Raw genomic sequence first — 461373 nt, forward strand, 5'->3', positions numbered from 1 at the left:
ATCAGCGCCATCGCGGCCAATAGCTGGTTTGCGATACCGAAGAGAGGGAAGAGCATGTTAATGCCACCGAGCGGATCAGTGACACCCATGACCAAAATGGAACCCCAGCCCAAGCAGACGATGGCAGACGTAGAGATATTGCCTGGAGTCCACGATGCATCGCGGAACTTCTGCATGCCAGGGATATTGCCGATTGCGTCGGACAGCATGAAGCGGGCAACACGGGTGCCAGCGTCGATGGTGGTGAGGATGAACAGTGCCTCAAACATGATGGCGAAGTGGTACCAGAAAGCCTGCATGGTTGTGCCGCCGAAAACGCCAGCCAAGATTTGAGACATACCGAACGCCATCGTCGGTGCGCCACCGGTACGCGAGACAATGGACTGCTCGCCGACATTTTGTGCGGCGGTGTTCAGTAGTGCCGCATCAATGTCAGGGCTTGAGAGTCCGAGGCTATTGACGTAGGCCGCTGCTGATTCCGCAGTTCCACCAGTCAGGGCAGCGGAGGCGTTCATCGCGAAGTACAAGTGCTGATCAATGATGACGGCAGCACACATTGCCATCACAGCTACAAACGATTCCATGATCATGCCGCCGTAGCCGATCATGCGCATCTGGGATTCCTTCTCCACCAACTTCGGAGTAGTGCCGGAAGAAACCAAGGCATGGAAACCAGACAACGCACCACAAGCAATGGTGATGAACAGGAATGGGAAGAGCTGGCCAGCGAAAGCCGGACCTGTGCCATCAAGAGCGAAGTGCGTCACGGCTGGCATTTCAATGGTTGGACGGACAATCACGATGCCCACTGCCAGCAACCCGACGACGCCGATTTTCATGAACGTCGACAAGTAGTCGCGAGGAGCAAGCAGCAACCAGACCGGCAGCACAGACGCGAGGAAACCGTAGCCGATCAGGCACCAAGCAAGTGTGGTCTTATCCCATAGGAAGACGTCGTGCCAGAACGGATCAGAGTTGACCCAGCCACCTGCCACAATGGACAGAAGCAACAGGACGACGCCAATTAACGACACTTCCGAGACCCGACCCGGGCGCAAGTAGCGCAGGTAGAGGCCCATGAAAATGGCAATCGGAATGGTCATCGCGATGGAGAAAACACCCCATGGGGACTCAGCGAGGGCATTGATAATCACGACGCCCAAGACAGCAATGAGGATGGTCATGATGATGAGAATGCCGATGATGCCAAAGACACCACCAACCTTGCCCATTTCGTCTTGAATCATCTGGCCGAGTGAACGGCCACGGCGACGCGTGGAAATTGCGAGCACCATGTAATCCTGCACCGCGCCGGCAAAAACAGCGCCGAAGACGATCCAGATTGTGCCCGGCAAGTAGCCCATCTGAGCTGCCATAATCGGTCCGACCAGCGGGCCTGCACCTGCAATAGCTGCAAAGTGGTGGCCGAACAATACGCGCCGGTCAGTTGGCATGAAATTCTTACCGTCGTTGTACAACTCAGCTGGGGTCGCGCGGTCATCTTTGGGCCGGATGACCTTGTATTCAATCAAGCGACCGTAGAAGCGGTAGCCGATGATGTACGTGCCAATCGCGGCGAGAACTAGCCAAATGGCGTTGATGTTCTCACCACGTGCAAGGGCGATCATTGCCCAGCCAACAGTTGCGACAATAGCGATGAGCGCGAAGATAATTCGCTGCGCGACTGGCATTGGTCGGCGATCGATGTAGCCGACCGGGGGCAAGTCATTGTGGGGCTGGAGTAGTTCCACGCCTTCAGGTGCCTTCATGGCATCTCCCCTTTAAGAAAATGGTGCGTTCAATTCTGATGTGCCCAGTGGGTAGCAGTGGTGACTGCAGGACCGTCGCAAAGCTGAGAGCACTATTAACGGTCTGTGTGCAGCAAATCACATTTTGTATACGAAAGGGGTAAAAGTAGACAAAATGCTTTTCGACGACGCCGGCTGTGGTGGCATCGCACATGCAGGTAGTGAGTTGGTTTGCTCACATCTGAAGCGACAACGTGAGCAATGTTAATGAACGCGCGGGAGACTAAGAAATTGTCAGCTAGTTCCTGAATCCGTGCACTGGTGCTGGGATAAAACCGCCCCGATGAATAAACGTGGCATTGTCGACCGTTGATACTGGAATTACGGGAGCGTAGCCGAGGAGACCGCCGAAATTGACCTCGTCGCCGGGGCCAGTCCCGGGGACTGGGATGACGCGAACTGCCGTGGTCTTGTGATTCATCACCCCGATTGCTGCTTCATCGGCGATCATTCCGGAAATCAACTCCGCTGAAGTGTCGCCTGGAATGGCAATCATGTCGAGGCCTACAGAACAAATGGCGGTCATTGCTTCCAGCTTGTCAATCGTGATGTGTCCCGCTCGCACCGAATCGATCATGCCCTTATCTTCGGAAACCGGAATGAACGAACCGGACAAGCCGCCGACGCGAGAACAGGCCATCAGGCCGCCCTTCTTGACCGCGTCGTTAAGCAAAGCCAAGGCAGCGGTCGTGCCGTGGGTGCCGACTTGCTCAAGGCCCATGTGTTCAAGGATGTGTGCGACCGAATCGCCCTTTTCTGCAGTAGGGGCGAGGGAGAGATCCACGATGCCGAACGGTACGCCAATGCGCTCGGCCGCCATGGATCCGACGAGCTGTCCGGCGCGAGTGATCTTGAAAGCCGCCTGTTTGATAGCTTCGGCGACTTGATTGAGTGAGCGGCCGTCGAGATTGCCCAGCGCGTTGTTCACGACACCGGGGCCGGAAACACCGACGCTGACCACGCAATCTGCCTCTTCAATACCGTGGAAAGCGCCGGCCATAAAAGGATTGTCACCAACCGCATTTGCGAACACGACAAGCTTTGCGCAGGCAATCGCGTTGCGGTCCTTGGTCAGCTCAGCCGCCTCCTTGACGACGCGGCCAATTTCCTTCACCGCATCCATGTTAATTCCCGTCCGCGAGGAACCAATGTTGATGGAGGAACACACGATATCGGTATTCGTCAGGGCTTCCGGAATGGAATTGATGAGGCGACGATCGCCGTCAGTCATGCCCTTTTCTACGAGAGCTGAATAGCCACCAATGAAATTGACGCCAACCTGTTTTGCCGCGCGATCGAGTGCATGAGCAAGCTCGACAGGATTGCCCTGCACAGCTTGCGCGAGCAGTGCGATTGGTGTGACTGAAATGCGCTTGTTCACAATCGGAATGCCAAGTTCACGTTCGATCGCCTCGCATTCGGGAACGAGCCTCGCCGCTTTCGTCGTGATCTTCTGTTCAATCGCCACGCACGTCTCGCTCATGGTTCCGCGGATGCAATCGAGCAAATTGATGCCCATCGTTACGGTACGAATATCGAGACGGTACTTCTCGATCATGTCGATAGTTTCAAGAATGCTTGCCGACGAAAACTGGTTGGTCATGATCTGCCTTTGTGGGGGAGCTGAAGACGGTGGTTGATTTAGTTGAGTGGAGAAAGGCCGCGGATGCAGCTGCAATGGCAGAGCGTATCGCAGTGGCGAAGGGCGCCGCGGTGGCGAACGGTGCCGCAGTGGTGAAGCGTTTAGATTGAGTTCATAGCATCGAAGATGGCTTGCGACTGAATACGAATGACAAGCTTTTCTTGTTCTTCGATCTCGTGCATCTTGTTCTGGAACGTATCGATGTCGAGTGTTGATTCGTCAAAGGCGACTTGCAGAATCATGGTGAAGTACTGATCCATCAGTGTCTGAGAAACATTGTGAATATTGACTCCGAGCTCTGCGCAGCCAGTTGCAACTGCGGCAATAATGCCGGGGTGGTCTGTTCCGGTAACAGTCATAATTGCGAACATAAATTCAGTTTATGTCGAGCCTTCAAGAGTGTCGCGATCGTCCCCGTTAGCCGAACTAGTGGCGACAGTTGGGGGTAGTTGCCCGCCGAATACGCATGTCTATACCCAGGGGCTGCCGACTATTGGGGGTGAGCCCCTTAACTACGATTTACTTTCTAAGGATTCTCTTAGAACAATTGTTGATGTCGCGCGTTCCCAGGTGGCGCAGCCCGTCGGTGCCTCGTGGAAACGAAATATGTAAACAACATGATTCTTGGGTTCCCCGTTAGGCCTCAGCACCTACCCGGAGCAATCGTGGTCAACGAAAGAGCCCAAGACTCGACCATTGAATTGAGGAGCTCATGGCAGAGATTGACCACAAGTCTTTTGCAGTAGCTGCTAGTACGGGTCCGAAGATTGCAGAGCCGAAGAAGCCTCGCAAGGATCGCACCCACTGGCTATACATTGGCGTCATCATTGCGGTGATCGCCGGTATCGGTTTCGGTCTGGTAGCCCCGAGTGCTGCTGCAACGTTGGAACCACTCGGCAAGACCTTCATTAATCTCATTAAAATGCTCATCGCTCCGGTGATTTTCTGCACCATTGTGTTGGGCATTGGTTCGGTGCGTGCAGCGGCATCCGTCGGTAAAGCCGGTGGTATCGCACTTGCGTACTTCGTCACTATGTCCACCTTTGCCTTGGCGGTGGGCTTGTTCGTAGGCAATCTGATCGATCCAGGTGAAGGCCTCAACCTGCAGGCAGCCGCTGAGAAGTCGCAGGAGGTCGCTCAGAAGGCGGAGGAGTCATCCGAAGGCGGTCTGACTGCCTTCGTTCAGTCGATCGTTCCGGAAACGTTCTTCTCCGCATTTACGTCCGGCTCCGTACTTCAGGTCTTGTTTATCGCTTTGCTTGTCGGTTTTGCCGTGCAATCGATGGGAAAGAACGGCGAGCCAATCTTGGCTTTCGTCGCTTCCTTACAGCGCCTCGTTTTCAAGCTGCTGTCGTGGGTGTTGTGGCTCGCGCCGATCGGTGCGTTTGGCGCAATCGCTGCTGTCGTCGGTAAGACAGGCCTGGATGCTGTCATCCAGCTCGCCATTTTGATGGGCGCGTTCTACGCAACGTGTGTCATTTTCATCTTCGGCATTTTGGGTACTGTGCTGAAAGTCTTCACCGGCTTCAATGTATTCAAGCTTTTTAAGTACTTGGGGCGCGAATTCCTGCTCATCTTTGCGACGTCGTCGTCCGAGTCCGCACTCCCAAATTTGATGCGGAAGATGGAGCACATTGGTGTCGACAAGTCGACCGTCGGCATCGTCGTACCAACTGGCTACTCGTTCAACCTCGATGGCACAGCAATTTACTTGACGATGTCCGCCATCTTTATCTCTGATGCCATGAACATGCCGATGGATCTCGGCCAGCAGATCAGCCTGCTGGTATTCATGATCATCGCGTCGAAGGGCGCAGCAGGCGTGTCCGGCGCGGGTATTGCAACCCTAGCTGCCGGCCTTCAGTCGCACCGACCAGAGCTGCTCGATGGTGTGGGCATTATCGTTGGTATTGACCGTTTTATGTCCGAGGCTCGTGCGCTGACTAACTTCGCAGGCAATTCGATTGCGACACTGCTTGTTGGTACGTGGACGAAAACCATCGACAAGGATCAGGTTCACCGTGTTCTTGACGGCCAGGATCCGTATATTCCTGCTGACGACGATCACGATGTTGATCTCCGCAATCCTGAGGTAACGAACCCAGCAACGAATGACTTGCAGCCGACTCCTCAGGTGGATCTGGATGCCTACCAGAAGAGTTAGCCTGTGAGACGAACGAATGCTGCAAGCGACAACTGCTAACGAACATGCCTGACTATAACGAGTCGGGACAGACGCAACTCCGCAGTTTGGAACTGAATTGGAGATCAGTCCGAATTGCGGAGTTCTTTGCATTACCGGATCGTCAGCACCTACAAGGCATCTGCACTTTCAGGGAGAATCTGGCCACCGTCGACCACAATGCCGTGGCCATTGATGTACTTGGCTTCCTTCGATGCAAGGAAGACCACTGCGTTACCGATATCTGCAGGTTCGCCCAGCTTCCCGCCCGGCACCGCTGCACTCATAGTGTCGAGGTACTCTTGGCTGAGTCCTTCCAGGCCACCGGTAACAATATTGCCTGGCAAAACTGCGTTTACGGTGATTCCGTACTTCGCCAGTTCGATGGCGGCAGTGCGGACATAGCCCATTTGAGCTGCCTTGGTCGCGCCGTAATGAGCCCAACCCGGGTAGCCGGTAAACGGACCCGTAATGGAACTGGTGGCAATCACGCGCCCTGCCTCAGATTTCTTTAACTCTGGGAGCGCCACCGAAACAATGTTGGCCATTCCACCAACATTGAGTTCCGTCAGCTTGCCGATTACTTCCGAATCAATCTCCTCAATAGCCTTCTGTGGGAACGCTCCCGCGTTCGCTACCACAATATCGACAGAACCAAACTTCTCGACGGCCTTCGTCACTACTTCTTTACAGTCAGCCAGTGACGTCACATCGCAGGCAAGCACGAGGGCGTTGGGGAGGGCGGATGCTGCTGCAGCGAGGTTGTCGTCGTCAAGCGCGGCGATAACCACGTTGGCACCCGCCTCCGAGAGCTGAGTGGCGATGCCGAGACCAATGCCAGCAGAGCCACCGGTGACAATTGCGGTGCGGTTGTTGAGTGAAAACATTCCGTGAACTCCTCAGATGAGTCGAACTGCGAAGGAAAGTGGTACGTCACCTTCCAGGCTACGTAAACGACCGCGGGAGTTCAGCGGGGTAGTTTAGCTGGGCGTTATGGACGGGCGGGGTTGTTAGCGAGTTGCCTTTGCGAACTCGTCGATGATTGCGGAGTTGAAAGCGGGGAGGTCATCCGGGGTTCGCGAAGAAATGAGTCCGGAATCGACAACGACATCCTCGTCAATCCATCGTGCACCGGCGTTGACCAGATCCGTCTTGATTGAGCGGAAAGACGTTACGGTTCGGTCGCGCACGACATCGGCGTCGGTCAGAATCCAGCCACCGTGGCAGATAACTCCGATGGGCTTGGCTGCCTCGGCGATGTCCTTGACGAATGACACTGCATCCTCATCCAATCGAATCGTGTCGGCGTTGCCGGTGCCCCCGGGGAGAATCAGGGCATCGTAGTCACGGGCTTTTGCCTCAGAAGTAAGCTTGTCGACGTCCACCGTCGTGCCGTTCTTTCCTTCGATCGTGCCGTCATCCGTCGAAAGGACATGCACGATTGCGCCGGCAGCAGTGACAGCTTCGATCGGGCTCGTCAGCTCGGAATCCTCGAAACCGTTCGTTGCAAGAACTGCAATCTTGCGACCCTTAAGGCGTTCATTTAATGCGTTCATGAGTGATTCCTTTCCCTACGATCTTTGTGAACTATGTTGAGTGCCCGACCATAGCGAAGAACACGTCTGCTCGCCAGGATTTCCCGGTACTCTTGGAATTGCAGTTCAGCAACAATCCGCAGGTCAACGGGAACCGGAGAACCTACTTATGGCAACGCCTTTCGAGACCATTCCAGGTGTGAGTGCGCCATTGCGCAGGGCTCTTGAAGACGCGGGTTTCCCAGATCTGGAGTCTCTCGACGGCGTTGATTATGCGTCATTGATTTCTTTGCACGGTGTGGGCAAGCGAGGTCTGGAACGTCTCAATGAAGCGTTGAAAGACAAGGGAATGTCGCTCAGTGGTGATATTCCGTTGTTGCCGGCTCGTACCTTAACCATGACAAATAAACACACCGGCGTTACGTCAGATGACATCAAGACCCGGCCTACTGAGATTTCTCCCGCTGAATACATTGAACAACTTGAAGCGCCGCGTCGAGTCACTCATGGGCGTCTCCTGCTCGACATGTTCGATCGGGTCACGGGTGCAAAGCCGGTGATGTGGGGGCCATCGATGATTGGCTACGGCGAAACTCACTTTATATACGACAATGGTCGCGAAGGGGATTGGTTCCGAGTCGGATTCAGTCCTCGGAAGGCCAAGCTTTCGTTGTACGGACTTTTCGACGGCGACGGTGCCGAGGAATTACTGACAAAACTTGGCACGTTCTCGCGGGGTAGAGGTTGCCTGTACGTCAATAAGCCCGAAGACATTGACCTCGGTGTGCTTGAAGAACTGATCCGTCGCGCGTGGATCAAGGGAAATGACTAACGGGGTGGTCGGCTAGAAACCGAAGCCCCCATTGGTGGCATCACAGCTAGCACCATTGCACAGTAAGGCATCGTCTCCGCCGAGAATGCCAGCCTCGGGTGCTGCTTCGGGTGCGTCAATTGTGGAGCTCGGAGCTGGCGCTGAAGGCGTTTCCTGTGGTGCTTCGCCCGAAGTTGGTGCCGTCGTGTTATCCGTTGCGCAGCCGGACAGTACGAGTGCGGAGCATGCGATAGTCGCGGATACGAACGAAAGTCGTCGATTCGTAGGCACAGCTAAGAGACTCCTTTTTGGCAGTACCTGCCGGTTAGTGGTGTCGGCATGTAGGTCTTATCTTAGGTACCCTCCCGGGTATGTCTAATTCTGAGTTCTGGAACCAGCGTTTCGAAGCCGATGCAGAACGACATCCTGATGGTAACCCTGACGGACATGGCGTCTTCGCAGGTGAGCCGAACCCGATTCTCCGCGAGCTTATTGATCCGCTCACCCCGAAGGCACCGAAAAATCGCGCCATCGACGTCGGTTCAGGTCGTGGACGGCATGTGGTCTGGCTCGCGCGCAATGGCTGGGACACAACTGCATTCGACTTCTCTGATGTGGGGCTGGCTCATACTCGACAAGCGTTGGACGCTGAAGGGCTCGCGGCGACACTTCAACATGGCGACATCACTACGTGGAATCCCGAACAGGACTCCTACGATCTCATCGTTTGCGCCTACATCCATTTACTGCCGGAAGAACGCGCTCGACTCTGGTCAGTAGTCCGCACGGCCATCGCGCCCGGTGGACACGTGGCCATCATTGCTCATCACCACGACAACAAAGGGCACGGTCCGGGAAATCCGAAAGTCCTCTACGATGCTGGCGAAGTAGCGTCTGCGCTTGGCGACGGATTCGTCGTCAAGCAAAAACAGCGGCTAGAGCGTGGTGCGGGAGCGGTCGATGCCGTGGTCTTCGCGGAGCGCGTCGAGTAGCTGTAGGCAGGCAGGGCGTCTAAGGGTGAATAATCATCTCGGTTCGGCATTGCCAGTTGGGCAGGAACATGTTGTGGACATGGGATTCGAGCCGAGCGACTGCCCATGCAATCTTTCCCAATCTGATTTCTGCAGGGGTTGTTCCTGATTCGAGGTAGGGCGGAAGAAGCACCTCTTTCAGGAATGAAGTCGGATGGCAATTGAGATTGCCTCGCCGCAGGAACAACCATGCCACCAGTTGAGCTTCGAACTCCTGAATCTCGACATCTGTGAACGAGTCTGCGTCGTCGTGATTATTCCAGTTTGCATCGGACTTGCAGGGCCCGAGGTGTCCTAGCAAGATGCGTGCGTAATCAACCGCAATCTGAGCGAGCTGTGGACGGCCGGTCAACGATTCGTCAACAAGCAGGCCAAAGTGTTGCGGAAAGCTATACGAGTGCCACACCTCGGGGGACGTGCACACGCGGAATTGCTTGTGCACTGGAGGAAGCTCATGGCGGAATGCTCCGATGATGCTGCCGTATGGTCCACCGACAGCTTCATTGCGCGGGAGATCCTGCTTCTTGATGTCATCTTCGCTGCAGAACGAAATGCCATCGAGGAAGGAGCTAGAGCGAAGTTGCTCGATGACAAAGCTGGATGACGGTGTGACGTGCGGGTCAGGTGGTTGGTCGACATTTTCGTTTTCTAACTGTTCGACATCGACCATGTCGTACACAAAATGCTTGTTTCCGAGTTGATCACGGGCGAAGAGCGGTGAGGTGCCGGGCTTTACATAAAGGCCGGATCTACGCCAAATGTCAGCTGTATGAACTTCATTTGTTGTAGGACTCTGAACAGCAATTGCAATGGCATCTTCGGCATTCATATTTGAATGGCGTGAAATGAAATCTGCAATAGCAATCAGTTTGTCTATAGAGGCATTTGACTGTTCGGCTTCGAGGTCAAGTAGGTGAGTGTCTAAGGGGTCGATGCAGGCCGCAGGGTCGGGCTGCAGTGGAACCGGTGGGATGACACCCGGGATGTCGTCGTTCTCGCGATGAGAATCGAAATCAATAATCATGCTCTACCTGTATTGCGTGAAATCGTACTATGTGAAGCGGATTAACAATTGTCGGCTATTTGATTTATTAGAATACCGTGAAGGCCTGTCAGGGGTGTCGAGAGTCTAAATGGAAAAGGAACTTGGTCGCCCGTTGGTCGGGTGGGGCTGCCTGCGGGCGGTCGGGGGGAGCGTGCCTGTCGCCCGTTAACGCTGTTAGGCGGTTGTGTTTGGGGTTGGGTCAAAGTGTGTTCGGGGGTAGAAAAACCGTCGTTTGCGGACTGTTTCACAAATAAAGCAAATCTGTGATGCGCGTCATATATAGTGAGTCGCAGCAGTGATTAACCAGGATTAACAAACGGTGTCACGCAGGGGAAATGAAGCCCTGAAGGACCGATGTAATCCACTGCCCAATCTGAACGCTAGACCTCACACTCCCTCTATTGCTTAGGAGCTCTGACGCCTTCAATGAGCCAGAACAACTCGTCCAACACGTCCAATGGTCTCCCAGTAGTTCCGCACATTATTGGCGGCAAGGAAGTTTTCGGTGGCGGAGGTGAAATGGATGTCATCGTGCCAGCTACAGGTGTCGTACGTGCAAAGGTTGGTTTGGCCGATGCTCAGCTGGTTGATGATGCGGTGCAGAATGCCGCAGAGGCTCAGGTGGGGTGGGCTAAGTACAGCCCACTGAAGCGCACCCGAGTTCTGAACGAGTGGGTTCGCTTGATTCGTCGTGATGCAGACAAGATTGCTCGTGAGCTGTCACTTGAACACGGAAAGACTTTCACCGACGCTCATGGTGACCTTCAGCGTGGACTCGAAGTTGTCGAGTTCTCTCTCGGTGCACCACACCTTTTGAAGGGCGAGTTCAGCGAGGGCGTCGGCACCGGCGTTGACGTTCACTCCGTTCGCCAGCCACTCGGTGTTGTCGCGGGTATTACGCCATTCAACTTCCCAGCAATGATTCCATTGTGGAAGGCTGGCCCAGCACTCGCAGCGGGTAACGCTTTCATCATGAAGCCATCCGAGCAGGACCCAACTGTTCCTGTCATGCTGGCAAAGCTGTTCCTCGAGGCCGGTGGCCCAGCAGGCGTCCTGAACGTTGTCCACGGTGCACACGACGCTGTGAATGGCATCCTGGCACACGAGGATATCAAGGCAGTGGGCTTCGTTGGTTCGACCCCAGTTGCGCAGCACGTCTACATCGAATCGGCTCGTACCGGCAAGCGCGCACAGTGCTTCGGTGGTGCGAAGAACCACATGATCATCATGCCGGACGCAGACCTCGACCGCGTGGTTGACGCACTCATCGGTGCGGCATACGGCTCCGCTGGTGAGCGTTGCATGGCCATCTCCGTTGCGGTTCCAGTGGGCGACGAAGTTGCAGACGCATTGCGTGACCGTCTGAAGGAAGCAATCGCAGACCTGAAGGTTGGCCACTCCCTCGACCCAGAAGCGGACTACGGCCCACTGATCACCGAGGCAGCACGCGACCGCGTGGTACGTCTGATCGGTGAAGGTGAAGAAGCAGGCGCTGACCTCGTTGTTGACGGTCGTGGCCGTGGCGCTGACGATGATTCCTTCGAAGGTGAGTCCCTCGAGGGTGGCTTCTTCGTTGGACCTACCTTGTTCGACAACGTCACCACTGACATGTCCATCTACAAGGAAGAAATCTTCGGACCAGTGCTGTGCATCGTCCGCGCAAAGGACTACGAAGAGGCGCTGTCCCTGCCAAACGATCACGAGTACGGCAACGGCGTTGCTATCTTCACCCGTGACGGCGACACTGCCCGTGACTTCTCCTCTCGTGTTGAAGTCGGCATGATCGGCGTTAATGTCCCAATCCCAGTCCCAGTTGCATTCCACACCTTCGGTGGTTGGAAGCGCTCCGGCTTCGGTGACCTGAACCAGCACGGTCCAGATTCATTCCGTTTCTACACCCGCACCAAGACCATCACGCAGACCTGGCCAAAGGGCCCACGCGAGGGCGCATCTTTCTCGATGCCAATTCTCGGCGAGTAATCGCTCCGACCGTCAACACCACTGACACACATTCCTAGAACGAAGGGAACACCGAGCACATGAGCTGGATCACCGAAGATCAGAAGCCATTGGTTGAAGTTATCGACAGCTACGTCGATAAGCACATCGCCCCCAATGCGATGGAGTGGGACGAAAAAGGCATCTTCCCAGTTGCCGAAATGAAAGGCCTCGCCGACATCGGAGTAGGTGCCCTGTACTGCTCCGAGGATCACGGTGGTACCGGCTTGACCCGTGCAGATGGTGTCGTGGTGTTCAACCGCATCGCGCGTGGCTGCCCAGTCACCGCCGCATACTTGTCCATCCACAACATGGTGACGTGGATGATCGACGAGTTCGGTACTGAAGAGCAGCGTGCAGAGTTCATCCCTCAGCTCGCGGCGATGGACAAGATCGGCAGCTACTGCTTGACCGAACCTGACGCAGGCTCAGACGCCGCAAACTTGACGACGCGCGCGGTACGCGACGGCGACGAGTGGGTGCTGAACGGCGTCAAGCAGTTCATTTCCGGTGCTGGCGTATCTGACGTTTACCTGGTGATGGCACGCACTGGTGACAGTGGCGCGAAGGGCATTTCGGCGTTCATCGTCGACAAGGACACCGAGGGCCTTAGCTTCGGTGCCAATGAGAAGAAGATGGGTTGGAAGAACCAGCCAACAGCGCAGGTCATCATGGATAACGTTCGCGTGCCGGCTGGCCGTCTCGTTGGCGGCGAGCAGGGTCTGGGTATGGGCTTCACCATGGCGATGCGCGGTCTGAATGGTGGCCGCATCAATATTGCTGCGTGTGCGCTGGGCGGAGCAGAGGTTGCTCACGAAGCAGCTGCTGCGCACCTGCGTGACCGAAATGCATTCGGGCAGAAGCTCATTGACAACGATGCACTGCGCCAGCGTCTTGCAGACATGGCAACCGACTTGATGAGCTCCCGACTGATGCTTCGTTACGCTGCGGATTCTCTTGATTCTAAGGCTCCAGGCTACGTCGAAGCGTGTGCAATGGCGAAGCTGCACGTCACTGAGCGCTGCTACCACGTCGCAGATGAAGCACTGCAGTTGCACGGTGGTTACGGCTACCTGCAGGACTACGCAGTAGAACGCATCGTGCGTGACCTCCGAGTTATGCGCATTCTCGAAGGCACCAACGAAATCATGCGCTTGATGATTGGTCGTGCCGTCGGCAAGGGCTCACTCGAGTTCTAAGAACCACACAGAACAAGCAGGGACGTTCGCAGGAATTCAGGAAAGGGACATAAGAACTATGAGTGAGAACAACGCAGGAACTATTGCTTTTATCGGACTTGGCAACATGGGTGGCCCAATGGCCGCAAACCTTGCCAAGGCTGGCTACACCGTTCAGGGTTCCGACCCATCACCAGAGGCGCGCGCAGCTGCGGAGTCCGCAGGCATCAAAGCTTTCGAAAACGCTAAGGACGCAGCTCAGGGGGCAGAGACTGTTATCACGATGCTTCCGAATGGTGGCATCGTAGGTGCGGTCTACGCAGACATTCTTCCTGTTGTTGCAGACAATGCGCTGTTCCTCGATTCTTCGACGATTGCCGTGGCCGAGGCTCGCGAGCTCAACGAGAAGGTCATTGCTGCTGGCCACCAGCACCTCGATGCACCGGTTTCCGGTGGCGTCGGTGGCGCTACCGCTGGCACGCTGGCATTCATGGTCGGCGGCGAGCAGGATGCATTCGATCGAGCAAAGGACGTGCTGGATGTCATGGGTCGTTCCGTGACCTTGTGTGGCGCATCTGGAGCCGGTCAGGCAGCAAAGGTTTGTAACAACATGCTGTTGGCTGTTCAGCAGATCGCAGTTGGCGAGGCAATGGTTCTGGGCGAGCGTCTGGGACTTACCCCGCAGGCATTCTTCGATGTTGTCTCGAACTCGACCGGTGCATGCTGGGCTCTCACCGCCAACTGCCCAGTGCCGGGTCCAGTAGAGTCCGCTCCGTCGAACCGCGACTACCAGCCTGGTTTCGCTGCTGCTTTGATGGACAAAGATTTGGGACTCGCAGAGCGCGCACTTGCCGATACCGGCACGAACGCAACTCTCGGCTCCAGCGCACGAGCACAGTACCGTCGCTTCTGCGAAGAGGGTAACCAGGGTCTCGACTTCTCCGCGATCATCCGCCAAATTGTGGCAGACAGCGAAGAAGCGAAGTAAGCAGTACAAGTAAGAAGTACACGTACAAACGAGTAGCAATCACTCACCGTGAGTTTGAACCACCAGTGACAATGGGATGGCAGAAGCCATTTCGTTGCTGGTGGTTTAAACGATGAAAGGACATTGACACACCATGACCGACGCTCCAAAGAACTACGAGACCATTCTGACCTCCACTGAAGGTCGAGTCGCAACCATCACGCTGAACCGTCCAAAGGCACTGAATGCTTTGAACTCGACTGTTATGAACGAGCTTGTCGACGCCTGCCAGACCTTCGAGCGTGACCGTGGTATCGGTGCGATCGTCATTATCGGCTCTGAAAAGGCATTTGCCGCTGGCGCAGACATCAAGGAGATGAAGGATCTCGGCTACCCAGATGTGTTCCTCGACGAGCTTTTTGAGGGTTGGGACAAGCTGCAGAAGATTCGTACGCCGATCATTACTGCCGTTTCCGGCTATGCACTGGGTGGTGGCTGCGAGCTTGCCATGATGGGTGACATCATTCTTGCTGCAGAAAACGCAAAGTTCGGTCAGCCTGAGATCACCCTTGGTGTCATTCCTGGTATGGGTGGTTCCCAGCGTCTGACCCGTGCGGTTGGCAAGTCGAAGGCTATGGACTTGGTTCTTACCGGCCGCATGATGGACGCTGAGGAAGCAGAGCGATCTGGTCTTGTTGCACGCATTCTGCCTCTCGAAGGCTTTGCCGACGAGGTTGCAAAGGTTGCGCAGAAGGTCGCTGAGATGCCACTGACCGCATCGTACGTTGCTACCGAAGCTGTTGATCGCGCCTTCGAAACGACCTTGGCGGAAGGCATCCACTACGAGCGTCGCGTATTCCACGCGCTGTTCGGTACTGCTGACAAGGCAGAGGGCATGGCTGCATTCGCTGAGAAGCGTAAGCCTGAGTGGGAACGCTAAACGCCACAATTCCCGAAGTTGAATGCCAGGGAATAGTTCCCTAGTACACGAAAGCCCCGGTCCATCGAAGGTGATGGGCCGGGGCTTTGCTGTGCACTGGAGCGTTGGCACCCCTATGCATCTCTCCAAACACTTATTGCCCGCTTCTGCACCTATTGGCTCGGGCGCATGAACCAACAAGTGAGAAAGCGGGCAATAAGTCGAGAATTAGCTGGAGTAATAGCAACAAGCGGGCCAGAGCTACCCGCGGGTCAGCACAACCAACGGGCTAAAAAGGTTAGTCCTTTTCCCAGTACTCGTTCGGGCGGCGCTTCGACAGTGGCGCGTCGACTGCCGTCTCGTCCTCTGGGCGGGCAAGTTCCTCATTGCGCAGTTCAACGCGGCGGATCTTTCCGGACGCGGTCTTTGGCAGCGTATCGCTGAACTCTAGACGACGAACACGCTTGAAGCCTGCCAGTTCCTGTGCCGTGTGCGCCATGATGGATTTTGCGGTTTCCAGGGTTGGTTCGTGTCCCTTCGCAAGCGTCACGACGCCCTTTGGAACCGCAAGGCGCATTGCATCTGGAGATGGAATAACAGCTGCTTCTGCCACTGCTGGGTGCTCCAGGAGAACGCTTTCCAACTCGAATGGAGAGATGCGGTAGTCAGATGCCTTGAATACATCGTCGATACGTCCTTCGAAGGTGATGTAGCCATCTTCGTCGATCGAACCACGGTCACCAGTGTGGTAGTAACCGTCGTACATGACCGCGCCAGTCTTGTCTGCCTGCTCGTGGTAGCCAGGAGTCAAGAACGTTGGGTGGCCGTCCATGACGACGCAGATCTCGCCGTTGTCGGTGAGTTCACCAGTTTCAGGATCCCGCAGGACGATGTCGACGCCAGGGCATGGGCGACCCATCGAGCCAGCCTTGACCTTCTGGCCAGGAGAGTTACAAACGAGCGCAGTCGTTTCGGTCTGACCGTAACCATCTCGAATAGTGACACCCCAGTCGCGTTCGACCTGCGAAATGACCTCAGGGTTCAGTGGCTCGCCAGCACCAAGTGCTTCGCGTGGAATGTTGGTCATCTGAGTCATGTCAGCCTGGATGAGCATGCGCCATACTGTTGGCGGTGCACAGAAGGTATCGACGCCACAACGGTCGAGCTGACGCATGAGGCTGGACGCGTCGAAACGATCGGTGTTGTAAATGAAGATGCATGCTTCAGCGCTCCACGGTGCGAAGACCTGTGACCACGAGTGCTTTGCCCAACCCGGCTGGGAGATGGACATGTGGGTATCGCCTGGCATGACACCGAGCCAGTACATCGTGGTCAGCGTGCCTACTGGGTAGCTTGCGTGGGTATGTGCAACGAGCTTCGGCTTCGACGTGGTGCCAGAGGTGAAGTAGAGCAGAAGCAGGTCATCGCGGTGCGTGACGCCGTCTGGTTCGAAAGTATCTGGCTCGATGAAGGCATCGTGGAAGTTCAGAATAGGCACCTGAGGTTCGCGACCGTCGCCGTAGTACGGTGTCTCGTCCTCATCTGCTGCGATGAGCTTCACATCGCTGGTGACATCAGCGAATCGGTCGAGGTATCGACGGGACGTCACGACATGGCTGATACGTGCACGCTCGATGCGTTCTGGAGTTTCCGAAGCAGGCAGCTGGATCGACGCAGGGCTGACGACGGCGCCGAGCTTCATTGCCGCCAGGAGGGTATCCCACAGTTCAACCTGGTTATCCAGCATCAGCATGATGCGGTCACCACGGCCGACGCCCTGCTTGCGCAGGTAGTTTGCGACGCGGTTGGAACGTCGACGCATGGCATCGAAGGAGTAGATGTGCTCACTGCCATCTGGTTCGACGATCCACAGTGCGCGCTCGTGGTTGTCATACGCAATCGCATCGAACCAGTTCAGAGCCCAGTTGAAGTTCTCGAATGTTGGCCATTCAAACTCTTTGCGAGCGTCTTCCCAGTTGTTGCGGTTGTTAAGCAGGGTGTTGCGCGCGCGGAGAAACTCTTCGCTGGCATCCACGTGTCCGGGCGTGCGGTCGGCCTTCGGAATCGTCATGGGGGAGACCTCGTCTCATCAGTAGTGGTGGCTTAATACATGTCACCCTGAAGGTTGAGGTCTGCGCCCAACCTATAAACCGGTGATGCGCATCACATTATCGTTCTGTAGTTTGCACGGGGAATGTTTGTGGAAATTAACTGAAGCGTATTTCGTAGTTGTCATAACTACGCCCGGAAATGGCGTTGACCTGCATTATTTCCCTACCCCCGGAAGTGTGTGAATGATGAATAACTAATCGCGAATCGAGGGTTAACGCTCGCTCAATTCTGGATCGTTATTCGCTCCACGCATGTAAATAACCGACCGAGTTCGGTCCAGTGCTGCTTGCAGTCGCGCCGTGTCCGCGCCAGGGCGCGCCATGAGATCGGAAATCGGCGCAGTCTTTACTGGCGATACTCCAGGGGGAGTCACGATGGTTGGAATCACTGTGAGGGAGTCGACTTTCCACGCGCCGTTCGTCGTAAAGTTTGGGCTTTCCGACGGATTGATTGGTGCGAACTCGAAGTTGACGGAGATGCCCTCGTAAGCGGTCGTATCGTTGGAAACCTGGTTGGCAATGTGATTGCCCAGCCCGTATACGACCCACTTGCCGTTGACCTTTTCGATCGGCTGTACGGCGTGGATGTGGTGGCCGTACACGACATCGATGTCAGGGGATTGGGTCAAGATGTTGGCAAGTTCGACTTGTTGTTGAGTGGGCTCGGCAACGTTTTCTTCGCCGGCGTGCATGGCTACCATTACGATGTCGGCTCCGGCTGACCGGGCAGCAGCTGCGCGCGCCAGCAGAGTGTCGGGGTTGAGGTCGTTGACCATCCACGGTTGCTCAACTGGGATGCCATTCGTGCCGTATGTGCCGGTTACGACGGCGACGCTGACGCCATTCTCAGCAGTAAAAATGCGGGGTTGCTCGGCTTCTTCAGGAGAGCGCGCGGATCCGCTATGGACAAGTCCGGCCGCGTCCAACGCGTCTAACGTGCGGAAAAGCCCCTCAGGTCCGAAGTCGACCGAGTGGTTGGAAACTGCGGTGCACATATCCCAGCCGGTTGCCTTGATATACGGCGCAATTTGGGGAGGTGCTTGGAACGCGGGGTAGCCAGAAAATGGCCCCTCTGGCGCTGCGAAAGGAACTTCTTCGTGGCAAATTGCGACGTCAGCGGACTCAATCGTTGGCTTGATGTCCTCGAATACTTCGGTGTAATCAAACGAGCCGTCTGGGCGCATACCGCTTTCGTACACGACTGGGTGCCAGAGCAGGTCGCCAGTCACGTTGACGGTGAATGTGTCTTTGCCCGCCGAAGCGTCATCCGACATGTCCCTGCCCGAATTACGTGAATTCTCCCGATTGCCCGCGCTACTCGGGTCATCGGAATTCCTGGATTCGTTGCTATCGGCAGCGAAGCGAGTGTCGAATGTGTCGGTCAGCGTGCCGACACCAATCAGGAGGCCGCAGCCAATGGCGAGTCCAGTAAGCAGGGCGGGGATGTGTAGGCGAGTGCGCATCAGGGCTCCGAAGTGTGATTTTCCATAAGCATGCTGGGGGAGTTCGTCGTAAAGCAAATTATGGGTGAATAGGTAAATTCACCCGCTTTTCATATAGTGGGAAATGTAGTCCAAAAATGGGGCACGGTTGCGCGTGTGCGCGGGCAATCGCGGAGGATGCATAGGAGATAACGTGTCGAAGGTTTCGTTTTACCGTGGTCAGCAATTGCCGCTGGAGATGCACAAGGTTCGCATTATTCAGAAATTGACGTTGTTGCCGATCGAAGAGCGTCAAAAGGCAATGGCGGAAGCCGGGTATAACACCTTCTTGTTGCAGAACAATGATGTCTTCCTGGACATGTTGACGGACTCGGGCGTGAACGCAATGAGTCAGGATCAGCAGGCTGCAATGTTCACCGCAGACGATGCTTACGCAGGCTCGGCGACGTACACCCGCCTGCACGACAAGCTCGTCGAGATCTTTGGCATGGAGTACTTCCTGCCAGCTCACCAGGGCCGCGCTGCTGAGAACATCCTGGCGCAGGTGCTCGTACGCGAGAACACTGTCGTCCCTATGAACTACCACTTCACGACGACGAAGCAGCACATCACCGTCCATGGTGGCGAAGTCGTCGAGTTGATTCGTCCAGAAGGACTCGAAGTCAACAACACGCATCCGTTCAAGGGCAACATGGACATCGAGGCTCTCGATGCGCTGTTGCAGGACAAGGGTGCCGAAGGTACGTCGTTTGTTCGTATGGAAGCTGGCACGAACCTCATTGGTGGCCAGCCATTCTCCTTGGAGAACCTTCGCGAAGTGTCTGCGCTGTGTAAGAAGGCCGGCGTTCCACTTGTGCTTGATGCGTCGCTGTTGGCTGACAACCTGTACTTCATGAAGGTCCGTGAAGAACAGTGCAAGGACATGAGCATTCGTGAAATTACTCGTGAGATTGCTGATGCCGTAGACATTCTGTACTTCTCGGCACGCAAGCTCGGTTTCGGCCGTGGTGGCGGAATCTGCATCCGTGACGAAGAAATGTTCAAGCAGATGCGTGGCTTTGTCCCGATGTTCGAAGGCTTCCTCACCTACGGCGGTATGTCGGTGCGCGAGATGGAAGCTATCACCGTCGGTCTGGAAGAGACCATGGATGAGGACATGATCAACCAAGGTCCTCAATTCATCGAGTACATGGTGACGGAACTGGATCGTCGTAATATTCCGGTCATTACTCCAGCCGGTGGCTTGGGTGCACACATTGATGCCATGCGATTCGTTGACCATATTCCACAGCATGAGTACCCAGCTGGTGCTCTCGCTGCGGCTCTGTATATCGCTTCGGGTGTCCGTGGTATGGAACGAGGCACCATGTCCGAGCAGCGTGATGCTGACGGAAACGAGCCATTGGCCGATATGGAGCTCGTCCGCTTGGCTATGCCTCGACGCGTGTTCACACTGTCGCAGGTCAATTACGCCATTGACCGTATCGATTGGCTGTACCAGAATCGTCGCATGATCGGTGGCATGGAGTGGGTTGAAGAGCCAGAGATCCTGCGCTTCTTCTACGGTCGACTCGCCCCGAAGACGACGTGGGCAGACGACCTCGTTGCTCAGTTCCGTAAGGACTTCGGAGACAGCCTCTAGGTCGTACGCAGCAACCTTTCACTCGATACCCTGGTCAGTATTTTCAGGCCCGCGGTCATTTGTCAAAAATGACTACCCTGGAACACATGGTCGAGGTACGCATTCATGGACGAGGCGGACAAGGTGTAGTTACCGCGTCCGATCTGGTCGCGATGGCGGCTTTCGCTGAAGGTCGCCACGCCCAAGCATTTCCATCCTTCGGATCGGAGCGCACAGGCGCCCCGGTCGTTGCATATTGCCGCATCAGCGAAACTCCAATTCGCACCCGCGAGCCGGTCCTAGAACCAGATTTGGTCATCGTGCAGGACCCAACTTTGCTCCCGATTATTGATGTCTTTTCGGGCTTGACGACGACGGGGTATGCACTCATCAACTCCTCAAAGCGCAGTGCTGAACTGGGGCTATCTGAGCTTCAAGCGAAGCAGCCGGAAGGACATTTTATGACCATTCCGGCAACTGACATCGCACGTGAACACACGGGGCGAACTGTGCCGAATGCTGTGCTGCTAGGCGCAGTAGCTGCACTGACCGGGCTGTATCGAATGGATTCGGTGAGCGCCGCAATTATGCAGCGATTCCCAGGAAAAGTGGGCGAAATGAATGTCGCCGCTGCCGAAGCGGCATACGCCCTTGTGCAGGAAAAGAAGAATGCAGCGAAGGGTGCGGCACATGCTTAAGCAAATTGAAGGTTCGCAAGCGGTTGCGCAGGCAGTACAGGCATGTCGCCCTGAAGTTGTGTGCGCGTATCCCATTTCGCCACAAACGCACATCGTTGAAGCATTGTCGGCGATGGCCAAGCGGGGCGAGCTGCCAAACTGCGAATACGTCAATGTGGAGTCCGAGTTCGCGGCGATGTCGACGGCAATTGGCGCATCAGCAGCTGGTGCACGGTCGTACACGGCGACGGCGTCGCAAGGATTGTTGTACATGGTCGAGGCTGTGTACAACGCATCTGGCTTGGGCTTGCCGATTGTGATGACGGTGGCGAACCGCGCAATTGGCTCTCCAATCAACATTTGGAACGACCATTCTGACTCGATGAGTCAGCGCGACTCGGGCTGGTTGCAGCTCTATGCGGTTGATAACCAAGAAGCTGCAGATCTGCATGTGCAGGCATACAAGATCGCCGAGGAACTCTCGCTACCTGTGATGGTGTGCATGGACGGTTTCATCCTGACCCATGCGATGGAACAGGTCGATGTGCCGGAGCGCGAGGACGTCGACAAGTTCTTGCCTCCGTATGAGCCACGCCAAGTTCTCGATCCAGCAGACCCCATTTCGATCGGTGCCATGGTGGGGCCGGAGGCATTCACCGAGGTGCGGTACTTGGCCCACCACAAGCAGTTGGAAGCTCTGGACATCATTCCACGGGTTCAGAAAGAGTTCGAAGAAGTCTTTGGCCGTGCGTCTGGTGGGTTGCTCCACGAGTACAAGACGGACGATGCCGAGACGATCATCGTGTGCCTCGGTTCGGTGACGGGTACGGTGCGCGATGTCGTGGATGCGCGCCGGGCAGCGGGAGAGAAGATTGGCGTGTTGTCGCTGGTGTCCTTCCGCCCATTCCCAACCGACGCGGTGCGCGCTGCGCTGAGTAATTGCACACGATTCATCGTGTTGGAAAAGGCATTCTCGGTCGGAATCGGTGGCATTGTGTCATCGCATTGTCGTGCAGCAATGCGAGGCAAGACATTTATTTGTCACGAGCTCATTGCCGGTTTGGGCGGTCGTGATATTACGAAGGCCTCGTTGAATGCGTATCTTGATCGCGCCGTTGTTGATGACGTCGAAGATACGACGTTCCTGGACTTGGACACGGAGTTGGTGAACCGCGAGTTGCGTCGTGAAGAATCACAGCGACGTTCGGGCGCGATCCCTGAGAACATGTTGCGCGATTTTTCGCATCGCGCCATGACTGGTTCCTTCGAGGAGGAGAAGTCGAATGACTAACGCTGATGCAGTTCATGACGATCGGTTGAGTCGTTACATCCGGCCGAACCGCACGCCGTTGCCAATGCCAACCATCCCGGGCACCGAGATTCCGGCTCGGGAGGAAGCCAAGTTCTACCAGGTTGGGTCTTTTGCCATTGGCAACCGGTTGCTCGATGACAAGCTTCGATCCGTCCAATCTGACACCGACCGCGTGAATTCATTGACCTCGGGTCACCGCGCATGCCAGGGCTGTGGTGAAGCACTCGGTGCGCGATATGCGCTGGACGCTGCGATGGCCGCAACAGACAACAAGGTCATCGCGGTCAATGCGACGGGCTGCCTCGAAGTCTTTTCCACTCCGTACCCAGAGACTTCCTGGAACTTGCCGTGGATTCACTCTTTGTTCGGGAACGCTCCGGCCGTCGCAACCGGTGTGCAAGCCGCGCTGAAAGCTAAGGGTCGTACCGATGTTCGCGTTGTTGCGCAGGGTGGTGACGGCGGCACAGTGGACATCGGCTTCGGCGCGCTCTCTGGCATGTTCGAGCGTAACGACGACGTCCTGTACATCTGCTACGACAACGAGGCGTACATGAATACTGGTGTGCAGCGTTCCGGCGCGACGCCACCAACGGCTCGGACGGCAACGACACAGCCAGTCGGCGACGAGCCAGGTAATACGTTTGGCCAGGGCAAGAACTTGCCGCGTATTGCGATGGCACATGATATCCCATACGTCGCTACGGCCACTGTCGCTGATTTGCGTGACCTTGAATACAAGGTCAACAAGGCCATGGAGTTCCGCGGTGCGCGCTACATCCATGTGCTCGTGCCATGCCCGTTGGGCTGGGGCACCGTATCAAACCAAACCATCAAGATCGCTCGCTTGGCGACGCAGTCGGGTGTCTTCCCAGTCTTTGAAGCCGAATATGGCGAGGTGACATCTGTGACAAAGCTTCGTCGACCTGTTCCGGTGGAGGAGTACCTGCGACCGCAGCGTCGTTACGCTCACTTGTTTAAGGGTGGCGGAGATTCGGAAACTATCGCTCTGCTGCAGAAGTTGGCTGATCGGAATATTCGTCGCTATAACCTCATCGATGAGGACAGCCTTGACGAATTTGAGAAGTATGAGGGGGAGAACTCGTAATGGCTGGAACTCCAGGAACCGCAGGCTCGAACCCAGTGCCATTGCCGTTTGCAATTTCATTGGGCGTGGGCTCATCGCTGTCGAACCAGACAGGTTCGTGGCGTACCGAGCGTCCGGTGTACGTCAATCTATTGCCACCGTGTAACAAGGCATGCCCTGCTGGAGAAAACGTGCAGCAGTGGCTCTATCACGCAGAAGAGGGCAACTATGAAGCTGCGTGGCGTGAAATTATGCTGAATAATCCGCTACCCGCAGTGATGGGTCGCGTGTGTTATCACACCTGCCAAACAGCGTGTAACCGTGCAGAAGTAGACGAAGCAGTTGGTATTAATGCCATTGAGCGCTTCCTCGGCGACAAAGCGATTGCAGAGAATTGGCAGGTCACTACTGATGTCCCAGCGTCAGGAAAGAAAGTGCTCGTCGTTGGCTCAGGGCCGTCTGGTCTATCGGCTGCGTACCATTTGGCGCGGCTCGGACATACGGTGACTGTGCGCGATTTGGGTGACAAGCCGGGTGGCATGATGCGCTATGGCATCCCCGCTTACCGGCTGCCCAGGAAAATCCTTGATGCAGAAATTGCACGCATTGCAGCCCTTGGTGTGACATTCGAGCAGGGAGTACGCGTCGACGATATTGACGCGGTGCTTGACGAGTTCGACGCTGTCTTCACCGCAGTCGGTGCACAGATTGGCAAGAATATCGGCGTTCCTGCCGGTGAAGCGGCCAACATTATGGATGCCGTGGATGTGCTTCGTGATGTGGAAGCTCGAGGTGACTCAACGGGCGACGATAAACCTTTGTTGGGCCGAACCGTCGTTGTGTACGGCGGTGGCAACACTGCCGTTGACGCTGCGCGTACGGCAAAGCGGCTAGGAGCTACAGACTCGGTCATTGTCTATCGGCGTACCCGCGACCGCATGCCAGCTCACGACTCTGAAGTTGTGGAAGCGGAAGAAGAGGGCATCGCTATGCGCTGGCTGTCCACGGTCAAGCACGTGGACGGTGGCACTATCAAGATTGAGAAGATGGCGCTCGACGAGAACGGTTTTCCACAGCCGACTGGCGAATATGAAGAGTTGGCAGCCGACTCGTTGATTATGGCACTTGGTCAAGAATCGGACTTGTCGCTCTTGGAAAACGTCGACGGGGTGACTATAGATCGCGGTGTAGTTGCAGTGAACGAGCACATGATGACAGGTCGTGCCGGTGTCTTTGCTGGCGGAGACATGGTGCCAAGTGAAAAGAATGTCACTGTTGCCATCGGCCATGGCAAGAAGGCCGCGCGGCATATTGATGCGTGGCTTCGAGGTTCAATCTACGACCCTGGTGAAAAGCCTGGAGATGCAACTCTCGACCGCATGGAGACCTGGTACTACTCGGATGCTCCGCACAAAGTTCGCGAACGTCTGGAGGGTCCACGTCGCGCTTCCACGTTCGACGAAGTTGTTCAGGGCCTCGATGAAGAATCCGCTGTGTTCGAAGCTCGTCGTTGCATGAGCTGCGGCAATTGCTTTGGCTGTGACAACTGTTTCGGCGTGTGTCCAGACAACGCGGTATTGAAGATTCAATCGGGCGAGTACGAGTTCAAATACGACTACTGCAAGGGCTGTGGTGTCTGTGCTGAAGAGTGCCCATGCGGCGCGATCTCGATGGTCCCCGAAGAGATCTAGCGTGACGACGGTTCGTCGTCACGCACCAACTTCCGAAGCATAGGAAATGCAAAACCGGCCTTCCCCGAGGTAGTGGGAAAGGCCGGTTACTTGCGATGTGACGCTTTGGTTCGTGTGCGCCTAAGCGCCAAGCTAATAGGCGCGGTCAGGATTTTAGTTATGCGGTCGCTGGACCGTCAGCGTCGATTTCGTCGGAGTGGTTCGAACGAATCAGGGAGACTGCGATCGACGAGGTGATACCGAAGCCAGCCAGCATGAGGCCAACACCGAAGCCGCCGTAGGTTTCTGCGATGGCTGCAGCCAACAGTGGCGGAATTGCGCCACCGAGGATTGCTGCGATGTTGTAGGCAAGGCCTGCACCGGTGTAGCGGAGGTCAACGCGGAACAGCTCTGGGAGCATTGCACCAGCTGGGCCGTATGCGATGCCGAAGATCATCAGGGTGCCGTAGAGGCCTGCGGTGAAGCTCCACAGCGTACCCATGTCAAGGATGTAGAACAGGAATGGGCTCCAGATAACAGCGCCGATGGTCGAGATCAGGATGACCTTGTTGCGGCCGATGCGGTCAGAGTACAGCGCCGACAGGGCGGTGGAGATACCGAAGACAATTGCTGCGCCCATACCGATTGCCAGAACTGCCTGGCGGGAGTGGCCCAAGGTGCCGGTTGCGTAGCTGGTCAGGAACGAGGTGCCCATGTAGAACAAGGTGAATAGGGAAGCAAGTGCGACGCCACCGAGGACAGCTTCCTTCCACTGGTAGCGGAGGGTATCCATGAACGGGAAGGTCTTCTTTTCGGCTACTTCGCCCTTTTCGCGACGCTCGAGCTCCTTAGCGAACGATGGAGTCTCGTCGATGACAACTCGAACGTACATGCCGATTGCGACCATTACGACCGAGAGGACGAATGGGATACGCCAGCCCCAGTTGATGAAGGCATCCGAGGTCTCACCGAGGAGAACGCTGATCAAGAGGAAGGTGCCGGAGGAGAGGAAGAATGCGATAGCCGGGCCGATCTGCGGGAAGATTGCGTACAGTCCGCGCTTTCCTGGTGGTGCGTACTCGGCAGTCAGCAGGGTTGCACCTGCCCACTCACCGCCCACAGCCAAGCCCTGTGCGAAACGCATGGCTACCAGCAGGATTGGACCCCAAATGCCAATGCCGTTCTCGAACAATCCCCAGGCGCCAGATTGGTAGCCAGGTAGAAGGCCAATGAACAGGGTTGCGAAGCCCATCAACAGTAGCGTCCATACCAGGGTGCGCTTGCGGCCAAGCTGGTCACCGAAGTGACCGAAGACGATGGAGCCGAGTGGGCGAGCAAGGAATGCCACGCCGAAGGTTGCGAACGACGCGATGGTGGACATCAGTGGCGTCATATTCGGGAAGAAGATCGTCGGGAAGACGAGAGCGGCAGCGGTGCCATAAATGAAGAAGTCGTAGAACTCGATGGTCGTACCGATCATCGAAGCGGTTGCGACACGTCCAAGAGTCGCTTCCTTCTTGTCCTTCTTTGGCGTGTGTGCTGCACCGGTTGCTACAGCCGGAGCGTTGTGCTCCTGGGCAGTCGATGCAGTGGTCGTGGCAACCGGGGCATGATTTGGCAGCGGAGGAGTAGCTGCCACATTGGTCCCCGTAGGCGAGGTGGTCTGATTAGTCACTAGTTGAACTCCAGCGTCGGGGTCTTGTCGGCTACACCGTCGCGGCACTCGGTGTGCGCGGCTTGGTGAACGGTGTAGTTAAGACCGATTAGCAAGGTAAGACCAAAGCTACGTAGATGTGTTCTGGGTCACATATACCCGAAAGGGTATATTGTGTAAATATAACTAAAAAACGGACAGGGAAAGTCTTCGGAACGCCGTTAAAAATGCCGTTGTACTGCACAAACAAAAAATCGCACCATGGTCAGGTGCGAGTAAATAATTTCTAAGAGAAAGCAAAAAGAAGTTTTACGGCAGCAGGCCGAGGGTACGAGCACGGCTTACCGTCGCGTGCCGGCCCGACGTTCCGAGCTTTGTAGCAGCGTTTCGTAAATAAGCTTTCACTGTTTCTCCGGACAGTCCCAATCGCACTCCGGTCTCTGCATTTGTGCAGCCGAGTGCAACGTGAGCAAGTACGTCCAACTCTCGTGCGGTGAGACGGGGGAGATCCTCCCGAGGGGCATCAAGTCCGGAAATTCCCGCTAGGCCCTGGGATGCGGACATGAGGCGAGCTTTCAGGTCACTGTCCTCAGTGGAAGCGGCAATCGAGCGCAAATCAGCGTGGATTTCCCGGAGCTTTTCCCGATCGGCAGAGCTCACCCCTTCGCCAATAATTGGCACATGGGCTGCCTCTGCCATAGCAAGACGACGATCGACCTCATCGCGAATGCGCAGCTCATCGGCAGTCTGCCGGGCAATCTGCAAGCCTGTATTGCGTACCCGATCACCAATAGCGCCGGTGCGCCGATAGGCACCGTAGAGGACCATGCGTACTTGGTCGGAGACAACCACCGGAATGGCCATCACCGAGCCCAGCTCTTCCACATTGACTTCACTACGGTAGCTGTCGGTGATGATTTTTGCTGAAGCATAATCTGTCACCGCAGCTGGCCTGCGGTCCCGCAAACTCAATCCGCCAAGACCTTCGCCGGAGTGGACAGTCAGGCCGCGCAAAGAATCAGTTAGAAGACCAACGCCTTCAGTGATGACAACCTGGTTTGAGTTGCCCATCCCAGCGAAAACCACAGGTAGCTCTGCATTGCGACGCAAAGAACGCACCATCTGGCGGAGTAGCTCCCGGTCTTCCGGGCGGGATTGGGCAGACATGCACATAGTTTACCCATGGAAACTTCAAGGAATTTGCAGTTTCCAGGATTTCTCTGCCTCGGGTTGGCGCAGAAGGTGGAGGGGTGATCGTCGTGAAGTAAACGACGTAGAGGAGCAAAGATGTAGGTACTTCACTACGCAAGACTAATGGCGATGTAGTGTTGCTATTGCTACTTCATCCACGGGAGCGCCAACCGAATCTCCGGCGCTGAGAGGACACCAGGTATCGGGTGTCGACCGATTGAACCTGAGCCGGGTAATTCCGGCGTAGGAAAGGACAGTGCAGAACTATGGTTTCTCGCGCGCTCAAATCAGCCCCTCCACAAGAGGGCGAAGTTACAACCGGGCCTATCTATCGCAGTCACAAGCACTATGACAATGTGGACTTTGCAAACGAATTTGGTTCAGCTACGTTGCGCATCCCGGCGCGACGCATTGAGCTGACAGATGGTGGCCACTTTGATGTGTACGACACTTCGGGCGTGTATACCGAAGAGAATCCACAACTGGATTTGAAGGCTGGCCTGGCAAAGATTCGTGAGCAGTGGTCGATGGCTCCGGCAGTCGCTGCGGATCCGACAAAAGATGATTCGCCACAGGTAAAGACACAGCTGGCATGGGCTCGAGCTGGCATCATTACGCCGGAAATGGCGTTCGCTGCTGCTCGTGAGGGCGTCGATCCGGAGATTGTGCGTGAAGAAGTAGCCGCTGGGCGCGCAGTCATTCCGGCGAATCACAAGCACCCTGAAATCGAGCCAATGGTCATTGGTAAGCGTTTCGCTACCAAGGTCAACGCAAATATTGGCAACTCTGCTGTGACCTCCTCCATCTCGGAAGAGGTAGAGAAGATGGTGTGGGCAACTCGGTGGGGTGCCGACACGATCATGGATCTGTCTACGGGCAGCGACATTCACGAAACTCGGGAATGGATCTTGCGGAATTCTCCAGTACCAGTCGGTACTGTGCCCATCTACCAAGCACTGGAGAAGGTCAACGGCGAGCCGTCGAAGCTCACGTGGGAGCTGTACCGCGACACCATCATTGAGCAGTGCGAGCAAGGTGTCGACTACATGACTGTCCATGCTGGCGTGTTGCTGCGCTACGTCCCGCTGGCTGCAAATCGTGTCACTGGCATCGTTTCGCGCGGTGGTTCGATCATGGCGGCCTGGTGTTTGGCTCACCACACTGAGAGCTTCTTGTACACCCGCTTTGCGGAGCTCTGCGACATTTTGGCGCAGTACGACGTGACGTTCTCACTTGGCGACGGGTTGCGTCCAGGCTCTATCGCTGACGCTAATGACGAGGCCCAGCTCTCCGAGCTGAAGACACTCGGCGAATTGACCAAGATCGCTAAGTCCCGTGGCTGCCAGGTCATGATCGAAGGTCCGGGACACGTGCCCATGCACAAGATTCCAGTCAACGTCGAATGGGAAGAGGAGTGGTGCGAGGAAGCACCGTTCTACACCCTGGGCCCACTGGCTACTGATATTGCTCCAGGCTATGACCACATCACGTCAGCGATTGGTGCGGCAATTATCGCGCAGTCAGGCACTGCGATGCTGTGTTACGTCACCCCGAAGGAACATCTTGGTCTTCCAAATCGCGACGACGTAAAGGTCGGTGTGATTACATACAAGATCTCCGCTCATGCAGCTGACTTGGCAAAAGGGCTGCCACGTGCACAGGAGCGTGACGACGAACTGTCGAAGGCACGCTTCGAGTTCCGTTGGCATGATCAGTTTGCGCTGGCTCTTGATCCGGATACTGCACTCGACTATCACGATGAAACCCTCCCAGCAGAGCCAGCCAAGACAGCTCACTTCTGCTCGATGTGTGGACCTAAGTTCTGTTCCATGCGCATTTCGCAGGATGTCCGCGATTATGCAGCTGAAAAGGGGTTGGAGACTGTCGAGGCTATCGAAGCTGGTATGGCCGAGATGTCGGATCAGTTCGCAGAGTCAGGTGGAAAGGTGTACTTGCCAATCGCGGGGCAGTAGCCTTCATTCCATGTCGTGACACTTCACTCAATTGTGAAACGCTGAGATGAATACTGAAATGCCCAACCAGATATGTTTAAGTATCTTAGCTGGGCAAAGTATTAGACGTTAACCACAAGGGGTGCATGGCCATTTCTACAGGGCTGACAGAACCGCGACGACCGGCGGAAAGCACACGGTCGTCGCGGACACCACAGAAGCCAACGTCTCTACTAAGGCGTAGAAATAGTCAGCCGAAACGACCTGCTTCGGAAGCCGGAGTAATGTCTTGGCAGCTCGGAATTCTGGCCATTGTCATGGGCGTAGCCAACGCGTGGGCCTGGTTCGAACGCCAGCAGCCGGATGACTGGGCATCGCTGTGGATTGCCGGCATGCTTGTAGATCGAGGTCAGGTTGACCACCTGTACGACCGTGACCCAAACGAGTTTTCACTTATCGCTGGTGACGAATGGCTGTCTGCCGCTGCTGAGCTGCCAACGCCTTTTCCGCATCCTTTCGTCCACAATCCATTCGTGGCCTATCTAATGGCGCCACTGACGAATTGGATGGAATTTGAAACGTCCGTCGTGTGGCTATCTGCATTGACCGGTGCTGCCATGGTTGTACTGGTCGCCTCGGTATATCGCCTTTGGCACTCAACTACCATGCCGTGGGGATATGCAGCGGCGGCGACCATCGCGCTTGCAGCGATGCCGGCGACTCAGACTGTCACGTGGATCGGGCAGACGACCATGCTTGTTACTGCTGGTGGGGCATATGCCCTGGCGACATCGTCGAGAAGTCCGTACTTTGCAGGCATCGTGTTGGGCATGGTGGCCGCAGTGAAGATCACACCCATTGTGCTCATTCCGGTGCTGTTGTTTGCACGCCGGCGTTGGATTGCCGGTGCAGTAGCAATCGGTGTGATGTCCTTGCCGTTCTTGGTTACAGCGTTGACTCTGAACAAGTCCCTGCTGGACAAATGGTGGAGCAGTCTGAAGGACATCAACGATGGCGTGTTGGTTGGCGAAGTGAATCAGTCTTTGTCATCAGCCATGTTGAAACATGAAATTCCCGCTGAGGCAGGGGTCATTCTCGTACAGGATTACCCAGGCAGCGTCCGTACTTTGCCGATAATTCTTGCTGTCGCAATGGTCATAATCACCATTGCTGTTGCCTGGGTGAATCGCTACTACCGCTTCCAAATTCTCGCCTCAATGGCTTGGGGAATTGGTGTCGCCTTTTCGACGATCGTTTGGGAGCATTACCTCGTTCTTGTCGTGATGTTTGCTGCGGGAATTCTTGCGATGTCGAATACATCGTGGACCAAGCACATTGCCTGGAGTGGAGTGGCGGCAGTTGGTTTTATGCTGGTATTCCCGATGGCCATGCCGACTGGTGCCATTGCCCTTGTTGAAGGCACGCCGTACACAGGTATAACAGCACTGATCACTGCAATGGTGTTGTTGTTGATCACTGCAGGTATACATGCGGCTCACGGCGACGGTCGCGATGTCGGCGACTCTATGCTGGGATTTGATGAACTCGAACATCTTGTGCGGGCACACCAGCAGTACGGCAAGCACAGTGCCGGTCACCACCGCGCACATTAACTCCGCGTGCAGCAACTAAATGCTATCTGCTCCTAAGCTTGCAAGAATTCCAACCACCTCGGTAGTTCGCGCTGTGCTTGCTCATAACCCAATCTGTACGCTTCAAGCACCTTGTCCAGGTTGCGCTCACGATTATTAATCCGCATATCAGTAGGGAAGAACTGCAGCGCTTTGCCTTGGCGTTCGTATTCTTCAAGCTTCTCAGCGGTCGCGTTGTAGCGCGTCGGGCGTGCGAGAATCGCTTCAGCCAGGATTGGTTCCTTACGGAACACCCTACGAACAAGTCCAGGTCGGGTCGATTCTTCACGACGAAAACCCTCCGGTCGGGTACGAATCACCAGAAACTTGTCAAAACCATCGGCTTCAGCTGCGTCGAGCGGGATGCCACCAGATGGCCCAAGCGCTCCGTCGACGTATTTTTCGCCATCGATAATGGTGGGGCTCATCAAGCCAGGGAGTGAAGACGAAGCCCGAACGCGAGTCATCATGGAATCGACATCGGTCATGTCTTCGCGACCCCAGTAGACCATTTCGTCGGAAGCCAGTTTTAGTGCACCAATGCGGAAAGGGATCTGACTCTGCATCACATTGTCAAAGCGGAAAGGCCCAAAATTCTCGAACGTAGTGATCGGCGCTGTGTGATAGATGTACTCCGAATCGAAGTAGCCACGACCTCGAAAGAAACTGCCCCACCCGCCGTATTTCGGATCGACGGCGATTGTCGTCATCGAACCAATATTCCGTTGAATATCGCCTGCCAAGTAGTTCGATGTCAGGGAAGAGCCAGCGGAGATTCCACCAACCCAACCGACATCGATGCGTTCTTCGAGGAGCGTCGTCACGCAGCCTGCGGTGTAGGCGTTTCGCATGCCTCCGCCTTCAAAAATCAGAGCGACTTTTGGGGCCTTAGTGCGTGGCAACGAGTCATCGGCAGGAGCGTTCATGAATGGCAATTCTAACGTGATGCGGATTAATCAGTAATGATGGGTATATGAGCACGGATTATTCGGAATCAAGTTCGGTGGTAGCGGACTCACCAGCGCATAAGCACTGTGAAGATCTGATTGACTTCGTGGTGGCGTCACCAAGTTCGTACCACGCAGCAGGTGAAGTGGTTCGGCGCATGGTCGCAGCCGGAGCCACGTACGTTACTGAAGCAGACCCGTGGCCTGCTGCAGCGGGCACTTACGTGATGCAACGCGGTGGTGCTGCTGTTGCCTGGATCGTTCCGCCAGAGCTTGCCGACGATCCCGCCACGTGGGGCTTTTCTATTGTCGGGTCGCATACTGACTCGCCGGGGTTCCGGTTGAAGCCGAATCCTGTAGTCACCTCAGCAGGATATGCCCAGGCTGCCTGTGAGGTTTACGGTGGTGCATTGCTGGGGGCGTGGACCGACCGCGAGATTGAGTTTGCAGGTCGAGTCGTTGATGTCGACGGTGCCGAGCACCTCGTGCGTACCGGCCCAATTGCGCGTATCCCACAGTTGGCAATTCACCTCAATCGAGCGGTCAATGAGGAAGGGTTGAAGTTGCACCGGCAGCGCCACACAGTGCCCATTATCGGGCTGCTGCCAGAATCCGGGTCGGCTGCTAAAACCAGTATTCATCAGGCTATTGCTGCTGCAGCGGGGATGGAGGTGGAGCGCATCGTCGCATGGGATCTTATTTCGTGTGATACCCAGCGCCCACGAACCTTCGGTCTGAACAACGAGTTCCTCGCGTGCGGGCGCCTCGATAACCTCCTCAGCGTGCATGCATCTCTCGTTGCTTTCGAGAACATGCTGGCTACCGGCACACCTCCGGCCACCAACACCATTCCAGTTCTCGTTGCTTTCGACCACGAAGAAGTGGGATCTGCCTCTACCACTGGTGCTGCGGGGCCACTGCTTGCCGACGTGCTGACACGAATCGCCACCGCCGCCGGAGCAACGGGGGACATGACTCAGCGCATGTATCGACGCTCCGTCTGCTTGTCCGTCGATGGTGGACACGCAGTTCACCCGAACTATGTGGAAGAGCATGAGCCCGGGCATCATCCGCAGCTCGACGGCGGACCTGTCCTAAAGATCAACGCTAACCAGCGCTATGCCACCAATGCAGTGGGACAAGCATTGGTGGAGCGCGTCGCAAAGCAAGCATCGGAACGGATCGGCGAGACTATTCCGGTGCAATATTTCGTGTCGGCGAACCATAAGCCGTGTGGATCAACCATTGGGCCGATTACGGCAACACGGCTTGGTATCGAGACGATCGATCTTGGCGCAGCGATGTTGTCAATGCATTCACCACGAGAACTCTGCGGAGTGAAGGATCCGTGGTGGATGATGGAACTCATCACTTCGTTCTGGACCACGACGACCATGGGGAGCCACACGTGACCGAGGAGACTGCGACTACAACGACCGATGTTCGCGCGGGAAGTACCACGTCCTTTACGGTGCCAATGGAAGAGGTAGTGGAGTGGCGTCGCCATTTGCACGCCCACCCAGAGCTCAGCTTCCGCGAATTTGAGACTGCAGACTTCATTGAAGAGCTGCTGCGGGAATGGGGGATCACGACCGTTCGACTGACCCCTACGAGCGTAATTGGCACCATTGCCGGTACTGCAGGCGACCCTGAAACTGGGCGCGTAGTAGGCTTCCGCGCTGATATTGATGCACTACCTGTCCAAGAAGAAACAGGTTTGGAGTTCGCTTCCCGCAACCCGGGCGTTATGCATGCCTGTGGACACGATGTGCACACGGCCATGCTGCTCGGCACCGCCAAGATTCTACAGAGCATGCGTGACCAGTTGCATGGCAAGGTGGTGTGCATTTTCCAGCACGCCGAAGAATCCCTCCCTGGTGGCGCTCGCGAATTGGTGGCAGCGGGCGCTGCAGACGAGCTCGATGAGGTCTACGCTTTCCATGTCGCACCACATCCAGTGGGGCACGTCGGTATTTGCCGAGGTCGCGTGTCCACGATGTCGGGGATCGTGTCCATCGGCATTCGCGGTCGTGGTGGACACTCCTCGAATCCGCAGCTGAGCGTCGACCCTGTTCTTGTCGCCAGTGAAGCGACGATGCTGCTGAACACTATTGTCAGTCGAAACCTCGATCCGAGGCACATGAACATTGTCAACGTGGGTGCGTTGCATTCCGGCGAAGTCGGAAACGTCATTCCAGATACCGCGAGGCTGGAAGTATCCATTCGCTCTGTTGACGAAAGTGACTGGGAGTCAATCTGTCATCGGATCGAAACGTTGGTCAACGGCGTTTGTGCAGCTCATGGTGCTCAGGCGAATTTCGAGTGGCAAATTCCTTACCCAATGGTGGTCAATGCAGACAGAGCTTCGGATCGTGCTTGGCACGCTGCGGTCAAGGCCATTGGCGAACATCGAGTGTTTGCGGCTGAACCATGGTCGCCGTCGGATGACTTTTCCTATTTCTCCCGTGAAGTCCCTGGCTGCTATATGTTCCTCGGTGGCGGCGGTCCGGAAGTGGGCATGCCATTTTTCCTCCACAACTCTCGGTTCGATGTCGTTGAGCGTGCCATGAATGCCGGAGTTCGGGTGGAAGTGCAGATTGCTCTTGATGCACTCGCCCCTGGATTCCCAGCTGCACCGGAAATGCCACAAGACTGCGAGAATCGCATGGAGCCTGCAGGAATACTGCCGCCACGACCTGTGAAACCAGGATTCGGCACTCCACAATCTAAGGCTGCAGAAGTGGTAAAGAGGAAACTATGAGTAATAACACTGTCCGACCTTCTTCGGAGCGCGTGCCAAGCCCAGCATGGGTGGAGCATGCAATTGGCTGGCACGTGTATCCGCTGGGTTTTGTCGGTGCACCAATCCACGAACACGAAATTGCTGTGCAGTCCGCTCCTGGCGCTCCAGTTGAGCATGAACCGCGTTTGAATCGTATGTTGCCGTGGCTCAACTACATCCAGGGAATGGGCTTGAATGTCCTGCAGCTGGGGCCCGTTTTCGAATCGACGAGTCATGGTTACGACACGCTCGATTACTTCCGTATCGATCCCCGGCTTGGTACTGAGGACGACATGGTGCGATTGATCGCGCATGCTCATGATCGAGGAATCAAGGTACTTTTCGACGGCGTGTTCAACCACATCGGCTCCCAAGCTCCGATGTTCCGTACTGCACTGGAGGATCCTGATTCGTCGGAAGCCGAATTGTTCGACATCGATCGTTCGGTTAATCCACCGTCCGCACCGTGCTTTGAAGGCAACTTCGATCTGATCGAGTTCAACCACAAGTCGACAGCGACGAAGGAGTTTGTTGCCTCGGTCATGGATTACTGGTTGGCACGGGGTGTCGACGGCTGGCGTCTAGACGCTGCTTACGCGGTAGATCCGAAGTTCTGGGCCGAAATTCTTCCTGGTTTGCGTGAGAAGTATCCGCATGCCTATTTCTACGGTGAAGTCATTCATGGCGACTACCCGAATATTGTCCGAACCTCGACTTTCGATGCCGTCACAGAGTACGAGCTGTGGAAGTCAATTTGGTCTTCGCTGAAGGAGAAGAATTTCTTTGAGCTTGAGTGGACTCTCAAGCGCCACAATGAATTTCTCAAAACCTTTGTGCCGTTGACATTCGTTGGAAACCATGATGTCACGCGCATTGCGTCCAAGGTAGGGCAGGACAAGGCTGTTCTGGCATTGACTGTTCTTATGACCGTTGGTGGCTTGCCAGTGGTCTATTACGGCGATGAACAGGGCTATACCGGGGTGAAGGAGGATCGTGCTGGTGGTGATGATCAGGTTCGCCCATTGATGCCACCTTCTCCAGACGAATTGTCGCCTATCGGAGAGTGGATCCTGCGGGCACATCAGCAGCTGATTGCTTTGCGACGTCGTCATCCTTGGTTGCACACCGCCATCACGGAGATCACCGAGGTGGCTAACGAGAAGTTGTCCTACGTCACCAAGGCAACGGATGGTAGCAACAGTCAGCTGACTGTGACGCTGAGCATCGACGGTTCACCAACCGCAACCGTCGCAGTAGGGGATTCCGTCGATTTCCGTTTCCCGGCATCCTAATTCATAGCCACAAAAACTAATACGGAACACGACAAAACCCGCTCGACTCGGTCAATGGACCGTCGCAGCGAGCGGGTTTTTGGTGAGATTTTGTCTAAGCGGAGCTTTACTGAGCAGCTGGCTCAGCAGCGCCTTCTGCAGGAGCTTCAGATTCTGCAGCAGCTTCCGACTCGGAAGCGGACTCAGATTCAGCGCCCGACTTCTTGGTGTCTTCCTTCTTGGAATCCTTCGAGCCGGTGCCCAAAGGCTTTTCAGCCTTCTCCTGGTCGGTGACCTTAATATCCGAAGGCTGCTCATTCGGTGGCGAGCAAGCAACCAGGGCTGCAGCGGCAATAGCGGTAGCGGCGATGGCGCCAACAAAGCGGTTACGCATGAAATGGACTCCTCTTAGAAAGCTGAAAAAGCTGTGCACGTTGTACCTGTGGCTATTAGTTCACGAGTACATGCGTCTTCACGAATGAGATTCTTACAGACATTCTAGTAGATTCTCAGGGATTAGCGGGAACCAGCGGGCCAATCGCCCCCGCGCCGACGCACAAAACAGCATGTGGATCCGCCTTCTCAATATTCACACGGAAGGTGTTTCCGCCACCAGAAACGGCGACCCAACGCCTGGACAACTCGGTCCCGACATGGACCGCAGTGGATCCATTGCGTGTTTGCTCGTCGTTCTCAAATGGATTGGGCAGGCTTAGCCGCACATCCATTGGGGATGATGCGGTTGCGTTGAACTCAGCCACCCAATCGCCAAGCTTGATGATGTCCGACATCGGGATATCCACCTGCGCCGTACCCGAAGCATTCGCCTTAACTTCGGTTCCACATTCTGAAACATCTCCTTGGGCGATGCGCGTCACCGGTGTTACCGCGGCGTCAACAACGGAACCGTCGTTGGAGAACATTCGTGGCTTGTCTGTGACACGTGCAAATGCCGGACGCTTATCCTCGCTAACATCTGCGAAAATTCGCGAGTAGGTATTCGCTGGTGCCGCGACTGGCAGGAGTACTTCAAATGGCACTGACTGATCCAAAATGGTCGGACTGTCAGCACGTGCCTTTTCCAACGAAGAGTTCGCGGTCTCGAGCCATTGCTCGGTTGTGTCTTCACGCCACGCGTTGCGGAACGTGACGACGGAGACCGCTGACGACAACCCCAACGCAATGACCAACACCAAAATCAGCTCACGAGTGCGTTGCGGAAGTGGCGGAGCTGAATGTTCAAAGTTGATCCCCATGAACGACGCTGCGATAGCAAAACCGAGCGCAAGTGCGACATCAGCGTAGTAGTGCAGGGTATGGGCGAGAACATCAGAAGTGTGAACTCCGGAACGAACAACCGTCATCACCAACAACACGGTGGTTGCGTATACCAGCCAGCCGAGCCATGGTGCCCACGCGCGACTGTCCCGACCGACACTGACTGCAGACGTCAGAAGAATGAGCATGCCACCGATAGCAATGAGTCCAGTTGGTGCCGCTGCGAATGGCTGCCCTGGTGCCCAGCGATCCCATAGCCAGGGTCCGCCTGCGAGCCCAGCGAGGAGCTGACCGAATCCGTTGAAGAACAGCTCCATGCGAGGTGTCCCTGCTGTCTCACGCGCTGTGTTCAGTGATGTCACCGCATACAGCACCGCCCAGAGCACCGTCAGCACACCGGTGACGAGCCACAAAGTGCGGCCACGGTGCAACACCTTTCCAATCCGCTCCCGGCGCATGTACGCCACAAAAATCGTGACCATGAGAGCCACCGGCATCACAGCGAGGGACTTTTCAAAGAAACCACACGCGAGCATGACCCCAACTGCAGCAATGACCAAACTGGTGCCACTCAATCGACCGGGCTGTGTGGAAGGTACGTTCTTGCTTTGCGACGAATCGTCGTCAAGCGAAGATTCCGCGATCGGGGCAAAAGAGATACGGATGGCCAATGCGGTGAGTCCCGCCATCGCAATGTGCATGGGAAGCGCGTTGATACCGGCGGACCACCACGTCGACCCTGGCAGGGTGAGTGGTGTCAGCATGGAGATCGCCAATGCGCCGAGTGCGACCCAGGTACGGCCAGCAATGCGGCGTAGGGCTGTGGCCATCAAAATTGTGGCGAGGGCTTGTCCCACCAGCATTAACGTGGCGGGCAGCCACCATTGCCATGGTGCGATCTGGTTGACCAACCCTTGCACGAGGAATGACAGGGGTGCGAGATGGCCATCGTGTTCTTGAAGCAAAAAATCAGTGGACCACGGCGAAGTATGTGCGCCACGGCCCACGATGATGAAGTCGTCCCAGTAAAAAGTGCGACCAGTTAACACCCAGACACGACCGAGAAGCTGCGCCACCACAATGAGGGCAACCCCCACCATCCATTGCTTCGGCGTCAAAGTCTGAAGCTTAGAAAGGCTGCGAGGATGCTCAAGTGCTGTTGCGTCACGCTGTGCGGTCATAAAACTAAACATAAGGGAGGTATGCCCTAGGTGGTAGCATTCAACGCGAAATCCACGCGGGAGTTCTAGCAGCTTTCTTGTCCAACGCGGCAACAAGGCACGAAGAACTGAGAGGAAAACACGGCTCAGGCTGTTTTTGACCGCTAGAACCTGTCCGGGTCATGCCGGCGAAGGAAGCTGGGAGGCTTTTTCCATGAGCAATGTGAGCAACGACAAAGCGTCGACATCGACACCAGTGGCTGGAAAGTCAGCGCAAACATCGCGATTGTCGTGGCGAGTGATTGATATTGTCACCGCGGCTGTTCTCGGCGTTGCTGTTGGTTTGGTGTTCCTGGTGTGGAACATCGTTGGCGGGACATGGTTTGAAGCGCTGGATGCAGTGACCCCTGGCTTGGGCGGACTCGCCGTAGGTGTGTGGCTGTTGGGTGGTCCGCTGGGCATGTTGATTATCCGCAAGCCAGGCGCTGCCATCTTCGTCGAGCTCATTGCTGCATCTGCATCCGCAGCGTTGGGCAGCCAGTGGGGAATCTCCACGCTGTACTCGGGTCTGGCACAGGGACTGGGCGCGGAATTGATCTTCCTTCTGTTGATGTACCGCAAGTTCGGCCTCGGAGTATCGATGTTGTCCGGTGCTCTCGCGGGATTGGGAGCTTTCGCCCTCGAGCTGTTCACCTCTGGCAACCTTGCTAAAGCACTTGAGTTCAAGATGATCTACGCTTCGACTCTGTTCATCTCGGGTGCAATCCTGGCTGGCCTGGTTGCGTGGTTGCTGACTCGTGCGTTAGCCAAGACTGGAGCACTGGACCGATTCGCTGCCGGCCGCGAGGTGCGTGGCGAAGTCTAGTTCACCATGACCGTCGTTGTTTCTGCCCGAGGGTTCGGGTGGCGTCATGCAGGACGTCGTAAAGCTGCCCTCTACGATGTCACTTTCGATATTCACGCGGGCGAGAAAGTGCTATTGCTCGGCGCATCGGGCGCTGGAAAGTCGACCCTGCTTGCGGGGATCGCAGGTGTACTTGGAGACGACACCGACGGCGAGCGCATCGGCACTCTCACCGTGCACGGACACCCCGCTGAAAGCATGCGTGGCGTGGTGGGCTTGGTGCTGCAGGATCCGGATTCGCAAGTGATTTCGGCTCGCGTTGGCGACGATATTGCCTTCGGTGCTGAAAACCTTGGCGTGCCTCGCGACAAGATTTGGCAGCGGGTGCGTCGGGCAGCTGAGATCGTTGGGCTGGATGTGCCACTCGATCACCCGACGGAACAGCTATCTGGTGGACAAAAACAGCGACTCGCTATTGCCGGGGTATTGGCGATGGGCGCAAAAGTGATGTGCCTCGACGAGCCCACTGCAAATATCGACCCTGCTGGTGTCACAGAGCTTCGTGACGCCGCTTTGCATGCAGCACACACCACTGGTGCTGCGCTGGTCATTGTGGAGCATCGAGTCGATACCTGGATTGACCATGTCGACCGTGTGCTTGTTGTCGGTGACCAAGGCACGATCATTGCAGACGGCGCGCCGACAGACATTATTGCTACTTACGGAGAATCCCTCAGGGCAGCGGGTGTGTGGCTCCCGGGTCCTGCACCAGAGGTTTCCAGAGCACGCACCGTGGCAGATACTGCCGAGTGGGCATTGCGGACGGATCACCTCACCATTGGTTACTCCGCGCCGGTGCGTAGCGACCTCAACATCGAGATACCTGCTCATGCCAGTACGTGTCTGGTGGGGCCGAACGGCAGTGGAAAATCGACACTGGCGTTAACCCTCGGTGGCCTCTTGGCTCCGTTGGCAGGGACGGTGGAGGCATCGGAACAGCTGCGTCGTAAAGCAAAACCAGAGCCAATTCGGTGGAAATCCAAGCAGTTGGCAACTCGCATTGGGAATGTCTTTCAAGCTCCAGAGCATCAGTTTGTGGCGGCGACCGTGCGGGAAGAACTGGAGCTTGGGCCGCGTTTGGTGAAAGATCCGGACGGTTTGGAGCGAGTGGATGCGCTACTGGAACGACTTCGACTGTCGCACCTCGCAAATGCGAACCCCTTCACCTTGTCAGGTGGAGAGAAGCGCCGACTGTCAGTGGCGACGATGCTTGCTACTGCGCCGGCAGCTGTCATTCTTGACGAGCCGACGTTTGGGCAAGATCGGCTGACATTTGTGGAGTTGCTGAAGTATTTGCGTGAGTTGGTCGACAAGGGAGTCACCGTAGTCTCGGTAACGCACGATCCGTTGGTGGTCGCGGCGATGGGCGATCGAGTTATTGATGTGGGTCGGCCGAGCGGCGGTGGCCATGACACATCAGGACGTGACAAACCGAAACGTGGCGAAGGCGAGGTGACCCCATGAATCTCCTTGCTGGAACGAATCCAGTCGCCAGAATCATCGGCCTGATGCTCATGACCACCCCGCTGCTCATCTCCATCGACTGGGTCTCTGCGGCGGTGGCGCTGGCTTTCACCATCGTGCTGTCGCCTCTGTGTGGCTTGGGACTAGGTGCACTGGCGCGCCGGGCGTGGCCAATTCTGCTGGCAGCGCCGATCTCCGGCATTTCGATGCTGTTGTACGGCGAACCCGGCGGCAGAATTTACTTCGAGTTTTGGCTTGCCACGATCTCGGATAATTCCATTTCCTTGGCATTCGCCATCATGATGCGCGTGCTTGCTGTTGGTTTGCCGGTCATGGTGTTGACCGCCAATACTGACCCCACGGATCTTGGCGACGGCCTCGCGCAAGTCCTCAAGCTCCCTGCGAAGTTCGTCATTGCTGCGGTGGCGGGCGTTCGTCTGATGACGTTGTTCGTCAACGATTGGCACGCTCTCACCCGCGCCCGGCGCGCACGAGGCCTCGGCGATGACGGCAAGATTCGTCGCCTGTTTAGTCAGGTTTTCGCATTGTTGGTATTCGCGTTGCGTCGTAGCGCGAAGCTGTCGACGGCGATGGAAGCACGCGGTTTCGGCTCGTCAGTGGAACGGACGTGGGCTCGCGAGTCGTCGTTTAGCACTCGTGATTGGGCTGTCATTGCAGCCTGCGTCGGGATTGCCATCCTGGCAATCGCGGTCGCAGTGTGGACCGGGCAGTTCCGTTTCCTCGGGGTTTCATAGGACGCATATGATTTTGCTTGTCGACGGTCGCAGTGGTTCGGGGAAGACGACTTTTGCCTGCCATCTGCAGGGCGTTCTGGGGTGGCCAGTACTACACGTGGAGGATATGTATCCCGGCTGGTCTGGGTTGGCGGAGGCATCTGACCTCATTGCAGAGTCAGTTTTGAATCCAGCGTTACCGGCCGAGCGTCGGGGTTTTCACCGCTGGGATTGGTACGCCTACGATTTTGCGGAGTGGGTGCGAACGCCGTCGTCGGCAAGCGGTTCGCTCATTGTCGAAGGCTGCGGGGCGCTGACCAAGGCCAATGTGGCTGCAGCCCGCGGGATTGGCGACGGGGAAGCGTGGGGTGTGTGGTTGGATCTCGACCGTGAGGCACGTCGTGCGCGTGCGCTCCGCCGCGATCCGGAGTTTGCCACGCATTGGGAGATGTGGGCGGAGCAAGAGAATGCTCATTACTCAGCCCATGTTCCGTGGGAGTTGGCTGACTGGATTGTGCGACGCTAGTGGAGTTGAAAGGCCTAGCTGCGCGATGATGCGAACTGGGACAGGAGTTCTTTCCACATTGCTTTTGCACTGTCTCGAGCTTCAGCACTGTCGAGTTTGTTGTGATTCACGGCGAGCCCGGCCTTGGCAACACCATCTTTGCCCGGCTTCTTGTCCTGAATGACAACATCCACCCGTGTGCCGTCGGCCATGGAACAACGCCAGTACCGCCACTTCTCGGTATCGGATATTGAAGGTTTGCCTTCGATGTCAAGCGCTCCAGATTCAATGACCTGATTCATGAAAGCATTGAACTCATCGCGCACCGTGGTCATATCGCCGGGCAGAGTTTTTGATGCCGATGCCGACCAGTCACCAGTACAACGCTGGCCAACTTCCCGGCGACCAATTGCTTGCTCGTAAAACACTGTCACGCCTTGTGCCCACCACGGGGCATTGGTCTGGACAGCTGGAGCGCTCGCGTGGTGATACGCCTCAATCTCCGGCAGCACGAGGTAGACGATGTCCGTGTGAGAGGAGTTTGAGGCTGATTTCTCATTGAGCCACTCAACCCACTCTGAGCCAGACTTGCCAGTCGGAATGAGAAAACGATCCCGGTTAGTTGAGTTCATGTCAGTTGAGTTCACGTCAGCAATTTTATGGTGTCGCCACAGGTTTCGGGTAGAGCCAACCTAGACTTAGGGCTATGTTTGCGCATTCACCTCTCGGCAGCCACGTGCTACGTAGTGTTGCCGTGCGCAACACCCTTGCCGTCGGTACCAGTGCATTCTCGGCACTCCTTCTGAATTCCGGAATTCGCACGCACCTCGATCCACTCATGCGTCCGCCACGGTTGCCGAATCGTCGACCGACTTCATGGCAGCTCACAGCAATGGGCGCAGTCCTGGGAATTGGGATGGCTGTTGCGTTACCGATCCGTCGTCACGCCGTTGCCAACGCAACGGCTATCGCTTATCTCGGTGCAAGTGCTACGCCGGGATTTGGCCTCCCCGTTTTCGAGTTCATTCGCCGAGGTTGGTCATGCCGGAGTAGGGGAGAGGCATCCACAATTGTGGTTCTCGGTTGCGCTTTACGTAACGACGAACCGTCAGAGCTATTGCGCCGTCGACTGGAAAAGGCCGTCGCCGTAGCTCGCAGGCAAGATGATCCCGACTCAGTGCTGTTCATCTGCAGTGGTGGAGTGGGTTCGGATACCGATACGAATTCCACCAAATCGGAAGCGGATGTCATGGCAACGTGGTTACGGGATCGTGGCTGGGTGCGAGTGGTGAAAGAGGAGCAATCAGCGAATACGGTGGAAAACCTTCGCAACTCTGCAGCGCTCGGTGTTGTCGGTCGTGTCATTGTGGTGACAAGTGACTTCCATGTGTTGCGCGTGACTAAGAATGTGCGCGAAGCTGGTCTGGCCTCTGCGGGGCAATTGTGGCAGGTAGAAGGTGCTCCGACACCATCACGGTTCTGGGCAACGTCCATTCTGCGAGAGTTTTTGGCCCAGCCGGTCATGGTGGCGCAGTGGGCGCAGCAGCGGGGCCAGAAGTGGGCACGGCAGTGGGCGCAGCAATCACATTCGGGTGAAAAGTAGTCGTTTCTCCCGAAAAACTCCCGGCTCCGAAAAAGTCGAACTACCATCGGGTGAGGACTTACGCATTGCGCCTTCATGAGCGTGCAAAACGTACATAAGACTACGGAGGATTATCCATGGCACTGACCCCAGGCTTCGACCTTTTTGAGCTTCCAGAAGAGCATCAGGAACTGCGCGCAGTTATCCGTGATCTCGCCGAAAAGCAGATCGCTCCACACGCAGCTGAGGTTGACGAGAAGGAGCGTTTCCCAGAGGAAGCTCTGAAGGCGTTGAACGAGTCGGGCTTCAATGCAATCCACGTACCAGAGGCATACGGTGGCCAGGGTGGCGACTCCGTTGCGGCTTGTATTGTCATTGAAGAAATTGCTCGTGTCTGTGGTTCTTCCTCTCTGATTCCTGCAGTGAACAAGCTGGGCACCATGGGCCTGATCTTGAAGGGCTCCGAAGAGCTGAAGCAGGAAGTTCTGCAGGACATCGCAAACGGCGACATGGCTTCTTACGCGCTGACCGAGCGTGAAGCTGGTTCAGACGCAGGCGCAATGAAGACCCGCGCTGTCCGCGATGGCGACGAGTGGGTTTTGAACGGCTCCAAGTGCTTCATCACCAACGGTGGCATTTCGAAGTGGTACACCGTCATGGCAGTCACCGACCCAGAAAAGGGTGCAAACGGCATCTCTTCCTTCATGGTTCGTGCTGATGACCCAGGTTTCCGTGTCGGTGGCCTGGAGAAGAAGATGGGCATCAAGGGTTCCCCCACCGCAGAACTCTACTTTGAGGACTGCCGAATCCCAGCCCACCGCATGGTTGGCGAAGAGGGCACCGGTTTCAAGACTGCTCTGGAAACCCTCGACCACACCCGCCCAACCATTGGCGCACAGGCACTGGGTATCGCCCAGGGTGCATACGATTACGCCGTGGGTTACGTGCTGGAGCGCGAGCAGTTCGGCAAGCCAATTGCAGCTTTCCAGAACACCCAGTTCATGCTCGCTGACATGCGCACCAAGATCGAAGCTGCCCGCCTTATGGTTTACACTGCAGCATCCAACGCTGAGCGTGGTCACGCAGAAGGCGGTGCAAAGCTCGGCCTCATGGCTGCAGCTGCTAAGGCATACGCATCTGACGTGGCTATGGAAGTCACCACCGATGCTGTCCAGCTGCTTGGTGGCTACGGCTTCACCCGTGACTTCCCAGTTGAGCGCATGATGCGTGACGCGAAGATCACTCAGATCTACGAGGGAACCAACCAGGTCTGCCGCATGGTCGCTGGTCGCCAGGTTCTCAACGAGGCAAAGAACCGCCACTAATCACGTCATCTGATGAAGGCCCGTGAACTTACTGTTCGCGGGCCTTTTTCACGACGTCGACAAGCGCAGGAAGCCCCACCGCAGCCGTGGTTTGCCAGAAGTGCGTTGCGTGCGGAGTGAAATCAGTTTCTTCCGGAGAAATCTCGACGACCGGAATACCAGCCTCGACCGCAGTCAGTGGTAATCCCGCAGCAGGGAAGACGACACCCGATGTGCCCGTCACGATCATGAGTTCAGCCTTCTGGCTGTACATTTCGGCTTCCATCCACGCAGCTTGTGGGAGTGACTCGCCAAACCACACCACTCCTGGACGGATAAGACCTGCCACGCAGCGTTCGCAAAACGGTGGCATGAGCTTCTCGACGGGCTCGCGAGGAGGATCAGGCTGCTCAGCTGGGGCACCACAGTGGTCACAGCGGAAAGCAAATAGGCTGCCATGAAGATGCGCTACATGATCGCTTCCTGCCCGTTCATGCAGGTTGTCGATGTTCTGAGTGGTGACGTGGCCCCAGCCGGGGCCGTCGGAAAGCAGCTCTGTCCACTTTGCGATAGCTATGTGACCAGCGTTTGGCGTGGCGTTTTGGACTTTGCTCATGCGCCACAAGTACCAGGGCCAGATGCGGGATGGATCACGTCGCCATGCATCGAAATTGGCCATGGCAATCGGGTCAACTTTGGACCACAAGCCAGTTTGCTTATCTCGAAAGGTTTCGAGACCTGATTCGGCGGACATTCCGGCCCCGGTGAAGAACTCAACGGTGTTCGCAGCGGTAGCGAGTTTGGCAATCGAGCCAGGCACAGCCGGGTGAGTCTGAGGAGAGGTAGTCATACCGTCAACGGTACGTGCAGTACTCACGAACTGCGGATATATTCATGAAATCGCGAATTCTAAATTGCAGCCACGTCAACTAATGTGGAGAAGAAATTAAACCCGCGCAGTAATGCTTGTTCAATAAAGTAGTACCGTGAGGGGTATTAGGCAGTATTATTCTTGAAATGCAGGAGAACACCAGCGTGGCCAACGTGATTAGCACTGACATGGGTAGCTTGTCATCGTCAGACGGCTCCGAAGAAAACCCATCCGCAGGAAATAGCATCGATCCGACGTTCGATGGAGAAGCGCAGCGCCGTGCCATTATTAATCGGTTGAAGCGCGCAAATGGCCAGCTCGCGGGCGTTATTGCGATGCTGGAAGACGACCGCGATTGCCGGGAAATTGTCACTCAGCTCAGTGCTGTGTCCAAAGCGATTGACCGAGCAGGCTTTAAGGTCGTCTCGTCATCTATGCGTGGTTGCCTCAATGGCACCGACAATGGGCATCTGACCCCGGATGAGATCGAGGATCTCTTCTTGCGTCTGACGTAAGTCACTCTTACACGACGCTGACACGGTGCGGATCAGCGAAAACCGTACCGTGACTTTCCCATGTTTGTCGCAGCTCCGGCACTCCCTTCGCTCGGGCGAGCGCAAACTCGTTTGCCGTCGCCGGAACCGCTTGCAACATGGTGACAGTTTCCCCACCCGGCGCAGTTACGTCCGGAACGTCTGCATGAATGAGCACGAACCCGGTGAACCGCGACCCCGCCCACAATGGGCTGTTGAAGTCGAGCAGTGCGTCTTCCTGCAGAACGAGTCCTTCAATGCTTGGCGACGCCGCCAGCATCGCTAACGGCCTAATAATCTCGTCGAGGCCGTTGTTCATTTCGACGATAATCTCCGCACGAGGACCCGTCGTAAAGTCTGGGGTCATGTCGTTCGGATCCGCCATCGGTTCCGCCGAGCAGCCGAGTGACGCGTACGTCACCACACCTTCGGAGTCAGGACCAAAACGCAGCAGCGTCATCGGAGTCGCACCCAAAAACGTGAGCTGTGCCTCCGCCGGATCGCTATCCTCGTAGAATCCGCATAATTGCTCGCGAACTGCGGTAACGATGGCGTTCATGTGGTGTGAGACTCCTCTAGCTGGTGGTATGTGGCAGGGGCGCTGAAAAACGGTACTTTACGACGACCCCATGGCCGGCATCAACGACACATCAGTTGCCCAAGCGATGGGGTATCCCAACGATCGTAACCACCCATCAATGTCGTTGTTATGGTGCGCAATACCTGCGACCGCTGAGAATGCTGCATCCATGGCGCGAGTGGCTTGAGCTTCGGTAATGAAACCATGGACAAGAGCTTTGCTGAGCTCGTCTGTGTCTTCAACTACGACGGTGCCATCTGAGCGTTGCACGATGTCAAGGTACAGATCAGTTGTACGCCACATGCCTGGTCGGTCTGATGTTGCAGCATCAGGGTGGTCAATATCGACGATGTCCAGGTACCGAACGTGCTCTGTTTCAACTTCAGGGCGGAAGTGAAAAATGCTGGCCCTGAGGCCGTGTGCCGGCAGGAGGTAGGACTCGAGGTAGCCAAACTTGGGATGGTCCATCCCTCGGCGCATGTAGAGGCAGCGGGGAGCGACTAGCTCGTAACGATCGACGAAACGCACGAACTCCTTGGGATCGGTGTTCGTGCGCTGTGTGGTGTCGAAAACCTCGTGTTTAGGCGGATGAGCGCTGGGCATGCACTCAACGATAGTGAGGTTTTTAGCCATATAGGTGAAGAATCTGAAATTATGCGAAACGAGCGTTAGTTCTTATCCGAAAATTCCGAATAGCGGACGCTTGCTTACTTGTGGCTGATTTTCTGGGCAGGTGCATCGATTCTGTTCAGGGACCATCGCCATGACCTGATCGATGTGGGAGCCACAGCCGCCCCAGGTGGTTTTGTGGCATTTTGGGCATTCAACTGGATAACACATAGGGGGAATAGTACCCACAGGGGTATAAGGTGGTCTAGTTTTCGCCCGGGAAAATTGGCCGACAAAAAGTGGTCTTCCTCACATGAATTGCGCGGGGTGTGAGACGGGAAAGCCCGCCGTGTCACTCAATTCTTCACCGTGAAATTCGGGAGAGTGACAGGGCGGGCTTAAGTAGCTCGGGGAGCGGTTGCGAAGCTGTGAAATCTAGAAGCCGAACTCTGGCAGCGCTGGAACCTGTGGCAGTGCTGGAGATTCAGGCATTGCTGGCATCGCTGGCATTGCAGGAGACTCAGGCAGTGCTGGGAACTGTGGGCTCGCTGGGGCTGGGGTTGCTGGGAGCTGGCCCATGCCAACTGGGATAGCGGCTGCAGTTGGAGTGTAGTTGCAATCTGCTGGTCCGCTGGACTCGTTTGCGGTGATGCCACCTTCAAGGAATGCAATGACAAGGCCATTGCCCGTGTTCGCAGTGCCATTGACGGTGGATGGGCCGCTTTCAGCGTTGATGCCGTTGTTGGTTAGCTCCGTGGTGCCGTAGTTGCCGTTAGCTGCGTTGATCCAATGGACGCGCATGCTGGTGTTCTGGTGTGGAGCCAGTTCCTTAGTGCCAAGTCCGGTGAAGATGAAGCCGGTCTGACCTTCGCCAACGCCTGGCAATGGGAGTGGTGCTGGGCCTGGCACAGCAGTAGCGAGGCCGATCGACCGGGACTGGCCGTCAATGCAATTCTCGGCGGCAGTGGGGATAGCGAACTGGACGGTAGCTGGGCCGTTCTCTGGAACCTCGAAGCCAGGCTCTCCGCCACCTTCGCCGGTGAGGAAGTCGATTGCCTTGTTGATGCCGTCACGAATCTCGGCTGGGACACCAGGCTGGTTCACCATGTCACGGACTGTGCCGTACACATTTGGAGATGCAGCCTGTGCGAAGTCGAGGGATGGGGAAGCGCCTGCAGATGGGACAGCGCCCGCGAACAGAAGTGCCGATGCGCCAAGTGCGACAGCGGTGCGACGAATAAGTGTGCGTCGATGGGAGACCACGGTGAAGACCTCTCGGTAGTCGGGAGTGTGAAGAATCGAGAGCCATCATAAGACGGAAAGTGAAAGTGAGTGAAATATTTGCAGGAAAAAGGTTTAGAAAAATCTCAAGAAGTTATCAGTGAGTAGTGGCGTGTCGAAAGTGAATCAATGTGACTGAAGTGATAATGGGTAACTGTTGAGATTTACGTAAAACTGCGATCTGGCACCATTTCCCAGTGGGGACTTTAGGAAAGTCAAGCCTGGCGCTATCGCTGTGAACTTTGTTCAAGCCTGTCATTGTGGAGCCGTCGGGTCGCTATGGGGTGTGGGAATACGCAAAACCCCGCACTTTCCCGGATTAATCAGTTTGGGGGTAGTGCGGGGTGATCGTGGGGTGAAATCACATCACGGTAGTTTTGCGTGAAGTTTAAGCGCGCTGCTCGCTGCCAATCTTGCTGTTGCGGGACAACTGGTTTCGGAACAGGGTGACCATTGCCCAGATGGTGATGGCTGCGACGGTCGCAATCAGGGTGATGGCGATGTAGTACGGAGCGGAGAACTTTTCAATGAGATTGTTCTGGACGATGCCAACGTGGAGTAGGAACATCGACAGGACGCTCAATGCTACACCTGGGCAGATCAGGGTAAATGCTGCTGGAGACGCCGTCTCGTTGCTGAGAACGAACTGCTTGTAGAAGCCATTTTCGCGCATGACCATGTGGCCGAGACCAAGGAAAGTTAGCTGGACCATGACTGCGGCAGCCAGTACAACCAAAACGAAAATTGTGGTCTTGGGGTGCTCAACAGGGCCCTTCGGGCCAAGGTCGGCCAAAGTATTCATGCCGTGACGAAGGCGGAGGAATGTAATGCCCAGCAGTGTGGTGACTGGAACGGTCAGCCAAAGGGTGGCTGAGTTCTGCAACGATAGCCCGTAGCGCATCATGCTTGCAGCGCCGATTGGCATGAACGCAAGGAAAAGCAAGACGGTGATCGCGGCAAAGAATAGCGAGCCGAAGATTGCGATCATGACTACCCATTTGTTGGTGCCCATTGCTGCTGGTGCTGCGAAACCGACGGCGATCATCGACATTGCGAAGACTGCGAGCAGCTGGTTCAGGCCGCCGTTTGCCTTAAAGTCAAAGCCTGCATTGATGACGCGCTTCAAATAGATGGTCATGTAGTAGATGGCAAGAGCGCCAACCGCTCCGTACATGATCAGAGCAAACGGCATGAAGGACTGGATAATGTCCCAGAGGCCTGGCACATAAGCCATCATGGCGACGAAAATGCCGTTGACGGACATGCCCAGAGTCAGTGGCACGGCCATCAGGGTGACCTCAGCGTTTGATGAGCGCAACTGGGTGTATGCCGAAGTCTTACGGAACGCGAAGAATTCGCGCAAGTTCCAAATGAGTAGGAAGAAGTGCATGAAAAGGAAGATCGTCATGCCGACATATCCCACCCACACGGACGCCTTCAGGAACGCGTTGCCGTCGTTATATGCCGACCAAATGCTTTCGAACGTTGGCATAGGGGTATCTGGATGTGGCGTGACATGCATGAACAGCATGAAGAAGAACACGGACATGCCGCCGAAGCCGAGAGCGGCCAAGAAGTACAAAGGCGAATACTTTTCGCCGAGATTGCGGATCATTAACGTTGGTCCTCACTATCGGTGAATTCTCCACAATGCTGGAGGGGATGATTCTCTAATACCCCACGGGGTATAGCGGCCAACCATAATGATGTTGGCGAGCCCACGCCAAAAAGGGGTGAAAATATACCCCCGCGGGTGTTTTGTCGTAAGTGTGGGGCGAGCGTAGGGGGCTGATCACATTTAAACAAGTCGCTAGATACTCGGAACTAGGAGTAACGTGTATGACGCTCTAAAGCTGCAGGGCATTGCGCCCGTGGCTTATGCACGTCCATCTTTTCAATAATTAATAAGGAGCTATCCGCCTGTGAGCGATACTGAGTTCCGCAATGTTGCCATCGTTGCCCACGTTGACCATGGCAAGACCACCCTCGTTAACGCCATGCTGGAGCAGTCCGGCGTGTTCGATGACCATGGGGAAGTCGCTGACCGCGTGATGGACTCTGGTGACCTGGAACGTGAAAAGGGCATCACCATCTTGGCGAAGAACACTGCAATCCGTCGTAAGGGTGCAGGCAAGAATGGTGAAGACCTGATCATCAACGTCATCGACACTCCTGGTCACGCGGACTTTGGTGGTGAAGTGGAACGTGCTCTGTCCATGGTTGATGGTGTCGTGCTATTGATCGATGCGTCTGAAGGTCCGTTGCCACAGACCCGCTTCGTGTTGGGTAAGGCTTTGGCTGCGTCGATGCCGGTCATTATTTTGGTGAACAAGACCGACCGTGCGGATGCCCGTATCGACGAAGTCGTCGAGGAAGCTCAGGATCTACTTCTGGAACTTGCTTCCACTGTTGAGGACCCAGAGGCTGCCGAAGCCGCTGAGCGCAACCTGGAACTGCCGGTGCTGTACGCATCAGGCCGTGCTGGCAAGGCGTCCACTGTCAATCCTGGCAATGGCAATCTGCCAAATTCCGACGATTTACAGCCACTGTTTGACGTCATCACGGAAGTTCTGCCGGAGCCTTCCGCTGATGTTGATGCTCCGCTGCAGGCTCAGGTCACCAACCTGGACTCCAGCTCCTTCCTTGGCCGTATCGGTCTGATCCGTATTCACAAGGGTCGCATCAAGAAGGGTCAGCAGATCTCGTGGATTCACTATGACTCTGAGGGCCAGGAGCATATCAAGACAGCAAAGATCGCCGAGTTGCTTCGCACCGTTGGCGTTACCCGCGTGCCAACCCAGGAAGCAGTCGCAGGTGACATTGCGGCAATCTCGGGTATCGACGAAGTCATGATTGGTGACACCCTGTGTGCGGTCGATAATCCGCAGCCATTGCCACGAATCACTGTTGATGAGCCTGCTATTTCGATGACGATTGGTGTCAACACCTCGCCACTGGCTGGTAAGGGCGGCGGTGATAAGTTGACGGCTCGCGTCGTCAAGGCTCGCCTTGAGCAGGAACTCATCGGTAACGTGTCGCTGAAGGTTTTGCCAACCGAGCGCCCAGACACGTGGGAAGTTCAGGGTCGTGGCGAGATGGCTCTGTCCGTGTTGGTGGAGACAATGCGTCGTGAAGGCTTTGAGCTCACCGTTGGTAAGCCACAGGTAGTGACCAAGATGGTCGATGGTAAGGTGCATGAACCATACGAGCACCTCACCATTGATGTTCCTGAAGAGCATCTTGGTGCGGTCACTCAGCTCATGGCGGCACGTAAGGGCCGTATGGAGCAGATGGGTAACCAGGGTTCCGGTTGGGTTCGCATGGAGTTTGTTGTTCCGTCGCGCGGCTTGATTGGTTTCCGTACGACGTTCATGACGGAAACCAAGGGCACTGGTATCGCTAACCACTTCTCGGCTGGTTATGACGCATGGGCTGGCGAGATCAAGGATCGTGCATCAGGCTCACTAGTGGCTGACCGTTCGGGTCAGATCACGGCCTACGCACTGCTGCAATTGTCGGATCGTGGCACGTTCTTCGTTGAACCGGGCGATGAGGCATACGAAGGCATGGTCGTTGGTGCCAACCCTCGCGATGAGGATATGGACATCAACATCACTAAGGAAAAGAAGCTCACCAATATGCGTGCAGCATCTGCTGATACCACCGTGACCTTGGATAAGGCTCGCTCGTTGACCTTGGATGAAGCCATGGAGTTCTGTGGTGGCGACGAGTGTGTTGAGGTCACCCCTGACGGAATTCGTGTTCGTAAGCTGATCCTGAACGCAACCGAGCGCGGTCGTGCTCGTTCGCGTGAAAAGGCACGCAACAAGAACGCCTAGCTCAATTCTGCTGCCAAACGCAGTAATCTGGACTCCATGAGTATTCGCCGTCGTCGCTTCCGCCCTGCACTATTAGCGGGGCTGGTGTCGACGGCGTTCTTGGCTTCTTGCATGGCTAATCCAGGGGAAGCCCCAACGGTGGCAGAGGACCCAAAACCGCAAGATCAGGCCAAATCTAAGGAAGATCGCGAAAAGCAGCTACGCACCATCAATATCGGCGTCGATGAGTTTGGCGAAGGCTTCAATCCGCATCTGATTTCCGATCAGTCGCCGCTTACTGATCTGATCGCGAGCTTGACACTGCCAAGTGCATTCATTCCTGATCCAGCTGACCCAACCACGTTGGTGCAGGACAAGGACGTACTCGACGACGTCACCGTGGATACAGTCACAACGAATGGCACGAAGAACACTCATATTCGATATGACATTCGTGAAGGTGCTCAGTGGTCGGATGGAACTCCTATCTCGGGAGAAGATTTTCGCTACTTGCACCGAAAGATCGTGGAAACCCCAGGGGTAGCGCATTCCGCGGGATACGAGCAGATCGATCACATCGAAGTTTCCGGTGGAGGCCGCCGAGTTGATGTCTATTTTGATGGCGAGATCGTCGGCTATCAGGAGTTATTCCGCCATTTGTTGCCTAGCCACCTGCTAAGAGCGTCGACAAGCGGTTTTGAGAGTTTGCTGGCCACCAGCGTTCCTGCATCGGGTGGCAGGTATTCGGTGCTGCACATTGATGTGGGCCGTAACGAAGTGCGTTTGGCGCGCAACGATCGTTTCTGGGGTGACAATCCGGCGACAACCGAGAACGTGGTGCTTCGCCTCGCAGGTAAGGATGTTGCGGGTGCCCAGCAAATGCGCTCGAACCAATTGCAGGCAGCATACGTACGCCCAGCGGAAACGACTGTGCTGACATACGGTCTAGTACCGGACGCGGTCACCGAAGAGTTCGATGCGCCCCGCACACTGTCCGCATCACTGAACATGGCATCGGTCAGGCTTGACGACGTCGCGGTTCGTCGCGAATTGCTCGACAGTATTAATGTTGACGAAATTGCCTCGGTTGCCACTGGGCGTCGTGCAATTGAGAACCCTGACCAGGTCGAGGAATCTTCGACACCTGCGACGGAGACGGCATCTGACGAGGCTCCAGAGGGGGCACCGGAGATGACAGCATTCACAGAGGAACAGCCACTGCGGCTAGGGGCAATGGGAGAGGATCCGCAGGTTCAAGCGGCGGCTTTCGCGATCGCTGATCAACTTACTGCTGCGGGAATTCCGGCGGAGGTGACCACCTCTTCGGCTATTGATCTCACTCGCTCGTTGCTTCCATGGGGAGAAGTGGACATGGTTGTTTCGTGGGGCGAATCGGTGAACACTCGCTTGCAGGCTCGTGATCGTTACTCGTGCCCAGAAACCACCAGGCCTTCGCTGAAACCGAAGAACACCGCCACTACGAAGGGCTCTACGTCTGTACCGTCGTCGACAAGCGAGAGCTCGTCGGGAGCATCGAACGCTGAGTTTGCTGCGCCAGCGGCAACAGCGCGGGCGGGCAATCTGTCAGGAATTTGCGACCCTGAAATCGATGAATTATTGCAGGATCCCGGCACCGAGGTTCCGCCGGAGCTGTCTTCGCTTATCGACGAGCGTGCCGTAGAAATGCCAATCGCCACCGACCATATGCTGACCGTGGTGGGGCCGGGGGCTATTGTTCCACGTAACCCAGAACAAAAAGAGTGGCCATCGAGTCCGTGGACTGGTCGACTAATGACAATCCCGCTGTGGGAACGAGTCGTAATGGAAGAAGCAAAGAACTCTGCCGATGAATAGCGTTGTTTTTGTCCACGCCCACCCTGATGATGAGGCTATTTGGACAGGTGGCACCATCGCTGCGTTGGTTCGCCGAGGTGTTCAGGTCACTGTTATTACCTGCACAATGGGCGAACTTGGCGAGGTAATTGGAGAGCCATATCAAGGTCTCGTTGCGGGTCGAGCTGATCAGCTCGGTGGATTTCGCGTGCGTGAGTTAACCGAAGCGCTGACAGTTCTTGGTGCAAACGGCCCCTCACATCAGCCGATCTTCTTGGGGGGTGCGGGGTACTGGCGCGATTCTGGAATGCTCGGTGATCCAGGCAATGACGACCCGCGAGCTTTCATCAATTCTGGGGATCGTGCAGTAGCGCAATTGCGAGTTTTGCTTGATGATCTCCAGCCGGATCTAGTCATTACCTACGATGCTGACGGTGGTTATGGACACCCGGATCACATTCGCGCTCATGACATCACCGTTGCTGCCTGCGGGGACAATATCCCGACTGCATGGGCAGTGACGGATCACGACACTCTCGCTGCCGGACTTGCTGCCATCACGGTGGTGCCTGAACAATGGCATTCCGCGACAATTGATGACTTCGCATCAGTCACCGGCGAATACGGTGTCGTGCTTGACGACGCCGCCCTGTCGGCAAAAATTCGTGCATTGGAAGCTCACGCTACTCAGGCCTGGGTGGGCAACGGTTCGATGAGCCATACGAACCCACATGCCGCGTGGGGCAGCGTCGATGATTCGGGTCGTGCCCGAGGTGTGTGGGCATTATCTAATCTGCTGTGCCAGCCTTTAGTGCCGATGGAGCATTATCGACGAGGTACTGCTGAAAATTTAGCAATTCTGGGGGATGAGTAGTGATGACGGAAGCCGTCGAAAAGCACTGGGGTGACCCGGAGCGTTCCCAGAATCGTGAGGTCTTTGACAAAGGCGAAGCTGGGACAGCGATTGTGTGGCTGTGCGTTGCAGCGTTGGTCACTTTGCTGTTGGAAGTTGTCTATCTGGGGCAGTGGTGGACAATCAATGGCGTAGCCATTCCTGTGCCGTGGACGATTCCAGTGGCATACGTGATGAATTTGATTCTGACCAATACAGCGCTGTTGTGGACTTCTAAGCGCACTCTGGCTGCTGCTCCCGTGTGGTGTTGGGTTGCCGGTTACCTCATCATTACGGCATGGACTAGCCTCCCATTCGGAGGGGATGCGGCATACGGCCCATGGCTTCGTGCCATAGCTCTGCTTGCTGCCGGAGTAGCTGGTGGAGCATGGCCATTGCGTCATTCCCGATAAACTAGACTGACCTGTACAATTTACTTACACCCATTTCCCATGAAAGGTCGAGAACTCCAGCCATGACCTACGTAATCGCCCAGCCTTGTGTCGATGTAATGGACCGCGCGTGCGTTGAAGAATGCCCGGTTGACTGCATTTACGAAGGTAAGCGCATGCTGTACATCCACCCAGACGAATGCGTTGACTGTGGTGCATGCGAACCGGTGTGCCCGGTAGAGGCAATCTTCTACGAAGATGACGTTCCGGACGAATGGATCGAATACACCGATGCCAACGTCGACTGGTTCGACGATTTGGGCTCTCCAGGTGGTGCAGCAAAGCTGGGGCCACAGGACTTTGACGTGGACTTCATTTCTAAGCTGCCTCCACAGGCAGAGGAGTAAGACTCAATCCAGCCGGAGGTTTCTTGTGGCAGTTGATGCCGTGTGGGCACAGGCGTTAGCTCAGTGCGGAGTGTCTGCAGGCAGCTCTGTTGTCATCCCTGAACTAGTTGAGCCAGGTCTTGTCCAACCGGTGGCAGATTTCGGCGTGCGACTCGTCCGTGCTGACTCGCTGATGCAGTTGGGGCCTGCCCGTCCAGCAGCGATGATCATTCACTCCGGCGGCAGCCCGCGTGGCCGTATCTTGGGACACGACCATCTGCGGAAAGTAGTGATGTGGGCACACGAACGCAGCGTTCCACTCATCTCCGATGAACGCGAACTGCCTTACTCTTGGGTGCTTGACGCGCCGTCCATCTTGTCGGACGCAGTATGCGACGGTAACCAGGACGGGCTGATTGTCATTGGATCAGAAGCTACAGGGGCGGATCACAATAGCGACGGCACCAGCCTCGATCGACACCGTGCACGACTGCAACGGCGACGCGCACTTCTCATTCCGGAGCTTCACGCAGCCGGATTCCACGTCGAGGATTCAACAGGTGGCAAACACCTATGGTGCACCAAGGGCGAGCTGGACACTGACACTATTGCTTGGTTAGCGGCGCACGACATTCCAGCAGAACTGGGAAGCACATTCGGTCCTCGCGGAGCACGGCATATTCGGCTGAGCCTGGACGAGCCGACCGAGTTTATTGAGGCCATTGCAGGGCAATTACGCCAAGCACGTGAGGCACACGAGTAATTCATGGGACGAGCAGCAGGTAACCGCGATTCATGGTGGGGAAAAGACCGCGAGCGTACGACGGCCCAACTGAGCGATGTCGATTCGCTACTGCACGCGGAGCCGTCCATTCCGTTTCACCCCGACGTTCTTTACGAGGATGACGAACTCATTGTTGTCGACAAGCCACCTTTCTTGCCATCCACCCCAAATGGGCGATTGCAAGCCAACACTGTGCAGCAGCGTTTGCGACAGCGTTACGACGAGCCGGACATTGTCGCTCTCCATCGATTAGATCGATTGACTGCGGGGGTGTTGCTGCTGTCGAGGAATCCACAGACACGTGGTGCGTATCAGCGGTTGTTCCAGGTAGGGGACGTCGCCAAGAAGTATGAGTGTTTGACAGCGATGCCCGATAACTGGGATTCGGGGGAAAGCCGAGCAGCGGATCTCTGGTTGTTGAACACGCCAGGGCAGCGCGGGGTGTCAGTCGTTCCCGAGGGCATAACCGGTGCGAAGCAGGCATCGACGCAGGTGACCTTTGTCGGTCCGGTAGCTGCTGATATCGGGGATGTCCTTGGAGATTCCCACGGGAGCGCGTGTTCTTGTGGGAGTTGTGGCCAGGTGATGACCGTCGCAAAGTGGTTGTTGGAGCCGGCGACCGGGCGGACTCACCAATTGCGGGCGACGATGAACCACCTGGACTATCCGATTCTGGGTGATGACACCTATCCGAACGACGCGGGCCGTGATATTGCGGATTTCAGCGTGACGCTGCGACTTTTGGCGACGAGCGTGGCTTTTACCGACCCGCTGTCGGGTCGTGTTCGAAATTTCGAGACTGCTCGGGAAGTGGGAATCCGAAGATAAATATAATATGCATTCATGATTAGTAAGAAGGTGTGTGAGACACCAGCCGGAGAACCCGCAGAAAAGACGACGGCGAAGAAGACGACACCCCGGGGGCGGATGGCAACGAGGTTGGTGTCGACCCTCGTGGCAGGAGTGGCGGTAGTAAGTAGTGCCCTGCCCGCAGCCGCTTCACCAAAGCTGCCGGTGTTACCAGAGACATCGGGAACGGCGGAGTCACCTAGCGCACAGCGAGTGCAATTCCCTAGCGACGAGCTCCCTGGCCTCGACCATCACATTGCGGGTACATCGAGCCCAATTATTCCGCGTCCCCTGTTGGAGCCCGCAGAGCGTGCACTAGGTACTGTCACCGGGTCACCAATGGGCCTCGATGCCTTCGCGGAGGGGGAGTGCACCCCATTGACGGTGCTCATGGTGCCGGGCACGATGGACACGAATAGGGTTCGCTCGCCTGAGCATCCGATTGGCACATTCCTGGGAGAGATGGGCTCCACATTCCAGGACCGTTTTGGCGACAACGCTCGCGTAGCGTGGATTCCGTACACCTCTGATGCGGTGGCGACTGCAAGCTATGGTCAGTCCCGGATCGATGGTGCGGCTGCTGTCGAGCAATCCATTGACTACTTTGCGACGGCGTGCCCAAGCACCTCTTTTGCTTTCGTGGGATATTCGCAGGGAGCGGACATCGTCAATGTCGTTGCCTCGAATATCGTTGCAGGCCAGTCGCGTATCGAGGCTTCCCAGGTCAATTCAATCGTGGCACTGGCGAACCCGCGCCGGAGCCTGGTCAGCAATAGTGACGGCAGCTCGGTAGCGAATGCCACCTATGGCACGGCAGCAGCGGACACCCAGGGCATGTTCGGGCCGGTTGATGGCGGCTGGGGTGAGTTGTCGGATCGCGTCATCGAGATCTGCAACGAAGGCGATCAATGGTGTTCTGCAGATTCCAGGATTGCGCCCCTATCGGGCCTGTTTGAGGAGCTGTCGTTGGATCCGGCAGACACCAAAAAGACCGCGCGCGCAGTCAGAGAGGTTTTGCAGGACGAAGAATCGTATTGTCCTGAGACTCGTGAAGGCTTAGCGGTCTTTCTGAAATTCCTACTTAGTGGCACGGAAGTCCACTTGGCATACGACACCAGTGTGGACGGCATGCGTCCGGGAACTGACATCGCAACCGAGTGGGTACTTCAGCGGGCGGAAGCCGCGGGTGTGACACTGAGTGGCGCCACGACTACTGACTCGACTACCACTGACTCGTCGAGCGACGTTCCAGCTGCTGGCGGTACTGCTTCGTCGTTGTAGGAAGCAATTCTCCAGTTGCCCAGTCGAGAATGACTCCGTAATGGCGAACGAGATCGAGCTGGTCAAGTTCACCAGCTCGGTATCGAGCCGCGACGCTTTCGGCGTCTTCGGTGATCTTGGCCTGACGTTCGTCGCGAAGAGTTGCGCGCAGTGTGGTTGTTGCGGCGTCATCTAGTCGGTAGTCGTCGATTTCCGCATCGACGACGGTGATGACGACACCGTAGTCCTTCGCAGCGCGCTCGACGGACACATATTCGTCGATGACATCTTCGAGCACTGCCTCCGGGTCACGCTCTAGGGGATCTCCGAAACCACCGCCACCAGCTGATGGGCGTTCAAAGGAGTCGCCAGGGGACACCTTCTCATTAGAGAAGATTGCGCCCAAGTAGCGCTCGTTTTCGGAGCCACGGTTCAGCCACACTCCGTGCGGAATCGATGGCAAGCCACCGTTGATACCCCAGGTCACAGAGCGGGATCGGTCACAGCAGTAACTCATCACGGTGGAACGGCAGTCGGTGAGCATGCCTCCCTTGGAGACACCCAGGCCGCCTCGGTACTTGCCCGGTCCGCCAGAGTCGGTGATGAGGCGATGATGGCTAGTCAGAACAGGGGACAAGCGCTCCTGGCCTTCGACGGGCTGCACAGCCAAACCAGGTCCGAACACTGGTGCGGTCGCAGATGAACCATCACGGTCCGTTCGGCCACCCCAGCCGCCAGCCATCCAGTCGTACCACATGAAGAAGGCGCCCTTGTCGGTCTCTTCCTTGATATCGCGGGTGTCTTCGCCACCAATCAGCAGGTACTCCAGGTTGAAGGAGCACGCCAGCGCACGGTCTTCCATGAGATTGGACCACAGCTCGAAAACGGCATTCATGATCTTCTCGTACGGACCCGAACAGAAGCCAGTCACGGCGTGTGGCAGCCCAGCATTGACGACGGTTCCCTCTGGCCCCAAATCCACATCCATGGCGCGGTAGAGGCCCGAGTTCAACGGCACATCTGGGAAAAACGTCTTGGTGCCTGCGACAACGCCCGAGAACGCGGAGCCGTAGCCGGCGTTCAAGAAGCTGGCGACCGCAGGAGCGGAGCCATCCAATGAGTAGGACAGCCGTCCACCCTTGATCCGCATGGTTACCTTGATGGGGATGAGCTGCTCGTCCTTGGCCGGATCCAAATCGAGGTAGTCGACCGTCGACCACTCACCATCCGGGAACTGCGAGACTCGCGCACTCACGATGTCTTCAACGTAATCCTGGACTTCTTGAAGAGCGGTTTTAACAACGTCGAAGCCATACTTTTCGACGAGTCGCAGAATTTCACGTTCGCATACCGCAGTTGCTTCTGCCTGTGCACGCAAGTCACCCATGATGATTTCTGGGCTACGGGTATTGGCGGCGAGCATCTTGGCGATGTCTTCCAGCAAGCGCCCCTGTTGCCAGATGCGAATCGGTGTAATACGAAGACCTTCGGAGAAGTAGTCCGTCGCAGAGACGTCGAAAGAGCCAGGTACCGAACCACCGGCATCTGCCCAGTGGCCCTTGTTCTGTGCGAAGGCAAGGAGCTTACCTTCGGCGAAGATAGGGCGCAAGAACGATACGTCATTCATGTGTGTGCCACCGGCGTAAGGGTCGTTGACACAGAAAACATCGCCTGGATGAATATCATCGCCGAACTCGTCGAGAACGGCTTGGCACTGGAAGTGCAACGTGCCCACGTGGACCGCGATATCCTGGTCACCTTGCATGACGGTGTTGCCCTGGGCGTCGCACAGTGCGGATGAGAAGTCGCGGGAGTAGATCACGAATGAGTAGCAGGTTCGGAGGATCTGCTCGCTCATGAGATTGACGGAGGTTGCGAAGGCATTCTTCAGAACCTCAAACGTCACGGGATCAAGTGTGCGTCGATTGGTGTTGACAGAAGTCATGATTTTCTCCTCGGAATGCCTTAGTTTTGTGCCTGCTCGGCCTGGCCGATATGGATGCGGATATTGGCCCACTCGTCGATCTCTGCGACATCTCCAGGTGGAATGACCGTAGTGGCATCGAACTGATCGATGATGGCTGGGCCGCTGACACGGGTACCTGGATTGAGCTTGTCGCGGTCGTAGATTGGAGTTTCTACCCAGCCTCCAGCGGACAGGAAGTGAACATCACGGGTTCGCGGTGCCTGCGGAGCTTCTTGCTCCTTGACCTCAAAGTGCGCGAATGGAGGGCTATCAAGCTGGCCGATAGCGGTGACGCCGATCTGGTACAGCTCTACCGGTGCATCAGGCTTGGAGAATGAGTATTCACGCTCATGTTCTTCGTGGAAGAGAGCGATGGCATCGTCTAGTGGGCTGTCTGAGTCGGGAAGCGTGATCGTGAGGGAACGCCACTGGCCGCGGTATCGCATGGATGCCGTGGTCTCGAACTTCATTCGATCTTCTGGGATTCCTTCGTGGTGAAGGCGGGTGCGACCTTCCTTCAGCAACTCGCGATAGCTCGCTCTCAAGTCTGCCGAGTCGACATCCTCAATTGCCGACTGGTACATCTGCGAAATGTCGTGGCTAATGTCGACCAACAAACAGCCCTGTGCAGAGGTAACACCTGGATGCGGAGGCACAACAACTGTAGGAATCGACAGCTCTCGAGCTACTTCCGCACCATGCAAAGCTCCCGCGCCACCACCAACAACAAGGACGAAATCACGCGGGTCGTAGCCACGGCGAATCGATAGCAGGCGTACCGCATCCGCCATATTCGCATTGGCAACCTGAATGACATTCTCTGCAGCCACTTCGCGGTCAAGATTCAATGGCTTTGCGACTGTCGTCGTGATGGCATCGCGCGCTGCACCGATGTCCAGCTTCAAGGCGCCACCGATCAGGTCGGTACCGAGGCGGCCAAGCGTGACATTCGCATCAGTGTTGGTGGCTTCTGTGCCACCGCGCTGGTAGCAGACCGGGCCTGGGTCGGCACCTGCAGACTGAGGGCCATTGCGCAACGAACCTGCATCGTCGATCCAAGCGAGGGAGCCACCGCCTGCGCCAATGGTCAGAACTTCGATGGACGGGAAGGTAATGGGGAAGCCGTATTCAATCTGCCATTGCTTGGTGACACGAATATCGCCCTGATACACCAATGAAATATCGGTCGACGTGCCACCCATTTCCAGACCAATCGCATTCTCGTACCCACAGCGAGTTGCGATGTCTTGGACTGCAATCGCACCAGCAGCAATACCCGACGCAGCTAGTCGCACTGGGTACTTGGACACCATCTGCGGAGTCATCGAACCGCCACCGGAGTGCAGAAGCAGGAGGTCGCCTTCATAACCACCGTCGGCAAGCTGGTCTGACAAGCGGTTAACGTAGCCGGATACCAGGGGCGCGATAACGGCATTGGACACTGCTGTGGAGAAGCGCTCGTACTCGAAGATTTCAGGCAGGATTTCGCAGGACGTGGACACTGCGACATCCGGAAGTTCTTCGCGCAGGATCTCGGCCATGCGCTGCTCATGAATGCTATTTGCATGGGAGTTGAGGAAACAAATAGCGACTGTTTCGACGTTCTTGCGACGCAGTGTCGTCGCCAATGAACGCGCCTGCTCTTCGTCGAGAGACTTGATGACGGTGCCGTCGTAGTCGATACGCTCACTGACTTCGTAGCGGTCTCGGCGTCGAATGTACGGATCGGACACGTCCTCGTAGGCGTCCCAAAGCTCGTCCTTCGTGCCATCACGAATCTCAAGAACGTCCCGGAACCCTTCGGTGGTGACGAGGGCCGCCCGCGGGAAGTTACGGGTAATCAGGGCATTCGTTGCGACGGTCGTGCCATGGCTCAGCACTTCGACTTCAGGCAAGCTGACATTCGCCTGGCCGATGCCGTTCATGACGGCACGCATCGGATCATCCGGAGTCGATGGAACTTTAGCGACGGACAGCTCCTTCGTCTCTGTATTCACGATGGCGACGTCGGTGAAAGTGCCTCCGACATCAACAGCTACGCGGTATCGCTTGTCTGAACTGGCCATAGAAATGGCACCTCTTCCTTGTTCGTGGATCAATATCTCGGGGGAACTGCTCGCTCGTGGCGGAAGTTGTGCTCAACTATCGGACGGGGTCAGAAAAGTGACAATGGAAGTTCGTCCAAAGATTCCATGAAAAGTTGGGCATTCGTCCAAAAGTCGACAATGAAGGGCATAAAGTTTTGAGGTGAAATTATGATGCGGATCACAAAAAGTATTTGCGAACCGAAAGGATGACGTGTTCACACTCGGCGATTTAATGCTTGCGCACACCGAATTGCGTCTTGTCACGGAGACAAACACCAATCGTTCGATGACCGCGATGTGTCGCCTCGGTGATGGCGAGGTCGCCGACTGGTTTGTGATTGTTGACGGGGCGCAACGCGCGCGTGGAGCAGCAGCCATTCATCAGCTGACAACAGCTGGCGCGGTGTTGTGGCACGGCGATTCAGTTCCGCCAGAAGTGGTTTCAGCAGCTGGGGGACATGGCATTCCTTTGGTGCAGCTGCCGGAGAGCACGCCACTCACCGAGATCTATGCTGCGGTCGCAGCTCTAGGGCAGCGGGTCCGAGATACTTCTTCGTGGCGGAAGCTCACGGCAATCGACAGGCTTAGTTCGGCGCTGATGTCACGGCAGCCCGAGGCGGAACTCATTTCCGAATACACACGCCTGACCAACAACACGGCGCTGCTGACCAATATCGACGGCGACGTGGTCGCCAGTACTGGCCAGCTACCAGCACGTACCTTGGCTCGAGTGCTGCGAGGTCGTCGTCCGACTACGCACTCCGCCCGCATTGGCCGCTGGGCGGTCACTGCGATTCCCATTACTGCTGGGGACGGAGCCTGGGCAGTGGGGGACGGCAAATGGTTTGTCATCGGTGTGCGCGCTGCTGATCCGCCTTTGGCACACGATCCAGTAGCCTTGGCTGCCCAGAAACTCCTGCTCGTCGCCACAGAATCCAGACGGCAGCTATCTCAGGCCGAGACGATGCGTGCAACGAGCGTCGTCGCATCGTTGATCTACGGCGATGGTGATATCGATGAACTTGTGAATGCCCTTGTCAGTCGAGGATTCTCACGAGATGCCGAGTATCGAATTATTGCTGCAGGAAACCGTCGCAAAGCTGCAGAACCCGGTGTGGGAGTAGCCGCAGCAGAAGCCGCAGCGCGTTCATCTGCGCCGTTGCTACTTGCGCCGGTGGAGGGAAGACTCGTGGCAGTTGTCGAATCAGGATTAGCCGACGACGCCATTGCAGCCGCCTTGCCGGAACCCGTGGGGATGTCGCAGCCATTCGGTCGAGTGCGCACAGCTCAACAAGCGTGGAGACAGGCAAAAGTCGCACAGCTTTCAGAAACTCCCCACGAGACAGTTCGTTCCTTCGATGATTGCGCAGCATTCGCCCAAGCCGCCGCGTTGTTGGATGCTGCAGCGTTGGCACAATGCGTCCGAAAGACTGACACCGCCCTGGATTCGCTTGGCGACGGCTACCAGTTGGCGAATGCGCTCATGGAAGAAAACTTCGTCGTGAAGGCGACAGCGAAGAGAATGGGCGTCCATATGAATACTGTTCGCAACAGGCTCGACGTGTTGTATGACGAGCGGGGGATTACCCGGGAGGACATCGTCATGTGGCACTTGTGGCGTCAACTAGACGGCTCGTGATGCCGTTGGGGAAGCCGAAAAAACCGGCAGACACCCGTGGTGAAACGGAATGTCTGCCGGTACGTGTTTAAAAAAGCTTCGCCGAAATCAGAGTGACTGACTAGTGGTGAACAGCACCTTCAGCGGCGGGAGTCTGAGCGGCCCGAGCCTTCGAACGTGGCCCCTTCGTCACTGCTGCGATGATTCCGAGGAACGCACAGACCGCGAGGACAGCGATGACCTGCTGGCGGGCACCTTCGTCGAAAAGCATCATGATGCCAAGACCGACGATGAGTAGAACGGCAACCCACGACAGGACAGGGAAAGCCCACATGCGTACAGAGAGCTCGCCCTTTGCTTCCATCTGTGGGCGCAATTTGATTTCCGACAGTGCGATGACGAGCCAAATTACCAAGAGGCAGCCACCCACGGCATTGAGCAAGAAGACGAGTACTGAGGAACCATCGAACGCGACCTGAATGCCGAGCGATAGGAATGCGAAGACCATGGACATGATGACAGCGCGGCTAGGCACTGCGGAATCGTTGGTCTGGGCGAAGAAGGTAGGAGCTTCGCCACGGTTAGCCATGGAGTAGACAAGACGTGATGTTGCGTAGATCTGTGCGTTGAACGCGGAGAGCAAGGCCAACACGATAATTACTTCCATGAAGCCCACAACACCCGGCAGGTTTGCCTGCTGTAGGACCAAGGTGAATGGCGACTCTGCAGCGCTGTCGGCACCCTGAATCTGTGCGTATGGCAGCAAGAAAATAATGACCAGAACACAGCCCAGGTAAAACACCGAGATACGGAAGATTACAGAACGAACTGCGGCAGCAATGGAGCGCTTTGGATCGTCAGATTCCGCAGCTGCAATCGTCACAATCTCAATGCCGCCGAAAGCAAACGCAACGGCGAGGAGGCCTGCCGCAATGCCGGCTGGGCCGTTCGGTAAGAAGCCAGATTCGGCAATGTGCGTGGTGCCGACGAAAGTGGTGCCTGGCAGCAGCCCGAAGAAGAGCAGCACGCCGACGATCAAGAACGCAACAATGACGGCGACCTTAATGAATGCGAACCAGAACTCGAACTCGCCGAAGCCCTTGACCTGAGCCAAGTTCACAACAGCGAAGAAAACAACGCAGACGAGACCCGGAATCCATCCAGGAATTCCCCACCAGGCACCCATGATGGCACCAGCGCCGGTGATCTCTGCACCCAGCACCATGATCAACATGAACCAGTACAACCAGCCCAAGATGAAGCCGGCAGATGGGCCGAAGGCCATTTCTGCGTAGGTCGAGAAAGATCCTGATGCTGGTCGGGCTGCCGACATCTCGCCAAGCATCTGCATCACGAGAACAACGACGAAACCAGCAACAAGGTAGGAAATAAGAACGCCAGGGCCAGCAGCTTGAATGCCAACACCCGTTCCAAGGAATAGACCAGCGCCAATGGCTGAACCCAGACCCATCATGGTGAGATGTCGGACCTGTAGGCCCTTTCCGAGTTCAGTTTCACCCCCGCTAGCAGGAGTTTGTGAAGTAGAAGTCATGGTTTTCACACTACTAGCCGGGTTAATGGCACATAAACGTAACTCTCAGCTACCCCTCAGGGTTACCCCCATTTTCGAAGCGCATGCAAATAGCGGCGTGATCGGGATCTTGGAAGAAATGCATATTGTTTCGACCAGCGAGTTCCCATGCAGTGACGCGACGATTCTCGTCCAGAATCTCAATTGGAGTTGTGGAGTCGATGAGAATGTTCTTTTCGATCACACAGTCATTGCCCAGATCGACGCCAATGACGCCCGCAGATACGCCAATCTTGCATCGCTCACCGATATGTAGCGGAATACGGCGACCGCGTTTTTCTTGCCGCGCGATCGCAGTACCTGCCAGACCCAGGTGGGTGCCACTGCCAAGTACCACACCGGATGAGAGGCGTCCCTCGATCTTGCATGGACCGAGTGAACCGGAGTTGAATGACACGAAACCTTCGCGAAGTACCGTTGTTCCCGGCGCCAAGTACGCGCCCAGCCGAACACGTTCGGCTTCACCGATTCGTACTCCCGACGGCAACACGTAGTCCACCATTCGTGGCATACGGTCGATGGAATACACGTGAATCAAACCGCGTTGGCGCAGATTCGTACGCATCGACTCGAAATTGTCGGGCAAGGCCGGACCCTTATTCGTCCACGCAACGATATTCAACGAGTCAAAGACATCATCCATATTGATGGTGTGTGGCTCGATAATGCGGTGCGACAGCAAGTGCAGACGCAAGTACGCATCGTGGGGATCGATTGGTGGCTTCGACAAATCAGCGATGGTAGTTCGAACCGCTACTTGCTCGACCCGACGATCCTCGTCGAGAAGAACCTGACGAAGCATCTGTGGAGAAAGATCATGAGCACCGAGGCGTCGCGTGCCACTTTCCCGAACTTTGTCGTCCAAAGCAGGGGATGGGTACCAGGTATCGAGCACCGTCCCATCCATCGCGATATTGGCAATTCCCGTAGCCGAAGCACCAATGGTCATCATGCTTTCGATACTATCTGGTCTGGACTTTTGCTTCGATTTATGTCCCGTCCGTACCCCTTACAGGAGAACCGTCGTATGTCTGGTACCGCGCTGCAGCGAGCACAAATCATCCTTGCCATAGGTGTCGGCGTTGGCCTGCTGCTCGGTGTAGCTGGCGCCGTGCTCAATATGGTGTGGCTCACCCATGCTGCATTGTGGTTCCTCGCCGCAATTGGGTTTTTCTTAATGTTCGCCATTGGATTCACAATCCGGCCAGGACAAGCCCCATGGACCATTGTTGGCGCGATTGCGGTCGCGGTGCTGCTTCTCTTTGGCATTTTCGGCGTAGGCTCGCGGCTTCTCATGCTTGCCGGGGCATTAGCGCTGGCCTCGGGAATGATTTATCGAATGCTGTGGCAACGCAAGCTTCAGCTTCGCGACGATCGAATCAATGCACTACCGAACTGGGAACGTGACGAACTTGGTGAGCGTCTCGCTGCGCAGCTGGATGCGTCGTTTACTCGCCGACCGCAGCCGGCGTTCGATGTGACTGGCGAAGTTGATCCCTCGGAGGTCCGCGGAGCAGAGGCACGACTGTTGCTGGCGCTGTGCCGTCCGCTACCCGGAGCAACAGTGATTGAACGACTTCCGTACCGAGATGACGAGGTTTCAATCTCTGCTGGTGATGGTGGTGGATACGCGAGTGTGGCTCTCTACGGAAGCCGCGTTGCTGTTGTACATACGCAGTGGCCCGCAGGCGTTGTCGTCGACAAGCAGGAGCTACCTGCAGGGGTGACAGTGCGCGAGTTCTTGCTGCGCTCCGGTGATGAGTTGGACGATGCTCCTGAGGATGCGCCGACAATCGTCACGCCTACAGAACCGCATGAGCTGGCGATGTTTGTGGCCGGTGGTGCACCGGCGAACGGCGATGCACTGCATGGGAAGGCTGCAGACTTGCACGATCGCGTGTTGAGCAGACTGTTGCGCTAGTTAACGGGTGGGGCAGTATGACATCTATTCTGCGGAGAAACTGCGCAGCGATTATGTTCGACACTTATGACACCTTCGCGCACTCCATCTCCAGAAAAGCAGCGCCGTCTTCGTGGACCACTAATGGTTCGAGAGTCCGGGCCGCAGTCGTCGACGACTGACCACCGGCTGCTGTCGCCTCAGAAAGACACTGATTGGCTACACACCGACACGTGGCGGGTGCTTCGTATTCAGTCTGAGTTCGTCGATGGTTTCGGTGCGCTGGCAGAGATTCCCAAGGCGATCACCGTTTTTGGATCGGCGCGAGTGAAAGAAGATCATCCGTATTACCACCAGGCATACGAGCTGGGAAAGGCTATTGCGGATGCCGGATATGCGTGCATTACCGGTGGTGGTCCAGGCCTTATGGAGGCACCGAACCGTGGCGCCTATGACGTGGATGGTTTGTCCATCGGTCTTGGCATCGAATTGCCCCACGAACAGTCTCTGAACGAGTGGGTCGATTTGGGCATGAACTTTCGGTACTTCTTCGTACGCAAGACCATGTTCTTGAAGTACTCGCAGGCATTCGTATGCATGCCAGGTGGATTCGGTACTCTCGACGAACTTTTCGAAGCGCTGTGCATGGTACAAACCGGCAAAGTCGTGAAGTTCCCAATCATTCTCATGGGCACCGAGTTCTGGTCGGGTTTGGTCGAGTGGATCGAGGAGCGACTTGTATCGGAAGGCATGATCGCCCCGGAGGACACTCAGTTGATGCTGGTGACCGACTCCATCGACGAAGCGATGGCGCACATTATCGAAGCGCACTCCCACGGCGACGACACGCCAGATCACGCATAATCCGAATGGTCAGAAGTGCTTTTCAGTCGTCGCCACGTCCTGCGGTGATGGCTATTGTGAATCGAACTCCCGACTCCTTCTACGATCGTGGCGCAACGGCTGCAGAGAAAGCTGCGTTAGAGCGTATCGACGACGTCGTAAAGCAAGGCGCTGACGTAATTGATATTGGCGGGGTTAAAGCAGGTATCGGCGACTACGTGTCTGTTGCGGAGGAAATCGACAGGGTAGTGCCAACGATCGCTGCAGCGCGAGAAAAGTATCCCGACGTGTACATCAGCGTGGACACGTGGAGATCAGAGGTCGCAGCCGCCGCTATCGCAGCTGGGGCGAATCTGGTCAACGACACCTGGTCTGGACACGATCCCGAGCTCGTTGAAGTCGCTGGTCAGCATCGAGTGGGGTACGTATGCTCGCACACCGGAGGGGCGAAGCCGCGTACGAACCCTTATCGCGTGCATTACGACGATGTCGTGGCTGATGTCATCGCCGAGACGACGGCACTCGCGGAGCGGGCGGTCGCTGCCGGCGTGCCCGAATCGCAGGTACTGATTGATCCAACCCACGATTTTGGCAAGAACACTCATCACAGCTTGGAACTGCTCCGCCGTGTTGATGACCTCGTTGCTACCGGGTGGCCAGTACTGATGGCGTTGTCTAATAAGGACTTTGTCGGGGAAACCGTCGGGCGTGCAGTAGACCAACGCGTTCCGGGAACTTTCGCAGCAACAGCTTGGGCTGCGCAGCGAGGTGTTGCCATGTTTCGAGCACACCAAGTAGCGGGCACGGTCGATGTTTGTCGCATGATCAGCGCCATCGCTGGCAAGGAGATGCCTATGCGAGTGTCCCGCGGGCTCTTGTAGCCTGAGCGTATGAGCATTGCCGTCGCCGCTGCGTATTTCCTGCTTATCCCACTATTCGCTCTATTGTGCTGGGTCGTGTTCAAAGCGATACCCAACAATGGCATACCGGACACCCAATCTGGAAAAAGGGATATTATGGAAAGCACAGCCGTGGGACATGATGTCCCACGGCATCTAAACAGTAGTGAAGAGGAAGTGCCCACATGGCAGCTATGAAGCCCCGTACAGGCGATGGCCCGCTGGAAGCGGTTAAAGAAGGCAAGAAGATTGTCATGCGCGTTCCTGCCGATGGTGGCGGACGCCTCGTGGTCGAAATGACCCCAGAAGAAGCAGCAGAGCTCGGAGCAGCGCTGTCCAAGGTAGGGATCTAGCCAAAGAGGTTGATCCTCGCTAGACCTAGGGCTCGTCGAAAAGAGTAAGGGCACAAATTGGTTGTCCGCCACAGGGCGGTACACTGATGTGCCATGCGGTGTGCGTGCATACCGCGATTCTTTTACGACGGCCCTATTTTGTTTTAGGAGTGATGAGGGTGCTCGCCGACATCATTGACGTGCTTGCAGATCCAATTGACGGCTCAGATCTGGAGCGTGGGGATGCCGACTGGGCAACGCTGAAGTCCACCTCAGGGCATAGCTACGATGTCGCAAAACAGGGTTATGTCACGCTCGCTGGAGGCGCTGGACTGCGCTACTCCGGTGACGATGCCAAGATGATTGAGGCTCGCGAGCAATTCCTGTCGGGAGGTCACTACGCACCTTTCGTTGAGGCAGTGACCGGCAACGTCCAAGATGTTCTTGACGACGCGAACGTGTGCGACGACGACAGCCCTGTCATCCTCGAAATCGGAGCAGGAACCGGCTACTACTTGGCCCACACCCTCGACGGAGTGGAGAATTCTCGAGGTGTTGGCATCGACGTGTCGGTGCCCGCGGCAAAGCACCTCGCCAAATGCCATCCGCGAGTTGGTGCCGTAGTCGCCGACGCATGGGCACGCTTGCCTATCCGCGACAACTCCATCGATGCCATCACCGTCATTTTCGCGCCACGCAATGCAGAAGAGTTTGCGCGAGTACTGAAACCAGGCGGTCAGGTCGTCGTTCTGACCGCCGCGCCGGGCCACCTCAGCGAGCTCCGTGCGCCACTTGGCATCATCGATGTGGAACGGGGCAAGGTTGAGCGGATGATTGCACAGGCAGAAGGTCACCTCGTGCCAGTCGGTGAGCCGGAACTGGTCGAATACGAGATGATCTTGGATCAGGAAGCCATTACTACGCAGATAGGGATGAGCCCTTCTGCGCGTCATATCCACCCTGATGTACTTGCCGAGCGCATCGCAGCCCTACCAACGCAAATGACTATCACGGCCCGCGCCCACATCACGCGCCTGGGCTTGGCGCAGAGCTAGTCTTTCACTTCGGTCGCGTGGATCTGTTCGTCCAGATCTTCTGGTGCCAGATCCGCGTCCGAGAACTCCACCGTCAGTGGCAAACGTAGTTGCAGATCCGTTCCCGGGCACAGCTCAATGGTTCCCTCGCGCAGCTTGAAATCCAGGACGTGGCCGCCTGCAGTGTGGTCGTCGTCAAGAAAATGCACGTGGCACCCCGGAACCGAGATTCCCTTCTCGTAGACCGGCGTGCGGAATCCCGCGATAGTGCCACGCACATTTGTGAAGTCGACGGAAGCATCAGATTCCGTTGCCTCGACCATTTTTGGGTAAGGCTTCTGCTGCTTTACGACGGTGCGAGTCTTCACCCATTCAAACTCACCCGTAATTCGCAGTGCGTACATAAAGTTCTGGCTAGGCACCATGCGATCGATGATCGGCGTGATGTCTTTACGCACGATGTTCTGTGGTGCTTGACGGACAATGTGCGGAACAAAGTTGGTGACAACGGTGTAGGGGCTGCGTTGATCCATCGTCGCGCGAGATGCCGAGCCGTCGCCGCGAAGCTGCCAGCACACGCCGTCGAGAATGACCATTTCGCCGTCTAGGCCGTCGAAGGTGCCGATGCCGAAATTGCCGTGCCCCAGAATTTCACCGATAGTCATTTCGCCGTCGTAGATGCCGTCGAGAAGAGCGGACATCAGTGAGTTCTGGAAGAACGTATGTCGAACTGTTGGAAGATCATCTGGGGTAGTCACGGTTCCCACGTTAGTTGAATGCAAAAGGCGAGGTTCCTGGTTGGGAACCTCGCCATATGCGGAAATATTACGGAACTACATCAACGACTTGTAAACGTCGACGGTCTGCTCAGCAATGGTTGCCCAGCTGAAGACGTCAACTGCGCGCTTTTTTCCAGCTTCGCCGTACTGCTTGGCAGCGTCGCGGTCGGACACCATCTTGTTCACGGCTTCAGCGATGTCACGCTCGAAGCCCTCTGGATCGCTTTCGTTGTAGTGAACCAGGGTGCCGGTCTCGCCATCAACGACAACCTCAGGAATACCGCCTACGTCGGAGGCAACAACTGCAGTGCCACAGGCCATGGCTTCCAGGTTTACGATGCCCAGTGGCTCGTAAATGGAAGGACACACGAAGGAATCAGCAGCGGTGAGGATCTCCTGGATCTTCTCCTTTGGCAGCATGTCCTTTACCCAGAAGATTCCGTCGCGCTTCTGCTGCAGGTCGTTGACCAGCTGCTCAGTTTCAGCAGCGATCTCTGGAGTGTCAGGTGCGCCAGCGCAGAGGACCATCTGTACGTCCTCATCGAACATGGAGGCAGCCTTGATGAGGTGAGCGACACCCTTCTGGCGGGTAATGCGACCTACGAAAGCGACCATTGGACGCTTCGGGTCCACGCCCAGCTCGTCCAAAACGGACCAGCCATTGGCTTCCTTCGACTCTTCCCAGGTTGGGCGTGGGTACCACAACTCGGTGTCGATGCCATTGAGCACAACGTGTACGTTATCTGGTTCAATGCGTGGGTACGCATCGAGAATTGCATCCTTCATACGTGCAGACACAGCAATCACGGCATCTGCGTACTCCATGGTGTTCTTCTCAGACCAGCTTGATACGTCGTAGCCGCCACCCAGCTGCTCGCGCTTCCATGGGCGGTGCGGCTCAAGGGAGTGCGCCGTAGCGACATGTGGAATGCCCTTCAGCTTGCCGGTGAGGTGGCCACCGAGGCCGGAGTACCAGGTATGGGAGTGTACAACCTGGATGTCAGTTTCAGCCGCAGCATGAGCCATGCGCAAGCCGGTGGATAGGGTCTTGATTGCGCTGTTAGCGTCAGCCAATTCGGGGTCAACGCCGTGGACATAACAGTCCTTTTCGTCTCGCGGACCGCCCATGCAATGGACATCAACACTGACTCCGTCAACCTCGCGCATGAAGCGGGTCAACTCCGTCACGTGCACGCCAGCGCCGCCGTAAATCTCTGGTGGATACTCTCGGGTCATCATCGCAACTCGCATACATCCCAGAGTATCGCCAAATTACGAATCAGGGTGGGGAGTGGTTTCGGGGGTAACAGCTTTTCCAGCACGAGATCGAAAACACATATAGGTTGGAAGACGTGAGGAGTCAACCACATGTTCTGTCCATCGTTCTCGCCGGCGGCGAGGGCAAGCGCCTTTTCCCACTGACGGAGGATCGCGCAAAGCCCGCCGTTCCTTTCGGAGGAAGCTACCGGCTCATCGACTTTGTGCTGTCGAATCTGGTTAACGCAGGTTATGTGAAAATCTGTGTGCTGACCCAGTACAAGTCCCATTCGCTCGACCGCCACATTTCTCAGGCATGGCAGCTGTCCGGCATCACCGGCCAGTACGTCACCCCTGTGCCGGCGCAGCAGCGACTGGGCAAGCGCTGGTTCACCGGATCGGCAGACGCAATTCTGCAGTCCCTTAACCTTGTCTACGACGAGGATCCTGAGTACGTCATCGTTTTCGGTGCTGACCATGTGTACCGCATGGACCCAGAGCAGATGGTCCAGGCACACATCGAGTCTGGCGCAGGTGTGACTGTCGCAGGTATTCGCGTGCCACGCAAGGAAGCTCACGCATTCGGTTGCATCGATGCTGATGACAACAATCGAATCACCAGCTTCCTGGAGAAGCCAGCGGATCCTCCGGGCACCCCGGATGACCCAGACGCTACTTTCGCCTCGATGGGTAACTACGTGTTCACCACGTCCGCACTCATTGACGCTATTAAGCGTGACTCCGAAAACGAAGAGTCTGACCATGACATGGGTGGAGATATCATCCCAATGTTGGTCGATGAAGGTGAAGCTTACGTCTACGACTTCAAGGACAACTTCGTTCCAGGCGAGACGGAGCGAGACAAGGGCTACTGGCGTGACGTCGGTACCATCGACGCTTTCTACGAAGCGAACATGGATCTGATCTCGGTTCTGCCTGTGTTCAACCTGTACAACAAGAAGTGGCCAATCCACACTTTCTCTGAGGAGAACCTGCCACCAGCCAAGTTCGTCCAGGGCGGCATCGCCCAGGCTTCGATGGTTGGTGCCGGAACCATTGTCTCCGGTGGCACTGTCCGCAATTCAGTTCTGAGCACGAACGTCATCGTCGAAGATGGCGCAACTGTCGAAGGCTCAGTTCTGTTCCCGGGTGTCCGCGTCGGCCGTGGTGCAGTTGTTCGCCACGCAATTCTGGACAAGAACGTTGTCGTCTCCGATGGTGCAATCATTGGCGTCGATCCAGAAGCAGATGCTGAACGCTTCAAGGTTTCCGCTGGCGGAGTCGTCGCCGTTGGCAAGGGTGAAGTTATTTAATAGCTTCCACATCAACAAAATGAGGCTGACCGGAATCATTTCCGGTCAGCCTCATTTTTTGTCTAGCAATGGTGCTGAACTAACGCACCACAGTCGGCAGCGCGTTCTCTAGTTCTTCACCAACACGACAGTGCCAGCACCGATAGGCAGGCGCGCGATGGTGGCATCCTCAATAGCGAGAAGATGCTTCTCTGCCTCACGCGCTGCCACGGTATCGCGGTCAGTACGAGTATCGTCGGCCACCGTGCCGTCGAGAAGTACTCCCGTAAAAACAAGCACACCGCCGGAACGCAGCAGAGGCCACGCCAACTCCTGAATTGCAATGACATCGGTTGGTTCCGCATTGATATAGACCAAGTCGTAGGCATCAAGAGCCAGGCGACCGAGGACTTCTCGTGGATGCGATGGCAGGAAGCGGTGACGAGACGCCACAGCGCCCGCCCGCTTGAATGCGTCACGAGCCAACTTCTGGTGCTCGATCTCTGGGTCGATGCACGTCAGCTGGCCACCGTTTGGCATTCCGGCGATCAAGTGTAGGCCCACAACACCAGCAGCAGGAGTTGCTGCAACAGCGGCTGCGTTGGTGGTCCGACGAGCGGTTGCCAACGTCATGAGCATGGTGAGCACGGAGCCACTTACATCGTCAGGGGTGCTGAGGCCGAATTCGGCGGCATCATCACGAGCAGCAACTAGCGCCTCGTCGGCAACAGTTGTGGAATTGATGTGGTTGCGAATTGCGTCCAGTGCGGAAAATGGGGCATTCGAGGAAGTGGATTCAGTCACAATCTTGAAGCATAGAAGAAAAAGCACCTGTCCAGGCATGGCACGCCCGAAAACGCTGCAGGTTGGGGCCAGTGTTACCAAATGTATTTTGTACTCTCAACGGTTTATCAGGATAAGGTCAATCAGAGCCCAGACTGATAAGGAACAATGTTCTTCATGACAATTCACGGAACCGCACCTGAAACGGCAGACGTAGCCCTTAGTGGCACGGCTGCGTTCGATGCTGGCGTGGGTGATATGCCAACGTGGTCCGAATTGGTCGAGCAGCATGCAGGCAGTGTGTATTCGTTGGCATACCGGCTCAGTGGCAATCCGCATGATGCAGAAGATCTAACGCAGGAAACGTTTATTCGAGTGTTCCGTTCGTTGAAGCGGTACCAGCCAGGAACGTTTGAGGGCTGGTTGCATCGAATTACCACTAACTTGTTTTTGGACATGGTGCGGCACCGGCAGACGATCCGTATGGAGGCACTGCCGGAGAACTACGAGCGAGTTCCAGGCAATGAGCCAACTCCAGAGCAGGTATTCGTTGATTCGAATCTCGATGCAGATCTCGAGTTCGCTTTGAACGAGCTACAGCCGGACTACCGCGCAGTCGTTGTGCTGTGTGATGTCGTGGGTTTGTCCTATGAAGAAATTGCGGACACACTCGGCATCAAGATGGGGACGGTACGTTCCCGTATTCACCGAGCCCGTACTCAGTTGCGCGCATCGTTGGAGAAGGCAGAGAAGAACAAGCGTTCCGTCGCTCCTGCATACTGATTCCCTCTGGGACTATGGTGGGCACAAGGAGGTATGGGTTTGTCTGATTACCGCTCATCGGAGCAGTTCGCGTCCACAGATCATCTGTGCACGGAGGCAGTCGCCGCGTTCGTCGACGGTGAATTGATGCCGGCTGCTCATAAGCGCGCTATGCAGCATCTACTGGCTTGCCCTGAGTGTCGCAGGGAAGTAGCTCGGCAACGCCAGGCAGCTCAGCGTCTCCGCGACTCGGGCGAGTTCCACATACCATCCGATCTACGCGCACGGCTGGCATCTCTGTCTGAATCGACAGTTCCTTCGGATGTTCCTGATGCCCGCAACCTTGCTCATCGACGTCCAGAGTCCCTAGTCGCAGCAGTCGAATCTGTGCTGCGCAATCTACGTAAAGCGAGAACCGGGCAGTGAACCGATTCGCCCCTCAACCAGGCGAAGCTGGTGGCCTTCAACGCCCACCCATCCCTGAATCACAGCTCACGCGTGACGACGAATCGTCGACAAACACATACTCCCCGTGGCACGACGATTCCACGCAGATGATCAGCGGTGCACCGGCGAAGCAGGCCGGGGCGCGTGAGGAAGATCCGGTGCGACCGATCCCGAAAGTTGATATACGGGAAGCTCTTTTTGGCCGTATCGTGCCGTGGCGATCCGTAGCGCTTGCTTCGGCAGTGGTTCTTGCTATCGGCGGTGTTGGCGGTTTTATCGGTGGCTGGGCAGGGAAGACGACGCGCGCGAGCTACGAGGCTGTTGAGCTTCGGCAGGTCGATGGTCGTGCTGGTGGTACAGATCTGACGGCGATTGGTGAGGTTGCCGAGACTATCCGGCCCGCTGTGGTGTCGATTTCTGTGGGTGCCGGCGAAATGTCGGGCGTGGGATCGGGTGTGGTCATCGACGGTGCCGGATACATCCTGACAAACAATCACGTGGTTTCAATTGCTGCCGACAAAACTGACGCAGAGATCAAGGTTCAGTTCAGTGAGGGTGGCGAAGCGCGCCAGGTGGATGCGACGCTCGTCGGCCGAGACACCATGACGGATCTGGCTGTCGTGAAAGTAGAAAACGTAACCGGGTTGAAAGTCGCCCAGCTCGCCGATTCTGATGCAGTGAAAGTTGGTGACGGCGTTGTAGCCATGGGATCACCGCAAGGGTTGCAGGGCACAGTTACCCAGGGCATCGTCTCGGCGCTCCAGCGCCCGGTGAAGTTGTCCGGCGAAGGCACCGACACCGACGGTGTCGCCGATGCAATCCAAACTGACGCTTCCATTAACCCAGGAAACTCGGGTGGTCCGTTAGTGGATATGCGAGGTGCGGTGATTGGTATTAACACCGTCATTTTCTCGGTATCCGGCGGTTCGCAGGGATTGGGTTTTGCTATCCCGATGAATACGGCAAAGAGCATCGCAGAGCAGCTCATTGCAGGGGAGCAGCCACACCACCCCTCAATTGGCGTGACGACGCGCACCGCCATCAACGGCACTCTTGCCGGCGCTGAAATCGCTACCGTCGCTGCCGGAGGGCCTGCCGAGCAAGCCGGAATCATGGAGGGCGATGTCGTGACCGCCGTCGGAGATCGCGCTGTTGAGTCTGCCGATGAGCTGACAGTGGCAATTTGGTCTGCTGCATTGGCGAAGCCAGGGGAAGCTTTGCCCGTCACGGTTGTTCGTGAAGGGCAGCGTGTCGAGTTGACGGTGACTCCGTCGTAAAGCAAGTGTTTGATTGGGCGCACGCCGTGTCGTACCTATCTGTGCGAGACGATGTGCCGTTGACTAAGGTTGATACACGTGTTCACCAATGTTGGCTGGGGAGAAATCCTCGTACTTTTCATCGTCGGCCTAGTTCTGATTGGGCCTGAGCGACTGCCGAAGCTCATCGCGGATGTGCGTGCGATGATTCTCGCTGCTCGCACCGCTATTGACGATGCCAAACAGAGCCTCGCTGGTGAATTTGGTGAGGACTTTGATGAGCTCCGCAAGCCCCTCGAGGACATCGGTCAGCTGCGTAGTCTGAATCCACGCACCGCAATTACGCGCACGCTTTTCGACGGCGACGATACGTATCTTGACTTGCTCTCCGGCAAACCAGCCGCTGGTGGAGATGCCAGTGAAGCCAGGGGAGCCGGTGCGGCCGGACAGACAGGGGCGACCTCGGCTGGTCAAGCGCCCGCCGTCTCTCCCGCTGCGGTGGCACGACCAGCGCAGACCGCCCCTGAAGTGCAACATCCTGCGCCAGCAAGCTCAAGGAATCCGAGTGACGCAGCTCCTGCGGAGCAACCACAGCAGACCAGCTGGGTCGACGACGACGTCCTTTAAAGCAGCGTTGAACCCCACGTCAGCTTGAGCGCGGTGTTCAGTGAGCTTTCGATGCCAACCAGCGAACAAGGACTCCTGCAGGGAGTTCCTGGCAGTTGACAAATCCAGTCCCGGCCCACAAATTGAGGGCTTCGGGGCTGTTGTTTTCCGCAGAGGCAGTGCGAATTGGTGAGGTCAAATAGTGCACCTGTGGGTATACCGCGGGTGCGACAGCAGTGAATTCCTTCGTGAATTGATTGACCAATGACCTGGCGAGCCGACCCGAAAAAGCACGAGTGAGAACAGTGTCCTCGAATTCACCAGACAGCAACGCTGCCTTGTGTACGGGTTTGGTGCCCGCCTCGTCCGTCGTCAAGAACAGCGTGCCAACCTGAACAATGTCGGCACCTGCAGCAATGAGCTCATCGACATCATGTGGACCCGCAACACCACCCGCTGCGATGACAGTAACCTCAGTGTCGGGCTTCGCAGCGTTCGACAGCACCGGGCGCAATTTATCGAGTAGCTCTCGAATGGAATGCGTAGGAGCAGGCTCAGCCGTTGTAAACGTGGACTGGTGTCCTCCTGCCTCGATGCCCTGAGCAATAAGCACATCGACACCCAATTCCAGGGCAGCCTGCGCATCGGCAACGTTGGTTACCGTCACGCCTACAGTAGTACCGCGTTCTTGCAGCTGCTTTACGACGCCGAGGCGAGGCAACCCGAACGTGAATGACACAAATGGGACGTGTAGGTCCGTGGTGAGGAGGCGGAGCTTGGCTTGCCAATCGTCGTCAGACCAGCGAGGTTCGCAGGGGAGTCCGACATCTGGAAAATCTCGGTGGAGGAGGTTTCGATAAACTTCCCACGCTTCGTGGTCAGCGGGATCCCGCGGATCGGACTCTGTCTCGGGAACGAAGAGGTTGATGCCAAAAGGCAGGGCGGTGTCAGAGTCGACGGCACTCAACAGCTGCTGAGTAGCGGTGATCTGGGCTGCCATGGCATCAGCCGTCAGATAGCCTGCAGCAAGCATGCCGAGGCCACCTGCGGTGGAAACTGCGGCTGCAAGCTCAGGGGTTGATGGACCTCCAGCCATAGGCGCTACAGCGATGGGAGCGGTTACGGGCAGGAGGGTCATGATTGATGCCTTACTAATGGACTAGTTTTTAGGGGTAACGCCAAGTCCCAGGGACTTGCCAGCAAGCGACTCGCGACGAACTACAAGCTTCTCAGCGATATCGTTCAACGCCTTACCAGCGCCGGACTCTGGCAACGACAGGGCAATAGGGGTGCCTTCGTCGCCGCCCTCACGCAGGCGGGTATCCAATGGAATCTGGCCCAACAACGGCACGTTTGCGCCCGTCAGCTGGGTGAGTCGAGTAGCTACAGTCTGGCCACCACCAGAGCCGAAAACATCCATCTTCGAACCGTCTGGCATTTCCATCCAGCTCATGTTCTCAATGACACCGGCGATACGCTGGCGAGTCTGGAGAGAAATCGTGCCGGCACGCTCGGCAACTTCAGCTGCAGCCATTTGCGGGGTGGTGACGATGAGAAGCTCAGCGTTCGGTACCAACTGCGACACGGAAATAGCAATGTCGCCCGTTCCTGGTGGCAAGTCGAAGAGCAATACGTCTAAGTCGCCCCAGAACACGTCAGCAAGGAACTGCTGAATCGCGCGGTGCAGCATCGGACCACGCCACACAACAGGAGCGTTGTCATCGACAAAGTGTCCGATAGAGATCAGAGATACGCCATGAGCCTGTGGAGGCATAATCATGTCATCGACCTGATGCGGCTTGTCAGTCGAACCCATCATGTGGGGGACAGAGTGACCATAAACATCGGCGTCGAGAACACCGACAGCAAGACCCTTCGCTGCCAAGGCAGCAGCCAGGTTCACCGTCACAGACGACTTGCCAACGCCACCCTTACCGGAAGCAACAGCGTATACGCGCGTACGTGAATCAGGCTGGGCAAATGGAATAACAGGCTCAGATGTCGAACCACGCACGGCATTGCGGAACTCGCGCCGCTGTTCGTCGTTCATGACGTCCGTCGTAACGCTGACGGTACCGACACCGTCAATGCCCTTAACCGCTTCTTCTGTACGTTCAACGATGACGTTGCGCATCGGGCAAGCAGCGATAGTCAAATAAATTTCGACGGCTACGTCATTGCTATCGGAAATATCAATGGACTTCACCATGCCAATCTCGGTGATTGGGCGACGAACTTCGGGGTCCTCAACCTGCGCCAACGCGGTGCGGACTTGTGCTTCAGTAATTTGTGTACTCATCAATTGTCGATTCTACGTTTCCGCCTGAGTACCGTTGCCCTCAGGCCGGTGATGTGGGCTATGGGGTAGGTCATGATGGGATTCTGGATGCGGCTGCGATTGGTACAACTTGGCCTCAATGCGTTCCAAAGCGTTCGTGACATCCTCCAGCTCTCGGCGTAGATAGTCACGAGTAACTGCGTCGCCGACTACTGCGCGCACGCCGGCAATTTCCCGTGCCAAGAACTCGGTGTCAGCCTTGGTTTCTTCCGATCGACGACGGTCTTCCGCGATAGCAGCACGGTCGCGATCCTCCTGGCGATTCTGGGCCAACAGAATAAGCGGAGCGGCGTAAGCAGCCTGGGTTGAGAATGCAAGGTTGAGCAGAATGAATGGATAAGGATCCCAGTTCCACTTCATGCCTCCGATATTCAGCAATACCCAGATGATGACGAAAATCGTCTGATATGCCAGATACTTACCCGTTCCCAAGAAACGAGCAATACTCTCAGCGACTTCGCCAACGCGGTCACCATCGAAGTTGACGATATTGCGCCGACGCTCGGTAACTGGGGTGACCAACTCATTTCGGCGGTCACTGCGATCACGATCAATCGACCTCACGACACACCTCCGTTGGTACGTGGATTTCTCGACTGTGGATTGGTCGACTGCGTGCTTTCAGACGGTGGAGTTCCTTCGGGACGAATGCCATGCTCACGCCAATCTTCGGGCAGCAAATGATCAAGCAAGTCATCGACAGCGAGTGCGCCCAGCAAATGGCCTTCGCTGTCAACGACTGGACCACACACCAGGTTATAGGTAGCAAAGTAGCGTGCAGCAGTCTCGTCGCTGTCCTCAGCGAACAAGCGTGGCAGATCTGGATCCAAGATGCCACCGATCTGCGTGGATGGCGGTTCGCGCAAGAGTTTCTGCAAGTGGACACAGCCTAGGTACTTGCCAGTCGGAATTGCCGTGGGTGGGCGGACCACAAACACCATCGAAGCCAATGACGTCGGCAGCTCGGGATCACGCGCTCGGGCCAGCGCCTCAGCAACTGTTGAGTTGGGCTGCAGAATTAGTGGATCGGATGTCATCAAACCGCCGACAGTATCTGGTTCGAACACCATCAAGCGGCGTAGCGCCTGAGACTCTTCAGGAGCCATCAAATCAAGCAACACGTCGGCGCGGTTTTCATCGAGCTCGCCGAGTAAGTCGGCAGCATCGTCTGGATCCATTTCCTCCAGAATGTCGGCTGCACGCTCAAGATTCATGTCTTCGAGCACTTCTGTCTGATCTTCGTCTGGAAGCTCCTGAATAATGTCGGCGAGCAGTTCGTCGGCAAGAGCTTCGGCGATACGACGGCGCCTCTCCGTCGGCATCGATGAGATCGCATGCGCGACGTCGGCCGGACGCATTTCATGGAATTCGGCGATAATCTCGGCATCTGAATCCAGCGGGGAGGTGCTGACCCCCAATCCATGCACGTGATTCCATGGCGCAACGTTTACTTCACGACGGCCACTCCAGCCACGCTTCGGCCCCAATACAGCAACACGTGTCAACACCCAGTCTCGGGTGCGGTTCCGCTCCAATTCGATATCCGTTACCTCTTGTGGAACACCGTGGAGCTTCTCCAGATCCGGATCATCGATCTGCACTTTCGTTCCGACGATATCGCCAATGATGGTGGACTCACCCGGGCGCGTTTTGAACTGGCGCATGGAGATCTGACCGGAAACCATGAGGATTTCCCGTGGCTCGACGACACACCGCCCCATAGGAATGAACAGGCGTCGCTTATCGGTGATCTCAACGACGAGGCCCAATGCCAACGACGATGCACCAGAAGGCCGCAAGCGAACGACGATGTCACGAACACGACCAATGGAATCACCATCGGGGTTTCGGACCTGCATGCCCACCAAACGACCCGCATACACGCGCTGAATTCCACTCATAATAGATAAGAATACAAATGAGGGAACAAGACTGTGAGTCAATGCGTTGAACAGGTAAGACGCAGCTGAAATGAGAAAGAGAGACTCTTCGATGACACGACCAGGTCAGCCTCCACAATCACATAGTGGCCGAGAGCCCTCGGTTCCTGAAGGATGGCCAGTCGGCAGTTTTAGCACGTACAGCCAGGCGCAGGCAGCGGTCGACGAGCTGAGTGATCGTGACGAGTTCCCAGTGTCAGACCTCACCATCGTCGGTGTAGACCTGATGCAAGTCGAGCGTGTGGTGGGTCGCCTCACATGGCCGAAAGTTCTGGGTGGTGGGGCAATGTATGGCGTGTGGATGGGCGTGTTCTTCGGCCTGCTGCTCGGCCTTTTCCAGGAAGACTGGATCCCGCCGCTGCTCACAGGTGTAGTCGTCGGTGCTGTGTTTGGCATCGTGCTTGCCGCGGTGCCGTACGCGATGCAAAAGGGGAAGCGAGATTTTGCATCAACAACGGAAATCGTTGCCGGGCGTTACGACGTGCTCTGCCATCCACGCAACGCTGAGAAAGCAAGGGATGTCCTTGCCCAGCGTCGCCTAGGCGGACGTTAAAGCCACTTGTTGCGTTTGAGCACCCAAACGAGGACAAGAACGATCGCCAACATAATGCCGATGACTACGAAATAGCCGTACTCCATATGTAGCTCGGGCATATTATCGAAGTTCATTCCATAAATGCCGGCTAGTGCCGTTGGTACGGCAAGAATTGCGGCGTATGCCGAGATCGTACGCATATCACGGTTTTGTTGGAGTTGGATCTTCACGGCAGCGGCGTCGATAAGTGCAGATAGTCGTTCATCGAATCCCTGGACCATGTCGGCGGCAACAAGCTGGTGATCAAGGACGTCAGACAAGTAGCGTCGAATCGCTTTGGGCATAAGTTTGCCACGCATATTGACCAGTGTGTTTAGCGCTGGGGTGAGCGGTTCGATGGCATGGCGCATCTCTAGGATTTCTCGTTTGAGGATGTACACTTCCTCGATATCCGAATCTTGCTGAGGCTCGAATACGGAGTTCTCCATGTCCTCAACGCGATCTTCCAGCTGGTGAACAATGCGCAGGTAGTTGTCAACCAACAAGTCGGTCAGCGCCCACAGCACACCAGCGGGACCCTGCTGTAACACTTCCGGGTCAGATTCGACTCGCTGGGTCATCCACTTCATATCATCGCGTGGCATGCCCATACGGATAGTGATGATGTAATCGTTGCCAACGACCATGAGCAGCTGGCCGGAATGAATGAACTCGTTCTCATCGTCGGCCAGGCCATCTGGCGAATAATGGATTGAACGGAGAACGAACACCATGTGGTCGTCGTGCATTTCGACTTTAGGGCGTTGACGTTGAGTCAGCGCATCTTCAACCGTGAGCTCATGCAAGCCGAAAACTTCGGCGATTGAGTCCATTTGTGTTTCGTTAGGCCGTGACAATGACAACCAGGTGAAGCCCTCGCCGAAACGGTTGACCTCTGCGCGACCTGAACGGTGATCGTACTTGCCAGGAAGGCGTTTACCACCTACGAACACTGCGCAATCTCTAATCGCTCCGTTGACAGTGTTATTCCCAGAGCCACTGGACGAAGACATAGCCACGCGACGGGTCGCCCGCTGATTGTCGCCCATAACAAAGCTCCTTTAACCTAGGACTGATGAAGAACCACTCAAGCATAAAGCCTACTGTCGCAGTGCTCGTAGCCGGAGCTGCACTGCTGACGTCGTGTGCTTCCAATGAGCCTACGATGAGTCGTCCCGCTGTACAGGACAGCCAGGTAACTGTGGGGGCCTATGGCACTGATCCACAGCAGTTGGTTCTGGCTGAAGTTTATGCTGGTTCTTTTCAGCGCTCCGGCCGTGAGGGCGTGACGCTCACAGGATTGGCGTCGGGGGAGCGAATCTCCGCAGTCCGTTCCGGTGAAGCGACCATGGCATTTGGCTGCACAGGCGAACTTTTAGGTTTGCTGGATCCAGCTCGTGCCCGGGAGCTTGCGGAAGAATATGCACGTGACGACGATCCTGATAAGGAACTATCGCCCGAATGGCGTGACACAACGTACGCGGCATTTTCAGAGTCTCTACCGGGGTCAATGATGGCAACAGACCCGTCGAACGCCCAAGGGTGCGATGACGTGAACAAGGCCAATCCTGGTGCATCATTGCCTCAGCATGTTGTGCCGTTCTATTCGGTGCCAGCACTGACCCGGCGTGATCGCGTTGACGCGTTGAACCGAGTTGCAGGTTCTCTAACTACAAAAGAAGTAGCGCAGATGACGAAGGATGTTGTTAACGGCGGTGAGCCAGCGGCCATCGCTGAAGAGTGGCTTGCGACCTCCAAGTTTGCAACAGGTTAGATACCTGTGGATATGTGCAGGTAGGGGGCATATCTAGGTGGTAGTGTGCCAACTATGCACGATGATCACGACGACCTGCTCCTTGCAGAGCACACTTCCCTCGATCTTGATTCGCCGTATATCGACGTAGCAGTGGAAGTGTTTTCCATGCTTGCCGATACGACGCGACTGAAAATCGTTTTGGCTTTGCGCGACGGCGAATTGCCTGTTGGGGAAATTGCCGAGAAGGTAGAAAAGACCCCAACCAGCGTTTCCCAGCATTTAGCAAAACTACGCCTGGCTCGCATGGTGACTACACGTCAGGAAGGTACTCGTGTCTATTACTCTATGCAGGACGAGCACGCTTTAAACTTGGTGTCTCAGGCTATCTATCAGGCTGAACACGCGATTGACGGGGATTGGCCACCGCATCAGCGTCATCGCTAGTTGGCTGTGCCAACGAGGTCGGCCTAATTACTTGGTCGATGCTTCGCGAGCCGCGCGGTTACCCAGAACCGCCGAATAGGTAATCAGGGCGACGGCAATTGTTGCACCCACCAAGATGGTGATGATCACTCCAAGCATGTACTGCTGGAACAATGCACCCAGGCCACTGAGCATCATGATTGCGCCCGCAACCATCGTGATGGTCTTGGTGCGTTGATGGGCACGGAGCCAAGCTTCATCACTGGCGATTGTTGCAGAAGTACGAATCCCGGCGATGGCGTTTCGCTTAAGTTTCCCCGATGCCGCCGCGGAAGCGACCCACATGATGACCGCTCCGCCAACTACCATCACGACGAACAAGATAATCCGCATTACTATGTCGCTGTCCATGCTTCCATGGTATCAAAATGCCTGTTCATGGGGCTTTTCGACGTTTCGATGAGTTAACCCGGTCGAATGTGCCCAAAAGCGAAAAGGGTGGGAGTTTCCGTGGAAACTCCCACCCTTCATTGGCTAGTGAACTAAGTTGACCAGCCAATATCGCTTAGAAAGCTAAGGCTCTCGGCAATCCCGGGATTAGCGGAACGCCTCTTCCAGGAGCGCCTTTTCTTCCATTGCGTGAACCTTTGCAACACCGGTTGCAGTCGAGGACTGTGCGCGGCGAGAGACACGCTTCAGCTTTGGCATGTCTGGCAGCAACTCTGGAAGCTGCAGTGCCAGGAATGGCCATGGGCCCTGGTTCGCTGGTTCATCCTGAACGAAGCGAACTTCGGTGGCGTTCGGGTAAGACTCGAAGGTCTCGCGCAGACGGTTGAACGGCACTGGGTGCAGCATTTCCAGTCGGACAATAGCGGTGTCCTCGTGGCCTTCCTTCTGACGCTTCTTCTCGAGCTCCCAGTAGATCTTGCCGGAGCACAGCAAGATCTTAGTGACCTTGCTCTTGTCCTTGCCTGCGAAGTTCTGATCGTCGATGACGGACTGGAACTTCTTGACATCGGTGAACTCTTCGGGGCCAGACACTGCCATCTTGTTGCGCAGCATCGACTTCGGAGTGAAGACAACCAATGGTCGGTGCAGATCCGAGAGAACGTGACGACGCAGCAAGTGGAAGTAGTTCGCAGGAGTCGAAGGCTGTGCGACCGTGTAGGAACCTTCTGCACACAGCTGCAGGAAGCGCTCGATGCGAGCGGAGGAGTGGTCAGGTCCCTGACCCTCGTAGCCGTGTGGCAGCAGCAGGATCAGCTTGGAGGTCTGACCCCACTTGGCTTCACCGGATGCGACGTACTGGTCGATCATGGTCTGAGCGCCGTTAGCGAAGTCACCGAACTGTGCTTCCCAAGCGACGACTGCATCTGGGTTACCCAAGGTGTAGCCGTACTCGAAGCCCATGCCTGCGTACTCGGTCAGAGCGGAGTTGTAGACCATGAAGCGGCCACCGTTGCCCTGTGCCTGACCGTAGGCGTCCATTGCGTTGTACTCGTCGCCCGTGTTCGGGTCGACGAATACTGCGTGACGCTGGGTGAAAGTACCGCGACGGACATCCTCACCAGCGAGGCGAACGGTGCGACCAGCACCAGTGAAGGAACCGAAAGCGAGGAGCTCTGCGGTACCCCAGTCGATGCCACCCTCCTGTGTCATCTGTGCGCGCTTCTTTGCGACAGGGCGAACGCGAGGGTGAATGGTGAAGCCTTCTGGCGTGTTGATGAATGCCTGGCCCATAGCCTGCAGCTCGACCTTGTCGATGCTGGTGTCCAGACCGTGTGGCAATGGCTGGGAGCCAGCAATACCAGTCTGGTCACCTGGCTTGCCACCCTTGTTAGAGGAGCGGACTTCGTTGAAGACTGCTTCCATCTGATCGTGGAAGTCCTGGCGAACTGCTTCGTACTCTTCCTGGGACAGGTCACCGCGACCAATGAGGTCTTCGGTGTACTGAGCGCGAACGCCTTCCTTGTTGTCGATGACGCCGTACATTGCTGGCTGGGTCATCGATGGATCGTCGGCCTCGTTGTGGCCACGCTTGCGGTAGCAAACGAGGTCGATGAAGACATCCTTGCCGAAGCGGTTACGGTAATCGACTGCGAGCTTACCGACCCAAGCAACTGCCTCCGGGTCATCACCGTTGACGTGGAAGACTGGGCAACCGTAGGTCTTAGCAATGTCGGTGCAGTAGTAGGAGGAGCGACCGCTATCTGGCGACGTCGTAAAGCCGATCTGGTTGTTCACGATGATGTGAACGGTGCCGCCGACCTTGTATCCGCGCAGAGCCATCAGGTTCAGGGTTTCCTGAACGATGCCAAGGCCTGCGAATGCTGCGTCACCGTGGAGCAGCATTGGCATAACGGTGTAGCCCTCGTCGCCGAGATTGAGCATGTCCTGCTTAGCGCGGGCGAGACCCTCAACAACAGGGTTGACAGCTTCGAGGTGCGATGGGTTAGCAGTCAGCGTGACGTCGATTTCGCCTTCGCCGAACATCTGGATATGGCGACCCTGGGTACCGAGGTGGTACTTCACGTCACCAGAGCCACCAGCCTGAGCTGGGTCCATGTTGCCTTCGAACTCAGTGAAAATTTGGCTAAAAGGCTTGCCGACGATGTTCGCCAGAACATTGAGGCGACCACGGTGAGGCATACCGATGACAACCTCGTCGAGGCCAGCGCCAGCAGCGGTGTCGATTGCCGAGTCCATCAAAGGAATAAGCGACTCTGCACCTTCGAGGGAGAAGCGCTTCTGGCCGATGTACTTGGTCTGCAAGAAGTTTTCGAATGCCTCAGCTGCATTCAGCTTCTGCAGGATGTACTTCTGCTCGGCATGGGTTGGCTTTGGCTGGCCACCTTCGACGCGCTCCTGCAGCCACTCACGCTCATCAGCATCGAGAATATGCGTGTACTCGGTACCGACCTTGAGGCAGTAAGCATTGCGCAGGCGAGACAGTACCTCGCGCAGCGTCATGGACTCCTTGCCGCCGAAACCACCGACGTTGAACGTGCGGTCGTAGTCCCAAACCGACAGGCCGTGGTAAGCGATATCTAGGTCACGGTGGTCTGGAGTGATGATGTTCGGGTGGTCAAAGTGCAGCGGGTCAATGTCTGCCAGCAGGTGGCCACGGGACCGGTATGCCTCGATGAGGCGCATAACGCGGGTGTTCTTGTCGATACCCGTGTTCGGCAAATCCTGTGCCCAGCGGACAGGGGTGTAAGGAACACCCATGACTTCGAAGATGTGATCCCAGAACTTGTCGTCGATAAGCAGGTTGCTCATCGTGCGCAAGAACTCACCAGACTCTGCACCCTGAATGATGCGGTGGTCGTAGGTGGAAGTAATGGTGACAAGCTTGCCAACACCGAGCTCGGCAAGACGGTCTGCCGAAGCGCCAGCGAACTCTGCTGGGTAATCCATCGAGCCGACACCAATGATGGCGCCCTGGCCCTTGGTCAAACGCGGAACCGAGTGGCGGGTACCGATGCCACCTGGGTTGGTCAGCGAAATGGTGACGCCCTGGAAATCCTTGCCGGTCAGCTTTCCGACACGGGCGCGAGAAACGATGTCCTCGTACGCATCCAGGAACTCCTTGAAGGACAGCGTTTCACATTCGCGAATAGCTGCTACAACGAGGGAGCGGGAGCCGTCCTTTGCTGGCATGTCGATAGCCAGCCCCAGGTTGATGTGCTCTGGAGTAACCAGGACTGGCTTGCCGTCAACAACCTTGTAGCTGTTGTTCATGTCTGGGTGCAGCATGACAGCCTTCACCATGGCGTAGCCGATGATGTGGGTGAAGGAAATCTTGCCACCACGAGAACGCTTCAGCTGATCGTTAATCAGAGCGCGGTTCTCGAACATGAGGCGAGCTGGCATATCGCGTACAGACGTCGCGGTTGGAATCTCCAGCGAGATATCCATGTTCTTGGCGATAGCCTTAGCGACACCGCGCAATGGAGCCTCGCCGGATTCAACGTCGCCGACCTTTTCGACAGCATCCATTGGAGACTGCTTAGGCTTACGAGCTGGCTGCTTCTGTGGAGACTGGGTTGGTTCCACGCCCTTGGATGGGCGCTTTCCGGTTTCCTTGGCCTCAGCTGCAGTCGCAGCAGCGGATGACGCTGCTGGACCTGCGGTTACTGGCTGAACGTTGGCCTCCATACCGGAGGCGTTCTTAGCGAAGTAATCACGCCATTCCTGACTCAGGGACTGCGGATCCTTCTTGAACTGCTGGAACATCTCGTCGACCAGCCATTCGTTCTGGCCGAAGCTCATGTCGCTGCTCACGGCAGGTACTCGCCTCATTTCGTGTTTGTTTGCATGCACCGCAGGGTTGAAGCGGAGAACAACAATGCGGAAGATAATTTTTGTTGGTCAATCAAGCATAACCGCATCTTTATGAAGTCTCCATGACCCCGTTGCCCTTATGGTACGTGTCCCAAAGCTTTTGGTAGTAGCCGCCCGCCCGGAGCAATTCAGAATGGGTGCCCTCCTCGACAACGCGTCCTGCCTCGAGGACAATAATTCGATCTGCTCGTGCTGCTGTAGCAAGGCGGTGAGCGACGATCACAGATGTCTGTCGACGAGTGGCCAAATGGGCTGCATTCAAGACGGTGGCCTCGGTGGCTGGGTCAAGGGTTGCTGTGGCTTCGTCGAGAAGCAGGAGCTTGGGTTCGACGAGCTGAGCCCTCGCCAGTGCGATGATCTGTCGCTGCCCCGAAGAGAGGCCACGCCCGCGTTCCCCGACAGGGTGGTGAAATCCGCCGGGGATGCTCGCAATGATATTGAGCGCTCCAACCCGACGAGCTGCAACGGTGATCGCCTGGGGAGTCGCCTCGGGGTTTCCATACGCAATATTCGATGCGATCGTTCCGGTAAACAAATGCGGTTCTTGCGGGACATAGCCAAGGCTGGTGCGCCAGTCGTGGAGAGGAAACTCACGAATGTCTGTGTCTTCCGCCGTGACTCGCCCTGCAACAGGATCATGGAACCGTGCAAGAAGCTTAACGACGGTCGACTTTCCAGCTCCAGTCGCGCCAACGACGGCGACAGTTTCGCCGGGAGAAATCGAGAGGGAGAAGTCCTGCAAAATTGCAGGGGCGTTCGCAGTCATGGAGTAGCGGAAGTCGACACCGTCAAGGCTGATCTCACCGCTGGCGGCGGTGTGAGCGCCAGGGTGGGTGCCGTCGTCAGGCATTGGCGGGCTGGACAGGAGACCCGAGATGCGGTCGAGGCCAACCTTTGCTTGCTGGTATCCGTCGAAAACTTGGGATAGCTGCTGGATCGGTCCGAAAAGCATACCGAGGTAGAGGGTGAATGCGATGAGTGTTCCGGGGGATGCGGTCCCGCTCATCACTTGTTGAGCACCTACGGCGAGAACGGCTGCCGTCGTGAGTTCAGCGACGAAGTTGATACCAGGGAAGAAGACAGAAACGGCGACCTGAGCACGATTGCGAAGTGTTCGATAGAGGGCGGATTCTTCAGAGAAGTCGGCCAAGATGTCGTCGCGACGCTGGAAGGTTTGGACGTTTCGGAGTCCACCGATAGCTTCCTGGAAATCAGCGTTGACGGTTGAAACCTGCTCGCGAGCTGCTTTGTAGAGCTTGGACGAAATACCTCGAAAAATGGTCGTCGCGACGGCGATGATGGGGACCGCAATCAATGCGACCATGGCGAGCGACACGTCAGTGGAAACCAACATGATCGTGACACCCGCGAGAGTGAAGAGGGCCGTAATGGCCTGGGCTACACCAGTCTGCAGGAATGACGACAGGGCATCGATGTCGGTAGTCATCCTGGTCATGATGCTGCCGGATCGCTGACTTTCAAAGTAGTTCAGGCCAAGCGAATTCAGGTGGCGATACGAGCGAATCCGAAGTGCATAGAGAAGTCGTTCACCAGTACGCGATGCCAATACCGTGGTGCCAGCGACTGCGAGCCAGCTGGTAGCTACAACGAATAAGCCACCCAGAGCCGCTAGCCACAAAGACTGTTCGTTGCCTTGGGTGATGCCTCGGTCAACTGCGTGACGGACAAGCATCGGAAATGACAAATCTGCGGCAGCAGATACTGCGAGCAATACGACAACAGTAGTAATGAGCCATTTCGCGTGACCCAGGAGAGCCCGAAGCGAAAATGATTCCGATCCATCGAAAGCAGCTGTACGGATAGCAGGCTCTTCTGTGGCAGGGGGCAATGCCTCAATGCGTTGAAGCAACTCGGGAGTTGCAGGTGCGTTGAGCATTGCAGAACCCATCGGGCCACCACCGCCACCGCCGCGTCCAGGCGGGCCTTGAGGCGCTGCCGTGGCCGCATGCGAAGCCACCATGCGTTGCGACGTGGACTGCGACGCTACACCAGCACTATCGGCGTCAGCCGTATCTGGCCAAAGTTCCACCCACGTCGGCCCCGCCGCATCTGGTTCGTCAAGGACTAACGGCAATTGCCCCGAGTTAGATGCCGCATGCGCTGCACGGGCTTGCGCCAACTGCTGTGGCGTGACGTCCATCAGATTGACAAAGCGCGGATGCGTAGCAGCGAGCTCATTCCACGATCCATGCCCTGTTATGGCCCCTTCTTCCATGACGACGATGTCGTCAGCGATGTCGAGCGTCGACGAGCGGTGAGCCACGACGATGACGGTGGTGTCGACACAGCGTCGTCGTAAAGCGTTGAAAATGAGGGCTTCGGTGGATGCGTCGATTGCGGAAGTCGCATCGTCGAGAACCAGAATGCGGGGATTGGCAAGGAAGGCACGGGCGAGAGCAACGCGCTGGCGTTGACCGCCGGAGAGATTATGGCCACGCTCGCCGATAACGGTATCCCAGCCGTTGGGGAGCTGATCAACGAAGGTGACCTGGGCATCGGCGGCGACCGCTTCGAGTTCCGCGTTGGAAGCCTGCGGATTGGCAAAGAGGATATTGTCGCGCAAAGTGCCGGAGAAAAGGTGTGGTTCGTCGGGGACGACGGTAACGATGGAACGAGCATCATTGCTCGACAGTGCAGTGAAGTCGACTGTCTCACCGTTACTTCCCAAAAGGGAAATACTTCCCGAGTCTGGCTGGTAAAAGCCACCGAGTAGCTCGGTAAGAATGGTCTTACCGGCGCCCGGTGGACCCACCAGCGCGAGAGTGGTGGCAGGTGGCACCGTGACCGAAAAGTCTGACAGCAGCACCCGGTTCTTGCGAGAGTGCGACACGTTGTCGAGGACGAGGCCTACTGGGCCATCTGGAATTGGAGCAGAGGTGGCGGGGCCTGTGTAGTCAGGCTCGGTGCGGATCACTTCAGCCACGCGGTCAATGCTCGCGGAAGTCAGCTGCAAGCTGATGAGCATGTTGGCCAACAAACGCGACAGCGTCGTCATGGTGGTGAGATATGTCGCGAACGCGACGAAGGTGCCGACCGTAATATGCCCATGCAGCGCCAACCAGCCACCAACCGCGATATTTGCCACCAGCGATACCTGAGGTAATGACTGCAGCGCGGGCTGATACCGCGCATTGAGCTTGGCTGCTCGCAAACGCAGACTGTACAAGCGACGAGACAGTGCGGTCAGCTTTTCCGACTCTCGATCTTCCTGGCCGAATGCCTTGACGACGCGTACGCCCGTCACAGTTTCCTCGACATGTGTGGCGACATCGGCAGCTTGTTGCTGCGCTGACCAGGTCGCGGCATGAAGAATACCTCGAGATTTGAGCGCGACTCCGACGATCATCGGGACAACCGCGAGACCAACAAGGGTGAGTGGAATCGACAACGTCACCATGACGATGATGGTCAAAACGAGTTTGATCAGCGATCCGAGCGTCAAAGGCAGCATCGCCAAAAGACCCTGAATAGCTTGCAGGTCGGAGATAGACCGGGACACCACTTGGCCGGTTCGGATGCGGTCTTGGGCCGGGCCGTCGAGAAGTGTCAGTGAGTCGAGCAAACGCACACGCAAATCATGCTGGACATCAAGCGAAAGTTTGCCCGAGAGAAATCGTCGAGCTCCTTGAGCCACAAAGCGAATGATGCCGACGGCGATAAATACAGAGATCACCGCAGTCAGTGGTGACAACTGAGGGAAGGTCTGGGCAGCCATGCCACCCGTCCCTTGGCCAGTTGCAGTGTCGATGGCATCGCGGGTGAGGAGTGGAAAGACGGTTTCAAGAATGACGACCGCTAGCGTTGCACCAGCGACACCGAGCATTGTGCCCAAGTGCCGTGTGCACGCCTTCCACAAAAACGATGTCGCAGATGATGTTGCTTTATTCATGTGTGTGCTGGGAAACGCAGAAGTGGGATTCCCCGACGACTACTTTTTGGCATCTGCAGAAATTGCAGAGTTGCGAGCAGATTCGACGTTGTCAGTTTTATCGTGAGCGTCTGCCACCGCGTCAAACTCAGTCCAATTGTGGGGGAGTGGACCAAGCGAGGTACGGGTGTTTTCGATGAGCATCTTGCCCAGCTTTCGGTTGGCTACAGAGCCAACGACGACACCGATACCCATTGGCATAATCTTGCCCAGGAGTGCAGCTCGCCCTGACTTCATCAGGCGTTTTTGTGCTTCCTTGAACAGCAGCTTGTTCATTCCACCGAGCTGGGGGACACCCAGGGTATTAATCATGGTGCCGGCATTGGTGCTTGCGTTGTTGCGACGAATGGCTGCCAGGCTCGAGTCTCCCATTGTCGTAGCGACCAGCGCGGTACCTCGTGCACCGGTGAGTGAGACGAGAATGAGGCTACGACGACGCTCCCGTTCAGAGATGTCGATGCCACGGAGTTCTGCTGATGCAAGAGCGTGCCACGCTGCAGCTTCGAGAAACAGCAAGGATTCGCCTGCTACCGCCAAGGTGCCGGTGACAAAGCCCACGCCCGGAATCACTGCTGCACCGCCAGCTGCACCGCCTGTGCCGGTGACGATATTCAACAAGTGCTTATCGATCCGTTGCTGAATCTGAGCCGGAGTGTCTTTCGGCGACTTCTTGCGAAGGCTGCGGACATAGGCAGAAATAGCGCTTGTCTGCCACGACATTGCGTTATCCAGGGTGCGGATGAGCAGCTTGCCAACCATGCCTGCGTCACGTTCGAGCGCCACTGGATCTGAACCAACTGCATCGGTGACGGAGCTGTCCTTAGAGTTCTGCCTCTTGTTGCCGATCATCGGTAGGTACCTCCTTGAGGTGGTGTCGCTAGTGCTACTTGCAACAATAGATTGGGAGTTAGCAGAAGTGTGGACTGCTTATGGCACTGCAAGAGGGAAGTAATGCAATGGAGATTGGCAAACAGTATTTACGGTTGCTCGGTGAGATGCCTCGGTTGCGAGCCGAAGTGGTGCCGGACGTTCACGTGTCTGCGGACGCATACCATCATGGGTATGCCGCCAGGGATTGGTTGTCATCGGAGAAAACTGTAAGTGCCCGTATCGACGCTGGTCATGCTCTCTTTCCGATGCCGGATGTAGAGGGAAGTACGCGATTTCAAGCTCAGCTCTGGTGGTGGTCGATGTGCGGTTCGATTGTGAACCCTTCTGTTGCTTCAATCTTGGCGTGTGAGTCTGCGCCGAGGTTGGATTGGGGCACGTGGACGGTCTTTGAGCGCGACGCGTATTGGCTTGGTTTCGCTGGTAGCGAATTTATGGAAATGGCGCCGGATTCGGGCGACAAAGTCATTGAATACGGGGCGTCGATTGCTCGTTTCCTCGCTCCAGTCGCCGAGATAGTCGGTGATGTTGGGGGACTAAAGGATGCGCCACTGTGGGCCGTAGCTGCGGATGCGGTGGCTGGTGCTGCTGTTGCTGCGGGAAATGAATTGATGATGCCGTGGGCGGGCGCTGCAGTTGGTGACTTGTTGGTGGAAGGTATGGCGACTGAGTATCGAGTGCCATCGCCACGTTTCGTAGACGTGAGTGAAGATGAGGTAGTGCTCACGGACATGGAGGCTGCGAAAAGCGGGGAAGATGCGCCATTTAATGTTGTGACGCACTTGATGCGAGCCACGTGCTGCATGATCTATCATTCTCCGGATGCGGATCTGTGTTCGTCATGCCCGAAACGCAAGCGCGAGGAACGCGAGTTGGAGTGGCAGCAGGATTTGCTGCTGTAGGCGTAGGCGAGGGGATAGGTGGGGGAGCCGGGCGTAGAGCGAGGGGCAGAGTTTCGGTTGGGTAGCCGGTGGATCGCCACAACGACATTGTTGGCTGGTTATCGCTACCATTGGCGGAGGGTCGCGACCGTACAGGAATTGCCGTGACTTTCTTGTTGACGAGGGAAGGATCCCCACCCATGAGCTTTTTCGAGCAAATCGCTGCTGCGCTGGATCGGGACGGCATTGAGAGCCGCGTAAACGACGACACTTTGTTTGTTCCAATCACATCCGACCTTGAAGTTCAGTTCGTCACTATTGATGAAGACCTTCCGGCAGCTGAGGTATACGTTGCCGCAGCTGATGTGGACGATGAAGACGATGAGTTCGAGGCTGTGCTGGTCTCTGCGGTCTTCTCTGTTGAAGATGCGGTTGCAGCTGTCGCTCATCATGTGGCTACGGATAGGGTCGTGGCATTGCTGCGTACTTTGCTGGATGGCGATGATGATCGTCTTGCAGAACTTGATTTCGAGCAGGACCCAGAGGAAGCGACGCTGGTATCTGCCGAGATTGGCGAGTCCTCTCTGCTACAGGTTCTCGTTACAGCGCATGGCAATGTTCCGAGCGCTCATGTTCGTTTCGTGTCGCAGGACGCGAATTTGGACGAGATTGTTGATCAAGCAATTGCTGAGTTCTGGGATTCCGATACCGAAACGATTTTGACTGACGACGACCGTCGCCGGATGTTTGCCGACCTTTATGCAGATGTGCAGGACTTGCGAAACGAGGTCTTGTCGTTGGGATCCTTCGAGGACTTTGACAAGTTGCTGGATGTTCTGGCGCTGGCAGTTGAACGTGCAGGAGATTGGGAAGATCAGTTAGCTCCTGTCGATGACGGCTATGCAGAATCGCTGTACGCGCCATACGTAGATGATGAAGAAGACGATGACGACGACATCTACGACGACGGTGACTACGACGACGAAGATGACGAGGACGACGTCGACGAAACAAGCGGCGATGCCAGCGCCGAGTAGCTACGGCACACAGCGCTAATGGCGCTTGGCGGTGGCAATTGTGCCTCGTTGTGGTGAGCTCTCTGCGCTACGCTGCGGTGCGACCATTCTTGAATAATTGATGTGGAGACGGCAATACAGTCCCGTTTGCAGTGCCAAGCCATGCAAAGTGGTGGGCCCGGTGCAGCGGATCAATGCCGTCTCTTTGCATGTAGGCAGCGAATTGGTCGGGCACCATCGCCTGTGCGACCGCAAGTTCGCGTTCGCCCGGAGGTAGTTGCTTAGACCACGCGATCTCCCCGCCATCATCCATATCCAGCGATACCGAGACCGAAAATAGGTAGACAGTTTCGCTACCGATCAACAAAAATTCGGGATAATGCAGCGATAGCTCTCTGACTAGCAGCTGAGGAACTGCGACACGACGAGGACGGACTGTCGCGTACAGTCCGGGCACGTCGGGGAGTGGGAAAGAATGGTTGAGTGCTTCATGCCGAAATCGTCGTGAAGCAGACGGGTGTCTCAGTAGCGTTGCTGCCAATTCGATGTCATCGCGACACTCGTGTCGGTAGATATCCGCAAGATTGTCAGTGGCGGGTAGCGACTGTTGTGGGATGTGAGGAAGCGGGCTAGTCATAGCCGGCACATTAGTGCAAGGGGCGGACACATGTTCGAAAGGATCGAACGCGTGTGCGAATTTTGACTAATCCCCAATAGTTGACACTTCATTCAAAATGTGGCTCATGGGGCCCGTGTGAATCTAGTGAACTAGTGTGTTGACCTGCGGAAATAGGTTGCTTGAAGGTCGGGCGCGCAGCCAATCTATCGGTTATGGTGAATTGAGTTAGATATATAGCCAAGGCTATTCACCACCGGAAGCAGGGCCGTCATCTTGAAAAATATTCGCTCCACCACCGCACTGCTGGCAGCAGTAGCGGCAACGTCTATCGCAGCAAGCGCAGCTGTAGTAGCTGCACCTGAAACTTCCGCTGCAGCTCCAGGTCAGCCTGTGCAGACCGCGCCACCGGCTGCGCCAGAAGCTCCAACCGCCGCACCAGAAGGAGCAGTCGTTGTGGGCCCAGGCTCGCCAATTCGGATGCCGTTCCCAGACACCCCAATCGATAACGGTCGATTCATCTCAGCTCCAAGCTGCTCCCTTGGTGTGCCGGGAACTGTGCGCGATGAGAATGGCAACGAACGCGAAGTCATTCTCACGGCTGGTCACTGCCTCGAAGCGGAGCGTGAAATTGGAGTGGGGCCGAAGGTCACCGGAGATGTGTACGTACCAACTCCTGATGGTGACATTCTGATCGGCACCGCAGACGTGGTGAACATGGGCGATATTGATGACAGCGCGATTCTCGGCGGTCCTATTGTTCTCATCAACTCAATGTTCAACCAGGCGGACTATGCCTTCATTCGTCCCGCTGATGGTGTCGAGGTGACGTCGATCAGCGAATCTCGTGATGAGTACGGACAGGTTCACGGTGAGCCTGTGCAGATGGTGGGAGTTGTCGATCGTCGTACGCTGCAACCGTATGAGATCGCAGTTGACAACTTCGGCGAGCCAATCTGTAGCGACGGCATGCGTACCGGCCGCAACTGTGGCTACCAAGTCTTCCGTGCACGACATGGAGTCTGGGCCGTCGGAATGGGCATTGACCACGGCGATTCCGGTGGAAACGCCTACGACCCACGAACGAATGAAGTTATCGGTGTGACGTCGATGGGTGTTGGTCCACTGAGCCGCTTCCAGGCCGCTGATGTCGCGATCGAAGAGGCCTACGGAATCGAGGATGGCAAGGTCAACGAGAACTTCACTGTGACACCTAACAATCAGTCACAGTCTGAGTTCCGTACGTTGGAAGAAGACCAGGCATACAACCAGGAATGGGAAGCGGTCAACGGTCCTGCATACCCTGACCAGGCACAGGAAGAACTTGCTCCGCTGCCAGAATCTCCGGCAATTCCATTCGTAAATGCGCCGGCAGACTTTGCTCCGCAGGCTCCCGCTGAGGTTGCACCGCTTGTCGACGCCACCAACCAGGCAGTAAACCAGGCCGTGGTAGATGCGAATGCGACGATGCAGAGCCTCGTTGGGCTGTACAACTAAGTGCTACTAATTCCTGCGCGTTGAGTTAGCATCCTGCTAGGAATTAGCCAGCCTGGACGGCGTTACGGCTGATTAGCGTTACAGCGTTGGGGTGCCAGGCACCACGGTGGCATCGGGAATGCCCAAGGTATCTGGCGCCTCTTGTAGCGGTACTTCAGGCAGCGGTACTTCAGGCAGCGGTACTTCAGGCAGTGATTCCACCGGGATCTCTTGTTCTAGCGGTGGGGTAGCAGGAATGTCGCCCCATGCGCCAGTCGCCCACAAGTGGCGCCCCAAGTACTCCCACAACACGGGTTCAAGTGACCGGCCATAGGCGTTGGTGATGTGGTCGCGATCTCGATAGACCACGATGTTGCCAATGACGGGCATGCACCATCCGCCAGGACAGAACCATTCGGCAGTGTCCACTGACATTGCGGTTGGCCACTGCGCCAGAACCTGGTCCGCAGGATTTTCTGGATTGTAAATGCGCTCTCGTGGGACCGTGCATTCCTGGATGTTTCCCTCCTTCTGTTCGAGGCATTCATTCGGATGGAATGGTTTCATGCGGGCGTCGTAAAGCCGTGGGTTGTCGCGCAGGCCGAGCATCGGAATGTTGTGATCGGCCAGTTGTTGCCAAAACTCCTCGGCTCCAGGGAGGACCCACTCGGCATCGTCCTGCCAACCGCGTGTTGAGGTAGTTGTCATAGTGACAACCATGTCCGGGTCAAGATCCACGATGCGCTGGGCGGCCATCTTCGACCATTCGACACAATCTGCTGAGGCCAAATCAGATTCTTTGAAGGTTACGGAGCACGCCTCACGGATCACCGGGATGACCTTGAATCCATACTCGCGCCCAAGGTCGTGTAATGGCTCGACGAGAGTATCGGCATGCGAATTTCCCGCGACAACGACAGTGACTTCAGCATTGGTGTCACCATATTCACAATCCACGAACTCATCGGGTTTGGCATCAAGTGGGAGTAGGCAGCCTGCACGCCAAGAACGAGTACCAAGGTGCGGAGCCATTTTCGGGAAGGGCTCTGCAGAGGGGGCAGAAACTCCAAATAAACTCATCGCACCCGGATGTGTCTCAGGATTGGCTCGCTTTGCATCGAGCTTAGTGAGGTAAGCAACCCACCCCGAATGCGCCATCACTCCGGAAACTGCCAGAACGGTGATGAGAACGGCTGCAGTTGCCTTGCTTTGGAACGAGAATGAGCGTCGCTCCTCCTGCGTCGGAAACAAATGCTCGGAGTCCTTGGTGGGGCGCTTCTTCGCTTGTTGTAAGGGCTTTTCGACGAGCGCATGTGTGGCATTGGCCAGAACCATCGAGATCATAATGACACCGATTCCGAGCCAGAATGGTGGTTTCCAATAGCCAGTGAATAGCGTCAAGATGATCAGCAGTGGCCAGTGCCAGAGGTACAACGGATATGAAACTTGGCCGAGCCATTGCATGAATGGAGTGCTGAGGAACCGGGAAGCCACGCCGTCGCTAGTGGAGAGAATCACTAGCACGGCACCGCCGATCGGGAGCAATGATAACGGTCCAGGGAATGCGAGAGTGGTCGGAATGACCGCACCAGTCGCGACCAACATGAAAAGGCCGACGACAGCTGCTGGACCAGAAATGGCTTTAGGGAGGCGGATACGACTTGCATAGATCCCCAACACACCACCGAGCGTGAGCTGCCATGCTCGCGACAACGTGGAATAGTAACTTTCCATCGTTCCGTACAGGCCATCGCGTGATGCCCACCAAAAAGATGCAATCGTGATTGCGATCAGTATCGGGCCAATTACGAATAAGCTAATCCGCTCAGAATTTCGCAGTCTAAATAGGCGATTAAGTAGCGTCGCAACGGTTCCTAATGCAATCGCGAAAACATAGAACTGACCCTGTACCGACATTGACCACAAATGCTGCAAGGGCGACGCCGATGTAGAAGCCGCAGCATAGTCGGAATCTTGTGAAATCAACTCAAAATTCAAGACGTAAAAAAGGGCAGCGCGAAGCTGTTTTGTGAGGTCCTCGGCGATGAGCTGCGGAGTGAAAATAGAAATCAGGATTGCTATGCCTGCTAGCACGATCACAAGTGATGGGACCAGTCGGCGGACTGTACGCCAAAATGGCCACCACGGGTTGATGAGTGCATTGGCTCGCGAAGCGTATCGCATTTGCGAGCTGAGGAAAAAGTACCCGGTCAATAGGAGGAATACGTCCACACCGCCGGAGACTCGACCAACGAATACGTGGTAAACAACTACCAGTCCAATTGCCAGTCCGCGCAGGCCGTCCAAATCAACTCTTCGGACAGTGGATGGCGATCCCATACATATCTCCAGTCGCAGAAATTTGTTGAATAATCCCAACTAATGAAAACGATATTAGGAATTAATTTTCCCAGTAACGCTAGCACTGTTGAATAATGGAAACCATTGGAAGCGCAATAGCGGGCAACCCCCGTTTTACAGATCGATTCATTTTGATAACAGCCGTTCTGTACCCGCTTCGCTAGCGACTGCGACCTCATCCGAGCGTTACATTGACGCATTGATTCACTAGGGTGGCGGATGAGGTTCAAGTCGTGTGGCGGAACCTCTTAGAGGAGGAATGTTTTCTTTGTCGTTGGGTCGTGAAGGCCGAAGGGATCGTCGTCAAGCAGTTGCGAAGACGGCGATTCCGCAAGAAATCTGGGTGCTCGTAAGCGCCGCGTTTGTGATTGCATTGGGGTTCGGGCTGATCGCGCCGATTCTTCCGCAGTATGCACGCAGCTTCGATGTGACCGTGTTTGCCGCCAGTTTTGTCGTGAGTTCGTTTTCGATCTTGCGACTTCTATTCGCGCCGGTGTCGGGGCGGATGGTAGATAGGGTCGGTTATCGGCATACATATCTTTTGGGGCTGACGATTGTCGCACTATCCACAATCCTCGTTGGCATCGCGCAAACATACTGGCAGTTGTTATTTTTTCGGGCACTGGGTGGCATCGGTTCGACGATGTTTACCGTCTCGGCAATGGGCTTGATCATTCGGATCTCGCCACCAGATATTCGGGGGCGTTGTTCTGCGGCGTATGGCACTGCGTTCTTGTTGGGCAATGTCTTTGGCCCCTTGGTTGGTGCCTTCATGGGTATGTGGGGAATGCGCGTCCCTTTCTTTGTTTACGGCGGTGCACTTATCGTGGCGACGATCATCGTCGCTATTCGCTTAAACCCAGAACACTTGCGACATGTTGTGCCGAAGCGAACGACGCCGGTGATGAACTTTGCGGAAGCCTGGCGCGACAATGCTTACCGTGCTGCGCTTCTAGGTGGTTTTGCTAACGGCTGGTCGAACTTTGGTGTGCGTGTCGCCATCGTCCCGTTGTTCGCTGCAGCGACGTTTGCTGGTGTCGCCAAAGGAGATAATGCGGTAGAAGCGACGGCCACAGCGGGCTTTGCGTTGACCGCTTTCGCGGTGGGTAACGTGGCTGCTCTGCAGTTCTCGGGGCGACTATCGGACAAGGTTGGTCGAAAACCTCTGCTGCTCGTGGGCTTTGCAGTCAATGCAGTCTTTGTTGGAATCGTGGGGTTCACGACAGGCGACATCAGCCTCCTTGTCGTATCCGCTCTGTCTGGTTTGGGCGCAGGCATGATTAATCCAAGCCAGCAGGCGGTTTTGGCGGATGTGATTGGTTCGGATCGCCAAGGTGGACGCGTGTTGGCGAGCTACCAGATGGCGCAGGACTTCGGTGCCATCTCAGGTCCGTTGGTAGTCGGCGCAATTGTTGATGTCGCTGATTATCGCGCCGGCTTCGTTGCTTGCGGAATCATCGGTGCGGCTGCGTTCGTTTCATGGCTGTTCGGTCGCGAAACGCTGACCAGCACGCCGTGCACAGTGTCACCTACGACTTCCCGGTAACTGACTCGCCTCCGATCACGGCTGGCACAGTTGCCGGTTCATCACCGAATAGTTCGCGCTGGAACTCACTCTGCTCAAAATCCTGTATTGCCTTGTGCTGGACTGCCTCAACCATTGCGTTTCGACGATCTCCCTTGCCCCTGCCACCTCCACTGAGCAGGGTAGAACCGTGGGGATTTCGGGAGTGTTGTGGCGATCCGGCCTGCTGGGTTCCTGGCGCGCCACGAATAGCCCCATTGTTATTAGTTGAGCCAAGGGTGCCGGATGCCCCGGGCATACTAGTTCGGTTGTGGATTCCGGTGTTGAGATGAGGCCGATGAGTCTGCTGTGAGCCATTGTTTCCGGTTTGCGTCAGGAACTCACGACCTGTCGGCAGTCCGCTCCTGCCAAATGCCGAATTCGCACCGCGCCCGATACCTATAGCTCCAGGGCGCACATTTCGTGTTGCAGTTTGTGGTGTTGCCGATTGCTGCCTAGCTAAGTTGTGTGCTCCGGTCGTGCTCAAACTCCCTGGTCGGCGGGCTCCACCTTGGTGAGTCGTGCCACCGTGGGAAAGTGGAGTAGGGCCCGCAATTACAGGTGAGATCGAGTGCGGACTGCTTGTGCTGTGGGGAGCCGTACCCTGTGGCGATGTCAAGGCGCCGTCGGGAGCAACCTTGGGCAGTGACGCTGCTGCCGTGTGCGTCGGCATCCCCAGCATATCCGTACCCTGTGTTCGAGGTGCCGAGCTGAGCCCAGTTATCGGCTGTGGCAACCCGTTCTGTGAGGAAGTTGCGAGGGCAGGGTTCGTCGTCACGTTCCCTGGAGTTCCAGTGGAAGTCATGGAAGTGGCGAGTGGTGTAGGAGAAGCGGTGGAAGTCGCGCCGGGTGCTGTGGCTGATGCGGTGTGAGTCGCTCCGGAATAACCGTCGGGATGTGCAAAACTCGTACTGGTTCCAGCGGGACCGTTGAGTCCATTAAGGCCTGCTTGAACTGTCGTTGCAGCTCCACTACTGATGTTGGGCTCGGTGAGCTTGGTGATGTTCGGAACCGCCGCCTGCAGCTGTGCCGTGTACGGCCCCGTGAGAAATGCTGCGATTTCGGTGCGTTCGAACTGCTCGCGAGCCACGGGATCTTCAATCAGTGCTGATTGCGCTTCAATCGAAGTCAAGGCGTTGACTGCCATCGCCTTCACCGCAGGCAGGACTTGCAAATGTGTGGCCATAGTGCTTGCCGACGTTGCGACGTTTATTGCTCGATCCGCAAGTGTGCCAAGCGTGGCGGTAGCGGTATCGAACACCAGGCCATCGTTTGAGCCGATGAGCTGCTCTGAGGCAGCGGTGATTTCCAATGCCAAAGCGGTCATGGCCGAAGCGAAGTCGGTCCAGTAAGCGACCGCATCCAGGACAGCTCCATCGTTTGTTGAGCTGAACATGGATAGGAGAGTGGTGGCATCGTGGCCGATTTCGCCGGCGACCATCGCTGGTGAAAATACGAGGGCACCGGGATTAAACGGTGGGCGTCCTTCAAACGAGTCGGTGATTGCAGACAAACCAAGTCCGGTATTTAGGCTTCCGCCACCATTGGTGTTGATGGAATTGAGCGCACCTGAAACGCTGTCTTCGTGGCTCTTGATCACATTGGAAAGTGATCGAAGATTAGTGGCTGCCCACTCGACTTCGCGACCTAGTGCAGCGCTGACCAGTGTGGCTGATCCTGATGCTCCGATGATGGCTGACGAATGCTGGGTTGCAACGGCCTGGAGCGAAGGAATGGGTGAGTAGCCTGCGAGTGATGGGACTGACGTGATTGCTGATTCCATTAGCAAGACACTGTTCGCAAGTGAGCCTGAAGCTGCGTTAACAGTGCTCAGGTTAGCCGACAACATTTGCATCACCTTGAAGAAGTTCCTGAAGTAGCTCGAGCCCCTTCTTGCAAGCTTGAGACCTCAGCTGAATGGGCTTCGCATCAGAAAAAGGAACGGTGAAACCGAGAGTGCCTTGTTCAGTTTCAACTGCTGAAAAGCATGAGTCTGCCATTGCAGATTGTTGGGGAACCTGGAGTGCTGACACACTCGGTCCTGTTGATTCGATGATCTCGTAGCCATCTCGTGTGTAGTCGGTGCGGTTCCTGTTTTGTAGGTTGAGGACGGCAATTCCGTTGCCTTCTCGTCCAATCAGGCATCCGCGTTGCCAAGGCAAGTCAGCACGCCCAATCGCAGTTTCAATCTCCTCGTAACCGAGTGCTCGAAGTCTCTCCATTAACTCCGGCGAATCACATGGGTCAGACAGCACGAAGTCATCAGCCGAGTAGTCGTAGTGGCCATCGGGCCCCAGTCGGGCAGATCCCGGTGCCGGATTCTCACTAGGCGGCAGTACACCCGGTGGCAACGGTGTACCGTCAGGCGCAAACGTCCGAGAATTGTCTTGATCGTTGCCGGAAGATAGATCGATTGACCAGGTTTCGGGATCGGTGATACCTGTGGAAGCAGAAGTCGGAGTGCTCGAACTGGGTGCGCAGCCGACAATTAACAAAGAGGCAGAAATTAATCCTGCCAGCGAAAAAGGTATGAGTTTAGAGCGTGCCTTCATCAAAATTATTCCCCCCTAAAAGCACTTAGGAATTGTTATAACACCGGTGCACGGGCACTGCTCGTCGAGAAGCGAAAGGCGTAGTAATTCCCATCACATTTCCACAAAGATGCAGGAAGACGGGGTTACTCCCATAAACCCCGGGTGTGGGAAGAATCGCCATTTGGTTGTCAAAGCGAGTAGCCTGGTGAAGCAATGTGCACAACCGATTTCGGGTCCGGCAACGAAAACCAGCCGGAAAATGGGAACGAATCGGTATCCACGGACAGCTCGCAAAGCGAAGCTCCACTTTCCATCGATGACGTACTAGGCGCAGACAGCGCTGCAGATGTACCTATGGAAGAAGCGGCGGAGAATTGGGAAAACAGCGAGTCTTTGGACGCTGATGATGGGCGGACCGACGCGGTCCATGAAGTAGGGAAATTGAAGACTGAGAACGCGGCAGAGGCCGCTGATGGGGCCCTAGAGGCCCAGGGAGAGACCCAGATGGGCAACGAAGAAATGAATAACCACAACGAGAATGTTGAAACCGCTGACGTAGAGAACAGCGTTGTGGAAGAGAATAACGAGAATACTGAGAACGTCGAGATCATCGAAAACACTGAAAATAGCGACGTCGCTGTAGAGGTTCCCTCCGAGGAAAATCCAGCTGCGAACGAAGAAGTAACTGCAGAAGCCACTGAAGTAACAGAAGCTGCAGAAGTAAAAGAAGAAAAAGAAGAAGCAACAGCTAACAAGGAAAAGAAGTCCGAAAAGGACGGCGTAAAGTTCTCTGACCTGGGACTTCCAAACGCTGTTGTAAAGGCAGTCGAGAAGGTCGGCTTCGAAACGCCATCCCCAATTCAGGCTGCAACCATCCCAACTTTGATGGATGGCCGCGATGTAGTCGGACTGGCACAGACCGGTACCGGTAAAACCGCAGCATTCGCGCTGCCAATCCTGGCTCGTATTGACGAAGGAAACCGCTCCCCACAGGCCTTGATTCTCGCTCCAACGCGTGAACTTGCACTGCAGGTCGCCGACAGCTTCCAGTCTTTCGCAGACCACCTGGGTCGCATTCAGGTGCTCCCAATTTATGGTGGCCAGGCATACGGCATTCAGTTGTCAGGCCTGCGCCGTGGTGCACAGATCATCGTTGGTACACCAGGCCGTGTGATCGACCACCTCCAGAAGGGCTCGTTGGATATCTCCGGCTTGCGATTCCTCGTTCTCGACGAAGCAGACGAGATGCTGCAGATGGGGTTCCAGGAAGATGTTGAGCGCATCCTGGCGGACACTCCAGAGGACAAGCAGGTTGCACTTTTCTCGGCAACGATGCCAGCAGTCATTCGTCGCCTGTCGAAGCAGTACCTGAACAATCCAAAGGAAATTACTGTTAAGTCGGAGACTCGCACCGCCGAGAACATCCGCCAGCGTTTCCTCATGGTGAGCCACCGCAACAAGCTCGATGCTCTGACCCGCATTCTTGAGGTCGAAGAGTTCGAAGCAATGATTGTGTTCGTGCGTACCAAGCACGAGACCGAAGAACTTGCAGAGAAGCTGCGCGCACGTGGTTTCAGCGCAGCAGCCATCAACGGTGACATTCCACAGACCCTGCGTGAGCGCACTATCGATCAGCTGAAGGATGGTCGCCTCGATATTCTCGTGGCAACCGATGTCGCTGCTCGTGGTCTTGACGTTGACCGCATCAGCCACGTTGTTAACTTCGATATTCCTCACGACACCGAGTCGTACGTTCACCGCATTGGTCGTACCGGCCGTGCAGGTCGTTCGGGCGAAGCATTGTTGTTCGTCACCCCACGCGAAGGCCGTCTGCTGCGCTCCATTGAGCGTGCAACCAAGTCTTCTCTGCACGAAATGAAGTTGCCGAGCGTGGATGAAGTCAACGACTCTCGTAAGCAGAAGTTCGCTGATGACATCACCGAGGCTCTCGCAGACCCACAGGTCAGCATCTTCCGGGACCTGATCGAGACCTACGCGACAGAACACGACACCCCATTGGTCGATATCGCGGCAGCGCTTGCTTCCCAGTCCCAGTCCGGCGACTTCCTGATGAAGGAGCCTCCTCGCGGACGTCGTAACGATCGTGGCAATGACCGCGACCGCTTCGACCGCGAGCGTTCCCGCCAGGGCCGTGATGGTCGTTCCCGTGGTGCACGCGAGGGCAAGCGAACGGATCGCGTTCAGTTCGATCGCGAAGGCATGACCACGTACCGCATTAATGTCGGTCGTCGTCAGCATGTTCGCCCAGGTGCAATCGTTGGCGCAATTGCGAACGAGGGTGGCCTGGAGTCAAAGGACTTCGGACACATCGATATCCGCGGCGACCATACTCTGGTCGAGCTGCCATCGAACTTGCCTCAGGAGGTCTTGAATAACCTCTCTGATACCCGTATCTCCGGCGAGCTTATTCAGCTTCAGCCTGACGACGGCACGTCTGTCGACGACGGCAGCGGCTGGGGTGGAGATCGCCGTGGTGGCGGCCGTGGCCGCGATCGCGATGATCGCCGTGGCGGTCGCGGAGGCTTCCGTGGTGGCCGTGACCGTGGCGACCGTGGTGGTCGTGGCGGACGTGGTGACCGCGAAGGTGGTTACCGTGGTCGTCGTGACGATCGCGAAGAGGGCGGTTACCGTGGCCGTCGTGACGATCACGAAGACGGTGGCTACCGTGGTCGCGGCCGTGATGACCGCCGTGGTGGCTACCGTGGCGACCGAGACGGTGGCTTCCGTGGTGGCCGTGGTCGTCGTGATGATCGTCGTGGTGGATACCGCGACTAAGCACGAACAGTTGCAGACGTACCGTGTCAGGCCGAGAGCTGTAGGCGTACTGCGCTAACGGAGCTTGCCTGACAACGTCGGCCTTCTGACACTGTCATCAGTCTGACAACGCCAAAGAGCTACCTGGAGGAAACTCCAGGTAGCTCTTTCGTTTGTCTAGCAATGTGGTTGGACTTAGCGAAACATCGTAATCATCGAGAGAGATTCAGCGCTTCGGTCACAGCAGAGTCGGTGTCAGCAGAGATATGGCCAAATCTGTGCATCGACCACGAGATGGATTGCTCACGGAGGTAGTGCAGCATTTCGAATCTTCCAGATTGCACAACGCCTGCACGTTCCAACCAGCTTCCATTCTCAGCGGCGATGCTCAAAGCCTCGTCACTGACCGTTCCACAGCAGCGGATTCGCGAGGATACGGACTCCCGAATTCGCTGTACAAAAGCGGTGTCCGATTCCACGACTACTTCGGCCAAACCATGCCGCACGATGATCTCCAAGGCATCGGTGACTACATCATCGACATCGGGAGCCACCGTTACGGTGACAGCATTCGAGCTGACCTCCCCAGCAGCTACCGCCGCCAGCACGGTGCGCGTGACAGTTACTACCTTGGCATTTGCCGCAACTCTGACAACTGCGTCGGGAAGTGCACGATAGCGGAAGACATTTGCTTCCCCGATGAGACCAGATTCATCTCGAGGTCGGTCAAACTCGACCGCAAGTGCGTGCGCATCGGAGTGGGTAGCCGTCGTAACGTAGTCTGCGTCATCGCCGAGCACTGCCTGCAATTCGCGCACGACGCGGCCGATACGTCTGGTCGGTGTTGCCTGTGCCAACGCATCGGAGGCTTCCGACGAATCCGTGACGGAGCCTTGCTGGGCTACGTAGTTCGGTCCTCCGGCTTTCGCACCCGGCCCCACAGATGAGCCTTTCCAGCCACCGAACGCTTGACGACGAACAATCGCCCCCGTGGTATGTCGATTTACATAGGCATTTCCGACTTCAACGCGGTCCAGCCAGTAGGCAACCTCGTTGGAATCGAGAGTGTGGATGCCACCGGTCAATCCGTATTCGACTGCGTTTTGCCATTCGATTGCCGTGTCTAGGTCTGGTGCTCGCATAATTCCGAGGACAGGGCCGAAACACTCGGTTATATGGAACCAAGAACCGGGTTGGACATTGTCCCGCACACCCGGCGACCACAGCGTGCCGTCACTATTGAGTTGTTGAGGTTCTACCAGCCATTTCTCGCCCTTTTCGAGGGAAGTCAACGCACGGTGGAGCTTCTCTCCAGGTGGTTCCACGAGTGGGCCCATTTCGGTGCTGAGGACACGACCGTGACCAACCTGGAGAGTCCTGGTGGCATCGAGAATCTGATTGAGCAGACGATCGGATTTGCCGGCCGCGCCTACCAGAATGACCAATGAACCCGCCGAACATTTCTGTCCGGCATGACCAAACGCGGAGGTCACCACATCAGCCGCAGCAAGATCTGGGTCCGCAGCAGGAGTGACGATCATGGCATTCTTGCCACTGGTTTCTGCAAACACTGGAAGTGATGGTTTCCAACCACGGAACAGCGCAGCGGTTTCTGATGCGCCGGTCAGAATAACGGCATCAACATCATCGTGAGTGAGCAAGGCACGACCAGCATCAGCCTCGTCGGTGTTCGCTAACTGGATGAGATCGGGATCGACCCCGGCATCACTCAACCCATCACGTAACGCAGCAACCGCGACTTCCGCGACACGAACTACCTGTGGTGCCGGCGCAATGACAACAGCAGAACCCGCGGCCAACGCCGCAGTCATGCCACCGACAGGAATAGCAATGGGGAAGTTCCACGGTGGCGACACAACGGTGACGCGATGTGGCGCAAAATCCACGCCCGGTTCGCGATCCATCTCGCGTGCACTTGTCGCGTAATAACGCACAAAGTCGATGGCTTCGCTTATTTCAGGATCCGTTTCGGCGACAGTCTTTCCGGGTCCATGGATCGCTGCTGCTAACAAGTCGCTGCGTCGTGAAGCCAAACGCTTTCCGACGACTTCCAATACATCAGCGCGGCCCGCTCCACCGCGAGCGGCCCAGTCTGGCTGAAGTCGAACGGCCTTTGCGACGATGTCGTCGACATCGACCACATCATCGATGAGCGGTGAAACAGCAGGTCCAGGATCAGAGGTGATATCCACAATGCTGCGAGCCCACTCGCGATTAGCCGGCAAGGCAGGATCAGTGTCGGGCTCATTTGTGAAAACGGTGGTGGATTGCGCTCGCTTGGCCTGTGATGTCGTCACTACTCCCGGAGTGGTTTCGTAGCGACGATCTTGAGTGCGGCGTGGCTTAGTGCTTGTTGAATTTCGGTCATGGATCGCAGCGAGATAGCGACGCATTTGCCCGTGCATGGCGTCGTCATTGTCGCTGCTGGTCATTGCATGCAGGAAGTTTTCTTCGGCTGCATTCTCTTCTAACCGGCGAACCAAGTAGGAAACCGCGACGTCGAAACTGCGCACATCGACAACTGGGGTGTACAGAATTAATCGGCCAACCTCTGCTTCGATTGCCTGCTGTTGTTGTGGCGCCATTCCTTGCAGCATTTCTGCGTCGATTTGGTCTTCGACCCCACGAGCATGGGCAAGCTCGACCGCGGTCGCCATCGAAAACAGGTTGTGGCTGGCGACGCCGACACGCAGGTGAGGAGCGATATCGGGGCGGAGCAGCAGATCAAGCAGTCGGAGATAATTCGCGTCCGTTTCCGCCTTAGTTGCATATGGAGCGCGTTCCCATCCTTCAGCATCTGCGACGACGGTCTCCATGGAGAGATTCGCACCCTTGACCAAGCGAACCTTGAGCGGGGCACCACCTTCGGTTACGCGTTGCTGTGCGAACTCCACGAGTCGATGCACCGCGGCAACGGAGTCCGGCAAATAGGCCTGGATGACGATTCCCGCATGCAGCGGAAGAAATTCCTCTTCGCTCATGAGGCGTTCGAACACCGCGAGCGTTAACTCCAAGTCGCGGTACTCTTCCATATCCAAGTTGATGAACGGCTGGCGTTCACGGTCAGACATTGCAATGCGGTACAGCGGGCGAAGCGTCTCGATGAGTTGGTCGACGCTGCCGTCGAAATCCCACGGATTCAATTGTGAAACAACGCTGGATGCTTTTACCGATACGTAGTCAACGTTCGGACGAGACAAAAGTTCGATGGTGTCCTGCAACCGACGTTGTGCTTCGTCACGGCCTAGTACTGCTTCACCGAGCAGGTTGAGATTCAGTTGGCGACCGTGGCTGTGGGCATCGTCGAGAAGCTCTTGGAGGGCTGACCCTTCGGAATCCAACACTAAGTGGTTGACCAGATCGCGCATCCGCTTGCGAGCAATCGGCATGACAACGCCGGGAATGCGCTGGGACAAAATGCCACCGAGTTTCATTGCCGCGCGATCCAGAGAAGAAAGGAACGATGGGGTGGCGGAGCTGGTGGTGAGACGAGATAGCTGACGAGCTGCAGTCTTGTTGTCTTCAGGACGTGCAACACGGTCGACGAATGTCATGGTGAAGTCGACGCCTGCTGGATCGTGCACCAGCTTCGCTAGCTGCGCAGCGGCATATTCGATTCTCGAATTTGGTTGAGCGGGTGAATCGGTGGATGCGGGAGGGCCATGGCCTCGGGGAGCATTTGTCGACCCAGCGAATTCTGTTTTTGTTTCTGTCTGATTCAGCCAGCGCATAGCGCGACGGATTGCAGCGTCGGCGATGCTGTCCAGAGGGGGAAGCGTTTCGTTCGTTGGTGGTCGATCGAACTGCGGTTGTCGATCGTGATTGTTAGACATTGTGACCCCTTACGTGTCATCGGCCGTCTGATAATGAGCATTTCCTCGGATTAGGAGATGCTTTTAGTGATGATACGACCAAGCCACTCGGGGATAAGCCAAAACGAAAAACCCGCCCACAGTCATCCACTTGCTGGAGACTAGGGGCGGGGAGTACGCGGAAAAGGCGTGCGCTTACAGGTAGAACATCAATACTGCGACGACAACCCAGATTGCGGAGAAGATACCGGAGAACATGGCAAGCTGCCCCTTAGCCTTGTCCCAGTCCATCTCGTCGGCTGCGGCCTTGCGGGCGATGAAGTCGGGATCGTCCGCATCTTCATCGTCGTCAGCAACGCCGAGGCCCGCCATCATCTTCTTCTGGCGAGGAATGATGAGGAAGAACAGCAGCGCCCACGCGATGATTGCGAGAGTGATGGACGTGTGCAGCAAGCCATTCTTGATGTATCCCTGCACGTCCATGAAGAACACACCAAAGCCAAGCAGTGGAACAATCAGAGAGATCATGCCGTAGGTGCGGGAGATAGCGTGCATGGTTCGTGCAGCACCAACGGTGCCAGGCTCGCCGAGGCGGGCTGCCAGTGCGAGCTTCGGGAACATGGAGATTGCGACTGTCACTGGGCCGAGCAACAGGATCGCTGTCAGAACATGAGCGATGATGAGGATCTGATTCATAGATACGAGTCTAACGAACCGCACGGATTCCACAGGACTTGGCCATAACTGACCAATCGTCCATCGAGACAGCGAGTTCCCACTTCACAGCGACTGCAACAAAACGCGCAGAGTAGTCACATCGGAGTTCCTGCTGCGCAGGCATCCATTCGGACGGTGTCAGATCCGATTTTTCTCGATTGATTGCGCTCATCGTGGGCACCAAATTCGCATCGAGGTCGTTCGCAAATTCGCGTCTTCGTGAGCTATCCCACTGCGCAGCACCAAAATCCCACGCCGCTGCCAGTGGATAAACATGATCAACATCAACCTCAGTGGACAGCACTTCCTCGCCTGAATACGGATCTGCAATCGCGGCATCCTCGTCAAGCACGCACTCAGAACCACCAAACCATTTCACGAGTACGCGCCGGCGAGTATCACACGCGCCGTCGACACTCCAGCCACCAAAAAGTTCGCGCTCATACCCGGTGATAGTTATACGTTCCGGCTGTACGCGAACGGATTCCAACAGCGTGACGACGTCGCGTCGAGGCAATTCGCGCCACCATCGCACTCGCGGGATGGCAATTGCGGCTGCTGCGATGAGTGCCAGGCAAGTAACAATGACGAAACTGACTACGAGTGAGTGTCTAGGCAGTAAAAAACCGCGCCCAGCGTGGGAGTGAAAATTGTGGCTCACACCCATACTGACGCGGTCGGCGGGGAAGTGGTTCCCCGGGGTGCAGGATTACCTGCAGGTAGTGCTTAGAGCTTTGCCTCGGCAGCTGCCTCTTCGAACTCAGCAAGAACCTTGTCGTTTGGAGCTGGAGTGAGGAGGGAAACAGCGATCATAACGATTGTCGCTGCAGCGAAGCCAGGGACAATCTCATACAAAGTGTCCGTCAGTGGGCTCATACCCCACGCGAACGACACGACAGCACCTGTGACCATGCCAGCGGCAGCGCCCAAGGAGTTGAGACGGCGCCAGTACAACGCAGCAATGATGACAGGACCAAACGCAGAACCGAAGCCAGCCCACGCAAAGCCAACCAGATCAAGAATCGAGCTATTCGGATTCGCGGCAATAACCGCAGCCACGATTGCAACAAGTGCGACGGCGACACGAGACAGCATCATGTACGTCTGAGGTCGCAAGGACTTGTTCACAACACCCTTGAAAAGGTCCTCAATCAGTGCTGACGAAGAGACGAGCAACTGTGAAGAAATAGTCGACATGATGGCGGCCAGCACAGCAGTCAGAATCAGGCCTGCAATCAGTGGGTGGAACAGAACACGAGTCATATCCAAGAAAATGGTTTCGTACGATTCGCGATCAGTAACGACCGCGTCGGAGCGCAGTGGGAAGAACGCCGTCGCGATGATTGCAACGAAAACCGCACCGAGCATGCAAATGAACTGCCAGCCGATGCCCCAACGGCGTCCCTCGACCGCATCCTTCGAGGAACGAAGTGCCATGAAGCGAACGATGATGTGTGGCTGCCCAAAGTAGCCCAGACCCCAGCCCAACAGGCCAATAATGGTGATTGCAGGAACCCCCAAGAACGGGTTGAACCAGTCCATGCTTGGTGCAGATTCAGCACCTTCATATGGGTTGTTTGCTGGCCACGTGAGCAGGTCGGTTGCAGATGCGTCGCCAAGCAAAGTAATAAAAGCAACAGTTGGCACGATGATGAGAGCCAAAAACATGATGATGCCCTGAACAGTGTCGGTATATGACACCGCCAAGAAGCCACCGAACAAGGTGTACGCAACGGTAATGCCTCCGACGAGCAGCATGCCGGTTAGGTAGTTGCCGTCAAATGTGGACTCCCAGTAACGGCCACCGGTGACCATGCCGGAGGATACGTAAAAGGTGAAAAAGACCAGAATGATGAGACCGGCAGCAACGCGCAAGAACTTCGACTTGGAATGGAAACGGTTCTCCAAGAATGACGGAACCGTAATCGAGTTACGCGCGATCTTGGTATAGGTACGAAGCCTCGGTGCCGTGAACTTCCAGTTCAGCCACGCGCCAATGACCAAGCCAACGGCAATCCAAGTTTTGTTCAGGCCAGTTAGGTAGATCGCGCCGGGCAGGCCCATGAGTAGCCAACCGGACATATCGGACGCGCCAGCCGACAATGCGGCGACGAATGGATGGAGGCCACGGCCACCGAGCATGTAATCGTCGTACTGTTGGGTCTTCCGCCAACCGGTCCAGCCGATATACAGCATGGCCAGTAGGTAGATGACAATTGCTATCAGGAACCACGTTTGTTGTTCCATGAGGTTTACTCCTCAATAGCCAGCTGGTGTGCTGACGCAGGGTAGTTGGTGCATTTATTACTTAATCTAATTACTTGCATTCTTGAAACAATTGTAGAATACGAAGAAAATAGAATGTCTGTTCGATTGCTTGTTGTTTCCGGTGGGGATTCCTAAAACCCGATCCGGAGGAGATGGCACAATCAGAACCATGTCTGGCATGGAGCACAAAAATTCAAGGGATTCTCCCGTGTTTGTGCTGCATGGTTTGTGGTTGCCGGAGGCCGGGCTGAGCCTGTGGGTCGAGAAACTCGACGGACATAGGCTAATGGCCTCCCTCAGCGATGTTGAGGTACCAGCGCAAGAACGCGAACTTTTCAGTGTTGTCGACGGTGTCGCTCGGGGCCGGCACGAAGTGCAACTACAGACCCCTAAGGGTAAACACGTTCGACGCGTGATTCCAACCTGGGATTTCATTTCGGATGACGCCGTTGCGTTGTTGGTGCAGCTCCGAAATCACACATTTTCGCCTGCAATGGCACCAGATCTGCGCTTTCTCGTGGACGTGGCACAGGGGCTAGAACGGTGGGCGCTCGCAGGTCGCGCGCTTGTTGCTGTGGTGTGGGAGGACAATGAATGGTGGCCACAATGGCGCATGGTTGACGGTCTCCAGGAAATGTCGTGGCGGGCGCAAGTCATCGAGCGAACACCGCCCGTGGTGGTAGCCAATGGAGGTAAAGCTGTGGTCGAGGATCTGTTGCAGCGCCTGTTTCACTGGACGGTGAATGTGTTGTTGTCAGATATGGATACACCGGTGTCAGCTCGGCAAGGCTTTGTTCGGTCATTAGTCAGTTCTGAGGCCCTGCGAAAAACCAGTGCCTCAGTTGCTGCGGACTTAGCTAAGTGGCGAGGCTCTGCCGCAACCGACAACATTCAGCTGATTTTCGTGCTCGAAGAACCTGCTCATGACGACGACGCTTTGTGGTCCATCCGTATCTATTACCGAGTAGGCGTGTCAGCACCTGATCGTTTGAATCCTCAGTTGTGCAAGCCGAGTGTGCTGAAGCAGTTACGTCCGCAACTTCATGCTGCACAAAAGGCATTTCCCCCTTTCGAAACCGCGCCGTCGGAAGGCTATGGTCTTGATGTTCTGTTAACTGCTGGCCAGGTTGTGGAGTTGGTCCGAGGTGGCGTTGAGAAGCTGCGGGCGGCAAACATCGACGTAATGTTGCCGAAGGCGTGGCTTGAGGGTGAGCCATCGTTGAAGTTGGTGACCAAGACCGAAGAGTTGGAACCGACGGGTGCGGCACCAGGTGCTCAGGAACCACGTCTGGGGTTCAACCAACTTGTGAAGTACCAGTGGAAGCTGTCTATTGGCGATACCGAGTTATCGGAGGCTGAGCTGAGGACACTGGCGAAGTCGGGCAGCGGGCTGGTTAAGTTACGCGATAAGTGGGTTCACGCCGATGCTCGGGCAACTCGAGACGCGTTACGTTTCCTGCAGGAGCAGACCGCGGCTGGCGAGAAAATAGGAGCTGGTTCAGCAACTCTGAAGGAGCTGCGTTTCGACGGCGGTGCGGAGCAGGCAGCCCCTGTGCCGGTGACTGTTGAAGGAGAGGGGTGGCTGCGCGAAGCCTTCAACACTGAAGATGGGCTGGAACGCGATGTCGACGTGCCAGTGCCAGCGGGTTTTGTAGGGCAACTGCGAGACTATCAACAGCGGGGCGTGAACTGGCTAGCCTGGATGTCCCTTGCGGGTTTCGGGGTGATTCTGGCCGATGACATGGGTTTGGGCAAGACTGTTCAAATCTTGACGTTGCTCCAGTATGAGAAAGAAACACGTGAGGTTAAGCCCACGTTGTTGGTCGTACCAACGGGAGTCCTCCGCAATTGGGCGAAGGAAGCAGCAACGTTTACCCCGACACTGCGGTTAGGTGTGTTGCACGGAGGCAATCGCCCTAATGGTGATCAACTTCAGGATTTCATCGCGCAACACGACATCGTGCTGACGACGTACGGAGTCGCTACACGGGATGCTGTCGAGCTCGGGGCGGTTGAATGGGAACACATCATCGCCGATGAAGCCCAGGCGATTAAGAATCCAAATTCGCAAGCGTTCCGCGCATTGCGGTCATTTCCGGCGCGCCAACGAATTGCCATGACGGGAACCCCCGTCGAGAACAATCTCGGTGAGCTGAGAAGCATCATGGATTTTTGTAATCCGGGGATGCTGGGTTCGGCACGAACATTTCGGTCGCGCTTTGCTATGCCCATCGAGCGTGATGGCAATGAAGAAAAGCTTGAACTGCTCCGCAGTATCACATCGCCGTTTGTGCTCCGCAGGATGAAAACTGACCCGGCAATCGTGCCTGACTTGCCCAATAAGGATGAGCAGACTGTTCATGTTGCTCTCACAGCAGAACAGGCGTTTTTGTACGAAGGATGCGTCAAAGATATTGAAGAGCACGTTAATGCAGCCAAGGGAGTTAAGAAGAAGGGCGTGATTCTGGCAGGAATCACGAAGCTTAAGCAGATCTGTAATCATCCGGCGCACTATCAAAGTGACGGCTCTCAGATTTTGGATCGAGGACAGCACCGCTCCGGAAAGCTGATCGAGCTGGATCACATCATTGACGCTGCTTTAGATGCAGGCGAAAAGGTCTTGGTGTTCACTCAATTCGTGGAGTTCGGAAATATGCTGGCGCCGTACTTGTCGCAGCGTTGTGGGGTCGAAGTTCCGTTCATTAAGGGACAGCTCACGCCAAACAAGCGCGAACAAGCGGTGGAACTCTTCAACTCGTCGGATGGACCTCCAATCATGGTGCTATCGACACTCGCAGCTGGTGTTGGCATCAACCTCACCGCAGCTAATCATGTTGTTCACATGGACCGGTGGTGGAATCCCGCCGTGGAAAACCAAGCGACGGACCGTGCTTACCGCATCGGCCAGCTTAAGGATGTGAAAGTGCACAAACTTGTCGCTGCTGGAACGCTAGAAGAGCGCATTGATGAGCTCATCTTCGACAAATCCGTACTTGCCGACGCCGTGGTTCAAGCAGGAGAAACCAAACTCACCGAAATGACCATGGATCAGTTGCACTCAATGTGGAGGCTAGACAAGACGCGAGCCACTCAGTTGGCGGCGGACGTTGAACAACGGTGGGAAAACAAGAAGCAACAACAAAAGAACTGGATCGACTTGGCGGAACGTATCTGGGGTGACGAAGAATGAGCACACGCGGAGAAGACCAGGACATCACCTGGGGCGATAACGTCATCTATGCGGACTTTTCCGGGCGTGCCGGTCGCAACGGTACAGGCGCACGTAAAGGACAGAAGCGCGCGAATGTCCGGACACGCAAGGTTGCCTTTCACACACCTATCGCCCAGGCGTTGTACGACGGCGTCGTAAAGCATGCTGATGAAGGTCGCCGTCGACGTGGAGAGAAGTATTTTGCGGACGGGCATGTCCTTGGCGCGACGCTGAGCGACAAGGTGGTCGTCGGTGAAGTCGAAGGTACCCAGTTGGACCCGTTTACGGTCGTAATTAGATTGCCACATCGAGATACTACCGACGTGACTCAGTTGTTGACGTGGATGGTGGATAACCCCAGCACAATTGAGGACAGCAAGCGGGGAGTGTTGCCCGAATCCAAAATTGCTGAACTCTTAAGCGACGAGGACGAACAAATCGTCTGTCAGTGCACTTGCCCTGATCACACTGCGGTGTGTAAACATGCCATCGCGGTTGTCGCATATGCAGCTCGGGATGTCGACGACGAGCCACTTCGTGTGTTTGAGCTCCGAGGGCTACGGGAATCAGATCTCCAATCGAATCTTCAACGACTGTTGAGGGAGAAAGCTGCGCGACAGCGACAAAAAGTTGAGACGGCACGTAACAAGCTGATGGCTCCGCCTCGAATTCAATTTGGTCAACAACCTGTTCGAATCGTCGAATCCGACTTTTGGGGTAAAGATCTTCCTAGAGTGGAACTTCCACAGCCGGAACCCATCAATGTGCTGAAAGAAACCGACCAGGTGTTGCTGCACGAAGCGTTGCGGCCAACTTGCGTTCTTCCACGCGAGACATTGCGAGCAGTCTCTGACTTGGAAGAATGTTGGGATCATCTCCAGTCATGTCAAGAGCTCGCCGATAGAGAGGGACCAACACAGTGAAGTTCATCCATACGTCGGATTGGCAACTCGGCATGACTCGTTGGTTTCTAACCGGCGAAGATGGAGATTCCCAGGCTCGGTTTAGTGCAGCTCGGTTGGCGGCGATTGACCGTATCGGGGAAGTAGCTTTCGCAGAAGACGCTGACTTCATCGTGGTGGCCGGCGATGTATTTGATTCGAACACGCTACCTGCGCGCGATGTAGGTCGAGCGATGGAGCGTCTCCGTAGTTTGCCGGTTCCTGTCTATCTGTTGCCGGGCAATCACGATGCGTACGATGCATCGTCGATATATCGGAGAGACCCATTTCCACAGAGCTCTACCTCTGGCGATGGCGCGTCGTTGGTGGTGTTGAAGCCTGGTGAGAACGTCGTCACACATAAGAGCGGGCGGGGCACCGTGGAGATTGTTGGTATCCCGCTGACAAGCAAGGTGGGTGATCCGCGAGACTTTGAAGAAACACTGGCTGATTTGCAGCCGATTGATTATCCGCGGATTGTCGTGGCTCACGGTCAGGTTGAGGGGTTTGGCGGAGATGCAGGTGCGAGCCTGTCGCTCGAGGCAGCGGAGAAGGCTATTTCGGATGGGCTTGTCCAATACATTGCTGTGGGAGACTCGCATTCGACGCGGCAGCTCGATAGTCGTGGATATATGTGGTTTTCCGGCGCTCATGAAACTACCGATTATGACGATGTCGAGTCGGATTCCGGCAATGTGCTTGTTGTTGAGATCGATGGCACAAGTGCTCCGGTAGTAGCGAAACACAAGGTAGGTGAATGGGAGTTCCAGGCGCATACCCGAGATTTTGCCGATTTTGCGGAAGTTGAAGAGTGGCTCGAGCAGTTGGAGCTACTTCCGAATAAAGACAGGACAAGCATTAAGTACTCGTTGTTCGGAACAGTGACACTGGCACAAAAGGCTGATTTTGATAGGCGTCTTGCAGCCCTGGCTCCAGTTTTCGCTGCCGTGTACAAGCGGGGTAGTGGTTCTGATTTAACGGTGCGGCCAGAGGACGGCGATATTGCAGCAATGGGTGTTTCCGGATTTGCGTTGGCAGCCGCCGAAGAATTGCAACAGATCAGTGACAACCCGGACCTGTCTGCGGCTGATCGAACGGCAGCAGTAGATGCACTCGGATTGCTCGCACGAATCGTGGGAGGTAACTAAGCAATGAAACTACATTCCATCAAATTGTCATCTGTTCGCGGAATCGAGCAGCTGCACTTCGCCGATCTCCCAGACACCGGGGTAATTGTCATTTCCGGCGAAAACGAAGCTGGAAAATCCACGATTGCCGATGCGGTATATGCCGCGTTGAAGTTCCCATCGCGTTCGCAGGCTCGGGAAGTTAAAAGCCTAAGGCCTGCATTGAACGACAAAGCCCCTGTTGTGGAGTTAGACATGACGCTGGGAGACTCCAGGTTTGTCGTGCGAAAGGTGTTCGCGGGTGGCACTAAGAGTTCCGAGACAACGATTCGTGTGATTAGCCCAGCTCCTCAGAATTTTACTGGCCACGATGCCGAGTCCTGGCTCAAGAATCTGTTGGAAACAGAAGGCACTCAGCATTTGTGGGATGTGTTCGTCGCAAAGCAAGGCCAGGCACAAACGGTGCTGTCAATGGGTGCGCATGCGCCAATCACCAATGCGCTGCAGGAGGCATCCGGTGGGCGAATCGAGACGAAGTCAGAGCAAACCACCATCGAGGCAGTACACGCTGAGTACCTGAAGTACTACTCAGCTAAAGGCAGAGAAGCCACAGCTTTGACGAAACCGAAGGCTGCGCTGGAAGAAGCCAAACAGCGAGTCGAAGATGCCACTGTTGCCGCTGCTGCCATCAACGACAAAGTCCAAGAAGCAGCTGAAATCGATGAACGACAAGGAGATTTTGCGGAGAAGTTGCCGGAGGCAGAGCGCGAGGTAGAGCATTGGCAAGCAGCGGTGGATGAGCTCAAAGAGTTTATCCAGGTTGAAGAGACCGCGAAAAACCACTTTAAGCTCGCCAACTCGAACGCTGAGGCGGCTAAGAGTGCCCATGAACAGCGCGTCTCACTGAAGGATCAGGTCGCTGCTGCAGAGAAGGAAGCGCAGGAAGCGCAGCAGGAAGTGGAGCAATTGACCGAGGAAGTCAGCGCAGAGCAGCGTCACATCGACGAAGCCACTGCTGCAGTCGAATCCGCCAAGACCGCGTCTGATCGTGCGACTCTCATCCGACGCATTCTTCAATGCGAGGTCAAGCGTTTTGAAACCACTGCGAGCATCCACGACCTCGTCACATCGCTGGCCCGTGTGCACAAACTTGACGACGTCGTGAGGCAGGCGCACACCCGTTTGGCGGCGCTCACGGTGACAGAAGAGGACATCACGCGCGTTCGACAGGCACACACGGTGTGGCAGTCGGCCGTTGGTATTCTGGAGACAAACAGCCCGCAGGTAGCACTCACTGCGACTTCTCCGACCACCGTGCGTATCGATGGTGTGCCACAGGACGTGACGGGCGAAGTGCTCGAGAAGGCAGTGAGCACTGACACGGAAATTGTGGTGGGCGATGTCACCCTCACTGTTTCCCCTGGTATGAGCTTGTCCGACGCTCAGTCTGGTGTCGAAGATGCTCGAGCCACGCTTGACCGGCTCCTGAGTGAACTCGGAGCAACGGACCTCAACGATGCGGAGGATAAGGCCAAGGAACGTCGGGAAGCAGTGGTGGCCCAAAAGAGCGCCGAAGACGTACTCAACGGTGAACTGCGCGGACAATCTGTGGAGGATATGAAAGCGCGAAAGGCTGAACTCGACGGTCAGCTCGCGAGACTGAATGCTGATCGAAAGTTCCTGGCCGAGCAATGGGCAGAGCTGTGCCCGGATGAGCCGGAACCCGACTCCACCGGCACGCTTCACGATGTTCGCGCTGCAGCTGATGAGTCTGAAGAAATCGAGGTGGAGGCCGTCGCGAAGTTCCAAGAAGCGAATGCGACAGCGCGTGGAGTATCGACGCGCCCGAAGCTGACGAAACAGCACATCGCTGTCGCACAAGCGCAGGCTAAGGCAGACACAGCGAAGCAACTTGCCGAACAATTGACCGAAGCGCGTGAAAAAGCGAGTGATTCGGACGTAACTGGGGAATATCTGCAGGCAAAGTCAGCTGCGGAAGCGGCAGCTCAGGCGCTGGCAGAAGCGGAGAAGAAGCGCAAAGATCTTGATACCGACGATGCAGCAATGTCGCTTGATGGCGCGCGGCAGAATCTCAAGAACCTCAAAGCTGATCAGAGTCGAGACGCTCAGCGTCGATTCGTCATCACAGGTGAACTCAATGCGGCAGCCGGCACATTTGAAGAGTTAGATGCTGCTGAAGGAGAATTGCAGCGTGCTCAGCGCGCGTACGATGCAGTGACGCGTCGCGCGCGTGCCGCCAAGCTCTTGTATGAAACGTTGTTGTCGGCGCGCAGGGATACCCGTGAAAAAATCAGCGAACCACTGACAAACAAACTGAAGGAATACGGGAGGGATCTTTTCGGCCACGATGTCAGCTACGAATTGACCGATGATTTGGCTATCCAATCGCGAACGACCCCACATGGGACCTTCGAGTTCAGTGAGCTGTCTGGCGGCGCGAAAGAGCAGATCGATATTCTGCTGCGTCTCGCAGCAGCCGGTTTGATGGACGGGAATGCGGGTGCACCGGTCATTATTGATGATTCACTTGGGTACTCCGACCCAGCTCGACTCCGCAAAATGAACAATGCGTTGGCAAGGGCCGGCCACGATTCACAGGTCATTGTTCTGACATGTTTCCCAGAGCGTTTCTCACGTGTCAGCGGGAGCCACCAAGTAAACATGAACGAAATCATGATGGGGTAAACTCACCGCCATGCGGGAGCACCAAATGGACGAAGTTGTTGATAGCACCAAATTAGCTGGCGAGGCTGACGCGAATTCGCCAGCTGTGCCGTGGCTAACTGAGCATGAGCAGATGTTTTGGCGCGCAGTCCTGGACGCTCACCGTGCCGTGGAACGCTTGATCGACACCCAGCTGTTGGTTAGTTCAGATATTTCGAACGCGGACTTTTCCGTGTTGGTTGTCTTGTCTGAATCTGACAAACAGACAATGCGGATGCGTGAGCTGTGCGAGGACTTGGATTGGGATCGAAGTCGCATGTCTCATCAAATTACTCGCATGGAACGTCGTGGCCTCGTGGAGAAAATTCGCTGCGAGAAGGATAACCGTGGCATCGATGTGCATTTGACAGAACATGGTCGCGAGCTCATTGAACGCGCAGCTCCTGGGCATGTGCGTGCAGTGCGCAAGGTTCTTTTTGATACCTTGCACGATATTGATTTGGATGCCGCGATGGCGCGGTACAACGCCGTTGCTGAAGCCGCTCACAAGCTGCAGGCAGAGCTTCGCCCATAGGTTTCGTGTTTTTGCTTCGGGCATTCGTTTTGCGCATTAGCGTATGAATGCATGACAACGGATGACCGATTTGATGCCCAGCTCGACCACGTCAACGCTGCCAACTTGCAGGATCTTACCGACGACGTCGAGTGGCTGACCAGTGAAGAACAGCACTTTTGGCAGCTAATCGTGTCCACGTTCCGCAGCGTGGAGCGAAAGATTGAATTGAGGCTGCGCGACAAAGCCGGATTGTCGTTTGCCGATTTCACGGTGCTCATTGCACTAAACGAAACGACGGAAGGCATCATGCATGTCGACCAGTTGTGCGAGCGATTGACATGGAATCACTCGCGTGCGCGGTTACATGTCAATCGCATGGAGAAGCGTGGCGCAATCAGCGTAGAAGAAGTCGGAGTAGATCCCGATGCTGATTACACCATTGTGCTAACCGGAGTAGGTCGACACCTGCTTGTTGAATTCGCCCCAGATTACGTCGATACCGTACGGTCAGAAGTCTTTCGGCCGGTAACGAGCACCGATGTTTCCAACGTCACTGCCTGCTTTAACCGCATTATGGAGAATGCGCGGGCAGAAGATGCCTTGGGTTAGTGCTGCACTCTGAACAGCTACGTGTTCACTCTCACCCTTCGGCTGCTCGAAAAAACAGGTGACGCGAGCAGAAGAACGGTACAAAGGAGGTATGGATAACCCACAGCAAAATGGACTATTCAATTCCGAGCAGATTTCTCAGGGGATCGATAAGGCAGTAGGTAGGCCCGTCCGCCGTAGCCACTCCAACCGTATGGTTGCTGGTGTCTGTGGTGGCTTTGCCGACGCAACGGGTTTCGATGTCACAGCAATGCGCGTAATCATGGCTGTGCTGGGTATTGCAGCGACACCGGTGGCATTGGTGTTGTACTTGGCTGCATGGCTGTTTGTGCCTAGTCAGTAACCACATCAAACTGTAGCGACGACGGTGCGGAAACACGGGCGGAGTACCTATTTCTAACCGAGCGTAGGGCAGTGGTAGTATTTTCCACTGTTACGCTCACTGCGTTGGACTGGCATCGCCGGTAGTGCAGTGCGTTGTGCGGAGGCCTCCGTAGCTCAGTGGATAGAGCACCGGTTTCCGGTACCGAAGGTCGGAGGTTCGACTCCTCTCGGGGGCACTCAAGACAAAACCTCAGGTCAGCAATGGCCTGGGGTTTCGTTGTTTCTACTTTTTTCGCAGTTCGAGGTTAATTGCCTAAACCCAATTTAGGCAGTGGAAACGCAACTTCTAGGCAAAGCACCTCAGCTATTCATTTCTGGCTCAGAATTCGTTGTTGTTTCAGCAGACTATTCAGTTAGCGGTACAACGCTATTCAAGAATTCAAGTTGCTCCGCGATGATCTGCTTAAACTTAGGGTCGACGTATGGGTCAAAGTGACCACCGTTGTGTAAGCGAACTGTGGCATTCGGAATCTTGAGTGCAGCCTTTACAGCAGCAATTGCCGGCGTGACAGCATCTCCAGTCATAATTTGCACCAAACTCGGGCATGAGATTCGATGGGCTGTACGGCCTGGCGAGTAGAAACCGATTCGAGCTAGGACGCGTGCTGCAACTGTTTCTGGGTAGTCCCCAGGTTTCACACCACTTGCTTCAATGAGTCGGTCTTTACCACTCATTGCATCGGGAGAGCTCATGACCGCGACGTCGCCAGGATTGCCAACAGAATCAATGTATCGAGGTTCTTTTCCTAGCAGTCCTCTCAACAAATCAATCGCTGCTGACGGGGCTACTCGCAAAGAGCTTTTCAAACCTGTTGCTCGCACGGCAGCTGGGCCACTTACATGAGGAACCTGGGTGACGATGGCTGCGAAGTCTTCTCCCCGGCCAGCCAATGTGAGCACATGTCCACCAGCAAACGAAGTTCCCCAACCGACGATTCGTTGTGAATCCACGCCTTCTAGCGTGCGGGTAAAGGCAACTGCTCTACGCCAATCTTCTAGTTGTTTGTTGATGTCCAGCAATTGGCGTGGTTGACCCTGGCTTTCGCCGAAATAGCGGTAGTCGAAAACGACCACGATGTATCCGGCTTGCGCGAACTCTTCCGCGTATCGGTAAAGGCCAAGAGCTCGGGGAGTGCCGAATCCGTGCCCCATCACAATCGCGGGTGAATTCTTCCGGTCCGTAAACGGTCGGTAAACTGCTGCGGCACAAAGCAAGCCTTCTGATTCAAACCAATCGTCTGAACGAGTGTATTTGTTGCTTGACAAAGTAGTCATGGGAGTCTTCCTTCCAACTGACTATTAATAGAGAAACTATTGTTAAATCTAGCCATACAGTCGGTTGTTCTCACGAAGTCGGTGAATTTCCCGAATGTGCACGTGAGGCAGCTAGATGGATGTACGGCTATTGCAATACCTGGTGTTCCAGTCTGGGATCGATGCCGAAATGGATGCTTCGCATCTATGACGAAGTTGGGGATGACGGGGGCTAAAGAGCACTACACGGGAGCCGATATCGAAGAATTAGGTTGCAACAACATAGGATAGGTAACCGTGACTCCAGCAGATCTAGCCGTAATTGTTCGTGAAGCAACTATCGAGGTCCTTTCCGCCCAGGACAAGGACACTTCACTGGTCCCTGATTCCCTGACCGTCGAGCGCCCTCGTAACCCCGAGCATGGCGACTATGCCACCAACGTTGCTCTGCAGCTTGGCAAGCGCGTCGGCATGGTTCCGCGTGAACTTGCGCAAGGTATCGCCGACAATTTGTCTGCCCGCGACGGGATTGCTGAATGCTCCATTGCCGGGCCAGGCTTCATTAACATCCGTCTGGCTGCTGATGCTCAAGGCAAGATCGTCTCTGAGGTACTCCAAGCGGGCGACGCATGGGGCAGTGGCGATGACTTCGCGGACAAGATGGTGAACCTCGAGTTCGTTTCGGCAAACCCTACTGGCCCAATCCACCTTGGTGGTACCCGCTGGGCGGCTGTTGGTGATGCTCTCGGTCGAATTCTCACCGCTCGTGGCGCACAGGTCACTCGTGAGTACTACTTCAACGACCACGGTCGCCAGATTGACCGCTTCGCAATGTCGCTTGTTGCTGCAGCACGCAACGAGCCAACGCCAGAAGACGGTTACGGTGGCGCTTACATTAACGAGATTGCAGCGAACGTTCTGTCCAAGAAGCCGGATGCTCTCGACGGCACCGAGGCTGAGGTTCAGGAAAAATTCCGCGCGATTGGTGTTGAACTCATGTTCAGTCACATCAAGGAATCACTCCACGAGTTCGGCACCGACTTCGACGTCTTCTTCCACGAAAACTCCTTGTTCGAGTCGGGCGCTGTGGAGGCAGCCGTCGCCAAGCTAAAGTCCGACGGCAAGCTGTACGAAAACGATGGCGCATGGTGGCTGAAGTCGACGGATTACGGCGATGACAAGGATCGTGTGGTTATCAAGTCTGATGGCGACGCGGCGTACATTGCAGGTGATATTGCGTATGTGAAGGACAAGTTCGACCGTGGCCACAACCTGTGCATTTACATGTTGGGTGCTGATCACCATGGCTACATCGCGCGTCTGAAGGCTGCTGCAGCAGCGCTGGGATACGACGCTGATGGTGTTGAAGTCATGATCGGTCAGATGGTGAACCTGGTGCGCGACGGCAAGGCTGTTCGTATGTCCAAGCGTGCGGGCACCGTGATTACTCTCGACGACCTGGTAGAGGCAATCGGCATTGATGGAGCGCGATACTCGATGATCCGGTCGTCGGTGGACTCCTCGCTGGACATTGACTTGGAGCTGTGGGCATCGCAGTCTAGCGATAATCCGGTGTATTACGTCCAGTACGGACATGCCCGCCTGAGCTCCATTGCCCGGCGCGCAGCGGAAGCCGGCATTTCCAGCCAGGAAGCAGACTTTGGCCTGCTGGTGCATGAGCGCGAAGGTGACTTGATCCGCACCATCGGTGAATTCCCAGCAACGGTCAAGGAAGCTGCGCAGTTCCGCGAGCCTCACCGTATTGCTCGCTACGCCGAGCACCTGGCCAGTGTCTTCCACAAGTTCTACGACTCCTGCCAGATTCTGCCGAAGGCTGGTGCCGAGGAAACTCGCGAAGATGCTGCGCTTCACGCAGCTCGTCTGGGACTTGCTGAAGCAACCCGTCAGACTCTTGCAAACGCACTGCACTTGCTGGGAGTTAGCGCACCGGAACGCATGTAAGCGTCAATCCGAAACCGCAACCATTTTTCCTGTTTCTCTAACAGAAAGTTGACCGACCGCCATGGCAATTTTGGGTAACGGATTCGAGCCAGGTGGCTTCATCCAACCTGACACGTCGGACTTCAACGGCCTGCCTGCAAACGTATGGCCAAAGAATGCTCGACGCACGGAGACTGGCGACATTGAAATCGCTGGTCGCACCCTGGCTTCGCTCGCCGAGGAATTCGGCACGCCACTTTTCGTCATGGACGAGGACGATTTCCGTTCCCGCTGTCAGGCAATGGCCGATGCTTTCGGGGGTGCCGAGAACGTCCACTACGCATCCAAGGCGTTCCTTTCCAAGACCATCGCGAAGTGGGTCCACGAAGAGGGCCTTCACCTCGATGTAGCGTCCTGGGGCGAGATGTCCGTGGCGCTGGCTGCTGACTTCCCAGCCGAAGACATGACCTTCCACGGCAACAACAAGTCAGTTGCTGAGCTTCACGACGCCATGTCCGCAGGCATCGGTCGCATCGTTGTGGACAGCAACACCGAGTTGACCCGCATCAGCAAGGTCGCTGCAGAGCTTGGCCGCGTGCAGGATGTATTCATTCGCGTGAAGCCAGGTGTGGAAGCACACACTCATGAATTCATCGCGACTGCGCACGAAGACCAGAAGTTTGGTTTTTCCATCGCCTCAGGCAGTGCGCTTGCTGCTGCGTCTCGTGCCGAAGAAGACGAGCATGTCCGTCTTGTTGGCCTGCATTGCCACATCGGTTCCCAGATCGTCGACGCTGATGGCTTCATTGTGGCGGCGGAACGTGTACTGGGAGTCGTCGAAAAGCTGGTGGACAAGTACGGCACCGAAATTGCCGAGCATTTCAACATCCTTGACCTCGGTGGCGGATTCGGAATCGCGTACACGGCAGGAGAGCAGGCGTTGAACGTGGCTCCACTTGCCGACGAAATCCTCGGCGCGGTGGGCAATATGGCGCGAAAGATTGGTATTCCAACGCCGACGGTCGCAGTAGAACCTGGGCGTGCCATTGTTGGTCCATCAATGGTGACGGTGTACGAAGTTGGCACCATCAAGGACGTCCATGTTGACGATGCGCAGACGCGCCGATACGTTGCAGTTGACGGGGGCATGAGCGATAACATTCGCCCAGCTCTGTACGGCTCTGAATATGATGGACGTATTGTCAATCGGATGGTGGCCGGCGATCGAGTGCCAACTCGTGTCGTCGGCAAGCACTGTGAATCTGGAGATATCTTGATTCGCGATGCTCACTATCCAGACGGTATTGAAGAGGGAGACCTCTTCGCTATTGCTGCTACCGGCGCGTATTGCTACGCAATGGCTAGTCGCTACAACATGCTGTCGCGTCCGCCAGTAGTGGCGGTACGTGATGGTGAAGCCCGCGCTATCCTGCGCCGGGAAACCTTAAATGATCTACTCAGCCTGGAGTGTGACAATTAATATGACTGCCACCAGCTACAACCCCGGAATGGGCGAAGGACACCCTGTTGGTGTCGCAATTTTGGGATTGGGCACCGTCGGTACTGAGGTACTGCGCTTGCTCCGAGAGAAGGCTGAGGATTTCGAACGCCGTATCGGCGGTCCCGTCGAGATCCGTGGTGTCGCTGTACGCGACAAGTCCAAGCCACGCCCAGGCGTCGAGCCTGAGCTATTGACGGATGATGCCTACGCTCTGGTAGAGCGTGACGACGTCGACATTGTCGTCGAGGTCATTGGTGGCATTGATTACCCACGTCAGGTTGTTCTCGCGGCGTTGCGTGCGGGCAAGTCTGTTGTTACTGCGAATAAGGCACTTGTTGCTGCTCACGGTGCTGAGCTGTCGGACGCTGCTGATTCTTCTGGCGTCGACCTCTTCTTCGAGGCTGCGGTTGCAGCAGCAATCCCAGTTGTTGGTCCGTTGCGTCGTTCCTTGGCTGGTGACACCGTCAACAAGGTCATTGGCATCGTTAACGGCACCACGAACTTCATTCTTGATGCAATGGATTCGACGGGCGCTGATTACGACGAGATGCTCGCGGAAGCAACCCGTTTGGGTTACGCCGAAGCCGATCCGACCGCTGACGTAGAAGGCCACGACGCTGCGTCGAAGGCAGCTATTCTTTCGGGTCTCGCTTTCCACACCCGCGTGACCGCAGACGATGTGTACTGCGAAGGCATCTCGAAGATCACGGCTGAGGATATTGAGGCTGCCAAGGCTGCGGACTGCACCATTAAGCTGCTGGCCACGTGCGAACGAGTCGTCAAGGAGGACGGCACGGAGGGCATTTCTACTCGCGTGTACCCAGCGTTGATTCCACGTCGCCATCCGTTGGCAACGGTGCGTGAGTCCTTCAACGCTGTCTTTATTGAGGCTGAAGCTGCAGGTCGCCTGATGTTCTACGGTAATGGTGCTGGCGGTAATCCAACCGCATCCGCTGTGCTGGGTGACCTCGTTGGTGCCGCTCGCAACAAGGTGTTCGGCGGTCGCGCACCAGGTGATTCCACCTACGCAAACCTGCCAATTTTGGATTTCGGCACGGTGGAAACCCGCTACCACATTGATCTGCATGTCGACGATCGCGTGGGAGTGCTCGCTGATGTCGCTCGCACTTTCGCAGACCACGGCATTTCCTTGCGCACTGTTCGCCAGGAGGGTGGTAACCCAGGTGCACGGCTTGTCATCATTACGCACCGCGCAAAGGAAGCTGAGCTCGAGCGCACCGTAAAGACCTTGAGCGAAATGGATGCAGTTCTCGAGATAAACAGCGTCATCCGCATCGAGGGAATGGACATCTAGACATGGCTCAGGAGCTTTTCCCTGGCCAGAGGGTAAAGGTGACGGTCTGCGGGTCGTCTGCGAACCTCGGGCCGGGTTTCGACACACTTGGTTTGGCGATTGGCCTCCACGACATCGTGGAAGTTGAGGTCACCGAATCTGGTGTCGAAGTTGAGGTACACGGAGAAGGTACCCAGGATTTGCCTCGCAATGAATCACACCTTGTGGTTCGTGCGATTCGCGCTGGTCTACGTGCTGCGGGTGTCGACGCCCCTGGCCTGAAGGTGGTGTGCCACAACACCATTCCGCAGTCGCGTGGTTTGGGTTCTTCTGCAGCAGCGGCAGTTGCTGGTGTGGCGGCGGCTAATGGCCTCAGTGGCTTCGCATTGAGCGACGAGCAGGTCATCCAGGAAGCATCCGTATTTGAGGGGCATCCAGATAACGCTGCTGCGTCTGTCCTTGGCGGGGCAGTGGTGAGCTGGACAGACAAGCCTGTCGATGGGCGAACTGCGCCTCAGTATCATGCTGTTGGTTTGAAGGTTCACCCTGATATCAAGGCAACGGCAATTGTGCCAAGCTTCCACGCATCAACCAATGCTGTTCGTCAGGTTCTGCCTAGCGACGTCAGCCATGTCGACGCCCGCTTCAACGTATCCCGCGTTGCCGTGATGACCACCGCATTGACGGAACATCCAGAGCTGCTGTGGGAAGGCACTCGCGATCGTTTGCACCAGACGTACCGTGCGGAAGTACTTCCGGTCACGGCAGAGTGGGTTAACCGACTGCGTAACCGTGGCTATGCCGCGTTCTTGTCTGGAGCCGGACCAACGTGCATGGTGCTGTCGACTGAGTCGATTCCAGAGAAGGTTCTGGACGAAGCCCGCGAGGCAGGCATGCGGGTTCTGGAACTGCCTATCGGCGGTCCAGTGAAGGTAGAAGTCGAGCGCTAAGCGTGGTTTCGGCGGTAACGAGGCTGTACTAGTGCGCAATGTCAGCGCTAGTACAGCCTTCTTCTGTCTACTTTTCGCCAGGGCCCTTCAGCTTAATGACATCAAGTTCGCCCTTACGTAGGTGTTCGCGCAGATCCTTCTTGTCGAACTTGTCCACGGAGGTTTTGTCGATGTGATCGACAAAAGCCCAGTATTCAGGCAACATCCACTTTGGTAGCTTGGCGCGCAAATGGTCGCGCAGTTCCTCGGCTGTTTCCTTCGTGCGTGGCACCTCTGGGTAGAGCACAGTCACTGCAAGCGGTCGCTCGCCCCACTTCTTGTCCGGCATACCAATGACGGCGCATTCGACGATGCGTGGTGACTCCATGACCAAGTTTTCCAGCTGCGCCGAGTAAATCCATTCGCCACCAGAGCGAATAACATCACGGGCGCGGTCCTGCACATTCAAGAAACCGTCGTGGGTGATAGAGCCGACATCGCCGGTGCGTAACCAGCCATCCTTCGTGAATTTGGAATGCGCGTCCTCGACCTCGTCGCCACGGAAGTAGTGTGCGTAGCCACCTTCTTCTTCCTCCGGGGAGTGGTAGTAGCTGCCGGTGACAGTATTTCCGCGAACTTGCAGCTCACCTTGGTTACGGTCATGCAAATCAAGCGGATTGTCATTCTCGTCGACGATGCGGAATTCCATCATGTCAGGGAAACGCCCCTGACTGATGCGGTAACGCTCGCGTGCCTCACCTGACGCTCCATATGGAGGTCGGGCCACCGTTCCGACTGGAGAGGTTTCTGTCATGCCCCACAGGTGGACGATGTCGACACCGTAGCGCTCTTCCCACATTCGAATAAGCGCTGGAGGGACAGGTGAGCCACCGACGAAAATGTCTTGGAGACTCATTCGTTTTGGTGGATTGTTTAAGTAGTGGACCATAAGAGAGATCCACAACGTCGGAACACCCTGGGCCATTCGTGGCATTGAGGTTTCGATGATTTCTGCGAGCCGAGGAGCGGACAAATCCGGACCGGGGAAGATCAACGCCGCGCCACACGCAAATGCGGCGAGCGGAACACCCCAGCTCAGGACGTGATAAATAGGCACACAACACAGCCACGGCACACCATGGGAGATTGCAAACGAATCTGTTGTCCGCAAATTCAAGCTGTGCAAGAACAGCGAACGATGGCTGTACACCACTCCCTTCGGCGCCCCCTCGGTGCCGGTGGAGTAACACATAGCCGCCCCATCAGTTTCATTCACCGTGGGCCAGTCGTAGTGGGACGGGCGACCGTCGAGAAGCGCTTCGTAAGAATACGTAGAAACGCTCTCTGGGAACTCGCCCTTGATCTGTGACAGCGGGGTAGTGCCGGTGAAAATGACTGCCCGCACATTAGGGCACTTCGGCAGTATGCGTTCGAGTAAAGAGCCGAGGGAAGGGTCGGCGATCAGCACTTCGTCATCCGCATGATTGATGATGTGCACGATCTGATCCGGCATCAGCTGCTTATTCAGCGGCTGGAACACGGCACCCATCGCTGCGACACCAAGGAAGACTTCGAGGTGCTCGGCACAGTTGTACATGAGCGTGCCGACGCGCTGATCAGCATCAATGCCGAAATCATCATGCAATACGTGAGCGAGAGCCGACGCGCGTGCAGCAATAGCTGCAAATGTAGTGGTCTCTGCTCCATCTGGGCCCCACGATGTCACTGTGGTGCTGCCGTGAATGTTGCGACCGTATTCCAGAATCCTGGCTACGGAAAGCGGGATCTCCTGCATGGTGCTGCGCATGCTTATCAACACTACCGACGCGCCGTAAAAACGCCCGTGTTGCTGTATAGGCGTGTGGGAGATTAATCTGGAGACCAAGGTTGTCGCTGTACTTTGACCTAAGTGTTTACCGTTGGCCACGCGCCGGGTACGGGAACAACTTACTCGTGGGCCTTGCAAGCACTGCTTCCCACTGATTCTTGGTCTAATGCGGCACCACGTGCAACCCCCACAATTTCTTTGGATGTTCTCCACTTTTCCCCAGCTTTCTATGCGGGTAGTGGAATCTGTTGGCATTTTGCTTGTCAACGAACATGGCCGTTAGTGGGGGATCAATAACGAAAGGAATTCCGTGACCGATACGGACACCACCGCTTCTGAGCACAATGGCCAGGAGAACTTGACTGCCCTACGTATGCCTGAATTGCGTGCGATTGCTGTGCAGAAGGGCATTCGCGGTGTTTCTGCGATGCGTAAGCATGAGTTGATCGCTGCAATTCAGGGTGCGCCATCTGGCGGGGCGGATGCTCCTCGCGGAGGTCGTCGTAAAGCGACGCGTAGCGCTGGCACCCCTGAAGAGTCAGTAGCTCCCGCAAAGGACGACAAGCCTGCTCAGGTCGCAGATGATTCGAAGTCTGTCGACTCGAAGTCGGACGACAATAATGCTGGCGCAGCTGAATCTGGAAACGAATCAAAGAATGATTCGAAGAATGATGACCAACTGTCGCGGTCGCAGCAGCGTCGTCAGCGTCGCAATCGTCAGCGTCAGCGCGATACGGATCAGCGTGACGACGATCAGCAGGGCAGTGCCACCCGTGGTGATGACCAGCGCGGTAATGAAGAGCGTGGCGGTGAAGAGCGCGCTAATGACCAGCGTGGCGACTCGCACGAAGGCGAGAATCGTCAAGGTGATCACGATGACAGCCGCGATAATGCTTCTGCTTCAGAGAACAACGATGATTCGTCCCAGCAGAATGAAAATCGTCGCGAACGTGGTGGTCGCAATAACCGTGGTCGCAACCGCAATGATCGTGGTGAACGCAACGACCGCGGACACAACGACCGCGGACACAACGATCGTGGTGAACGCGGAAATAACGACCGCAACGACCGCAACGACGACAGCGACGATGACAATCGCAACCGTCGCGGACGCAATAACAACAATCGCAACAACCGCGGTGATCGCAATGATGACGACAATCGTCGGGGCGGTCGCAACCGTCGCAATCGTCGTGACCGTCGAGGCCGCGACGGCAACCGGAGTGGTCAGGACGAAATCCGCGAGGATGATGTTCTGCAGCCAGTGGCCGGCATCGTGGATGTGCTGGAAAATGGCTCCGCATTTGTTCGCACCACTGGCTACCTGCCAGGCAGTACCGATGTGCACGTGTCGCAGCAGATTGTTCGCAAGTTCGGCCTGCGTAAGGGCGATTACATCACCGGTCAGGTCCGGATGCCTCGCGAAAACGGTGCAGGCCAGGTAACTCACGGAAATGGTCGTAACAAGCGCAAGTACAATCCGTTGGTCAAGGTGGATATGGTCAACGGTTTGGAGCCAGAAAAGGCTGCCGAGCGACCAAAGTTCTCCAAGCTGACCCCTCTGTACCCAAACCGTCGTCTGCGTCTCGAAACTGAGCAGAACATTCTGACCACTCGTGTCATCGACCTCATCATGCCTATTGGCAAGGGTCAGCGTGCGTTGATCGTGTCACCACCAAAGGCTGGTAAGACCACGATCCTGCAGAACATTGCCAACGCAATCGCTACGAACAACCCTGAGTGCTACTTGATGGTTGTGCTTGTCGACGAGCGCCCAGAAGAAGTTACCGACATGCAGCGCAGCGTTCGCGGCGAGGTCATTTCTTCGACGTTCGACCGTCCGCCATCAGACCACACGACTGTGGCTGAACTGGCCATCGAGCGTGCAAAGCGTCTCGTCGAGCAGGGACAGGATGTCGTCGTGCTGCTGGACTCGATTACTCGATTGGGCCGTGCGTACAACAACTCGTCGCCAGCGTCGGGACGCATTCTGTCCGGTGGTGTCGACTCGAACGCGCTGTACCCACCGAAGCGATTCCTCGGTGCTGCCCGAAACATCGAAGAGGGCGGTTCGCTGACCATTATCGCTACGGCCATGGTCGAAACTGGTTCTGCCGGCGATACCGTGATCTTCGAAGAATTCAAGGGCACGGGTAACGCAGAGCTGAAGCTGGATCGAAAGATCTCGGAGCGTCGCGTATTCCCAGCTGTGGACGTTAATCCTTCCGGTACTCGAAAGGATGAGCTGCTGCTGGCACCGGAGGAAGCACGCATTCTGCATAAGTTGCGCCGTGTTTTGTCTGCTCTGGATTCACAGGCTGCGATCGATCTGCTGATCAAGCAGCTGAAGAAGACGAAGAATAACTACGAGTTCCTTACTCAGGTAGCAAGCTCTGCGCCAATGGCTGCAGACGTGGATGTGGACGACATGCTCTAGCTGGGGCACACATTTTCCCAGCCAGCATTCATTCACACTCACACCTCTAGAGAGGACAATTATTCGCTATGTCTGACCAAGTCTCTGCAGTAGATGACATCCTGTCCGAATACCACGGACTCGAAGCTCAGCTGTCTGATCCGGACCTGCATAACGACGCAGCACGTGCCCGCAAAGTTGGTAAGCGATTCAACGAACTGCAGCCCATCATCCAGTGCCACAATCGACTCACTGAAGTGAAGGACGACCTCGAAGCCGCTCGTGAGATGGCATACGAAGACTCTGAATTCGCAGCTGAAGCGAAGGCTCTTGAAGTTGAGCTCGAGGAGCTGGAAGAAAAGCTCGCTGACTTGTTGGCTCCACGTGACCCACATGACTCTGATGACATCGTCATGGAGATCAAGTCGGGCGCAGGTGGTGAAGAGGCTGCTTTGTTCGCTGGCGAGCTTGCTCGTATGTACCAGCGTTACGCGGAAAAGCATGGCTTCACCACTGAGGTACTTGGCGTATCCGAGTCCGATCTTGGCGGTGTCAAGGACATGACCATGTCTGTCCGTGCCAAGAACCCTTCGCGCGATGGAGCATGGAGCGTCTTCAAGTTCGAAGGTGGCGTCCACCGCGTGCAGCGCGTTCCTGTGACTGAATCGCAGGGTCGAATCCAGACGTCGGCAGCTGGTGTGCTGGTATACCCAGAGCCAGACGAGATCGAAGACGTCGAAATCGATGACAAGGACATCCGCGTCGATGTGTACCGCTCCTCGGGTAAGGGCGGTCAGGGCGTGAACACGACGGACTCTGCAGTTCGTATTACGCACTTGCCAACTGGCCTTGTCGTAACGTGTCAGAAGGAACGTTCGCAGATTCAGAACCGTGCGCGTGCAATGCAGGTGTTGGCGGCTCGTCTGCAGCAGATGCGTGAAGAGGAAGCTGCAGCGTCCGCGTCGGATGCCCGCAAGTCGCAGGTTCGTACGATGGACCGATCCGAGCGTGTCCGCACCTACAACTTCCCAGAGAACCGCGTGTCGGATCACCGCATCGGTTACAAGGCTCACAACCTCGACACCTTGTTGGGTGGCGACATGGAAGACCTGCTGAAGGCACTCCATGATGCCGAGCGCGCAGAGCGACTGGAAGCTGAGTAAGACAATCAGCACTCTCACAATCGGCGAGCTTCTCGAGGACATTACCTCGAGACTCGCCGCCTCTGGCTGTGCCTCCCCACGCACTGACGCGGAGCAACTCATGTGCCACGTCTCCGGTCGCAGTAGCTTTGACCTGCTTCTTTCCCGACGTGACGTGCTTTCCGACGACGACCCCCTCATTCAGCAGCTTCCTGTATTGGTAGTTCGTCGTGAAGCGAGGGAGCCCCTGCAACACATCCTCGGTACGGCGCCGATGTGTGCGTTAGAGCTCGACGTTGGGCCGGGCGTGTTTATTCCGCGGCCGGAGACTGAACTCCTCGCGGAGTGGGTCGTCGGCGAAGCTCGTCGTATTTCGGCAGCGCAGAAGAAGGCTGCGAGTGGGGCAGAGGGGAGCGTCGGAAAGCTCCGTATCGTGGATTTGTGTACTGGTTCGGGGGCGTTGGCGTTGGCCATCGCTGATGCAGTGCCCGATGCGGAAATCTTCGCAGTGGAGCTTGACGAGCGAGCGTTGGTGTGGACCAAACGCAATCTCGACAAATGCCAGAAGTTGTGGCACGACCGAGGTGAACCCGTCCGGGACATCGAGATTCGGCAGGGAGATGCCACAGACCCCGACGTGTTGGCGGACGTCGCCGGCACGGTCGACATTGTGGTGTCGAATCCGCCATATGTTCCCGATAGCACTGAAGTAAGCCCAGAAGTTCACGCTGATCCCCCGCATGCAGTGTTCGGGGGAAGTGATGGCCTCGACGTCATCAGGCTTATGATGAACGTCGTGCGCGGTCTGCTCCGACGAGGCGGAGTCATAGGCATCGAACATGACGACGACTCCCGCATCGACATTGCCGATGTATTCGGTAACGACGGTGTGTGGGAATCGGTGCTCTGCCATCAAGACTTGGCAGGTCGAGACCGATTCACGACCGCGGTTTATTCTTAACTTGAGCGAAAAGTAATTCTGAAAAATTACACGAAAGGAACGGGCTACGCAGATGAGCATGGTGTATGACTGCACTACCGAAAAAGGCCTCGCACTTGGCCTTGATGCAGCGGTCAACGCGGTAGAGGCAGGCCGACTCGTTGTCTTGCCTACCGACACCGTTTACGGCCTCGGCTGCGACGCTTTCAATAATGAAGCTGTCGCATCCCTGCTTCGCGCGAAGCACCGTGGACCAGATATGCCGGTTCCTGTTCTCGTTGGCTCGTGGTCAACAGTTGACGGCTTGGTCCGCGAGCACACGGCTGCTGGTCGGGCGCTTGTCGAAGCCTTCTGGCCAGGGGGACTGTCCTTGGTCGTGAATCAGGCACCAAGCTTGCCGTGGAACCTCGGCGACACCCGTGGCACCGTCATGCTGCGCATGCCACTGCACCCAGTAGCAATTGAGCTGCTGCGTCGGACCGGGCCGATGGCCGTGTCCAGCGCAAATATTTCGGGCCAGGAACCAGCAACAAATGTCATTCGCGCCAAGCAGCAGTTGGGTAAAGAAGCGGCTGCCTACTTGGATGGTGGTAACGCAACTATCGGTAAGCCATCCACCATTGTTGATCTTTCTTCGGCCGAACCACGTATCCTCCGAGAAGGTGCCATCAGCGCTGAGCGTATTGGCGAAGTATTGGGTAAAGATCCAGAAGCGCTGCGCGGAAAGTAGAACGTAACCGTACTCCACACGTGAGATAAAGATATATGACATCCGCAGGACTCAGCCTCTTTGCCGCTCCCGTCAGCGGCGGTGCTGGTGTGCCAATTCGAGAATTGGCGATGCTGGTTCTTGTCTCGGCTGCGGTGTCGTATTTATTGACTGGGTTCGTCCGCTACGCCGTCGTCAAGTCTGGGCGCTTGGACATGCCACGTGCGCGCGATGTGCATGACATTCCGAAGCCACGGCTTGGGGGAGTGGCGATGTTCTCGGGAATCTTGGTCGCCATTTGGGTAGCTAGTGAACTGCCTGCGCTCACGCGTGGATTCCCTCCGATGACGCCCGACATGACCGCAATGGCAATCGCCGCCGCGATCTTGCTCATAGTCGGCATTCTTGACGACCTGTTCGATCTGAGTGCCCTGGTGAAACTGATAGGGCAGGTCGTTGCCGCCGTCGTGATGTCCACGATGGGAGTGACATGGTATCTGCTGTACATTCCGTTTGGTGGCGGAACCACGCTGATTCTCGACCCAGTATCGTCTACAGCCTTGACTGTGTTGTTTACAGTCGCGCTCATTAATGCTTTCAACTTTGTCGATGGCATTGATGGACTTGCTGCAGGACTCGGCATGATCGCTGCGGCATCAATCTTGATTTATTCAATGGTCATGTTGCATGACCAAGGTGGAACGGTCTCTGCCTACCCACCAGCGATGATTTCGGCGTGTCTACTTGGAGCTTGCGCAGGATTTCTGCCACACAACTTTGAACCAGCCCGCATCTTCATGGGCGATTCCGGTGCAATGCTCATTGGCTTGATGCTCGCGGGAGCATCGACTTCGGCTTCCGGCCGTATCTCCCCAACGATGTACGGCACTGCAGACTTTGTTGCTCTGATGTCGCCGATCGTCGTCGTCATTGCTGCAGTCAGCGTGCCAATGCTCGATCTACTCTTAGCTATTATTCGACGCACGCGTAGGGGGCAGTCACCGTTCTCGCCGGACAAAATGCACTTGCACCACAGATTGTTGGGCATGGGGCACAGCCACCGGCGCGTTGTCCTTGTGCTGTACATGTGGGTGTCCGTGGTGGCCTACGGAGCTGTCGGAACGACAGTCTTTCCGGCACCATTCGTCGCGATTACATTTGGTCTGATGCTGATCGCCGCAGTCATACTGACACTGCTGCCACAGTGGAAAACTCGTAAAAGGTATCATTTGCAACCGTGACTGATCACAACATCGCGAACAATGACGACAACGTGGGTGCCGCTTCCTCTGAAGAGCTATCCAAGTACGACGACGTACGGATTCCACTCCTTAGCGCTGCTCGTTCCGGTGCACTTGCACTCGTCGGATTGACCGTCCTATCCCTCCTGGTGTGGGGAGGAAAGGAAGGCATGCCTGGTGTGTGGGGCGTTCTGCTCGGTGCAGGCATTGGCGGTGGCTTCGTCTTGCTGACTGTCCTGTCAGTTCTCTTCACCGCAAAAACCAGCCCGACCACGACGGGTGCTGTAGTCATGGGTGGGTGGCTGCTGAAGATCGTCGTCCTCATCGGCATTCTTTTGCTCATCCGCGACCTTGAGTTCTACGACACAATGGCGTTCTTCATCACAGTTATCTTGGCGTTAATTGTGACTTTGGGCGCTGAAGTCTGGGGAATGGCTCAGTCAAATCTCACATATATCCAAGCTAAGTAGTGGTTTTCGCTTGACGACGACTTCGTCGTAAAGGTGGCAGCTACGTGCACAAGAGGTAAAAACGCGGGCAAAATTCGGAAAAATAGCTGAAAATTGCCCCCTTTAACGACGGCAAAACCCACGGGGCATGCCGTCGTTCTTTGCGTTTTCGGGGGTCAGAGCGTTGGGGGTGTGTCGGGTGGGGAAAACATAAAGATGCTGTTATCCTGAGTGATGGGTAAGACCGGCTTGTCTTTTTGTTGCTGCGTAAAGCGGGAACTGTCGGGCAAGACGAAGGCGGCTTTCGCGCAAGCGGGGTCACCTGGAGGTGTAAACCCCGTGAACGCCGCTCAGATGTGCGAATGGAATCCGCGGCGTGGCACGTTAAACGACGTCCTTCGCACCGCTTGATCTTAAGTTCTTGCGGCCCAATCACGGGAGAGAACGCTGAGCGTTACAACACTTGCCGAGATGAAGGGTGAGTTTCACTCACCTAACCTGACGGAGGAGTATTTCCCGGGTGAGCTGTACGGCTTCATTTTTGGTGGTTCGGGTACCTCGCCTCTTTTTGAAGGCTCCTGGTACGCAATGGATCGCCTGATGTTTGTTCGTCTGCTCATGGCCGTGATCGTCGCCGTGTTCTTCGTTGTCGCCATGAGGCGTCCGAAGCTCGTGCCGACGGGTCTGCAGAACGTCGCGGAATTGATGTTGGACTTCGTCCGTATCAATGTCGCAGAAGAGATCCTGGGAAAGAAGGAAGGTCGTCGGTTCCTTCCGGTTCTGGCAACTATCTTCTTCCTCGTAATCTCGATGAACATTGCGGCTATCATTCCTGGCCTCAATATTTCTCCAAACGCACGAATCGGTATGCCACTGGTTCTGGCTCTGTTTGCTTACATTGCTTTCATTTACGCGGGCGCGAAGAAGTACGGCTTCTTCAAGTTCGTTAAGTCGGCAGTGGTTATTCCAAACTTGCCTCCGGTACTGCACCTGATTGTTGTGCCAATCGAGATTTTCTCAACCTTCGTTCTGCGCCCGGCCACACTGACCATCCGTTTGATGGCCAACATGCTGGCCGGTCACATGGTTCTAGTTCTTCTGTTCGGTGCCACGAACTTCTTCTTCTGGCAGATGAATGGCTGGACGGCCCTATCCGGGTTGACCCTCATTGCTTCGATTCTGTTTACGCTGTTCGAGCTGCTGGTTATCTTCCTGCAGGCGTACATCTTCTCTCTGCTGAGCGCTGTGTACATCGAGCTGTCGTTGCATGCTGACGAGCACTAGCACGGTTTGAAACCGACATCGGTTCCTGACCTTCTAACTAAATACGCAAGACCCACTTGACCCAACGCCCCGGGTACTAACTCAAAATGACAATCAACCCGGGACTCCTTACGAAAGGGAACGGTTCATAATGAACGACGTCATCCTCTCCGCCCAGGACGCAGCTGCTGCAGTTGACACCAACGCTGGCCTGAAGACCATCGGCTACGGCCTGTCCACCCTGGGCCCAGGCCTGGGTATCGGCATTGTTGCTGGTAAGACCGTTGAGGGTATGGCACGTCAGCCTGAGATGGCTGGCCAGCTGCGTACCACCATGTTCCTGGGTATCGCCTTCACCGAAGCTCTGGCACTTATCGGCCTCGTTGCAGGCTTCGTATTCTAAGTCCGGACCTCAAGCGGAGAACACGTAAACCATGACCAATTTCATTTACCTGGCAGCAGGGGATCTTCCGATGACGGAATCGATCAACCCACTGGTGCCAAAGACTTATGACATTGTCTGGTCCGTTGTCCCGCTGGTTATCATCTTGGTTCTTTTCTGGAAGCTTGTTCTTCCTAAGTTCCAAGAGGTCCTGACTGAGCGGGAGGACCGGATTGAGGGCGGCATTGAACGCGCTGAGGCTGCACAGGCTGAAGCGAAGGCTGCCCTTGAGAAGTACAACAGCCAGCTCGCAGAGGCCCGAACTGAAGCAGCAAAGATTCGTGACGAAGCCCGTACTCAGGGTCAGCGCATCATTGCAGAAGCTACATCGAAGGCTAATGACGAGAGCGCCCGAATCATCGAGTCCGGTGAAAAGCAGCTTGCAGCCCAGCGTGAGCAGGTAGTTGCAGAACTGCGCAAGGAAATGGGACAGAACTCGATCAACCTTGCTGAGCGTCTGCTCGGCCAGGAACTGTCTAGCGAGGTTAAGACCTCCTCGACGATCGACAACTTCCTTAACAACCTTGACACCGTGGCCCCGACCGGAAAGTAGGCGACATGCACGCAGCTAGCCGCGAATCACTGGCGTCGCTAAGCGCCGGACTGGACTCCGCCATTGGCGGACGTGCAGTTTCCGTAGCTACAGCAGCGCAGACCGGTTCCGAGCTTTTCGACGTCGTCGAGGTCCTCGACTCCGACCGCGGCCTGCGTGTCGCTGTCGCCGATGCCTCGGCGACGGCGGAACAGCGTTCTGGCATTGTCCAGAAGCTGTTCGCGGGCAAGGTATCGGAATCGACCTTGAAGGTCGTTACTGATGCAGCCACGCAGGTATGGTCTACCCCTCGCGAAATGCGGGATGGCCTAGTGGAGCTGGGACGTCGTTCCTTGCTTCGCTCTGCAGAAGGTCAGGGACAGCTCGAGACTGTAGAAAACGAGCTGTTCCAGCTTGGAAACATCCTGGCCGAGCAGCCGCAGCTGGAACAGCTGTTGGCTGACAAGGCCGCCACCCCAGAAGCCAAGCGTGGGCTCCTCGCTTCGGTGCTGTACGGCAAGGTCACCTCGGTGACTGAAGCTCTGGCACTGCAGGCAGTAGGTCGCCCAACCAAGCGCCCCGCGGACGACATCGACTCCCTGTCCCGGCTAGCCGCCGGCCTGCGGAACCGCGTCGTCGCCCGCGTGACCAGTGCAACCGCTATTTCTGCTTTGCAGCAGCATGCGCTGGCGGACAAGCTTTCTCGCATCTACGGGAAGGATGTGTCCATTCACACCGTGATCGACAAGTCGATTATTGGTGGACTGGTCATCCGGGTCGGCGACGAGGTCATCGACGGCAGCATCTCCAAGAAGTTGGAAAAGATGCGCGTCGGCCTCGGCTGACGGATGGTTTGAGAAGTAAAAACTGGAAGAGAATTTACTGAGAGCAGGAAGAACATGGCGGAGCTGACGATCTCCTCCGATGAGATCCGTAGCGCGATTGCGAACTACACCTCGAGCTACTCCCCGGAGGCCTCCCGTGAGGAGGTCGGCGTAGTCATCAGCGCAGCTGATGGTATCGCCCAGGTTTCGGGAATGCCATCGGTTATGACCAACGAGCTTCTCGAGTTCCCAGGTGGCGTCATTGGCGTCGCACAGAACCTCGACACCGACAAGGTCGGCGTTGTTGTTTTGGGTAACTTCGAGTCGCTGGCTGAGGGCGACGAGGTCAAGCGGACGGGCGATGTCCTGTCCATTCCGGTTGGGGATAAGTTCCTCGGCCGCGTTATCAACCCACTGGGCCAGCCGATTGATGGCCTGGGCGACATTGAGGCTGAAGAGGACCGCGTCCTCGAGCTGCAGGCACCTTCCGTGCTTCAGCGTCAGCCTGTCGAAGAGCCAATGGCAACCGGTATTAAGGCCATTGACGCAATGACTCCAATCGGCCGTGGTCAGCGTCAGCTGATCATTGGTGACCGTAAGACCGGTAAGACTGCGGTTTGTATTGACACCATCCTGAACCAGAAGGCTAACTGGGCAACTGGCGACCCAAAGAAGCAGGTACGCTGCATCTACGTCGCTATTGGCCAGAAGGGCTCGACCATTGCTGGTGTGCGCAAGACCCTCGAAGAGCAGGGCGCACTTGAGTACACCACCATCGTTGCAGCTCCAGCATCTGACGCTGCAGGCTTCAAGTGGCTCGCACCATTCACCGGTGCAGCACTCGGCCAGCACTGGATGTACCAGGGCAAGCATGTCCTGGTTATTTACGATGATCTGACCAAGCAGGCAGAGGCATACCGTGCCATCTCGCTGCTGCTGCGTCGCCCACCAGGCCGCGAGGCTTACCCAGGTGACGTTTTCTACCTCCACTCCCGTCTGCTCGAGCGTGCTGCAAAGCTGTCCGACGACATGGGTGCAGGTTCCCTCACGGCACTGCCAATTATTGAAACCAAGGCGAACGACGTCTCCGCGTTCATTCCTACCAACGTAATTTCGATTACCGACGGTCAGGTATTCCTGGAGTCCGACCTGTTCAACCAGGGCGTCCGTCCGGCTATTAACGTCGGTGTTTCGGTTTCCCGTGTTGGTGGCGCTGCTCAGACCAAGGGTATGAAGAAGGTCTCCGGTAACCTCCGTCTTGACCTGGCTTCTTACCGTGACCTCGAGGCATTCGCGATGTTCGCATCCGACCTGGATGACGCTTCCAAGCGTCAGCTGGAGCGCGGTCAGCGTCTCGTCGAGCTGCTGAAGCAGGCTGAGAACAAGCCACAGGCAACCGAGTACCAGATGGTCTCGATCTTCCTGGCAGGCGAGGGCGAATTCGACGATGTTCCTGTAGAGGACGTACGTCGCTTCGAAGCTGAATTGATGGAAAACCTGCAGCAGAACCAGGGCGCAGTATTCGAGCAGATCGATGGTGGCGCGGCACTGACCGACGACTCCAAGTCTGCACTGAAGAATGCAACTGCTGAGTTCAAGAAGACCTTCCAGACTTCTGAAGGCGGCCCTATCGCGAAGGAAGCTCCGGCTCACCCAATCGCTGATAAGGACGTCAAGAAGGAGCAGATCACGGTCTCGCGCAAGACTGCCAAGAAGTAGGCAGGGCGTGTTTCAAATGACCGTAATCGCAACAGAAGGGAGGCGTTAGGACATGGCGAATCTTCGCGAACTTCGAGCCCGAATCAAGTCGGTGAACTCGACCAAGAAGATTACCAAGGCCCAGGAACTCATCGCGACGTCGCGCATTACGAAGGCTCAGCGTCGGGTAGCTGATTCCCAGCCATACGCTGATGAAATCGAGCGAGTTATTGCTCGGTTGGCATCTGCATCCTCGCTGGATCACCCGATGTTGAACGAGCGAGAAGGCCATCAGCGTTCGGCTGTTCTCGTAGTAACCTCCGACCGCGGTATGTGTGGCGGTTACAACCACAACGTCCTCAAGAAGGCCGCTGAATTGCGCGCCAATCTTGAAGAAAAGGGACACGAGGTTGTTACCTACGTCACCGGCCGCAAGGGCATCGATTACTACGACTTCCGCGAAATGCCACTAGCTGGCACGTGGGAGGGCTTCTCGCAGGACCCTGACTACGCATTGACCCACGACGTTCGTCGTCATCTCATCGATGGCTTCAACGCATCGTCGGAAGGCGAGGCAAAGTACCGTGAGGGACTTCGCGTTGCTGAGGGTGAAGGCATTCAGGGCTTCGATCAAGTACACGTGGTTTACACCGAGTTCGTGTCCATGCTGAAGCAGATCCCACGGGCGCATAAGATGCTCCCAATCCAGCCAGTCTACGAAGACGAAGAGCTGGATCTCAGTGGCGATATGCTTTCGAACACGGGCGAGCTGGTAGCAGACTACGAGTTCGAGCCGGATGCAGACACCTTGTTGGCAGAACTTTTGCCACAGTATGTATCCAAGAGCCTGTTCGCAGTAATGCTGGAGGCAGCGGCTTCTGAGTCCGCTGCACGACGCAACGCTATGAAGTCTGCAACTGACAACGCAACGGAACTGGTCAAAGACCTGTCTCGTGTGGCCAACCAGGCACGTCAGGCACAGATTACCCAGGAAATCACAGAAATCGTCGGTGGCGCCGGTGCGCTCGACGACAGCGGAGAAAGTGACTAGATATGAGCACAGCTCTTAAAGAGCAGAACACCACCACGGCTGTGGGCCGTGTTGTGCGTGTCATCGGTGCCGTCGTCGACGTGGAGTTCCCGCGTAACGAACTGCCGGCACTGTACAACGCGTTGACCGTGGAAGTTACCCTTCCATCGGTTGCGAAGACCATCGTTCTCGAGACGGCACAGCACTTGGGCGACAACATGATTCGCACCATTGCTATGGCTCCAACCGACGGCCTCGTCCGTGGTGTTGAGGTCAAGGACACTGGCAAGCCAATTTCGGTTCCTGTCGGTGATGTCGTTAAGGGCCACGTCTTCAACGCATTGGGCGATTGCCTCGACCAGCCAGGTCTTGGCCGCGATGGCGAGCAGTGGGGCATCCACCGCGAGCCACCTGCTTTCGACCAGCTCGAAGGTAAGACCGAGATCCTGGAGACGGGTATTAAGGTCATCGACTTGCTGACCCCATACGTTAAGGGTGGCAAGATTGGTCTGTTCGGTGGTGCTGGTGTTGGCAAGACCGTTCTGATTCAGGAAATGATTACCCGTATTGCGCGTGAGTTCTCCGGTACGTCGGTATTTGCCGGCGTTGGTGAGCGTACTCGTGAGGGCACCGACCTCTTCCTCGAAATGGAAGAGATGGGCGTTCTTCAGGACACCGCGCTTGTGTTCGGCCAGATGGACGAGCCACCGGGAGTTCGTATGCGTGTGGCTCTGTCCGGCCTGACCATGGCGGAGTACTTCCGCGATGTTCAGCACCAGGACGTGCTGCTCTTCATCGACAACATCTTCCGTTTCACCCAGGCCGGTTCTGAGGTTTCGACCCTGCTGGGTCGTATGCCATCGGCAGTGGGTTACCAGCCAACCCTGGCTGACGAAATGGGTGTTCTCCAGGAGCGCATTACCTCTACCAAGGGTAAGTCGATTACCTCGCTGCAGGCCGTTTACGTCCCTGCTGACGACTACACCGACCCAGCTCCTGCAACGACGTTCGCGCACTTGGATGCAACGACCGAGCTCGACCGTGGTATCGCTTCGAAGGGTATTTACCCAGCAGTGAACCCACTGACCTCGACCTCTCGTATCCTTGAGCCTTCCATCGTTGGTGAGGAACACTACCGTGTTGCTCAGCAGGTCATTAACATCCTGCAGAAGAACAAGGAACTCCAGGACATCATCGCCATCCTCGGTATGGACGAGCTGTCTGAAGAGGACAAGATCACCGTTCAGCGTGCACGTCGTATCCAGCGCTTCCTGGGTCAGAACTTCTTCGTTGCTGAAAAGTTCACCGGCCTGAAGGGCTCCTACGTGCCACTGAAGGACACCATCGTGGCGTTCGACCGCATCTGCAAGGGTGACTTCGATAACTACCCAGAAATGGCCTTCGACGGCTTGGGTGGTCTCGACGATGTCGAGAAGAAGTACGCCGAGATGCAGAAGAAGTAAGGGGCAAACCTCATGGCTGAAATCACCGCCGAATTGGTCGCTGTCGAGCGCAAGCTCTGGGAGGGCAAGGCTACTCTCGTTAGTGCTGTGACCACCGAGGGTGAGATCGGCGTGCTGCCCGGTCACCAGCCTTTCCTTGGCCAGCTGGTCAAGGATGGCACGGTAACCATCAAGACAGCAGAGGGCGAGAATCTCGTCGCTGCTGTCGAGGGTGGATTCATCTCGGTTTCGACTGAGAAGATCTCCATCCTGGCTGACTCAGCAACGTGGGCTACTGAAGTCGACGTTGCTGATGCTGAGGCCGAGCTTGCTTCCGAAGATGAAGCAGCAAAGGCTCGAGCTCAGGGTCAGTTGCGCGCTGCAAAGCGTGCATCGGGCGCTGCGTAGGCCCGCCGGTCGCACGACCGAACCTCTTCCTGCCTTGTAAAGAAGGAGGGAGGGGGAGCGGTCGGTCAGAATTACCTTTTTCGGGGTTCTGTCCGACGTACTCCTCCTCCCTCCTTTTTGTATTCTCTTGACCTGACTCGCCGTGTGCGTAGCGCTCGCCACTGACCTGTTCAACTGGCAACTGATGGCTCAGTCACCGATATGGGGATCGTCGTTAAGCCCTAGTTTCCGAGGGCATTCATTTCAGCTAGAGTATCTAGAAAGCCTTTGGTGCCAACCCCATTTATTTGTGGCTCAGTGGTACCAAGACCTGACCCTGATTGTGAGGCGTGCATGGACGGAATCTCCGTGTTTGTAGTGACCGTTGGGGTCTTGTGTGCCACCGGAGCTGGTTTGTCGCTTTGGCGCTGGGCGAGCCTGCGTTCGAAGGGCACGCAGGTCATTATGCGGCCACTTCCTGCAGGGGATGGCCATGCGTGGCGTCATGGAGTCATGATGTATTCGGACTCGCTCCTGAATATGTATAAGCTTCGTTCGCTGCGTCCAGGCGCTGATGTGCGCTTTTCCCGTCGTGACATTGAGATTGTCTCTCGTAGGCAGCCCTCAGTTGTCGAGGCGGGTTTTTTCGATCCTGGACTAGCGGTAATTGGCATTACGTCGCAGTCTCAGGGTGAATGGGAACTTGCCTTAGATTCCTCGGGCGATACTGCGTTCGTGGCGTGGGTAGAGTCCTCGCCATCGGCTCGCCAAACCCGTTCCTTGCCGACGAACATCGAGCAGGGTTTTCGCGCATCGCGCCAGCGGGGTCAGCGCTTCTAGCAAACACTGCTCATTATAAGGTGGGGGAATGCGCTTAGTCATTGCTCGTTGCACCGTTGATTACGTAGGCCGCCTCACCGCCCACTTGCCTGAGGCACTCCGGCTCTTGCTGGTTAAGTCTGACGGTTCCGTATCCGTACATGCCGACGACCGCGCCTATAAGCCACTGAACTGGATGACTCCGCCGTGCACTCTCCGAGAAGAGCCAATTCTCGATGAGTCGGGCGAGGAAACCGGTGAGCAACTGTGGATTGTGGAAAACAAGAAGGGCGAGCAGCTCCGTATCACCATTTCTGAGGTTCTTGCTGACGACGAACATGAACTCGGCACTGACCCTGGCCTAGAAAAGGACGGGGTGGAAACGCATCTCCAAGAACTTCTCGCTGAGCATTTCGATACATTCGGTGATGGCTACCAACTGATTCGTCGTGAGTACCCGACGGCGATTGGCCCCGTAGACCTGTTGGGCCGGGATGCAGATGGCGCGACCGTAGCTATCGAGGTTAAGCGCCGCGGTGGCATTGACGGGGTTGAACAATTGACCCGATACCTGGATATGTTGAATCGCGACGAGCTGCTCGCGCCAGTTACAGGAATTTTTGCAGCTCAGGAAATCAAGCCGCAGGCACGAACGCTTGCTGAGGACCGTGGCATCCGGTGTGTAGTCGTCGATTATGACGAATTGCGAGGCGTGGAGTCTAACGAGTTGAGGTTGTTCTAAGTGCCACGTCGAAATAGGCGGTCGTCGGGAAGCAAGAAGCGAGACGGAAGCAAAGGTGGCTCGGCCCCGCGCCCACTGCCGTCGTTTGGCAGTTCCTTTCAATCCACCCGGACTGAGGCGGGTCCGGGGCGCCTGTCAAACGAAGATTTTCATGTGCGGAACATCTCGTCAGGACAGGCGACGAAGTGGTATCGCTGTCCGGGGTGCGATCAGGAAATTCCGCCGGGTGTGGCTCATGTTGTGGCATGGCCGGTTGAGTACGGTGGGCGTGCCGACGATCGCCGCCACTGGCACACGAATTGCTGGGGCAAACGTGCGCATCGCGGTATAACGCGACGCTGGAGTTAAAGGGACACGAAAAAGCTCCCGGGTAGGAATTACTACCGGGGAGCTTTGCGGTATCTAGCGGTGATTACTTGGCTGGCTCGACGAGCTCAAGGAGAACGCCACCGGCATCCTTAGGGTGGATGAAGTTGATGCGGGAGTTCGCGGTGCCGCGCTTTGGTTCTGGGTACAAAACGCGAGTGCCCTGTTCCTTCAAGTGAGCCATCAGAGCGTCGAGGTCCGTGACGCGAACAGCGTACTGCTGGATGCCAGGACCTTTCTTGTCGATGTACTTCGCAATCGTCGACTCTTCGTTCAACGGTGCGAGAATCTGAACCAGGGTGCCACCTTCGACCTTGTCGGCTGGGCCGAGCATTGCCTCGTGAACGCCCTGCTCTTCGTTAGTCTCGTCGTGGTAGTTGACGAAACCGAGATTTGCGCGGTACCACTCGACCGCAGCGTCGAAGTCTGGAACTGCAATGCCGACGTGGTCGACAGCTACAACGTACTTGTGTGGGACTGGGATGTTGTTATCGCTCATACCTACCAGTTTAGGCACATTTGCCTGTGCGTGCGCTGGGGGTCCACGCGTCATGAATCCGGCGGTATCGCTACCATCGAGACCATGATTGTTGCTTTCTCTGTAGCACCCGCGCATTCAGATCCTGATGCCGGAATGGCGGACGCCGTAGCGGAAGCCGTTCGGATAGTTCGGGAGTCTGGGCTTCCCAACGAAACTAACGCGATGTTCACTCTTGTGGAGGGGGAGTGGGACGAGGTCATGGACGTCGTCAAGCGTGCAACTGAAGCGGTTGCTGCCATATCTCCGCGGACGTCGCTCGTATTGAAGGCTGATATTCGCCCAGGATATTCAGGTCAGCTTTCGGCAAAAATAGAGTCCATTGAGAAGCGGTTGGGCTAGTAGCCACTTCCATCAGCGTGACGACGATTAGTCGGCGCACACCATAGACATTGAACGGAAAAGGGACGTATGACGCGCGCACACGGTCATTCTCACTCGCACGGACATGGGCATAGCCACAGTAATGGGCATTCACATGGACACTCGCACGATGGACATCGTGAGTGTGCAACGCCTCCTCCGCCACCTGGCACCGTTGATTTAGCTGAGCTTCAGCGTAAGGCGGAGTTGGAGGCGCGTCGTAAAGAGGAGCTGGAGAAGCAGCTCGGTGACCAAGGTGAGGGTTTGCCTCCTATCGTGGAAGTGATTCCGCAGAACCTCGAAGCTGAAGTTGTGGTTCGGTCGGAGCAAATTCCGGTCATTGTGCTGATTGGTGGTGCGGGTGCACCGGAGTCGGTTCGGTTGCGCTCAGAGCTGGAAGATATGGCTCGTGATGCGAAGTTGAACTGGATTCTCGCGTGGGTCGATGCCGATACACAGCCAGCGGTCGCGCAAGCATTTGGTGTGCAGGCATTGCCAACAGTGACTGCAGTGGCGATGGGCAGCCCGATTGGCATGTTCGTTGGCGAGAAGACCCGAGATTGGCTGGACCAGTGGATTGCTCAGGTCATGGAGGCAACTACGGGACGATTGAAAGGTCTTCCTGCGGGTACCCGCATGGCCGGGGACATCGAAGCAGAAGGCTCCGGTTCCGGTGAGCCAACTGATGCGTGGGGCAATCCAGTACCAACGGATGATCCCCGGTTGGACATTGCCGAAGAGAAGCTCAACGAGGGGGACTTTGAAGGAGCCCTCGATGTATACGACGAGATTCTGAAGTCCGAGCCAGCAAACCACCTGTTGAAGATGGCGCGCACGAATGTTGCTTTCCTGGCGCGTGCACAGAAGATTGATCGCAGTAGCGACCCCATCGCGCGGTCTAATGCTGACCCGAAGAACGTGTCGCTTGCTTTGGATGCCGCAGATGTAGAGATGCTCGTGGGTGATCCGCGACAGGCTCTGGAGCGTCTCTTGACACTCTTGCCACTGGTTTTCGGCGACGAGAAGAAGGCTGTTCAGGAACGTCTCGTCGACATGCTGCAACTGTTCGATCCCGCTGATCCAGTAGCACTCGATGCGCGGCGCCGAATGGCAAGCGCACTGTTTTAGATGAGACTACGCCGAGGCTCCGGATGAAAGCGGGTGGGCGACACATCCAGCTGAATATCAGCTCAATGTGTCGCCCACCCGTTTTATTTAACAGGGCATTCGCAGCCAGCCCGCACTAATGCGGGAGGCCTACAAAACTAGCCTTCAAACTTGAACACGACAGCGGTCTGCGCCGGCAAAACCATTTCGATGGATTGGTCGAGGCCGTTCCAACTCTGTGGCTCGGTCTGCTTCACACCGTTCAGTCCGTAACCTGAACCTTCGTAGCGCTCGTGGTTGGTATTGAGAACCTCAGCCCACGTACCGGGCATTGGCAAGCCAATGCGGTAGGACTCTTGCGTAGCGCCAGACAGGTTCAGAACAACTGCGATTGCCGAGCCATCAACACCGTAGCGAACGAAGGACAAAACGCTGTTCTGTGAGTCATCTGCGTTGATCCAGCGGAAGCCTTCTGGGCGGTCATCCTGCGAGTAGAGGGCAGGGTTTTCGCGGTACAGCGAGTTGAGATCCTTCACCAGCAACTGAATGCCACGGTGGAACTCGCCAGCCCAGCCCTCGAGGTTGTCCCAAGCAACGGATTCGTCGTGATTCCATTCGCGGTTCTGTCCGATGTCTTGGCCCTGGAAAAGCAGCATCTTGCCAGGGTGGGTCCATTGGAAGCTGAGCAGAGTACGCAGACCAGCAGCCTTATTCCAGTCATCGCCTGGAATTCGCTCCCACAGGGAACCCTTGCCGTGAACAACCTCGTCGTGGCTGAATGGCAGAATGAACTTCTCAGAGTAGGCGTAGACCATCGCGAACGTGAGGTCATGGTGGTGGTACGAGCGGTGGATTGGATCCTTTGCGAAGTACTCAAGGGTGTCGTTCATCCAGCCCATGTTCCACTTCATGGAGAAGCCCAGGCCACCGTGCTCGGTTGGAGTAGTCACTCCTGGCCACGACGTGGACTCCTCGGCGATAGTGAGGAAGCCAGGGAAGTACTTGTGAACGGTCGCATTGGTTTCCTGGAGGAACTGCATCGCGTCAAGATTCTCACGACCGCCGTACTGGTTAGGCAACCATTCGCCGTCGTTACGTGAGTAGTCCAGATACAGCATCGATGCCACCGCGTCTACGCGAAGGCCGTCGATGTGGAACTCGTCGGCCAAGTAGAGCGCGTTGGCATACAGGAAGTTACGGACCTCGTTACGGCCGAAGTCGAAGACATATGTGCCCCAGTCCTTCTGCTCGCCACGGCGCCAGTCTGGATGCTCGTAGCATGCAGTGCCGTCGAAGCGGGCAAGAGCCCAGTCATCCTTAGGGAAGTGGCCCGGGACCCAGTCCATAATGACGCCGATGCCGGCTTCATGGAATGCGTCGACAAGTGCGCGGAACTGGTCTGGAGAACCGAAGCGGCTCGTCGGTGCATAGTACGAGGTGACCTGGTAGCCCCAGGAACCTGAGAATGGGTGCTCGGACACCGGCATGAACTCGACGTGGGTGTATCCCATGTCTACGACGTAGCGCACCAGCTGCTCAGCCATAACCTCGTAGGTCAGTCCTTGCTTCCACGAGCCAAGGTGAACCTCGTAAATGCTCATTGGCTGAGCATTCCAGTCAACGTTCTTGCGGTTCTCGATCCATTCGCTGTCCTTCCACTCGTACTGGGACGTCGCGACGATCGAACCCGTTGCAGGTGGCAGCTCCGTAGCAAATGCCATTGGGTCGGCCTTATCGCGACGGTGGCCTTCCGGAGTGGTGATGGCGAACTTATACACGTCACCTTCGCCGACTTCAGGGATAAAGACTTCCCACACGCCTGCGCCACCCATGGAACGCATGGGGTACTGTGCGCCGTTCCAGCCACAGAAATCTCCCACCACTGCGACGCCACGAGCGTTGGGTGCCCACACTGTAAATGAGGTGCCCTCGACAGCTCCGAGGTCAGTGTCGTAAGTCTGAACATGCGCACCCAGGACTTCCCACAATCGCTCATGACGGCCCTCACCAATCAGGTGCAAGTCGCCTTCCTGGATCGTAGGAAGGAACCGGTAGCCATCGGCACGCTCGACAGTTTCACCGGTGCTCCACGTAATACGAAGGCGGTAATCGAAGTCATCGCCACCAGGGATCAGCGCCGCGAAAATAGCATCACCGAGGTGCTCCGCCTTGAAGTCACCGCGAGTGGTTGCAACTACGACTTCCTTCGCTCCGAACACCCGAGCGCGAACGACTGTGTCGCCCTCGATGACGTGTGCACCGAAGTACTGGTGTGGATCGTGGTGGCTGCAATTATGCAGTCGTTCCATGTCACCAGTTGGGATGGTCAGGCGCGGATCAGAAGGGGCGCTCATAGTGGTCCTTCCAGAGAATTATCGAACAAATTCGTAGGTTGTGTTTCTATTCCAGAGTAGGCGCGTTTTAACGTTTGCGCTGTCCTGGGGAGAACTAGGGGGAACAAATACAAGCCGTTTTGGTGAACTCTTGGTGGCTTGTTCATTGACCACCCAGACCAATAGGTACGGGTGATTCACATGGTGATCGATGTGGTCGTAGACGAAAAAAGGGCTAGTTCCATGCATAGCAAAGAACTAGCCCTTCACGCTGTGGAGCTCTAGCGGTTCGTCATTAAGCGGAACCTAGAGCGCGCTGTAGACCGTGGGGTGTTTAGCCCTCGTAAACAGGGACATCGCGCCATGCCAGCTTGCGGCGCAGGCCTTCTGGAAGGTCAGGCAGCTGAATGATGTGAGCAACGTTTGACCAAGGCTCGAGGCGAACGAAGTTGTCGGCGCCCCAGTTGAACTGCTGGTCAGTGATGAGGTCGCGGACATCCATGCGATCTGCCTCAGCGTGGCCGACCTTCTCCATGTCGATGTGCAGCATGCCTTCCTGAGCGTTCCAAGGATCGAGGTTGATGACAACCAAAACGCAATTGCCCGTCAATGCATCGAACTTGGAGTAAGCCAGGAGGTTATCGTTGCCGATCTCGTGGAAGTGGATGTTGCGCAGCTGCTGCAGAGCAGGATTGTCGCGACGGATCTGGTTCAGCAAGGTGATGAATGGCTCCAAGGAGTCGCCTCGCTGCAGCGCAGATTCATAGTCGCGGGAACGCAGCTGGTACTTCTCGCTGTCCAGGTACTCTTCGGAGCCCTCGGCAACTGGAACGTTCTCGAATAGCTCGTAACCGGAGTACATGCCCCACAGTGGAGCCATCGTCGATGCCAGGGCAGCACGAATAGCGAACGCACCACGGCCGCCCTTCTGCAGGAACTCGTGCAGAATGTCTGGGGTGTTAACCCACAGCGATGGGCGCGCGATGTCAGAGTGGCGCTGAATTTCCTCGCCGAACTCAGTCAACTCTTCCTTGGTGGTCTTCCATGGGAAGTAGATGTAGGACTGCGTGAAGCCAGCCTTCGCCAGGCCGTAGAGTCGAGCTGGAGCAGTGAATGCCTCAGCCAAGAAGATGACTTCTGGGTTCGTCTTGTGAATCTCTTCGATCAGCCATTCCCAGAAGTTGCCTGGCTTGGTGTGTGGGTTGTCCACGCGGAAGACCTTGACACCGAGCTTGATCCAGTGCTTAACAACGCGCAGAACCTCTGCGTAGAGTCCCTTTGGATCGTTGTCGAAGTTCAGTGGGTAGATGTCCTGGTACTTCTTTGGTGGGTTTTCCGCGTACGCGATGGTGCCGTCTGGGAGGACGGTGAACCACTCTGGGTGCTTCGCTGCCCAAGGGTGGTCAGGTGCGCACTGCAGGGCCAGGTCGAGAGCGACTTCCAGGTCACGTTCCTTGGCTGCCTTAACGAAAGCCTTGAAATCCTTTTCGTCGCCGAGCTCAGGATGGATGGCATCGTGGCCACCTTCAGCAGAGCCGATTGCCCATGGCGAACCAACATCGGTTGGCTCTGGGGTCAGGGTGTTGTTGCGACCCTTTCGGTTAACTTCACCGACTGGGTGGATTGGTGGCAAGTAGACGACGTCGAAGCCCATGCGCTTTGCACGATCCAGCTGTGGGATTGCGGAGGCGAAGGTGCCGTGCTTCAGTTGGCCATTTTCGTCGTAGCCACCGTTGGAGCGAGGGAAGAATTCGTACCACGAAGCAAACAACGCTTCACGACGGTCGACCTTAATCTTGCGAGTCTTGCCACGGGTAAGTAGCTCGCGAAGGGGATGGAGTTCGAGGATTGCGCGAGTCTCGTCAGAGAGAGCTGGGGCGACGCGTGCACGGAGATCACCCTCAGCACGAAGGGAGGTTGCGCAGTCACGGAGGTGTCCGCGGTACTTCGCGGCAGCGCCGGCAGCAGCGCGCTCGAACAGAGCGGCGCCGATCTCCATATCGTTGGCAAGTTCTTCTTCTGACTGGCCAGCTTCGATCTTCTTGGTGACAGCGTTACGCCACGTTGCCATTGGGTCAGACCAAGCATCAACACGAATGGTCCACAGGCCTGGGCAGTCCGGTACGAACGTGGAGTTAACCTGGTTCGGGTCACCGTCGCTAAAGCGCATTGGCAGGCGCTGGCTGCGGGATGCGGAAGGGGACTCCTTCGGGCCCTTGACATTGAGTGTCGCGTTCAACGCGTCGTGTCCCTCACGCCAAACGACGGAGAACACAGGAACGACCTCTCCGACCACCGCCTTGGAGGGAGTTGCTCCGCCATCAACTTGAGGGCGAGTATCTTCGATGCCAAGCCGGCCTGTCATATCGAAATTCTCCTTACCGAGACAAAAGGTTGCTCCTTAAACAGTAGTTGAGTTCTCTAGGTTTCACAGGACTAGATTGCGTGGCACGCCAGCTGTTTCAAATAACGCGGTCGTGGTAACTCCACAAACGACGCCATTTGGGGCACGATAGAAGACGTGGCTGCGACAGATGCGTTTGATGATGAGTACAACGAAGACCTTTTGCTGGACTTTCACGGTGTTTCCCTCGTCCGAGGTGGCAACACTCTGATCGGTCCACTCGACTGGCAAGTGGAGTTGGACGAGCGGTGGGTCATTCTCGGCCCCAACGGTGCAGGTAAGACGTCTCTGTTGCGCGTCGCAGCAGCGGAGGAATATCCATCAACAGGTACTGCGTTCGTGATGGGCGAGCAGCTGGGCCGTACTGACATGCGTGATCTGCGCACGATGATCGGTCTCACTTCTTCGGCGTTGGCGCACCGTATCCCTGCCGATGAGAAAGTCGCAGACCTTGTTATTTCCGCGTCGTACTCTGTTCTCGGTCGCTGGCGGGAGACGTACGAAGAGATGGACTTCGAGCAGGCCTCCGAGATTCTAAACCGAATGGGGGCAGCGCACCTCGCGGATCGACGCTGGGGAACGTTGTCAGAGGGCGAGCGCAAGCGAGTGTTGATTTCCCGCGCGTTGATGGTGAATCCCGAACTTTTGCTTCTCGACGAACCTGGCGCCGGCCTTGACCTCGGCGGGCGTGAAGATCTCGTTGGTTACCTAGGCGAATTGGCTCTTGACCCGGATGCGCCTGCGATGGTCATGATCACTCACCACGTTGAGGAGATCCCTTTCGGGTTCACGCACGCGATGTTGCTCGATGACGGTGGTGTTGTCGCGCAGGGTCTCATTGAAGATGTCATTACCTCAAAGAACCTGACCGATGCGTTCCATCAGCCCATCTCGGTCGTCAGCATTGATGGTCGCTACTTTGCTCGACGGGCACGAAACGTCGGCATGCACCGGTCGAGCCATTAGCTCAGGCTGTTACACCCATTCGCAGGAAAAACTCGATACTTCAGGATTAAATGGTGGTCATGAGCGTACAAACTTCTGGTTCAGCGAAGACACCGGCTACACCACGACTCGCGTCGACTGTGTTGTTGCTGCGAGATTCGCTATTTGGGCTCGAGGTGTATGTGCAGGAACGCGTCTCGACGATGCGTTTTGCTGCCAACATGACTGTCTACCCAGGTGGCGGTGTTGATTCTCGCGACTTCCCTGGAGACATCGATGGTGACGGGCATGACAGCCCAGAGCTGGAATGGAGTGGGTACTCGCCAGAATGGTGGGCGGAGCGTTTGAACGTGACTCCTGCTACCGCCCGTGCGCTTGTGTGTGCGGCGGTTCGTGAGACGTTCGAGGAGACCGGCACGCTTCTTGCTAGTGACACCGAGGGCAACATCGTGACGGATTCGTCGAAGTATCACGAACAGCGAAAAGCTCTTGAATCTCATGAGCTGTCCTTTTCGGACTTCATGGCAGCTGAAGGCTTAGCGGTGCGCGCGGACTTGCTGCGCCCGTGGGCCAACTGGGTAACCCCTCCGAAAAACCCAGTTCGTTACGACACGTTCTTCTTTTTGGCCGCGCAGCCGGAAGGTCAGATCGCCGATGGCGATACCTCGGAGGCGTCATCGACAGGCTGGTTCCGTCCGGTGACGTTGCTTGATGGTTGGCGTGCCGAGAAGATTTCATTGATGCCACCAACGTGGGCGCAGCTGAAGCGCCTCCTGGAGTTCGAGACGGTTACGGATGTGCTCGATGCGTCGGCGAATTTGCACGTGGCGCGTACCCAGAGCGACTTTTTTGGCCACCCATTCATGGATGAGTACTTCGCGGTCGCGACACACATGGGCCATCTCCGTAAGGAAGTTCGGGGCCTGTGAGCCTAGCTGTATCCGACGTTCGCGAACTCGTTTCGCATCCTGAATATCTTGAGCGTGCCAGTGAGCTTTCGCTTGACGACGGTTCGCTATTGGCCGACCTAGCCATCTTGAAGACGGAATGTGGTGAGGTTTCCCGTGCTGTTGTCGAAGTCGTCAAGGCTCGACGCAGTGTTGCAGGAAAGTTGCCTCAGTGGTGGGTTCACCACGCTTTGTTGAGCTCGGATGCCGCCCAACAATCCACTCCTTACGCTGTTGCTTGGCTTCGTGCGCAGCGATTGGCGGGGCACTTTGGTGGTGGACCTGCAGAGCTCAACGCGGTTGGCGTTCATGATGTGACGTGTTCGATCGGCACGGAAGTTGCAGCGCTAATGGAGGCTGGACTCGATGTCGTCGGATCAGATCTCGACGAAGCTCGTGTGCTGATGGCCCGACACAACGTGCCGGGCGCTACCTTCGCAGTTGCCGATGCCTTGCAGCCAATGGCCATGCCCGAGTCACTTGTTGGTGAAGACAAACGCATCATTGTTGCGGATCCTGCGCGCCGGGCAAGTGGTCGTCGAATAGCGAAACCTGAAGATCTATTGCCTCCGCTGCCAGACTTGGTATCTGCCTGGGATGGACACGACATGGCCATCAAGTGTGCGCCAGGCTTGGACTTCTCAGAGTGGGACGGAGAAGTAGCAGTCACCTCTGTGGACGGCGGAGTAAAAGAGGCATGCTTGTACACGCCAAGGTTAGCTCTCGACGGGTTAACTGGCGGGCGGGCGAGACGGTCGGCATGGATATTGAAGGATGTTTCAGCTGATGGAGTTGCTGTTTCCATTACCCGTTATGACGACACCATGGATGACGACTGCGGAAGTGGCGCTGCCGGGCGATTCATTATTGATCCCGATGGGGCAGTAGTCCGCGCTGGTTTGGTTCGCCATTTTGCGACGAAGCACGGGTTGTGGCAATTGGATGAGCGCATCGCGCACGTTACTGGCGATGCGTTGCCTGCAGGAGTTTCCGGTTTCGAAGTACTTGAACAAGTGAGTCTCAAACAGGTTCGCAAGGCACTGGCTGCGCGTGGTTGCACATCAGTCGAGATTCTGGTCCGTGGCGTTGATGTCAACCCGGATGTTTTACGCAAGCAATGGAAGTTGAAATCAAAGGGTTCGTCCCGAAACAGTCAATCTTCATTAGCTGTTGTGATTACACGAATAGGTAAGACTGCCACGGCCTTCATCTGTGACTCTCGCCAGTGGGGGTAGACCGATTACACGCGGTAGCTAGAGTGCGGGGGTTTTGTTTGATGACGGTCGTCGTAAAGTAAAAACGTAGTTGACCAGGCAAAAGGCCACAATGTTGCCCTGGTGGGGTCATGTGTTGAAGAAATTGTCGAAAAGATAACCAAATTCTTGGGTAATTCCTGCAATCCCGAGTACTAACTTTGTTATCTTCGACACAGAGCGCGTGAAATTGCGTGCTTCCTCACTTTGTAAATCTTCATTAACATAGGTGACGGAGGCGTATGCACGCCGAAAATAATTCCACCAGTAGCAACCAGTAAGGACGACAGACATATGCCGAACATTGTGGTTCTGGTCAAGCAGGTTCCGGACACGTGGTCCGAGCGCAAGCTCACGGACGACAAGTTTGTACTCGACCGTGAAAGCGCCGACGCAGTTCTCGACGAAATTAACGAAAACGCTGTCGAAGCAGCTCTGCAGCTGAAGGAAGAGCATGGCGGCAACGTGACTGTTGCAACCGTCGGCCCAGACCGTGCAGTAGAGGCTCTCCGCAAGGCCCTGTCTATGGGCGCTGACGATGCAGTGATTCTTTCCGACGAAGCTCTGGAAGGCTCCGACGCAGTTCAGACCGCATGGGCACTGTCCAACGTGATCGACACTCTCGAGGATGTTGACCTGATCGTCACCGGCAACATGTCCACCGACGGTGGCACTGGCTCGGTTCCATCGATTCTCGGTGTTTACCGTGGTCTGCCAGTTCTCACGCATATGCGTTCGGTTCAGATCGACGGCGACTCCGTTACCGGTGAGCGTGAAGTTGAAGACGGCGTGTACCAGCTCAAGGCATCCCTGCCTGCAGTGGTATCCGTCACGGAGAAGGCTAACTCGCCTCGCTTCGCATCCTTCAAGGGCATCATGGCTGCGAAGAAGAAGCCAGTTACCGAGCTTTCGCTTGACGACGTCGCGGCTGAAGCAGATCAGGTTGGTCTGGAGAACGCAGCAACTGGTGTTACTGGCGTAACTCCAAAGCCTGCGAAGTCTGCTGGTGAGCGCATCGAAGATGAAGGCGATGCGGGCACCAAGCTGGCCGAGTTCCTCAAGTCCAAGAAGTTCATCTAGTTCGTCTGACGCGAATAAGACCAAAGCGATCAATCAAGGAGAAAGATCACTATGACCGACGTCCTCGTTCTCGTCGACCACATTAACGGCGAACTGAAGAACACCACCGCAGAACTGCTCACCGCAGCACGTGCGTTCGGCACCCCAGCTGCTGTCGTTGTTGGCACCCCAGGCACAGCTCAGAATATGGCCGAGGCTCTTGGCCAGTACGGTGCCGGTGAAATCATTGCTGCTGAGTCTGATGCTGCTGGCAAGTACCTCATCACCCCAGAAGTCGACGTTCTCGTCGGCCTCGCAGGTGAGCGCGAAGTTCCGGTAGTCGTTGCAGCTTCTGCTACCGGCAAGGAAATTGCAGGTCGCGTTGCAGCACTGACCGGATCTGGTGTGCTGTCCGATGTCATTGCTATCAATGACGACCGCTCTGCTCAGTACTCCATCTTCGGTGGCGAGTTCATCGTTGACGGTGTTGGCTACGGTGTTTCGCCGGTGTACGCGCTGCGTCCAGGTTCTGTCGACCCAGTAGAAGCAGCGGCATCCCCTGCAGTGACCGAGGTTGCCTTCCCTGAGGTTGCAGACAACGCTGTCGAGATTGTTTCCTTCACCCCAGCAGAGGGTGGCGACCGTCCAGAGTTGACCGAGGCTAAGATTGTTGTCTCTGGCGGGCGCGGTGTTGGTTCCGCAGAAGGTTTCTCCGATGTTGTTGAGCCACTGGCTGACGCTCTGGGAGCGGCTGTCGGTGCTTCCCGTGCTGCTGTCGATGCTGAGTACTACCCAGGTCAGTTCCAGATCGGTCAGACCGGTAAGACTGTCTCCCCAGACCTGTACCTGGCGCTGGGTATTTCTGGTGCAATTCAGCACAAGGCGGGTATGCAGACCTCCAAGACTATCGTCGCCGTGAATAAGGATGAAGAGGCACCAATCTTCGAGATTGCAGACCTCGGCATTGTTGGCGACCTGTTCAAGGTTGCTCCACAGGCAACGGACGCAATTAAGGGTTCGTAGTTGACTTTGATGGTTTTGTTCACGCCAATGTGATTCGTAGCACAATATGACTGCTCGTCACGCGGATGACGTGTGGCTGGGTTACGGTTTTGAGTGAACCAAGGCGCGGCTCTGGCACTTCGAGTGCTGGGGTCGTGCTTTTTTTATTTCGCGTTAGCCTGCAACTGTTGACGGATTGTCACCCGGATTAGGCGTTAGTCGCTCTGGATATAGAATGATGAAAAATTATCCGCGCGAATTCGCTATTCGCGCTGCATAATGCATGACGCATGCATCCTGCCCACATAGAAGAGGAAGCGGAAAACCTGCACATGAGTATCACGATGCCGGCCCGACATTTCCTTGATCATGCAGCTACATCTCCGCTGCGCCCTGAAGCACGTGACGCGCTAGTCAGGAATCTACATTTGTCGAACCCCTCGGGACAATACGCAACGGGACGGGAGGCCAAGCGAGTACTGGAGGAATCTCGAGAAGAAGTGGCAGAGATTCTTGGTGCCGACCCTATTGAGGTAGTTTTCACTTCCGGTGGCACAGAAGCCGATAATCTAGCCATTTCCGGCCTGTACTTCATGCGCTCAGGGTCGAAGATTGTGGTGCCTGGTATCGAGCACGATGCAGTTCTGAAATCATGCCAGCACCTGGAAAAAGAACACTGGGCTGAACTCCAGCAGGTTCCTGTTAATTCCGACGGTCGGATTGATCTAGACCAGCTTCCAGAACTTGATCGTCGTGACACCGCTTTGGTGACCTGCATGTGGGCCAATAATGAAACCGGTGCGATCCAGCCTATCGAACAGCTAGCTGAGATCGCCTCCGCAGCGCATGTCCCCCTGCATGTCGATGCCGTCCAGGCGATCGGACATGTGCCCGTGAACTTCCATGACAGTAAAGCCACGACCATGGCGATGTCAGCGCACAAATTCGGCGGACCGAGAGGCGTTGGGGCTTTGTTGGTTCGTCGTGAAGCGAAACTTGTCGCGCATAACCGTGGCGGTGGGCAGGAGCGAGGACTGCGTTCAGGGACTCAGGACGTGGCATCGGCAGCTGGAATGGCAGCCGGGTTACGGGCAGCAGTGGCTGATCTAGAGGCGGACGCTCAGCGAACCCGCGAGCTTCGCGACGATCTCCTGCGGGCAATAGCGTCCATCGATGGTGCGCTGATTCATACGACGGAACCGTCGCTGCCTGGCCACATTTATGCGAGCTTTCCTGGGGCTGAGGGCGATAGTCTCATTATGTTGTTTGATGCAGCGGGTATTGATTGTTCGACCGGATCGGCGTGTTCAGCGGGAGTGAATCGCCCGTCTCATGTGCTGCTGGACATGGGAGTATCCGAGTCGGACGCGCGCAGTGCAATTCGGTTCACGCTGGGTTGGACAACGACGCAGGACGACATCGACGCAGTGAAAAATGTGCTTGCAGATACTGTTGCGAGGGCGCGGTTGGCAGGAATGGCGTAGTCAGTCACAGCCTAATGCTGAATGATTCTCTACAATCGCGGACTGCCATTTGTGCCAGGTCGTAGTGTATTCTTGGCTACTTTGGTCGACAGGTAATCCAAAAGGAGTACGAAGAACTATGCGAGTTCTTGCTGCAATGAGCGGTGGCGTTGACTCTTCAGTGGCCGCTGCGCGCGCGATCGCTGCAGGGCACGACGTTGTTGGTGTGCACCTGGCATTGTCAAAAGATCCGCAGTCAGTTCGTGCTGGGTCGCGTGGCTGCTGTTCGCTGGAGGATTCCGGCGATGCGCGTCGTGTCTGCGACGAGCTGGGCATTCCTTTCTATGTGTGGGATTTCTCGGAGCGTTTCAAAGAGGAAGTGATGGATGACTTCTTCGACTCCTACGAACGTGGAGAAACCCCGAACCCGTGTCTTCGCTGCAACGAGCGCATTAAGTTTGCGGCGTTGCTGGAGCGTGGCATCGCACTCGGCTTCGATGCGGTCGTGACCGGGCATTACGCACTGCTGACCGACGGTCTGTTGCGACGTGGCCGGGATCCAAAGAAGGATCAATCCTATGTTCTCGGCGTGCTCGACCGTGAACAGCTGCGTCGCTCGATGTTCCCAGTCGGTGATACAGAGAAGCCGCAGATTCGCGAAGAAGCTCGCGATATGGGACTTGGCACTGCGAATAAGCCAGATAGTTACGACATCTGTTTTATTCCAGATGGCAATACGCAGGCCTTCTTAGGGGCGAAGATTGGCCGTCGTCCGGGTGCCATTGTGGACTCGGAGACTGGGCAGAAGGTCGCTGATCACGACGGTGTGTACGGATTCACCATTGGTCAGCGCAAGGGCATTGGCCTGGCAGGTCCGATGGCAGATGGGAAACCACGCTACGTCACTGGCATCGATGCCACCGATGGCACTGTCACCATTGGCACGGCGAAGCAGCTCGCAGTGGACGTGTTGGAGGCAGATCGTGCCATCTGGCTTGCTGAACCGGATGATGTAATTTCCGGACCGGTCCAAGTTCAGGTGCGCGCTCATGGTCGCCCGGTGGATTGCACGGTGGACGTCATCGCCGGGCCTGACGACGATATCACAGGCCGAGGTGGCAGCTTCCGCTTGCGGTTGAAGGAGCCGCTTCGTGGCGTAGCCCCTGGTCAAGCAGCGGTCCTGTACCGTCCAGATACAGACCAGGGCGACTATGTCCTGGGTTCGGCAACAATTGTGGCAACAGGTCGAACTGAACAGACTGCCGCGGGGGAATCTGAAACGGCGGAGGAGTCCGGCAAGTGAAGTTCCGCGGTCTCGGCTCCATGCCTGGAACCGATGTGGCCGAAGCAGCCGACATCATCGCGGGCGAATCCCACAATGGTGCCCTAGTCCTGCCTGTCCTCCCAGGCCGTGGCCTCGGGGCAGATCACATTGGTCGCACTGGAGCATTGCTTGCTGACTTAGCTCTCGACCGCGGTCCACGCAGTTGGCGCGTTGTGGAAGGCTCGGCTGAACGTCTTTCTCGAGCATCATGGCACGCACGTGACTACTTGCAGCGCGATCTGGATACCTGCGAAGAAGTGTGGGGAAATGCTGTCGACGAGCTGCGTGTCACCGCAGTCGGGCCATGGACTCTCGCAGCTTCTATAGAGTTGTCGCACGGTCACGCCTTTCTCACGGACAAGGGTGCCGTTCGGTTCCTCGCCGACTCGTTAGCGCATGGTTTGGCGAATCACCTTGCGGAGGTACGCCGTCGTCATGCATGTGCCACCGTCAACGTTTTGCTCCGCGAACCATTACTTGCCGACGTCACCCATGGACGCATTCTCGACGCTACAGGTGGACATCGACTTTCAGCAGTCGGACATGTGGAAATGTCAGAAGTGTGGCGACGCGTCACTGAGGTCATCGTCGATGAAAAAACGTCAGTCACCATCATGCCGGGCGGTGCAGCAGGGGAGCTATCTATTCATGCCCTGTCGGCATCGGGCGCGCAAGGGATTGTCATGTCCATAGACCGCATTCGCGGTACCCAGGCACTTGACAACATCGGGGTACTCATTTCTGACGACATGAACCTGGAGATGGGTGTTGTCCCGGGGCGGCCGCCGATTGGTGTATCTGAGGCGCCGGAGGAACGGTCGCTGGCTCAGGCTGTCGCGAAGGTGTGGGATGAGCTCAGCTTCCCACGAACGGACATGTTGACGCGACTGGATATTACGACGCGTGGCGATATGAATAACGCTCCGACTTCATGGCCCGCACAGGCACTGGCCGCTGGGCGGAACACCGCCGAACTGATTGCACGGGCAGCAGGGGATCTCTAGCCCATCAACGTACTGCGCAATGCAGACTCGAACTGGTCGGTGTGAGTGAGATCCGGCAAGACATGATCCGCTCCAGCGAGCTCATCGGCGGTATACAGCCCGGCCGCGACAGCGATGACTGGAATGTCATGTTCGTGCGCGGCATCGATATCATGTGGCGTATCGCCAATAGCGATTGCGTGTGTGCCTCCTCGTGCGCGCCACGCCTCCAGACAGCTGAACAACACATCGTGTCTCCGCGCCGCATGATCTCCGAAACCAGCGAGAGAAATGTCTATGCTACCGGGGTGGGAATGCATGGTGCTTTGCGACGTCGTCGGCACGCCCGCATGTGCTAATTTCAGCAACCCTGTTGTGCGAGTATTCCCTGTCACGACCGTTTGAGCCGCAGCTATGGTGCCCGCAATCTGGAAAGATTCGGCCGCGCCGGGCATAAACTTCCCAGACCAGCGAGCATGTGTGCAGGCAGTCGCATAGTCAGCAAGTACTTGAGGGAGAAGTGAGCCTGGCAAACCATTGTGGTCGAGGATCTCAGACCAAATTGCGTGGTCGGTGCGACCTGCAAAGGTAAGTCCAGAAGGAACGGATCCGCCCAATTCCGAAATAATGGTGTCGACCTCGCGGTGTCCGAATCCACCGGCGTGAATGAGAGTCAGATCGATGTCCCAAATGACAAGAAGACTGCGCGCAGTATCCATTACCCATCCATAGGCCAGGACGTGCCTACGTCCGTCGCATCTTTACCTTGGTCTTCGAGATACTGCTTGAGCGAGGATGCCTGCTCGAAGTACCAGACAGCCTGATTCTCCATTAGCTCCTCGGCATTCATCGTTGTCAGCTCAGGCCACTTCCTTGCCATCATCCAGGCCACCCGGGCAGCAGCCAAGGCGTCTTCGGTTGCATCATGAGCCGCTTCGAGACGGACCTGGTAGTGCTCGCACGTTGCCTCCAAGGTGCGCTTTCCTTTGCGATAGGTATCGAACTTCTTGTCAATCACATAAGGGTCAAAGACCAGCCCATCTACTGTAAAGGTGGGATCTTGGGTGCGCAGTACCGTCAAATCGTAGGCAGCGTTAAACGCAACAACAGCGAATCCGTCCGCCCACGCAGCACGAAGCCCTGCGATGGTGTCTGCCAATACCTCGTCGTGCGGACGGCCGTGCTCTTGTGCGTACTCCGTGGAAATGCCATGCACAGCAGTGGCTTCTGCTGGGATATCCACCCCTGGGTCCGCGAGCAGCAGCGTTGCGTCTTTGTCTCGACCAGCGAGTCGGACCATAGCCGATGTCACGATTCGACATGAGTGCGGATCTCGACCCGTGGTTTCCAAGTCGAAGGCAAGCATGCGTTGGACGTCAAACGTTTGTGGGGTGCCCATCATGGCTTCAACTCTAAACGGTTGCACGGATGAGGTGTGCGGGGTGATCAAAGTAAACATACGCAGCGCACTAGACTTGGTTCCGTGACTGAGACGACGAACACTGAAGCATCTGTCCCAAGCCAGATTCGGCATGAGTGGGAGCAGCTTGCCGACGACGTCCGTAAGAACGCATCCCTCTATTACCTGGATCAGCCGGTTATTTCCGATGCCGAATACGACGAGATGTTTCGGCGCCTCCAGGAGTTGGAAGCTCAGTACCCGGAGCTAGCAACTCCGGACAGCCCCACTCAGACTGTGGGCGCTGCGGTTGAAATTCCGTCCGATGGTGCTGTCTTCGAGCCTGTCGAGCACTTGCAGCGTCTTTACAGTTTGGACAATGTCTTCGACGAGGCAGAGCTGCGCGATTGGCTAACCCGAACACCGGGTAGTGCGTATCTCACGGAGCTGAAGATTGACGGGCTGTCAATCGATCTGGTGTATGAAAACGGCCGATTGGTTAGGGCAGCAACGCGTGGCGACGGTCGCATTGGCGAAAACGTCACAGCAAATGCACGGACGATCCCTGACATTCCACAGGAGCTCAACCAAGACGCGGGCGTGCCAGTGCCGCAGGTGCTGGAAGTACGCGGCGAGGTGTACATGTCTGTGGCGGAGTTTGAACGTCTCAACGAAGCACGAGTCGCGGAAGGGAAGCCAGAGTTCGCGAATCCTCGCAATCTCGCTGCAGGCTCTTTGCGGCAGAAGAATCCAGAAGACACCGCCAAGCGTAAATTGTCCATGATCTGTCATGGCATCGGTCATGTGGAAGGGTGGCGACCGGATTCCCAGCACGGTGCATATGAAGCGCTCGCTGCGTGGGGATTCCACGTGTCTCCGTACACGAAGCGAGTTTCCAGTGCTGAGGACGTCGTCAAGGAAATGCAGTACTGGGGTGAACACCGCCATGATGCAGAGCATGAAATGGACGGGCTCGTCGTCAAGTTGGATCTGCTCAGCGAGCAGCGCGCAGCGGGTGCGACGTCGCGTGCTCCGCGGTGGGCGATCGCATACAAGTACCCGCCAGAGGAAGTGACCACGGACCTACTGGATATTCGCGTATCTATCGGTCGCACCGGTCGTGCGACGCCGTATGCGGTGATGACTCCGGCGCGAGTTGCTGGCTCCACGGTGGAGATGGCGACCCTGCATAATCCAACCGAGGTGCAACGCAAGGGAGTGCGTATTGGCGATCGGGTGATCATTCGCAAAGCGGGCGAGGTCATTCCGGAAGTGCTTGGTCCCGTCGACGAGCTCCGTGATGGCACTGAACGCGAATATGTATATCCGACATTGTGCCCGCAGTGCGGTACCCGGCTAGCTCCGTCCAAGGAAGGTGATGCCGACTGGCGTTGCCCCAACACGCGCTATTGCCCAGGTCAGTTGCGGAGACGCGTAGAGTTTCTCGCCGCTCGTGGCGGTTTCGATATTGAAAACCTTGGCCAGCGGGGAGCGGAAGACCTCATTCATCGTGGCATTCTCGCCGATGAGGGGATGCTCTTTGACCTCACCGGGAGCGATCTGGCTCGCTCTGAGGTTTATACGACGGCGGCTAAAAAGAAGCGTGACGACGACGGGGTCTCTCGAGGCACGCTGTCCGCAAATGGCAAGAAATTGCTAGCAAACATTGACGCTGCTAAAGACGCGGAATTGTGGCGCGTGCTGGTCAGTCTGTCAATCCGACATGTCGGTCCGATCGCTGCGCGGGCATTGGCTCAACGATTCGGGTCGATGGATGCGATTAGGTCTGCACGTCGCGAAGAACTGGCTGCAGTAGAGGGGGTCGGTGGCATCATCGCAGACTCTGTTGTGGAGTGGTTCGCGGTTGATTGGCACCGCGAAGTAGTCGACCGATGGGCAGCGGCGGGGGTTCGCATGGCTGACGACGTCGTCGATAAGCCAGACCAAGTTCTCGAAGGACTCACCATAGTGGTGACCGGATCCTTAGAGAACTTCACTCGCGACAGCGCGAAGGAAGCCATTCTGGTGCGCGGAGGTAAAGCCGCGGGATCGGTGTCGAAAAAGACATCGGTCGTTGTCGTTGGCGAAAATGCCGGCTCGAAGGCGACGAAGGCGGAAGAGCTGGGAGTACCAACCTTGGACGAAACAGGTTTTGAGAAACTGCTCGAAATCGGGGCAGAAGCAATTCCGAGCTAGGCGCTACGCCAAAACTGCACCGACAATATCGCCAATGCGGCCCAGGTGTTCCACCTCGCTAGGGAGGAAGTCAGGACCACCAGGGCGGCCGATCACCAACGTGTAGTTGGTTCCCATTGGGGCAGCTGCCAGTGACGAGTCCATCACCGTCCATGATTCAGGAAGCCATTCCTCGACTTCCGGATCCAGGTGACGGGGCTTTTCTACCGGTGAGCTGCTCAGCGTGCGACCGTCGTCTTCCGGCGCAGCCATAGACGCGGCAATTCGAGTGGTTTCACCATTGTTGTGCGCAAGCATCAAAGCCCACCCAGCAGTCATAGTCTGTGGAAGCCCATCAACGATCTCTTGCATAGCGCGCACCGGCTGATGGCGGTGCCGAGCAAGCTCCGCGAGCAGTGCGATTTGGCCTCTACGGTCGACAGAACCGAAGAATGGGCGGATCGAGTCGACTTCAACACCATCAAGAGACTGCGCTGCAGTAATAAGAGTGTCCGGCAACGTGCCCGAAGGGAGGTCAACAACGATGTCATCGATGACTGTGCCATCTGGAGAATGCTCCACAACATCGACGCTGCGAATATCGCCCTCAACCTCGCCCAGAGCTGCAGCCAGATATCCCAAAGAGCCTGGGACATCTGGGAGTTGAACACGTAAGAGGTATGACATAAGTCTCTAGGCTACCGGGATTAGCCGTAGTCTCGCTGAAGTTTTCGAGTAGAAATGCCTGAGAGTTTCGACGGGTGACAGATATTCACCGCATGCCCGCGGTGGGGCATTCCGGCATTGCCGACCCCAATACTGAACCAAATCCGCGGTAGCGACTACCCTTAGGGGACACATACTCGAGTAACGATCTCCAACATGAAAGGGGTCACGCGTGCCCGCCATCTCGCGCGACGAGGTTGCCCACCTCGCACGACTGTCCCGCCTGGCACTGACCGACGCTGAGCTCGATGAGTTCGCCGGTCAGATCGACGGCATTATCAACCACGTTCAGGCTGTTCAGGAAGTTGCTGCAGCTGATGTGGAACCAATGAGCCATCCGTCGTCGTTGGCTGGTGTCATGCGTGAAGACACCGTGGTACCAACTCTGTCACCGGAGCAGGCATTGGATCAGGCTCCATCGTCTGAGGAGCAGCGTTTCGAAGTTCCACAGATCTTGGGCGAAGAAGAGGAGTAGGGCGCAGCATGTCTGACCTAAATAAGAACTTGCATGCCGCTGTTGCTGAAGATCCAATCCTGGGTCTGACCGCAGCTGAATTGGCAGAGAAGATCCATGCGCGTGAACTCACGTCCGTAGAAGTTACCCAGGCGTTCCTTGATCGCATTGGTTCGCTCGATGGCGATATCCACGCCTTTCTTCATGTTGGTGCAGAAGAAGCGCTCGCAGCTGCTAAGGCTGTCGACGAGTCGTTGGACCGTGGTGAAGCGCCCGCCTCAGCGCTCGCTGGTGTCCCACTGGCTCTGAAGGATGTCTTTACCACCACCGATGCGCCAACGACTTGTGCATCGAAGATGCTCGAAGGGTACATGAGCCCTTACGATGCAACGGTGACGCGCAAGCTGCGTGAAGCGGGTATCCCAATCCTGGGTAAGACCAACATGGATGAGTTTGCAATGGGCTCGTCCACCGAGAACTCTGCATTCGGGCCAACTCACAACCCGTGGGATCTCGAGCGCACCGCTGGTGGTTCCGGTGGCGGTTCGTCTGCAGCACTGGCTTCAGGCATGGCACCTATTGCGATCGGTACTGACACTGGTGGGTCGATTCGCCAGCCAGCAGCGCTGACGGCAACTGTTGGCGTGAAGCCAACGTACGGCACCGTTTCTCGTTACGGTCTTGTTGCCTGTGCATCATCGCTGGATCAGGGCGGTCCGACCGCACGCACGGTCCTGGACACCGCGCTCTTGCACGAGATCATCGCCGGCCACGATGCCTACGATTCCACCTCCACCGAGCAGCCAATCGCTGATGTCGTGGCTGCCGCAAAGGAAGGCGCCAATGGTGACCTCTCGGGTGTGAAGATTGGTGTCGTCAAGCAGTTCAACCGTACCGACGGATACCAGCAAGGTGTACTTGATAGCTTCCACGAGGCCGTCGACAAGATGAAGGAAGCCGGCGCTGAGGTTGTCGAGGTCGATTGCCCTAACTTCGATCACGCACTGAGCGCGTACTACCTCATTCTTCCGTGTGAGGTCAGCTCGAACCTAGCTCGATTCGATGGCATGCGTTACGGCCTGCGCGAAGGCGATGACGGCAACCATTCGGCAGATCAGGTCATGGCGATGAGCCGTGCGGCTGGATTCGGCGACGAGGTGAAGCGACGCATCATTATCGGTACGTACGCACTGTCCGTTGGCTACTACGATGCCTATTACATCCAGGCACAGCGTGTTCGTACGTTGATCCAGCAGGATTTCGAGAAGGCATTTGAACAGGTTGACGTGTTGGTTTCGCCAACCACTCCGACCACTGCCTTTAAGCTCGGTGAGAAGATCGACGATCCGCTGAGCATGTACATGTTCGACCTGTGCACCCTGCCACTGAACCTTGCTGGCATGTGTGGCATGTCGGTGCCATCTGGCATTGCTAAGGACACAAACTTGCCTGTGGGTCTGCAGATTATGGCCCCACGCCATGGCGACGACCGCCTGTACAAGGTCGGTGCTGCGTTCGAAAAGGTTCGCGGGCCGATTGCGTAACAGCACGACATACCTAGCGCCGCGGGAAGCCTATTTGGCTCTCGCGGCGTTGTCGCTTGGGTTCTTCATGAATCTGCTTGATCAGTCCATTGTGGCTGTGGCGATGCCGGACATCATGAAGTCCTTCGATGCGGGCTATGACACCGCGATTTGGGTGAGCAGTGCGTACTTCTTGGCGTACGTGATCCCGCTGTTGGTCACTGGTCGACTGGGCGATCAGGTGGGGCAGCGGCGCATGTTCATCACGGGCATCGTGATGTTCACGGTGACATCTCTGTGGTGCGGAATGTCTTCGACGATCGAGTCGCTCATCGTGGCGCGCTTTGTCCAGGGACTCAGCGCTGCGATGATTGCCCCACAGACTCTCGCAATCATCACACGCATTTTTCCACCAGATAAGCGTGGACCAGCAATGGGACTGTGGGGGACAGTGGCGGGTCTTGCTCATCTCACGGGTCCAGTACTGGGCGGTTTCTTGGTGTCTAGTGCTGGTTGGGAATGGATCTTCTACATCAATATCCCTGTCGGTATTGTGTGTATCTTTCTTGCCGCGAAGTGGATCCCGCAATTGCCGACAAACTCCCACTCGTTCGACAAAGCAGGCATCGTGGCGTCGATTGTCGGTATGAGCTGTCTCATATTCGGCATTCAGCAGGGTGAAGCAGTTGGCTGGGATTGGTGGGTCTTTGTCTTATTGATAGTCGCTGCCATTGCATTGGCCGCATTCGTGAAACTGCAGTCGACCGCTGCGCAGCGCGGTGTTGAAGCGCTTGTTCCGTTGAGTCTGTTCGCGCACCGCAACTTCTCGCTCGGTGCGTTCTCTATTGCAGCGATGGGTTTTGCCGTTGCATCGAACGCGCTGCCGGTGATGTTGTACCTGCAGCAGGCAGAGGAAAAGTCAGCCCTTGAAGCGGGATTGTTGTTCGCCCCGATGGCCGTGGTGGCCGGTGTGCTGGCACCCATTGTTGGTGGTCTCATCGGTAAGTTCACGCCACGTGTGCTGTCAGTTGTGGGCTTTGCGACGATGGTCCTCGGCCACATCGCCATGTTCTGGGCAATGCGCCCGGAGTTGCATCTCGGTTGGGTGGTTGTCGCGAGCGTGATTCTGGGTATCGGCAATAGTTTCGTCTGGGCGCCTAACTCGACGACGGCGATGCGCGATGTCGCTGAGCATTCGGCGGGAGCCGCCTCAGGTGTGTACAACACCACTCGGCAGGTGGGTGCGGTGCTGGGTTCGGCAGCGACGGCTGCGTTCATCCAATTCCGGGAAAACGCCGGTGCTGGATCAGAAATGTTCGGACACGTTTTGCTCATGCAGGCGGTCGCCCTGGTGTTGGGACTTATTGCGGTGTCGCAGTTTGTCCAGCACTCTGACGGGCAAAAATCCGGGGCGTAATACTCTGACAATTGCAGAGGAATGCCCTCAGGAAGCAGGACTCGTCAACGAGTACTAAGGTGGGGCACATGCGAATTGCGACCCTCACTTCCGGTGGCGACTGCCCCGGCCTTAACGCCGTCATCCGTGCCATTGTGCGTACCGCTAGCAGCGAGTACGGCTCTACTGTCGTCGGTTTTGAAGACGGCTGGATTGGTCTTATGGAAGACCGTAGGGTCCAGCTTTACGATGACGAGAATATTGACCGCATGCTCCTGCGTGGTGGCACCATGCTTGGCACTGGCCGTGTTCACCCAGATATTTTGATGTCCAGCCTGGATCGAATCAAGGAAAATCTTGACGATGCCGGCATTGACGCCCTCATTCCAATTGGTGGTGAAGGCACGCTGAAGGCTGGCAAGTGGCTAGCAGACAATGGTGTCCCTGTCGTAGGCGTGCCAAAGACCATTGATAACGATGTCAACGGTACCGACTACACCTTCGGTTTTGACACTGCAGTTGCTGTGGCTACCGACGCTGTCGACCGTTTGCATACCACTGCTGAATCGCATCAGCGAGTGATGATTGTCGAGGTCATGGGGCGCCACGTCGGGTGGATTGCTCTACATGCAGGTATGGCGGGCGGTGCTCACTACATCGTTATTCCTGAGCACCCATTCGATATTAACGAGATCTGCAAGTCCATGGAGCGTCGTTTCCAGATGGGCGAGAAGTACGGCATTATCGTCGTCGCTGAAGGTGCGTTGCCAATGGAAGGCACGATGGACTTCCAGGAGGGTGGCGTGGACCAGTTCGGCCACCAGACCTTCACCGGCATCGGCCAGGTTATTGGCGATGAGATCAAGCAGCGTACTGGCTATGACGTGCGTACCACCGTGCTCGGCCACATTCAGCGTGGTGGCACCCCAACTGCATACGACCGCGTGCTGGCAACGCGTTACGGTGTGCACGCAACCCGCGCAGTTCATGAGGGCGATTACGGCAAGATTGTTGCGTTGCAGGGCGAAGGTATCGTTCGCATCAACATTGATGATGCTGTCGCCGAGCTGAAGACGGTTCCAGCAAGTCGCTACGACACTGCAATGGCACTGTTCGGCTAGTAACTTGCCATTTCGCTAACAGCTACGACCGTGGTGTTTGAGCTTCACGACGGTCGCAGTAGAAAAGCGTCACACCGGTACGGAAGGTCGACGCAAACCCCCGGGGCAAAGCCCAGATGGTCATACAAATACCAGCGGAGGTTTGCCTCGACCTTTTCGCGTATCTGGGTCTTGGCATTAAGCCAATATGAGCGGGTACGAGCAAGCATGACAATCTGCTCGGGAGTCAGCTGTTGCTGCCACTCGGTACGCAGCACTTCACAAATCCGCAACGGTGCCACCACCTCAGGTAAGAAACCTGGCTTCTGCACGTCACCGGCGTGCATGATCCGAGTGAGTCGATGTACCCACGGAATGCGAACATCGAGGGTATTCCACACGAGCAGCGCCACACCGTCGTGTGACAAGACTCGGGCGAACTCTGCCGAGGCTTCCGCTACATTGACCCAGTGCCAGGTTTGAGCGCAAGTAATGATGTCGGCGGAGTCGTCGTCAAGCATGGGCATGGACTCGGCAGTCCCAAGAAAGCGGCGTGCGTCGGGACATGTTGTGGCGAGGGTATCGAGCATCACGGTACTTGGATCGATGGCGGTGACTGTAGCGCCGGCATCGAGGAGCTGTCGGGTTAGTTGTCCAGTGCCAGCGCCGACATCGACAGCATGGGTACCAGCTACGTTCGTGAGGCTGAGCATTTCCAACACTTCGTGCGGGTAGCCGGGACGAACAGAATGGTAACCGAGTGCTCCGTCATCGCTATTCTTCAACTGGTCTGCGAAGGAAAAACGCGCAGTATCCCGCAGCTCCGCAGAACGGAAAAGCGGATTGTCCCGCTTCGATGTAGGCGGAATCGGAGGGTGTTCTTTCGGGCTCGGCACGATCAATAGCGTAGCGGAGGCCAAAAGTCATTCGCAGACCCACGAGGTTGGTGGCACTTCACTGTGCAATAGGATCGTTCTATGCTTACCCGCATTGTTTCTATCGCTTTAGCATTTGTCGGACTGATCGTCGGCGCAGGGTTTGCCTCTGGACAAGAGGTCATGCAGTACTTTGTTGCTTTCGGCATGGAAGGGGTGTGGGGCGCGATTGCGTCGTGCATCATCATGACGGTGTCTGGCTTGGTCGTGTTGCAGCTTGGTAGCTATTTTCAGGCTCAGGAGCACACTGCGGTTTTCAAGCGGGTGTCGAAACGTTGGGTTGCCATGTTCCTCGATGTGGCAGTCATGATCACGCTGTTTTCAACGGGCGTGGTCATGATGGCGGGCGCGGGGTCCAATCTCAATCAGCAGTTCGATGCCCCGGTGTGGCTTGGCACGACCCTAATGCTTGTCTTCATTTTGGCAGCGGGCATGTTGAATGTGGACAAAGTCAGCACCATTATTGGTGCCATTACGCCATTCATCATCGTGTTCTTGGTCATTGCATCGATTTACGCGGTGTCTAAGGCCGAAATGTCTTTCGGAGATGCAGCGACGTATGCCGAGACCCATGTCCAGACAACGCTGCCACATTGGGGCGTATCTGCCCTGAATTACGTCGGATTTAACTTGATGGTGGCAGTGTCGATGGCGATCATTATCGGTGGCGACAACTTCAACCCGCGCGAAGCTGGCATCGGTGGTCTGCTTGGTGGTCTGCTTTATGGCGGTCTGCTGTTGTTGTCAACGGTGGCGCTGATGTCGTCCATCACGACGGTGGAAAACGACGAACTGCCGATGTTGTCACTTGTAAATAGCATCCATCCGGTGCTGGGAACTGCTATGGCAGTGGTCGTGTACGGCATGATCTTCAACACCGGCATCGGCATGTTCTATGCCCTGGCAAAACGTGTTACTGCACGTAAACCACAACAGTTCCGACCATTGTTCATTGCGGTGACTCTCATCGGATTCGGGCTTGGTTTCCTCGGATTCAAAACCCTCATTGCGTACGTGTATCCAGCACTTGGTTATGTCGGCGTCGTGCTCATTATCGTGATGTGCATTGCGTGGCTACGAGGACGCATCCGCATCACTGAAGAAGCCCACCGACGCCGTCGCATGTTGGATCTGGTGCGCATGTTTGGCGGTCGTCGTGACGCGGATCCTGCGGACTCTGGACGCACACGCATTGAGCTAGAGCAGGAGATGGCCGCCTCGAATTTGCCTAACGACGAACTGGAAAAGCGGCTTCTCGACCGCCGGCCAGATAGTCGCTAAGCGGTGGTCGGGAGGGTCTCATGGGTACTGGTGGCGTGTGACTAGTAACATGTGATTCCATGACCGCCGCTTACGCTGATGACCTGATGGACTTTGATGAAGTCCTGGAACGCTTCGATCCTGTTATGGGTATGGAAGTGCACGTTGAGCTCGCTACGAACACCAAGATGTTTTCGGCGTCCTCGGCAAACTTCGGTGCCGATCCGAATAGCAATGTAGACCCAGTGAGCCTGGGGCTACCTGGCGCACTGCCAGTTGTTAACCGCAAGGGTATTGAATGGGCAATCAAAATTGGTCTTGCCCTGAACTGCAAAATTGCAGAGTCTTCGCGTTTTGCGCGCAAGAATTACTTCTACCCAGATCAGCCGAAGAACTACCAGATTTCTCAGTATGACGAGCCCATTGCATACGACGGCTACCTGGATGTCGTTTTGGACGACGGCACTGAGTGGCGCGTTGAAATTGAACGCGCACACATGGAAGAAGACACCGCGAAGTTGACTCACCTGGGTGGCACCTCGGGACGTATTCATGGTGCAACTCGATCCCTGGTGGACTGCAACCGTGCAGGCGTGCCATTGATTGAGATCGTGACGAAGCCAATCGAGGGCGCAGGGGAGCGCGCTCCAGAAGTAGCCCGTGCATATGTCTCCGCGCTGCGTGAACTGGTGAAGGCCCTTGGGGTGTCGGATGCTCGCATGGACCAGGGTTCGATGCGCTGTGACTCCAACCTTTCTCTTCGCCCAAAGGGGCAGACTGAGTTCGGTACCCGCACGGAAACCAAGAACATCAACTCGGTGAAGTCTGTTGAGCAGGCTGTTCGCTATGAGATGCAGCGTCAAGCGGCGGTGCTGACTGCTGGTGGTTCGATCCGTCAGGAAACCCGCCACTATCAGGAGACTGATGGTTCGACGACAGCTGGTCGTATCAAGGAGACCGCGGAAGATTACCGCTACTTCAACGACCCAGATCTGCCACCAGTATTGGCACCACGTGAGTGGGTCGAAGAAATTCGCGCGACACTTCCTGAACTGCCATGGATACGCCGTGCTCGCATCCAGGAAGAGTGGAAGCTCTCCGATGCTGAGATGCGTGACCTGGTCAACGCAGGTGCTATGGATCTCATCGTCGAAACCGTCGAGGCCGGCACTACTCCAGACGAAGCTCGTGCATGGTGGGTTTCGTACCTAGCACAGCAGGCAAACAAGCGTGAGGTGGAACTTGATGCCCTGGAGATCACTCCGGCACAGGTCGCGCGTGTGGTCGAGCTGATCAACGAAGGCAAGCTGACGAACAAGCTGGCCCGTAAGGCTGTTGACGGTGTTCTTGATGGCGAGGGCGATGTTGACGACGTCGTCAAGGCTCGTGGTCTTGAAGTAATGCAGGACGACGGAGCTATTGAAAAGGCTGTCGACGAGGCCCTGGCTGCAAACCCAGACATCGTGGAGAAGTACAAGGCCGGCAATAAGAAGGTCACCGGCGCGATTGTTGGTGCAGTCATGAAGGCAACTCGTGGCAAGGCTGACCCAGCGCAGGTCAACAAGCTGATTGCTCAGAAGCTGAAGTAGTCAGCAATCAAACAACCAGGGCACCACGCTCATTAGTGACCGTGGTGCTCTCTTATTTTTGGCGAAGGCACTAGGTGGTGCGGGGCAAGGCGGTGCGGGGCACGTGCTGAAGTCCCACGCACTAATCTGGCGATCCACCACCGCCGGCACCGGCCGGCAGACGGATAACTCGGTCGTCGTTTTCGCCACCAGGAATGGTTCCCGGGTCAATCGCGCGCTCGGGTGACTTATTCGACGTGGCTCCCCAGATTTCGACGCCTTGTCCGCTTACCACGCCTGCTACAGAGGTGATATGACCGAAGTCGCCGTCGACAAGAACTTCCGGTGAACCTTCGACAACCCAATGCGGATCCAGCGGATGATTGTCGCTGCCGATTTTGATGGAAACCACCCGCTGGGCATCGGGGACAGCGACGATGACGCTATCGCCGACGATGGCGCAACCGCCGATCGAATTGTCCAGGTCAACGCCACCCACCGGAGTCAGATAGCCAGCTGACCATTCCACCAGCATGGGCACACCATCGAGAATTGCCGTGCCCAACTGTGGCAATCCGGTCGCGCCATTGCCGTGACAGAACGTCTTGAAGTCAATGCCTGGATCGCCGATAAGCAGCTTCTGCAAGCCCTCGTCAGAGTCCATGAAAATGCTCAAAATCCCAGGTTCGTTGAAATCCGACAGCTCCCTTACATCGACGTGACCGCCGGGCATCAACGTCAGACGCGCAACCGTCGAATCTTCGCGCAGCATGTACACCTGGCCGTCTTCCTCCACAGTGGGAGAGGCAAGGAACTGACGCACAGGTGCCCGATTGTGCGTGACGACGGTTGGCGCTAGGCCAGGAACGACCAGCCACACATCACCGTCCGCAGTTGCTGCTAAACCACGACCGATGCCCGCGTGACTGAGGGCGGTAGTTTCTGGCAGACATGCGGCAATGACGACATCGTCAAGTGAGCACGGAGGACGAGGACCACGCGGAGAATGCGTAGGAGCGGCGGACTTGGGGAGCTCTGGGCTGTCCATCTTGGGCATCTTGATGCCGGTAGGTTCGCCAGCGCGCTCGGTAAATGCTGCCTGCAGGTCAGGGGAATTATCCATGCAACCAGTCAGAGTCACGGAGACTGGCACAACAACAGCAGCAACGCAACCAACTACGCGACCGAACTGGGTACGAATGCGAGTGCTGAGCCGTGGACTGGACATGATGTTCAAGGATAGGTCATTGCGCGGATTTTGAAGCAGTGACGAAGACACGTGCTGGTGAAACTTTTCGACACACTCGGCGTGCGCACACGAAAACCCACGGTAAACAACCTAGGCTGGGCATTGTGAACGACGAAGAGAAGAACCCGAATACCCAGAACATCGAGAATGTAGATGACGGGCTCGACGACGATCTTGACGTCCCGACCTACCGCAAACTCGCTGACGACTCCGCTGACGCTGCTGACAACACCTCCGCGGGAAACGCCGTGGCGGGCACCCGCGATGTCGAACCGAACAATGCCGAAACAGAGATTCTCGCTGCTGACAATGCGCCAGCCGGCTCTGCATCAGCAGTAAGCACAGACGACTTGCCGAATAGCGCAGACACGAACCCGCGTATGGAAGCAGTGACTGCATTGGATGCGGAAGATCTCGTTGACGCAGGGCTCGATGATTCGTCGACTGCTGCATCTGCTACCGCTGCTTCTGGCGGTGCTGCTTCTGGCGGTGCTGCGGCGTCGGATGAGACTCAGATGCTTGATAAGCATGACGCAACTTCGAAGAGCGACTCTGAAAAGGCTCGTCGCGGAGATCCTTACCGTGCTGCGGGTAGGGCAGCACCGCAGGTCATTGCGCCGTTGGCAGCGGCTAAGAATTATCGAGAAGCAGATGCGGATTTCGCCGACTCCACCGCTGCGGATGATCTTGAGGCAACTCAGGTGGCTCCTGCAGCTGGGTCGCATGATGGTGATGACGCGCCAACGGAGATGTACGACGCCTCCGATAATTCACGTGTCGACGGCGACGATAACGCAACCTCCGTCATGTCAGGAGCACTCGCTGCTGGTGCAGCCGGTGCAGGAGCAACGGCAGTAGGTGCCAGTGCACTCGGCGACCGAGATGGCGATGACACGCGCGACCTCGATCGCGACCGTGACCGTGATCGTGACCTCAATCGTGATCTTGACACGGATCGCGATATGACTCGGGCGCACGACGATGCAGACTTCTACGACGAAGTGGAACCAGAAACCCGTCGCGGAACCATCGACTTCGGTTTACTTATACTGCGTCTTGGTGTCGGTGGCCTGCTGTTGTTCCATGGCTTGGCTACGTTCTTCGGCCTCGGCGAGGGAGCGGGCATTGGTTCGCTTGAAAGTGAATTCACCGCACAGAACTTCAACTTCGCGGGAGTTTTGGCAACTGCAATCCCAACCATCCAGATCATCGCTGGTGGTTTGTTGATTCTTGGTCTCGCAACGCCACTGGGCGCGTCCCTCGCACTTGCGTTGTCAATCTTCCTGACGATGTTCGAGTCTGCACGGTCCGGTGCCGGACTTGCTGCACTTGGCGACGACACCGCAGGTATTCAGGGCCAATTGATGCTCACCATCGCTGCTCTGGCTTTGCAGTTCACAGGCCCGGGTCGGATTGGCTTGGACTTCAGCCGTGGTTGGGCGAAGAGACCATTGGTAAGTTCCTGGATCTTCTGCGTAGTGGCTATCGCCGCTGCAGTCGCTGCTTGGTACTTCACAACGGGTTCGATTCCGTTCATGAGCTAACCAGAAAGCGAAATAGTGCTGGTGGCTTGAGCCGACCGCAATGGACCTTCCTAGGAAGGTCCATTTTTTATGCACCACTTCTAACAGGCCACGGCGCTCGGCCACCCGTAGATTTCCATGCCATTCACGTTGGGTCTTCTTCCTCGGGACGGAGTGAATGGAATGGAAATCCACGGGGACAGGCTCGCCCGGGAGTCGCTCACACGGGGGAGTCCGAAATGATGCGGCAAGTGGTACTCGGGTGTTAACCCTCAAGTTTAAGTTTATAGTTAGAGAATGCTTAAACTTCGTCGCTTTCCTCGGGTAGTTACGTCAAGTGTTGTTGCCTCGGCTGTTGTTGCAACGTCGTTGACCTTCGCAGCGCCAGCTGCACAAGCCATCCCACAGCCACCCGTCAACTCCATCGGAAATATGCAGTCGCCGGAGCGAACCCAGATTTCTGTCGCGCTCCCATTTGGTCTTCGATTCGGCACTGCAAACCAACATGATTCGCGGCCAGGATTGTCCATGGTGAAGTTGTACATCGGACAGTACGTCGTAAAGCATGGTGAACCTGGCGACATTGCCAAAGTCAGTCCGATGATTGCTTCGTCTGACGACAACATTGCGACGCAGCTGTATCAGAAGTATCCGAATGCAATTCAGTGGGCGAAGGACACATATGGATTGCACGACACTCATTCCGCTTCACACTGGGGAAATGCTTCGACGTCGACGTATGACATCGTGACGTTTATTGAAGCGGTTCGGGTGTCCGATCCCGTTGGTCCGGTGATGAACGGAATGCGCGGAAAGACTGCTGTTGCAGCCGATGGCTACCCACAGGACTACGGAACGGCAACACTGCCAGTTGTGACTGGTTCCAAGCTTGGCTGGTCGGATGATCGAAATTCGTTCCATGCTTCGGCATCGTTTGGTCCGGGCTTTTCTGTAGCCGCTGCTACGAATGGTTCGAAGGAGCAGCACAACCAGGATGTGCATGGAGCGATTTACGGACCAGCTGCGGGGACCCTGAATTCTCCAGCGCTGCCAGGCTTCTAACCGGGGACTGGGTGCGGGGTCTGACTATCGCGAGTTGATGCGATCAGTGCTGCTTGACCCCCATTTGAGGTCAGTCAAAGAGTGATCTCTGTCATGCAGCTCGGTTACTTCGATTCGAAGTTGATAAGCAACCATCTTTCTAAATAGCAGTTTTTCCATATCGGAAAATGGCTTCTTTCCGTTACGGAATAATTGTAAATGCATCGAGTTAACTAAAAATCTTCGCGTTTTCTTCCTTTATAGGTTGTGGGTAGTGATGGACATAGTCCTAATATCCCTTGGTTCGCATTTAAGTCAATTTCCTTGAGGCTGAGAATTTGCTTGGTGGGTACTTAAATGCTTTTGCGTGACTGTCCGGGAGTTACTAATCTTTACGGGGGTTAATAGCTATTCCCCTCGGACTGGATTCGCGATAACCGCGGAGCGACGGTCGGGGATTGAGCACGGAGGAATACGTGAGAACTCGGTACTTAGTCACAGGTGGCAGTGGATTCATCGGATCGCACTTGTGTGATCGATTGCTGGCCGACCAGAACACCGAGCTTGTTGTCTGTATGGACAATCTCGATACGGGGCACCTCGACAATATTGAGAACGCTTTGCAGGATCCGCGGTTCCATTTCATTGAAGCCGATGTTCGGAACGAGTTCGAGATTCCATTCGACATTGACGCGGTTTTTCATTTGGCAAGTCCGGCATCGCCTCCTGGGTATATGCAGGATCCGGTCGGCACATTGCTCACGGGTGGCGTCGGCACATACAATGCAGCGCTTTTCGCCAAAAAGAATAACGCTCGCATCGTGTACTCATCTACTAGCGAGGTGTATGGCGATCCCAAGGAACATCCGCAGAGAGAAACCTACTGGGGAAATGTGAATCCCAATGGGCCACGTTCGTGTTATGACGAGGGCAAGCGATTTGGTGAAGCTATGCTCTTCGCTTTCGCAAAGAACGAGGGGCTGAACATCGGGGTCATTCGTATTTTCAATACGTATGGTCCACGTATGCATCCGTCGGACGGCCGGATCATTTCGACATTTGCCGACCAAGCTTTGAGTGACGCTCCCTTGACCATTTACGGCGATGGTTCTCAGACTCGAAGCTTCTGCTACGTCGACGATCTCGTCGAAGGCTTCGTCGCCATGATGCAGTCAGATGTCACTGGGCCTGTTAATTTGGGCAACCCGATCGAAAAATCAGTTCTGGAAATTGCAGAAATCATCCGAGCCGAAACTGGTTCGTTGTCTGAAATTACGTACCACCCACTTCCTGCTGATGACCCTACTCGTCGTCGCCCAGACATTTCTCAGGCAAAGGCAGTCTTGGACTGGTCACCACAGGTGTCTTTGAAAGAAGGCTTGCGACGTTGTCTCGACTGGCATGTCGAGCGTCGCAAGAAGGCTGCTGTAGTTCCAGCTGACGCGTAGGTTGGGGCAGTGTCATTGAAGAAGGGTGAGGCTCAACCTCTGACCACCGTTGATGCTCCAGGAATCATCGACTTCCCAGCCGACGGTCCTGTCTATCGTGACAATAAGGTCAGGCCTGCAGTCGCTCCGTCTTCTCTCTTTATTCCAGCAATGACGGGTTGGCAGCGTTTCCAGGTTGGAATCATGTCAGCGCTGTGGGTTGCCGGCGCCGTGATCTTCATGCTGTGGTGGGCAAATCCTAGCCACATTATTGGTCCAGTTCGATTCGCTTTCAACACCCTGCTGCTGAGCTATCTCATTCTGATGCCAGCAATTTTCGTCTGGCGCGTTCATAAGATCTGCAAGGTATCGCCTGATGTGTCCGTCCCAGTTTTGCGGACAGCGTTCGTCGTCACGCGCGCGCCGAGCGAAGAATGGCACGTCGTAGAAACCACCCTCCGCGCGATGCTGAACCAGAAGATACCGATCGCATATGACGTCTGGCTTTGCGACGAAAGGCCAACGAGCGCTATCCGTCGCTGGTGTGCGAATAATGGAGTGCTGCTGTGTAGCCGGGACGGGGTAACGGAGTATCACCAAGAAGTGTGGCCACGTCGGACACGGTGCAAAGAAGGAAATCTGGCCTATTTTTATGACACCGTGGGATACCAAAAATACGATGTTGTCGCTCAGCTCGACTGCGATCATGTGCCGTCGCCGACGTACCTCGCGCACATGCTAAAACCGTTTTCCTGCGACGAAGTCGGCTTCGTAGCCGCGCCAAGTATCTGTGATTCCAATGCGGAAGAGTCATGGGCAGCTAGGGGCCGGTTACATATGGAATCAGTTTTCCACGGCCCGTTCCAAGCGTCGCACAACGGCGGAATGCTCCCAATCAGCATTGGTTCTCACTATGCGGTACGCACAAGCGCGTTAAGAAGAGCTGGCGGAATTGGGCCAGAATTGGCAGAAGACTTTTCGACGTCGTACCTCATCTATCAGGCTGGATATGATGGCGCGTTCGCCATTGATGCAGAGGCGCACGGCTTAGGTCCTACGACCTGTGCTGCGATGTTGACCCAAGAGTTTCAATGGACACGTAGTTTGACCGTGCTGGCTTTGGGCCTCGTGCGCAGAACTGTGCGTCGAGTCCCGGCGAAGACGCAGGCACGGTTGACTTTCGGTGTGACATTCAACGCTGTTTTTGGCGCGATGGCACTCATCGGCACGTTGTTGGCTCCTGCATCGGTGGTTTTTGACTTCCCATGGGCTTCAATCAATTTCCTCGAGTTTCTGGTCTTCTTGAACTTGCTGTCGCTGCCGTTGGTAGCGATGGTGGGCTTGCTGCGGGGGGCAGGATTATTGCGTCCCGTTGATTCCAAGATCATCAGTTGGGAGCTCGTGCTATATCAGATCGTGCGGTGGCCATTTCTCGTTCACGGAACAATCGCGGGTGCGCGGCAGGTGCTGACGGGGAAGAAGACTGAGTTTCGGGTGACTCCCAAAGCAATGACGGGGGTTGAACCTTTTGCTTTCAACCAATTGATTCCGCTGTTGCTTGTCATCTATGTCCAGCTCATTCCTGGTATTTGGGGATTGGTTGCAGACCGGTCCATTGGTTACGCCGGATTATGCCTGCTCGGTGCCGTGTTGTATGCCGTGGCCGCGTTCAGCATGCCGATCCTTCATGCAGCAGAACTAGAAGGTGTGGAATCTGACGTTGGGCCTCGAGCACAAGCCGTTGCGGGGCCAGCAATTGTTGCTGGTTTCACCCTGGCTCTGTGTGTCGCAGCAATTGTTTGGTATAGCATCGTAGTCTTTTAAGAACTGGGTTTTCCAGAATCTACAAACGAAGGATCCGTACATGTCTGACCAAAAGCAGGGCCTCACCGTATTCGTTACCGGTGGAGCTGGCTTTATCGGAAGCCACGTCGTTGTCAGTCTCATCGAAGCCGGCCATACCCCGGTTGTTTTCGATGACTTCACAAACAGCAATCCAGCTGTCTTCGACAAAATTGCCGAGCTCACCGGCACAACCGTCGAGTGGATCGAAGGTGACATCACGAATGCGGAACAGCTCACAAAGGCTCTTTCGACCCATGAATTCGATGCAGTCATGCACTTTGCCGGACGCAAGGCCGTGGGCGAGTCCTGCGATGAGCCTGAGCTGTACATGGATGTGAACATCGGTGGAACTGCAACACTGTTGGCAGCGATGCGAGATACCAACGTGAAGAAGATTATTTTCTCGTCTTCATGCTCCGTGTACGGAATTGCAGAGAGCGAGCCACTGACTGAGAAGTCAGCAACTGCGCCGACGAATCCGTACTCGTGGTCAAAGTTGACATGTGAAGGAATGCTGGAAAACGTCGCGAACTTCCGCGATGGTTTCGCCGCAGTGTCACTGCGCTACTTCAACCCGATTGGTGCCCACCCGTCTGGTTTGATCGGTGAGGATGGTCGGGCTGATTCTCCGAACATCATGCCGCGACTGCTCGAAGTAGCAACTGGCGAGCGCGACAAGATCACCGTGTTTGGTAAGGACTACGACACTCGTGACGGTAGCTGCATTCGCGACTACCTTCATGTGGTGGACATCGCTGATGCTCATGTTCAGGCGCTTGCGCTTCTCGACGAACCCGGCCATGACATCATCAATCTTGGCACTGGTGTGGGAACGACTGTTTTCGAACTCATCAATGAGCTATCTGCCGCTTCGGGCAATGACGTCACGTACGAAGTCGGCGACCGTCGTCCAGGCGATGTGCCCGCGTTGGTTGCTGATGCCCGCTATGCAGAAGAGGTCTTGGGCTGGGTACCTAAGTACGATGTTTCTGAAATGTGCAGGGATGCATGGCGCTTCTACACTGAAGGTCGCACTGCACCAACGAACGGCTGATCTCCTACCTTCTGGCCCGCAAGGTCAGTAGCAGTTGCATCGAACTCGTCTCCGCACACCGCGGCAGGCGAGTTTTGTGTCAGTGCTTGAGCACCAGGATCAAAATGCAGGTCAGTGACCTTTGCTGACGCACCCTTGGCTGGGGCAATCGATTCGAACGACCCAGTATCTGTTGGAGAAGCAGACCACCATTCTGGGAACGTCGTAAAGCTAGTGCCTATGGATTCCACCGCATTCGTGGAGTCTCCAGTGAAATAGGCGTTGCCACAGAAACGGGCTCCGGTGGGATTATTGAGTTCGCTGAGCTTGACGACGGGGCCAGGCGCGGTCATTTCGAAGTAGTTGCGGAATATTCGTGCGTTGGAAACATCTGCGGCGATCGAAATTGACTGCCCTGAGGTAGAAGGACTGGAAATGATTGAATTGTTGGTTACCAGCAGGTCATTAATTTCAGATAGTGGTCCGCCATCGTTCAGTCCGCCTCGGATACTAATTTGCCCATGGTAATTGCCCCAGCGAGTGTCATTAATGCTGGCGTTGAATCGGACGATGTTTCGCGATGACTTTTGCCCGTCGTTGGCGAAAATGAGGTATCCAGGACCCATATTGTCCTTGGAGACATTACGTTCGAGAATCGAATTAGTGACCCCGAGATCTAAGCCGAAGCCACCGCCGTCCGCTTCCTTAGTTTTGTTGTCTCTCGAAATATTGTCGCGAATCGCGATGTTATTGGAGCGGTACGCCCACATTCCAATAGGGCCTTCAGTTGCACTCGAATAGGCGCCGTTATTTTCGGCCAAGGATCGTTGAATAACACCACCGTCAACATTGCCTAAAACAATTCCACTGCCAGAATTTGCTTCGGCTGTTGCATCACCAGTTGTGCCGGTGACTTGGACGCCGTCGATAAGTACGTTCTTGTGCGAGAAATGCGGGGAGTCGGGAACAGCGTTATGAAAAAGAATGCCCTGCATTCTGTTATCGGATAGCACCGAATTTCTAATGGTGACATCCGTGAAGCCAGCTTCTCCGTCGCCGGAAACAAGAATGCCATGCTTCAACTTGCTCACTCGGACGTCGTCGATGCGAATGTCCTCGTTAGGTACATCGGTACGCTCGGCTTTGATCCATATGCCCTCAGAGTCTGTGGGGTTGGTGGGGTTCGCTTTGATGTCGATATTGCTAATGGAAATATGGGAAGAATCCTGAATAGCGATGCCGGCTTTACCAGGGGCAACAGTGATGGAAGCACGCTCGTCTTCGCCAGAAGTGACCACAATGGGATCTTCTTTGGTGCCCTTCAACTCGGAGAGGTTAAGCATGCCGTCGATGCCTTGACCCAGCAGGACAATTTTGGTGCCCGGGCGAATCTTTTCCCGTGGGACATCTGACAGCGATGATAGCGCTGCTTTGGGGGAGGACCCATCGCCGTGGGCAGAGCCCTCAGCTGAGACGAACAAGGTAAGTGGGCTGTAGTACTGCTTGAAGACATAATTTCCAGCAGCGAAGAGTGCAGCGATAATTGCCCCAGCAATGGCAATACGGAGAATACTGCTGCGCACTATCGTGGCACCTCCGAGTAGTAGTCCGGCTCAATTGGGTGGAGTCCAGAGTTGTGACGAGTAGTAATTGTATTGGTATTACGAGCTATTCGAATCGGCGACCTGCCAGACTGATTCGAAATCCAATTGTTAGAAATGTCTACATCGTTGATGTATGGAGAAACTGTAATCTCACCATGCCAGTGTGTCCTATTGCAATTGTTGATCAGCCGATTGCCTTGGATCCGATGAGAGCAATGTTTCTCAGTAGGTGATGCATTCCAGAGCATGACACCAGCTCCGTCGTTGCCATATGCGATGCAGTCAGCAATTTCGGCATTGGTGACACCAATATCAAGATCGAATCCAGTGCCGTCAGCGGGACCGCTTGTGCGATTACCAATACTCACACAATGGCGAATGGAGACGGCATCCGAATAGTACGTCCACATTCCACAGGGTCCTTCGGAAGCAGAGCAAAGAAAGCCGTTTCCTGATGCAGTACATCGTTCGATAATCAAGTTCTGGCATTGACCCGCAACGATCCCTGACCCTGAATTTCGATTAGTCCATTCTGGAATGCCCGATGTGGAAACCACGGAAGTGTCAGCTATAAGAACATCGTGGTTGACATATGTCAATGTCCCATCCCCGTAGATGAGAATTCCATCTCGTAAGCAATCCTGGACATGGCAATTAGTGATGCACACACCGGTGAGTGCCTTTTCACAAGCGCCCCCAACGGCAATTCCGACATGCGCACTAGAAACCCGCAAATAACGAAGTTCGATGCCTGCTGTTCCGGTTAGATCTGACCACACTGACACTGCGTCTGATTGCCGTGAGCCAATGATAGTGAGATTCACCACCGCAATATGCGAGGAATTTGCGATATCAATCCCACGAGATCCGTCCGGCGCAATAATCACCGCTGGCTGGGGGAGATGCGACGAGGTTACGTCGTCAAGTTCGATCGTGGCGGAGCTCACCGTAATCGGTGCACCAGGTTCCCCGGAATGGCGAATGCGTAGGGTTCCACTATGAGTTGCGCCCGGCTCGAGAAATACAAAATCCCCTGGGCACAGCTCATGATGGGTGACACGGTCAAGAGTGCGCCAAGGGGATCTCACGCTGCCGTCCGAGCTGTCATTACCACTGGTTGGTGATACAAAATATTCAGTCACGAACGGCAGATCCTGTCATTACGCAAAACGGTTAATCTGATTTGTATTTTACAAATTATCCCATTCAACGGACAGGTACACGTGGGGGCTAATCAATAACTCGCACCGCACCCTTATCTGCGGACGAAGCCATCTTGGCATACGCGCGCAAAGCCTTCGAAACCTTGCGAGGACGTTCCTGATGAGGAGTGAACGGCTTATCCCGCTTCAGTTCTTCCTGACGGCGCTGCGCCAATTCTTCATCGCTGACCTGAATCTCGAGTCGTCGTTCAGCGACATCGATGTAGACCGGATCGCCATCGCGGACGAGACCGATCGCTCCGCCGGCGGCAGCTTCAGGGGAGACGTGGCCGATAGAGAGTCCGGAGGAGCCACCGGAGAAGCGACCATCGGTGACCAGCGCGCAGACCTTACCCAAGCCAGCGCCCTTAATGAACGCGGTTGGGTGCAGCATCTCCTGCATTCCCGGGCCACCCGAAGGGCCTTCGTACAGAACAAATAGAACCTCGCCTGGCTGCAGCGTCTTGTTCAGGATGACGGAAACCGCTTCCTCCTGGCTTTCGACGACTCGCGCAGTACCTTCAAAGTGGAACTGGTCTTCGCTGATGCCGGCGGTCTTTAAGATTGCGCCGTCCTGGGCGATGTTTCCGCGAAGCACGCACAAGCCACCTTCCTTGGTGTACGCATGCTCGACGCTTCGGATACAGCCGTTTTCTGCGTCAGTGTCCAGGGATTCCCAGCGGTTCGACGTCGAGAATGGCTCGGTAGTGCGAACTCCGCCAGGAGCTGCATGGAACAATTCGATTGCTTCGTCGGTGGCCTTGCCCCCGCGGATGTCCCAGTCGTTGAGTTGCTGCTCAAGTGAAGGGGAGTGGACAGAGTGAACGTCCGTCTCCAGCAGTCCACCACGGTAAAGCTCACCGAGGATTGCTGGGATACCACCAGCACGATGGACATGCTCCATGTAGTAGTCCGAGTTTGGTGCAACCTTGGACAAGCATGGAACGCGGCGCGAAATCTCGTCGATGTCAGCGAGATCGAAGTCGATTTCGCCTTCCTGAGCTGCTGCGAGAATGTGCAGCACGGTATTGGTGGAACCGCCCATGGCGACGTCCAGCGTCATGGCGTTGACGAAGGCATTTCGGGAAGCAACGTTACGAGGAAGAACAGATTCATCGCCGTCCTTGTAGTAACGCTTCGCGATGTCGACGATGAGCTCACCCGCGCGAGTGAACAGGTCTCGACGAGCTTCCTGGGTAGCCAGCGTCGAACCATTGCCCGGTAGGGACAGGCCGAGTGCCTCGGTCAGGCAGTTCATCGAGTTAGCGGTGAACATGCCGGAGCATGATCCGCAGGTTGGGCACGCAGAGCGCTCGATATCGAGCAACTGCTTGTCATCGATGTTGTCATTTGCTGATGCCGAAATTGCAGAAATCAGGTCAGAGCCGGGCTTTACGACGCCGTCAATAACCACTGATGATCCGGATTCCATCGGCCCGCCAGACACGAACACCACTGGGATGTTCAAGCGCAATGCGGCGTTGAGCATGCCTGGGGTGATCTTGTCGCAGTTGGAGATGCAGACCAGTGCATCTGCGGTGTGCGCGTTAACCATGTATTCGACCGAGTCAGCGATAATTTCGCGACTTGGCAAGGAATACAGCATGCCGTCGTGTCCCATGGCGATGCCATCATCTACAGCGATGGTGTTGAACTCACGAGGAACGCCACCAGCTTCGACGATTGCTTCGGCGACGATGTCACCGACATTCTTCAGATGTACATGGCCTGGAACGAACTGTGTGTAGGAGTTGGCAATAGCGATGATTGGCTTGCCAAAGTCACTGTCAGTCATACCCGTTGCACGCCACAGTGAACGTGCGCCTGCGGCGTTGCGGCCTGCGGTAGTGACCTTTGAACGAAGAGGGATCATGGGCTGGCCCGTTCCTAACTAATGGGGGACTACAGACGAATCTGTATTCATCTTTACACCCTCCATCATAAACACGAAAACACCGCCAAGTCCCATCGGGTGATACTTGAGTTTCACATAATGAGATATGGCGGTGTTATTGCTGACTGCTAGAGCCGGCGATGCTTAATTCTTTTCCTCGCGCGCGGCCTGTACATCGTTGTCTTTGCGAGCCTGCGCTTCAATCTCGTCGCGAGTCTTCAGAACCGAATAGCCGTTGCGGTCAAAGACTTCGACTTTCTCGTTTTCGGCAACGCGACCCGGAGTAACGGGGTCGGGGATCAAGCCACGGGTGGCCTTGTTTAGATCCGGGAGAGAGTTGAACGAGATTGCCGGCAGTGGGAAGCGACGCTCTCTTGCGCCGTCCTTACCGCCGTCGACAGCAAGCGCACGGCCAGACTTGTCGAATAGGATGCCTCGAAAGTTGTCCCACGACACCGACTTGCGACCTTGCAACAGATAAACAGCGGTGATCCCGCGAGGGCCAACGGTAGTGCGAACCCGCATGATCCACACCGCATAAATCAGTGGAGCAATCAGTGTGAAGACGAACCAGGGGCTGAAGCCCATGGCGATGGCACACAAGACCAGCATGAACGCCACAATGAAGAAGTGAGTCTTGTTCGGGCGAAAGCGAGTGGTCTCGATATTCTTGCGGGCCGAAGCTGTCGGCTGGTCAGTGCTCATGTGTGCTCATTCTAATCAGACTGCGAATCGGGCTATGCACCGACTCGCGCTCGTTCCGGGGAACTGGCAATTGCCTTGTGCTGACTTACGCACCCTATGGAGAGGTGCTATCAGGAGCTGCTTGCCCGTTGTTGTCGACGGCACCTTGATCGGTTGCGCCACCGTCAGTAGTCGTTGGGGCATCAAACTGCGGTGCGTCTGGCGCGTCATTTGTTGCTCCGGCATCACCGCCGGAGGTGCTGCCAGTGCCTCCTGCAGTGCCGTCGCTACCCGCTGAGCCTCCGGTGCCAAACCTTTGGTTGGTCTCGTTTGTCCCACCTGAGTCTGGATTGTTGGTGTCACCCGCGGTGCCTTCATTGCCGGTGTTATCTTCCGGCTGTTCAACCGCGGTGGTTGGCTTCTCGGGTGTCTTCTTTTCTGCATCGTCAGGCTTGGACGTTGGTTCGGTCGCATCCGTTGGAGTTTCCTCTTCGCCAACGCTGAATCGACTTGGAGCGAGCCAGCCATTCGGACCGTCCTCAGTTTCGACCGTTGCCAAGTTGAGAAGGCCAAGGATAAACAGCGAAATCAGGAGAACCACCGTGGATGGCCGTGCGCGACCACCTGCAGAGAGAACTCGACGAATTTTTTGGCGGCGGGTTAGCTCGCCCCATGACTTTCGCGCGTCGACAGGATCTTCCTTTATCGTCGAGCCATTGTCAGTGTCGTTTGCTAGGTTGGCGTCTCCAGTGCCACCCGAACCCTTGCTCTCGTCCCGCTGGGAATCGGACTTCTTCGACTTGGCATGCTTTGCAGCGTGATACTCCTGGTCGAGTCGGGCACCGGCACTTGGGATATCAGGACGCGCGCCATCCGAGTCAACATTCAGGACAGCGGTATTTTGTTCCTCGGTGTTCCAATCATCGGGCTTTACGACGGGACTTGCGTAACCAGGCATGACCTCAGTTTTCGCGTGAGCCGCGAGGGCATCTCGTGCAGCGTCCTGATTTGCGGACTCTGTCTCTGCGACGCTTCCGACACGAAGCTTTTCAAGCATGCTGGTATCCCGGTAATGACCGGTGATGGATTCAGCAGGGGATAGTGGATTGCCTTCGGCGCGCTGACCGTAGTCGTCCCACCAGGTGTCGATGACTGCCGCGCGGACAGCGCGCTCGATGAGCCACTGGTCGCCTGGTTCGCAATCGACGACGAGTCGCATCGTCACTGTCCACGGCAACCCCATTGCGGTAGGTGGGTTGATCTCCGTGGAAGATTGCAACTTGATTTCCGACAGCACATGCTTCTTGATGCTTGGTACGGAAATTGCTTCTTCTGCTGATGTCAAAGTGCGTTCTTCAAGATCCTTGATAGAACCACCGGCGGTCATTGGTACAGGTACTTCCACCACCGCGCGGGACCAGCGCGAAGAATAGTTCACACACATGCGGGCATCACTATTTGGAATAATGACTTCCTCGCCTTTCATGGTGCGGATCGTCGTCGCGCGCAACGTCATGTTGACGACATCACCCTGAACCGTGCCGGATGGGGAGTGGAATTCGACCCAGTCGCCAATTCCGTATTGCTTTTCCGCAATGATGAAGATGCCGCCTAGGAAGTCGCCGATGAGGCCTTGGGCGCCAAAACCGATAGCTGCGGAAATAACAGTCGCAGGAATCGCCGCCGCAGTGAGCGAGATTCCTACTTGTCCGAGGATCGCCAAAATGATGATGAAGTAGGCGATGATTTCGACGGTGTAGACAACGGCACCGATGAGGGCGCGTCGCCCCTTGTTCTCTTCCTGATCCGCTTCCATATTCGATGTTGCGATGGCAAGAACGAATCGGCGGATACGTGGAATGAGGACGATGAGAACAAGGAGGGAAGCAATGGATAGGCCATGCGTTGCTATCCACGACCATATTCGGATAAGTAGGTACTGCAGAAATTCCATGCCCCAACCGTAAAGACCGAGGCTGAGAATTTTGTAAAACGCGATGAAGATAGTCTTGATGTCGGAGTGTGGGGTAGGTCGCAAAAAGACACGCTGTCCAACCCTGTGAGATTGACTTCTCACTATGTGGACGTTACTGTGTTGTATATCGCTAGAGTCCATCCAGAGTCAGGAGCGCAGCCACGATGAATGCCGCCCCACCGAACAGCCCGTCGCCTGCTACTTTTGCAGCCCAGGCCCGTCGTTCCACCCCGGAGCGCATGACTGGCGCAAAAGCTATCGTACGTTCCCTCGAGGAGCTAGGTACCGAAACTGTATTCGGCATCCCAGGTGGTGCAATTTTGCCCCTGTATGACCCGCTGTTTGACTCGGAGAAGCTCCGTCACGTGCTCGTTCGACACGAGCAGGGTGCTGGTCACGCAGCTACTGGCTATGCGCAGGTTTCCGGCAAGGTTGGTGTCTGCATCGCAACTTCCGGCCCAGGTGCCACCAACTTGGTGACTCCACTGGCAGATGCACAGATGGACTCCGTTCCAGTCGTTGCTATCACTGGTCAGGTTGGTATGCCACTGCTTGGCACGGATGCCTTCCAGGAAGCGGATATTCGCGGTGTCACCATGCCGATCACGAAGCACAACTTCATGGTCACCAAGGCTGAAGATATTCCGCGCGCCATCGCGGAAGCGTTCCACCTTGCGTCGACAGGACGCCCAGGTGCAGTCCTCGTCGATGTGCCGAAGGACCTGCAGAATGCCGAGATTGACTTTGTGTGGCCACCAGAGGTGAATCTTCCTGGTTACCGTCCTGTCACGACTCCTCACAATCGCCAAATTGAGGAAGCTGTCCGCATGATTTCGGCGGCAAAGCGTCCAGTCTTGTACATCGGTGGCGGTGTTATTAAGGCTGATGCACACGCTGAGCTGCTGGCATTTGCTGAACTGACCGGAGTTCCAGTTGTCACCACGTTGATGGCCCGCGGTGCTTTCCCTGATAGCCATCGTCTCCACATGGGTATGCCAGGCATGCATGGTTCTGTGTCCGCGGTTGGAGCGATGCAGAAGTCTGATCTGCTCATTACTATTGGCGCGCGTTTCGACGATCGCGTGACGGGTCAGCTCGATACATTCGCTCCTGAAGCCAAGGTTATTCACGCTGACATTGACCCAGCGGAGATTGGCAAGATCCGGGAAACTCATGTGCCAATCGTGGGCGATGCTCGTGAGGTGTTGGCTGCGCTGCTGTCGGCATACAGGTCGATGAATTTGCCTGCGCCGGATGTTGCCAAGTGGTTCGCGGAGCTCGACGGGCTGCGTAGTGACTTCCCGTTGGGTTGGGATGATCAAGCTGACGGTTCGCTGTCTCCTCAGTTCGTGCTGAAGACCTTGTCGGATGTCGTCGGTCCAGATGCCATTTACTGTGCTGGCGTTGGTCAGCACCAGATGTGGGCTGCGCAGTTCATCAAGTACGAGAAAGCTCGTACCTGGTTGAACTCCGGCGGTCTGGGCACGATGGGGTACTCCGTTCCAGCTGCAATGGGCGCCAAGGCTGGCGCTCCTGATAAGGAAGTGTGGGCCATCGATGGTGATGGCTGCTTCCAGATGACTAATCAGGAGCTCACCACCGCGGCTGTCGAAGGTTTCCCAATCAAGGTCGCACTGATCAACAACGGCAACCTGGGTATGGTTCGCCAGTGGCAGACGTTGTTCTACGACGAGCGTTACTCCAACACCCAGCTCCGTCCGAAGGACGAGTACGTACCCGACTTCGTCAAGCTGTCGGAAGGACTAGGTTGCGTTGCTATTCGCGTCACTAAGGAAGAGGAAGTTATCCCAGCGATCCAGAAGGCTCGCGAGATTAACGACCGACCGGTAGTCATCGACTTCATCGTCGGCGAGGATGCTCAGGTGTGGCCAATGGTTGCTGCCGGCAAGTCGAACGACGAGATTGAGTCTGCTCGTGGACTCCGTCCGCTTTTCGACGATGACATGTCGGCAGGGGAATCTCCAGCCGATATTCACGAGACGATGGTTGAGAACGCAGATGATGCCGCTCTCAAGCCTGAAGCTAACCACCCGACCATGAACGCCCGCTAACGGGTATCGACGAAGAGGAAAGTGAAGCACATCATGGCCGAACTGCACACTCTGTCCGTGCTGACTCTCGACGAGCCGGGCATTCTGGTCCGCATTGCGGGTATGTTTACCCGCCGCGGCTTCAACATTCAGTCCATTACCTCGGGCATCACTGAGGTAGAAGGAGTCAACCGCATCACCCTCGTGGTTGAAACTGAGAACCTGCCAATTGAACAGATCACGAAGCAGCTCAACAAGCTGATTCCAGTTCTGAAGGTTGTCCGTCAGCCAGAAGAGACTCTCGTGTCTCGCGGTTTGCTGATGGTGAAGGTGAGCTGTGACAACAACAACCGCCCACAGGTGGTTGACGCGGCAAAGCTGTTCCGCGCTCGTGTTGTCGACGTTTCCCAAGAATCTGTTGTCATTGAAGCAACAGGCGAGCGTTCCAAGCTGCGTGCCCTACTTGACGTTCTCGAGCCTTTTGGCATCCGCGAGCTGATTCAGTCGGGAACGGTAGCAATGGCACGCGGTCCTAAGCCGATGCTTCAGTCTCGCGCTGGCTAGACTGTCAACGTAAAAGACAACAATCCATCTTTTTTTAAACTCCACTACGAAAGAGGCTTTCCAACATGGCCATTGAACTGCTGTACGACGACAACGCTGATCTGTCCATCATCCAGGGCCGTAAGGTTGCCATCCTTGGCTACGGCTCCCAGGGACACGCTCACGCGCAGAACCTGCGTGACTCGGGCGTCGAGGTTGTCATCGGCCTGCGTGAAGGCTCCAAGTCCGCTGCGAAGGCACAGGAAGCTGGCTTCGAGGTCAAGTCCAACGCTGATGCGGCTGCTTGGGCAGACGTTGTCATGATGCTGGTTCCAGACACCACTCAGGCGAAGGTTTACACCGAGGACATCGCTCCAAATATGAAGGACGGCGACGCACTGTTCTTCGGCCACGGTCTGAACATCCACTTTGACCTGATCAAGCCAGCTGAGGGCATCACCGTCGGTATGGTTGCACCAAAGGGTCCAGGCCACCTGGTTCGCCGTCAGTTCGTTGACGGCAAGGGCGTTCCTTGCCTCATCGCAATCGACCAGGACCCACAGGGCAATGGTAAGGAACTGGCTCTGTCGTACGCTTCCGCAATCGGCGGTGGCCGCGCTGGTGTTATCCCAACCACCTTCGAAGCTGAGACCGTTACCGACCTGTTCGGTGAGCAGGCTGTTCTGTGTGGCGGTACTGAAGAACTGGTCAAGGTTGGCTTCGAGGTTCTCGTTGAGGCTGGCTACGAACCAGAGATGGCGTACTTCGAGTGCCTGCACGAGCTGAAGCTGATCGTCGACCTCATGTTCGAGGGTGGCATCGAGAACATGAACTACTCGGTTTCCGATACCGCTGAGTTCGGTGGCTACGTTTCCGGTCCACGCGTTATCGACGCTGACACCAAGAAGCGCATGAAGGACATCCTGACCGATATTCAGGATGGCACCTTCACCAAGCGCCTGGTTGCCAACGTTGAAGGTGGCAACAAGGAACTCGAGGGCCTGCGCGCTGAGTACAACAACCACCAGATCGAAGAGACCGGCAAGAAGCTCCGCGATCTCATGAGCTGGGTCAAGGTTGACGCACGCGCAGAAACTGCGTAAGTCCTCGGAAGCAGTTTTTAGCTGCTAATTGACGCCGAAAGCCTCACTTCGAAAATTTTTCGATAGTGAGGCTTTTTCATGCCCAGGCTCACAAATACCGTTAATGAAGTCGGTTACTGTTGAGTCACGTTAAATCGTCTTACCTCTTTATTCATTTCAATATCGTCTTCGTGCCGTCATCTTTTGGAGGATTCTCGTGCAGCTTTTCCGCTCGCAGCGATACTCATCGGTAGACCAGGATTCTGGTGTCGCCGTCGCAGCCACTCAGCCTGAACAACAATCCCAGCGTTTCGGTGTTCTTGTGGCACTGCTGGCAGTCGCTGCGCTCGCCGCAAGTTTGTTGACTGCCTGTGGCTCCGACAGTGATTCCGCTAAGGGATCTGATCTCCCAGAAGAACCAATTGCTGTGTCCTCTGACGTTTCGGCATCAACCGAGTTGTTGGAATCTGCATCCTCTGCAGTTGTTTCTTCGCCTGACGACGAAAACCAACGCCGTGCAGCTGCCGTTGCGATTGCAGCACAAGCGCCGATGTTCGTCGTGAAGAAGGGGGAGAAGGCACAGCAGGACGTCGAAGCGGAGCTGAAGCGCCTAGGTGTGAAGAACGTTTTTACGTCGGGTGAGGTGGCACTCGCGGATGCTGATGGGCGTACGGTCGTGAAGGACCCAGGTACGATCGACGGGCTGAAGAAGATCGTCGATGTCGAATTCGCGGAGGCTAAGAACTCGGCTAAAGGGTCGGTAGAGGCTGCTCGTGAAGTAGCGGAGATGGATCCAGAGAAGCCAACTGTGCCGAAGGGCTCAGGCAAGTCAGCTGGCGAAGGTAAAGCTGAGGGATCGTTCCCGCGCAGTGAGGCGAAGGCAAACGACGATGCAATTGCGTTCGCTGATCCAAAGTCGCCACTGGGTGCAATTGCAACTGCTCGTGCCGCAGGTTTGCCAGTGAAGTGGCTGCCAATTGGAGATGCGCGCGCGACGAAGGATTCAATTCAGGCGGCTCGCGATGGCAAGAAGCTGGTGGGTCTTGGGGAAGGCTTTGGTGACGCAAAGAAGTTTGCAAAGTCTGTAGAGCTTGCTCGTGACGAGTCGATTGAACAGCTTCCTGGTGGTGGCACCTTGCTGTTCCCAGGTCGACACATGGTTGCTACCTACGGTCACCCAGGTGTGGCTCCACTCGGTGTAATGGGTGAGGAAGACCCTGAGGGAGCGGTGAAGACTGCGCAGGAGTACGTCGATAAGTACCAAAATCTGACTGATGACAAGGTGATTCCAGCGTTTGAGATCATTGCGTCGGTGGCCCAGGGCGCTCCGGGACCACGGGGTGATTTCACGGAGCCAGCGCCTGTGGAGGTGTTGGAACCGTATGTTGATGCGATGACGGAAGCGGGCGGATACGTCATTATTGACCTGCAGCCGGGTAGCGCAGATTTCGTGGAGCAGGCAAAGCTTTACGAGCCTTTGCTGAAGCGTCCAAACGTTGGTCTTGCGTTGGATTCTGAGTGGAAGATGCAGCCGGGAGAACTGCCAGGCAGTCGTGTCGGCAATGTCGAGATTGAGGAAGTCAACCGCGTGGTTGATTGGTTGGCTGATCTGACCGAGAAGAACAACCTGCCGCAGAAAATGCTGATGCTGCATCAGTTCCAGCTGCAGATGATTCGCGACCGTGAGAAGTTGGATCTGTCTCGTCCAGAGCTGTCGGTGGTATTGCATGCGGATGGCCACGGAACTCCGCAGGAGAAGTTCGAGACGTGGGATGTTCTGCGTCAGGATTTGCAGCCGGAGATTTTCATGGCGTGGAAGAACTTCATCGACGAAGACATGCCAATGTTCACTCCAGAACAAACGATGGACATTGAGCCTCGACCTTGGGTAGTGACCTACCAGTAGCTCTCACACAGGTTGAAAAGTGTGGCGGGGGACACCCTAGGGGTCTAAAACTGGGATAGAGCACCGTGTGTGCGTTGGACTCTATACCCCCGTAGGTCACCCCTAGGGGATATGATGGGACAGTCGCACGCCACGAGGATCGGCGTGGGCCTGTTTAGTTATGGCAATTGTTGTCGTGACCTGCAGGACAAAGAACGCACAATATTCAGGAGTTTGCTCGTGAGCCAAAACGCTCGCCCGGTTGTCCTCATCGCCGATAAGCTCGCGCAGTCCACCGTTGACGCGCTTGGTGATTCCGTCGAGGTTCGTTGGGTTGATGGCCCGAATCGTCCGGAACTCCTTGCCGCAGTGCCAGAAGCGGACGCCCTGCTCGTTCGTTCCGCCACTACCGTGGACAAGGAAGTACTGGAAGCCGCACCAAATCTAAAGATTGTTGGTCGCGCAGGCGTTGGCCTCGACAACGTTGATATTGAAACCGCAACCGCTCGCGGTGTCATGGTTGTCAATGCGCCAACCTCTAATATTCACTCCGCGTGTGAGCAGGCAATCGCGCTGCTTCTCGCTACTGCTCGCCAGGTTCCACTGGCTGATGCATCGCTCCGCGAAGGTGAATGGAAGCGTTCTTCCTTCAAGGGAGTAGAAATCTTTGGCAAGACCGTCGGTATCGTCGGTTTCGGCCACATCGGTCAGCTATTTGCACAGCGCCTCTCTGCATTCGAGACCACGATTATTGCGTACGACCCATACGCAAACCCTAAGCGCGCTGCACAGCTGGGCGTTGAATTGGTTGAGCTGGAAGAGCTCATGGGTCGCGCAGACTTCGTCACCATTCACTTGCCAAAGACCAAGGAAACTGCCGGCATGTTCGATGCCGAGCTGCTTGCGAAGGCAAAGGATGGCCAGATCATCATCAACGCTGCACGCGGTGGCCTTGTCGACGAGCAGGCGTTGGCAGACGCTATCCAGTCCGGCAAGATTCGCGGCGCAGGCTTCGACGTCTACGCAACCGAGCCTTGCACCGACTCTCCATTGTTCAAGCTTCCACAGACCGTGGTGTCGCCACACCTGGGTGCTTCCACCGTTGAAGCTCAGGACCGTGCTGGCATTGACGTCGCAAAGTCCGTTCTTCTCGCGCTGTCCGGCGAGTTCGTTCCAGATGCTGTGAACGTTTCCGGTGGCGCTGTGGGCGAGGAAGTTGCTCTGTGGCTCGACCTGGCTCGCGAGCTCGGTCTGGTTGCCGGTGGATTGCTCGAGGGCGCACCAGCGGCAGTTGAGGTCACCGCACGCGGTGAGCTGTCCACTGAAGATGTCGATGTACTCGGACTGTCCGCAGTTCGTGGCCTGTTCTCCTCGATGATCGAAGAGCCAGTCACTTTTGTTAATGCACCTCGCATTGCTGAAGAGCGTGGCGTGACTTTCACCGTCGAGACTGAAGCTGAGTCTGTTTCTCACCGCTCTGTTCTCGAGGTCAAGGTCATCGGCGCTGATGGTTCTACCGCAACGGTCGTCGGTGCCCTGACCGGCTTGCAGCGTATCCAGAAGATCGTCCGTATCAACGGCCGCGGCCTGGACATGCGCTCCGAGGGTCGCAACCTGTTCCTCGTTTACAAGGACGAGCCAGGTGCACTGGGCAAGGTCGGCATGGCTCTGGGCCAGGCAGGCATCAACATTGAGGCTGCTGCACTGGCACCTCAGGAAGACAACGACTCCGCAATCCTCATCCTGCGCGTCAGCGAAGAGGTTCCGGAAGAGCTCGTCGAGAAGATCTGCGACGACATCGATGCTTCCCGTTCACTGCAGCTGCAGCTGGACTAATAGCGAGGCGCTTACGCGCTAGCTTTACGACGAACCCGTCGCGCCACCACTTGCCTCACGGCGAGTGAGGTGGTTTGGCGGGTTTCTCGTTTTCACCAACCGATATTGGTAAGGGTAAGCTCAGTCAAATACTTCGTCTTACCTGAGTTGGTGTGCGTGTAGTACGTCGCCACTAGGTTTCTCCAGCTAGTAAGGGAGCACCACGTGGCGTTTTTCCGCGCTCCGGAACATCCAACTCCGTTGGCGCCTCCGGCATTTGATGACTCAACGAGTGTTTCGCGCTATCAGTTGCGCGTGATGTTTGCCCGTCCGCGCTTGACCATCCCGGCAATGTTCTTGAAAATCGGGCACCAAGTGTGTGAGGCACTCATCCCCGTTATTGCAGGTAAAGCTGTTGACAATGCCATTGCCACCGGGGATGCGAATCAACTGTGGTTCTGGCTGGCCATCTTGGTGCTGGTATTCGCAGTCCTGGATTTCAGTGCTCGGTTTGGTGGTCGTATCGGAGCGCTGGTGTCGCAGATGGTTGAGCATACGCTGCGAATGCAACTGACCGACCGCATCATGGATCCTCGCGGTTTCCGCAATAACACCAGGCAGCCAGGTGCGTTGCTGTCTATCGCCAGTAGCGATGCTCAGCACACTGCGCGAATGATCATGCTGGGTCTTATGCCTGTGTCCGAAGTCGCGGCACTGATCTTCGCTTCGCTGGTTTTGCTGACAGTGTCAGTGCCGATCGGCATGGCAGTTCTCGTGGGTGGTGCGCTGCTGACATGGGGCTCTATGAAGGCAGGCGGACCGCTACGCCGACGCACAGTTGTCCGACAAGAGGCAGTGGCACGAGCTTCTGCCACGGCAACGGACCTCGTTAGCGGTTTCCGGACGTTGGCGGGTTTGGGGGCGCGTCGTCAAGCTGCGCGCAAATACGCAGCGCGGTCTCAGGACGCGTTGCATGCCACCTACGACGCCATCGAGGCGGAGAAGTTCTTGACTGGTTGGGTCGAGATTTTGGGCGGCGTCTTCGTCGCAGCTATTGCGGCCGGCTCTGGCGTAGCCGCGATCAAAGGCAGTTTGACGATTGGCGAGCTCATCACCGTTGTTGGTTTGGCTCAGTTCATCATTGAGCCAATGACGAAGCTGGGCAAAAATGCATCTGCCGTCTGGGCTCGGAGTGCTGCGTCCGCGCAGCGTGTGCTGGCTGTACTCCGCGAGCCGTATGAAACCTCGGCCGATGGAGCAGCCGTTCCGCTTGCCGACGACCTCGTCATCAAAGGGCACGTGATCGCTTCTGGCAGTCACGTCGTCATGCCAATGGAAACGGCCGAGATGGCGAGTGTATGCGATGCGTTGTCGCTGACTCATCGACCGGAGGCAGGGAAGTACTTCGTGGGTGGTGTGGATCTTGCGGAGGCAAGCCTGGTGGATACGTTGGCGAGGGTATTGGTGGCTCCTCATTCAGCGGATCTTTTCGACGGCACAGTCGAGGAGAATTTGCGTGCGGTGAAGCCAAATGCGTCGGTACAGGAACTAGATAGGGCGCTGGATGCTGCCGGTTGTGCAGACATTATTGAGGTGCTGCCACGCGGAATTGACACTCGAATCGGGGATGCTGGCGTGATGCTCTCGGGAGGTCAGCGGCAGCGTATTGCCTTGGCCCGAGCATTACTTGCTGATGCAACGATATTGGTTCTCGCTGAGCCAACAACGGCGCTGGACTCCGTGACCGAAACAAATGTCGCGCGGTCAGTGACTGAGTTCCGGCGAGGAAAGACCACCGTAGTGGTTGCATCCGCCCCTGCTTGGGCAAGCCAGATGGAGGTGGCGTAGATGAAGTGGCGTGACCTGATCAGCCGTGACCTGCTGAACCCAGAGTTCACCGCAGACGCCCGAACTACAGATGTCGCCGAGGACCGTTTTCCAGTTGCCACGGCGCGGGAGACTTTGGCGTACCTCGTACAGCGCTTGCGGGGACGCCGGCTGTCCGTGCTGCTGGCCGTCATTGTTCTTATTGCCGCAGCGTGGTTTGGCGTTGCTATTCCGAAACTGCTTGGCCAGATCGTCGATGTTGTTGCGGATGGTGGTACCACTTCGGATATCGTCGGTGATCTTTTGATTCGGATGTTGGCAGCAGCTATCGGCGCTGGCGTATTCGGCGCCCTGGGATTCCGTATGTCTGCGCGACTTGCCGAAGATCTCATTGCCGAACTTCGCGAAGACATGGTTTCGACGACACTGCGTCTCCCGGTCGCACGTGTCGAACGCGCCGGCGCCGGCGACGTAGTCTCGCGTGCCACAGACGACGTCGATCGCATCTCCGATGCAGTCACCCAGGTGCTGCCGGTGGCATCTAGCGCGTTGTTTACCGTCCTTGTGTCGATCGTCGGCGTCGGCAGTGTGCATCCGGTGTTCATGCTTGCGTTCGTCGCCACGATTCCAGTGCACATTGCAGCTGTCCGCCGTTACCTGCGCACCGCACCACCCGTCTATGCTGCCGAACGCGCAGCTATGGCAGAACGCGCTCGATACGTGCTGTCCACGATCCACGGTATGCCTGCGGTTCGCGCTTTCGGCTTGACGACGATTCGTCGCCAAGAAATCAGCCAGTGGAGCTGGCAAACAGTGCGACATGGTGTGGATGCGCGGATTACGCACAACATCGTGATGGGGCGGATGCACTTCGCAGAGCTCGTCGGCCTGGGAACGACTTTGCTGCTCGGGTTCTACTTGGTGCGCGAAGGCATGTCGACGGTTGGTGGCGCGACTGCTGCCATGCTGCTGTTCATGCGACTCTTCGGACCATTGACACGCATGGTGATGATGCTCGACATCGCACAGTCTGGTTTGACGTCTCTGACTCGGATCGTCGGTGTGGTTCGTGAACGTCCAGCACCACACGGTGAGGTGACTCCTGACCGGAGTGAGGGCGTCGTGCTTCGGAATGTGTCCTTCTCGTACGTAGAGGAAGCTCAGCCGACCAGGAGCGATCAGACTGAGAATCATGCTGTAACGACGCACAATGCAGTCGACGACGTTTCTTTGGAGATTCCGGTAGGAGCAACGGTGGCGCTTGTTGGCTCGTCGGGTGCGGGAAAGTCGACGCTTGCCGCGATTGTCGCGGGGCTTCGCTTGGCTGACAGTGGCGAAGTGCGTGTAGCCGGATGCGATATGAATACGCAGGCTGAAGCTGCACGCGGAACTGCCGTGGCGCTGGTGACGCAGGAAGTCCACGTCTTCGAGGGGCCACTTCGCGATGATCTCACTCTCGCCGCCCCCGGAACTTCTGATGCACAGATCATCGACGCCTTGCACAGTGTCGGTGCCAACTGGTTCGAGCACCTCCCAGACGGCCTCGAATCCGTGGTCGGCCGTGGCGGACATCAGTTGAACGCAGTCGCAGCGCAACAGGTTGCGCTTGCCCGAGTACTCCTCGCAAATCCACCTGTACTCGTACTCGACGAAGCAACAGCCGAAGCCAGTTCCGCAGCATCCAGCGTGCTTGGCGATGCCGTCGCCACCGTCATTCGCAACCGAACGGCACTCGTTGTTGCCCACCAGCTCGATCAAGCCGCCGCTGCAGATGCCGTCGCGGTCATGGAGCACGGTCGAGTCGTTGAGTTCGGCTCGCACGAGGAATTGCTTGCCGACGGTCGTCGTTACGCACAGCTCTGGGAATCGTGGATCACGGGTCGAGAAGCGTAGCGGGGTAGTGGCGATAGCGTGACCGCGACATGAAAAGCCCGCTCCGGGATAGCGCACTCGGTGAGTGCGAACCTGGAGCGGGCTTAGTCGTGTGTGGAAACTAGCTCACGAAGAAATTACTGCTTCATGGAGCCGGTCTCGACGAAGCGGTGGTGCCAGCCGAGTGCTTCCTGCAGGTCGTGTGGAGTGTGGAGAGCGGACTTGCCGGACTTCTCTGCACGCTCGACGTACTCCATGAGAGCGTCCTTGTACATTGGGTGAGCACAGTTCTCGATGACAACGCGTGCACGCTGGCGTGGAGCCAGGCCACGGAGGTCAGCAAGACCCTGCTCGGTGATGATGACCATGGTGTCGTGCTCGGTGTGGTCATGGTGCGAAACCATTGGGACGATCGCCGAGATGTCGCCACCCTTAGCGGTCGAAGGCGACACGAAGGTGGAGATGTATGCGTTACGGGTGAAGTCGCCCGAGCCACCAATGCCGTTCATCATGCGGGTACCCATGATGTGGGTCGAGTTCACGTTGCCGTAGATGTCAGCCTCGATCAGACCGTTACAAGAAATGACACCGAGGCGACGAATGACCTCTGGGTTGTTGGAGATGTCCTGTGGACGCAGAACGATCTTCTTCGCGTACTCAGCAGCCTGGTTGTTCATGCGCTCTGCAGCCTCTGGGGAGAGAGCGAAGGAGGTTGCGGAAGCAACGGACATGGTGCCCTTGTCCAGCAGCTCGACCATGCCGTCCTGAATAACCTCGGTGTAGGAGGTCAGGTTCTCGAAGTCGGAGTCCAACAGACCAGCCAGAACAGCGTTTGCAATGTTGCCAACGCCCGACTGTAGTGGCAGCAGGTTCTCTGGCAGGCGCTTCATTGCGACCTCGTGCTCGAAGAACTCGATGAGGTGGCCAGCGATTGCCTTGGAGTCATCGTCCAGTGGCTTAAATGGGGAGTTACGGTCTGCAGCGTCAGTTTCCACGACTGCAACGACCTTCTCGACGTCAATGTCGATGGAGGTCGAGCCAACGCGCTGACCGGAAGCCTCGATTGGGACGATAGAGCGCTGTGGTGGCAGACCTGCACGCCAGATGTCGTGCATGCCCTCGAGGCCCTCGGACTGCCAGGAGTTGACCTCGATGATGATCTTCTCAGCGGCATCCAGGTATGCAACTGAGTTACCAACGGACGACGAAGGAACGATGGAGCCGTCTTCCTTGATGCGGACAGCCTCAACGATGGCAACGCCGGTCTCGCCGAAGAAGCCCTGCTGTACCTGTGGACCCGAGTGGGACAGGTGCATATCCGAGTAGTAAGAAGTGCCGTCGTTGATCTTGCCACGCATGACCGGATCAGACTGGTATGGCATACGCCATGCAACACCATCGGTTTCAGCCAAAGCCGCATCGAGCTCTGGGGCGGTCGAAGCGCCGGTCAGAACCTTGATACGGAACTGCTCGCCGCGCTCCTTAGCCTCGGTCAGGCGCTTTGCAATTGCACCTGGCAGAACCTTTGGGTAGCCAGCTCCGGTGAAGCCGGAGAAGCCGATCATGTCGCCGTCCTTGATGAAGCCAGCAGCCTCATCAGCGGACATGACCTTGCCACGAAGGCCAGAGTGAGCAATACGGTCAGACATATAGTCCTCCTCGTTGTGAAAACGATGTAGTCGTGAAACTTTTCCCCGACGCTACACGGAAAACAATGCAATGTATTCGTCCGCAAAGGTATCGGGATTGCCACCATCTTGGCATAATTGGCAAATTTGCAAGTGAACACTGTCATCTTTGCTAACGAGTGTGACATCTTTCACAAGATGGGGCGTAGTGTGGGGGTGGTCCTAGTGGATGAGTTTCATAACCTCTTCGTCGGTCAGCATTGCGTTCTCAAATGCGGTGAGTGCCTGTTCTTTATCAAAGTCGATACCAATGAGTACCACCTCGCTTGATGGCTTCATGCCAGTTCGTGCCCATAGGGTTGCGGGCTGAATCTGTAGATTTGGGCCCGCCTGGCTCCACACTTGTGCGACATCTAGTCGGTCCGCAATCCAGCAGTGACCCTTCGATCGAATGAGGCCACGAGTGGACCGAAGTGCATCAATGAGTCGGTCGCGATCGAATGGACGGTCACCGCGGAAGACGCACGAGGAAATGCCATATTCTTCGGTTTCTGGGGTATGGGGATTCTCTAGCTCATCGGCGTAACCGTGGTAGGTGGCCGCGGTTTTTTCGTCGTAAAGAGCGGCATCGAGTATGGCGTTGACTGCAATATCGCCATTGGTTACGCGCGCAATGCGAGCGCGTGGGTTCATCGCGCGCACTGTGTCTTCGGTTGCTGCGGTGAGTCGTTCGTCGACGAGATCTGACTTCGTGATGAGGATCAGGTCGGCGAACTCCACCTGGTCAACGAGAAGGTCGGCGACTGTGCGTTCGTCGTCGGGAGTTGCTTGGGCATCTTCGTCGGAAAGTTTGCGACCGTAGCGGAGTTGTTTGAGGAATGTCGAGGCATCGACGAGTGTCACCATTGTGTCTATCGGGGCGACATCGGCGAGGCGGGATCCGTCTTCACATTCCCACTCAAATGTGGCGGCGACGGGCATGGGCTCGGAAATTCCTGTGGATTCGATGATGATCTGATCGAATTTTCCGGAGCGTGCAAGCGTGCCGACGGAATCTACAAGGTCTTCTCGCAAAGTGCAGCAGATGCAGCCGTTGGAGAGTTCGACGAATCGCTCTTCGCCTCGTTCAAAGTGGCTGCCGGAGGCAACGAGCGCTGCGTCGACGTTGACTTCGGAGAAATCGTTGACGATGACTGCGAGCTTTCTGTTCTCGCGATTGCGGAGCACGTTGTTGAGGAGCGTTGTTTTACCTGCGCCGAGAAATCCGGACAGAACCGTGACTGGGGTTCGCTGACTGTTTGGAGAGGTCGTGGGTTTTGATGGTTTGCACACGGTTGAAGCGTACCGTAATGGAAACCATTATCAATAGAGGGGTGTGGGTGAGCCGTGAAACGGGGTGCCGTGGTTCACGTTCGCTACCCCCGGATGGAATGAGTGAATGGGCGGTAAAGAGGGGGGCGAATTACTCAAATAAGCTTTTGGGTATGCAATTAATTATGGATTAATGTGGGGCTATTTAATTGCGAGCTGCGGATATGTTGACGACCTCGTCGTAAAGTTCATGTGATGCAGGCTATCGGTGTTGCGCTGTTGTGATGTAGGCAATAATTGCAGGAAAATGTGTTGTGTAAAAGATTTCCGCGAGAAACGTGCAATTTTTGCTCTGTTAAACTTTGGGTGTCGCGTGTAATTATCGCTTCTAACTTTTTTCCCATTAAGGAAAGGCATCCAGATGACGGATCGTATTGCTCATGCCGGTCTTCGCAGCAAGGTGATGACGGCTGAAGAGGCTGCAGGTTTCATTAAGCATGGAGACATGATTGGCTTTGCTGGCTTTACCGGTGCTGGCTACCCAAAGGTCGTACCACCTGCATTGGCGGAGCGTATTAAGGAAGCACACGCGCGCGGCGACGAATTCAAGGTCAAGGTTCTGACCGGCGCTTCGACTGCTCCAGAGCTGGACGGTGCACTCGCTGAGGTGGACGGTGTTGAATGGCGCATGCCGTACCAGTCTGATGGTCACATGCGTAACCGCATCAATGCTGGTGACGCCAATTACAACGACATGCACTTGTCGCACTCTGGCCCGCAGATCGAGCAGGGCTTCTATGGCAAGGTTGACTTTGCCATTGTTGAAGTCACTCGCATCACCGATACTGGCACGTTGGTCTTTGCTTCTTCCGTTGGTAACAACGTTTCGTACCTGAATGCCGCTGAGAAAATCATCATTGAGGTCAACTCTTGGCAGTCGCTGGATCTTGAAGGTATGCACGACATTTACAGTGTTGGCCTGCCTCCACATCGCCAGCCAATCTCGATCACCGCTCCTGGTGACCGCATTGGTACCACCGATTGCCCAATCGACATCGACAAGGTTGTTGCTGTGGTCGAGACAAACTCGCCAGACCGCAACTCTGCCTTCAAGCCTGTCGACGAGGATTCCGCAAAGATTGCTGGCTACCTGCTCGATTTCCTTGACAATGAGGTTAAGCAGGGTCGTCTGCCGGAGAACTTGTTGCCAATGCAGTCGGGTGTTGGCAACATTCCAAACGCCGTGTTGGCTGGCTTGGCAAAGTCCAAGTACGAGAACCTGACCTCGTACACCGAGGTTATTCAGGACGGCATGATTGACCTTATGGATGCAGGCAAGATGTCTGTTGCTTCCGCAACTGCGTTTTCGCTGTCTCCTGAGTATGCCGAGCGTATGAACGAAAACGCTAAGGATTACCGTGACAAGATCGTTTTGCGTCCACAGGACATCTCCAACCATCCTGGTGTTGTTCGTCGCCTTGGCCTGATCACCACTAACGGCATGATCGAGGCTGATATCTACGGCAACGTGAACTCGACCCACGTTGCTGGCTCTCGCATGATGAACGGCATTGGTGGTTCGGGTGACTTCACCCGTAATGCTTACATTTCGACGTTCGTGTCGCCATCGATTGCGAAGGGTGGCGCTATTTCGGCGATTGTCCCAATGGTGTCCCACCAGGATCACTCGGAGCATGATGTCATGGTCATCATTACCGAGCAGGGTCTGGCTGACCTGCGTGGTCTGTCTCCTCGCAAGCGTGCGCGCGTTGTCATCGAAAACTGTGCACACCCTATGTACAAGGAAGCATTGCTGGAGTACGTCGAGCGTGCGGAGAAGGCAACGCCTTTCAAGCACACCCCACATGATCTTGGAACGTCGTTCGACTTCCACCGTCGCTTCCTTGAGAATGGCTCCATGCTGCCTAAGTAAGAGGTGCGGACAGATTGCCTAGGTGGGTTGCGATGATAGCGCGCTTAGGTCGCTTGTCTTTGCTTTGCTGATATCTGATTCCCCTTTCCTGCGGATTGCTATCCGTGGGAGAGGGGTTCCGCTTTGTGAGGCGCGACGCGGGTTGGGTGGGAAAATGAGACGTGATATTAGCGAGAGGAAGAGTCTGCTAAGCTCAAAGTGTCCATATAGTGAGAAGGGAATCTCAAAATGAATAGCGCTGCTGGCAGCCCCCTGAAAATCGCCGTCATCCCTGGCGACGGAATTGGTACCGAAGTAACTGCCGAGGCTCTTAAAGTGCTTCGTGCGACCATCGGTGACTTCGAGATCACGGAGTATGACTTGGGTGCTCGTCGTTACGAGCGCAATGGAGAGCTGCTGACCGACGCAGATCTGGATTCCCTCCGCGAACACAATGCGATTTTGCTGGGTGCGATTGGAGATCCTCGCAAGGTTCCACCAGGAGTGCTGGAGCGCGGTCTGCTGCTGAAGATGCGGTTTGCGTTGGACCATCACGTCAACTTGCGTCCGTCGAAGCTGTATTCAGGTGTTGAGTCTCCTTTGAAGAACCCTGGCGAAATTGACTTCGTCGTCGTCCGCGAAGGCACCGAAGGCGCGTACACCGGCAACGGTGGTGCGATTCGCATTGGAACTCCTCAGGAAGTTGCTAACGAGACGTCCGTGAATACTCGCTTCGGTGCGGAGCGCGTCGTTCGTTATGCGTTTGAGCTGGCAATGACTCGTCGTAAGAAGCTGACACTGGTGCACAAGACCAACGTGCTCGTGCATGGTGGCGGAATGTGGCAGCGGACTGTCGACGAAGTGGCGACCGAGTACCCAGAGGTCGAGGTGGACTACAGCCACATTGATGCGGCGACCATTTACTTGGTGACGAACCCATCGCGCTTCGATGTTATCGTTACCGACAACCTGTTCGGCGACATTCTGACCGATGAGGCTGGCGCCATCTCCGGTGGTATCGGCCTGGCCGCGTCCGGCAACATCGATGCGTCCAACACCAATCCATCGATGTTCGAGCCTGTGCACGGTTCGGCTCCTGATATTGCTGGTCAGGGCATCGCAGACCCAACCGCTGCCATCCTGTCTGGCGCCATGATGCTGCGCCACCTCGGTCGTGAGGAAGATGCACAGCGCATTGAGCGTGCCGTCGAAGCTGACCTCGCCAACCGTGGTGACTCCGCGATGGTCACCACGGAGGTCGGCGATCGTATTGCAGTGGCCGTCGCAAAGTAGTGGAGAGCTAATCCTCCAACAGCGCCGTCAGCTGCTCCCGCACGATCCAGCGACGGCGCTTGTTGCGCTCTTCAGCAGGTAATTCCTGCGGGACGCGCGCACACGCTGCCTCAATATCAATCGTCGTGAACTGAATGCTGTCGACGGTCGTAATGACATGCCCGCCGTACTCCTCGTCCGGCCAAATCGCATCTGCTGCATGACCCTGGCGGTCCAGCTCAGCGATAATCAAATCCAGCACAGATGACTTCTCACCAGCTCGAGGCATTCCCGCAATCAGCACGTCGCGGGTAATCTCCATATGCCCTAAATGCTGTGCTGCCTCGCGATATACATGCACCATCACGCCACCAATCGTCGGCAGCCACCACCGCTGCTTATCCGTAGGCACCGCAGCCGGCTCCGCTAACCAATCCGCATCGTGCAGTTGCTCCAAAGCATCAGCAATAACCGCGCGCTCGCGCTCAAAGCGTTCTAGCTCTTCCGCAACGGAAGCTGTCGCACTGAACTCATCAGCCCGATCCCGCACATTCTCATTGCCTAAGCACACATGATCCAACCAAAACCGCGCCGAGCCACACGTGTGCCGCAGCAGCACAATCGGCGAATTGGACCCGGGCATATCCGGGCGGGCGTTGGCCGTAATGTCATCGAGCTTGCCGACGATCGTCGCTAAGCCATCCAGCGCTTCGAGGATGTGCGACTCGAGTGGGCGGGTGGGATCGGTGTAATCCGTTGGGGAGTGGAAATCTGTCGTGTTCATGATGAGCATCATAATCTGCAGCCCAGAGCATCGGGTGATGATTCTCACAAGTGAAAGCTGACTGTGATGTGTAGATCCCCGGAATGTTCAATCTGCGTTCGTTATTCTGGGCAAAAGCATTAGTTGCAAAGACCGTTTTAGCTGCATCAGCGCCTCGCACAGGTTTGTCTGAGCAGACCCAGCCACCTCGGCTCATTATTAAAGGAGCACGAACCGTGTCCGTTGAGATTGATGAAATCCGCGCTTTCCTGCGCAAGATTCGACCCTTCTCCGAACTTAGCGAAGAGGAACTCGCGACCATCCCCGCAAACCTGACCATGCGGTACGCGCGACGTGGCGACGAAATCGTGCGGGCTGGTGGGGCAAATGACCACGTGTTTATCGTGCGTTCTGGCCTGGTGGATGTCTTTGATCCGGCGGGTAATCTCCTCGACCGTCGTGATGTCGGCGATCACTTAGGCTATTCGAGTCTGCTGTCCGGCGAACCGTCGCTGTACACGATGACAGCAGTAGAGGACTCCCTGCTGCTGGTCATGACCCACGAGGTCTTCAATAACCTGATGGCCACAATGCCAGCGGTGAGTCGTTACTATGGTGGCGAAAACGCGCGCATCCGTGCTGTGGCCTCAAAGCTTCGCAGTAGCGCCGCTTCGGAAGCACTGCGGACTCGTGTGGTTGATTTGATGTCGCCGAATCCTGTGACGTGTTCGTCGGCAGCTTCGATTGGCGAGGCAGCCGGCATCATGACCGAGATGAACGTCTCCAGCCTGCTCGTTGTGGACAATGGCAACCTCAACGGCATCATTACTGACCGCGACTTACGACGACGCGTGCTGGCAAAAGGCAAGGGACCAGAGGTCATCGTCGGGGATGTGATGACGCCAAACCCCATGACGGTTGAGCCGCAAATGTTGGCGTTCGAAGCCATGCTGCTGATGGCCGAGCGTGGCTACCACCACCTGCCGGTGGCTGATGAATCTGGTGTTGTCGGGATGGTGGTCATCGGTGACCTGCTCCGCACACTTCATACCGATCCCGTGTACGCGACGGCAACGCTGGCTCGAAAGAAGGATGTCAAGGACATCGCTGAAGTGGCAACGAACGCTCGCCGTGTCGTTGGTCGCTTCATCGAGCGTGGCGTGAGCGCTGAGGAAGTATCGAAACTGCTCACCGTTACTGCCGATGCGGTGGCGCGCCGCCTCCTGGTGCTCGCGGAGGAGCGCCTTGGCCCACCGCCAGTTCCGTACTCTTTTGTGGTCCTTGGTTCGCAGGGACGTCGCGAAATGGGACTTGCATCCGACCAGGACAATGCGTTGATCCTGCACGACTCGTACGACGAAGCGAAGCATGGAGCGTACTTCAAAGAGCTTTCCGACGAAGTGTGCCAGAAACTCGACCTCTGTGGCTATCCACTTTGTCCAGGCGACATGATGGCATCGAATCCGGAATGGCGGATGACGGTATCGGATTGGTCTTCTACTTTCCACCGCTGGATCACCGCACCGGATGGAGATGCGTTGCTGCATGCGCAGACGTTCTTCGACATTCGTGGCATTCATGGCGATATGGCGTTGGTCGATGAGTTGCGGTCGCATTACGTGCCAGTCGCTGAAGGCAGTAAGCGACTACATGCCCACTTGGCGAAGTTGGCCGCATGGCGCGAGCCACCGCTGGGCTTCTTCCGTGGCCTGGTGTTGGAGAAGGGCGGCGAGCACGGCGAAACCTTGGACATCAAGAAGGGTGGCATTGCCACGGTTGTGCAAATGGCGCGACTTTTTGCCGTTGCAGGTGGTTTGCCGCAGCTCAGCACTCGGGAACGCCTGGCCGCAGGCGCCGGTGCGGGCACGGTGAGCCGACAGGGCGCTGCTGACCTTGCTGATGCATTCGAGTTCCTGTCAACTGTGCAGTTCAACCATCAAGAATTCCTGATGCGCGAAGGCAAGGAGCCAGACAATCACGTCAACCCCAAGAACTTGTCTCGACTAGAGCGGGAACACCTGCGTGACGCTTTCGGTGTCATCCGCAAGCTCCAGCAGAGCCTCGGCGCTAAGTATCCAATCCAGTCGATGTCGTAGTCGAAGTCCACGCGGAAATGAGTGAATGTCAATGAGCGGATTTTTCGGCGGATTCCGGAAGGCATCGGCAAAACGCAAAGCCACAGGTCCATTGGCGGAGTTCTACGCCACGCCAACGGAAAAGGACAAATACCTTGCTGTCGACGTAGAGACGACTGGGCTGGACCCCAACAAGTCACGCTTGCTCTCCATCGGCTGGGTACCTGTCGACGGCCCGGACATCATCCTCGGCGGAACTGAGCACCTCATTATTCGAGGAGCCGAGGGTGATGCGTCGGTAGGAGAGTCGGCCACGCTACACGGACTGACCGATGATGCAGTGGCGCAGGGTGTTGCTGAAGAGGAAGCCGTCGCAAAGCTGTTGGAAGCGATGAAGGGGCGAACTCTGCTGGCACACTTCGCGAAAATGGAGGTTGGGTTCGTGGATCTCGTGTGCAAGCGTCATTTCGGTGGCGGTTTTCATGTCGAGCCGGCTGACACGATGTCGCGTGAGTACTTGCGAATTGTGGAGGCAGGCAGGGAACCGGAACGCGACGAGCTGAGGCTGTGGAACCTCCGGGAAAAGTATGGGCTGCCGGTGTATAAGGCTCACCATGCGTTGACGGATGCGTTGGCGTGCGCAGAGTTGTGGTTGGCACAGGATGCGGCGAAGTTGCCCCGGAAGTAATGAATGAGCGGAGGCGTCGGGAGATGAGCGCTGGGCGAGTGTGGGAAGGTGACGCAGGACAGTGACGCAGCCCACGTTCGTTAACTTCCGTGTGTTAGATTGACAGCCTTATGTTGCTGCACATTCTTTGGGTGATCGGTATCACCGCGGAAGGTATGACCGGCGCGTTGGCGGCGGGTCGTCAGAAGATGGATCTCTTCGGCGTCTACACCATTGCGTGTGTGACGGCGATCGGTGGTGGCACGATCCGCGACATGGTGCTGGGGCATTACCCATTGGTGTGGGTGAAGAGTCCCGAGTATCTCTTGCTCATCATTGGTGCAGCGACGCTGACAGTATGGGCGCATGTGTTGGCTAAGCACTTCCGCATGGTGTTCCTGGTGTTGGATGCCGTGGGCTTGTCGGCATTTGCCATCATTGGTGCGCGAATTGCGCTTGAAATGGGGCATGGGGTGATCATTGCGGTCGTCGCTGCAATCCTGACGGGCGTGTTCGGTGGCGTACTGCGCGACCTCATGTGTGACCGCGTTCCGCTGGTGTTTCAGAAGGAGCTCTATGCGTTTGTGGCGATGGTGGGCACGCTCATGTACGTCGCAATGGATGCCCTAGGCCTCAACGAGAACGTCACGATTGTGGTTTCGGTGTTGACAATCTTCGTCTACCGTTTGCTCGCGATTTGGCGCGAGTGGTCGCTTCCAGTGTTTGACTACCAAGAACAGGAATAGCTGGGCGAGCGGAGCGCAAGGCTTCGGTCGACGCGCGAGCGCCTACCCCTAATGTCTGAATGTCCGGGCAGCCGTGTAACCTATCCCACATGCGTATTGCTCGAATCGCCCACCCAGAGGGCATGTGCTTCGCGCTGGTTGAGGGCGAAGGCAATGAAGTTACACTCCACGAAATCGACGGTCACCCATTCGGTGACGTAAGCAAGACTGGTCGCAGCTGGTCGCTTGCCGACGTTCGTCTGCTTGCACCAATGCTTCCATCCAAGGTCATCGCCATTGGTCGCAACTATGCAGACCACGTGGCCGAGGTGTTCAAGAAGTCGGCGGAAACTCTGCCACCGACAATGTTCATTAAGCCACCAACGGCTGTTGTTGGCCCAGAGGCACCAATTCGTATCCCAGAGTTCGCTACGAACGTTGAGTTCGAGGGTGAGCTGGCACTTGTTATTGGTAAGCCATGCAAGAACGTGAAGAAGGAAGACGCTCACGACGTCATCTTCGGATACACCATCGTCAACGATGTTTCTTCCCGTGACCTGCAGTTCGCGGACGGCCAGTGGGCTCGTGCGAAGGGCATTGACACGTTCTGCCCACTCGGGCCATGGATTCAAACTGAGCTGGACTACGAAGGTCTGCCAATCAAGGCGCACCTCACCCAGAACGGCACCACCGAGACTAAGCAGGACTCCAACTCGGATCAGATGATCATGTCTATCCCGGAGATCATCGAGTTCATTACTGCATCGATCACCCTGCTGCCAGGCGATGTCGTGTGCACCGGCTCCCCAGCAGGTACGGCACCGATGTTCCCAGGCGACCGCATTGAGATTGAGATTCCTGGAATCGGTACTCTCGCTAACCCAGTCGAGCGTGCTTAGTACTCGCGTCTAGCCACGCGCAGCCTCCGACTGCGTGTGGGTACGTGCAATGGCGCACGTTTAAGCAAGAACCGGCGTAGCAGGGAAGTGTTTTCCCTTGCTACGCCAGTTTTTTTGTGTCCCTTTTTCGTTCTATGCGGCGAGTGAGTTGCGCCGGGGTACACCGTCTATCCCACAGATACCGCCGCCGTCGCTAGTTCTCGGTTGAGTGCGTCGATGCTCTCCTTAGCGTCACCGATCAGCATGTCCGTGTTCTCGTTGTAGAACAGCGGATTCTGTACGCCGGAGTAGCCGGAACCCATCGAGCGCTTCAGCACGATGACGTGTTCGGACTCCCAGACCTTCAGCACCGGCATTCCGGCAATCGGCGATCCCGGCTGCTCAGCGATGGGGTTCACAGTGTCATTGGCGCCGATTACGAGTACGACATCAATGTCGCCGAAGTCGTCGTTAACCTCGTCGAGCTCAAGCACGATGTCGTATGGCACCTTCGCTTCAGCCAGCAGCACGTTCATGTGCCCAGGCAGTCGACCTGCGACAGGATGGATACCGAAAGTCACGTCCTTACCCTGGTCGCGCAGCTTGCGAACAAGTTCGGCAACTGCGTACTGTGCCTGCGCGACAGCCATTCCGTATCCAGGTGCAATGAGAATTCGGTCTGCGTTTCGCAGCGCTTCCGCCGTATCTTCATGGTTAATTTCGGTGTGCGAGCCAGTGGTCTCGCTTGCCGACGACGTCGCCTCAGAGCCAAATCCGCCCAGAATAACGTTGCTGAACGAGCGGTTCATTGCTTCGCACATGACGTAGGACAGGTAGGCACCAGAGGAGCCGACCAGCGCGCCGGTGATAATGAGCAGGCTGTTGCCGAGCATCAGCCCCGCGAATGCGCCTGCCCAGCCGGAGTACGAGTTCATGATGGAGACCACGACTGGCATATCTCCACCGCCGATGGCGACGACCACGTGCCAACCAATGAACAGTCCGAATACCGTTGCTGCTGCGAGTGCCACCCACGCAACGGTGGTCGAGTCAGTAATGATGAACACGATCATAAAAGCAAGGGTGAGCAGCAGAACCGACACATTCAGTAGGTTCCGGCCTGGTAGCAAAAGCGGCGATCCCTTGATCTTCTCCGAGAGTTTCAAGCCTGCGACGATGGAACCGGTGAACGTCACGGCACCGATGAACGTGCCGATGTAGATGGAGCCAAGCTGGAATGCTCGTTCATCGGCAGCGATGTCGTCGATGGTCATCAGCGAATTGACACCGATGAAAACTGCTCCTGCGCCAACCAGTCCATTGAACAGAGCAATCAGTTCTGGCATACCGGTCATGGCAACTTTGCGTGCTCGCGACAAGCCAACGACTGCACCCATGGTCACTGCGATGGCAATGAGCATCAGTGTGGTGAACGGCGACAGGTGCGTCTCCGGTGAGTTCTTCGAGATGACGAAAGCTTGGATCACCGCGACGACAACGGCAATCGCCATTCCTGAAATACCGAGGAGGTTGCCACGCTTTGCGGATTCCGGCTTGGACAACGCAGCCAAGGCAAGCAGAAACAGCAGGGCTGCAATGACATAGCCGACATTGGATACGCGCTGCGTGAAGTCAATCAGGGATGAGGTATCAGTAGGGAACATAACGGCCTATGCCTCCTCTTTCACGAACATGCTGAGCATGCGATCGGTGACAGCGAAGCCACCGAAAATATTGATCGAGCTGACGACGATCGCTGCGAAAGCCAAGCTCGACACGATGGGATTATTACTTCCGACCTGCAAGATTGCCCCAACAACAACAATGCCGGAGATAGCGTTGGTTTCAGACATCAATGGCGTATGCAGTCGAGGTGTGACGGCCGAGATGACGTAGAAACCCAGCACAATAGACAGCGCCAGAACCATGAAGTTTGCGCTCACTGAATGGGGAGCGACGAACATGATTGCAACAGCCAACAGCACCGCAACGCCGAGACCAATCTTCGTTCCAATGCCGCCGGAACCAATGAACGACACCTTCTCTGGCTCATGTTCGTGAAGCGCAGCCTGGTGGGCCTGTTGCTCTTGCCGTGTTGCCACCGGTGTAACGGAGACTTGGATCGGAGGCGGTGGCCACAGCACATCTGCCGACGACGCCGCGGCCTTGGTGACGGTGATGCCTCGGATGATGTCGTCGTCAAGATCGAACTCGGGGACACCGTTTTTCTGCGGGGTCAGGAGCTTAAACAGGTTGACGATATTCTGACCAAACAACGACGATGCCTGCGTCGGCAGCCGGCCAGCGAGGTCCGTGTAGCCGATGATGGTGACACCGTTGTCGGTGACGATCGCCTTGCCGGGGACAGTGAGCTCGCAGTTGCCACCACCAGCCGCAGCCATGTCGACGATGACGCTGCCTGCTTTCATCCCTGCAACGTCTGCAGCGGTGAGCAGGAGCGGGGAGCGACGGCCTGGAATGTTGGCGGTGGTGATCACAATGTCGGCGAGCGCGGACTGCTCCGAGTACAACTTAGCTGCAGCTGCTGCCTGGTCGGAGGTCATCTCCTTGGCATAGCCGTCGTCTGATTTCTCGGTTGTGGTCGGGATTGGGACGAACTCCGCGCCCATGGACTCGACTTGCTCGCCAGCTTCCGGGCGCAGGTCGGTTGCCTTGACGACGGCGCCCATGGAGTTCGCCGTACCAATTGCCGCAAGACCGCCGACGCCAGCGCCAATGACGTACACCGTCGCTGGGGGGAGCTTTCCTGCTGCGGTGACCTGGCCGGTGAATAGGCGGCCGAACGCGGCGGCTGCCTCGATGACGGCACGGTAACCGGAGATATTGGACATGGACGACAAGACGTCCATGGACTGCGCTCGCGAGATTCGAGGGACGGCGTCTACGGCGAGTGCCGTGATGTTGTGAGCTGCAAGTTCCTCGATGAGGTCAGGGTTGCGTCCAGGGGCGAGCCGGGAAATCAGGATTGACTCGGGGCGCATCATGTCACGGTACTGCTGGGGTGGGGTATCCAAGGTGACGACGATGTCACTGGCCCACACCGCACTGTCGACGATGGTCGCTCCGGCAGCTTCGTAGTCCGCATCACTGAATGCCGCTGCTTCGCCCGCAGCTGATTGCACGCAGACCTCATAGCCGAGCTTCATCAGCTTGCCGACGGTCTCTGGTGTCGCTGCAGCGATTGTTTGTTGGGGATCGGGTTCGATAGGGATGCCGATACGCACTGGTTTTCTCTTCTACTTTGGTCGTTAATGACGGTACGGATTCAGTCGGTGTAGAAGAAGTTATTGCGTTACGACGAGTTCGTCGCCCACTTTCCCAAAATCTGTGGCTAAAAATATCTATATAACGGTGGTGTAGTCGACTTTAAGGAGTTCAGGAAAATGGGAAAGGGGGTGGCAAATGGGGGTGAAAAGTGTGGGGTATTGCCGGGAATGAAAGTGTTCGACGTTTCCCTATTGAGGGAAATGGGGGCAAATTCGGGTGCGGAGTGTGGTTATCGCAAACCGAACGCGCGCAGCACAGTACCAAGCTTGGCTTCGGTTTCTGCCAACTCATCTTCGGGGACAGACGTCTCTACGATTCCGCCACCAGCCCACAGGCGAGCATTCGTGCCATCCATGCTCATTTCCGCACAGCGGATCGATACGACGAACTCGCCGTCACCATTGGAATCGCACCAACCCACAGCACCTGCGTAGAAACCGCGCTCGGTCTCTACGGCATTGATCACCGAAAAAGCTGATTCGGTTGGCGTGCCACAAATGGCGGGTGTTGGGTGAATGGTCAGCGCCAGGTCAAGTGCTGACGTCGATGAATCCTTCAGTTCGCCGTAAATATGGGTGCCTAGATGCCACATCTCGGAGGTAGACAGCAGCTCTGGTTCCTCAGGGACACGAAGGTTCTTGCACAGAGGTTCTAGATTCACGGCGATGTCATCCACGACGTAGGCATGCTCCTCGTTGTTCTTACGAGAATCAGCCAGGCGTGCCTTCGCGGCATCGTCAGCAGCCTTGTCCCGTTCACGAGGGACAGAACCAGCGAGTGGGAAAGCCTCTACATGAGTACCACGGCGACGCACCAGCATTTCTGGCGAAGACCCCACCAAAACTCGATTCTGGAAGCGATGGCCCGCAGGAGTGAGGTCGGCAATGAAGCCGTCGCGGTTCGGGGAGCCGTCGATAAGCCGAGAGGCTAACTGCAACGGATCCACTGGCGGATCGATGGCGAGATCAAGACTGCGCGCAAGAACAATCTTCTCTAGTCCAGAGGCCTTGATGGTGCGCACAGCTGCAGATACACGCTCAATGTGCCACTCGGGCTCGGGATCGCAGCTGGTGATGGTCGCGTTCATGGGTGGCGCATCCCAGCGGTAATGCGCTGGGGGCTCGAGAGGTTGATCGGAGCGAATTACGTCGCGAGGAACTGTCAGCGCCGAAGGGAGATCCAAGTTGAACGGAATCGCGCCAACGACCATGTGATGGATACCAGAGCGCAAATGTTCGGCGGCAAGCCACGGGTCGGTGTAGGTAGCGATACTGCCCTGGGTGCGAATGGAACCATGTGCGCGGGACAGTAAGAAGTCTGGAGCTGTAGCTGGGCGACCGGCTGGCCAGCGCCCTGAGCGAGGCTTCGTTGAATAGTCGTAGTCAGAAGGCTTGGCACACCCCGACGACTCGTGCCGTGAACCCTGACGGGACGAGGTCTCACGGCGATTATTTGGGCGTGACCTATCCGCAGATGGGTGATTGCCACCAGCAGTCATAATCGCTTTTCCACCTCTTACTTAGTGTCCCCGTAGTTTACCTGGGGGCTTAACCGCGCCCCAAAAATGGCATGCCGGAGGCAGTGATCGTCAGCTCGTCCACTGTTGCAGACGCAGGGAGCGATGCTGCATAAACGAAGCTCCGGGCCGCGTCGGCAGCATCGAAGAATGGCTCTTCTTTTACCGAACCATCAGCTTGAAGGGCTCCCGCTGTGGATCCAAAGGAATCCAACAGGGCAGTGGCTGCATTGCCAATATCCACGCGCGTGACATTGATGCCGTGGGGTCGCCCGTCGATAGAAAGTACCCGAGTCAATCCCGCAAGGGCGGACTTCGACGCTGCGTAAGAAGCGGTGTGCGGACGTGGTACCTGGGCGGCAATCGAGCAATTCACCAGGATCCGACCGCCATTCTGTTGTGATCGCATGACACGGAATGCTTCGCGAGCAGTGAGGAAAGAGCCGGTGACGTTAATGCTCAGGGTCGTCGTGAAGTCGTCGAGCGAAACGTCGCCGAACTCCGCTGGTGTGCCGGGAACGCCAGCGTTGGCAACGACGGCGTCGATACGCCCGAAGTCCGCCACCGCGTTCGCGAACAAGTCGGTGACAGCCTGTTCATCGGTGATGTCGCACACTGCCCACGAGATTGCCCCCGGTGCTTCGACAGAAACCGTGGCACACGTTTCCTGCAGGGTGGCCTCGGTTCGGCCGCAAATCCGCACCCGCCAGCCGTCGGCAGCGAAGGCATGGGCAATTTCGCGACCGATTCCAGCTCCGCCTCCGGTAACGATGACTGACTTCATTGCAGACCCTTTCCCGACCCTGTTATCGACTACTGCGAACAACTACTGCGGTCAACTACCGCAACCGCCTGTCACGGCCACCTTCTGTACGCCCGCGATTGTGGCATGACCGGATATCCTGACAACCATGAACCCAGGTTATTCACGTGTTGTTAACCCGACCGGTCCGGATGGTCCGTTGTGCACCGTGCTCAATTGCTCGACCGTGTTGAAGGAATTGACGCAGCCCGAGAACCTGTCGGAAACGCTGCCGACGGCCCTGGAAACGGCTGCCGAATCGGGTTTTACTGCCGTCGAGTTGTGGTGGCCGTTTGCCACTCCGACGCCCACGGATACGGCGCTGAACGATTTCATTGATGCGATTACGTCCGCGCCAGTTCGCCTCATCGCAATGAATTCCTGGGGAGGGGACATGCCCGCAGGCGAGCGTGGTGTTCTCCACCGCGAGGCGCTGCCCACCGCTCACTTTGACGCTTTACGACGAATCGCTGACGCAACCGGGCTCCGGTTCACCAACACACTGCTGGGGGCGAGTGGCGATGCAGTGACAGATACACAACGCGAACACCTAGCAGCATGGGTGAACACACTCGCAGAGGTAGGGGTGCAGCCACTTGTAGAGCCAATGTCTGCGACACCGAATTACCCAGTTACCTGTCCGTGGGCTGCCGAAGATCTTGCCCGAGAAACTGGTGCCGGAGTATTGCTCGACTTCTATCATCTTGCGGTTAACGGGGTCGACGTCGAGAAGTGGTTGACCGATGTAGAAACCGGGGCTGTGTCGATGCCCGCTCACGTGCAACTTGCCGACGCGCCGGGACGTGGCGCGCCGGGCACAGGGGAAGCACCGCTGCAGAAATGGGTAAGCCGGCTGCGAACAGCCGGCTATCGCGGTGACGTTGCCGCGGAATGGATGGGGTGAGTGTCGTTAGTCGCGAGGCTTACCCTGTGGGACTTCGTCGCTAAGAGGAGCCTGTTCGACCTGAGCAGTGTCCTCGTCAGTTGTAGTCTCTGCGGATGCTGCAGGTTCTGCAGCGGCGACAGACTCTGCGGATGCGGAAGGTTCTGCCTTTTCCTCTGCCTTTTCAGCGGTCTGTGGTTCAGGTGCTGGGCCACCTTCTGGGGCGAAAATGCCACCACGGAAGATCTCGATGATCGTGCGAATCCACAAGCCTACGATGATGATCGTTGTGAGGGTCAGGAAGAAGATGCCAATCTTCTTGTCATAGATCAGCGCGGAGGAGGACAACGCAGCCAGGGGGAATGACATTGCCCAGTGAGGGATGTTGAACGGCAGCGAAATCAGCTCAGGCAAACGAGTCAACGTGAGCAAGAAGAAGCCAATCGCGGAGTAAAAGAGAACGCTCGATGCAAGCGACGTTTGGCCATTAATGAAAGCGAGAGACGAAGCGCTCACGGCTGCAGGGGCGATGAGGATGAACATCGTAGGGATGAACTTCGGCATCATCGGCTTGTCAAAAGCGAACAAGCGATACAGCACGATAGGCAAGATGCCCAGCCACATCACGATGCCGATAGAGAACGAGAAGAAGCTCATCTGCTGAGACGTGGAATCCAGCTGCATACCACCGAGCGGAGCAATGACGTTACCGACCACGGGAATGAACCACGCTGGCGTGACATGCGCAATGGTAATTTCCGGGCGCATCCACATACGCATAGTGACGAGCATCAGGAACAAGTGCCCGACAACTGCGATCCACCACAGGATCGTAGTAATGGTGACCGGCAGAATGGAGATGCCCGCAGTGGCGACCAACATCAAGCTAATGGTGATGGCGGTCAGGAATGTCACCTTGATGGGGTGATGCAGGTCAGCCTTTAAGTTCGCCGGATTGCCCAAGATGCGGGCAAGGTACGCGATAAGAAGAAGCACAAACGTAATTGCCGCGAGGAAGTACAGCGCAACCCCAATGACTTCAGGAGCATTGAGAGCCTCGGCAGCGCGTTTCCACGCCGTCGACAAGCCAGCCGTACCCATCACCACAGCAAAAATTGGAAGCGGTGTGTGGGAAAGTTTTTCTTTGATAGAAGTCACAATTCTTGACCGTACCCACTCGATACCCTAGGTGGTAATTTTAATACCCGGTAGGGGCATGTTGTTTACCCCGTAAATAAGGGTGGCATCTTCTGCTGAAAGGTATCGAACCAGCATGGTTAAAAATGTTCATGGCGGAGACCGCGCCGTACGCCTGGTCATCGCAGCGCTTGCCGCATACTTCGCCACAATGAATGACGGCGCAGTCCAAGTCATCCTGTGGGTTGTCGCGGCAATCATGGTGCTGACCGCAGCACTCGGCTTCTGCCCGCTATACCGACTCTTTGGTGTTTCGACGTGCAAGGTGAAGAAGTAGCGCAAACACCCAAGGTCAACATGATGGGCGGAGCTGCTGGCGGGTATCGTCGTAAAGCATGTCAGATGTTCGTGTTCGCTTTTGCCCATCGCCAACCGGAACGCCACACGTTGGCTTGATCCGAACTGCCCTTTTTAACTGGGCATACGCTCGCCACACTGGTGGCAAACTGATTTTCCGTATTGAAGATACTGACGCCGCACGTGACTCCGAGGAGTCCTACCAGGCTATTATCGACGCACTGAATTGGCTCGGTCTGGACTGGGATGAAGGCGTCAATGTCGGTGGCCCGCACGAGCCGTACCGCCAGTCGCAGCGCAAGGACATCTATAAGGATGTTCTGCAGCAGCTCATCGATGCTGGCGAAGCGTACGAAGCGTTTTCCACGGCTGAAGAGGTCGAAGAGCGTCACAAGGCTGCCGGTCGCGATCCGAAGCTTGGCTACGACAACTATGATCGCACCCTCACCGAAGAGCAGAAGGAAGCGTTCCGCGCGGAGGGACGCAAGCCTGTTATTCGCCTGCGCATGCCAGACGAGGACATCGTGTTCGAGGACCTCGTGCGTGGGCGCATCGAATTCAGGGCTGGCGTTGTGCCGGACTATGTCATTGCTCGTTCCAACGGCGAGCCGCTGTACACGCTGGTCAATCCAGTCGACGACGCGCTGATGGAGATTACCCACGTTCTGCGTGGCGAGGACTTGTTGCCTTCGACGCCTCGTCAGATTGCTCTGTACGAGTCGCTGAAGCGCATTGGCGTTGCCAAGTTCACGCCAGAGTTTGGACACCTGCCATTCGTGATGGGGCAGGGCAACAAGAAGCTGTCGAAGCGTGATCCAGAGTCCAATCTCTTTATTCACCGCGACAACGGCTTCATTCCAGAAGGTCTGCTGAACTACCTTGCGCTGCTGGGCTGGTCTATCTCTGCGGATAACGAGATCTTCACCATGGACGAGATGGTCGCAGCTTTCGATGTTCGCGATGTGCTCTCGAATCCTGCACGCTTCGACCAGAAGAAGGCTGACGCGATCAACGCGGACCACATCCGCATGCTCGATGCTGCTGACTTCGCTGGTCGCCTTCGTACGTACCTGGAGCAGTACAAGGACTTCCCGGCTGACTTCCCGGAGGACAAGTTCGCGTTTGTTGCCGAGCTGGTTCAGACCCGCATTAAGACTCTCGGCGACGCCTGGGATCTGGTGAAGTTCCTCGTGATCGACGAGGACGAGTTCGCCTTCGATGAGAAGTCCGCGCGCCGTAACTTCAAGGAAGACGCAGCACCAGTTCTGGATGCCACGATCGCTGCTGTAGAGAAGCTTGACGACGACTCCTTCGTTACAGCAGAACTCGAAAAGGCAATCAACACTGTCTTGATCGACAAGATGGAGCTGAAGCCACGCAAGGCATTCGGACCAGTGCGTGTCGCTGTCACTGGTGCACAGGTGTCGCCACCGCTATTCGAGTCGATGGAGCTGCTGGGCCGGGAGCGCACGTTGCGTCGCTTGAAGATGGCTCGTGAAGCAACGCCGTGGGTTTCTGAAGCCTAATGGTTGAAGAGGAGAGCAATATGGGCAAGCGTCGGTTCCGAAAGGTGTGGTCGCTTGTCCATGCTTTTATTTGCGCCAATTTCACCCATGTAATTTAGGTGTTTGACCAGCGGATTTGTGTTGGTAGGTGAATTCTGGCTATATTAGTCCTCGTTGCAAGGGCAGCGGGCACGAGCCGAAAGGAACGTGAACGAGGTCTGAAGCGCAGTGGCCTATGGTGTAATTGGCAACACAACGGTTTCTGGTACCGTCATTCTAGGTTCGAGTCCTGGTAGGCCAGCCACATTGAAAATTTCACAACAGTGCTTGTTCACTACAGTGATCGTGCTGCTTTGAAATTGACAGTGTTTTTGTATGCCCCGTTCGTCTAGCGGCCTAGGACACCGCCCTCTCACGGCGGCGGCACGGGTTCAAATCCCGTACGGGGTACAAAGTAAAAGACCTCCACCTTAGGTGGGGGTCTTTTTGCGTTGCGGGTTGGGTCGGGTTGGGTGTGCATACATGCGCGCCAAACCAACCCAGACACATATGCTGATAAACATGCTCGAACACGCTCCGATCGCCCGAGCCCATGCTTCAGCTCTGCGCTCCATCGCACGGGTCGTCCACGAAACGGCCACACCGACGCCACCCGATCAAGCGCTCACGGAGATCGCCACCCAGCTGCGAAACTCTCCGGCGCTTGTTCTCACCGGCGCGGGCGTTTCCACTGATTCCGGAGTTCCTGACTACCGTGGTCCCAGCGGTTCACTGTCCCGCCACCGACCCATGACCTACCAGGAGTTTCGCCACGACCCGGCTGCTTCCCACCGCTATTGGGCGCGCAGCTTCGTTGGCTGGCGCATCATGGACCAGGCCCGCCCGAACCGCACCCACTTCGCACTCGCCGAGCTGGAGCACGAGGGGTTTGTCACGGGTGTTGTGACTCAAAACGTTGACGGCCTCCACATCGACGCTGGACAGCCCACCGTCATCCCACTGCACGGAAACCTTGCGAGTGTGGTGTGCCTTGAGTGCGGATTCGTCGAGAAGCGAGCACTTTTCGACGAACGCCTCAGCGCAGCAAACCCCGAATTTTTCGAACAGGCGGGCGTGGATGAGTCGACGGTGAATCCGGATGGTGACGTAGATTTGCGTGCCGACTTGGTCGAGAAGTTCGTGATGGTGGGGTGCGCGCAGTGTGGTTCGCGGTTGTTGAAGCCGGATGTGGTGTATTTCGGGGAGCCGGTGCCGGGGGATCGTAAAGAGGCGGCGTACGAGCTGTTGCGGGAATCTGAGTCGCTGCTGGTAGTCGGATCGTCACTGGCGGTGATGAGTGGCTACAAGTTTGTGATTGAGGCTCAGAAAGCAGGGAAGCGGGTCGCCGTCGTCAATGGTGGGCCCGGGCGTGCCGACGGTCGCGTGGATACGTTGTGGCGCACGGGCGTGGGGCCAGCGTTTGATGCGGTGTTGGACGAGTTGGGTTTGTGAGCGCTGCTAGCGCATGAGATTGGAGATTGGATACTTGACGATGGACAAGACTACGACGACTGGCACGACTGAGCCGGACGTGGTTAAGACGGACGTGGCTGAGGCGGTGACCAACATACCGAGCCCGCGCCTGTTGCGGGCGATGGAAGTGGCTGCGCGCGCCCATGACGGGCATTACCGCAAGGGCACGCAGACTCCGTACGTTTCGCACGTGTTTGGTGTCATGCACATTGCGTCGACCGCACGGTGGGAACGGACTGGGTTCGGCGTGGATGTGGATGCAGGGATGCAGCAGCCGTCGGAGGATTGCCTGATCGCGTGCCTATTCCACGACATCTTCGAGGACGTTCCCGACTCCTACCCGAAACAATGCATGCGCGAGGAGTTCGGCGATTACGTTGTCGAACTTGTGCAGGCCGTAACAAAGGACGAGTCTTTGCCTTCGTGGCGCGATCGAGGCGAAGCGTATCTGGAGGCGCTGCGCAATACACCTCACGACGAGGCCTTCATCGTCGCTTGCGCCGACAAGTTGCACAACATCACGGCAATACTTGCCGACGAAACCGAGATAGGTCAGACCTTCTGGGATCGATTCAACGTTGGTTTGGCAGGACAGCAGTGGTGGTACGAGAGCATGTGCGACATCATCGGGCAGCGGTTGCCGGATCTCAACCTGTTGGAGGCGTTGCAGGAGAGAGTGAAGCTGCTGAGTGCGATTGAGTACGAGTAAGAGACGAGGATTGTCGACTCTTCTTTTCCTGCACTGACCTGCAGATTAGGTAGATGGCGGGTGGCTTGCTAGTCTTAGCGGGTCTGCAACGCAGTATTCGCCGGGTCAAGGCCGTATGGCATTGTCAGACATCGCTAGCCCCGTTCGTCTAGCGGCCTAGGACACCGCCCTCTCACGGCGGCGGCACGGGTTCAAATCCCGTACGGGGTACAAAATGAGGGACCAGCTTCGGCTGGTCCCTTTTTGCCTGTCCATTAAGACTTGTATGGCATGGCTAGTTGTACTGGATGCCGACGAGTCCGCGCCAGAGCTCCAACTGTTGTCCCAACTGATACCCCGCACAACACTCCAGCCATAAAGTGCAACAATAGAAGCATGTTGGACCGCAAAGATTGCCAAGCCATCGACGCTGCTCGTCTGTACTACGATGCGCAATTGAGTCAGGCGGACATCGCTAAGAAGCTTGGTATCTCACGTCCGACGGTGTCCAAGCTGCTGACGCACGCTCGTGAAAACGGCTTCGTCACCATCACCATCAACGATCCCCGCGAGCAAGCGGGCGAAGTCATTACTGAGCTTCAACGGCTGTTCAACCTTGAAGTCGTTCGGATTGTGCGCCCCGCGACGTCGTCGCAAAGCGAGCTATACAAAGATCTCGGTGGTGTAGGGGCGGAGGTGCTGGAGGCCATCCTGGCCGACGGTATGTCCGTGGGAATTTCGTGGGGGCAGACGCTGACATCGATTGCGGAGCATCTGCGGCCACAGTCATTGCATGACATGAAGGTGGTGCAGCTGAAGGGTGGTCATTCGCATACGGAGCGAAACACTAAAGATGTGGTGACGCTCACCAGATTTGCGCGGGCATTGGATGCCGAAATGATGGCGCTGCCACTGCCCGTCATTCTGGATTCGAAGCAGACGAAGGATTTGGTGGTGACGGATCGTCATATAGCGCACATGCTGGCGGAAGGCGCGACCGCGGATGTGGCGGTGTTTACCGTCGGTGATGCGCGGCCGGAAAGTCTGCTCATGAACCTGGGCTATCTCACTGATGAAGAAGTGGAGCAGCTAGGGAAGAACGCTGTCGGCGATGTGTGTTCGAGGTTCTTTGACTCGCAAGGCAATATCGCTGACCCAGAAATCGACGCTCGCACGGTCGGCATTTCCATCGACGATCTCCGGTCGCGTCCGATCCGCCTTCTCGTAGCCGGCGGCACGCGAAAAGCCGATGCGATTGCCACGGCCCTCCGAATGGGTCTGGCGACGCATCTCGTCATCGACCATGACACCGCGACGCGAATCGCCAATATGGAACAAATGTAAAAGCAGCTGTTGACAGATGTGCATGAGTGTCGTTAATCTGTAGGAGACAGGGCAGCGTCGCCCACTGCGAAAGATCTCGCGTCGACAGCGTAGAAGTAGAAAGAACGCGTAGAAGAAGCGGGTGTGCTGCCAAACTTCGTTGCTACAGGAGTGCGCAACAATGGCTGACAAGAACACCCCGCACATCAATCCACATGGCGTCGATATCGCCGAGACTATCCTCATGCCAGGCGATCCGCTACGAGCAAAGTTCATCGCCGAGACCTATTTGGACGACGTCGTGCAGTTCAATGAAGTCCGCAATATGCTCGGCTTCACCGGCACCTACCAGGGAAATCCGGTCTCCGTCATGGGCTCGGGCATGGGTATCCCATCGATTGGCATCTACGCCTACGAACTCATCAACTTCTTTGAGGCAAAGAAGGTCATCCGCGTCGGATCCATTGGCGCGATGCAGAAGGACATTGACCTCTACGACATCATCATCGGCATGTCGGCGTCGACGGACTCTAACTTCGTCTCCCAGTACAACTTGCCAGGCAACTACGCCCCAACCGCTTCGTGGAAGCTGCTCAAAGCACTGAACGACGAAGCTGAACGACGCGAGCTACCCGTACATGTCGGCAACATCTTGTCGTCGGACGTGTTCTACAACGCTGATGAAACAGTCAATGATCGCTGGGCGCGCATGGGCGTGCTGGGCGTCGAGATGGAATCCGCCGCGCTGTACTCAATCGCTGCGTACGCAGGCGTTGATGCGGTCGGTTTGTTCACCACCTCCGACAACCTCGTCACTGGCGCTGCAGCAAGCGCAGACGAACGCCAGAACGCTTTCACCCAAATGATGGAGCTAGCCCTTCCGCTAGCTGCCCTCTAAGCGGCGTAGTATCGCAGCGCCCTAAGGACACGATCGCAATGACTACTCGCGTAACACCTCCCACGCTTAACCCGAAGGCAGCCGTACCGGTACTGCTGTTCTCCTTCGTTTTCTGCCTTGTCATCGACAATGGCTTCAAGACCATGACCGGCCCAATGGCCGCCGGCCTTGGCATCGACTCGAATACGGCCAGCCTCCAGGCGTCGCTTGCCGGCGTGATCATCGGCATCGGCGCCGTTGTGTACGCCGCACTGGCTGACTCCATTAGCATTCGCAAACTGATGATCGCCGGCGTCGGCTTGATTGTCGTCGGCTCTCTCATTGGTTTCTTCTTCTCCGGCTCTTGGCCAATGGTCCTCGCCGGACGCCTGATTCAAACCACCGGCCTCGCCGCCGCTGAAACGCTGTACGTCATCTACGTACGAAAGCACCTGTCCGAAGCAGACCAGAAGACCTACCTCGGCTTTTCGACGGCCGCCTTCCAGTCGGGCCTGCTCATTGGCGCTCTGACCTCGGGAATTATCTCGACATACATCAGCTGGACGGCCATGTTCCTGGTGCCTTTGGTGCTCGTCCTGACCGTTCCGTTCCTGATAAAGCACGTACCTGAAGACGAAGCAATCGAAGGTCACTTGGACGCACTTGGTCTTTTCCTCATCGCAGTCTTTGCAGCCTCGCTGACCATGTACATCCAGGCTTTCAACTGGTTGTGGCTCATTCCGGCAATCTTGGGCATCATTGCCTTTGCACTGCACGTCGCAAAGGCAAAGGCGCCACTGGTAACCCCGGAGTTCTTTAAGAATGGTCGCTACGTATGGGCCATCATCCTGGTCTTCATCGTGTACTCGACCCAGCTCGGCTTCATCTTCATGCTGCCGTTCGCAGCGCAAGATCTCCATGGTCTGGCGCAAGACCGGGCAGCCATGCTGATGATCCCTGGCTATGTTTGTGCAATCCTCGTCGGCATCTTCTCCGGCAAAATCGGCAAGGTACTCAGCTCCCGCACCACGATCTACATGGCACTCGCTTCCATTACCGGATCGCTGGTCATTGGTGCAATCGGTATCCACATCTCGCTGGCCCTGCTCATCTTCGCGATTGTGCTCTTCGCCTCCGGCTTCGCGTTGATCTACGCGCCACTGGTGAACACCGCGCTCAGCAATATCGTGCCGGAGCGTGCAGGTATCGCTATCGGCTTCTACAACCTGATCATCAACATCGCCATTCCACTGGGCATTGCCTACACCGCCAAGCTGCAGGCAATGGAACTGTCCTACAACACCGTTCTGTGGGTCCTGGCCGCAGTCGCTGCCGTCGGCTCCGTGATTTACATCGTGTCTGACCGCGTCATGGCAGCACACGAAGAACCAACTCTTGAAGGAGTACCTGCGTAATGTCTACTCGCGAAGAAGTCGCTCGTATCATCGACCACACGCTGCTCAAGCCCGAGTCCACTGCTGCCGACGTGTCCGCACTTATCGACGATGCCGTGCGTCTCGGCACCTACTCCATCTGCGTGTCGCCTTCACAACTTCCTGTCGAGGTGCCAGAAAGCCTGCACGTAGCCACCGTCGTTGGATTCCCATCCGGTGCCGTCAAGCCTGAAATCAAGGCTGCTGAAGCTGCACGTGCCGTCGCTGATGGCGCTGAAGAAGTCGACATGGTCATCAACATCGCATTGGCGAAGGAAGGTCGTTTCGATGATCTGCAGGCTGAAATCGACGCAGTTCGCGAGGCTATTCCGGCTCCAACGATTCTCAAAGTGATCATCGAATCGGCTGCGCTTAACGACGACGAAATTATTGCAGCATGCCGTGCTTCCGAAGCTGCTGGCGCTGATTTTGTGAAGACCTCGACTGGCTTCCACCCAGCAGGTGGTGCCTCTGTTCATGCGGTGAAGCTGATGGCGGAGACCGTCGGCAAGCGGTTGGGCGTGAAGGCGTCGGGCGGTATTCGCACGGCTGCAGCTGCGCAAGAAATGATTGATGCTGGAGCTACGCGACTTGGGCTGTCGGCGTCGGAGAGCATTCTTGGGGAGCTGGAGTAGATGACTCAGTCAGTGCTTGATATTGCGCGTGAGTGGGCTGACCACGACCCGGATCCGGTGACGAAGGACGAAGTTCTGCGTCTCATCGACGCTAACGATACCGACGAGTTGGCACGTGCGTTTGCCGGTCCGCTCAGTTTCGGTACCGCCGGATTACGTGCAGAAGTAGGCGCGGGTGAGTCGCGGCTCAACCGTGCGGTGATCATGCGGACCACGCACGGACTGGTGTCGTGGTTGCAGTCGAAACTGTCCGACGCTGGATATGCTGATGCGCAGCCGGTTGTGGTGATTGGTTGCGATGCTCGCCATGGCTCGGAGCAGTTCCAGAAGGACGCGGCTCAGGTTGTCGCAGCAGCGGGTGGTCGTGCGCTGGTATTGCCGGCGAAGAATCCGACTCCACTGACGGCGTATTCCGTGAAAGCTTTGCATGCAGATGCCGGAATTATGGTGACTGCCTCTCACAACCCGCCGGCTGACAATGGGTACAAGGTCTATCTTGGTGGTCGCGTTGCTCAGGGTGCAGGGGAAGGCGTGCAGTTGGTGGCGCCAGCCGATTCTGAGATTGCTGTGGCTATTGCCGCTGCACCACGTGCCGACGAGATCCCGCTCAGCGACACCGGCATTCAGGCCATTGATACCCGGGACGAATACCTCGCGCGCGCCACGAAACTCGTGGGCGAGAATACTGATGTGACCATCGCTCTGACTGCTATGCATGGCGTGGGTGCGGCACTTGGTCAACAATTGTTGAGCAATGCGGGTTTTACCGTGTCCTTGGTACCTGAACAGGCCGAGCCGGATCCAGATTTTCCGACAGTCGCGTTTCCGAATCCCGAAGAGCTAGGCGCTCTTGATTTAGCGAAACGACATGCGACGAGCATTAATGCGGATGTCATCATTGCGTATGACCCAGATGCTGATCGCTGTGCTGTCGCAACGCCTGATAGCGATGCGGACGGTGGCTGGCGACAGCTCACCGGCGACGAACTAGGTGCATTGCTGGGCAACTACACCGCCACTCAGCGCGCTCAAGATGGCCACACCGGAGGGGCTTTCGCGAACTCGATTGTGTCCGGTCGGTTGCTGGCAGCCGTCGCGAAGCACCATGGCTTCGCGCACGAGACCACTCTCACCGGTTTCAAATGGATCGCTCGCACGCCTGACTTGGTGTTCGGCTACGAAGAAGCGATTGGGTACTGCCCGGATCCAGAAGCAGTCGCTGATAAGGATGGTATCGCGACATCACTGGTCGCAGCTTCGCTGGTTGGCGCTCTGAAGGCGGAGGGGCGCACACTTGACGATGCCCTCGATGACCTCGCCCGCACACACGGCCTCTTCCGCACGGCACCGTTGACGTTCCGGGTCGACGACGTCGCAAAGATCGCGCAGGGCATGGACACGCTGCGGAAGAATCCGCCAACCGTGCTCGCAGGTAGCGATGTTGTCACTGTCCACGACCTCGCTGATGATCCATTCGGTATCGGTCCAACTGATGGCATGTACTTCCTCACGGATGCCAATGACCGCATCATTTGCCGTCCATCCGGTACGGAGCCGAAGCTCAAGTGCTATCTGGAAGTCGTGCTTCCGGTCGCGGCGGGCGAAGAGATTCCGAAGGCCAAGGCCGATAGCAGGTTGGCGCAGCTGCGCGCTGACCTGACCGAGTGCCTCGGCTTCTAGAGCAAATCGCTGTGCTGCTAGTTCCTCGCGGTTGATTCCTCTGAGGTTGATTCGTTCGCGACGTCGAGCTGTGCTTTACGACGCTCATCGTCGCGAGGCGACACCGCCAACGCAATCGCGGGGAATACCGCTGACACAGCAAATAGGGCAGGAAAGCCAAGAGCTGCCACAATCGCGCCGGACAGCGGTGGCGTCGACGCATAGATGATGTTCTGGAACGTGTTCTGCGTGCCCATCGCCCGTCCCGACCACAATGGGCCGGCGTACTCCGCAACAGCGGTAAAGGCCAAGCCGTTTGGAGACACGGCGGATACCGCCAGCGCAGCCATAATGACAGTCGCGAGAATACTCAACGCGCTGTGGCCTGAGGTGGTGTCGGAGTTGCTGATCGTGACGTCGAAAAGCACCATGAGCACACACAGCACAAACGTGACGACGGCGACATGTCGGTACGGGCGAATGCGGGAGCGGGCGCGGTCGGAGACGAAACCAATTGCGGCGCGAGAGCCGGCGCCGAGAAGCTGGGCGATCATGACGATGACTCCGGCAGTGGCTGCAGCGTAACCACGATCGAGCAGCCACACCAGGATGAACGAGCCCATCATTGACTGAGGCCAGGACAACATCGCTGATGCAATATGAATGCGGACGAGATACTTCGAATCGCGGTAAGGGCTGCGGGCGGCAGCGACGTGATCAGCGGAACCCGCTTTAGGTCGGGGCGGATCGGTAATGCCGATGAGGCATGCGAGGCTCAGCACTCCGCACAAGACAGCAGCAAAACCCAAAGACACATGAATGCCGTGGTTCGCAGCGAGCACCGGCAAAGTCACTGCAGACAGGGCCGCGCCGAGGGGTTGCGCAGTCTGCCGGATGCCCATCGCGGTGCCACGCTGCTCCGGGGGATACCAGCCAGATACGACGCGTCCCGACGCAGAATTCACTGAAGCAGCGGCACAGCCAGCGAAGAACAAGGCCACACCAAGGATGAGAGGACCTGAGGTGGAAGCAACCGCAGCGATGCCTGTCATTACAGCGGTGAGTCCAAGTCCGAGACTAAGCGCTGCCCGCTCACCGAACTTATCGACGAACCAGCCCCACGCAATCAACGTGAACACAATGCCGGCGGCGGGCATGGCAGCAATAAGCCCTGCAGTCGCAAGCGGGAGACCAGTAGCGACTAAAGCGGGGATGAGAAAAGGTGTGCCCATGTGAACCACAGACGAACCGACGGCTGCGAGGGTGGACAGAAGGAGCACGAAGTGTCGATATGCGGGACTAGATTTCACGTCATGCTCGTTTCGCACTTGTCTTGATGGGGCTTCCTTGGGCTTTAGAGTCGCTTACTCATCTCGTCAGCGGCGTCGAGAACTTCCTTGCCCCATGCCGTAAATGGTGAAGGGGAGAGGCGTTCGACTGGGCCGGATACTGAGACGACAGCGATCATCTCGTCGGCCGAGTTCCATACTGGGGCTGAGACGCTGGCCAGGGCCGGGTCGCGTTCACCCATGGACTCTGCCCAGCCTTGTGTGCGAATGTCATCGAGTTCGGCAGCGTCGAAATCCGCGTCGGGAATCATGCGCTCTGCGAGACCCTCGGGGCCAAATGCGAGCAAAACCTTTGCAGCAGAACCAGCGGTCAGAGGCATTCGCGAGCCAACAGGCACTGTGTTGCGCAGGCCGGTAGGCGGTTCCATCGAGGCGATGCAGGTTCGGGTGTCGCCGGTGAGGCGGTAGATCTGCACTGACTCGCCGGTCTTGTCCAATAGTTGAGGTAGAACATGCGCGGCAGCGTCGGCAAGCAGGTCGGCAGTCACCGGGGTCAAAGCGGTAAGCCCCGGGCCGGTGGTCCACTGGCCGTCGGGCGTTCGGGTAACAAGGCGATGTACTTCAAGCGCCGTCGCTAAGCGGTGGGCAGTGGCGCGAGGTAAATCGGTGGCCTCGCACAATTCGGCGAGGGTGCAAGGATTTTCCGCGATGGTCTTCAAGATAAGAACCGAGCGATCGAGGACTTTGATGCCACTCATTGGCGCGTTATCTTGTGTGCTAGTCTGTCCCATACCATGATATTATCATCTCACGATTTGAGATGAAACCTTTCCAGCCTATGGAACCTTTAAGAGAGGGCCAACAGATGAGCACCACGGACGCAAGCCCGAAAACGCTCGCCGAAAAGGTATGGCGTGACCATGTAGTCAAGCCAGGCGAAAACGGCGAACCAGACCTGATTTACATCGACCTACATCTCGTGCACGAGGTTACGTCACCTCAGGCATTCGATGGGTTGCGTCTTGCTGGCCGAAAGGTGCGTCGCCCGGATCTGACGATTGCGACCGAGGACCACAACGTACCAACCACCGTCGCTGGTGGTGAGATTCAGCTTATCGCAGAGCCGACCTCACGTACGCAGATCGCGACGCTGCGCAAGAATGCTGAGGAGTTCGGCATTCGACTGCACCCAATGGGCGACCGTGAGCAGGGCATTGTTCACGTGGTTGGCCCGCAGCTCGGCCTGACCCAGCCAGGAACCACTGTTGTGTGTGGTGACTCGCACACCGCGACGCACGGTGCATTCGGTGCGATGGCATTCGGTATCGGTACTTCTGAGGTGGAGCACGTACTGGCGACCCAGACGCTGCCGCTCAAGCCATTCAAGACCATGGCTGTCAACGTCACTGGCGAACTGCAGCCGGGCGTGACATCGAAGGACCTGATTTTGGCCATTATCGCCAAGATCGGCACCGGCGGTGGCCAGGGCCATGTCATTGAATACCGTGGCGAAGCTATCGAGAAGTTGTCGATGGAAGCCCGTATGACCATCTGCAACATGTCCATCGAAGCCGGTGCTCGTGCAGGCATGATCGCCCCAGACGAGACCACGTTCGAATACCTGAAGGGTCGTCCACATGCTCCGCAGGGCGAGGAGTGGGACGAAGCAGTTGAATACTGGAAGTCGCTGGTCACTGACGACGACGCTCAGTTCGACACTGTCGTCGAGATTGACGGTTCGGCGCTGACACCATTCGTCACCTGGGGTACCAACCCTGGTCAGGGAGCGCCACTGGGCGATGTTGTCCCAGACCCTGAGTACATTGCTGAAGATTCCGAACGCATCGCCGCTGAGCGCGCACTCGAGTACATGGATCTGAAACCTGGCACGCCGCTGCGCGAAGTACCTATCGACGTAGTATTCGTTGGCTCCTGCACCAACGGACGCATCGAGGACATGCGTGCTGTCGCGGAAATTCTGGAAGGTCGCAAGGTTGCCGAAGGCGTCCAGATGCTGGTTGTCCCAGGTTCTGCGCGTGTGCGCGAGCAGGCTGAGGCAGAAGGCCTTGGCACGATCTTTGAGGCTGCAGGTGCGGAGTGGCGTATGCCAGGTTGCTCGATGTGCCTTGGCATGAACCCAGATCAGCTTGAGCCAGGTCAGCGCTGTGCATCGACGTCGAACCGAAACTTCGAAGGCCGACAGGGCAAGGGCGGTCGCACCCACCTGGTTAGCCCTGCCGTTGCTGCAGCTTCTGCTGTAGCAGGTACTTTGGCATCCCCAGCTGATCTGTCAGCAGTTAACTAACGACGAGCACGCACTACAGAAGAGGAATTATTCCAATGGAAAAGTTCACAACCCATACCGGCGTTGGCGTGCCTCTGCAGCGTTCCAACGTTGACACTGACCAGATCATCCCGGCTGTCTACCTTAAGCGAGTAACCCGCACTGGTTTCGAAGATGGCTTGTTCTCCAACTGGCGTACCAACGAAAAGGACTTCGTTCTGAACCGTTCTGAGTACGGCAATGGTTCTGTGTTGGTTGCAGGCCCAGACTTTGGTACCGGCTCGTCTCGTGAGCACGCTGTGTGGGCGCTCATGGACTATGGTTTCCGCGTCGTCTTCTCGTCTCGCTTTGCCGATATCTTCCGTGGCAACGCTGGCAAGGCTGGTCTGCTCGCAGCTCAGATGTCGCAGTCTGACATCGAATTGCTCTGGAAGCTTATGGAAGCGCAGCCAGGCATGGAGCTGACCGTGAACCTGGAAAATCGCACCGTCGAAGCTGGCGACCAGGTCTTCACCTTCGACGTTGACGACTACACCCGCTGGCGCCTGATGGAAGGTCTCGACGATATTTCGTTGACCCTGCGCAACGAAGCCGACATCGAAGCGTATGAGTCGTCGCGTCCGTCGCATAAGCCAAGGACTTTGTAGGGACTGGGGAATAGATCAGATGGAAGCTAGTCGATTGATTTGACCTCAGTCAGCTAGTTGAATCCCCTACGAAATTCTTCGCCTACAATTGTCGAACTCGCTAGCGCACAGGTAGTGGCTTCGCAGATGGCTAAGCGAGTTCCCAGGTAGGTAGTATTAACCGCATGTTAATCGATGAGGTATTGGAAGAACTACGGCAATTTACCAAAGAACGTGATTGGGGAAAGTTCCATTCTCCGGAGAATTTAGCCAAGGGAATCTCCATTGAAGCAGCAGAGCTTTTAGAGTGTTTTCAGTGGTCTTCCGAATATGAAAAGGAAGATGTCCGATTAGAACTGGCCGATATCTTGACGTATTGCTATCTGTTATCTGACAAACTCGGGGAAGACCCCAACTCACTGGTACTAGAGAAGCTCTCAATTACCAAAAAGAAGTATCCAATTGAACAGTCGAAGGGGATTGCGACAAAGTACTCGAAACTACGAATGTTGTCGTCGGAAGAAGTGTAGAGGAACGCGTACATTGAAACTCCAGCACCAGAAACCGTTAGTGCGACGAATTGGATACAATCGCCAAGAGCTAATCGATTTCGTGGAAGACCTCCGTTCAGACGAGGTCTACAATACTGACGTAGAATTTCTACTTGACTATCCTACTGTTTACATTGTATATGACGAGGTTAAGGATAAGTACGACATCTATATTGGGGAAACCACAGATATTCGAAGTCGTACAATACAGCATTTGGATTCAGATTCCAAGGATCGCGACGACTGGAAGAAATTCTCGGATGCCAAGAACGCCAAGATGTTCGTAATCGGACATCCGTATTTCAACAAGTCATTGACGCTCGACGTGGAGAATCGACTAATGCACTATTTTACGGGTGCTCCAAATATTTCTGCGTTGCATAACCGTCGAACTAATCCACAGAATCGATACTTCACCCAGGAACAGTTTGACGAGGTATTCTCATCGATCTGGCGCCAGCTTAGGTCGTACGATAAGAAACTCTTTCCGACAGAGCGAATAATTAAAGATTCGGCTCTCTTCAAGGCATCGCCATTTCATAAGTTGACCCAAGAGCAAATCGATGCGAAGCGGGAAATCTATGAAGCAATCCAGTTTAGTTTGGAGCGAGAGGGAACCGGTCACCTAATCTTGGTGAAGGGTGAAGCGGGTGCTGGAAAAACTGTACTATTAAGCAGTTTGTTTTATGAGCTATTTCAGGATCAGCAGGCTCAAGGGGACCCTTTCGCTTTTCAGGATCTTGACGCGTATCTTCTAGTGAATCATGATGAACAGCTAACTGTTTATGAAGCTATTGCGAGAAAACTGGGATTAGTTAAGAAGAATGACAATCGGGTTTCGAGGCCAACAAGATTTATAAACAATAATTCGGAAGAACATCCAGTTGATGTTGTTTTAGTCGATGAAGCTCATTTGCTTTGGACTCAAGGCAAACAGTCTTATCGTGGCAAGAACCAGCTTGTGGATCTAATGAAAAGAGCCAAGGTTGTCGTGGCAGTATTCGATGAGAATCAAATTCTTGCGGCGAACCAGTATTGGGAGCCGGAAACGCAAGCGAAGTTGATGTCAACGCAACCACGTGAGATCACCCTGAAGAATCAAATGCGAATGGATGCTGCTCCAGAAACTGTCGAATGGGTGCGTGGGATTGTTGATCAACAATTCGTGGGGACGTTGAATCTGAATGCGAATGGTCAGGACTCCGCAAATTTCCAAGTGAAGGTTTTCGACGATCCTGTCGAGCTCCATGAGGCAGTGAAAGAGCAGGCATCGAAAGTCGAACATGGACTTTCGAGACTCTTGGCTACGTTTGACTGGGAATACACGTCAAACCATCAGGGTCGTACCTTTACTGTTGATGTCGGAAAACTATCACTACCGTGGAATAAGGAAACTGAGCGCGAACTCAACAAGACTGAAAAGCGAGCAATCGCCAATTTGGCCTGGGCAGAACAGAAACATACGGTCAACGAGGTTGGATCAACATTCACGATTCAGGGTTTCGATCTAAATTTCGCTGGTGTCATCATTGGACCTAGTGTCAAATATCGTGACGGAAGGGTTGTGTTCGATCCTTCCGCCAGTAAGAATAAGTCTGCGACGAATCGACGAACGCTCCTTGACGGGTCTAAGCTGTCAGTCGCTGAACGGCTCTTGCGAAACGAGCTGAATGTTCTCCTGACTCGTGGTGTACACGGGCTATATATTTACGCAGTTGACAAAGAACTGCAACGTGCGCTAAAGCAAGCGACGAATCCGACCTACTTCACAGGCAGTGGCGACGCATAGTAGTCAGCGGTTGTCATCACACCGTCGTTGAAGCCGAGCACCCACATGGAGCCCTTCTTGCATGGAATGTCTTCCAACGGCAGGGTGCCTGCTGCCGAATATGCTGCGATTAAGTCCGGAATAACCAGGCCCTGTGCACACACCACGGAAACGCCACCTTGGGCGACGATTTCGTCGTAACGCTTCTTGGACTGCACCATGGTGGAAATCCACGCCGTGTCGCCGAGTACATCCTCGACGTTGACGTCGATGGCGAGTTCCGCAGCAAGTGGTGCCACCGTCGAGGCGCACCGCATTGGAGCAGCGGAGTAGACACGCTCCGGGCGGAACGGCAGGATCGCAGACACCAGAAGCTCTGCTTGACGACGTCCCTTCTTGTCCAGCGGACGCAGATTGTCGTTTCCAGACCAGTTCTTGCGGGAATGAGCATGTGCGTGGCGAACAAGAATGATGCGCGTGTCTGGTTCGTTGCCCAGGCGCTTGCGGGCCTTATTCAATACCTCGACATCAAGGTCATAAGTGAGAAGCTCTGCAGCGTCGTCCCAGTTGAGCCAGCGAATCTCGTCGACTTCCTTGTTTGGCGTGAATTCGCCACCTAGCACTTCAGCCGTCCAGTACCAGACAACTTTGGTGCGACCTGCGACTGGATACTGCACGTCGCCAAGGAGCTTGCCCAAGCGGACATGATAGCCGGTTTCTTCGCGGATTTCGCGTTCAGCGGTCGTCGGCAAGTTCTCGCCTGGATCGAGCTTGCCTTTGGCCAGCGACCAGTCGTCGTAAGAAGGGCGGTGAATAACCGCGATCTCCGGATTCGATGCATCACCGCGCCACAACACTGCACCAGCAGCGAACGTTGGCTTAGATATGTTTTTGCCTGGATCCGCCTCGATCTGACGCAGCCTGCCTGTCAAATTCTTGTCGTTGACGAGGTCTTTGTCGTTCTCATGCATGGTCATGTGGAGTGCTCCTGGCCGTGGTCGGCCGATAATCCGAGTGCGGTTTCCTTCCGTCGATTCTAGCGCTGGTTCCACGATTTCATCGGATTGACCGGCTAGGCTCAGTGGGGAAACTAATCGGGCAGAATCGTAAAGAATCGTAAAGGACAGGCAATGGTTCAGGTTGCAGTCATGGGCGCTGGGTCATGGGGAACCACCCTGGCCAAAGTCTTTGCCGATGCAGGAAATCCGGTGACCTTGTGGTCGCGCCGCGAAGAACAGGCGCGTCGCATCCAAATCACTCGTGAGAACCACGATTACCTTCCGGGGCTCGGTCTGCCGGCAAATATTCTTGCGACGGCGAATGCTGAGGAAGCAATGGATGGCGCTGACATCATTGTCCTTGGAGTGCCGTCGCAGACGCTGCGCGAGAACTTGTCAGTGTGGCGTGAGTTCATTCCTGAAAAAGCTACGCTGCTGAGCCTTGCCAAGGGCATTGAGCGGGACACGCACTTGCGTATGACGGAAGTGATCATGCAAGTGACCGACTTGCCTCTAGATCGAATTGCCGTGCTGTCCGGACCAAACCTGGCTAGGGAAGTAGCTGCGGAACAACCAGCTGCGACCGTCATTGCATGTACTGATGAGAATCGAGCACGGATGGTGCAAGCAGCTGTTGCCACGAATTACTTCCGTCCGTATACCAACACCGACGTGATCGGCTGCGAGTTTGGTGGCGCCTGTAAGAACGTCATTGCTCTTGCCTGCGGTATGGCTTCTGGCCAGGGGCTTGGCGAAAACACGTTGGCAACCATCATTACACGTGGCCTTGCAGAGATTACGCGCCTTGGTGTCGCAGCCGGTGCCCAAGAGAAGACTTTTTCGGGGCTTGCTGGCCTGGGTGACCTTGTCGCAACGTGTTCATCGCCGCTGTCTCGCAACCGTACGTTTGGTGATCGACTCGGTCGAGGCGACACGGTTGAGCAAGCCCAGCATGCGACGCGCGGACAGGTGGCCGAGGGAGTCATCTCGTCGATTTCAGTGCGGGAAGTTGCGCAGTCACTTGGTGTCGAAATGCCAATGACCGAAGCCGTGTACAAGGTTTGCCATGAGGGTGAATCTGTCGCGGAGACGATTCGTGCGCTGATGGGGCGCAGTCGTAAAGCAGAGTAAAAGCAGAGTAAGGATAGTATTTACAACCATGACTTCGTCCGAACACGTCGACTCTGTCGAAACCGTCACCACCGTTGCTGTTGTCTACGGTGGAAATAGCCCTGAGCACAGCGTTTCTTGCGTGTCAGCTGGTGCAATCATGTCGCACCTGGACCCACGTAAGTACACAGTCATTCCGGTCGGTATTACTCGCTCCGGTACCTGGACTGTAGGAACCACCGATGTCGAGTCGTTGAAGCGCCAGGGTCGCGTTATGCCTCAGGTCCCTAATGGGGGCATCGAGCTGCAGTTGTCCATAGACCCGGCTCGTCGTGGCGAAATCCGCTACGTTTCGGGGCCGAATGCTGGCGAGGTCTACGCCAATGTGGACATTATTTTCCCAGTGCTGCACGGCCCGAATGGCGAGGACGGCACGCTCCAGGGCATGTTTGAACTTTCCGGTATCCCGTATGTCGGCCCGGGTGTCTTGGCATCCTCTGCAGGTATGGACAAGGAACGCACGAAGAACCTGCTCTTCGCTGCAGGACTGCCCATCGGCGAACAGGTTGTTCTTCACGAGGGCGAAGAACTTGATGACGCTACCAAGGAAGCATTCGGCCTCCCAGTGTTCGTGAAGCCTGCCCGCGGTGGTTCGTCGATTGGTATTACCCGTGTTGCTGATTGGGCGGAATTGCCGGCAGCTATTGATTTGGCTCGCGAGCATGACTGGAAGGTGATCGTCGAAAAGGGGTTGGTCGGTGCAGAGGTCGAGTGTGGTGTCCTGCAGTACCCAGATGGTCGTGTGTTTGCGTCCGAGCCTGCGTTGTTGAACGGCACTGAGGATTCAGACGAGGGCTTTTACGGTTTCGACACGAAGTACCTTGACGACGTCGTCACTGCGCAGATCCCAGCACCACTTGATGCTGACACTCTGGCAGCAGTCAAGGATATTTCAGTTCGCACGTTCAGGGCAGTGGGCTGCGACGGTCTGACTCGCGTGGACTTCTTTATTACCGAAGACGGTCCGGTTATTAACGAGATCAACACCATGCCGGGCTTCACCCCAATTTCGATGTATCCACAGATGATGGCTGCATCCGATGTTGCATACGAGGAGTTACTGGACACGTTGTTGCAGCGTGCGTTGGTGGCGCGTCGTTAAGCTCTGCCAAGCGCAGTGCCAATAGGAAAGCCCCTGTGCAGATCTAGTAAAAGATCCGCGCAGGGGCTTTTGTGTGGCTAACTTGAGCGGCTACTTCTCTTCGCTAGGAGAAATGTTCTTCAGATTCGAAGCGATGATGTCCGATAGCAGTGGCATGATTTGGGCGCCTTCGGATACCGGGAGGTCAACGGCGACGTAGCGCTCACGGCCCATGGCGTACCACGCGCTTGTCGTACCTGCGGACATGGTCGGTTCGTTGAACCAGACGATGTCATTGACCTGGGTGAGTTGCTCAGTGGTATCCGCGTAGCTTGTAGGTTCTTCAAGGCCACAACGCAGCGACACGATATCGCCATTGTCGTCTGACCAGACCACCATTCCATCTGGAACGTCGAGACCGTCAACCAACTTTCGGCCACCGAGTTCCTTAGGCAGCGCAGCAATGAAGGACTTGCACAGCTTGTCATTGTGTGGAGCCTTGGCGTCCGACAGCGGAATTGGGGACAGCTCTGGCTTCTTGGTGAACTCTGTATCCGGGCGCAACGACTCGGCCAGTTCCTTCAGAGCATCCTCGCGGGTTGGATCCGAGGTGACAGCGACTACTGGCGAACGGCCGACCGCAAACCACGTCACCAAATTCTCGTCCGCTGCATCGACAACGCGAAGCCACTTCACGCCGTCAACATTCTGCGTCTTGGCAAGCTCGTTGTACTGAGTTGGCACTGGGGCGCCACAGCGCAGAGTAATGCGGTGATCTTCGACATCGCGCCACACAGCAGCACCAGCTGGGGCGGGATCAGCGAGTTCAGCGCGCACCAGGCCATCAACGCGCTCTGGCAGCCTGCCGAGCAGTTCGGCACACTCCGGGGCGTTGTTGTCTGGCATATCTGGGCTGGACAGCGCAACAGGGTTGCTAGCCTGTTTATCCTGGACGACTTTTGCTGCAACAATGATGCCGAGGGTCAGAACAATCGCAATAATCAATGCAATTGCTGCATTGCGGCGGTTACCCTGAGCCTGGACCATATTTTCCGATTCGGGTGTATCTCCCATAGTTCGAGAGTCTACCTATCGCGATCGGAACGAAGACGGAAGGCTGCCGGTGCCGACGGAACCACAAGAGAATCGCTTTGAGCACGCACAGTTGCCCCCGCGATCGGGGCAGTTGTCGCATGTCTCCATTGGAGAACTCGGCGAGCTGAAAGTTATCTCGGAAATTAGGAAAGTCGCGCCGTCGAAACGCAACGGCGATGATGCCGCAGTGCTTGCGATGACAACCCCGAACGCGCGCTACGTTGCGTCCACAGACATGTTGGTGGAGGAGCGACATTTCACTATGCGCTGGTCCACTCCACAACAGATCGGCGCGAAGGCCGCTATTCAAAATTTCGCTGATGTGGAGGCAATGGGTGCCCGCCCTACTGCCATCTTGTTTGGCATCTCGGCACCACCTGAGACTCCGCTCGGTGTGCTCACTGGCATTGCCCGGGGGCTTTACGACGAAGGCCGTAAGTGCGCAGCCGACTTGGTTGGTGGGGACATCGTCAGTGGCGATAACCTCGTCGTTTCTATCACCGCGATGGGTGAATTGGGCGGGCCATTGCCGCCGTTGTGGCGAGGTGGAGCACGCCCCGGTGACACCTTGATCGCGGCGGGGCCGATCGGTAAGTCTGCAGCTGGTTTTGCGATGTTGCAGCATTTTGGCAGTCCAGCAAAGGTGCCTGGTGAGTTTGCCGGTCTCGTTGGCGCACATCTGGTGCCCGAGTTTTCGTATGGTCGTGGCCCCACGGCGCGCGCAGCGGGTGCCGTTAGTTTGACGGATAATTCCGATGGTCTGGTCGTCGATCTTGGTGAAATCGCTCGGATGTCGGGCGTTAGTGTCGACGTCGATAAGCAAGCCATCGCGCCAGACGAAGAAATGATCCGCGCTGGTGAGGTATTGAGCATTGACCCGTGGGAGTGGGTGCTTCGTGGTGGTGAGGACCACACGTTGCTGGGCAGCATCCCCGGAGAGCCACCAACAGGTTTCCGCGCTATCGGTCGGGTGCTGAAGGAAGGCGAAGAGCATGTGACAATCGACGGCGAGAGGCCATGGCTGCATGGGGGATGGGTGTCCTTTTAAATGACTGAGAGTGTTTCCGAAAATATGGCAGGTCGACCGCTTCCCGTCGAGGCAGGTTGGGCACAGGCATTAGCACCGGTGGCTCCGCAGATTCACGCAATGGGCGATTTTCTGCGAGCCGAGAACGCAGCAGGTCGTGGTTATCTTCCTGCAGGTCCAGATGTATTGCGTGCGTTTACCTACCCGTTTGACAAGGTGAAAGTACTGATCATCGGGCAGGACCCGTATCCAACGCCCGGTCACGCGATGGGACTGAGCTTCTCAGTGCAGCCAGATGTGCAGCCGGTGCCGAGATCGCTTGCCAACATTTTCAAGGAATACTCGTCTGATCTCGGCTTGCCGACGCCGACTAATGGCGATCTCACCCCATGGGCTGAACAGGGGGTTGCATTATTCAACCGAGTGCTAACAGTCCAGCCTGGAAAGGCTGCGGCACATCGTGGCAAGGGGTGGGAAGCCGTGACTACTCATGCCATCACAGCATTGGCGCAGCGAGACGAACCACTCGTGGCCATTTTGTGGGGACGTGATGCGCAGTCGGCGCAGCCTCTTCTCCACGGTGTGCCGTGTTTGTGCTCTCCGCATCCGTCACCATTGTCGGCATCACGCGGGTTCTTTGGCTCGCGTCCGTTCTCTCGGGCGAACGAAGAGTTGATTCGTCTTGGGGCGGAACCAATTGACTGGAGACTGTAGGATTATCGGTCATGTCCACCTCTATTGATGACGCAACGAACCGCCAGGCCACACCAGCCACAGGCGTATCACGCGTTACAGAAAAGGGGGAGGGTGCTGGAGTTCCTGACGTTATCACCGCTGATGTCATGTTGCGATGGTTGCGCAGGTCAGTCGCTGTATTGGATCGCCGTCGCGAAGAGATCAACCAGCTCAACGTATTCCCAGTCCCAGATTCCGACACGGGCTCAAACATGGTGGCGACGCTGTCATCATCGGTTGCTGTGGCAGAGGAGTTGGCAGCCACCGCTGCAGAAAAGGGTCAGGTGGCGGCAGCTACTGATATGGCAGCAGCATTGTCCTCGGGAGCGGTGCGCGGTGCCCGAGGAAACTCCGGGACGGTGCTGTCGCAGGTGTTCCGTGCCGTCGCTGAATCGACGACCGCAGAAGGCGTCGGAGCAGACGATATTCGTCGCGCGTTGAAGCTCGCGGTTCGACATGTCGATGCTGCAATTGCAGATCCAGTTGAGGGCACAATCTTGACGGTGCTTCGCCAAGCGGCGGTTGCGGCAGCGGAAAGCGAATCAGATGAGTTGTTGACCGTCGTCACGGAAGCAGCTGGTGCAGCGCGTGTTGCCCTGGCAAATACTCCATCGCAGTTGCCGGCGCTCCGCAAAGCCGGTGTGGTTGATGCCGGTGGCGCGGGGTTGGTTCTTCTTCTCGACGCACTCGTCGATGAGCTCACGGGCAAAGATTCTGAAGACGCTGACTTGCATGTCGAACAGGTAAAGGCAGATGGGCCGGAAATAGAGGTGATGTTCCTCCTTGAGGCGGAAGAGGAACCGCTTTCGGAGCTGAAGCGACGCCTAGAGAAGATAGGCAACTCACTCATCGTTGCTGGCGAAGATGAACACACGCACATGGTGCATATTCATTCGCAGCAGCCGGGCCTTGTTTTGGAAACAGCCATGGATTACGGTCGTCCGACCAAGATCCACATCGAAGCGTTAGTGCTGGACAAGGACACACCTGCGGACCCTGGTCGCTTGGTTCTTGCCATCGCGCCTACTGGACCGATCGCCGATCTGTTTCACTCGGCTGGTGCTCGCATTATTGCGCCGTCGTCGCCAAATACCGCTGACGATGATGCCGTGGATCGTATTGTCTCGGCTCTCAATAGCGTTCCGGCACAGAGTGAGATTCTGCTGTTGCCAAATGGGTTGCTGTCGAGCCGAGAGATGGTGCAAATCGAGCTTGCAGCCCAGGCAACCGAGCATGCCATCAACATTTTGCCGACGAGCACGTTGGCAAACGGTATTGCCGCAATGGCGGTACACGACTCCGAACGGCCTATGGCTGTCGATGCCTACGCAATGAGTGAGGCCAGCGCCGGTATGCGCACTGCCATGCTCCACCAGGCCACGTCAGCGGGACTCACGGCCGTGGGGCCATGCGCGCGGGGTGATGTCCTGGCCTCTGTAAATGGCGATATTTTAGTGATCGCGGACGAGGTCGATAAGGCTTTGAACCAAACGGTAGACCTCATGCTGAAGTCGGGCGGCGAGCTGATCACCGTGCTTCTCGGCACCGGCGTTGATCCACGCTGCGCGACCAGTCTCCGCGCCCGACTGCTCGAACACACCGACGATATGGATGTCGTCGCCTACGCTGCCGATGGCATGGCGGAGTTGATTCAGGTCGGCGTCGAGTAGCAGGGACGTATCGTGCTGGGTTGGTTGTCGACACCGGATGCGCGCACTTCGCTGCGCGACGTCCTCGGTGACGCTGATGCAAAGAAGCTGAAGACTGCCTTCGGTGTATCCACTGTGGGTGAATTCTTGACGACGTTCCCTCAGCGCTACCTCGCTCATGGACGCACCTTGGACGTCAACTACGAAGACCTGGGTGCGACGATTACGGCTGTTGTGCGAGTGGAGTCTGTGTCTGCTGCTCCGTCGGGTGGACAAGGTTGGGGAAGCGGTCGTAAGCAGCCGTTCAAGTTCACTGTCACTGACGGTAAGCGTTCTATGCCTGCTGCCATCTTTGGGCATGACTACTTACGAAACTTCGTGAAGCCGGGAATGATGCTGTTGGTGCTGGGCACGCTCGGCGAGTTCCGTGGGCAGCCACAATTGAAAAACGTTGACATTCTCGTGCTGAATGCTGACGGCAGTCTTGGGCAATCGACTGGACGGTTGGCAAAACTCGTCGACACAGCTGATGGGCTCGCTGAACTTCATCGAGTGTTGAATCGCCCGTACGTCCCCATCCACAGGGGACGAAAAGGCATTCCGGGCATTGTCATGGCAATTTACACCGAGCGGGTGCTGCGATGGTTACCCACACAAGATGATCCTTTGCCGAAGAAGCCGGACGAGCTGCTTCCATTCGATACCGCGTTGCGCGAGGTCCACTTTCCCGGCGCGCATGGGCCACAGCAGGCGATCGAAAGATTGAAGTACGACGAAGCATTGGAACTTCAGCTTGCTATGGCGCTGCGTCGACAAGAAATGGTGCAAAGAACTGCCCCTGAGTGCCCGCCAATGCCCACAGGCAGCAAGGAGCACCTCCGCGACAACCTGGGTTTCGAACTCACCGAAGGGCAGAAATCGGTTGTTGACACCATCGCGCGTGACCTCAGCTCAACCGTGCCGATGAACCGTCTGCTCCAGGGCGAAGTGGGCTCGGGTAAAACCGTTGTGGCGCTGCTGTCCATGCTGCAAGTCGTGGACAATGGGATGCAATGTGCATTGCTCGCGCCCACAGAAGTACTCGCAGCTCAACATGCTCGATCCATTATTTCTATGCTTGCCGACGCCGGTATCGACGTCCCCGTGACACTTCTGACGGGATCAATGACAGTTGCGAACAAGCGACAGGCGTTGCTCGATATTGTGTCGGGTTCAACTGGCATCGTGGTGGGTACTCACGCACTGATCTCAGATGGGGTGGAGTTCTTCAATCTTGGCTTGGTAGTCGTCGATGAGCAGCATCGGTTTGGAGTTCGCCAACGCGATAAACTGCGCGAACGAGGTCGCGACGGGATGACTCCCCATGTTCTGGTGATGACAGCGACTCCCATTCCGCGCACCGTTGCCATGACTGTCTTCGGGGACCTCGATGTGTCGGAGCTGTCGGAGCTACCTGGGGGCCGTCGTGAAGTGAAGTCCTTCGTGGTGCCCATCCTCGAATTGCCGGCTTGGGAGGCGCGGACCTGGGCTCGCATGAACGAAGAGGTTGCCCAGGGAAACCGTGTGTTCATCGTGTGCCCGAAGATCGTTGCGACGGAGCCCGGTGACGAATCACTCGAAAACGTACAGCAGCGGGCACTCCAGGAAATGCCTACGGCCCGGATTGGTGTCGTACACGGGCAGCTACCAGGGCAGGAAAAAGACCGCATCATGCAAGAGTTCGCGCGCGGGAACCTCGATGTGCTCGTCTCGACCACTGTCATCGAAGTTGGCGTTGACGTGCCAGAAGCAACCGTCATGATGATCCGCCAAGCCGAGAGTTTCGGCGTTTCCCAGCTGCACCAGCTGCGTGGTCGCGTGGGCCGTGGCACTCGCGCCGGGCTGTGCTTCCTCTGCACGGCATCGCTGCCGGATTCACCGGAGCGCCGTCGTCTCGATGCCATCGCCGCGACTAACGATGGCTTTGAACTCGCACAGCTGGATGTAGCGAACCGCAGTTTTGGCGATGTACTTGGCGACGACCAGTCGGGCATCGCTACCGGACTCGGTCTGGTCGACCTAGTCGACGACTTTGACATTATCGATCGCGCTCGCGATGACGCTGCAGCTCTCGTCGCACAATCGTCGGATATGGCGCGAGCATTGACAGTCGATATCACTGAGGAAGAAGCCGGGTATCTCGAGCGGTCGTAAACAAATTGGCGGCTACGTCGTAAGCTATGTGTCATGAAGGAATCGAACGCAGATGTGCCGACGACGGAATCAGTGTGCGCACCATTTGCTGGTGTCGTGCGACTGGAAGTCGTAGCAGGACAGACCGTGCAGACCGGTGATGTTGTCGCGGTTGTTGAGGCCGTGAAGCTGGAAGCTCCAGTGCTGGCGCCATGCCCTGCCACGGTAGAGAGCATTCCTGTCGAGAATTTCTCGGATGTGACAGGTGGAGATGTTGTGGCGGAGCTTTCGCCACTGCAGTCCACAGCGGCCAAGGATTCCGCACGATGACCCGCATTATTGCTGGTGAGGCCCGCGGACGGAGATTAGTCACGCCAAAGGGAACCGATACCCGGCCAACGTTGGACCGGGCTCGGGAAGCAATCTTCTCGTCATGGTCGACGCGTTTCGGTATCGAGGGCACGAATGTGTTGGATCTTTTCGCTGGATCTGGTGCGCTCGGGCTGGAAGCTGCATCAAGGGGAGCGGATCAGGTAACCCTCGTCGAGAATTCCCCCAAAGCTATCGCTGCCATTCGCACCAACATGCAGACAGTTGGACACCCACGCTGTCATCTGGCCGAGATGAAAGTCTCGACCTTCCTGTCGGGAACTCCATCGCAGCAGTTTGACCGCGTCATCGCAGATCCGCCGTATGACCTGTCCGGTGAAGCCGTCACAGAGATGCTCGAAGCATTGCGTCCTTTTCTTGCCGACGGAGCCGTCGTCACGATTGAACGCCACCGCGATGACGAGGAAACTGTGTGGCCGACGGGCTACGACATGCTGCAGCAGAAGCTAAAACGACGAATCCACGGACTTGCGCGCTTTGATACGGCAATCTTTGATGCGGAGCAGGAAGCGACGGGGGAGCCGTCGACAAGCGAAAGCGAGGAATCGTAAGTGACTCATGTGTGCTGCCCAGGTTCGTACGATCCGCTGACTAGCGGTCACTTGGATGTGATTGAACGTGCATCCGTGCTGTTTGAGCAGGTAACGGTGCTGGTGACCCACAACCCAAATAAGTCAGGTCTGTTTACCGCAGACGAGCGGATGGATTTGATCCGCCAGTGCACAGAGCATCTTGGCAATGTCCGCGTAGATTCGTGGACTCGACTCCTGGTGGAGTATACGACTGCGCATGACATCAAGGCGCTGGTGAAGGGGCTGCGCTCGGCAGCGGACTACGAGTACGAGGTCCCGATGGCGCAGATGAATCGTCGCATGAGCGGTGTCGACACGTTGTTTATCGAGGCTGACCCAAAGTACGGGCATGTGTCCTCGACGCTGATGAAGGAAGTTGTGCGCTACGGAGGTCAAGTCGACGGTCTCGTGCCAGATAAAGTGGCCGAGGCGTTGCGCGCGAAGCTGTTGTAGGAACGCAAAGCTCCTGAACGTGACTGCATTTCGCTCATACCTCGCGAGTCATCCAACCAACTTTTCTTTTCGGTGGCATGCTGGTTTGTATGTATCGCGTTTTCGAGTCCCTTGATGAACTAGTGCAGACCGTCGAGGAGGCCTATGGCTTTCCTATGACTCCAAATTGCATGGTGCCACGCCGTGATGTTCTCGTTTTGCTCGATGAGCTGCGTGAGGCTTTGCCACACGAGCTCGATGATGCACAAGATGTGCTTGATCAGCGAGATCAGATTGTTGCGGATGCGGACGCTCAGGCTGCGGCTTCTCTTGCAGATGCTGAAGCAGAAGCGCAGCGCATTATCGATGAAGCAAACGAACGAGCACGTGCCACCGTTGAAGATGCAGAGCTTCGTGCGCACAACATGGTAACGAGCGCTCAAGATGACGCTGATCGCGTTCGAGACGATGCCGATCGTGAATACCGCCAGGTCACCGATCGCGCAGCATCTGAGGCGGATCGCCTGATTGCATCAGGTAACGAAGCGTACGAACGATCCGTCCAAGAAGGCCTCACCGAACAGGCGCGTTTGGTGTCCGAGTCTGTCGTTGTTCGTGAAGCGGAAGAAGAAGCGCGTCGCCTCGTGGAGCAGGCTCACGCCGATTCAAATCGTCTGCGCACAGAATGCGACGTGTACGTCGATGGCAAGCTCTCTGAATTCGAGAACTCTTTGACGACGACGCTGCGTAGCGTCAGCCGTGACCGCGCCGCTATTCGTAAGGGAGCAGGTGCAGTGGGAGCTGGCCACGACGGTGGCGGTTCGCGCTACAGCCGCGACTATGACTCCGATCGCGATTACAACACTGACCGCAATTACGATGCCGATCGCGATTACAACACTGACCGCGGTTACGACGCGGATCGCAATTACGACGCATAGTGATAATCACTGACATCGGGGATTCGGGGTCCCGCGGGGTAGAATGAGCGACATCATGAATGAATCTTCTCCATTTGTTTTGGACGTAGGCAAGGTACTCCGCGAGGGCATGCCTGAACCTTTCTTGCGGGTCGGTGATTCTCCGGACCGCATCGGTGCAGAAATGATCGCCGTTGAGCCGGGCACCGAAGTCACCGTCGAAGGCATGATCACCCCGCTTGGTGGCGGTGTTCTTGTCGACGCTGATGTTCGAGCACCATTGACCGGCCAGTGTGTGCGATGCCTGGCAGATCTCGTCGATACGCTTGACGTGCATGTTTCGGCTGTTTTCTCTGCTAGTGAGGACTTCATCACGGGTGAAGATGCCGAGGAAGGTGACGAGATCGCACGGGTCATCGATGACAAGGTCGACATGACCCAGGCTGTCATCGATGAAGCCGTCTTGGCATTGCCGTTCAATCCCACATGCGAACTGATCGGTGCGGGCGAATGCTCGGAAGAGAAAACTGGGGTGCCAGCTCCAGATGGAGTGTCGGGTGAGGAAGAGCGCGTCGATCCGCGGTGGGCTGGATTGGCCGAGAAGTTCGGCAATCTTTCTGCGGACGACGCTGACGAAGGTGACAAGAAGTGAGTCGTAAGCGTCGTTTGACGGGTGAGGCTGCCCGTTCGGCTGCGTTCAACAGCGTTGATCATGCTCCATTGTTGGAAGCACTGGGTGTGCAATTGGAAGAGGACCGTTTGTGTCTTGCTCTCACGCACCGTAGCTTTGCCAACGAGAACGGTCATTTGACCAACAATGAACGTCTTGAGTTTTTGGGCGATGCTGTGCTTGGCATGTGTATCGCGGAGGAGCTGTACAAGCGATTCCCAGATCGCGCTGAGCAGGATATTTCAAAAATGCGTGCGGGCGTAGTCAATATGTACGCACTCGCTGATCTTGCGCGTCGTATCGAACTCGGTCCGCACATTCTGCTGGGGCGCGGTGAAAAGGGAACAGGTGGCGCCGATAAGCATTCGATTCTGGCAGATACCACTGAGGCTTTGCTGGGTGCCATTTACCTTGAACACGGTTTCGACGTCGCGAAGGACACCATCCTCCGTCTCTTCGACACGATGATCGATGGTGCCCCCACTGAGTCTCGTGGCCGTGACTGGAAGACTCTGCTGCAGGAACGACTCGCAGCGAAGAAGATGCCTGCGGCCGAGTACACCGTCACGACCACCGGCCCTGATCATGAGCTCACATTCTTTGTCGATGCCGTTGTCAATGGCAAGGTCATCGGCCATGGCGAAGGCGGTACGAAGAAGGAAGCCGAGATGCACGCAGCTCATCAGGCGCACAGCTCACTAGTCTAAACGCTTGTATGCCTGAACTTCCCGAAGTCGAAACCATTCGCGTTGGCCTCGAACCCTACGTCGCGGGCCAACACATTAGTGGTGTCGACGTATTCAATCCGCGTGCTGTCCGCCGTCAACCCGGTGGCGCCGAAGAATTCCGAGCGCGTCTCACCGGCAACCGAATCTCCCACACGGATCGACGGGGTAAGTACCTCTGGCTGGTACTTGACGATGACGCCTGCCTGGCCATCCACCTCGGCATGAGTGGCCAACTGATCGTTCCTTCTCCGGAACGGAAGCGCGATGGACACACGCGGGCCGTCGTCACGTTGAGCAACGGGACCGAGTTGTGGTTCCAGGATCAGCGAACTTTTGGGTGGCTCTGGGCGTGCGATGTAATTCCTGCGGTGCATGTTGCGTCGCGGAAGGTTCCGGCAAAGTTGGTGCCGGAGCCGGTGGTTCATATCGCGCCAGACCTGCTGGAACCGGGGCTGGACCCGGTTGTGCTTGCACATCAGATGCGATTGCGCCGGTCGGGGATAAAGAGGGTGCTATTGAACCAGGAAGTGGTCAGCGGCATCGGGAATATCTATGCGGACGAGATGCTGTGGGCAGCACGGGTGCACGGAGAAATCCCTGCGAGTGAATTGTCTGTGCGGAAACTCGCGCAGCTCATTCGGGCGGGGCAGGACGTGATGCGGCGAGCTATCGCTGCTGGTGGCACCAGTTTTGATGAGTTGTACGTCCACGTCAACGGTCGCAGTGGGTATTTCTCCCGGTCGTTGGAGGCATATGGACGTGCTGGAGAGCCATGCAGTCGGTGCGGAGGGCTAATTGTGCGACAGAGTTTTATGAATCGCTCCAGCTATTTTTGTGCTCGTTGTCAGAAAAATTAATGAGCTGACTTCGATGGCAGTTAAAATCGTTCACTATGGAATGGATGGAAACTGCAACCGGGTGGGTTGAAGCCTGGAATGACAAGTACTGGCTGCTGATGATTGCGCTGCTAGTCTCGGCTGGTCTGTACTTCTGCGTGCGAACGTTCGTCGTTCAGGTGCGCTACGTGCCTGAGATGTTTCGGGCAATCACGGAAAAACCGTCAGACATCTCGGAAGGCATCAAAGGTATCTCGGCCTTCAAAGCCTTCACAATTTCGGCAGCTTCGCGCGTAGGTACGGGCAATGTGGCAGGTGTCGCGGTTGCTATTTCGACGGGTGGTCCGGGCGCTGTCTTCTGGATGTGGCTGCTCGCCATCATTGGTGGTGCGACCAGTTTCGTGGAATCAACACTGGCGCAGCTGTACAAGGTTAAAGATGACGATGCCTATCGAGGTGGACCCGCGTACTACATCACCAAAGGTTTGGGCGAGAGGTGGCGATGGATGGCCGTTCTCTTCGCCATCGCCATCACTGTGACCTATGGTTTCGTATTCAATGCTGTTCAATCGAACTCGATTACGTCTGCTCTGAATGAATCGATGGGACTTGACTCGACTGCTGTCAAAGCGGGCATCGGTATTGTTCTGGCGATCCTGACCGCGTTGATCATTTTTGGTGGTGTACAGCGTATTTCGGCTATCACCCAGGTGATCGTTCCGGTGATGGCCACGCTTTACATCGTGCTTGGTGTGATCGTTCTCGTCCTCAACATCACTGAGGTGCCAGGAATGCTGTTGCTGATCGTCGAGCATGCATTCGGCATCCGGGAGATCGCAGGAGCAGCCTTCGGTACCGCAATCATGCAGGGTATCCGTCGAGGACTGTTCTCTAATGAAGCAGGTATGGGTTCGACTCCTAATGCTGCTGCATCGGCGTCCGTTTCGCATCCGTGCAAGCAAGGACTTATCCAGACGTTGGGTGTCTACTTTGACACGTTGATCGTCTGTACCGTCACTGCGGTCATCATTTTGCTTTCCGATCCCACTTACGGCGGGGACGTTGAGGGCACGAGCCTGACCCAGTCTGCGCTTGCAGCGCAGGTAGGTGGCTGGGCAATTCACGCGATCACGATCATTATTTTCTTCCTGGCGTTTTCGTCGATCATTGGCAACTACTACTACGCAGAGGCGAATATTCCGTTCTTGTCCAATAACGCAGCGTTGAAGAATGGTGTCCGAATCCTCGTCTTGCTCTGTGTTTTTGGTGGCGCAATTGGTTCGGTACCGCTGGTGTGGGCACTGGCTGATGTGTTCTCTGCATTGATGGCAACGATCAACATCGTGGCAATTCTCCCGCTCGGTGGTGTAGCAGTGGCTCTGCTTGGTCATTACGCGAAGCAGAAAGCCCAGGGGCTCAATCCGGTCTATCACCGCGACGATCTGCCCAATATTCGAGGACACGAGAATATTGAGTGCTGGGACGGTAGTGACCCAATGACTCGTCGAGAAGCAGAATCTGTCTAACGTAGAAGCATGAGTGAGACGATACGGCTAACCGCGTGGGTCCACGGACATGTGCAGGGCGTTGGCTTCCGCTGGACCACGCGGTCGCGAGCATTAGAGCTCGGGCTTGTCGGTTTTGCCAAGAACTACCCGGATGGGCGAGTGCTCGTGGTGGCCGAAGGCTCAGCCGAAAAGTGTGAGGAATTGCTTGCCTGGCTCAACGGACCGGATACGCCTGGTGTGGTCGAAACAGTTGTCAGTGATTTTTCCAAGCCACACGGCGATTACCTAACCTTTGATCGCAGGTAACTCGGGTATCCTGACCTGATATGCACCTCAAGTCGTTGACCCTCAAAGGATTCAAGTCCTTCGCGTCAGCGACGACCCTAAAATTCGAGCCAGGAATTTGCGCCGTCGTCGGACCGAACGGGTCAGGTAAATCGAATGTCGTTGATGCCCTCGCGTGGGTCATGGGCGAACAAGGCGCAAAGACGCTGCGTGGCGGCAAGATGGAAGATGTCATCTTCGCTGGCACATCTGGTCGAAAACCACTGGGACGAGCAGAAGTAACCCTCACCATCGACAACACTGATGGTGCGCTGCCGATTCAGTATCGCGAAGTGTCGGTAACCCGTCGCATGTTCCGCGATGGCGCCTCTGAGTATGAAATTAATGGCTCCCGCTGCCGCCTCATGGATGTCCAAGAACTTCTGAGTGACTCCGGCATTGGTCGCGAAATGCACATCATCGTGGGGCAAGGACGCTTGTCGCAGATTCTCGAAGCACGCCCAGAAGAACGGCGTTCCTTCATTGAAGAAGCTGCGGGTGTGCTGAAACACCGCCGTCGTAAAGAGAAGGCGCAGCGCAAGCTAGCCTCAATGCAGGCGAACTTGGACAGGTTGACAGACTTGACGACGGAGCTGCGTCGCCAGTTGAAACCGCTGGCTCGGCAAGCGGAGGCAGCGAAGCGTGCGCAGACTGTGCAGGCGGATCTGCGTGACGCAAAGCTTCGGCTGGCTGCTGCGGATTTGGTGGAGCTGCGGGCATCATTGAACGATGTCGCTGAGCAAGCGCGCATTATTCAAGCCAAAGTCGATGATGCGACGATGCGCCTGGAAATCGCGACCGAGCGCCGTGACGAATTGGAAGTCGAGCTGGAACGCGTCACGCCACTTGCGGAGTCCGCACGAGAGCTGTGGTTCCGACTGTCGGCGTTGTCCGAGCGAGTAGGTGCGACCCGTCGTATTGCTGCTGACCGTGCTGCCGATGCAGTTGCGGTGCCATGGGCTGGTCAAGACCCCGATGATCTGGAAGCTCGGGCTGACGTCGCTGCCGAAGAAGAAAATGTACTGGCAGAAGCAGAATCGCAGGCTCGCGAACGGCTGGAGACCATTCGCGATGTGCTCGCTGAAGCTGAGGAAGAAGCCCGTGCGGCGGAGCATGAGCACCTAGCAGCGGTGCGGGCGATTGCCGATCGTCGTGAAGGTGTTGTGCGGTTGGTTGCTGCGGAGGAGTCGGTGCGAACGCGATTACAGGCGGCGCGCGATGAGGCAACACGTCTCGACGAACAGTTCGCCGAAGCCGATGATCGCCGGGCCGATGCAGCGCAAGCGGTGGAAGAAGCAGCTGCCGAGCTCGCTGAAGCCGAGCTAGCGGTGCCCGAATTGCGCGAATCTCATGAGCGTGCACAAACCGAAGCACAGGATGCAACACGTCGAGTGCAGGAATTGCGCAACCAGGAACGTGCATTGGAACGTGAGATTTCTGGTTACCAGGCGCGTATCGAGGCGTTGACGGCGGCTCGTGATGCCGCAGCATCAGACGGTGCGGGGTGGCTTCGCAAGAAGTTTGAGTTGGGCAGCATTTCCGAGCTGCTGTCTATCGAGCCTGGCTGGGACACTGCTATCGCTGCAGCTCTCGGGTCTGCCGGTGATGCCTTGGTAGCTAATGGTGACACCCACGCGGATGCAATCATCGCTGAGCTCACTGAAGCTGCTGCTGGCCATGCAGTGGTGGTGCAGCCGTCGCAGGCATCGACGTGGCGCCTCGATGTTGAGGTTCCCGCTGATTGCCAATGGGCGCTAGACGCTGTGCAGTTCCCTGATACGTTGGCAACATCCATGACGGCTCTACTTGTCGACGTCGTGCTGTGCCCGGACCCTGAATCTGCGCGCAGCGTGGTCGATAACGACAACCGACTTCGCGCTGTGACTGCTGATGGCAGCTTGTTTGGCCCAGGCTGGGTGATGGGTGGCCGCACTGGTGGCTCGAAGAAGAAGGGGTCTGCGAAAGGCACAGCACAGTCAGGTCAGTCGAGCGTCGAAATTTCCGCTGCTATCACGCAGGCAGAAAAGGACCTCGCAGCGGCTAAGAATCGACTCGCTGACCTTGCCGGTGTTTTGTCGGGAGCCACGCAGGAAGAAGAGGATCGTCGCACTGACGCGGCTGCAGCTCGCGCAGCACTTCGCGATCAGGAGCACACGATCAAGTCCTTGTCCGATGCTCGTACCCGAGCCCAATCCCAGCTCGCTAGTGTCGAGCATTCCTCACAGCGCGCGACTGAGCGTAGGGAAGAGGCTGCAGGTCGCGTCGATAAGCTCACTGCTGAGCTGGAAGAAGTAGCCGACCGGCTTTCGCGTATCGACGATGACCCTGCCGAAGGTGAACCGTCCACAGAAGAGCGCGATCGTACTCAAGCGGCGCTGGCACAGGCTCGGGCGATGGAGACAGAAGCTCGATTGGCTCTGCGTACTGCCGAAGAACGCGCCGGTAGTGTGCGTGGAAAAGCGGATCGACTGCGCCGTGCTGCTGTAGCAGAGCGGGCAGCGAAAGCGCGCCACGAGCAGACTCAACTACGTAAAGCTAAGCAACGCGAATTGGCTGCGACCGTGGCAGACTTGGCCGAAGCGCTGTCGGGTCGAGTGTCCATTTCCCTCGATCGGGCGGCTGCAGATCGTGATGAGCAAGAAGAAGAGAAGAAGCTCGTATCAGCTGCGCTGCAGCAGGCTCGAAATGAGGTGAACCAAGCGTCGCAAGAGCTGGCGAAGCTGACGGACTCGGCTCACCAAGGAGATCTCGCGCGCGCAGAGGCACAGGTCCGGGTTAATCAGGCTGAGGAGACTGTCACTGATCAGTTGGGTTTGGCTGTCGACGAACTTCTGGCTGACTACACGCCGGATGAGGAGTTTGATAGGGCTGCGACCGTCGCAAAGCTGAAGCAAGCGGAGAAGGATCTTCGCGTGTTGGGTCGCGTGAACCCGCTGGCACTTGAGGAATACAAGGCGATGGAGGAACGCTACACATTTTTGTCGACGCAGCTCGATGATGTGCAGCGAGCCCGTAAAGATCTGCTGGGCGTTGTGGAAGAAGTTGACGATACGATTCTCCGGCTTTTCACCGATGCATGGCATGACGTTGAGGCTGAGTTCCCGAAGGTGTTCAACACCTTGTTCCCAGGTGGTGAGGGACGACTGGTTCTGACGGAACCTGATGACATGCTCACCACGGGTATCGAAGTCGAGGCTCGTCCACCGGGCAAGAAGGTGAAGCGCCTGTCTTTGCTGTCGGGTGGCGAAAAGTCACTGACCACGTTGGCCATGTTGGTGGCTATTTTCCGTGCTCGCCCAAGTCCGTTTTACGTCTTGGATGAGGTTGAGGCAGCGCTCGATGATGTCAACTTGCGACGTCTCATCGCGCTGCTGAAGGAATTGCGCGAGACGAGCCAGCTCATCGTGATCACGCACCAGAAGCCGACAATGGATGTCGCGAATGTGTTGTACGGCGTGACGATGCAGGGCGATGGCGTGACGCGCGTGATTTCGCAGCGAATGTCACCTCAACTGGACGCCGAGCCCGTCTCCCAAGAGTGACCTTAATCACAACTAGTGTTCCGTAGGGCGTTAGATTTCCCGTTTTGCCTAGGGTTGTGTCATGACTATTCAGGCACAAGCGGTACGGCGATCCTTCGGCACAAATGTCGCTGTCGCACACGCTGACCTTGATATCCGTGAGGGAACCGTAACGGGTCTGATTGGCCCTAACGGATGTGGCAAGACTACGTTGCTGCTGATGCTCGCCGGGCTTCTTGCCCCTGATATTGGCAGTATTCGCATTGCTGGGGTCAATCCTGTGACACATGGCCACGCAGCACGGGCGAAAATTGGGTGGATGCCTGACCACGTAGGTACTTGGGAAAGTCTGACTGCCACTGAAATTCTCGTCACCTTCGGTGAGCTCTATGGGATTCCAGAGAATCAGGGTTTCGGTATTGCACATCAGCTACTTGAGGAAGTCGGGCTATCCGAGTTCGCCGACCGAAAGGTCCGAGTTCTCTCCCGTGGCCAGAAACAACGCCTGTCGCTTGCCCGAGCGTTAGTCCATGACCCTGAGGTTCTCCTACTCGACGAGCCTGCCTCAGGCATGGATCCAGAGTCCCGACTAACTCTCCGTGAAATCATTCGTCGTCGTGCCCAGCAAGGCACAACAGTGGTGATCAGTTCGCATATTCTGCCGGAGCTCGAAGCGATGGTGGACGACGTGGTGATGATGCAGGATGGTCGAACTATTGCACAGGAATCCTCAGGGACGTCGCCGGTATGGCGCATAGTCAGTCGTGATAGCGAACTACTGCTGGAGTGGGCAACAGCCAATGGACTTGCGCGACCCCGACCAGTAACGGACTCATCGGTAACTGGTGGATCTGAGGTTGAGTTCACAGCACCAGAAACAGAAGCATCGCGGTACTTGTCAAGCGCCCTGCAAGCTGGAGTAACTGTTGTGCAGTTTGGTTCTCGGTCACTGGAATCGCGCTACCTCAATATGACTACACAAAAGGACGCATGATGAGCCTACAACTGCCTGATTCCGTTGAGTCGACGGGAAGTACAGCCCAGGCCACCAAGTCGAAGCAGCCAAGGACCAGTGCAATTAAGTCTTTGACTCAGATGGAATTGAAGCAACGGGTTCGATCCGGACGCTGGCGCATTACCTTGGGGATCTGGTTTGCCGTCCTCCTTGCGTTGACGTTCGCACAGCTCTTCTTCTTTGATTCCAACTTGAGTGGCACTGCAGGAACCTACTCGCGGCCGGGCGCGGCCAATGTGGCAGGAACGACGCTGCTCGTTGTTCTTCTCGTAGGACTGGTCATTTCTCCAGCGCAAACAGCGACATCGATCAACGGCGATCGTCGTGACGGAGTATTGGCTCTTGTGCAAGCAGCACCGGTGTCGACGTGGAGTTTAGTGCTGGGCAAGCTCCTCGCAGCGTGGATTGCTGCACTGGCTTTCCTTGTGACAAGTCTTCCGGTCCTGCTGTGGATGGCTGCACTCGGTGGCTTTCCGTGGTGGAGCCTGGGGTTGGCAATCGTTGTTGAAGCGCTGCTCCTTCTCGCAGTGTGTGGAGTTGGCCTTGGCTTGTCGGCGTTGACCCCGCGAACTGGGGCCTCCACCATGCTGTCCTATCTCTTCGTCGCAGTGATTGTGATTGGATTGCCCTTCCTCATGTTGATGCTGACCCCAGCAATGGAAGTATCCGAAGAGCGAACGGTTGCTAGGCAGAGATATCACGACTACGAATTCAACGACAATCTAGAGAACGTCAAAATACCGTGCACTGAGTCAAGAGAAGTCGTATACACCACCGATGCAAGACCGTTCGTGTGGCTATTGTTCCCAAATCCTTTGGTCATCGTCTCGGATGCAATGCCGATCCAAGAGGGAATGCTCACTCCCACCTCATTGATTAGAGACGGGCTATCCGAACTGATGTCACCACCGGACTATCCGCCGTCCACATGCGAAGAGTTTGAGAGACGGTATCGAGAAAACTCGAGCTCGACTACCTACGAGCCATTCCAGGGCGAAGCAGTCAATCGTCCTGGGTGGATCTGGATCGTTGGGCTTGGTGTCAATCTTCTCTTCGGCGCTGGAGGGTTGTTCTTGGCTTATCGACGACTCCGTGTCCCGGCAACCAAACTTCCAGATAACGTTCGCATCGCCTAGAACTGACCACCCGGAATACACCGACTAGGGTCTACCAAGGAAATGTTGTGAAGTTTCACAACAATAGGATGGCCTTGAGCTGATATTTCTCGAAGAAACTGAAAGACTGTTTTCATGACGCCTAACCAATGGATTCTCATCGCTGCGATCGTCGTAGTGCTCCTCATCATCATTGCTCTGGTGGCTGGATATCTTCGTCGCAAGAAGAACACCATTTCTTTCGAAGAGAAGAAGCAGCCTGAAGAGCTGACACAGGCTGAAAAGTCGGGCAACTATCAAGCGCAGGGTGGTTTCAACTTCGCACCAGCAAGCTCTGATGCGAAGGAGAAAGCGCCTGAGGTACTCCCAGGTCAGGAGATCCGCCGGCCGGGGACCGCTGAGGCAGCATCACCGGTCATTCCAGATGCACCACGGATTCCAACTCCACCAGCTACTGAAACCACTCGCGACGACTCGGTCGTTGACGAGGACGAGCTGCGTGAGGTCGAGAAGCCTGAAAGTATCGTCGTCAAGCCAGAGCCAGAAGCTGAACCGGAACCCGTAGGGGATGCGACCGAGGACGACGTCAAGGACGCATTGGCAGAGGTTGAAGAGTCGCTAGAGCTGGAATCAGTAGAACTCGACGAAGCGGAGATCGCTGACGAGGCTCCAGTGGAGGTATCGGAGCCTGCGATTGCGCAAGAAGCTCCGGTCATGGAGACCCCTGTTCAGGAGCCGGCTGCTGCTCAGGAGCTGGATCAGATTGATCCAGCTGAGGGGCGTATTCACCGACTGCGCGGTCGGCTGTCCCGCTCTCAGAATGCGATCGGTCAGTCCGTGCTGGGTATTTTGGGCGCAGGCGATTTGGATGAAGACGCGTGGGAAGAAATTGAAGATACGCTGATCATGGCGGATCTGGGCGCGACGACTACCATGTCCGTGGTGGAAAAGCTCCGCGAGCGGATCGCATCCCGCGGTATCTCTAGTGAGGCCGAGGCACGTGCGCTGCTCCGTGAAGTACTCATTGAAGAGTGCCAGCCGGATATGGATCGATCGATTCGCGCGTTGCCACACGAAGGCAAGCCAGCGGTGATTTTGGTGGTTGGCGTTAACGGCACTGGAAAGACTACGACGACGGGCAAACTTGCTCGAGTTTTGGTTGCACAGGGGCACAAGGTGGTACTCGGTGCTGCGGATACCTTCCGAGCCGCTGCCGCGGACCAGCTGGAAACCTGGGGTCGTCGCGTCGGGGCAGAGACTGTTCGTGGCGCAGAGGGCGCGGATCCAGCATCAGTTGCTTTCGATGCGGTGGCTCATGGCATTGATACTCAGGCAGATGTCGTTATCGTCGACACTGCTGGGCGCCTCCACACCAAGACCGGCCTGATGGATCAGTTGGACAAAATCAAGCGCGTCGTCGAGAAGCGCAGCCGTGTGGACGAAGTGATTTTGGTTCTCGATGCGACGGTCGGCCAGAACGGTTTGACTCAGGCTCGTACTTTCCGCGATGTTGTCGATATCACCGGTGTTGCACTCACCAAGCTCGATGGCACCGCGAAGGGTGGCATTGTGTTCCAGGTGCAGCGTGAACTCGGCGTACCCGTCAAGCTTGTCGGCTTGGGCGAAGGTGCGGACCATCTCGCACCGTTTGAGCCAGCCGGATTCGTGGACGCATTGTTGGGAACCCACAACTAGCGCCTAGGGTGCTTGCGTAACACTAAGTGCGTGCATGATTGCTACCCCCCGCTCCGACCGATGTCGGCGTGGAGTAGGGCAACACGCACGCACTTTTGCTTTGCGACGACCCATGCAGCGTCACTGTGAAAAATTGCCCCTTTGCTCCAAGTAGCAGATCCGCTAGCTTTATCTCGTTCATTGTGAATTGGGAGCAAGAGGTCACCGTTGTGACAGTTGAAAGCGTCAGCGGCACTTCAGGAAATGCCGCGTGGATGCTCATGGCAGCATCGCTTGTGTTGCTTATGACTCCCGGACTGGCCTTCTTCTACGGAGGAATGTCACGTCAAAAATCTGTATTGAACATGATGATGATGATGATGAGCTTCGGCGCGATCGGCGCCGTCGGCATCATTTACGTGTTGTGGGGCTGTTCCATGTCGTATGGGCATCAGTCTTTCGGCGGAATTTTCGCAAATCCAGCTGAGCTTTTTGGAATGAAAGACGCCATTGTTGATGATCGTGGCAACTACGTGACTGGTACACATGGTTACGCGAATGTCATTGATATTGGATTCCAGCTTGCATGCGCAGGAATTTCTGCAGCGTTGATTTCAGGAGCACTAGCAGAACGAGTGAAGTTCGGTACCTGGCTTGTTTTCGTCGCAGTGTGGGAAACACTCGTGTATTTCCCGTTGTCCCACATGGTGTGGGGTGGTGGATTTTCTATCTGGCAGCAAGTCGGGACTATCAGCGCTGCTGTTCGGTAGTGAAAATGGAGAGGCAGTAATTGAGCCGATCGATTTTGCTGGTGGCACTGTTATTCATATCTCAGCGGGAGCAGCCGCTTTTGCTCTGGTGCTACTGATTGGCAAGCGCAAGAGTTTCATGAAGACGCCACATCGACCACATAATCTGCCGTTGGTCATGGTTGGTACCGCGTTGCTGTGGTTCGGTTGGTTTGGATTCAACGCAGGCTCTGCATTCGCGGCAAATGGGTTGGCCGGATTGTCATGGCTAAATACCACTGTTGCGGCTAGTACCGGAATGCTCGGTTGGCTCGGTCTTGAACGGCTTCGAGATGGTCATGCCACTTCGCTCGGCGCAGCGTTGGGAGTGGTGGCAGGGCTCGTCGCAATCACACCTGCAGCCGGAGCTTTGACCCCCATGACGTCGATCGTGTTGGGGTTAATTGGTGGCATGCTTGTTGGTTGGGGAGTCGGCCTCAAGTACAAGTTCGGTTTCGATGACACTCTAGATGTAGTTGGTTTGCACCTGATTGCAGCTATCTGGGGGACTATAGGTGTCGGTCTTTTTGCGAGGCACGATGGCCTATTGATGGGTGGAGGCCTTGTTGGGCTGAAGCTGCTGATTATTCAGACACTCATCGCTGTTATCGCTGTGGTTTTTGCGGGCGCGTTCACACTCGCAATTGGATTCGCTTTGAGATGGTCGATGGGTTGGCGAGTTGATGACGATCATGAAGCCACAGGTATTGACGTTGTCCTCCATGGAGAATTGGCATATGACACCACTGGCCCAGATATTCGTACATAGATTGTGACGTCGCACAAAGGAAATTCATGAAACTCATTACTGCAGTAGTGAAGCCATTTACGGTGACCGATATCAAGGAGGCGCTGGAGAAAATTGGTGTCGTCGGTATGACCGCGACAGAAACTCAAGGAGTAGGGCAGCAGCGAGGTGAAACACAGATCTATCGCGGTGCAGCCTACGTTGCCGAGTTCGTCGAAAAGACCCGGATTGAGGTTTTGGTCGATGATGCGCAGGTAGCCGACGCCACCGAGGCGATAGTGAACGCTGCACGTACCGGGAAGATCGGCGACGGCAAAGTGTGGATAACACCTGTTGAAGAGGTTATTCGGGTGCGCACCGGCGAACGAGGTCGCGACGCAATTTAATGGCTGTCACAATCGCAGCGACGAAGAAGGCGACAGCCTAAAAGCAAACTTCCAGTGACAGAAGAACCCGGGCGGTGCATTGCTACACTGCTCGGGTTCCATTGCATGTCAACAACTAGGAGCTAGTTAGGCCATGTGCTCACTAGTTCTTCTTACGGGAGGAACGTACTGCCAGAGCACCGGCACCACCAAGGCCAAGTGCGAGTACTGCCAGGCCACCTACTGCGACACCAGTTACAGGCAGGGAGTCACCGGACTTCTTGACGTCCTTGGTTTCCTTCTTTTCCGTCTTGTCTGCTGGCTTCTTGGTAGCGTCGCCAGGCTTTTCGGATTCCGATGGTTTTGGCTTGTCCGACTCGGATGGCTTTGGTTTTTCGGATTCGGAAGGCTTTGGCTTGTCCGACTCGGATGGCTTTGGCTTTTCGGATTCGGAAGGCTTTGGCTTATCCGTTTCCGATGGCTTTGGCTTCTCTGACTCGGATGGCTTTGGAGCTGGTGCATCAGATGGGCAGTCGCCGAAGACTCCGTCGCCATTGAGATCCTTGCTCATGTCACGAGGGGAGCCATCTGGGCACAACGCCGTGTCCTCGATAGGAGCTGGAATACCATCGTTGTTGTCCGTTGCAGGTGGCTTGGTGTCTTCTGCAGGAGGCTGTGCGATATCAACGCAGTGCGCACCACCGGTCATGCTCCATTCCTGACCTGGAGGGCACTCTTCCGGGGAAGGCTCTGGAATCTGAGCAAATGAGGCACCTGCCCCGGCCATCATGCCGAGTGCGAGGACACCTGCCGCTACAACCGAAGAGGTCTTTTTCATGATCTTTGTACTTTCTGCTAAGGGGCGTGAAAGGTGGCGCTATGTTCGCTACCAATGTCAATTCTAATTAACTATTGAAATGCTTGCCATGATTATTTTTGTTCTTCAGTATTTGAAGGGGAGCCCGCTTCGCTGAACTTCGTAGCAATTGCTTTTCTTTAATCCAGTAGAGGCAGGACACACGAGTGCGGGAAGTATCGGCGGGGGCGAATTTTCAGGAGCGATTTCGTCTGACAGCGGCGACGAATTGCCACCGGCCTATATGTAGGCTGCGTGCAGCCTGTGCTAGCTGTTTTCTCGGACCGTCACCAGGTAGTCTGGGGAGGTTACTGACGGCCTGTGCCAGATTGCTGTACTTACTGGGAGCGAAATTTTGTTTGAGTCACTGTCCGACCGCTTGACCGGCGCCCTCAAGGGGCTGGGGGGAAAGGGCAAGCTTACTGAAGCTGATATCAATGCCACTGCCCGCGAAATCCGTTTGGCGCTGCTCGAAGCTGACGTCTCGCTGCAGGTGGTTCGAGCTTTCGTAAAGCGAATCAAGGAACGCGCTAACGAAGTCGTTCAAACCCAGACCGTCAATCCTGCGAACAAGGTCATTGAGATTGTCAATGAGGAGCTTGTCGAGATTCTGGGCGGCGAAACTCGTCGGCTCAATCTTGCCAAGAATCCGCCGACCGTCATCATGCTTGCCGGCCTGCAGGGCGCGGGTAAGACGACGTTGGCTGGTAAGTTGGCTAAGTACCTTTCGGGCCAGGGGCATACCCCGGTCTTGGTTGCATGTGACTTGCAGCGTCCGGGTGCCGTTCAGCAGCTCGAAATCGTAGCTGAGCGAGCTGGAGTACCGTGCTTCGCCCCATTCCCCGGCACTGCAGTGGATTCCACCCATGAGATGGGTACATCGCAGGACAGTCCGGTCGATGCTGCGTTCCGTGGTATGGCTTACGCTCGTCAACATCGACATGACGTTGTCATCGTGGATACCGCTGGTCGACTCGGTATTGACGAAGTGTTGATGCAGCAGGCATCTGATATTCGTGAAGCGATTAATCCAGATGAAGTCCTCTTCGTCATCGATGCCATGATCGGCCAAGACGCTGTGGAAACAGCGAAGGCCTTCCGTGACGGTGTCGATTTCACTGGTGTTGTACTGACCAAGCTGGACGGCGATGCACGCGGTGGCGCTGCACTGTCGATTCGTGAGGTCACGGGTAAGCCAATTCTGTTCGCTTCGACGGGCGAAAAGCTGGAAGACTTCGATGTCTTCCACCCTGACCGTATGGCGAGTCGCATCCTCGGCATGGGCGACCTCAAGACATTGATGGAAGTTGCCACCAAGGAGATCGATCAGGAGCAGGCGCAGAAGACTGCCCAGAAGATCGGTAGTGGTGAGCTCACCCTCGATGACTTCCTCGAGCAGATGATGATGGTGCGCAAGATGGGGCCAATTGGCAACATCTTAAAGATGCTCCCAGGCGGTTCCCAGATGTCGGAAATGGCCGACATGGTGGACGAGAAGCAGCTGGATCGTATCCAAGCAATCATCCGCGGTATGACCCCACAAGAGCGCGAAGATCCAAAGATCCTGAACGCATCGCGACGCAAGCGAATCGCTAATGGTTCAGGCGTGACGGTCTCCGAGGTCAATCAGCTAATCGAGCGCTTTTTCGAAGCGAAGAAGATGATGAGCCACATGGCCGGTCAGTTCGGAATGCCTGGTGGACGCCCATCGAATCGTAAGAACAAGAAGGGCCGCAAGGGCAAGAAGGGCCGCAGCAAGGGTCGTGGCCCAACTCCACCAAAGGCAATGCGTCAGGGCATGGGCGGTGGCATGCCGGGAATGGGCGGCATGCCGGGAATGGGCGGCATGCCAGGAATGCCTGGTGGGCAGGGAATGCCAGACCTTGCAGAGCTACAAAAGCAGATGAAGGGTCAGATGCCTCCAGGCATGGAGGACATCGATTTGTCCCAGCTAGACTTCGGCAAGGGCAACAAGTAGTAACGCCCGCCTGACGACGAGTCGTCGAAAAGTCACTTCCCTTGGAAAAAGGGGGAGTGGCTTTTTGTGTGTTTACCGTGCGCGAGTCGGCACCGAGGAGTTATGCCTCGTTGAGGAATGGCAGGAGACGACGTGTCATTTCCTTCGATAGGCTCTCAGCAATTTCATTGGAAATGTGATTGTCGTCGCGATAGACGTAGGTGTTTCCGATGATGGCACGGCAGCGCTGATCGTCACAAAACTCATCGGTGAAATCGAGTGAAAGAGCTCGTGGCTCGTCGGCGAAAACGTAGTCTGCTTCGTTTTCGGGACTCATGACGAGTACACGGGGAATGTCACACGGTGTGTGTAGCGACGAGTCGGATTCCGGCATCGTCGGGGTGGATCGTGGGTGGATCAGACACTTCGTCGGTGAGAAGGACTCCCCGTTGGTGTCATATGCCCAGGGGGTGTCTCGAATACCGATGACGCGTGGTCCACGTGCCAGAACTTCCTGGTAAAACTCCTGGTAGCCGGAGGGCATGTAGTCAGTCAATTCGGAACCGGGGCGCGATGATGTGGCTACTACAACATCTGGATCAATGGTGTCTAGGTAGTCGAGCACAGCATGAGTCCACTCAATGCAAATGTCTCCGACTCCTTCAATAGGGCTCATCATTGGTGGACAGCCCTGGCGAAGAATGATGACGAGTCGGTAACCAGCTTCCTTCGCAGCCGCATCAAGAGGGGAGAACCAGTGCTCACTGTGTGAGCCTCCGACTAGAACCATCGTCTTGTCACCATTGACATCGCCGTATACACAGGGGGAATCGTCGGTCAAGCGCTTGGTGGTAATCACCTTGTCAGCTTCTTCGAGACCCAATGTGATGCAGCCATCAAATGCAGGCTGTGGCCACAAGTCGCGGATATAAGAAGGATTCGGCTGAATCCTCTTGACATCCGGTACGTGAGCGCCGTCAGTTACTTCGAGCATGCCTGGATAATCACGTTTATCGAGCACCGATGCAGAGGCAACCTCGACTCGGTACGCATGAATCGGCTTCAAAACCAGCATCGACCCGGCAATCGTTGCGAGTGCGATACCAGCCATCGCGCGACGCCGTGAAGCAGCGGAGGTTTTCAGTAAAGCTGTTGCTTCCGCTACGACATCTTCATCTTTGCGTGGGCGTCGGCGTCGTTGAGCCAACGGCTTTTCGACGTACCGGTTAGTGAACCACGCCAGCACGAGGGAAGCGACGATGACTGCCGTGCCAACCGCGAACGATGGCTCGGCTTGATTGAAAAAGACTGTCGCAATGATGAGTAGCGGCCAATGCCAGAGGTACAGGGCGTAGGCGATTTCGCCGAAGAAGAGCATCGGTGGTGAGGACAGGACTCGTGTCGTGAAGCCGGGTTGTCCACCTGCGATGATCACGAAGGCCGCACCAAGTAGCGGCCATAGTGCCCACGGGCCGGGGAAGAGCTGACCTCCGTCGAAAAAGAAGCCAGTGGAAATCACCATTACGAGGCCCAATGGCGCAAGAATTCGTGAAGCTGTGGAAGAGACCGTGAGTCGTGATTGGTGGAGTACGAGCAGTCCGCCTAGGCAGAGCTCCCACAGTCGTGCGCCGGTGGAGTAATAGGCAAAGGCTTGGTTAGTGAGATGCAGGTGCCATGCCCAGCCAAATGATGCCAAAGTGATTGCGAGAAGGATCCATTGAAGAATTGACGCTAGTCGAGAGGCTGCGGTGGTTAGGTTACGTTGGAGATACCATGCCAGACCGGAAATGATCAGAATGGCTGCCAGGTAGAATTGTCCCTGTACAGACATCGACCACAAGTGCTGCAATGGTGAGGTGTCGTCAGCAGCCGCAGCGTAGTCGGCACCGTGCCGGGCCAGCTGATAATTCTGGTAATACAGAATCGATGCGAATAGCTGCTTCGCGTTCCGGCCCTCTATCAGCGTCGGTGCAAGCGTGAAAGCCGCGATCGTGGTCGCTGCAAGAACGACAAGCAGCCCGGGGGCGAGCCGTCGTAACGTTCTCCAAATTGACCACCATGGATTGATCGATTGCTCAGGTTTCTGTGCATTGCGGACTAGCGCGCCGAGGAAAAAGTATCCCGAGAGCAGCAAGAACACATCGACTCCACCCGAAACTCTGCCGACATAGACGTGAAATACAACGACAAGGGCGATGGCGATGCCACGGAGACCATCGAGATCGAAGCGGTATTTGGACGTTGCACTAGGCATAGAGCTGACATCACCCACGGAAGCGGAATCGGCAAAGTTAAACAAATTTACTATCTACATTAGGGGGCGCGGACTATCGTGCAGAAGTCGGGGTAGCTGACTTGGACTGCGAGGTTGACGTCGGCTTTGATAGGGACGTTGAGGTCGACTTTGACCGTGACGGCGAGGTCGACGGCGACGTTGATGTCGATGAAGCAGCTGACTTTTTAGAGTCTTCCTTCAAAAAGCTGTTCACTTGGCGATCAAGCTCGGTGGCTAGCGTCTTTGCGAACGTAACGGAAACATGGTTGTTGTCGCGGTAGACGTAAACATTGCCAATGACGGCGGGGCAGCGGTTGTCATCACAGAAGACATCGGTGAAATCCACCGAAATTGCATCAGGCAGGCTTTCCAGGACTTCCTTTGACTCATTCTCGGTGGGAAAAGCCCGTTTGCGGGGAATATCGCACTTCGTCGGCGCATTACCTCCGTGCTTCGATGCGCGATCAGCGTCGGTGATAGGCATTTTCTGTGTGGTGTTGTCGTCTTCCATACATGAAGTCGGGGCAAACCGGTGCCCATCGGTATCGAATGGCCACGGATTATCTCGAATGCCGATGACGCGAATGCCTCGATCGGATACCTCATTGAGGAATTCTTCGTATGCCCACGGCATAAAGTCGACTCCGTCGCGACCGGCACGAGTGGTTGTCGTTACCACGACATCGGCCTTCACTTTGTCGAGGTAGTCAAGGACGTTGCGGTTAAACGCTTGGCAGGTCTGCGGGCGCGCAATATTATCCACCCAACCAAGCGCAGACGGGCAACCTTGGCGAAGCACGGTGATGAGTTTGTAGCCATACTTCTTTGCAACCACATCGAGCGCTGGGAACCATTGCTCACTGTGCGAGCCGCCCACCAGCACCATCGTCTTCTTCGACTTCTTGTCTCCGTAGATACATGGGTGAAGTTCGGAAGCTGGAGCAGGGGTCATCGTGACGCATCCGTCCAAGCCTGGCTTCGGATACATTTCACGAATGACATCTGGGTCTGGCGAGTACTCCGTTACCTTCGGAACCGGTTCCTTATCTGTTATTGCGAGCGCTCCCGGATACTTATTGACATCAAGAACTACAGTCTTCGCATCATTCAACCGCGAATCATGAATCGGTTGCAGCGACAACATCAAGCCAGCCACCACAATCAGTGCGACACCGGCCAGAGCCTTAGCCTTTGCCTTTCCGGATCGTCGCAAATCAAACCAGGCATTCGCCACAACTGGCTCAGTTCGGCCCGGTCGGCGGCGTGATTGCATCATTGGCTTTTCGACGAAGCGGTGCGTCAACCACGCCAACACCACGGAAACAACGATGATCCAGGTACCGAGCATTGCTGTTGGCTTCTTCTGGCCGAAATACACAGTGGAAACAATCAGCAGTGGCCAATGCCAGAGGTACAGCGAGTAGGCGATATCGCCAAGGAAACGCATTGGACTACTGGAGAGAATCTTTGTTGCCATGCTCGGACGACCACCGGCAACGATGATGAGAACGGCTCCAGCAATCGGCCATAGTGCCCACGGGCCAGGGAATAGGCGTGCCCCGTCGAGGAAGAAGCCAGTAGAGACAACCATTGCCAGGCCGATGAATGGGAGAATTCGGTAAATAAATGGTGTGGCTTCTGTTTCGTCGGTCCGAGTAGTAGCTGCCGCGCTAGAGCGTGCGCGCAGACTTAGCGCCAATGCCAACACGGCGCCGAGTGTTAGTTCCCACAGTCGCGTGGGCAATGAGTAGTAGTTCAGGGGTTGGTTCTGCCCATGCTGAATCAGTGCCCACACGAACGACGCAATGGTCACTGGCACGAGGATAGCCAGCGCAGCTGGGACAATCCGGCCACCTGTCGCGTCCTTTCCCTTGGATAGGAATCGAGCATTGCGCTTGGCGGCAGTCGAACCAATGTCGACCGAATGCTTGCGAAGGAGCCACGCGAGAATGGTGACAAACGTAATTGCGAGCACATAGAACTGTCCCTGTACTGACATGGACCACAGGTGCTGCAGCGGAGAAGTCTCAAGCGTTGCGGCCTCGTAATCTGCACCCTGTTGTGCAAGTTCATAGTTCTGAAAGTAAAGAACTGAGGCTGTCAATTGCGCTGCAATTTCACCACTTCGCAACGAAGGCACCAGCCATAACACGGCGACCGTAGTTACTCCCAGAGTGAGTAGCAAGCTTGGCAGGAGTCGTCGTAACGTTCGCCAAAACGACCACCATGGATTCATCGATTGTTCGGGGCGCTGCGCATTGCGGAGCAGCGAGCCAAGGAAAAAATAGCCAGAAAGCAGCAGGAAAACATCAACGCCACCGGAAACCCGCCCCACATAAACGTGGAATAGGACGACGAGTGCGATGGCAATACCGCGTAGGCCATCGAGGTCATAGCGGTATCGAGAGGCTCTGGATGATGCCATTCTGGCGTAGGGCTCCTCATGAGTTGTGCGAATATGGCGGATAATCTCAGTCCAGCGTTCAGATTCTAGTCAGTGAAGAACAATTAAGCCTTGTTTGGGTCTGTGCCGGTGATTCCAGTGGGCTAGTAGCGGGAATTCCGGTTTTTGGAAATGGAGAGTCCCACTGGTACTGTTTTTCAGGTTGCCACCTGGCAATACTGCGGAACATTAGAACTGACCACGGTCACCTAATGGTCACCCGCAGGAAAAACTAAGGGCTAAACCGGCCGAACAGAATTCAGCGTGTCCGCACGTCATTACTGTCGGTGTCATAAGAATTGCCCGTGACCACAAGATTTGGAGACTTCTATGTCCGTAAAGATTAAGCTTCAGCGCCTCGGCAAGATCCGTGCACCTCACTACCGCGTAGTTGTGCAGGATTCCCGCACTCGCCGCGACGGCAAGGTCATCGAGAACATTGGTACCTACGAGCCAAAGTCTGAGCCTTCCGTCATCAACATCAACTCTGAGCGCGCTCAGTACTGGTTGAGCGTTGGTGCACAGCCAACCGAGCCAGTACTCGCACTGCTGAAGGTCACCGGAGACTGGCAGAAGTACAAGGGCATCGAGGGTGCAGAAGGCTCCCTCAAGGTTGCAGAGGAAAAGCCATCCAAGCTGGACCTGTTCAACAAGGCTCTCGAAGAGGCTAATAACGGCCCAAGCGCAGAGGCAATCACCTCCAAGCGTCGCGAAGCTAAGGAAGCTGCAAAGGCTGCTAAGGAAGCAGAAGAAGCAGCTGCAAAGGCTGAGGAAGCAAAGGAAGAGTCCGCTGACGAGGCTGCAGAGTAATTCTGCTCCGTCGCACTTTTAGTAGCTTTCGAGCTATGAACTAGCGCAGTAGACCGCCACTCATGTTCCATCAAGGAGCAGAGTGGCGGTTTTTTGTGCCCTATCGGCTACCATCTTTAGGGTGAATAGTAGCGACCTGGTGCAGATTGGCCGAGTGATCAAGCCCCACGGTGTCCGTGGCGAACTCGTTATTGACCCAACGACAGATGACCCGGACGGGCGATTCGCCACGGGCGAAAAACTCGTTGGAAAGCAGCGTGGCAAAGAGCGCGAGCTCGTCGTCAAGTCCATGCGCCCGCACCAGAATCGATTGCTCGTGGTGTTTGAGGAAATCAATGATCGAACGGAAGCGGAGACGCTGCGGGGAATGCGCTTTTATGCCGAGCCTGTGTTCGATGATGCCGATGAAGAAGCCTTCTATGATCACGAACTCGTTGGCCTCAGTGTGCTGAACTGTGGTGCTGTTGATGAGCAGACGGCTCACAATCGTGCCTACGAAGGTGCCCAGCCTGAGCCAGTTGAGGTTGGTGAAGTTGTAGGGGTGCTCCGCAATCCAGCTCAGCGCTTATTGGAAGTGCGATTGGAATCTGGGGAAGTTGTGCTCGTGCCCTTCGTCCATGCCATCGTTCCAATTGTGGATGTGGACAACGGCGCTATCGTCATTGCACCTCCCGACGGGCTGTTGGACATCAACTAGGAAAACTAGAGCAATTACGGCGGACCTTTCCCGGACTGGCCAGGACTGAAAGTAGAAAACACCGATGCGTCTCGATGTCGTCACGATCTTCCCCGAATACCTCGATCCGCTGCGCCATGCTTTGCTGGGCAAGGCGATGGAAGATGGCTTGCTCGAAGTAGGCGTCCACAATTTGCGACAGTGGGCTCCAGGTGTGCACCAGGCTGTCGACGATTCACCATATGGTGGTGGGCCAGGAATGGTCATGAAGCCAGAGGTGTGGGGGCCTGCGCTTGACGACGTTGCCACTGGAACGGGGCTCGCTGCTACCGGGGATTCCCTGGAAAGCGCCACACCGCATGTAACGAAAGTTCGCCATGATGACATTGAAGGCTTGCCACGAGAGTCGTCGTATAGCGATGTTATGAACGAAGCGGACAAGCCGCTGTTAATTGTGCCGACCCCGGCTGGGAAGCCATTTACTCAGGAGATGGCGCGGAGTTGGTCGCACGAGAAACACATTGTTTTCGCGTGTGGACGGTACGAGGGCATTGATCAGCGAGTCGTCGATGAAGCAGCGAATCGATACCGTGTGGAAGAAGTCTCGATTGGTGATTATGTGCTGATTGGCGGGGAAGTGGCTGTCCTCGTGATTGCAGAGGCCGTCGTTCGTCTGGTGCCGGGGGTGCTGGGAAACCGCAAGTCGCACGAGGAAGATAGCTTCTCCGATGGGCTCTTAGAAGGACCGAGTTACACCAAGCCTCGCGAGTGGCGCGGACTAGAGGTTCCTCCCGTATTGTTATCGGGGAATCATGCGAAGGTGGATCGTTGGCGACGTGACCAGGCTTTATTGCGTACGCAAGCACGCCGGCCAGAGTTGCTCGATGGTATTGACCTAAGCAACCGTGACCAGGAAGTGCTGGAGCGCGGTGGCAGCCCCGAAGAATGACAGGGGTTGCCTAGAAAGTTCATATGAATTGCTATATGTAGATAAGCGATAGACTTGCAGAACCGCAGTAAAGCCGATTTACGGCACACCATGGCTTGTGGCTTATATCTCGTTCGGAGCACTACATGAATTCTTCTCAATCCCCAGGCACGAGAACCCACAATATTTCGGATCACATGCCGGATCGAGAATCGCTTGTGCAATTGACCAAGTTCGTCTTTGACCGTGGCCAGCGACCACTGATCCGTGGGTGGTTCCACCTTGTTGCAGCATTCTTATCGATCATTTCTGGATCGGTGTTATCGACGTATGCTTGGATGACTCTGCCGTGGGTACAAGCAGTGGGCGTCACAGTGTACGCTCTCGGCTTCTTCAGCCTGTATTCCGTGTCTGCCGCATACCACCGTGGCCAGTGGAGACATAGGCACACAGTTGAGTGGTGGCGTCGCGCGGATCATGCCACAATTGCCGTCTTTATCGCATCGACTTACACGCCCTTGTGCCTCATTGCGTTACCAGGGGGCAAGTCGACACTCATGCTAACGATTGCATGGACAGGGGCTCTTGTTGGAGTCGTCCTCAGTCTTGTATGGATTAACCATCCGCGTTGGCTGGCAGTGATCGTGTATATGGTCATTGGCTGGCTTATTGTCCCGTTGATCCCCGAGCTGTGGAACAACGCTGGCCCCACCATCGTGTGGCTGCTATTCGCGGGCGGCATCGTGTACACAGTGGGCGCCATGGCCTACGCATTTAAGTGGCCTGGGCGTGAGGCTCGTTTGTACGGCTACCACGAGCACTTCCATACCGCGACAATTGTCGCGGGCATCATTCACCTGATTGCTGTGTGGATGGTCGTCGTCAACGGTTAAGAGTTAAAGCTCAGTTTCACTGTTTCAGATCTATCTACTCTGGATGGCCATCGAACCCGCCTTGGTCGCCTGTGTGCAGAATCAACTGCATGATGGCACCGTGTTTTGATTGCACACTGTGTTTAATTCCTGCAGGAACATACAGCACAGTGCCTGGTTGGAGTTCCTCGGTGCGATTGCCAATCGTGAAATCGACAGCGCCTTCAATCGTTTGCACTGTGATCGCGTGCGGAGCATGATGCTCGAGTAGTCGCTGTTCTGGGCCGAAACGGAATACCACGATGGTTGCACCATCGGATGTTGTCACTCGCTTTGCGACGGCGTAGTCGCCCGGCTTTATTGCCGGAGCTTCAGCGCGCAGGTCGATGAGGCGAATGTCTCGGAAGTCTGGATCGGAATAGCTAGAGCTGTGGGACATGGTTTCCCTAACATGGCATCGTGTGTCGATTGTGGCGGACATACAGTTTCGTTGACGCATCGGCGTGCGTGACTCGAGGCTTATGTGACTCCACTTCTACACGGGCTACGGCGTAAAGTCACGGGTCTGGTCCAACGGATGGCGCGGGGGATTAGTAACCGAGCAGGGATGTTGGGAAGTTGCCCGACGGACTCGAGGACTAGAGGGATTTTCGAGGAAAGAGCAGAGGGGATAGGCATTGCATATTACGAGGCCACGACACGTTGTGGGGTGGATAGCTGCATTTGCGTTAGTTGCAGTGTTTGCATCGACTGCGCAGGGGGCAGAATTGGATACGCAGTTCACGCGCCTCGTTTCCGAGCAACGTGGCGGATCTCTCGATGAGTTCTTCATCGAGATCAGTCAGATCGTTCGTCCCCTGTTCATTGCACCTGCGACGCTGGTGGCTGCCGCCCTATTGTGGTTTCGGTTCCGCGCGTTGGCCTTGCTATTGCCAGTCTCTTTTGGCTCGGCGATCGCGATGACCTACGCGATGAAGTGGTTCTTGGGTCGTGAGCGCCCAGCAGGTGACTTGTCCATGGTGAACTTGCAGGACGCTGCTTTTCCGTCAGCGCATGTAGCTGGCACCGCAAGCGCGAGCATGGCGCTGCTTCAAATATTGATGCCCGTGTTGCGTCGTACTATGCGTCGGCTACTGGAAGTCGTAGTTCTAGCGCTGGTGGCATGTGTCGCCTTGAGCCGGGTGTGGATCGGTGCGCATTGGTTGACGGATGTTATTGCTGGCTTGTTCGTTGGTGTCGTTGGCTTGCTGATCGGCCTATTGGTGCTGCGGTCGTCGTGGTTTCGTCGGCTGATACGCACTCGATAGAACACAATGGGTGGTCGTCGTGTCTGAGCCAAGTCGGTTAGTGGCGTGGCGGTGTGACGAAGCTGCGTCGTGACGTCGGGAGTTGCTAACTCTGGAGTGACTGACGCTTGTGAAGTGCCTGGGCTAGTGCTGCAGCCCGGTCGGCGTCGTCGACGGTAATGAACAGATCGGCCCCAATAGTCCGCTCGATACGCAATGCTTCTCCTTTTCGAAGCAGGATCGCCGTGCCTTGGGGTCCTAGCCGGTAACCCCAGCCACCCCATTCGCCGGGGCTGATGTTCGTCGCACTGATCTTCTTGATGCGCGCATACGGGATGTGGCTGCGTGGAAAGCCGAGGCCGAACGACCACGTAATGCCACTGTCATCAACTCGAACTCGGATTGAGCTCATGGCGATGCCGAGAACTATGACAACCAAGCCAATCGAAATAAAGATAATGGCACCTGCAGCGTCGCTGCGGGTGGCAGCGATGACACCCCAACCGAGTAGGAAGGCGCCGAACCCGACGAGGATAAATAGAGCCCATCGCGACATAACGCCACGACCAAACCACACTGCGCGAGTCGTTTCGGGGAGTTCGCGAGAACTGCCTTCCCGGCTTGCTTCTTCACTGTCAGGCAAGGGGCGGGAGATGAGAGCTCCTATGGTGCCGAGGATGAGGGCAAGGGCAAGAACCGTGAGAATGTGCCACCCCGGGAGAACGAAGCCGTTGGCTGTTTCGAGGCCTCGTTGTGGATGCGCAACCACGATCAACATTGCAGACATGAGCCCTGCCGTGCCGACTGCCGAGCCCGCCATTGCTCGTGCGCCCCAGCCACTAGACATGCCACTAGCAGCGAAACCAATGAGCAAGGCCGCCGCAGTTAGCCCTAGCAGAAACGATCCGATGCCAAAGAACGCGACGGAGGTAAAGCCGTCGGCCACTCCGTTGATGCCAAAGTGGGTCGCCAATGGATCTGGAAGTTCGGGGATGATCACCGAATACCACATCAAGCTCGACAAAGAGACGATCGCGATCAGTACGACAGGCGGGGCAATGAACCTGAACTTGTCTGCTGGTGTCGGTGATTCCATGTGAGTCGGCCGAGAGGTCATCTTTCTACTTCACTCCCCGAACCGTAAGTCCAGCTATTAACTCGTGCAGCGAAACTTGAGAAGAATGAGCAGCAGTCGCAAGTTCGTCTAGAGCTTGCTCCACGTAGCTGTTCTGGTCAGGACGCGTGACGACGATCGCCCCTCGGCCACGTCGCAGCTCTACCCACCCGTCGTCGCGAAGTTGTCGATATGCACGCAGCACAGTGTTCTTATTGAGATCGAGTGAGCCGGCAAGCTCCGCAGCGGTGGGCAACTTCTCTCCGGGGGAAACATCACCCGTGGCAATTGCTTGGCGAAGTGCCGCAACGAGCTGCGAGTACAGGGGAGTCAACGACGAGGTGTCGAGCTCGATGAGCATGTCTTACAGCTCCCTTCGGTTAAAGGCGTAGAGACCCACGGCGATTGCCAATGCGGTCAGGATGACGGTGGAGGCGATGCTGCCGACGAGGTCCGGTGTCTCCACGGTTGACCCTGATGATAATTCTGCAACGGCACTGAGGAGGCCAGCTGGCGACCAGGGGCGGGCTGCTGGCCATAAGGAGGCAATGGAGACGGTTCCGTAATAGCCGATACCTGTAGCAGTTGCGCCGAGCGCGTTGGCACCGGCTGACGACGCTGCCATAGTGATCGCGATAAGTGAGAAAGCGAATACCAAGTACAAAGCTGTTGCGACGATGGGGCGCCAGGGCTCTGTGACATCGCTGAAAAGAAGAAACGTGCCACCAATTTCCGCTGCAGTTGCTGCCATGAGTACACAAAGAATAGTGGTGCTGGCTGCAACAAAGCCGGTCAGCCACACCGCGCTGCGGCGAACTGGCCGAGCGAGAATTGCGACGATTGTTCCCTTGGACACATCGGAAGAGATGACAGCTCCGCCGATGATCGCGATGATCATAACGACGATCTGTGAAAGGTTGCTGGCCCATTGTGTCCATGAGTCGATCGACGTGGGGTCGGGTATCGCTGATAGATCTATGGGGATGTCCTCGGTGCCAACCATGGCTTGGAGCATCTCGGGCATATATCGCGCAGTGACAGGTGACAGTACTGCGAAAAACAGCGCGACGATGATCAACGTCCAAAGTGACCATGAATATCGAAGTGCAGTGAATTGACGGCGAAGGAGAGTACGCACTGTGTAAGCGTTCATCGCTTGTCTCCTAAGGCGTTGGTGAATGCATCTCCGAGGCTGGACGGTTGAGGGTGAACAACCACGTCGGAGCATCCTGCAGCTGTGAGGATCTCTGGAATGCTGTCGGGTGAGTCGGTCCGGAACGTGGCAACAAACTGGTTCCTTGGATTCGATCCGTACCTTCGCGTGAGTTCGTCGATAGTGCCTTGCGCAATAGCGCGACCATGGCCAAGAAACGCTGCATTGTCACAGACGGCTTCTACATCTGCCATGGAATGTGTGGAAAAGAACACGGTGGCGTGACCACGAAGGCGGCCAATGAAGTCCAGTACTTCAGCACGAGCGATCGGGTCGAGTGCTGAAGTAGGTTCGTCGAGAACAATGACAGATGGGGTTGCCAAAACGGCTTGGGCGATCCCGAGGCGTTGCCGCATTCCACGCGACAGGGCACCGATTGGCCTATGAACATCTTCAAGTCGTGCCAGTTCCACCGCGTCGTGCACTCGTTGGCGCACATCGCGTCCCCGTAGATTACTCAGCTGGCCAACATAAGTTAGATATTCAGCAGGGCTTAACCATGGATCGAATGCTGGTACGTCGGACAAATACCCAAGGTTGCGCCTGGCCTCGATGCTGCCAGCAGGACTACCGAGAATAGATACTGAGCCCGAATCCGCATGACCTAAACCCATCAGAATTCGAATCGATGTTGTTTTCCCTGAACCATTAGGACCCAGAAATCCGAAGATACTGCCAACGGGGACCTCAAAGCTGAGGTCATTCAAGACAACATGCTTGCCGAAAGACTTGCGGACATTCTTGAAAGAAATCGCGTTCATTGCTGTTCATACCTGTCCACGAATGCTTGGCCGGCGGGGTCCCGCACTTGGTAGCCATTGGGGGCCGGTTGGTCCATTGCAGCTGACGGCCTTGCTTTGATCTGACGCTCACGACCGATCGTCAGAAACACCAGCGGGCCGATGATATTTACCAACAAAATCATGAGAACCCACAGCCCCTTGGAAAGGTGCTGAATGCGCTGTTGGGGAGTTCGAACTAGAACGATCAGAGCAATAACCAGCAGGGCAATTTGCACCACTGCGAGGACAATTACCGCGATCAGAGGGCCATCGGACAACTGCATGAGTTCGTCGACGTTCATGGTTGGAACCTTTCTAGAATGGCGTATCCCTTACAACCCATTGTGCTAGTGGAACTAGCACAAATCAAGGAGATGCAGATCATATTCAACTGAAGGGAGTGGCCCTGTTGCGATCGTCGGCAAGCGAGCCCCGGTAACATCGACGGAATGATCGCTTCAACCATTGCAGGTGAACTTTCCGTTCCTGAATCGTCAGTTACCGCAGCTATCACGCTGCTTGACGAAGGCAACACTGTGCCGTTCATCTCTCGATATAGGAAAGAAGTCACGGGCGGACTCGATGATTCCCAGCTGCGTCAAATTGAGGAACGGCTGACGTACTTGCGGGAGTTGGAAGCTCGAAAAGAAGCGGTGCTCAAGGCCATTGAGGAGCAGGGAAAACTTACCGACGACCTGCGTGCCTTGATTCTCGGCTGTGAGACGAAGGCTCGCCTCGAGGACCTGTACCTTCCGTACAAGAAGAAGCGCAAGACGAAGGCGGATACGGCTCGGGAAGCGGGATTGGAGGCACTTGTCGACGATCTGCTGTCCAATGTTTCCGCTGATCCAGATGAGCTGGGTGCGAAGTACATCACGGAAGGATTTGCCGATGCCAAAGCCACTCTCGCTGGTGCTCGTGCCATCTTGATTGATCGCTTTGCTACTGACGCTGACCTCGTCGGTGCCGTTCGCGAGAAGGTATGGAATGACGGTCAAGCAGTCGCATCCGTTGTGCCGGGAAAGGAACAAGAAGGTGCCAAGTTCCGTGACTATTTTGAGCATTCTGAACCGCTAGAGACGATGCCTGGCCATCGAGTTCTCGCCGTGCTACGTGGCGAATCTGAAGGCATCTTGCAGCTCAATGTCGACGCTGGCGATGACACGCAGTACGAAAATATGGTGCGTGAGTCCTTCGATCTGCCTGAGTCTCAGTGGATCGATCAGGCCGTGCATTTTGGATGGCGAACGAAGCTGGAAGTGTCGGCAGCTTTAGACGCACGCATGCGATTGAAGGAACGCGCCGAGTCTGAAGCAGTGGAGGTATTTGCGAGAAATCTTCGTGACCTGTTGCTCGCAGCTCCAGCCGGCCAGCGCGCGACGCTCGGGCTGGATCCGGGCTACCGAAATGGTGTGAAATGCGCCGTTGTTGACCAGACCGGCAAGGTGCTTGACACGGTGGTTGTCTACCCGCATCAGCCACAGAAACAATGGGACTCCGCACGTGAGAAGCTGGCGACGCTGTGTGCAACGCATCGCGTTGAGTTGATGGCCGTGGGCAATGGCACTGCCTCGCGGGAAACGGACCAGTTGGCGCGTGAAGTTGCGGACCTCATTGGTCAAGCTGGTGGAGTCAAGCCTGTTCCCGTGACCGTTTCAGAGGCCGGAGCCTCTGTATATTCGGCATCCGAGATTGCGGCTCAGGAATTCCCTGACATGGATGTGAGCTTGCGTGGCGCGGTGTCGATTGCACGCCGTTTGCAAGATCCACTTGCCGAGCTCGTGAAGATCGATCCAAAGTCCATCGGTGTTGGCCAGTATCAGCACGATGTTTCGCAGGCGAAGCTCGCGCATTCGTTGGATGCAGTGGTGGAAGACGCGGTGAATGCCGTCGGTGTCGAGGTGAACACGGCATCTGCTCCGCTGCTTGGGCGTGTCGCTGGAGTGTCGTCGACTATTGCGGAGAATATCGTCGCGTACCGCGATGAAAACGGTGCCTTTACCTCCCGCAAGGAATTGCTGAAGGTGCCACGTCTCGGGCCAAAGGCATTCGAACAGTGTGCAGGCTTTTTGCGAGTTCGCGACGCGAGGAATCCTCTCGATGCTTCTGCCGTGCACCCAGAGTCATACTCAGTTGTCGACCGTATCGCCCAGCAGGCTGGCCTCGGTGTCGCGGAATTGATTGGTAACTCCCGGGTGTTGCAGGGGTTGCGCCCTGCTGACTTCGTCGATGACGCAGCCGGCATCGGTCTTCCGACGGTGACCGATATCATCGCTGAGTTGGATAAGCCTGGCCGCGACCCGCGTCCGGAGTTCACCACGGCAACCTTTAAGGACGGCGTCGAAAAGGTCTCTGACCTGACTCCAGGCATGATTCTCGAAGGCACGGTGACCAACGTGGCGGCCTTCGGTGCTTTTGTGGATGTAGGAGTTCACCAGGACGGACTCGTTCACGTGTCTAACATGAGCCATGATTTCGTGTCTGATCCACACGACGTCGTCAAGTCCGGCCAGGTTGTGAAGGTCAAGGTCATGGATGTCGATGTTGATCGTCAACGCATCGGCCTGACGCTTCGGCTTGACGACGAACCCGGCAACGATTCAGCCACGAAGAAGACAGCAGGGGCGTCGCAGGGCGGTGGAAGCCGTGGCGCGAATCGAGGCGACCAGCGGGGCAGTGGCCGAGGCTCTCGCCACGGGAAACAGGGCCGTCAAGGCCAGCAACGAAGCAGACAGCGCCAGGAGAAAGGCATCAATCAAGGCGGTGGCGGTTCTATGGCGGATGCGCTTCGCCGAGCGGGATTTGGTAAGTAGATCGCTGACTTGTAACTGATTGTTATCTCTCACTAATGCTGGAGATGTGATGCGTTTCCATTGTTGGCAATGCGCAGATCGCATCGGCGATTGATATCGCCAGCAATGTCGGTTGCCGTGCCATCGGGGACGACAACTACGTAGTTGGTCAAGACTGTATTGATGCGGACAGCATCTCCAGAACGGGCTGCAACGTAGATGACACCGTCACCGGAGGAGCGGATTCCTATGCCACCTCCGTCGGCCCAGTTGTAGGAGGTCGGCTGTGCTGATGTCACGATTCTAATGGGGACCGAGAAGTGCAGCCTGGCTGGGCCGCAACCAGAGTGAATGATGATCTCGTCATCAGTAATGCGTAGGCCAGTAGTTATGCCCATTGCGAGCAGCGGAGTGCACATCAAAAAAACGAGCCCAAGTAGTAGATTCAGGAAGCACAGGGCCGCACTAGTAATTAGCCACATCGTGAGAAAAATGATCATCAGCGATCCAGCTGTGACTGATACTGGTGCGGTGGCAGGGCCGCGTGGGAATGCAGGCGGTGGTGGGGTGCCTGCACGCATTCGTGCCAATTCTGGTGCTTCGTGAATGAACCGACTGAGATACGCGCCTGCAAGTACTCCCAGAATTGTAGCTCCCACCACAATTGGAGCAGATGGGGCAACATTGCGGGCATCAGAGATGCCTAACTGGGGTACCGCAGTGCCAACCACAATGCCTATGAGCAGAAAGACAAGACCATATGCAATAGGCATGGTCAACTTACGGAGCGCTAACGGCTGCTTATTGGTCGAGCTGGCTAATCCGATAAGCGAGCATAGACAAGCTATTCCCAACAGGACCGAGGCGAAAACCATCGGTGAAGTGAAGCCATCGGGCGTATTTGAACCTGACCAATGAGAAGCAAATGATTCAGGTAGGCGATCTCTAACAGCCAACGTCCATCCGTATGTCACTATGACACAAACAAGGGGGACCACGATGGTAACCCTCAGCGAACGACGATCCCATGTTGGTAAAGGCATCATAGCGCCAGGCTACCTAGATACCTGACCTGTAACGACGGGCGCTCGGAAGGCAGCGTCGTAAAGCAATCGGCAGGAGCATACCAGTGATTTGGTTCTGGCCAGCCACTCATGTAATACTTGGCCAGTTGTCTGTAGGTGCGTGACGCGCCAGGGCAGCGTTACCTGTTTCGGGCATGAACCGGCCGAGCGTCCCACGAGGGAAAGTGCCGCCAGGGTCCTCTGTCTATGCATAAAGCAAAGGAATAACTTCCATGAACATTCTTGACAAGGTTGATGCAGCATCGCTCCGCGATGACATCCCAGAGTTCCGCGCGGGCGACACCGTCGAGGTCAATGTAAAGATCGTCGAAGGTAAGACCGAGCGTATTCAGCTCTTCAAGGGCGTAGTCATCCGCCGCCAGGGTGGCGGCATCCGTGAGACCTTCACGGTCCGCAAGATCTCCTTCGGTATCGGCGTTGAGCGTACCTTCCCAGTACACTCCCCAAACATCGATTCCATCAAGGTCACCTTCAAGGGCGACGTTCGCCGTGCGAAGCTGTACTACCTGCGCAACCTGCGCGGTAAGGCTGCACGCATCAAGGAGCGCCGCTAATTCGGTGCCCCACAGGGCGCGTGTCAGAGCTCGAGTTTTCTCGGCTCCGGCACGCGCCCTGTTTCGTTTTTGGGCAGCTTCAGTGGCGTATAGTCGCTAACCATGACTGATGAACGCGGAACTGTTGACGACTCCTCGATTAAGCATGAGGACGCCGGCATTGACACCTCTGATGATGCTCATAGCGTCGGCAGTAATGACAGCGCTAAGGACAATGCAGACGAGGAAAAGTCGACTCCGTGGTACATCGAACTGCCGATCATTATCGTCATTGCATTGCTTCTCAGCGTTGCCGTGCAGACGTTCATTGGTCGCGTCTATCTGATTCCGTCCGAGTCGATGCAGCCAACGCTGCACGGCTGTGAAGGATGTACAGGCGACCGCATCTGGGTCGATAAGGTTGCCTACAGGTTCTCTGAGCCCGAGGCCGGAGATGTCCTGGTGTTCAACGGTCCCGATTCCTGGAATACCGGTTATGTGTCGCAACGATCAACGAACCCGATCCGCAATTCTTTCGAAACCCTCGGTAGTTGGACCGGGCTTACCGCTCCAGATGAAAACGCCCTGGTGAAGCGCGTAATCGCCACAGGTGGTCAAACTGTGCAATGCCGCGAAGGCGACCCCGGTGTCATGGTTGATGGCAAGAAAGTCGATGACTCTTTCATCATGACTCCGCCACAGTTCCCAATCGATAGCACCACGGGTTCTGAACAATGCGGTGGCGGCTACTTTGGCCCTGTCAAGGTTCCAGAAGGGCACCTGTGGATGATGGGCGACAACCGCACCAATTCCGCCGATTCTCGTTTCCATATTGGCGATGAACTTCAGGGCACGGTTCCGGTTGAGAACGTCGTCGGCAAGGTGCAGTCCATTATTCTTCCGTTTAACCGCATCGGTGGTGTCGATGACCCGGACATTCAGTCCAAGTGATGCTCGCACCGCAGTCACTGCACTAGGGTTGCGCCCGCCTGCTCTTAGGAAGTTAGCTCAAGACCGCATGTTTGAGGTCAGCCTCGCGCGCCATGGCCTCGGTCCTGTTGCTGGTGTCGATGAAGCCGGCCGTGGCGCATGCGCAGGTCCCATTGTGATTGCCGCATGCGTGCTGCCGCAGAAGATTATTCCCGAGTTGAGCACGTTGACTGACTCCAAAGCGCTGTCTGCACGTGCCCGGGACAAACTATTCCCGGTCATTAAAGAACATGCTGATTCATGGTGCGTGACGACGATCTCGTCGGCAGATATCGATGCCTATGGGATTCAGCACGCCAATATCTCCGGCATGCGGCGGGCCGTGGCGGGTCTATCGGGGTGCGTGGGGTACGTCTTGACCGATGCGATGCGAGTGCCAGGACTGACTTCGCCACATTTGCCCATGATCGGTGGAGATGCAGCAGCCCGATGCATAGCCGCTGCGAGTGTCTTAGCCAAAGTGACGCGTGACCGGATTATGGTTGAGCTCGATGATGCTTTCCCTGGCTACGGGTTGGCGTCGCACAAGGGTTATGGGACGGCTGCACATATGGTGGCCGTCGAAAAGCTGGGTGCGACACCGCATCACCGAATGAGCTACGCCAATGTGGCTGCCGCGCAACAGCGGTACCTGCAAGACTTGTAAATTACGACACCACATTTTGTGACGAGGGGAGCCACGACCGTGAGCGCCGAAGACCTAGAGACTTATGAGGCAGAGGTCGAACTGTCGCTGTTTAAGGAATACCGCGATGTCGTCAGCCAGTTTTCCTACGTGGTGGAGACCGAGCGTCGTTTCTACCTGGCTAACGCCGTTGAACTGATTCCACACAACACCGACGGTGAGGTGTACTTCGAGCTGCGCATGTCTGACGCATGGGTGTGGGACATTTACCGCCCGGCGCGCTTCGTTCGATACGTTCGTGTGATCACATTCAAGGACGTGAACATCGAGGAGCTGGATAAGCCGGAGCTTGGCATCCCAGACTAGTTTTCTTTACGACGATTGTGATCTATCCACAGTCGCCGTTCTATCCACAATCCCGCCTGGAAAAGACTTCCGGCGGGATTTTTGCGTCTCTAGCTACGTCATTCTGGTGTCGCAAAGGATGAGTTATCGGAGATTGGTGGGGAACATTGCTGGAGGACTACGGGACGGATACCGGGAAGTCGGCGACGGCGAGATCGGCGACGAGCCGATCGCTTCTGGGCGAGCAAGGGGAAGAAGCAGCGACGCAGTTCTTGCAACGCCAAGGCTTAACGCTGATCGGTCGCAATATCCGCCATGGGCATTGCGAAATAGACGCGCTGTTCGTTCACGATGGTGTGCTTATAGTCGTTGAAGTCAAAACCCGGTCGAGCAATCGTTTCGGTGATGGTTTTGATGCCGTAACTCCACTCAAGCAGCAACATTTGCGGCGAGCTATCGTGGGATGGCTCCACACGCAGGAGGCATGGTTTTCGGAGATCCGCTTTGACATCGTCGTCGTGACGCCGATGCAGACATCAGCGGGGCAGGACTTCCTGTTCCAGCATTCTCGAGGAGTGTTTTAGATGGCTGTAGGGCGGGCAGTGTCAGTGGCGCTGAATGGTATCGACGGAACGATAGTGCACGTGGAAGCTGATGTCGGGCATGGTCTGCCGGGAATGCATATCGGTGGCTTGGGTGATGCTGCAGTCAGTGAAGCACGGGAGCGGGTGCGTACCGCTGCAACGAATTCAGGAATCGCGTGGCCACGAACGAAGATCGTGGTGAGTATGTCTCCTGCGAGTTTGCGGAAACACGGATCCATTTTTGATGTCTCCATTGTGTGTGCCGTGCTTGCGGCTTCAACGAAGGACGAAGAAGCTCAAGAACGCCTTGACCACACAGTTGTACTTGGCGAGGTAGGACTCGACGGAAGCGTCCGGGGAGTCGATGGGGTGTTGCCGGCTGTGCTCGTCGCAAAGGAAGCTGGGTATCGGACGATCGTCGTGCCGGAAGCCAATGCCGTAGAAGCAGCAATGGTGGAAGACATGACCGTTGGCTGTGTGGGGTCGCTTAGTCAACTGTGGCACTGGGTTAGAACAGGAGAGGGGCAGCTATCGGTTGCTAAAGACATCGAGGAACAGCGACTGGATCTCCCTGATATGGCCGATGTTCATGGTCAAGACGAAGCACGATGTGCACTAGAGGTAGCTGCAGCGGGAGGACATCACCTGTTCTTAATGGGGCCACCTGGTACAGGGAAGTCAATGCTGGCTGAGCGACTGCCGGGCATCCTCCCTGAGCTGACGAAAGAGCAAGCGCTAGAGACGATGGCTGTGCGATCGGTACTTGGTCAAGTCGCACCCGATAGCCTCGGAGTTCGACACCAGCCACCTTTTGTAGCACCCCACCACACTGTGACTCCTGCAGCGTTGATAGGTGGTGGGGTGCACCCGCAGCCCGGGGCATTGAGCCGTGCTCACCATGGAGTGCTGTTCTTGGACGAAGTGTCGTTGATGAGCCCCCGGGCATTAGACACGTTGCGCACGCCACTAGAGCTAGGAGAGATCGTCCTCATGCGTGCCAGGCAACAAATTCGCTATCCCTGCAGAGTCCAGCTAGTGATGGCCGCCAATCCTTGTGGCTGCGGGGCACAAGATGCTGAGAACTGTCGCTGCTCCGCACATGCAAGAAAGCGGCACCTAACGCCGCTGTCAGGACCCCTGCGAGATCGAATTGACCTCAATATTGCTGTGCATCCTCGACATGCAGTGATTACTCCGGAACTCGGAGAACCGTCGACAGCTATTCGCGAGCGCGTCACCATCGCCAGAGAACGAGCACGACAGCGGTGGCAAGGCATCGAAGGCATCGATGACCTGAGAACTATTGCTTCTAATGCCGACGTACCTGGTCCACTGTTACGTCGATATGCACCCGCAACAGACGATGCCATGGCGTATCTCGAAGCGCTTCTGAGTAGCGGAGACATTAACCAGCGGGGAATCGATCGGTCATTACGAGTCGCGTGGACATTGGCTGACCTCGCCGGCACGTCGCAACCGACAATCGATGAAGTAGCCCACGCTGTCGATCTTCATGACTCAGGAAAGGAATTGGTGCCCGCATGACGAACGACAGTACTTTCTCAAAGACAGAGCGTCGGGCGCTGGCGTACCTTAATCGAGTTGTGGAAGGGCCACATCGGCATCTGTCCGCACTAGTTCATCGGGTCGGCATCGAAGATGCAGCAGAGCTGATCAAACGCAGAATCAATCTCACTCCAGAACTTCGCAGTGCTACCGAAAGTCGACATCACTTCCGGCAGGAGGACAATGATCTGGACGATGCAGCGAGACATGGTTTCCGCATTATCGCGCCGGGCAGCCCCGAGTGGATGCCCTCGTTGACTAACCCATTTTCTGTGGTGGATTCGTGCTCCCTCACTGAGGGGCCACCCGTGACACTGTGGGTGAAGGGATGTTCACTGGACTCACTTTTTGTTGATTCCACAGCGGTCGTCGGTACACGTGCAGCAACCCGATATGGACTCACTATGACCACGAAGCTTGCAGGTGAGTTAGCCCGGAGAGGGACAACGATCGTCAGCGGTGGCGCGCTAGGGATTGACGCTGCAGCTCACCGCGCCGCGCTCGATGTTGGAGGCCGCACAGTGGTATTTGCAGCTTGTGGCGCGGGTGTTTCGTATCCGGCAGCGCATACCGAATTATTCCAACGAATCGCTGGTAGTGGAGCAATCGTGTCTGAATATCCACCGGGGATGAGACCTGCCCGACATCGCTTCCTCACCCGCAACCGACTCGTGGCAGCTACTTCTGAGGCAACAGTTCTTGTCGAAGCCGGTTGGCGATCCGGGGCGAGGAACACTGCAACATGGGCATTGCGGATGGCAAAGCCACTTGGGGCGGTACCCGGGCCGATAACTTCGGCAGCCTCTACAGGCTGTCACGATCTGATTCGCAATCAAGAGGCAACTCTTGTGACCAGCGCTGAGAACATTCTTGCCCTCTATCGTCCGGTGGGCAGCGTCGATGAAGATGGATTGTTGGAGCTTGAATGGGCATCGACAGCCGTACAGAAACTCTCTCAACCAGAGCTAAAGGTGTACGACAGTCTGCCTGCACGCGGTGGTGCAGATGCTCACGACGTTGCAACGGCCGCAGGGCTTCCTCTCGGTCTCGCTGTGCATTTGTTGGTCGCATTGATGAAGCAGGGACTCGTCGTAAGGCATGGGTCTCGGTGGGAAAGGGCTTCGATGAATTCAAGTTAACTGCCTTGCATCGTGGGGAGCGCGAAGAGCGTAACTTTCTTTCTCTTGAAGAATTCCGAAAACACTATTGCACTATCGGTCACACTGTGTAGGATAGGGCAGGCAAGCCTAAGTAAGTGGGGAGTTCGGGCTGGTACTCCTCACTTATGGTTTCCATTAATTGGGTAGGGCATTGCGCTCCTTGCAGCGTCTCAGGGGTCGCTGTAAGGCACGCTCTATCTGGAGATCAAGGTCTTGCATCATGGGTGAGGCACAGACGGCGGCTTTGGGGCGTATGGCATTTCATGCGTACACTTCAAAGTCGCCGTCGCCGATTCATAAGCAGGGGAGTTGTAGTGGGTACACCGACCGATAATCAACTCTCGCCGAACATCGATGGGGTCCTCGGTGATTTCCTTGACTACCTATTGCATTCCAGGGGGCTTTCGGAACGCACGGTCGCTGCATATCGCGCCGACCTCATTCCACTGCTGAGTCCATTAGACGCGATTGGTGAGCTCGACAAACGACGAATTCGTGCATTTCTTGGCCACAAACATCAAGCTGGGGCTGCCAGAACTTCAATCGCGCGTGCGACGACATCTATTCGCCAGTTTTGTTCGTGGGCCTGCGCTGGCGGCTATTTGACATCAGACCCATCTGCGCAGATAGCCACGCCATCGGCTCATCGACATTTGCCTGAAATCATGAGCGTGCAACAAGCTGCCGCGATGGCAGAGGGAGCGAGAGAGTCGGATGCTGCGCACGGGGCTGACAGTAAAGGGCCTAGCTCACGTGACGTCAGCACCGGTGCTGCGTCGGTGCAGTCTCAACCTGTATCGCCACGGCAGCTGGCTGAACAGCGACGGGACACGGCGATAGTCGAGTTGTTCTATGCAACGGGAATCCGTGTCTCCGAGCTGTGCGATTCCAATATTGGGGATCTCGATTTCGAACGACAAACCCTGCGCGTTACGGGCAAGGGCAATAAGCAGCGGGTTGTGCCGTTCGGAAGCCCTGCCCTCCGGGCTCTACGGTCATGGTTGGAAACTCGCCCTGAACTAGTCGCAAGGGATCCGGCGAGCGGATCAGTTGACGCCCTCTTCCTTGGTCGTCGGGGCGGGCGACTTGATCCACGACAGGCACGCAGGATTGTGCACCGGCGCACCTCTGAAGCGGGAGTCGACTTATCTCCGCACGGCTTACGGCATTCAGCTGCGACTCACCTCGTCGAAGGTGGTGCCGACTTGCGTGTCGTCCAAGAAATGCTTGGGCACAGTTCTCTTGCAACGACACAAATCTATACGCATGTATCTACTGACCGACTCCGTGAAGTGCATAAACGAGCTCATCCGCGAGGCTAGGTCACTGAGGTGTCACTGGTTTCAACACAATCGTGCGTGAACCCAGGAGGTCCAATGGGTTCAGGTAGGTCTCACCCCGTAAAGCTCCCCAGTGCACACCACGCTCGTCGAAAAGTTCGGGCGTGCGCACATGCCCGAGTACTTGCCCGCGAGATACTCGATCACCACGCTGAACGATGAAATCCACTGGTTGATATGTCGTTCGAATACCATCTGCGTGCATCACGGAAATACTGGGTCTACCTGCAATCACACCCGCAAAATGAACCACCCCAGCTGCCGAAGCGTGAACAGCATCACCATCACTGCTCGCTAGATCCACTCCACGGTGGCCCGCGAGCCACCTCTTCTCTGGCGGTTGATATCCGCGCGCCACCTGCCCCGGCACGGGCTTCGAATGTACGACGCTCGTCACAGAAGACGTCGACTCCTGGACAGCATTCGCGCTCGGCTGTTGCGTGACGACGACTAGCGCTGCAACCATCATCGCCATTGATAAGAAAATGGATGCCAGCGGTTGTACAGAATCGTGAATATTCCTCATAGCGCAATGAAGCGACACGGCGAAGATCGTCGCAACGCGTCAGGAATGGGGTTGTGGACAGCGTTGGCGTGACCCCCGAAACAGTCAAAAATGTGGATCACAGCGTGTCATCTTTGGAATTGGCGCAAGAAGTCCGCTATTATTGCGCCCGCAGTATGTCCGCTTGACCTCGGAGGTGCTGACTACGCGCGCTATCACTTCCGGTCAATAGATCCAGGTGCTTGGTGCTTGTGAAACTCATGCAGTTTGCGCAGGTGGCAAGTGGTGAAAATTGTCTAGGTAGCGCCAGGATGCAGGGAAAACCTGCATATGACATTAACCAAGTTTTTTCGGAAAGAGAGGAAGGGAAGCAGCCGCGGTCCCAGTCAGGCCGGTCGTGAGGATCTTCCCTGAATACACATGGCTGTCGTTTCCATGCGTGAACTGTTGGATGCTGGTGTGCACTTCGGTCACCAGACCCGTCGTTGGAACCCAAAGATGAAGCGCTTCATCTTCACCGACCGCAACGGCATCTACATCATCGACCTGCAGCAGACGCTGACCTACATCGATGAGGCATACGAATTCGTCAAGGAGACCGTTGCACACGGTGGCAACATTCTCTTCGTTGGCACTAAGAAGCAGGCTCAGGAAGCTGTTCAGAACGAAGCTGAGCGCGTTGGTATGCCATACGTCAACCACCGCTGGTTGGGTGGCATGCTCACCAACTTCTCGACCGTTGCTAAGCGTCTTGCACGTCTGAAGGAACTTCAGGCTATGGAAGCTGCAGAGAACGGCTACGAGGGTCGCGGCAAGAAGGAAATCCTGATGCTGAACCGCGAGCGCACCAAGCTGGAGCGCACCCTCGGCGGCATCCGCGATATGTCCAAGGTTCCTTCCGCAATGTGGATCGTGGACACCAACAAGGAGCACATCGCAATTGCAGAGGCTAAGAAGCTGGGCATTCCAGTTGTCGCAATCCTCGACACCAACTGCGACCCAGATGACGTCGACTTCCCAATCCCGGGCAACGACGACGCTATCCGTTCCGCAACTGTTCTGACCCGCATCATCTCCACCGCAGTGGAAGAGGGCCGCAAGGTCCGCGCTGAGCGTGAGATGGCTGCTGCTCGCGAGTCCGCTGGTGACGCTGCTCCAGCTGAGGCTGGCAAGGACGCACCAATCGAGGCTGCTGCTGAGAACACCGACCAGGCTGTAGAGATGGATGCCGAAGGCTCCCAGGCTCAGCAGACTGAAACCGCTGAGGGCACCACCGAAGCGTAAGTCGTTACTGCTCGCCTCGGTGGGCTAGTACTGGCTGCTTTACCGCAATGTGGGGACACTCAACCGGGCATACCTTGCCCGGACGTGTCGCTCCAGTTGTGTAAGACTGTCTAGGACGGACAGTCTCTTTTAAAACGACACCAAGGAGGAACGCCAACCATGGCGAATTTCACCGCTGCCGACGTGAAGAAGCTTCGCGAAATGACCGGCTCTGGCATGAAGGCTTGCAAGGACGCTCTCGTTGAAACCGACGGCGACTTTGACAAGGCTGTAGAGATCCTGCGCATCAAGGGTGCAAAGGACGTAGGCAAGCGCGCTGAGCGCACCGCTGCCGAGGGCCTGATCGCGGTTTCCGGTAACACCATGGTCGAAGTTAACTCTGAGACTGACTTCGTTGCGAAGAACGCAGAGTTCATCGAGTTCGCAAACAAGGTTGCTGAAGCTGCAGCTGCTGTTAAGGCAAACTCCCCAGAAGAGCTCGCTGCTGCTGACATGGGTGGCACCACCGCTGGTGACGCTACCCAGGAACTGTCCGCAAAGATCGGCGAAAAGCTGGAGCTGCGTCGCGCTGTCACCCTCGAGGGCGACAAGGTTTCCGTTTACCTGCACCGCCGTGCAGCTGACCTGCCTGCAGGCGTCGGCGTCATGGTTGCATACACCGGTGAGGGCGAAGCTGCTGAAACTGCTGCTCACTCCGCTGCTATGCAGGTTGCTGCACTGAAGGCTGAGTACCTGACCCGTGAAGACGTTCCAGCTGAGCGCGCAGACGCTGAGCGTGCTGTCTTCGAGAAGATCTCCCGTGAAGAGGGCAAGCCAGAGGCTGCACTTCCAAAGATCGTTGAAGGTCGCATGAACGGCTTCTACAAGGACGTTGTCCTTCTGGACCAGCCATCTGTCGCTGACTCCAAGAAGACCGTCGGCAAGCTGATGGAAGAAGCTGGCGTTACCCTGACCAGTTTCGCTCGCTACGAGGTTGGTCAGCACTAGTTGACCGCAGGGCCACCGCGCCCGACCTAACAGCCCTGTGGGGCTGATCTAATGAGTGGTTCGTCAAGTCTCATGACTTGTACGGGCCACTCGTTCTGCTTTTGCGGGAGGGTCTTCTTTACGGCGATTCGTCGTGAAGCAAAAGTGCGTCTGGGGCACTGCTGTGCGATTGATCCCAACATCGACGGCGACGTTTCATGAGTCCAGGCGCAAACCCGGTAGGATGGGCGACCGGTATAACAAAAATCCACACCAGCGTTGAAGGAGTACCCGCGGTGACCTCTACCAACAATGAAGGCGAACGTAACGGCTTCCGCCGAGTGATGTTGAAGCTTGGCGGTGAAATGTTCGGTGGTGGCAACGTCGGTGTCGACCCTGACGTTGTGCAGAATGTTGCGCGCCAGATCGCTGAGATCGCGCGTGACGGGGTTGAGGTGTGCGTAGTCATCGGTGGCGGCAACTTCTTCCGTGGTGCTCAGCTGCAGCAGCGAGGCATGGACCGCGCCCGTTCGGATTACATGGGCATGCTCGGTACTGTGATGAACTGCCTGGCATTGCAGGACTTCTTAGAGCAGGAAGGTGTTGATTGCCGAGTTCAGACCGCAATCAACATGGCACAGGTCGCAGAGCCGTACCTGCCGTTGCGCGCAAAGCGTCACCTGGAAAAGGGTCGTGTAGTTATCTTCGGTGCAGGCATGGGTATGCCGTACTTCTCCACGGATACGACGGCTGCACAGCGTGCGCTGGAAATCGGTTGTGAGGTTCTGCTGATGGCGAAGGCCGTTGATGGCGTGTACTCCGCCGATCCGCGTGAAGTGCCTGACGCTGAGCTGTTCACCGAGATCTCCCACCGCGAGGTGCTGGAGCGCAACCTCCGCGTTGCAGATGCAACGGCATTCTCCTTGTGCATGGACAACAAGATGCCAATTCTGGTGTTCAACATGCTGACCGATGGCAACATTGCCCGCGCAGTTGCTGGCCAGCGCATCGGCACCTTGGTCCACAGCTGATAAATTAGTATCCGACTAAACCACTTCAAAGATAAGAGGCGACGATGATCGACGAGACTCTGCTCGATTGCGAAGAGAAGATGGCAAACTCCGTAGAGCACTGCCGTGACGAGATGACCACCATTCGTACTGGCCGTGCGAACCCCGGCATGTTCAACGGCGTCATTTGTGACTACTACGGTGTGCCAACCCCTATTACGCAAATGGCGACTATTTCTGTTCCAGAGCCACGTATGTTGCTGATCAAGCCATACGAGATGGGCGTGATGGGCGACATCGAGAACGCAATCCGTAATTCTGACCTTGGGGTGAACCCAACCAACGATGGACAGGTGCTGCGAGTCACTGTCCCTCAGCTGACAGAAGAACGTCGTCGCGAAATGACGAAGGTTGCCAAGGGCAAGGGCGAGGATGCGAAGATTGCCATCCGCAACGTTCGTCGTAAGGGCATGGAAGTTCTGAAGAAAATTCAGAAGGACGGCGACGCAGGCGAGGATGAAGTTCAGACTGCTGAGAAGGAGCTGGACGGCATTACGAAGAAGTATGTAGACCAGGTCGATGTTCTGGTTGAGCGCAAGGAAAAGGAGTTGATGGAGGTCTAGTACCTCCACAGCTTTCTACCGTTTTCTTTACTCAATTCCACCATCGATTTGGAGCCGCCGTGCCACCCAGGAATCGGGAGCGTCTTTTAGAGGATCTTCGGGTCCCCAAACCTCGAAACTCCGCTGGTCGAAATTTGCCAGTGGCTATTGGTGTCGGTGTCTTTCTTGGTGCCATCGTCATCGGCGGGCTTATTGTCGGGCCGATGGCGTGGTACCTCATCGTGGCTGTGGCTGCGGCGATTGGAACATGGGAAGTTGGGGAGCGGCTCAAGGACAGCGACTGGCAAGTGCCACGACCTGTGCTCATCCTCGGCGGACAGTTGATGATTTGGCTGACCATTCCGTGGGAGACCACGGGGCTCGTATTCGGCTTTGTAGTCACAGTGCTGGTGCTATTGGTCAGTCGATTATTCCTGCACGGAACGCACGAAGCTCCCCGAAATTGGCTTCGCGATACGTCCGTTGGCGTGTTCATTCTGTTTTGGATACCAGCGTGTATCGCCTTGGCCGCAATGCTTGCCCGCATGGACAATCCATGGGATGTTCGCCCCCAGTTTGTCATCCTGGCGTTCATGCTCTGTGTCGTCGCCAACGACGTCGGTGGTTATGCCGCAGGCGTGTTTTTCGGTAAGCACCCCATGGCACCTGCGGTAAGTCCGAAGAAATCATGGGAAGGATTCGCTGGCTCGGTTATCGCAGCTGCCGTTGTAGGTGTTGTCATTGCCATCTTCGCGTTTAATTCCGAGTGGTGGGCTGGCTTGGTATTGGGCATTTGTCTCGCCGTAGCATCCACGCTTGGCGACCTCGTCGAGTCGCAGTTCAAACGCGATCTCGGTATCAAGGACATGTCCTCGCTTCTCCCGGGGCATGGTGGTCTGATGGACCGTCTGGACGGAATGCTGCCAGCTGCAGCCATGACGTGGCTGGTTATTACTTTGTACGAGAGCTTGTCTTTCCTGTAGTGGCGAGTGCGCCCAGCGCTCAGCTTGACGACGTCATCGTGCATGTTGTTCGTACTCAATGGAGATGACAGCAGCGTGGCCTACGTACCGCATGCCAAAGATCCCTAGCGCAACATGGCGCTAGGGATCTTTGTCCGTCTAGAGAGTGGCCGCAGACTCAGTGCCTGCGAAAGCAGGTGTTACTGCTGAGTCAGACGCTTATTAGCCTTCTTGACCTGGCGACGCAGTTCGAACATTCGCCAGCCGCCGAAGATCGCCATGATCAGGGCACCAGCAATTGCCGACAGGAGCATGCCGATTCCTACTGGGAAGTTCCACGTCCAGGAGAACAAGTTCAGCTCGGTAGCCTGTTGGTTCTGCATGATGAAGATCAACAGCATGATGAGAAGGAAGGCACCGACGATCAGCGCTGCCCATGCACCTGATGCGAAAGAGCGCTCTACCTTTTGTGGCTTCGGGCGAGTGTTCTTCGTGGAGTCGTTGTGGACAGTGTCCTCGACTGGAGCAGGGGAATTCGAGGTTCGTGAATCCGAGTAGTCGTCGTTATCCGTCAGGCCGTGATCTGCGCCCAGGCCCGGTTCCTGCGAATTCTGCGCAGGGAAATCAGCGGTGGAACCGGAGTGATGTGGGTTATCGCTTTTGCTCATACTTTCTATTGAACATCGTATGGGCCAGCATCTCTACCCAATCTGCGTAACGTTCTTTTAACAACGCTGAATGGCCTACATACATTTTGCTAAGGAAAGCACTAGCGCGTAGCTGCATCGTGGGTTGGGCGGTTATGCGATGACGTGCGATGATGGAAGCATCATGAGCAAAGAACTTCCCCTGGTTTTCAACGCACCTCGACGTGGCATGCCGTCGACTCACCTGGCTGATTTGGATTCTGAAGGTCGCAAAGCAGCGGTCAAGGAACTTGGTCTGCCAGCATTCCGCGCTGATCAAATTGCGCGTCATTATTATGGTCGCCTGGAGGCGGATCCAAGCACCATGACTGACCTTCCCGCAGCAGCACGTGAGAAGGTCAAGGAAGCTCTCTTCCCGCCGTTGTTGACTCCCGTTCGGCATATTAGTTGTGATGATGGCGAGACTCGCAAGACGCTGTGGCGTGCCGGTGACGGCACGTTGCTCGAGTCCGTGCTCATGAAGTACCCAGGTCGAGCTACGCTCTGCATTTCGTCTCAGGCAGGTTGCGGTATGGCCTGTCCATTCTGTGCAACGGGCCAGGGAGGTCTGCAGCGCAACTTGTCCACCGCTGAGATTGTTGACCAAGTCCGCGAAGCAGCTGCAACGATGCAAGCAGAAGGCAGCCGGCTGACCAACATTGTCTTCATGGGCATGGGGGAGCCACTGGCCAACTACAAGCGCGTGCTTGCGGCAGTAAAACGCATTACAGAACCCGTGCCAAACGGTTTCGGCATTTCCATGCGCAATGTCACAGTCTCGACGGTGGGCCTGGCGCCAGCGATTCGTCGACTCGCGGATGAGGAGTTGTCAGTAACTCTAGCGGTGAGCTTGCATACGCCTGACGACGAACTTCGTGACACGTTGGTTCCTATCAACAATAGGTTCGAAGTCTCGGAAGTACTGGATGCTGCGCGCTATTTTGCCGACAAGACTGGCCGGCGTGTGTCTATTGAGTATGCCCTGATTCGAGACATCAACGATCAGGGATGGCGAGCGGATCTGTTGGGGAAGAAGCTGCATAAGGCGTTGGGATCACGCGTGCATGTCAACCTGATTCCGCTGAATCCAACTCCAGGATCGAAGTGGGACGCTTCGCCGAAGGATCGGCAGGATGAATTCGTTGAACGCGTCCGTGCGCAAGGCGTACCGTGCACTGTGCGGGACACCCGTGGCAACGAAATCGCTGCGGCGTGTGGTCAGCTTGCAGCTGAAGGTGAGTAAACGCTAAAGGCGCCACACCTCGTGATTGGGAATTAGTAAGGCCTCCATCGCGGTGACGATGGAGGCCTTGTGCCTTTAGGGCAGTTGAGGGGCTGCTCAGACAGCGAAATCGCTGACCAGTACCTCAGCAGAATGTGCCTAGCGGGAGATCACGACAGCTTACTTGGCGCTTGGGTCGATGTTCCAAGCACGCTTCTGGGACTCGGTCAGGTCAGCGTAGACGCCGGTGCCGTTCAGCTGATCCTCGGTCCAGTTCGGCTCAACATGGCCAGCAGGCTTGTTGTGTCCGGTAACCGTGCGTACCTGGGAGCCACGAGGAGCGAAAGCGTGGAACAGCAGGCCAATAGCGAACAATCCAGCGATGGACAGCAGCCAGATGTTCTCGACGTTGCCGTGGTGGTTACCCTGGGTCATTGCAACCAAGAAAAGAACGGAAATCCAGCCGGCAATCTGAAGCGAGCGCTTGCTCAAGCCATGCCAACCCCACTTTGCCGATGGCTCATCTAGGGTGCTGACGCCGTTGTAAAATTCTTCCGTTGCGTGTGCGTTAGCCACTATTAAGTCCTCCTGTTAGCGCCGATAAGAGTCGAACGACTACGTCAGTTCCTTTGTAACCAACCCCACGTGTGGGATTGAAACTCTGAACATTGCCATCCATACTCACGGGTATTTTGGCACATTCTCAGCGAATGTTGAGTATCGAAGGTAAGGATACCGCAGATTTCCTCAGGAATCTCATTCCTTGGGGTGTCGCTTATCTCTGACGTGAAATGTTGCCCCATTCTCGGGGGTAGGGCGTAGAAAAGCTTGCGTAGGAAAGTCGCTAGGGTAATCGACGTGACTTTTCTCTTTGGCGTAGTTCTCTTTGCACTCGGTATCGCGGTCACGATCGCGTTGCACGAATGGGGCCATCTTGCAGCCGCACGGCTGTGCGGGATGCGGGTGCGTCGTTACTTCATCGGATTCGGGCCAACGCTGTGGTCAACGAAGAAGCACCATCACGGCGCTGGAGGCCATGAGACGGAGTATGGCTTCAAGGCTGTACCGCTGGGCGGATTCTGCGATATCGCAGGCATGACTGCTCAGGATCCCATCTCACCTGATGAAGAGCCATACGCAATGTGGAAGCAGCCATGGTGGCAGCGGATCGTCGTGTTGTTGGGTGGCGTCATCATGAATATCTTGATTGGTGTCATTCTGATTTATGCAATTGCCGTGTCCTGGGGACTGCCGAATCCGAACGTGGACATGACCCCGCGTGTACAGCAGACCTCATGTGTGCCGGCTACCCAGAATGCAGATGGCACACTCTCTGAATGTAGTGGTGTTGGGCCTGCTGAAAAGGCTGGATTAAGGGCAGACGATGTCATTGTGTCAGTGAATGGCAAGGACACTGATACTTACCCAGAAGTTGTCGATGAAATTGGAAAGGCCACAGGAGAATCGATTGCCATTGTGGTGTCTCGAAACGGTCGAGAAGAAACCATCACAGTTATTCCCGAACAAGTTGAGCGTCGTTCGAATGATGGGTCGCTAAAGACGGTTTCTGGTGTCGGTATCGCGTTTGAACGTCCGAAAAACGGAATCATCGAATACAATGCGGTAACTGCGGTAGGGGGATCATTGACCTTCACCGGACACATGTTCGGTGCGGTATGGGACGGCCTGCTGTCATTGCCTGCGAAGGTTCCTGGAGTCGTTGCATCGATTTTTGGTGCAGAACGTGACCAAGAAGGGCCAATGAGCGTCGTGGGTGCGTCCCGTGTTGGCGGTGAAATGGTCGAAGCAAACTACTGGTCGAGCTTTGTCATGCTGTTGGCAAACTTGAACTTCTTCTTGGCGTTGTTCAACTTGGTGCCACTTCCTCCATTGGATGGTGGGCATATTGCAGTTGTGCTGTACGAGAAGGTGCGAGACTTCATTCGGCGTCGACTAGGCAAGCCTGCACTGGGGCCAGCTGACTACACAAAACTGATGCCGGTGACGATGGCTTTCACTGCTGTGCTTCTCGTCTTCGGTGTAATCGTTATCGCTGCTGACGTCATCAATCCTATTCGCTTGTTGGGTTAGTGATTCGCGGCGAGCCGTCGGGGTTCGATCCGGGTGAAGTGTTAGCCTCCCCACATGAGGGAAAACGCAGTGCGAAAGCGTCAAGGTTACACGCTTGTCCAGCAATTGTCGGCGCTGGTCGCATCTATTGCATTGGTGTTTTCTGCAGTGTCGTGTACGCCACGCCCAGATATGGGCGAAGAGGTGCTGTCAAAGTTCCTTGAAGCGTTGTCTGCAGGTGATATTGAGACCGCGGTTGGCTTTACAGATCGAACCTCGGATGCGCGTCGAGACCTGACTGCGGCGTGGGATGGCTTGCAGGCAGAGGGGCTTCGAGCGCAGTCCTCAAGCATTAATGGTGATGGGTCCCAGTCCACCGTAGAGGTTGATATGACGTGGAGCCTGCCACGGAATCGTCAGTGGCAATACACATCTGTTATTCGGTTGTCTCGCACAGAAGACGAGTGGGCAGTCCGTTGGGCACCATCTGTGCTGCACCCTCAATTAGGCCGGAACCAGCATCCAGAGCTTCGCGCAGTTGAAGCGCCACAAGCCTCTGTTCTTGGCTCAGATGGCACAACACTTTTGGAGCCTGGCATTGTCCATAGAGTTGTCCTCAATCGGGATGAGACTCAAGATGTCCAGGGCACAATTAACCGAATTGCGACCATCGTGAATAACGAACTGCCTCCCGAGGGAGGACGTCCATCACTGGTGGATGCAAAGTCATTGGGCAAACAAGCTCAAGGCGGGTCTGGTGCATTTTCAGTTATTGTCCTGCCGTCGTCTGTGCCACCGAGCGTTCGGAATCAGCTCATGGAGTTGGACGCAGTGACGGTCAATGACGAAACCTCGATGGTTCGTCCGGACCCAGCTTTTGCGCCTGATTTGATGAGCCGGATTGAATCGGTCGTGCAGGAGAAGACCACAGGAACGAATGGCTGGAGCGTCGTGGCAGCCAATTCGGACGGTGTGAAACTGGATACGCTGCACCAGGTGGACCCTGAGGTCCAGCCGGCTGTCAAGGCATCGATCAGCAAGAAGGTGCAGGATGCTGCACAACAAGCCGTCGATACGCGCTCTGATGCAGAAGTGATGCTGGTGGCGGTGCAGCCGTCGACAGGCGATATTCTGGCGGTTGCGCAGACCGGGGAGGCGGACAAGAAGGGCAATTTGGCTCTGACTGGCCAATTCCCACCGGGTTCGACGTATAAAATTGTGACTGCTGCGGCAGGAATGCAGAACGAAGAGCTAACGCCAGGTTCAACAGTGCCATGCCCAGGTTCGATGGAGATTGGCCCTCGTATTGTCACGAACTACAACGGCAAGGGTGTTGGCGATACATCGTTGCAGGATGCCTTCGCTCGATCGTGTAACACCACATTCGGTGATATCGCGTATCGGATGAAACCGGGCGAGATGAAAGACATATCGAAGCACTTTGGCATTGGTGTGGATTATCAAATCGCAGGATTGGAAACTATCACTGGCTCTGTGTCTGACGGAGAGGATGTCGCGGAGCGTATCGACGCCGGTTACGGTCAGGGCTTCGACTTGGCCAGCCCATTTGGCATGGCCATGGTGTCGGCAACTGTCGCACATGGCAGCACTCCAACGCCAAAGTTGGTGCCATCTGCAGGCACGTTGAGTTCTTCTTCAGCACAGCGGCTCGATCCGGTGTTGCAGGAGAACCTGAAACAGATGATGCGGTCGGTAGTTACCTCGGGTACTGCTACTGCCATTGCTAGCCGTGGCGAAGTGTACGGAAAGACCGGTGAGGCTGAAGTCTCTGGCGGCTCGCATGCGTGGTTTACTGGCTGGCGCGATGACATCGCCTTTGCGACACTCGTTGTCCATGGTGGCGGTTCGGAACATGCAGTCGCAATTACCGACACGTTTCTGTCTAACCTTGACGCCAGTGAATCGGCCGAAGGCTAGCTCAGCATCGTGAAACTCGTGCTGTCAGTGGACAGCAGGGTTAACGCGAACTGAGTTTGTGGTTGCGAGTATGGTGTGCCTCATGACTAATCGCGCACCGCTTACACAGCAGAAGTCCACGGCAATTCGTACAGTACCTGCGCATATTGCGCGACCAGAGTATGCCTGGAAAGACGAAGTTGCCGAAGGCGTAGGCGAGTCACTGATTCAGACAGCAGAGGATATCGAGTCAATGCGCGAGGTCTCGCGTATTGCCGCAAACGCCTTGGTCGAAGCTGGCAAGGCTGTGGAACCTGGCAAGACTACCGATGACATTGATCGTGTTGTCCACGAGTATTTGCTCGACCACGATACGTACCCATCCACTCTTGGTTACCGGGGTTTTGAGAAGAGCTGCTGCGTCTCTTTGAACGAAATTATTTGTCACGGTATCCCGGATGCCCAGGTTATCGAGGAAGGCGACATCGTCAACGTTGATGTCACCGGATACAAGAATGGTGTCCACGGCGATACCAACGCGACCTTCTTCGCTGGAGAGCCATCCGAGGAACATCAGCTCTTGGTCGAGCGCACCTACAATGCCATGATGCGCGGAATCAAGGCCATCAAGCCAGGTCGCGAGATTAACGTTATCGGTCGCGTGATCGAATCATATGCCCGCCGTTTCGGCTACAACACCGTCCGTGACTTCACCGGGCACGGCGTTGGCACGACGTTCCACAACGGACTGATTGTTTTGCATTACGACGACCCGTCGCAAAACACCGTCCTCGAACCGGGCATGACATTGACAGTTGAGCCAATGATCAATCTCGGTGGCCTGGATTACGAGATCTGGGATAACACCTGGACTGTACAAACGACCGACCGCAAATGGACCGCACAGTTTGAACACACGATCTTGGTTACAGATACGGGATACGACATTTTGACCCTTCCAGACGAAGAGAACCTGCCTGGTCAGTTCTTGACGGGCTGGAAGCCTGCCTAATCTCGCACGTTATGGCAGCTTCACTTGCTCCGGCCGTTCTCGTCGCTGGCTGTACTTCTGATGCCGGAAAGTCCGTCATTGTTGCGGGCTTATGTCGCCTGATCGCACGACGAGGGCTGCGGGTTGCGCCTTTCAAAGCGCAAAACATGTCAAACAACTGCGCGGTAACACCAGATGGTGGCGAGATCGGACGCGCGCAGGCGCTGCAAGCGCTTGCATGCGGGCTGGAACCTCACGTCGATTTCAACCCGGTGTTATTGAAGCCGGGTTCTGATTACACCAGCCAGGTTGTCGTGCGCGGACACGTCAGCGGGCACGTGTCGGCGATGACGTACCGGCGTCGTCGTAAAGAATTGCGCGGAATCGTTGCGGAAACGCTGCAGGATTTGCGGGAGCGTTACGACGTCGTCGTGTGCGAAGGTGCTGGTAGTCCCGCGGAAGTGAATTTGCGTGACTCTGACATCGCAAATATGGGGCTTGCCGAGATGGCCGATATCCCGGTCGTGGTCGTGGGCGATATCGACCGTGGCGGGGTGTTGGCCCACTTTGTGGGAACGCACGCAATTGTGGGTGACGAGGATCGGGCGCGTTTGACCGGTTTTATCGTGAACAAGTTTCGTGGAGATGTTCAGTTACTCTTGCCTGGACTCGATGTGGTGACGCAGCAGACTGGGCTACCGGTCATCGGCGTGGTGCCTTTTGTGCAAGGGCTGTGGGTTGACGCAGAGGACTCGCTTGGAACGGTAACCGGTGGGCGAGTTGGGCCAGCGACGCTGCCACTTGGCACCGAAACTTTGTCAATTGCTGCGATCCGGTTGCCACGAATTTCAAATGCCACTGATGTTGAAGCGCTCGCGGTGGAACCGGGAGTGCGTGTTGAATGGACCGACGATCCGACTGTAGTTATGCAGGCGGATGTCGTCGTGCTGCCTGGTTCGAAGGCGACAGTCAGTGATCTTGCGTGGTTACGACAGCACGGACTCGCGGATGCCTTAATTTCCAGAGCTGCAGACGACCGTCCAATCTTGGGGATTTGTGGTGGTTTCCAAATGCTGTGTAAGACCATTGCTGATGATGTCGAATCAGCAGCAGCGCTTGCGGACGGTGAACACACGGTACCTGGTCTGGGATTACTTGATGTTGACATCAAGTTTGAGCCGGAAAAGACGGTTGTGCGTCACGACGATGGTTCTTATGAGGTCCACCACGGCCACGTCATTCGTTCTGCCGAGTCGCAGTGGCCACATGGTGAAGGTGCCATTCGTGGGTGTGTGAGGGGCACCCACCGGCATGGTCTCATGGAGAATGACGATACCCGTCGCCAGTGGCTTGCTCAGGTGGCCCGGGAAGCTGGCAAAACCGGATTCGTGATCAAACCGGACACATCTTTTGCAGCAGAACGCCTGCGCCAACTCGACCTCATTGCGGATGCCATCGAAGAGCATCTCGTCGGGTCAGCGTTAGCGCAGGCTACTGGAATTGCAGAGCTGGGGTAGTAGGGCGCGGCCGCCCTACCAGCTCCAACTGGAGTGCCGACGGATGGCGATGAAAACTAGCCACCGTCGACACTGACGCTAGTTGTCGAATTCCAGGCCGAGGATGGCGTTTTCGATGAGCTCTGGGAGCGCTGGGTGGATCCAGTGCTGCTGTTCCACCACGTCGCGCACATCGAGATCCATCGCCATCATCTGAATGCACTGCTGAACCAAGGTAGCGGCTTGCTCGCCAATGAAGTGGGCACCGAGCAGGCGACCGGTCTTCTTATCTGCGATGAGCTTCGCAAAACCGTCTTTATCTTCCAGCGCCCAGCCGTACGCCACGTCACCGTAGTTCTGAATTTTGACGGTGATCTCGGTGCCATTCTCAGTTGCCCACTCGCGTGCCTCCACTTCAGTCATGCCGACCTGACCGATCTGTGGGTGCGAGAAGATAGCAGACGGGACGTAACGATGGTCAAAGCTGCGCAAGTCCACGCTGTCTACATCGTTTGCCTTGGCAGTCTCCAAAACATTATGGAAGACAACCTTCGCCTCGTGGTTAGCAATATGCTTCAACTGATGCGGACTTGATACATCACCGAGCGCCCATACACCTTCAGCCGACGTGCGACCATGCTTGTCGACGATCACCCGGTGGTCACCGTCGTACTTGACACCAGCAGCGTCCAGATTCATGCGATCGCCGTTTGGCTGGCGACCCGTTGCAACGAGGAAAACTCCACCTTGGACCGTAGAGCCGTCGGAAAGAGCTGCGGTGACGATGCCGTCCTGCTCGGACAGTGACTCGATGGAAGTGTTGAGATGCACGTTCCAGGACCGCGAGGCGACTTCTGTAAAGCGTGCAGAAATGTCCTCGTCGGACTGACGGTTCATGGCCCCGGAACGAACGATGACGTGAACGTTGACTCCGAGCGACGAGAACACATGGGCAAACTCGGTGGCAATAAAGCCACCGCCCAGAATGATCATTTCGCGCGGTAGTTCTTCAATCCGCATGATGTCATTGTTGGTGTAATAGCGTACACCTGACTCTTCGACAACTTGCGGAGCATATGGGCGAGAACCAGCAGCGATGATGATCTGATCAGCAGTAATCGTGCATTCCTTGCCACCTTGCGAGGTCAGCAGAGTGCGAGACCCAACAAAGGAAGCGTGGCCATCGTAGACATCGATATTCGGAGTCTCGTCACCGCGACGGTATGCCTCGCCACCGTTAGAAATAGGGTCGATACGGTCGCCGAAAACTCGTTTCTGGATGAACGGCCAGTCAATCGAGTCGACATGAGCATGCACACCAAGGCGAGCAGCTTCCGCAACATTACGAGCAGCGTCAGCCGCAAGCACGAACATCTTGGTTGGAATGCAACCAACGTTCAAACAGGTTCCGCCAAACCGACCTTCCTCGACGAGAGCAATACGAACTCCGTCGTAGGCAGGGGATGGAATGGCGTTGCCGGAACCAGAACCAACGATGATGACGTCATAGTGGCGAGACGACTCAGCAGACATGCTTCTCCTTGATTGAAACCATTACTAAATGAAATCGGCCTTGAAGGCTGGCCTCGAAGGCTGCGGAAAAAGAAACTACGACGAGCTCGCCGTAGTCAGGTGCGACTCCAAGAAGTCAAACGTCACAGCAAATGCTTGTTCGCGAGCATGTTCGCGTGACAGAAACACATCATGGCGTGCACCGGGGATTTCGAAATTCGTCGCACCCTTTCCTAAGCAACGCGTCTTGCTTGCAATCTGTTCCGCATCGAGGATTGCATCCACTGTATCCAGCGCAGGGGAGTATGGCTTGCCGAGAATTGACGCATCCGAATGCAGAACGAGAGTAGGCACTCCCATCTCGATCCCCTTTGCGACGATCGCCTGCGCAGCCAGAATCGCCTGGAACCACGACCACGTCTTCACATGGCCTTCCACTGGCTTCAGAACTGCATCGAAGACCCAGTCGCCGTGATGGCTAGCTGAAATTGACTGGCCGTAACCGCTCATTCCCTTGTCGGGCGTGAGCTGGTCAGGTCGGATCACGGCCATCAATCGGGTTAGTGCCTTGACTGCGATGCCTACCGGATTCTTGAACTGTAGGCCAAGCCACGGACTATTCAGTACGGCGACATTGATAAAGCCAAACCGATCCGGGTCTGCGGAACGTAGGCGATGCAGCCAGAGCGCAACGATCAAGCCGCCAGTCGAATGGCCCAATGGAGTCACCGACGGATGCCCAGCCTCGCGTATGACATCGATGGCTGCGTTCATGTCGACGTCGTAAAGCTCAAGATTAGTGATGTGATGGGCGCGCTGGCCTGGCCGGAGCGAACGACCACACTTGCGGAGGTCGACAGCATAAAACGCGTAGCCCTTGTCATGGAAACGACGGGCGACGTGGTCTTGAAAGAAATAATCCGACATTCCGTGAACCCACACCACCGCCGGACGTGAAGCATATTCGGGCTCAGGAGTGTCGCTCGATGTGAGCGGTGAAGGTGAAAACTTAACGACGGTTACAGCAATGTCAGTCTCGTCATCTGGGTCATTTCCCAGGTCAATAACTGTTTGCGTGAATCCGTCGCCCAAGATATCAGCTTCCCAAATGGGGGTAACTTGATCGTTTTCGTTCTTCATCATGCCTGCAAGTCTAGCCTCGCTACGAGGGGCACCCCTCGTGTTGTGACAGAATAGAGTCTAAATCGAGTGTCAGTCCGAGAACGCTCCGGCGTTGCTCGGCAAAACAAGCATGAAGGATGTTGACAGCTATGGCTGAAAGCAAGCTTCCTGTCACTGCTAGTGACGAAGTTGATGTTGCCCTAATCGGCGCCGGTGTAATGAGCGCGACGCTTGGTGTTCTGCTCAAGGAGCTCGAGCCAACGTGGTCTCAGGTAGTGTTCGAGCGTCTTGATCAGCCCGCTGAGGAATCCTCGTCCCCTTGGAACAACGCAGGAACGGGTCACTCCGCGCTGTGCGAGCTGAACTACACCCCAGAGAAGAACGGCCAGGTCGAGTCAGCGAAGGCTGTAAAGATCAACGAGCAGTTCCAGGTTTCTCGTCAGTTCTGGACGACTCTGGTTGATCGTGGTGTCATTACCGATCCACGCGAGTTCATTAACGCTGTGGACCATACTGCGTTTGCTCAGGGGGCAGATCAGGTTGAGTTCATGCGCCGTCGTTACGAGGCACTGAATAAGCACATTCTCTTCGAGGGCCAGGAGCTTATCGAGGACAACGACAAGTTCTCTGAGTACTTGCCTCTGATGGCTGAAGGCCGTGACTTCTCCACGCCAGTGTCGGTCATCAAGAACCCTAACGGCACCGACGTTAACTACGGAGCATTAGCAAAGCAGTATCTCGCTGCAATGTCGGACCACGGTACTCAGATCAACTACGGCACTGAGGTCAAGGGCATTGAGCGCCAGGGCGACAAGTGGGCTCTGAAGGTCAAGAATGTCCACACTGGCGACGTGCGTGTCGTTCGTGCGAAGTTCGTCTTCGTAGGCGCTGGTGGCCAGGCTCTGCCACTGCTGCAGAAGTCCGGTATCCCAGAGATCCGTGGTTTCGGTGGCTTCCCAGTGTCGGGTCAGTGGCTGCGTTGCACCAACCCAGAGATCATTGAGAAGCACGATGCGAAGGTCTACGGCAAGGCCTCCGTTGGTGCGCCACCAATGTCGGTTCCACACCTTGACACCCGTATTATCGACGGCAAAAAGGGTTTGCTGTTCGGCCCATACGCTGGCTGGACTCCAAAGTTCCTGAAGCAGGGTTCCAACCTGGACCTCTTCAAGTCCCTTCGTGCACATAACCTGCCTTCGATGGTCGGCGTCGGCCTGCAGGAGATGCCGCTGACGCAGTACCTCATCAGCGAACTGTTGAAGGACGAAAATGCACGCGTCGAGGCGCTGCGCGAGTACATTCCAAACGTTCGTGCAGAGGATTGGGAACTGATCACCGCTGGCCAGCGTGTTCAGGTCATCAAGCCTCAGAAGTTCCCGAAGATGGGCTCCCTCGAATTCGGTACGGCAGTCGTGAACTCCCAGGACGGCTCCATTGCAGGTCTGATGGGCGCATCCCCAGGTGCATCGATTGCTCCTGCAGTCATGATCTCCTTGCTGGAGCGTTGCTTCGGTAACCGCATGGGCGACTGGGCTCCAAAGCTGAAGGAAATGGTTCCTTCCTACGGACGCAACGTCAACGATGATCCTGCTCTGTACCGCGAAGTATGGGACGCCTCCCAGAAGGCACTGAAGCTTGAGCGCTAACACTCGGTAAGTATTTGCGCATACTTCGTACCCCATCACTGATCACCACTGCGAAAGCTGTGGTCGGTGGTGGGGTACAACTATTGATATGACTTCGCACACCGCTTCCTTTCCAGATACCTTGGCCCGCCCAACAGCTGCAGGCGCTGTACCTGGTTTCCCATTCACCGCCATTGTTGGGCAGGAGCGACTGCAACTCGCATTGATTCTCACGGCGATCTCGCCGGAAATTGGTGGAGTCATTGTTCGTGGTGAAAAGGGCACCGCTAAGACCACAACCGTGCGGGCTCTGGAACCCTTCTTGGATGGACAACTAGTCAACCTGCCGCTGGGAGCCACGGAGGATCGAGTCGTCGGTTCGATCAACGTTGAATCGGTGTTGACTACAGGAAAGGCAGAGTTTCAGCCTGGTCTACTCAGCGCTGCGAATGGCGGCATCTTGTACGTCGACGAAGTGAACTTGTTGCCGGACCATTTGGTAGATGTGCTTCTCGACGCCGCCTCAACCGGCCGCATCACCGTCGAACGTGATGGAGTGTCATTCGTGGAGCAAACTAGGTTTGTTCTCGTTGGCACGATGAACCCTGAAGAGGGAGAACTTCGTCCTCAGTTGCTTGACCGTTTTGGTCTGGCCGTGGACGTTGTTGCGTCACGGGAGCCGTCGACACGCGTGGAAATTGTGCGACGCCGATTGGCCTACGACAGCAATGCATGTACTTTCATTAGCCAGTACGCCGATGCTGAGGAAGCGACACGCCGTCGTCTCGTGCGGGCGAAGACGCTGTTGCAGGACGTAGAGCTGGACGACGTTGCACTGGGACGCATCGCGAGTTTGTGCGCTGCATTCGATGTTGACGGTATGCGTGCAGATTTGGTCATTGCTCGAACCGCTCAGGCGCATGCCGCGTGGCGGGTGGCGGCGCACGAAACTGACGCGAACGATATTTCCACTGATGACTCCAGGGTTAGCTCCAAGGACACCCCGAACGCCTCCGAAGATTCGAGGCTGCAAGTAACCGACGACGACATTCGCATTGCGGCGGAAATGGCGCTGCCGCATCGTCGTCGTCGCGATCCTTTTGATGAACCTGGGCTCGATGATCAACAGATCGATAATGCGATGGAGCAAGCTCGCGACGACTTCCCAGACGAAACTGAAACGACGGCGCCACAGGAACCTGATTCCATCCCGGAAGAATTGAACCCCGAAGATTCTGCGCACAATCCGGCAGAGTCGGAACCAAAAGAGCTACCCTCCCAGGGGTCTGATGGAAAGGCAGGTAGCGCTTCTTCAGGCGCTCCCTTTCCGCGTTCGTGACTTCGTTGTCCCAGGCGCTGGCGAGGGCAGTGCCGGTAGGCGATCAAAGGCACTCGGACCACGGGGATCCACCGTACGAAGTACTGCCAGTGGCCATGGCATTCATATTCCCGGGACGGTGTTGGCGGCGGCGGAACGGGGTGCTGCAGTTACTAGCGGCATGGTGCCGCTTGTCGCCGATGACTTACGCGGCGCCATTCGACAGGGCACCGAATCGAATCTGATCGTGTTCGTCGTCGATACGTCAGGATCGATGGCTGCGCGAGATCGCCTTAGCGCAGTGACCGGAGCCGTCACTTCGTTGCTTCGCGACGCCTACCAGAAGCGCGACAAAGTCGCTGTGGTGACGTTTCGTGGTGACAAAGCGACGACGGTCCTGCCTCCGACTCGGTCAACGGACATTGCTGCTCGTCGTCTTGACGGATTACCAACTGGCGGGCGAACTCCTCTTGCCGAGGGATTACTGGAAGCCGATACGCTCATTGCTCGCGAGCGTAGAAGGGAACCCAGTCGGCGAGCACTGCTCGTCGTGCTGTCTGACGGTCGCGCGACCGGGCGCGGTGGATTCCAGCGTGCAAAAGCTGCTGCAGGTTCGATTCGTCGACAGGGGTTGGCAGGAGCTGTGGTCATTGACTGTGAATCTGGTCGCGTGAAATTGGGGCTGGCACATGAATTAGCGCGGCATTTGCAAGCTCCATGCGTGGCATTGGATGCGCTCAATGCGGATGCGGTCGCGGGAGTTGTGCGCGCAGGGCTTTAGCGGAAATGGCTACGATAGTTAGCTATGGCACAGGGCAAAGTAGATCCAGCAAATATTCCTAACGACGGGTTGACCACGCGACAGCGTCGTCAGTTACCGATTACCGCAGTTCACACAGGTGAAGGCAAGGGTAAGTCAACGGCTGCTTTTGGTTTGGCGTTGCGTTCATGGAACGAAGGCCTAAGTATCGGAATTTTCCAGTTTGTGAAGTCCGCGAAGTGGCGGATCGGTGAGGAAGAAGTCTTTAAGCGTCTCGGCCAGATGCATAACGAAACAGGCGTTGGCGGTGCCGTGGAATGGCACAAGATGGGCGAGGGCTGGTCGTGGTCGCGGAAGAAGGGCACGGAAGCAGACCATGCTCGAGATGCCGCTGAAGGCTGGGAAGAGATCAAGCGTCGCTTGGCGGAAGAGCGCCACGACTTGTATATCCTCGACGAATTCACGTACCCAATGAAGTGGGGCTGGGTTGACGTTGACGATGTCGTCGCAACGCTTGCGAGCCGTCCAGGTAAGCAGCACGTTGTGATCACTGGTCGCGATGCTGATCCGAAACTGATTGAGATTGCCGACCTCGTGACTGAGATGAAGAAGATCAAGCATCCAATGGATGCAGGTCGCAAGGGGCAAAAGGGAATCGAGTGGTAAGTTCCGCCACACCAGGCATCGTCATCGCCGCGCCAGCATCCGGCACCGGCAAGACAACTATCGCAACCGGGCTGATCGCAGCCCTGGCCCGATTTACCGAGGTCGCACCGTTCAAGGTCGGCCCCGACTACATCGACCCCGGCTATCACACACTCGCTGCAGGGCGTGTTGGCCGAAATCTCGATTCCTTCATGTGCACGAAGGACCTCATCGGCCCTTTGTATGCTCACGGTTCAGCTGGTTGTGAAATCAGCGTAGTCGAAGGTGTGATGGGGCTTTTCGACGGTCGCATCGGGCCAGATCCGCTTCATGCAGACGGCTCGACCGCTGAGATCGCAGCCCTGTTGGGTATGCCAGTGATCTTGGTGATTGACGCCCGCCATATGAGCCAGTCTGTGGCCGCACTGGTCCACGGCTTTGCCACGCTTGACGAGGATGTCCACATTGCGGGCGTCATCGTGAATCGAGTGGGCTCTCCACGTCACGCAGACATCATGCGCAGCTCCATTGAAGCAATGGGGATTCCAGTACTGGGAGCTATTCCGCGCGTCGACAACGTTGAGGTGCCATCGCGACATCTCGGCCTGGTCACTGCAGCCGAAGGCGGTAGCGTCGCGTGTGAGGCTGTGCAGAGCATGGCAGACCTCGTGGAAGAGCATGTTGATATCCAGGCTCTTTTGGCTTTGGCCACATGCACCGTTTCTGCCGAGCCATGGGATCCGGTGGCCGCGATGGGCAGGTCAACCGCCACTGAGCCGGGGGCAGGCCCCACAATTGCAATGGCTGGCGGTCCAGCTTTTACCTTCAGCTACGCCGAACATGTCGAACTTCTCGAAGCATGTGGTGCACGAGTAGCTGTCTTCGACCCACTCGTCGACGACTTCCCGGAGTGCGACGGCCTCGTTGTGCCAGGTGGTTTTCCGGAGGAGCACGTCGACAAGCTTGGGGCGCGCACAGACTTGGCTGCGCAAGTGCGCGAGGCCGTTGCCCGGGGAATCGCCGTGCACGGAGAGTGCGCTGGCTTGCTGTGGCTGCTCGATTCACTCGACGGGTATCCAATGTGCGGCGTATTGCCTGGTGACGCCGTGATGAGCCGGTTGAGCCTGGGGTATCGAGATGCGGTGGCCGTGACCGACTCTGCATTGGCCACGGCGGGGACTCGGTTCCGGGGCCATGAATTTCATAAGACGCAACTGACTGAGGGCAGCGTCGACAAGCTGCGTGCCGCCGGATTCCGTCCGGCATGGGGCTGGTACGACTGGCAAGGTGCGCCAACAACCGAAGGTATCGTTTCTACAGACGGCCGAATCCACGCTTCGTACCTGCATATCCATCCGGTGAGCGCGCCACAGGCTATTGCTCACTTTGTGGATACCTGCGCGGGGTAGAGTGACATGTATGAGTTTGGTTCTGAAGGGGTGCGGTGTACTGGTTATTGGTGGTTCTACCAGCGCAGAGCGGGTAATTCCACGATTCCTAGATGCAGGTGCTGAAGTAACAGTATGTGAAGGTGGCGAAGTAACAACCGTCATCGAGGCGTGGGCAGGCGAAGGCCGAGTTTCCCTGTACCGAACTTCTTTTACCCCTGCCATGAGTTGGGGCAAAGCGCTGTTGGTCTGCTGCGACCCTAATCTGTTGCGGGAAGTGTCGTTGGAGGGGCGTCGGGCTGGAATTCTTGTCGATGATGAAACAGGCGGTACAGCACCGATTACGCCTATGGCAGTGACGGGTCGTCGCGCGTCGCGTGCCGGCGAATTGGCGGGCACTGTTGCATTAGTTGGTGGTGGTCCTGGTGACCCGGGATTGATTACAGTTCGCGGTCGACAGCTGCTTCGTGTCGCCGATGTCGTCATTGCCGACCACTTGGGTCCGCTGTCGCTGCTCAGCGAGCTGGAACCAGATGTGGAAATCATTGATGCCGCAAAGCTCCCGTATGGTCGCGCAATGGCACAGGAACGTATTAACCAGTTGTTGGTCGACCGGGCCAAGCAGGGGCTTTTCGTGGTCCGACTCAAAGGTGGGGACCCATACGTTTTCGGCCGTGGCTTCGAAGAATTGGAAGCTTTGCGGGAAAGTGGAGTGCGAGTAACCGAGGTTCCTGGCATTACCTCGGCTATTTCCGTACCAGCTGCAGCCGGTATTCCAGTGACGCGTCGTCGAGTCAATCACGACCTCACCATTGTGTCCGGCCACGTACCACCAGGTCACGAATACTCCTTGGTGAACTGGGATGCATTGGCCCAAATGACCGGCACGATTGTTGTCATCATGGGAGTGAAGAACGGGCCTAAAATTGCCCAGGCATTACTTGATGGTGGTCGCAGCGCGTCGACCCCAGCTGCGATTGTTCAAGAGGGAACAACGTCGAACCAGCGGACTGTCCGTTGCGAGTTGAAGGATCTCGGGGACGCTCTGGAATCCAACGAGATCAAGCCACCTGCGGTTTTGGTCATCGGAGAAGTGGTCAAACTGAGTGACGATGATGTTGCCGATGCACTTCGCGAAAGCGGTATCCATGAAGGATAAGCTGCTAAGCCTTTTTAACAATGAGCAGTTTCGCAGCGCGGTATGGATGTTCTTCGCCGTCGCTCTTGTTGGCTACTTCGGCATCATGCTGATCTTGCGTTTCGCGCTTGGTTCGGGCGGGACTGGGCTGGTCGAAGTCATTGTTGCGACGATATTCGCTCTCGTCGCGGCCACAATCGCTGCCCGTAAGCGCTACCAGGATGACATTTAGTAGCGTCTCGGGCTAGGAATGGGCAGGCCGTTAGAGCCGGCGGCTAATCGACAACGATACGAATGTGGCCGTCTACTACCGAAGCGTCCATACCAGCCTCGCAGGCAATCTCAACGGCATCCTCAACAGTTGTTGGGGGAGTCGAGGCGAGCACCAGCTCTCGGGCTAACACACCCTTGTGGTGCTTATTGAAATGGGACACTACCTTGCCCTCCCGCGTGACGACGGTTGCCGTTACCGCACTCTTCACCTTCCCAAGGTTGAGGTACGTGCCGGAACGAAGGTCGATGAGAAACGCCTCGTCAGCGAGAGCTTCAGTGATCGTCGACCCCCAGCGCGCACGCATCGTTGGCGTAGTCGAATCGTGGGAAGCTCCTCGCCGTGGAAGTTTCGTTGTCCCGGACAACCGATAGTGCGGAATGTGGTCCTCAGCTCGTACCACTCCGAAGAGGGCGGACCCCACCGCCAACTGGGCACGTGCCTGAGCGGGAAGTGTCTTCGCATCAAGAGCGTCAAACAACACTCCTGTGTAACGATCAAGCGCGGGCATCGTTGGAGCCGTGAGCAACTCAGCATTCGCAGCGACCTCGCTTGCTAGCTTCGGCCCCAATTTCAAGACGCGCATTGCCTCATCGGCATCGTCGGCAAGCTGCACCAGATCCTGAGCGATGTCAGACCTAGTGGCAGTGAGAGTGGGAAACGATAGCGCCGAGAATTCGAGCGGTGCGCCGTTTCCGCCAACGGCTTTAGTTTCGGATGGTGGAAGGACGATCAGCATGGGAACTGATAGTAACCGATAGTGTATGCCTTTGAGTTTTGGCCAAAAGGTACGATGGGGCTATGCCAGAAGGTCACGTCATTCATCGTCTTGCCCATGAGCTGAACCACAGCTTCGCCGGTCATCGGGTGCGCGTGACCAGTCCGCAAGGGAGATTTGCCTCTGAAGCTGCACGTCTCGACGGCTCGATACTGCACCACGCCGAGGCATGGGGAAAACACTTGTTCCTCTCTTTTGATGTCGATGCTCCGGCCAATATTGTGTATATCCATTTGGGGCTAATTGGGAAGTTGCAGTTTGAGCCAGCTGATGCACGAGCAGGGCAAATCCGGCTGCATATCGAGCATAAAGAAATAGCGGCCAATCTGCGTGGACCACAATGGTGCCGACTGGTCTCGGAAGTGGAGATGGAGAGTGCCGTCGCAAAGCTAGGTGCCGACCCGCTGCGGGAGCACAGCCCTGAAAACGCAGGGAAAGTGGAGGCGGTAAAGCGAAAGGTGCTCCGCAGCTCACGCCCAATTGGCGCGCTGTTGATGGATCAAAAGCTGTTCGCTGGTGTCGGTAACATCTATCGGGCAGAGACACTCTTTAGGCTGGGGATCTCTCCCTTTCTGCCGGGGAAGAGTGTGCAGCCGGAGGAGTTCGATACGATTTGGGCTGACCTCACGAAGCTGATGAAAGAGGGCGTTGTCACTGGTCGGATCGATACGGTGGCAGCCGAACACACGCCAGAAGCGATGGGCCGTGCGCCACGAAAAGACGACCACGGCGGGGAAGTGTACGTATATCGCCGCCTCGGTCAGCCGTGCTACAAATGCGAGACGCCTATTGCAGAAATGGTGATGGAAGGGCGAAATCTGTTTTGGTGCCCGACCTGCCAACAGCAGTGAATGACGGCGGGGTAATATCCCATTCATGATCACGCGTATGTCTCAGCTCTTCCTGCGTACCTTGCGGGACGACCCGGCTGATGCCGAAGTACCAAGCCACAAGTTGCTCGTTCGCGCCGGATACATCCGTCGCCACGCACCAGGAATCTACTCCTGGCTGCCACTCGGTTTGAAGGTCCTGCGCAACGTGGAAACTGTTGTGCGTGAAGAGATGGAAAGCATTGGCGGACAGGAGATTTCCTTCCCAGGCCTGCTTCCACGTGATCCGTACGAGGCGTCTAACCGCTGGACTGAATACGGCGATGACTTGTTCCGTTTGAAGGACCGCAAGGAAGCGGACTACCTGCTCGGGCCTACGCATGAAGAGATGTTCGCGCTCGCAGTGAAGGATCTGTACAACTCGTACAAGGACTTCCCAGTGACGTTGTTCCAGATTCAAACGAAGTACCGCGATGAAGCTCGTCCGCGAGCTGGCATCCTGCGTGGTCGTGAATTCATCATGAAGGATTCGTACTCCTTCGATATGGATGACGAGGGTTTGAATGAGTCTTACCTGAAGCACCGTGGCGCTTATCAACGGATTTTTGATCGCTTGGGCATTGAATATGCGATTTGCGCAGCGACATCCGGCGCTATGGGAGGTTCTGCCTCCGAAGAGTTCTTGGCAGTGAGCTCGAACGGTGAAGACACGTTTGTGCGCTCCACAGCCTCTGATTACGCGGCGAATGTGGAAGCTGTACAGATCCCAGCACCGCAAAAGCAGGCCATCGATGACAAGCCTGATGCGGTTGTGCACACCACTCCTGACGCGACCACGATTGAGGCCCTCGTTGAATGGGCTAATTCGGAGGCTGCTGGTCTTGGCCGTGAAGTAGTGGGGGCAGACACCCTGAAGTGCTACATGATTGCCGTGGACCGTAAGCAGGTCGACAAGAAGGGCAACCCACTACCCGAAGAAATCATGGGTATCGGTGTCCCTGGTGACCGCGCTATTGACGAGAAGCGCTTGGAAGCTGCTTTCGAGCCAGCAACTGTTCGTGCGTTGGACGAACGTGACTTCGCTGAAAATCCATTCTTGGTCAAGGGCTACATCGGCCCTCGCGGTCTCGCTGCGAACGAGGTTCCGTTGTATGTCGACCCTCGCGTGGTTGAAGGTTCCGCGTGGATCACTGGTGCTGATGAGGCAAACAAGCACGTTGTTGACCTCGTCTGTGGCCGTGACTTCACCCCAGCCGGCATCATTGATGTTGCCGAGGTTCGCGAAGGCGACCCTGCACCAGATGGTCAGGGCACCCTGACTCTGGAGCGTGGTATCGAGATTGGGCACATTTTCCAGCTGGGTCGCAAGTACACCGACGCGTTTGAAGTCGACATTCTCGATGTCAACGGCAAGCGCGCCCGCCCAACGATGGGTTCTTACGGCATTGGCGTATCGCGACTGGTCGCGGTTCTCGCAGAGCAGTACCTTGATGAGCGTGGCCTGCGGTGGCCAGTGGCTGTAGCTCCGTACGCAGCGCACGTCGTCATCGCCAACAAGAATGCTGAAGCTGCGGCTGCAGCGGAGAAGCTCGCCGAAAGCTTGGATTCTTCCGGTGTCTCCGTGCTTTTCGACGATCGTCCGAAGGTCAGCCCGGGCGTAAAGTTCAAGGACTCCGAGCTGCTGGGAATGCCGTTTGTGGTCATCGTCGGTCGTGGATTTGCGGACGGCAAGGTTGAGCTTCGTAACCGCCTGACTGGCGAGACAACCGAAATCGATTACACCAGTGCTGCTGACACCATCGTCAACTTGGTGAATGCGTAACTGAGTACACCACTGGGAGCCCGCCGACTCATGAGGAAAACTGCTTAGGAGTTGGCGAGCTCCATGCCCGGAAGTGGCGCTTCTGGGTTACCTGCAAAAACTTCTGCACCCGCTTGCGAGATTCCTGCCGCCTGTAGCGCGAACAGTCTCGCCTGCGGGTGTTTGCATTCCATGACGGCAGTACGCCATGCCGTAGCGCAAGCGCCTTCTAGTGCAGCAGCGAAACCAGCTGCATCGTCTTCCGGCTGAGGTGCAGATTTGACTTCGATGTAGCCGGGTTCGGCAACTGGTGGAGTGGCGTTGCATGCGGTAAACACGGCAAGTGCGTTGTCGCGCAGTTGACGATGCCTATCTGCACTGGTCACCGTTGATTCGCGGTACTCTTCGGTTATCCGTGGCGCAGCCACACCCATCCCGTAAATGAGTGCAAACTCAGCGGTAAGCGCGGTAGTGAGGTGTGGCAGATCGTCGTGAAGTTCAGAGGCCGCGAGGGGAGTGCGAGGTACGAGATCTTCCCAGTCGACGTCCATTGCGCGGAGAACCAGTACCAGCCCACCGTCAATGGCAGCGGCGAGAAGGGTCTCGTAGTCCTCGCTCAGTGACTTCTTCTTCGCGAGGGAATCCAGCAGGGACGCTGACGAGCGAGAATCACTCAGTAGCATCGCCAGGGTAGAGTCCGCTGGCTGCGCTGCGGTGGAACTCGCTGGGGAAGATGTGGCCGTCGCAGATGTGGCCGCGGATGTCGCCGTTGAGGCGGGCGAAGCGTCGGCTGTTGGTGCTGGTTTAGCTGCAGGCGCAGGCTTTGCGATGCACTCCTCATCAACGCTGCCATCGTCATACGTGCCACACACTCGCCGGATCTCAGTGCTGAGGACGCCTTCGTGCTCACTGCGTGCGTGCAGTGCTGCCGTGATCGCTTCCGCGTACTGACCGTTGGGATCGAGCTCGCTAGTAGTGCCGGACAACATCTCGATATCTCGGATTGCCAGCGCCCAGTGCGCCTCGAGCGTTGCGTCTGCTTGTGGACCTTTGACGACGTCACACCCCGACAACGCGAACGCGGCCCCTCCTAGAGAGACCGCTGAACCGGCAAGAAATACACGACGAGAAATCACGCACTCTATCGTGCCACGATCCGCCCGGACTGCACCCGTTGGCTCACCCGGAAACGTCGGATTCTTGTGGAAAGCTCTTCGTGGCTAAACTTTCAGGCATGGCTATCCCGTCTGCAGAAATCCTCGAGTCCATCCTCGCCCCAGTTGTAGCGTCTCTCAACCTTGACATTGAAGGTGTCAAGGTGGTTCGAGCAGGACGTAAGTCCCAAGTAATTGTGCTTGTCGACGGCGACGTGCGACCAAATTTGGACACCATTGAAGAGGTCACTCGAGAGATCTCGCAGGCTTTTGATGCTGCGGAGGCTCGAGGTGACGCTGATTTCGGGACGCAGGAGTACACCTTGGAGGTGTCTACACCAGGCATCGATGCTCCGTTGACGGCTCCACGTCATTGGAAGCGCAATCGGAACCGATTGGTGCAGGTGCGCTTGGCGGATGGCGCTCAGATTGTTGGGCGAATCGGTGCGCTGAACGACTCTGACGATAGCGTGATTTTGGTGACAACTTCGGGCACTAAGGGCAGGAAGAAAGCGCATCTGTCGGTTCTCGAATTGGAAACTGTAGGCCAAGCAGTGGTACAAGTTGAGTTCTCTGATGTTCCCGAAGCTGAAGCTGAGCTTTCGGGTCTAGAATTTGATGATGCCGTTTCTCGGCTGGAGGATTAACAAGTGAAGATTGAGCTCGCCGCACTACGCACCTTGCAAAAGGAGCGAGGTATTCCCGTCGGAGAAATGATTGGACTGCTGGCTCGATCACTTCGAGAAACGTACGCGAAGTCGGATTCTCCAGCGCGTTTCGCGCGTGTCAACATCGACCAAGAAACCGGCGATGTCACTGTGTTCGCCCAGGAACGCGATGAAGAGGGCAACCTCATTGCTGAGTGGGACGACACGCCTGAGAACTTTGAGCGTATCGCCGCGTACCCAGTTCGCCAGACCATTCTCCAGCGCCTTCGCGATGCCGAAAGCGATAAGGTTCTCGACGAATACGCAGACTTGACTAACCAGGTCATTTCCGGCGTTGTGCAGCGTGATGTCCATGCCAACGAGAAAGGCATGGCCATCATTCATATTGGCTCAGAGGCGCACGGCCGTGACGGCATTCTGTTGCCAGCCGAACAGATTCCAGGGGAAAAGCTCGAGCACGGAAATCGTGTGAAGTGCTACGTCGTGGGTGTGAATAAGACTCCACGTGGCGTGCAGATCAACCTGTCGCGTACTCACCCAGAGTTGGTACGTCGCCTATTTGAGCTGGAAGTACCAGAAGTTGCCGATGAAGCAGTCGAGCTGGTGTCGATCGCCCGTGAAGCAGGCCACCGCACGAAGGTAGCAGTGCGCCCGACCGTGAAGGGGCTTAATGCGAAGGGCGCGTGTATCGGTCCGCGTGGCCAGCGCGTCAACACCATCATGGATGAACTCTGCGGTGAAAAGATCGACATCATCGACTATGACGAAGACCCAGCGAAGTTCGTTGGTAACGCTCTCGCCCCTGCCAAGGTCGTCAGCGTCAAAGTCCTCGATGAGGAAGAACGTCGCGCGCACGTCGTCGTTCCGGACTACCAGTTGTCGCTGGCTATTGGTCGCGAAGGGCAGAACGCTCGTCTTGCTGCACGCCTGACCGGCTGGCGCATCGATATCCACTCCGACGCAGAATAGTTTCGCTGCCACGCTGCTTCACGACGGCCGTCGAAAAGTAGCAAAAGTGATAAGAAACTCTATACGCGGTTGTAATTTGCGGGTCGTTTCGGGTTACACTATGAGACGGCCCGAATAAACGTAGTGGTGAAAGGTGGGTGTGGCGCGCGTATGGCATGTGCTCGGCAATTAGCTCCGGCAGTCATGAATGTACGTGAACGCACCTGTATCGCCACTCGGCAACGAAAGCCCGAAAGGGAACTGCTTCGCCTCGTCGCTCACCGCGACGAAGAAGGCAAGCTAACCGTTGTGCCCGATCCACGGCGCAGAATGCCTGGACGCGGTGCTTGGATTACGCCGACCACGCAATCGTGGGAAGTGGCAGACAAGCGTCGTGCATTCGGCCGCGCACTCAAGGTGTCTACTGGTGTAGATGCGAACCCGGTTCTCCAATATTTGCGCAACCTTGCTGAATCTCCCGATGGAGTTCAGCGCCAGGATTCACAGATATGTGGGAACAGGACAATGACAAAAGAAAGACCTGAACACTGATGAGCACACGATGAAGCATCAGCGATGAACGGCAAGAATTAACGGGAGTCGACAGCTATCCCGATGCGCGTAGTACACGCGTATTCGGCACTGCTCGACTCCAAAAGTGAGGAGAGTAGTGTCCGGAAAGCTCCGTGTCCATGAGCTCGCAAAGCAGCTCGGGGTCACCAGCAAGGAACTCCTAGCTGAGCTCAAAGAGCAAGGCGAGTTCGTAAAGACCGCGTCGTCGACGGTGGAACCACCAGTCGTCGCAAAGATGAAGCGAGTCTATGCAGCAAAGGGTGGTCAGTCTGATGCCCCAACTGCGAAGACCGCAAAGCCAGGTGCGAAGCCTGCAGCTAAGCCAGCGGCAAAGCCTGCAGCTAGTTCCGCAGCGAAGCCTGGCGCAAAGCCAGGTCCGAAGGCGCCAGCAAAGCCAGCTCCAAAGCCGGCAGCAGCAGCGCCAAAGGCTCCATCGTTGCCGAAGCCAGGCGCCCCAGTGGAGGCAAAGCCAGCCCCGGCGGCGAAGCCTGCAGCACGGGAAGCAAAGCCAGGTAGCTTGCCTAAGCCAGGTGAGCCTGCAAAGCCAACCCCGAAGCCAACTTTCAACGACGGTGGCGCAAAGCCTGGTCAGTCGAAGCCAGGTGTACCACGTACCAATAAGCCGGCTCCAGGTCAGCCAGCACCACGCCCACAGGGCGCTAAAAGTGGCAACCGACCAGGTCCAAAGCCAGGTCCAAAGCCAGGTGCTCGTGCACCACGGGTAGCCAACAATCCTTTCTCCACCGGCAACAGCGGTGGCGGTCGACCAGGTCCACGCCCGTCGAACATGCCACGCCCACAGGGTGGCAACCGTCCAGGTCCTAAGCCTGGTGGCGGTCGCCCAGGTGGCCCACGTCCGCAGGGTGCAGGCAAGGGAGGTCCACGCCCAGGTGGCCCACGTCAGGGCGGTCAGCGCCCACAAGGTGGCGGCCGTCCAGGTCCTAAGCCAGGTGGCGGAGGCGGTGGCGGTAATCGTCCATCTCCATCGATGATGCCGTCGCATCCAAGCCCCGGCCAGATGCCAGCTCAGGCTGCCGGTGGCCGTGGTGGCCGTGGCGGTCGCTCTGGTGGTCCAGGTGGCCAGGGTGGTCCAGGTGGTCCAGGTGGCGGTCCACGCGGTGGTCGCGGCGGTCGCCGTGGCGGTACCGCTGGCGCATTCGGCCGTCCAGGTGGTGCACCACGTCGTGGTCGTAAGTCGAAGCGTCAGAAGCGCAACGAGTACGAGGCAATGCAGGCTCCATCCGTCGTTGGTGGCGTCAAGCTGCCAAACGGCAAGGGCCAGAGCATTCGCCTCGCACGTGGTGCTTCTCTGTCTGACTTCGCTGAGAAGATCAACGCTGACGCAGCAGCACTGGTACAGGCTTTGTTTAACCTCGGCGAAATGGTGACCGCAACCGCTTCTGTATCCGACGAAACCCTGCAGCTGCTGGGCGACGAAATGGATTACAAGGTTGAGGTTGTCTCCCCAGAAGACGAAGACCGTGAGCTGCTTGAGTCGTTCGACTTGCAGTTCGGTGAAGACGAGGGCGTTGATGAAGACCTCGTTATCCGTCCTCCAGTCGTGACTGTCATGGGTCACGTTGACCACGGTAAGACCCGACTGCTCGACACGATCCGTAAGGAAAATGTCGGTGGACACGAGTCCGGTGGCATCACCCAGCACATTGGCGCTTACCAGGTCAACGTCGATTTCGATGATGACATCCGTAAGGTCACGTTGCTTGATACCCCAGGCCACGAAGCGTTTACTGCTATGCGTGCGCGTGGTGCTCAGGCAACCGACATCGCAATCTTGGTCGTTGCTGCTGACGACGGCGTCATGCCACAGACCGTCGAAGCAATTAACCACGCGAAGGCAGCAGATGTGCCAATCGTGGTTGCAGTGAACAAGATCGATAAGGAATCTGCAGATCCGCAGAAGATCCGTGGTCAGCTCACTGAATACGGCTTGACTGACGAAGAGTGGGGCGGCGACACCATGTTCGTCGACATCTCTGCGAAGCAGGGCACGAACATCGATGCATTGCTGGAAGCTGTATTGCTCACTGCAGATGCTTCGCTTGATCTCCGTGCGAACCCAGATATGGACGCACAGGGTATTGCCATTGAAGCTCACCTCGACCGAGGTCGTGGCCCAGTGGCAACGGTCATCGTGCAGCGCGGTACCCTCCGCGTCGGTGACTCGATTGTTGTCGGCGATGCCTACGGTCGCGTCCGTCGTATGGTCGATGAGCACGGCAATGACGTTGCAGAAGCTGGCCCATCTCGCCCGGTACAGGTCCTTGGTTTGACCTCGGTACCAGGTGCTGGTGACAACCTGCTCGTCGTTGACGAAGACCGCACTGCACGCCAGATTGCGGATCGTCGTGACGCTCGTCGTCGTAACGCTCTGCAGGCGCGCAACCGTAAGCGTGTCTCCCTGGAGACGCTGGATGAGATCCTGAAGGAAACCAATACCCTCAACCTCATCCTCAAGGGCGACAACGCCGGTACTGTCGAAGCACTGGAAGAGGCGCTGCTCAAGATCGAGGTCGACGACGAGGTTCAGCTGAACATCATCGACCGCGGTGTTGGTGCGGTAACTCAGACCAACGTGTCGCTGGCAGCCGCATCGGATGCAGTCATCATTGGCTTCAACGTCCGTGCAGAGGGCAAGGCCACCGAGTACGCCAACGCTGAAGGCGTCGAGATTCGCTACTACACGGTTATCTACCGTGCTATCGAAGAAGTGGAAGCAGCCATGAAGGGCATGCTGAAGCCAATCTACGAAGAGAAGGACCTGGGTCGCGCAGAAATTCGCGCACTGTTCAAGTCCTCCGCAGTGGGTCTCATCGCCGGTTGTATGGTCGACTCGGGCAAGGTTCGTCGCAATGCCAAGGTTCGCCTGGTACGCGACGGCAACGTGATCACGGATTCCGCAACCATCGAATCTCTCCGTCGTGAGAAGGACGATGCAACCGAGGTTTCCGCTGGTTACGAGTGCGGTATGGTCCTGTCTTACCCAGACATCCAGGTAGACGACATCATCGAGGCATACGAGATGGTCGAGGTACCACGCACCTAGCAGGCACCTGCTATTGGTGAGTAAAAAGCTCCAGTCCTAGTTCTGCAGCCACGTGAGGCAGAGCCGGGGCCGGAGCTTTTCTCGTGCCTGGGCTATTAGGGGACAGGCGCTTGTCGACGAACCCTGCGACCCACACTTACACCTGACGGTGTAGTCCGGTTCTGTATCATGGGTCGGCATCACGGGCACTAACACACGATGTCGGTGCCCGTTTATAGAAACAGTTAATTTAGAGTTGAACACAGCACTTACATCTGTGAATTGTGAATGAGGAGTTGATCCGGCATGGCAGATCAAGCACGAGCTGGCCGTTTGGCAAAGCGAATTCTCGAGATCGTCGCTAGCGGCATTGAACGGGAAATCAAGGATCACCGCTTGGAGTTAGTAACTATTACTGATTGCCGTGTTACGGGCGACCTTCACGACGCAACTGTGTACTACACGGTTCGTGGTCGCACGATTGATGAAGAACCTGATTGGGAGATGGCGGAGGAAGCGCTCAATCGTGCTCGTGGCCAGCTGCGTTCGATGGTGGGGCGTGGCACGGGAGTTCGTTACACTCCGACGTTGAACTTCAAGGTGGATACGGTTCCGGCAGCATCGGCCCATATGGAGGAACTGTTGGCAAAGACTCGCCAGCGCGATGCGGAGTTGGCTAAGCAGGCAGCGAACGCAAAGCCTGCTGGCGGTGAGGATCCGTATATTCACAGCGACGACCCTGAGGAGGGCTAGCTGATGAACGACGCTATTGCAGACCGCGCCGCATATCAATTGTCACAGGCAATCAGCCGGCGTATGTCGGCTCCGATTCAGCAAACCCAGGACATGCTGGCAACCGCAAAGAAAGTAGCGGTTGTGTGCCATGTGCACCCGGATGCCGATGCCATCGGAGCTGCTTCGGCAATGGTGATGGCTTTGGCACAACGCGGAATTCCAGCGGTGGCGTCGTATGGCGAACCTGGCCTTCCGGCGAAGTCACTGCTGACTATTCCGGGATGGGACAGCTTCGTCCCTTATCAGGAGATCCCGGCCGACGTTGACACCTGGATTTCGGTGGACTGCGCGAGCCCGGAGCGATTAGGTGCGCTTCGTGGCCGAATGATGGCGTCAGACCGCCTTATCGTGGTCGATCACCATGATTCGAATTCTCGCTACGGCACTATCAATATGGTTGATTGTCAAAGTGAGTCATCAACGATGGTTCTCCTTGATTTCTTCGAAGTCTGGGGAATTAAACTGAACCGAGACATGGCACACGCGCTGTACGCCGGTCTGTTGACGGACACGGCGTCCTTCCAGTTTGGACGGTCACGTATGCACTCTGCTGCTGCGCGATTGCTGGACAAGGGCCTGGACCCACGCACGATCGGTGCGCAGCTGCTTGATAATCACCCATTTGAGTTTCTGCCATTCCTCGGTCGCGTGATGGCCACGGCAGGCCAGGACGTTGGTTGGGGCGAAGGTGCTGGTCTGGTCTATGCGACGGTGTCGTACGAAGATCAGGAAACGGTCGGTCACGATGAAGTTGATGCTGTCATCGATATTGTTCGAACGACCTCCGGCGGGGATGTCGCTGCAGTCTTCAAGGAGTACGAGCCTGGCTACTGGTCAGTCTCGCTGCGTTCGATCGCAAAGGTCGACGTTTCATTAGTTGCGGCAGCACTCGGAGGTGGTGGTCACGTGCGTGCGGCTGGCTACAGTTTCCGTGGTTCGCGAGAGGACATCCTCGCCGAGCTGCTGGCAACCTCCGAACTTGCCGCCGCGACTGTGTCTCTCGAGGACGATGGTGCATTGAGCGGTACTGAACCGAATGCTTAGTCGCGACGACACGGAGGTTTCTGCGTCACAGTTCAATGTCACGGCTCGCACGATTCTGTCGCTAGCTCTTCCAGCGCTTGGCGTGCTTGCCGCACCTCCGCTGTACTTGCTGTTGGATACTGCTGTCATCGGGCGTTTGGGTGCTACCGAATTGGCTGCGCTAGCAGCTGGCTCGACCATTTTCGCGATGGTGACGACTCAGTTGACATTTCTGGCCTATGGAACAACTGCGCGAGCATCCCGCGCTTTCGGTCGTGGCGATACTCCAGGTGTGGTCCGAGAAGGTTTACAAGCGACCTGGGTGGCGGCTTTCGTCGGCATGGTTTTGATGGCCATTGTCGCCACTTTTGCTGGAGTCTTTACAAGTTGGCTTACTCCACTTGGCAGTGTCGCCACTGATGCGGCGCGGTGGTTGTCGATAGCCTCCATCGGTATCCCATTGACGCTGTTAACTCAGGCTGGCAATGGTTGGTTGCGAGGTTTGCAAGATACTCGCCGCCCACTGATTTTCGTACTGTGTGGTCTTGGCCCAGCAGCGCTTACTATCGTTCCGCTCGTGGCGTGGTTGGGGCTGATCGGATCAGCTGTTGCCACAGTTGCGGGAGAAACCATTACGGCTGCGTTGTTTCTGCGTGAGTTAGTGAAACACACTCGGCACCACGAGATTCCGCTAGGCCCAGATTCCCGCATCATCAAGGAGCAATTGGTCCTAGGGCGTGATCTCATTGTTCGCTCACTTGCATTCCAGGTCGCATTTTTGTCGGCAGCTGCGGTTGCGGGACGGATCAGTGAGCAAGCTCTCGGCGGTCACCAGATTTTGCTGCAGTTGTGGAACCTCCTGAGCCTTCTTCTCGACTCACTCGCCATCGCCGCTCAGACCCTGGTCGGCGCAGCACTCGGCTTCGGTTCGATTGCCATTGCTCGCTGGACTTCACGACGAGTCGTTGCCTGGTCAACTGCATTCGCACTGTTCTTTGCAGTTGTTTTCGCAGCTGGATTTGCCATCATCCCGGCATTGTTCTCTGCAGATCCATCCGTGCAGGATGCCATCATTAGTGGTCCCTGGTGGCTGCTAGTAGCGATGATTCCCATTGGCGGCATCGTGTTTGCCCTCGACGGTGTCCTTTTAGGAGCAGGTGATGCTGCTTTCTTGCGCAACGCAACAGTGACGGCAGTGGTTTTCGGATTCTTGCCACCAGTCTGGGCGACCTATTTCTTCGATTGGGGGCTGACCGGTATTTGGTGCGGTCTGCTGGCGTTTCTGTTTATTCGCCTCGTATTCGTTGTCGCTCGATACCGTGGTAATTCATGGCACAAAGACGTTGCAGCCCCTTCGGAACAGGAGCAGGGATCGTGAAGCAAGCACTTGTCGGCCCCATGATCGCTACCACTGGACTGCCGATTGCAGTTGTGGAAGAAGGCGGCCGGTTTGCCTGTCATCACGGGTTGCAATTCCCTGAAGAAGCTGTGCTGGTCGAGGGCTCCGTCGCAAAGCGAATGCAGGATTTCGCAGATGGGCGATGGTGTGCGCATGCCGCGATGGAATCGTTGACGGGCATGCCGGTAGACGCGCAGGCGCCGATTCTGCGGGGCGCGACGCGGGAGCCACTGTGGCCAGCGAATATCGTCGGTTCGATCACCCATACGGATGGCTGGGTTGCTGCTGCGACGGCGCTGAGCAGCAACATCGCGTCCGTTGGTATCGATGTCGAATCAGCGCGCACGATGCCACCGAGCACATTAAAAGAGGTCGCGAGCGACAGCGAACGTCGGCATTTGCATGCGTTGTCGTGTCAGACTCCAGACGCTCAAGCACTTGGTGTGTCATGTGTGGACTCGCACAGCCTTGACGTAGTGCTATTTAGTGCTAAAGAGTCGATTTATAAAGCGTGGTTTCCACTCACACATGAGTGGCTAGGTTTCGACGAAGTAGATCTTCGAATCGAAGCGGGGCATACCTTTACTGCGCGAGTGCTCCGCAGTATTCCTGACACCAGCAGCATTCCTGCTGAACACTTGAGCACCATTCGGGGAGTGTGGCGCGTGGGGTATGGCTATGTGGCAACGGCGGCGATCATTCCCGCAGCTACAGGGTCGATGGCCTGACGACGAACACCGTCTTCGCACGCTTTCCAGACTCTGTAATCAAGGCCGGCACCTGACCATTCGGCATTAGTGCAGCATGGACACCTGCTAAACCAATCGGCTCAAGCCATTTGCCGAGAGCTAAGTCGCGTCCCTGCTCCTCAGTGATATCTCGGGTAGGGAAGCAGCGCACGCACGCCTCATCGAGGCTCAATGACATGCGCGGATGTGTTGCTTCCTGCAGTGACTCCAGTGTTTGTGCGTCAGCAATGGTGAAGGTGCCTGCGGCGGTTCGTCGTAACGCAATGAGGTGACCGCCAACACCTAGCGCAGCACCTAGGTCCCGGGCGAGCGCGCGGATGAACGTGCCAGCAGAACAGTCGACGCTGACATCAATGTCGAGATGGTTACCGGCGTCATCGGTGTGGCGGCGGATATCCAGTACGTCGAAACGCGAAACCGTGACGGGACGCTCGGGAAGCACAACAGTTTCACCACGACGAATACGTTCGTGAGCACGAACACCGTCGATCTTGACTGCCGATACTGATGCTGGACGCTGCATAATGTCGCCGGTCAGAGCAGCCACCTCGGTATGAATGGCTTCATCAGTCACGTGTGAAGTGTCGGCAGTAGAGAGAACTTCACCTTCCATATCATCGGTGAGAGTTGCAGCGCCGAGTCGAATGGTCGCGTCGTACGACTTTGAATCTGCATGCACATGAGGCAGGAAACGGGTACCGCGATTCACACCGATGACGAGGACACCCGTTGCCATCGGATCCAAGGTGCCCGAATGTCCAACACGACGAGTCTTAAACACCCGGCGAAGCTTGCCGACGACATCGTGGCTCGTCATTCCCGCAGGTTTATCCACGATGACAACACCGGAATCAGCAAGTGGGTCCACGGCAGGTGCGTCGGCAGGTGCCTTATTTTCTGTCATAACAGCCCATCCTATGCCCAGCCCATGTCGTGGGAGCGAATAGATGTCGGTAGGCTAAAGCGCGTGGAAATCTGGCACGGACTTGAACACGTACCCGCGACGCTTGGCGATACCGTCGTCACCATCGGTGTCTTTGATGGCATTCATCAGGGACACCAGCAGCTCATTTCGCAAACTGTTGAACATGCGCGGGAACGTGGCCTGCCTGCAGTTCTCATGACGTTCAAGCCACATCCCATCGCGTTGTTCGCGCCGGATCGAGCACCAGCAGCGTTGGCAACATATGACCGTCGCGCAGAGTTGGCCGAAGCCTTGGGTATCGACTACTTCTTGATCGTCGACTTCACTCGCGAGTTCGCGTCGATTGAGCCCGCGGCATTCGTATCGGACATACTGGGAAAGACCCTGCATGCAAAGGCTGTCTTCGTCGGTGAGAACTTTTCCTACGGAGCAAAAGCAGCAGGTACCACTGAGACGATGCCTGAGCATGGAAAGGCAGCGGGGATTGACATCAACGTCGTCACACTGTTGACATGTGAAGGCGAACGTGTCTCGTCGACCCGAGTCCGCGAATGCCTTGCCGACGGTGACGTCGCCGGTGCAGCACAGTGCCTTGATCGCCCGCACCGGATCGAAGGTGAAGTGGTGCACGGGCAGGGACGTGGTGGCGCTCAGCTCGGGTTCCCAACTGCCAACATTGATTACTCGGAGGGACTCGCGGTTCCTGCAGACGGCGTTTATGCGGCTTGGTTCCGTGTCGAACCGGGGCAGCATCGCACGGATATTGATCCTGACGGTGACATCGAATTTGGTGTTGCGTACCCGGCAGCAGTGTCCGTCGGCACGAATGTCACGTTCGGAGACACAGAGCGAACGGTGGAAGCGTTCGTTATTGATCGCAGCGCGAACCTTTACGGTTTGTACGGTTCTATCGACTTCATTCAGCGAATCCGTGGCATGGAGAAGTTCGATGGAATTGAGCCACTCATTGAACGGATGAATCTCGACGTGGAACAGACCCGCGAATTCTTGGGCATTATTACTCGGTCATAGACGCAGAACTGCGATTAGGTTGCTGACGGGGGTGACTGGTAAAGTAGCGCCTCGGTCGTGACTGTGGTCCACAAACAGTTGCGGATAAGCCAGACAGTTCCACAATTTCGCGTGTGTGCTGTCGCCCTAGTGGACTGAAATAACCATTACATTGCGAAAGAGGAGAAAAGCCATGGCGCTTTCCGCTGATAAGAAGGCTGAAGTTCTGAAGGAATTCGGTCTGCACGAGACCGACACAGGTTCCCCAGAAGCTCAGATTGCACTGCTGACCACCCGTATTCGTCAGCTCACCGAGCACCTGAAGTACCACAAGCACGATCACCACTCCCGTCGTGGTCTGCTGCTGCTCGTTGGTCGTCGTAAGGGTCTGCTGCAGTACCTGGCTGACAACGACATCAACCGCTACCGTTCGCTCATTGAGCGCCTCGGCCTGCGCCGCTAATTTTCACTCTTTAATTAGAGTTTCGCCCCCGACGACGTGCTGTGACACGGTCGTGCGGGGGTTTTCGTTTCTCAACTGGTAGTTCTTTCCTGGTAGAATTTCCGCGATGCCTCGAGACGAAAATATTTAGGGCGGCACCGACGATTGCCCTAGGGGCTTCGCTAATCGAAAGGCGTGGATTAACCCCGCATGAGCGATAACCAGTTTGACTACGACGACCAGGATTTTGACGACATCGTAGAAACGGTTGCAGTCATCGACAATGGTGACTTTGGTACCCGTGAAATTCGCTTTGAAACCGGCCAGCTGGCTCGACAGGCTGATGGCGCGGTTACTGCATACTTGGATGACGACACCATGATGCTCGCCACCACGTGTGCTTCCAACAACCCTCGTGAGGGTTTTGATTTCTTCCCCCTCACCGTTGATGTGGAAGAACGCATGTACGCAGCAGGTCGTATTCCTGGCTCGTTCTTCCGTCGTGAAGGACGCCCAGGCACTGACGCGATTCTCGCATGCCGTTTGATCGACCGCCCACTGCGCCCAACCTTCGTGAAGGGTCTGCGCAACGAGGTTCAGATCATCATCACCGTTATGTCCCTCGATCCGAAGGACATGTACGACGTAGTAGCTATCAACGCTGCCTCCGCTGCAACTCAGCTTTCTGGTCTGCCAGTTTCTGGTCCAGTTGGTGGCGTCCGCATGGCACTCATTGCCGACGATGCGCATCCGAAGGGCCAGTGGGTAGCATTCCCAACCCACGAGCAGCACGAGCAGGCTCTGTTCGAGATCGTCGTCGCAGGACGTTTGACCGACGAAGCTCCAAAGGGCGGACGTGGCCGTGGCCGCGGACGTGGTCGCAAGGGCAAGAACGATAACGTGGCCATCATGATGGTTGAGGCCGGCGCAACCGATAAGGTCACCGAGCTCATCAAGGAGGGGCGCCCAGCTCCAACCGAGTCCGTTGTGGCTGAAGGTTTGGAAGCAGCGAAGCCATTCATCGCAGAACTGTGCAACGCTCAGAAGGCTCTTGCAGCAGAAGCTGCTAAGGAACGCCGTGAGTTCCCTCTGTTCCCTGCATACGAAGATGATGTGTATGCGCGCGTCGAGAAGCTGGCTGCCAACAAGCTGCCAGCATTGCTGAAGCAGCCTTCGAAGCAGGACCGCGACGAAGCTACTAACGCCTACATGGAAGAGATCCTGACGAAGCTCGAGGGCGAGTTCCCTGAGCGCGAGAAGGAAATCGCAGCAGCGTACAACGCTCTGATGAAGTCCATCGTCCGCACCATGATCCTCACTGAAGGCTTCCGTATCGACGGTCGCGCGGTAGATGCCATTCGTGACCTGGGTGTCGAAGTTGATTTGATTCCTCGCGCACATGGTTCGGCACTGTTCGAGCGCGGCGAGACTCAGATTCTGGGTGTCACCACATTGGACATGCTGAAAATGGAGCAGCAGATCGATTCGCTGGGTCCAGTGGATCACAAGCGCTACTTCCACCATTACAACTTCCCTCCATACTCCACCGGCGAGACCGGTCGAGTTGGCTCGCCAAAGCGTCGCGAAATCGGCCACGGTGCGTTGGCAGAGCGCGCTCTGACGCCAGTCATTCCTTCCCGCGAGGAGTTCCCGTACACCATTCGTCAGGTCTCTGAGGCGCTGGGCTCTAACGGCTCGACTTCGATGGGCTCAGTCTGTGCATCGACGATGGCGCTGTACAACGCTGGTGTGCCACTGAAGGCACCTGTCGCGGGTATCGCCATGGGGCTGGTCTCCGGTGACGTTGACGGTGAAACTAAGTACGTTGCGCTGACTGACATCCTCGGTGCCGAAGATGCATTCGGTGACATGGACTTCAAGGTCGCTGGTACCGCTGAGTTCATTACGGCTTTGCAGTTGGATACCAAGCTGGACGGTATTCCTTCCGGCGTGTTGGCTGATGCTCTGGAACAGGCTCGCGAAGCCCGTGCAACCATCCTGGCAACGATGGCTGAGGTCATCGAGGCACCAGACGAGATGAGCGCACTGGCACCAAAGATCACCACCATCTCGGTTCCACCTTCGAAGATCGGTGAGGTGATTGGACCTAAGGGCAAGACCATCAACTCGATTACTGAGGAGACCGGCGCAGATATCTCCATCGAAGACGATGGCACTATCTACGTTTCGGCTGCAAAGGGCGAGCAGGCAGATGCTGCTGTGGAGAAGATCAACGCGATCGCTAACCCACAGTTGCCAAAGGTCGGCGAACGCTACCTGGGCACCGTCGTCAAGACCACCGCGTTCGGCGCATTCGTGTCGCTGGTTCCAGGCCGTGACGGTCTGATCCACATTTCGAAGCTGGGCGATGGCAAGCGCATCGAAAAGGTCGAGGACGTAGTCAATGTTGGCGACAAGATTCAGGTCGAAATCGCAGACATCGACAACCGAGGTAAGATCTCGCTGGTTCTGGTGAAGGAAGACTAATCCGCTGGAACTAACGCTCGTGCCCCCTCAATAGGCCACGAAAAACCCGCCGTCTACTCCATACCTTGGAGTGGCGGCGGGTTGTGTTTTCTCGCAGATCCGGTTTGGCTGCCCTTATCCGGCAACTTCAGCAACGACGTCGGCGTCAGTTTTCGGATGCGGTTTGACCATTGCAGCCAAGAAGATAATGAGCACACCCAGGACTGCGCCTCCGTACATCGCCACGCGATATCCGGCGATGACATCCGGCGCAGGCACTACGCTTGCCGACGAATCGGAAAGCATCCCCGTCGCAATAGTGGCAACAGCGAGGAAGAGGGCAGTGCCGGCAGCACCACACACTTGCTGAATGGTGTTGGTGATTGCCGAACCATCAGCGTAGAGCTTCTGCGGTAAGGCACCCAGACCCCAGGTGAACAGGGGCGTAAACAGTAGGCCAAGACCGATTTCCAACACAACATGGCATGAGATGATCCACCACAGTGGTGTGTCCATGCCAATGAATCCGAGCCCAAAGATGCCCAGCGTTAGCATGACGGCACCTGGGATCACGAGAGGGCGTGGACCAACGCGGTCGAAGGCACGACCAACGAAAGGTCCCATGAGGCCCATTACCAGTGGCCCCGGCATGAGGATGAGTCCAATGGTGAGAACTTCCACGCCTTTCAAAGCCATGTAGAGCGGAAGCACAATAATCACGCCGAACATGGCGATCATGCCCAGCGCCAGTAGAATCGTTGACAAAGTAAAGCTTGGTGTCTTGAAAACGCGTAGATCGAGTAGTGCGGAATCCGTCACTGCGAGTTTGCGTTGTCGAATAACGAACGCCACCAAGCCCAGCACACCAATCGCCGCGACGATCCACACGGTGGTACCAGAATCGGTGCCGATGAGGCTCAATGCGTAGACAGACAGGCCGAATCCCACCGCCGACAGAGCCACTGACAGCAGGTCGATCGGCTTTGCCGACGGGGCGTCGTCACGCGGTAGGAGGAAGTATCCTACAACGAGGACGATGAGCCCCAGTGGCAGCATGCTCTCAAACAATGCATGCCAGTTGTTGTTGGAGAGTTTCAGAATGAAACCAGACACCGTCGGACCGATCGCAGGAGCGACAGCGATGACGATGGACATGTTGCCCATCATCGCGCCACGTTTGTGGACAGGAATGAGCATCAGCACCGTCGTCATGAGCAATGGCAAGAGGATCGCTGTACCAGCAGCCTGCGTAATACGCGCGACCAGCACCACACCAAACGATGGTGCGAACACACCGATGGCCGTACCCGCAGCAAATAGGCCCTGTGAAAGTGCGAATACTGTCTTCAACGGGAAGCGCCCGATAATGAAACCAGTTATCGGAATAACGACGGCCATCGTCAGGAGGAACGCCGTTGTTACCCATTGCGCGGTGGTAGCGGTAATACCGACGTCATCCTTAATCACCGGGATAGCCACGCTCATCACTGTTTCGTTCAGAATCGCGATGAATGCGGCGGCCAACAACACGTAGATCGCTAAGTACGGTGTTGCAGCCTTAGTTGTTTCGCTTTGCGACGGTTCGTCGCTAGCGGAAGGAAAGTTCATCAAATCCTCTTTGTAAGTGCTGTAGGGAAGAGGTAATCGTACAAGAAAAATTGTGTACATGCCGACCCGTAGGTGCACGAAAGGATCGAACACGCCTAAGGTTGACGGGGAACAAATTTTGCGAGGTTGCTTTAGAGATCTCGCCATAATTCTGAAATAGGCCATTGAACAGAGAAAGTGGATTCTACGCATGAGCAATATCAAGGTGGGCGTCCTCGGCGCGAAAGGCAAGGTCGGTTCGACCATTTGTGACGCAGTAGAAGCAGCCGACGACCTCGACTTGGTTGCACGTATCGATTTCGGGGATGACCTCGCAGAGCTCACCACGGCGGGCGCTGAGGTTATTGTTGATTTCACGCAGCCAGATGCAGTCATGGGGAACTTGGAATACTGCACCGCCAACGGCATTCATTCTGTGGTTGGAACGACTGGATTTACTCCAGAGCGTCTTGAGCAGGTAGAGAAGTGGATTGCCGAGTCTGAGCAGCCAGCAAATGTGTTGATTGCGCCAAACTTCGCGATCTCAGCTGTGCTGACGATGCGTTTCGCTGAAATTGCCGCACCATACTTCGAGTCGGCGGAAGTCATCGAGATGCACCACCCGTTCAAGAAGGACGCACCGTCGGGCACTGCCATCCACACGGCGGAAGGCATCGCACGTGCTCGTCGTGAAGCGGGGATGGGCGATCAGCCAGATGCTACGGAACAGACCCTGGACGGTGCGCGCGGCGCAGAGGTTGAAGGTGTCCCCGTACACGCAGTGCGCATGACTGGTTCCGTGGCACATGAAACCGTCATCTTCGGCACGGAGGGACAGTCTCTGACCATTAAGCAGGACTCGTACTCGCGAACCAGCTTCGTACCAGGGGTTCTGGTCGGCGTGCGCAAGATTGCGGAGCACTCAGGACTGACGATTGGTCTCGAATCGTACTTGGGACTTTAAGATGTCGGACGTTGTGCCACTCCAGGTTCAGCTGATCGCCGCTACCTCCTTCAATCCTCCAGCCGATATCGAATGGGAGACGGATGCGGATGGTGGCGAGGCTCTTATCGAGTTCGCTGGGCGCGCCTGCTACGAGACGTGGGATAAGCCCAATGAACGCACGTCGACGAACCAGGGCTATCTGCGACACGTGCTCGAAGTAGGTCACACCTCGTTGTTCGAGCATGCGTCTGCATCGCTATACATTCGCGGACTGTCGCGGTCGTGTGCCCATGAGCTAGTGCGACACCGGCACTTTTCGTTCGCCGAGCTTTCACAGCGCTATGTTCCTGATGCTCAAAACCGCGTCGTTGCGCCTGCAGCAATTGCCAATGATCCTGATTTGCTGTCGATGTTTGAAGGCGCGGTTGACCAGTCGCGATACTACTTTGAAGAGCTCTTGAACGAGCTTGAAGAGAAGTGGGCAGACGAACCAAATGCAGTGTTACGGAAAAAACAAGCACGTCAAGCTGCGCGAAGCGTGCTGCCGAACGCCACAGAGACACGTATCGTAGTCACTGGAAACTATCGATCGTGGCGTCACTTCATTTCGATGCGTGCTGTCGAGCACGCCGATGCCGAGATTCGAGAGCTTGCCGTGGCTTGTTTACAGGAGCTAAAGCAAGTTGCGCCTGTGGCTTTTGGGGACTTTGAGGTATCGACATTGCGCGATGGCTCAGTTGTAGCTTCAAGCCCGTACGCGTTCGAAGGATAGACACACGGGACCGTATGCAGGTCTCTGGATAAAGAACAGGTAGCCTCAACACAATGACCACTGGAATCGCCGCAAACAGAGGTGCCGATATTTTCGGTACCGTCGCCGTAGCCATGGTGACCCCGTTTGATTCGGATGGCGCCTTGGACATCGATGCCGGAGTTCGCCTGGCAGCGCATCTCACCGACAATGGTTGTGATTCGTTGATCCTGGCAGGCACTACCGGGGAATCTCCAACGACATCCACCGACGAGAAGCTAGAGCTGCTGAAGGCAGTTCGCGCGGAACTCGGTGACTCGGTGAAGCTGATGGCTGGTGCAGGCACCAATGACACAGCTTCTTCGATCGAACTGGCTAAGGCGTCCGCTGCAGCCGGTGCGGATTCACTTCTCGTGGTTACCCCGTATTACTCGAAGCCACCTCAGGAGGGCCTGTACCGCCACTTCACGGCTGTTGCAGACGCTACGGAACTACCCGTATGTCTTTATGACATTCCGGGACGTTCGGTAACGGCTATCGAGACTGACACTCTTTATAAGTTGTCTGAACACCCACGTATCCAGGCAGTAAAGGACGCCAAGGGCGATTTGGGTGCAGCAGCCGAACTAATTTCTAATACCGATTTAGCGTGGTATTCCGGTGATGACGTACTGAATCTGCCGTGGTTGTCTATTGGCGCCACAGGTTTCATTTCCGTGATTGGCCATGCAGCTCCTCGACAGCTCGCCGATGTGCGAGCACAGTTCGACGCGGGAGATCTCCCAGCTGCACAGAAGACCCATGCTTCATTGACACCACTTTTCAAAGCCCAGGGACGACTTGGCGGCGTGAGCTTCTCGAAGGCTGCGCTTCGTCTCCAGGGCATCGAGACAGGAGACCCTCGTTTGCCTCAAATTGCACCAAACCCAGAGCAGATTGAACTGCTCGCCGCTGATCTTCGAAAGGCCGGTGTCCTCTAAGTGACTGAGAACCGTAGCCGCTCCCGGAAGGTAACCCGAAAGGCTGGACCTCCGAAGGAAGCGGAAATGGCACGTGCCGAGAAGACCACTGACGCTGGCAAGCAGCCAGCGAAAGCTGCGCAGGGTGCGCAGGGTCGTGGAGAAAACCAGAATCGCGAGAACCAGAACCGCGACAATCAGAATCGTGGCAACCAGAATCGCGAGAACCAGAACCGCGACAATCAGAATCGTGGCGCCAGTAATCGCGGTGGCAATAGCAACCGCGGTCGTGGCGGCAATGGCCGTGGACGTGGCGGTAACAACAACCGCGGTCGTCGTAACGTAGTTCAGTCCATGCAGGGCGCTGACTTGACGCAGCGTTTGCAGAAGCCACCGAAGGCACCGAAAGACGGCCTTCGAATTGTGGCGCTCGGCGGTATTTCTGAAATCGGTCGAAATATGACCGTTTTCGAGTACAAAAACCGACTGCTTATCATCGACTGTGGCGTACTGTTCCCAAGCTCGAATGAGCCAGGCGTGGACTTGATTCTGCCGGACTTTTCCTACTTGGAAGACAAGTGGGATCGCGTTGACGCACTGGTAGTTACTCACGGTCACGAAGACCACATTGGTGCAATCCCATGGCTGCTGAAGCAGCGCAATGACATTCCAATCGTTGCATCGCGCTTCACGCTCGCTCTAATTCAGGCGAAGCTGCAGGAACACCGCATTCGCCCGAAGACCATTGAAGTCAACGATCAGAGCCGAGTTCAGTACGGTCCTTTCGATCTGCGCTTCTTTAATGTCAACCACTCGATCCCAGACTGCCTTGGTATTGCAATCAAGACTGGTGCTGGCCTGGTTGTACACACCGGCGACATCAAGATGGACCAGACTCCACCCGATGGCAAGCCCACCGACTTGCCTGCGATGAGCCGTTTGGGCGATGAAGGCGTCGACCTCTTCCTGTGTGACTCCACGAATGCGACAACCCCAGGATTTTCAGGTTCCGAAGCTGACTTGGCGCCAACACTTCGTCGTCTGATCGTCGATGCCAAGCAGCGAGTTATTGTCGCTGCATTCGCATCGAACGTATACCGTGTTCAGGCTGTTATCGACGCAGCAGTGAAGGCTGGCCGAAAGGTCGCGTTCAATGGCCGATCGATGATTCGCAATATGCGCATCGCTGAAGAACTGGGCATTTTGAATGCGCCACGCGGCACCATCGTCGAAATGAACGAAGCTTCGCGTATGGCACCGCACAAGGTGGTACTAATTACCACTGGTACGCAGGGTGAGCCAATGGCCGCCTTGTCGCGCATGGCTCGTCGTGAGCACCGCCAGATCACCGTCCGCGATGGCGACCTCATTATCTTGAGTTCGTCACTCGTACCGGGCAATGAAGAAGCTGTGTTCGGCGTCATCAATATGCTTGCTCAGATTGGTGCAACTGTCATCACCGGCAAGGACGCGAAGGTTCACACGTCGGGTCACGGTTTCTCGGGCGAACTTTTGTTCCTCTACAACGCAGTTCGTCCTTCCAACGCAATGCCTGTCCACGGTGAGTGGCGTCACCTGCGTGCAAATAAGGATCTCGCAATCTCCACGGGCGTGCCAGAGAAGAATGTTGTTCTGGCGCAAAACGGTGTCGTCGTCGACCTGGTAGACGGTCGAGCTCGCGTTGTCGGCCAGATTCCAGTCGGTAACCTTTACGTCGACGGTGTCACCATGGGGGAGGTCGACGCTGATGTTCTCGCTGATCGCGCAGAAATGCGTGAAGGCGGCCTCATTACTGTCACCGCGGTGATCGATAACCGCACCGGCCGTCCTTTGGAGAAGCCAAGCGCTCAGGCTCGTGGTTTCTCTGACAACACGGACAAGGTCCTGGCCGATGTTCAGAAGCTTGTCGACGATACGATGTTTGACCTGGCGGGTACCGGCGAAAACAACCCGTACCGTATGGCTCAGGAAGTTCGCCGTCGCGTCGAGAAGCACATCAACCAGAAGTGGCGTCGCAACCCAATGGTGGTACCGACGATTGTGCCAATGTCGTCAGAATCGGCTGAGTCTGTGACGGACGAGGACGTACAGGAATCGCGCGAAAGCCTGTAGGCATATAGTCACTCAGGTGTAAATCAGACCCCGGCTGGTCGCTGTCAGAGAATGCAGCGGTCATGTCGGGGTCTTTTCTTTATCCTGGTGGCATGAATCTTGCACAGAAGGAACGCATCGCCCTTGCCTCGACTTTTCGGGAAGTTGGCGCAGACGCACCAACGTTGTGCGAGGGATGGACTGCGAAGGACCTGCTCGTCCACTTGCTCATTCGTGAGAATCGACCAGATGCGATTGGTGGCCTATTCATTGGAAAGCTGCAGCCTCGACTGGATCGAGTGACCCACGAGTACGAGACACGTCCGTTCGAGGAGCTCATCTGCGAATGGGAAAAGGGCGCTTCGACATGGAATCCAGTCAAGTACCTTGACCAATTTGTGAACGTCTCAGAGCACTTTGTTCATCATGAGGATGTTCTTCGTGCGCGCGATGCCTGGGAGCCACGCTCGCTCTCGCCGTCTGATGAACGGGAATTGCAGCGAACCATCAAGATGATGAGTAGGCCGATGCTACGTAAGTCACAGGCGCGCGTCATCATGGAGTCTCCACATGGCTGGTCAACTATTGCGGGGGCGCGACAAAAGGACGGACAACCGATTCTCCCAGATGTGCGGGTATATGGAGAACCAGGTGAACTCCTGCTGTGGCTATTCGGTCGCGAGGCAGTGAGGGTTGTTTTCGACGGGGATTCTTCGTTGATCGAACGCACAGCAATCTAGGAGACTCATCCTGCGTTGTGGAGTCGCTTCTCGCAGCCGATTAATGACACGCGTGTGACTGATGTGAAACAAGTGATAGTTTCACGCTAGGGTAGGGGGCATGTCAGTCACCAGTCGCACCCGCAGCTCGGAGAAGCGCCCCGCAGGGCGTTCCTCCGCGAACTCTCGGCGATCCCCTCGGACAACAGGGGGAACACGCTCTAGTAGTCGAACCACGACGCGGCAAGAACACCAAGATGAATTCATTGGTGCACCTGGTTCTCGTCGCCGTCCGGAAACGGGCGGCTTCGATGATTTTGAGCGCACTGGCAGCGCCTTCGGGGCTGTCGGTGGTGCACTAAAAACAGCTTGGCTGTCGACGGCGAGGGGAGTAGCAGGCGCAACCCGAGGCGTAAGTTCGGGAGCGCGTTCAATTTTCTCGCGTCCTGCTGCGGATCCCGACGTTGATTTTGCTGACGATTACGGTGTCGATGATCTTGATGCCGCGTCAAAGACTGGAAGGAAGAAGATGGGCCGTCGCCGCGATGAGCGTGCGGAGCGTGCAGAAGAGCTGGATTCAGCACAGTCGTCGCGACGTGGTGGAGCGTCCCGAAAGGGACGTGGTTCCAAAGCCGTCGATGCTGATATGGACGATGAGGGATTCGGTGATGATCGCCTAGAGTCACGCGAACCAAGTAATAACGATGGTCCTGCGCTGTTGCTGCTGGCTGTTGCGATCGTCCTGGCTGGAGCAACGTGGTTTTCGCTGGCTGGCCCGGTAGGCGCTCTCGTCGAGACTTTCGTACGCACGATCATTGGTGCTGGAGTCTTCCTCGTGCCAATCATTCTTGTGATCGTTGCTGTCATGCTGATGCTTGGAGCAGCTCCACGTGGCGAGCGAATCAAGCCAGTATCAATTGGTGCAACATTGATCGGCACTGGCCTGCTCGCGATCATTCACATCATTGCTGGACGACCAGCTGATTGGGATGGACGTAGAGAAGCGGGTGGCGCTATCGGAGGCTACATCGGCTCTCCTTTAGCTGCCGGGTTCACTCCCTGGGTTGCCGTAATCCTGCTGCTTGGTGCCGTGTTCTACGGCGCGTTGCACATGACCGGGATTACTGTCGCCCAGCTCATCGAACTCTGTCGCGAGTATTTCAACTTCGGTGAATGGCGAGGCCGTACCGGTCGCGTCGCTGACGAAGATTACCTTGACGACGATCCATACGCAGACGTCGACCATCAGTTGGAGCGTCGCGCCGATGCATACGAAACTGGCGACAGCTACGACGAAGACGACGACTACGAAGCGCCACGCGAGCGTACTCGCCGTCGCACGGCCGGGTCGGGTAGGGACGACGAGCGTCGTCACGCTCGGTCCAAGAGGGCTGAGTCGCAGCGACATTCGACGTTGTTCGGCGAGCGTGGGGAGCGTCGTCACAAGCCAGCCGTTGGCAACGACGACAATCTCTACGACTTGTTAGATGGTGACGACCGCGCTGTAGGCGCGCCAACGCCGATGGAAGCGTATCCAGTTGACGAGTCCTACCAGCCAACTGAAATTCTCGAGCGGCCAGAGCCAGCTGCACGAGCATACGCAGCTGACGAGTATGCCGATGACGAGTATTCAGACGCTGATTACGCTAGTGAGAATGTGGCTAGCGACAACTACGCTAGCGACGACTACGCCGACGCAGACTATTCCGACGATGCCGACGCTGAAGAGACATCCTTGGCGGAGCCTGCACGACCTGGGCGAGATCAGAACGCTGGCTACGACGATGTAGCTACCTCAGGTTTTGCAGCAGCGCGCGGTGTCTCGGCGCCACAGTCGGAAGCTTCAGCTGCTGCGCCAGCACGGGCTGTGTCGGCGTCAGTAGGTCAGTCGGAGCCTGAGGTTGACAGCGACCCGTATGACGCGGTGAGTGAAACGACTCGTCGCACGATGGAAGCAATCGCTGCTCGCTCAGGGGTTGATGCGTCGAAGATTCCAGCGACAACCCCGAAGTCTGAGCTGGAAAAGAACGAGGCTCCGGCTCCCGCAATCGTGCCGGAAAGTGACTACCACCTGCCGTCCACAAACCTTCTGATCGATGGCGATCGTCCTAAGACTCGTACGGCTACGAATGATCGCATGATTGAGGCGATCACTGATGTGTTCTCCGAGTTCAAGGTTGACGCACATGTGACCGGTTTCTCTCGTGGTCCAACGGTGACGCGCTACGAGGTAGAACTCGGACCAGGTGTGAAGATTTCGAAGATCACGAACCTGCAGTCCAACATTGCATATGCAGTGGCAACGGACAATGTTCGTTTGCTGGCTCCGATTCCGGGCAAGTCTGCAGTGGGCATCGAAGTTCCAAACAACGATCGCGAAATGGTTCGCCTCGCCGACGTTCTGAATGCGCCAAAGACCGTTTCTGACGATGACCCAATGTTGATTGGTCTCGGCAAGGATATCGAGGGTGAGTTTGTTAGCCACTCGATCCAGAAGATGCCGCACTTGCTCGTCGCAGGTTCGACCGGTTCCGGTAAGTCTGCCTTCGTGAACTCGATGCTGGTATCGCTGCTTACTCGCGCTACTCCTGACGACGTTCGTCTGATCCTCGTCGACCCGAAAATGGTGGAGCTGACACCATACGAGGGTATTCCTCACTTGATTACGCCAATCATCACGCAGCCTAAGAAGGCTGCAGCTGCTTTGCAGTGGTTGGTGGAGGAGATGGAACAGCGATACATGGACATGAAGTCCACGCGCGTTCGTCATATCAAGGACTTCAACCGCAAGATCAAGAATGGTGAGATTGAAACTCCGCTCGGCTCCGAACGTGAGTACCGTCCTTATCCATACATCGTGTGTGTTGTTGACGAGCTGGCCGACCTCATGATGACCGCTCCTCGTGACATCGAAGACGCCATCGTTCGTATTACCCAGAAGGCACGTGCAGCTGGTATCCACTTGGTGCTGGCTACGCAGCGTCCATCTGTCGACGTTGTCACCGGTCTGATCAAGACCAACGTTCCTTCTCGCCTTGCCTTTGCGACGTCGTCTCTCACCGACTCTCGAGTCATTTTGGATCAGGGCGGTGCGGAAAAGCTCATTGGTATGGGTGACGGATTGTTTATCCCACAGGGTGCTGGCCGACCACGTCGAATCCAGGGTGCTTTCGTCACCGACGAAGAAGTACAAGCAGTCGTAGAGGCATGCAAGGATCAAGCGGAACCGCAGTACACCGAAGGTGTGACTGAGGATAAGGAAGCCGAAGCTAAGGCAATGATCGACCCAGATATCGGAAACGATCTGGAAGACTTGTTGCATGCCGTCGAGCTTGTCGTTACGGCTCAGCTCGGGTCGACCTCAATGCTGCAGCGCAAGATGCGCATTGGTTTCGCTAAGGCTGGACGACTTATGGACTTGATGGAAAGCCGTGGCATTGTGGGGCCATCTGAAGGTTCGAAGGCTCGCGAAGTTCTGGTGAAGCCTGAAGAGATGGAAACAATCATCTGGATGCTGAAGGGTGCGGACCCTGCAACAGCACCGAAGGATGACACGTCCGTCGTCGATGCCGATCCAACGGGCGGGATCGCCTAATCTGTCGCCACTTGGTGTACAGTGGCGGGTCGTGGAGGGGAGTATCCCACTCGAGACGGATGTCGTCAGCACGAGCACTTTCTGCATTGCTTTACGGTGATGTGGGCGAGGTGCTCCGGCACCGTCGACCACTGAGCAGTTGGCAGTGGTGGGAGAGACCTCCGGTTCTTTAGTCTTTTCAACCGGAGGTATTTTCTGTGCATGTTCCTATGTACGTCTGGGCAATCACGATTGTCATCATTCTCGGATTTATTGCCTTTGACTTCTTTGCGCACGTCAGGCACGCGCACGAACCCTCATTGAAGGAAGCAGGCGGCTGGACGCTGTTCTATGTCGTGCTCGCCCTGCTTTTCGGCTTGTTCACGTGGCTGTTCTGGGATCATCAACGTGGTATCGAGTTCCTCTCGGGTTATGTCACCGAGAAGGCGTTGAGTGTTGATAACCTCTTCGTTTTCGCGCTCATCATGGGCGCATTCAAGGTGCCACGCAGGTTCCAGCAGAAGGTACTGCTGTTCGGTATCGCAATGGCACTGATCTTCCGAACTGTTTTCATCTTGCTTGGTGCTGCTGTCATTTCGGCCTGGTCCGACATCTTCTATTTGTTCGCAATCTTCTTGCTGTACACGGCAATCAAGACGGTCGTTGATGAAGTTCGCGATCAGCCAGAAACTGACCCGAACGATATGGCAATCATCAAGATCATCCGTAAGGTCATCCCAGTCTCGCCTGAGTACGACGAAGATCGTTTGACTACCAAGGTCAATGCGAAGCGCGCACTGACCCCGCTAGCCGTGGCCTTGGTCTCCATTGGCTTTGTCGATCTGATGTTTGCGTTCGACTCGATCCCAGCAATCTTCGGTCTGACTGACGAGGCCTACATTGTCTTCACAGCAAACGCATTGGCTCTGATGGGTCTACGCCAGATGTACTTCTTGCTTGACGGTCTTCTCGACCGCCTGGTGTACCTCGCCTACGGATTGGGCATTATCCTTGCGTTCATTGGCGCGAAGCTTCTGCTGCACGCGCTGCACGAGAATAACTTGCCATTCATCAATGGTGGTCAGAATGTTGCTGTACCGGAAATTGGTACGTGGACTTCGCTGGGTGTCATTGTGACAGTGTTGGTTGTCACCGTGGTGGCTTCCTGGATCAAGATTAAGCGCGACGAGAACATGGGCGCAGTTGCCCCTCGTCGTGAATACGCAGATTAATTCACTTGCGACTACACTCGCTGTCGTAACTCAAGGAGGAGCATTGGACTCATCGTCTGCCCACGAGGCAGCGGCAGCATCGTCGCAGGCTACGGAAAACCAGCCGTCAAACTGGAATCTTCCCAATATTCTGACGGTTCTGCGCATCATCGGTGTGCCAATTTTCTTGTGGGCGTTGCTCCAAGAAGACGGTCAATCCACGTCGTGGCGTTGGTGGGCTTTCGCCATCTTTTCTTTGCTCATGGCAACCGACAAGTTGGATGGACACCTTGCGCGTAGTCGCAATTTGATCACCAATTTTGGCAAGATCGCTGATCCGATCGCGGATAAGGCTTTGATGATTGCCGCTCTTGTTGGCCTGAATCTCATCGACGTGTTGCCGTGGTGGGTCACCGTAATCATCGTCGTGCGCGAACTCGGCATCACCGTTTGGCGCATGGTTTTGTTACGTCGTGGTCATGTTGTTCCAGCATCGAAGGGTGGCAAACTGAAGACGGTGTTGCAGAGCGTCGCCGTCGCAATGTTTTTGGCTCCTTTGTCGTGGATGTTTTGGCCTGCATGGTTTGTCATGGCGTTGGCAATTGCAGTCACGGTATTCACCGGCGTTCAGTATTTGCTTGACTCCCGCGCCACAAACTCGGGTGCTCCAACCTCCTAGAGAAGAAGCAGGGTTGTGAAATGTCGGCCACCAGCGATCCGTTAATTCCAGCAACTGCTGCGACGGAGCTGGTGGCTGAACTGCGTTCACAGAAGCTCACAGTTGCTACTTGCGAATCATTAACTGCTGGACTTCTCAGCGCCACCATTGCGGGAGTCCCTGGTGCGTCTGCAGTATTGCGTGGTGGCATCATCACCTACGCCACCGAAATGAAGCACCAGCTTGCCGACGTTTCGGTACAGCTTCTCCATGATTACGGTCCAGTGAGCCGACAGTGTGCGGCCGCGATGGCTGACGGTGCCCGTCAGCGCTGCGATGCAGATTTCGGAGTTTCACTGACAGGTGTGGCCGGTCCTACTGAGCAAGATGGGCATCCAGTCGGCGAAGTGTGGTGTGGGCTGAGTAGGGCAGAGGGGACCGTCGTAAAGCGGTTGCAGCTGTCTCCTGAATCTGGCAGATGGGGGATACGATCTGAAGCAGTGACGCGTGCAATTGAGTTGCTGCTGGAGGAAGTTTTCCGGGTTGGGAACAAAACTCATGGGCCGGTCGTTAGTGATAGTGATGAGTAATACAACGATGACTCTGACCAAGCCAGTTCCAACACCTGCCACGACTCCAGCTGCGCCACTTACGCCGTCGCGTGAGCCTCTGTTGCGTGAGGCGCTCGGTGGGGCGTTGCGCGATATTCGTAACCGCAACGGTTTAACACTTCGTGAATTGTCCGACCGGGCGGCGATTAGCCCTGGTTATCTTTCTGAACTTGAACGTGGTCGCAAGGAAGTCTCGTCTGAGCTGTTGGCATCGGTGTGTAATGCGCTGGATGTTGCAGTATCTGACGTGATCATTGAAGCTGCGGGGGCTATGGTTCTTCATGCTGCGAGCCCAGAGCTTGCTGTGATGTAGAAATAATATGGTCACTCGCGGGTGATTTTGCAGGGTACTTCCTGCACGCTGCGTTGCCACAGGGTAATCTGGGGCGCCGGATAGCAACACAATATCCCTTTAAGGAAGGTACGGAAGCGAATATGGCAAACCCCTTCGTGAAGCTGTGGAATTACCTGATGGCAGCGTTCGATTCGAAGATTGAAGAGAACGCTGATCCGAAGGTTCAGATTCAGCAGGCTATCGAGGATGCTCAGCGCCAGCACCAGGAACTTTCCCAGCAGGCTGCGGCTGTTATTGGTAACCAGCGTCAGCTGGAAATGCGTTTGAACCGTCAGCTGGCTGAGATCGAAAAGCTCCAGGGGAATACCCGCCAGGCGCTTCAGCTTGCAGATAAGGCTCGTGCAGAAGGCGACAACGTTAAGGCTGTTGAGTACGAGAATGCTGCAGAAGCATTTGCAGCGCAGTTGGTCACTGCAGAGCAGTCGGTCGAAGATCTGAAGGGGCTCCATGACCAGTCGCTTCAGCAGGCTGCTCAGGCTAAGAAGGCTGTGGAGCGCAACTCCATGGCGCTGCAGCAGAAGGTCGCAGAGCGTACCAAGCTGCTTAGCCAGCTCGAGCAGGCCAAGATGCAAGAGAAGGTGTCCGAGTCCCTGCAGTCAATGAACGAGTTGTCTGCTGGATCGACCCCTAACCTGGATCAGGTCCGCGACAAGATCGAACGTCGTTACGCTAACGCACTGGGTCAGGCTGAGCTTGCTCAGAACTCTGTGCAGGGCCGAATGGCTGAGGTTGAGGCCGCTGGTGTTCAGATGGCTGGTCACTCTCGTCTTGAACAGATTCGTTCCGAGATGCGCGGTGTCAATGAGTTGCCATCAGCACAGCAAGAGGCAATCGAGTCCGGGAGGACTCAGGGCTCCGACGCTGCGGTAGAAGCTAAGCTTCGCGAGTTGCGTGGCGGCAACTAAGCTTGATTCTTGACAAAAAGACCCAGTGGGAACATTGATTGTGTCCCCACTGGGTCTTTTCGTATCTGATGTGGTTCTTAGTCCCCGGCTCCTCGGGCGATAAGTGCGTCACCTACAGCTTGCGCACGCCCAATGGAACGAATAACAACTGGGACTCCGAATGCTGTTACAGACCAGCTTGCACCGCGGGCTTTCCTGGCTTCCAGTACTTCAGCAATCGACTGCACTTGTAGCGGAATCAATCGCAGCGTAAGTGCGAGCGCTAAAGCAACCGTTTCTGCAGGGAATCCGAACCGAGCCAGGGGAAGCAGTGCTTGTTCAACGGTGTCCATGACTGCCGTGATCCGAGTGGTCAGTGTGAAGAGTATCGCTGCGAGGATCGCAGCAAGCAACACACTGAAGCTCGTCAGTGCGGTTTCCCACCCAGCTCGCCACCACAAGATGAGCCCGAAGAACGCCAGAATGGGAAATGCTCCCATCATTTGTCTAAACAGCGCCGACGCAGGGATACGCGCGAAAGCATAGGCGCAAAGGACCACGGCAACACACACGAGTCCTGCTTGCCACGTCTTGATCCAGATTGCGGTCGCAATGAGGAATACAGACAATATCAGTATCTTTACTTTTGGATCCGTGCGATGAAATACGGATGTGCCGTCGATATACAGACCAAGGGGAACGTTTGCAGGGTGCAGCATTTGCTAACGCTCCGTCGTCGTCATGCGGTCGACATAGGCATCGATCACTGAGGCTGGGTTTCCGTCATCCACGATGCGCCCAGAATCAATGCACAAGACTCGGTCGTAGGAACGCACGAAGTCGAGATCATGAGTCACGACAATGACTTGCTGCGACAGCTCTTCGAACACCGAGCGAATGTGCAGACGGTTCCGAAGATCAAGCAGCGTTGTTGGCTCGTCGGCAATGATGATTTCTGGCTCTAGCACCATCACTGAGGCCAGAGCCAGCATCTGCTTCTGGCCGCCTGAGAGCAAATGCGGTGATTGGTCAGCGTGGTCCGCAAGTCCGAATCGCTCTAACACTGCCGCCACGCGGGTCTGCCGTTCTGCTTTACTGAGCTTGTGCCGTCGCAAAGAAAAGCCCACATCTTCAGCAACTGTTGGCATGACGATCTGGTTATCGGCATCCGAGAAAATAAAACCGACCTTCTTGCGCACGGACTTGCTGTCTTTCGCGACATTCAGTGTATCGACAAAGACGGAGCCGCCGGTCGCAGCGCCAAGCCCATTTATGAGTCGCGCAAACGACGACTTGCCACCACCATTAGCGCCAATAATTCCGATTCGGTGCTCGGTTAGCTCGACGGTCAGCGGGTGCAGGATGCGTCGGCCGTTGTAGACGGCTTCGGCACTCTGAAACGAAATTGTCGACATTTATCTAAGCTTACTGTGCGTTTGCGGCGATCTTGACAGCCTTTGCTTCACGACGATTCTCGCGATCTGGCAGTAGCGCAGGGAAGGCCTGCAATACCGCTGTTGCGATAAGCGCCGCCATGACGACCTTGAGGAGGTCACCGGGCACATATGGGGCGTTGGAGATGAGCGCATCGGTGTAAGTCAAGCCAACACGAGCAACGAGACCTGCTGCACCACACAAGTACTGAATAGCTACGCCGACGATGCCCGCAAACACGAAGACACCGACCCGAGCAGGCTTGTTGCGCGGAGCAGTTTGAGCGATCGCACCAACGACGAAAGCAGCGATGGCGTAGCCAACGATGTAGCCAACGGTCGGGCCGGGAAGGGCAGCAAGCAGTGGCTTCCAGCCAGCCATGTTTGGCACGTTGAAAAGACCCACGCCAAGGAAGAGAAGGGTAGACAGTCCACCAAGTTTCCATCCGAGTAGCATTGCAGCAAGTGCGATGCCCATATTCTGCAATACGATAGGGACACCGGCTGAGCCGATCGGAATCGAGACGCCACCGAGCACAATGATGAGGGCTGCGAAAGTCGCTACCATTGCGATATCGCGAATTTTAGAATTGTTCACGTATCGAAGCATAGTCTGACTTGAGCAATGTTCAGCGCTCGGGGATTGCTTTCGAATATTTATCGCTATTGGCTGTGGCGCGACCGATTCGCAGAATCCGTTCGCTAGCCTGAATAGCATGCGTTTAGCGGAGTTTCACCGACTGGTGGAAGCAGAGTTCGGAGACCCTCAAGGGGCATGGCTACTTGATTCTCATGTTTTGTCTGAACTAGGGGCAACGCCAGCTGAGTTGCTTGAGAGTGGCACCGAGCCACGAGAGATTTGGTGGGCACTGTGTCGCGATCATGACATTCCAGAAGATCGTTGGCTGGGGCCAGACGAGTAGTCGGATGAATGTTCGAAAAAGATGGCGCGATTAAGTTCTATTCGAACGTAGTTTCGTATATAGTGTCGAGTGTGAACGTCCGCAGTCCGCTGTCGGCGATATACAGATCGTGAATAACAACGAAATCATGTGATTGACGCACTGCACCGGATGGAACCGTTGTGGTTCGCAAACCGTCCGTATGGGTAAGCACTGCATATTTTGAGCACTGCATATCTATGGGTGGGGAGATCAGTCAGATGGAACAGACAGAAGTAGTTTCTGAACAGGAGAATCAGGTGGCACGTAAAAAGTCGACGTCGGCTGCAAACGCTGGTGGAGATCGTCTCAAGGCACTTGATGTCGCTTTGGCGAATATTGAAAAGGACTTTGGCAAGGGCGCTGTTATGCGTTTGGGTGAGGAAAATCGCCCGCCAATCCAGGCGATTTCTAGCGGTAACACGGCAATTGACGTGGCACTTGGTATTGGTGGTTTTCCACGCGGTCGTGTTGTTGAAGTGTATGGGCCGGAATCTTCGGGTAAGACCACAGTCGCGCTTCATGCTATTGCTGAGGCACAGAAAGCTGGTGGCATTGCTGCTTTCGTTGACGCGGAACATGCGCTTGACCCTGATTACGCACGGAAGCTCGGGGTTGATACGGACAATCTTCTGGTCTCACAGCCGGATACGGGCGAACAGGCGTTGGAAATCGCGGACATGCTTATTCGCTCCGGTGCTATCGACATCATTGTCATCGACTCGGTAGCTGCACTAACGCCAAAGGCTGAAATTGATGGCGAGATGGGTGATTCCCATGTTGGCTTGCAGGCTCGATTGATGAGCCAGGCGTTGCGAAAGATGACGGGCGCACTGTCCTCGACTGGAACCACGGCGATCTTTATTAACCAGCTGCGCGAGAAGATTGGCGTCATGTTCGGCTCTCCAGAAACCACCACGGGCGGCAAGGCACTGAAGTTCTATGCTTCGGTTCGATGCGATGTCCGAAGGATCCAGACCTTGAAGGATGGTCAGGATGCGGTGGGTAACCGTACGCGCTTGAAGGTTGTGAAGAACAAGGTTTCGCCACCATTCAAGATTGCCGAGTTCGACATCATTTACGGTGAGGGCATTTCCCGTGAGGGTTCTCTCATCGACATGGGCGTTGACAACGGCATCGTCAAGAAGTCCGGCTCGTGGTTCACCTATGAGGGAGATCAGCTGGGACAAGGAAAGGAAAAGGCGCGCCTGCATCTGAAGGAGAATCCGGATCTCGCTAAGGAAATCGAGATCAAGATTCTGAAGAAGCTTGGTGTTGGGCAGTATGCAAATGCTGAAGATGATGTTGATGTAGATGCGCCGGTCGATGTTGTCCCTGACATCGATTTCGATGATGCCGATGAGTAGCAGCACAAAGGTTGAAGCACTACGTGAAGCAATCGCGAAGATCGCTGAGTCTGATGGTAGTCGCTTCTTTGATCATGGGACAGAGGAACTAAAAGCACCGGTTCGTGCCAAAGCGATGCGCCTGATCAACCAGCGTGCGCGATCGCGGAAGGAGCTTTTCGACCGGATCTGTGAGGATCCGGAAGTGGTGCCAGGGGTTGTCAATGAAGTGTTGGATGACCTGACCGCAGCCGGTGCCCTCAACGATGCGTACTTTGCACAAGAATGGGTGCGTCAGCGCCACCTGTACAAGAAGAAGTCGGGCTCGGTACTGCGCCGTGAGCTGAAAGAGAAAGGTATCGCGGAATCTCTTATCGACGATGCTCTCGGCCAGGTAACGCGTGACAGTGAAGCGGAGATCTTGAGGGTGCTTGTCGAAAAGAAGGCAGCGACGATCAAGACTCGTCCTGCGGATCGCAAAGAGTACGATAAGTGTTTGCGTCGGGTTGTCGGTGTTGCGGCACGACGTGGGTTTTCGCAGGGAATGTCGCTGGCGTTTGCTCGCGAAGCGATTGATAACAGAATTGCGGAATTACCTCATCAGGAGAGTTGACGTTAGACTTTCCAGACGTGCTGATGGAAAACAATATGGATGCGCGTGACAAGCGAACCTACGAAGTTCGGACATTCGGATGTCAGATGAACGTTCACGACTCGGAACGGTTGTCGGGGCTCTTGGAAGAGAACGGTTATGTCGCGGCTGCCGATGGCGAACGCGCGGATCTCATTGTGTTTAATACGTGCGCTGTTCGTGAGAATGCGGACAACCGCCTGTATGGCACACTCAGCAACTTGAAGCCCATCAAAGACGCGAACCCAGGTATGCAGATCGCGGTCGGCGGTTGTCTTGCCCAGAAGGATAAGGACACCGTCGTAAAGAAGGCGCCGTGGGTTGACGTCGTCTTTGGCACTCACAATCTAGGGTCGTTGCCAACTCTTCTGGACCGGGCATCGCATAATCACACTGCACAGGTAGAAATCAAGGACTCACTTGAAGAGTTCCCTTCGGTGCTACCTGCAAAGCGCGAATCCGCGTATGCAGGGTGGGTCAGCGTATCCGTTGGCTGCAATAACACGTGCACTTTCTGCATCGTCCCCAGCCTTCGGGGTAAAGAACGTGACCGTCGACCTGGCGACATCTTGGCGGAAGTACAAGCGCTCGTGGACCAGGGAGTTTCGGAAGTCACTCTGCTTGGACAAAACGTGAACTCCTACGGAGTCAACTTTGATGACCCGACGCTGGATCGCGACCGAAGCGCCTTCTCCAAACTACTTCGCGCTTGTGGCGACATTGAGGGATTGGAACGGGTCCGATTTACATCTCCACATCCTGCAGAATTCACTGACGATGTCATCGAAGCTATGGCGGAGACACCCAACGTTGCGCATCAACTGCACATGCCGTTGCAGTCGGGATCAGATCGTATTTTGAAGGAAATGCGCCGTTCGTACCGCTCAAAGAAGTTCCTTGGGATCTTGGATAAAGTCCGCGAAGCAATGCCAGACGCTGCAATCACCACTGACATCATTGTTGGTTTCCCGGGGGAGACAGAAGAAGATTTTCAGGCGACTCTCGACGTTGTCGAAAAGGCGCGCTTTTCGCTCGCCTACACCTTCCAATACTCCCCACGACCAGGTACTCCGGCGGCAACGATGGACAATCAGGTGCCACCGGAAATCGTCAAGGACCGCTATGGTCGCTTGATTGCACTGCAGGAACGAGTTGCTGCGGAAGAGAATGCGAAGCTGATCGGCAGGGAAGTTGAACTCCTTGTCACTGCTACTGAAGGTAAGAAGAGCAGCCAGACTGAACGCATGTCAGGTCGAGCCATGGACGGACGATTGGTTCACTTCACCCCAGCCCCATCGTCCCCAGGGGCCATCGATACCAAGATCCGCCCTGGCGATTACGTAACGGTAGCCATCACCGATTCAGCGACCTACTTCCTGTTCGCCGACTCGGGCGTGTCCCGGCATAGGCGCACGAAAGCTGGCGACATGCACGAATTGGGGGAGACCCCAACGACCGCACCGATCGGAGTCGGACTAGGCTTACCCACGGTGGGTCGTCGTCCAGCAGTTGCTGGGACAGAGTCATCGCAAGGATGCTGCGCAAGCAGTTCTACAGACAATGACAGAGGTTGCGGTTGTGAGTGAACAAAAGGATCGTCTCGCGGGATTCCGCGATGATCTACGGGGCGCTGAACGTAAAGCAGCAGCTGAGTTGCAGCTAGGTGCAGCAGTGGTGCCAATGGGCATCGCTGTTGTCGGTTTGGTGATGACGTACTTTTTGCCTCACGCCGGCAACGTCCTCGGGTTCGATGTTCTTTTGAACACTGATGTGGCACAGCAGTACTTCACCAAGCTCCCGGAGCGGATTTTCTCCATCATTATGTTGGTGGGAATTCTGATGACAATCGCCACCATCCTTTCCAGGACGACCCTCGTCGCGTTCATCAACTGGGTCGTCGTGTGTATTCAGGCGGTGTATTCAGTATTCGCGGGGTGGATGCGTCAATCTCGTCCGCCAAGCGAAGCAAGTGAAGGTATCTCGTACGGCCTCGCCATCGCTATTGGGTTGAGCCTTCTTCTCGCAATCACTCTGTCATTCGTGACCTTTAAGAAGACTCGATTCCAATCGGCACTCGAAACAGCCCGGCGCGACGAAGCCGACGCTGACCCTGTGCTCCGTGCGCAGCAGCAGTACCTGCGCGGCGGTTCCATTCCACACACTGCTACGGACGTCACGCTTGTCGACGATCGCCGTGACCGCGTTCGCCGTCGTAAAGAACAGCGGTCTGAGACTGAAAAGTAGTGGCAGTCGATTGTTGCAAGGGATAGCAGGTAACCCTCGCAAGCGGTAGTAGCTAGCGAAACACAGACATAGCAAAAGGGCCGGGGAGAACCCCGGCCCTTCGCTTTATGCCATTCACGCCTCATGCTGCTCGCCAGCGCGAGTTACCGCAGTAGTTGCGCTGGGTGAGCGAGATCTAGCTACAGCTCATTGAGTGCCTGAGCTGCGGTGTCTGCCCATTCGCGCCACTGCGCAGCCTGTGTGCGCGCTTCTTCGGCCTTCTTCGCCTTGCCCTTGGCCTCAAACTCGGCAGCTTTGGCTTCGAACTCGGCAGCGCGGTCGGCGAACTGCTGAACTCTTGCTTGAGCTTCTGGATCGGTGCGGCGCCACTGGGAATCAGCAGCCTCAGAAACACGCTTTTCTAGGGCGCCAATGCGATCTTCGAACTCCCGGATGCGGGCGCGAGGAACGAAACCGATTTCCTCCCACTGTTCCTGGAGCTTGCGGAGCTCGTTGCGCGCATGATCAAGCCCCTTGGCAGGGTCGATCTTTGGCTCGAATTCTGCGAGGAGGGCTTCCTTCTTTTCTGCATTCTCCTCGAATTCGCGGTCGCGCTCTTCGTTGACAGCATTGCGAGCCGCAAAGAATTCGTCCTGTGCGGACTTAAAACGCTTCCACAACTTGTCGTCGATTTCGCGAGGAGCACGACCTGCGGCCTTCCAGCGCTGCATCAATTCACGATAAGCCGCAGCCGTGGCACCCCAATCGGTGGAAGTCTTGAGAGCTTCAGCTTCCTCGATCAGAGCTTCCTTTTCGCGACGAGCGGAGGCGCGATTTCGATCAAGCTCGGCGAAGTGTGCCCCGCGTCGACGGTTGAACGCATCACGGGCGCGAGAGTAGCGACGCCACAGCAAATCATCCGTCTTTCGGTCAATGCCCCGAATGCTCTTCCATTCGTCGAGGATCGCGCGGATACGGTCACCGGCGGTCTTCCATTCAGTGGAGTTCTCGGCGATGTCTTCGGCCTCGGCTGCCAGTGCTTCCTTACGAGCAATAGCCTTCTTGCGACGTTCAGCCTTCTCCTGAGCTGCCCTTTCGCCAGCGCTATCAGCATTCTTCACAACAGCATCCAGTGCGGTATCAAGTGCCGCCAGGTCACCGATAACCGCAGCTTCTGGAAGTTGTTCCTTCAGCTCGAGGGCACTACTACGAATGGTCGCAGCTTCCTCTGGATGCGACACAATGCGTGCTTCCAACAACTCGACTTCGGTAGCCAAGTCGTCGTACCGAGCACCAAAGTGGGCAAGGCCCTGCTCCGGCGTGCCAGCCTGCCACGATCCGATCTCACGTTCGCCGTCAGCCGTGCGAACCCACACCGTACCGTTGTCATCGACGCGACCCCACTGTGCGGGGTTGGAGCGCTTGCGAGCAGCCATAGTGTGAGCTTTTGCCATAGCAGATGGGCTTACACCTGGAGTCTTGTTCGGGTGTGGGCCTGGTACCAAACCAGGACGTGGGCCAGGTTTTGGACCAGGCTTCGGAGTATTGCTGTTGTTAGTCATCGCTGGTGGTACTTTCCATTTCATCAAAATCGCCGCGCGGCACGGCTGCCGGAACACATTCCTCTTATTGAGTATCCCAGAATTGTGTCTTCTTCGTCGGGAGAATCTCTGCGTATGGGGGCGGTGGTCGATGCGACCGCGATGCGACCGCGTGGATGAGGGCGCGGTAGCGTAGAGGCGTGTCAGGACGACTTTTACTTATTCCGGGAGCACCTCTGCTGATTCCTGAACTTTCGGGTGGCGATGAGGTTGCAGCGAACCTCCGCGCAGCGGTTCTTACTGCAGCTCGAGAGGTTCTATCGGGGGCTAAGTCAGACGCTCTGACCGAGTCCGAGTCAGGTTCTTTCCCCATTGTGTTTGTCTATCGACCCGACGAGCAGTCCCGAACATCTCATACGGGTTCGTTCAAGGCATGGGGCACAGATATCAGTGTTGGTTATGGCAACCATCTGCCAGAGCTTGTTGCGCGATGGGTGCTGCGCGAAGCAGGATGCGATGCTTCGTCTCTTGCGCAGGCGGAATCATTAGCGCAGTTTCCTGACCCGTGGACACTCGACCCAAATACGGTCGTCGTCGCTATTGCAGATGGTCCAGCGGCCCTCAACGTCGAGGCTCCATTGAGCCTGCTCCCGCACGCGCGCGAGATTGATGCGGTGTGCTCGACCATTGGAGGCTGCGATTCCTCCGTACTGGAATTTGGCACTGATCCTTTTGGTGAGTTCGGTCCAACCACGTGTGCGAGTGTCGGCTTATACACGGCAGGGATCTGGCAAGATATTACGGCTTTTGGGGCGGAGCTTTACGACGACCCGACTAGCCAACTCAGTGGTGCAGAAAAGTACCACTGCGATACGTATGGCGTGGGTTATCACGTTGCGGTGTGGCACTGGAAGTAGGACATGATGAGAGATACCACTCCAATCGCTGTTGTTGGTCCGACAGCGTCCGGGAAATCTGATCTTGGTCTCTATCTGGCGGAACAGCTCGATGGTGAAGTCGTCAACGTTGACTCCATGCAGCTGTATCGAGGCATGGATATCGGTACCGCGAAGTTGACTGTTGAGGAGCGCCGTGGCATCCTACACCACCAGCTCGATGTTCTCGATATCACTGAGACTGCGAGCGTCGCCAAGTATCAAGCGGAAGCAGTAGCTGACGTTGAGCAGATCCGGGCACGCGGGAAAGTGCCGATCCTGGTCGGTGGCTCGATGCTATATGTCCAAGCTCTCGTCGATGACTGGCAATTTCCGCCGACAGATTCCGCGGTGCGGGAAAAGTGGGAGGCAGTGCAGAATGACATTGGTGTCGAGGCTCTGCATCAGCACTTGGCGACGGTCGACCCAGCGGCGGCTGCGATCATTGAGCACAAGGATCCGCGAAGAATCGTGCGCGCATTGGAAGTTATCGAGCTGACGGGTAAGCCGTTTGGTGCAGCAAAGCCCCCCATCGATGCTCCTGCTCGATGGGGAACCCGGATTCTGGGGCTTGCTACAACTCCGGAGTGGCTCAATCCGCGTATTGAGCTTCGCACGCGCATGATGTTTGAGAAGGGGCTTCTTGCCGAAGTTGAGTCGCTGATTGCACTCGGACTTCGTGACGGAGTCACTGCCTCACGCGCGATTGGTTACGCGCAAGTGTTGGCATATTTCGATGGGGAATATTCGCTTGACGACGCCGTCGACAGGACAATCACGGGCACGCGGCGTTATGTGCGTCGTCAGAAGTCCTGGTTCAAGCGAGATCCCCGCGTGCAGTGGCTGGATACTAACGCAGAAAAAAGTGTCCGCGACCAGGCTATGGAAGTGCTGGTTGCGGACACTGCGTAACACGTACGTGGGGTTGTGTCGTCGGCGTGGACTAGTGAGTGCTGCACCCACCGGAGCCACAGCTGCAGCCACCATCGCCACAAGAGTCGCCGCAACCTTGTGGTGCAATCACATCGCCGACCATCAGGAAGCGGCCGGTGACGATCTGGCCAGGTGCAGGCTCAGGCTCGTCGTCGATTGCAGGCAGCAGAATGTCAATTGAGACTGGTACATCAGCATGGATCAGCCAAAAGTCCTGGCCAGTCAAGCGATTGGTTCGCTTATTAACCTGGTTGATCACGCCGGAGATCTCGACTGATGCGTCAGGGGCAGTGGTGCCCGCTTTCGGCCCAACGATTGCCTCAGCTCCGAGGGAGCGGAGTTGCTGTGGGTTCGATCCGTCGTTGTCGCTTACCTGTGCATCCACAGCGAGAGCTGCGAGGTTGACGTGTTCGAAGGTCTGGGTGCCTTCGTCGACAAGCAGCGGGCTCTGTGCCAACGCGCACGTAACGGAGTGCAGAACTTGATCGAACTTCTCCGATGCCGGGTCATCTTCGACGATTTCAATGAGTGCAAGGACATCATCTAGTGCAGAAACATGGGCTGTGACCTGTGTGAGCCCCGCAAAGCCAGCAAAAGTGGCGAACGGTTCCACGCCGAGCACATGAAGTCGGGCGCCGGATGGATCTTCGAAACGGACGAGCTGGCCGCCTCGCACTTCACCGATAACGGACAGGTAATCACTGGCGATGGCAGCTTCAATGGCATCCTGCCACCGGTCGTAGCCGAGGCCAATGCTGCGTAGGTCGGAAGTCATAGTGTTCCACTGTAGTACGGGCGGGTGTGGAAACTGGTCGCCACCTCCTGTGACGCGCGTCAGATGGGAGACGTGGGTAACCCCGATAGTGAAATCCTGATGTCAATTTGGGGTCTACCTATACAAGTGGGGTAGGGTGGCCTTAGTTAATTCTTCAAGGCTTGCCAAATATCAGGCTTGACATACTTAGGGAGATCGACATGGGGAAGCAGTTTTCCACCAGCTCGACAGGCTCGATGACTATCGAGCTGACTCCGATGGGCGTACCAGCTCAGACACCTGCTGATCGTCCGCAGTGGGATTCACTCGCGGAAGTACCTTCCGGAATGTCGGTGGTTCTCGCTGCTCCACAGGCCGAAGCAGGATTGTGTCGCCGACTTGCTCAACTCGGATTGCGTCCAGGAATGCGAGTGACAGTTGCACAGAAGACAGCCGGCGGTGGGCGAGTAGTCAAGTCAGGCACCTCTCGTTATGCAATTGATCGAGAGACCCTCGCACTCATGGGAGTTCTTCAATGAGCAAAGTTGTCATAGGTACCGAAGGGTCCTTGGGCAATAGCAAGCGTAAGTTCTCGGCTGCGCCAAGCTGTCACGAGTGCCCCGGCGGATCAGTAGCGCCCGCTGGATCGCCCATCATTGCTTTGGTGGGCGCGCCGAACTCCGGCAAATCCACACTATTCAATGCGCTGACCGGCGCTAAAGCTCAAATGGGTAACTGGCCGGGCACGACTGTAGAAGTTAGTCGTGGCGCATGGACTGTCGGTAACACCGTCATGGATGTCATTGACTTTCCAGGAGCTTATTCGTTGGATGCGATGAGTCCTGACGAGGAACTCACTCGCGAGATGCTCATCGAAAAGCCGATGGAAGAGCGGCCTGACCTCGTTGTGGTCGTCGTCGACGCAACGTCGCTGGCACGTGGTCTGTACATGGCTACAGAAATCGCCGAGCATCCAAACCGCTTAGTCATTGCGTTGACGAAACTCGATGTTGCTGCAGCGCAAGGCGTCACCGTCGATCCAGCTGCACTGCAAGAAGCGATGGGCGTGCCGGTGGTGCCGGTGGATCCGCGTCGCAAAGCTGGGCTCGCTCGGGTTGGGCAGACAGTTCAAGCTGCCCTGGAAGGCTGCTTGGTGACGATGCGCCCCATCGCACAGCCATCTCATCCACAGCATGTAGAACAGCTTCTCGACGAAAGCCCTGAATCATTTACCGATTGTCAGAGCAGCGAGGACGAAGATAGGTCGTGCTGCAACAGCTGTGACGCTGAGGTAGTGCCGGTCGCAGAGGTAGATCAGGAAGCACTTGACGAAGCTCGTTTTGCTGCTATCGATGCAGCCGTCAGTGCGTCTGTTCATACCGAAAATGAACGCGTGACATGGAGCGATCGTATCGATCAGTTTGCGCTCAATCCTTTCCTTGGCCCGCTGTTGTTCTTGTTCGTCATGTGGGTTGTTTTCAACATAACGACGACCGTGGCCGCTCCACTACAGGACGGTTTGGATGCTTTCTTTACTGGTCCACTGTCGGAATGGGCTACGGCTGGCTTGGCCGCTATTGGTCTTGACGGGCCTATCGCAACTGGATTGGTCGTTGATGGCCTGATCGGTGGCGTTGGCATGGTGCTGACGTTCGCTCCATTGATGGCACTGATGTTCTTGTGTCTCGCTGTGTTGGAAGACTCTGGCTACATGGCTCGTGCAGCAGTGGTCACTGACCGGGTCATGCGTGCGATTGGGCTGCCCGGTAAGGCGTTTATTCCACTCATCGTGGGTTTTGGTTGCAATGTTCCAGCAATCTCGGCGACCCGAGTGTTGGGTAATCCTCGGCATAGAATCCTCACGTCGCTGCTCATTCCGTTTACGTCGTGTAGTGCGCGTTTGACGGTCTACGTCATGATGGGCGCGGTGTTCTTCCCAGACAACGCTGGCAACGTCGTGTTCGCGATGTACGTGATCTCGATTTTGCTCGTCGTTCTTACTGGCTTGATCCTCCGCAACACCTTGTGGCGCGCACTGCCATCGGAACCACTGGTCATCGATCTGCCAACCTACCAATTGCCAACGGTGCGCCTCGTTACCAGCGTGATGTGGATTCGTTTGAAGGGCTTCCTCAAAACTGCCGGTGGCATCATCGTGGCAACCGTCGTGGTCGTGTGGTTCTTGCTGGCCATGCCAGTCGTGCCCGGTCATAGCTTCGGTAGCGAGGATTTGGCTCCACAGGATTCTGCTTATGGCAAGGTCAGCCATTCCATTGCTCCGGTGTTCGAACCAGCTGGCTTTGGGTCGTGGACTCTGTCAGGTTCGTTGATTACTGGTTTCGTCGCAAAGGAAGCAGTCATCTCCACCTGGGCGCAGACTTATGCAGTTGAAGACGTGACTGATGCCGATGAGTCAGAACAAGCTGAAAGCCAATTGGCAACCCGGATCCGAGCCGACTTCGAAGAGTCTTCGGGAGGGCACACGATTGCAGCAGTCTGGGCATACATGCTCTTCATGCTGGCGTATACCCCGTGTGTCGCCACGCTAGCCGCGCAGAAGCGAGAGATCGGTACCAAATGGATGTTGTTTGGGCTTGGCTCCCAGCTGATTGGCGCGTGGGTGTTGGCCGTAGCAGCGTTCCAGATACTGAAGCTTTTCCTCTAAGACTTTTCTTCTAAGAATCGCAGGGCAGAAATGAAGTGGTTTCGACAAACGCGTGGCGACGAATCGTCGCCAGTCAAAACCGAAGCACCACAGCAAGAACGTCGGACACCATTGGCCGATGTGAAGGCAGCCATGGCGCGAGGCGTGCTGTCTCGTGCTGCGATTGCGCAGGAAACAGGGCTGTCCAGGGTTACCGTCGACGCGGTGCTTGAGCACTTGGAACGGACCGGGCAGGTGCAGCGGGAACGGTTAGCGGCATCGTGCCCGTCAAGTGGTTGTTCTTCGTGTAGTCATGCGACCTCCAGTGGCGACGCATGCGGGCCGGCTGCACCAGGCGGGGAACGTGGGCCCGTCGTGTTGACTCTGCAGGCTCCACAGCGACGTCGATAAGCAGGCACTTACGTCGTGTCGAATTGGGGTTTTACCCGGTCAACGTGCGACAATACGTGGCAACATGACTGAATTTACTCCATCAACTGGTGATCTTGATCTTGAAGCGCGTTCGTCGCTGCGTAGGTTGTCGCGAGCTGCGACCCACACGACGGATGCGGAGGACATCACTGAAGTCGAGTATCGCCAGCTACGACTGGAACGAGTAATCCTGCTGGGTGTGTGGACGGAAGGCACACTTGCAGAGGCGGAAGCTGCGATGAATGAGCTCGCCGCTTTGGCAGAAACCGCCGGCTCCGAGGTACTGGAAGCGGTGTTGCAGCGCCGTGACAAGCCAGACCCGGGCACATATATCGGCTCGGGTAAGGTCGCCGAACTTCGCGACATCGTGAAAGCGACGGGCGCAGATACCGTGATTGCCGACGGTGAATTGTCGCCTGGCCAACTGGTTGCATTGGAAGACCGCCTGGATGCCAAGGTCATTGACCGCACGATGCTGATTTTGGATATTTTTGCTCAGCACGCCAAGTCCAAAGAGGGTAAAGCACAGGTGTCCCTCGCGCAGATGCAGTACTTGATCACGCGACTGCGTGGTTGGGGACATTCCCTGTCCCGTCAGGCTGGTGGTCGCGCTGGCTCGAATGGCGGTGTGGGTCTGCGTGGTCCCGGTGAAACGAAGATTGAGACTGATCGTCGACGTCTGCGCCAGGACATGGCTCGAATCCGTAAAGAGCTTGCTGCTATGAAGACGGCGCGTGAGATTAAACGCGCGCGTCGTAAAGCTGGGCATTTGCCACGAATCGCCATTGCTGGCTACACGAATGCCGGTAAGTCGTCACTGCTTAATGCCTTGACTGATGCCGGTGTACTAGTCGAGAACGCACTGTTTGCAACCCTGGACCCAACGACCCGGCGCGCGGAGCTTCGCGACGGTCGCACGGTGATCATGACCGACACCGTGGGCTTCGTACGTCACCTGCCAACGCAGCTCATTGAGGCGTTCCGGTCCACCCTGGAAGAAGTACTGGAAGCGGATCTCATCCTGCACGTGGTTGATGGCTCTGATGCTTTTCCGTTGGATCAGATTCAGGCAGTCAATGATGTCATCAATGACATCGCTGCCGAGCAGGACATGGAAGTGCCACCAGAGTTGTTGGTTGTCAATAAGATTGATCAAGCTGATGGCATCACCCTTGCGCAGCTACGCGCTGAGCTTGACGACGTCGTCTTTACCTCAGCAAAGACAGGCGAAGGCATCCCGGAGCTGGAGACACGCATTGAACTTGCTCTCAATGCTTTGGACGCACACGTCACCATGATGATTCCTTTTCAACGTGGCGATATCGTGGCTCGACTGCACGAGGAAGCTACCGTCCTGGCCGAGACGTACGAGGGTGATGGCACGCACATCGAAGTCCGATTGCCGAAGTCGATGGCACGTGAGCTCAGCGAATTCATCATTGAAGAAAAGTAGCCTCTAGGGCGTAACATATGGCTTCGTGAACTCACGTAACGCTGATCAAGGCCACTTAATGGGCTGGACGCTACACGGCGATGGCCGTCGTATTGCACCGGGCGCTGTCGTTGCACCTGAAGAGCGATTGACCTGGCTGCGCACCATTGGCGTCGGCATGCAGCATGTCATCGCAATGTTCGGTGCTACGCTGCTGGTCCCACTGATTACGGGTTTCCCCGTCAACACCACTCTGCTTTTCTCGGGTATCGGCACGATTCTATTTCTGCTCATTACCCGCAACCGACTACCGAGCTATCTTGGCTCGTCGTTTGCTTTCATTGCTCCGCTCTCGGCGACGCAGGCGCAAGGTATTGGTGCCCAGCTGGGTGTGATCATCGCTGCTGGTGCTGTGTTGATGGCGCTGGGCTTCGTCGTCAAGCTTGCAGGTAAGGCTTTTCTCGATGCAGTGATGCCACCGACAGTGACAGGCGCTATCGTCTCGCTGATTGGTTTGAACTTGGCGCCGACGGCTGCAACGAACTTTGCGACGCAGCCGCTCGTCGCCTTTGTCACTATGGCCACCATTTTGATTGCGACCGTCGCTGGTCGTGGCATGTTGGCTCGATTGGGCGTGCTGGTCGGTGTCCTCGTCGGTTGGTTGTTCGCTGCTGTGACCGGCAACCTCTCGCCAGAGGCAACGCAGACGGTGTCCGAGGCCCAGTGGATTGGTCTCCCGGACTTCCACGCTCCAGAGTTCCATCTCAATGCAATGCTGATTGGACTCCCGGTGATTGTCGTGCTGATTGCTGAGAACGTCGGCCACGTGAAAGCCGTGGCCGCAATGACTGGTCGAAATCTGGATGACCTTGCTGGTGATGCGTTAATCGCTGACGGCTTTGCGACGACCCTCGCCGGTTGTGCAGGCGGATCAGGTACGACCACGTACGCCGAGAACATCGGTGTCATGGCGGCAACCCGGGTGTATTCAACTGCTGCGTACTGGGTAGCAGCACTAACCGCTATCGCGTTGGCGTTCATTCCGAAGTTTGGTGCGTTGATCCTGACAATCCCTGAAGGCGTGCTGGGTGGGGCAACGCTGGTGTTGTACGGCTTAATCGGGCTGCTCGGTGTTCGAATCTGGATCGATGAGCGTGTCGACTTCAATAACCCAGTGAACCTGACGGCAGCAGCAGTCGCCCTAGTTGCGGGAATTGGCAACTTGACCCTCAATGTTGGTTCCATCCAGTTGGAGGGCATTGCTTGGGGTTCGGTCGGCATCATCATTGGTTACCCACTTCTGAAGTTCCTCTACGAACGCGTCGGGGAGGGCCAGCAAGTGGCTCGACAGAGACTCTGATTGACCTCAAAGGGCTAGCAAGCGAGGCCTAACCAGTTGTAGGGGAAATGCGCTGCGGCCAGCACTTCTTTAAAGTCACAACGCATAGCGCACCTACGAGTGAGCCCGCAAGAATCGCGACAATCCACGACAAGGGATGCGCTGTGGCAAACAGGACAAACACACCGCCATGTGGTGCCATAGTGCTTGCTCCGAGTCCCATCGACATAGCCCCGGTAACACCGCCGCCGATAACGATTCCGGGGATGACCCGAAGCGGATCGGCTGCGGCGATCGGGATGGCGCCCTCAGAGATGAACGAGGCACCTAGCAGCCAACCCGCCTTGCCGTTATCGCGCTCCGTGGCATTGAAGTACTGCGGTGTTAGTGATGTTGCTAGAGCCAAGACCAGTGGGGGAACCATACCGGCCGCCATCACTGCGGCCATGATCAATTGAGAGCTCTCTGTGCCAGAGGACAGGCCGGCCGTCGCAAAGATATAAGCAGCTTTGTTAATGGGGCCTCCGAGGTCGGAGCTCATCATGATGCCGAGGACCAAGCCCAACAACACTGCGGACGAATCCGACATCCCGGTGAGCCAGGATTGAAGACCTGACATCACACTGCTGAGGGGTTTACCGAGGACCAGGTACATGGACAGGCCAACAACCATGGAGCTGAGGAGTGGGATGACCACCATCGGCATCAGCGAGTCGAGGGCTTTCGGCACTTTTAGGCTGGCTAACCAGCTGGTCAAGAGACCAGCGAGCACGCCGGTAACCATTCCTCCAATGAACCCTGCACCCATGCTCAGAGAGATGGCACCTCCAATAAAACCGGGTGCAATTCCGGGTTTATGTGCCAATCCGTATGAGATATATGCACTGAGAATCGGCACAATCGCTTGCATGCCGAACCCACCGATGAGCGATAGTGCTCCGCCCAGGTAGACCAGCAAACCAGGGCGATTGATGTCGAAAACCTGTCCGTTACTGAAGTGGTATTCGTTCCCAGACATTGGATGAGGAAGGTTCCACAACGACGAATCCTGGACGACGGCTTCTGCAAAATGTGAAACTTGCGTGCCTGCGAAAAGGAAACTCACGGCAATGAGAAGGCCACTAGCCGCTACGAACGGCACCATATAGCTCGTGCCCGTGAGCATTGCCTGTTTGATACGTCGCAAGAAGTGAGCACCAATGCCACTCGAGCCACGTGGAGTGGATGTGCCGGGGCCATCGTCGGCTTGGCTGTGGACAGTTTCGAACGTCCCGGTTTGACGTGGGGAACCGTATTCAACCCTGGAGGATGCAACGGGGCGGGATGCAGCTAACTCAACTGCATCAGCGATGACCTTGTCTGGCTGATCAAGGGCATTCCGGACCGACATCGAAAGAGTGGGAATGTTATCGAGTCGACTGGGCGCATGGATCTCGATGTCTGAGGCGATGATCGCTACATCTGCGTTCGCTAAAGCAGCGTCGGTTAATGGCACTTTGCCTGAAGCGCCTTGAGTCTCGATGGACAGCGACACGTCGTCACGTTTGGTTGCAGCATGCGTGAGCGCATCGGCCGCCATGTATGTGTGGGCAATGCCGGTGGGACATGCGGTGACTGCAACTATGTGCGTGACCTCACGAGTCTGAATCGGCTCAACCGCCGCCTCGCGTTGCGACGCCGTTGTCAGGGCAGTATTCGACGTGCGCGGGGAAGCTGACAACTTGGTGGCGATGATGTTGATGGCATCGTCGGCAGACTCAGTGCCACGCAGTGCTGCGCGGAAGTCCTTCTTGATCAGACCACGGGCAAGACTCGACAAGATAGTCAAGTGTGCGTCATCGGCCCCCGCTGGGGCAGCAATAAAAAATACGAGGTCCGCAGGTCCGTCCGGGCCCCCAAAATCCACGGGATTGGACAAGCGGACGAAGACGAGGGTCGGAGACTCTACGTGAGAGCTGCGACAATGGGGAATGGCAATGCCACCTTTAAAACCAGTGCTGGAAGTGGCTTCACGGGATTGGGCGTCGGCAAGCAAACCCGCACTGTTGGACGTTCTTCCCGCATGTTTCACAAGTCCCGTAAGAAATCGCAGGACGTGATCCGTCGTAGACCCAACGTTGACATCAAGCCGAATGAGTTCCGGGGAAATGAGATCATTCGTGTCAAGTGTCATGGTGCATCGTCCCTAGTCAGCGGAGTACCGTGTGACGGTAGCTTCCGAGGTGCGTAATAGATCTGGAGTTGGAATCTGGGTGCTTGGCAAAGCCGTCGCGGCTGCACCGTATGCCATGGACAATGCCAGGCATTCATCGAGTGGCTTGTCCCCGACGCGTCCAAGCAAATAGCCCGCGAGAGTGCAATCGCCTGCGCCAACCGTTGACACTGGTGTGATGGGCGGTGGGGTCGCTACGTAGATTGGTTGATCACGCACGGAAAGTACGGCGCCAGCTGGACCAAGCGTGATCAATACTTCGTCAACGCCCTTGTCGTTGAGGGTACGAGCTGCATCAACAGCAAGCCCGTAATCGCCCGCGAGGGCGTTTTGCTCAATGGCATCTCCGTTAAGACCAAGCATTTGCCCGGCCTCGTGCGCGTTTGGTTTGAGCAGGGTAGGGGCGATGAGCTTCAGATTCTTGCCGACTGTGTACAGCGGTCCGTCGGAGGTGTCAATGGCAATTTTGGCACTCGGATTGGCAGACCAAATGTGGCGCAGACACGCGACATAAAAGTCTCGTGGGACACCAGGAGGCAGGGACCCAGCAAGTACCACCCAACTAGCAGCAGGAGCGAGGACTTCCAATCGATTGAATACCTGATAACGCTGGTGCTTGGTCATAGTCATGCCCAGCGAATTCAACTTCGTGGTGGTGCCGTCATCTTCGACAAGCGTGTAGTTGATGCGTGCATCATTGCCTGTATCAATTGCCTCGTGAGGAATACCAGCGAGCCCCAGCAAACGTGAAAAGCGACCGTGAGCAGCTGCCGGATACAACGCGCAGGTGTCATAACCTGCCAGGAAGAGAGCTTCCGAAACGTTGATTCCTTTGCCGCCAGCCATATCATCTGGCATAGGTAAGCGGTAGACCCCACCGCGTTCGAGACGCGCGTTGATTCGCGCCGTTCGATCAATCGACGGGTTGAGAGTAAGGGTCAAGATCATCAGGCAATAACTACTTCCACACCGTGATCTCGGAGATTCTGAACGAACGCCTCTGGAGCTGAATCATCGGTAATGACGACATCAATGTCATCCAAACCAGCAAAGCTGACCAAGAAATCCCGGCCCAACTTCGTGGAGTCACACATAACGACGACCTTCCGCGCGTTAGTAATCATTGCCCTTTTGACTGCAGCTTCCTGCGGATCGGCAGTAGATAGGCCATGATCCACAGTGAGGGCGTTTGATCCGATAAAGGCAACATCAGCGCGCATCAATGCGAGAGTACGTAGCGCGGCATCACCCACCACCGCCTGCGTGATCACTCGAACCTGACCCCCGAGCAACTGAAGCTCAATGAAATTTGCGGCGGCTAGCGTCAGTGCGTTGGGCAGGGAATTGGTCACCACCGACCACTGTCGCTCATCTGGAGCATGCGCCATAAGCTCTGCGAGAGCTTCGGTAGTCGTGCCTGCATCGAGGAAAACACCACCACCGGAATGTGGAAGAAAGTCCACCGCAGCTCGAGCAATCGACTGTTTAGCATCACGCTGCGCGTTCTTCCGCGCGTCTACTGAAACCTCGAGCGTCTGAAATGACTTCGTTGCGACGGCTCCGCCGTGGACTCGGTGTACCGCACCTTCAGCGTCAAGCTGTGCGAGGTCACGGCGAATAGTTTCGGCAGTTACGTCAAAGCTCAGCGCCAAATCGGCGACTGTCACACGGCCTTCTACCGCAGTAAGCGCTGCAATTTTTCGGCGTCGTTCTTCTGCGTACATGTGAGAGAGCCTCCATCTGGCCATGACCGTGCACGTTTACTAGGGGTAAACGCTACGAAAACCGTACTAATAGAAGTATGCCCGTTTGATTGTGTTTAGGGCAATGAAAACCCACAACAAAATTCAAACGGGCATAAACGGGGTGAGTTGATAGATTAAAGAACGTAGCTAGGAGCAGGTCAAACAGAGAAAACTTAGAGACTGCGAAGCACAGTCACGACCTTGCCAAGAATTGTTGCTTCTTCTGCGCGACGTGGCTCGAATGCCCGGTTATGAGGCAACAGCCACTTACCGGCAGCATCCTCGTGCCATTCTTTGACCGTCGCCTCGTCGTCAAACATGGCGGCCACAAAGTCTCCCTGCTGTGCCACGTTCTGAGAGCGGACGACCACCCAGTCGCCATCCAATATGCCCGCATCGATCATGGAGTCGCCGACGACCTTCAGCAGATACAGGTCGCCCGATCCAGTGAGTTCTCCAGGCAAAGCCATGTAATCTTCGACATTCTGCTCGGCGAGGATAGGGGATCCGGCTGCAATCTGGCCAACGATTGGAACCACCGTCGGTGCAGGAATATCCTCTGGCAGATCTGGAGTCTGGATTTGAGGACGTGGCTGTGGGCCCGGCTTCGAAGAGCTGTCCATGCCATCAAGCTTGTCATTGAGGTTGCGAACATCGACTGCCCGAGGCTTATTGGCATCGCGCCGAACGAAACCCTTCTTTTCTAACTCGCGCAGCTGGTATGCCACCGACGAGGTAGAACTAAGGCCAACTGCATCGCCGATCTCCCGAATGCTTGGTGGATAACCCCGCAACGTCAGCGCATCGTTCAAGAAAGTGAGAATGCGTCGCTGCCGCTCGGTAAGGGGACTCATGTCGGGTTTGCTACTTGCCATGTTGTTATCTCCACTCTGCATCCAGTCTGCTGTCCGCTCTTGATACCGCATTGGATGTCCACGTTGGCGCCAAAGTTGACGCCCACGTAGCCATCCAAGTCAACGTCGGAATCGAGGAACTGTCCTGTGTTTTCTAACTCACACCTTGGTCTCGACAATACACGACGTGTTCGAAATATGGCACAACTGTTCGAGTATTTTCGAAAACTTTGTAGACACTGTCCGGTAAGGGTGCTATAAATCGAACATAGGAACGCAATCGAACATATGGTTGCATCGTTGTTCGACTATTGTTCGAACGGAAAGTAGGAAGGATTCAGCAATGACTGTTTTTCTTGCAGAATACCGGAATGATGTACAGACCTCGAGCAATACGTCCATTGTCGAACTCGACTTTTCGCGTCCGGCATTTTCTGGCGCCACCCGGCGTGCTCGTGCCGTGAAGGAGTCACGTCGAGCTATTCGAACGCACGGGCGGACTTCTGTTCGTCCGTTGGGTCACCGTGCGGCACGTCGTCAGCGACCAAGGGGTGGCCACGATTTGTTCTACATCGGAGGGGCATCAGGTGCGGTTCTGCCTCCGGTAGCGGCTGCCTCGGGTGGTGCGGGCGTGGGTCCTTTGCGTGGTGTTCGCAGGAGCCGCGCCAATATGGGTGTTGCAGCCGCGATGATTGGCGCAGCCGGTCTGCTCGGAGCTCTCGCTTCTGCAACCGCCCCTGACGAAGCCCCTGTGCCAGCCACGGTAATTTCTATCGGCGCTACTGCGACAACGGCTGCGGGGTAGAAGAATCTGCTGCACGTAAGATGAAAGCGTGCATTGCCAATACTGTCACCATGACCACACCAAGGTAATCGATTCCCGGTTGATCGATGACGGCATGACCATTCGCCGTCGACGCGAGTGTTTAGCATGTGGAAAGCGATTTTCGACTCTGGAACGCTCACAACTCATGGTAGTGAAACGCGACGGTATCGCTGAAGAATTTAGTCGCGAGAAGGTCATTCAGGGTGTTCGGCGTGCATGTCAGGGGCGAGACGTGCCTGAGTCCAAGTTAAAGAAGCTTGCTCAAAACGTAGAAGAAGCTCTCCGAGCTAAAGGGACTCCCCGTGTAGATTCCAATGATATTGGCCTCGCAATTCTTGAGCCACTGCGTGACCTCGATGAAATCGGGTACTTACGCTTCGCATCCGTCTACAAGTCCTTCAGTTCGGCCGAAGATTTCGAAAACGAAATCCGCTACCTCCGGGAACACAGGGATCGACCCAAGCACGATTACTAGAGCTTATCTATTGCCTTTTTCACCCTCGTTGTAGACACAGTTCGGGCGGTGCCTAGGCGTTGGGCAAACAGACTCACTCGGAGTTCTTGAACCATCCACCCAATATCACGAACTGCAGCGGACTTCTGGCGAGCAACAGGCAATTGCTTCAGTTTGTTCTCCAGATGCGCCCGAACCTCGGCGACTTCATCTTCCAAGTCGGCGTCCCGATAAGGATCGCGATCCATATCTTGAATACGGATCTCCATTGCTTCGAAGTACCGAGGCAAGTGACGCAAGTGCGTCCAGCCGTGCCGTGCTACCGCACCTTGAGGAAGCATGAACTCCAACTGGCGACGCATATCGTCAACAGCTGGTCCTTCCCACTTTTTAAGTTCCTGTACCACCGTGTAATAGCGGGGCAACGCTGCTGCCATTCCTACAACCAGCTGTCGGACACCGGCATTGACGAGGGGCTTTACGGCATCGCGAAGCTTCTCGTAGTCCTTCGGATCTCGGACGGGGCCACCATTGGTCATCATGGCATCACGAACAACTGCGACACGACAGTCCTCGACAAGTCCTTCGGCTCCGCCGTGTGGCCAAGAATCCACGGCAACCCGCTGTTGCAAAGGCAGCCCTTTCACCATGGAACTTACATGCACTGTGCAGTCCCGCAGCAACATGGTCAAGCATGCGGTGACCAACGATGCTTCTGCCTGTGCCTTCGTTGGCATGACCTTAACTGCGACACCGTCCTTGGTGGCAACCAACGTAGGAAACGCTGTCACCTTTTGGCCATCGACCTTGTTCTCGACCGTTTCCGGGATTGCCCCTAGGTTGTCAGCAGTCCATTCCTTCACAGCGTCGTGCTCAGAATGTGCTGCTGCTTGTGACACCGCAGTCCGCACTTGACCTGCACGACGCCCTTGCAGTGCTGCCAAATTCCGATCCTGGTCAGTAATGTTTCCTCGGCGGTCGATCGTCGCAAAGTTGAAGCGCAGGTGATCCGGGAGCTTATCCAGATCGAAATCAGTAGCCGAAATTCCCGTACCGCCAAACTGGCGAAGTGCGTCGGCCAACGCTTCGGTGAGAGGACGACTATACGGCACCATGACATCGAAAGCCTTGCGAGCAAAATCCGGAGCTGGCACCACGGAACGTCGTAACGGTTTCGGAAGGGAACGGATCAGAGCCTCAATAAGCTCTAACCGGAGACCCGGGACAAGCCAATCGAAGTTCTCGGAAGTTAATCCGGCGAGCAATGGAACCGGAATGTGTAGAGTCACGCCATCATCGACGGCACCCGGCTCGAACTTGTAGGACAACGTGAAGTCCAAAGAACCCTGCTGCCACATATCAGGGAACTGGACCTCGGATACATCGTGGGCATCCGGATTAACCAACTTGGAAGGATCGAAGTCCAGAAGAGTGGGGCTCTTTTGAGAAGTCTTCTTCCACCAACGATCGAAGTTTGCCGCGGTTGTGATGGATGCGGGTAACTTGGCGTCGTAGAAGGCGTACAAAGTGTCATCGTCAACAACAATGCCGCGACGGCGAGCTTTGTCCTCAATGAGTGCTGCGTCATCGAGCTTTGCACGATTGTCGTGGAAAAAGCGGTGATGGGTAGTCCACTCGCCATCGACTAGGGCATGTCGAATGAACATCTCACGGGCTGCCACAGGATCGACAAGGTGATAGGGAACAATGCGCTCCACAACAACCGGCACACCGTACAAAGTGCGCTTTAGATAAGCCATAGCGGCACCACGCTTAGTGGACCAATGTGGTTCGGAATACTGGTCTTTCAGCAGATGGTCGGCTAGTTTCTCCACCCACTGCGGTTGGATGACAGCGACGCTGCGGGCAAAGGTACGCGAAGTTTCGACGATCTCGGCTGCCATGACCCAACGAGGGGGCTTCTTGTTCAGCGCCGACGAAGGATGTACGAGGAACTTTGTATTTCGGGTACCCGTAAACTCCTTGCCATCGCCTTCTCGAACACCGATCTGCGACAGCATTCCGGCCAACAGACTCTGGTGGATGGAATCCGTGTCAGAACCGTTGGTGTCGGATGACCAATTCCATCCGAGTTCACCCACCACTTGAGTCAATTGGCGGTGGAGATCCTGCCATTCACGAACACGCATGTAGTGCAGGTACTCCCGCTTACACAGTTTGCGGAACTGGTTTCCTGAAAGTTCGCGCCGCTTCTCCGTGAGATAGTCCCACAGCTTCAGATAGGAGGCGAAATCACTGGTCGTATCTTTAAATCGGGCATGGAGCTGATCCGCCTGAGCTTGGAACTCCAGTGGACGTTCCCGTACATCTTGCAGACTCAACGCAGAGACAATGGTGATGACAGAATGCAATGCGCCATTAGTGTTCGCTTCGACCAACATGCGAGCTAGTCGAGGGTCGACAGGTAGACGCGCGATATCACGTCCCTGTGGGGTCAGCGTTGGTGCTTCATTAGTTGTGGCGGTCAGCGCGCCGAGTTCGTCAAGAAGTTGGACACCATCTCGGATGGCCTTGTTATCTGGTGGGTTGATAAACGGGAAGTCCTCAACGCGGCCCAGCTTCAAATTGGCCATCTGCAGAATCACAGACGCAAGATTGGTGCGCAGAATCTCCGGATCTGTGAATTCCGGACGCGAAACAAAATCTTCTTCGCTGTACAGGCGAATAGCTACGCCATCAGCGACACGACCACATCGGCCCGAACGCTGATTAGCTGACGCTTGGCTGACTGGCTCGACTGGCAAGCGTTGCACCTTCGTTCGCGTTGAATACCGCGAAATACGCGCGCTGCCTGTATCGACAACGTAGTGGATACCCGGCACCGTCAGCGAAGTTTCGGCAATGTTGGTTGCCAACACGATTCGTCGCGAAGAATGTGGACCGAAAACCCTGTGTTGCTCAGCGTTCGACAAACGACCAAACAATGGCAGCACCTCAACACCACGCCAATGCTGCCCGTCGATTGCTTCTTTGGCTTCGCGGATCTCGCGCTCGCCAGAAAAGAAGACCAGGATGTCCCCGTCGCCGTCACGCATGAGTTCGCGACACGCATCGAGGACACCATCGAGAGGATCGCGGTCGATCTCTTTGACGTTGCCGTGCTTGTCCGTCACCTGATCCACAAGCGGGCGGTACCGCAATTCAACTGGATAAGTGCGCCCCGAAACTTCAATGATCGGGGCAGGTGTGCCGTCAGCATCGGCGAAGTGTCGGGCGAATGCTTCCGGATCGATCGTTGCCGACGTAATGATGACCTTCAGCTCAGGGCGCTTCGGCAATAGCTGCTTCAAGTAACCGAGCAAGAAGTCAATATTAAGTGAACGCTCATGCGCTTCGTCGATAATGATGGTGTCGTAATCGAGAAGCAACCGGTCACGCTGAATCTCTGCCAGCAGAATGCCGTCTGTCATCAGTTTGATCGCCGTGTTGTCTCCGACACGATCATCGAAGCGAATCGCGTAACCGACGTGCTGCCCGATTTTCTCGTCCAGCTCCTCAGCAATACGTTCTGCCACGGAGCGAGCTGCGAGACGACGTGGCTGTGTATGGCCAATCTTGCCCAGCACACCACGCCCAAGTTCGAGACAAATCTTCGGAATCTGAGTCGTTTTACCCGAACCCGTTTCACCGGCAATGACGACAACTTGGTTCTTCTCAATCGCCTCGGCAATGTCGTCCCTACGTGCAGAAACCGGCAATTGCTCCGGATACGTCACCGTAGGCATTGCTTGACGACGATCCTCGCACCGCATCTTCGCCAGCTCAATGTCTTCGCCGATGGCATGAACAGCGTTGGGGGAGCCAGCTCGACCCAAACGACGACGGAAACTGCGCGCCTCGGCGAACGGCAACTCGGTGAGCTCCGCGTGCAGGCGCTTTTTTGCGTCGGCAACTTCTGGCGTCACTCGGCGAGAGCTCTTGCCCGCGCCTCGTCGTGGTCCCTTATTGGTGCGTTGTTGAGGGGACTGGGGCCGTCGTGAAGCGTTGTGATTGGAACGCTTGGAGTGAGATGCAGAGTTAGTCATGGTGATTCACACAAATCGTACAGGCTTGCCGACGACTCGAATCACCATGACTACGGAATGTGATCGAGGTGAAGCCGCGAGAGGCCACGAGCCTAGGACGTTGCCTCTGCTGCAGCCTTCTGCGCAACCTCTATGCACTCGTCCTGGCCACAATGCTGGGTTTCGGTTTTGGACCAGCAGTCGTCGCAGATCAGTACCTGCTTCCGGCAATTGTCTTCGTTAATGCAGTTCTGGAACTTGTTTGTTGGTTCACCGCAGTGGATGCAGTGGCCGAGCTGAACGTAGTCCTCATCGTCGATGCCTTCCCCAAATTCGAGGTGCATGCGACGATCGAACACATACAACGAGCCTTCCCATAGGCCCTTATTGCCGTACTTCTCGCCGTAGCGAACGATGCCACCATCGATCTGGTAAACCTCTTTGAAGCCACGGTTCTTCATCAGCGCAGACAGAATTTCGCAGCGAATACCACCGGTGCAGTAGGAGACGACGGGCTTGTCTTTCATCCAGTCGTACTTGCCAGATTCCAGCTCGTCGATGAAGTCGTGGGTCGTGCGAACATCGGGAACAACGGCATTCTTGAACTTGCCAATCTGCGCTTCCATGGCATTGCGACCATCGAAAAACACCACGTCATCGCCATGCTTTTCGACGAGTTCGTTGACCTCATGCGGCTTCAGGTGCTTGCCGCCGTCCATCACGCCGTGGTCGTCAACCTTTAGCTCGCCCGCGGCTTTGAATGCGACGATTTCATCGCGCACCTTCACCGAAAGCTTAGGGAAGTCCTCAGCACCGCCCTCGGACCACTTGAACTCCATCTTCTTGAAGCCAGGGTATTCCCGAGTTTTGCGAATGTACTTCTTACACGCATCCAAGTCACCGCCCACGGTGCCGTTGATTCCGTGCTCGGAAAAGAGGATGCGACCTCGCATGCCGAGCGACTCGCACAAGTCACGCTGCCACAGCATCACGGCTTTCGGATCGGACAGCGGTGCGAAACAGTAGTACAGGAGAATCTTGCTAATGGACACGCCTTCAACTTTAGCGCTCTGTAGGAGCTTCCCCTAAATCAGAAGTAGCAGGCGAGGGGACCGTTAGGGCCGTCGATAACTTCCACTGGAGTGTTGAAAATCTCGGATAGGATCTCGTTCTTCATGATCTGTTCGGGCGTGCCGAACTCCGCGATTTTTCCATTTTTCACGGCGCAGATGTAATCGGAGTAGCGAGCCGCGAAATTGATGTCGTGCAGGACCACAACAATGGTCTTGCCGAACTGCTCAGCTGCGCGCTTCAAATGCTGCATCATCTGAACTGAGTGCGCGATGTCGAGGTTGTTCAGTGGCTCGTCGAGAAGCACATAGTCTGTCTCCTGGCACAACACCATTGCGACGTATGCACGCTGCCGCTGACCTCCCGACAACTGATCGAGATAGCGGTTTTCCAGTTCTGTCAGGCCTAGGAAGTCGATGTAGCGGGAGATGATTTCTTCATCGGTCTTGTTCAGGCGCCCTTGGGTGTAAGGGAATCGACCGAATCCGACAAGCTGACGAACCGTCAACTTAGTGATGAAGTGATTCTCCTGGCGCAGAATCGATAACACGCGGGCGAGGTCCTTGGACTTTGTCGTCGATACGTCGAAATCTGCGACGGAGATCGCGCCCTCGTCCATGTCCATGAGGCGACCAATCATGGTCAGAAGAGTGGACTTGCCGGCGCCGTTGGGACCAACGAGCGCAGTGAGGCCTCCGGCGGGAATGTCAAGATTGACGGGGCCGATCTCGACTTCGCTGTTGTACTGCTTACGGACGTTCGTCAGAGTAATCACAGTCGGCCCTTCCTAAGGATGACGAAGAGGAACACCGAGCCACCAACCAGCTCGATAATGATGGACACCACACCTTGTGCGTAGAAGATGTGGTTCATGACAAAGTACGCGCAGGTCATGACCATGAACGCGATAGACAACGACATCGGCAAGATGTACCGGTGGTCGTAGGTATCAGCAAACTGATACGCGAGCGTTGCGACGAGAAAGCCGAGGAAGCTCATGGGTCCCACCAGGGCGGTGGAGACGGCCATCAGGATGGTAACGAAGATGAGCGTCAAGATTGAGATTCGGCGATGATTCAGCCCCAAGTTTGTGGTGGCATCGCGTCCCAGGGAAATGATGTTGAGCTTGCGGGACATGCCGTAGATGCCAATGCACGCGATAGCGATGAGTGCGATGGAGATCGGGAAATACTCTGCTTCCGCATTGTTGACAGACCCAAAGAGCCGGGCAGTCAAAACATCGAACTCGCTTGGAGTGAGTAACCGTTGCATGAATGTCGATAAGGAACCGAGGCCACCACCAATGACGATGCCTACCAAAAGCATGGCGTGAATGTTGCCCTTGTTTCCCGTCAGCAACCAGCCGTACAAAACCAAGCTGAAGCCGATCATCAAGACCAGCTGCACCAGGAACGTCTGCATCGAACGTGCTTCCATCAAACCAGTGATGCCAAGGAAATAGACGGTAGCTGTGTGCAAAGCCGTATAGAGAGCCTCAAAACCCATGATCGACGGTGTAATGATGCGGTTATTCGTCACTGTCTGAAACGCGACGGTGGCGAAAGAGTGGCAGAAAGCCACAATGAGCATGGCGATGACTGCCTCGAGTCGTCGTTCTGCAAGCAGCCAGAACTGTTCCGTGCCTACCGGCATGGGATTGCCGTAAGCGAGCAAACCGAAAGCAGCAAGAAGTCCGAGCGCGGTAACAACTGCCAGAATGATCCAGTACTTGCGAGCTGCACGCTTCGTTTGGAACGCAGCGGCAGACCGAACTGGTGCTTCAGCGACAGGTTCGACGGTCTCAACTGGCTGCATGAAGTGCAGCTCTTGTGGAGTCAACGGTGTCTCTGGGGTGGTGCGGGTGTCATTAACCATTGCTTCGCTGCCTCACAATCAATGTCACAAATACGATTGCACCGATTACACCCAAGACCACCGAAACGGGGATTTCGAAAGGTGCAATGACGATTCGACTGATGATGTCGCAGGCCGTCACCACGCCGATACCCGTGAGGCATACCCACGGGAGGTTGCTGCGCAGGTCGTCGCCACGAATCATGGACACGATGTTCGGCACGATAAGGCCGAGGAACGGCAGATTGCCGACGACAACCGTCACGACACCTGTAGCGATGGCAATCAAACCGGTGCCCATGAGAAGGAGCCGCTGGTAATTCAGTCCAACATTGGTAGCAATGTCCTCACCGAGGCCGGCCACTGTGAGCCGATCTGCATAGAAGAAGACCGCAACGACTACTAACAGCACAACCCACAGGATCTCGTACTGGCCTTTGTACACAGAGGTAAAACTGCCAGCGAACCAGATGCCCAGACTTTGGAGCATGTCGGTTTGTAGAGCGAAAAAGGTCGAAACAGAGCTGACGACGGCACCCAGCATGATGCCGATAATCGGGACGATCAATGAGGACCGTAGGGAAACCCGTCGCAGGAACATGAAGAACACCATGGTTCCGATGAAGGAAAACAGCACCGAGCCCATCATTCGTTGAGAGATGGTTGCAGATGGAATGAGAACCATGGTGGCCAGCAAACCGAGGCCTGCCCACTCTGTGGTGCCCGTCGTTGTCGGTGACACGAAGCGGTTTTGCGTGAGCATCTGCATGACAAGTCCCGACATCGCCATGGCTGCACCAGCGAGGATGAGTGCGACTGTGCGTGGCACGCGCGTAATCGCAAACATTTCGCCACCGTCATCGGTGCCAAAGATGTCGTACTGGCCTGTCAGTAGAGATACGGCCAATAGTGCAGAAACAACGACGAGGCCCGCGATCAGCTTCCAATCGAAGAGACGGGAACGCGTGACCGCGGGTCGGACGTGGAGGAGGTCAGACACAGTAAGTGTTTTCCAATCAAACTAAGCAACGGAAACCGTCGGGCGAGGGGGCTGGTGCCGTGCGGTTTCCGTGAGCTGCCTATTGTGCGAGAAAGACTCGCAGGGAGTCGCTGCTACTTTGCGCTTTCGAAAGCATCTGCCATCGAGTTAAGAATCTCGGTGTACGTGATGATGTTTTCGTTGGTGTAGGTGTCCTCTGGCGCGTAGACAACGTGGGAATCCTTGATAGCCGACACGTTCTTCAGCGCTTCGTTGCCTTCAATAACATCCTTGGCTGGCTTGTATTCAGCCTCGTTGCGGGTGTTGGTGCCAGCATCGCGGTCGAGGATCAGGACCCAGTCTGGGTTGGACTTTGCGATGGTCTCAACGCTGACATCGTCACCTTCGTGGTTGTCGGATGCATTCTCAACTTTGAGAGCCGGGGTCATTCCAATGAGGTCGAAGAGGGGACCATAGGTACGTCCGACACTAGGTGCGATGTAACCAATCTCGCCACCGGAAACGTTGATAGCCATGACCTTCTTCGAAGGGTCGTATGCCTTCTTGGCGCGCTCGAGAGCCTTGTCAAAGTCCTCGATGAGCTTGGTTGCTTCCTCCTCCTTGCCGAAAGTGGTGCCGAGCAGCTCAGTCTGGCGCTTGATCTCCTCGTCGAAAGGCTTGTCTTCTCGCGGTTCGAATTCCACAACTGCAGCCTGCGGGTTCAGCTTCTTGATGTCTTCGTACTGCTTGGCAAAGCGCTGACCATTGACAACGAGATCTGGCTGTGCTGCAACCAGTGCTTCAAGGTTTGGCTCCTTGTGGGTGCCCATATCTGCGATGCTGTCGTCGTTCTTGTAGCTGTCAACCGTGAAAGGAATCAAAGCCTTTGGTGCAGCGACCAATGGGATTTCCCACTGGGAGAGAATTTCAAACGAACGGTTGTCAGTGACTGCAACTTTCTCAGCGTTTGCTGGAACGTTTTGCGTGCCGTGGTTGTCCTCAACACTGATGGTGTCACCGTTTGCCTGTGCTTCCTTGTCGCCCTCTGCTCCGCCAGCGTTGGAGCAGCCGGTCAGCGCAAGACCGAGAGCGGTGGCGGTAGCAAGAAGCTTGATTCGAGTGTTCGCCATGATGTCCTTTTTGATAGTGCCAATTCTTGATAGCCCCCACTAACCCAACTTTGTAGGTCAGCTTTAGGTAACAATGAAGTTAACACATGTAGGGTTCGGTAAGTCAAACCTTACCTAGTGGCGTAAGTTGCAATCTCGCCGTTGGCGTAGATGGGCCACTCTGATCTGATCGGAAGTTTAGTTGACCTAGCAGCAATTATGTTGGTGGTAGTTCGCGACCAGACGTTGAGCTGAGAAGCAAAAGGAGAGGGGTCGCACCATAAAACTGGTGTAACCCCTCCGTGAAAAAAATTTTGACTAGACGCACGATGCATCATGCATGTGACGCCTATCGTTTCCGGTACAAAGTCTTTCGTTGATATTTCGGCTCACTTGTGACGAGCACTCCCAAATTACGGAAGATGCCTTCGTCGACAGAACCGAGAATGGTTGTCGTATGAACATTGCAGTTGCGCAGATTCTTCAGCTCGGCAAGTGCGCGTTTCGCTTCGTCGTTAGACCCAGCGGATACGGACAGCGCAATGAGGACCTCATCTGTGTGTAGGCGTGGGTTGCGGCTGCCCAAATGGACGGTCTTCAGTGTTTGGATCGGCTCAATTGATGCTGGTGACAGCAAATGCAGCTCTGGGTCAATGTCGGCGAGGTACTTCAATGCATTCAGAAGCATCGCTGCCGAACAACCCAGCAGTGCAGATGTCTTACCGGTAATAATCGTGCCATCAGCCAGCTCGATGGCAGAACCTGGTGCGCCGGTTGCCTCTTCCACATCTAGGGCCGGCTTGACGACGCGCCGGTGCTGGGCCTTCGTTCCCGCCTTGGTCATGACCATCGCGATTCGACTTGAGACGGTGTCATCGAGCTCGTCGCGGTGTTCTTCGACGAGAGCCTTGTAATAGCGGCGAATGATCTCTTGGCGACTTGCTTCCTTGCAGACATCGTCGTCGGAAATACAGTAGCCAGCCATATTGACACCCATGTCAGTTGGCGACTGGTATGGCGATGAGCCATCCAACTTTTCGAGGAGTCCCTTCAAAAGCGGGAATACCTCGACATCCCTGTTGTAGCTGGTTGCTTGGGTGTTGTACGCAGCCAGGTGAAACGGGTCGATGAGGTTGATGTCGTCCAGGTCGGCCGTGGCGGCTTCGTAGGCGAGATTAACCGGATGCTCAAGAGGCAGATTCCAGATTGGAAAGGTCTCAAACTTCGCGTATCCGGCAGGAACGCCACGACGGAACTCGTGGTAGATCTGCGACAGGCAGGTGGCCAGCTTGCCAGACCCGGGACCCGGTGCAGTCACAACGATGAGATCACGGGTTGTCTCAGCGAACTCATTCATGCCGAAACCCTGGTCTGACACGATGGTTTCCACGTCGGTCGGGTAGCCAGGGATGACTCGATGGCGTGTGACCTTCAGCCCCAACCTCTGGAGGCGATCGATGAACGCAATTGCCACATGGTTGTCATCAGTGAGCTGCGTGACGACGACGTGTTCAACCAAAAAACCACGTTCACGGAATACGTCGATGAGGCGAAGGGCGTCGTCTTCGTAAGGGATATTGAGGTCTGCGCGCACTTTCTGGCGCTCAAGATCCTTGGCGTTGAGGCATACGATGATCTCGAGCTCGTCGCGTAGTCGGTCTAGCATCGCGATCTTGTTGTCTGGGGTGAATCCAGGGAGGACGCGGGATGCATGGAGATCGTCGAAAAGCTTGCCACCCATTTCGAGGTAGAGCTTGCCGTTTGATCCTCGTTCGCCACCGATAGCTTCTCGCCGCTCCTTGATGTGAGCGGATTGCATGTCAATGTACTTTTGATGGTCAAAACCAATAGGGTGCTGCAAATTTGGCCTTTCCCAGAGGGACGGATCCTGACTAATGGGAGTCTAGACCTTTTCTGTTCTCGAGTTATCTTCTGCTGCTTCAAGCGTGGCGTTGAAACTCTTCTTGGTGGCTTGCCATTCTGACTCGGTCATGCCGAGGCGCCAGTATCCAGAGATGGAAACATCTGACTTTGCGACGTCGTTGTCAATGAAAAGAAACCTTCGGACATCCTTAATCATTTCGGCAACGCCATGGACGAACCATGCCGTTCGCTGAGCTGGAATGCCATTACTGCGGAGGACATCTGAGAGTTGCGAACCTGGTCTCGATGAGCCACGAGTAATCCAGTGCAGATTGACCCCTTCGCGAGTAGGGAAATCGAAGGTTGATTGGGGACTAGCGACTTCTAGATACACATCGGCGGTTGCTGTGGCGGGTAGCATCTCGACGGCCGTCATCATTGCAGGTGCTGCTGTTTCATCGCCAGCAAGAATGAAGTGTTCATAGTCATCGGTAGGGTGCCAAGCTCCACCGGGGCCGAGGAAAGCGATGGTATCGCCGGGTTCGACATTACGGGCCCACGTGCTTGCTAGGCCTCCGTTATCGGAGTCATCACCATGGAGTACAAAGTCCAAGGCAAAGGAGCCTGTGTGGCTATTGACTGAATGCACTGTGTACGTGCGTGTCAGAGGCCATTGTTCACGGGGGAGTTCTTGTCGGATCTCACTCACTGAAAATGGCCAGGTATACGTCGCTTCTGCTGGCGGAAACGCGAGCTTAATGTAGTGGTCGGAATGTGGCAGGTGTAGTTCTTGGAGGACCTCGCAGTGCAGGTAAACCCTTAATAGTTCAGGTGAAAGGCCTCGCTTGTCGACGACAGTTGCTAGGTGAGTTGGACGACTCTTTGGTGATGGTTTCATTTGAGACTGACCGACTGTTGACTTCTTGTTCATGAGGAAAGCCTAGCCTTAATGATCCGGTTGACTCAATGTCTGAAATGAATGATGTAGAAATATTATTTTCAAAACGCAAAATTCCAAATGAATGTCGTTTAGTATCTGCGAATCGAGGGGCTCAACCGGCGTAGATAGGAACTAGTCCATCGTGGCACAAACATCACACTCAACCAGGACCATCAACCGACGCGCATTTCTCGGGGTAAGCGGCATTGCAGCAGCTGGGCTTGTCGTAGCTCCGGCGCTGGGGGCAGTACCGGCGGCGTATTCCGCGCCACCCGCGGATAGTGGGAAGTCTCAGATCACCATGAATGTGGGACGAGGAATGGCCGATATGACGGGCGAACCACTCGGGGCGGGTCTGAATGGTTATGCCGTGCTTTCACAGCAGGCATCAGGATTCCGACAGCGTCAATTCGCACGTGCCTTCATCTTTGAGGGCGACAACGGTGAGCGGGTTGTACATGTCACAGCAGATATGGGGCTGATGTTCCAGTCAATCCAGATGGAAGTGCTCCGCCGGCTGGCAGCAACTTATGGGGATCTCTATCACGAAGGCAACGTATTAATCGGTGCCTCTCATACGCACGTTGCACCGGGCGGGACCTCCGGTCACTTGATGGTTGACCTGACGACACTTGGATTCCGGCCGGTCACATTCGAGGCCTATGTAAAGGGGATTGTGCTTGCCATCGACCGTGCGCACACGGATCTCCAGCCGTCGAACATCTCCTTCACCCGAGCAGACGTTGACGATGCGGGTGTAAACCGCTCGAAGAAGAGCTTTGACCTCAACCCAGATGCCGAGAAGGCATTGTTCCCGGACGGCGTGGATAGGGAAGCAGCCACCTTGCACGTCCATCGCAATGGGCAAGGCGTGGGGTTCATCAATTGGTATGGCATCCACCCAACGACGTTCGGCCCAGAACACACAATCGTGTCGGGAGACAATAAGGGGTACGCTGCCTGGCTTGTTGAACATCGAGCTGGGGTAGACCATATGACCCCAGCAGACGCGCCGTTCGTGGCTGCATTTGCAATGTCCACTCCGGGAGACGTCAGCCCAAATCATGGTCTTATCCCAGACACTGGCCCACATCCGGGCAATCAGTATGAATCGGCACGGGAACTCGGTCGTCGACAAGTAGAAGGCATCAAAGGTCGAGCGATTGACATCCACGGCACCGACGTAGACATGCGTTGGCAGTGGGTCGATATGGCAAACGTCGAAGTGGCAGCTGAATTTACTCCAGACCATAAGCCAGGAAAGACGGGCCCAGCGATTCTCGGTGCTGCCTTCGCCGCATCAAGTCAGGAAGACGGCGGTGGCGAACCGATGCTCGGCTTCAACGAGGGCGAACGGGGTGGTACGCGATGGGTCGATGCTGTCAACAAAGTGGTAGTGCCACCACACGCTGCCGATATCCACAGCCCAAAAGAAATGCTTTTACCTGTGGGATTTGTACCGGGCCTGCTGCAACAAAAGCATATCTTCCATGTACATCGAATCGGCGGACTTACCATCGCTTCACTCGCCTTCGAACCTACGACAATGTCTGGTTACCGAATGCGCCGTCTCGTCGCCGATACGCTCGAAGTACCCATTGAGACAGTTATCGTTCAGGGATATGTCTCCGGCTATGGCCACTACATCACGACCCCCGAAGAATACGATGGTCAAGACTACGAAGGTGGTGCAACCGCTTTTGGGCGCCTCACCTTGCCTGCGGCGCAACAAACGTTCCACCACTTGACGACGGCATTGCACGCAGGCATCCCCGTCAACTCAGGGGAAGCTGCCGGAGATCTCACTGGCATTATCCCGCCAGCGCCAACCGGAAATCCGACGGTCGACCTCACTCCATTAGGGCAAGACTTTGGGGCAGTCGTCGAAGAGCCGGAATCACCAGTATCGATGGGAACAGCAGCTGCGATCACGTTTGTTGGCGCGAACCCGAACAGTGATCTGCGACATGAAAAGGGCTTCCTCGCGGTACGAGATAGTGCTGGCGTAGTCGTCGCGGATGACTGCCATGAGAACACTGTCATCGAATTTGCGAAGAACGGTGCGGTCACGATGACGACGATCACGTGGATTCCAGAAGGCGTCGCGCCGGGCATCTACACCGTGGAATTCCACGGATCCTCCCGAGGTGCGAACGGGGCACTGACCCCATTCACAGGTTCCGCAGAAGTCGAAGTCCGCTAGGGCTGGCACCGCAAATCAGGGACATTAGAAATTGTGGAGCCCTTGATAGTGCGGACCTCAACTAACCCGTGCAATATTGACAGTGGACGTTAATTTTACCGTTCAACGCATTGCGCACTTCCTATCAAAGCATGCGATGCGCTGGAAATACGAGGAGAAGCAACATCATGGCTGATGACAACCGCGGATACGATCCGTTCGGTGATGCCCCGTTCAATCCTGAGGAGTCTGGAAACACCAACCCGCAGAATCAGGGGAACACCAACCCGCAGAATCAGGATTACACTGGCCAGAGCGGCTACGGTCAGGGCGGATATAGCCAGGGCGGCTACAGTCAGAGTGGCCAAAACCAAGGCGGATATAGCCAGGGTGGATACGGCCAGGGCAGCTACACGGAAGGTCCTGGTTACCAGGGCTATAACCCCGGCTATGCTGCAGGTGCAGGGTATCCGCAAGGTGGAATGAATCAAACTATGAATCCTGGCGAAGGTGTCAAGCAGCCAGGAGGTGATCAGCCACCGCAGATCCCAGTGATGTCTGGCGAGACACCGTTTTCGATCACAGAAAGCATTGGAGTCGGATTCAAGCGGATGAACGCGAATGTTGGCACGTGGCTGGGAATCACCCTAGTTTTCATCGCCGTGATTTTGCTTCTGGTCGGCGCTATGGTGGCTACCATCTTTGCCACTATGCCAATGGATCCTGCCACCGACACACCCGCAATGTCTCCTACCGGTGAGGACATTGGGGTGATGATGAGCTCGATCAGTATCTTCTACTTGCTGCTGTTCGTCTTCAGTTTCTTCATCAACATCTTTTTCTACCGTGGCGCATTCGAGGAAGTGGATGGTCGACCTGCGTCGTTCAAGTCCTTCTTCAAGGTAAACCGGTGGGGTTCACTGATCGGCGTCTATATTCTGACTGGAGTCGTTTCCTTCGTCGGAATGCTGCCAGGGCTTGCTCTGATTGCAATTGGCGGAATCATGATGGGGGAGAATGGCTCGACTCCAGGAGTCATTCTCTTGATTCTCGGTTATGTCATCATGATCGCTCTCGCGATTGTGATTTCCACAATCACCACGTTTATGCCACTCCTGGTCATGGACGGTCGTTCTTCGGTCATGGGTTCTCCTGCAGTGGCATGGAAGATCGTCAAACCAAAGTTCTTCCAAGTCCTTATTGCTCTCATCCTTATCAGCATCGTGTCTGGAATCGGTGCACTCGCGCTGTACATTGGCTTGATCTACACCGTGCCAATTGGCTTGATTGCAACAGTTCACCTGTACCGCCAGCTGATTGGTGGACGTCGCCCAGTGCCAATGCCGTAGCATTCCATTCTTTCAGCGGAAGTTGCTAGGTAACGGCCGTCGCAAAGCAAAGATCCGCTGCAAAGCAAAAGAGCTCGTGATCCGGACTGACCGGACACGAGCTCTTCCTTTGAATGGCAAAGTCACCGAAGTGACGTGCCAGGAAAGTGTTTAGCGAGTCTCTTCGCTAAAGATTGCCTGTGCAACACCCTCGATGGTTGCAGCGATCTTAACAGCTTCCCAGACTTGCTCCTTGGTGAGACCCTCTTCGCGAACGACCTTGTCGTGTGCGACGGTGCACTGCTCACAGCCATTGATGGTCGAAACAGCGAGGGACCACAACTCGAAGTCAGCCTTTTCGACGCCAGGCTTCGCGATGATGTTCATGCGTAGACCGAACTTCACCTGGGCGAAGTCGTCGCCGAGCCAGTGCTTTGCACGGTAAGCAACGTTGTTCATGCCCATGATCGACGCAGCGCCGAGAGCGGCTTCAAATGCCTCGTCGGAAAGGTGAGACTTAGCCTCATCTGCGACCTCCGAGAACACAGTGGCGTTCTTGGTGGCTGCAGCGGATGCGACCAGTGCGCCCCACAGCTGCTGCTCGTTGAGCTCGGTGGATCGGGTCAGCGAACCGAGGTTCAGCTTCAGATCCTTTGCGTACTCTGGGAGACCAGAGCGAAGGTTATCAATGCTCATATTATTTACTTCAGCTCCTGCTTCAGAACGTCCATCTTGTCGATGACCTTGGTTGGGTCATTCTTCTGCCAGTTGCAAGCACAAACTTCCTCGGACTGCAGAGCGTCGAGAACACGCAGAACCTCGTCAACGTTACGGCCAACAGCGTCTGGGGTAACGGAAACGAACTGGATGATGCCATCTGGGTCGATGATGAAGGTTGCACGGTCTGCAACACCGTCTGCATTCTCGACACCGAGTGCGCGCATCAGATCGTGGCGAACGTCAGCGAACATTGGGTAAGGAACCTCAAGCAGCTCTGGGTGGGTTGCACGCCAGTTAAAGTGCGAAAACTCGTTGTCGCCAGAGCCACCGAGAACGACGGTGTCGCGATCCTCGAACTCGTCGTAAATCTTGCCGAATGCAGCGATCTCAGTTGGGCATACGAAGGTGAAGTCCTTCGGGTAGAAGAAAACAACCTTCCACTTGCCCTCGTAAGAGTTCTGGTCGACCTGCTCGAAGTAGTCTTCTGGAGCCTGTGCGTTAGCGTCGCGCAGGTTGCCGCCCTTCAGAGCGGTGAGGGAAAACTCTGGAAACTTGTCGCCAACGGTAAGAATGGCCATGTGATCCTCCTGGAACATAAGTGCCGGTTATTCGGTCCGCCCTCAATTATGCCTATCAAAGTTCAGTCCGTCAAGAGGAAAACCTAAAAAGTGTTGTGTACAATGATAGGTATGCGTAATAGAGATTATCGCCCGACGCTGCCACAGCTGAGGGCATTCGTGGCTATCGCGGACACCGGTCACTTCGGTCAGGCAGCTCAACGCCTGGGTATTTCACAACCGTCCCTTTCTCAAGCATTGTCTACTCTCGAACAGGGTTTGGGCGTTCAACTTGTTGAACGGTCGACACGTCGAGTCCTGATTACCCCTCTCGGCCGTGGACTGATTCCATTGGCGCGTCAAGCATCGGAAATTGTCGATGACATCGTTGATAGGGCAGCAGGTCGTACTGACGACCTCTCCGGACCGTTATCCATTGGTTTCATCCCCACCGTCGCGCCATATATTCTTCCGAACTTTTTGCGCACGGTAAGAGATGAACTGCCCGAATTGCAGCCTCGGATCCTAGAAGAGCAGACGAGCCACCTGGTCGACGCGCTGCGTTCTGGAGCCATTGATGCAGCTGTACTGGCACTGCCATGTGGTGTCACGTCTTTTGAAGAGGTCCCGCTCTACGAGGAGGAGTTCCATATCGTCGTGCCGGAAGGACACGAGTTGGCTGGTCGAGACGATGTCCCCCTTAGTGTTTTGAGCGAAATGGAACTACTTCTGCTGGACGATGGGCACTGCCTCCGTGACCAGGTACTTGATCTGTGCAGGTCAGTTGATGCGATGCAGGCATCTGCTACTGGTTTGGAGACAAGGGCCGCTTCTTTGTCGACAGTCGTGCAGTGCGTAGTTGGTGGTCTCGGCGAAACCTTGGTGCCGGAATCAGCGCTTGCAGTCGAAGCCCAGCGCCCTGGCTTGGCGACGGCTCGTTTCGAAGGTCCAACCCGACCGGGTCGTACCATCGCGTTGATCCACCGAGCGTCGTCTGTTCGCGGCGGTGAATTCAACCAGATTGCTGACATTGTCCGTCGCTCGTATGAAGCCGCGATCGGAAACAATACTGCGAACGAAACTATCTCCAACAACATTAGTGTGGACGTTGGTGGCGACTCCGACACCGCGGAGAAGGCTCACGCCTAGCAGTCTTCTTCAACCTGCAGCTCCACCCCAAAATTCTATCCAGATTGAACCTCTAGTTTACGCATCCTGACCTCGCCGTTTTCGTCTGAAGCGGCGAGGTCAATTTCTGCCACGAACCGCCATCCGTGGTCGCCTTCTGGATCCGCAATGATCTGAGTTGCAAGCCAAACACCGTTGGAGTCCGCCTGGGAAGTGTCCAGTACAAACATGTCGCCGCCGCGCGCGGCTCCGTCGATGCCGACATCGTCGTATTCGTCGAAGTAGTCGTCCATTGCAGTGGGCCAATCTGGGGCATCGTCCAGATACGCGTCCATCGCTGCGAGTTCTTTCTCCTTCTCGAAGGCAAACAGCTGGACATGCCGGAACATGAGATTTCGCACCATACGGGTGAAAGCACGCTTGTTGCCGGTGAGCGGACGATTCTCGTCATCGGCACCGAAGGCTGCCTCCGCGAGGGTCTTTTCATCCAGCGGCTTGTCGGGGTCTGCCATTTGAGCCCATTCGTCGACCAACGACGAGTCCACCTGGACAATGAGCTCCCCGAGCCACGTCACAATGTCATCGAGCTCTTCACTTGAAGCTTCCAGGGGCAGGGTATGGCGTAGGGTACGCCAAGCGTCCGTGAGATAGCGAAGTAAGACGCCTTCTGCGCGAGCAATCCCGAACTCGCTGATGACATCCGAAAACGTCATTCCCTCTTCAACCATCTGTCGCACGACAGACTTTGGTGAGAGCTCAAACTCCCGAACCCACGGGTGGCCTGCAGCATACGTCAGGTATGCGGCCTCCAACTCATCTGCAAGTGGTTGTGGCCACGTAATGTCTTCGACCAAGTTCATCCGTTCGGTGTAATCAACACCTTCGGCTTTGAGCGCAGCAATCTCTTCGCCTCGTGCCTTTTTCTGCTGCGCGATTAACAGTGGGCGCGGATCGCCCAAGATAGCTTCGAAGACGCTAATCACGTCAAGCGCGTAGGTATCGGATTCTTTGTCCAACAGTTCCAGCGCTGCGATAGCAAAAGGGGACAGTGGTTGGTTAAGAGCGAAGTCTCGCTGGAGTTCGACGGTGAGCTGTGGACGACCATCGTTGACTTCGACAATGCCTGCATTGACGAGTCCTCGGTAGAGCTCGATCGCCGTCAGAATTGCCTGATTCTGCTGGTGACGAGTGTCGTGGTTACCACGCAGAAGCTCCTTCATGTGCTGGAACGTATCGCCACCACGCGCAATGACGTTCAACAACATTCCATTGGACACCTGGAAACGGCTGGTCAATGGTTCAGGTGGTTGCACTACGATGCGGTCAAAGGTGGTTTCGGACCAAGTCACTTCGCCCTTGGGAGCAGCCTTTAGTCGAAGCTTCTTCAACTTTGCTTCATCTTGGCCTGCGCGCCGCCGCAGCTTCACATTCTCAATTTCATGCTCAGGGGCCTGCACAACAACCGTGCCTTCAGTGTCGTAGCCAGCGCGACCAGCACGTCCCGCAATCTGGTGGAACTCGCGCGATTTCAGTGTGCGCATCCGCGTGCCGTCAAACTTTGCCAGGCCAGTCAGCAGTACCGTACGGATTGGAACGTTGATGCCAACGCCCAATGTGTCTGTGCCACAGATCACTTTGAGTAAGCCAGTTTGAGACAGCTTCTCGACGAGTCGCCGATACTTCGGCAACATTCCTGCATGGTGAACACCAATGCCACGTCGCACCAGCTTGGACAGCACCTTGCCAAAAGTTGTGGTGAAACGGAAATCTCCGATTTCTTCGCGAATACGCTCTTTCTCTTCAGGCGTCACCAGTTTGAGGCTCGTCAGAGCCTGCGCACGCTCTACAGCTTCACGTTGGGAGAAATGAACCACGTAGATGGGCGCTTTACCCGATGAAAGCAGGTCATCAATAGTGTCGTGCACTGGCGAATAGACGTAATGGAAATCCAGTGGCACTGGTCGCGTGCTACCTGTGACGAGCTCGACATTACGACCGGTACGTCGTTTGAGATCCTCTTGGAACATCGAGACATCGCCCAAAGTGGCCGACATCAGCAGAAACTGGCATTTGTTCAGAATCAGTAGTGGAACCTGCCACGCCCAGCCTCGGTCTGGTTCGGCGTAGAAGTGAAACTCGTCCATGACGACTTGGTCAATTCGAGCATCTGCGCCATCCCGCAATGCAATGTTTGCGACAATCTCTGCGGTCGCACAAATGATTGGCGCCCCGCCGTTGACTGTGGCATCACCAGTCATCATTCCGACGTTCTCCGCGCCAAATACCTCGCACAATGCGAAGAACTTCTCACTCACCAAAGCTTTAATTGGGGCGGTGTAAAAGCTGCGCTGGCCGCGAGCAAGAGCCATGAAGTGAGCTGCAATTGCGACCATTGACTTGCCGGAACCCGTCGGAGTGGCCAAGATCACGTGATCTTGGCCAGCCAACGACAGCGTTGCTTCTTCTTGTGCCTCGTACAAACTGATGCCCTGGGACTTCGTCCATGAAATAAACGAGTCCGCAATGGCATCATCCATCAGCGACTCAGGTACATCTTTGAGATCACGAAGCAGCGAAACAAGCGGGGTCTTGGCGTTTTCTGACACGCCTCAACCCTAGCAACACCTGCGGATCGCGCTTAGAAGCGGAACCACGGCAGTCGTGGTCCTCGGCGTCCCTTCTTACGACGGTCGTCGTCCTCAGGATTCGACTCCTCGGCGTTCGCTGAATTCGGTGTAGTCTCCGCCGAATTGTCTAGATCAGTTGGCTCCGTTGTTGATCCGTCTGCAATGGTGTCGGAAGACGGCTCAGTAGAAGCAACGTTGGCGTCGGATTCGTCCTCATTGTCGAGCTCAGCGTCCACCTCAGACTCTGCGTCAACCTCTTCGAACGCGCGCTCCTCAGCCACGTGCTCGTCTGCTTCAAGCCGCTGAATCGCCTCCGCAATGCTCTCAACCACGTGCTTAGGATTGGTTGGCTTGGCGACGTCGTCGTCAGGCTCCGAGGTCTGAGATAGCTGTGACGCAAGGAATTTCTCGAATTCTGCGCCCAATTCGTCAGCAGATGGAATATCGCCATTCGGGCCAATCAAGGGGTTTGATTCGAGTGTGCGACGTCGCTGCTCATCTTCGTCGTACTGCTGTTCAAGCATGCCAACGATGCGGATGATCTCCTGCGATTCGTCGATCTGTTGCGCAAGCATTTGTTCGACGTGCTTTGACTCAGACTCCAACGACGCTAGTGGGAAAGTGAGCCCACAAGCATCAGCGACAGCTTCCAAAAGGCGAAGTGCAGCAAGTGGGTACTCGCCGTGCGCGACATAATGTGGCACCTGAGCAGTAAATCCACATGAAGTGCGACCGCGGCGATTCATCTCGAGCTCCAAACGAAGGCTCGCTGCACCGGGGACCGTCACCTTCTGACCCCACGTGCGATGCTTGGCCAAGATCTCTCGATCATTGCCATGCGCGATCAAGCCCATCGGGCGAGTGTGCGGCACGGTCATTGGTGCGGAATACAGCGAAATGGTCTTCGTCACGTTGAACTTTTCAGCTAACTCGACGACTGCAGACGAGAACGCATCCCACCGTAAGTCTGGTTCAGGGCCAGACAGGAGCAGGAAAGGGGCCCCTTCGTTATCCTGTACAACCTGCAGCGACAACTGGAGATCGGTCATATCCGCAACTTCATCGCCAATCATCGTGACTGCCGGGCGGCGAGATCGATAATCAACGAGCTCGTCGTTATTGAATACGACGAGCGGACGATGCTCCAGTGAATCAAGCAAATGTGTCGCACTATTCGCCACAGCCAGACCGGCGTCAGCGTATCCCTGGAGAGCTACCACCAAAGTGAGACCGCCCTTGTCACCACCAACTTCTGGGACGGGGAACTGCATTTCGTACATGCCGTTTGCCGGCTGTTCATTCTTGCGTTCCATGGGCTACTCCCTTCCGTAATCCTGCAAAGACAGCACACTAGCTCTCTTTAATCGTTCGATTTTATATCACCTGCGAGTGATTGTTCGTAGAACCCTTTAGTGGACACAACGACAAATCACACACATGTATTCCACAACCAAAGATTCATCCACAGGTTCCGTGCTCAGCTCCTGCTCGAGCCATCGTTGTTGGTCAGGTCTTGGGAGACTGCTTCTCGACGGCGGCTCGTCGTCACGCACACGGTTCCAACAGAGGAATCGTGCGGAGAGATCTGGGGGAACCATGACACAAGCGTCGTTGCGAACGCTACCTTTCGATATCACTGATCCAATTGCATTTTTGACGAATATTCCAGGACTGATTGGTTACTATCCGGCAGGCGAGATTCTCGTTTTCGGATCGACGTGGGAAGTTGTCGCAGGCCCAGAATCGGTGACCGAACATTTGCGGCCAGGTCCGTTACTGGTACGACCGCTGTGTGGTGACGAATCGTTGGTCGATCATCTCATTGACGTCGCTGTCACGCTGAGTCGTGAAGGGCACAATCGGGTGGATATCTTTGTGGTTGAAGACGGATGGGGAGGGGCAATGGGGGTTGCTCCAGACAAGGAAACCCTCGACGATATCTTTCACCCGCATGATATTTCGGTCGCTGGCTACTACGGAGTTCAGGAGCTGTACCAGGGAGAACTCGTCACAGATCGCGATGGCAACGCCATTGGCGAAGTCGGTTGCGTGTCAGTGAGCCCGTCAGCATTGGAATACACCCGAGCAGGCGAAACTATTGCCCCGAGCATCGATGAGGTACTGGATCGGTTTGCTGAGGATACCGTGCCACGTCGTGAGCTCGCGGCACGCGCGTTGCAGCTTGCTCGGGCTGATGTCCGTCGCCCAACTCGGTTGCGATTGGGGAAGCATAATCAGACTCTTGCGGTCTTCTTCACCGAATGGCAAGAGCTTATCGACGAGATTCGGTCAGGCACTCGATCTCTCGATCAGGTATTTGACGATGAGGCAAGCCTGCGAGTGATTGCTCGTTGCCTCGACAATGTCATCTTGCGCGACATGACGCTGACTGCCTTGGCCGATGACACTGCGGATACAGCTCGGGACGTGTGGTTGCAGTGCGCCCGGGTGTTTGCTGGAACAGCCCGCGCGAATGCGTTGGCCTGCTATGCCTTAGATAGGTTTCACGCTGGCATGTCACTGATTGCACAGGCAGCGCTATTCGTCGCAATGGAAACTGACCCCGAACACTCCTTGACGAGGCTTCTCGAACAAGCACTGTTCGCGCACATCATGGGGGATGCACTGCAAACGATGGTGGAGACTGCAGAATCTGTTGTGGATTCGGTGTTCGACCACCGCGACGCAGCGTAAGAGCGAACGCGTGGTGGTTACTGTCGTGGTTACTTCTGAATCACCATGACAGCGTGCGACAGAATATCTGGGATGTCGAGGGAGTGACCACCACGGGACATGGTTACACGGCCGTGATGGACTTCAACCTCGGCATCGGCACCCGGCATGATGCCCGCAGTGTGCAGACGCTTCATGTATGTCGGTTCAACCTGCAGGATCTCGTTGATCTGGATGACCGTCACCGTGTAGGGGCCGCCGCTAGGTAATTCAGACAGGCGAACCTGATTCTCGATGGGCTGTGGAGACTTTGGGGCACCTAGGGTATCGAGTCCAGGGATGGGGTTGCCAAAAGGTGAGCGTGTGTAGTCGCCGAGCACCTTAAGGAGTCGCTCCTCAACCTCGTCACTCATGACATGTTCCCAGCGGCACGCTTCGTCGTGGACCTTGTCCCATTCCAGGCCAATGACCTCAGTCAACAAACATTCGGCAAGACGGTGCTTGCGCATGACCGCTGTTGCTAGGGCACGACCAGTGTCGGAAAGCTGCAGGCTGCGGTCAGGCGCGACGGTGAGCAAGCCATCTCGCTCCATGCGAGCAACCGTCTGGCTCACGGTAGGGCCAGACTGCTCGAGTCGTTCAGCAATACGGGCACGCAGCGGAACGATGCCTTCTTCTTCGAGCTCAAAGATGGTACGCAAGTACATCTCCGTGGTATCGACGAGATCCCTCACACTGTCCTCCGTGCGGTAATGAACTGAAAACTTGTGCCTACGCTTACCAACGCTTACCAAATGTGCGTTGGCATAGGAACATGAGACTGCGAGGCGCCTCAATGAATATTCAAAACTGAATACTCAACAAGAGAAGACGCGAAACAATCTGACAACTATCTATAGGGTAACCAAAAAGACCGCCGATTGCTGGTGACACCACATAACAGGTGCAACAGGTGCTGGGTACCACGGCCCATTCAACGAAAAATCCGGTTCGTGTGTTCCCAGAGGGAATAACTGAACCGGATGATCAGGCTAAGCGCCTAGTCAGGTGCGTTACTAGCGTGCGTACTCGCGGAGCTTGGCAGCGCGTTCACCGTCGCGCAGTTTTGCCATGACTTCACGTTCGATCTGTCGCACGCGCTCGCGCGATAGTCCGAAGTGGCGCCCAATCTGATCCAACGTGCGTGGCAAACCATCATCGAGACCGTATCGAAGCTTAATTACTTCCTGCTCGCGGATCTCCAGTGTGGACAGCACCTTACGGACATCGTGGTGGCGGAGCGAAGCCACAACAGCTTCCTCGGCATCCGTAGCCTCAGAGTCTTCGATGAAGTCACCCAAAGGTGCTTCTTCATCAGTACCGACTGGCATGTCCAAGCTCACTGGGTCACGGGACTGACGCAGCAACATTTCAATCTTTGCTTCTGGAATGCCCGATTCCTCTGCCAACTCATCATTTGTAGCCTCACGGCCAAGCTGCTGATACAGCTCACGCTTAATCCGCGAAATCTTGTTGACCTGCTCTACCAAGTGGACTGGAAGGCGAATAGTGCGGGACTGGTCTGCCATGCCACGAGTAATCGCTTGGCGAATCCACCACGTTGCGTACGTGGAGAACTTGAAGCCCTTGGTGTAGTCGAACTTTTCCATCGCGCGGATGAGACCAAGGTTGCCTTCTTGGATGAGATCAAGCAATGGCATCCCGCGACCGGTGTAGCGCTTAGCCAGCGATACGACCAAGCGGAGGTTTGCTTCCAGCAAGTGGGCGCGAGCTGCCTTGCCTTCCTTTGCAATGATCTTGACATCGCGCTTCATAGCCCGAGTCATCTTTGCACCAGAGTTCAGAAGGTGCTCTGCGTAAACACCAGCTTCAATTCGCTTTGAGAGCTCGACTTCTTCTTCTGCCGAGAGAAGAGCCGTCTTGCCGATACCGTTCAGATAGACACGAACCAAGTCTGCTGAAGGATTATTATTATTTCCGCTTCTGCGTCCACGATCTTTGGCGGGAGCCTGATCGCTTTGCTCGTCATTTCGGATATCGGCACTCGTCATGGAATTGAGCCTCCTAGATGTCGACGTTCACAATGTACAACGCGATCGCGCTCACATTTGTTCCCACTTATGAAAATTAGTTCAAGAACCGACAAAAAGCGACGGAAGTTAGTGCTTTGTTACCGGAAAGTTAGCCTTGCAGCAGTGAATCGCTAACACTCGACAAGCACAGTGAAAGGTCCATCGTTTACCGAAGCTACTTTCATCATTGCACCAAACGAACCAGTCGCAACTTGGATACCGCGGTTGCGTAGTCCCTCCACGATTTTGTCGACAACCGGTTCAGCAATGTCTCCAGGTGCTGCCTCCGTCCACGATGGACGGCGTCCCTTCTTCGTCGCACCCATCAACGTGAACTGACTTACGACGAGAACCGGGGCACCAGCATCCTCGACAGACGCTTCGCCGTCGAGAATGCGCAGTTCAGCGATCTTGCGGACCATCGTCTCCCAGGCCTCAGGGGCATCGTCGCGACCGACCCCAACGAGTGCGAGTAGGCCTCCAGTGTCAGGGCAATCGATAGCGCCGACGACTTCTCCATCAACGGTGACACTGGCTGAGGTCACACGAGTCAATACGGCTTTCACTAGTCGTCTCCTTCATCGGAAAGTAGGTCTGCTGGCAACACGATGCCATGGCGCATGAGATCAACAATGACAGGGACCATGCCCTCTTTGACTTCGTCAGCAAGGCTCTCGTCGATTGCTCCCAGCATGGCCATGACATCGATGGTGGTGGCTAGGGAAGCCTCGGGCATCAGCGCAGAGAGAACCCTGTGCACCGCCTCATCAATATCGTGACTCCAGCGGGGGCCATCTGTTCGTGTGACTCGCAGTGCTGCAGGCGTGAACCCTTGGCCGAATTCCAGATCCGTCACCGAGACATTCTCGATTGCGACTCCTGGGCGTACTGCAAAACCAGTCGCAAGAATGTCGTCAGCTGTCTTATCGCGCAGCCATTCCGCGCGGAGCAGGTATTCACGTGCCTCAGCAGCGAACGGTCCAGCGAGCGCCTGGGGCATTTCCTCACAAACAATTGACGACGGAGCGTCAATACGCTGCAAAGTGATGTATCCGAATCCGATGCCTGCCACACCACTCGTCGCGAAGTGAGTGAGCCAGTCTCGAGTCTTTGCTCGACCTTCATGGCTTCGTGGATCGATGGATTCGTCGCGAAGCCAGGTGCCGACGTAGGTGGCGGGGTCGACGAGATCGCGTTGCACGATCCATGCTTCGACCCCGTGATCAGGTAGCCATGACGCGATTCGTTGTTGCCACGATTCGCCGTCCACATGAGCCCAAGCCCCAAGAAGGTGAGCTGTTCCGCCGAGTGTCAAATGGTCTGCAACATTGGACAGAACGAGTTCCGTAGCGCCATCGAGGTTCAATCCGGAATCACGGTAGACAAGGTCGACTTTCGGCATGCCCACAACAAACGGTGGATTTGCGACGACACGGTCAAAAGTGCGCCCGGCCACTGGCTCGAACCAGGAACCCTCGATGACGTCAGCTTGTTTAAGGTTCGCGGCAGCGAGCGTAGCGCGAGCGAAGAGATTCGCGCGTGGATGAATATCTGTGACCGTAATTGAGGACGCCTCAGGTTGGCCGAGAGCCTGCACGCCACAACCGCCACCGAGGTCGAGAACCGAGCCGACTGGATCAGACGGAGTGATGTCTAGCAGTGAACGAGAGGCGCGACCAACACCCAACACATGATTAGGGCCCGGCACGATGTCTCGCATGGACGCATCGCGGTCAGAAAACACAATGCGTTCGATGTCATTGATAACCACCGGGCGGATATCGATGGTTGCGTAGTAGTTGTAGGCATCGTCGGCACGGAGAACACCACATGATGCGCACGCTGAAAGAAGTTCGGCATCGAGTGCGGAAGTCAGATCCGCGGGATCACCAATGATAAGCGCACGAACAAGTGAAATTAGCGGAGCCGCGACAGTGGAGTTTGCAGCGACATCGAGCGTAAGGCTGATTGCTTCAGGTTCGCCACGGTCGAGAGCAGCCATTCCCTCGGTGCCGAGCAAAGCCTCGATGCCGGCGACTGAGTAATCGTGAGAACGAAGGGCTTCAGCCAGAGCAGCAGCGTGATCAAGGAACGAATGAAGCTGCTCATCACTGGGTGCGACATGGGGTGGACGTGCAGGCGTCGGAGTTAAGGCAGGTGGAGTCATCTAATCCAAATCTTCGGGCATGTCGATTACGACAGGCTCAGTGGTACGGGTGTCATCAGGTGCATCGTTAGGGGAGGTCGGCGAAGCATCATCGTCTGGCGGTGTGCTGTCGTTGTCGTGCACCTCGCCATCGTCGTGAGAAATCACCGTAGGCAGAGCACGTTGCTTGCTCTTTTCATCGTGAAGGGCAACCTGTTGTCTTTCCCATTCACGCTGCTCTTGCCTTGCTACGCCGGGTTTGTATACGCGTGGAGCGCGCTTGTCCTCCGGCTCACCAACACCGTTGGCGATGACAACGGCGATCCACGGCATCGGAACGGAAACAACCAGCAGGATTGCGGCCAGCCACTTCAAATCGGTCCACATAATGACGGCACCGCAGGCAAGTAGCAGCGGAATACGGGACCATTGCAAGACCGCGTAGGTGTGTCGTCGGTAGTTGTAGTTGCGAATTCTCGAACTGCTGGCGTCGGTAATAAGAGCGACGTCCCGCTTTCGTTTGATTCCTCGCAATGTGGCCATGTCTTGACAATACGCCCAGGGCTATTCTCTGTGCATGTTGCCCACAATCGGGGAGAAGTTCGGGGGCGGTTGCCCACATTGGTGTCTCAATAGTGCACAATCGATTGCTGTGAGCACGCCATTGAAGACAACGAAAACTATCGAACGGACCGATGAACGGACCGAACAGCGTGACGACACCCCGAAGTTCTTCCACTACGTAAAGAAGGACAAAATCGTGGATTCTGCCATTTCGGGCGCCATGGTCGTCGCCTTGTGCGGTGAGACGTTCCCGGTACGAAAGTCAGCTAAGCCTGGATCGCCGGTATGCCCAGACTGCGAGCGAATCTATAAGTCGCTGCGTCGCAAGTGAGTGGGCTTCGTAAATGGCAGCAGGAAGCACTAGATAAGTATCTTGCCACCAACCCCAAGGACTTCCTTGCGGTGGCAACGCCAGGTGCTGGTAAGACGACTTTCGCGCTTCGTCTTGCTTCCGAGCTGCTGTCCCGTCGAGTCGTCGACAGGATTATCGTTGTCGTGCCTACCGAGCACCTGAAGGTGCAGTGGGCTGCGTCTGCCGCGAGGAACGGGATCGCGCTCGATCCGAATTTCTCCAACTCGCGGGGCGTATTTAACCGTTCCTATAACGGAATTGTGGTGACCTATGCGCAGGTCGCTGTGCACCCCACGAAGCATTACGCCATCACGACTGCCGGACGTAGCCTCGTCATTCTCGATGAGGTACACCATGGTGGCGATGCCAAGAGCTGGGGAGACGGTATCGCTGAAGCGTACGGCGACGCTACCCGCAGGTTGTGCCTGACTGGTACTCCTTTCCGTTCTGACGATGCCGCCATCCCATTCGTCCGCTACGCCGACGACGGCGAGGGGCATCTGAAGTCCGTCGCCGATCACACGTACGGGTATTCGGATGCGCTTAACGACGGCGTCGTTAGGCCCGTTGTGTTTTTGGCGTACTCGGGAGAAGCCAGGTGGCGTGACTCGGCAGGTGAGGAGTTCGCTGCTCGGCTGGGCACGATTATGAGTCCAGAGGAAACGACTCGCGCGTGGCGCACGGCGCTCGATCCGAACGGCGACTGGATGCCATCTGTCTTGAATGCCGCACATCGTCGTTTGATGCAAATGCGCCAACACATTCCCGACGCTGGTGGATTGGTGATTGCTACCGATGCGACTACGGCTCGTGCGTATAAGCGGATGCTGGAACAAGTGTCGTCAACGCCGGTGTCGCTGATTTTGTCGGATGAACCTGGCTCGTCGGATCGCATTAAAGAGTTTTCAGACTCGACCGACGAATGGATGGTTGCTGTCCGCATGGTGTCTGAAGGCGTGGACGTGCCTCGTCTCGCTGTTGGCGTGTATGCGACAAGTTCGTCTACTCCGCTCTTCTTCGCGCAGGCCATCGGTCGATTTGTACGCTCACGTCGACCAGGGGAAACCGCGTCTGTGTTTTTGCCCAGTATTCCTGTGCTGCTCGACTTGGCATCTCAAATGGAAGTGGAACGCAACCACGTTCTGGGAGAGCCGCATCGCCCAAGTGAAGGCTGGGAAGACGATCTCGTCGCCGAAGCGAACCGTCAGCAAAACGAACCGGACGATCTCCCTGCCTACGAATCTATAGGCGCAGACGCTGAGCTCGACTATTTGATTTACGACGGATCATCCTACGGCACCGCAACCATTGCCGGCTCCGCTGAAGAGCAAGAATACCTCGGCTTACCTGGCCTCCTCGATGCCGAATCCATGCGCACCCTGTTGCAGCAACGGCAGGAGGAGCAGCTCAAGGCTGCCTCCGAACGGGAAAAGGAGCACCGTTCGCAGGGGGAATTGCGTGACGACGAATCGTCGCAAAGCAATGGCCCCACGCAGATTGAAGGGACTGCCTACCCACGCCCACAGCGTGTGGCTAGTGAGGAATTGCCGAAGCTGCGCAAGGAACTTAACACCTTGGTGTCAATGACCGCTGCGCGAACTGGCCGACCACATGGCCAGATTCACAATGAAGTGCGACGCAATTGCGGAGGCCCGCCAACAGCGCTGTGCTCAGCGGAGCAACTACGAGACCGAATCGCGTATTTGCGCCGTTGGTAATGGCTCTCGATCATCGCTGACATTCATTAGTTAAAGACGAAAATATTAGTGTTTGCTTGTAGTGTCGGATGTATGACGAATTCACCAAATTCGGGATACACAGGCGGCTACGACCCCTTCGGCGACGATAACTCTGGTGCTCAGTACGGCGCCAATCAACAAGCAGGAGGTTCCTTTAACCAGGAGCCCGGCAGCCAGGCTCAGGGGCCACAGGGCTATGCAGGCGCTTCGTACGCCCAAGGCTACGGAACACCACCACCTTCGGTCGCAAGTACAGGCATGGGCTGGGCAATTGCGGCTCTCATCATGGGCATCATTGCGCTGTTGACCAGCCTTTTTGTCATTGGAGGTTTCGCAGGCCTCATCGCCCTGATTCTGGCTGTAGTGGCGCTGGTGAAAGGATCAAAGGCTCGTAAGCTGGGGCTTCAAACCACCGGCACCACTGTCATGAGCGTGTTCGCCATCGTGTTGGCAGTACTCGCAATTATCGGTGCGTTCTTCATGACGGCCATCTTTGGCTCTGTATTTGGAGCGGTTGAACAGTGTAATCAGTACCAAAACGATCCAGAACTGATGCAAGAGTGCATTCAAGACTCCATTAACGAAAAGTTTGGCGTCAACTAAGTCAACTAGAGTTGACAGTATGAATACCGGATACCTCTGTACCTGTCTTTGTGCAGCCAAAGGTATCCGGTTTTGTTTTGATAAACGCAGCTCAGCCTGCACTTGAAAGGTCTCACATGGCAAACAATGCAACGCGCGAAAACACCTACGGAAAAGACGGCATTGATGGTGCTGGCGTTGGTAGAACCCTGGGGCTGTCTTCACTGATTCTCGGTATCGGTGCCTTGCTGTTTTCGTGGGTTCCGATCATGGGATCGGTTTTTGGAATCGTAGCGTTCGTTCTCGGCATCACAGCCATCGTCAAGTCACTCGGTGCCAAGAAGCGCGTGACGGCCGCTGGCCGGGAAGCGCGCACTGGCGGTGCTTTCGGGCTTGGCCTCATCGGTGTCTTCACAGGTGCAATTGCCATCGCTATTAATCTCGCAATTTATTTTGTGGCGCAGAACGCTATTGACGCCTGCGAACACATCGACAAGACAACCGCTGAGTACCAGAAATGCCTCAGCGACGAACTAGGAACGAAGTAAGTGACACCATGACTACGTACCCTCCGGTTGTACCACCAAACACGCCTGTACAACAGGAGTTCCACCATACGACCACCAAAGAACGCATTCTGTCGCCAGACATCGCCAGGGGACTGATGCTTCTTGGAATTGTTGTCGCCAACGCAACAACTGCGTGGTGGCTCTATGGCTCAACCGGACCTACGACCGAGCCTCTGGAAGGACCAGATCGCATTGTTGCGGTGCTAAACGACGTCCTCGTGCATCGTCGCGGCCTCCCAATGTTTGCCACACTCTTTGGCTTTGGTCTTGGCATGTTGGCAATGCGTGAAAGCCGGAGGGGTACGCCATGGCCGGAGTGCCGAAAGCTCATGCTCAAGCGCTATGGGTGGCTTGCCCTTTTTGGCGTCGTTCATACACTTTTCCTCTTCTTCGGGGACATTCTGTTGACGTACGCTTTGCTTGGCATGCTCCTCATTCTGTTGGTACCCCTGCGAGACAAAGTCTTGCTATGGGTAGCCGGCATTTTGGCTGTACTCAACATCATTAGTGCTATCGGCTTACATATGATGACAAGCTGGCTGATGAGTTTTTCGGAGACAATGAATCCGATGGCTAGTGATGCGGGTGCAATGCCTTTCGGCGATCCCGCCAGCTATCTCACCGGACAGGTATTGATGGGTTTCGTTATTGCGTTGACGTCGCCTTTCACCGCGATGATGGCTGGCCTGATGATCTTCCCGCTCATGATTGTGGGACTGGTCGCAGCGCGTCAGCAGATTCTGCAGAATGCCGAACAGCACATCCCACTCTTATCTGTCGTCGCAGCGATCGGCGTGATTGCGGCGGTGGCTACGGGTATTCCGTCTGGCCTATCAAAAATCCCCGACGGGGTAGCGGGATTACCCGGAACCTGGTCAATGATCAGTGACCTGGCTGGCGTGCTTGCAGGCCCTGGCATTATCGCTGCTATTGCGTTGCTCCTGATTCCTATTCAACGCCGGGTGAAGGCGGGAGCGAATCAGGGCATCGTCGTTAAGGCTCCGTTCCCACTGGATATGCTGCAGGCCCTCGGGCAAAGGTCGATGACAGGTTACGTTGGCCAAAGCATCCTGCTGCTTCCACTTGCTTCCGCTTGGGGTGCAGATATCTTTGCTAACGCGTCGCTCACGCAAGTTTCGCTGTCTGCCACGGGCGTGTGGGTAGCCACGCTGGTGTTCGCTTACATTCTGGCAAAGCTGGACAAACCAGGGCCATTTGAGGCACTACATAGGCGTCTCACCTATGGTCGTGGCGAAAACAAGACCAACTAGCAGGCCCACAAAGCTAATCAATCCAACAGCAATGGCCTCCACCTGGATAACCAGGGGAGGCCATTGACATCGATTCTGTATGGCAAGAACAGGGGTAGTCGCTACTCGAGGTAGTCGCGCAACACCTGGGATCGAGATGGGTGACGCAGCTTCGACATCGTCTTCGATTCGATCTGGCGAATACGCTCACGAGTGACTCCGTACACCTGGCCGATCTCGTCCAAAGTACGGGGCATACCGTCGGTAAGACCGAAGCGAAGGCGTACGACACCAGCTTCACGCTCGGACAGGGTTTCGAGAACATCGCCCAGCTGATCCTGCAGCAAAGTGAAGCTAACAGCATCTACAGCAATGACAGCCTCAGAGTCTTCGATGAAGTCACCGAGCTGGGAATCGCCTTCGTCACCAATGGTCTGGTCCAGAGAAATTGGCTCCCGAGCGTACTGCTGGATCTCCAGCACCTTCTCCTCGGTGATGTCCATTTCCTTGGCCAACTCTTCAGGCGTAGGTTCACGACCAAGGTCCTGCAGAAGCTCTCGCTGAATACGACCCAGCTTGTTGATGACTTCGACCATATGTACCGGAATACGAATGGTACGAGCCTGGTCAGCCATCGCACGGGTAATAGCCTGACGAATCCACCACGTTGCATACGTGGAGAATTTGTAGCCCTTCGTGTAGTCGAACTTTTCGACGGCACGAATCAGACCAAGGTTGCCTTCCTGGATCAAGTCCAAGAACGCCATGCCACGGCCGGTATAGCGCTTAGCCAGTGACACAACCAATCGAAGGTTAGCTTCGAGCAGGTGATTCTTCGCTCGCTGACCATCGCGAGAAATATCACGGAGATCGCGACGCTGAGCGTGGGGAAGACGCTGGCCAGCAGCCTTAGCCTCGTCGATCTTGTACTGCGCGTACAAGCCGGCCTCGATGCGCTTCGCCAGAGAAACTTCTTCCTCTGCCGTGAGCAGCGCGACCTTACCGATCTGCTTCAGATATGCACGAACGGAGTCGGCTGAGGCGGTGAGCTCGGCATCTTTACGTGCCTGGCGCAGCGCTGCGGACTCGTCCTCGTCCCATACCTCGTCGACCTCATCCGAATCGTCATCAGCAACGTCGTCGACATCATCGACATCGTCTTCGCCTTCGTCGAGTTCGGGATCGAAGTCAGTTTCGAGGTCCGCGTCCTCCAGCTCCTCGTCATCGGTAGCTTCGATTGCTTGGGCATCCTTCGCCTTAGCGCTGGTTGCCTCCGCAGCCGACTTTGAAGCTGCAGCCTTGGAGCTGGCAGCCTTCTTAGCGGTTGCCTTCTTCGCCGTCGACTTTTTAGCCGCAGTTTTCTTCGCAGCTGTCTTCTTAGCGGTGGTCTTTTTCGCAGCCGTCTTCTTTGCAGCGGTCTTTTTCGCAGCAGTTTTCTTCACTGCGGACTTTTTCACTGCCTTTTTAATGGCCTTTTTCACAGCCGTCTTGGCGGGGGCCGAGGAGTCGGCTGCGCCACCAGCGGTGCTTTGACCGTTTGGCTGATCCGGTTCGTTGCCTGCCACGAACTCCCTTTCACGAATAGGTCTTGCCATCAGTTACTTGCCACGGAATTCCGGTTGCGAGGAGAGGCACAAAGTGTTCATATTGAACCTGCGCCGGAGGCCGATTAATTCAACCGTCCGTGAATCAACTCCCCAGTGTAACCCAAAGTGCGAAAGTACCGCGCAATCACACCGTATTGGTTACGGCAATAAACCCCGGTGGGCGGCCAGCGCTGCACCCGCAATTCCTGCGTTGTTGTGGAGTTTTGCTGGAATCACTGGTGTTCGGCAATCCAAGTTCGGAACCCATTTTTCGTGTTCGCGCGAAATGCCGCCACCGACGATAAAGAGCTGTGGCCAGAACAATGCTTCGTACGTGCGCAAGACCTTGGATACACGAGGTACCCATTCCTCGAAGGAAAGCCCCTCTACTTCCTTGACACGAGCAGAAGCAAAATGCTCCGCCTCCTGCCCGTCAATGACGAGGTGGCCAAGTTCGGCGTTGGGGTATAACGCACCGTCGTTAAGAAGAGCTGCGCCAATCCCGGTGCCAAAAGTGAGCAGGATGACTGCGCCCTGCCGAGCCTCTGGATGGCCGTACTGAACTTCAGCGAGGCCTGCTGCATCGGCATCGTTCAACACATGGACTGATCGGTCAGGCCCGAAAACGGCGGAGAATAGTTCCTGGCAATCCGTATTTACCCAACTTGGGTCAATATTCGCGGCCAATAGAGCCGTCTGATTGCGAACCACCGACGGTACCGTGATACCAATCGGGCCAGACCACTCAGCTTTGTCGACAACCTTCACAATTGTCTCCGCAACAGCCTGCGGAGTTGCAGGCTTGGGTGTGAGCAGTTTGATGCGTTCACCAACTAGCTCACCAGTATCGAGATCAACAATTCCGCCCTTGATGCCGGAACCACCGACATCTACGCCAAAACCAATGTTTCGTCCCATGGCCCCGATTGTACGAAACAAGCCACAATAGGCTTATGAACCTCCACAACGAACTTCTCGACGGTCCCATTACCCTGGACCCTGCTCAGCTCGATGAACTGCGCCAATTCGCCTGTTTCTTAGCGACGACTGCCGCCGCCCATGTCCGGCGACGTCGTGTCGAACTGGGCCTGGATTTGGACTCGCAGACGGAAACCAAGTCGTCTGACGTCGATCCCGTGACGGTCGTGGATAAGGAATCGGAGGAGCTCATCAGGCATCTCGTCGCAACGCAGCGCCCCGACGATGCTGTGCTTGGTGAAGAACAGGGTGGTGGTGAGGAAGTACGACCTGGCACGGTGCGGTGGTTAGTTGATCCGATCGATGGGACCGTGAACTTCCTCTACGGAGTGCCCGCGTATGCCGTGAGCGTGGGATGCGAAGTGGATGGCAGGCTTGTGGCTGGCGCTGTCGCAGACATCCCACACAACCGCGTCTATCACGCAGCAGCTGCGCAAGGTGCAGCAGTCACCGAAGCTGACGGCCGGAGTAGGCCTATTGAGTGCTCGCGACCGGCTGGACTGGACGTCAGCTTGCTGGCTACCGGATTTAGTTACGATGCACAACGACGTCGCAAACAGGGGCTTCTAGTCACAGAGTTGTTGGGTCACGTGCGTGACATTCGCCGGATGGGATCTGCCGCACTCGACCTATGCATGCTGGCGGACGGGCAGTTGGATTGCTACCTGGAACACGGTTTGAACCTGTGGGACTACGCCGCGGGGGCGGTTATTGCTATAGAGGCGGGGGCCGTCGTTACGCTTCCCGCTCCAGGAAGCAGCACAGCTGATGGGCGCGCTGTGGTGGCGACTGCACACAGTGTGGCGGGTGAGTTTAACGAGATACTGGGAGCGATGGGTGCGCTGGAGCCTATCGACGACCACGAGTGACCGCGCAATACTGCTGAGGAGCGGGCTAGTCGCAGGTTCGGGACACTAGGGAACTCAGAGTGGCGGAGTCTACGACTTCGCCATTGTTCAGTTGTTGCATCACGGCGTGAACAGGGCCGGAATCATCGAGAGTTTTGAAGCCCTTACCAAGCACGACATCGACGTTGCCCTCGGTACGAGCGTCGTGAACCAACTCAAAACAAGGGAAAAGGGCATGCAAGGTGGCGGCATGCGAGTTGAATTCCGCGCCGAAGCGCAGTTGGCCGTGACAGTTCAAGTTCTGCGATGGGGTCAATGGATCGTTTCCAACAGCATTGTCATCCACGCGGGCAAACCCCAGTGACTGCAGTGTTTCTGAAACAACTGTGGCCTGGCCCGACTGTCCATTGGCGTTCAACACCCGGACGCCGACATTCGAAGGTGGTGCTGGGTTCTCACCGATCAGCATTGCAGAGGAAACGACCGGACCGGAATCGGGGAGATAGCAGTTCACGGGCATAGCAGTGCTATCGCGTGTGAATGCGAAGAACCATGCTGCGGTCGCGGAAATGAGCAACGCAATCACGATTACGAAGTACACAATCGGAGAAGTTGCGGAAGGATCCTTCCGTGCATGTCGGCTCATGATGGATAACTCTAACGTGAATTTAAAAGTTGCACGAAAAATGGCCCTTAACCTGGGGAGATGACATCAGGGCAATTTTGCCTTAATATCCGCTGAGAAACCTCTGTACATGCTGGCCAGCGCCCAGGAAGAAAGTCTAACCACATGGCTGTAGATTACGACTCTCCTCGCACTCGCGAAGAAGATGGCATCACAACTGATTCTCTTGAAGGACTCCAGGCTGCATCGGAGGAAAAGCGAATCGACGATACTGACGACGGTGAAATTGTTGAGCCTTTCGACATTCCAGTTGCTGATCTAACTGGCGAAGAGCTTGAGATCGATGTTGTCCCTGCTCAGGAAAATGAGTTCACCTGTGGCTCTTGCTTCTTGGTCATGAACCGCAAGATGATTGCACATGACCCAGGCGATGGGTTCCCCATTTGCCGCGACTGCGCCTAAACGTGCGTTAAACGGCAATTGCTCGTTCTACGAGGCGCGTGAGTGGCGCATGAGGAAAGCCCCGGAGATTTCTCCGGGGCTTTGTCATTGGCGATTGCTAATTGTTGCGCCTCTTACTCGCTCTTTTCGTTCTCAAATCTTTTGCCGAGGAAAAGCTCAAGGACCTTTTCTGGATGTCGAGTGGAAACCAGCCAATATGGTGTCGGATCATCCGCATCGTCGAGAACCAACAGCACCATCGTCGGCACCCACGAGTGAGTGACGAGGAACGCAGCCGGGTCAAGCTGACGGCCAAGCGCATTACGCTGTGCGGACTTCGGCACAACCAAAGAACGAGATACAACTGACGCAGGCAGAATAGCGGAGCCAGCGTGCAGCCACCGTTCGCCAGTCGCATCACGTTCGATAGCTACGACTGTCTTAGACATGGTGAGCAGGATCCACACTCCCACCGCGGTGATAATAACGCCACCTACGATGAGCCAGATGACATCACGGTTAAATGCAACCTGCGCGGTACATACGATGACACCAGCAACGCCAAGCAGCCAATACCACCAAGGAACCCACAACCGTTCACGGTAGATTTCGCCCGTAGCCTGCGATAAGGCGCGTGCAGGCTGGTTGCTTCCCTCAGTTTCACTCTCTTTAGTCACACATCCATACTAACTGGCTTGGCGAATAGCTGAGTCAACGCCATGTCTCGGCTAGCAGGTTGCGTATCGTTATTCGCATGAGTATTGAGGCACAAAAATACGACAGCGTGCTGGTGAAGCGTCTCACCCCTGACGCAGTGATTCCACGGCGCGCACATAGCGATGATGCAGGTGTCGATCTTTCGTCTATCGAGGACGTGACATTAGCTCCAGGTGAGCGTCGTCTCGTTGGCACCGGTATCGCTATCGCGCTACCGACTGGAACAGTTGGTCTGGTGCACCCGCGTTCCGGCCTTGCTTTCAAACAGGGGCTATCCATTGTGAACGCTCCAGGAACCGTGGATGCAGGTTATCGCGGAGAGATCAAAGTGTGTCTTATCAACTTGGATCCGGCTGAGCCGATCATCATCGGCAAGGGCGACCGTATTGCCCAGCTCGTGGTGCAGAAGGTAGAGCTATGCGATTTCATTGAAGCAGACAGCCTCGACGAAACAGAGCGTGGTGCTGGCGGGCATGGTTCCACAGGCATTAAGAATGCGCTCGCGTAAATAGCTAGACCAGTAGGAAACCGCGTTGATTGATACACCCGAATGATGGCTATTAGCGAGTCTTCATTGGTGTGTGCCAGCAATATAGGGCAGTTGTCGTTACTCTGAGTGAGAGAGGGTACGACCCGAAGTAGGAGTATTTTATGTGGCCTTTTGGCAAGAACAAGAACGACGCTGACAACGCCGATGCAGCTGAGTCGACCGTCGCAACAGAGATGGCGGACAAGGAAGCACCAGTTGTCGACGATGCGGCGGAGTCCTCCGCTCCGCTGGGCGACGAAGAAGCACGGGCACCATACGCTGTTCAGGGCGTGGACGGTGCTGATGTGGACGAGTTTCCTCGTGTAACCAAGTCTGGTGGCGGACCGTTCGATGCGGAGGACGCTAGCCCGCAAGAGTTCGACTTCTCTGACTTCGCAAAGGCAAGCGTCAACCTTGGTTCGGTTCTTCTGGCAATCCCACATGAGGGTGATATTCAGGTCGAGATGGGACCGCAGGGCCCAACGATGCTGCACATTGCCACCGAATTCGGCCGCATTACTCCTGTTGCATTTGCAGCTCCAACGTCCGGTGGCCAGTGGGAGAAGTCTGCCGGCGAGATTCGTACGGGACTTGAAAACGACGGTCTGGCAGTAGACACCGAAGATGGTCCGTGGGGTATCGAGATCGTCGCAAAGACCGCGGATGGCGACATGGAAATGCGCATCATCGGTGCCGATGGTTACCGGTGGATGCTTCGTATGACAGTGTCGGGCCCGGCAGAGCATGCTGACAAGCTTGCGCACATTGGTCGTGGTGTTATGGCGCGAAGCTTTGTATCGCGTGGTGATAATCCAATGCCTGCAGGCCAGCCACTGCCAGTGACGTTGCCACCAGCGATGGCAGAACAGATTCGACAGGCATACGCTGCACAGCAGCAAGCACAGTCTTCCCAGGCAGGACAAGCTCCTGGTCAGGTGCCAGGGGCCACTGGTATCGCACCGGACGGATCTTCCCAGGAGAGCTAATACACTTCCGACTAAGCTGCATCCACGTCCAGGGACGTGGCTCTGCAGCCTTTTTGTTTGTTGCACAGCGATTCATCGCGTGGCAATCGTTTCTTGATAGGAAAAGCGTGAGCGAGAACGTAGAAGACAACGTCGATGCAGACGTGGAGTCGCCAGAAGAGGGCGGTCAGACCCTACTTGATCAGATGGGTGGAGTGTCCGGCCTCATTTCGTCGACGCTTCCGGTGATGGTGCTCGTCCCCGTAAATTCGGTCTGGGGATTGATTCCTGCAATGATTGCCGCCGTCGCTGTGGCGTTTGCCATCTTTGTGTGGCGACTTGCTCGTAAGGAAACTTTGCAGCCGGCAGTGTCCGGACTTTTCGGTGTCCTTTTTGGCGCTGCTATTGCTTTCGCAATGGGCGATACCAAAGGTTTCTTCCTTTACGGAATCTGGTATTCGGCTGTAGCCGCGGTATTGTTCCTACTATCGATGCTGATTCGTCGACCGGCTGTCGGATACATCTGGGAATCCCTCAATGGACGAGACTCTACGTGGCGTTCCGACAAGAACCTCTACGTCGGCTATCAAATCGCGACAGGGGCATGGGCTGTTGTTTTCGCAGCACGATTCCTCGTCCAGAACAAGATTTACAACGCTGACGATGTCACCTGGCTGGGCATTGCCAGGATTCTCATGGGTTGGCCACTAACAGCGATTGTTTTCATCATCACGATCTGGGCAATCCGCAGGGCGCGTCGTCGTTCGGAATCTGACCACGACAGCGCAGATACGGCCGCCCCTGATACTTCACAGCTTCATATGACGGATCCAAGTGGATCCACGGAAGGCAATGTTTAAATGACCAAGCAAGAACCACTTATTACCGATGTGGTCATTGACCGCCCAGCTCACGGTGGAGAGTTTATTGCCACTATCGATGGGCGGATTGTGCTCGTGCGGGGTGGTATCCCTGGCGAAAAGGTCACCATCCGTATCGACAACCCAGCGGCCAAATTGTGGCGTGGCGAAGTAGCTGCTGTCATCGAGCCATCCGATGATCGCACCGACATTTCCTGCGCAGCCGCACGCGCTGGCGCTGGCTGTTGCGACTGGGACTTCATCGCACCGGAGCGTGCAGCTCAGCTCAAAAGCCTCGTGTTGGCAGATGCCTTACGACGAATCGGTAAATGCGAGGAGTCTGAAGTACCGGAGATCGTCGTCACGCCATTGGCTCCGGCGACACAATGGCGAAATCGGGTGCGCTTAGGTGTAGACAGCGAAGGTCGCGCGGGACTTCGGAAAATGAAGTCGCAGGACTTGATCATTGGAGAAAACTGCAATCAGAACATGCCAGGGCTGCTGGTTGGTTTGGACAAGTCCGGAGCATGCCCAGCCGATGGCGAGCTGTTCGCGGTGTTGGATAAGGATGGCAATCGCCATCTGATGCACGTCGTCGGGAAGGGGCGCTTTAAGCGTCGGACGGTGGTCGAAGGAAACGAGACCAGCAAGCACGAGTGCCGTGGCGTGGTTTTTGACGTACCGGTTGATGGCTTTTGGCAGGGGCATATCAATGCCGTGGAATACTACGCTGATCAGATTGTGTCCCTGCTTCCTGAGCTCGAAGGAGGTCGGGCATGGGACCTCTATGGTGGCGTCGGCGTCTTCGCCAACGTCTTGGCAGATCTGGTTGGCAATGACGGTGAAGTGGTTTCTGTCGAATCGTTTGGCGCAGCTGCGAAATCTGGCCGGGAGGCTCTCGCGGAACGTCCAGTGCGGTTCGTGACTGGCCGAGTAGAAGCGGTGGTTGGTTCGCTTGCTGCTGACAAGCGCGCGGGTGGCAGTGCCGTTGACTATGTTGTCCTTGATCCACCGCGCACTGGCGCAGGTGTCAAGACTATCGCCGCTATTGCGGAGGCAAAGCCGTCACGGGTGGTGCATGTCGGCTGTGATCCAGCGACATTTGCCCGTGACGCGCGCGCTTGGCTGGATAAGGGGTACAAGCTGACCAACCTCGAAGTTGTCGACGCATTCGCTGGAACGCACCACTTCGAAACCATCGCCTTGTTTACGGCAGCGGCTGACGCCTAGGCAGCAAAACTGTTTCGGCGATGAGCCCGGTCATGAGTTCGATTTGCCATGGCCGGGCGTTGAACGTTGCTAGCAATTCACGTACCTCATCGGCATGAGTTGGCACAGGCTTATTGCCACAGCCCCCGAAAGCCCATGCGACATCGCGAAGATCTGACGGCTTGAAAATGGTATCTGGTCGAATTCCTAGGTCGTCGGCCAGATTCTGGTGTGCTGCCTGCAGTGCTTCCCAACAACGCTGAGCACGTGGCGCGCACTCGGGCCAGTGCTTATGGTGTGGACGTCCGATTGTTTTCTGACGAACCTGCCTCGGCCATTGCCGCTTGGGCGTGGCCAACGCATCTTGCACAACAGCAAACCACTGATCGACGGCACCGCGACGTTTACGCGGAAAACCACGAGTCTTGATGATGTCACCCTTAGTCCGTGCTGGATGCTCCGCCAAAGCAATGATCACTTGATGAGGAAGCACAGATGTCGGTGACACATCACGCTGTCGCGCGATCTGATCTCGCTGATTCCACAAGGCCTTTGCGACGACCAACTGTTCCGGGCGACGCAGTTTACCTACTCCTCGCAGTTGCCTCCACCGGTCATCGTCGGCAAGAGGTACAACATAGTCTGGCGAGAAGGCGAGACGAACCGCTTCACATTCTTCAACGAGCCACGAATAACGGTCGAGTTCGACAAGTACATCGGTCAGCGAATTCGCCAATTCGATGAGAAGCTCCACATCGAGGGCGGCATAGTCCAACCAGTCTGAAGGAAGTGGGCGAGAAGACCAGTCTTCTTGGCCGTGGCCTTTCGCCAAGCTGATACTCAGCAACTCTTCGGTCAAGCTCGCCAATCCCACTTTGGGAAAGCCTGCAAGTCGACCTGCAATTTCAGTGTCGATGAGGTTCGCGGGATACAGACCCAGCTCGCGGAGCGCCGGTAGATCGGAATGGGCGGCGTGAATGATCCACGTCAGGTCATTCAGTTGGGCAGGCAGACAATCCGTGCACCCCGGAATCGACTCAGGATCAATGAGAAAGGTGCCCGCCCCTTGACGGCGGAATTGGAGAAGAAACGCGCGGTCGTCGTAACGAAAGGCCGAAGCGCGTTCGGTATCTACAGCAAGTGGGCCGTAACCATTGGCCAACACTGCTCCTGCGGCGGCGATGTCGCGAGGCGAAGTAAGCACCTGTGGGGTGCCGTCGGCAGGAGTAGTGAGGACAGGGTACATAGGCGGACTGCTACTGCCCCAACATGGTGACGCCTACTGGAGGCAACCCGGCGATGTTGGCCAGCACAGCCGCGAAAGCCTCGACATGTGGGGCAAGGTTATTATCCTCAGCTGTCCAGGAGGCGCGCAGTTCAAGTTGAAATGCCTGTGGAGGGCCACCGATATCGCCGTAACGAACCGAGTTAGTTGTGGTGACAGTGCCACCAAGGTTTGTGAAACCCGCGTTTCCTTCGGAAAGGCCTTCGGTCAGCCATTCCCATGCCACTTGAGGAAGAAGTGGGTCCTCGGCGACAGCTGCGTCCATGTCGGCCTGGATGTAAGCAACCAAGCGCATTGCGCCGTCCCACGTTTCCTCCGCACGGGGATCATGCAGCAGAATCAAACGACCGAAGGCATCACCCTCGGTGGTTTCTGGCACCATGGCGGTTTCAGGATGCAGAACCTCTAAGCCAACCGCATAACTCAATGGAGCTAACTTCTGTGGTGGCCGAATGGAGCCGAGGGAGATCTCATCGCGCAGCTGTGCTGCGTGCATGCTCTCAACGGCATCACGGAAGGTCTGTGGTGCATTTTCGGAAACGGTCACGCACCAGAATGTAGCGGTATGGTCACGGTGTCAACAGGAGGCGCGCCGATACCCCGTGGAAACTTCCCGGAATGCCGCATTTATAGAGAAGTACGGCATGATAGGGCTATGACTAATCGACGTACTCTTCAATCCGCTCCGTTCCTCGATGCCGCTGCTGGTAAGGCACCCTCGCGCCGTCCGGTGTGGTTTATGCGTCAGGCGGGTCGTTCCCTTCCGGAGTACCGGGAGATTCGTGCGAACATCGGCATGCTTGATTCGTGCTTCCGCCCAGACTTGCTCAGCGAGATTACGTTGCAGCCAGTTCGTCGGCATGATGTCGACGCGGCAATTCTGTTTTCTGACATTGTGGTTCCACTCAAGGCTGCTGGCGTAGACCTCGACATTGTTCCTGGTCGTGGCCCGGTGGTTGCAGAGCCTATCCGCACCAAGTCGGACATTGAGCGTTTGCCTGAGGTCACCGCTGATCAGTTGGCACCGATTGCAGAGGGTATCGGTCTTATCCTCGATGAGCTTTCGGATACGCAGGTGCTCATCGGTTTCGCCGGTGCTCCTTTTACTCTCGCATCGTACTTGGTTGAAGGTGGACCATCGAAGAATCATGAACGCACGAAGGCTCTTATGCACGGTGAGCCAGAACTGTGGCACACGCTGATGGAGAGCATTACGCCAATCGTGATTGAGTTCTTGCGCGTGCAGATCAACGCAGGTATTGATGCGCTGCAGCTTTTCGATTCGTGGGCTGGCTTCCTTACGGAACGCGACTACCGACGCTTCGTGTTGCCATACTCAACCCAGATCATTCAAAAAGTGGGCGACGCGAATATTCCACGTATCCACTTCGGTGTTGGCACAGGCGAGTTGCTCGGTGCAATGGCAGAAGCAGGGTCTGAGGTAGTCGGCGTGGACTGGCGTGTTCCGTTGGATCAGGCTGCGTTTCGTATTCAGTCGGCGTTGCTGGCAGCGAACCCGGGTGCGTCGACAGAAGATTGCGCTCGTGTCCTACAGGGCAACCTTGATCCAGCGATCTTCTTTGCTGGCGAATCTGTTTTGCACGATGAAATCGCTCGAGTATGTGGCGAAGCCGACGCAGCGATTGCTGCAGGTCACGCAAGGGGACATATCTTCAACTTGGGTCATGGAGTCTTGCCAAATACTGACGCTGAGACCATCACGCGCGCTGTCGAGATCATTCACCAGCATTAGGCTTGAACTGTCACTAGCCGGGTCACATCCAGGCAACTCGTTCGCACCATCCAGTAGGAGATGTTTACCTCACTATGTCCATGACGAATCCTTTGACCGTTGCTGTCCTCGGAGCCGGGCTTACTGGTCTAACCGCGGCGTACCAGCTACGACGTGGTTTAGGCCCTGGGGCGCGAATCGTCGTCATGGATCCTGCGACCGAGATCGGTGGCAAACTTAAGACGGTCGATGCTGACAATGGTGCTTTGGATATTGGCGCTGAGGCATTCCTTGGTTTCCGGAAGGACGCCGTGGACTTCTTTACTGATATCGGACTTGCCGACGAATTCGTCCTTCCATCGACTCTGCCATCCAAGCTGTATGCCAATGGACAGTTGGTGTCGATGCCCCGCACAACCGTGATGGGTGTGCCAGTGTCCTCGGATGGGCTCGACGGGCTGATTAGCGAAGAGACTGCCAAGCGTATTGACACGGAAGGCGACCCAGCTCTAACTCCACCTCTGCACTGGGTTCCTGGCGATGACTGCAATCTAGGCCAATTGGTCGAGGCTCGGTTGGGACGTGAAGTGGTAGATCACGTCGTGTCGCCCTTGATCGGTGGAGTGTATTCAACCCTCGCTGACGACCTAGGTTTGCGAGCGACCGTTCCGCAGCTGGCTCAGGCCTTGGACGAGTTGGTTCTGCTCGGAGACCCAGTGTCATTGACTGGGGCAGCACAGCGAGTACTGGATGCGCGTAAAGCAGCCGCTCAGCCTCGCGTCGGTTCGGAAGCCGCAACGTCGGGAGATGAAGCAAAGCCGGCAAAACCGATGCCTGTTTTCAAGACGTTCCGTGGCGGATACCGTGTCGTCTACAACCGACTACTCGAGCTCGCTGCTCCTGAGCTCAAGCTCGGTGTGATGCCGTCAGCCATTGCTGCAGACGGCCGTGGCTACCGAATCCGCACTGATGAGGCAGCCGTGGCCGACAGCCTGTACGTCGATGCAGTAGTGGTGGCGGCACCTGCTCCGCAAACCGGCACACTGTTGACTGACGTCGCACCTGACGCTGCTGAACTCATTGGTGCGATTGACCTTGCCAACTCTGCAGTCGTCGCAATGCGCTTCGACACTGACGAGGGGTTGCCGCAGATCAATGGCATCCTGGTCGCTGCCGATGCAGACTTGAGTGCAAAGGCATTCACGCTGTCGTCACGTAAATGGCCACATATTGGTGAGCGTGGTGGCGCTGTAGTCCGAGCAAGTTTTGGACGCTTCGGAGATGATTCCACGGTGCGATTGCGTGACGACGAACTCGTCGCGAAGGCACAGCAGGACTTGGCTACGACAACGGGCTTTGCAGTCGAACCAGTAGAGGTAATTGTTCAGCGTTGGTGGGGAGGGCTGCCTCGTTACGGCAAGGGCCATCCTGAGTTCATGCGTTTCGTAGACGATGCACTTGCCGAGACACCACGGCTGGCTGTGGCAGGGGCATGGCACCACGGTCCAGGCATTCCGGCATGTATTGCGGACGCGAAGGACGCTGCAGCTAAGGTCATCCGCGAAGTGGCGTAATTAGGGTACCCTGGCAAACGAAGATTGTTGCTCCTGATTTTGCTGTGACAGGCACTTTCGGGAGCTTCCACTGTGAAAGGAAAACCGCTTCATGTCGAAGCTTGACTTTAAGAAGCTCAACGAAACGATCCGTTACACCATGTGGTCGACTTTTAAGGTCACCCCGGGTGCGCTGGGAGACAACCGCGAAGAAGCTATTGCAGCGACGCGCGAGTTCCTCGCTCAGTATGAAGACGCTGACTTGATCGTTCGCGGTTTCTACGATGTCTCAGCAATGCGCGCTGAGGCTGACTACATGTTCTGGATCCACGCAGAGAAGATGGAAGATCTCCAGGCCTTCTATAACAAGTTCCTGCGTGAAACCCCACTCGGACAGGCATCGACTGCTCATTGGTCCAATGCAGCGCTGCATCGCCCTGCAGAATTCAATAAGTCGCACTTGCCATCATTCATCATGGGTGAAGAGCCAGGCCGTTGGATTTCCGTGTACCCATTCGTTCGTTCCTATGACTGGTACCTGTTGGATCCACAGGAGCGTCGTAAGATTCTGTCTGAGCACGGTCAGGCTGCTCGCGACTACCCAGATGTGCGCGCAAACACCGTCCCAGCATTCGCATTGGGAGACTACGAGTGGATTCTCGCGTTCGAAGGCCCAGAGCTCGATCGCATTGTCGACTTGATGTGGAAGATGCGTTACACCGAAGCGCGCTTGCACGTCCGTGAAGAAATTCCGTTCCACGCAGGACGCCGCGTCGACGACATCGCAGAGATCATCAACGCACTTCCATAAATGTGCGTGCATGACGCTCGTCGTTGCACAATGATGGAGAAAGCCCGCGATCTAGCCTAGAAACTAGGCTTCGCGGGCTTTTGCGCGCTCGGTGGGCGTTGTCAGCGGGCGGTGTCAGCGGCTAGACCTCGGTTGAGTCTTCAGCCTATGCGGAAGTGTCTAGCGTCAGGCAAATCGAATTGATGCAGTAACGCAGGTCGGTAGGAGTGTCGTACCCTTCGCCAGCGAAGACATGTCCAAGGTGCGATTCGCACGTGGCACAGAGAACTTCGGTACGGACCATGCCGTGACTGCGGTCTTCACGAACAATGACGGCATCGCTGTCAGCAGGCGAAAAGAAAGATGGCCATCCGCAATGCGAATGAAACTTCTCGGTGGAACGAAACAGCTCGGTTCCACACGCGCGACACGAATAGACACCTTCGGTCTCCGTATCGGTGTATTCGCCTACGAAAGGTGGTTCGGTACCACCTAAACGAAGCACCTGGAATTCAGAAGGGCTGAGTCGGGCCTTCCATTCTTCTTCACTCAGTTTCCATGTGGACATGGGGAGTTCCTTCCTGGGAGTCGTCGTCAAGCGTAGCTGCAGTTGCAACGGAACCGGTGCTGTTTGTCGAATCATCGCCGTGCTTCCGACCCCGTGTGGTTGCCGGTTGGCGACCGAACCAATCAATTCCAGCCGCGTGATCTTCGATGGTCCAACGAATCATGCAGCCCATGATGGCGAGCAAGATGATGCCCCAGCCAATGGTTGCGATAACGATATTGATCCAGCCGGAGAAAATCGGCGCGATCGGTAACACCCACGAGCCGTAGAAGAAGCACATCGTGATTCCGGTAGCAGCGGGCCAGTTGGCGACGACCGTCTTGACGGGGGCTCCGTAAGCGTCGACGACTCCGCGGAGAGGGCGAACCACGCTCAGAATCATCGGCAGGATGAGCATGGAGTAGTACTGCTGGCCGAGCGAGCTCAAGAAGAAGACACCGACCATAAGTAGTCCCGCGGTGGTCGTGACCCAGAAAACCTCATCACGGTGCATCCAGCGGAGCAGCAGAAGTAATGCCACTGCGACGACGAGACCGAATGCCGCGCGCCACATAAGAATGAGCGGTTCCGGAGCACCGAGCCACAGCAATTGGCCACCTAGCGAACTATTGAAATAGTCACGGGTGACACCGAGATACGGCATTGTGACATTCACGTAGTCAGAGGCTCGATTCATGAGTGGCCATGCAGCTGCATTAGCGATGACAGGGACAGCTATCGCGCTGAGTACGGTCGTCCATTGCTTGCGCATAAACGGAATGAACAGCAGCGGTGCTACGACCGGTTTCACCGTGATCGCGAGGCCGATGATGATGCCCGCCAGAATATTCTTTCGCTTGACGACGAACAGTAAAAACAGCACTTCCGCTAATAACAAGGAACCGTTGACGTTGGTGAAGCTCAACGTGTTGATGACCGGCTCGGCATGGTAGGCAGCGGTGAGAACTACGGGTATTACCCAACTCTTCCAGCCGATGCCAAACCAGCGAAGCAGGATGACAATGGCCGCAACAATTGCAGCGGACTGAACCGTGACGAAGAACAGTCGGTTCATGTCGTAATCACCGAACCACGTCATCGGCGCCAGTAGCAACGTGCCGCCAGGGGAGTACAGATAGTGCGGATCAACGTCGAGGTAGTTTTCCGTATACACGGGCGCGCCGTCGACAAAGCGACGAACTGCACTCCAGACAGTGGTGTAGTCGTCCGTAATCAATGGGTTTAACGGCATGACCCAGGTGCGATGAACGACAGTAAGAACGGCGAAAGTCCAAAACAGTGGGGACAACAATGAGGCAACTCTGCCCTGGTTGACGTACGTTTCTGGATCTCGCTTGATAGACAAATCGTTCACGGAGTCAAACTTACCGGTGACTCTTCAACAAATAGCGCAAGAACACGTGCGAGTTGTCGCGTTCCATGGCCACCAATTCCCAGGATTGTGCACGCTGTTTTTCGGTAGTCGAGGTCAGTTTCGCTTCGTGATCTCCGAATATATGTGGGCCCTGGCCAACGAAAACCGGGGCTACCGTCAAGACCACTTCGTCGATCAGCTCAGCAGCCATGAAACTTCCATAGATGCTTGGTCCGCCCTCCACTGCGATCCGGGTTGTGCCAGGGCACAATGTCATCGCAGATTGCACAATTGCTTCCGGACTAACTTCATCGAGCTCGATGACAGTGCCACCGGCTGACTCAATCGCTTTGCGACGATCGTCGTGAAGCGAGCCAGTTTCGATAGGGGCGGTGAGAAAGATGGGGCACGTAGCTGAGCGGAAAATGGGTGCGTCGGGGGAAACGGTTAGTTGACCGGAAACAATCAGTATCCGGGGAATCGGGGATTGGCCGTTAGTGATGCGTGCCTGTTGAACTATTTCGTCGGGGGAGTTCAGACAGTAATTCTCGGCGGTGACGGTGCTCGCGCCGAGTACGACGACGTCAGCGGTGTAACGAGCAGTGGTAAGAACCATCTGATCGAAGGCATTTCCGAGGCCGCCGGAGGTACCCTGAAGTGCTGCGCGTGCGTCGAGGGACTCGATTGCAACGGCAAAAATGTGCGGTGGTACGGCCGGTGAAACTCGGGTGCCATCGTTTCGTAGCCCAAGAAATGTGTGTGCACGAGCATGTATCTCAGAATGCATGCTTGTACGCTGCGGTTGTGAGGCTCCCATGGGAACCAAGAGTATTGAAACCTACGGACAATAGGCAAGGGCTCACTAAGCGGGTAAACCTAATAATGCTTGTTGGGAAACCAGGTTTTACATATACTTGCGCCATGCGACTTAATGACACTCTTGAAAAAGCATTCAATGACCAATTGACCCTCGAGATGCAGGCATCAAACGTTTACCGCCAGTTGGCAATTGAGCTCGACTTGCTGGATCTGTCCGGAATGTCCGCGTGGATGCGCGCGCAGGCCGAGGAAGAGATTCAGCACGCAGAGAAGTTCATTGCACACCTTGCGAACCGTGACAACCGCGCGCAGATCGGCACCATCGAGAAGCCAGAAGTAAAGGTTGGCACGGCAATCGACGCCTTCCGTCTCGCGCTGGAGCATGAGAAGAAGGTCTCGGAATCGATCCGCAATCTTTACCAGTTGGCAGCAGACGAAGGTGACATCGATTCTCGTCCACTGTTGGACTTCTTCCTGAATGAGCAGATCGAAGAAGAAGACACCGTACGCACCATTGTCGGCCGCCTGGAAATGGTCGCTGACGATGGCTCCGGCATTCTGCGAATCGACCGCGAACTGGCAATGCGCTAGTTCCGAGTAGTCTTCCCAACTCTCACTTCTGGCAGGCACCATGGATTTTTGTCGCTAGAAGGGCGCACCGATGAACGGGTGAGCATTCTTTGCGGGCAGCATACGCTGCCCCAGAGTCGCTTGCCCGTTCAGTCACTGTCGGACCGAAGTGCTCAGGTAGGTCGAATTCTCTAGGTTCTCGATCCAGGCACTAGTGATTCAGGCAAGTGTAGATGGCCGGTAGACAAAAGCCCCGGCACCAGAAGGTACCGGGGTAGTGGAGCGGATGACGGGATTCGAACCCGCGACCCTCACCTTGGCAAGGTGATGCGCTACCAGCTGCGCTACATCCGCAAAAGCATTCCCGCCGAAGCGGGTGCTTGGTGCGCAATACTGGGATTGAACCAGTGACCTCTTCCGTGTCAGGGAAGCGCTCTCCCACTGAGCTAATCGCGCGGGAAATAAACCATTTCTGGATTATTGGAGGTGGAAACGGGAATCGAACCCGTGTACACGGCTTTGCAGGCCGTTGCCTCGCCACTCGGCCATTCCACCGTGACGTTTTACCGCCTCAGTGATTCGCCTTGAAGTTATACCAGATGGTCTAGCCTCATGGAAAATCCGAGCGGATGACGGGATTCGAACCCGCGACCCTCACCTTGGCAAGGTGATGCGCTACCAGCTGCGCTACATCCGCATTGCAATCCTCAATCGGTACTCAGGAGAAGTTCCCTGCATCCCGTTTGCGGTGCGAGAAAAACAATAGCGTGATTTGAGTGGGTAAAACAAATCCCCAGGTAAGGGCCTCATTTTTTGTAGGGAGAAGGGGAGGTTTCGAGTGCATGCATCTCCAACCTGGCCGCGACCTGCTTTTGGAAACGTCAATTTCAGACATTGTGTGGGTGCAAGTCGGAGTGGGGAGCGACCTCGTGCGACTCTTGTGTCTGCAACTAGGGCAATTATGAGCTGGTTCTTGGAGCGTGCTAACTTTTCTTGTGGAACAAGGCCGTTTAGTTCCAAACTTGCAGTCCCATAGCTCAGTGGAAGAGCGTTCCGTTCACACCGGAAAGGTCGCTGGTTCGAACCCAGTTGGGACTACCGATAGTGAGCCACCTGGATTTTCCAGGTGGCTCAAATCTTTTGTTGCGCCACAAGTACTGTGGACTGCCAGCAGGAAAGACTGAACGTGATTATCGATTAGTGGATTTCGGTTACCCCCAACGGTTTTCGTCAAAACTCCTGATAGTTGCTCTTTCGGAATACGAACGGGGGTATTTGGTTCCGTCGTAGCGGAGGTTGTGGGAACTAACCAACGTTCGCGTCCGACTCATTAACTGGGCTAACAAACGCCCTTTTGTTCGCATCAGCGGAATATTTGCCATCACTTTCCAGTTGCCATGAATAAGCACGGTTGATTGTCGTGGCGAATGTGGCGAAGTATGTGACCAAACCTTTGACGAAGGGGAAATTCTTAGTGATTAGTGCGAATTCGGCTCCCTGGTGGCGTCGTATCTGGGCAAACGTCGCGGTGGCAGCTGTTGCATCCGCAGGCGTTGGTATTGGCGTGTCCGGAATCGGGTTCGTACCTGTCGCTGAAGCGCATGACTCCGTCGTTGCCTCGAATCCGGCAGACGGTGGAAATGTCGATCAATTCCCTGAGCGCATCGAGCTGACTTTCTCGGGTGAGCCACGACCAAACTTCAATACCTTGGCTATCAGTGATACGAAGACGAAGAAGATTCTCTTCACTGGTGAACCAGATTTGAACGGCAATGTCATTTCGCTTGATGTTCCTGACAACATCACTGCGACTGATGGTTCGTACATGATTGGTTTCCAGATCACGTCTTCCGATGGGCATTCAACTCGCGGGAAGACCTCGTTCACGGTAGGCGACGTTCAGTCTGGCGTTGAAGACGGCTCGAATGTGCAAGCTTCGTCATCATCTGAAACTTCCATCCCCGTATGGGCTTATGGCCTAGGTGGAGGTCTCATCGTCGTGGTTATTGCCGTCATTGTCGGTGTAACTATCTTGAACCGAAAGGACAACTAACAATGAAACTGTCCCGTCCCGTTTACGCTGCAGTTTCCGGTTTTGCTGCTCTGTCGCTAGCACTCGTCGGTTGCTCTTCAGATAATGGTACTGAAGACGCTACTAAGACTGAGTCCTCTGTGGCAGCATCTGAGTCTCAGGCTTCAGATGAGAAGGCAGCAGCGTCTGTCACTCTTGAAGACGGCTACATCAAGGAGAAGCCAGCCGAGAAGATGATGACCGGTATTTTCGGCACCTTGAAGAACAACACCGATAAGGAAATCGAAGTTACCGATTTCTATGTCGAAGGTTTGGCTGATGGCACGGTCTTCGAACAGCACGCCACCAAGGATGGCAAGATGTACAAGATCGATGGTGGACACAAGATCCCAGCTAACGGTGAACACAAGCTGGCTCCAGGTGATGACCACTTGATGATCATGAAGAACTCCGAGGCCATGGAGCAGGGCCAGGAATTCACGGTTGTCATTAAGCTGTCTGATGGCTCTGAGCTGACCCAGTCCCTGCCAGTTCGCGTTCAGGCCGCTGGCGAGGAGGACTACGCTGGTGACGGTTCTCTCGGTAATCCAGGCATGGAAGACGGAGAAATGAAGAACATGAACATGGAAAACATGGAGCACGGAAACTAGTTTCCGGCGTTTCATATTCTGTGTTAGCCGAATTCTAGACGGCTTCATGTCGTTGTAGACGGGGTCGTCGTAAAGAAGTTTACGTCACGCTAGTGGCTTGTGAACATGAGTTACGACGATCCCGTTACGTATATCTAGACCTTAGGTTTTAACGTAGTTTTCGTGACACGGATCATTGATTGGCCGTGGCCGCGACGCTACACAATAGACTTGATTTAGTTTTCGTGGAGGGAGTTGCACACCATGAGTGCACACGTATCGCGTAGGGGATTCCTCGCTGGATTAGGTATCGGAGCAGCCGCCACCGGTGCTGCCGTATCCCAGGGAGCTCCAGTCGCCAACGCGGTTGGATTGGAACGACCTAAGCCTGAGGAGCCAAAGCCTCCACTGCAGGAGGCAGTCGTTCCTTTCGACGGCGTGCACCAAGCAGGCATCCAGACCGCATCACAGGCGCATCTATGGATGATCGCGTTTTCCATTAAGGAAGGCGTCGACAAGGAGAAGCTTCGCCGACTGTTGTCGGTGTGGACGACTGATGCTCGCGATATGGCCGCAGGTAAGGCTCCTCGTACCGACCTAGAGCCAGAGATGTACCAGTCTCCGGCGAACTTGACCATCACTCTTGGTCTTGGCGAAGGGTTCTTCAAGGCTGCAGGCGTAGAGGACAAGAAGCCTGAATGGTTGAAGCCACTTCCTGAGTACAAGACTGATCAGCTTGACGAAAAGTGGAACGACGGCGATTTGTGTTTGCAGGTGTGCGCGGACGATCCAATGATGTTGTCTCACGCCAGCCGTTACATGATTCGCAATGGCGCCCCGTATGTTGACGTGAAGTGGGTGCAGGAAGGCTTCCTGCCTGCTCATGGTTCCTTGAAGCCAGGCGAAACGCCACGCAATCGTTTCGGCCAGCTTGATGGCACAGTCAACCCTCGCACTGATGACGAGTTCAACGATCAAGTGTGGATTGACGAAGGACCGGCGTGGCTTCGCGGCGGTTCGTGCCTCGTTGTTCGTCGCATTGAAATGGACATTGACGGTTGGGATATTCTCGACCGCCCGAGCCGTGAAGAAGTCACAGGCCGCACTCTTGATACTGGTGCACCTCTTGGTGGCAAGAATGAGTTTGACCCAGTCGATCCAGACGCGACCGACGAGTATGGTCTGCCACTTATCGACAAGAATTCTCACGTAGCTCTGGCGATGCCTCCAAAGGATGATCCAGAGCAGAAGCTGCACCGGCGTGTGTACACCTATGACTTGCCACCAGAGCCTGACCATCGGTTTACATCAAACACAGGTCTTATCTTTGCGTGTTATCAGAAGGATCCGTTGAAGCAGTTCGATCCAATTCAGAAGCGCTTAGACGAACTGGATCGACTTAATCAGTGGATTTTCCACATTGGGTCTGCAGTTTTCGTTATGCCTCGTGGCACGAAGGAAGACGAGTACTGGGCCCAGGACCTACTAGAGGGGTAGTCCGAACTTAGAGCTTCAGCAGGGGTAAGGTAGGTCGAGTCTGAGGGATGTCACCAGGTATGTGACATCCCGTGAACTCACAAAGGAGAACACGCGCGCCGTGTCTGACTCGACCATTGACCTTGCCCCATTTTCTGTTCCTGCAGGAGAGCCTGTTGGTCAGGCCATGCGGGATCTCGGATATCCAAACAAGGGACCTGAAGCCATCGTTTGCGTAAAGGACCCTGAGGGCAACCTCCGAGACCTGTCCTACGTACCTGAAGCAGCAACATCCATGGAGCCAGTGCCTGCAAACACTGAAGAGGGTCGCTCTGTCATCCGCCACTCCACAACACACGTGCTGGCGCAGGCGGTGCAGAAGGAATTCCCAGGAACCAAGCTGGGCATTGGACCTGCCATCGACAACGGTTTCTACTATGACTTCCGAGTTGCAGAGCCGTTTACTCCAGAAGACTTGAAGCGTATCGAAAAGACGATGAAGAAGATCATCAAGTCTGGACAGCGTTTCGAGCGTTTCGCCTTCGAAGGTCCGGAGGATGCGTCTGCACAGCTTGCCGACGAGCCGTACAAGGTCGAGCTGATCGTCGATAAGTCTCGCGGCGATGTCGATGGTGACGATGAAGCAAACGTCGATGTAGGTGGCAATCAGCTCACGGGGTACCGAAACATTAACCCGCGTACCGGTGAGACTGAGTGGTTTGATTTGTGCCGTGGTCCGCACGTACCAACGACCCGCTACATTCCAGCCTTCAAGCTAACGCGTTCTTCTGCTGCGTACTGGCGTGGCGACCAGGCAAACGATGACCTGCAGCGCATCTATGGCACTGCCTGGGAATCCAAGGAAGCCATGGATGAGTACTTGGATCGCATGCTAGAGGCGGAGAAGCGCGATCACCGTCGTTTGGGATCTGAGCTGGATCTGTTCAGCTTCCCAGATGAGATTGGTTCAGGTTTCCCAGTTTTCCATGTCAAGGGTGGCATCATTCGCAATGAGATGGAGCAGCATTCGCGTCGACGCCACATTGAGGCTGGCTACGACTTCGTCAATACGCCACACGTGACGAAGGGCGACTTGTTTGCAAAATCCGGTCACCTGGACTTCTATGCAGACGGTATGTTCCCTCCAATGAAGTTGGATGGGGAAGTAGACGCAGAGGGCAACGTGACGAAGCCTGCGCAGGACTACTACGTCAAGCCAATGAACTGCCCAATGCACAACCTGATCTTCTCGTCGCGTGGCCGTAGTTACCGCGAACTGCCAATCCGCATGTTCGAGTTCGGTACGGTCTATCGCTACGAAAAGTCTGGTGTCATCCACGGTCTGACGCGAGCACGTGGTTTTACTCAGGACGACGCGCACATCTACTGCCGTGAGGATCAGCTGGAAGAAGAGCTCACCTCGGTGCTCGATTTCATTATTTCCTTGCTGCGGGACTACGGACTGGATGACTTCTACTTGGAGCTGTCTACTCGCGACCCGAAGAAGTCAGTGGGTTCGGACGAAATTTGGGAGAAGTCGACCGAGATCCTCCAGCGCGTCGCAGATGCTTCGGGGCTTGATCTGGTTCCAGATCCAGGTGGCGCTGCTTTCTATGGTCCAAAGATTTCTGTTCAGGCTCGCGACGCGATCGGCCGTACGTGGCAGATGTCAACTGTTCAGCTCGACTTCAACCTGCCGGATCGGTTTGATCTCGAGTACACGTCACCGGATGGCACCAAGCAGCAGCCAATCATGATTCACCGTGCGCTCTTCGGCTCCATCGAGCGTTTCTTCGGTGTCCTCCTCGAGCACTACGCCGGTGCATTCCCAGCATGGTTGGCTCCAGAGCAGGTCATCGGCATTCCAGTTGCAGACGACTGCATTCCACACCTGGAAGAGTTCACCAAGGCTCTGAAGGCACAGGGTATTCGCGCGGCAGTCGATGTTTCTGACGACCGCATGCAAAAGAAGATCCGCAACCACACCCAGATGAAGGTTCCATTCATGATTCTGGCGGGTGCTCGCGATGTTGAAGCCGGTGCAGTGAGTTTCCGCTTCCTTGACGGCTCTCAGATCAATGGTGTCCCGGTTGCTGAAGCAGCCCAGCTCATTGGTGCCTGGATTACTGAGCGTCGCAACGAGCAGCCGAATAACGACACCGTTGGTGCATTGCGCGCCGGTGCTGACGTAGCAGAGGAGTAACTGTGACAGACGAGTCGTCGGGAAGCGATTACGTGGATTCAGGTGTGGGTACTCCAGATCGCCTGCAAAGGCTCTGGGCACCATACCGCATGAACTACATCGCCGATAAGGGTGTCCACGACACGTCGAAGCGCCACAATCCATTTGTGGAACTGCCGGAGCGTGACGACGAAGACGCCCTCATCGTGGCACGCGGAGAATTGGTGTACTGCGTGCTTAATCTCTTCCCGTACAACTCGGGTCACATGATGGTGGTGCCGTATCGCCAGGTCGCAAACCTGGAAGACCTGTCGGATGCCGAGATGGCGGAGCTGATGTCGTTCGGTCAGGAGGCGATTCGGACGCTGAAGCGTGTCTCTAACCCGCACGCTGTCAATGTTGGGTTTAATCTAGGACGGGCGTCCGGAGGTTCCGTCGGTGATCATCTGCATATGCATGTGGTGCCGCGGTGGTCCGGAGATTCGAACTTTATGACGATCATTGATGGCACCAAGGTTTTGCCACAGCTGCTGCGGGACACCCGGGCGCTGTTAGCAAAGTCGTGGGGCGGGTAGTTTTCGTCGTGCTATCGACGATGTTTAGGGCTGAAAGCGAAGGAGCGTAACCAGGATGCTCAGCGTACGCGGGCGCAAGCCGATTCGGCCTATCGTCGAACCTCTTGCGAGGGGCTTGAACAATCTTGGGGTCAGCCCAAATGCTGTCACCATCATCGGTACAGTGGCAGCGATTGCAATTATCGTCGTTCTGATTCCTACCGGCCATCTACTGGCCGCAGCGATTCTGACTGGCCTGTTTACCGCGTTGGATCTGCTTGACGGCACGATGGCGCGGTTGCGTGGTGGTGGCACGAAATTCGGTGCCACCCTTGATGCTAGCTGCGATCGGCTTACCGACGGCGCTCTGTTTGGCGCCATCGCGTGGTGGTTAATTTACTCGCATGATGCTCCGGGGCCATTGATCGTCGCAACGATTGTGACGTTGGTGTGTTCGCAAGTGATCTCGTATGTCAAGGCACGTGCTGAAGCGTCAGACCTCAAAGTCGATGGTGGCTTAATCGAGCGTGCGGAGCGCTTGATCATCTCCTTGGTTGGCCTTGGTTTGGAAGGCATAGGCATTCCGTATGCCATTGACATCGCACTGTGGCTGCTGGCTGTTGGATCTGTGTTCACCGTGATTCAGCGGCTGTTGATGGTGGCGCGCCAGCCAGGTGCCACTGATCCCATTGCTGCACCCGCAGGAGCTGAGTAGCTATGTCAATACTCGACAGTATTAAATCAACGGTGACAGCCTACGGCTACATCGCGGGATGGAAGGTTGTTGCTCGCCTTCCAGAGGGCATGGTCCATGCGATTGCACGCAAGGTGGCAGATAAAGCGACAACTGACAAAGAAGGTCGCGTGGGTGCTGGCCCTGTTCAGCTACGTAAAAACCTGGCCCGCGTGTTGAAGTGTCAACCAGAAGACGTTCCAGATTCTCTGGTTCGAGAATCGATGCGACGATACCTTCGCTATTGGGTTGAGGCATTTCGCCTGCCCCGGGTAGCCGGACCATATATGGCCGAACGAGCCACGGCGCATGGGATCGGACTCGATCAGGTTTATGCTGCACACGCTTCCGGTAAAGGACTAGTCCTTGTTTTACCACATATGGGCAATTGGGACATGGCTGGTATGTGGCTCGCCGAAGAAGTCGCGCAGTTCACGACAGTCGCCGAACGTTTGAAGCCAGAGTCTCTTTACGATGCATTCGTAGAGTTCCGCGAAAGCCTGGGTTTCCGCATTCTTCCGCACATCGGCGGTCAGCCTCCTTTCGATGAATTGAAGCGAGTACTCACTGATGGTGGCATTGTCTGTCTTCTTGGTGACCGTGATATGAGCGCACGCGGTGTCGAAGTCGACTTCTTCGGAGAGAAGACAACGATGCCAGCGGGCCCAGCTTTACTCGCTCGAGAAACCGGAGCAACACTTCACTCAGTGGGGTTGTGGTTCACACCGCCCTCGGCTATCGACACGTATGGCGGTTGGGGCATGAAGATCGCGGAGCAGATCCCGACGCAGGGACGTGAGCTTCCGGCCATCGTCCAAGACATCGCAACCTGTATGGAGGAAGATATCGCGGCTCATCCAGCTGACTGGCATATGCTCCAGCCATTGTGGATGGCAGATCGGAAGCGTCGTCGTAAAGATCGTTAACGACGGTCGTGCTGAGCCGTACCGTAGAGTCGCTGGTACGAAGCCCCACCACGTGCAGTTAGAAAGGAATCGTCTGTCCATGCGAATTGGAATGGTGTGTCCGTACTCGTTTGATGTACCGGGTGGAGTTCAGGCACATGCAGTCGATTTGTGTAACGAGTTCATTCGTCGAGGGCACGACGTTAGTCTGATCGGGCCGGCAGGCGATTCCGCTGATGTCCCTGAATTCGTTGTTCGCGGTGGAGCGGCGATTCCCATTCCGTATAACGGCTCTGTCGCGCGATTGTCCTTCGGGCCGATCACCCAGCGCAAAGTTCGAAAATGGATTGAGCGCAATGACTTCGATGTGCTCCATATTCACGAGCCCAATTCGCCCAGTTATTCAATGTTGTCTCTGCGTGCGGCAGTGGGACCAATCGTTGCGACGTATCACTCGGCAGCAACCGAGTCACTGATCTTGAAGCTCGCTGTGCCATTTCTCCGGCCATTGCTCGAGCGCATTCGCGGTGGCATAGCAGTGTCTGAAGTCGCTCGACGCTGGCAAGTGCAGCAACTCGGTGGCGATCCGGTGCTGATTCCCAATGGCGTCCGAGTGAAAGACTACGAGGATGCCCCAGAGCCTGAGGAAGTTCCTGAAGTTGGCCTTCCTGCAGACGGTACGAAGCGGCTAGTTTTTCTCGGGCGTTTCGACGAACCCCGAAAAGGCCTTCCCGTGTTGCTCGATGCACTGTCCGCAGTGCGTCGTAAGTTCCCGGACCTAGAAGTCATGGTTATCGGTGATGGCGACAAATCTCAGGCTGTTCGCCGCGCGGGCGAAAATGCAGACGTGTTGAATTTCGTTGGTCGTTTGTCTGAAGAAGCAAAGGCTGCTGCGTTGAAGTCCGCGCACGCCTACATTGCGCCACAACTTGGTGGAGAGAGCTTCGGCATCGTCTTGGTGGAAGCGATGGCTGCTGGCGCTCCAGTGATTTCTAGCGATATTGATGCATTCCAACTCGTTCTGAACCATGGAGAGTACGGGTTGCACTTCCGCAATGGAGACTCTGCAGATTTGTCCCGTCAGATTTTGCGCATGCTTAGTGACGACGCCTTGGCAGCAGACTTCATTGACAAGGGCCACGTTCGTGCCTGGGAGTACGACTGGTCCAGCATCGCTGACCAAGTGTTGACCGTGTACGACACTGTTCGTATGGACGGCGAGCGAGTCGTGTTGGCCTAAGCATTTACCGCTAAGGTATCCAGCATGGTTTCAGTTCCGGTGTGGGCAGTAGTCCTCTGTATCCTTCTCGTTGTTCTTGCTTTTGTGGGCTTGATTGCATCCGCGACAGCAACGCGACTGAACCGGATGCATATCCGTACTGACCTCGCTCGTAGCGCTCTGGAAGCTGCTCTTGGCCGTCGCGCTGCAATTGCCCGCGCAACATACCCGGAGCTCGCCGAGATGACGACGAAGGCTGAAGCACTGCGACTGACTGCAGACGATCCCTTTGCGCGCGTTGATGCTGAAAATCAGCTCACTGCTCAATTGACCCAGCTCGTCGAGAAGCAGTGCCCGGAACCAGCGCTTGCTATCGAACTCCACGATGCGTACACGCGCGTTGAGCTTGCCCGTCGCTTCTACAATGATGCGGTCACTGATACTCGAGCTTTGCGACGACAGCCGTTTGTCAAATACCTCCGTCTGGCCGGTACCGCGCCAGTTCCTGAGTACGTCGATATGTTTGTCGCCTCGCAGAGCGATTAGCAGTCGTGCTTCGCGTATTTGCTCACCACTAGGCGCGTGAACAGCGCCACATATCGGCAGGTATAGTGACTGAAATAGGTTAGGGATGGGGCCGTGGTTTGTCGCGGTTGTCCGTCGTCAACCGCGTTGAAATCTAGCCTTGACAAACACAGTGAATGTATTGACGAAAACAGGGAGTTCGTAGTTGAGCAACGAAGCTAACATCAAGCAGGGCACGGCTCGCGTAAAGCGCGGTTTTGCGGAGATGATGAAGGGTGGCGTCATCATGGACGTCGTCACCCCGGAACAGGCGAAAATCGCTGAGGATGCCGGTGCAACCGCAGTGATGGCGCTGGAACGCGTCCCAGCGGATATCCGTGCAGAGGGTGGCGTTTCTCGAATGTCTGACCCGGACATGATCGAGGGCATTATCAACGCAGTTTCCATCCCGGTGATGGCAAAGGCTCGGATCGGACACTTTGTAGAAGCTCAGGTTCTCCAGTCTCTTGGTGTTGACTTCATCGATGAGTCCGAGGTGTTGACTCCAGCGGACTACGCAAACCACATCGACAAGTTTGATTTCACAGTTCCATTTGTCTGTGGTGCTACCAACCTGGGCGAGGCACTTCGTCGTATCAACGAGGGCGCTGCCATGATTCGTTCGAAGGGCGAGGCAGGTACGGGCGACATTTCTAATGCAGTGACCCACATGCGTACCATTCGCGCGGAGATCAACCGTCTGAAGTCGATGGCTCCAGACGAGCTGTATGTTGCTGCAAAGGAACTGCAGGCTCCATACGAACTCGTCCGCGAAGTAGCCGAAACTGGCAAGCTGCCAGTCGTCCTGTTCACTGCGGGTGGCATTGCAACTCCAGCTGACGCTGCAATGATGATGCAGCTCGGTGCTGAAGGCGTATTCGTTGGCTCCGGTATCTTCAAGTCTGGAAACCCTGCCGAGCGTGCAAAGGCAATTGTGCAGGCAACCCAGCACTACGATGATCCGAAGGTTATCGCGGATGTTTCCCGTGGCCTCGGTGAGGCAATGGTCGGAATCAATGTTGACGAGATTCCACAACCACACCGGTTGGCTGAGCGTGGCTGGTAAGCCAGCGCTAGGCAAATCCCACTAATATTGGAAGTATGTCCGCGCGGGCACTGCGAGTGAGCACTGCACGCGGGACTACTTCCTTTTGCATTTCTGGTTCTTTTTAACTGATTCTTTTCTAGGGGCAGGCAGCAGTTTATGGCGGATATTCGCAAGATTCTTGATCTGGAACGTATCGATCTCGACATTTTTCGAGGCCCTATTATTGAGTCGATCCTGCAGCGTACGTTCGGCGGACAGGTAGCTGCACAGTCCTTGGTCGCCGCGACGAAGACGGTGGAGCCGAAATACTCCGTGAACTCGTTGCACGCTTATTTCGTGGGCCCCGGCCGTCCGCACATGCCAACCACGTTCCTGGTAGACCGCATCAAAGATGGTCGCACGCTGTGTCACCGGCACGTTCGTGCAGTCCAAGATGGTCGTACCATTTTTATGATGCAAGTGAGCTTCTTCCGTCGTGGCAACGAGGGCATCGAACACACAGATCGCATGCGTGAAGTTCCGCACCCAGACGACGTCGTCATGGATACCTCCGAAATGTCGCACACGCGAAAGCTGCTGTTAAAAGAGTGGCAGGATTGGGACATCCGCGTCATTCCTGAAGACCAGTACCCGCACAATCCTTACACAGCATCGCACCAGGTCGTGTGGCTCAAGTCGAAGAAGAAGCTGCCTGACGACGAGACTTTCCACATGTGCACCCTCGCTTACATGTCCGACATGACGCTGTTGTCATCGGCGTTAGTGCCGCATAAGGGCGTAGAGGTGCAGGAAGCCAGCCTTGACCATGCCATCTGGTTCTTGCGTCCATTCCGCGCTGATGAATGGCTACTGTACGACCAGATTTCGCCTTCTGCAGACAGCGGACGGGCATTGACACATGGACGCATCTTCAACCAACAGGGCGATCTCGTCGCAGTGGTCACACAGGAGGGATTGACACGGAAGCTCGAGCCGGGAGTTCAGCCAGTGCCGTGTTTGCCTAAGTTTGAACGGCAAAGTGAGAATTTCGACTAGTGGCTGTTCCGACAATTGGCGTTTTAGCGCTACAAGGCGGAGTAGAAGAACACCGGCATATCCTCAATCTTCTCGGAGTCGAGTCCCGAAAGGTACGGCTACCGCGCGATCTCGACGGTATTGATGGCCTGATCTTGCCTGGTGGCGAGTCCACGACCATGAGCAAGTTGATGGTCTTCAATGAGCTCGAGGAGCCCTTGCGGGCTGCACTCCACAACGGGCTGCCGGCATTTGGGACGTGTGCTGGCATGATTCTGTTGGCTTCGTCAATATTGGATACTCGCGACGACGCTGTGGCACTGGGGGCGTTGGATATTGTCGTGCGCCGAAACGCATTTGGTCGTCAGGTTGATTCTTTTGAATCGGACCTAAACTTCGCTGGTATCCGAACCATCAGCGAGAATTCGCGACCACTACATGCAGCGTTCATTCGTGCGCCGTGGGTGGAAAGCATCGGCGACGTCGTCGAAGTGCTGTCGACGGTGTCGGTGCCGGGCGTAGATCGTCGCGAAGCAATAGTCGGAGTGCGACAAGGCAATGTGATGGCGACGAGTTTTCATCCAGAGTCGACGGGAGAAACGCGCGTTCATGAGTATTTTTTGCGTGAGTGCGTGCGCGTGGCATAGGGCCTGGCTCCCGACAGGGCTATAGTGGTTCAGCGAAAGTTCTTATTTTGTTCAACAAGGAGTTGGGAACCACCAGATGGCTGGCCATTCAAAGTGGGCTACTACCAAGCACAAGAAAGCGGCTAACGACGCTAAGCGCGGTAAAGAGTTCGCAAAGCTGATCAAGAACATTGAAGTTGCTGCACGTACCGGCGGCGGCGACCCTTCCGCGAACCCGACGCTGGAAGACATGATCCGCAAGGCCAAGAAGGCATCGGTTCCAAACGATAACATCGAGCGCGCTCGGAAGCGTGGCTCCGGTGAAGAAGCTGGTGGCGCTGACTGGGAGACCATCACGTACGAAGGCTACGCACCTGGTGGTGTCGCAGTCATCGTTGAGTGCTTGACGGATAACCGTAACCGCGCAGCGTCAGATGTACGTTCTGCCTTCAACAAGCAGAACGGCAACATGGCCGATAACGGCGCGGTGTCGTACATGTTCGAACGCAAGGGCATCATCATGGTGCCAAAGGGCGAGCTGACTGAAGATGATCTGCTGATGGCAGTTCTCGATGCCGGCGCTGAAGAAGTCAATGATTTCGGCGACCACTTCGAGGTTGTCGCCGGCTTCACCGACATGATGGCCGTGCGTAGCGCGCTTGTCGACGCCGGCATCGAATACGATTCCGCAGAACAGGACTACCGCGCAGAGAACGTCATCGCACTTGATGCTGAAGGTGCCCGCAAGTTCATGCGCTTGGTTGATGCCCTAGAAGACTCTGACGATGTGCAGAACGTCTACTCGAATGCTGATATCAGTGACGAAGTCATGGCGGAACTCGACAACGACTAGTGTGTCAGTGACGTGAGCCAACGCCGTGCGTGTTGCCGGTGTAGCTCCATATACGCGAAAAGTCCGTAGTACCTTGCCCAAAATAGGGAAGGCGCTACGGACTTTATTGTTGAACCGTGTTGTCGCTAGGCAAACCACTGCGTCGGTGGACCAGCAAGAAGAAGCAGCACAAACACAATCATGACTACAGCAGCAATGATTGCGGCTGAAAAGCCAGGGCGACGAACAATCGTCGCGAGGATCGTTTCGAAGATGCCGCGAGGATTTTCGTTGAGGTCGGTGAAGCGCCATGGGCTGTCGAGGAGCCCAGCTTTTTCAGTGGCACGCTCGAACGGAACGGTCATGAACGGGATGATTGACGAAGCCAGGCCGAGGATGCCACGCGCGACCGACCAACGCTGATTGATCCATACGATAATCGTCACAGCGGCGTAGGAAAGAAAGACAAAGCCGTGAATACCGCCGAAGATGGTCGATGCCAGTTCGGTAGTTTTTGTTACGTACTTCAACACAAGACCGAACAACAGCAGGGCCCACGTCACCATTTCTGCAATAGCTAGGCGACGGTACAAGCTCTTGGGTGAGTTCATAACCATTAACGTACTGTGCCAGCTCGCCCGATGCTAACTGCGCTACTCTGTATTCGATAGTATTATCGAACGCACACATGTTCGGGTAATTCTGGCGTGGGATTCACACTGAGATCGACAACACAAGATCAACCGATCGACAGGATCCCGGTCGCAGACAACAAAGGAGACAACTCCGAGTGGCAACTACGCCCCAGTACATTCGCGTCATGGGTATTGACCCAGGCCTCACGCGGTGTGGCTTGTCAGTCGCGGACGGCGGACAAGGCCGTGGGGTCGTGCCCATTGCAGTGGGTGTCGCACGCACTCCTTCGGATGCTTCCCTGGAGGATCGCTTGCTTCGGTTGTCCAACGCCGCCGAGGAGTGGATGGATCGGTATGAGCCCGATGTTGTGGCGATGGAGCGTTTGTTCGAGCGCGGCAATGTGTCCACTGTCATGCATACGGCACACGCGGTGGGGGTTCTCGTGCTAGCCGCAGCTCGTCGCGGAATCCCGGTGTACATGTACACACCGTCCGAGGTGAAGAAGGCACTTACCGGCAACGGGCGGGCAGATAAGAAGCAAATGACCGCGATGGTCACTCGTATCCTTGGGTTGTCGGCACCTCCAAAACCAGCGGATGCTGCCGATGCACTGGCAATCGCTATTTGTCATTGCTGGCGTGCGCCACTGCTACGTCGTCAGCGGGAGGCTCAATCTGCTGTCACTAACAGGCTGCAAGAGTTACACAACCAACACAACAGGCAGAAGGAAGAAAAGAAATGATCGCATCGTTGCGGGGCACGGTTTTAGACATGGGCGCTGGCTTCGTTGTCATCGAGTGTGCTGGTGTTGGTCACCTGCTACAAGTGACGCCGAAAACTCAGGCTCAACTCACCCGTGGTGAAGAAGGGTTCGTGCTGACGACGCTCATTGTCCGTGAAGATGCAATGACGCTGTATGGCTTTACCAACGCCCCTGAGCGCGAGATGTTTGACCTGTTGCAAACCGTATCGGGGTTGGGTCCTCGTATTGCCATGGCGGTCTTGACCGTGCTTTCTCCGAGTGAGATTGCGCACGCAGTGATGCACGGCGACGCGAAGCGATTGCAGGCTGCCAACGGTGTGGGCAAGCGCATGGCCGAAAGAATGTTGGTTGAATTAAAGGGCAAGGTTGATGTGTACGTCGATGCGTCGGCAAGCAGTGCCGACGCAAGCGCAGAAGGTCAAACTCCACGTGGTGCGGGCGTAGCATTGGCAGCTGATATTCCGCAGGTAGTAGCCGCGCTGGTGGGTCTTGGCTTCAAGGAAGACGAAGCGCAGGTCACGGTGGAGGCGGTTGTTGGAGACGATGCAACGATGGACACGTCGGCGGCGTTGCGGGCATCACTCAAAGTGTTGGGTCGTTAAGGGTAGCCAAGTAGAACCAGGGAAGAAGTAGGAACGTAGAACATGAGTGATGTCGAGCGCACAGAGTTCAATGTGCCGTCTCCCCGTGACATGTCCGTGGACTTTCAGCGCGACGTCGATGCACAGGCGCATATTGACGATGTAGATGCAGACTCTGGTCTGCGTCCGAAATCACTGGACGAGTTCATCGGCCAACCCAAGGTTCGGGAACAGCTGAGCCTGGTACTGGCGGGTGCCAAAGGACGTGGTGTAGCGCCCGACCACATTTTGATGTCCGGACCGCCAGGTTTGGGAAAGACGACAATGGCGATGATCATTGCCCAAGAGATGGGCTCATCGCTACGGATGACATCCGGGCCAGCATTGATTCGCGCAGGTGACTTGGCAGCTATGTTGTCGAACCTCCTCGAAGGCGATGTCCTGTTTATCGACGAAATTCACCGCATCGCCCGGCCCGTCGAAGAGATGTTGTACATGGCTATGGAGGATTTCCGTATCGACGTGATCGTCGGCAAGGGGCCGGGTGCAACGTCTATTCCACTGGAGATTCCGCCCTTCACTCTGGTTGGGGCGACAACTCGCTCTGGCATGCTCACAGGTCCGTTGCGCGACCGTTTTGGTTTCACAGCTCAGATGGAGTTCTACGATACGAATGACCTGACGCGAGTCGTTACCCGTGCAGCAGGAATCCTGGGCGTTGACATCACTGCGGAAGCGGCCGAAGAAATCGCATCTCGATCGCGTGGTACGCCACGTATCGCGAACCGACTACTGCGTCGTGTTCGTGACTTCGCTGATGTACATGCCAACGGTGTCATCGACCTGGGTGCGGCGCGAGCGGCACTCCTTGTCTTCGATGTCGACGAACTGGGGCTTGACCGGCTAGATAGGGCAGTGCTCACTGCATTGGTCAAGGGTCATGGCGGTGGCCCCGTTGGAGTTAATTCGCTGGCATTGGCTGTCGGTGAAGAATCGTCGACCGTCGAAGAGGTCTGCGAGCCCTATCTTGTGCGAGCAGGCATGATTGCACGCACTTCACGTGGTCGGGTAGCAACAGGCGCAGCGTGGCATCATCTCGGCTTGACACCACCTGAAGGGGCACTCGGCCAGTACTAGTGGGGTCAACGGGGGAGACCGCCACGCCGGGTCAATTGGGTCACGATTAGGCATACCCCGATAGACTCGTGCCTCATGGAACCATTCATGCTTCTCGTACTAATTGCCATCTTGTTGGCAGTACCGCTCTGGCAGACCTTCCGACAGAACAAGCAGCTCCGTGAGATCCGTCAAATGCAGGAACAGCTCGTTCCTGGCATGGAAGTTGTTACTGGCTCCGGCATGCACGGCATCGTCGTCGATACGACCGACGAGACGGTCGATCTCGCTGTAGCGGACGGCGTCGTAACGCGTTGGCAGCGTGGCGCCGTCGCTCGCAATCTCACTGTTGAGCAGCACAAGGCTGCCAAAGAAGAGAAGTTTGCGGACGACGCAGCTCAGTTGAACAACGAGAACTCGGACACAACCAAGAAGGACTAATTCGTCCTTTCTTATTCCCACTAAACGTCAAATTTTCTACAGGAGCATTTCCTTGGCTAGCTCAAATCGCGTCAAGGGGCGCCGAATGAACGCATCGTGGCCGAAATGGCTGCTCGCGCTGTTCGTGCTCATTCTGGCAATAACCTACTCACTGGTTTTCTTCACAGGAAACCGCGAAGCAACTCCGAAACTCGGCATTGACCTGCAGGGTGGTACGCGGGTGACACTGGTGCCGCAGGGCGAACAGCCGACTGCAGATCAGCTTAATCAGGCACGAACCATTCTGGAGAACCGTGTCAACGGCATGGGCGTCACAGGCGCTCAGGTGGTCGCCGATGGCGACACCTTGGTCATCACAGTGCCAGGCGAAGATTCGCAGGAAGCCCGTGCGCTCGGTCAAACCTCGCAGTTGTTCTTCCGTCCAGTGTTGGAAAACCCTGGTACACCTGACCAGAACAAGCTAGAGGGCATCTTCACTGACATGGCATCACAGTGGGTAGAAGTTGGCCTGCTGACTCCAGAGGAAGCTAACAAGCGAGTTGGCGACTTCTACAGTGAAGTGAAGAAGGGCAGCCAGGCTGCCATCGATCAGTTCAAGCAGCAGAACCCAGGACAACCAGTACCAGCTGAGTTGAACGTCAATGTCGGTGAAGCGCCGAAAATCGACGCTAAGGCTCCTGAAACTCCTTCCAACTCGCTCGAAGCCGCGGATCTGCGCACAAAGGTCCGAGACGTACTGCTTGAGTCACGCCAGACGGAAGACCCAACCGAGCAGGTCGCAGCTGCGGCGTTGATGCAGTGTGGTCAAAATGATGGCACTGATGCGCTGCAGGGTGCTGATGATCCCGCCAAGCCGCTGGTGACATGTAGCCCAGACGGTCAGGGTGCCATCATTCTGGCACCTGCACCAGAACTCGTCGGGCAAGAAGGAAAGCCAGATGCTGAGCGCTTGTCTGGTAACCAGATTGATACCGATGCGCCAATCAACGGTGGCTTTGATCAGCAGTCGGGCGAGGTACAAGTTTCCTTCAGTTTCAAGTCCAATAAGGGCGAAGCTGGTGGGCGTACCTGGACCAAGCTGACCGAGGAAAACCTGCAGAAGCAGGTTGCCATTGTCCTTGACTCTCAGGTGATTTCTGCACCAGTCATTCAGGAAGCAACTGGTGTAGGCCAGGCGACTCGTATTACTGGTGACTTCACCATTGACGAAGCACAGACGCTTGCGAATAACCTTCGCTATGGTGCTCTACCATTGAGCTTCGCGGGTGAAGATGGCGAACCAGGTGGCACCGCAACGACGATTCCAGCAACGCTTGGTTCCGCGTCGCTGCAGGCTGGTCTGATTGCAGGCCTGGTGGGTATTTTGCTCATCATCGTTTACGCCGTTGCTCTATACCGTGGTCTTGGCGCTATCTCGATTATTTCTTTGGCTGCAGCAGGTGCCATGATCTACGGACTCCTCGTATTGCTGGGGCGCTGGATCGGCTACTCGCTGGATCTGGCGGGTATCGCAGGCATTATCATTTCGATTGGTACGACCGCTGACTCCTTCATTGTGTTCTTCGAACGCATCAAGGACGAGATCCGCAACGGCAGGACATTCCGATCCGCAGTGCCACATGCTTGGCGTAATGCTCGTCGTACGATTCTCGCTGGTAACTTCGTATCCGTTATCGCCGCTGTGGTTTTGTACATTCTGGCTGTGGGCGATGTCCGTGGCTTCGCGTTCACACTTGGCTTGTCGACGGCGTTCGACATCATCACCGCCTTCCTGGTCACCGCCCCATTGGTGATCCTTGCAACCAGGAAGTTCCCTGGTTTGGCTAAGCCATCGATGAATGGCTTTGGTGGAATCATGAAGATTGCCGAGCAGAATCATCAGCGTCGTTTCGCTGCCGCCTCGACCAAAGAGGAGAAGTAAAGACTATGTCTGATCACACTTCTACCAAGTCCCACGAGTCGACTATCGACGCATCACTCGATGCGGATGCCAAGGGCGGTTTCTTGAACCGGCTGCACACTGGTGCTGGCGGTTTCGACATTGTCGGGCGTAGTCGTCGTTGGTATGCCATCACCGCGATGGTGTTGGTGGTGGCTATTGGCGCGATGCTTATTCGCGGCTTCACCCTTGGTATCGATTTTGAGGGTGGCACGCGAATGACAATGCCACCAGAAACTGCAAATGAACAGCAGGTCGAGCAGGTATTCAAGGAAGCAACCGGCGTTTCTCCGCAGCTTGTGCAGATCATTGGTGCTGGCGACGCCCGAGTTCTTGAAATCACGTCTGAGCGTCTAGGCGAAGACAAGATCAACGATGCTCGCGCCGCTCTCTTTGACAAGTTCCAGCCAAAGGATGCAACTGGCAATCCATCGCCCGATGCGATCGGTGACTCCACGGTGTCTGAGTCCTGGGGTGGTGCGATCACCAACCGCATGTTGCTGGCGATGGCAGTATTCCTTGGCCTCGTTTTTGCGTACATCGCCATTCGTTTCGAGCGTGACATGGCTATCTCCGCCATTGCTGCTTTGCTTATCGACGGCATCGTCATCGCAGGCATCTACGCTCTCATCGGTTTCGAGGTGAGCCCGGCAACTGTGATTGGTTTGTTGACCGTCCTATCGTTCTCTCTCTATGACACCGTCGTGGTGTTTGACAAGGTCATGGAGAACACCGCTGGATTCAAACAGTCAACGCGGCGCACCTACGGAGAGCTGGTCAACCTTGCGGTAAACCAGACGCTTATGCGCTCTATTAACACCACGGTGTCGACCGCACTGCCAATTCTTGCGCTCATGGTCATCGCTGTGGGCATGTTGGGCGTCGGTACCCTGAAGGACCTCGCATTGGTCCAGCTGATTGGCATTATTCAGGGTACGTTCTCATCAATCTTCCTTGCATCACCCTTCTTGGTTTCGCTGAAGAATCGCCAGAAGTCCTTCCGGGATCATGATGCCAAGGTCGCCGAGGCACGCGCTGGTGGCGCAGACCATCAGGGTATCGAGGCAATGGCAGATCTGGATGAAACTCCAGCCACCAAGGCTCCAGCTGAGTCTGCTGCTTCACGACGACGCGTCGTCACGCCAGAACTGAGCCCAGGTGACGATGATCGCCCGAGCGGTTCGCTGTCGTGGCGCCCTGGTCGGTAGGTTTTCACGTCAGAAGCACGTAGCCACCGGGGGACACCGTCCATCTGAGTAATAACTTAATTCCAACTGTGAGACAATGACGGGTATCGTGATTTGATACGCGTCATTGCTGGTTTTTGCCCTCTGAAAGTGAGGAGTTTCGTGTCATACGCGAATGCGAAGGAAGCCCTAGAGGACCTGATCCGTTTGGTTCCTGACTTTCCTCAGGAGGGCGTGCTTTTCGAAGACCTGACCCCGGTTTTGGCGGATCCTGAGGGATTCCGCCTTATCGTCGATGAGGTGGCTGCGGCGTGCGAGGAGTACGGTGCGGAGCTTATCGGAGGCCTTGACGCACGCGGATTCCTGATCGGTTCAGCGGTGGCGTACAAAATGGGCCTTGGAGTGTTAGCTATTCGCAAGAAGGGCAAATTGCCTCCGCCTGTTCATACCGAAGAGTACGGACTGGAGTATGGCAAGGCCGCACTGGAAATCCCTTCGGATGGTGTTGAGCTGAAGGGAAAGCGCGTCGTTTTGGTGGATGATGTGCTTGCAACTGGCGGAACTATGGGCGCAGCCCGCAAGCTTCTGGAAAAGTGTGGGGCAGAAGTTTCCGGCTTCTGTTGTGTCCTTGAAGTGGCTGGTCTTGGTGGACGTGAGCGTCTGTCTGATCTGCCAGTGTTTGTGGTTAAAAAGGGGTAGAAACGCATGGCAGACCTCTCTCCGCGCCGATATGGTGCTCGTTTGGCGCGCAGTTTGACTGGTGGCCGGACCAAGGTGAGTCCAGTATTGGACCCACTCGTCGCTGTACACAAAGAGGTTCATCCGCGTGCTGACCTGTCACAGTTGCAAAAGGCGTACGACACCGCGGAGCGGCTGCATGAGGGAGTTCGTCGTAAGTCTGGCGAGCCGTACATCACCCATCCACTCGCTGTTGCAACGATCGCCGCAGAGATCGGTATGGATACCACGACTCTGGTCGCGGCTTTGTTGCACGATACGGTCGAAGACACCGACTATTCGCTTGATGATCTAACTCAAGACTTTGGTCCAGAAGTGGCTCGGCTTGTCGACGGCGTCACGAAGCTCGACAAGGTCGCGTTAGGTTCCGCTGCCGAGGCAGAAACTGTTCGCAAGATGGTTGTTGCTATGAGCCAAGACCCTCGGGTGTTGGTGATCAAGGTATGCGACCGTTTGCACAATATGCGGACAATGCGTTTCTTGCCCCCGGAGAAGCAGGCCAAGAAGGCTCGGGAGACCCTGGAAGTCATCGCTCCACTTGCGCACCGACTGGGTATGGCAAGTATCAAGTGGGAACTTGAGGACTTAGCGTTCGCTATTCTTTATCCGAAGAAGTACGAAGAGATTGTGCGTCTCGTTGCCGATCGTGCTCCGCAGCGTGATCAGTATCTGCGAGAAGTGTCGAAAAGCCTCACCGCAGGTTTAAAGACCAGCCATATTCAGGCTCAGGTGATGGGTCGACCGAAGCACTATTGGTCGATTTATCAGAAGATGATCGTTCGAGGTCATCAATTCGACGAGATTTTTGATCTGGTGGGTATTCGCATATTGGTGGACTCCACCAAGGATTGCTATGCGGCGATGGGTGCTGTGCATTCGTTGTTCCAGCCGATGCCTGGGCGTTTCAAGGACTACATTTCGGCACCACGATTTGGTGTCTATCAGTCGTTGCACACTACGGTAATTGGACCTGGTGGCAAACCTCTTGAAGTGCAAATTCGTACGCAAGAAATGCACTTCAACGCCGAGTACGGCATCGCGGCGCACTGGCGCTATAAGGAAAGCAAAGGCTCCCACAAGGGAGATAAAGCTGAAGTCGATCAGATGGCGTGGATGCGCCAATTGTTGGATTGGCAGCGAGAAGCAGCGGACCCAAACGAGTTCCTGGACTCACTTCGCTATGACCTGGCCTCTAACGAGATCTTCGTCTTTACGCCAAAGGGCGATGTGATTACGCTTCCGGCAGACTCAACACCGGTTGACTTCGCATATGCAGTCCACACTGAAGTTGGACACCTCTGTATTGGCGCCAAGGTCAATGGCAAGTTGGTCGCGCTCGAGTCTTCGTTGAAGACCGGCGATCGCGTCGAAGTGTTCACGTCAAAGGACGTTGATTCGGGCCCATCGAGAGACTGGCTAGAATTCGTTCAGTCTCCGCGAGCGAAGGCCAAGATTCGGCAATGGTTTGCGAAGGAGCGTCGTGAAGAGGCTCTGGAAGCCGGCCGGGATGCTCTGGCTGCGGAGGTCCAGCGTGGTGGCTTGCCAATGCACCGCTTGTTCACTCCGCAATCAATGAAGCAGATTGCCTCTGAGCTGAATCTGATTGATGTCGACGCTCTGTACACGGCTATCGGTGACGGTACTATTACGGCACGCCACGTCACTAACAGGCTCATGGCGCGGTTCTCAGGCCAAGACGATGCTGTCGATCAGTTGGCAAAGCGTACTCCGCTGTCGAAGCTCCAAGAGCCCCGTAAGCGTTCACGTGCTGATGGGGCAGGAGTCTTGGTGGAAGGGTCAGCAGACATGATGGCCAAGTTGGCCAAGTGTTGTACGCCGGTGCCTGGAGACGAGATCTTTGGTTTCGTGACACGCGGTGGTGGCGTCAGCGTACACCGTATTGACTGCACAAATGCAGCAAAGCTCAAAGAAGAGCCAGAACGGATTATCCATGTCTCATGGGCAGATCGTGCCAGTGGCGCAGTCTTCACTGTCACCGTACAGATAGAAGCTCTAGATCGTCATGGGTTGCTGTCAGAGATCACGCGCGTCATTTCGGATCAGAAGGTGCCGATTACCGCGACTTCTTCGCATACAGCTGACGACCGCGTCGCAGTCATGCGATTTACGTTCGAGGTGTCTGATATTAAGCAGCTTGGTTACATCATCACGGTGTTACGTGGCATCGAAGGCGTGTACGACGTGTTCCGGGTCACTAGTGGCGGCTAATTGTTACCCCCGTTAGCTAAACGTGGGGTTAAAACTAGCTGACCTCGAACCGGCCCGCGGAAGTACTGCTAGTAGCCAAAAGTCCGGCCAAGACCCCGGTTCCTGAGGGTTTGGCAAACGATTGGCTTCACATTCGATACAAGGCCTAAAGAGTGTAACGATTCCATGTTCGACTGCTTTATAGACAACAGTCGTTAATTGTTGAGCAGCTACATATAGTGGCAGTTGGAAGGCAACGTTTCGTCAGTGCAGTCCTATTGCGTTGATGGATTCGGGGTCGTCCACACGGTATTTTCCGTCGCGTTTCTGCCCGACCTCACTGTGGTGTTGTGTCGGCTTGAATTGGGGGATTCGAGACACCAGCAGAAGCAGCCACACAGTAGCGACGGTAGTACCAACCACGGGGGATGAGATAGGAATAGTCCTTGACAGAAAGAAAACCGCAACTAAGCCCCGGCTGAGGCCCAATTGCGGTGTGTGATGCTGCTCGAGGTGATCGAGTTACTTGGCTTCTGCCTTCTCGATGCGAACTTCCTTGAATGGCTTACCGTCGGTCATTCCTTCGGTACCTTCAATGCCGTTGCCGGCAATCTTCTCAGCGACCTTTGTACCTTCAGAGGACATTGAGCCGAGAACGACATACTGCGGAGGCAAGTTGGAGTCAGCCCAGTTCAAGAAGAACTGGCTACCATTCGCATCTGGATCACCTGGGTTTGCCATTGCAATGGAACCCTTCTGGTAGATCATCGGCGTCTGCATATCCAGGTTTGCATCCTTGATTGGCCATTCGCCTGCATACTTGAAACCTGGTCCGCCGGAACCAGTGCCCGTTGGGTCGCCGCACTGCAAGACGTTCAACATGCCACCAGTTGCTCGGTGGCAAATGGAGTCGTCGTAAAAGTTGGACTTGGCCAAGTGCTCAATTGCGTTAACTGCACAAGGGGAGAGCGCACGATCCAATTCCATTGGAATATCGCCCTGGTTGGTCTTCAGGGTTACCGTTACCTTGCCCTTAGCAGGAACGTTTTCCGTCTTTGGCTTGTCGACGGGTTTCGCTGCTTCGCCGTCATCGTCGTAGGTGCAGGTGACCGTGTCAGGCAATGCCTGCTCGCGCTTCATTGGGATGAGTTCGCCGTCAACCGGCATCGCCATGAGTTCAACGGCCTTAGGCTCGTTGTTTTTTGTCTCGGTTGCTGTGGTGTCGGCTTCACCACCTTGCTTCGTTAGTAGCCAGATACCACCGACGATGACGACGAGAATAGCTAGCGTCGCAACGACAACACCCAACGGCTTTGTCTTCTCTGCACGGTCGCGGCGTGCCAAAGCACGATCGAGTTCTTTCATCGAATCGTGGCGCCGCTGTTTGTTGTCAGTCACAGATGCCTCTTTTCAAAGTACGTATATCGCTTAACGTCACAATACTGTTGTTAACAGTTGTTCTGTGAATAGGCACGGGGTAAGTCGGTACGATTCAGGCATGGAGATTCTTGGATTCGCGGCTGGACCGCTTCAAACAAATTGTTACGTGGCAACTGGTTTTCATTCCGATGCTGCTATCGAAGGTGAGTCCACGCCCTGCGTGATTATCGATCCGGGAATGGGCGCATTCGAGCAGCTGAAGGCCGAATGTGAAAAGCGCGGTTGGGTGCCCGAGGCAGTGTTGCTCACTCACGGCCATATTGACCACACCCGCGATGCTGACTCCGTCGCCAAGCACTGGGATATTCCGGTGTATATCAATTCGGCAGACCGACATATGATTGCAAATCCACTGGTTGGGGCAGGTCGCAACTTGGGCGCGATGTTCCGTGCCGGCGAGATGGAGGTCCCAGAGGATATTCGAGATCTCGAAGGTGACGATGAACTGAAGTTTGCTGGTCTTGCTTTTCAGATCTTGCATGCCCCAGGGCATTCTGCAGGTTGTCTGATGCTTCGCACGTCAGACGGCGCAGATGAGGTTGTTTTCAGTGGCGATGTCCTCTTTGCCGGATCCATTGGGCGCACCGATCTTCCAGGTGCCAACCACGAGGACATGATGACGTCCCTCCGTGAGAAGGTCCTCCCATTAGACGACGACCTGATGATCCTTCCCGGACACGGCCCAACGTCGACTATCGGCCAAGAGCGGGCAACAAATCCGTATCTGGCGCAGGTCAAGTAACTTCGTCTCAGTAACGAACGGTAAAGTATCGGACGTGACCGAGCAGAAGAAGACCAAGTTTCAGCCGTTTTCCGCGCCCAAGGGTGTACCGGACTATTTTCCACCGGTATCCCGCGAGTTTGAGGCAGTGCGCAACTACTTCCAGCATCGTGCCCGTTTAGCTGGATTCGAGCACATCGAGCTGCCTATTTTCGAAGAAACTGGTTTGTTTGCCCGTGGTGTCGGTGAATCCACGGATGTTGTGTCAAAGGAGATGTACACCTTCGCAGACCGTGGTGACCGCTCCGTAACTCTGCGCCCAGAAGGTACTGCAGGTGTGATGCGCGCAGTTATCGAGCACAACTTGGATCGCGGTCAGTTGCCAGTCAAACTGTCCTACGCTGGCCCGTTCTTCCGCTACGAGCGTCCGCAGGCCGGTCGCTATCGCCAGTTGCAGCAGGTGGGCGTCGAAGCCATCGGTGTCGACGATCCAGCCCTCGATGCTGAGGTGATTGCCTTGGCCGATGCTTGCTTCTCCGGAATTGGTCTGACCGGGTACCGTCTTGAACTCACCAGCCTCGGCGACAATTCCTGTCGTCCTGAATACCGCACTAAGCTCCAGGAGTTCCTGTTCGCGTTGCCTCTCGACGAAGAGACTCGTAAGCGTGCAGAGATTAACCCATTGCGTGTCCTCGATGACAAGCGTCCGGAAGTCAAGGAAATAACTGCCGACGCTCCGCTCATGCTGGATTACTTGTCGGCTGAGTGCCAGGAACACTTCGAAACAGTCACTGGCCTGCTTGATGACATGAACATTGCGTACACAATTAATCCACGCATGGTACGTGGCTTGGATTACTACACCAAAACGTGCTTCGAGTTCGTTCACGATGGTCTCGGTGCACAGTCGGGTATTGGTGGTGGCGGTCGCTACGACGGTCTGATGGCGCAGCTCGGTGGTCAAGAATTGTCGGGCATCGGTTTCGGCCTGGGTGTAGACCGCGCCATGCTCGCTCTTGAGACGGAGCAGAAGCAGGTCTCGGACGGTCGTCGCGTCGATGTTTATGGTGTTGCACTTGGCGACGCCGCCCGTCGTCGTATGGCGGCGCTCGTCAACGAGCTCCGCAACGCAGGTATCCGTGCCGACATGTCGTACGGCGGGCGTGGTCTCAAGGGTGCCATGAAGGGTGCAGACCGCGCTGGCGCTCGCTTCGCGCTTGTCCTGGGTGAATCGGAGTTGGAGGCTGGCGAAGTTCAGTTGAAGGACTTGGCAGCCCATGATCAGGAAGCCGTCTCACTTTCCAAGCTCACGTCGGTTCTTTCTGCCAAGCTCGCTCAGTAGAGTTCAGCAAGAATGCTCAGCACTGCTTAGCGCCAGCTAACGGCGTGTAGCAGGCTGCGTTGCAGTGAGCTGAAATTGTTGTCCGAACCGACAAATAGAACGTCACGACGACCTTCGCACCACGCCAACGACTCCACATTGTCGGGGTGCGTCGGCAAGTACGGAAATTCGAAGATGGGTCGTTTGCGCAATGGCTTCTCCTTGCCGTCAAGGCGATCTTTTCCAAGTACATTCGTGGCAGTATTCCGAGCGATGGCATCCAGCGAAACGCGAAACAGCGAGGCACGGTTTCCGGCTACGAATCCATAGGTGCGTTCCAGGAATATGAGTTCTGTCGCATCATCATTGACGGCGATGATCTCTGAAACACCAGGATGTCCCGTGTTCTGCAGCTCCATTGATAATGGATACACAAACTCGCTCAGCGGTTGACCCGTTGGCACATCGTAGACAGTGACACGGCTGAGCCCACTTGAGCCCGCCGGGATCTGTTGCGCCTCTGTATCCTGGCTCAGAGGAAACTCGGTAACAACGACCGCACGCTGGCCATCACGAGAAACTGCGAGCGCTTCATAGGCGCGATTATTCTTCACGACACGTCGCGTCGCAAAGTCCCGGTGATACGGAGGCGGCGAGAATCTACGCAGCTCCCGACCGTCTGGAGACGAATGAATGATCTCCGCTTCGATGGCCTTGCGGGTGTTCCCCTCGGAAGTCCACAGGAATGTTCCATCAGGGAGTACACGAATGGACTCCGGATCGACGCTGCCACGGTCATATGGGATTCCATGCGTGTCGGTGAGACCGATCGTTCTGGTTATCCGCGCGTCCGTGTGCTTTGCGACGAAATCCTCACCAGCAGCAATCTCCAATTCGTACACCCGAGCCGGACCTTGAAGCGCCCGATCATCACTGATGGCTAGATATCGTGAGCCCTGAAGATGATCGATCCCCGAGATGCCTCCGAATGGAACGCTGTCGCCAGTTTGCGTATACATGGAAGGGACGTCACTAGCTGTGTCAACCTCGCGATCTAGATTGATGTAGCCCTGGTACGGCGTGGCCGGGTCGAGCTCAGGAGCTAAGCCAGGCGGATGTTGAGCCATGAGGCTACCCAGACCAAGGAAGTACGCAACGACGATGCTGGTGACGGCAATCGTCGTAAAGCGGATACCAGGTCGGGACATATCTACCGAGACTAGCCCGAATGGTCGGCCAAGAGATCCGTGAAAGACACGCCAGAAGTGTTCAGTCCAGCGCCTGAAGGGCGGTCTGTAGAGGCTAAGCCATCAACATGAGTCGTGAGGATCATCTCGGCGAGTTCTCGACCAGCTCGCTGGGCGCGCTCAGCCAGGGGAGCGGACTGGTGCAGGTCGCCTGTAAAGGTTGACTCTCCAAAATCGTCTGTCGCCGAGAAAACATCGGTCGGGGCAATTCTCGCTCCGAAGTGGGAGAAGAGAGGGCGAAGGGTGTGGTCGATAACCAGCGAATGTCGCGCTGTACCTGCCGTGGCGCCGAGAAGAATGGGGACGTTGCGCAAGGCATCGTCATCAAGAGAGTCAATAAACATCTTAAATAGCCCGTTGTACGATGCCTTGAACACCGGAGTCACGGCGATGATCGCATCGGCAGCAGCGGTGCGATTGCGCGCGTCATCCAAGGCTGCGGACGCGATGCCGCCGGCGGTAAAGAGGTCCGCAAGATCCCGAGCTAGAGTACGCAGCTCGATGACGTGGATCTCCGCATTTTCGCCTCGTGCAGAAATCGCTGTGCTGGTTGCGTTCGAGAGCATGTCAGCGAGTTGGCGAGTTGTGGATGGCGTCGACAAACCACTTGAGATGACAACGATTTTGTGCACGTAGGGATCCTTTCCAAACTGTGCTGGTGTGCTGGTCAATGCCTAGTTTTCGATACGACCAGGCTGAATGCGGTGGTGTGGATGCTCACGATTAGCCGACAGCGTGGCATGGGTTGGTGGATCAGAAGGGACGTGTTCTGGTCGGCGTTCCTCAAACTTCTTACGAAGGACAGGAACGACATCGCGACCAAGGCGTTCAATCTGATTAAGGACGATGTCGAGAGGTAGTCCAGCGTGGTCAATCAGGAATAGTTGACGTTGATAGTCGCCAACCCAATCCGCGAACTGAAGAGTTCTATCGATGACCTGCTCAGTAGTGCCCACGGTCAGTGGAGTCATTTCTGTGAACTCTTCGAGGGATGGCCCGTGGCCGTAGACAGGCGCATTGTCAAAATATGGACGGAAGAATTCCTTTGCTTCCGCCTCAGAGTCGCCGATAAAGACCTGACCGCCAAGGCCAACGATGGCTTGATCAGCGCGACCGTGGCCGAACTGTTCGTAACGACGGCGGTAGATACTCACCATCTTCGCGGTGTGTTCCTTGTACCAGAAGATGTTGTTGTGGAAGAAACCGTCACCGTAAAAGGCTGCTTGCTCCGCAATTTGGACTGAGCGAATAGAACCGTGCCATACGAAAGGCGGAGTGTCATCTAGTGGCCATGGGGTAGTGACGTATCCCTGCAGCGGGGTGCGGAATTCGCCGGACCAGTTCACAGGGCGTTCGCGCCAGAGGCGACGTAGCAAGTGGTAATTCTCGACAGCTAGTGGGATACCTTGGCGAATATCTTTACCAAACCATGGGTACACCGGACCCGTGTTGCCTCGTCCCAGCATGAGATCAACTCGACCGTCTGCAAGATGCTGGAGGTAGGAATAGTCTTCAGCAAGCTTGACAGGGTCATTCGTTGTAATGAGTGTCGTCGCAGTAGAGAGAATCAGTTTCTCGGTTTGAGCAGCAATACTTGCTAACAGAATAGGGGGAGTGCCGGGCGCGACAAACGGCGGATTGTGGTGCTCGCCTGTAGCAAAGACATCAAGGCCAACTTCTTCCGCCTTGCGGGCAATGGCAATGGTGGCCTTGATGCGTTCGTGCTCTGTGGGAGTTGTGCCATTAGTAGGGTCGGTGGTGACATCGCCGATGGTAAAAATGCCGAACTGCATGAAAATCCTTTGCCCGTTGGGATATCTGGGTGTGCTTTTGTCGATTAGGTCCAACCGTAGCATGTATGTGACATGTCAACAACGGGGGTTAGTGAAAGGCCACCGCCGCCAAGAGGGGAAGTGGCCTTCAGGGGATCGTCGTAAAGCTAGCGTCGACTAGTCGCGATAAACACCGCGGTTCAACGTGTCACACTGAGACATCTTGCCGGTCTTGTATCCCGTCAAGAATGCTTGCATACGCTGCTCGGATGATCCGTGCGTCCACAAATCTGGCTGAATCTCGCCACCACTGTGCTTCTGAATAGTGTCATCGCCAATGGCTTGTGCAGTCTGAACGGCATCCGAGACCTGTTCGTCGGTCAACGGCTCAATGATTGCGTCTGGACCCTTGTCTGCATAGTGCGCCCACATGCCTGCATAGCAGTCTGCCTGCAACTCAATCTTCACTGCATCAGACTCTGGGCCTGGCTCGTTGTAATTGGAACGACCCAACGTGCCTTCAAGCTTTTGGATGTGGTGACCGAACTCGTGCGCCACGACATACTCCTGTGCAAGCGGGCCATCGCCACCGCCCATGCGCTCTAGCATGTCGAAGAACGAAGTGTCGTAGTACGACGTGTTATCTGCAGGGCAATAGAACGGGCCTGTCGACGACGACGCCATGCCGCAACCCGACTGAGTAGAGTTCTTGAAAATCACCATGCCGGGAACCTCGTACTCGATGCCGGCCTGCTTAGGCAGCTGCTCCTGCCATACTCGGTCTACGGAGATGCCGGTGTACTCGATACGGCAATCGACGTACTTGTTCGCGTCTTCGCCAGTTTTGCAGTGCTCGAGACCTCCAGCGCCCTGTTCGATTTGGCCCTGTTCGTTACCGCCAGCGCCGAGGCCCATGATGTCATCTACATTGCCCGGGTTGCCTCCGAATAGGAGATAGAGGCCAACAAGCAAGAGACTGCCAATACCGCCGCCGACCGCGACACCACCGGCGCGACCGCCAGTGGAAGCGCGATTCGAGCCCTTCTGAAAATCCCCACGAAATGTCATGCCATCAATTATGGCAGGTATCGAAGCGTTTCCTGCGCATGCTTGCTCCAAATCTCCAAAAATGCCCCAAAGAACTATCGTTGCGGGGGTAACAGGTAGAATCTTTTGGACGCTTGCCCACCAGTCATTTTCAGACTGGTCTTTGGGCTACTGAAACCCCATTTATGTGGAAGGACCGTAAAGCAGTGCTTCGTACGCATCTCGCTGGTGAACTTCGTGCTGACCAGGCTGGAAATACCGTCACCCTAACCGGTTGGGTGGCTCGTCGCCGCGACCATGGTGGAGTGATCTTCATTGACATGCGCGACCGTTCCGGTATCGCTCAGGTCGTATTCCGTAACTCCGATGTTGCCGAGCGCGCGCACCATCTCCGTAGCGAATACTGCATCAAGGTCACGGGCGTCGTTGAGCCGCGACCAGCAGGTTCCGAAAACCCTAATCTTGCATCCGGTGACATTGAAGTAAACGTCACTGAGCTTGAGATTCTCAATGAGTCTGCAGCACTGCCTTTCCAGTTGGATGACCAGTCCAGTGCAAACGAAGTCGGCGAAGAAACCCGACTCAAGTACCGCTACCTCGACCTGCGTCGTGAAGGTCCACACAAGATCATGCGTTTGCGTGCTGCTGTCAACCGTGCAGCTCGTTCAGTCCTGGATTCTCATGATTTCACGGAAATTGAGACCCCAACGCTGACCCGCTCGACCCCAGAAGGCGCACGTGACTTCCTCGTCCCAGCCCGCTTGAAGCCAGGTACTTTCTACGCATTGCCACAGTCACCACAGCTGTTTAAGCAGCTACTCATGGTGTCTGGCATGGAGCGCTACTACCAGATCGCTCGTTGCTACCGTGACGAAGACTTCCGCGCTGACCGTCAGCCAGAGTTCACTCAGCTTGACGTCGAAATGAGCTTCGTCGAGCAGGACGATGTCATCGCGCTTGCTGAAGAGATTCTGGTTGCGATCTGGAAGGAAGCTGGGTACGACATCTCCACGCCGATTCCTCGTATGACCTACAAGGACGCGATGGAGAAGTACGGCTCCGATAAGCCGGATCTTCGTTTCGACATTCAGCTTGTGGAGTGCACTGAGTTCTTCAAGGACACCACCTTCCGTGTGTTCCAGAACGAGTACGTGGGCGCTGTAGTCATGGAAGGTGGCGCTTCCCAGCCACGTCGTCAGCTGGATGCATGGCAGGACTGGGCACGCCAGCGTGGCGCCAAGGGCCTTGCATACATTCTCGTTGGTGAGGACGGCGAATTGGGCGGTCCGGTAGCCAAGAACATCACTGATGAAGAGCGCGCTGGAATTGCAGCTCACGTCGGCGCGAAACCAGGCGACTGCATCTTCTTCGCAGCTGGCGATGCCAAGTCGTCCCGTGCGCTGCTTGGCGCAGCCCGTGGCGAGATCGCAAACAAGCTGGGTCTGATCAAGGAAGGCGACTGGGCCTTCACCTGGGTCGTTGATGCTCCAATGTTTGAGCCAGCAGCTGATGCTAAGGCCTCGGGCGATGTTGCTCTCGGCCACTCTAAGTGGACTGCAGTGCACCACGCCTTCACGTCGCCAAAACCGGAGTGCTTGGACACCTTCGACAAGGAACCAGGCGAGGCGCTCGCATACGCGTACGACATTGTCTGCAACGGCAACGAAATTGGTGGCGGCTCCATCCGTATTCACCAGCGTTCTGTACAGGAACGAGTCTTCGACGTCATGGGAATTGGCGCCGAAGAAGCTCAGGAGAAGTTTGGCTTCCTGCTCGACGCCTTCGCCTTTGGCGCACCACCCCACGGCGGTATTGCATTCGGCTGGGACCGCATCGTCTCGTTGCTTGCGGGTGTCGAGTCGATCCGCGAAGTCATTGCGTTCCCTAAGTCGGGTGGTGGCGTTGACCCATTGACCGATGCACCGTCGGAGATCACGCCTCAGCAGCGCAAGGAGTCCGGCATTGACGCTAAGCCAAAGCGTCCAGTAAACAAGAGTGAAAAGGAAGCTACCAGCAACAAGGCGTAACGACGCCACTGGTACTGCTTAATTGATAGAGAAAGGCGCTTACGCGCACGCGTGTTATGGATCAGTCACTGGACGGAGAAGAGCTGCAAGAGTTCAACCATGCCATTTCGTTGGCGGGAGACCTCCTGGCAAGCCGTTTCGGTGGTCGGCCTGAACTGACCGATCCCGAGAATCTAGGCGGAAGCGGGCGCTCGTTGGTACTACGAATGCGCGTTTCCCCAAATCCGTTCCTGCCAAACCGATCCATTGTGGTCAAACAGCTTCCAAAGAGCTCTGCGGAAGGTGCTGACCCAGCTCTGCTGCGAGAAATCGTCGCCTATCAATTTGCCACCTCGCTTCCGGAGTCAGTTCGGCCTGGGCCGGAGCTGCTCGCATACGACGTCGACAAGCGAATTCTGGTGATCTCCGATGCAGGCGACGCAGACACCCTCATGGATGTTTTGGGACGTGCAGACGACGAACAGCGGATGAAGCTTTACCGTTCACTCGGCGGTGCGCTCGGCCGGATGCATGTTGGCACAGCGCACCGGGAAGACGGTTTCAATGCTTTGCTGCGCAGGCTGTGGTCGAAGCATCGCGGCAAAGAAGATGTAGTCGGCGCGCGTGATCGAGGCATCGTGGAGTCGATCGAGTTCGGTCTCGATGTGCTGCGTTCGGCGGGAATCGACGTTCCGCCAGGTGTGGAAAGCTTTGCTCTCGATGCTTCTCGACGACTCGCTTCCGGCCATCACCGCGCCTTCACTCCCTTCGACTTGGACCCAAGCAATATCTTGATGGCCAACCGCGTGGTCTTCTTGGATTACGAGTGGGCAGGCTACCGCGACGCAGTTTTTGATGTTGCGAGTGTCGTGGCTGGGTTCCCTTTGCATTCCTTCTCCACTCGACCAACCCGTGCCGAGACGGAGGTCTTTATCCGTGCGTGGGCGGAAGAGGTGCGCAGCATTTGGCACAAGAGTGCTGATGACCGGGTACTGCATACCCGCGTTATCGCTGCACTCATTGGTTGGACGTTGATTTCTGTTTCTGTCGTGCACTTTGGCTCTGCTGAGCAAGGGCTTGGCGTGAAGCGGGGAGAGATAGACTTGTCCACTTCAGAGCTTGGCGGTGGCGACCATCAGCGAGCAGACCTAGAGAATACGACGTCGGCGTTGCTAGATGTTGCTTCTATGTGCGAGGACAACCGAGCAAAAGAAGTACGCCAGTTTGCCGAAGACCTGCTTGCTCATTTGAGCGCATAACGTCGGGCGTCGTCCGTATTTCCCGCCCGGTCGCTAAGGGGGGGGGCGTAGCGGATCCCTGCCACGGGGACTGTAGGTTGCATTGTCGCTTGCGAATTCGACCAATCCGGGCCACCAGTTACCCTGGTAGCAAATGACTGAACCAGGATTGTTCGATACCCCAGGAAGCAACAGCCAGCCTGACGTGTCTTCGCCATCGGAATTTTTCCATCCGGGACGACACGCACCACTGGCTGTACGGATGCGTCCCCGAGATCTGTCTGAAGTCGTAGGACAGAAGCACTTATTGGGCGAAGGCGCACCGCTCCGTCGTCTCGTAGAAGGTGGCGGGGATACCTCCGTGATCTTGTTTGGCCCGCCGGGAACGGGTAAGACCACGCTAGCGAGTTTGATTTCTACGTCAACGGGCCGTCGTTTTGAAGCACTCAGTGCCCTCAACGCTGGTGTGAAGGAAGTCCGTGCGGTGATCGAACGGGCGCGCACGCACTTGGTTCGAGAGGGCGTGCAGTCAGTCTTGTTCATCGACGAGGTGCATCGATTTTCCAAAACGCAGCAAGATGCACTTTTGGGCGCTGTCGAGAACCGCACAGTCTTATTGGTGGCAGCGACCACAGAGAATCCATCCTTTTCGGTTGTGTCGCCGTTACTTAGCCGGTCGCTACTTCTGCAGTTGGAACCATTGTCAGACGATGACATTGCCGATGTCATTACTCGAGCCGCTACCGATGAGCGTGGTCTTGCCGGCCGGATCACGCTTGACGACGGCGCGTTGAAGCAACTCGTGGCACTGGCTTCAGGCGATGCGCGCAGATCGTTGACCTATTTGGAAGCTGCAGCTGAAGGCGTCGCCGATGGTGAAACATTGGATGAAGCGACTGTCCAAGCTGCAGTGAACAAGGCAGTTGTGCGGTATGACCGCGATGGCGATCAGCACTATGATGTCACTAGTGCTTTCATTAAGTCAGTGCGTGGTTCTGATGTTGACGCCGCATTGCACTATTTGGCTCGAATGATCGACGGCGGGGAAGACCCTCGTTTCATTGCGCGTCGCATCATCATCTTGGCCAGCGAGGACATTGGCATGGCCGATCCGTCTGCTTTGCAGACCGCGGTTGCAGCAGCTCACGCTGTGCAGATGATCGGCATGCCAGAAGCACGGTTGACTCTTGCCCAAGCCGTCATCCATCTAGCAACAGCGCCCAAATCCAACTCGGTTATCAACGCTATTGATGCTGCATTAAAGGACGTTCGCCGAGGAAAGACCGGTGCCGTGCCACCGCACTTGCGGGATGGGCATTACTCGGGTGCCAAAGCAATGGGCAATGCGGTTGATTATCAATATCCGCATAGCGACCCACGTGGTGTCGTGGCACAGCAGTATCCGCCGGACAACCTCGCAGATTGTATCTACTATGAGCCGACCACCCACGGCCGGGAAAACGGGATGGCAACGCACCTCGGCAATATTCGGCGCATTGTGCGGGATAAGCGTTGACGACGAGCACCGTCGTAAAGCCCCGAAGTTTGACCAGGGTGAATACACGGTGCCGGGGGATAAGCGGGTATGCTTTCCAATTTGTAAAACAACATTCGAGCACGACGTGAAACGAGGGACGAAACCACCGTGCAGACTCATGAAATTCGAAAGCGCTTCATCGAGCATTTCGTCAAAGCTGGACATACCGAGGTTCCTAGCGCGTCTCTCGTTTTAGATGACCCAAACCTGTTGTTCGTCAACGCAGGTATGGTGCCGTTCAAGCCATACTTCCTTGGCAATGAAACGCCTGAGTACTCGACCGCAACGTCGATTCAGAAGTGTGTTCGTACGCTGGATATTGAAGAAGTCGGGATTACGACTCGCCACAATACGTTCTTCCAGATGGCAGGCAACTTCTCCTTTGGTGATTACTTCAAGGAGGGTGCCATCACCCACGCCTGGAACCTGCTGACTGGTTCACTTGACGACGGCGGTTTTGGCATCCCAGCCGAAAAGCTGTGGGTGACCGTGTACCTGGATGACGACGAGGCGCACGACATTTGGCGAGACAAGGTCGGCATTCCGGAAGAGCGCATCCAGCGTCGTGGCATGGAAGACAACTACTGGTCCATGGGCGTTCCAGGACCATGCGGCCCATGCTCCGAGATCTTCTACGACCGTGGCCCTGACTACGGCATCGAGGGTGGCCCAGTAGCCGACGAAGACCGCTACATCGAAATCTGGAACCTCGTGTTCATGCAGAACGAGCGTGGCGAAGGCACCGGCAAGGATAACTTCGAGATTCTCGGCCCATTGCCTAAGCAGAACATCGACACCGGCATGGGTATTGAGCGCGTAGCGTTCTTGCTCCAAGGCGTTGAGAACGTTTACGAAACTGACCTGCTTCGTCCAGTGATTGATACTGCCGAAGAAATGACTGGCTCGAAGTACGGTGCCAACAACACCGATGACATCCGTTTTCGCGTTATCGCTGACCACTGCCGTACCGGCTTGATGCTCATGCTCGACGGCGTTACGCCGTCGAACACTGACCGTGGCTATATTCTGCGTCGTTTGTTGCGCCGAATCATTCGCTCGGCACGTCTGCTGGGCGCGCAGGGACAGACCCTGGAGGCGCTGCTGAATACCGCTCGTCAGACCATGACCCCGTCGTACCCAGAAATCGCTGACAGCTGGGAGCGCATCCGCTCTGTTGCATTGGGTGAGGAAAAGGCATTCCTGAAGACCCTCGAAGCTGGCACGAAGCTCTTTGAAGAGGCTGCCACCAAGGCAAAGTCGTCGGGCGCAACCGAGCTTGCTGGCAGCACCGCTTTTGCACTCCATGACACGCACGGTTTCCCGATCGATCTGACGATGGAAATGGCCGCCGAAGCCGGGCTTTCTGTAGATCGAGAAGAGTTCGACCGCGAAATGGCCGAGCAGCGCGCTCGTGCAAAGGCCGATAACAAGGCTAAGAAGAAGTCGCACACAGACCTCGGTATCTACCGCGAGTTCATCGACGAGCACCCAACCGTTTTCACCGGCTACGACAAGCTTGTCGACGAGTCGAAGGTCATCGGCCTGGTTTCGACTGGCGAGCTACTGCCAGCAGCGCACGAAGGTCAGGAAGTGGAACTGATCCTGGACCGCTCTCCTCTGTACGCAGAATCGGGCGGTCAGATCGCGGACCAGGGTCGTATTGTTACGGCTTCGGGCGCAATCGTAGACATCACCGATGTGCAGAAGGTTGGTAAGAAGGTCTGGCTGCACAAGGGTGTCGTTTCCAACGGTGAAGTAGTAGTTGGGGAAGCCGCAGAGGCTCAGGTCGATAAGGCATGGCGTCACTCTGCACGTCAGGCACACACTGCCACTCACTTGATTCATGGTGCGCTTCGCCAGGTTCTTGGCGAGACAGCAACACAGGCTGGTTCCATGAACAAGCCGGGTTACCTGCGCTTCGACTTCAAGTACGGTGAGGCATTGACCCCTGATCAGTTGCGTCAGATCGAGCAGATCACCAACCAGGCTGTCGATCACGACTGGGCAGTGAACACCATCGAGACCTCTCTGGACGAGGCTAAGAAGATGGGTGCCATGGCCCTGTTCAACGAAAATTACGGCGATCGTGTACGCGTCGTCGAGGTGGGTGGCCCATTCTCGATGGAACTCTGTGGTGGTACCCACGTGACGCACTCATCTCAGATTGGCCCTGTCGCTGTGTTGGGAGAATCGTCGGTAGGTTCGGGTATTCGTCGTATCGAGGCATACTCCGGTATGGATTCGTTCCGTTACCTGTCTACCGAGCGACTTCTGGCCGAGCGTCTGTCCGCCGAGTTCAAGGCACCGTCGGCTGAGGTTCCAGATCGTATCGCTCAGCTCGCCGAGAAGTTGAAGGCAACAGAGAAGAAGCTGGAAGAACTTAAGGCACAGCAGTTACTGGCAAATGCCGCTTCGCATCTGGATCAGGCACGCACTATTGGTGACATCACCTACTTGGGGCTGAAGTTGCCAAACGGTACGCAGGCGAAGGACATTCGCTCCTTGGCAAACGACCTTCGTGGCCGCTTGTCCAGCAAGCCCGCGGTGATTGCACTTGTTGCGGACACCGACGGCAAGGCACCTTTCGCCGTTGCTGTTACCGACGGCGCCGTCGAGAAGGGCTACAAGGCTGGCGATCTCGTGAAAGTTCTTGGAGCCAAGATCGGTGGCCGCGGTGGCGGAAAGCCTCAGTTGGCACAGGGTTCCGGATCCGACGCCACGGGCATTGATGCCGGTTTGAACGCGATTGCCGACGAACTGCAGTAGCCAGCAGCATCGCGAAGAACGCTACAGAACGAGAGAACCAGAGGAACAGCGATGAGCCGCCTCGCATTCGATACTCCAGGAGTCAATGATCCAGGACCAGGTCGTCGACTTGGCTTGGATGTTGGAGATGCCCGAATCGGGGTGGCTATTTCTGATCCTGACTGTATTTTGGCCACTCCCGTCGAGAATGTGCAGACACAGACTCGTCGAAAAGATCCGGATGGTCCCGATATTGACCGAATGGTGGAGATCGCCACCAGTTACGGGGTGATTGAGATTGTGATCGGGCTTCCGAAGATGTTGAACGGTGAGTTCGGAACGTCTGCTCGCAAGGCAGCTGAAGTTGGCTTCCGATTGAAGCGGAGACTCGGCGACGACGTTACGATTAGCTACGCGGACGAGCGTATGACGTCGGTCGTTGCCCAATCGCGGTTACACCAGGCTGGCATCAACACAAAGCAGGGGCGAAGTGTAATTGACCAGGCTGCAGCGGTGGAAATCCTCCAAATGTGGTTGGATACCCGCAAACGCAACCTGAATTTGTAACATTTCGACTCGCCGTCGATAACGAAAAGGTGACTTTTGGTGCCCACATAGGGTTTTATTACTAAGAGAACCTGAATGTTTGGTTTAGAGTTCGGGGCAGGCACGCTGTGGCATGCCCACATTCTCGTGCCATTCGATCACTTCTGAATTAGTCCATATCCGCATCCTGAGGAGTCCCACATGAGGCGTGGCGCTAACGCTGCCCGTACCACGAAGGCGCGTAAGGGTAAGTCTAAGAGGATTCGTCGTCGCCAGACGGCGCTCGCCATCAACATTACGTCCATCCTTCTCAGCGTCATCATCATTGCCGGTGTAGGCCTCATGTGGACACGCGGAGGTGTAGGTGGAGACTTCAATGGGGACGGCAACGGTAAACCGGTGATTGTTGAAGTAGCACAGGGCTCATCGCTGTCGGACATTTCTCAGGAGCTCGTGGACAAGGGCATCGTCGCAACGACAAGTGCATTTATGTCCGCAGCCAACGACAACCCCGATTCCGACAACCTACAGCCTGGTTTCTACCGCCTGGAAGAGCACATGTCGGCTCAATCAGCGGTAGCTGCTCTCCTTGACCCGGAAAAGCAGGCTGGCAATGTCGATATTCCGACGGGCACCCGCTTGACCGACATCAAGGTTGTCGCGGCAAACGACGTTCGTAAGGGCATTTACACGTTGCTCTCTGAGGCGTCGTGCACTGGGGAAGACCAGTGCATCACCAAGGAAGAGTTCGAACAGGTCGCAGCTAATACCGATCCAGCTGAGCTCGGTGTCCCAGACTGGGCGCGTGACCGAGTTCTGGCGCAGGGCAATGATCCTCGTCGTATCGAAGGCTTGATCACTCCTGGCATCCACCAGTTCCACCCAGAAAGCAACGCCAAGGAGATCTTGACGAAGCTGATTACGTCATCCACCGAGTCTTATGAAGAGACCGGACTGACTACGGCTGCAGAAACGGTCGGCCTCGCTCCATACGACTTGATTACGGCTGCGTCGCTGATTCAGATGGAGTCGCCAGACGGCGACTTTGACAAGGTAGCGCGCGTGATCTTGAACCGTCTGCACGAGCCGATGCAGCTGCAGTTCGACTCGACGGTTAACTACGACTTGACCGAGCAGGAAGTTGCAACGTCTGACGAAGATCGTGCTCGTCAGACACCGTGGAATACCTACGCGATGGATGGACTGCCTGCGACTCCAATTTCATCTCCATCGCTGGAAGCTATCCAGGCTATGGAGAACCCAGCCGACGGCACGTGGCTGTACTTCGTCACCATCGACCTTGAAGGCACCACCGTGTTCAATACGACCTTCGAGGAACACGAGGCTGCAATCGAGTTGTCGCGTCAGAACGGCGTCCTAGACTCAAACCGGTAAGTTTTCCGCACCTAGCCTCACGCCACTTCCTTCGAGAGGACATCCATGAGCGTGCGTTATCGCGCTGCCGTACTCGGCGATCCAATCGAACACTCCCGATCGCCTTTGATCCACAACGCTGGTTACGCCGCCGCGGGGCTATCGGAGTGGGAGTACGGTCGCTTCCAATGTGATGCCGAGTCGTTGCCAGCCCTCGTCGGCACGTGCGACGAAAGCTACCGTGGCTTTTCGGTAA

General features: G+C 56.0%; 396 protein-coding genes, 9 tRNA genes, 3 pseudogenes and 2 riboswitches (2 of these 410 running past the window's edge). Of the genes and pseudogenes, 272 read left to right on the top strand and 136 right to left on the bottom strand.

The window, feature by feature from the left end; genetic code table 11:
* The 3 genes from WG938_RS03600 to WG938_RS03610 all read right to left on the bottom strand — a co-directional run.
* Nucleotides 1-1769: the 5' portion of a carbon starvation CstA family protein gene (locus WG938_RS03600; protein WP_339977642.1), read on the bottom strand. It extends 526 nt beyond the left edge of the window; the window shows 1769 of its 2295 coding nt (coding positions 1-1769); it begins with the start codon at nucleotides 1767-1769; its stop codon lies beyond the left edge, outside the window.
* Nucleotides 1770-2046: 277 nt separating this feature from the next.
* Nucleotides 2047-3411 carry a PFL family protein gene (locus WG938_RS03605; RefSeq protein WP_339977644.1) on the bottom strand — a complete coding sequence of 455 codons (1365 nt, stop codon included), beginning with the start codon at nucleotides 3409-3411 and terminating at the stop codon, nucleotides 2047-2049.
* 140 nt (nucleotides 3412-3551) lie between these two features.
* Nucleotides 3552-3821, bottom strand: coding sequence for an ACT domain-containing protein (locus tag WG938_RS03610; RefSeq protein ID WP_339977646.1), 270 nt, complete (start codon nucleotides 3819-3821; stop codon nucleotides 3552-3554).
* Nucleotides 3822-4162: 341 nt separating this feature from the next.
* On the opposite strand from WG938_RS03610, the gene WG938_RS03615 reads away from it, so the two are divergent.
* Nucleotides 4163-5614: a cation:dicarboxylate symporter family transporter gene (locus WG938_RS03615; protein ID WP_339977648.1), complete on the top strand. Its 1452-nt coding sequence runs from the start codon at nucleotides 4163-4165 to the stop codon at nucleotides 5612-5614.
* A gap of 149 nt (nucleotides 5615-5763) precedes the next feature.
* On the opposite strand, the gene WG938_RS03620 is transcribed toward WG938_RS03615, so the two are convergent.
* Nucleotides 5764-6519, bottom strand: coding sequence for an SDR family oxidoreductase (locus WG938_RS03620; RefSeq protein ID WP_339977650.1), 756 nt, complete (start codon nucleotides 6517-6519; stop codon nucleotides 5764-5766).
* Nucleotides 6520-6642: 123 nt separating this feature from the next.
* Complete coding sequence (locus WG938_RS03625; RefSeq protein ID WP_339977652.1) at nucleotides 6643-7188, bottom strand: type 1 glutamine amidotransferase domain-containing protein; 546 nt, start codon at nucleotides 7186-7188, stop codon at nucleotides 6643-6645.
* A 148-nt stretch (nucleotides 7189-7336) separates the two neighbouring features.
* On the opposite strand from WG938_RS03625, the gene WG938_RS03630 reads away from it, so the two are divergent.
* A complete protein-coding gene (locus tag WG938_RS03630; RefSeq protein ID WP_339977654.1) occupies nucleotides 7337-7999 on the top strand; it encodes a DUF1801 domain-containing protein in 663 nt (220 codons plus the stop codon).
* A gap of 12 nt (nucleotides 8000-8011) precedes the next feature.
* On the opposite strand, the gene WG938_RS03635 is transcribed toward WG938_RS03630, so the two are convergent.
* On the bottom strand, nucleotides 8012-8269 hold the full coding sequence (locus WG938_RS03635) for a hypothetical protein (RefSeq protein ID WP_339977655.1): 258 nt from the start codon (nucleotides 8267-8269) through the stop codon (nucleotides 8012-8014).
* An 80-nt stretch (nucleotides 8270-8349) separates the two neighbouring features.
* Here WG938_RS03635 and WG938_RS03640 point away from each other — a divergent pair, with 80 nt between their 5' ends.
* Nucleotides 8350-8970: a class I SAM-dependent methyltransferase gene (locus WG938_RS03640; protein ID WP_339977657.1), complete on the top strand. Its 621-nt coding sequence runs from the start codon at nucleotides 8350-8352 to the stop codon at nucleotides 8968-8970.
* 19 nt (nucleotides 8971-8989) lie between these two features.
* Here the strand turns inward: WG938_RS03640 and WG938_RS03645 are convergent, their stop codons facing one another.
* The gene (locus tag WG938_RS03645) at nucleotides 8990-10033 is read right to left on the bottom strand and encodes a hypothetical protein (RefSeq protein WP_339977659.1); all 1044 of its coding nucleotides are present in this window, start codon (nucleotides 10031-10033) and stop codon (nucleotides 8990-8992) included.
* Between the two features lie 447 nt (nucleotides 10034-10480).
* Between WG938_RS03645 and WG938_RS03650 the strand changes: the two genes are divergently transcribed.
* From WG938_RS03650 to WG938_RS03665, 4 genes are all read left to right on the top strand, one after another.
* On the top strand, nucleotides 10481-12034 hold the full coding sequence (locus WG938_RS03650) for a CoA-acylating methylmalonate-semialdehyde dehydrogenase (RefSeq protein ID WP_339977661.1): 1554 nt from the start codon (nucleotides 10481-10483) through the stop codon (nucleotides 12032-12034).
* 59 nt (nucleotides 12035-12093) lie between these two features.
* A complete protein-coding gene (locus tag WG938_RS03655; protein ID WP_339977663.1) occupies nucleotides 12094-13251 on the top strand; it encodes an acyl-CoA dehydrogenase family protein in 1158 nt (385 codons plus the stop codon).
* A 58-nt stretch (nucleotides 13252-13309) separates the two neighbouring features.
* A complete protein-coding gene (gene mmsB / locus WG938_RS03660; RefSeq protein ID WP_339977665.1) occupies nucleotides 13310-14218 on the top strand; it encodes a 3-hydroxyisobutyrate dehydrogenase in 909 nt (302 codons plus the stop codon).
* 133 nt (nucleotides 14219-14351) lie between these two features.
* Nucleotides 14352-15137, top strand: coding sequence for an enoyl-CoA hydratase (locus WG938_RS03665; protein ID WP_339977667.1), 786 nt, complete (start codon nucleotides 14352-14354; stop codon nucleotides 15135-15137).
* Nucleotides 15138-15414: 277 nt separating this feature from the next.
* Here the strand turns inward: WG938_RS03665 and WG938_RS03670 are convergent, their stop codons facing one another.
* Nucleotides 15415-17187, bottom strand: a complete 1773-nt coding sequence (locus WG938_RS03670; RefSeq protein WP_339977669.1) for an AMP-binding protein — start codon at nucleotides 17185-17187, stop codon at nucleotides 15415-15417.
* 252 nt (nucleotides 17188-17439) lie between these two features.
* Complete coding sequence (locus tag WG938_RS03675) at nucleotides 17440-18690, bottom strand: CapA family protein (RefSeq protein WP_339977671.1); 1251 nt, start codon at nucleotides 18688-18690, stop codon at nucleotides 17440-17442.
* Nucleotides 18691-18862: 172 nt separating this feature from the next.
* On the opposite strand from WG938_RS03675, the gene WG938_RS03680 reads away from it, so the two are divergent.
* The 5 genes from WG938_RS03680 (at nucleotide 18863) to WG938_RS03700 (ending at nucleotide 25054) form a co-directional block, all read left to right on the top strand.
* Entirely contained in the window at nucleotides 18863-20311 is a 1449-nt protein-coding gene (locus WG938_RS03680) for a tryptophanase (RefSeq protein ID WP_339977673.1), read from the top strand.
* An 86-nt stretch (nucleotides 20312-20397) separates the two neighbouring features.
* On the top strand, nucleotides 20398-20988 hold the full coding sequence (locus tag WG938_RS03685; protein WP_339977675.1) for a 2-oxoacid:acceptor oxidoreductase family protein: 591 nt from the start codon (nucleotides 20398-20400) through the stop codon (nucleotides 20986-20988).
* Complete coding sequence (locus WG938_RS03690) at nucleotides 20981-22258, top strand: hypothetical protein (RefSeq protein ID WP_339977677.1); 1278 nt, start codon at nucleotides 20981-20983, stop codon at nucleotides 22256-22258. The genes WG938_RS03685 and WG938_RS03690 overlap by 8 nt, the downstream gene beginning before the upstream one ends.
* Complete coding sequence (locus WG938_RS03695) at nucleotides 22251-23384, top strand: thiamine pyrophosphate-dependent enzyme (RefSeq protein ID WP_339977679.1); 1134 nt, start codon at nucleotides 22251-22253, stop codon at nucleotides 23382-23384. Before WG938_RS03690 ends, WG938_RS03695 begins: the two co-directional genes overlap by 8 nt.
* Complete coding sequence (locus WG938_RS03700; RefSeq protein ID WP_339977681.1) at nucleotides 23384-25054, top strand: NAD(P)-binding protein; 1671 nt, start codon at nucleotides 23384-23386, stop codon at nucleotides 25052-25054. Before WG938_RS03695 ends, WG938_RS03700 begins: the two co-directional genes overlap by 1 nt.
* A 157-nt stretch (nucleotides 25055-25211) precedes the next feature.
* On the opposite strand, the gene WG938_RS03705 is transcribed toward WG938_RS03700, so the two are convergent.
* Together WG938_RS03705 and WG938_RS03710 are read right to left on the bottom strand one after the other, a co-directional pair.
* Nucleotides 25212-26708: an MFS transporter gene (locus tag WG938_RS03705; protein WP_339977683.1), complete on the bottom strand. Its 1497-nt coding sequence runs from the start codon at nucleotides 26706-26708 to the stop codon at nucleotides 25212-25214.
* Between the two features lie 288 nt (nucleotides 26709-26996).
* On the bottom strand, nucleotides 26997-27854 hold the full coding sequence (locus WG938_RS03710) for a LuxR C-terminal-related transcriptional regulator (protein WP_339977685.1): 858 nt from the start codon (nucleotides 27852-27854) through the stop codon (nucleotides 26997-26999).
* 171 nt (nucleotides 27855-28025) lie between these two features.
* Nucleotides 28026-28146: riboswitch (TPP riboswitch) on the top strand.
* Here WG938_RS03710 and thiC point away from each other — a divergent pair.
* Together thiC and WG938_RS03720 are read left to right on the top strand one after the other, a co-directional pair.
* A complete protein-coding gene (thiC, locus tag WG938_RS03715; RefSeq protein WP_339977687.1) occupies nucleotides 28145-29851 on the top strand; it encodes a phosphomethylpyrimidine synthase ThiC in 1707 nt (568 codons plus the stop codon). It overlaps the preceding riboswitch by 2 nt.
* Nucleotides 29852-30114: 263 nt before the next feature.
* Nucleotides 30115-31443, top strand: coding sequence for a glycosyltransferase family 87 protein (locus WG938_RS03720; RefSeq protein ID WP_339977689.1), 1329 nt, complete (start codon nucleotides 30115-30117; stop codon nucleotides 31441-31443).
* 32 nt (nucleotides 31444-31475) lie between these two features.
* On the opposite strand, the gene WG938_RS03725 is transcribed toward WG938_RS03720, so the two are convergent.
* Nucleotides 31476-32387, bottom strand: coding sequence for a patatin-like phospholipase family protein (locus WG938_RS03725; RefSeq protein WP_339977691.1), 912 nt, complete (start codon nucleotides 32385-32387; stop codon nucleotides 31476-31478).
* 47 nt (nucleotides 32388-32434) lie between these two features.
* Here WG938_RS03725 and WG938_RS03730 point away from each other — a divergent pair, with 47 nt between their 5' ends.
* From WG938_RS03730 to WG938_RS03740, 3 genes are read left to right on the top strand one after another with little or no spacing between them, the layout of a single operon-like run.
* Nucleotides 32435-33820: a M18 family aminopeptidase gene (locus tag WG938_RS03730; protein ID WP_339977693.1), complete on the top strand. Its 1386-nt coding sequence runs from the start codon at nucleotides 32435-32437 to the stop codon at nucleotides 33818-33820.
* Nucleotides 33817-35169, top strand: a complete 1353-nt coding sequence (locus tag WG938_RS03735) for a M20 metallopeptidase family protein (protein WP_339977695.1) — start codon at nucleotides 33817-33819, stop codon at nucleotides 35167-35169. The genes WG938_RS03730 and WG938_RS03735 overlap by 4 nt, the downstream gene beginning before the upstream one ends.
* Nucleotides 35166-36482 carry an alpha-amylase family protein gene (locus WG938_RS03740; protein WP_339977697.1) on the top strand — a complete coding sequence of 439 codons (1317 nt, stop codon included), beginning with the start codon at nucleotides 35166-35168 and terminating at the stop codon, nucleotides 36480-36482. Before WG938_RS03735 ends, WG938_RS03740 begins: the two co-directional genes overlap by 4 nt.
* A 106-nt stretch (nucleotides 36483-36588) precedes the next feature.
* Here the strand turns inward: WG938_RS03740 and WG938_RS03745 are convergent, their stop codons facing one another.
* On the bottom strand, nucleotides 36589-36855 hold the full coding sequence (locus WG938_RS03745) for a hypothetical protein (RefSeq protein WP_339977699.1): 267 nt from the start codon (nucleotides 36853-36855) through the stop codon (nucleotides 36589-36591).
* 115 nt (nucleotides 36856-36970) lie between these two features.
* Complete coding sequence (locus WG938_RS03750) at nucleotides 36971-38920, bottom strand: hypothetical protein (RefSeq protein ID WP_339977701.1); 1950 nt, start codon at nucleotides 38918-38920, stop codon at nucleotides 36971-36973.
* Nucleotides 38921-38966: 46 nt separating this feature from the next.
* Nucleotides 38967-39114, top strand: a riboswitch (TPP riboswitch).
* Here WG938_RS03750 and WG938_RS03755 point away from each other — a divergent pair.
* The 4 genes from WG938_RS03755 to WG938_RS03770 all read left to right on the top strand — a co-directional run bounded on the left by WG938_RS03755 (nucleotide 39114) and on the right by WG938_RS03770 (nucleotide 42527).
* Complete coding sequence (locus WG938_RS03755) at nucleotides 39114-39764, top strand: ECF transporter S component (protein ID WP_339977703.1); 651 nt, start codon at nucleotides 39114-39116, stop codon at nucleotides 39762-39764. It overlaps the preceding riboswitch by 1 nt.
* Nucleotides 39765-39770: 6 nt before the next feature.
* Nucleotides 39771-41267: an ABC transporter ATP-binding protein gene (locus WG938_RS03760; protein ID WP_339977705.1), complete on the top strand. Its 1497-nt coding sequence runs from the start codon at nucleotides 39771-39773 to the stop codon at nucleotides 41265-41267.
* Nucleotides 41264-42022 carry an energy-coupling factor transporter transmembrane component T family protein gene (locus WG938_RS03765; RefSeq protein ID WP_339977707.1) on the top strand — a complete coding sequence of 253 codons (759 nt, stop codon included), beginning with the start codon at nucleotides 41264-41266 and terminating at the stop codon, nucleotides 42020-42022. Before WG938_RS03760 ends, WG938_RS03765 begins: the two co-directional genes overlap by 4 nt.
* 7 nt (nucleotides 42023-42029) lie before the next feature.
* Nucleotides 42030-42527, top strand: coding sequence for a hypothetical protein (locus tag WG938_RS03770; protein WP_339977709.1), 498 nt, complete (start codon nucleotides 42030-42032; stop codon nucleotides 42525-42527).
* A gap of 14 nt (nucleotides 42528-42541) precedes the next feature.
* Here WG938_RS03770 and WG938_RS03775 read toward each other — a convergent pair whose 3' ends face one another.
* Nucleotides 42542-43153 carry a hypothetical protein gene (locus tag WG938_RS03775; RefSeq protein ID WP_339977711.1) on the bottom strand — a complete coding sequence of 204 codons (612 nt, stop codon included), beginning with the start codon at nucleotides 43151-43153 and terminating at the stop codon, nucleotides 42542-42544.
* 59 nt (nucleotides 43154-43212) lie between these two features.
* On the opposite strand from WG938_RS03775, the gene WG938_RS03780 reads away from it, so the two are divergent.
* Both WG938_RS03780 and WG938_RS03785 read left to right on the top strand, forming a co-directional pair.
* A complete protein-coding gene (locus WG938_RS03780) occupies nucleotides 43213-44109 on the top strand; it encodes a YdcF family protein (RefSeq protein WP_339977712.1) in 897 nt (298 codons plus the stop codon).
* A 116-nt stretch (nucleotides 44110-44225) separates the two neighbouring features.
* On the top strand, nucleotides 44226-45413 hold the full coding sequence (locus tag WG938_RS03785; protein ID WP_339977714.1) for an acyl-CoA dehydrogenase family protein: 1188 nt from the start codon (nucleotides 44226-44228) through the stop codon (nucleotides 45411-45413).
* A 28-nt stretch (nucleotides 45414-45441) separates the two neighbouring features.
* Here the strand turns inward: WG938_RS03785 and WG938_RS03790 are convergent, their stop codons facing one another.
* Nucleotides 45442-46242, bottom strand: coding sequence for an NAD-dependent deacylase (locus tag WG938_RS03790; RefSeq protein ID WP_339977716.1), 801 nt, complete (start codon nucleotides 46240-46242; stop codon nucleotides 45442-45444).
* Between the two features lie 209 nt (nucleotides 46243-46451).
* Here WG938_RS03790 and WG938_RS03795 point away from each other — a divergent pair, with 209 nt between their 5' ends.
* Nucleotides 46452-46778: a metal-sensitive transcriptional regulator gene (locus tag WG938_RS03795; protein WP_445228202.1), complete on the top strand. Its 327-nt coding sequence runs from the start codon at nucleotides 46452-46454 to the stop codon at nucleotides 46776-46778.
* 7 nt (nucleotides 46779-46785) lie between these two features.
* On the opposite strand, the gene WG938_RS03800 is transcribed toward WG938_RS03795, so the two are convergent.
* From WG938_RS03800 to WG938_RS03815, 4 genes are all read right to left on the bottom strand, one after another.
* A complete protein-coding gene (locus tag WG938_RS03800) occupies nucleotides 46786-47355 on the bottom strand; it encodes a suppressor of fused domain protein (RefSeq protein ID WP_339977718.1) in 570 nt (189 codons plus the stop codon).
* 57 nt (nucleotides 47356-47412) lie between these two features.
* Nucleotides 47413-47979 carry a DUF402 domain-containing protein gene (locus tag WG938_RS03805; RefSeq protein WP_339977720.1) on the bottom strand — a complete coding sequence of 189 codons (567 nt, stop codon included), beginning with the start codon at nucleotides 47977-47979 and terminating at the stop codon, nucleotides 47413-47415.
* A gap of 441 nt (nucleotides 47980-48420) precedes the next feature.
* On the bottom strand, nucleotides 48421-49248 hold the full coding sequence (locus WG938_RS03810) for an Rv1157c family protein (RefSeq protein WP_339977722.1): 828 nt from the start codon (nucleotides 49246-49248) through the stop codon (nucleotides 48421-48423).
* A 406-nt stretch (nucleotides 49249-49654) separates the two neighbouring features.
* Entirely contained in the window at nucleotides 49655-50881 is a 1227-nt protein-coding gene (locus WG938_RS03815) for a TsoY family (seleno)protein (RefSeq protein WP_339977724.1), read from the bottom strand.
* A 307-nt stretch (nucleotides 50882-51188) separates the two neighbouring features.
* On the opposite strand from WG938_RS03815, the gene typA reads away from it, so the two are divergent.
* From typA to WG938_RS03855, 8 genes are all read left to right on the top strand, one after another.
* The gene (gene typA, locus WG938_RS03820) at nucleotides 51189-53105 is read left to right on the top strand and encodes a translational GTPase TypA (protein WP_339977726.1); all 1917 of its coding nucleotides are present in this window, start codon (nucleotides 51189-51191) and stop codon (nucleotides 53103-53105) included.
* A gap of 36 nt (nucleotides 53106-53141) precedes the next feature.
* Nucleotides 53142-54938 carry an ABC transporter family substrate-binding protein gene (locus tag WG938_RS03825; protein ID WP_339977728.1) on the top strand — a complete coding sequence of 599 codons (1797 nt, stop codon included), beginning with the start codon at nucleotides 53142-53144 and terminating at the stop codon, nucleotides 54936-54938.
* Nucleotides 54931-55791 carry an N-acetyl-1-D-myo-inositol-2-amino-2-deoxy-alpha-D-glucopyranoside deacetylase gene (gene mshB, locus WG938_RS03830; RefSeq protein WP_339977730.1) on the top strand — a complete coding sequence of 287 codons (861 nt, stop codon included), beginning with the start codon at nucleotides 54931-54933 and terminating at the stop codon, nucleotides 55789-55791. The genes WG938_RS03825 and mshB overlap by 8 nt, the downstream gene beginning before the upstream one ends.
* A gap of 2 nt (nucleotides 55792-55793) precedes the next feature.
* A complete protein-coding gene (locus tag WG938_RS03835) occupies nucleotides 55794-56222 on the top strand; it encodes a hypothetical protein (protein WP_339977732.1) in 429 nt (142 codons plus the stop codon).
* A gap of 62 nt (nucleotides 56223-56284) precedes the next feature.
* Entirely contained in the window at nucleotides 56285-56608 is a 324-nt protein-coding gene (fdxA, locus tag WG938_RS03840; protein WP_339977734.1) for a ferredoxin, read from the top strand.
* 25 nt (nucleotides 56609-56633) lie between these two features.
* Entirely contained in the window at nucleotides 56634-57350 is a 717-nt protein-coding gene (locus WG938_RS03845) for a hypothetical protein (RefSeq protein ID WP_339977736.1), read from the top strand.
* A 3-nt stretch (nucleotides 57351-57353) separates the two neighbouring features.
* Entirely contained in the window at nucleotides 57354-58199 is an 846-nt protein-coding gene (locus WG938_RS03850) for a pseudouridine synthase (RefSeq protein ID WP_339977738.1), read from the top strand.
* Nucleotides 58200-58214: 15 nt separating this feature from the next.
* Nucleotides 58215-59501: a cutinase family protein gene (locus WG938_RS03855; RefSeq protein ID WP_339977740.1), complete on the top strand. Its 1287-nt coding sequence runs from the start codon at nucleotides 58215-58217 to the stop codon at nucleotides 59499-59501.
* On the opposite strand, the gene WG938_RS03860 is transcribed toward WG938_RS03855, so the two are convergent.
* Nucleotides 59443-61425 carry a hydantoinase B/oxoprolinase family protein gene (locus tag WG938_RS03860; protein ID WP_339977742.1) on the bottom strand — a complete coding sequence of 661 codons (1983 nt, stop codon included), beginning with the start codon at nucleotides 61423-61425 and terminating at the stop codon, nucleotides 59443-59445. The two genes, WG938_RS03855 and WG938_RS03860, sit on opposite strands and share 59 nt — an antisense overlap.
* Nucleotides 61426-61445: 20 nt before the next feature.
* Entirely contained in the window at nucleotides 61446-63512 is a 2067-nt protein-coding gene (locus WG938_RS03865; RefSeq protein WP_339977744.1) for a hydantoinase/oxoprolinase family protein, read from the bottom strand.
* A gap of 232 nt (nucleotides 63513-63744) precedes the next feature.
* Between WG938_RS03865 and WG938_RS03870 the strand changes: the two genes are divergently transcribed.
* Nucleotides 63745-65172, top strand: coding sequence for a helix-turn-helix domain-containing protein (locus WG938_RS03870; RefSeq protein ID WP_339977746.1), 1428 nt, complete (start codon nucleotides 63745-63747; stop codon nucleotides 65170-65172).
* Nucleotides 65173-65272: 100 nt separating this feature from the next.
* On the opposite strand, the gene WG938_RS03875 is transcribed toward WG938_RS03870, so the two are convergent.
* Complete coding sequence (locus WG938_RS03875; protein WP_339977748.1) at nucleotides 65273-66703, bottom strand: amino acid permease; 1431 nt, start codon at nucleotides 66701-66703, stop codon at nucleotides 65273-65275.
* A gap of 49 nt (nucleotides 66704-66752) precedes the next feature.
* The gene (locus WG938_RS03880) at nucleotides 66753-67694 is read right to left on the bottom strand and encodes a DapH/DapD/GlmU-related protein (RefSeq protein WP_339977750.1); all 942 of its coding nucleotides are present in this window, start codon (nucleotides 67692-67694) and stop codon (nucleotides 66753-66755) included.
* A 75-nt stretch (nucleotides 67695-67769) separates the two neighbouring features.
* On the opposite strand from WG938_RS03880, the gene WG938_RS03885 reads away from it, so the two are divergent.
* From WG938_RS03885 to WG938_RS03905, 5 genes are all read left to right on the top strand, one after another.
* Complete coding sequence (locus tag WG938_RS03885; RefSeq protein WP_339977752.1) at nucleotides 67770-68663, top strand: hypothetical protein; 894 nt, start codon at nucleotides 67770-67772, stop codon at nucleotides 68661-68663.
* A gap of 66 nt (nucleotides 68664-68729) precedes the next feature.
* Nucleotides 68730-69506 (top strand): LOG family protein, encoded by a 777-nt coding sequence (locus WG938_RS03890; RefSeq protein ID WP_339977754.1) that lies wholly within the window; start codon nucleotides 68730-68732, stop codon nucleotides 69504-69506.
* 47 nt (nucleotides 69507-69553) lie between these two features.
* On the top strand, nucleotides 69554-70366 hold the full coding sequence (gene folP / locus WG938_RS03895) for a dihydropteroate synthase (protein WP_339977756.1): 813 nt from the start codon (nucleotides 69554-69556) through the stop codon (nucleotides 70364-70366).
* 203 nt (nucleotides 70367-70569) lie between these two features.
* A complete protein-coding gene (locus WG938_RS03900) occupies nucleotides 70570-70737 on the top strand; it encodes a DUF3117 domain-containing protein (protein WP_339977758.1) in 168 nt (55 codons plus the stop codon).
* 158 nt (nucleotides 70738-70895) lie between these two features.
* Entirely contained in the window at nucleotides 70896-71771 is an 876-nt protein-coding gene (locus WG938_RS03905) for a methyltransferase domain-containing protein (RefSeq protein WP_339978807.1), read from the top strand.
* Here WG938_RS03905 and budA read toward each other — a convergent pair.
* Complete coding sequence (gene budA, locus WG938_RS03910) at nucleotides 71768-72451, bottom strand: acetolactate decarboxylase (RefSeq protein ID WP_445228203.1); 684 nt, start codon at nucleotides 72449-72451, stop codon at nucleotides 71768-71770. The genes WG938_RS03905 and budA overlap by 4 nt on opposite strands.
* Nucleotides 72452-72583: 132 nt before the next feature.
* Entirely contained in the window at nucleotides 72584-73780 is a 1197-nt protein-coding gene (gene glgA / locus WG938_RS03915; RefSeq protein WP_339977762.1) for a glycogen synthase, read from the bottom strand.
* A 101-nt stretch (nucleotides 73781-73881) separates the two neighbouring features.
* Here glgA and glgC point away from each other — a divergent pair, with 101 nt between their 5' ends.
* Nucleotides 73882-75099, top strand: coding sequence for a glucose-1-phosphate adenylyltransferase (glgC, locus tag WG938_RS03920; RefSeq protein ID WP_339977764.1), 1218 nt, complete (start codon nucleotides 73882-73884; stop codon nucleotides 75097-75099).
* Between the two features lie 108 nt (nucleotides 75100-75207).
* Here glgC and WG938_RS03925 read toward each other — a convergent pair whose 3' ends face one another.
* Entirely contained in the window at nucleotides 75208-75882 is a 675-nt protein-coding gene (locus tag WG938_RS03925) for an O-methyltransferase (RefSeq protein WP_339977766.1), read from the bottom strand.
* 156 nt (nucleotides 75883-76038) lie between these two features.
* Between WG938_RS03925 and sigE the strand changes: the two genes are divergently transcribed.
* The 4 genes from sigE (at nucleotide 76039) to tatB (ending at nucleotide 78953) form a co-directional block, all read left to right on the top strand.
* Nucleotides 76039-76644: an RNA polymerase sigma factor SigE gene (gene sigE, locus WG938_RS03930; protein ID WP_339977768.1), complete on the top strand. Its 606-nt coding sequence runs from the start codon at nucleotides 76039-76041 to the stop codon at nucleotides 76642-76644.
* A gap of 33 nt (nucleotides 76645-76677) precedes the next feature.
* On the top strand, nucleotides 76678-77049 hold the full coding sequence (locus tag WG938_RS03935) for an anti-sigma factor family protein (RefSeq protein ID WP_339977770.1): 372 nt from the start codon (nucleotides 76678-76680) through the stop codon (nucleotides 77047-77049).
* Nucleotides 77046-78347: a S1C family serine protease gene (locus tag WG938_RS03940; RefSeq protein WP_339977772.1), complete on the top strand. Its 1302-nt coding sequence runs from the start codon at nucleotides 77046-77048 to the stop codon at nucleotides 78345-78347. The genes WG938_RS03935 and WG938_RS03940 overlap by 4 nt, the downstream gene beginning before the upstream one ends.
* 78 nt (nucleotides 78348-78425) lie before the next feature.
* Nucleotides 78426-78953, top strand: coding sequence for a Sec-independent protein translocase protein TatB (gene tatB, locus WG938_RS03945; protein ID WP_339977774.1), 528 nt, complete (start codon nucleotides 78426-78428; stop codon nucleotides 78951-78953).
* A 37-nt stretch (nucleotides 78954-78990) separates the two neighbouring features.
* On the opposite strand, the gene WG938_RS03950 is transcribed toward tatB, so the two are convergent.
* Genes WG938_RS03950 through WG938_RS03965 form a run of 4 tightly spaced genes read right to left on the bottom strand, consistent with a single transcriptional unit; the run spans nucleotide 78991 to nucleotide 83171 of the window.
* On the bottom strand, nucleotides 78991-80070 hold the full coding sequence (locus tag WG938_RS03950; RefSeq protein WP_339977776.1) for a nitronate monooxygenase: 1080 nt from the start codon (nucleotides 80068-80070) through the stop codon (nucleotides 78991-78993).
* Nucleotides 80071-80091: 21 nt separating this feature from the next.
* Nucleotides 80092-81231, bottom strand: coding sequence for an Mrp/NBP35 family ATP-binding protein (locus WG938_RS03955; protein WP_339977778.1), 1140 nt, complete (start codon nucleotides 81229-81231; stop codon nucleotides 80092-80094).
* 12 nt (nucleotides 81232-81243) lie between these two features.
* Nucleotides 81244-81834 carry a DUF1003 domain-containing protein gene (locus WG938_RS03960; RefSeq protein ID WP_339977780.1) on the bottom strand — a complete coding sequence of 197 codons (591 nt, stop codon included), beginning with the start codon at nucleotides 81832-81834 and terminating at the stop codon, nucleotides 81244-81246.
* Entirely contained in the window at nucleotides 81831-83171 is a 1341-nt protein-coding gene (locus WG938_RS03965; protein WP_339977783.1) for a magnesium transporter MgtE N-terminal domain-containing protein, read from the bottom strand. Before WG938_RS03965 ends, WG938_RS03960 begins: the two co-directional genes overlap by 4 nt.
* Nucleotides 83172-83262: 91 nt before the next feature.
* Here WG938_RS03965 and WG938_RS03970 point away from each other — a divergent pair, with 91 nt between their 5' ends.
* Nucleotides 83263-83763, top strand: coding sequence for a general stress protein (locus WG938_RS03970; RefSeq protein WP_339977785.1), 501 nt, complete (start codon nucleotides 83263-83265; stop codon nucleotides 83761-83763).
* Here the strand turns inward: WG938_RS03970 and corA are convergent.
* Nucleotides 83760-84833: a magnesium/cobalt transporter CorA gene (gene corA / locus WG938_RS03975; RefSeq protein ID WP_339977787.1), complete on the bottom strand. Its 1074-nt coding sequence runs from the start codon at nucleotides 84831-84833 to the stop codon at nucleotides 83760-83762. The two genes, WG938_RS03970 and corA, sit on opposite strands and share 4 nt — an antisense overlap.
* Nucleotides 84834-84949: 116 nt before the next feature.
* Here corA and WG938_RS03980 point away from each other — a divergent pair, with 116 nt between their 5' ends.
* Together WG938_RS03980 and WG938_RS03985 are read left to right on the top strand one after the other, a co-directional pair.
* Complete coding sequence (locus WG938_RS03980) at nucleotides 84950-85558, top strand: hypothetical protein (protein ID WP_339977789.1); 609 nt, start codon at nucleotides 84950-84952, stop codon at nucleotides 85556-85558.
* 54 nt (nucleotides 85559-85612) lie between these two features.
* A complete protein-coding gene (locus WG938_RS03985) occupies nucleotides 85613-85984 on the top strand; it encodes an ArsR/SmtB family transcription factor (protein WP_339977791.1) in 372 nt (123 codons plus the stop codon).
* Nucleotides 85985-86011: 27 nt separating this feature from the next.
* On the opposite strand, the gene WG938_RS03990 is transcribed toward WG938_RS03985, so the two are convergent.
* The 4 genes from WG938_RS03990 to WG938_RS04005 form a co-directional block, all read right to left on the bottom strand.
* Nucleotides 86012-86374 (bottom strand): SdpI family protein, encoded by a 363-nt coding sequence (locus WG938_RS03990; RefSeq protein WP_339977793.1) that lies wholly within the window; start codon nucleotides 86372-86374, stop codon nucleotides 86012-86014.
* 186 nt (nucleotides 86375-86560) lie between these two features.
* Nucleotides 86561-90247, bottom strand: a complete 3687-nt coding sequence (locus WG938_RS03995) for a multifunctional oxoglutarate decarboxylase/oxoglutarate dehydrogenase thiamine pyrophosphate-binding subunit/dihydrolipoyllysine-residue succinyltransferase subunit (RefSeq protein ID WP_339977795.1) — start codon at nucleotides 90245-90247, stop codon at nucleotides 86561-86563.
* 109 nt (nucleotides 90248-90356) lie between these two features.
* Nucleotides 90357-94151, bottom strand: a complete 3795-nt coding sequence (locus WG938_RS04000; protein ID WP_339978809.1) for an ABC transporter ATP-binding protein — start codon at nucleotides 94149-94151, stop codon at nucleotides 90357-90359.
* 105 nt (nucleotides 94152-94256) lie between these two features.
* Nucleotides 94257-95105 (bottom strand): hypothetical protein, encoded by an 849-nt coding sequence (locus WG938_RS04005; protein WP_339977797.1) that lies wholly within the window; start codon nucleotides 95103-95105, stop codon nucleotides 94257-94259.
* A gap of 107 nt (nucleotides 95106-95212) precedes the next feature.
* Between WG938_RS04005 and WG938_RS04010 the strand changes: the two genes are divergently transcribed.
* Both WG938_RS04010 and WG938_RS04015 read left to right on the top strand, forming a co-directional pair.
* On the top strand, nucleotides 95213-96046 hold the full coding sequence (locus WG938_RS04010; RefSeq protein ID WP_339977799.1) for a (2Fe-2S)-binding protein: 834 nt from the start codon (nucleotides 95213-95215) through the stop codon (nucleotides 96044-96046).
* Between the two features lie 179 nt (nucleotides 96047-96225).
* On the top strand, nucleotides 96226-97062 hold the full coding sequence (locus tag WG938_RS04015) for a hypothetical protein (protein WP_339977801.1): 837 nt from the start codon (nucleotides 96226-96228) through the stop codon (nucleotides 97060-97062).
* Nucleotides 97063-97129: 67 nt separating this feature from the next.
* On the opposite strand, the gene WG938_RS04020 is transcribed toward WG938_RS04015, so the two are convergent.
* Complete coding sequence (locus WG938_RS04020) at nucleotides 97130-97678, bottom strand: hypothetical protein (RefSeq protein ID WP_339977803.1); 549 nt, start codon at nucleotides 97676-97678, stop codon at nucleotides 97130-97132.
* Between the two features lie 255 nt (nucleotides 97679-97933).
* Between WG938_RS04020 and WG938_RS04025 the strand changes: the two genes are divergently transcribed.
* Complete coding sequence (locus WG938_RS04025) at nucleotides 97934-99154, top strand: hypothetical protein (protein ID WP_339977805.1); 1221 nt, start codon at nucleotides 97934-97936, stop codon at nucleotides 99152-99154.
* A gap of 78 nt (nucleotides 99155-99232) precedes the next feature.
* Here the strand turns inward: WG938_RS04025 and WG938_RS04030 are convergent, their stop codons facing one another.
* Nucleotides 99233-101473 carry an acyltransferase family protein gene (locus tag WG938_RS04030; RefSeq protein ID WP_339977807.1) on the bottom strand — a complete coding sequence of 747 codons (2241 nt, stop codon included), beginning with the start codon at nucleotides 101471-101473 and terminating at the stop codon, nucleotides 99233-99235.
* Between the two features lie 280 nt (nucleotides 101474-101753).
* Between WG938_RS04030 and WG938_RS04035 the strand changes: the two genes are divergently transcribed.
* On the top strand, nucleotides 101754-103040 hold the full coding sequence (locus WG938_RS04035; RefSeq protein ID WP_339977809.1) for an MFS transporter: 1287 nt from the start codon (nucleotides 101754-101756) through the stop codon (nucleotides 103038-103040).
* Here the strand turns inward: WG938_RS04035 and WG938_RS04040 are convergent.
* Together WG938_RS04040 and WG938_RS04045 are read right to left on the bottom strand one after the other, a co-directional pair.
* Nucleotides 103024-104841 carry a hypothetical protein gene (locus tag WG938_RS04040; protein ID WP_339977811.1) on the bottom strand — a complete coding sequence of 606 codons (1818 nt, stop codon included), beginning with the start codon at nucleotides 104839-104841 and terminating at the stop codon, nucleotides 103024-103026. The genes WG938_RS04035 and WG938_RS04040 overlap by 17 nt on opposite strands.
* A 52-nt stretch (nucleotides 104842-104893) precedes the next feature.
* Nucleotides 104894-105613, bottom strand: a complete 720-nt coding sequence (locus tag WG938_RS04045; protein WP_339977813.1) for a hypothetical protein — start codon at nucleotides 105611-105613, stop codon at nucleotides 104894-104896.
* Nucleotides 105614-106096: 483 nt separating this feature from the next.
* Here WG938_RS04045 and WG938_RS04050 point away from each other — a divergent pair, with 483 nt between their 5' ends.
* On the top strand, nucleotides 106097-108388 hold the full coding sequence (locus WG938_RS04050) for a DEAD/DEAH box helicase (RefSeq protein WP_445292893.1): 2292 nt from the start codon (nucleotides 106097-106099) through the stop codon (nucleotides 108386-108388).
* 191 nt (nucleotides 108389-108579) lie between these two features.
* On the opposite strand, the gene WG938_RS04055 is transcribed toward WG938_RS04050, so the two are convergent.
* The 4 genes from WG938_RS04055 to putP all read right to left on the bottom strand — a co-directional run bounded on the left by WG938_RS04055 (nucleotide 108580) and on the right by putP (nucleotide 115164).
* A complete protein-coding gene (locus WG938_RS04055; protein WP_339977815.1) occupies nucleotides 108580-112221 on the bottom strand; it encodes a bifunctional proline dehydrogenase/L-glutamate gamma-semialdehyde dehydrogenase in 3642 nt (1213 codons plus the stop codon).
* Between the two features lie 174 nt (nucleotides 112222-112395).
* Nucleotides 112396-112896, bottom strand: coding sequence for a DUF2269 domain-containing protein (locus WG938_RS04060; RefSeq protein ID WP_339977817.1), 501 nt, complete (start codon nucleotides 112894-112896; stop codon nucleotides 112396-112398).
* A gap of 10 nt (nucleotides 112897-112906) precedes the next feature.
* The gene (locus tag WG938_RS04065) at nucleotides 112907-113452 is read right to left on the bottom strand and encodes an HNH endonuclease family protein (protein WP_339977819.1); all 546 of its coding nucleotides are present in this window, start codon (nucleotides 113450-113452) and stop codon (nucleotides 112907-112909) included.
* A 191-nt stretch (nucleotides 113453-113643) separates the two neighbouring features.
* Nucleotides 113644-115164, bottom strand: coding sequence for a sodium/proline symporter PutP (gene putP / locus WG938_RS04070; protein ID WP_339977821.1), 1521 nt, complete (start codon nucleotides 115162-115164; stop codon nucleotides 113644-113646).
* Nucleotides 115165-115363: 199 nt separating this feature from the next.
* Here putP and WG938_RS04075 point away from each other — a divergent pair, with 199 nt between their 5' ends.
* From WG938_RS04075 to WG938_RS04110, 8 genes are all read left to right on the top strand, one after another.
* Nucleotides 115364-118375 (top strand): DEAD/DEAH box helicase, encoded by a 3012-nt coding sequence (locus WG938_RS04075; protein WP_339977823.1) that lies wholly within the window; start codon nucleotides 115364-115366, stop codon nucleotides 118373-118375.
* The gene (locus WG938_RS04080; RefSeq protein WP_339977825.1) at nucleotides 118372-119319 is read left to right on the top strand and encodes a hypothetical protein; all 948 of its coding nucleotides are present in this window, start codon (nucleotides 118372-118374) and stop codon (nucleotides 119317-119319) included. Before WG938_RS04075 ends, WG938_RS04080 begins: the two co-directional genes overlap by 4 nt.
* Nucleotides 119316-120485: a metallophosphoesterase family protein gene (locus WG938_RS04085; RefSeq protein WP_339977827.1), complete on the top strand. Its 1170-nt coding sequence runs from the start codon at nucleotides 119316-119318 to the stop codon at nucleotides 120483-120485. The genes WG938_RS04080 and WG938_RS04085 overlap by 4 nt, the downstream gene beginning before the upstream one ends.
* A gap of 3 nt (nucleotides 120486-120488) precedes the next feature.
* Complete coding sequence (locus WG938_RS04090; RefSeq protein ID WP_339977829.1) at nucleotides 120489-123170, top strand: AAA family ATPase; 2682 nt, start codon at nucleotides 120489-120491, stop codon at nucleotides 123168-123170.
* A gap of 10 nt (nucleotides 123171-123180) precedes the next feature.
* A complete protein-coding gene (locus WG938_RS04095) occupies nucleotides 123181-123723 on the top strand; it encodes a MarR family winged helix-turn-helix transcriptional regulator (protein WP_339977831.1) in 543 nt (180 codons plus the stop codon).
* A gap of 51 nt (nucleotides 123724-123774) precedes the next feature.
* Entirely contained in the window at nucleotides 123775-124314 is a 540-nt protein-coding gene (locus WG938_RS04100; protein WP_339977833.1) for a MarR family winged helix-turn-helix transcriptional regulator, read from the top strand.
* A 91-nt stretch (nucleotides 124315-124405) separates the two neighbouring features.
* Nucleotides 124406-124657 (top strand): PspC domain-containing protein, encoded by a 252-nt coding sequence (locus WG938_RS04105; RefSeq protein WP_339977835.1) that lies wholly within the window; start codon nucleotides 124406-124408, stop codon nucleotides 124655-124657.
* 144 nt (nucleotides 124658-124801) lie between these two features.
* Nucleotides 124802-124874, top strand: a tRNA-Arg gene (locus tag WG938_RS04110).
* 169 nt (nucleotides 124875-125043) lie between these two features.
* Here the strand turns inward: WG938_RS04110 and WG938_RS04115 are convergent.
* Nucleotides 125044-125973: an alpha/beta hydrolase gene (locus WG938_RS04115; RefSeq protein ID WP_339977837.1), complete on the bottom strand. Its 930-nt coding sequence runs from the start codon at nucleotides 125971-125973 to the stop codon at nucleotides 125044-125046.
* 276 nt (nucleotides 125974-126249) lie between these two features.
* Between WG938_RS04115 and argS the strand changes: the two genes are divergently transcribed.
* The 4 genes from argS to thrB all read left to right on the top strand — a co-directional run bounded on the left by argS (nucleotide 126250) and on the right by thrB (nucleotide 131638).
* Entirely contained in the window at nucleotides 126250-127914 is a 1665-nt protein-coding gene (argS, locus tag WG938_RS04120; protein WP_339977839.1) for an arginine--tRNA ligase, read from the top strand.
* Nucleotides 127915-127975: 61 nt separating this feature from the next.
* The gene (gene lysA / locus WG938_RS04125; RefSeq protein WP_339977841.1) at nucleotides 127976-129373 is read left to right on the top strand and encodes a diaminopimelate decarboxylase; all 1398 of its coding nucleotides are present in this window, start codon (nucleotides 127976-127978) and stop codon (nucleotides 129371-129373) included.
* A gap of 1 nt (nucleotide 129374) precedes the next feature.
* Complete coding sequence (locus WG938_RS04130) at nucleotides 129375-130709, top strand: homoserine dehydrogenase (RefSeq protein WP_339977843.1); 1335 nt, start codon at nucleotides 129375-129377, stop codon at nucleotides 130707-130709.
* A 2-nt stretch (nucleotides 130710-130711) separates the two neighbouring features.
* Nucleotides 130712-131638: a homoserine kinase gene (thrB, locus tag WG938_RS04135; protein WP_339977845.1), complete on the top strand. Its 927-nt coding sequence runs from the start codon at nucleotides 130712-130714 to the stop codon at nucleotides 131636-131638.
* 67 nt (nucleotides 131639-131705) lie between these two features.
* Here thrB and WG938_RS04140 read toward each other — a convergent pair whose 3' ends face one another.
* Nucleotides 131706-133424 (bottom strand): long-chain fatty-acid--CoA ligase, encoded by a 1719-nt coding sequence (locus tag WG938_RS04140; protein WP_339977847.1) that lies wholly within the window; start codon nucleotides 133422-133424, stop codon nucleotides 131706-131708.
* Nucleotides 133425-133755: 331 nt separating this feature from the next.
* Here WG938_RS04140 and rho point away from each other — a divergent pair, with 331 nt between their 5' ends.
* The 16 genes from rho (at nucleotide 133756) to nucS (ending at nucleotide 149521) form a co-directional block, all read left to right on the top strand.
* Nucleotides 133756-135882, top strand: coding sequence for a transcription termination factor Rho (gene rho, locus WG938_RS04145; protein ID WP_339977849.1), 2127 nt, complete (start codon nucleotides 133756-133758; stop codon nucleotides 135880-135882).
* A 68-nt stretch (nucleotides 135883-135950) separates the two neighbouring features.
* Complete coding sequence (prfA, locus tag WG938_RS04150) at nucleotides 135951-137024, top strand: peptide chain release factor 1 (RefSeq protein ID WP_339977851.1); 1074 nt, start codon at nucleotides 135951-135953, stop codon at nucleotides 137022-137024.
* Entirely contained in the window at nucleotides 136990-137964 is a 975-nt protein-coding gene (gene prmC / locus WG938_RS04155) for a peptide chain release factor N(5)-glutamine methyltransferase (RefSeq protein WP_339977853.1), read from the top strand. Before prfA ends, prmC begins: the two co-directional genes overlap by 35 nt.
* Before the next feature lie 52 nt (nucleotides 137965-138016).
* Entirely contained in the window at nucleotides 138017-138673 is a 657-nt protein-coding gene (locus WG938_RS04160) for an L-threonylcarbamoyladenylate synthase (protein WP_339977855.1), read from the top strand.
* Between the two features lie 35 nt (nucleotides 138674-138708).
* Nucleotides 138709-139893, top strand: coding sequence for an MraY family glycosyltransferase (locus WG938_RS04165; protein WP_339977857.1), 1185 nt, complete (start codon nucleotides 138709-138711; stop codon nucleotides 139891-139893).
* Nucleotides 139890-140363, top strand: coding sequence for a hypothetical protein (locus tag WG938_RS04170; protein WP_445228178.1), 474 nt, complete (start codon nucleotides 139890-139892; stop codon nucleotides 140361-140363). The genes WG938_RS04165 and WG938_RS04170 overlap by 4 nt, the downstream gene beginning before the upstream one ends.
* Nucleotides 140364-140813: 450 nt before the next feature.
* Nucleotides 140814-141626, top strand: coding sequence for a F0F1 ATP synthase subunit A (gene atpB / locus WG938_RS04175; RefSeq protein WP_339977859.1), 813 nt, complete (start codon nucleotides 140814-140816; stop codon nucleotides 141624-141626).
* Nucleotides 141627-141756: 130 nt separating this feature from the next.
* Nucleotides 141757-142008 (top strand): ATP synthase F0 subunit C, encoded by a 252-nt coding sequence (locus WG938_RS04180; protein ID WP_339977861.1) that lies wholly within the window; start codon nucleotides 141757-141759, stop codon nucleotides 142006-142008.
* Nucleotides 142009-142039: 31 nt separating this feature from the next.
* Complete coding sequence (locus WG938_RS04185; RefSeq protein WP_339977863.1) at nucleotides 142040-142600, top strand: F0F1 ATP synthase subunit B; 561 nt, start codon at nucleotides 142040-142042, stop codon at nucleotides 142598-142600.
* A 5-nt stretch (nucleotides 142601-142605) separates the two neighbouring features.
* Entirely contained in the window at nucleotides 142606-143424 is an 819-nt protein-coding gene (locus tag WG938_RS04190; protein ID WP_339977865.1) for a F0F1 ATP synthase subunit delta, read from the top strand.
* A 54-nt stretch (nucleotides 143425-143478) separates the two neighbouring features.
* Entirely contained in the window at nucleotides 143479-145122 is a 1644-nt protein-coding gene (atpA, locus tag WG938_RS04195; protein WP_339977867.1) for a F0F1 ATP synthase subunit alpha, read from the top strand.
* A 52-nt stretch (nucleotides 145123-145174) separates the two neighbouring features.
* On the top strand, nucleotides 145175-146152 hold the full coding sequence (locus WG938_RS04200) for a F0F1 ATP synthase subunit gamma (protein ID WP_339977869.1): 978 nt from the start codon (nucleotides 145175-145177) through the stop codon (nucleotides 146150-146152).
* Nucleotides 146153-146154: 2 nt separating this feature from the next.
* Nucleotides 146155-147594 (top strand): F0F1 ATP synthase subunit beta, encoded by a 1440-nt coding sequence (atpD, locus tag WG938_RS04205; RefSeq protein WP_339977871.1) that lies wholly within the window; start codon nucleotides 146155-146157, stop codon nucleotides 147592-147594.
* Between the two features lie 12 nt (nucleotides 147595-147606).
* Nucleotides 147607-147981, top strand: a complete 375-nt coding sequence (locus tag WG938_RS04210) for a F0F1 ATP synthase subunit epsilon (RefSeq protein ID WP_339977873.1) — start codon at nucleotides 147607-147609, stop codon at nucleotides 147979-147981.
* Between the two features lie 333 nt (nucleotides 147982-148314).
* Nucleotides 148315-148800 carry a DUF2550 domain-containing protein gene (locus tag WG938_RS04215; protein ID WP_339977875.1) on the top strand — a complete coding sequence of 162 codons (486 nt, stop codon included), beginning with the start codon at nucleotides 148315-148317 and terminating at the stop codon, nucleotides 148798-148800.
* A gap of 28 nt (nucleotides 148801-148828) precedes the next feature.
* Complete coding sequence (nucS, locus tag WG938_RS04220) at nucleotides 148829-149521, top strand: endonuclease NucS (RefSeq protein ID WP_339977877.1); 693 nt, start codon at nucleotides 148829-148831, stop codon at nucleotides 149519-149521.
* Nucleotides 149522-149933: 412 nt separating this feature from the next.
* Here nucS and mce read toward each other — a convergent pair whose 3' ends face one another.
* Complete coding sequence (mce, locus tag WG938_RS04230) at nucleotides 149934-150386, bottom strand: methylmalonyl-CoA epimerase (RefSeq protein WP_339977881.1); 453 nt, start codon at nucleotides 150384-150386, stop codon at nucleotides 149934-149936.
* An 84-nt stretch (nucleotides 150387-150470) separates the two neighbouring features.
* Here mce and WG938_RS04235 point away from each other — a divergent pair, with 84 nt between their 5' ends.
* Nucleotides 150471-150767 carry a thiamine-binding protein gene (locus WG938_RS04235; protein ID WP_339977883.1) on the top strand — a complete coding sequence of 99 codons (297 nt, stop codon included), beginning with the start codon at nucleotides 150471-150473 and terminating at the stop codon, nucleotides 150765-150767.
* A 69-nt stretch (nucleotides 150768-150836) separates the two neighbouring features.
* Complete coding sequence (locus WG938_RS04240; RefSeq protein WP_339977885.1) at nucleotides 150837-151916, top strand: tetratricopeptide repeat protein; 1080 nt, start codon at nucleotides 150837-150839, stop codon at nucleotides 151914-151916.
* A 137-nt stretch (nucleotides 151917-152053) separates the two neighbouring features.
* On the opposite strand, the gene glgB is transcribed toward WG938_RS04240, so the two are convergent.
* A complete protein-coding gene (gene glgB, locus WG938_RS04245) occupies nucleotides 152054-154249 on the bottom strand; it encodes a 1,4-alpha-glucan branching protein GlgB (RefSeq protein ID WP_339977887.1) in 2196 nt (731 codons plus the stop codon).
* A 313-nt stretch (nucleotides 154250-154562) separates the two neighbouring features.
* Nucleotides 154563-156593, bottom strand: coding sequence for an alpha-1,4-glucan--maltose-1-phosphate maltosyltransferase (locus tag WG938_RS04250; RefSeq protein ID WP_339977889.1), 2031 nt, complete (start codon nucleotides 156591-156593; stop codon nucleotides 154563-154565).
* A gap of 156 nt (nucleotides 156594-156749) precedes the next feature.
* Here WG938_RS04250 and WG938_RS04255 point away from each other — a divergent pair, with 156 nt between their 5' ends.
* The 8 genes from WG938_RS04255 (at nucleotide 156750) to WG938_RS04290 (ending at nucleotide 165629) form a co-directional block, all read left to right on the top strand.
* On the top strand, nucleotides 156750-157598 hold the full coding sequence (locus WG938_RS04255; RefSeq protein ID WP_445228179.1) for an ABC transporter ATP-binding protein: 849 nt from the start codon (nucleotides 156750-156752) through the stop codon (nucleotides 157596-157598).
* A gap of 59 nt (nucleotides 157599-157657) precedes the next feature.
* The gene (locus WG938_RS04260; protein WP_339977891.1) at nucleotides 157658-158506 is read left to right on the top strand and encodes an NUDIX hydrolase; all 849 of its coding nucleotides are present in this window, start codon (nucleotides 157658-157660) and stop codon (nucleotides 158504-158506) included.
* Nucleotides 158503-159759 (top strand): class I SAM-dependent methyltransferase, encoded by a 1257-nt coding sequence (locus WG938_RS04265; RefSeq protein ID WP_339977893.1) that lies wholly within the window; start codon nucleotides 158503-158505, stop codon nucleotides 159757-159759. The genes WG938_RS04260 and WG938_RS04265 overlap by 4 nt, the downstream gene beginning before the upstream one ends.
* Nucleotides 159760-160071: 312 nt before the next feature.
* Complete coding sequence (locus tag WG938_RS04270) at nucleotides 160072-160857, top strand: electron transfer flavoprotein subunit beta/FixA family protein (protein WP_339977895.1); 786 nt, start codon at nucleotides 160072-160074, stop codon at nucleotides 160855-160857.
* Nucleotides 160858-160908: 51 nt separating this feature from the next.
* Nucleotides 160909-161859 (top strand): electron transfer flavoprotein subunit alpha/FixB family protein, encoded by a 951-nt coding sequence (locus WG938_RS04275; protein WP_339977897.1) that lies wholly within the window; start codon nucleotides 160909-160911, stop codon nucleotides 161857-161859.
* A gap of 311 nt (nucleotides 161860-162170) precedes the next feature.
* Nucleotides 162171-163322, top strand: coding sequence for a cysteine desulfurase family protein (locus tag WG938_RS04280; protein ID WP_445292883.1), 1152 nt, complete (start codon nucleotides 162171-162173; stop codon nucleotides 163320-163322).
* A gap of 118 nt (nucleotides 163323-163440) precedes the next feature.
* Entirely contained in the window at nucleotides 163441-164604 is a 1164-nt protein-coding gene (gene mnmA, locus WG938_RS04285; RefSeq protein WP_339977899.1) for a tRNA 2-thiouridine(34) synthase MnmA, read from the top strand.
* Complete coding sequence (locus WG938_RS04290) at nucleotides 164601-165629, top strand: methionine synthase (RefSeq protein ID WP_339977901.1); 1029 nt, start codon at nucleotides 164601-164603, stop codon at nucleotides 165627-165629. The genes mnmA and WG938_RS04290 overlap by 4 nt, the downstream gene beginning before the upstream one ends.
* On the opposite strand, the gene WG938_RS04295 is transcribed toward WG938_RS04290, so the two are convergent.
* Entirely contained in the window at nucleotides 165626-166327 is a 702-nt protein-coding gene (locus WG938_RS04295) for an HAD family hydrolase (protein WP_339977903.1), read from the bottom strand. The genes WG938_RS04290 and WG938_RS04295 overlap by 4 nt on opposite strands.
* A complete protein-coding gene (locus tag WG938_RS04300) occupies nucleotides 166327-167007 on the bottom strand; it encodes a 3'-5' exonuclease (protein WP_445292894.1) in 681 nt (226 codons plus the stop codon). Before WG938_RS04300 ends, WG938_RS04295 begins: the two co-directional genes overlap by 1 nt.
* A gap of 84 nt (nucleotides 167008-167091) precedes the next feature.
* Between WG938_RS04300 and ligA the strand changes: the two genes are divergently transcribed.
* Nucleotides 167092-169203, top strand: a complete 2112-nt coding sequence (gene ligA, locus WG938_RS04305; RefSeq protein ID WP_339977907.1) for an NAD-dependent DNA ligase LigA — start codon at nucleotides 167092-167094, stop codon at nucleotides 169201-169203.
* A gap of 3 nt (nucleotides 169204-169206) precedes the next feature.
* Here the strand turns inward: ligA and WG938_RS04310 are convergent, their stop codons facing one another.
* On the bottom strand, nucleotides 169207-169869 hold the full coding sequence (locus WG938_RS04310; RefSeq protein WP_339977909.1) for an amino acid-binding ACT domain protein: 663 nt from the start codon (nucleotides 169867-169869) through the stop codon (nucleotides 169207-169209).
* Nucleotides 169870-170080: 211 nt separating this feature from the next.
* Here WG938_RS04310 and gatC point away from each other — a divergent pair, with 211 nt between their 5' ends.
* From gatC to WG938_RS04330, 4 genes are all read left to right on the top strand, one after another.
* Entirely contained in the window at nucleotides 170081-170383 is a 303-nt protein-coding gene (gatC, locus tag WG938_RS04315) for an Asp-tRNA(Asn)/Glu-tRNA(Gln) amidotransferase subunit GatC (protein WP_339977911.1), read from the top strand.
* Between the two features lie 8 nt (nucleotides 170384-170391).
* Nucleotides 170392-171906, top strand: coding sequence for an Asp-tRNA(Asn)/Glu-tRNA(Gln) amidotransferase subunit GatA (gatA, locus tag WG938_RS04320; RefSeq protein WP_339977913.1), 1515 nt, complete (start codon nucleotides 170392-170394; stop codon nucleotides 171904-171906).
* Nucleotides 171899-173302 (top strand): DHA2 family efflux MFS transporter permease subunit, encoded by a 1404-nt coding sequence (locus WG938_RS04325; protein ID WP_339977915.1) that lies wholly within the window; start codon nucleotides 171899-171901, stop codon nucleotides 173300-173302. The genes gatA and WG938_RS04325 overlap by 8 nt, the downstream gene beginning before the upstream one ends.
* A 68-nt stretch (nucleotides 173303-173370) precedes the next feature.
* On the top strand, nucleotides 173371-174402 hold the full coding sequence (locus WG938_RS04330; RefSeq protein ID WP_339977917.1) for a 6-phosphofructokinase: 1032 nt from the start codon (nucleotides 173371-173373) through the stop codon (nucleotides 174400-174402).
* Between the two features lie 44 nt (nucleotides 174403-174446).
* On the opposite strand, the gene WG938_RS04335 is transcribed toward WG938_RS04330, so the two are convergent.
* Nucleotides 174447-175277 carry a class I SAM-dependent methyltransferase gene (locus tag WG938_RS04335; RefSeq protein WP_339977919.1) on the bottom strand — a complete coding sequence of 277 codons (831 nt, stop codon included), beginning with the start codon at nucleotides 175275-175277 and terminating at the stop codon, nucleotides 174447-174449.
* Nucleotides 175278-175358: 81 nt separating this feature from the next.
* Here WG938_RS04335 and WG938_RS04340 point away from each other — a divergent pair, with 81 nt between their 5' ends.
* Together WG938_RS04340 and gatB are read left to right on the top strand one after the other, a co-directional pair.
* Nucleotides 175359-176597 carry a YkvI family membrane protein gene (locus WG938_RS04340; RefSeq protein WP_339977921.1) on the top strand — a complete coding sequence of 413 codons (1239 nt, stop codon included), beginning with the start codon at nucleotides 175359-175361 and terminating at the stop codon, nucleotides 176595-176597.
* A 59-nt stretch (nucleotides 176598-176656) separates the two neighbouring features.
* Complete coding sequence (gene gatB, locus WG938_RS04345) at nucleotides 176657-178165, top strand: Asp-tRNA(Asn)/Glu-tRNA(Gln) amidotransferase subunit GatB (protein ID WP_339977923.1); 1509 nt, start codon at nucleotides 176657-176659, stop codon at nucleotides 178163-178165.
* Between the two features lie 121 nt (nucleotides 178166-178286).
* Here the strand turns inward: gatB and WG938_RS04350 are convergent, their stop codons facing one another.
* Entirely contained in the window at nucleotides 178287-179372 is a 1086-nt protein-coding gene (locus tag WG938_RS04350; RefSeq protein WP_339977925.1) for a glucose dehydrogenase, read from the bottom strand.
* Between the two features lie 125 nt (nucleotides 179373-179497).
* Here WG938_RS04350 and WG938_RS04355 point away from each other — a divergent pair, with 125 nt between their 5' ends.
* From WG938_RS04355 to galE, 5 genes are all read left to right on the top strand, one after another.
* On the top strand, nucleotides 179498-180937 hold the full coding sequence (locus WG938_RS04355) for a DoxX family protein (protein WP_339977927.1): 1440 nt from the start codon (nucleotides 179498-179500) through the stop codon (nucleotides 180935-180937).
* Between the two features lie 276 nt (nucleotides 180938-181213).
* The gene (locus WG938_RS04360; RefSeq protein WP_339977929.1) at nucleotides 181214-181978 is read left to right on the top strand and encodes a hypothetical protein; all 765 of its coding nucleotides are present in this window, start codon (nucleotides 181214-181216) and stop codon (nucleotides 181976-181978) included.
* A gap of 455 nt (nucleotides 181979-182433) precedes the next feature.
* Entirely contained in the window at nucleotides 182434-183405 is a 972-nt protein-coding gene (locus tag WG938_RS04365) for a UDP-glucuronic acid decarboxylase family protein (protein ID WP_339977931.1), read from the top strand.
* A gap of 9 nt (nucleotides 183406-183414) precedes the next feature.
* Nucleotides 183415-185208, top strand: coding sequence for a glycosyltransferase family 2 protein (locus WG938_RS04370; RefSeq protein ID WP_339977933.1), 1794 nt, complete (start codon nucleotides 183415-183417; stop codon nucleotides 185206-185208).
* 40 nt (nucleotides 185209-185248) lie between these two features.
* Entirely contained in the window at nucleotides 185249-186283 is a 1035-nt protein-coding gene (gene galE, locus WG938_RS04375; RefSeq protein ID WP_339977935.1) for a UDP-glucose 4-epimerase GalE, read from the top strand.
* On the opposite strand, the gene WG938_RS04380 is transcribed toward galE, so the two are convergent.
* The 5 genes from WG938_RS04380 to WG938_RS04400 all read right to left on the bottom strand — a co-directional run bounded on the left by WG938_RS04380 (nucleotide 186247) and on the right by WG938_RS04400 (nucleotide 193600).
* Nucleotides 186247-187845, bottom strand: a complete 1599-nt coding sequence (locus tag WG938_RS04380; protein WP_339977937.1) for a right-handed parallel beta-helix repeat-containing protein — start codon at nucleotides 187843-187845, stop codon at nucleotides 186247-186249. The genes galE and WG938_RS04380 overlap by 37 nt on opposite strands.
* Entirely contained in the window at nucleotides 187845-188813 is a 969-nt protein-coding gene (locus WG938_RS04385; RefSeq protein ID WP_339977938.1) for a right-handed parallel beta-helix repeat-containing protein, read from the bottom strand. The genes WG938_RS04380 and WG938_RS04385 overlap by 1 nt, the downstream gene beginning before the upstream one ends.
* A gap of 283 nt (nucleotides 188814-189096) precedes the next feature.
* Complete coding sequence (gene ilvD, locus WG938_RS04390; protein ID WP_339977940.1) at nucleotides 189097-190941, bottom strand: dihydroxy-acid dehydratase; 1845 nt, start codon at nucleotides 190939-190941, stop codon at nucleotides 189097-189099.
* A 165-nt stretch (nucleotides 190942-191106) separates the two neighbouring features.
* Entirely contained in the window at nucleotides 191107-191667 is a 561-nt protein-coding gene (locus WG938_RS04395; protein ID WP_339977942.1) for a PH domain-containing protein, read from the bottom strand.
* A gap of 94 nt (nucleotides 191668-191761) precedes the next feature.
* Nucleotides 191762-193600 (bottom strand): mechanosensitive ion channel family protein, encoded by a 1839-nt coding sequence (locus tag WG938_RS04400; RefSeq protein WP_339977944.1) that lies wholly within the window; start codon nucleotides 193598-193600, stop codon nucleotides 191762-191764.
* Between the two features lie 185 nt (nucleotides 193601-193785).
* On the opposite strand from WG938_RS04400, the gene WG938_RS04405 reads away from it, so the two are divergent.
* From WG938_RS04405 to WG938_RS04435, 7 genes are all read left to right on the top strand, one after another.
* On the top strand, nucleotides 193786-195693 hold the full coding sequence (locus tag WG938_RS04405) for an acetolactate synthase large subunit (RefSeq protein ID WP_339977946.1): 1908 nt from the start codon (nucleotides 193786-193788) through the stop codon (nucleotides 195691-195693).
* 33 nt (nucleotides 195694-195726) lie between these two features.
* Nucleotides 195727-196236 (top strand): acetolactate synthase small subunit, encoded by a 510-nt coding sequence (ilvN, locus tag WG938_RS04410; protein ID WP_339977948.1) that lies wholly within the window; start codon nucleotides 195727-195729, stop codon nucleotides 196234-196236.
* 65 nt (nucleotides 196237-196301) lie between these two features.
* Nucleotides 196302-197318 carry a ketol-acid reductoisomerase gene (ilvC, locus tag WG938_RS04415; protein WP_339977949.1) on the top strand — a complete coding sequence of 339 codons (1017 nt, stop codon included), beginning with the start codon at nucleotides 196302-196304 and terminating at the stop codon, nucleotides 197316-197318.
* A 196-nt stretch (nucleotides 197319-197514) separates the two neighbouring features.
* Complete coding sequence (locus WG938_RS04420; RefSeq protein WP_339977950.1) at nucleotides 197515-199203, top strand: hypothetical protein; 1689 nt, start codon at nucleotides 197515-197517, stop codon at nucleotides 199201-199203.
* A 219-nt stretch (nucleotides 199204-199422) separates the two neighbouring features.
* Complete coding sequence (gene serA, locus WG938_RS04425) at nucleotides 199423-201018, top strand: phosphoglycerate dehydrogenase (RefSeq protein WP_339977951.1); 1596 nt, start codon at nucleotides 199423-199425, stop codon at nucleotides 201016-201018.
* A gap of 204 nt (nucleotides 201019-201222) precedes the next feature.
* Complete coding sequence (locus WG938_RS04430; RefSeq protein WP_339977953.1) at nucleotides 201223-202845, top strand: ABC transporter ATP-binding protein; 1623 nt, start codon at nucleotides 201223-201225, stop codon at nucleotides 202843-202845.
* Nucleotides 202846-204717: an ABC transporter ATP-binding protein gene (locus tag WG938_RS04435; protein ID WP_339977955.1), complete on the top strand. Its 1872-nt coding sequence runs from the start codon at nucleotides 202846-202848 to the stop codon at nucleotides 204715-204717.
* 116 nt (nucleotides 204718-204833) lie between these two features.
* Here the strand turns inward: WG938_RS04435 and WG938_RS04440 are convergent, their stop codons facing one another.
* On the bottom strand, nucleotides 204834-206345 hold the full coding sequence (locus WG938_RS04440) for an acetyl-CoA hydrolase/transferase family protein (protein ID WP_339977957.1): 1512 nt from the start codon (nucleotides 206343-206345) through the stop codon (nucleotides 204834-204836).
* Between the two features lie 201 nt (nucleotides 206346-206546).
* Nucleotides 206547-207656 carry a GTP-binding protein gene (locus WG938_RS04445; RefSeq protein WP_339977959.1) on the bottom strand — a complete coding sequence of 370 codons (1110 nt, stop codon included), beginning with the start codon at nucleotides 207654-207656 and terminating at the stop codon, nucleotides 206547-206549.
* A gap of 400 nt (nucleotides 207657-208056) precedes the next feature.
* On the opposite strand from WG938_RS04445, the gene WG938_RS04450 reads away from it, so the two are divergent.
* Both WG938_RS04450 and WG938_RS04455 read left to right on the top strand, forming a co-directional pair.
* The gene (locus WG938_RS04450; protein ID WP_339977961.1) at nucleotides 208057-209568 is read left to right on the top strand and encodes an acetyl-CoA hydrolase/transferase family protein; all 1512 of its coding nucleotides are present in this window, start codon (nucleotides 208057-208059) and stop codon (nucleotides 209566-209568) included.
* Between the two features lie 252 nt (nucleotides 209569-209820).
* Entirely contained in the window at nucleotides 209821-210840 is a 1020-nt protein-coding gene (locus WG938_RS04455; protein ID WP_339978822.1) for a 3-isopropylmalate dehydrogenase, read from the top strand.
* Between the two features lie 7 nt (nucleotides 210841-210847).
* Here the strand turns inward: WG938_RS04455 and WG938_RS04460 are convergent, their stop codons facing one another.
* Nucleotides 210848-211603, bottom strand: coding sequence for a mycothiol transferase (locus WG938_RS04460; protein ID WP_339977963.1), 756 nt, complete (start codon nucleotides 211601-211603; stop codon nucleotides 210848-210850).
* A gap of 215 nt (nucleotides 211604-211818) precedes the next feature.
* Here WG938_RS04460 and WG938_RS04465 point away from each other — a divergent pair, with 215 nt between their 5' ends.
* From WG938_RS04465 to WG938_RS04480, 4 genes are all read left to right on the top strand, one after another.
* Nucleotides 211819-213678 carry a DUF294 nucleotidyltransferase-like domain-containing protein gene (locus WG938_RS04465; protein WP_339977965.1) on the top strand — a complete coding sequence of 620 codons (1860 nt, stop codon included), beginning with the start codon at nucleotides 211819-211821 and terminating at the stop codon, nucleotides 213676-213678.
* A gap of 31 nt (nucleotides 213679-213709) precedes the next feature.
* Nucleotides 213710-214345, top strand: a complete 636-nt coding sequence (locus tag WG938_RS04470) for a 3'-5' exonuclease (protein ID WP_339977967.1) — start codon at nucleotides 213710-213712, stop codon at nucleotides 214343-214345.
* A 110-nt stretch (nucleotides 214346-214455) separates the two neighbouring features.
* The gene (locus tag WG938_RS04475) at nucleotides 214456-215070 is read left to right on the top strand and encodes a trimeric intracellular cation channel family protein (protein WP_339977969.1); all 615 of its coding nucleotides are present in this window, start codon (nucleotides 214456-214458) and stop codon (nucleotides 215068-215070) included.
* Between the two features lie 89 nt (nucleotides 215071-215159).
* Nucleotides 215160-215948 (top strand): fumarylacetoacetate hydrolase family protein, encoded by a 789-nt coding sequence (locus WG938_RS04480; RefSeq protein WP_339977971.1) that lies wholly within the window; start codon nucleotides 215160-215162, stop codon nucleotides 215946-215948.
* A gap of 167 nt (nucleotides 215949-216115) precedes the next feature.
* On the opposite strand, the gene WG938_RS04485 is transcribed toward WG938_RS04480, so the two are convergent.
* The 4 genes from WG938_RS04485 to WG938_RS04500 all read right to left on the bottom strand — a co-directional run bounded on the left by WG938_RS04485 (nucleotide 216116) and on the right by WG938_RS04500 (nucleotide 221515).
* Nucleotides 216116-217591, bottom strand: coding sequence for an NAD(P)(+) transhydrogenase (Re/Si-specific) subunit beta (locus tag WG938_RS04485; protein ID WP_339977973.1), 1476 nt, complete (start codon nucleotides 217589-217591; stop codon nucleotides 216116-216118).
* Between the two features lie 6 nt (nucleotides 217592-217597).
* The gene (locus WG938_RS04490) at nucleotides 217598-219172 is read right to left on the bottom strand and encodes a Re/Si-specific NAD(P)(+) transhydrogenase subunit alpha (protein WP_339977975.1); all 1575 of its coding nucleotides are present in this window, start codon (nucleotides 219170-219172) and stop codon (nucleotides 217598-217600) included.
* A 272-nt stretch (nucleotides 219173-219444) separates the two neighbouring features.
* A complete protein-coding gene (locus WG938_RS04495) occupies nucleotides 219445-220713 on the bottom strand; it encodes an isochorismate synthase (RefSeq protein WP_339977977.1) in 1269 nt (422 codons plus the stop codon).
* A 49-nt stretch (nucleotides 220714-220762) separates the two neighbouring features.
* The gene (locus tag WG938_RS04500; protein WP_339977979.1) at nucleotides 220763-221515 is read right to left on the bottom strand and encodes an SDR family oxidoreductase; all 753 of its coding nucleotides are present in this window, start codon (nucleotides 221513-221515) and stop codon (nucleotides 220763-220765) included.
* Nucleotides 221516-221642: 127 nt separating this feature from the next.
* On the opposite strand from WG938_RS04500, the gene WG938_RS04505 reads away from it, so the two are divergent.
* A complete protein-coding gene (locus WG938_RS04505) occupies nucleotides 221643-222437 on the top strand; it encodes a TIM barrel protein (protein ID WP_339977981.1) in 795 nt (264 codons plus the stop codon).
* Between the two features lie 6 nt (nucleotides 222438-222443).
* Here the strand turns inward: WG938_RS04505 and WG938_RS04510 are convergent, their stop codons facing one another.
* Nucleotides 222444-223574 carry an SLAC1 anion channel family protein gene (locus WG938_RS04510; RefSeq protein ID WP_339977983.1) on the bottom strand — a complete coding sequence of 377 codons (1131 nt, stop codon included), beginning with the start codon at nucleotides 223572-223574 and terminating at the stop codon, nucleotides 222444-222446.
* 115 nt (nucleotides 223575-223689) lie between these two features.
* Here WG938_RS04510 and WG938_RS04515 point away from each other — a divergent pair, with 115 nt between their 5' ends.
* From WG938_RS04515 to WG938_RS04570, 12 genes are all read left to right on the top strand, one after another.
* On the top strand, nucleotides 223690-223890 hold the full coding sequence (locus tag WG938_RS04515; protein WP_339977985.1) for a YgaP family membrane protein: 201 nt from the start codon (nucleotides 223690-223692) through the stop codon (nucleotides 223888-223890).
* 58 nt (nucleotides 223891-223948) lie between these two features.
* The gene (gene gltX, locus WG938_RS04520) at nucleotides 223949-225436 is read left to right on the top strand and encodes a glutamate--tRNA ligase (RefSeq protein WP_339977987.1); all 1488 of its coding nucleotides are present in this window, start codon (nucleotides 223949-223951) and stop codon (nucleotides 225434-225436) included.
* A 208-nt stretch (nucleotides 225437-225644) separates the two neighbouring features.
* Nucleotides 225645-225719: transfer RNA gene (locus WG938_RS04525), tRNA-Gln, on the top strand.
* A 73-nt stretch (nucleotides 225720-225792) separates the two neighbouring features.
* Nucleotides 225793-225865, top strand: a tRNA-Glu gene (locus WG938_RS04530).
* 111 nt (nucleotides 225866-225976) lie between these two features.
* Complete coding sequence (locus WG938_RS04535; RefSeq protein ID WP_339977989.1) at nucleotides 225977-226906, top strand: Sir2 family NAD-dependent protein deacetylase; 930 nt, start codon at nucleotides 225977-225979, stop codon at nucleotides 226904-226906.
* A gap of 13 nt (nucleotides 226907-226919) precedes the next feature.
* Complete coding sequence (locus tag WG938_RS04540; protein WP_339977991.1) at nucleotides 226920-227636, top strand: HD domain-containing protein; 717 nt, start codon at nucleotides 226920-226922, stop codon at nucleotides 227634-227636.
* 137 nt (nucleotides 227637-227773) lie between these two features.
* Nucleotides 227774-227846 (top strand) — tRNA-Glu (locus WG938_RS04545).
* 165 nt (nucleotides 227847-228011) lie between these two features.
* The gene (locus tag WG938_RS04550) at nucleotides 228012-228959 is read left to right on the top strand and encodes a sugar-binding transcriptional regulator (RefSeq protein ID WP_339977993.1); all 948 of its coding nucleotides are present in this window, start codon (nucleotides 228012-228014) and stop codon (nucleotides 228957-228959) included.
* Between the two features lie 160 nt (nucleotides 228960-229119).
* Nucleotides 229120-229836 carry a purine-nucleoside phosphorylase gene (deoD, locus tag WG938_RS04555; RefSeq protein WP_339977995.1) on the top strand — a complete coding sequence of 239 codons (717 nt, stop codon included), beginning with the start codon at nucleotides 229120-229122 and terminating at the stop codon, nucleotides 229834-229836.
* A 38-nt stretch (nucleotides 229837-229874) separates the two neighbouring features.
* A complete protein-coding gene (locus WG938_RS04560) occupies nucleotides 229875-231230 on the top strand; it encodes an MFS transporter (protein ID WP_339977997.1) in 1356 nt (451 codons plus the stop codon).
* Nucleotides 231230-231883, top strand: a complete 654-nt coding sequence (gene deoC, locus WG938_RS04565) for a deoxyribose-phosphate aldolase (RefSeq protein WP_339977999.1) — start codon at nucleotides 231230-231232, stop codon at nucleotides 231881-231883. The genes WG938_RS04560 and deoC overlap by 1 nt, the downstream gene beginning before the upstream one ends.
* Nucleotides 231884-233563: a phospho-sugar mutase gene (locus tag WG938_RS04570; protein WP_339978001.1), complete on the top strand. Its 1680-nt coding sequence runs from the start codon at nucleotides 231884-231886 to the stop codon at nucleotides 233561-233563. It begins immediately after the preceding gene.
* 17 nt (nucleotides 233564-233580) lie between these two features.
* On the opposite strand, the gene WG938_RS04575 is transcribed toward WG938_RS04570, so the two are convergent.
* On the bottom strand, nucleotides 233581-234822 hold the full coding sequence (locus WG938_RS04575) for an MFS transporter (protein ID WP_339978003.1): 1242 nt from the start codon (nucleotides 234820-234822) through the stop codon (nucleotides 233581-233583).
* A gap of 74 nt (nucleotides 234823-234896) precedes the next feature.
* Entirely contained in the window at nucleotides 234897-235622 is a 726-nt protein-coding gene (locus tag WG938_RS04580) for an IclR family transcriptional regulator (RefSeq protein ID WP_339978005.1), read from the bottom strand.
* 74 nt (nucleotides 235623-235696) lie between these two features.
* Between WG938_RS04580 and leuC the strand changes: the two genes are divergently transcribed.
* The 4 genes from leuC (at nucleotide 235697) to WG938_RS04600 (ending at nucleotide 240081) form a co-directional block, all read left to right on the top strand.
* Complete coding sequence (gene leuC, locus WG938_RS04585; RefSeq protein ID WP_339978007.1) at nucleotides 235697-237136, top strand: 3-isopropylmalate dehydratase large subunit; 1440 nt, start codon at nucleotides 235697-235699, stop codon at nucleotides 237134-237136.
* Between the two features lie 35 nt (nucleotides 237137-237171).
* Nucleotides 237172-237762 carry a 3-isopropylmalate dehydratase small subunit gene (gene leuD, locus WG938_RS04590; protein WP_339978009.1) on the top strand — a complete coding sequence of 197 codons (591 nt, stop codon included), beginning with the start codon at nucleotides 237172-237174 and terminating at the stop codon, nucleotides 237760-237762.
* Between the two features lie 164 nt (nucleotides 237763-237926).
* A complete protein-coding gene (locus WG938_RS04595; RefSeq protein WP_339978011.1) occupies nucleotides 237927-238271 on the top strand; it encodes a nucleotide pyrophosphohydrolase in 345 nt (114 codons plus the stop codon).
* 235 nt (nucleotides 238272-238506) lie between these two features.
* Nucleotides 238507-240081 (top strand): DNA/RNA helicase domain-containing protein, encoded by a 1575-nt coding sequence (locus WG938_RS04600; RefSeq protein WP_339978013.1) that lies wholly within the window; start codon nucleotides 238507-238509, stop codon nucleotides 240079-240081.
* Here WG938_RS04600 and WG938_RS04605 read toward each other — a convergent pair.
* On the bottom strand, nucleotides 240054-241031 hold the full coding sequence (locus WG938_RS04605) for an NUDIX hydrolase (RefSeq protein ID WP_445292895.1): 978 nt from the start codon (nucleotides 241029-241031) through the stop codon (nucleotides 240054-240056). The genes WG938_RS04600 and WG938_RS04605 overlap by 28 nt on opposite strands.
* Nucleotides 241032-241190: 159 nt before the next feature.
* On the opposite strand from WG938_RS04605, the gene WG938_RS04610 reads away from it, so the two are divergent.
* Nucleotides 241191-242189, top strand: coding sequence for an NAD(P)H-dependent glycerol-3-phosphate dehydrogenase (locus tag WG938_RS04610; RefSeq protein WP_339978017.1), 999 nt, complete (start codon nucleotides 241191-241193; stop codon nucleotides 242187-242189).
* 28 nt (nucleotides 242190-242217) lie between these two features.
* Nucleotides 242218-243330: a D-alanine--D-alanine ligase family protein gene (locus tag WG938_RS04615; RefSeq protein WP_339978019.1), complete on the top strand. Its 1113-nt coding sequence runs from the start codon at nucleotides 242218-242220 to the stop codon at nucleotides 243328-243330.
* A gap of 90 nt (nucleotides 243331-243420) precedes the next feature.
* Here WG938_RS04615 and WG938_RS04620 read toward each other — a convergent pair whose 3' ends face one another.
* Entirely contained in the window at nucleotides 243421-244383 is a 963-nt protein-coding gene (locus WG938_RS04620; protein ID WP_339978021.1) for a DUF3515 domain-containing protein, read from the bottom strand.
* 91 nt (nucleotides 244384-244474) lie between these two features.
* Here WG938_RS04620 and WG938_RS04625 point away from each other — a divergent pair, with 91 nt between their 5' ends.
* The 19 genes and pseudogenes from WG938_RS04625 to WG938_RS04715 all read left to right on the top strand — a co-directional run bounded on the left by WG938_RS04625 (nucleotide 244475) and on the right by WG938_RS04715 (nucleotide 265614).
* Nucleotides 244475-245452 carry a thiamine-phosphate kinase gene (locus WG938_RS04625; RefSeq protein WP_445292896.1) on the top strand — a complete coding sequence of 326 codons (978 nt, stop codon included), beginning with the start codon at nucleotides 244475-244477 and terminating at the stop codon, nucleotides 245450-245452.
* Between the two features lie 24 nt (nucleotides 245453-245476).
* Nucleotides 245477-246145, top strand: coding sequence for a uracil-DNA glycosylase (locus tag WG938_RS04630; protein ID WP_339978827.1), 669 nt, complete (start codon nucleotides 245477-245479; stop codon nucleotides 246143-246145).
* An 11-nt stretch (nucleotides 246146-246156) separates the two neighbouring features.
* A complete protein-coding gene (locus WG938_RS04635; protein WP_339978023.1) occupies nucleotides 246157-247836 on the top strand; it encodes a DAK2 domain-containing protein in 1680 nt (559 codons plus the stop codon).
* A 12-nt stretch (nucleotides 247837-247848) separates the two neighbouring features.
* Nucleotides 247849-250008 (top strand): ATP-dependent DNA helicase RecG, encoded by a 2160-nt coding sequence (locus WG938_RS04640; RefSeq protein ID WP_339978026.1) that lies wholly within the window; start codon nucleotides 247849-247851, stop codon nucleotides 250006-250008.
* A gap of 33 nt (nucleotides 250009-250041) precedes the next feature.
* Nucleotides 250042-250317, top strand: coding sequence for a biotin/lipoyl-containing protein (locus WG938_RS04645; RefSeq protein ID WP_339978029.1), 276 nt, complete (start codon nucleotides 250042-250044; stop codon nucleotides 250315-250317).
* Entirely contained in the window at nucleotides 250314-250928 is a 615-nt protein-coding gene (rsmD, locus tag WG938_RS04650) for a 16S rRNA (guanine(966)-N(2))-methyltransferase RsmD (RefSeq protein WP_339978031.1), read from the top strand. The genes WG938_RS04645 and rsmD overlap by 4 nt, the downstream gene beginning before the upstream one ends.
* Nucleotides 250929-251402, top strand: coding sequence for a pantetheine-phosphate adenylyltransferase (gene coaD, locus WG938_RS04655; RefSeq protein ID WP_339978032.1), 474 nt, complete (start codon nucleotides 250929-250931; stop codon nucleotides 251400-251402). It begins immediately after the preceding gene.
* Nucleotides 251403-251491: 89 nt separating this feature from the next.
* Entirely contained in the window at nucleotides 251492-252322 is an 831-nt protein-coding gene (locus WG938_RS04660; RefSeq protein WP_339978033.1) for a DivIVA domain-containing protein, read from the top strand.
* Between the two features lie 55 nt (nucleotides 252323-252377).
* Nucleotides 252378-252953, top strand: a complete 576-nt coding sequence (locus WG938_RS04665) for a YceD family protein (RefSeq protein ID WP_339978034.1) — start codon at nucleotides 252378-252380, stop codon at nucleotides 252951-252953.
* A complete protein-coding gene (gene rnc, locus WG938_RS04670; RefSeq protein WP_339978035.1) occupies nucleotides 252950-253678 on the top strand; it encodes a ribonuclease III in 729 nt (242 codons plus the stop codon). The genes WG938_RS04665 and rnc overlap by 4 nt, the downstream gene beginning before the upstream one ends.
* An 8-nt stretch (nucleotides 253679-253686) precedes the next feature.
* Nucleotides 253687-254556 (top strand): bifunctional DNA-formamidopyrimidine glycosylase/DNA-(apurinic or apyrimidinic site) lyase, encoded by an 870-nt coding sequence (mutM, locus tag WG938_RS04675; RefSeq protein ID WP_339978036.1) that lies wholly within the window; start codon nucleotides 253687-253689, stop codon nucleotides 254554-254556.
* Nucleotides 254557-254600: 44 nt separating this feature from the next.
* Nucleotides 254601-256061, top strand: a complete 1461-nt coding sequence (locus tag WG938_RS04680) for an alanine/glycine:cation symporter family protein (RefSeq protein WP_339978829.1) — start codon at nucleotides 254601-254603, stop codon at nucleotides 256059-256061.
* Nucleotides 256062-256070: 9 nt separating this feature from the next.
* Nucleotides 256071-256349, top strand: a complete 279-nt coding sequence (locus tag WG938_RS04685) for an acylphosphatase (protein ID WP_339978037.1) — start codon at nucleotides 256071-256073, stop codon at nucleotides 256347-256349.
* A gap of 20 nt (nucleotides 256350-256369) precedes the next feature.
* Nucleotides 256370-259909 (top strand): chromosome segregation protein SMC, encoded by a 3540-nt coding sequence (smc, locus tag WG938_RS04690; protein ID WP_339978038.1) that lies wholly within the window; start codon nucleotides 256370-256372, stop codon nucleotides 259907-259909.
* Nucleotides 259910-259970: 61 nt separating this feature from the next.
* A complete protein-coding gene (locus tag WG938_RS04695; RefSeq protein ID WP_339978039.1) occupies nucleotides 259971-260882 on the top strand; it encodes an ABC transporter ATP-binding protein in 912 nt (303 codons plus the stop codon).
* Entirely contained in the window at nucleotides 260879-262039 is a 1161-nt protein-coding gene (locus WG938_RS04700; RefSeq protein ID WP_339978040.1) for an ABC transporter permease, read from the top strand. Before WG938_RS04695 ends, WG938_RS04700 begins: the two co-directional genes overlap by 4 nt.
* 114 nt (nucleotides 262040-262153) lie before the next feature.
* Nucleotides 262154-263713: a signal recognition particle-docking protein FtsY gene (gene ftsY, locus WG938_RS04705; protein WP_339978041.1), complete on the top strand. Its 1560-nt coding sequence runs from the start codon at nucleotides 262154-262156 to the stop codon at nucleotides 263711-263713.
* A 209-nt stretch (nucleotides 263714-263922) separates the two neighbouring features.
* Nucleotides 263923-265249: pseudogene (locus WG938_RS04710) on the top strand (ammonium transporter).
* A gap of 26 nt (nucleotides 265250-265275) precedes the next feature.
* Complete coding sequence (locus WG938_RS04715; RefSeq protein ID WP_339978042.1) at nucleotides 265276-265614, top strand: P-II family nitrogen regulator; 339 nt, start codon at nucleotides 265276-265278, stop codon at nucleotides 265612-265614.
* A gap of 142 nt (nucleotides 265615-265756) precedes the next feature.
* On the opposite strand, the gene WG938_RS04720 is transcribed toward WG938_RS04715, so the two are convergent.
* Entirely contained in the window at nucleotides 265757-266431 is a 675-nt protein-coding gene (locus WG938_RS04720; RefSeq protein ID WP_339978043.1) for a hypothetical protein, read from the bottom strand.
* Between the two features lie 373 nt (nucleotides 266432-266804).
* Between WG938_RS04720 and ffh the strand changes: the two genes are divergently transcribed.
* Entirely contained in the window at nucleotides 266805-268427 is a 1623-nt protein-coding gene (gene ffh, locus WG938_RS04725) for a signal recognition particle protein (RefSeq protein ID WP_339978045.1), read from the top strand.
* Nucleotides 268428-268527: 100 nt separating this feature from the next.
* Here the strand turns inward: ffh and WG938_RS04730 are convergent, their stop codons facing one another.
* On the bottom strand, nucleotides 268528-270660 hold the full coding sequence (locus WG938_RS04730; protein WP_339978047.1) for an acyltransferase family protein: 2133 nt from the start codon (nucleotides 270658-270660) through the stop codon (nucleotides 268528-268530).
* A gap of 73 nt (nucleotides 270661-270733) precedes the next feature.
* Nucleotides 270734-273106, bottom strand: coding sequence for an acyltransferase family protein (locus WG938_RS04735; RefSeq protein WP_339978049.1), 2373 nt, complete (start codon nucleotides 273104-273106; stop codon nucleotides 270734-270736).
* A 348-nt stretch (nucleotides 273107-273454) separates the two neighbouring features.
* Between WG938_RS04735 and rpsP the strand changes: the two genes are divergently transcribed.
* From rpsP to trhA, 4 genes are all read left to right on the top strand, one after another.
* Nucleotides 273455-273934: a 30S ribosomal protein S16 gene (gene rpsP / locus WG938_RS04740; protein ID WP_339978051.1), complete on the top strand. Its 480-nt coding sequence runs from the start codon at nucleotides 273455-273457 to the stop codon at nucleotides 273932-273934.
* A 121-nt stretch (nucleotides 273935-274055) separates the two neighbouring features.
* Complete coding sequence (gene rimM, locus WG938_RS04745; RefSeq protein WP_339978053.1) at nucleotides 274056-274631, top strand: ribosome maturation factor RimM; 576 nt, start codon at nucleotides 274056-274058, stop codon at nucleotides 274629-274631.
* A gap of 64 nt (nucleotides 274632-274695) precedes the next feature.
* Entirely contained in the window at nucleotides 274696-275559 is an 864-nt protein-coding gene (gene trmD, locus WG938_RS04750) for a tRNA (guanosine(37)-N1)-methyltransferase TrmD (protein ID WP_339978055.1), read from the top strand.
* A 176-nt stretch (nucleotides 275560-275735) separates the two neighbouring features.
* Nucleotides 275736-276431, top strand: coding sequence for a PAQR family membrane homeostasis protein TrhA (trhA, locus tag WG938_RS04755; RefSeq protein WP_339978832.1), 696 nt, complete (start codon nucleotides 275736-275738; stop codon nucleotides 276429-276431).
* Between the two features lie 34 nt (nucleotides 276432-276465).
* On the opposite strand, the gene WG938_RS04760 is transcribed toward trhA, so the two are convergent.
* Nucleotides 276466-276849: a cupin domain-containing protein gene (locus tag WG938_RS04760; RefSeq protein WP_339978057.1), complete on the bottom strand. Its 384-nt coding sequence runs from the start codon at nucleotides 276847-276849 to the stop codon at nucleotides 276466-276468.
* Between the two features lie 298 nt (nucleotides 276850-277147).
* Here WG938_RS04760 and WG938_RS04765 point away from each other — a divergent pair, with 298 nt between their 5' ends.
* The gene (locus WG938_RS04765) at nucleotides 277148-277717 is read left to right on the top strand and encodes a phosphatase PAP2 family protein (RefSeq protein ID WP_339978058.1); all 570 of its coding nucleotides are present in this window, start codon (nucleotides 277148-277150) and stop codon (nucleotides 277715-277717) included.
* An 85-nt stretch (nucleotides 277718-277802) separates the two neighbouring features.
* Here the strand turns inward: WG938_RS04765 and WG938_RS04770 are convergent, their stop codons facing one another.
* The 5 genes from WG938_RS04770 to WG938_RS04790 are packed head-to-tail and all read right to left on the bottom strand — an operon-like array spanning nucleotide 277803 to nucleotide 281107.
* The gene (locus WG938_RS04770) at nucleotides 277803-278813 is read right to left on the bottom strand and encodes a DUF1648 domain-containing protein (RefSeq protein WP_339978060.1); all 1011 of its coding nucleotides are present in this window, start codon (nucleotides 278811-278813) and stop codon (nucleotides 277803-277805) included.
* A 4-nt stretch (nucleotides 278814-278817) separates the two neighbouring features.
* Entirely contained in the window at nucleotides 278818-279171 is a 354-nt protein-coding gene (locus tag WG938_RS04775) for a GntR family transcriptional regulator (protein WP_339978062.1), read from the bottom strand.
* 3 nt (nucleotides 279172-279174) lie between these two features.
* Nucleotides 279175-279963, bottom strand: a complete 789-nt coding sequence (locus WG938_RS04780) for an ABC transporter permease (RefSeq protein ID WP_339978064.1) — start codon at nucleotides 279961-279963, stop codon at nucleotides 279175-279177.
* Nucleotides 279960-280784, bottom strand: a complete 825-nt coding sequence (locus WG938_RS04785) for an ABC transporter ATP-binding protein (protein ID WP_339978066.1) — start codon at nucleotides 280782-280784, stop codon at nucleotides 279960-279962. Before WG938_RS04785 ends, WG938_RS04780 begins: the two co-directional genes overlap by 4 nt.
* Complete coding sequence (locus WG938_RS04790) at nucleotides 280781-281107, bottom strand: PLD nuclease N-terminal domain-containing protein (RefSeq protein ID WP_339978068.1); 327 nt, start codon at nucleotides 281105-281107, stop codon at nucleotides 280781-280783. Before WG938_RS04790 ends, WG938_RS04785 begins: the two co-directional genes overlap by 4 nt.
* Nucleotides 281108-281254: 147 nt before the next feature.
* On the opposite strand from WG938_RS04790, the gene WG938_RS04795 reads away from it, so the two are divergent.
* Nucleotides 281255-283618: a Tex family protein gene (locus WG938_RS04795; RefSeq protein ID WP_339978070.1), complete on the top strand. Its 2364-nt coding sequence runs from the start codon at nucleotides 281255-281257 to the stop codon at nucleotides 283616-283618.
* A gap of 32 nt (nucleotides 283619-283650) precedes the next feature.
* On the opposite strand, the gene WG938_RS04800 is transcribed toward WG938_RS04795, so the two are convergent.
* Together WG938_RS04800 and WG938_RS10775 are read right to left on the bottom strand one after the other, a co-directional pair.
* Nucleotides 283651-284370 (bottom strand): hypothetical protein, encoded by a 720-nt coding sequence (locus tag WG938_RS04800; RefSeq protein WP_339978072.1) that lies wholly within the window; start codon nucleotides 284368-284370, stop codon nucleotides 283651-283653.
* A gap of 96 nt (nucleotides 284371-284466) precedes the next feature.
* Nucleotides 284467-284643 (bottom strand): annotated as a pseudogene (locus WG938_RS10775) (DUF1648 domain-containing protein); the annotation flags it as partial.
* 251 nt (nucleotides 284644-284894) lie between these two features.
* Here WG938_RS10775 and rplS point away from each other — a divergent pair.
* From rplS to WG938_RS04840, 8 genes are all read left to right on the top strand, one after another.
* Entirely contained in the window at nucleotides 284895-285236 is a 342-nt protein-coding gene (gene rplS / locus WG938_RS04805; RefSeq protein ID WP_339978074.1) for a 50S ribosomal protein L19, read from the top strand.
* Nucleotides 285237-285338: 102 nt separating this feature from the next.
* Nucleotides 285339-286166, top strand: coding sequence for a signal peptidase I (lepB, locus tag WG938_RS04810; protein ID WP_339978076.1), 828 nt, complete (start codon nucleotides 285339-285341; stop codon nucleotides 286164-286166).
* Nucleotides 286141-286851: a ribonuclease HII gene (locus WG938_RS04815; RefSeq protein WP_339978078.1), complete on the top strand. Its 711-nt coding sequence runs from the start codon at nucleotides 286141-286143 to the stop codon at nucleotides 286849-286851. The genes lepB and WG938_RS04815 overlap by 26 nt, the downstream gene beginning before the upstream one ends.
* Before the next feature lie 39 nt (nucleotides 286852-286890).
* Complete coding sequence (locus WG938_RS04820; protein WP_339978080.1) at nucleotides 286891-287196, top strand: DUF2469 domain-containing protein; 306 nt, start codon at nucleotides 286891-286893, stop codon at nucleotides 287194-287196.
* A gap of 146 nt (nucleotides 287197-287342) precedes the next feature.
* The gene (locus WG938_RS04825) at nucleotides 287343-287759 is read left to right on the top strand and encodes a YraN family protein (protein WP_339978082.1); all 417 of its coding nucleotides are present in this window, start codon (nucleotides 287343-287345) and stop codon (nucleotides 287757-287759) included.
* The gene (locus WG938_RS04830; protein ID WP_339978084.1) at nucleotides 287760-289304 is read left to right on the top strand and encodes a YifB family Mg chelatase-like AAA ATPase; all 1545 of its coding nucleotides are present in this window, start codon (nucleotides 287760-287762) and stop codon (nucleotides 289302-289304) included.
* Nucleotides 289301-290464, top strand: coding sequence for a DNA-processing protein DprA (gene dprA / locus WG938_RS04835; protein ID WP_339978086.1), 1164 nt, complete (start codon nucleotides 289301-289303; stop codon nucleotides 290462-290464). Before WG938_RS04830 ends, dprA begins: the two co-directional genes overlap by 4 nt.
* Before the next feature lie 335 nt (nucleotides 290465-290799).
* Nucleotides 290800-291807 carry a tyrosine recombinase XerC gene (locus WG938_RS04840; RefSeq protein WP_339978088.1) on the top strand — a complete coding sequence of 336 codons (1008 nt, stop codon included), beginning with the start codon at nucleotides 290800-290802 and terminating at the stop codon, nucleotides 291805-291807.
* Nucleotide 291808: 1 nt separating this feature from the next.
* Here WG938_RS04840 and WG938_RS04845 read toward each other — a convergent pair whose 3' ends face one another.
* A complete protein-coding gene (locus WG938_RS04845) occupies nucleotides 291809-292300 on the bottom strand; it encodes a M23 family metallopeptidase (RefSeq protein WP_339978090.1) in 492 nt (163 codons plus the stop codon).
* 450 nt (nucleotides 292301-292750) lie between these two features.
* Here WG938_RS04845 and rpsB point away from each other — a divergent pair, with 450 nt between their 5' ends.
* The 5 genes from rpsB to WG938_RS04870 all read left to right on the top strand — a co-directional run bounded on the left by rpsB (nucleotide 292751) and on the right by WG938_RS04870 (nucleotide 297175).
* The gene (rpsB, locus tag WG938_RS04850; RefSeq protein ID WP_339978092.1) at nucleotides 292751-293614 is read left to right on the top strand and encodes a 30S ribosomal protein S2; all 864 of its coding nucleotides are present in this window, start codon (nucleotides 292751-292753) and stop codon (nucleotides 293612-293614) included.
* 159 nt (nucleotides 293615-293773) lie between these two features.
* The gene (tsf, locus tag WG938_RS04855) at nucleotides 293774-294601 is read left to right on the top strand and encodes a translation elongation factor Ts (RefSeq protein ID WP_339978094.1); all 828 of its coding nucleotides are present in this window, start codon (nucleotides 293774-293776) and stop codon (nucleotides 294599-294601) included.
* Nucleotides 294602-294924: 323 nt separating this feature from the next.
* Complete coding sequence (gene pyrH, locus WG938_RS04860) at nucleotides 294925-295611, top strand: UMP kinase (protein WP_339978834.1); 687 nt, start codon at nucleotides 294925-294927, stop codon at nucleotides 295609-295611.
* Between the two features lie 44 nt (nucleotides 295612-295655).
* A complete protein-coding gene (gene frr, locus WG938_RS04865) occupies nucleotides 295656-296213 on the top strand; it encodes a ribosome recycling factor (RefSeq protein ID WP_339978096.1) in 558 nt (185 codons plus the stop codon).
* Nucleotides 296214-296272: 59 nt separating this feature from the next.
* Nucleotides 296273-297175: a phosphatidate cytidylyltransferase gene (locus WG938_RS04870; protein WP_339978098.1), complete on the top strand. Its 903-nt coding sequence runs from the start codon at nucleotides 296273-296275 to the stop codon at nucleotides 297173-297175.
* Nucleotides 297176-297354: 179 nt separating this feature from the next.
* Here the strand turns inward: WG938_RS04870 and WG938_RS04875 are convergent, their stop codons facing one another.
* Nucleotides 297355-297822: a LapA family protein gene (locus WG938_RS04875; protein WP_339978100.1), complete on the bottom strand. Its 468-nt coding sequence runs from the start codon at nucleotides 297820-297822 to the stop codon at nucleotides 297355-297357.
* Nucleotides 297823-297985: 163 nt separating this feature from the next.
* Here WG938_RS04875 and rlmN point away from each other — a divergent pair, with 163 nt between their 5' ends.
* Nucleotides 297986-299083, top strand: a complete 1098-nt coding sequence (gene rlmN, locus WG938_RS04880) for a 23S rRNA (adenine(2503)-C(2))-methyltransferase RlmN (protein WP_339978102.1) — start codon at nucleotides 297986-297988, stop codon at nucleotides 299081-299083.
* Between the two features lie 159 nt (nucleotides 299084-299242).
* On the opposite strand, the gene WG938_RS04885 is transcribed toward rlmN, so the two are convergent.
* On the bottom strand, nucleotides 299243-299641 hold the full coding sequence (locus WG938_RS04885) for a DUF2631 domain-containing protein (protein WP_339978836.1): 399 nt from the start codon (nucleotides 299639-299641) through the stop codon (nucleotides 299243-299245).
* A 279-nt stretch (nucleotides 299642-299920) separates the two neighbouring features.
* Between WG938_RS04885 and WG938_RS04890 the strand changes: the two genes are divergently transcribed.
* The 4 genes from WG938_RS04890 to WG938_RS04905 all read left to right on the top strand — a co-directional run bounded on the left by WG938_RS04890 (nucleotide 299921) and on the right by WG938_RS04905 (nucleotide 305557).
* The gene (locus WG938_RS04890) at nucleotides 299921-301153 is read left to right on the top strand and encodes a M50 family metallopeptidase (RefSeq protein ID WP_339978104.1); all 1233 of its coding nucleotides are present in this window, start codon (nucleotides 299921-299923) and stop codon (nucleotides 301151-301153) included.
* Between the two features lie 54 nt (nucleotides 301154-301207).
* The gene (locus WG938_RS04895) at nucleotides 301208-303070 is read left to right on the top strand and encodes a penicillin-binding transpeptidase domain-containing protein (protein ID WP_339978106.1); all 1863 of its coding nucleotides are present in this window, start codon (nucleotides 301208-301210) and stop codon (nucleotides 303068-303070) included.
* A gap of 82 nt (nucleotides 303071-303152) precedes the next feature.
* The gene (gene map, locus WG938_RS04900; RefSeq protein WP_339978108.1) at nucleotides 303153-304061 is read left to right on the top strand and encodes a type I methionyl aminopeptidase; all 909 of its coding nucleotides are present in this window, start codon (nucleotides 303153-303155) and stop codon (nucleotides 304059-304061) included.
* Nucleotides 304062-304072: 11 nt separating this feature from the next.
* Entirely contained in the window at nucleotides 304073-305557 is a 1485-nt protein-coding gene (locus WG938_RS04905) for a cobyric acid synthase (protein ID WP_339978110.1), read from the top strand.
* Between the two features lie 78 nt (nucleotides 305558-305635).
* Here the strand turns inward: WG938_RS04905 and mtr are convergent, their stop codons facing one another.
* A complete protein-coding gene (mtr, locus tag WG938_RS04910; protein WP_339978112.1) occupies nucleotides 305636-307069 on the bottom strand; it encodes a mycothione reductase in 1434 nt (477 codons plus the stop codon).
* Nucleotides 307070-307144: 75 nt separating this feature from the next.
* On the bottom strand, nucleotides 307145-308191 hold the full coding sequence (locus tag WG938_RS04915) for an alpha/beta hydrolase (protein ID WP_339978114.1): 1047 nt from the start codon (nucleotides 308189-308191) through the stop codon (nucleotides 307145-307147).
* Nucleotides 308192-308319: 128 nt separating this feature from the next.
* Here WG938_RS04915 and mqo point away from each other — a divergent pair, with 128 nt between their 5' ends.
* The 7 genes from mqo (at nucleotide 308320) to WG938_RS04950 (ending at nucleotide 315276) form a co-directional block, all read left to right on the top strand.
* On the top strand, nucleotides 308320-309816 hold the full coding sequence (gene mqo, locus WG938_RS04920; RefSeq protein ID WP_339978116.1) for a malate dehydrogenase (quinone): 1497 nt from the start codon (nucleotides 308320-308322) through the stop codon (nucleotides 309814-309816).
* An 88-nt stretch (nucleotides 309817-309904) separates the two neighbouring features.
* Nucleotides 309905-311134: an ATP-binding protein gene (locus WG938_RS04925; RefSeq protein ID WP_339978118.1), complete on the top strand. Its 1230-nt coding sequence runs from the start codon at nucleotides 309905-309907 to the stop codon at nucleotides 311132-311134.
* Nucleotides 311085-311894: a vWA domain-containing protein gene (locus WG938_RS04930; protein WP_339978120.1), complete on the top strand. Its 810-nt coding sequence runs from the start codon at nucleotides 311085-311087 to the stop codon at nucleotides 311892-311894. The genes WG938_RS04925 and WG938_RS04930 overlap by 50 nt, the downstream gene beginning before the upstream one ends.
* Before the next feature lie 24 nt (nucleotides 311895-311918).
* A complete protein-coding gene (cobO, locus tag WG938_RS04935; protein ID WP_339978122.1) occupies nucleotides 311919-312539 on the top strand; it encodes a cob(I)yrinic acid a,c-diamide adenosyltransferase in 621 nt (206 codons plus the stop codon).
* Nucleotides 312533-313927, top strand: coding sequence for a cobyrinate a,c-diamide synthase (locus WG938_RS04940; RefSeq protein WP_339978123.1), 1395 nt, complete (start codon nucleotides 312533-312535; stop codon nucleotides 313925-313927). Before cobO ends, WG938_RS04940 begins: the two co-directional genes overlap by 7 nt.
* Before the next feature lie 10 nt (nucleotides 313928-313937).
* The gene (gene cobA / locus WG938_RS04945; protein WP_339978124.1) at nucleotides 313938-315065 is read left to right on the top strand and encodes a uroporphyrinogen-III C-methyltransferase; all 1128 of its coding nucleotides are present in this window, start codon (nucleotides 313938-313940) and stop codon (nucleotides 315063-315065) included.
* Nucleotides 315055-315276, top strand: coding sequence for a hypothetical protein (locus WG938_RS04950; protein ID WP_339978125.1), 222 nt, complete (start codon nucleotides 315055-315057; stop codon nucleotides 315274-315276). Before cobA ends, WG938_RS04950 begins: the two co-directional genes overlap by 11 nt.
* Nucleotides 315277-315319: 43 nt before the next feature.
* Here the strand turns inward: WG938_RS04950 and WG938_RS04955 are convergent, their stop codons facing one another.
* Nucleotides 315320-316054: a YaaA family protein gene (locus tag WG938_RS04955; RefSeq protein ID WP_339978127.1), complete on the bottom strand. Its 735-nt coding sequence runs from the start codon at nucleotides 316052-316054 to the stop codon at nucleotides 315320-315322.
* A 62-nt stretch (nucleotides 316055-316116) separates the two neighbouring features.
* Between WG938_RS04955 and WG938_RS04960 the strand changes: the two genes are divergently transcribed.
* Together WG938_RS04960 and WG938_RS04965 are read left to right on the top strand one after the other, a co-directional pair.
* On the top strand, nucleotides 316117-316944 hold the full coding sequence (locus tag WG938_RS04960) for an Fpg/Nei family DNA glycosylase (RefSeq protein WP_339978129.1): 828 nt from the start codon (nucleotides 316117-316119) through the stop codon (nucleotides 316942-316944).
* 25 nt (nucleotides 316945-316969) lie between these two features.
* Nucleotides 316970-318745: a proline--tRNA ligase gene (locus WG938_RS04965; protein ID WP_339978130.1), complete on the top strand. Its 1776-nt coding sequence runs from the start codon at nucleotides 316970-316972 to the stop codon at nucleotides 318743-318745.
* 44 nt (nucleotides 318746-318789) lie between these two features.
* On the opposite strand, the gene WG938_RS04970 is transcribed toward WG938_RS04965, so the two are convergent.
* Nucleotides 318790-319860 (bottom strand): DUF4439 domain-containing protein, encoded by a 1071-nt coding sequence (locus WG938_RS04970; protein WP_339978131.1) that lies wholly within the window; start codon nucleotides 319858-319860, stop codon nucleotides 318790-318792.
* Between the two features lie 98 nt (nucleotides 319861-319958).
* On the opposite strand from WG938_RS04970, the gene rimP reads away from it, so the two are divergent.
* From rimP to WG938_RS05010, 8 genes are all read left to right on the top strand, one after another.
* Nucleotides 319959-320525 (top strand): ribosome maturation factor RimP, encoded by a 567-nt coding sequence (gene rimP / locus WG938_RS04975; protein ID WP_339978132.1) that lies wholly within the window; start codon nucleotides 319959-319961, stop codon nucleotides 320523-320525.
* A 3-nt stretch (nucleotides 320526-320528) separates the two neighbouring features.
* Nucleotides 320529-321515, top strand: a complete 987-nt coding sequence (nusA, locus tag WG938_RS04980; RefSeq protein WP_339978133.1) for a transcription termination factor NusA — start codon at nucleotides 320529-320531, stop codon at nucleotides 321513-321515.
* 183 nt (nucleotides 321516-321698) lie between these two features.
* On the top strand, nucleotides 321699-322046 hold the full coding sequence (locus WG938_RS04985) for a YlxR family protein (protein ID WP_339978134.1): 348 nt from the start codon (nucleotides 321699-321701) through the stop codon (nucleotides 322044-322046).
* Nucleotides 322047-322164: 118 nt separating this feature from the next.
* A complete protein-coding gene (infB, locus tag WG938_RS04990; RefSeq protein WP_339978135.1) occupies nucleotides 322165-325131 on the top strand; it encodes a translation initiation factor IF-2 in 2967 nt (988 codons plus the stop codon).
* Nucleotides 325132-325416: 285 nt separating this feature from the next.
* Nucleotides 325417-325863: a 30S ribosome-binding factor RbfA gene (gene rbfA / locus WG938_RS04995; protein WP_339978136.1), complete on the top strand. Its 447-nt coding sequence runs from the start codon at nucleotides 325417-325419 to the stop codon at nucleotides 325861-325863.
* A gap of 3 nt (nucleotides 325864-325866) precedes the next feature.
* On the top strand, nucleotides 325867-326949 hold the full coding sequence (locus WG938_RS05000; RefSeq protein WP_339978137.1) for a DHH family phosphoesterase: 1083 nt from the start codon (nucleotides 325867-325869) through the stop codon (nucleotides 326947-326949).
* Nucleotides 326942-328306, top strand: a complete 1365-nt coding sequence (locus WG938_RS05005) for an MATE family efflux transporter (protein WP_339978138.1) — start codon at nucleotides 326942-326944, stop codon at nucleotides 328304-328306. The genes WG938_RS05000 and WG938_RS05005 overlap by 8 nt, the downstream gene beginning before the upstream one ends.
* Nucleotides 328303-329055 (top strand): 4'-phosphopantetheinyl transferase family protein, encoded by a 753-nt coding sequence (locus WG938_RS05010; protein WP_339978139.1) that lies wholly within the window; start codon nucleotides 328303-328305, stop codon nucleotides 329053-329055. The genes WG938_RS05005 and WG938_RS05010 overlap by 4 nt, the downstream gene beginning before the upstream one ends.
* Here the strand turns inward: WG938_RS05010 and truB are convergent.
* A complete protein-coding gene (gene truB, locus WG938_RS05015; RefSeq protein WP_339978140.1) occupies nucleotides 329036-329980 on the bottom strand; it encodes a tRNA pseudouridine(55) synthase TruB in 945 nt (314 codons plus the stop codon). The two genes, WG938_RS05010 and truB, sit on opposite strands and share 20 nt — an antisense overlap.
* Nucleotides 329981-330043: 63 nt before the next feature.
* Between truB and WG938_RS05020 the strand changes: the two genes are divergently transcribed.
* The 3 genes from WG938_RS05020 to WG938_RS05030 all read left to right on the top strand — a co-directional run bounded on the left by WG938_RS05020 (nucleotide 330044) and on the right by WG938_RS05030 (nucleotide 333941).
* On the top strand, nucleotides 330044-331033 hold the full coding sequence (locus WG938_RS05020) for a bifunctional riboflavin kinase/FAD synthetase (protein ID WP_339978141.1): 990 nt from the start codon (nucleotides 330044-330046) through the stop codon (nucleotides 331031-331033).
* Nucleotides 331034-331205: 172 nt separating this feature from the next.
* On the top strand, nucleotides 331206-331475 hold the full coding sequence (gene rpsO / locus WG938_RS05025) for a 30S ribosomal protein S15 (protein WP_339978142.1): 270 nt from the start codon (nucleotides 331206-331208) through the stop codon (nucleotides 331473-331475).
* Between the two features lie 189 nt (nucleotides 331476-331664).
* On the top strand, nucleotides 331665-333941 hold the full coding sequence (locus WG938_RS05030; protein ID WP_339978143.1) for a polyribonucleotide nucleotidyltransferase: 2277 nt from the start codon (nucleotides 331665-331667) through the stop codon (nucleotides 333939-333941).
* A 114-nt stretch (nucleotides 333942-334055) separates the two neighbouring features.
* Here WG938_RS05030 and WG938_RS05035 read toward each other — a convergent pair whose 3' ends face one another.
* The gene (locus WG938_RS05035) at nucleotides 334056-335528 is read right to left on the bottom strand and encodes an MDR family MFS transporter (RefSeq protein WP_339978145.1); all 1473 of its coding nucleotides are present in this window, start codon (nucleotides 335526-335528) and stop codon (nucleotides 334056-334058) included.
* 190 nt (nucleotides 335529-335718) lie between these two features.
* On the opposite strand from WG938_RS05035, the gene dapB reads away from it, so the two are divergent.
* The 11 genes from dapB (at nucleotide 335719) to WG938_RS05090 (ending at nucleotide 348287) form a co-directional block, all read left to right on the top strand.
* Nucleotides 335719-336471 carry a 4-hydroxy-tetrahydrodipicolinate reductase gene (gene dapB / locus WG938_RS05040; RefSeq protein WP_339978147.1) on the top strand — a complete coding sequence of 251 codons (753 nt, stop codon included), beginning with the start codon at nucleotides 335719-335721 and terminating at the stop codon, nucleotides 336469-336471.
* Nucleotide 336472: 1 nt separating this feature from the next.
* Nucleotides 336473-337225: an FAD-dependent thymidylate synthase gene (gene thyX, locus WG938_RS05045; protein ID WP_339978149.1), complete on the top strand. Its 753-nt coding sequence runs from the start codon at nucleotides 336473-336475 to the stop codon at nucleotides 337223-337225.
* Between the two features lie 53 nt (nucleotides 337226-337278).
* The gene (gene dapA, locus WG938_RS05050; protein WP_339978151.1) at nucleotides 337279-338184 is read left to right on the top strand and encodes a 4-hydroxy-tetrahydrodipicolinate synthase; all 906 of its coding nucleotides are present in this window, start codon (nucleotides 337279-337281) and stop codon (nucleotides 338182-338184) included.
* Complete coding sequence (locus WG938_RS05055) at nucleotides 338185-340275, top strand: ribonuclease J (protein ID WP_339978153.1); 2091 nt, start codon at nucleotides 338185-338187, stop codon at nucleotides 340273-340275.
* A 92-nt stretch (nucleotides 340276-340367) separates the two neighbouring features.
* A complete protein-coding gene (locus WG938_RS05060; protein WP_339978155.1) occupies nucleotides 340368-340994 on the top strand; it encodes a TIGR03085 family metal-binding protein in 627 nt (208 codons plus the stop codon).
* 100 nt (nucleotides 340995-341094) lie between these two features.
* Complete coding sequence (locus WG938_RS05065; RefSeq protein ID WP_339978157.1) at nucleotides 341095-344568, top strand: DNA translocase FtsK; 3474 nt, start codon at nucleotides 341095-341097, stop codon at nucleotides 344566-344568.
* Nucleotides 344569-344765: 197 nt separating this feature from the next.
* Nucleotides 344766-345779 carry a TerC family protein gene (locus WG938_RS05070; RefSeq protein ID WP_339978159.1) on the top strand — a complete coding sequence of 338 codons (1014 nt, stop codon included), beginning with the start codon at nucleotides 344766-344768 and terminating at the stop codon, nucleotides 345777-345779.
* A gap of 43 nt (nucleotides 345780-345822) precedes the next feature.
* Nucleotides 345823-346437, top strand: coding sequence for a CDP-diacylglycerol--glycerol-3-phosphate 3-phosphatidyltransferase (gene pgsA / locus WG938_RS05075; protein WP_339978161.1), 615 nt, complete (start codon nucleotides 345823-345825; stop codon nucleotides 346435-346437).
* A gap of 20 nt (nucleotides 346438-346457) precedes the next feature.
* Nucleotides 346458-347006 (top strand): CinA family protein, encoded by a 549-nt coding sequence (locus tag WG938_RS05080; protein ID WP_339978163.1) that lies wholly within the window; start codon nucleotides 346458-346460, stop codon nucleotides 347004-347006.
* A 7-nt stretch (nucleotides 347007-347013) separates the two neighbouring features.
* Nucleotides 347014-347340 (top strand): helix-turn-helix domain-containing protein, encoded by a 327-nt coding sequence (locus WG938_RS05085; protein ID WP_339978165.1) that lies wholly within the window; start codon nucleotides 347014-347016, stop codon nucleotides 347338-347340.
* Between the two features lie 122 nt (nucleotides 347341-347462).
* Complete coding sequence (locus tag WG938_RS05090; RefSeq protein ID WP_339978167.1) at nucleotides 347463-348287, top strand: PspA/IM30 family protein; 825 nt, start codon at nucleotides 347463-347465, stop codon at nucleotides 348285-348287.
* Nucleotides 348288-348364: 77 nt separating this feature from the next.
* Here WG938_RS05090 and WG938_RS05095 read toward each other — a convergent pair whose 3' ends face one another.
* The 3 genes from WG938_RS05095 to WG938_RS05105 are packed head-to-tail and all read right to left on the bottom strand — an operon-like array spanning nucleotide 348365 to nucleotide 350297.
* Nucleotides 348365-348985, bottom strand: coding sequence for an energy-coupling factor transporter transmembrane component T family protein (locus WG938_RS05095; RefSeq protein WP_339978169.1), 621 nt, complete (start codon nucleotides 348983-348985; stop codon nucleotides 348365-348367).
* 3 nt (nucleotides 348986-348988) lie between these two features.
* Entirely contained in the window at nucleotides 348989-349681 is a 693-nt protein-coding gene (locus tag WG938_RS05100) for an energy-coupling factor ABC transporter ATP-binding protein (protein ID WP_339978171.1), read from the bottom strand.
* Nucleotides 349682-349691: 10 nt separating this feature from the next.
* A complete protein-coding gene (locus WG938_RS05105) occupies nucleotides 349692-350297 on the bottom strand; it encodes a biotin transporter BioY (RefSeq protein WP_339978173.1) in 606 nt (201 codons plus the stop codon).
* A gap of 118 nt (nucleotides 350298-350415) precedes the next feature.
* On the opposite strand from WG938_RS05105, the gene WG938_RS05110 reads away from it, so the two are divergent.
* The 5 genes from WG938_RS05110 to WG938_RS05130 all read left to right on the top strand — a co-directional run bounded on the left by WG938_RS05110 (nucleotide 350416) and on the right by WG938_RS05130 (nucleotide 354861).
* Nucleotides 350416-350622, top strand: coding sequence for a DUF3046 domain-containing protein (locus WG938_RS05110; RefSeq protein WP_339978174.1), 207 nt, complete (start codon nucleotides 350416-350418; stop codon nucleotides 350620-350622).
* 239 nt (nucleotides 350623-350861) lie between these two features.
* Nucleotides 350862-352007, top strand: a complete 1146-nt coding sequence (gene recA, locus WG938_RS05115; RefSeq protein ID WP_445228182.1) for a recombinase RecA — start codon at nucleotides 350862-350864, stop codon at nucleotides 352005-352007.
* Nucleotides 352000-352599 carry a regulatory protein RecX gene (locus WG938_RS05120; protein WP_339978175.1) on the top strand — a complete coding sequence of 200 codons (600 nt, stop codon included), beginning with the start codon at nucleotides 352000-352002 and terminating at the stop codon, nucleotides 352597-352599. The genes recA and WG938_RS05120 overlap by 8 nt, the downstream gene beginning before the upstream one ends.
* Nucleotides 352600-352622: 23 nt before the next feature.
* The gene (miaB, locus tag WG938_RS05125; RefSeq protein ID WP_339978842.1) at nucleotides 352623-354203 is read left to right on the top strand and encodes a tRNA (N6-isopentenyl adenosine(37)-C2)-methylthiotransferase MiaB; all 1581 of its coding nucleotides are present in this window, start codon (nucleotides 352623-352625) and stop codon (nucleotides 354201-354203) included.
* Nucleotides 354196-354861 carry an Rv2732c family membrane protein gene (locus tag WG938_RS05130; protein WP_339978177.1) on the top strand — a complete coding sequence of 222 codons (666 nt, stop codon included), beginning with the start codon at nucleotides 354196-354198 and terminating at the stop codon, nucleotides 354859-354861. Before miaB ends, WG938_RS05130 begins: the two co-directional genes overlap by 8 nt.
* A 179-nt stretch (nucleotides 354862-355040) precedes the next feature.
* Here WG938_RS05130 and WG938_RS05135 read toward each other — a convergent pair whose 3' ends face one another.
* Complete coding sequence (locus WG938_RS05135) at nucleotides 355041-356402, bottom strand: DUF349 domain-containing protein (RefSeq protein ID WP_339978179.1); 1362 nt, start codon at nucleotides 356400-356402, stop codon at nucleotides 355041-355043.
* Nucleotides 356403-356581: 179 nt separating this feature from the next.
* On the opposite strand from WG938_RS05135, the gene WG938_RS05140 reads away from it, so the two are divergent.
* Together WG938_RS05140 and miaA are read left to right on the top strand one after the other, a co-directional pair.
* On the top strand, nucleotides 356582-357298 hold the full coding sequence (locus tag WG938_RS05140) for a hypothetical protein (protein WP_339978181.1): 717 nt from the start codon (nucleotides 356582-356584) through the stop codon (nucleotides 357296-357298).
* A gap of 6 nt (nucleotides 357299-357304) precedes the next feature.
* Nucleotides 357305-358228 (top strand): tRNA (adenosine(37)-N6)-dimethylallyltransferase MiaA, encoded by a 924-nt coding sequence (gene miaA, locus WG938_RS05145; protein WP_339978844.1) that lies wholly within the window; start codon nucleotides 357305-357307, stop codon nucleotides 358226-358228.
* A gap of 31 nt (nucleotides 358229-358259) precedes the next feature.
* On the opposite strand, the gene WG938_RS05150 is transcribed toward miaA, so the two are convergent.
* On the bottom strand, nucleotides 358260-359024 hold the full coding sequence (locus WG938_RS05150; protein WP_339978183.1) for a hypothetical protein: 765 nt from the start codon (nucleotides 359022-359024) through the stop codon (nucleotides 358260-358262).
* Nucleotides 359025-359224: 200 nt separating this feature from the next.
* On the opposite strand from WG938_RS05150, the gene WG938_RS05155 reads away from it, so the two are divergent.
* The 5 genes from WG938_RS05155 to WG938_RS05175 are packed head-to-tail and all read left to right on the top strand — an operon-like array spanning nucleotide 359225 to nucleotide 364871.
* A complete protein-coding gene (locus tag WG938_RS05155) occupies nucleotides 359225-359542 on the top strand; it encodes a FeoA family protein (protein WP_339978185.1) in 318 nt (105 codons plus the stop codon).
* Nucleotides 359539-361668, top strand: a complete 2130-nt coding sequence (gene feoB, locus WG938_RS05160) for a ferrous iron transport protein B (RefSeq protein ID WP_339978187.1) — start codon at nucleotides 359539-359541, stop codon at nucleotides 361666-361668. Before WG938_RS05155 ends, feoB begins: the two co-directional genes overlap by 4 nt.
* Nucleotides 361669-361698: 30 nt before the next feature.
* Nucleotides 361699-362058, top strand: coding sequence for a FeoC-like transcriptional regulator (locus WG938_RS05165; RefSeq protein WP_339978189.1), 360 nt, complete (start codon nucleotides 361699-361701; stop codon nucleotides 362056-362058).
* Between the two features lie 22 nt (nucleotides 362059-362080).
* The gene (gene hflX / locus WG938_RS05170) at nucleotides 362081-363532 is read left to right on the top strand and encodes a GTPase HflX (protein WP_445228208.1); all 1452 of its coding nucleotides are present in this window, start codon (nucleotides 362081-362083) and stop codon (nucleotides 363530-363532) included.
* A 58-nt stretch (nucleotides 363533-363590) separates the two neighbouring features.
* Nucleotides 363591-364871, top strand: coding sequence for a uracil-xanthine permease family protein (locus tag WG938_RS05175; protein ID WP_339978847.1), 1281 nt, complete (start codon nucleotides 363591-363593; stop codon nucleotides 364869-364871).
* A 28-nt stretch (nucleotides 364872-364899) separates the two neighbouring features.
* Here the strand turns inward: WG938_RS05175 and WG938_RS05180 are convergent, their stop codons facing one another.
* The 4 genes from WG938_RS05180 to lexA form a co-directional block, all read right to left on the bottom strand.
* Entirely contained in the window at nucleotides 364900-367023 is a 2124-nt protein-coding gene (locus WG938_RS05180) for a PTS fructose transporter subunit IIABC (RefSeq protein WP_339978191.1), read from the bottom strand.
* Nucleotides 367024-367035: 12 nt separating this feature from the next.
* A complete protein-coding gene (locus tag WG938_RS05185; protein ID WP_339978193.1) occupies nucleotides 367036-368010 on the bottom strand; it encodes a 1-phosphofructokinase family hexose kinase in 975 nt (324 codons plus the stop codon).
* Nucleotides 368010-368786 (bottom strand): DeoR/GlpR family DNA-binding transcription regulator, encoded by a 777-nt coding sequence (locus WG938_RS05190; protein WP_339978194.1) that lies wholly within the window; start codon nucleotides 368784-368786, stop codon nucleotides 368010-368012. Before WG938_RS05190 ends, WG938_RS05185 begins: the two co-directional genes overlap by 1 nt.
* Before the next feature lie 194 nt (nucleotides 368787-368980).
* The gene (lexA, locus tag WG938_RS05195; protein ID WP_445228183.1) at nucleotides 368981-369661 is read right to left on the bottom strand and encodes a transcriptional repressor LexA; all 681 of its coding nucleotides are present in this window, start codon (nucleotides 369659-369661) and stop codon (nucleotides 368981-368983) included.
* Nucleotides 369662-370004: 343 nt separating this feature from the next.
* Between lexA and WG938_RS05200 the strand changes: the two genes are divergently transcribed.
* The gene (locus WG938_RS05200) at nucleotides 370005-370466 is read left to right on the top strand and encodes a hypothetical protein (protein WP_339978196.1); all 462 of its coding nucleotides are present in this window, start codon (nucleotides 370005-370007) and stop codon (nucleotides 370464-370466) included.
* A gap of 28 nt (nucleotides 370467-370494) precedes the next feature.
* Nucleotides 370495-370962: a transcriptional regulator NrdR gene (gene nrdR, locus WG938_RS05205; RefSeq protein ID WP_339978198.1), complete on the top strand. Its 468-nt coding sequence runs from the start codon at nucleotides 370495-370497 to the stop codon at nucleotides 370960-370962.
* On the opposite strand, the gene hrpA is transcribed toward nrdR, so the two are convergent.
* From hrpA to WG938_RS05245, 8 genes are all read right to left on the bottom strand, one after another.
* Nucleotides 370959-374987, bottom strand: coding sequence for an ATP-dependent RNA helicase HrpA (gene hrpA / locus WG938_RS05210; RefSeq protein ID WP_339978200.1), 4029 nt, complete (start codon nucleotides 374985-374987; stop codon nucleotides 370959-370961). The two genes, nrdR and hrpA, sit on opposite strands and share 4 nt — an antisense overlap.
* Before the next feature lie 92 nt (nucleotides 374988-375079).
* Nucleotides 375080-376018, bottom strand: a complete 939-nt coding sequence (gene trhO, locus WG938_RS05215; protein WP_339978202.1) for an oxygen-dependent tRNA uridine(34) hydroxylase TrhO — start codon at nucleotides 376016-376018, stop codon at nucleotides 375080-375082.
* Nucleotides 376019-376056: 38 nt separating this feature from the next.
* Nucleotides 376057-376812, bottom strand: coding sequence for an iron ABC transporter ATP-binding protein (locus WG938_RS05220; protein WP_339978204.1), 756 nt, complete (start codon nucleotides 376810-376812; stop codon nucleotides 376057-376059).
* Nucleotides 376809-377852 (bottom strand): iron chelate uptake ABC transporter family permease subunit, encoded by a 1044-nt coding sequence (locus tag WG938_RS05225; RefSeq protein WP_339978851.1) that lies wholly within the window; start codon nucleotides 377850-377852, stop codon nucleotides 376809-376811. The genes WG938_RS05220 and WG938_RS05225 overlap by 4 nt, the downstream gene beginning before the upstream one ends.
* 52 nt (nucleotides 377853-377904) lie before the next feature.
* On the bottom strand, nucleotides 377905-378891 hold the full coding sequence (locus WG938_RS05230) for an ABC transporter permease (RefSeq protein WP_339978206.1): 987 nt from the start codon (nucleotides 378889-378891) through the stop codon (nucleotides 377905-377907).
* Between the two features lie 113 nt (nucleotides 378892-379004).
* Nucleotides 379005-380000 carry a siderophore ABC transporter substrate-binding protein gene (locus tag WG938_RS05235; RefSeq protein ID WP_339978207.1) on the bottom strand — a complete coding sequence of 332 codons (996 nt, stop codon included), beginning with the start codon at nucleotides 379998-380000 and terminating at the stop codon, nucleotides 379005-379007.
* Between the two features lie 328 nt (nucleotides 380001-380328).
* Nucleotides 380329-381840 carry a DUF1846 domain-containing protein gene (locus WG938_RS05240; protein WP_339978209.1) on the bottom strand — a complete coding sequence of 504 codons (1512 nt, stop codon included), beginning with the start codon at nucleotides 381838-381840 and terminating at the stop codon, nucleotides 380329-380331.
* A 42-nt stretch (nucleotides 381841-381882) separates the two neighbouring features.
* Nucleotides 381883-382773, bottom strand: a complete 891-nt coding sequence (locus WG938_RS05245; protein ID WP_339978211.1) for a siderophore-interacting protein — start codon at nucleotides 382771-382773, stop codon at nucleotides 381883-381885.
* A 151-nt stretch (nucleotides 382774-382924) separates the two neighbouring features.
* Between WG938_RS05245 and WG938_RS05250 the strand changes: the two genes are divergently transcribed.
* Entirely contained in the window at nucleotides 382925-384985 is a 2061-nt protein-coding gene (locus tag WG938_RS05250; protein WP_339978213.1) for a neutral/alkaline non-lysosomal ceramidase N-terminal domain-containing protein, read from the top strand.
* Between the two features lie 167 nt (nucleotides 384986-385152).
* Nucleotides 385153-386313, top strand: coding sequence for a hypothetical protein (locus tag WG938_RS05255; RefSeq protein ID WP_339978215.1), 1161 nt, complete (start codon nucleotides 385153-385155; stop codon nucleotides 386311-386313).
* Nucleotides 386314-386463: 150 nt separating this feature from the next.
* Here WG938_RS05255 and WG938_RS05260 read toward each other — a convergent pair whose 3' ends face one another.
* Both WG938_RS05260 and WG938_RS05265 read right to left on the bottom strand, forming a co-directional pair.
* On the bottom strand, nucleotides 386464-386988 hold the full coding sequence (locus WG938_RS05260) for a carboxymuconolactone decarboxylase family protein (protein ID WP_339978217.1): 525 nt from the start codon (nucleotides 386986-386988) through the stop codon (nucleotides 386464-386466).
* Nucleotides 386989-386993: 5 nt separating this feature from the next.
* Nucleotides 386994-387590 carry a peroxiredoxin gene (locus tag WG938_RS05265; protein ID WP_339978219.1) on the bottom strand — a complete coding sequence of 199 codons (597 nt, stop codon included), beginning with the start codon at nucleotides 387588-387590 and terminating at the stop codon, nucleotides 386994-386996.
* A 111-nt stretch (nucleotides 387591-387701) separates the two neighbouring features.
* On the opposite strand from WG938_RS05265, the gene WG938_RS05270 reads away from it, so the two are divergent.
* Entirely contained in the window at nucleotides 387702-388718 is a 1017-nt protein-coding gene (locus tag WG938_RS05270) for a hydrogen peroxide-inducible genes activator (protein WP_339978221.1), read from the top strand.
* Nucleotides 388719-388753: 35 nt separating this feature from the next.
* Here the strand turns inward: WG938_RS05270 and WG938_RS05275 are convergent, their stop codons facing one another.
* Complete coding sequence (locus tag WG938_RS05275; RefSeq protein WP_339978853.1) at nucleotides 388754-391234, bottom strand: DEAD/DEAH box helicase; 2481 nt, start codon at nucleotides 391232-391234, stop codon at nucleotides 388754-388756.
* A gap of 482 nt (nucleotides 391235-391716) precedes the next feature.
* A pseudogene (locus WG938_RS05280) lies at nucleotides 391717-392637 on the bottom strand (PAC2 family protein); the annotation flags it as partial.
* Nucleotides 392638-392920: 283 nt separating this feature from the next.
* Between WG938_RS05280 and WG938_RS05285 the strand changes: the two are divergent.
* Complete coding sequence (locus tag WG938_RS05285; RefSeq protein WP_339978225.1) at nucleotides 392921-394018, top strand: DUF4192 domain-containing protein; 1098 nt, start codon at nucleotides 392921-392923, stop codon at nucleotides 394016-394018.
* A 29-nt stretch (nucleotides 394019-394047) separates the two neighbouring features.
* Here WG938_RS05285 and WG938_RS05290 read toward each other — a convergent pair whose 3' ends face one another.
* The 5 genes from WG938_RS05290 to WG938_RS05310 all read right to left on the bottom strand — a co-directional run bounded on the left by WG938_RS05290 (nucleotide 394048) and on the right by WG938_RS05310 (nucleotide 398758).
* The gene (locus WG938_RS05290; RefSeq protein WP_339978226.1) at nucleotides 394048-394731 is read right to left on the bottom strand and encodes a metal-dependent transcriptional regulator; all 684 of its coding nucleotides are present in this window, start codon (nucleotides 394729-394731) and stop codon (nucleotides 394048-394050) included.
* Nucleotides 394732-395052: 321 nt separating this feature from the next.
* On the bottom strand, nucleotides 395053-396048 hold the full coding sequence (locus WG938_RS05295; protein ID WP_339978228.1) for a sigma-70 family RNA polymerase sigma factor: 996 nt from the start codon (nucleotides 396046-396048) through the stop codon (nucleotides 395053-395055).
* Between the two features lie 152 nt (nucleotides 396049-396200).
* Nucleotides 396201-396635, bottom strand: coding sequence for a D-aminoacyl-tRNA deacylase (gene dtd, locus WG938_RS05300; protein WP_339978230.1), 435 nt, complete (start codon nucleotides 396633-396635; stop codon nucleotides 396201-396203).
* On the bottom strand, nucleotides 396635-398236 hold the full coding sequence (locus WG938_RS05305) for a DUF7782 domain-containing protein (protein ID WP_339978232.1): 1602 nt from the start codon (nucleotides 398234-398236) through the stop codon (nucleotides 396635-396637). Before WG938_RS05305 ends, dtd begins: the two co-directional genes overlap by 1 nt.
* Nucleotides 398237-398758, bottom strand: a complete 522-nt coding sequence (locus tag WG938_RS05310; protein WP_339978234.1) for a DUF3099 domain-containing protein — start codon at nucleotides 398756-398758, stop codon at nucleotides 398237-398239.
* A gap of 109 nt (nucleotides 398759-398867) precedes the next feature.
* Here WG938_RS05310 and WG938_RS05315 point away from each other — a divergent pair, with 109 nt between their 5' ends.
* The 5 genes from WG938_RS05315 to WG938_RS05335 all read left to right on the top strand — a co-directional run bounded on the left by WG938_RS05315 (nucleotide 398868) and on the right by WG938_RS05335 (nucleotide 403292).
* On the top strand, nucleotides 398868-399110 hold the full coding sequence (locus WG938_RS05315; protein ID WP_339978236.1) for a DUF3039 domain-containing protein: 243 nt from the start codon (nucleotides 398868-398870) through the stop codon (nucleotides 399108-399110).
* Complete coding sequence (locus WG938_RS05320; protein ID WP_339978238.1) at nucleotides 399107-400849, top strand: DEAD/DEAH box helicase; 1743 nt, start codon at nucleotides 399107-399109, stop codon at nucleotides 400847-400849. The genes WG938_RS05315 and WG938_RS05320 overlap by 4 nt, the downstream gene beginning before the upstream one ends.
* Nucleotides 400850-400921: 72 nt before the next feature.
* Complete coding sequence (locus tag WG938_RS05325; protein ID WP_339978240.1) at nucleotides 400922-401473, top strand: hypothetical protein; 552 nt, start codon at nucleotides 400922-400924, stop codon at nucleotides 401471-401473.
* 116 nt (nucleotides 401474-401589) lie between these two features.
* On the top strand, nucleotides 401590-402000 hold the full coding sequence (locus WG938_RS05330) for a hypothetical protein (RefSeq protein WP_339978242.1): 411 nt from the start codon (nucleotides 401590-401592) through the stop codon (nucleotides 401998-402000).
* An 8-nt stretch (nucleotides 402001-402008) separates the two neighbouring features.
* On the top strand, nucleotides 402009-403292 hold the full coding sequence (locus WG938_RS05335; RefSeq protein WP_339978244.1) for a DUF418 domain-containing protein: 1284 nt from the start codon (nucleotides 402009-402011) through the stop codon (nucleotides 403290-403292).
* Nucleotides 403293-403393: 101 nt separating this feature from the next.
* Here WG938_RS05335 and WG938_RS05340 read toward each other — a convergent pair whose 3' ends face one another.
* Nucleotides 403394-404866: an RNA polymerase sigma factor gene (locus tag WG938_RS05340; protein WP_445228184.1), complete on the bottom strand. Its 1473-nt coding sequence runs from the start codon at nucleotides 404864-404866 to the stop codon at nucleotides 403394-403396.
* 150 nt (nucleotides 404867-405016) lie between these two features.
* Nucleotides 405017-405775 (bottom strand): polyphosphate--glucose phosphotransferase, encoded by a 759-nt coding sequence (ppgK, locus tag WG938_RS05345; protein WP_339978248.1) that lies wholly within the window; start codon nucleotides 405773-405775, stop codon nucleotides 405017-405019.
* A 98-nt stretch (nucleotides 405776-405873) separates the two neighbouring features.
* Here ppgK and WG938_RS05350 point away from each other — a divergent pair, with 98 nt between their 5' ends.
* The gene (locus WG938_RS05350) at nucleotides 405874-406704 is read left to right on the top strand and encodes an inositol monophosphatase family protein (protein ID WP_445292897.1); all 831 of its coding nucleotides are present in this window, start codon (nucleotides 405874-405876) and stop codon (nucleotides 406702-406704) included.
* Between the two features lie 25 nt (nucleotides 406705-406729).
* Here the strand turns inward: WG938_RS05350 and WG938_RS05355 are convergent, their stop codons facing one another.
* Nucleotides 406730-407329 carry a LytR C-terminal domain-containing protein gene (locus tag WG938_RS05355; protein ID WP_339978252.1) on the bottom strand — a complete coding sequence of 200 codons (600 nt, stop codon included), beginning with the start codon at nucleotides 407327-407329 and terminating at the stop codon, nucleotides 406730-406732.
* Between the two features lie 144 nt (nucleotides 407330-407473).
* Here WG938_RS05355 and WG938_RS05360 point away from each other — a divergent pair, with 144 nt between their 5' ends.
* A complete protein-coding gene (locus WG938_RS05360) occupies nucleotides 407474-407770 on the top strand; it encodes a DUF4193 domain-containing protein (RefSeq protein WP_339978254.1) in 297 nt (98 codons plus the stop codon).
* A 113-nt stretch (nucleotides 407771-407883) separates the two neighbouring features.
* On the opposite strand, the gene WG938_RS05365 is transcribed toward WG938_RS05360, so the two are convergent.
* The gene (locus WG938_RS05365) at nucleotides 407884-408426 is read right to left on the bottom strand and encodes a DUF3093 domain-containing protein (protein ID WP_445228185.1); all 543 of its coding nucleotides are present in this window, start codon (nucleotides 408424-408426) and stop codon (nucleotides 407884-407886) included.
* Nucleotides 408427-408503: 77 nt separating this feature from the next.
* Here WG938_RS05365 and dut point away from each other — a divergent pair, with 77 nt between their 5' ends.
* The 4 genes from dut to WG938_RS05385 all read left to right on the top strand — a co-directional run bounded on the left by dut (nucleotide 408504) and on the right by WG938_RS05385 (nucleotide 412050).
* Nucleotides 408504-408974: a dUTP diphosphatase gene (gene dut / locus WG938_RS05370; protein WP_339978256.1), complete on the top strand. Its 471-nt coding sequence runs from the start codon at nucleotides 408504-408506 to the stop codon at nucleotides 408972-408974.
* Between the two features lie 143 nt (nucleotides 408975-409117).
* Nucleotides 409118-409981, top strand: coding sequence for a DUF3710 domain-containing protein (locus WG938_RS05375; protein ID WP_339978258.1), 864 nt, complete (start codon nucleotides 409118-409120; stop codon nucleotides 409979-409981).
* Between the two features lie 107 nt (nucleotides 409982-410088).
* Nucleotides 410089-410820: a DUF3159 domain-containing protein gene (locus tag WG938_RS05380; RefSeq protein ID WP_339978260.1), complete on the top strand. Its 732-nt coding sequence runs from the start codon at nucleotides 410089-410091 to the stop codon at nucleotides 410818-410820.
* Nucleotides 410821-412050: a class I SAM-dependent RNA methyltransferase gene (locus WG938_RS05385; protein WP_339978262.1), complete on the top strand. Its 1230-nt coding sequence runs from the start codon at nucleotides 410821-410823 to the stop codon at nucleotides 412048-412050.
* Here the strand turns inward: WG938_RS05385 and WG938_RS05390 are convergent.
* A complete protein-coding gene (locus WG938_RS05390; protein WP_339978264.1) occupies nucleotides 412028-413275 on the bottom strand; it encodes an HRDC domain-containing protein in 1248 nt (415 codons plus the stop codon). The genes WG938_RS05385 and WG938_RS05390 overlap by 23 nt on opposite strands.
* A gap of 10 nt (nucleotides 413276-413285) precedes the next feature.
* Nucleotides 413286-413861, bottom strand: coding sequence for a DUF3000 domain-containing protein (locus tag WG938_RS05395; protein WP_339978266.1), 576 nt, complete (start codon nucleotides 413859-413861; stop codon nucleotides 413286-413288).
* 108 nt (nucleotides 413862-413969) lie between these two features.
* Here WG938_RS05395 and hemE point away from each other — a divergent pair, with 108 nt between their 5' ends.
* From hemE to hemQ, 3 genes are all read left to right on the top strand, one after another.
* Nucleotides 413970-415067, top strand: a complete 1098-nt coding sequence (hemE, locus tag WG938_RS05400; RefSeq protein WP_339978268.1) for a uroporphyrinogen decarboxylase — start codon at nucleotides 413970-413972, stop codon at nucleotides 415065-415067.
* A 74-nt stretch (nucleotides 415068-415141) separates the two neighbouring features.
* The gene (hemG, locus tag WG938_RS05405; protein ID WP_339978270.1) at nucleotides 415142-416620 is read left to right on the top strand and encodes a protoporphyrinogen oxidase; all 1479 of its coding nucleotides are present in this window, start codon (nucleotides 415142-415144) and stop codon (nucleotides 416618-416620) included.
* Between the two features lie 91 nt (nucleotides 416621-416711).
* On the top strand, nucleotides 416712-417410 hold the full coding sequence (gene hemQ, locus WG938_RS05410) for a hydrogen peroxide-dependent heme synthase (protein WP_339978272.1): 699 nt from the start codon (nucleotides 416712-416714) through the stop codon (nucleotides 417408-417410).
* Nucleotides 417411-417555: 145 nt separating this feature from the next.
* Here hemQ and msrB read toward each other — a convergent pair whose 3' ends face one another.
* Genes msrB through WG938_RS05425 form a run of 3 tightly spaced genes read right to left on the bottom strand, consistent with a single transcriptional unit; the run spans nucleotide 417556 to nucleotide 420098 of the window.
* Nucleotides 417556-417957: a peptide-methionine (R)-S-oxide reductase MsrB gene (gene msrB / locus WG938_RS05415; protein ID WP_339978274.1), complete on the bottom strand. Its 402-nt coding sequence runs from the start codon at nucleotides 417955-417957 to the stop codon at nucleotides 417556-417558.
* Nucleotides 417935-419311 carry a glycosyltransferase 87 family protein gene (locus WG938_RS05420; protein WP_339978276.1) on the bottom strand — a complete coding sequence of 459 codons (1377 nt, stop codon included), beginning with the start codon at nucleotides 419309-419311 and terminating at the stop codon, nucleotides 417935-417937. The genes msrB and WG938_RS05420 overlap by 23 nt, the downstream gene beginning before the upstream one ends.
* Before the next feature lie 10 nt (nucleotides 419312-419321).
* Complete coding sequence (locus WG938_RS05425; protein WP_339978278.1) at nucleotides 419322-420098, bottom strand: dihydrofolate reductase family protein; 777 nt, start codon at nucleotides 420096-420098, stop codon at nucleotides 419322-419324.
* Nucleotides 420099-420232: 134 nt separating this feature from the next.
* Here WG938_RS05425 and WG938_RS05430 point away from each other — a divergent pair, with 134 nt between their 5' ends.
* On the top strand, nucleotides 420233-420721 hold the full coding sequence (locus WG938_RS05430) for a ferritin (RefSeq protein WP_339978280.1): 489 nt from the start codon (nucleotides 420233-420235) through the stop codon (nucleotides 420719-420721).
* 257 nt (nucleotides 420722-420978) lie between these two features.
* On the opposite strand, the gene WG938_RS05435 is transcribed toward WG938_RS05430, so the two are convergent.
* The 4 genes from WG938_RS05435 to WG938_RS05450 all read right to left on the bottom strand — a co-directional run bounded on the left by WG938_RS05435 (nucleotide 420979) and on the right by WG938_RS05450 (nucleotide 421397).
* Nucleotides 420979-421054, bottom strand: a tRNA-Gly gene (locus WG938_RS05435).
* 27 nt (nucleotides 421055-421081) lie between these two features.
* Nucleotides 421082-421156, bottom strand: a tRNA-Val gene (locus WG938_RS05440).
* A gap of 25 nt (nucleotides 421157-421181) precedes the next feature.
* Nucleotides 421182-421255: transfer RNA gene (locus WG938_RS05445), tRNA-Cys, on the bottom strand.
* A 69-nt stretch (nucleotides 421256-421324) separates the two neighbouring features.
* Nucleotides 421325-421397, bottom strand: a tRNA-Gly gene (locus WG938_RS05450).
* A gap of 329 nt (nucleotides 421398-421726) precedes the next feature.
* On the opposite strand from WG938_RS05450, the gene WG938_RS05455 reads away from it, so the two are divergent.
* From WG938_RS05455 to WG938_RS05520, 14 genes are all read left to right on the top strand, one after another.
* A tRNA-Val gene (locus WG938_RS05455) sits at nucleotides 421727-421798 on the top strand.
* Nucleotides 421799-422174: 376 nt separating this feature from the next.
* Nucleotides 422175-422753, top strand: a complete 579-nt coding sequence (locus tag WG938_RS05460) for a copper resistance CopC family protein (RefSeq protein WP_339978282.1) — start codon at nucleotides 422175-422177, stop codon at nucleotides 422751-422753.
* Between the two features lie 2 nt (nucleotides 422754-422755).
* Nucleotides 422756-423382, top strand: coding sequence for a copper chaperone PCu(A)C (locus WG938_RS05465; RefSeq protein ID WP_339978284.1), 627 nt, complete (start codon nucleotides 422756-422758; stop codon nucleotides 423380-423382).
* Between the two features lie 243 nt (nucleotides 423383-423625).
* A complete protein-coding gene (locus tag WG938_RS05470) occupies nucleotides 423626-424858 on the top strand; it encodes a Dyp-type peroxidase (RefSeq protein WP_339978286.1) in 1233 nt (410 codons plus the stop codon).
* Nucleotides 424859-424958: 100 nt separating this feature from the next.
* Complete coding sequence (gene thrS, locus WG938_RS05475; RefSeq protein WP_339978288.1) at nucleotides 424959-427040, top strand: threonine--tRNA ligase; 2082 nt, start codon at nucleotides 424959-424961, stop codon at nucleotides 427038-427040.
* 2 nt (nucleotides 427041-427042) lie between these two features.
* Nucleotides 427043-427594 carry an HIT family protein gene (locus WG938_RS05480; protein WP_339978290.1) on the top strand — a complete coding sequence of 184 codons (552 nt, stop codon included), beginning with the start codon at nucleotides 427043-427045 and terminating at the stop codon, nucleotides 427592-427594.
* A gap of 55 nt (nucleotides 427595-427649) precedes the next feature.
* Nucleotides 427650-428288 carry a phosphatidylinositol phosphate synthase gene (gene pgsA / locus WG938_RS05485; RefSeq protein WP_339978292.1) on the top strand — a complete coding sequence of 213 codons (639 nt, stop codon included), beginning with the start codon at nucleotides 427650-427652 and terminating at the stop codon, nucleotides 428286-428288.
* 2 nt (nucleotides 428289-428290) lie between these two features.
* Complete coding sequence (locus WG938_RS05490) at nucleotides 428291-429232, top strand: phosphatidylinositol mannoside acyltransferase (protein ID WP_339978294.1); 942 nt, start codon at nucleotides 428291-428293, stop codon at nucleotides 429230-429232.
* Between the two features lie 79 nt (nucleotides 429233-429311).
* Nucleotides 429312-430451, top strand: coding sequence for a glycosyltransferase family 4 protein (locus tag WG938_RS05495; protein WP_339978296.1), 1140 nt, complete (start codon nucleotides 429312-429314; stop codon nucleotides 430449-430451).
* A gap of 24 nt (nucleotides 430452-430475) precedes the next feature.
* Nucleotides 430476-430976: an NUDIX hydrolase gene (locus tag WG938_RS05500; protein ID WP_339978298.1), complete on the top strand. Its 501-nt coding sequence runs from the start codon at nucleotides 430476-430478 to the stop codon at nucleotides 430974-430976.
* A 184-nt stretch (nucleotides 430977-431160) separates the two neighbouring features.
* Nucleotides 431161-432060, top strand: a complete 900-nt coding sequence (pdxS, locus tag WG938_RS05505) for a pyridoxal 5'-phosphate synthase lyase subunit PdxS (protein WP_339978300.1) — start codon at nucleotides 431161-431163, stop codon at nucleotides 432058-432060.
* A gap of 138 nt (nucleotides 432061-432198) precedes the next feature.
* Entirely contained in the window at nucleotides 432199-433077 is an 879-nt protein-coding gene (locus WG938_RS05510; RefSeq protein WP_339978302.1) for an acyl-CoA thioesterase, read from the top strand.
* On the top strand, nucleotides 433077-433703 hold the full coding sequence (pdxT, locus tag WG938_RS05515; protein WP_339978304.1) for a pyridoxal 5'-phosphate synthase glutaminase subunit PdxT: 627 nt from the start codon (nucleotides 433077-433079) through the stop codon (nucleotides 433701-433703). Before WG938_RS05510 ends, pdxT begins: the two co-directional genes overlap by 1 nt.
* A gap of 76 nt (nucleotides 433704-433779) precedes the next feature.
* On the top strand, nucleotides 433780-434535 hold the full coding sequence (locus WG938_RS05520) for a YebC/PmpR family DNA-binding transcriptional regulator (RefSeq protein WP_339978306.1): 756 nt from the start codon (nucleotides 433780-433782) through the stop codon (nucleotides 434533-434535).
* Between the two features lie 125 nt (nucleotides 434536-434660).
* Here WG938_RS05520 and WG938_RS05525 read toward each other — a convergent pair whose 3' ends face one another.
* On the bottom strand, nucleotides 434661-435125 hold the full coding sequence (locus WG938_RS05525; RefSeq protein WP_339978308.1) for a DUF3817 domain-containing protein: 465 nt from the start codon (nucleotides 435123-435125) through the stop codon (nucleotides 434661-434663).
* 209 nt (nucleotides 435126-435334) lie between these two features.
* On the opposite strand from WG938_RS05525, the gene ruvC reads away from it, so the two are divergent.
* The 8 genes from ruvC (at nucleotide 435335) to WG938_RS05565 (ending at nucleotide 444144) form a co-directional block, all read left to right on the top strand.
* Entirely contained in the window at nucleotides 435335-435892 is a 558-nt protein-coding gene (gene ruvC / locus WG938_RS05530) for a crossover junction endodeoxyribonuclease RuvC (protein WP_339978857.1), read from the top strand.
* Entirely contained in the window at nucleotides 435889-436515 is a 627-nt protein-coding gene (ruvA, locus tag WG938_RS05535; protein WP_339978310.1) for a Holliday junction branch migration protein RuvA, read from the top strand. Before ruvC ends, ruvA begins: the two co-directional genes overlap by 4 nt.
* A gap of 42 nt (nucleotides 436516-436557) precedes the next feature.
* Entirely contained in the window at nucleotides 436558-437631 is a 1074-nt protein-coding gene (gene ruvB, locus WG938_RS05540) for a Holliday junction branch migration DNA helicase RuvB (RefSeq protein WP_339978312.1), read from the top strand.
* A gap of 75 nt (nucleotides 437632-437706) precedes the next feature.
* The gene (gene yajC / locus WG938_RS05545) at nucleotides 437707-438051 is read left to right on the top strand and encodes a preprotein translocase subunit YajC (RefSeq protein WP_339978314.1); all 345 of its coding nucleotides are present in this window, start codon (nucleotides 437707-437709) and stop codon (nucleotides 438049-438051) included.
* A gap of 85 nt (nucleotides 438052-438136) precedes the next feature.
* Nucleotides 438137-439972, top strand: a complete 1836-nt coding sequence (secD, locus tag WG938_RS05550) for a protein translocase subunit SecD (RefSeq protein WP_339978316.1) — start codon at nucleotides 438137-438139, stop codon at nucleotides 439970-439972.
* 5 nt (nucleotides 439973-439977) lie between these two features.
* Complete coding sequence (secF, locus tag WG938_RS05555) at nucleotides 439978-441198, top strand: protein translocase subunit SecF (RefSeq protein ID WP_339978318.1); 1221 nt, start codon at nucleotides 439978-439980, stop codon at nucleotides 441196-441198.
* 141 nt (nucleotides 441199-441339) lie between these two features.
* Complete coding sequence (locus WG938_RS05560; RefSeq protein ID WP_339978320.1) at nucleotides 441340-441876, top strand: adenine phosphoribosyltransferase; 537 nt, start codon at nucleotides 441340-441342, stop codon at nucleotides 441874-441876.
* A 6-nt stretch (nucleotides 441877-441882) separates the two neighbouring features.
* Entirely contained in the window at nucleotides 441883-444144 is a 2262-nt protein-coding gene (locus WG938_RS05565) for a RelA/SpoT family protein (RefSeq protein ID WP_339978322.1), read from the top strand.
* Between the two features lie 501 nt (nucleotides 444145-444645).
* On the opposite strand, the gene WG938_RS05570 is transcribed toward WG938_RS05565, so the two are convergent.
* Nucleotides 444646-445521, bottom strand: coding sequence for a peptidylprolyl isomerase (locus WG938_RS05570; protein ID WP_339978324.1), 876 nt, complete (start codon nucleotides 445519-445521; stop codon nucleotides 444646-444648).
* A gap of 100 nt (nucleotides 445522-445621) precedes the next feature.
* On the opposite strand from WG938_RS05570, the gene WG938_RS05575 reads away from it, so the two are divergent.
* Both WG938_RS05575 and hisS read left to right on the top strand, forming a co-directional pair.
* Complete coding sequence (locus tag WG938_RS05575; RefSeq protein ID WP_339978326.1) at nucleotides 445622-446305, top strand: MBL fold metallo-hydrolase; 684 nt, start codon at nucleotides 445622-445624, stop codon at nucleotides 446303-446305.
* A 34-nt stretch (nucleotides 446306-446339) separates the two neighbouring features.
* A complete protein-coding gene (gene hisS, locus WG938_RS05580) occupies nucleotides 446340-447626 on the top strand; it encodes a histidine--tRNA ligase (protein ID WP_339978328.1) in 1287 nt (428 codons plus the stop codon).
* A gap of 26 nt (nucleotides 447627-447652) precedes the next feature.
* Here hisS and WG938_RS05585 read toward each other — a convergent pair whose 3' ends face one another.
* The 4 genes from WG938_RS05585 to ypfJ form a co-directional block, all read right to left on the bottom strand.
* On the bottom strand, nucleotides 447653-448813 hold the full coding sequence (locus tag WG938_RS05585) for an esterase-like activity of phytase family protein (RefSeq protein WP_339978330.1): 1161 nt from the start codon (nucleotides 448811-448813) through the stop codon (nucleotides 447653-447655).
* 11 nt (nucleotides 448814-448824) lie between these two features.
* The gene (locus WG938_RS05590) at nucleotides 448825-449484 is read right to left on the bottom strand and encodes a CE1759 family FMN reductase (protein ID WP_339978332.1); all 660 of its coding nucleotides are present in this window, start codon (nucleotides 449482-449484) and stop codon (nucleotides 448825-448827) included.
* Between the two features lie 42 nt (nucleotides 449485-449526).
* A complete protein-coding gene (locus WG938_RS05595) occupies nucleotides 449527-450645 on the bottom strand; it encodes an LLM class flavin-dependent oxidoreductase (protein WP_339978334.1) in 1119 nt (372 codons plus the stop codon).
* Between the two features lie 156 nt (nucleotides 450646-450801).
* On the bottom strand, nucleotides 450802-451692 hold the full coding sequence (ypfJ, locus tag WG938_RS05600) for a KPN_02809 family neutral zinc metallopeptidase (RefSeq protein WP_339978336.1): 891 nt from the start codon (nucleotides 451690-451692) through the stop codon (nucleotides 450802-450804).
* A 185-nt stretch (nucleotides 451693-451877) separates the two neighbouring features.
* On the opposite strand from ypfJ, the gene aspS reads away from it, so the two are divergent.
* From aspS to WG938_RS05635, 7 genes are all read left to right on the top strand, one after another.
* Complete coding sequence (gene aspS / locus WG938_RS05605) at nucleotides 451878-453698, top strand: aspartate--tRNA ligase (protein ID WP_339978338.1); 1821 nt, start codon at nucleotides 451878-451880, stop codon at nucleotides 453696-453698.
* 56 nt (nucleotides 453699-453754) lie between these two features.
* Nucleotides 453755-454936: a hypothetical protein gene (locus tag WG938_RS05610; protein ID WP_339978340.1), complete on the top strand. Its 1182-nt coding sequence runs from the start codon at nucleotides 453755-453757 to the stop codon at nucleotides 454934-454936.
* A 133-nt stretch (nucleotides 454937-455069) separates the two neighbouring features.
* Entirely contained in the window at nucleotides 455070-456431 is a 1362-nt protein-coding gene (locus WG938_RS05615) for a replication-associated recombination protein A (protein ID WP_339978342.1), read from the top strand.
* A gap of 129 nt (nucleotides 456432-456560) precedes the next feature.
* Nucleotides 456561-459218: an alanine--tRNA ligase gene (gene alaS / locus WG938_RS05620; protein ID WP_339978344.1), complete on the top strand. Its 2658-nt coding sequence runs from the start codon at nucleotides 456561-456563 to the stop codon at nucleotides 459216-459218.
* Nucleotides 459219-459269: 51 nt separating this feature from the next.
* Complete coding sequence (gene ruvX / locus WG938_RS05625) at nucleotides 459270-459764, top strand: Holliday junction resolvase RuvX (protein WP_339978346.1); 495 nt, start codon at nucleotides 459270-459272, stop codon at nucleotides 459762-459764.
* A gap of 180 nt (nucleotides 459765-459944) precedes the next feature.
* Nucleotides 459945-461138 carry an endolytic transglycosylase MltG gene (gene mltG / locus WG938_RS05630; protein WP_339978348.1) on the top strand — a complete coding sequence of 398 codons (1194 nt, stop codon included), beginning with the start codon at nucleotides 459945-459947 and terminating at the stop codon, nucleotides 461136-461138.
* Between the two features lie 45 nt (nucleotides 461139-461183).
* Nucleotides 461184-461373, top strand: partial view of a shikimate dehydrogenase gene (locus tag WG938_RS05635; RefSeq protein ID WP_339978350.1) — the 5' end (the start) only. It continues 644 nt past the right edge of the window; the window shows 190 of its 834 coding nt (coding positions 1-190); the start codon lies at nucleotides 461184-461186; its stop codon lies beyond the right edge, outside the window.

Origin of the sequence: Corynebacterium sp. H113 (assembly GCF_037572315.1) — a bacterium.
GTDB lineage: Bacteria > Actinomycetota > Actinomycetes > Mycobacteriales > Mycobacteriaceae > Corynebacterium.

Bases quoted from the DNA above. Each gene is read 5' to 3' on its own strand.
- WG938_RS03605 (WP_339977644.1), bottom strand. From the start codon at position 3,411: ATGACCAACCAGTTTTCGTCGGCAAGCATTCTTGAAACTATCGACATG.
- WG938_RS03610 (WP_339977646.1), bottom strand. From the start codon at position 3,821: ATGTTCGCAATTATGACTGTTACCGGAACAGACCACCCCGGCATTATT.
- WG938_RS03615 (WP_339977648.1), top strand. From the start codon at position 4,163: ATGGCAGAGATTGACCACAAGTCTTTTGCAGTAGCTGCTAGTACGGGT.
- WG938_RS03620 (WP_339977650.1), bottom strand. From the start codon at position 6,519: ATGTTTTCACTCAACAACCGCACCGCAATTGTCACCGGTGGCTCTGCT.
- WG938_RS03625 (WP_339977652.1), bottom strand. From the start codon at position 7,188: ATGAACGCATTAAATGAACGCCTTAAGGGTCGCAAGATTGCAGTTCTT.
- WG938_RS03630 (WP_339977654.1), top strand. From the start codon at position 7,337: ATGGCAACGCCTTTCGAGACCATTCCAGGTGTGAGTGCGCCATTGCGC.
- WG938_RS03640 (WP_339977657.1), top strand. From the start codon at position 8,350: ATGTCTAATTCTGAGTTCTGGAACCAGCGTTTCGAAGCCGATGCAGAA.
- WG938_RS03645 (WP_339977659.1), bottom strand. From the start codon at position 10,033: ATGATTATTGATTTCGATTCTCATCGCGAGAACGACGACATCCCGGGT.
- WG938_RS03650 (WP_339977661.1), top strand. From the start codon at position 10,481: ATGAGCCAGAACAACTCGTCCAACACGTCCAATGGTCTCCCAGTAGTT.
- WG938_RS03655 (WP_339977663.1), top strand. From the start codon at position 12,094: ATGAGCTGGATCACCGAAGATCAGAAGCCATTGGTTGAAGTTATCGAC.
- mmsB (WP_339977665.1), top strand. From the start codon at position 13,310: ATGAGTGAGAACAACGCAGGAACTATTGCTTTTATCGGACTTGGCAAC.
- WG938_RS03665 (WP_339977667.1), top strand. From the start codon at position 14,352: ATGACCGACGCTCCAAAGAACTACGAGACCATTCTGACCTCCACTGAA.
- WG938_RS03670 (WP_339977669.1), bottom strand. From the start codon at position 17,187: ATGACGATTCCGAAGGCCGACCGCACGCCCGGACACGTGGATGCCAGC.
- WG938_RS03675 (WP_339977671.1), bottom strand. From the start codon at position 18,690: ATGCGCACTCGCCTACACATCCCCGCCCTGCTTACTGGACTCGCCATT.
- WG938_RS03685 (WP_339977675.1), top strand. From the start codon at position 20,398: ATGGTCGAGGTACGCATTCATGGACGAGGCGGACAAGGTGTAGTTACC.
- WG938_RS03690 (WP_339977677.1), top strand. From the start codon at position 20,981: ATGCTTAAGCAAATTGAAGGTTCGCAAGCGGTTGCGCAGGCAGTACAG.
- WG938_RS03695 (WP_339977679.1), top strand. From the start codon at position 22,251: ATGACTAACGCTGATGCAGTTCATGACGATCGGTTGAGTCGTTACATC.
- WG938_RS03700 (WP_339977681.1), top strand. From the start codon at position 23,384: ATGGCTGGAACTCCAGGAACCGCAGGCTCGAACCCAGTGCCATTGCCG.
- WG938_RS03710 (WP_339977685.1), bottom strand. From the start codon at position 27,854: ATGTCTGCCCAATCCCGCCCGGAAGACCGGGAGCTACTCCGCCAGATG.
- thiC (WP_339977687.1), top strand. From the start codon at position 28,145: ATGGTTTCTCGCGCGCTCAAATCAGCCCCTCCACAAGAGGGCGAAGTT.
- WG938_RS03720 (WP_339977689.1), top strand. From the start codon at position 30,115: ATGTCTTGGCAGCTCGGAATTCTGGCCATTGTCATGGGCGTAGCCAAC.
- WG938_RS03725 (WP_339977691.1), bottom strand. From the start codon at position 32,387: ATGAACGCTCCTGCCGATGACTCGTTGCCACGCACTAAGGCCCCAAAA.
- WG938_RS03730 (WP_339977693.1), top strand. From the start codon at position 32,435: ATGAGCACGGATTATTCGGAATCAAGTTCGGTGGTAGCGGACTCACCA.
- WG938_RS03740 (WP_339977697.1), top strand. From the start codon at position 35,166: ATGAGTAATAACACTGTCCGACCTTCTTCGGAGCGCGTGCCAAGCCCA.
- WG938_RS03745 (WP_339977699.1), bottom strand. From the start codon at position 36,855: ATGCGTAACCGCTTTGTTGGCGCCATCGCCGCTACCGCTATTGCCGCT.
- WG938_RS03750 (WP_339977701.1), bottom strand. From the start codon at position 38,920: ATGACCGCACAGCGTGACGCAACAGCACTTGAGCATCCTCGCAGCCTT.
- WG938_RS03755 (WP_339977703.1), top strand. From the start codon at position 39,114: ATGAGCAATGTGAGCAACGACAAAGCGTCGACATCGACACCAGTGGCT.
- WG938_RS03760 (WP_339977705.1), top strand. From the start codon at position 39,771: ATGACCGTCGTTGTTTCTGCCCGAGGGTTCGGGTGGCGTCATGCAGGA.
- WG938_RS03765 (WP_339977707.1), top strand. From the start codon at position 41,264: ATGAATCTCCTTGCTGGAACGAATCCAGTCGCCAGAATCATCGGCCTG.
- WG938_RS03770 (WP_339977709.1), top strand. From the start codon at position 42,030: ATGATTTTGCTTGTCGACGGTCGCAGTGGTTCGGGGAAGACGACTTTT.
- WG938_RS03780 (WP_339977712.1), top strand. From the start codon at position 43,213: ATGTTTGCGCATTCACCTCTCGGCAGCCACGTGCTACGTAGTGTTGCC.
- WG938_RS03785 (WP_339977714.1), top strand. From the start codon at position 44,226: ATGGCACTGACCCCAGGCTTCGACCTTTTTGAGCTTCCAGAAGAGCAT.
- WG938_RS03790 (WP_339977716.1), bottom strand. From the start codon at position 46,242: ATGACTACCTCTCCTCAGACTCACCCGGCTGTGCCTGGCTCGATTGCC.
- WG938_RS03795 (WP_445228202.1), top strand. From the start codon at position 46,452: ATGGGTAGCTTGTCATCGTCAGACGGCTCCGAAGAAAACCCATCCGCA.
- WG938_RS03800 (WP_339977718.1), bottom strand. From the start codon at position 47,355: ATGAACGCCATCGTTACCGCAGTTCGCGAGCAATTATGCGGATTCTAC.
- WG938_RS03805 (WP_339977720.1), bottom strand. From the start codon at position 47,979: ATGCCCAGCGCTCATCCGCCTAAACACGAGGTTTTCGACACCACACAG.
- WG938_RS03815 (WP_339977724.1), bottom strand. From the start codon at position 50,881: ATGATCCGCAATCTCGGCGAAAAGTATTCGCCTTTGTACTTCTTGGCC.
- WG938_RS03825 (WP_339977728.1), top strand. From the start codon at position 53,142: ATGAGTATTCGCCGTCGTCGCTTCCGCCCTGCACTATTAGCGGGGCTG.
- mshB (WP_339977730.1), top strand. From the start codon at position 54,931: ATGAATAGCGTTGTTTTTGTCCACGCCCACCCTGATGATGAGGCTATT.
- WG938_RS03835 (WP_339977732.1), top strand. From the start codon at position 55,794: ATGACGGAAGCCGTCGAAAAGCACTGGGGTGACCCGGAGCGTTCCCAG.
- fdxA (WP_339977734.1), top strand. From the start codon at position 56,285: ATGACCTACGTAATCGCCCAGCCTTGTGTCGATGTAATGGACCGCGCG.
- WG938_RS03850 (WP_339977738.1), top strand. From the start codon at position 57,354: ATGGGACGAGCAGCAGGTAACCGCGATTCATGGTGGGGAAAAGACCGC.
- WG938_RS03855 (WP_339977740.1), top strand. From the start codon at position 58,215: ATGATTAGTAAGAAGGTGTGTGAGACACCAGCCGGAGAACCCGCAGAA.
- WG938_RS03860 (WP_339977742.1), bottom strand. From the start codon at position 61,425: ATGACTTCTGTCAACACCAATCGACGCACACTTGATCCCGTGACGTTT.
- WG938_RS03865 (WP_339977744.1), bottom strand. From the start codon at position 63,512: ATGGCCAGTTCAGACAAGCGATACCGCGTAGCTGTTGATGTCGGAGGC.
- WG938_RS03875 (WP_339977748.1), bottom strand. From the start codon at position 66,703: ATGACTTCTACTTCACAAACTCCTGCTAGCGGGGGTGAAACTGAACTC.
- WG938_RS03880 (WP_339977750.1), bottom strand. From the start codon at position 67,694: ATGATGACCATTGGTGCTTCGGCTACGGGAATTGCCAATATCGCGATG.
- WG938_RS03885 (WP_339977752.1), top strand. From the start codon at position 67,770: ATGTCTGGTACCGCGCTGCAGCGAGCACAAATCATCCTTGCCATAGGT.
- WG938_RS03890 (WP_339977754.1), top strand. From the start codon at position 68,730: ATGACACCTTCGCGCACTCCATCTCCAGAAAAGCAGCGCCGTCTTCGT.
- folP (WP_339977756.1), top strand. From the start codon at position 69,554: ATGGCTATTGTGAATCGAACTCCCGACTCCTTCTACGATCGTGGCGCA.
- WG938_RS03900 (WP_339977758.1), top strand. From the start codon at position 70,570: ATGGCAGCTATGAAGCCCCGTACAGGCGATGGCCCGCTGGAAGCGGTT.
- budA (WP_445228203.1), bottom strand. From the start codon at position 72,451: ATGTCCGCTCTTCTCGACGGCATCTACGACGGCGAAATGACTATCGGT.
- glgA (WP_339977762.1), bottom strand. From the start codon at position 73,780: ATGCGAGTTGCGATGATGACCCGAGAGTATCCACCAGAGATTTACGGC.
- sigE (WP_339977768.1), top strand. From the start codon at position 76,039: ATGACAATTCACGGAACCGCACCTGAAACGGCAGACGTAGCCCTTAGT.
- WG938_RS03935 (WP_339977770.1), top strand. From the start codon at position 76,678: ATGGGTTTGTCTGATTACCGCTCATCGGAGCAGTTCGCGTCCACAGAT.
- WG938_RS03950 (WP_339977776.1), bottom strand. From the start codon at position 80,070: ATGACCCTCCTGCCCGTAACCGCTCCCATCGCTGTAGCGCCTATGGCT.
- WG938_RS03955 (WP_339977778.1), bottom strand. From the start codon at position 81,231: ATGAGTACACAAATTACTGAAGCACAAGTCCGCACCGCGTTGGCGCAG.
- WG938_RS03965 (WP_339977783.1), bottom strand. From the start codon at position 83,171: ATGAGTGGAATTCAGCGCGTGTATGCGGGTCGTTTGGTGGGCATGCAG.
- WG938_RS03970 (WP_339977785.1), top strand. From the start codon at position 83,263: ATGACACGACCAGGTCAGCCTCCACAATCACATAGTGGCCGAGAGCCC.
- corA (WP_339977787.1), bottom strand. From the start codon at position 84,833: ATGGGCGACAATCAGCGGGCGACCCGTCGCGTGGCTATGTCTTCGTCC.
- WG938_RS03980 (WP_339977789.1), top strand. From the start codon at position 84,950: ATGAGTCGTCCCGCTGTACAGGACAGCCAGGTAACTGTGGGGGCCTAT.
- WG938_RS03985 (WP_339977791.1), top strand. From the start codon at position 85,613: ATGCACGATGATCACGACGACCTGCTCCTTGCAGAGCACACTTCCCTC.
- WG938_RS03990 (WP_339977793.1), bottom strand. From the start codon at position 86,374: ATGGACAGCGACATAGTAATGCGGATTATCTTGTTCGTCGTGATGGTA.
- WG938_RS04000 (WP_339978809.1), bottom strand. From the start codon at position 94,151: ATGCTCGGTGTCGCTGGTGCAACGCTAGCGGTCGTCATTCTTGAAACC.
- WG938_RS04005 (WP_339977797.1), bottom strand. From the start codon at position 95,105: ATGATCGGCAACAAGAGGCAGAACTCTAAGGACAGCTCCGTCACCGAT.
- WG938_RS04010 (WP_339977799.1), top strand. From the start codon at position 95,213: ATGGAGATTGGCAAACAGTATTTACGGTTGCTCGGTGAGATGCCTCGG.
- WG938_RS04015 (WP_339977801.1), top strand. From the start codon at position 96,226: ATGAGCTTTTTCGAGCAAATCGCTGCTGCGCTGGATCGGGACGGCATT.
- WG938_RS04020 (WP_339977803.1), bottom strand. From the start codon at position 97,678: ATGACTAGCCCGCTTCCTCACATCCCACAACAGTCGCTACCCGCCACT.
- WG938_RS04030 (WP_339977807.1), bottom strand. From the start codon at position 101,473: ATGGGATCGCCATCCACTGTCCGAAGAGTTGATTTGGACGGCCTGCGC.
- WG938_RS04035 (WP_339977809.1), top strand. From the start codon at position 101,754: ATGTTTTCTTTGTCGTTGGGTCGTGAAGGCCGAAGGGATCGTCGTCAA.
- WG938_RS04040 (WP_339977811.1), bottom strand. From the start codon at position 104,841: ATGGAATCAGCAATCACGTCAGTCCCATCACTCGCAGGCTACTCACCC.
- WG938_RS04050 (WP_445292893.1), top strand. From the start codon at position 106,097: ATGGGCAACGAAGAAATGAATAACCACAACGAGAATGTTGAAACCGCT.
- WG938_RS04055 (WP_339977815.1), bottom strand. From the start codon at position 112,221: ATGTCTAACAATCACGATCGACAACCGCAGTTCGATCGACCACCAACG.
- WG938_RS04060 (WP_339977817.1), bottom strand. From the start codon at position 112,896: ATGAATCAGATCCTCATCATCGCTCATGTTCTGACAGCGATCCTGTTG.
- putP (WP_339977821.1), bottom strand. From the start codon at position 115,164: ATGGAACAACAAACGTGGTTCCTGATAGCAATTGTCATCTACCTACTG.
- WG938_RS04075 (WP_339977823.1), top strand. From the start codon at position 115,364: ATGGAGCACAAAAATTCAAGGGATTCTCCCGTGTTTGTGCTGCATGGT.
- WG938_RS04080 (WP_339977825.1), top strand. From the start codon at position 118,372: ATGAGCACACGCGGAGAAGACCAGGACATCACCTGGGGCGATAACGTC.
- WG938_RS04090 (WP_339977829.1), top strand. From the start codon at position 120,489: ATGAAACTACATTCCATCAAATTGTCATCTGTTCGCGGAATCGAGCAG.
- WG938_RS04095 (WP_339977831.1), top strand. From the start codon at position 123,181: ATGCGGGAGCACCAAATGGACGAAGTTGTTGATAGCACCAAATTAGCT.
- WG938_RS04100 (WP_339977833.1), top strand. From the start codon at position 123,775: ATGACAACGGATGACCGATTTGATGCCCAGCTCGACCACGTCAACGCT.
- WG938_RS04105 (WP_339977835.1), top strand. From the start codon at position 124,406: ATGGATAACCCACAGCAAAATGGACTATTCAATTCCGAGCAGATTTCT.
- WG938_RS04115 (WP_339977837.1), bottom strand. From the start codon at position 125,973: ATGACTACTTTGTCAAGCAACAAATACACTCGTTCAGACGATTGGTTT.
- lysA (WP_339977841.1), top strand. From the start codon at position 127,976: ATGGCAATTTTGGGTAACGGATTCGAGCCAGGTGGCTTCATCCAACCT.
- WG938_RS04130 (WP_339977843.1), top strand. From the start codon at position 129,375: ATGACTGCCACCAGCTACAACCCCGGAATGGGCGAAGGACACCCTGTT.
- thrB (WP_339977845.1), top strand. From the start codon at position 130,712: ATGGCTCAGGAGCTTTTCCCTGGCCAGAGGGTAAAGGTGACGGTCTGC.
- WG938_RS04140 (WP_339977847.1), bottom strand. From the start codon at position 133,424: ATGCGCAGCACCATGCAGGAGATCCCGCTTTCCGTAGCCAGGATTCTG.
- prfA (WP_339977851.1), top strand. From the start codon at position 135,951: ATGTCTGACCAAGTCTCTGCAGTAGATGACATCCTGTCCGAATACCAC.
- prmC (WP_339977853.1), top strand. From the start codon at position 136,990: ATGCCGAGCGCGCAGAGCGACTGGAAGCTGAGTAAGACAATCAGCACT.
- WG938_RS04160 (WP_339977855.1), top strand. From the start codon at position 138,017: ATGAGCATGGTGTATGACTGCACTACCGAAAAAGGCCTCGCACTTGGC.
- WG938_RS04165 (WP_339977857.1), top strand. From the start codon at position 138,709: ATGACATCCGCAGGACTCAGCCTCTTTGCCGCTCCCGTCAGCGGCGGT.
- atpB (WP_339977859.1), top strand. From the start codon at position 140,814: ATGAAGGGTGAGTTTCACTCACCTAACCTGACGGAGGAGTATTTCCCG.
- WG938_RS04180 (WP_339977861.1), top strand. From the start codon at position 141,757: ATGAACGACGTCATCCTCTCCGCCCAGGACGCAGCTGCTGCAGTTGAC.
- WG938_RS04185 (WP_339977863.1), top strand. From the start codon at position 142,040: ATGACCAATTTCATTTACCTGGCAGCAGGGGATCTTCCGATGACGGAA.
- WG938_RS04190 (WP_339977865.1), top strand. From the start codon at position 142,606: ATGCACGCAGCTAGCCGCGAATCACTGGCGTCGCTAAGCGCCGGACTG.
- atpA (WP_339977867.1), top strand. From the start codon at position 143,479: ATGGCGGAGCTGACGATCTCCTCCGATGAGATCCGTAGCGCGATTGCG.
- WG938_RS04200 (WP_339977869.1), top strand. From the start codon at position 145,175: ATGGCGAATCTTCGCGAACTTCGAGCCCGAATCAAGTCGGTGAACTCG.
- atpD (WP_339977871.1), top strand. From the start codon at position 146,155: ATGAGCACAGCTCTTAAAGAGCAGAACACCACCACGGCTGTGGGCCGT.
- WG938_RS04210 (WP_339977873.1), top strand. From the start codon at position 147,607: ATGGCTGAAATCACCGCCGAATTGGTCGCTGTCGAGCGCAAGCTCTGG.
- WG938_RS04215 (WP_339977875.1), top strand. From the start codon at position 148,315: ATGGACGGAATCTCCGTGTTTGTAGTGACCGTTGGGGTCTTGTGTGCC.
- nucS (WP_339977877.1), top strand. From the start codon at position 148,829: ATGCGCTTAGTCATTGCTCGTTGCACCGTTGATTACGTAGGCCGCCTC.
- mce (WP_339977881.1), bottom strand. From the start codon at position 150,386: ATGAGCGATAACAACATCCCAGTCCCACACAAGTACGTTGTAGCTGTC.
- WG938_RS04235 (WP_339977883.1), top strand. From the start codon at position 150,471: ATGATTGTTGCTTTCTCTGTAGCACCCGCGCATTCAGATCCTGATGCC.
- WG938_RS04240 (WP_339977885.1), top strand. From the start codon at position 150,837: ATGACGCGCGCACACGGTCATTCTCACTCGCACGGACATGGGCATAGC.
- glgB (WP_339977887.1), bottom strand. From the start codon at position 154,249: ATGAGCGCCCCTTCTGATCCGCGCCTGACCATCCCAACTGGTGACATG.
- WG938_RS04250 (WP_339977889.1), bottom strand. From the start codon at position 156,593: ATGACAGGCCGGCTTGGCATCGAAGATACTCGCCCTCAAGTTGATGGC.
- WG938_RS04260 (WP_339977891.1), top strand. From the start codon at position 157,658: ATGAGCGTACAAACTTCTGGTTCAGCGAAGACACCGGCTACACCACGA.
- WG938_RS04270 (WP_339977895.1), top strand. From the start codon at position 160,072: ATGCCGAACATTGTGGTTCTGGTCAAGCAGGTTCCGGACACGTGGTCC.
- WG938_RS04275 (WP_339977897.1), top strand. From the start codon at position 160,909: ATGACCGACGTCCTCGTTCTCGTCGACCACATTAACGGCGAACTGAAG.
- WG938_RS04280 (WP_445292883.1), top strand. From the start codon at position 162,171: ATGAGTATCACGATGCCGGCCCGACATTTCCTTGATCATGCAGCTACA.
- mnmA (WP_339977899.1), top strand. From the start codon at position 163,441: ATGCGAGTTCTTGCTGCAATGAGCGGTGGCGTTGACTCTTCAGTGGCC.
- WG938_RS04295 (WP_339977903.1), bottom strand. From the start codon at position 166,327: ATGGATACTGCGCGCAGTCTTCTTGTCATTTGGGACATCGATCTGACT.
- WG938_RS04300 (WP_445292894.1), bottom strand. From the start codon at position 167,007: ATGGGCACCCCACAAACGTTTGACGTCCAACGCATGCTTGCCTTCGAC.
- WG938_RS04310 (WP_339977909.1), bottom strand. From the start codon at position 169,869: ATGTCATACCTCTTACGTGTTCAACTCCCAGATGTCCCAGGCTCTTTG.
- gatA (WP_339977913.1), top strand. From the start codon at position 170,392: ATGTCTGACCTAAATAAGAACTTGCATGCCGCTGTTGCTGAAGATCCA.
- WG938_RS04330 (WP_339977917.1), top strand. From the start codon at position 173,371: ATGCGAATTGCGACCCTCACTTCCGGTGGCGACTGCCCCGGCCTTAAC.
- WG938_RS04340 (WP_339977921.1), top strand. From the start codon at position 175,359: ATGCTTACCCGCATTGTTTCTATCGCTTTAGCATTTGTCGGACTGATC.
- gatB (WP_339977923.1), top strand. From the start codon at position 176,657: ATGACCGCCGCTTACGCTGATGACCTGATGGACTTTGATGAAGTCCTG.
- WG938_RS04350 (WP_339977925.1), bottom strand. From the start codon at position 179,372: ATGTCCAGTCCACGGCTCAGCACTCGCATTCGTACCCAGTTCGGTCGC.
- WG938_RS04360 (WP_339977929.1), top strand. From the start codon at position 181,214: ATGCTTAAACTTCGTCGCTTTCCTCGGGTAGTTACGTCAAGTGTTGTT.
- galE (WP_339977935.1), top strand. From the start codon at position 185,249: ATGTCTGACCAAAAGCAGGGCCTCACCGTATTCGTTACCGGTGGAGCT.
- ilvD (WP_339977940.1), bottom strand. From the start codon at position 190,941: ATGATCCCTCTTCGTTCAAAGGTCACTACCGCAGGCCGCAACGCCGCA.
- WG938_RS04395 (WP_339977942.1), bottom strand. From the start codon at position 191,667: ATGAGCACTGACCAGCCGACAGCTTCGGCCCGCAAGAATATCGAGACC.
- WG938_RS04400 (WP_339977944.1), bottom strand. From the start codon at position 193,600: ATGGAATTTCTGCAGTACCTACTTATCCGAATATGGTCGTGGATAGCA.
- WG938_RS04405 (WP_339977946.1), top strand. From the start codon at position 193,786: ATGAATGCCGCCCCACCGAACAGCCCGTCGCCTGCTACTTTTGCAGCC.
- ilvN (WP_339977948.1), top strand. From the start codon at position 195,727: ATGGCCGAACTGCACACTCTGTCCGTGCTGACTCTCGACGAGCCGGGC.
- ilvC (WP_339977949.1), top strand. From the start codon at position 196,302: ATGGCCATTGAACTGCTGTACGACGACAACGCTGATCTGTCCATCATC.
- WG938_RS04435 (WP_339977955.1), top strand. From the start codon at position 202,846: ATGAAGTGGCGTGACCTGATCAGCCGTGACCTGCTGAACCCAGAGTTC.
- WG938_RS04440 (WP_339977957.1), bottom strand. From the start codon at position 206,345: ATGTCTGACCGTATTGCTCACTCTGGCCTTCGTGGCAAGGTCATGTCC.
- WG938_RS04450 (WP_339977961.1), top strand. From the start codon at position 208,057: ATGACGGATCGTATTGCTCATGCCGGTCTTCGCAGCAAGGTGATGACG.
- WG938_RS04460 (WP_339977963.1), bottom strand. From the start codon at position 211,603: ATGAACACGACAGATTTCCACTCCCCAACGGATTACACCGATCCCACC.
- WG938_RS04470 (WP_339977967.1), top strand. From the start codon at position 213,710: ATGAGCGGATTTTTCGGCGGATTCCGGAAGGCATCGGCAAAACGCAAA.
- WG938_RS04475 (WP_339977969.1), top strand. From the start codon at position 214,456: ATGTTGCTGCACATTCTTTGGGTGATCGGTATCACCGCGGAAGGTATG.
- WG938_RS04480 (WP_339977971.1), top strand. From the start codon at position 215,160: ATGCGTATTGCTCGAATCGCCCACCCAGAGGGCATGTGCTTCGCGCTG.
- WG938_RS04485 (WP_339977973.1), bottom strand. From the start codon at position 217,591: ATGTTCCCTACTGATACCTCATCCCTGATTGACTTCACGCAGCGCGTA.
- WG938_RS04495 (WP_339977977.1), bottom strand. From the start codon at position 220,713: ATGACTGCTGGTGGCAATCACCCATCTGCGGATAGGTCACGCCCAAAT.
- WG938_RS04500 (WP_339977979.1), bottom strand. From the start codon at position 221,515: ATGAAGTCAGTCATCGTTACCGGAGGCGGAGCTGGAATCGGTCGCGAA.
- WG938_RS04505 (WP_339977981.1), top strand. From the start codon at position 221,643: ATGAACCCAGGTTATTCACGTGTTGTTAACCCGACCGGTCCGGATGGT.
- WG938_RS04515 (WP_339977985.1), top strand. From the start codon at position 223,690: ATGGTTAAAAATGTTCATGGCGGAGACCGCGCCGTACGCCTGGTCATC.
- gltX (WP_339977987.1), top strand. From the start codon at position 223,949: ATGTCAGATGTTCGTGTTCGCTTTTGCCCATCGCCAACCGGAACGCCA.
- WG938_RS04535 (WP_339977989.1), top strand. From the start codon at position 225,977: ATGCTCGAACACGCTCCGATCGCCCGAGCCCATGCTTCAGCTCTGCGC.
- WG938_RS04540 (WP_339977991.1), top strand. From the start codon at position 226,920: ATGAGATTGGAGATTGGATACTTGACGATGGACAAGACTACGACGACT.
- WG938_RS04550 (WP_339977993.1), top strand. From the start codon at position 228,012: ATGTTGGACCGCAAAGATTGCCAAGCCATCGACGCTGCTCGTCTGTAC.
- deoD (WP_339977995.1), top strand. From the start codon at position 229,120: ATGGCTGACAAGAACACCCCGCACATCAATCCACATGGCGTCGATATC.
- WG938_RS04560 (WP_339977997.1), top strand. From the start codon at position 229,875: ATGACTACTCGCGTAACACCTCCCACGCTTAACCCGAAGGCAGCCGTA.
- deoC (WP_339977999.1), top strand. From the start codon at position 231,230: ATGTCTACTCGCGAAGAAGTCGCTCGTATCATCGACCACACGCTGCTC.
- WG938_RS04570 (WP_339978001.1), top strand. From the start codon at position 231,884: ATGACTCAGTCAGTGCTTGATATTGCGCGTGAGTGGGCTGACCACGAC.
- WG938_RS04580 (WP_339978005.1), bottom strand. From the start codon at position 235,622: ATGGGACAGACTAGCACACAAGATAACGCGCCAATGAGTGGCATCAAA.
- leuC (WP_339978007.1), top strand. From the start codon at position 235,697: ATGAGCACCACGGACGCAAGCCCGAAAACGCTCGCCGAAAAGGTATGG.
- leuD (WP_339978009.1), top strand. From the start codon at position 237,172: ATGGAAAAGTTCACAACCCATACCGGCGTTGGCGTGCCTCTGCAGCGT.
- WG938_RS04595 (WP_339978011.1), top strand. From the start codon at position 237,927: ATGTTAATCGATGAGGTATTGGAAGAACTACGGCAATTTACCAAAGAA.
- WG938_RS04605 (WP_445292895.1), bottom strand. From the start codon at position 241,031: ATGCATGAGAACGACAAAGACCTCGTCAACGACAAGAATTTGACAGGC.
- WG938_RS04610 (WP_339978017.1), top strand. From the start codon at position 241,191: ATGGTTCAGGTTGCAGTCATGGGCGCTGGGTCATGGGGAACCACCCTG.
- WG938_RS04615 (WP_339978019.1), top strand. From the start codon at position 242,218: ATGACTTCGTCCGAACACGTCGACTCTGTCGAAACCGTCACCACCGTT.
- WG938_RS04620 (WP_339978021.1), bottom strand. From the start codon at position 244,383: ATGGGAGATACACCCGAATCGGAAAATATGGTCCAGGCTCAGGGTAAC.
- WG938_RS04630 (WP_339978827.1), top strand. From the start codon at position 245,477: ATGGCAGGTCGACCGCTTCCCGTCGAGGCAGGTTGGGCACAGGCATTA.
- WG938_RS04635 (WP_339978023.1), top strand. From the start codon at position 246,157: ATGTCCACCTCTATTGATGACGCAACGAACCGCCAGGCCACACCAGCC.
- WG938_RS04645 (WP_339978029.1), top strand. From the start codon at position 250,042: ATGAAGGAATCGAACGCAGATGTGCCGACGACGGAATCAGTGTGCGCA.
- rsmD (WP_339978031.1), top strand. From the start codon at position 250,314: ATGACCCGCATTATTGCTGGTGAGGCCCGCGGACGGAGATTAGTCACG.
- WG938_RS04660 (WP_339978033.1), top strand. From the start codon at position 251,492: ATGTATCGCGTTTTCGAGTCCCTTGATGAACTAGTGCAGACCGTCGAG.
- WG938_RS04665 (WP_339978034.1), top strand. From the start codon at position 252,378: ATGAATGAATCTTCTCCATTTGTTTTGGACGTAGGCAAGGTACTCCGC.
- mutM (WP_339978036.1), top strand. From the start codon at position 253,687: ATGCCTGAACTTCCCGAAGTCGAAACCATTCGCGTTGGCCTCGAACCC.
- WG938_RS04680 (WP_339978829.1), top strand. From the start codon at position 254,601: ATGGAAACTGCAACCGGGTGGGTTGAAGCCTGGAATGACAAGTACTGG.
- WG938_RS04685 (WP_339978037.1), top strand. From the start codon at position 256,071: ATGAGTGAGACGATACGGCTAACCGCGTGGGTCCACGGACATGTGCAG.
- smc (WP_339978038.1), top strand. From the start codon at position 256,370: ATGCACCTCAAGTCGTTGACCCTCAAAGGATTCAAGTCCTTCGCGTCA.
- WG938_RS04695 (WP_339978039.1), top strand. From the start codon at position 259,971: ATGACTATTCAGGCACAAGCGGTACGGCGATCCTTCGGCACAAATGTC.
- WG938_RS04700 (WP_339978040.1), top strand. From the start codon at position 260,879: ATGATGAGCCTACAACTGCCTGATTCCGTTGAGTCGACGGGAAGTACA.
- ftsY (WP_339978041.1), top strand. From the start codon at position 262,154: ATGACGCCTAACCAATGGATTCTCATCGCTGCGATCGTCGTAGTGCTC.
- WG938_RS04715 (WP_339978042.1), top strand. From the start codon at position 265,276: ATGAAACTCATTACTGCAGTAGTGAAGCCATTTACGGTGACCGATATC.
- WG938_RS04720 (WP_339978043.1), bottom strand. From the start codon at position 266,431: ATGAAAAAGACCTCTTCGGTTGTAGCGGCAGGTGTCCTCGCACTCGGC.
- WG938_RS04730 (WP_339978047.1), bottom strand. From the start codon at position 270,660: ATGCCTAGTGCAACGTCCAAATACCGCTTCGATCTCGATGGTCTCCGT.
- WG938_RS04735 (WP_339978049.1), bottom strand. From the start codon at position 273,106: ATGGCATCATCCAGAGCCTCTCGATACCGCTATGACCTCGATGGCCTA.
- rpsP (WP_339978051.1), top strand. From the start codon at position 273,455: ATGTCCGTAAAGATTAAGCTTCAGCGCCTCGGCAAGATCCGTGCACCT.
- trmD (WP_339978055.1), top strand. From the start codon at position 274,696: ATGCGTCTCGATGTCGTCACGATCTTCCCCGAATACCTCGATCCGCTG.
- trhA (WP_339978832.1), top strand. From the start codon at position 275,736: ATGCCGGATCGAGAATCGCTTGTGCAATTGACCAAGTTCGTCTTTGAC.
- WG938_RS04760 (WP_339978057.1), bottom strand. From the start codon at position 276,849: ATGTCCCACAGCTCTAGCTATTCCGATCCAGACTTCCGAGACATTCGC.
- WG938_RS04770 (WP_339978060.1), bottom strand. From the start codon at position 278,813: ATGACCTCTCGGCCGACTCACATGGAATCACCGACACCAGCAGACAAG.
- WG938_RS04775 (WP_339978062.1), bottom strand. From the start codon at position 279,171: ATGCTCATCGAGCTCGACACCTCGTCGTTGACTCCCCTGTACTCGCAG.
- WG938_RS04780 (WP_339978064.1), bottom strand. From the start codon at position 279,963: ATGAACGCTTACACAGTGCGTACTCTCCTTCGCCGTCAATTCACTGCA.
- WG938_RS04785 (WP_339978066.1), bottom strand. From the start codon at position 280,784: ATGAACGCGATTTCTTTCAAGAATGTCCGCAAGTCTTTCGGCAAGCAT.
- WG938_RS04790 (WP_339978068.1), bottom strand. From the start codon at position 281,107: ATGAACGTCGACGAACTCATGCAGTTGTCCGATGGCCCTCTGATCGCG.
- WG938_RS04795 (WP_339978070.1), top strand. From the start codon at position 281,255: ATGATCGCTTCAACCATTGCAGGTGAACTTTCCGTTCCTGAATCGTCA.
- WG938_RS04800 (WP_339978072.1), bottom strand. From the start codon at position 284,370: ATGCCTATTGCATATGGTCTTGTCTTTCTGCTCATAGGCATTGTGGTT.
- rplS (WP_339978074.1), top strand. From the start codon at position 284,895: ATGAACATTCTTGACAAGGTTGATGCAGCATCGCTCCGCGATGACATC.
- lepB (WP_339978076.1), top strand. From the start codon at position 285,339: ATGACTGATGAACGCGGAACTGTTGACGACTCCTCGATTAAGCATGAG.
- WG938_RS04815 (WP_339978078.1), top strand. From the start codon at position 286,141: ATGACCCGGACATTCAGTCCAAGTGATGCTCGCACCGCAGTCACTGCA.
- WG938_RS04830 (WP_339978084.1), top strand. From the start codon at position 287,760: ATGGCTGTAGGGCGGGCAGTGTCAGTGGCGCTGAATGGTATCGACGGA.
- dprA (WP_339978086.1), top strand. From the start codon at position 289,301: ATGACGAACGACAGTACTTTCTCAAAGACAGAGCGTCGGGCGCTGGCG.
- WG938_RS04845 (WP_339978090.1), bottom strand. From the start codon at position 292,300: ATGGCGATGATGGTTGCAGCGCTAGTCGTCGTCACGCAACAGCCGAGC.
- rpsB (WP_339978092.1), top strand. From the start codon at position 292,751: ATGGCTGTCGTTTCCATGCGTGAACTGTTGGATGCTGGTGTGCACTTC.
- tsf (WP_339978094.1), top strand. From the start codon at position 293,774: ATGGCGAATTTCACCGCTGCCGACGTGAAGAAGCTTCGCGAAATGACC.
- pyrH (WP_339978834.1), top strand. From the start codon at position 294,925: ATGTTGAAGCTTGGCGGTGAAATGTTCGGTGGTGGCAACGTCGGTGTC.
- frr (WP_339978096.1), top strand. From the start codon at position 295,656: ATGATCGACGAGACTCTGCTCGATTGCGAAGAGAAGATGGCAAACTCC.
- WG938_RS04875 (WP_339978100.1), bottom strand. From the start codon at position 297,822: ATGAGCAAAAGCGATAACCCACATCACTCCGGTTCCACCGCTGATTTC.
- rlmN (WP_339978102.1), top strand. From the start codon at position 297,986: ATGAGCAAAGAACTTCCCCTGGTTTTCAACGCACCTCGACGTGGCATG.
- WG938_RS04895 (WP_339978106.1), top strand. From the start codon at position 301,208: ATGAGGGAAAACGCAGTGCGAAAGCGTCAAGGTTACACGCTTGTCCAG.
- map (WP_339978108.1), top strand. From the start codon at position 303,153: ATGACTAATCGCGCACCGCTTACACAGCAGAAGTCCACGGCAATTCGT.
- WG938_RS04905 (WP_339978110.1), top strand. From the start codon at position 304,073: ATGGCAGCTTCACTTGCTCCGGCCGTTCTCGTCGCTGGCTGTACTTCT.
- mtr (WP_339978112.1), bottom strand. From the start codon at position 307,069: ATGTCTGCTGAGTCGTCTCGCCACTATGACGTCATCATCGTTGGTTCT.
- WG938_RS04915 (WP_339978114.1), bottom strand. From the start codon at position 308,191: ATGATGAAGAACGAAAACGATCAAGTTACCCCCATTTGGGAAGCTGAT.
- mqo (WP_339978116.1), top strand. From the start codon at position 308,320: ATGGCTGAAAGCAAGCTTCCTGTCACTGCTAGTGACGAAGTTGATGTT.
- WG938_RS04925 (WP_339978118.1), top strand. From the start codon at position 309,905: ATGACTTCGCACACCGCTTCCTTTCCAGATACCTTGGCCCGCCCAACA.
- WG938_RS04930 (WP_339978120.1), top strand. From the start codon at position 311,085: ATGGAAAGGCAGGTAGCGCTTCTTCAGGCGCTCCCTTTCCGCGTTCGT.
- cobO (WP_339978122.1), top strand. From the start codon at position 311,919: ATGGCACAGGGCAAAGTAGATCCAGCAAATATTCCTAACGACGGGTTG.
- cobA (WP_339978124.1), top strand. From the start codon at position 313,938: ATGAGTTTGGTTCTGAAGGGGTGCGGTGTACTGGTTATTGGTGGTTCT.
- WG938_RS04950 (WP_339978125.1), top strand. From the start codon at position 315,055: ATGAAGGATAAGCTGCTAAGCCTTTTTAACAATGAGCAGTTTCGCAGC.
- WG938_RS04955 (WP_339978127.1), bottom strand. From the start codon at position 316,054: ATGCTGATCGTCCTTCCACCATCCGAAACTAAAGCCGTTGGCGGAAAC.
- WG938_RS04960 (WP_339978129.1), top strand. From the start codon at position 316,117: ATGCCAGAAGGTCACGTCATTCATCGTCTTGCCCATGAGCTGAACCAC.
- WG938_RS04965 (WP_339978130.1), top strand. From the start codon at position 316,970: ATGATCACGCGTATGTCTCAGCTCTTCCTGCGTACCTTGCGGGACGAC.
- rimP (WP_339978132.1), top strand. From the start codon at position 319,959: ATGGCTATCCCGTCTGCAGAAATCCTCGAGTCCATCCTCGCCCCAGTT.
- WG938_RS04985 (WP_339978134.1), top strand. From the start codon at position 321,699: ATGAATGTACGTGAACGCACCTGTATCGCCACTCGGCAACGAAAGCCC.
- rbfA (WP_339978136.1), top strand. From the start codon at position 325,417: ATGGCAGATCAAGCACGAGCTGGCCGTTTGGCAAAGCGAATTCTCGAG.
- WG938_RS05000 (WP_339978137.1), top strand. From the start codon at position 325,867: ATGAACGACGCTATTGCAGACCGCGCCGCATATCAATTGTCACAGGCA.
- WG938_RS05005 (WP_339978138.1), top strand. From the start codon at position 326,942: ATGCTTAGTCGCGACGACACGGAGGTTTCTGCGTCACAGTTCAATGTC.
- truB (WP_339978140.1), bottom strand. From the start codon at position 329,980: ATGACAGAAAATAAGGCACCTGCCGACGCACCTGCCGTGGACCCACTT.
- rpsO (WP_339978142.1), top strand. From the start codon at position 331,206: ATGGCGCTTTCCGCTGATAAGAAGGCTGAAGTTCTGAAGGAATTCGGT.
- WG938_RS05030 (WP_339978143.1), top strand. From the start codon at position 331,665: ATGAGCGATAACCAGTTTGACTACGACGACCAGGATTTTGACGACATC.
- WG938_RS05035 (WP_339978145.1), bottom strand. From the start codon at position 335,528: ATGAACTTTCCTTCCGCTAGCGACGAACCGTCGCAAAGCGAAACAACT.
- dapB (WP_339978147.1), top strand. From the start codon at position 335,719: ATGAGCAATATCAAGGTGGGCGTCCTCGGCGCGAAAGGCAAGGTCGGT.
- thyX (WP_339978149.1), top strand. From the start codon at position 336,473: ATGTCGGACGTTGTGCCACTCCAGGTTCAGCTGATCGCCGCTACCTCC.
- dapA (WP_339978151.1), top strand. From the start codon at position 337,279: ATGACCACTGGAATCGCCGCAAACAGAGGTGCCGATATTTTCGGTACC.
- WG938_RS05060 (WP_339978155.1), top strand. From the start codon at position 340,368: ATGAATCTTGCACAGAAGGAACGCATCGCCCTTGCCTCGACTTTTCGG.
- WG938_RS05065 (WP_339978157.1), top strand. From the start codon at position 341,095: ATGTCAGTCACCAGTCGCACCCGCAGCTCGGAGAAGCGCCCCGCAGGG.
- WG938_RS05080 (WP_339978163.1), top strand. From the start codon at position 346,458: ATGTCGGCCACCAGCGATCCGTTAATTCCAGCAACTGCTGCGACGGAG.
- WG938_RS05085 (WP_339978165.1), top strand. From the start codon at position 347,014: ATGACTCTGACCAAGCCAGTTCCAACACCTGCCACGACTCCAGCTGCG.
- WG938_RS05090 (WP_339978167.1), top strand. From the start codon at position 347,463: ATGGCAAACCCCTTCGTGAAGCTGTGGAATTACCTGATGGCAGCGTTC.
- WG938_RS05095 (WP_339978169.1), bottom strand. From the start codon at position 348,985: ATGCTGCACCCTGCAAACGTTCCCCTTGGTCTGTATATCGACGGCACA.
- WG938_RS05100 (WP_339978171.1), bottom strand. From the start codon at position 349,681: ATGTCGACAATTTCGTTTCAGAGTGCCGAAGCCGTCTACAACGGCCGA.
- WG938_RS05110 (WP_339978174.1), top strand. From the start codon at position 350,416: ATGCGTTTAGCGGAGTTTCACCGACTGGTGGAAGCAGAGTTCGGAGAC.
- recA (WP_445228182.1), top strand. From the start codon at position 350,862: ATGGAACAGACAGAAGTAGTTTCTGAACAGGAGAATCAGGTGGCACGT.
- WG938_RS05120 (WP_339978175.1), top strand. From the start codon at position 352,000: ATGAGTAGCAGCACAAAGGTTGAAGCACTACGTGAAGCAATCGCGAAG.
- miaB (WP_339978842.1), top strand. From the start codon at position 352,623: ATGGAAAACAATATGGATGCGCGTGACAAGCGAACCTACGAAGTTCGG.
- WG938_RS05135 (WP_339978179.1), bottom strand. From the start codon at position 356,402: ATGACTAACAACAGCAATACTCCGAAGCCTGGTCCAAAACCTGGCCCA.
- miaA (WP_339978844.1), top strand. From the start codon at position 357,305: ATGAGAGATACCACTCCAATCGCTGTTGTTGGTCCGACAGCGTCCGGG.
- WG938_RS05150 (WP_339978183.1), bottom strand. From the start codon at position 359,024: ATGACTTCCGACCTACGCAGCATTGGCCTCGGCTACGACCGGTGGCAG.
- WG938_RS05155 (WP_339978185.1), top strand. From the start codon at position 359,225: ATGGGGAAGCAGTTTTCCACCAGCTCGACAGGCTCGATGACTATCGAG.
- feoB (WP_339978187.1), top strand. From the start codon at position 359,539: ATGAGCAAAGTTGTCATAGGTACCGAAGGGTCCTTGGGCAATAGCAAG.
- WG938_RS05165 (WP_339978189.1), top strand. From the start codon at position 361,699: ATGAAGTGGTTTCGACAAACGCGTGGCGACGAATCGTCGCCAGTCAAA.
- WG938_RS05175 (WP_339978847.1), top strand. From the start codon at position 363,591: ATGGGCTGGACGCTACACGGCGATGGCCGTCGTATTGCACCGGGCGCT.
- WG938_RS05180 (WP_339978191.1), bottom strand. From the start codon at position 367,023: ATGACACTTGACACGAATGATCTCATTTCCCCGGAACTCATTCGGCTT.
- WG938_RS05185 (WP_339978193.1), bottom strand. From the start codon at position 368,010: ATGATCTTGACCCTTACTCTCAACCCGTCGATTGATCGAACGGCGCGA.
- WG938_RS05190 (WP_339978194.1), bottom strand. From the start codon at position 368,786: ATGTACGCAGAAGAACGACGCCGAAAAATTGCAGCGCTTACTGCGGTA.
- lexA (WP_445228183.1), bottom strand. From the start codon at position 369,661: ATGAGTCCCCTTACCGAGCGGCAGCGACGCATTCTCACTTTCTTGAAC.
- WG938_RS05200 (WP_339978196.1), top strand. From the start codon at position 370,005: ATGACTGTTTTTCTTGCAGAATACCGGAATGATGTACAGACCTCGAGC.
- hrpA (WP_339978200.1), bottom strand. From the start codon at position 374,987: ATGACTAACTCTGCATCTCACTCCAAGCGTTCCAATCACAACGCTTCA.
- WG938_RS05225 (WP_339978851.1), bottom strand. From the start codon at position 377,852: ATGCAGCCAGTTGAGACCGTCGAACCTGTCGCTGAAGCACCAGTTCGG.
- WG938_RS05235 (WP_339978207.1), bottom strand. From the start codon at position 380,000: ATGGCGAACACTCGAATCAAGCTTCTTGCTACCGCCACCGCTCTCGGT.
- WG938_RS05245 (WP_339978211.1), bottom strand. From the start codon at position 382,773: ATGAACAAGAAGTCAACAGTCGGTCAGTCTCAAATGAAACCATCACCA.
- WG938_RS05255 (WP_339978215.1), top strand. From the start codon at position 385,153: ATGGCTGATGACAACCGCGGATACGATCCGTTCGGTGATGCCCCGTTC.
- WG938_RS05260 (WP_339978217.1), bottom strand. From the start codon at position 386,988: ATGAGCATTGATAACCTTCGCTCTGGTCTCCCAGAGTACGCAAAGGAT.
- WG938_RS05265 (WP_339978219.1), bottom strand. From the start codon at position 387,590: ATGGCCATTCTTACCGTTGGCGACAAGTTTCCAGAGTTTTCCCTCACC.
- WG938_RS05270 (WP_339978221.1), top strand. From the start codon at position 387,702: ATGCGTAATAGAGATTATCGCCCGACGCTGCCACAGCTGAGGGCATTC.
- WG938_RS05275 (WP_339978853.1), bottom strand. From the start codon at position 391,234: ATGGATGATGCCATTGCGGACTCGTTTATTTCATGGACGAAGTCCCAG.
- WG938_RS05285 (WP_339978225.1), top strand. From the start codon at position 392,921: ATGACACAAGCGTCGTTGCGAACGCTACCTTTCGATATCACTGATCCA.
- WG938_RS05295 (WP_339978228.1), bottom strand. From the start codon at position 396,048: ATGACGAGTGCCGATATCCGAAATGACGAGCAAAGCGATCAGGCTCCC.
- WG938_RS05305 (WP_339978232.1), bottom strand. From the start codon at position 398,236: ATGACTCCACCTGCCTTAACTCCGACGCCTGCACGTCCACCCCATGTC.
- WG938_RS05310 (WP_339978234.1), bottom strand. From the start codon at position 398,758: ATGGCCACATTGCGAGGAATCAAACGAAAGCGGGACGTCGCTCTTATT.
- WG938_RS05325 (WP_339978240.1), top strand. From the start codon at position 400,922: ATGACGAATTCACCAAATTCGGGATACACAGGCGGCTACGACCCCTTC.
- WG938_RS05330 (WP_339978242.1), top strand. From the start codon at position 401,590: ATGGCAAACAATGCAACGCGCGAAAACACCTACGGAAAAGACGGCATT.
- WG938_RS05335 (WP_339978244.1), top strand. From the start codon at position 402,009: ATGACTACGTACCCTCCGGTTGTACCACCAAACACGCCTGTACAACAG.
- WG938_RS05340 (WP_445228184.1), bottom strand. From the start codon at position 404,866: ATGGCAAGACCTATTCGTGAAAGGGAGTTCGTGGCAGGCAACGAACCG.
- ppgK (WP_339978248.1), bottom strand. From the start codon at position 405,775: ATGGGACGAAACATTGGTTTTGGCGTAGATGTCGGTGGTTCCGGCATC.
- WG938_RS05355 (WP_339978252.1), bottom strand. From the start codon at position 407,329: ATGAGCCGACATGCACGGAAGGATCCTTCCGCAACTTCTCCGATTGTG.
- WG938_RS05360 (WP_339978254.1), top strand. From the start codon at position 407,474: ATGGCTGTAGATTACGACTCTCCTCGCACTCGCGAAGAAGATGGCATC.
- dut (WP_339978256.1), top strand. From the start codon at position 408,504: ATGAGTATTGAGGCACAAAAATACGACAGCGTGCTGGTGAAGCGTCTC.
- WG938_RS05375 (WP_339978258.1), top strand. From the start codon at position 409,118: ATGTGGCCTTTTGGCAAGAACAAGAACGACGCTGACAACGCCGATGCA.
- WG938_RS05385 (WP_339978262.1), top strand. From the start codon at position 410,821: ATGACCAAGCAAGAACCACTTATTACCGATGTGGTCATTGACCGCCCA.
- WG938_RS05390 (WP_339978264.1), bottom strand. From the start codon at position 413,275: ATGTACCCTGTCCTCACTACTCCTGCCGACGGCACCCCACAGGTGCTT.
- hemE (WP_339978268.1), top strand. From the start codon at position 413,970: ATGACTAATCGACGTACTCTTCAATCCGCTCCGTTCCTCGATGCCGCT.
- hemG (WP_339978270.1), top strand. From the start codon at position 415,142: ATGTCCATGACGAATCCTTTGACCGTTGCTGTCCTCGGAGCCGGGCTT.
- hemQ (WP_339978272.1), top strand. From the start codon at position 416,712: ATGTCGAAGCTTGACTTTAAGAAGCTCAACGAAACGATCCGTTACACC.
- msrB (WP_339978274.1), bottom strand. From the start codon at position 417,957: ATGTCCACATGGAAACTGAGTGAAGAAGAATGGAAGGCCCGACTCAGC.
- WG938_RS05425 (WP_339978278.1), bottom strand. From the start codon at position 420,098: ATGCATTCTGAGATACATGCTCGTGCACACACATTTCTTGGGCTACGA.
- WG938_RS05430 (WP_339978280.1), top strand. From the start codon at position 420,233: ATGCGACTTAATGACACTCTTGAAAAAGCATTCAATGACCAATTGACC.
- WG938_RS05465 (WP_339978284.1), top strand. From the start codon at position 422,756: ATGAAACTGTCCCGTCCCGTTTACGCTGCAGTTTCCGGTTTTGCTGCT.
- WG938_RS05470 (WP_339978286.1), top strand. From the start codon at position 423,626: ATGAGTGCACACGTATCGCGTAGGGGATTCCTCGCTGGATTAGGTATC.
- pgsA (WP_339978292.1), top strand. From the start codon at position 427,650: ATGCTCAGCGTACGCGGGCGCAAGCCGATTCGGCCTATCGTCGAACCT.
- WG938_RS05490 (WP_339978294.1), top strand. From the start codon at position 428,291: ATGTCAATACTCGACAGTATTAAATCAACGGTGACAGCCTACGGCTAC.
- WG938_RS05495 (WP_339978296.1), top strand. From the start codon at position 429,312: ATGCGAATTGGAATGGTGTGTCCGTACTCGTTTGATGTACCGGGTGGA.
- WG938_RS05500 (WP_339978298.1), top strand. From the start codon at position 430,476: ATGGTTTCAGTTCCGGTGTGGGCAGTAGTCCTCTGTATCCTTCTCGTT.
- WG938_RS05510 (WP_339978302.1), top strand. From the start codon at position 432,199: ATGGCGGATATTCGCAAGATTCTTGATCTGGAACGTATCGATCTCGAC.
- WG938_RS05520 (WP_339978306.1), top strand. From the start codon at position 433,780: ATGGCTGGCCATTCAAAGTGGGCTACTACCAAGCACAAGAAAGCGGCT.
- WG938_RS05525 (WP_339978308.1), bottom strand. From the start codon at position 435,125: ATGAACTCACCCAAGAGCTTGTACCGTCGCCTAGCTATTGCAGAAATG.
- ruvC (WP_339978857.1), top strand. From the start codon at position 435,335: ATGGGTATTGACCCAGGCCTCACGCGGTGTGGCTTGTCAGTCGCGGAC.
- ruvA (WP_339978310.1), top strand. From the start codon at position 435,889: ATGATCGCATCGTTGCGGGGCACGGTTTTAGACATGGGCGCTGGCTTC.
- ruvB (WP_339978312.1), top strand. From the start codon at position 436,558: ATGAGTGATGTCGAGCGCACAGAGTTCAATGTGCCGTCTCCCCGTGAC.
- yajC (WP_339978314.1), top strand. From the start codon at position 437,707: ATGGAACCATTCATGCTTCTCGTACTAATTGCCATCTTGTTGGCAGTA.
- secD (WP_339978316.1), top strand. From the start codon at position 438,137: ATGAACGCATCGTGGCCGAAATGGCTGCTCGCGCTGTTCGTGCTCATT.
- secF (WP_339978318.1), top strand. From the start codon at position 439,978: ATGTCTGATCACACTTCTACCAAGTCCCACGAGTCGACTATCGACGCA.
- WG938_RS05565 (WP_339978322.1), top strand. From the start codon at position 441,883: ATGGCAGACCTCTCTCCGCGCCGATATGGTGCTCGTTTGGCGCGCAGT.
- WG938_RS05575 (WP_339978326.1), top strand. From the start codon at position 445,622: ATGGAGATTCTTGGATTCGCGGCTGGACCGCTTCAAACAAATTGTTAC.
- WG938_RS05585 (WP_339978330.1), bottom strand. From the start codon at position 448,813: ATGTCCCGACCTGGTATCCGCTTTACGACGATTGCCGTCACCAGCATC.
- WG938_RS05595 (WP_339978334.1), bottom strand. From the start codon at position 450,645: ATGCAGTTCGGCATTTTTACCATCGGCGATGTCACCACCGACCCTACT.
- ypfJ (WP_339978336.1), bottom strand. From the start codon at position 451,692: ATGACATTTCGTGGGGATTTTCAGAAGGGCTCGAATCGCGCTTCCACT.
- WG938_RS05610 (WP_339978340.1), top strand. From the start codon at position 453,755: ATGGATCAGTCACTGGACGGAGAAGAGCTGCAAGAGTTCAACCATGCC.
- WG938_RS05615 (WP_339978342.1), top strand. From the start codon at position 455,070: ATGACTGAACCAGGATTGTTCGATACCCCAGGAAGCAACAGCCAGCCT.
- ruvX (WP_339978346.1), top strand. From the start codon at position 459,270: ATGAGCCGCCTCGCATTCGATACTCCAGGAGTCAATGATCCAGGACCA.
- mltG (WP_339978348.1), top strand. From the start codon at position 459,945: ATGAGGCGTGGCGCTAACGCTGCCCGTACCACGAAGGCGCGTAAGGGT.